Source organism: Pelagibacterium sp. 26DY04 (genome assembly GCF_031202305.1).
GTDB lineage: Bacteria > Pseudomonadota > Alphaproteobacteria > Rhizobiales > Devosiaceae > Pelagibacterium.
Genome location: NZ_CP101731.1, coordinates 2,551,920 through 3,007,937, shown reverse-complemented (window position 1 = coordinate 3,007,937; position 456,018 = coordinate 2,551,920). Strand labels below are relative to the sequence as shown.

Sequence of the window (456,018 nt, the reverse complement as noted above, 5' to 3'; positions counted from 1 at the left end):
CGCGACCATGCGTGGCTCGCATTTTCCACGCTGGCAAAGTCGTTCTCGCGCGGCCAGGCGCCCGAGCGTCTCACGGAGCGCTTATGCACCGTTGCCGAAGCTCCAGGTTCAGTGATGACGGGCATCATCAGACATATTCAACGGCAATTCTCCGGGTCAGGCAGGATATCGTCGATCGCCTTCAAGCAGGATGCCGAGCAGGCGCCCGATCCTGACAGTCGCGTCACGCTTAATGACGACGTGGATGCGCTTGGGCTTCGTCGGATCAATCTCGATTGGCGGGTGTCCGATCAAGACATGATGAGCCTTCGCCGTACTCATGAATTGATCGGCAAAGCCTTCGGAAGCGCGGGTTTGGGCCGCCTTCAATTGGGGATTGATGCCCCGCCGAGCCTAGATAACGTTTTCACAGGTTACCATCACATGGGCACGACCCGCATGCACGACGATCCGCGTCAAGGCGTGGTAGATGCCGACTGCAGGGTCCACTCGGTGGATAATCTCTTTGTGGCCGGAAGCTCCGTATTCACTACGGGAGGCATGGCCAATCCGACACTGACCATAACCGCACTCGCCATTCGGCTCGCCGACCATTTGGCCGACGATGCCCTCATGCAATTGGCCTAGGAGATTTCCTCATGGCGAAAATGACCCGTAGAGCCTTGATCGGTGCCGGGGGCGTGCTTTTGGCCGGTGCCGCCATTTACGGTACCGGACTAGTCGGCTGCCGTTTTGTCGATCGCAACGTGCCGGACTTCTTTGCGGCCGTTGATCCGCTGGAAGGCGTCGATCCCGAAATATTGCGGACGGTCGGCATTGCCGTCGTCGCGGCCTATCCGCGATATAGCTTGCCCGAATACGCTCACGCTAAGCTGGCCGGCAAGACCCATACGGCGGCAGCTATGCAGTCCACATGTCCTGTGGAAAGACTGGCGCGGTTTCAGGCACAATGCTGCCAGGACTTCGACGACGACAAATTTGTCGTCGTCGAAGGATGGATCATCAGCGAAACCGAAGCCGCTCTATGCGCTCATTTCGTGGCGTAAAAGACGATCGGCAGATTGGACCACTGCAGCGACCACGAAATTTCAGACGGAACGGCGAGTTAAAATTGCCAGATACAACACGAGATTAGGTGTCGGCACGGTTCATGCCAATGGTGACGCTTCCGGCAACGGCATGTGCGCTATTGCCGTAATCGGTGTTCGCGGCTCCTCCCGAACTGTCGCGAACATCATTGGTTCCGTTAAAATGGTATGAAACAATCGCGCCCGAGTTGGCATAATCTGGTTCGTCGATATCGGAAATTTCTCTATATCCGCGGATCAAATTCGAGCTGATTAAAATAGACTCGGCATCGGGATTCGCCGAATATCCGATCCCCATGGGGGCATTGATAATAAGATTTCCGGTGCATGCCAAATTAATGGCAGCATCGTTTGTTCCGAGCCCTATTCCTATAGTGGCAACATTCTCAATCGTATTTCCAGTTATATTGCTATCGATCTCTGATCCCATGCCAATGCCGGAGGTGACGGGATGAGAATAGCCAGGGTCTGGTATCGCGTTCCGGGTTATATTGGAGACGATATTGTTGCTGACGATTGTACGCTTCGCGGCACCATCGTTGTAAAGCCCCGCATTGGCAACCGAAATCCCCATGCCAGCGCGATTAATTACGTTATCGCTAATCACGCAACCGATAAGGTCCAACCCGGCGCCGGGAGCCTCGATAAATATTGCGACTTCGCGCAAATCGCTGCAATTGTTGCCGATGACCTGTAGATCAAGCGCGCCGTTCGCCCGCACTGCAGAATATTTCGTGTCCCTCAGAGTGTTGTTCATTACTTTCACACCTCCGGCTCGAAATATGAGGACGGCGTTGCCATACTGCCCCGTGCCACCCGAGTCGTTGTTTACGCCCTCGATCTGATTTCCAAAAACTTGCGACCCATTGAACGCGTGAGCAGAGGTCCAGACCGCTACGCCATTATCGAGCATGCCTTGCAGGTAGTTTTGTTCAATAATCGCGAGACTGTCGTTGGCGAAAATCCCAGTTCGGCAGTTTAGCAAAATGCTTTCAATGATCCGTCCCTGAGAGCGATCATTGACGACGATGCCCGTCTGCGTAGAATTGAGGATACGGCAATTTCGTAGCGTGAAGTTGTAGGAATCGGGGCCGGTAAACCGAACCAAACCGATCGGCGAAGCTCCTCCGCTAAGCGGATGGCCACCGCCGTCAAATGTAATTCCCGCAACCGAAACATCGGGTACATCCCTCACTTCCAGCAAATGCTCAGCCGATGTGGTGAGGCGAATAATAGCCGTACCGGGTATAGCGCGCAGTTCGAGAGAATTGCCCCCTCCCGTTCCAGGTGAAATGGTAACCGCTGTCGAGGTGGTATAAAGCCCCGGCTGAAGAATTAATGGAAGGTTTGCGGTGCGTGCGGTGTCCAACAGAGCTTGCAGGTCTGTGGCGAGTGCCCAGCCGGTTCCTGGTGATCCCGCTGCCTCGGTAGCGATGATATCGCTGTGCTGTATCATGTAGTATATAGCCATCTCGTCCCCCACAAAGGAAGTTGCTTCGGAATTCAATATAAACCAGTAGTTTATTGAATTCCTGTGAAGCTCGGCGATGTTTATAATTCACACCTCCGTGATGACATTTTTTATTGCAATGCGTGCCTAGCGAGCAGGGGTGCTAAATTTTTAGACTGGATGTAGCTCGATCAGTCGAACTGATGATCTGCATTTAGGAGAAACGAATCCTAGGGTCGAGACTCGTTCATAGCCAGTAGGCGACTGCGGCCGCGAGCATGACGGCGGAGAGGTAATTGCGGGCGAGTTTGTCGTATCGTGTGGCGATGCGCCGGAAATCCTTGAGGCGGCAGAACATGGCCTCGACGCGCCAGCGGTCCTTGTAACGTTTCTCATCGTAGCGGACGGCGCGTTTGCGGTTCTTGCGTCCGGGGATCACCGGGATGGTGTTCTGGTTGCGCAGAGTGGAGCGCAGGCGGTTTGCATCGTAACCCCGGTCGGCGATGACCCGCTTCATGCCCATGGTGTGGGCGATGAGCAGATCGGCACCTTTCATGTCCGAGGCGTTGCCGGGCGTCAGGATGAGGCGGAGCGGCCTGCCGAGAACGTCGACGAGCGCGTGGATCTTGGTGGTCCGGCCACCACGCGAGATGCCAATGGCATTGGCTCGCGCCCCCCTTTTCCCCCACCTGCACAGCGATGGGCCTTGATATAGCTGCTGTCGATCTGAGCGGTTTCCGCAATCCAGCCTTGTTCGGTCAGGGCTGCAAGAATGCGTGCCCAGATACCGCGACGGCTCCAGCGGTTCCAGCGATTGTAGATGGTGGTCGAAGGGCCATACTCGGCAGGGCAGTCAGCCCAGCGCCCGCCGCATTTGAGCATGTGGATGATCCCCGAAATCACCCGCCGGTCATCAACCCGACGTGCTCCAGGCTGGTTCTTGGGGAGATGCGGTTCGATGGCCGCCCAGGCTTCGTCACTCAACCAAAACAGTCTGCTCATCAACGCCTCCAGCTCAACTCAAGGCCAGACAATCTGATTTGTAGCGCCTACTCAATGATCTGATTGGGTTTGGACCCTAGCACACCCGCAGCACAGTTATTGTTAAAGTCCAAGGATTACGGTATGTACAGCGCGGTATATGCCAAATCATAATCCGCGTGTCGGGGGTTCAAGTCCCTCCTCCGCTACCAAACTCATCCATTGCATCAACGGGCTGGATGCCCGTTATCCTCGTGAGCGCCTGAAGCTAAGTTGGTGCAGGTCTGGCGCTGCGCAATTCCCCTCGGCTCAGCCCTTGCAGCAGGGTCGTTGGCAGGTGGCGGCGGGGATAGTCAGTTCAAATCGTAGCGCTTGAGCTTTTCGTAGAACTGGCTGCGAGAGATGCCGAGGAGGCGGGCGGCGTCGGATTTGTTGCCGCCGGCCCGGCCGATCGCTTCGATGATCGCCTCGCGCTCGGCGCGGGCGCGGGTGTCGGCGAGGTCCGATGGATCGATGCCGGACGCGGGGGGATGTGAAGGCGAGCGTGGCATGGCGCGGGCGATGATTTCGGAACTGAGCACTTCGGTGGGAGCGATCGCGGCGGCGCGCTCGAGCGTGTTGCGCAATTCGCGTACATTGCCGGGCCAATCATGGCGGCGGAGCAAGGCGACGGCGTCGTCTCTGATAACCCAATCGGCCATGTCCTCGGCGCGGGGGATGGTTTCGAGCAGGCGCTCGCAGATCACCCCGATGTCCTCGCGCCGCTCGCGCAAGGGGGGCACGTTCACCGTGAGCACGGCGATGCGGTAGTAAAGATCGGAGCGGAAACGGCGCTCAGCCATGAGCTGTTCGAGATCCTGGGAGGTGGCGGCGATGATGCGCACGTCGACCTTCTTGACCGCGTTCGAGCCCAAAGCCTCAATCTCGCCCTCCTGGAGAACGCGCAGGAACTTGGCCTGGATCGAGAGCGGCATGTCGCCGATTTCGTCGAGAAACAGCGTGCCGCCATGGGCCAGCTCGAACTTGCCGGGGCGCGGTTTTTTCTCCGCGCCCGTATAGGCGCCCGGCATGACGCCGAAGAATTCCGATTCCAGCAGAGCTTCGGGGATCGCAGCCATGTTGACGGCAACGAATGGGCCTTCGGCCCGGTCGGACGCCTGATGGATCGCGTGGGCCAGGAGCTCCTTGCCGGTGCCGGTTTCCCCCAGCAGCAGGGTAGGCCCATCACGCAGGGCGAAGCGGCGGATTTGGGATTTGAGCTCCTGAACCACCTCGCTGGCGCCAACGAAGCTGGCGAGTGAATATTTGGTCTGCCGCTCGCGGGTCAGAGCGGCCTGGGCGCGGGAAAGCTGTTTTTGAAGCTGCTCGACCTTCTTGAGGATCGGGGCGAGGTAATCGACATTGTCGTAGAACACAAAACCGATGGCGGCCTTGACCGCGCCCGCTTCATCCTTGAGCGGAATGCGGCAGACGACGAACTGCCGGTCGTCGAACTGCATGATGTCGAGCAGGCTCGGCCGCCCCGTCTTGACCACCCGGCGCAATTGCGAATGCGGCAGAACGTCTTCCACCGGCCGCCCGACCGGATCGTAATCGTCATCCAGCTTGAGCAGACGGCGATAGCGGCCGTCGAGCCAGACGATGCGCGCATCGGCATCCACCATGATGGCGCCCTCGAAATATTCGCGCAGCATGTCGAAGGCCCCCATGGCTGCCGAGACGAGGGCCGGGGGCGTGTTGGCATTGGCAAGCTGGGTATCGGGCATCGTGCGGTCTCCTCCGCCCTAAAGCGTAGAACTGTCCGGTTCATCCGGCAAGAGATGCAAGTCGAAGGCGTCAAATGTCCGGTTTAGCGGACAATAGCGTAGCTAAAGCCGGACACCTCAAGCCTGGAGGCGCCAATCGGCGATACTGTCATATGCGGAAGGCCCCTGAAAATCGGGCGCCGGGAGGGCGTGGGAGCGTTTGGCATGGTCCTTGATACGTAGTTCGGCAAGAACAAGGCCCAAAGGGTCCGAACAAAGGGATGGAGGCGCGGTGTCCGAGGACGTCGAACATCGTGTCGCGCTGGTGACCGGCGCGACGAGTGGAATCGGGTTGGCGATCGCCAAGCGCCTTGCGGCGGCCGGCCTTACGGTTGCGGCCAACGGGCTTGAGACTGCCGAAGAGGCCCAAGCGATCGTGCACGAGATCGGCGGCGCGGTCGGCCGGGCCGAATATTTCCCCGGCGATCTTGCCGACGATGCGCAGAGTTACGGGCTGGCAAGAGCGGTCATCGACCGGTTCGGTGCGCTCGATGTCCTGGTCAACAATGCGGGCATCCAGAAGGTCGCGGCGGTCGAGGACCTCGCACCCCAGGACTGGCGCCGCATCGTCGCCGTCAGCCTCGACAGCGCCTATCACACCATCAGGGCCGCCCTTCCGGCAATGAAACGGAAAGGTTGGGGCCGCATCATCAATGTGGCGTCGGCGCATGGGCTGCGCGCATCCCCATACAAGTCCGCCTATGTGGCGACCAAGCATGGGGTGGTGGGGCTTACCCGTACCGTGGCGCTGGAAGTGGCCGAAACGGGGATTACCGTAAATGCGATCTGCCCCGGCTATGTGTGGACCCCGCTCGTCGCGGCACAGGTGGCAGACCAGGCGCGGGTGCACAAGATGAGCGAAGAGGAGGTGATCAGGACAGTGATGCTTGCGCCCCAGCCGACCAAACGCTTCGTGCAGCCCGAGGAGATCGCCGAAATGGCCTTCTATCTCACAGGTGAAATGGCGCGCTCGATCACCGGCGCCACGATCTCCATCGACGGGGGGTGGACGGCGAAATGACGGGCACCGATCTCATCCTGTCGGCCAAGGGCATGACCAAGCAGTTCGCGGGGTTCATGGCCGTCAACAATGTCGATCTCGACGTCAGGCGCGGCTCGATCCATGCACTGATCGGGCCGAACGGGGCGGGCAAGACCACCTGTTTCAATCTTCTCACCAAATTCTTGCAGCCTACGGCCGGCACCATCACCTTCAATGGCAGGGACATTACGACGCTCGCCGCTTCGGAGATCGCGCAATTGGGTATGGTGCGCTCGTTCCAGATTTCGGCTGTTTTTCCCAAGCTAACGGTGCTGGAGAATGTCCGGGTTGCCCTGCAGCGCAGGCGCGGGGCCAATTTCGATTTCTGGCGCGCCCAGACGGTGCTCGGCCAGTTCAACACCGAAGCCCTGCGGCGCGTTGAAGAGGTGGGGTTGGCCGATTTCGCCCATCACACCGCCGCGGAACTCTCCTATGGCCGCAAGCGCGCGCTCGAGATTGCGACGACGCTCGCTCTCGATCCCGAAATGCTGCTGCTCGACGAGCCCATGGCCGGCATGGCTCATGAGGATGTCGACAGGATATCGGCGCTCATCAGGCGCATTTCGGCCGACCGCACGATCCTCATGGTGGAGCATAATCTCTCGGTGGTCGCCGATCTGTCCGACACGATCACGGTTCTGGCGCGGGGCCAGGTTCTGGCCGAGGGGCCATATGAGGTGGTGTCCAAGGACCCGCAGGTGGTGGAGGCCTATATCGGTGTCGGCCATGCTTGATGCGCAAACCCATATTGTGAACGCGCCGCTGCTCGCCGTTTCCGGACTGGAGGGCTGGTATGGCGAGAGCCACGTGCTCCACGGCATCGATTTCGACGTCGCGCCGGGGGAGGTGGTGACGCTTCTGGGGCGGAACGGAGCGGGCAAGACGACGACGCTCAAGGCCATCATGGGGATATTGGCCAAGCGCAGCGGATCGGTCCGCTTCGAGGGCCAGGAGCTGATCGGGGCGCCATCGCGCGCCATCGCCAAGGCGGGGATCGCGCTTTGCCCCGAGGAACGGGCGATTTTCTCCTCGCTCTCGGTCGAAGAGAACCTGATGCTGCCTCCGGTGGTCAAGCCGGGTGGCATGGCGGTCGAGACGATCTTCGAAATGTTCCCCAACCTCAAGGAGCGCCTATCGAGCCAGGGCACCAAGCTTTCGGGCGGCGAACAGCAAATGTTGGCCATTGCCCGCATTCTGCGCACTGGTGCCATGATGCTGCTGCTGGACGAACCGACAGAGGGGCTTGCACCAGTGATCGTCCAGCAGATTGGCCGCACCATCTCGCGGCTCAAGGCGGAGGGCTACACCATCGTGCTGGTCGAACAGAACTTCCACTTTGCAGCGTCGGTGGCCGATCGCCACTACGTCGTCGAGCAGGGCCGGGTGATCGACATGATCCCCAACGCCGAGCTCGATGCCAATACCGAGAAATTGCACGCCTATCTGGGCGTGTAGCGCCGATCCGGGCGTCGGAGACGCCCGGCACGTTCACCAAGGGAGGATAGCAACGTGAGAATCTCAACCCCAATCCTGGCTTTGGCCATGGCAGGCGCCATGGCCGGCTCGGCTTACGCAATCGACGTCAAGATCGGTGTGCTTAACGACCGCTCCGGCATCTATGCCGACCTTTCGGGAGAAGGCTCGGTGATTGCCGCGCAGATGGCGGTCGAGGATTTCATGGCCGCCGACAAGGGCATCAATGTCGAGATCATCTCGGCGGACCACCAGAACAAGCCGGACGTGGCCTCGACCATCGCGCGCCAATGGTATGACGAGGAGGGCGTGCACGCCATCGTCGACGTGCCCACCTCGTCGGCGGCCTTGGCGGTCAACGAGATCACCCGCGAGAAGGACCGCATCTTCATCAATTCGGGGGCCGGATCGGCGGACCTGACCGGCGCGCAATGCTCGCCCAACACGGTTCACTGGACTTATGACACCTGGGCGCTCGCCAATGGCACGGGCACCGCGATGGTGGAATCGGGATCGGACACCTGGTTCTTCCTCACCGCCGACTATGCTTTCGGCCATGCGCTGGAAACCGACACGGCGGCCGTGGTCGAGGCGGCGGGCGGCGAGGTGCTGGGCACCGTGCGGCATCCTTTCCCCGGCCAGGATTTCTCGTCCTACCTGCTGCAGGCGCAATCGTCGGGCGCAGAGGTGATCGGGCTTGCCAATGCGGGTGGCGATACCATCAACGCCATCAAGCAGGCTTCCGAATTCGGCATCACCCAGTCGGGCCAGTCCCTGGCGGCGCTGCTGATGTTTATCTCCGACGTTCACGCGCTGGGACTGGAAACCGCTCAAGGCCTGGTGCTCACCGAGAGCTTTTATTGGGACCTCAACGAGGGGACGCGGGAATGGTCAGAGCGTTTCGCCGAGCGCAATGGCGGGGATATGCCCACCATGGTCCATGCCGGCGTCTATGCGGGCGTGCTCCACTATCTCAAGGCCATCGAGGAAACCCAGAGCGTGGAAGCCGGGCCGGTGATGGAAGCGATGAAGGCCATGCCAACCTCGGACCCGCTGTTCGGGGAGGGTGAAATCCGGGCCGACGGGCGCAAGATCCACAACATGTACCTGTTCCGCGTCAAGTCGCCAGACCAGTCGGAAGGCCCCTGGGATTATTACGAGCTCGGCTACACCATTCCGGCCGAAAGCGCCTTCCGTCCGCTCGATCAGGGCGGGTGCGAACTGGTCGGGTAAGCCGGCCGGCAGCGAAAACGGGACGCGCCGGTTCCTCCTCCCCGGCGCGTCCCAACCGTTCAAAGAGCCTTTGAAAGCCATACGCCCATGTTCGAGATCTTCGGCATTCCGGCTGCCGCCCTGTTCGGGCAATTGCTGCTCGGGCTGATCAACGGATCATTCTACGCCCTGCTCAGCCTGGGGCTGGCGGTGATCTTCGGTTTGCTCAACATCATCAATTTCACCCACGGCGCCCAGTACATGATGGGGGCGTTCGTGGCCTGGATGCTGCTGACCTATCTGGGGATCGACTACTGGTGGGCGCTCATCATCGTGCCGGTGGTGGTCGGGGCGTTCGGGGTGGTGATCGAGCGGCTGATGATCTCGCGACTCTATCACCTCGATCACCTTTACGGGCTGCTTTTGACTTTCGGGCTGGCGCTGATCATCCAGGGCCTGTTCCGCAATCAGTATGGGGTGTCGGGACTGCCTTACTCCATACCGTCCCAGCTCCAGGGTGGAACCAATCTTGGATTCATGTTCCTGCCCAACTATCGCGCATGGGTGGTGGTCGCGTCGGTGGTCGTGTGCTTTGGCACCTGGTTTGCCATCGAAAAGACGCGGCTGGGCGCCTATCTGCGCGCGGCAACCGAAAACCCCACCATGGTTGGCGCCTTCGGCATCAACGTGCCGCGGCTGGTGACGCTCACCTATGGGTTCGGCGTGGGACTGGCGGCGCTGGCGGGGGTGCTCGCCGCCCCGATCTATTCGGTCAACCCCAATATGGGCGCCGACCTGATCATCGTGGTGTTCGCTGTCGTGGTGATCGGGGGCATGGGATCGATCTTGGGCGCCATCGTCACCGGCTTTGGCCTGGGGATCATCGAAGGCTTTACGCGCGTGTTCTATCCCGAGGCCTCGGCGGTGGTGATTTTCGTCATCATGGCGATCGTATTGATGATCAAGCCCCAGGGCCTGTTCGGGAGGGCTGTGTGATGGCCGAGCAGACGATGTCCTTTTCGCGCCCCCGGCATACGGCGGATCTGGGTATTCCCAGGCTTCATCTTGCGATCTTTGCGGGGCTTTTGGCGTTCTTTGCCATCGCGCCGTTCTTTTTGTACCCGGTCTTCCTCATGAAGGTGATGTGCTTTGCGCTATTTGCCTGCGCCTTCAACCTGCTCCTGGGGTATGGCGGGCTGCTCAGCTTCGGGCATGCGGCGTTTTTCGGGGCCGCCAGCTATGTTTCGGCCCATGCGGCCAAGCAATGGGGGCTGTCGCCGGAATTGTGCGTACTTCTGGGAACGGCGGCATCGGCTGTGCTCGGGCTGGCGATCGGGAGCCTCGCCATCAGGCGCCAAGGCATCTATTTCGCCATGGTGACCCTGGCTTTTGCGCAGATGGTCTATTTCATCTCCCTACAGGCGCCGTTTACTGGCGGGGAGGACGGCATTCAGGCTGTGCCGCGCAACATGCTGTTCGGACTTTTCGACATTTCCAGCGACAGCGCCTTCTACGTCTTCGTGTTCGTGATCGTCTTTGCGGGGTTGTTCCTGATCTACCGCATCATCCATTCCCCGTTCGGGCAGGTTCTCAAGGCCATCCGGGAGAACGAGCCGCGCTCGGTTTCTCTGGGCTATGAGGTCAATCGCTACAAGCTTGCCATCTTCGTGATGTCAGCGACCTTGGCGGGCACGGCAGGGGCGACCAAGGCGCTGGTCTTCCAGCTCGCCTCGCTCACCGACGTGCACTGGGCCATGTCGGGCGAGGTGGTGCTGATGTCGCTCCTGGGCGGCATGCACACGGTTTTCGGCCCCATCCTGGGCGCGGCCATCATCGTCACCATGCAGAATTATTTTGCGGGCCTGGGAGCCTGGGTCACCGTGCTCCAGGGGACGATCTTCGTCATTGCCGTAATGCTGTTCCGCGAGGGCATCATCGGGGTGCTGGGAAAGCTGACCAGAAAGCAGCTCTAGGCCGGGCGCGGACAATCTCCCGGCGTTCGGTCAGAACAATTGAGGCTGCGGCTCCCGCTCAAGCGTACCGATGGCGATCCGGTCGGGCGACTGGAATGGAAAATCGTCGAGCGCTACAGTGCCGGCAAACCTAATGCCGGAGATGTCGTGAGCTTGGAGACTGTTTTGGATCGCGGCTTTGCGCCGTTGGCGGAGGTCGTTGCCGCGGGGCGGATTCCGGGCGGGGTGCTGGGAGTCGTGGATGCGGCGGGGGCGCGGGCCGTAAGGGCGGTGGGGAAGGCGCAGACGGTGCCCATCGAACGCGCAATGACCGCCCAAACCTGGTTCGATCTGGCGTCTCTCACCAAGGTGCTGTTCACGACCCCGCGTATCCTGGCGCTGGCGGAAGAAGGGAAGATCGACCTCGATGCGCCGCTGACCACGGCTATTCCGGACTTTGCCCAATACAACCCCGACAACTGGCAGCGCAAAGTGACGTTCCGGCAATGCCTGGGGCACCAGACGCCGTTTCCAGGGGTGTTTCCGCTCTATACCTATGGCACCGATCCGAACCTGTTGCGGCATTTCGTGCTGCAACATGCCTGGAGCGCGGGGCCGGCTGTTTATTCGGACATCAACTTCATCCTTTTGGGCATCGCGCTTGAGCGGCTCGGGGGCAAAGGTATACGCGAGATGGATCCCGGTCCCGGTTTTGCCTGGTCGGCGGACCCGAGCCTGGCCGCCGCGACCGAGACCGATCCGTGGCGGGGCCGGGTGCTGGTGGGGGAAGTCCATGACGAGAACTGCGCGGCGCTCGCGGGCGCTGGGCATGCTGGGCTGTTCGGTACGGTCTCAGCGGTGCTCGATTTCGCACAGCGCGTGCTCTCGGAGGAAACCGAAGCGGTGCGGCTGATGCGGACGCCGCTGTCGGGGCGGCGCACGCATGGGTGGGAGCGGCCTTATGAGGGCTGGTCGGGCGGGGAGCATTGCTCGCCAGAAACCATCGGGCATACGGGCTTTACCGGTACCGGGCTGTGGATCGATTTTTCGCGCGGCCGGGCCTGGACGCTTTTGACCAACAGGGTGCACCCGAGCCGCCATTTCGACAGCGGGATCTTCGTTTTGCGCCGCGCGGTGGGCGATGCGATCAACCGGGCGGAGGGTTGATCATGGCGGCGATCTGGACGGTCGGGCTGATGACCGGAACGGTGCTCGACGGCAATATCGATATTGCGCTGCTCAGGACCGACGGAGAGCGCGTCGAAGAGTTCGGGCCCTATACGCTTGCGCCGTATTCCACCGAGGTCCGGGTGCTGCTGGAGGAAACGCTGGCGCAAGCGCGGCGGTGGAATTTCGAGGGGCCAGAGCCGGCGATTTTTGCGCGGGCCGAGGAGGCGCTGACGCGTGCTCAGGCAGAGGCCGTGCGTCGCTTCGTCGAAAGCTCGGGCATGGCGATGGCCGAGATCGGTGCGATCGGGTTTCATGGGCAATCGGTGTTGCACCGGGCACCGGCGCCGGGGCGCATCGGAGATACGCGGCAACTCGGGGACGGAGCACTTATGCACGAGATGCTGGGCGTGCCGGTGGTCTATGATTTTCGCTCCGCCGATGTGCGTGCGGGCGGGCAGGGGGCGCCGCTGGTTCCGGTTTATCATCAAGCGCTGCTGCGCGGGGTCGGTGCCGGGGGCGAGACCGCCGTGCTCAATCTGGGTGGGGTAGCCAACATCACCTGGTGGGATGGCGCAGAGAGACTGATCGCCTTCGATACGGGGCCGGCAAACGCGCCGATCAATGATTGGGTCAAGGCGCATGGGCATGGCGAGATGGACCGCGATGGGGTTTTGGCGTGCAACGGGACTGTGGATGAGGCGCGGCTGACCCGGCTGCTGGGCCATCCCTATCTCGGGGCACCGTGGCCTAAATCGCTCGACCGCTTCGATTTTCCCGCCAGCATGGCGGAAGGGTTGAGCCTTGCAGACGGTACGGCGACGCTGACGGCGTTTACCGCGAGCGCCGTGGGCAAGGGGCTCGACCTGCTGCCGGAACGGCCCGGGCGTATAATCGTTTGCGGCGGGGGACGGCACAATCCAACGCTGATGGAGATGATCGCAGAGCGCGCGGACGTCGAGGTGCTCAATGCCGATGACGTCGGCTGGCGCGGGGATGCGATCGAGGCCGAATGCTTCGGGTTTTTGGCGGCGCGCACGCTGGCCGGGCTGCCGATCAGCTTTCCGACGACGACCGGCGCTCCGCGCCCGATGACGGGCGGGCGAGTGGCGCGGTAGCTGACGCGTTTCCAGCAAAAGCGACGACTTTACGTGGCGGGCAGGGGCCTGATGAAATGGTTTTCGCCCATTTGCCGGATTTCGGGTTGGGGCAAGGCGGATTGGCGGCGGATGGTTTCGATGCTTTCCAGCTCGTTTTCGACAAGGGAGTCCGCAAAGCGTCGGTCCGGGTCGGGAACCGCGGCAAGGAGCAGCCGCGTATAGGGATGCTGGGGATTTCCCAGCACGCTTTCCATGGCGCCCCATTCGACCACCTGACCAGCATACATCACCATGATGTCTTCGGCGACGAACCGGGCGGTGGCGATGTCGTGGGTGATGTAAAGCAGCGCGAGCCCGAGCTGGCTCTTCATGTCGTTGAGCAGGTTGAGGATGCCCAGCCGCACCGAGACGTCGAGCATCGAGGTCGGTTCGTCCGCGACGATCACTTGCGGATTGACCGCCAGGGCTCGGGCGATGGAAATGCGCTGTCGCTGGCCGCCGGACAATTCATGCGGGTATTTGCCCATGATCAGGGCCGGATCGAGCTTCACGCGGGTCAGCAATTCCTCGATCCTGCCCTTGCGCTCGATCCGGCCAAGGCCACGCTGGTGCAGCCGCAGGGGGCGGCTGAGATGATAGTGGATGGTGTGGGCAGGGTTGAGCGCAGCGAAAGGATCCTGGAACACCATCTGCACCGCAGAGCGATAGGATTGGAGCGCCTTGGCGTCGCCCGAGCCCAGCGGCTGACCGCGATAGAGCAATCTGCCGTCGTCGGGCTGATATTCGCGCATGATGAGGCGGGCGACGGTGGTTTTGCCCGAGCCTGATTCGCCGACCAGGGCCAGGGTCCGGCCCGGGCGCAGCTCGAGCGAGACCGAACGCGCGGCGTGAACGGGGCCAAAGGATTTCGATACGGCGTCGAGAGCGAGAATGGGATCAGGGTCGGTCATGCGCTCGCCTCGGGGCGGATCTGTTCGCCATGGAGCCGCGGCATCGAGGCCCAGAGGCGTTTGGTGTAGGGGTGCTGGGGAGCGGTATAGATCGTGCGCGCGTCGTTGATTTCGACCAACTCGCCCTCGAGCATGATGCCGATGCGGTCGCTGACCTGCACCATCAGACCCAGATCGTGAGTGATGAACAGCACGGAAAAACCCAATTGCTTGCGCAGCACGTCGATGCGCTGGAGGATTTCGCGCTGGACGACCACGTCGAGCGCGGTGGTGGGTTCATCCATGATCAACAGCTTGGGATTGAGCGCGAGGCAGATGGCGATGACGATGCGCTGGCGCATGCCGCCCGAGCACTGATGCGGATAGGCCGAAAGGCGATCAGGGGAGATATCGACAAGCCTTAAAAGCTCGGCGGCGCGTTCGCGGGCCTGTTTGCGGCTGATCGCAGTATGAGCCCTCAAGACGTCGTAGAACTGCGTTTCGATGGTAAGGACCGGGTTGAGCGAGTTCATGGCGCTCTGGAACACCATCGCCACCTCGCGCCAGCGGAAACTGCGCAATTGTTTGTCGTCCAGTTCGAGCACGTCGCGGCCGCCGACAAGAATCCGGCTGCTCTTGCGGATCAGCGCGGGCGGACGATGCAGGCGGCTGACGGCGAAGGCGATTGTCGATTTTCCGCAGCCCGATTCACCGGCAAGGCCGAAGAATTCGCCCGGGGCGATATCGAAGCTCACATCCTTGACGGCATGGAAGGTTTTGTCGGCACCGACATAATCGATGGTGAGATTGCGGATGGAAAGGACCGGCTCGTTCACAGCTTGCCCTCCCCGAGCCGGACCATGCGCGTCCAGCGGTTGAGCATGCCGCCGGTCCGCAGGCGCGGATTGGCGATCTCGTCTATGGCGAAGTTGATGAGCGCCAGACCCAGGCCCAGGAACGCCAGGGCGATACAGGGCGAAAGCAGGTCCCACCAGGCGCCGACCGAAAGGGCCGAGGAGTTCTGCGCGTTGTAAAGCATGATGCCCCAGGAAACGGTGTTGGGATCGCCCAGGCCGAGAAATTCCAGCGTCGCTTCGGTGATGACCGCGAAGATCACGCTGCCGATGAAATTGATGCCGACGATGGAAATGAGGTTGGGAAAGATCTCCAGCGCCATGATGCGCCATGAGGGTTCGCCCAGCATTTCGGCGGATTTGACGAAATCGCGCTGGCGGACCGAGAGCGTTTCGGCGCGGGTGACGCGCACGCCCCAGGCCCAGGAGGTAAGGCCGAGGATGATGGCGATCACCAGGGGGCTTGCCTGACCGATAAAGGCGGCCAGCACCAAAAGCAGCGGCAGGTTGGGGACGACCAACACCATGTTGGTGAAGAAGTTGATGACCTCGTCGACCACGCCACCCTTATAGCCGGCGATAATGCCGAGCACGGTGCCGATCAGCGTGATCATCAGGCCCGCACCGAATCCGACGGCCAACGAGACGCGGGCGCCGTGGACGAGGCGGGAGAAGACGTCATGCCCGAGCCGTGTGGTGCCCAGCCAATGTTCCCATGAGGGTGGCTGATGCGGTCGGCCGACGCGCCGTACGGGGCTGTATTCGGTCAGCAGCGGCGCAAAAATGGCGACAAGGACGATGATCAGGAGGATCGAAAGGCCGATCAGGGCCTTGCGGTTGTGCAGGAGCTGGTTGAGCAAGGCCATGGCTCAGGCTCTCTTGAGGCGCGGATCGAGCAGGACATAGCTCAGATCGACGATGAAATTGGCGACGAGCATGGCGCCGGTCATGATGAGGAGCTGGCCCTGGATGACCGGATAGTCGCGGGCGAGGATGGCTTGATAGAGCGTGTTGCCGAGACCGGGATAGTTAAACACGACTTCGGTAACGAGCGAGCCGCCCAGAACGGTGCCGATGGCGATGGCGAGGCTGGACACGGTGGGCAGGAGTGCGTTGCGGGCTGCATACCAGATCATGACATTGCCATCGGGCAGGCCTTTGGCGCGGCCCATGACGATGTAATCCTCGCCCAGGAGGTTGATCATGTTGTTGCGCATGGTGACGGCAAAGCCGCCGGTCAAGACGATGACCAGCGTGAGCATGGGCAAGGTGCCATGATAGATGACGCTGGAGATGTAGCCCCAGTTCAAGCCCGGATCGAGCATGGGGTCGGCGGCATAGCCGTTGGGAAACCACTCCAGCGTGTAGCCGAAAACGAACAGCACGATCAGCGATACGACGACAGCCGGGACAGAGCTCGAAAAGATGGCCGAGAGCGAGACGACGGAATCGAAAAGGGTGCCGCGCCGCCAGGCCGCCATGACGCCGAGAAAGGTGCCTAGAGCAAAGCTCAAAAGCGTTGCGATGCCCATAAGGCCGACGGTCCAGATCAGGGCCCGGCCCAAAAGCTCGGTGACCGGCAGGGGGAAATATTTGATCGAGCGGCCAAGATCGCCCGTGAAGACGCTTTTGAGATAAGAGATGTATTGCTCGCCGAGGGGCGCGTCGATGAAGCCGAAGGTGAGCTTAAGAGCGTTGAGATTTTCCAGCGACAGTTCCGAGCCAGCGCTGGCGAACATGATGTCGATGGGGTCGCCTGGCATCATGCGGGGCAGGAAGAAATTGATGGTGGCGGCGGCGATGAATGCCGCCAGGTAGAACGCCAGTCGCCGCAGCAAAAAGGCCATAACGTTCTTTCCTCTTTTTGAAAGGAGGGTGCGCCCTTGGCGCATCCTCCGATGTCATTTCCGGTTACTGGGCCACCGGCTCGAGATCGAGCAATTGCAGGAGGCGGGACGGGTTGGCGTTGGAGACCACCGGGGAATATTTGGGGTCTTCAGCACTGGCCCAGCCCGTGAAGCGGCTGGTGTTGTACTGGTAGAAGGACGGGCTGTTGTAGACCGGGATGACCGGCATGGCCTCGGCCACGACCATCTGGATTTCGTCCATGATCGCCTTCTGTTCATCCGCGTCGCTGACCTGGGTGTACTGCCCCAAAAGCTCCATCAGCTCGGCATTTTCCCAATGGGGTGCAGAGAAGCGGCTTCTGCCGAAATCTTCGGGGTTAAAGGTGCGGATATAGGGGAAGTAGGGGTTTGCCGCCGACGCCAGGGCGTTGAGGGTCATCGAGTATTCGCCCGAGATCAATTCGGATGTCCAGACCGCGGCCTCGGGCGTGCTCATCTGCACGTTGAGGCCCGCTTCGGTGAGCGTTTCCATGGCGATCTGGACCGCGTCGATCCAGTCGGTCCAGCCATTGGGGACCATGATGTCGATGGCGATGGGGGTGCCATCGGGATTGTCGCGGAAGCCGTCGCCATCGGCGTCGACATAGCCGGATTCATCGAACAGGGCCAAGCCGGCATCCATATCGAAGCGGCCATATTGGCCGAACTGGGTCTCGACCTCCGGATTGGAGAACGAGGCATAGAGTTCGCCCAGCATGGAAGGATCTTCATTGACCAGCGGATAGCCATAACCGGCGATGTCGACGATGGTCTGGCGATCGATCAGCATGGACAGGGCGCGACGGAAATTGACGTCGTTGAAGGCTTTGCGGTTGTTTTCGTCCGGCGTCACCATCGAGAGCTGGAAGGACACAAGGCTGGACGGAGTGAACCAGTATTTGTGATGCTCCGGGTCCTCGGCAACGAAGGTGTTGTCGATATCGGGGATAAAGCTCGTCGCCCAATCGAGCGTGCCATTGGCAAGGGCAGCAAGCACCTGGGGATTGTCTGCGAGCTGGGGCAGGCGCATGCAATCGACGTCGAGATTGTCGGCATCCCAATAGTGCGGGTTGCGGCACTGCTCGTAGACTTGCGGGGTAAAGCGGGTGATCTCGGTTAGCGGGCCCGAGCCGACGGGGTTTTCATTGGCGAAGGTCACCGGGTCTTCGATTTCCGACCACACATGCTCGGGCACGATGGGCATGCCGACGATGGTGTTGGCGATCAGCGAATTGGGCTCGACAAGGTTGAAACGCACCGTGCGCTCATCGACCTTTTCCACCGACTCCACTTCGGCGGACACCGAGATGAAATCGAGCGCCGGATGCTGCCTGATGTAGTCGTAGGTAAAGACCACGTCGTCGGCGGTAAGATCTTCGCCATCGGACCATTTGAGGCCTTCGCGCAGGGTGAAGGTGATGGAATTGAGGTCATCGGCCAATTCGAAACTTTCCGCGAGGCGGAAGTGCGGCTCGTTGCCTTTGAGGCGGTTGAACACCACGAGTGGCTCGTAGATGAAATCGTGGGTGGTGTAGCGGGCCGATGTCTGGCTGAACGGATTGAAGTTCTGCACCCAGGTGGTGGTTTGTTCGGCGCTTACCGTCAGAACGTTCCCTTCGTCCTGTGCCAGGGCCGGGGCGGCCAGTGCGAGAACCGCGGCAGAGGCCGCTGTGGTCAACAAGGTCCTAAGCATTTCCCATTTCCTCCTTTGCTTGCCGGCGGTTCAAGCCAGGCCGGCGTCCGTAAAGATCTTTTCCACCTCCGCGTGGAGTTCCTTAACCTCCACCCGTTTGTTGCCCAGCCGCGACTGGGCTCTGGCAATCCGATCGAGGCTTTTGGCGCCAAGCGGGCGCGCGGCCCTCGCGGCAGCCTCGCTGGCGACCAGATCGCCCTGGCTATGGAGGGCGATGTCATAGCCGGCGTCGAGGGCGGCGCGGACCCGCTCGGGCCAAGTGCCCTTGAGCGCCTCCATGGTGAGGCAATCGGTGACGATAACGCCATCATAGCCCAGATCGCTGCGGATGAAGTCGCAGACGATGGGGGAAACCGAAGCTGGGCGCTCCGGATCGAGCCTTGTGAAAATGAGATGGGCGACCATGGCCCAGGGCGAGGCGTGTTTGAGCGCCACGAAGGGGCGGAAATCGGTCTCGCGCATATCCTCGATCGGCGCGTCGACCACCGGGCAATCGAAATGGGGGTCGACGGTCACGCGGCCATAGCCGGGGATGTGCTTCATGATGGGCATGGAGTCGACCTCGAGCATGGCTTCGATGACCACACGGCCCAGTGTCGTGACCAGTTCGGGATCGTCGCCCAAGGCGCGCTGGCCGATCACGTCATGGGTGCCTTTGCGCGCCAGATCGACCACTGGGGTGGTGCCGCTGCCAATGCCCAGCTCGGCCATCATCGTGCCCATGGCGAGACTCGAGAGGCTTAGGGCGTGCCGGGCGAGGTCCAGATCTTTTCGCGCCAGCGCGCCGAAGCTGCCCAGGCTGCGGAACAACGGCCAGTTGCCATTGTCGAGTCGCTGAACCCTGCCGCCTTCCTGGTCGATATAGACCGGGGCGTCCTCGCGACCCACAGCTTCGCGGAATTGGGCACAGAGGCGCTTGATCTGCTCGGGATTGTCGAGATTGCGCTTGAAAAGGAACAGCCCGAAGGGGTTGGTTTCGCGGAAGAAGGCGATTTCATCGGGCGAGAGTTCAAGGCCGGGCATTCCGACGAAAAGCGCGAGAGGGGGCGAGGCCATGGTCAGTTTTCCGCCTCCGGCTTTGGCTTGATGCGCAAAAGGCCCTGATAGATATCTTCATTGTCTGACGGGATGGGCATGGCGCCCGCCGCGTTGACGTAGAAATCCACAGGACCGGCCGAGCCGATTATCGCATAGGCATAGCCCTGGGCCTTCATGGCCACCAGCGTGTGATAGAAAAGCGCCAGCCCTATGCCCTTGCCGCGCTGGGATTCGGAGACGCCGGTGGGGCCGAAAAAACCGCGCGCAGTGGCGTCGTGACAGGCAAAGCCCACAAGTTCGCCATCGATCACCGCGACGAGACAGCCTGGGGGCTGGTGCGCCATGGCGGCACTGACTTCGCTGACCCAATATTCGCTGAAATGGGTGCGCACCCAGTCCTTTATGATGTGCTGCTCGGGAGGCAGGGCGGTGCGGATGGTGGCCTCAACGGCTTCGGCGCGCTGGCGCAGTTCGTTGAGCTTGCGGCCATAGAGATTGACGAGCAAATCCATGGCCTTCCCCCTTAGCTCGCCGCGCGCGGCTGATGTTGAGCGGCGGCCCGGCGGAGGAAACCATCGGCCTCGATCAGCGCCGCTTCGCCCGCCTTGGCGTCGAGGCCGGTGAGGGCCATGAGGATGGCGAGTTTCACGTTGTTGTTGCTCTGGGCGAGATAGTTTTCGGCTTCCTCGGGGGTGCAGTTGGTTGCCTCGACCAGGATGCGCGTGGCGCGGGCAGCAAGTTTTTCGTTGCTGACCGAGAGATCGACCATCAGGTTTTCGTACGATTTGCCGATGCGGATCATGCTGGCTGTGGTCAGCATATTGAGCACCAGCTTCTGGGCCGTTCCCGACTTGAGGCGGGTCGAACCGGTAAGGGCCTCGGGGCCGACCACGGGGGATATGGCGATATCGGCCATGCGGGCGATGACCGAATCAGGATTGCACGAGAGCGCCACGGTGGTGGCACCGATGCCGGCGGCGTAATCGAGCCCGCCGATGACGTAGGGGGTGCGTCCGCTGACGGCGATGCCGACCACCACGTCCTTTGCCGAAACTTCGACGCGTTCGAGATCGCGGCGGCCTTCGCCACGATCATCTTCCGCGCCTTCGATCGGGTAGCGCAAGGCGCGGTCGCCGCCGGCGATCAGACCAACGACCATGCCTTCGGGAACGCCGAAGGTCGGGGGGCATTCGGACGCATCGAGTACGCCCAGCCGTCCGCTGGTGCCGGCGCCCATATAGATGAGGCGGCCGCCGGCCTTGAAGGCCTCGACGATCTTGTCGACGGCCGCGCCGATATGGGGGAGTTCGGTTTCGACCGCCCGGGAAACCTTGGCGTCCTCGGCATTCATCGCAGCCAGGATCTCGTTGGTCGACATGAGATCGATCTGCATCGTGGCCGGGTTCCTGGCCTCCGAAACCAGTTGCCCCAGCTCGGCCATCAGAACGCTTTTTGCCATGCTTCCCTCATGCAGTTTCGCGCTTGGATGCTAGGAGCGATTATTCCAAGTGTCAACGAAATGCGGAATATTGTATTCCTAATTGGTGCGCGCCGGTGCACAATGGGTGGAAGACCGTGCCGGTGGGGAGGTGCCAACGCGATGGCCGTTGGCGGCGAATCCGGTTACCGGCATCGCGAGGGAAAAGGCATGTCGATACTCAAAGCTCTCAGCGCTCAGCTCGATACCCTGACGACGGCCGATCGACAGATCGCCCAGTTCATCATCGATCATCCCAATGAGATGCTGGCCATGTCCTCGGCGGCGCTGGCCCAGGCCACGGGGCGCAGCCAATCGAGCGTTGTCAAGTTCAGCCAAAAGCTTGGCTATGGCGGATATCAGCAGCTCAAGCTGGCGGTGAACAAGGCCAAGGCGCTGGAATGGCAGACGCCGGGCGGGGTCATCCATGGCACGATCGACGCCAGCGACAGCTACATGACGATCCTGCAAAAGCTGATCGGATCGAAGCTTTTGTCCATGCGCGAAACGTCGGCCGCCAACAACGAGCACACCATCGACGCAGCGCTGGAGGCCCTGGGTAGCGCGAGAAAGATCCAGCTTGCGGGCGTTGGGGCGTCATCGCTGGTGGCGCGGGATTTCTCCTACAAGCTTTTAAAGCTCGGCCGTTCGGTGCTGATGGACAGCGATAGCCATATTCAGATTGCCAACGCGTCCGGGCTCAACGGTGCCGATGTGCTGCTGGCGCTCTCCCATTCGGGACGGAGTCTTGAAACGCTGCGCATTGCCGAACTGGCCAAGCGGCGCGGGGCGCGGCTGATCTCGGTGACCGGGCTGCAGCCCAACCCATTGCTCGAGATGGCCGACATCCACCTGTTCACCGTCGCCGACGAGGAGCGGGTGCGCTCTTCGGCCATCACCTCGCGCGATGCGCAACTGATGCTGATGGACATGCTGTTCATCATGCTGTTGCGGCGCCAGGCCGATTCCCATGACTATATCCACAACAGCGAAACCGCCGTGACCGTGCTCAAGACTTAAGGGCGCGGGGGCTTGGCCTGGGCGGAGGTTTCGCATCTGTCGATCCTGACGGTTTTGTAATATTCTATTCTTGACACTGGCAGTTTTTGGAATTCAGTATTCCGTCGTCCGCGCCTCGGAGGGGCGGGACAAGACCACCAAAGGAGGAATTTTGGCTCAGCTCTCGCTCCGCGGCATCAAGAAGCGCTTCCGGGATACCGAGGTGCTGCATGGCATCGATCTCGAAATCGGGGATCGGGAGTTCGTGGTGTTCGTCGGCCCATCGGGTTGCGGCAAGTCCACGCTGCTGCGGCTGATCGCGGGACTCGATCCGATCACCGAGGGTGAGTTTTTCCTCAATGGCCAGCGCATGAACGAAGTGCCGCCCTCGCGGCGCGGGATTGCCATGGTATTCCAGTCCTATGCGCTTTATCCGCATATGGACGTCTATGAGAACATGGCGTTCGGCGCCCGGCTTATGGGCCTTCCCAAGGAGGAGGTCGAAGCGCGCATCGCCGAGGCAGCGCGCATGCTGCAACTCGAGCCGCTTCTGCAGCGCAAGCCGCGAGAACTTTCGGGCGGGCAGCGCCAGCGTGTTGCCATCGGGCGCGCCCTGGTGCGCAAGCCGCAGGTATTTCTGCTCGACGAGCCGCTCTCCAATCTCGATGCGGCGTTGCGCTCCGAAGTGCGGCTGGAGATCGCCCGCCTTCATCGCCAGATCGGCGGCACCATGATCTATGTCACCCACGACCAGGTCGAGGCGATGACTTTGGCCGACAAGATCGTTGTAATGAATGCGGGGCGCATCGAGCAGGTGGGCTCACCGCGCGAGCTTTACGAGACGCCGGCCAACACGTTCGTTGCGACTTTCATCGGTTCGCCGCGTATGACGCTCATCGATGTGGAGGGCGAGGGAAATCGCCTTGGAATGCAGGGTGGCGGGGCCTTGATCGTCGATAGCCGCCCCGGCGCCGGCGCAATCAAGCTGGGCGTGCGCTCGGACGCGGTCCGGCTGGCGCGCGGGCAGGGCGGCGAGGGCTTTGCTGGGCAGGTGGTCTACACCGAATACCTTGGCGAAAACGCCTATGTCTATGTGCGGCTGGCCGATGGCACGCTGCTTGCGGCCCGGACCGCACCCAATGAAAGCTACGCGCCCGACGAGAAAGTGACGATGGATGTCGCGCCGGGCGCCGCGCATTTCTTTTCCGCCGAGGATGGCCGGCGGTTGGCCCCTTAGGGCTCAAGACATGTCCATGCCAACAAAGAGAGGGAACACCATGACAACCAACACGATCCGTATTGGCGCTGCCCTGGCCGCAATGGTCACGGCTGCCCCGGCACTGGCCCAGGATTTGACGTTCTGGAGCTGGCGGCAGGAGGACCGCGCCGCCTATGAGCAGTTCATCGAAGCGTTCGAGGCGGCCAATCCCGATATCTCGGTCACTTTCGAGACGTTCGAGGCAACCAACTACAACACGATCCTTTCCACCGCCCTGGCGGGCGGCACGGGGCCGGACGTGATGATGGTGCGCGCCTATGGCGGGCTCGAAAACGTTGCGACGGCCGGCTATCTCGAGCCGCTGTCGGAAGAAAACGTCCCGGCGCTGGCCGATTTCGCCGAGCCGGCGCTGGCGGCCGAAAGCGTGCGCGAGGACGGACAGATCTATGCCGTTCCCTTTGCCAGCCAGACCCAGCTCGTGATCTACAACAAGGCGATTTTCGATGCCAACGGGCTCGAGGAACCCCAGACCTGGGAAGAGCTGGTGGCGTTGAGCCAGACGCTCAAGGACGCCGGGATCATCCCCTTTGCCAACGGCACGGCGACGGCATGGCAGAACGAAACGGTGACCTTTGGGCTGGGCTCTTCGCTGATGGGCTCGGACTTTTACGACGACCTGATGGCGGGTGAAGCCGACTTCACCGATGAGCGCTTCACCAGCGCTCTGGCGGCGGTCAACGATCTCGCCCAGGAGTATTTCCCCGACGGCTTTATCGGGCTCGACTACCCATCCGCGCAGCAATTGTTCGCTTCGGGCATGGCCGGCATGTTCATCGGCGGCTCGTATGAGCTTGCGACCTTCGAGGGCCTCAACCCCGAAATCGAGATGGGCGTATTTGCAGCGCCGGGCGAGACGGCCGAGGACGAAAAGCTCGTGGGCCTCTATTTTGATGGCGGCTATGCGGTCAACGCCGCCAGCCCCAACAAGGAAGCCGCGATCACTTTCGTCAACTATCTCGCCAGCCAGGAGTTCGGGCAAGCCTTTGCCAATACGCTCAACAACATCTCCGCTGTTCCGGGCGTGAGCTTTGACAATCCGCTGCTGGCCGAGGTCAATGAACTCAACCAGAGCTCGATCCCCTATTTGATGCTGGTGCACTTCCGCTATGGCGAGCCCTCGGGCTCGGTGCTGATCCAGAGCGAAATGCAGAAGCTGTTCGCCGGCGAAACCACGCCGGAGGCCATCGGCGAGGCGCTGACCACCGGCCTTGCCGCCTGGTACGAGCCGTTCCAGGACTAAGGTTGTCTGCCTGGTCCCTTCCCGCGTGCGGGGAGGGACCATCTTCTAAACCACAAGCGCGAAGCGAAACGCTCAATGCCCCAACTCAGGATGACCGGACGCGGCCTCTGGATCACCGTGCTCATCGTGCCGCCCCTGGTGTTCGTGGCGCTATTCATCGTCTACCCGATCATCTCGGCCTTCGCTTACGCGTTTTTCGACTGGCAGGGCCTGCGGCGCGGCGCGTTCGTGGGGTTCGAAAATTTCCATACGGTGTTGTTCGTCGAACCCTACCGTAGCTGGACGATCAACGCCTTCAGCCACAACGTCATCGTGTTCTTCGCGCTGATGGTGCTCCAGAACGGGGTGGGGTTCATCATGGCCTACGCGCTCTGGCGCGAGCTGCCCGGTGCCCGCTTTCACCGGATTGCGGTGTTCCTGCCCGTGGTGCTCTCGACCATCATCGTGGCCTATCTCTTCAAGCTGTTCCTGCACCCGCTGTTTGGCGTGGTGAACATCAGCCTGCGCGGCATCGGGCTCGATTGGCTCGCCCAGCCCTGGCTGGGGCAGAGTTCGACCGCGCTTTGGTCGCTGATCATCGCGCAGGCCTGGCACATGGTGGGGTTTCCCACGCTGGTGTTCCTGGCCGGCATGCAGCGCATTCCCGGCGAAATTCTCGATGCCGTACGCATGGAGACAGAGAGCGAATGGGTGAAGATCTCCAGGATCGTCTGGCCGCTTGTCGCGCCCAGCGCCACCATCGTCTTCACGCTGCTGTTCGTGGGGGCGTTCAACTGGTTCGAACTGCCCTATATCATGGCCGGACTTGACGGATCGCCCTATGGGTCAACCGACGTTCTGGGGCTTTATTTCTATCGCACGGCATTCGGCAACGTTTCCTCCGGGCAGCAGGATTTCGGGCTGGGCAGCGCGCTGGCGGTGCTGATCTTCATCTTCATTGCCGCCGTTGCCACGGTTATCACCGTGCGGCTGCGGGCTCGGGAGATCCAGGTATGACCGTCGCTTCCGCTTCGACGAGCTATTACGAGCGCCGCGGGCTGCTGGGGACGCTCGGACGCGACGGGCTGTTGCAGATCATCCTTGTCGCCAACACCATCATCATGCTGGCGCCGATCGTCATCATGGTGTTTTCGGCCTTCAAGACCACACCGCAGATTTTCCAATCCCCGTTCTCGATCCCCGATTTCACCAACATCGAGAACTTCGTGAAAATCTGGACGCAGACAAATTTTCTGCGCTACCTGCTCAACTCGTTCCTCGTGACCGGCGCCTCGATGGTGCTGATCCTGACGCTGGGCACCATGGCTGCCTATGCCATCGGGCGCTACCAGTTCACCGGCTCGACCTTTATTTTGATGTTCTTTCTGGCCGGGCTGACGCTGCCATTGAAGCTCGCCATCATTCCGCTGTTCATGCTGATGCGGGATCTTTCGATCCTCAACAACCAGCTTTCGCTGATCTTCGTCTATACGGCGATGGGCCTGCCCACGACGGTCTTCATCATGACCGGTTTCATACGCACGCTGCCCAGCGAACTCGAGGACGCGGCGCGGATGGATGGGGCGAGCGAGGCGCGCATCATGTGGTCGATCATGCTGCCGCTGGTGCGCCCGGCGATGGTGATCGCGGGCATCCAGAACGTGGTGCCGATCTGGAACGACTTCTTTTTTCCGCTGGTCTTCATCCAGAACGACGACCTCAAGACCCTGCCGCAGGGGCTGACCACCTTCATGGGCGAATATACCACCGATTGGGGGGTGCTGTTTTCCGGGCTCACGCTGTCGGCGGCACCGATCATCCTGATCTATATAGTGCTCTCCAGGCAATTCATCGCCGGCATGACCTCGGGTGCCGTGAAGTGAAGCTTGAAAAGGGTCTCATCGTTTCGTGTCAGGCGCGGGCCGACAATCCCCTGCACGGCCCGAACTTCATGGGCGCCATGGCGCTCGCCGCGCGGGACGGGGGCGCCGTGGCGATCCGGGCCAACGGCCCGGACGACATCCGTGCCGTCAAAGCTGCCGGGCTGCCGGTGATCGGGATACACAAGGTCTTTTCGGACCAATACCCGGTCTACATCACGCCCGATTTCGCCGCGGCCGAGGCGATTGTTGCGGCAGGGGCGGAAATCGTGGGGCTGGACTGCACCGAACGGCCGCGCGACGGCGAGGCACCGCAAATGCTCATCCGGCGCATTCGAGAGGAACTGGGCGCTGAGGTCTTTGCGGACGTCTCCACGCTGGCAGAGGGGCTTGCGACTGCCGATTGGGGCGCGACCTATGTGGCGACTACGCTTTCCGGCTATACCGAGGCCACCGAGCCCAAGCCGGAATTACCTGACCTGGCGCTGCTCGAAGCCCTGGCGGCGAGGTTGGATGTTCCAGTCGTTGCCGAAGGGCGGTACAACACGCCGCAACTGGTGCGCCAGGCATTCGGGGCAGGCGCCCATGCGGTAGTCGTGGGAACCATGATCACCAATCCGCGTGAAATCACGCGCATGTTCGTGCGTGACGGCGTGCCGTCATGAGCCGACGGGTTCATCTCGGGCTTGATGTCGGCGGCACGGCCAGCCGCTGGGTTGCGTCCGATGATGGCGGGGAGGTGCTGGCGCGCGGCCAGGCGGGCGGCGCGACAGGGCATATCTTCAATCCCGCCGAGAAGGAGCGCCTGTCTTTGGCGCTTGGCGCGATCGGCAAATCTCTCGCGGAGGCGGGGCTGGCGGCGAAGAGTCTGACCGCCGGCATTACTGGTTATGGCAGCGCGGTGGCCGTCGACGTGAAGGTTCTTGCGGGCCAGGTGCTCGGTATCGAACCCGATGCCATCACCATCATGGATGACATCGTTCTCGCCTATGTCGCCAATTTCGCTCCGGGAGAGGGTCATCTGGTGGCAGCCGGCACCGGGTCGGTGGGTTTGCACATCGCGCAGGATGGCAGCTTCGTTCGGGTTGGCGGAAGGGGCATTCTTATTGACGATGCCGGATCTGGGAGCTGGATCGCGCTCAAGGCCCTCGACCAGATATATCGTATCCTGGATCACACAGGTTCTTTCGCGGGAGCCGAAGCGCTGGCCGAGCAGATGTTCGCAGAGATCGGCGGCAATAGGTGGCACGATGTGCGCCAGTTCATCTATGCCGGAGACCGGGGCCGCATCGGGAGCCTGGCGGTTGCCGTGGCGCGGGCGGCGGAGGCGGGCGATGAGACGGCCCTGGCCATCTTGCGACAGGCCGGTGGCGAGCTTGCGGAATTGGCCAAGGCCATGCGGAGCCGGGTCGGGGAGCGTCCCATCCGGTTTGTCGGCGGCGTGCTGCAATTGCATCCTGTTATCCTCGGCGAAATCAACCGCTGCCTCGACCGCCATGACGTGCGCAGCGCCAATGCGGATGCCGCGCTGGCGGCGGCGCAGCTTAGGGCAGGGCGGCATCAGGCCTGGAACGAGGTGTTGGCGGTCACCTCGTCGCTCGCCTAGGTCGCAAGCGCGCATAGCTCCCACAATCTCCATCACACTGAGCCTTGACAGTGCGCAAATGCGTTGCTAATACGCATAACTAATACGTATTAGCGCATGTTGGAGGAGGGCGCTGATGGCGGTGAAGCGCCTTACCCAGAAAGATATCGCGCGGCTGGCCGGGGTCAGCCAGGCCACCGTGTCGCTGGTGCTCAACGGGACGGACGAGGACAGCCGGCGCATACCGGAGCAGACGCGGGCGCGTATTCAGGAGGTGATCGCCCGCACGGGCTATGTCGCCGATCCCGTGGCGCGCCGCATGGTCAAGGGGCGCAACAATATCCTTGGCGTCTTTACCTACGAGCCGGCTTTCCCTTCGGCGCAGGCGGACTTTTTCGGACCGTTCCTGTTCGGCATCGAAGAGGCGGCGCAGGAGCGCGGCTACGACCTGCTGCTGATGACTGCGGCTGCGCGAGGACGTGACGGTCGCAAGAAGATTTTCGACGAAACCAACCGTCTGCGTCTGGCCGATGGCTGCATCGTTTTGGGGCGGAGCTTCGATCAAGAGGAGTTGACGCGGCTGGTGGCGGGGGATTTTCCCTTCGTCGCGGTGGGGCGCCGCAACGATGCGGGTGGGCCGGTACCCTATGTCGGCGCGGACTATGCCGCTGCGACGGGGGATCTGGTGACGCTGGCATATGGCCATGGGCATCGCGCCTTTGCCTATGTCGGCCCGGACGAGGGTGCGGAATCGACAGTCGATCGCTGGCGCGGGTTTTCCGGGGCATTGGAACGCCCGGCGGAACTGGTCCGGCATTGGCCCGAGGTCGGCAGCGATCCGCAGGCTGTGCTCAAGGCGGTGCGCGAGGCGGGGGCCACGGTGACGTTTTTCACCGAACTGGCCGACGCCATTCCATTCCGGCGCGCGGCGATTGCCGAGGGTCTATCTGTGCCGGGCGACATGTCGGTCGTCGTCCTGGGCAGCCATCTGCGCCCCGGTGTGACGGGAACGAACTTTACGGCCTATGCCATCCCCCGCGAGGAAATGGGCCGGCGCGCGACGCTCGCGCTGGTCGATCAGCTCGAAGGCCATGGCGGCATCGAGCAAACCCTTCTCTCCTGTGAACGGGTCGAGGGCGAAACGCTCGGGCCCATAAAGACCAATGAGTGAGTTGTGAAAGACTATTCAGCAGATATCGCGATCATCGGTGGTGGATTGGGTGGTGTCGCTGCGGCGCTCGCCGCGCTGCGTTCGGGCCGCAAGGTTGTGCTCACCGAGGAATATGACTGGATCGGCGGGCAGATGACCAGTCAGGCGGTGCCCTCGGACGAGCATTCCTGGATCGAGCAGATGGGCGGCAGCCGAACGTTCCGAAATCTGCGCACTGCTATCCGCCAGTTCTATCGCGATCACTATCCGCTCAACGAAGCTGCCCGCAATTGGGGCGATCTCAATCCCGGTGCCGGCTGGGTGAGCCGCATGTGCGTCGAACCCCGCGTGCCGCTGGCGGTGATGGAAGCCTGGCTCACGCCCTATATCGGGGCAGGGCGCCTCAAGCTCCTCAAACCCTATAAACCCGTCGCCGCAGAGATGGATGGCGATCGGGTGCGGGCGGTGACGCTCAGGCACAAGCACAGCGGCGACAAGATCGTCGTTTCCGCCCGCTATGTGATCGACGCCACCGAACTGGGCGACCTCCTGCCGCTCACGGGAACCGAATACGTCACCGGCTTTGAAAGCCAGGCGCAGACGGGAGAACCATCGGCGCCCTCGGAAGCCCAGCCCCAGAACCAGCAGGCGGTGTCCATCTGCTTTGCCATCGATCACGTGGACGGCGACCAGACGATCGATAAGCCCGAGAACTACGATTACTGGCGGTCGGTGCAGCCCGATTTCTGGGGCGGACCGCTTATCGGGTTCAAGGCGCCGCATCCGCGGACGCTGGAGATCACCGAGCGCAGCTTTACGCCCAATCCCGATGACGATCCGCTGCTGGTCGATGCCGACCAGCGCCGCAATGCGGGGGACGCTAACCTGTGGACTTTCCGCCGCATCGCTGCGCGGCGCAACTTCGTGCCGGGAGCCTACGAGTCCGACATCTGCCTCGTCAATTGGCCGATGATCGACTATTTCGAGGCGCCGATCATCGATTGCACCGAGGACGAATACGAATATCGGCTCAAGCGGGCCGCTGAACTTTCCTATGCGGTCTTCTACTGGCTGCAGACCGAGGCGCCGCGCGTCGATGGCGGGCAGGGCTTTCCGGGGCTGCGTCTGCGGGGCGACGTGACCGGCACCGAACATGGGCTCGCCATGGCGCCCTATATCCGCGAAAGCCGCCGCATCAAGGCGGTGACCACCATCGTCGAGCAGGATCTTTCCTACGCCGTGCGCGGAGAGGCGGGAGCCGTCCATTATCGCGACAGCGTCGGCACCGGCATGTACCGGATCGATCTGCACCCGTCGACCGGTGGGGACAATTACATCGACGTGCCCTCGTGCCCGTTCGAAATTCCGCTCGGAGCGCTGCTGCCGCGCGAGCGCTCGAATCTGTTGCCGGCGGGCAAGACCATCGGGACCACCCACATCACCAATGGCTGCTACCGGCTCCATCCGGTCGAGTGGAACATCGGCGAAGTCGCCGGCCTGCTTGCCGTCTACTGCCTCGATACCGAGACGACACCGCATGCCGTGCAGGCGGACGATCGCCAGCTCGAGGACTTCCAGGGCCTGCTTCACCGCGAGGGGGTGGAGATCCGCTGGCCCGAAATCCGGGGATACTGACCCCACGCGAACATCGATATCCAGAGGAGGAAACAATGACATCGATGAATACGCTCAAATCGACGACGGCGCTGGCTGGCCTGATTCTGCCGCTGGCCGCCGGCCCGGTTCTGGCGCAGGATCAGATCGATCTGCGCATGACCATCTGGAGCGCCAACGAGGCGCATCTGGCGATGTTCAACGAGATCGCCGCCGGCTTTACCGAAACTCACCCCAATGTCTCGGTGACTTTCGATTCCCTGCCGTTCGACAACTACACGACGACGCTGACCACCCAAATCGCCGGCGGCAACGCGCCCGACTTGGCCTGGATTTTGGAAACCAGCGCCGCCGACTTCGTCAATTCCGGTGCGCTGGCACCCCTGAGCGAAGCCTTCGCCAATGCCGAAGGTTACGATCTCGATGACGTCACCGAGCAGGCGACGGCGCTCTGGCGCGCCAATGGCGAGCTCTATGCCTATCCGTTCTCGACCTCGCCCTTTGCCATGTTCGTCAACAACGATCTCATTGCCGAGGCCGGGGCGCAAACGCCGGCCGAATTTATCGAAGCAGGCGATTGGACCTGGGAGAACGCGATCGAGACCGCAGCGGCGGTCGGCGCCAACGGTGCCGATGGGCTGATCGTACGCGATTTCAACTATCAGATCTGGCAAAACCTTGCTTCGATCTGGCGCGGCTGGGGTGCATCGCCCTGGAGCGCGGACGGAAACACCTGCACCTTCGCCGAACCGGAAATGGTCGAGGCGATGAGCTTCATCCACGACGCCATCTTCAACAAGGGCGCCATGCCTGGGCCGGGCGAAAGCGTCGATTTCTTCGCCGGCGATGCTGCGATGACCATCACCCAGATCTCCCGCGCCTCTCTTCTGCCGCAGGGTGAGGATGCGTTCGATTGGGACCTTGTGCCGCTTCCGGCCGGGCCGGCGGGCGAATACGCCGTGATCGGGCAGGCGGGTATCGGCGTCTTCCAGATGGGCGACAATGTGGACATGGCGGTGGAATTCCTCGCCTATATGTCGAACCCTGAAAACAGCGCCAAGCTCGCCCAGTTCTTCCCGCCGGCGCGCCAGAGCCTGCTCAATGCCGAGACGCTGGGGGAAACCAACCCGCTGCTCTCGCCAGAGCAGATCGAAAGCGTCGTGATTGCAGGCATTGCGAACGGCCAGGTTCTGCCGGGGCATGAAGGCTTTGCCGAAATCCAGCAGGTGGTGCGAGCCGAACTCGATGCGCTCTGGACCGCGGACGCCGATGTTCAGGCGGTGCTGACCTCGGTCTGCAACCGCATCGCACCGATGCTCTGATCTGGTTGTCGGGAACACGCCAATGACCGTCGCGGCACAATCATCATCAACCGGCAAGACGCGCAAGCGGCACTTCTGGACGATGGAGCGCCGCGACGCTCTGGCCGGCTATCTGTTCATCGCTCCGCAACTGATCGGGATCATCACCTTCGTTTTGATCCCGCTGGGGCTGGTGTTCTGGTACTCGCTGCACGAATGGAACGTTTTGGCGCAAACGTTCCGGTTCCAGGGCCTGGGCAATTACCAGGCGCTGTTGAGCGATCCCGGCCTGCCGCAGGTGCTCGGTGCCACCGTACTGTTTTCGGTGGGCCTCGTCGTCTTCAACATGTCGCTGGCGCTGCTGCTGGCAGTGCTTTTGGACCAGAAGCTCAAGGGCATCACGGTTTACCGGACACTGTTTTTCTCGCCGGTCGTCGTCTCGCTCGTCGCCTGGACCATCGTGTGGAGCTTTCTGCTTCAGAACAATGGCGGCATCAACGCCATTCTGGCGCTGTTCGGAGTCGAGGGGCCGAATTGGCTGCGGGAACCGACCACGGCGATGATTTCGGTGATCGTCGTACAGGTGTTCAAGAATGTGGGGCTCAACATGATCCTTTTTCTCGCCGCGCTGCAGGGCGTGCCGCGGGAACTTTACGAGGCGGCGCGGGTCGATGGAACGCCGGCATGGGCGCAGTTCACACGCATCACCATGCCGATGATCAGCCCGACCATTCTGCTGACTTCGATCATCACCATCGTGGGATCGCTCCAGGTCTTCGCCCAGATCGCGGTTCTTACCCAGGGCGGGCCGGGAATGTCGACGACGGTGCTCGTCTATTACCTCTACCAGCAGGCCTTCCAGTTCCACAAATTCGGCTATGGCGCGACGCTCTCGATTCTGTTGTTCCTGATCGTCGCGGCTCTGACCTTCGCCCAATGGCAGATGCGCCGGAGGCTCGTCTTCTATGAAAACTGATCTCTCGCCGGCGATGAAGGTCGTGGTCTACGGACTGATGACGGTACTGCTCATCCCCTTCGTCTTTCCGACCTGGTGGATGGTCACCTCTTCGGTCAAGCCGATCTCGGACATTTTTGCCTTTCCGCCTGAAATCGTACCCCGGCGGGTCGATCTTTCGACCTATGCGCAGGTGTTCGAGCTGCAGCCATTTGCGCAGCAGTACTGGAACTCGGCCTATATCGCGGCGCTGGTGACGGCAGGGACGATGCTGTTCTCCTCGATGGCGGGCTACGCTTTCGCGCGCATCCGCTTTCCCTTCGCCAATACCCTGTTCATGGTGGTGCTGCTCGGTCTCTTGATCCCTGCCGAGGTCACCATCGTGCCGCTGTTCCAGATGTTTCTGGGCTGGGACATGATCAACACTCATTGGCCGCTGATCCTGGTGCCGATCTTCGGGGCGCCCTCGGTGTTCGCGACTTTCGTCATGCGTCAGTTCTTTATCGCGCTGCCAAAGGAACTCGAGGAAGCGGCGCGGGTCGATGGGCTGGGACGGTTCAAGATCTTCTGGACCATCGCGTTGCCGCTGGCGCGGCCGGCGCTGGGGGCGGTGGCGATCTTCACCTTCCTCCATTCATGGAATCTCTATCTCGAGCCGATCGTGTTCCTGTCTTCACCCGAATTATTCACGCTTCCCCAGGCGCTGACCCAGTTCACCGACGCCTATGGCGGGGCAATGTGGAACATCCAGCTTGCGGCGGCCACAATGACCGCCATCCCCGTGCTCATCGTTTTCATCATCGCCCAGCGCCAGTTCGTTGAGGGGCTGGCTCATACCGGTCTCAAGGGTTGACCCATGGCTTCCGTTACACTTTCCGACGTCAGAAAATCCTACGGCAAGGCCGAAGTGATCCACGGGGTGGACGTTTCCATCGCCGATGGCGAGTTCGTCGTTCTTGTCGGCCCCTCGGGCTGTGGGAAATCGACACTGCTGCGCATGCTCGCAGGGCTGGAAACGATCAGTGGCGGCACGATCGAGATCGGCCACACCGTGGTCAACGATCTCGAGCCCAAGCAGCGCGATATCGCCATGGTCTTCCAGAATTACGCGCTTTATCCGCATATGACCGTTGCGGCCAATATGGGCTTCTCGCTCGAACACCGGGGCACGTCCAAAGCCGAGATTGCCGAGCGGGTGCAATGGGCAGCAGGTATCCTGGGGCTTGGCGATTATCTTGAGCGTTATCCGCGTCAGCTTTCGGGCGGTCAGCGCCAACGCGTCGCCATGGGACGGGCCATCGTGCGCAATCCGCTGGTGTTTTTGTTCGACGAACCGCTTTCCAATCTCGATGCCAAGCTGCGCGTGGTGATGCGCGGCGAGATCAAGGCGCTGCATCAGCGGCTGAAAACCACGACGGTTTACGTGACGCACGACCAGGTCGAGGCCATGACCATGGCCGACAAGATCGTGGTGCTCAATGGCGGCCGGATCGAACAGGTCGGTGCGCCGCTCGAGCTTTACGATCGGCCGGCCAACCAGTTCGTTGCGGGGTTTATCGGTTCGCCGGCCATGAATTTCATCCCGGGCTCGATCGGTCCGGACGGTTTTGCCGCCGACGGCATCGTCCTGCCGCTGCCCGCCCCGGTGGCGGCTCGAGGCGACGCAATTTATGGCATCCGGCCCGAACATTTCGTGCTTTCGTCCGATGGGCTGGCTGCCGAAGTGCTGGTGGTCGAGCCGATGGGGTCGGAAACCCAGGTGACCATGAAGCTCGGCACGGCTCAGGTGATCGGCGTGTTCCGCGAACGCGTGGCTGCTCTGCCCGGCGAGACGATCTTCGTGGTCCCTGAGGTTCCGCTGGTCCATCTGTTCGATGCCGAAACCGGCGCTCGCATCAACTGAAAGCTTTGCGATGACCGACCATTTCCATGCCGCTCTCAAGAGCGGAGCGTTTCCCATAGCCGTCTCTTTGCCGCGTCACGACATGGCGCTGGCCGAGGCGGCGCGGGATGCGGGGGCAGATGCGCTCAAGCTGCACCTTAACGCCTATCATCGCGCCTCGGGAACGACCTTTGGCTCGTTCGAGGAGGAGCGGCCGTTCATTGAAGCGGTGGCAAGTCTCGGTCTGCCGCTGCTGGTGATGGCCGGACAGGAAACTGTGCCGAGCGCGGGGGAAATGGAGGCGCTCGCCGATTTGGGGTTTGAGGGCTTCAACGTCTATTTCGCGCATATGCAACCGCATCTTCTCGCTTGCCGGCTGCGGCCGATGCCGGCCATGGCCGACACGAGCACGGAGGCGGATCTGGCAGAGATGAATGCGCTGCCCGGCGCGATCATCGAAGCGTCAATCGTGCCCTTTTCCGCCTATGGCACCCCGCTCGATGAAGCCGATCTCGATGCCTACCGTGCCATTGCGCAAAAGAGCGCCGCCCCAGTTATCGCCCCGAGCCAAAAGCGCTTCGTGCCCGGGGATACGGCTCGGCTCAGAGAGGCTGGTATCGCGGGCGCGTTGCTGGGCGTCGTGGTCACTGGTGATACGCCCGACGGCCTGCATGATGCGGTCGCGCCTATTGTGCAGGCAGCGCGGCAGATGCGGCACTAGCAGCCAGTCATTGCCCTACCAGATGCTGGTGATCATCCGTATCGAGGTGATGGCGAGGAAGGCGGCGAAGCACCAGCGCAGGGCGAGTTGAGGAATGGAATGAGCGATCCTCACGCCGAGCGGGGCGGTGAGCATCGAGGTGGGAATGATGGCGATGAGGCCGGCGAGATTGACATAGCCCAGCGAAAAGGGCGGCAAGTTCTCGGCGCCCAGGCCGAACAGGGCATAGCCGATGGTGCCGGGAATGGCGATGATCAGCCCGATCGCGGCGGCCGTGCCGACGGCGAGGCGGATGGGATAGGTGAAAAACGAGAGGATGGGCACCGCGAGCGTGCCGCCGCCGATCCCCATCATTACCGAGATCAGCCCGATGACCATCGAAAGGAACTGCTTGAGCGGCGTCTTTGGCATCGGCCTGGGGGCGACATTGTCGGCGGGTTTGAACGCCATGTTGATGGCGACCAGCGCCGCGATCACCGCAAAGACCAGTGTGAGCACGGCGCCCGAGACGTTGCCACCGACCACGGTTCCCAAAACCACGCCCAATGCGATCCAGGGCCCCCAGCTTTTGAGCAATGCGGTATCGACGCTGCCGCGCTTCCAATGGGAACGGGCCGAGATAAAGCCGGTGAAGATGATGGTGGCAAGGGAGGTGCCCACAGCTACGTGCATGCGCACCGCTTCGGATATGTCGAGCGCCAGGAATACGAAAAACAGCACCGGCACGATGACAATGCCGCCGCCCACGCCGAGCAGGCCGGAGACGATGCCGGCAACAGCGCCGGTCGCGATCAGGATGCCGAGCAGGAACAGTGCTTGGCCGGGGTCGACGTCGAACATGGATGTTGAACCTTGAGGGAAAGAGGCGGAGCACGTGGGGCGCTCCGCCGGGAAGGGAGATCAGACGACCTTTACGGTGATCTCGCCAACGCTATCGATGCTGGCGACGATAGTGTCGCCGCGCTCGACGGCGCCGACGCCCGAGGGGGTGCCGCTCATGATCACGTCGCCGGGCTGGAGCGTGAAGTAGCGCGAAAGGATCGAGATCATTTCCGGTACTTTCCAGAGCATCTGGTTGAGATCGCCTTCCTGGCGCGTCTGGCCATTGACCGCCAGGGCGACTCTCCCCTGGTCGGGATGGCCGATACGACTGGCGGGAACCAGAGAGCCGCAGGGAGCAGATGCCTCGAAGCTCTTGGCGACCTCCCAGGGGCGGCCGAGCTTTTTGGCTTCGCCTTGGAGATCGCGGCGGGTCATGTCGAGCCCGACGCCATAGCCATAGACGTGGTCAAGCGCGTCATCGACGGCAATATCGGTGCCGCCCTTGGAGAGCGCGACGACCATTTCGACCTCGTGATGCACGTCCGAGGTTTCCGTGGGATAAGGGAAGGTGCCGTCAGTAATCACCGCCGCTCCGTGCTTGAAAAAGAAGAAGGGCGGCTCCTTGTCGGGATCGTGGCCCATCTCGACGGCATGGGCGGCGTAGTTGCGACCGATGCAGAAGATGCGGTTGACCGGGAAAAGTTCGCTCGAACCTTCGACCGGCAGGGTCGGGATCGGGTTGGGGGCGATCACGAAACCGGCGGTCGGATTGGCCCTGAGTGCACTTTCGCTCATTTTTAGCTCCTAACGTGTGCGTAGTATTCGATGCGTTTTTCCAGCCGGCCGACAAGGTCCGCCATGGTCAAGGCAAAGGTGAACAGAAGGACGACGAGCGCCCAGAAATGGCTCATCAGGAAGTTCTGCTGATAGAGCGAGAACAGCGCGCCAACGCCGATGATCGACACCAGCAACTGGCCGATGACAACGCCCTTGACGCCGCGGACCATGCCGAGCCGGATGCCGGCGAGGATTTCGGGCAGGGCGGCGAGCAGCACGATCCTGGCGCGCTCCCGGCGATTGGCGCCGAACGAGCGGGACATCTCGATCAATGATGGCGAGATGTTCTGAACCCCAGCGCGGGTATCGAGGACAATGATCCAGACGGCGAACATAAAGACCGTGACGACCACTGTGGGCGTGCCCAGGCCGAACAGGATCATGAAGATGGGGACCAGCGCCGACAGAGGAGCCGAGAGGAAGATGTTGACCCACATGTTGAGCATGTTGTCGATGGGCTTGAAGAGCCCCATCAGAATGCCGATGGAAATCCCCACGACGAGGGACAGCGCCATGCCCAGGGCGTAGGATGAAAGAGTGATCCAGACGGCCTCGGCAAAGCTTCTGGCGGTGACGACCTCGGCCATGGCGACGAGCACCGAGGAAAAGGGCGGGAACAGCATCAGCAGTTCGAGCTGGCCCACGATCTCCCAGATGATCAGCCAGACGACCAGAGAGGCCATTCTGGGTACTCTATGTCCGAACAGGGTCATGGCTCAGTCCACGTATTTCTTGATGCCGTGCCAGATGTCCTCCACCGTCTCGAGGTAAACCTCGTTGCGGCGCAGGGCATCGGGACCGATATCGCCGGGAATGTCGGGATCGATGATCTCGGACACCCGGCCGGGGCGCGGGGAGAGCAGGACAATGCGGTCCGAGACGTAGACGGCTTCTTCGATCGAGTGGGTGACGAAGATAAAGGTCTTCTTTTCCACTTCGCGCAGGCGGATCAGATCCTCCTGGAACTTGCGGCGGGTTTGTTCGTCCACGGCCGAAAAAGGCTCGTCCATCAAAAGGACGTCGGCATTCACCGACAGGGCGCGGGCGAGGCCGACGCGCTGGCGCATGCCGCCCGAGAGCTGGTGCGGATAGCTTTTCTGGAAGCCGTCGAGGCCCACTTGCTTGACATAGTGGTTGGCGATCTCTTCGCGCTCGCGTTTGGCCTTGCCCTGCATCTTAAGGCCGAAGGCGGCGTTTTCGAGCACGCTCGCCCAAGGCAGGAGCGCAAAGTCCTGAAACACGAATGCGCGCTCGGGGCCCGGTGCCGTTACGGGCTTGCCATTGACGAGGATTTCGCCATGGGTGGCCGGCAGCAGCCCGGCGATGATCTTGAGCAAGGTGGTTTTGCCGCAGCCCGATGGCCCCAGAAGGCTGGTCAACTGCCCGGTCTGGAAGTCGAGATTGATGTCCTTGAGCGCCACCACCTCGGTGCCATAGACCTTGGAGACGTTACGCACCTCGATGATCTTGTTCGATCCCACGGGCTGGGCTCCGTTCTCGATTGTTTCGGCACTTGCGAGTTTCATTTCACACTCCGTTTTTCCGGGCGGAACAGCAGGGTTTCGATCCATTGCAGCACGCCAACGGCGAGCACCGCGAACAGGACGATCGAGGCGATGGTTGCGTACATGTGGGCGAAATTGGCCACCGAGCGGTGGAAGGTGATGAGGTCGCCGATGCCGGTCGGGGTGATCAGCAGTTCGGCAAGCACGACGCCCGAAAACCCCTCTGCGACGCCGAGCCGGATGCCGGCGAACATCATGGGGCTGGCGGCGGGAATGACCACATACCAGATCTGCTGGCGCCGGTTGCCCATGAAGGAATGGCACATGGAAACAAGCGAGCCGGGCACGTTGCGGACGGCCTTGTAGGAGTTGATGGTGATGACCGGCATGGCGAGCATCACGACGGCCACGACCTTGGCGGCAAGACTGATGCCGTAGATGAAGGTCACCAGGGGGATGAGCGCCGCCATAGGGGCGGCCTGCATGACGATGAAGATCGGCAAGGCCAGCCATTCGACATCTTCGCGCAAACCCATGGCCACGCCCATGGTGACACCGACGAGAAGAGAAAAGGCGAGACCGATCAGCAGCGGCTCGACCGTGCGCAGATAGGCCATGCCCATGGAGCCATCGGCCAGCATGGACCAGAAGGCTGCCACGGTGGCCGAGAAGGTCGGGAACGAGAAATTGAACCCCGAGCGGCCCGCCAGTTCCCAGGCGAGGGCGAACAGGGCGATCGAAAGCAGTTTCCAGATCAGAGGCACTTCCACGAGGCGGGCCAGAAAGCCGGGGGCGTCAGATCGGTCACGCAGCAGGGCGGCATCGGCCGTGTGCAGGCTAGACATGAAGTCACCAGAAGCTCGAGAAAAAGAGAGGGGCAGGCCAGGCGATTCAGACCGGCCCCTCATGCTTACTGTCGTGCGGCGTCCAGAGGGCCGAAGTCCCAGAACATCGAAACATCGGTTTCGCCCTCGGGTGCGGTAACCTGACCGGCGGCAACGAGGAATTCGAGGTCGTCGGTCACATCCTCGGGCGTGCCCCCGCCCAGCGGGAGTACACCGCCCTCGACGGCCTCGGTGTAGAAGGCCGCGACATCGCCGGCTGCTTCCGCCGGAAGATCGGGCAGAAGATCGTATTGCTCGCGCCATTCGGCGACGCGTTGGGGATTTTCGTTGATGTCTTCCCAGGTGCCGAGCAGTTCCTCGACGAAGACGGCGACGTCCTCGCTGCGGCTTTCCAGGAAATTGGTGTTGGCATAGAGCGCTTCGTCGGTGGCATTGACGCCTTCGACGGGCAATTGCACGAACTTGCCCGGCGCTTCTTCCTCAAGCAACCGCATGGAGGCGGCATCGACGATCGTGGCGTTGATCGTACCCTGCAATAGCGCACCTGCCCGTACTTCGGCGCCCGGAACGTAGCTGAGGTTTGAGAACTGGATGCCATGCTGGCTTTCCATGAGCCGCATCAGCGCTTCGGTGCCCGAGCCGCGTGAGTGAACGGTGACCTCCTGGCCATCGAGGTCTTCCCAGCCCGAATAGACTTCGGAATTGACCACCGGGAAGAACAGAAGCGTGGTCATCCTGTAGAACATGCGGATCGGGGCGTTGGAATTCTGAATAAAGGCATAGGGCGCGCCAACTCCGATATCGGCCTGTCCGCCGACCACGGCCTGGCTTGCGACATCCTCGGAATTGAAGAATGTGAGCTCCATGGGCACGCCGCGTTCCTTGGTGCGCTCCATGGCGACAAGGAGCCCCAGGCTTTCGACGCTTGCGATATCGCCCATGGCGACACGCATCGGCGCTTCCTGGGCCCAGGCAGGCAGGGCGCTGAGCGAGATGCCGGCCATCATGGTCACCGAGACCATGGCGCTCGCCAAGATGTTGCGGGTTGTTTTCATAAGTTCCTCCTCCCTTACGAAATGACTTTCCGGAGAGGGTGGCCCTCCTTGCGCGCAACCAAATCCGGAATGGTTTGATGATTTCATCAAATTGGTTGAAGGTCAACTGCCCTTTGGTGAGAGCGGTGCTTGGAGAAGGGTTCTGTGTAAATAATTGAAATATAGCGATAATGATGAACTTATTTGGCCCATTTTTGCTTTTGCCGTGTTTCGTGTAATCCGAAATGGTCGCGTCGATTGGATTGACACAAGCGAAAATCCGGCTAGGTTGCGGATAACCAATCGAAATTGGTTTAGGCGATGGATATTGCAGACGATCACGATACGAGTGGCGAGGGCAACGGTGCGACCCTGGTGCAGTTGCGTGCCTGGCTGACCCGCCACAACTTTCCGCCCAACACGCGTCTTCCGGCCGAACGCGAGCTTTCCGAACAGCTCGGAGTTTCGCGGGCGGATCTAAGAAAGGCGCTGGCGACGCTGGAGGCGGAAGGCCAACTCTGGCGGCATGTGGGCAAGGGCACCTTTACCGGCAGTCGGGCGATAGAAGTGCTCAGCCTGGCCGAGATCGACCGGGAAACCAATCCCGCCGAGGTTATGCGTACCCGGCTCCTGATCGAGCCGATCATTGCCCGGGAAGCGGCGCTCAATGCCACATCACGCCATGTGGAAGCCATGCATCGCTGCGTCCAGCGCACGCGCCGGGCGGGCACATGGCGCCAATATGAGGCGGCGGACAACGAGCTGCACCGATGCATCGCCGAAGCGACGGACAACCGGCTGTTGCTGGCCTTGTTCGACGCGCTCAACGCCGTCCGACGTGCGGTGGTGTGGGGAATGCTCCGCTCCAACGCGGACCGTCCGCCAGCCGATCACCATTCCTTCGCCGAGCATGACCGCATCATTACGGCCATCGAGCAGCGCGACCTAGAAGGGGCGGGGCAGGCGATGTATCAGCACCTCCGCGCGGTCGAGCGCCATCTCCTGGAGCCGCCATCGGCCGGTCAGTAGGAAGCGATCAGTGCTTAGTCCCGCTTCCGCAGGCCAAGAATGGCGGCTTTTTCTTCTTCGGGGTTCATGCACAGTTCGCCATTGCCGCGCTCGACAAGAAAACCGCTGGCCAGCAGGTAGTCGAGTATGACGTCGGCGGTCTTGGCGTGGACCTTGCGCCAATGGCCGATCGCCGTTTCGGCCTCACTCAGCAATCGCTCGCGGGTGAAGATCGGAGTCTGTTGAAAAAGGGTCAGGCTTATGGCTGCGGCTTTTACCACCTCGGGCCCCGATTTTGCCTCCAGCATTTCGATGATCTGCCGGATAGAGGGCCTTTCCTTGTTTCGGAAGCGCTCGGGCCGCGTCTCCTGCGGTGCCTCGGGCTGTTCGGCGGGCGTGGCGTCGGCTTCGCCCGCGATCTCGGCCAATAACTTGGTCATGATCGGCAGCACCTTCGTGTCGAAATACTGGACCGAGACGGCGGCGCTCACACTGATGCCGTTTTTCGCAAGGCTAAATTGAACGCGGTCGGGCTGGGCCGGCTTTTTCTCCTGGCTCTCCGGGCGCTCGGTTTCTTCGTTCATGAGGGCGAAGGCGTGGCGGGTGTTGGAATCCATGGTGCGCGGCATCGATGGTGCTTGGGAGACCCATCCTGCCTAGGTCGATTTGCAGGCCGCGCGTAGGCCCACAATCGCCTTATGGTTTCCAAGTGGTAAATCTTCACAAGCGCCAGGCCCCTGCCGGGCAATCAGGCGGGAACGGGCTCGGCGAGGGAGCGGCCGGCAGGAATGGTCGGACCGGCGGTGTTGAGCTGTTCGACGGCAAAGCCGGCGGCCGACTTGTACTTGGCCATGAACGCGCTGCGCTCCTCGGCTGGGATCACATCATCGATATTGTCGAAAACGCCGCCGCAGCGCTCATCGACGATATTGAGAAGGCCAAAGGGACCAGCGCTGCGGTTGCGCAAGATGACTTCGGAAATCGGCCCACAGAGCTTCTCGTTATATACTGCGAGCGCGGAAGGGTTTACGCCCTTGTCGAGGATAGCTGCCCCCAGCACGCGCGCATCGACAATGGCCTGGCTGGCTCCGTTCGAGCCGGTCGGATACATCGCGTGTGCGGCATCGCCCATCAGCACAACCGGTCCGTCCTGCCAGGTATCGACGGGATCGCGGTCGATCATGGGGTTTTCATAGGCAATTTCGGCCCGGCTTAGAAGGTCGGGTACGTCCAGCCATTGATAGCGCCAATCGGCGAAATGGCCGATGAACTCATCGATTTCGACAGGCCGGAACCAGCCGCTGTTCTTCCATCCATCGGCACTGTCGAGTGTGCGTTCGGCAATCCAGTTGACGGTCGCCAGCCCGGTATCGGGATCGACGGGAGAAATTGGATAAAAGACCAGCCGGTGCCGGTGCGTGCCAAAGCCCACAAAGGACGATCCCGTGCGGATCGGGCGCGCCTTGGTGGTGCCGCGCCACATGATGGCGCCTCCCCAGTTGATGGGAGGCTGATCGGGATGCATCTGGGCGCGAATTTCCGAATGGATACCATCCGCCGCAATCAGCAACGTGCCAGATTCGTTGGTCGCTGTTCCATCTGTAAGCCGGATGTGGGCCGATACCGTGCCATCAGGAGCGATGTCGTAACCAGTGACCTTGTGCCCGAGCTTGACGCAATCGGGGCCGGCCCGTTCGATCAGCTTGCGGTAAAGCAGCATATGGAGCCTGCCGCGGTGGGCCGAATATTGCGGCCATTTGTAACCGGCGAGCAGCCCGCGTGGTTCGGAATAGATATCGTTGCCGTTGAGCCCGACCAGCGCCCATTCCTTGGAGGGAACGCCGATGGTGTCGAGATCGTCGGGGCCGATACCCAGGTCGTAAAGCTCGCGGACGGCATTGGGCTGCAGGTTGATGCCCACGCCGAGCGGCGCCAATTCGCGAACCGACTCAAAGACGGTGAAAGGCACGCCGATCTGGTGCAGCGTCAGCGCCATGGCCAAACCGCCAATGCCGCCGCCGGCGATGATTACGCGTGGTTCGCTCACCCTGTTTTCCTTGTAAGCACTGTTGTTTTGGCCCGGTAGTATAGAATCGGGCCGCTCCTGTCCAATCGGCCTAAGGTCGAGTGCTATTGCACGATGTAGAGATCGATGTGGACGGCGCTGGCCAGCCGCGCGCCCGTGCCCACAAACATGGTCTTGTTGATCCAGGCGTAGCCGGGATGGCCGGTTTCGAGCCGAGCGCCCGAGCGCATGTAGTAGGATTGCGGCGGACACGGCTCGCCGGCGGCGAGTTTGGCAATCACGTCAGAAGGGCCATGACGCACACCGAAATTGCGGATTTCGATCACCGCGCCGTCGTCGGTTTCGAAGGCATAGCGCGCGTCGAGTTCGGCGACCCCGCCGTCGAGAACGGTTTGCCAGTCGGCCCCGATATCGAGAATGCGCCCGGAGATATCCGGACCATGGACGCGTCCGCCCTTGATGGGAATGACGCGGCGGGTGCCGCTGATGGCTGGCCCGACGTCCAGGGGCTTGGAGAGATCGACTTCGAGCGTGCAGAAAAAGGTGAGCGTGGGGGTGGGTAAGGACGGCAAAAATCTACTCCTGAAACGAAACCCGGCCGACAAAAGCGACCGGTCGCGAATGCTTGCAGCATTTTGCGACACAGTCGAGCGCTAAGGCATTTCAGGAAAGAAGGGGCGGCCGCAGCCGCCCCTTCTGCGATTAATCGCGAACCGATTTGAGGCTGTATTGGGCAGGATCGATCACCGGAAGCTCGCCATCGGCCAGCGCGTTCTGGAAATATTCGATCAGCGGCACGGCATAAGCCACATGGCTGTCCTCATGGACCGAGGGATCGGCGGCGATCGCCTCGGCGAAGGTGTCGTAACCGTCGCGGCCCAGAGCAGTGAAGGAGTTCGTCGCGACCCTGTAGGTGGCCGCGAGGTCGATTTCACTCCATTCTCCAGAGGTGCGGTCCTTGACCTCTACGTTGAGAATCCGCTCACCCTTGGGCGCCCCTTTGTCCACGTCGAACCGCAGATGAGAAGCATAGGGAAAGGCGCCGGTCGAACCCGAAGTCAGCGAATAGTCGGCGGCATCTTCGAGCACGGAGACCACCTGTTCGCCGGTGAGATCAACGGTGGCGAGGGTGTTGGAGAAGGGGAGCATGGTGTAGGCGTCGGCCACCGTGAATGGTCCGGCGAGGAATTGGCTGCGGACGCCGCCCGAGTTCTGGATGGCGATATCTGCCTGGGGCAGATAGTGCAGGAAGCTGTCGGCGACGTAATAGGCCGCATAGCTTCCGGTCGGGGTTTCTCCGGTTTCGAATGCCTCGGGAATGCGCTCGAAGCCCAGCGTTTCGGTGACCGTGCCGATCTGCTGTGTGCGGAATTCTTCCAGTTCGGTGCTGTAGGGGGCAAGGAGTTCGGTCACCTGAGCCGAAGGTTCGACGACAGCAAGCGTCCGGCTCTTCTCGATGAAGTCGAGGACCTGTGCCTGGGCGGCCTCGTCCAATTCATGAAACTGCTCGTCCTCCCCTTCAGTGCGGAAAGGGCCCTCGACCGGCAGGATGATGTTGCCTTCGGCGCTCAGCACATTGCCATCGCCGTCAAAGGCGACGTCGAGAACGCCCATGCCGTGGGCCATTTCCCAAGCCTGGGCGATGTAAACGGGGGCGCCATCGGAGGAATCCACGATGGTGGGATAGTCTCCGTCGACTTCGAGACCCAGTTGGGCGATTTCGCCGGTGCTGTCGAGCAATTCGTGGGTGTCGCCGCCGATGATCACATCGATGCCGGCAACTTCGGCAGCCAGTTCCTGGTCGAGATCGTAGCCGAGATGGCTGAGGACGATGATCTTGTTGACGCCTTCGGCTTCCAGGGCGGCGATGTGCTCGCGCACCGTCTCGTATTCGGGAGAGAACTCAACCGCCTCGGTCACCATCGAGGATTCCACGGTCTTTTCCACCTTGAGAACGCCGACGATACCGATCTTTTCGCCTTCGACCTCCTTGACGATGTAGGGGAGGAGGTCGGCGCCGTGCAGCGGGCTCGCTTCGGTCGGGTGCACATTGCCGCCCAGGATTGGGAACGTTGCCATGTCGACAAGTTCGCGCAGCAGCTCCTCGCCCTCGTCGAACTCGTGATTGCCGATCTGGTAGGCATCCAGGCCCAGGGCATTGAAGACCTCGAAATCAGCACGGCCCTTGAAGAGGCTGAAATAAAGCGTGCCGTTCAATTCGCCGCTGTTGAGAACGAGCGTCTGGGGCGTGCGCATCTCTTCGATCAGCGTGGCGATACGCGCGAAGCCGCCGAGTTGGGCGCGGACCGGCTGACCATTGATCGTGAGATCGTAGTCACTGCCCTCGAGATGGGAATGATGGTCATTGGTGTGCAGAATCTGGAGCTCGAAGGCGCTTTCCTGCGCCGCAGCGGTTCCTGCCAAGACCCCCGAAATGCCGAGGGTAAAAGCCAACGCGCTCACTGACGTGGAGAGATGGGGAAGGCGCATTCGGGCATCCTTTCAGAATCGGTCGAGAAAGAGAAACGATCGCCTAATGCCCTGTTGTGACGTTGGTATTACGAACCGGTGCCGTGGTGTTCACCTACGATAGCGTAGGGGCATGATCGGCGCCAGGAAAGGGAACGCCGAACGATCCGACCCATTGCTCTAACAGGATATGGAGGTCCATCATGGCACAGCCTCAGTTTGAGAGAGATCCGGCAGAAGGTGGCCTGGATGTCGTCGAGCACGAGCTTGCGCGGCAGGCCCAGCCGTTGCCGGTCATGGCCGAAAAACGCGGAGGGCGCGGATTCGGCCTTGCAGCGGAACTGCTCGTTCTATCGATCGCGGCGGTGGCGCTTATTCTCATCTGGCGTCGACGTCCGACGGCCTAGCGCAATGGCCGATTTCCACGCCGCCCGAAAGAGGATGGTCGAGGCCCATCTGGCCGGACGCGGGATCGAGGACAGACGGGTTCTGGCGGCAATGGGAAAGGTGCCGCGAGAGCGATTCGTCGAACCCGGGATGGAGGAATTTGCCTATTCCGACGCCGCTCTTTCGATCGGGGAGGGGCAGACGATCTCCCAGCCCTATATCGTTGCGCATATGGTCGAAGCTGCCCGCATCGGAGCCGGAGACAAGATTCTGGAGGTCGGAACCGGATCGGGTTACGCGGCGGCTGTCATGGCGGAACTGGCCGAAACCGTTTTTACCATCGAACGCCATGACGCGCTCGCCCAGAATGCCAGTCAGCGCCTTACTTCGCTCGGATACATCAATGTGCATGTTCGGATCGGCGATGGCAGCCTGGGCTGGCCCGACAACGCTCCCTTCGACGCCATCATCGTGGCCGCTGGTGGGCCCGTCGTGCCAGAAGCCCTCAAGGAGCAATTGGCGATCGGTGGCCGCTTGGTCATTCCGGTGGAGAGTGCGTTCGGGCATCAGCGGTTGGTTCGGCTGACGCGGGTTGCCGACGGCAGGTTCGAGGAGGAGGATCTGGGCGGGGTACTCTTCGTGCCGCTGGTGGGTGAGCAGGGGTGGAAAGACGATGCGTGGGCCCCGGCAATCCGCACGAGTCTCGCCGACCGCATCGCAATAATTGCCGAAGACCTGCCTGACCCCGGTGACCCTGCCTTCGGCACCGCGTTCGATCGGTTCGCGGATCGGCGCGTGGTGCTTCTGGGGGAGGCCACACATGGCACGTCGGAATTTTACCGCGCGCGGGCGGCCATCACCCGGCGCCTGGTGGAAAGACACGGCTTTACGATCATTGCCGTGGAGGCCGATTGGCCTGACGCCGCAGCAGTCAACCGTTATGTGCGTCATCGACACGCCCGCGAAGATGCTCCACCGCCTTTTCAGCGATTTCCCGTCTGGATGTGGCGCAACCGGGAGGTGGATGGCCTTCTGCGTTGGCTGCGCGCTTACAATGAGGGTGTCGAATCCGGTAGGCAGGCAGGCTTTTATGGGCTCGATCTTTACAATCTGAGCGCTTCCATCGCTGCGGTTCTGGCCTATCTCGACAGTGTTGATCTGGACGCGGCGGCCGTGGCGCGGGAGCGCTATGGCTGCCTCACGCCTTGGCAGAACGAGCCATCAGCTTATGGTCGCATGGCGCTCTCGGAAGGGTATCGCGGCTGCGAGGAGGCAGTGGTTCGGCAGCTACGCGATATGCTCGACAGCGAACTCCGCTACGCACCAGAGGATGGCGAGGACTATCTCGACGCCGCTCAAAGCGCGCGGCTCGTCGCGTCCTCGGAAAAATACTATCGCGCCATGTACTATGGCGGTTCCGCAAGCTGGAACCTGCGCGACAGGCATATGTTCGAGACGCTCGAGCATTTGCTCGAGGCCAAAGGACCGGCCGCCAAGGCTGTGGTCTGGGCACACAACTCCCATATCGGGGATGCGCGGGAAACGGAGATGGGCAAGGCGCGCGGAGAGCTCAATATCGGGCAGCTCTGCCGCGAGCGGTTCGGGGCTGAAGCGGTGCTTATCGGGTTTTCGACCCATGCGGGGACAGTCGCTGCGGCAAGCGAATGGGACGGGGAGATGGACATCAAAACCGTTCGCCCATCGCTGGACGAGAGCGTCGAACGCTGCTTTCATCTCTCGGGCAAGAGACGGTCGCTTTTCGATTTTGGACAGCATGAAAATGTTGCCCGAGTGCTCGAGGAACCGCGGTTGGAGCGGTTCATCGGCGTTATCTACCGGCCCGAGACCGAGCGCTACAGCCACTATGCCGAAGCGTCGGTCTCAAAGCAGTTCGACGCGCTGGTGTGGTTCGACCAGACTCATGCCATAGCGCCGCTCGCTACGGCCACTCGGCCGGGACACGTGCCGGACACGTTCCCGTTCGGGCTTTGAGATTTCGATGTGAGCCAAGGAGGAGAGCTCGATGTCGCCACCTGCCGAGATGGACAGGGTCCTTGAAAATCTGCCGCTGCGTATCGGCGCCTATGTCCCGGACGATCTTATCGAGGATTGGTTTGCGCCGGGAACCGGGATGAACCCGCCCGCGCCTGCGGCGCTCGAGGCAGCCAAGGCCTATGGCTGGCGGTTCGAATGCGAGTTCAAGCACTATCCTGATCGGAAGGAAGGAGTGTTCTGGAAATGGGTGCCGGCGATATGAGCGAGACTCTCGAGACCAAAGCCCGAAAGGCGGTCATCGACGAGCTTGAACGGCAGGCGGCTGAGAAGCCTGAGACGTTGAGTGTCCGCCGCGATGGCGACCGCGTCAGGGTCGAAGGGGAAATCGATATCGATTCCCTCGTGATGGTGGTCGTAGGCGCGGCGGCCGGTGGGCCCTGAACCGACCCCGAGGCCGTTCCTTAGACTTTAGACCGCAATCGCGGGTGGCGGCTCGACCCACTGAGGGCGATCGACCTTGCGGCATAGATAAACGTCGGGGTCCGCATGAGCCTCGATGGCAAAGCCCGAGCTTCGCAGTGCGGCTTCGCTCCCCGACCGGTTGGGGATGAACCAGTTTGTGGGATCTTCGGCGTAGCGATTTTCGATGAAGCTGAACCTGGGGAAGGCAGGGTTGTCGAAGGGATCGGTCAACGAAAATGCCATGTCCATGGGAATGGCGAGTTGGGTTGGGTCCCCCCGCTGCAGCGTCTGGAACAGCATCAGATCGTCGGCCACATGTTCGTGGATCAGGTCGAGCGCCAATAGCGGGTGGCGGAGGTGATAGAAGACGCCCATGAACAGCACGAGATCGAAGCGCTCGCCGAGCGATGCCAGATCATAGACGGAAAGCTGGCGCAGGTCGGCGTCGAGGTTGAAGGCATCGAACACCAGTTCGGCCTGCGCGACGTAACGAGGATCGGAATCGATGGCGACGATCCTTCCCGCACCGCGCCGCTTCATCTCTAAGGAAAAGAAGCCTGCATTGCAGCCGATGTCGAGGACGCTGCGGCCTTCGAGATCGTCTGGCAGAATGTGCTGAAACTGGTTCCATTTGTCGCGAGGATGGTTGCCCAGCATGTGACCGGGCGCCGTCTGGATGCCGGCGATCTCGATGTTGTGGAACCAGGGCGCCAGCTCGTCAATCCGCCGGGCCAGATCGTGACGCGCCGAGGGGATTTCATCGAAGGCCTTGTTCATCGTGCAGTTGCCTCGGCACGGGTCGCCGACCTGCGGCGTCGGGGAGCTTTCCTCTCTGGCCTGCCCGCAACGCCGAGGGAAAAGTGCGCGATGGTCTGGGCCAGCCCCTTGGCCAAGGGCACGCGAGGTTCCCAGCCCAGGAGAGTTTTGGCGCGGGTTATATCGGGTCGCCGCCGCTGAGGGTCGTCCTTGGGAAGCGGCATATGGACCTTGCGCGATTTCGAGCCGGTTTGCCTGATGACCAGATCGGCAAGCTGATTGATGGTGAATTCGCCGGGATTGCCCAGATTGACCGGTCCGCCGGGATTTTCGTCGGCGAGCATGAGTGCCAGGAGGCCTTCGATGAGGTCCGAGACATAGCAGAACGACCGGGTTTGCTCGCCGGTGCCATAGATGGTCAGCGGCTTGCCCGAAAGTGCCTGCACCACGAGGTTGGAGATGATCCGACCATCATCGGGGCGCATCCGGGGGCCGTAGGTGTTGAAGATGCGGGCGACCCGGGCATCCACCTCGCCGGCGCGCATGGTGTCGAAGCACAGGCTCTCGGCGGCACGCTTGCCTTCGTCATAGCAGGCGCGCGGGCCGGTGCAGTTGACGTGGCCCACATAATCCTCGCGCTGGGGGTGCTGCTCGGGATCGCCATAGACTTCGCTGGTCGAGGCCTGGAGAAACCGGGCGCCATCACGCGCCGCCAAGGTCAAAAGATGCCCAGTCCCGACGACCGACGTCATCATGGTGTGGATGGGGTCCGCCTGGTAGTGCGGCGGCGATGCCGCGCAGGCGAGGTTGAAGACCAGATCGAGACGCTCATCGATGTCGAGCGGCGCGCAGATGTCGTGCTCGATCAGCCTGAAACGCGGGTGGTTGGTGAGGGGCGCAATGTTCTCGCGCGAGCCGGTGAGGAAACTGTCGACGCATATGACGGAGTAACCCCGGTCGAGCAGGCGGTCGCACAAATGCGAGCCGACAAAGCCGGCTCCACCTGCAACCAGCGCGGTGCCGAGGGGGTTGAGGTGAGTTATGGCATTCATGGCAAAATCCTCACGCTAGAAACTGCTGAATTGATCCAAGGCCCGAGCGCGCCTGCGACGCCGCACGCTCGTGGCCGAGGACGAAAAGGAGTTCTTGCGCCCGCTTCTTGCCCGTATGGCCGGCCAAAACGCGCGAACGCGCGGCGTCGGCGATCGAGAGGCGCCAATCTTCGTCGCGGTCGAGCAGCAGGCTCACCACGTCGTCGCTGTCATCGGCCAGAAGGATCGCGCGGCCGTTGGGGAACAGATCGTCCAGGCCGTCCCAGCGATCGCTGATCACCGGTGTCCCGCAGGCAGCAGCCTCAAACAGGCGCACGCTGGGCGAATGGCCGTTGGCGATCATGTCCTGGCGCGTGACGTTGAGGGTGAAGCGCTGGCGCGAGTAAAAAGACGGATGGTTGGCGGGCGGCAAATGATCTATCCGCTCGACATTGTCGGGCCAGTCGATGTCGGTAGGATATTGCGGGCCGGCCACCACGAAACGCATATGGGGCAGACGGCGGGCGGGCTCGATCAGCAGCCTTTCCAGAGCTGGCTGACGGTCTGCACTATAGGTGCCGAGATACCCCAGATCCCAGGCGAGACGTTCGCCGGTGGGACGGTAGCGGTCGGCGTCGACCGTACAATAGAGCGGAAAGGCAGCCTTGGCGCCGTAGCGGTTTTCAAGCGTCGTCAGTGCCGGGCCGCCGGCGAAGGAGAAATAGCCTTCCAGTTCGGGAATCTGGCGCGGAGCGAGATATTCTTGGTCGTTCCTCGCCAGCTTGGCGAGCGTCACCGGCGTATCGATGTCGTAGAACCAGGTCTCGCCGCCACGCAGCTGATTGACGATATCGATGACCTCGACGCCCTCGGGCACATAAGAGCCGATGATCACATGATTTGCGGCCTTGATGGGGCCCGCGAAGGTAGTCGCAAGGTCACTTGCCGCGCCGTAATGGACGAGATCGCAGAAATCGGGATGGGGCAGATCGCGGTTGTCGCGATACCAGGGCACGTCGCGCTCAAGGAACAGGACCGAGTGGCCAAGGGTGGCAAGGCCGCGTAGCAGGCTGCGATAGGTCGTGGCGTGTCCGTTGCCCCAAGAGGAAGACAGCGAAAGTCCGATAAAGACGATGTCGTAGAGAGTGCGCTTCATTGGGCGGCCTCCCGAGGTCGATCCGCCAGCATGGCGGAAAAGATCGCATTCACCTGTTTGGCGCGCCTGTCATAGGTGTGCTCGCGCAGCACGCGGGCGAGGGCGGCTTCACCAATGCTTGTGGCGGTTTGCGCATCGAGGCTGGAGACGATCTCGGCGACGTCCTTGCCGTCGCGGGCAACAAAGACCTCGCTGCCGGGCGTGAGAAACATATCGATCCCCTCCCAATAATCGGTGATGAGGCATGCTCCGGCGCCGGCCGCTTCGAACACGCGCGTAGCGGGTGAAAAGCCATTGCGCGCCATGGATTCGCGACTGATGTTGAGCACGGCACGGGGTGTGCGGTTGAAAGCGTTGTGGTCGGCGGTGCCCACATGGCCCAGGGCGCGGACATTTTCCGGCATCGGCTTATCCGTCCAGCCCGAGCCGCCAAGAAGGAAGGAGAGGTCCGGGCAATCGACGGCCGCTCTAAGGAAAAACTCCTCGACGCGCTCCTCGCGGTCGGGCAGGCGGTTGCCCAGGAAACCTAGATGCGCCTCGAAACGCGGGTCGGGATCGACGGGAAAATGGGTGTCGGGGTCAAGGGCATTGTAGATCGGAATGCATCGGTCGACGCCGAGTTCGCGGTAGGCGTGCACCACGGGATCGCCGCCGCCATAGGTTAGAACCAGATCGCATGATTGTAGGTGGCGGTGCAGCGGATGGCCCGGTTCGGAGCGCAATTGTGCGAGCGTCGCCGGTGCATCGACGTCCCAGAAGATGATGAGCGCGTCGTCGCGCACTTTCCCTAGGACGCGCTCGAAAATGATGTCGTCTGCAAAGCCGACGCCGGACGCCTTGACGACGATATCGGCCTTGCCGGCCTCGTCGGTTACCTGCTGCACGCCTTCGGATGTGGCGGGGTAGACGACGACTTCGCACCACTCTGGTGGCTCGATGTCGCGATGGCTCTGTCGGTCATAGGCGTCCGGTTCGTAAAAGGTCGTGCGGTAGCCGAGCTCGGACAGTGCCTTGATCAATCCGCGGTAGTAGGTGGCCGCGCCGTTCCAGTAGGACGACACAAGGCTCGACCCATAAAATGCGATCCTTGTCATGCTGCCCCCCTGGTGGCTGCGCCATTGCCATCGAGCTGGCGGACGATGTCGAAAAGCTGGTCGACGCGGTGGGCGCAGGTGTGCCTGTTTCGAATGGTTTCGAGCCCGCATTGGGCCAGCGCGCGGCCGCGCTCAGGGTCGGCAAGAAGGTCTCGCATATGGGCCCGCACCTCCTCGCCGTTGCGCGCGAAAAGGAAATCCTCGCCCGGGCGGAACAGGTTCTCCTCGTCCCGCCAGGGGGCCGAGATCAGCGGAATGCCACAGGCGAGCGCTTCAAAGACGCGGATCGTGGGAATGCCCGGCAGCGCCTGGACGTAGGGCCGGCGCGGGACGTGAACCGTGAAGCGGTGGTTGGCAAAGACGCGCGGCACTTCGGCATTGGGCAGCCAGCCTTGATAATCCAGACCGGCCTGGGCCAGCAGGTCAATCGCCCGGTCGGGGTAGCGGACGCCATGGACGGTCCCGGTAAGCCCCAGTTCGCGCGCCGGGGCAATCAGGAACTCCTCAAGCTCGGCGGTACGTTCGCCGTCGCCCCAATTGCCGATCCACACAAGATCGCGCTGGCGTTCGATCAGTGGCAGGGGGTGAAAAAGGTCGACATCGGCAGCTTCGTGGAAGGTGAAGACCTGCCGCCCCCGACCGGCGTCGAGATAGCGCTGGCGCAGCGTTTCCCCGAAGGCGAGGATGCCGTCATAGTTTTCCAGCATCAGATCGGCGATCTGGCGTTCGGCCGAAACCGCCCGGTGGTGGGTATCGTGAAAGAGGAGAGTGAAGGTGCCTCCCTCTTTGCGAATGCGCCCGATCTCGGCAATGAGCTCGGGGTCGGTCCACTCGTGAACCATAACCACATCGGCGCCATCGAGCGCCGCGCGATGGTCGAAGCCGGCGCCATATTGCTGGCTGGAAAGGGTGGGAAAGGCTTGGCCGAACCGGGCGGCATAACCTCGCCCGTGAGCCTTTTCGAGATTGGTGCGGCTCCAGGAGTCCTCAGGCTCGAGCGCGAGACAGGAACATCCCTTCGAGGTCAGCACGCGCATCAGTCCACGCAGGAAGTGCGCATTGCCGTGGTTCCAGTCGGAAACCAGTGAGTGGGTATAAAAGACAAAGCGCATCTGGCCTTCCCCTCAATGAACTGTCTGTTGAACGAGGCTGCGATAGAGCGCCCCGACGGCATTGGCCTGCGCCTCGAGCGAATAGACCTCCGAGCGCGCTTGCGCCTTGGCGGCGAGATCGGTGCGCAGCGAGGCGTCGGCGCTCAGGCGGTTGATTGCAGCCGCAAGAGCGTCGGGATTGTGCGGATCGACAAAGAGTGCAGCGCCGTCCCAAAGCTCGCGATAGGTAGGTATGTCAGCGAGCACCAAGGCAGCTCCTGCCCGGGCACCTTCGAGAGGCACCAATCCGAAAGGCTCGTAGATGGAGGGGGAAACGACGATAGCCGCTCCGGCTAGCCACTCGGCCATCTCAGATGTCGACAAAGATCCCAAATGCCGGACATTGGCAAAGGTCCACTGCGCACCATTTGGGCCTTTGCAGGCCCCCGCGGCAGCAATGTGTCGATCAACACGCGATGCGGCTGCGTCGAGAGCGGCGGCATTCTTGCCCTCGTCCCACCAGCGGCCGGCAGCCAGGACGCCGTCGCGTTTTTCGCTCGGCGTCAGCCTTGCACCCGATGAGCCGTTATAGATCACCGAAAGCTGAGGCAGGAGGCCATAGATATCCTCCATTGCGCGGGCGTGGCTATGGGAAGGGGCGATCACGGCATCGGCCACGTCCAGCCCGGCGCGATTGAGATCCTTCTGCCACGACCAGTTTTGCGGACAATCGTCGTTTCGCACTGCGGCGAACCAGGTGGGCACGCAGGAATGAGCGACAACCACCACAGGCAAAGCGGTTCTAAGCCCGGCCGCATGAGTTGGAGCGTTGAGGTGGATGAGATCCACATCGCAAGCCAGGGCCTCGATGGTGCGGGGCAGGCTTTCGAAGGCCGAAGGATCGTCCGCGAGCCAATCGGGGAGTGCATCGAGCCATACCAACTCGCCCAGCGCCTCGGCCTCGTCCCTTTGCGCAGGGCCGGGCACTGGTCCCAGGCTGAGGAAAAGGAACTCCGTTCCCGTGGCCTTGAGTTGGCGTGCGAGGTCCATGGCGTAGCGCCAGACCCCTCCGACGGCATCGACGGTCATGAGCACCCGTTTGGGGCCGCTCCTTAAGCGCTGCAACATGCTGCCTCCAGCTTGCGCAAAGGCAGTGGCTGCTGGTCCTGAATGTCGCTGAATGCGGCAAAGGATTTGAGGTAGTGCTCGTGGGCGCGTTCCCACGCCTGGTTGTCGGGTTCACCCCAGAGGCGCCGATAGTCGGGCGAGCTGGGATAGGGATAAAGCGGGACCGGCTCATTGGCCCAGACGCCGTGGTCCTGCAGATATGTGCGCCAATAGGTGACCAGCGCGGGATCGTCCTCGACGACGCCGATCAGATTGGCCTGAACGAAAGGCACGTGCTTGCGGGCCTTGATCAGAAGTTCCGCCAATTCCTCTGTGCCGAGCTTGCAGCGCTTGGCGAGCATTTCGCGGCCTTCGACGGTAAGGCTTTCAAGTCCCGCCTCGATCGAAACGCACCCCGCCTTGCCGAGCAGTTCGAGCATTTCGGGCTTCCAGAGGTCGATCCGGGTCTGGACACCGAACTGAATGTCCCGTTCGACAAGCGCTTCTAGTAGCGGCTTCTGCGGCAGGAAAATTTCGTCGATGAAGTAAATGTACCCCACGCCCTGGGCGATCAGCGCATCGATCTCGGCGATGACATGCTCGACCTTGCGGCGGCGATAGGCATCACGATAGTCGATCTTGGCGCAGAAGCTGCAATTGTATGGGCAGCCGCGTGAAGCCTCGACCTCGGCGCCGTAGCCCTTGCGGTCATCATCGAACCGGTGATGGTGATGATCGTGGACTGCGAGCCATTCGGCTGGCCAGCTCAGGGGCGGATGATCGACGAAAGGGCTCGCCTGGGCGGCGCCGTTCGCAACGACAATGCCGCCCTCGAAATAGGCAATCCCGTCGACATTTTTCCAATCCTCGGCGCCTGCCAGACGGGTAATGGTTTCCTCGCATTCGCCGCGGATGACCAGATCGCAGCCCAGTTTGGAAAGCGTGGCTTCCGGGGTGGCGCTGCCATGGGGACCGACAGCTACGGTCAATCCGCCGCGTTCGCCAAGGGAATCGAGGAAATCGCGCGGCACCCGCAATTCGGGGGGCGCGCAGCGCCAGAAGAGATAGGTGGGAGCGGTGCTGACCACGGTCATCTGCGCGCCGAACTGCGCGACATCCTCGGCCAGTCTTTGGTTGCCGCGATCCTGCAGCCGGCCGTCGAGCAGCAGGACCTCGTGCCCGGCCGCTTCGAGCATGGCCTTGGCATAGCCGAATTCGAGCGGCAGGTGGGGGGCGCGGCACCCGAAATAGATGCTGCCTTCATAGGTCCAATAAGGATTGGCCAGAGCGACTTTCATTTAACGCTCCTCAATTGTTCGGGACTTTCTGATTTCGACATGCGCTCGGAAACGAGCCAGAGCGCGAGGGATCTGAGACCGTCGCGCCAGACGATGCGGGCCTTCCAACCGAGTTCGGTTTCGAGCTTGCGGGTGTCAGCGACGAAATAGAGCTGATCCCCGGGACGCCAATCCTGATGGTCGACTGCAAGGTCGCGGCCGACGATCCGCGCCGTCTCACGCAGAACGAGCTTCAGGCTCACCGCATTGTGCGGCCCTCCACCCAGGTTGTAGACGCGGCCGCAAGCGCGATCGATATTGGCGAGAACGGTGCGATAGGCCGAAATCGCATCATCGACATGAAGGACGTCGCGCACCTGCTTGCCGTCGCCATAGACCGTGAGCGGCTGGCCCTGGAGAGCGCGGATCAGGAAATGGGCGACCCAGCCCTGGTCCTCGGTGCCGAACTGGCGTGGACCATAGATACAGCTCATGCGCAGGACGGCAGTGGGTATGGAAAAGCTCTTGGCGTAGTCGAGTACGTACTGGTCCGCAGCCCCCTTGGAGCACCCATAGGGAGTGCAGAAATCGAGCGGGCGATCTTCGGCAATCCCGTATGCGCGCAATTTTTCGTCGGCGGGTATGTACCGATCGTCGAGTTCGACCATTTCGAGGTCTTCCAGAGCGCCATAGACCTTGTTGGTGCTGGCAAAGATCACCGGCATTTTCCTGCCGGTCCTGCGCACCGCTTCCAGCACATTGAACGTGCCGCGCAGGTTGATGTCGAAATCCTCAACCGGATCGGCCAGGCTCGTCGTCACCGCCGTCTGTGCGGCGAAATGAAAGACCGCCTTGGCATCGGCAAACGCATCGGAGATTGCAGCATTATCCCGGATATCGGCGATATAGGGCTGCAGACGTGTGCCGTGTTCTTCGCCCAGCCAGGCGAGATTGGCCTCGACATTGGGGCGGCTGAGATTGTCGAGCACGATGACGTCAACACCATCGCTAAGAAAGCTGTGGGCCAGGTTCGAACCGATGAATCCCGATCCGCCGATCACGAGGATTGGCCTTTTGCGTCCAATGGTCGGCGGTGTCGGGACGGAGCTCGCGCGGGAAGCGGATCGAGGTTCGCTCATTTGACGAGCCCTCTTTGCTCCAGGTGCCGGCGCATCTCGGCACCGCGGTCGATGACGGTCTGTTTGGCCACCCAATCTGCAAGTTCGCCCACAGTGTCTTCCAACCGGTAGCGCGGCTGGTAGCCGAGGAGTTCGCGAGCCTTGGAGATGTCGGCAAAACAGTTGCGAATGTCGCCGGCGCGGGCCTTGCGCATGATCTCCGGGCTGAGATCGGGCTTGCCCATGGCTTCGGCGAGTATCCGCGCCACCCTCTCGATGGAATAGGCCTGCCCGCTGCCGATATTGATCGCATGACCGGCCGCCTCGGGTTTTTCGAATGCAAGGCGGAAGGCACGCGCCACGTCGCGAACGTGGACGAAATCGCGTTGCTGCTGACCATCCTCGAAAATCGTCGGGCGCTCGCCGCTGGCAATGCGGGAAGCGAAATTGGCAAGAACGCCCGTATAGGGATTGGAGAGCGCCTGGCCCGGCCCGAAGACGTTGAAGAGGCGCAGGGCCACAGCGTCCGTCTCGTAGGTGTCCCCAAAAATGAGGCTGGCGCGTTCCTGGGCGTATTTGTTGAGGGCATAGATCGAGGCGAGGTCAGGCTGTTTTTCCTCGTCGGTGGCCACCGGCCTTAGAGGCTGGCCCTGGGCGTCGTGCAACTCCCATTGCCCTGCAGCGATGTCGCGGGCCTTGCGGCGGATGTGGTCATGGGGCGCGCCACTGGCATCGACATAGCGACCCTCGCCGTAGATGCTCATCGAAGAGGCAACGACGATGCGCCGGATCGGGCGGTCGATCATGGCTTCGAGAAGCACCGCCGTTCCGAGCTCGTTAGCGCCGACATAACGGGTGATCTCGTACATCGACTGGCCGACACCCACTTCCGCCGCCAGATGAAAGACGCCGTTGACGCCATCGAGCGCTTTTTTAACGGCCGCGGCGTCTCGCATGTCGCCGGTTTGAACCTCGACCTGGGCGGGCAGTTCGGGGGCGCCGGCCTCATGCACCTGCTCGACGAGGCTATCGAAAACGCGAACGTCGTAGCCGGCATCGAGCAGTTCCGCGGTAAGCGCTCTGCCAATAAATCCACATCCGCCGGTGATCAGTACCTTGTCCACGTGCGTTCCCCTTTTCGTGACCGTGGTGATGCTCTCCCAAGTCAGCGGCAGGAGGGGGAGTTCCCGGCGGTCGGGGCGGCGTGTATCGGCGTGTGAGCCTTCAATCGGCGCCTCAGTCAAAGAGAATCAGCGGGAACAAAGGCTTCTTTGACTTCATCATCATCATCATCCCTGGCGCACGAGGGATGAGGTTGCCATAACGTGTGTTACTGCCTGGCTGGGCTAACCGCTGGGAGAGTCAAGCGCTTTAACGCAGGTTGGCCTCCGAACCTCTGCCTTCATGGTCGCGTTGGGGATGGCCGGCCTGTTCCGGCCCGCTTCATCCCTCGAAATGGAGAAAGATGTGCTTGAATGGCTGGCAACTCATGGCAGCATCATCTCGGCAGCGGCCAATATCGGAATGCTGCTGGTATGGCTGGTCTATCTGGGGACTTTCCTGCGCCAGTACAGGCGCCAGACTCAGCCCAAGATCGTCATCAACAAGGCGGTGGGACGCGATCTCAGCGCCGCGTGCTTTATTTCGAACATGAGCAGTGAGCCCATCTACATCGAAGCGATCCAAGTGGGGTTCGAGTCGCGTTCAGGCAAATGGGATACCTTCGTTACCGATATGGTGCTGCGCGACGGCGACGAGGTGCCGCCTGACCCGCGCCAGCGGACGCGGCAGGGGCCTATGCGTTCGGGTGACTATATGCCCATCGGCAATTTCTCTGAATTGCTCGATCGCGTGGCACAGGCCAACCGGGATTTGCATGGCCTCGATCTCGCCGACCATGAGGAGCCGGTGTTGCTCGTGCGGATTTTTGCCGACTATGCCTCCGAGGATCTCGTGGTAGGCGCGGAGCGCCCGTTCCATTTCGAGAACCGGGACGGCACTTGGATTGTGCGGACCATGGGCGAATTCACGCGGCAGATCCGCTCGCGTCGGCAGCGGCTTTGGGCCCAGCGTCAGCTCCGCGATTGACCTCGGCTTGAATTTAAGACACAATCAAGATATATCTTATACGTGTCTTGAAAGGAGTTCCGCATGCATGGACGTGATTTCGGGCCGCGTGGCCGCCATTTCGGGAGAGAACATGGTGGATCGTTTCGCGGCGGCCGGCGTGGCCGGGTTTTCGACGCCAGCGAGTTGCAACTGGTCGTTCTCGATCTTATCGCCGAGCAGAACCGGCATGGATATGAACTGATCCGCGAAATTGAATCCCGCTCGGGCGGCGTTTATGCACCGAGCCCCGGCATGATCTATCCTACGCTTTCCCTGCTGCTCGAAATCGGTCTGATCGAAGAGGTCGAAGCGGAAGGCGCGCGCAAGAGCTTTGCGATTACCGAGGCGGGTCGGGCTCACCTGGCAGACAATCAGGAGCCTCTTAAGGCCGCGCTCGCCCGGATCGCCGTCTTGGCCGAAGCCAAGGATCGCGCCGATCCGGCGCCACTGCGGCGCGCGATGGGCAATCTCCGCCAGGTTCTGGTCGCGGCAGCCGGCAAGCCGGGGTTCGACGAAAAGAAGATTCTCCAAGCAGCACGGCTTATCGACGAGGTGGCCGGAACCATCGAGCGCATGTGACGCTTCGTCACAGCCTGTGCGTCAGCCGTAACAGATGCCAGTTATTTAGCGATCATTGCGGTTTTGCAAGGATTTCCGGTCGCGCCGCAAAGTCGGACAAATCGTTGTTGGGTTTAATACTATTAATCCGGCAGCAGTTGACCGTTCTGTGTATCGATGGGCACAGTGTTCGTCCGGCATACAAACGATGCAAAACCGATCCAGGTTTCTGGCAATCGGCGGGCCAATCGGCTTGATCGCGGCACTCATAAGCCGCTTGCACCATCAGCTTTAAACGAGAGGAGGCCGGGAACGGGGCTGGGCAGATGTCCTAGCCGCGAGGGAGTAGACAATCGGGGAGCCGCCGGTTCCACCGACTTGCCGCATCATGATTGGAGGAGAATGATGATGGTAATGCATAAGGATATTCATTCCGAGGACGTGGCCGTGTTGCCCAGATTGCTGCACGGGCCGATCAAATCGGCGCACGCGCTGATCACCCGGGATATTGCGATGCGAATCCTGCGCGGCGAATATCCGCCCGGCTCGCTCCTGCCCCCCGAGGGTGACCTGATCGACCAGTATACGGTGTCGCGGACGGCCCTGCGCGAAGCGATCAAGACCTTGGCGGCCAAGGGGCTGCTCGTCTCCAAAACCAAGATCGGAACGCGGGTGCTCAATGAGAGCTACTGGAACCTCTATGATCCCCAGGTTCTGAGCTGGCGCATCGAGCTTGGCGTCGACAACGGCTTTTTGCGCAAGATCTTCGAAGTGCGTCAGGCACTCGAGCCGGCTGCGGCGGCGCAGGCTGCGCTGCGGCGGACCCCGCTCAACATCGAGCGCATGCAATATGCGCTCAATCTGATGGATAAGCCGCATCATACGCGCAAGACCTATGCCGAGCCCGATCTGGTGTTTCACCAGGAGGTGCTGATCGCCTCGGGCAATCCGTTCATGCAAACATTTTCCTCGATCATCGAGGCCTGCATTCTCAACGCCTTTGCCATCAGCGCGCCTATCGACAATGACGAGCGCTTCAAGCGCTCGATCAACCGGCACGCACTGGTGCTTGCCGAAATCCGCGACGGCAATCCCAATGGGGCTGGCCAGGCGATGTCGGAGGTGATCCGCGAGAGCATCGAGAATGCCAGGTTCGGCCTGGCCGATGCGCCGGTGGTTATTTCCCTGCCGCTCGACCTCGAAGGAACGGGCCAGCCTCTCGACAACTGAGGCGCGAGCCTGAACACGCAAAGGGGAAGCCACTGTTCTGGCTTCCCTTTTTTACGGGCAAGACAGCAAAAAGGGGCCTCCGGATGGGGAGGCCCCTTCTGCTGCGATCGGTTGTTACCGGCTGTAGAACAGATCGCGCAGGAAGAGGGTGATCTCCGGCACATAGGTGACCACCAGTAGGTTGAGAACCATTATCCCCAGGAACGGCAGCAGCTTAGGCACGACCTTCTCGAACGCCACATTGCCCACGGTACAGGCCGCATAAACGTTGACGCCGAGCGGCGGGGTCACCATGCCGATGGCGAGGTTGACCGTCATGATCAGCCCGAAATGAACCGGATCGATGCCCATGGACACAGCGACTGGAACCAGAATGGGCGAGAGCACCAGAATCGAGGAGTTGGTTTCCACGAACATGCCGATCAAGAGCAGCACGACATTGACGGCGAGCAGGAACAGGATCGGATCGCTGAGCGTGGTGCTCAGATAGTTGCCGATGGCGTTGGGAACGCCGGCTCGTGTAATGAGATAGGAGAAGAGCCCGGCGCAGGCGATGATGATCATGATCATCACCGTCGAGACCACCGATTTGTAAAAGATCGGATAGAGGTCCTTTATGCCGATCTCGCGGTAGATGAACATGCCGATGATCAGGGCTGCAAAGACCGCGATCACGGAAGCTTCCGTGGGGGTGGTGATGCCCGAATAGATTCCGCCCAGGATCACCACGGGCAGGGCGAGGGCCGGCAATGCCTCGAGCGCGGCGCGCAGAACCGGAAGCCGGTTTTCCTTGGCCACCTTGCCGAAGCGGTTCATGCGCGCGTGGATCAGCACCGCGATAATCATCATGACGCCCACGAAGATGCCCGGCCCGATGCCGCCTACGAACAACTCGCCAATCGAGGTTTCGGTCGAAACGCCATAGAGGATGAGTGGAATAGAGGGCGGGATGATGATTCCCAACTCGGCCGAACTTGCCTGCAGCGCCGCAGCATAGGGCCGTGGATAGCCTTCGCGGACCAGAGCGGGAATCAGGATGGCGCCGATAGCGAAAGTTGTGGCGATGGATGAGCCCGAGACCGCGGCGAACATCATGCAGGTCAAAACACAAGTGGCGGCAAGACCGCCCTGCATGCCGCCCACCAGCGACTTTGCGAAATTGACCAGCCGCAGGGAAATGCCGCCGCGTTCCATGATGGTGCCGGCGAGAATGAAGAACGGGATCGCCGCGAGCGGGAATTTATCGATCGCTGTATAGATTTCCTTGGGCAGGATCAGCAGGTTGGTATTGGTGATCACCAGTCCGACCGCACTGGCCACGCCGATCGAAACCGCCACTGGAATCGAGAGGATGAAGCCCAGGAGCATCACTCCGAGCATAACGACAGCCATAGCGAAATTACCTTACTGGACCAGCTCGAGTTCCTGCTCTTCGTCAGAAACCGGCTCGTGTTCGATGAATCGGGCGATTACGGCGATGGCTGAGCACAGGCATCCGATGGGGATCGAGATGTAGGCCCAGTAAACCGAGATGAAATCGAGCCCCAAAAGGGTCTGGGTGGCGCTTCGATTGGCGTAGATGTAGCCCCAGTAACCGAGCAACCCGAGAAACCCCAGCGTAACCAGAGTGATGAAGCCATCATGGAGGCGCTTGAAGCGCTGAGGCACCATATGCCGCACCATATCGACGGCGATCATCGCGCCGGCGCGGAACACCAGCGCGGCACCGACGAACACCATCCAGGCGAGCGCGATGCGAATGGTGACCTCTGTCCATTCGAGCGGGATTTTCAGGGCAAAGCGTGAAACCACCTGAAGCAGTCCCAAACAGGCGGCTGTCGCGAGCGCAAGCACAGCGATCACCGCGATGATCCTGTTGAGCGCCCTGTCGATTGCCAGGAACGCAGAAACGACCGGTTGCATAAGCACCGTCCTTAAGATGTGAGCCGGACACATGCGGGCGTCCGTGGACGCCCGCCTATTTCAATGCGGAGGCTGGTGCCGATCAGGGCTGCCAATCGCGGATGGCCTGAACTTCCTCGGCGCCGAATTCTTCTTCGAACTGGGCGTTGACGGTGGCCAGAGCTTCCATGAACGCCTCGCGGTCGAGATCCTCGATGATCTCCATGCCATCGGCGCGCATCGATTCGATGGCCGTGGCTTCGTCGGCATCCACGCGCTCGCGGTTGGCCGCCGCGCCGGCCTGGGCCGCTGCGACGAAGTGGGCCTGATCCTCTTCCGACAGACCGTTCCAGAGATCGAGGTTCATGAGGAAAACACAAGGCGAGAACACGTGCCCCGTCATGGAAAGGTACTGCTGAACCTCATCGAAATTATTCGATTCAATCACCGAAAGCGGGTTTTCCTGCCCGTCGACAACGCCCTGCTGCAGGGCCGCAAAGACTTCCGGGAAAGGCATCGGGGTGGGCAGGATGCCGAACTCGCGATAGGCGGCGATATGGACCGGGCTTTCCATGGTCCTGAGCTTGAGACCGTTGAGGTCCTCGGGCGCCTCGATCGGCCGGACGTCGTTGGTCATATGGCGGAAGCCATTGTCGGCCCAGGCCAACCCCTTGATGCCATGCGCTTCGAAACGCGTAAGCAGTTCGTCGCCGATCTCGCTGTCGAGCACGCCGCGGGCATGGTCGTAGTCGCGGAACAGGAACGGAATGTCGAGGATCGAGAGCTCGGGCACGAAGTTGGGTACAGGGCCCGTCGAGGTGAAGGTCAGTTCGAGCGTGCCGAGCTGGACGCCTTCGATGGATTCGCGTTCGCCACCCAGCGAGCCCGCATAAAAGGTCTCGATCTGGTAGCGACCTTCGGTCAGGCGCTCGACTTCCTCAGCGAACGTATCGATGGCGATGCCGTGGTGACCGTCCTGGGGCATGGACACGTTGATGCGCCAGACAGTCTGGGCCTGGGCCGAGCCTGCCGCAAAGGCAAAGCCTGCGACGCCAACCAGAGCAGCCCCGCGGAACAACCGGAAATAATTCATCTCTGCACTCCTCCAAAAAAACGATGCCTCCACCTCACCGACGGCCGTGCCGGGAGCGGGCTGTAAACAAGTCTTGAAGAAATGACAGTAAAGGTCAACAGGAAAACAATTAGTATTATGATACCACGATAGTATAAAACAAATATACTTTGACAATTATTTTTGGGAGTGGCAATCGAATAATCGCACCAAGGGAGTGACCAGATGATTTTGATGACCGCTCGCTACTTCATAAAGGATGGGCACCGCGACCAGGTGCTGGCCGATCTCAAGGAGATGGCGCAAGAGATCAAGAAATCCGAGCCAGGCTGCATCAGCTATCAGGTCTGGGAATCGAACGAGCATCCCAACCAGTTCCTGCTTTGTGAGGTCTATGTCGACGAGCCGGCCGCCGATGCCCACAGGCGTACTCCGCATTTCGAGCGGATTATTTCCGGCCGCATCGTGCCGCAACTCGAAAAACGCGAGCGTGAGTTCTTCAGCAATCTCATCGATTAATCAGAACTCGATATGATAGTATAATATAAATCATCAATTTATACTACGAAATAACGTCAGTTTGTATTTGACTATATTGCTGATATCGAAAAGTTTTAGGTCGTTATCAGAATTCCTGAAAAGGAAGAAGGGAGAGAGAAATGGGTATTTTTACAAAGGCGGCGGTATCGGCGCTCATGGCCTGCACGGTGGCAGGCGGTGCCTTGGCTCAGGAGAGTGAGTTTCTCGCGTCCGAATGGGAGTACGGCCCTCGAGATGTCATTGAGGGTGAGGTTCCCGTCTGGAACACCGCCAAGCAGAAGATCACAGCGGGCGAAGATCTCGTCGGGGTCACCATCGATGCTACCGATCCGCGGACATATTGTGCCGCCGCCAATGCTGGCTACGACTTCACCTGGGTCGAGATGCAGCACCAAGCGACGAGCTGGGAATCGGTGGCGCGCATGTTCGCCTCCTGCCCGGACGCAGAGGCCGCTCACGGCATCCGCCTGGCCTATACCGACGAGCGTGAAGCCCAACATGCGCTGGATTCGGGCGCAATGGTAATCGTTTATCCGACTATCGATTCCGCCGACGAAGCCCGCGAGGCAGTGTCCTGGGTCAAATTCCCGCCAGTTGGTCGTCACAGCCAGGGCGGCGGGCAGCGCTGGGGTATGTATGAGGACGTCGAGGGCGGCTACCGCGCCACGCTCAACGACAACATCGTCGTGATCGCCATGATCGAGACAATGGAAGGCGTCGAAGAGGTCTACGACATCGCCGAAGTCGAAGGGCTCGATGCGTTGATGATCGCCAGTGGCGATCTTGGCAACTTCTCGGGCTATGCCGAGGGCACTCCCGAGTATGAGTCGATCGTCGACCGTGTCTTTGATGCGGCCACGTCCAATGGCCTGCAGGTCTGCGGTCCTCTGCGCTGGCGCGCCGAGCGTGAAGGCTTCACCTGTTTCCAGGCGGGCAACGAGATGTCGCTGATCCGTCGCGGTGCTGAAGCGGAAGCCGAAGCTACCGCCCGCGCGGAATAACCGTTCCTCCCCAGGTGTCCCGGCTGAACGCCGGGGCGCCTCACCTTTTTTCGGTCGCCGCGTCGCGGCCGGCAACTTACACCCTCATCACGCGCTCGGACGGCAAGAAGGAGTGAATCATGAACATCGGATTCATCGGAACCGGAATTATGGGAACGCCGATGGCCGGCCATCTGCTCGATGCCGGCCATACGCTGTTCGTTTACGACCGGGTCAAGGTTCCTCAGGTGCTGTCCGAAAAGGGGGCTCAGGCTTGCGAGTCCTCCCGCGCCGTCGCCGAAAAGAGCGATGTCATCATCGTCATGGTCCCGGATACCCCCCATGTCCAGGCCGTTCTGTTCGGCGACGGCGGTCTTTTCGAGGGCTTGTCTGCTGGCAAGATCGTGGTGGATATGAGCTCGATTTCCCCGATCGCCACCAAGGAGTTTGCCGCCAGGGTCGCCAAAAAGGGATGCGGCTATCTCGATGCGCCGGTTTCCGGCGGCGAGGTAGGCGCCCAGCAGGCCTCGCTCTCGATCATGGTCGGCGGCACGCAGTCCGATTTCGATGCCGTGCTGCCGCTCTTTAAGCTGATGGGCAAAAACATTACCCGCGTCGGCGAAGTGGGAGATGGGCAAACCGCAAAGATCGCCAACCAGATCGTTGTGGGCCTCACCATCGAGGCGGTGGCCGAAGCACTGGTCTTTGCCTCAAAGGCCGGTGCCGATCCGGCAAGGGTACGCGAGGCCCTGATGGGCGGATTTGCGTCTTCGCGTATTCTCGAAGTCCACGGCGAACGTATGGTCAAGCGCACATTCGATCCTGGTTTCCGCATCGAACTGCACCAGAAAGACCTTAACAACGCGCTCGATTCCGCCCGCAAGCTCGATATTTCGCTGCCGGCCACTGCGCTCTGCCAGCAATTGTTCAGCGCCTGCGCTGCCCATGGCGGGCGTGCCTGGGATCACTCGGCCCTGATCCGGGCACTGGAAATGCAGGCCGATCACGAGATCGCCTGAATCGAGTAACGGCGCGCCCCACAAGGAAGAACTTTCGGTGGTAAGCCGGGGCAGTGGGGCGCTTCGAGGAGTAAGGGAGGGCCGGGCGATGCTTGCTGCGGACGAGATTGACAATCTTGATGCCGAGCGGGTGCTCAAAAGGCTGTTCGATGCGGCGCTGGAAGCGGCTCTGCCCGACGGCAAATTCGACAACCTGCTGCCCGAGCGTCCCAAAGGGCGTACCATCGTGCTTGGCGCGGGCAAGGCTTCGGCCCGCATGGCCAAGGCGTTCGAAGATGCCTGGCAGGCTCACTGCGAAGGCCTTGTCATCACGCGCTACGGCCATTCCGTGCCCACACGGCATATCAGGATCGTCGAAGCCGCCCACCCGGTGCCGGACGATGCCGGGCTGACCGCCACCCGTGAGATCGTCGAGTTGGCGCGAGGCGCAGGGCCGGACGATCTGGTTGTCGTCCTGGTCTCGGGCGGAGCGTCCTCGCTGCTCACAATGCCCGCCGATGGTATCTCGCTCGCCGACAAACAGGAGATCACCCGTCAATTGTTGCGCTCGGGCGCCCCTATCAGCGCAATGAACGCGGTGCGCAAGGCGTTTTCGGCGGTCAAGGGCGGCAAGCTCGCACTGGTGGCGGCGCCCGCGAAAGTCGTCACCTACATCATTTCCGATGTTCCCGGCGACGATCCGGCGACCATCGGCTCGGGTCCCTCGATCATCGCCCACAATGATCTCGAGGAGGTCCGAGCCATCCTGCGCCGCTTCCGCATCGAGATTCCTCCGCACGCCGAAAAGGTGCTTTTCGACAATGCCGGCAGGTCCGAGGAGACGCCGCAAAACATTGTGCACATGATCGCAACGCCTCGTATGTCGCTCGATGCGGCCAGCCGGGAGGCCGAGCGCATGGGGATTGCGCCCATCATCCTGGGCGATGCGATCGAGGGGGAAGCGCGCGAAGTTGCCGTTGCCATGGCGGGCATGGTGCGCTCGATCATCCAGTATCAGACGCCATTCGTCGCCCCATGCGTGCTGCTCTCGGGCGGGGAAACCACGGTGACGCTCAGGCCGGAGGCCATCGGGCGGGGCGGACGCAACACCGAATTCCTGCTGGCGCTCTATCTTGCGCTGCGGCCGCATCGCGAAGTCGCCGCCATCGCCTGTGATACGGACGGGATCGACGGGACCGAGGACAATGCCGGGGCTTGGTTCGATCTTTCGCGCGAGCCGGCGGGCAATTCCGATGCCGCGGCCTTTCTTGACCGCAATGACGCGTACAACTATTTCCAGCAGGCTGGCCGGCTGGTGATGACCGGTCCCACCTACACCAACGTCAACGATTTCCGGGCGATCCTTGTTCGCTGACCTATCGGTGATCGGGGCTTTTTGCTCTTGTGACGTGGCAAAAGCGGTCAAGTCTGATAGTCTCTATAAAACCGGCATTTCGGGGGTTTGATGACGGATATCGATCCGCGGACGTTTCTGACCGCTCTGTTTCGTTGCGCCGTCAAGGCGGCCGATCCGCGTGATGCGATCGCCTCCCATCTTCCCGAACCGCCCAAAGGCCGCACTGTGGTTGTCGGTGCCGGCAAGGCGGCGAGCCGCATGGCCGCAGCGCTCGAGAGCCTTTGGGATGGACCACTCGAGGGGGTGGTCATCGACCGTCACGGCAAGGTGACGCCCACCAGGAACATCAGGGTCGTGCAGGCCGCCCATCCGGTGCCCGATCAGGCAGGGCTTTCGGGCTCTCGCGCCTTGCTAGATGCGGTGTCGGGCCTCTCCCCGGACGATCTGGTGATCGCGCTGATCTCGGGCGGCGGCTCGTCCCTGCTGCCGCTGCCGGGAGGTGAGTTGAGCTTTGAAGACGAGATCGCCGTCAATCGCGCGCTTTTGCGTTCGGGAGCGCCGATCGGATCGATGAATGTCGTGCGCAAGCACATCTCGGGCATCAAGGGCGGCCGGCTGGCCAAGGCGGCTGCGCCGGCACGAGTGGTTTCGTTGCTGGTTTCCGACGTGGCGGGCGACGATCCGGCGATGGTGGCTTCTGGACCCACGGTCCCGGACGGAACGACGCCGCAGGATGCCCTCGATATCATCGCCGAATACAGGATGAGCCTTCCAGAGAAGGTCATGGCCCATCTCGGCTCGCCCGCGGCCATTGCGCCAAAGCCCGATGATCCCGATCTTGCGCGCAACAGCGCCGTGATCATCGCCTCGGCCCGGACCTCGCTGCATGCGGCCGCCGATCTTGCCCGATCCATGGGCATAACGCCCGTGGTGCTCTCGGATGCCATCGAGGGCGAGGCCAAGGATATCGGCCGCATGCATGCTGCAATGGCGCGCGAGGTGGCCGGTTTCGATCAACCGTTCGAAAAGCCCGTCGTGATGCTCTCGGGCGGGGAAACCACGGTGACGCTCGCCGAAGGGCCGTATGGACGGGGTGGTCGCAACACGGAATTCCTGCTTTCGCTGGCGCGCGGCATCGAGGGGTGTGAGGGCGTGCATGCCCTGGCCGCCGATACCGATGGGATCGACGGGTCCGAGGACAATGCTGGCGCCTTTGCGGATGGGCACAGCCTGTCGCGCATGCGCGGCGCAGGCGTCGATCCGAAAAAGGCGCTCTGCCGGCACGATGCGTGGACGGCGTTCTCGGCCATCGGCGATCTGTTCATCACCGGCCAAACCGGCACAAACGTCAATGATTTTCGGGCAATCCTGATCCGCTGAGCCCTGCGAACCAAGCAATGAGTTCGGCGCTGTTGCGCAGGCCGAGCCGCCGCATCATGCGGTATCGATGGGTTTCCACGCTGCGCGGTGAAAGTCCCAACTCACCGCCGATCTGGGCATTGGTTTTGCCCTGGGAGGCGAGCGTCACGATCTGGCGCTGGCGCGGGGTCAGCACATCTTCGCCGGTCTCGACCGGGCGGGGCAGGGGATCGAAGCAGTAGATCGCCCGCGAGAACGGGTCGGCCTTGCTCATCGATCGCCCTCGCACCCGGCACCAGAACCGCGTGCCGTCCCGGCAGCGCATGATGCGTTCGTCGGTATAGATGTGGCCTCCGGCGAAGTTGGCCCGCCAGAGGTCGCCCACCATCACGAAATCGGCAAGCTCGGGGTAGAGAATGGTGAAGCTGCGCCCAGCAAGTTCTTCGGGCCTGTATCCGAACAGGCCGGCAAAGGCGGCGTTGGTCTGCCTGATGATGCGATGCGTCGCATAAACCAGAGGGATGGGCAATTCTTCGAGTGCGAAGGCGAGGCGGTTGGGTTCCATGACGTAGAAATACGTCTCGTTGCCGCGCCAGCGCAAGCTGTACAATCTGCTTCGTCATCTTGGAGGAGGATGTCCATGGCAGAAGGCGTTTTTATCGTCGCCGGCCGCCGCACGCCGATCGGAACGCTCAACGGCGCGCTTGCGAGCCTTGCCGCTCATCAATTGGGAGCCATTGCTGTCAGCGCCGCCATGGCTGATGCTGGGGTGGCGCCAGAGCGGGTCAATGAGATGATCATGGGGCAGGTGCTTACGGCCGCCGCAGGTATGAATCCGGCGCGGCAAGCAGCCCGGCTGGCGGGGTTGCCCGATGCTGCGACGGCATTCATCGTCAATCAGGTTTGCGGCTCTGGCCTGCGTGCCGTTGCTCTTGCTGCCCAGCAGATTGCGCTCGGGGACGCCGAAATTGTGGTGGCCGGCGGGCAGGAATCCATGAGCCGGGCGCCCCATGCGGCGCATCTGCGCTCGGGCGCCAGGCTCGGGGAGGTAACTTTTGTCGATACGGCCATGAATGACGGGTTGACCGACGCCTTTGGCAAGATGGCGATGGGTGTCACCGCCGAAAACGTCGCGCGCCAATGCGGGCTTACCCGCGAAGAGCAGGATCAATTCGCGCACCGGTCCCAACAACGCGCTTCGGCTGCGCAGCGGGCCGGGCGGTTCGCCGATGAGATCGTGCCGATCACCATCAGCGGGCGCAGGGGCGAAACTGTCGTGACCGAAGACGAGTTCATCCGCCACGATGCCAATCTTGAAAGCATGGGCAGGCTGCGTCCCGCCTTTGAAAAGGAGGGAACGGTCACCGCCGGCAATTCCTCGGGCATCAATGATGGCGCGGCAGCGTTGGTGTTGATGTCGGAAGCAGCTCTCGCCGAAAACGGAAAGTCGCCCATGGCGCGGATCGCGAGTTGGGCGACGGCAGGGCTCGACCCCAACGTAATGGGCCTTGGGCCGGTACCGGCCTCGCGCCGGGCGCTGGAAAAGGCCGGATGGAGCGCCGGGGAGGTGGAGCTTTGGGAGGCCAACGAAGCCTTTGCCGCGCAAAGTCTTGCGGTTGTTGGTCAGTTGGGGATCGATCCGGAGAAGGTCAACGTCAATGGCGGTGCGATCGCTCTGGGCCATCCAATCGGAGCTTCGGGCGCGCGGGTGCTGGTGACGCTGCTGCACGAAATGGCGCGGCGCGACGTGCGGCGCGGTGTGGCGACGCTGTGCATCGGCGGAGGCATGGGCGTCGCCATGTGCGTGGAGCGTCAATGATGGAAACCGGAGGCGTTCTCTGGAAAGCCGATGATGCGCGCAAGCACGCTTCGGCCCTCTGGCACTTCGCCGAGGCGACGGCGCATCTCCATGGTGCCGAGCCCGATGACTATGCGGCGCTGCACGCCTGGTCGGTCAGCGAGCCGGAAGCGTTCTACTCCGCGCTCTGGGACCATCTCGACATCGTGGGCGAAAAAGGCGAGCGCGCTTTCGTTCCGGGAGACGATATCCGCGATGCGCAGTTCTTTCCCGATGCAAGTCTCAATTATGCGGAGAACCTGCTGCGCCGCCGTGACGATGGCCTCGCCATCATCGCCCATCGCGACGACGGCACGCGCCGGACGTTGAGCTGGCGGCAACTCTACGATCAGGTATCGCGCTTCGCACAGGCGCTATCGGCGGAAGGGGTCGGCGAGGGCGACCGGGTGGCAGCCATCGTCACCAATGATCTCGAAGCGATCATCGCTTATCTCGCGACATCTTCGATCGGTGCCATCTGGTCGTCCTGTTCGCCCGATTTCGGCCCGGCCGGCGCCAGTGACCGGCTGTGTCAGATCGCGCCGAAAATCCTTATCGCAGTGCCGGGTTACTCCTATGCAGGCAAGACCATAGACGTGGCGCCCTCGATCCGGGCCGTTGCCGAGGGCACGGAACTTTCACGGATCGTCATCGTCGCAGATGAGGTCCCCGAGTCGCTTGCCGGTCTCGACTGCGTCCCCCTTGAGGCCTGGCTATCTCCGTTCACTCCAACCGAAATCGCCTTTCTCCGCATGGGGTTCAAAGCCCCTCTTGCCATCCTTTTTTCTTCCGGCACCACCGGCAAGCCCAAATGCATCACCCATTCAGCCGCCGGTCTGCTGCTCCAGCACAAAAAGGAACTTGTGCTCCATTGCGATATCCGGGCGGGCGAGAAGTTCTTCTATTTCACCACCTGCGGGTGGATGATGTGGAATTGGCAGGTCACCGGTCTGGCTTTGGGCGCAACGCTGGTCACTTATGACGGCAATCCCTTCCATCCCGACCCCGACCGGCTCATCGATCTTGTCGATGCCGAAGATATCGCCATTTTCGGAACCAGCGCCAAGTATATCGATGCTTGCCTCAAGGCCGGGCTGAGGCCCAAAGAGAGCCACAGGCTCGAGAATTTGAAGCTCATCCTGTCCACGGGCTCGCCGCTCATCCCCACAAGCTTCGACTACATCTATCGCGACTGGAAAACTGACGTACACCTGGCCTCGATCTCGGGGGGCACCGATATCTGCGCGTGTTTTTTGGGCGGCAATCCCTTGCTGCCAGTGCGGCGAGGCGAATTGCAGTGTGCGCTTTTGGGCCTGGACGTCGATACGCTCGATGACGCGGGCAACCCTGTTTCCGGCGTGCCGGGCGAAATGGTGTGCCGCAACGCCCATCTTTCCATGCCGGTCATGTTCTGGGGCGATCCCAACGGCTCGCGCTATGCGGACGCCTATTTCTCACGCTTTCCGGGTGTGTGGGCGCACGGAGATTTCGTCGAAAAGCGCCCGTCCGGTGGTTTTATCATCCATGGTCGGTCTGACACGACGCTCAATCCGGGCGGGGTGCGGATCGGAACGGCCGAGATTTATCGGCAGGTGGAAACGGTGCCCGAAGTCGAAGAAGCCATAGCGGTGGGCCAGGATATCGATGGCGATCAGCGTGTCATCCTGTTCGTCAAATTGCGTGAGGGCGAACTGACCCCAGACCTTGAAGCCAATATCCGCTCCCGCATCCGTTCGGGTGCCAGCCCGCGGCACGTGCCGGCCAAAATCATCGCAGTTGCCGCCATTCCCCGCACCCGGTCGGGGAAGATTTCCGAAGTGGCGGTGCGCGACACCATCCACGGGCGCCCTGTCAGGAACACCACGGCACTCGCCAACCCCGAGGCGCTGGAGCTCTACAAGGATCTGCCCCAGCTCAGGCCTTGATTGCCCGGTCACCGCGCGCCCATGGCTCGAGCACGTCGCGGGCGGCTTGCCGGCCTTTGTCGGTCAGGATGAGCCGCTCGCCCGCGCGCGTTACCAGCCCTTCGGCAAGGCTTCTGGCGAGAACGTCGCGCGATTTGGCCGGCGACCAGTGCAGATGTTCGCGCAGAGCCGCCGTGACGTTTTCCTCGCTCGCCTGTGGATCGTCTTCGTGATTGAAGAGATGCACGGCAAGCGTCCGGGCCGCATTCTCGCCCAGCCGCGCCCGCTGGCGCGCCCATTGCGCCAGCATGCCGTAGCGCGGGCCAAATGCCAGGGCGAGCGTGAAGCACACCCCGGTCATCACCGCCATCATGCCGCCGATGGAAACGTTAAACCATACGGCCAGCCAATATCCGGCGATTGCCGAGACGATCGAGACCGCCACCCCGATGACCAGCATCATTGAAAGCCGGTCGGTGAGCAGATAAGCCGCCGAAGGCGGGACGATGACGAAGGCGATGAACAGGATCGCGCCGACGGAATCGAACGCAGCGACGGCCGTGCCGCTGAGCAGTGCCAGCAGCCCGTACGACAGCAGCGCCGGCGCGAAGCCCAGGGCGCGGGCCAGCGCCGCGTCGAAGGTCGCAAGCTTGAGTTCCTTGAAAAGCACCGCGACGAAGGCGAGGTTGACCAGCGCCATAACGCCCATCCACACCACGGCCTGCGGCACGAGATAGCCGCCGATCTCATAGGTATCGAGCCAGACGAAGCCGATCTCGCCCAGAAGCACCGTGTGCTCGTCGATATGGACGTCGCGGGCAAAAAGGTTGATAAGCAGCACGCCGATCGAAAACAGCGCCGGGAACACCAGCCCGATCGCCGCGTCGGCCTTGACGCGCCGCGTGGCGGTGAGCAGTTCAGTAAGGAACACCGTCAAAAGCCCGGTCAGCGCGGCGCCGATGATCTGCACCGGGCCGGATGCCTGCCCGGTCAGCATCCAGACCACGATGATGCCGAAAACGATGGAGTGGGAGATGGCGTCCGAGAGCATCGAGGCGCCGCGCAGGACCAGGAACGTGCCAAGGAGTGACGCGGCGATGCCGACCAGCGCTCCGGTGAGCATGACCATCGCATCGGGGCTGTCGAAAAAGGCCGAAAGCATTGCGTTCATTGAACGTTTCCTCCGGGCGCGAGTTCAGCCTCAGCCTCGGCAATGCCCTTGGGCGTCAGCACCCAATGGGGCGTCGGCTCCGGGTGGTGGCGTGTGCCTGTCACCAGACCGCGATCCTCCAGGCGCTTGAGCGCCGATGCGGTTCCCGCCCCGTGATAGGCGTCGAGCATGCGCTGCTCGGCAGGATAGGCCGGGTCGCTATGCTCCGCGGCGAGGCGATAGAGCGTCGAGAGCACGCGCCGGCTGCGCAATTGCCGCGAGTTCTCGCGCTGGCGTATCGCGGCAAAGATCAGTCCGCGCCCGGGTGCGAACAACAGGGACAGGGCGACGATCGCAGATATGGCGAGAACGATCAGCGGACCGGTGGCCAGACCGCGTCCGGTGGCGCTGACCAGAGCCCCAAACAATCCCGAGGCCATGCCGAAGAGGGCGGCGAGTCCCACCATCACGCCCAGCCGGTCGGTCCACTGGCGCGCGGCAACTGCCGGGGCGATGATCATCGCCGCCATCAGCACCACGCCAACCATTTGCAGTCCCACGACGACGGCAAGCGCAATCATCGTCGTCAACGCCGCCTCGAGCGCCAGCACCGGCAGGCCGAGCGTGCGCGCATAGGCGGGATCGAAGGTGACGAGCTTGAACTCCTTCCAGAACAAAAGGACCAGCGCCAGCGCGAGCAGGGCAATGGCGCCCATGACGTAAAGATCCGAGCGCAGAATGGCTGCGGCTTGTCCGAAGAGAAAGGATTCGAGCCCCCCCTGGGCGGCGCTGCCGGCGTTCTGGATAAACGTGAGCAGCACGATCCCGAGTGCGAAAAAGATCGACAGCGCGATCCCCAGGCTGGCATCGGTCTTGAGCCGCGTGCTGCGGGTCAGCGCCAACACGATCAGCGCGGCAAGCGCCCCGGTCAGCAAAGCGCCGATGAGAATGGCGGGAAGGCTGCGCGTGCCAGCAACCAGAAAGCCGATGCAGATGCCGGGCAGAGCGGCGTGGGAGAGCGTGTCGCCCAGAAGCGATTGCTTGCGCAACACCGCAAAGCTGCCCAGAACGCCCGAGACAATGCCGAGCAGGGCGGCGCCGATCATCACGTTCTGGATTGTGTAGTCGGCCAGCAGCGAAAACATGATCAGTCGGCCGCCTGCAGCGTCGCGTCCCGATCGATCAGCGCAATCTGGCCGCCATAGGCGCGGCGCAGATTTTCGGGCGTATAAACCTCCGAAACCGGCCCCTGTGCGATCACGCGCACGTTGAGGATCACCATCCAGTCGAAATAGTCGCGCACCGTCTGAAGGTCATGGTGCACGACGATCACCGTCTTGCCGGCATCGCGAAGGGCGTGGAGGATCTTGACGATTGCCCGCTCGGTAGTGGCGTCCACCCCAGCCATGGGCTCATCGAGGAAATAGACGTCGGCGTCCTGCACCAGTGCCCGGGCGATGAAAACCCGCTGCTGCTGGCCTCCGGAAAGCTGGCTGATCTGCCGGTCGGCGAAATCGTCCATGCCCACTCGCGCCAGCGCTGCCAAGGCACGCTCATGCTCGGCGCGGCCAGGGCGTCGCAGCCAGCCGAGCTGGCCGTAAAGCCCCATGGTCACCACGTCGAGCGCGGTGGTAGGGAAGTCCCAGTCCACGCTTGAACGCTGCGGCACATAGCCCACCTTGCGCCGCTGGCGGGCATAGGGGCGGCCATGAATGGTCACGTGGCCGGCGGTGGGCTTGACCAGGTCGAGGATGGATTTGATCAGCGTCGATTTACCCGCCCCGTTCGGCCCGACGATCGCCGCCATGACCCCTGGCGGGATATCGAAATCGATGTCCCAGAGCACCGGCTTGGATTGGTAGGAGACAGTGAGGTCTTCCACATGGACCGCAAGGCCGGGCTCGTGCAGGCCGTTTTCTAGTTGAGGGACCATTGCTGCGCCCAATCTGAAAGCTCATCGGGCAGGGTAGGCGGCGTGCCGCCGAGCGCCCCGCTGATGGCGGTGGTGTTGGAATGGATCATGCCGATATAGGTTCCCCCTGCGGTGCCGGCGTCCCCCATGGCGTCGGAATAGAGCTCGCCGCCGATCTCCACCTCCTGGCCCGCTTGCCGCGCCGCCTCGATCACCGCCTGGATCGTGCGCGGATTGATGGTGGATTCGACAAAGATCGCCGGCACGTTGCGTTCCACGATCAGGTCGGCGGTCTGCCGGATATCGGCTATCGCGGCTTCCGACTGGGTGGAAATGCCCTGAATGCCGGCAACATCGATGCCGTAGGCGCGGCCGTAATAGGCAAAGGCATCATGGGCGGTGACCAGGATGCGCTGGCCCTCGGGGATCGAGGTAATGGCCTCTGTCGCCCAGCCGTGCAACGCCGCAAGCTGGCTCTGATACGCTTCTGCATTGGCGGCGATGGCCGGACCGCAATCGGGGATGAGTGCGGTGAGCTGGTCGGCAATGGCGGGCACGGTCTGTGCCCAGAGCGAAACGTCCATCCAAAGGTGCGGATCAACGCCATAGGCGTCGTCCGTCGCAATCAGGTCCTCTTGCGCGATCCCCGCTTCTGCAACGGCAAGGGTCGGCACGCGCTCGGAATAACGGGCGAAGACATCGCCGAGCTGCCCTTCGAGCCCATAGCCGGAATAAAGGATCAGGCCGGCGCGGTTGAGCGTCTGCACGTCGCGCGCCGTCGCCTGGTAGAGGTGCGGGTCGATGCCCGGCCCCATCATGGTCTGCACCGTCACACAATCGCCGCCTACCGTCTGGGCGATGTCGCCAATCATGCCGATGGTTGCAACCACTGAAAGCGGGGTTTGGGCCTGGACGGGTGCAACGGCGAGAAGGGAGAGCCCCAAAGTAAGGGCGAGTCGGTACGGCATGAAACCTCGCAGGGATGTTCGAGCTGTGGGTGAATATGACAATCATTCGCAACTACGTCAAGCTAGTTGCAAATGATTTGCAATAAGTACGAACCAGCAGCGCAAACTCTTGGTCCTGCGGCGATTTCGCTTATCGTCGTGCCTTGCACGTGAGCCTATCTACGAGCAGGAAGCGAAAGGACTGGCATGGGCAGGCAGGACATTCACAATTTCGATATGCCGGTTCTCTGCCGCAGTTGCGAGGTGCGGCATGGCGGCCTCTGTGGCGCCCTCGATGCGGATCAGTTACTGACGCTCTCGCGGCACACGCGTATGGTTCGTCGCCCCGCTGGCGATGAGCTGATCGCCGACGACACCGAAATCACCCGCTACGCCAATCTGATGCGTGGCGTGGTCAAACTCTCCAAGATGCTGGAAGACGGACGCCAGCAGATGGTAGGGCTGCAGTTTGCCCCCGATTTCCTCGGCCGGCTCTATGCCACGCAAAACCGTGTTACGGCGGAAGCGGCGTCGGAAGTCGAGCTGTGCATGATCCCGCGCGAGGCACTCGAAAAGCTCGTGGCCGAACATCCCGCTCTCGAGCATCGCTTACTGGAACAGACGCTGCGCGAACTCGATGAGGCGCGGGACTGGATGGTGACCTTGGGCCGTAAAACGGCGGGGGAGAAGGTCGCAAGCTTTCTCTACATGGTCGCGCTGCACATCGATCCGCTCAATCGGGAGCGCAAGACCATCATCTTCGAGCTGCCGCTCAGCCGCGCCGATATCGCCGATTTTCTCGGCCTTACCATCGAAACGGTTTCGCGCCAGCTCACGCTTTTGCGTAAGGATGGGGTGATCTCGGTCGAAAACAGCCGCCGCTTTACTATTCCCGACCTGACGCGTCTCCAAGCCCGCTGCGGCTGATCTCTTCCAGCCTGCCGCCGATAAGCTCGAATTCGCGCATCACCGCGCCTGCGGGCAGCAGCGCATGGGTTGCCAGCACCACAGCACGCCCGGCCAGCGCTTGGGGCATATCGGAGAAGAACGCGGCTTCGGTCTCCCGATCCAGCCCTGCCGTCGGCTCGTCGAGCAGCACGATCGGCGCTGGAGAGAGCAGGGTGCGGGCGAGGCTGAGCCGCCTGGCCTGGCCGGCCGAAAGCGTCGCGCCGGTTTCTCCCACCACCGTATCGAGCCCTGCGGGCAAGCTGCGGATCGTGGTTTCGAGCCTGGCTTTCCCCAGCGCGGCGTAGAGTTCGGCATCGGTCGCCTCGGGGCGGGCGATCAGCAGGTTGTTGCGGACCGTATCGAGAAACACCGGGCTGTGCTGGCCGAGAAGCGCTATATGCGCGTGAAGGTCGCGCTGGGCGACATCACGGATATCGATTCCCTCAATGCAAATGGCGCCTTCTTGCGGGTCTGCGAGGCGCAGTGCCAAATGCAGCAGGCTGGATTTGCCGACCCCACTCACCCCGGAAATCGCCACATGCTCTCCTGCCGAGAGGGCGAGGTCGAGACGCTTGAGAACCGGTTCGCTATTGCCGTAGGCAAAGGTGACGTTTTCGAACGCGATGCCGCCACCTTGGGGGCAGGCCACCGGACGCATTGGATCGCGCACCGTGATGGGCGCAGTTGCGATTTGCCGCAGCCGCTCGGCCGAAGCGAGCGCCGACCCCAGTTTGCCGATCGATCGGATGATCACTGCCGTCGCTTCAAAGCTCCCCAGAGCGGCAAAGACGATGCCCGCCAGGATCGGCCCCTCGATCGCTCCCGCTTCAAACGCCTCAAGCCCAACCAATACGATGGCGATAAGCGCCACCCCGGTCAGGGCCTGCACCGAAGCAGCGGCAATCGATGTGGCAAGCCCTTGCCGGCGGCGCAGGTCGGAAAGCGTTTGGCTCGCCGCCGCGAATTTTTCGGCGGCAAAGCCGCTTTGGCCGAAGGCCACGATATCGTCGTGGCCGGCAATCGTATCGAGAATCTGCGCCCGCAGCCCTGCCGCTGCCTCGACGCTCTGGCTTCCGTTGCTGCGGGTCGTAGCGGCAAGGATCGCGGGCACCACGATCACGGAGAGAATTATGGCCACCAAATAGATCCACCCAGCCGCTGGCAGCAGGGCCAGCAGCACGGCGGTTACGGCTCCGCCCAGCACCAATGCCGCAATCAGCGGTCCTATGGCGATGAGGAACAGCGTATCGAGCGCATCGATATCGGCGGTCAGCCGCGTCACCAGATCGCCGTGACGCAAGGACCGGTCGGGCAGCGGCAAGCGGGGAAACAGGGCCGAAAACAGCCAGCGCCGCAAATCGGACAGCAGGCGCAGGGTCGCGTTGTGTCCGACCAGCTTTTCGAAATAGCGCGCAAGAATGCGGATGAAGGAGAAGCCACGAACAGCGGCGGAAGGGGCGAAAAGGTTGAACGATACGCCAAGAGCGGTCAGCGCCGTCGCCGTCAGGAACCAGCCCGAAACCCCCAGCAGCGCGGTGCCCGCAGCCAGCGTGACCAGCGAGAGGATCAGCGCGAGCAGCAGGCCGCGCCAGTGCGGCTTGAACAGTAGGGCAAAGAACGCCAGCGCCTTCATGCCCAGCCCTCCTTGTCCCTGTGAGACTGAGTCGCCCGGTGCGGAGTGGGCAGCAGCCTTCCGCCGGCCATGCGCATCACCTTTCCGGCCCGCGCGGCTACCGCGCTCGAATGGGTCATGATGATCAGCGTCCGGCCGTCACAGAACGCCTGCACCCTGTCGAGCAGCTTTGCCTCGGTCGCCGGGTCGAGATGGGCAGTCGGTTCATCGAGGACGACCAGTGCCGGATCGGTGAGAAACAGCCGTGCCAGACCGATACGCTGGATCTGGCCACCCGAAAGTCCGTATCCGCCTTCGCCCACCAGCGTATCGAGCCCTTCGGGCAGACGGTCGGCAAACTCTTTGACAAGCGCCTCCTCGGCAGCCGCCTCAATCGTCTCGGCAGTTGCCGCGGGAGCGGCCAGAGCGATGTTCTCGGCGATCGTGCCGGCGAAGATGTGCGGTTTCTGGCCGATGAAGGTCACGCTGGCGCGCAAATCCGCTTCGCTCCATTCGGATAACGGGACGCCGCCCAGGGAAACATTGCCCTCGAACGGCACCAGCCGGACCAGCGCGCGGGCCAGCGTCGATTTACCGATCCCGCTCGGGCCCATGATGGCAAGGCTTTCGCCCGCGCCGAGCTCGAGATGGAGCCTATCGAGCACCGCTTCATCCTGTGCTCTGACCGTCAGTCCGCGGACGGAGAGCGGGAGCGCTTTGACGGGTTTGGCAGAGGGCGCCGAAATGTCGGGCGTCGCCAGTTCGCCGGGATCAGCGACAATGGCCTCGATTTCGGCAAGCGCCGATTTCGCGGCGGCACGATCATGATAGTGCGCGGCGAGCTGGCGCAGCGGCGCATAGACTTCGGGCGCCATGAGCAGCGCGAACAGCCCCCACGTCAGCGTCAGACCCGGATTGACCCCCAGAAGGCCCAGATAGGTCAGTCCCACATAGAGCGCGACGCCGGCCACCCCAAGCGCTGCGAAAAATTCGAGGATCGCCGAGGACAGGAAGGCTATGCGCAGCACGGCATTGGTCCGGCGCCGCAGCGCTTCGCTCGCGGCATGGACGTTCTCTATCGCGTCGGTTTCGCGCCCAAAAAGCTTGAGCGTCAAGAGCCCCCGCAGCCGGTCGGCGAAATGCGCCGACAGCCGCGAGAGCGCGGTCGCCTGCCGGTCGGTTGCCGCCTGCGCGCCCCAGCCGGCCAAAGCCATGAATAACGGGATAAGCGGCGCGGTGACGATGAACAGCAGCCCCACCACCCAATCGATGGGAAACAGCACCACCGCAAAGGCGATGGGCAGGATGGCAGCCGAAATCATCGCCGGCAGGTAACGGGCAAAGAAATTCTCCAGCCCCTCGACCTGGTCGATCAGCGCCGCGCCCACCGCGCCAGATGCCGGCTTAAGCCCCAGCGCGTGCCGCTGTGCCAGAATGTGGCCGAACAGCCCGGTGCGCAGCCGCGTCTTGATCTGCTCGGCCCCGACCGTTCCGGCCTGCTCTCCAAGCAGTCCCAGCAGCGCGCGAATGAGAACGATGCCGGCCAATGCGCCGATCAGTGGCGTCACCGCTCCCAGCGGTTCTCCTCCTTCGATCGTCCGCCCCAACACCTGCGCCAGGAGTGCCGCATAGATGATGAGCATCGCCCCCGACACCAGCGGCGCGGTGACCGCAACGATCAGCGCGCGGCCGCCCATTCTGCGCAATCCCATGAGCTTGCGGGCGTTGGCACGGTCGGCGATGGGGTCGGTAGAGGAGGCCATGATCGCAACAATAGCGGAAAGTGGAGCGGGGCAGCCTGCGATATCCGGACGCGCGGCGCCTTGATCCAGGTCAATAGGGCTTGGCTATGATACTATATATACCGTGAACAGCGTCGTCCCGGTTGTGGTGTTCGACCCGGACGGCTTTTTATGACCCAGGGGCAGTCTTCATGATCGACGAAACAGTCGTAGCCTTGTCGCGGATGCAATTTGCTGCAACCGCGCTTTATCACTTCCTGTTCGTGCCGTTGACGCTCGGGCTCTCCTTCATGATGGCCATCATGGAGAGCACCTATGTGATGACCGGGCGCGAGATCTGGCGAAAGATGACCCTGTTCTGGGGCACGCTGTTCGGCATCAATTTCGCCATGGGTGTCGCCACCGGCATCGTGATGGAGTTCCAGTTCGGCATGAACTGGTCCTATTACAGCCACTATGTCGGCGACGTGTTCGGCGCCCCGCTGGCCATCGAGGGACTGATGGCGTTCTTCCTCGAAGCGACCTTCATTGGCCTGTTCTTTTTCGGCTGGGACCGGCTGTCCAAGGTCGGCCACCTCGCTGTCACCTGGCTTGTCGCGCTGGGCGCGAACTTTTCCGCGCTGTGGATTTTGATCGCCAATGGCTGGATGCAATATCCCACCGGCGCGGTGTTCAATCCCGACACCATGCGTATGGAGATCACCAATTTCATGGAGGTGATCTTCAATCCTGTCGCGCAGGCCAAGTTCGTGCATACGGTTTCGGCAGGCTATGTCACCGGCGCCGTGTTCGTTTTCGGCGTCAGCGCGCTTTTCCTCCTTACGGGCAAACATCAAGAACTCGCCAAGCGCTCCATGGTGGTCGCGGCCAGCTTCGGCCTTGCTTCCGCGCTCTCGGTCGTCGTCCTGGGCGATGAAAGCGGCTATGCGGCCACCGAGCACCAGGTGATGAAGATCGCCGCCATCGAAGCGATGTACGAAACCGAACCGGCCCCGGCCGGGCTCAGCCTCGTTGCCTTCCCGCTGCCCAATGGCGAGCGTTTCGACATCAAGATTCCCTGGGTTCTCGGTCTCATCACCACGCGTTCCTTCGATACGGAAGTTCCCGGCATCCACGATCTTGTCGAGCATGCCGAAGTCCGCATCGCCAATGGCCTGCGCGCCTATGAGGCCATGGCTGTTCTCGAAGAAGATCGGCAGGACCAGGAGGCCCGCGCCGTGATCGGCGAGGCTTGGCCCGATCTTGGCTACGCGCTGCTTTTGAAGCGCTACCGCACCGATATCGAGAACGCGACGCCGGAAGAGATCGCCATGGCGGCCCAGGACACGGTGCCCGATGTCTGGCCGTTGTTCTGGACCTTCCGGCTGATGGTGGGCGTGGGCTTTTTCTTCATCGCCTTCTTTGCCTTCGCTTTCTGGAAAGCCTCGCGCGGCACGCTCGATACGCACCGCTGGTTTCTTTGGGGCGCCGTGGCCGCCATGCCGCTGCCCTGGCTGGCTGCCGAAGCAGGCTGGATCATCGCCGAATATGGCCGCCAGCCCTGGGCGATCGAAGGGGTTCTGCCCACCTTCTATGCCGCGTCCGGTCTGACGGTCACCGATCTTGTGCTCAGTCTTTCCTTCTATGTGAGCCTTTATACGGTGCTCGCGGTGATCATGGTCTTCCTCATGGTCAAGGCCATCAAGGCCGGCCCCAAGGACTACGTCGCCCTGCTCAATGGCGAGCCCGATCCCATGGAAACGCCTCGGCCCAAATCGGACAAACCGCAATCGGCCGAGTCCGATGCCCGGCCGCAGCCTGCCGAATAAGGAGAGTGGACAATGGATTTCATTCCCATCGATTATGAAACCCTGCGGCTCATCTGGTGGGCGCTGCTCGGCGTCCTGCTCATCGGCTTTGCGGTGCTGGGCGGCATGGATCTGGGGCTGGGCGCCCTCCTGCCTGCCGTTGCCCGCACCGATGAGGAACGCCGCGTGCTGCTCAATCTCGCCGGCCCGACCTGGGAAGGCAATCAGGTCTGGCTGGTGCTGGGGGGCGGCGCGATCTTTGCCGCCTGGCCGCCGCTCTATGCAGTGAGCTTTTCGGGCTTTTATCTGGCGATGATCGTGATCCTCTTCGCCTTGATCCTGCGCCCGGTGGGGTTCAAATATCGCGGCAAGATCACCGATCCGCGCTGGCGCTCCACCTGGGATTGGGTGTTGTTCATCGGCGGCTTCGTGCCCGCCCTGATCTTTGGTGTGGCCGTCGGCAACGCTCTGCTCGGCGCCCCGTTCGACCTCGACCGCACCCTGCGTCCCTCCTATCTGGGCAACTTCTTCGGTCTTCTCACGCCCTTTGCCTTGCTGTGCGGGCTGGTCAGCCTTTCGATGGTCATGACCATGGGGGCTGCCGTCATCGCCGCGCGCACCGAGGGCGAAATCGCCGCCCGCGCCTCGCGCTATGGCCAGTGGGCAGCGCTCGCGGCCATCGTGCTCTTTGCCCTGGGCGGGCTATGGATCGCCTTCGGCATCGAGGGCTACGCCGTCACCAGCGCCATCGAAACCGCCCTGCCGTCCAACCCGCTGGCCAAGACCGTGGAACGTGAAGTCGGTGCCTGGATGGCCAATTACGGCACTTATCCCTGGATGCTGATTGCCCCGGTCCTTGGTTTTATCGGCATGGCCGGCGCCCTGCTCGGATTGCGCGGGGGGATGAAAATCGTCCCGATCCTTGCGGCCGGGGCAGGGGTGTTCGGCATCGTTTCGACGGCTGGGCTTTCGATGTTTCCGTTCCTGTTGCCGTCCTCGCACAATCCCAATGCGAGCCTGACGGTCTGGGACGCGTCGTCGAGCCATTTGACCCTTTTCATCATGCTGGTCGCGACGGCATTCTTCCTGCCGCTGATCCTTGCTTACACGAGCTGGGTCTACAAAGTGATGAGCGGCCCGGTGACCAACAAGTCGCTGTCCAAGAACCCGAACGCGTATTAGGAGCTCCAACAGATGTGGTATTTTGCTTGGATTCTCGGCGTCGGGCTGGCTTGCGCCTTCGCCATTCTCAACGCGATGTGGTTCGAGATGCGTGAGGACCGGCGCGAGGTGGACAAGGGCTAACCGACCAGCTCGCGCGTCGCCGTTTTCTTGAGGATGTGGTCGCGCATTAGCCGTTCGGCACGCGGCTCGTCGGCCTGAAGCAGGGCGGTGACGATCATCTCGTGATCCTTATAGGATTGCGCCAGCCGTGCCGGCTGGGCGAAAAGATCGGTGCGGAACGGGCTGAGACGCGAGCGCGCCAGCGCTGCCATTTCGCCAAGCTGCGGATTGCCGGCTCCAGCCTGGATGGCGGCGTGGAACAGCGTATCGTGTGCCCAATAGAGGTCCGACTGCCCGAGCCGAACCATCTGGCCAGCCCGCAGGTGATCGGCCTCCAGCTTGCGTCGCGCCTTACCCGACATGCGCTCGGCGGCGAGCCGGGCGCATACGCCTTCCAGTTCGGCCATCACCTCGATGAGGTTGGCGAGATGCTCGGAGCTGAGTTCGGCCACCACCGCACCGCGATTGGGCCGCCGCGACACTAGCCCCATCGCCGCCAATTGCCCGAGCGCTTCTCGGATAGGAGTGCGCGATACCGAAAATCGTCCAGCGAGTCCGATCTCGTCGAGCCGCTCGCCGGGCTGGAAACGCCCGGCGACGATCGCATCGGCGAGCTGTTCGACGATTTCGCTTACGGTCGTGCCCTTGCGCGAGAGGGTCTTGGTCACGGCTGGGTTCCAGGCTGTTGCTCTCACCCTCTGACTATGAAGCCAAACACCTGCCAAGTGAAGAGGCAGTTTTTATTTCTGCATAATCGTTAGGCAAATTTTTTGCGCGCCAGATGGGTCGAAGGTGGCGGCGGAACGTCGCCCGGCGTCCTGCCATCTCCGATCGGTGCCCCTAGTCCCGTGACGATAGGCACCACCCCCGCCCAGATCGGCAGGTTGTGGTCTTCTTCTTCATCGACCGGCGGACCTTGCCGCACTTTGGCCGAGGCCGCTTCGATCTCGAGCGCCAGGACGCCGGTGCCCTTGCGCTCCTTGTCGTGCATGTGGCGCACCTCATTCCAGCGGAAGGGCAGCAGGTGCTCGGTGATTAGCTTGAGCGCTTCCTCGACTTCACCGAGGTCCGAGACGATCCGCGCATGGCCGTGGACGACGGCGGCGCGATAGTTCATCGAATGGTGAAATCCCGAGCGCGCCGCGACGATGCCGTCGAGCAGCGTCACCGTCATGGTCAGCGGATCGCCTTGCTGGTGCATGGCGACGATGCGCGCCTTCGATGAGCCGTGCAAGTAGATGGTGGCACCCGAGCGCGCATAAGCCATCGGGATCACCATCGGCCGCCCGTCGGCGATGAAACCCACATGCCCCACCAGGCCGGTATCGAGGATCGCGTTGATCGTCTCCTCGTCATAGCGCGCCCGCTTGGGATTGCGGGCCTTGGCGTAGGGCGGCGGCGTATGGATGGTCATGGCGTACTCCTGGTTGCGGTGGTGCCAATATGCATCTAAACTGGACCCTTGTAAGATCCACTTTGTTTTTCATTGAAGGATCCAGATGCTCGAAGGCCTCATTGTTATCGATCCTGCGGGCGGTCCATTGCCCGAACAGATCTATCGCGCCATTGGCGCGGCTGCGCGCTCGGGCAAGCTCAAGGCCGGGTCGGTGCTGCCCAGCTCGCGGCAGTTGGCGGCGGGGCTCGGCATTTCGCGCAACAGCGTCAATGCCGGCTATGAGCTTTTGCGGGCCGATGGGGTGGTCGCCGTAAGGCCGGGCGCCGCGCCGCGCATCGTCACAGGCACCGATCTCGAGCGGGCCAGTCTTTCCGGCGCGGGCGATGCGCGAGGGCTTTCGCGGCGCGGCGAGGCGATCGCCGTCAATCTGCGCGGCAAGCGAGGGCAGCGCCATTCCGGCTATCTCGAACCGGGTGCGCCCGACGAGGCACTGTTTCCCGCCGATCTCTGGGCGCGTACCCTGCGCCGCGTTGCCCGGCAGAAATTCGGGGATGCGGCGATCTATGAGGCGCTCGAAGGCCTGCCTCGGCTCAAATCGGTGCTTGCCGATTATCTGGCGCGCCAACGTGGCGTCAATGCCGGGCCCGATCAGATCCTCATCGTGCCGTCCACACAATCGGGCCTGGCGCTCGCGGCGCAATGCCTGTCCGATGCGGGAGATACGGGTTTGGTGGAGTCGCCGGGCTATTTCGGCGTGCGAACCGCCTTTGCCGGAGCCGGTCTTGTGACGCGGGCGTTGGAAGTAGACGGGCAGGGGGTCGATCCTTCGGGTATCGAAAGGTCTGGCGCGCGTCTGGTCTATGTCACGCCCTCGCACCAATACCCCACCGGCGCGCGCATGCCGCTGCAACGGCGTATGGATTTGCTGCAAGCGGCGCGCCGCATGGGCGCAATCGTGCTCGAGGACGATTACGACAGCGAGTTCCTCTGGAACGGCCGCGCCATCGCAGCGCTGCAGGGCATCAGCGATGGCGCGGAGGTGATCTATCTCGGCACCACGGCCAAGAGCCTTTTGCCCGGCTTGCGTCTTGCCTATATGGTCGTGCCGAAAGACTTGGCCGGTCCACTCGCGCAGGCGCAGCGCAATCTGGGCCTGCGGGTCAATATCCACACTCAGGCCGCTTTCGCCGATCTGATTGAATCAGGTGCGCTCGTGACCCATCTCAAGCGGATCGCCAAGACCTATGAGGAACGTGGCGGCCTTCTGGTGGAAACTTTGCGTGAGAGGTTCGGCGCGGACCTCGAGGTGGATATGCCCATGGGTGGTCTGCAAGTGGTCGCCCGCTTCTCCCGGCCTCGTGACGATAGCCCCGTCGCCGCCGCGCTCGCCGCGGAAGGTTTTGAAACCCCATCGCTTTCGAGCTATTGCGCTGGGGAGAAGCGTTCAGGTCTGATCATCGGCTTCGCCGATGCAACGCCCAAGCGTGTTGCCCGTTTCGCCGACCGGTTGGAACAGGCTTTGGTTTGACATAAAGATATCTTTATGTCTTTGTGTTATGCACTCGCGCATCATGCGCGATAGGATTGGAAACGCTCATGTGCAACGCTCCCGGATGTACCCACGGCCGCCTTCATGCTCCCGGCGATGGGCGCATGGGTGGCATGTCGGGTGAGACGATCCCGGTCGAGGCGCTGCGCCCCGGCAACGGTCCCGTCCGCTCCGCCAGGGAAGGCGATGACATTCTCGCCGCCCTGACCCAGGCCGCGCGTGAACGCATCCTCATTCTCGACGGCGCCATGGGCACCATGATCCAGCGCGAAAAGCTCACCGAGGAAAATTTCCGCGGCGAGCGCTTTGCCGATTGGCCCAAGCCTTTGCAGGGCAATAACGACCTCTTGGTCATCACCGAGCCAAAAATCATCGAGGATATCCACTTCGCCTATGCCATGGCGGGGGCCGATATCCTGGAAACCAACACCTTTTCGGGGACCACCATCGCCCAGGCCGATTACGGCATGGAGGCGTTGGCCTATGAGCTCAACGTTGCCGGCGCCCAGGCCGCCAAGCGTGCCGCCATCCGTGCCGAGGCCGAGGACGGCAAGCGCCGCTTCGTTGCCGGTGCCGTGGGCCCCACCAACCGTACGGCTTCGATTTCGCCCGACGTCAACAATCCCGGCTTCCGCGCCACGTCCTTTGACGAGCTGCGCATCGCCTATGGCGAGCAGATCGAGGGGCTGATCGATGGCGGCTCGGACATCATACTGATCGAAACCATCTTCGATACATTGAACGCCAAGGCCGCCGTCTTTGCCGCCGAAGAGGTGTTCGAGAACAAGGGCATCCGCCTGCCGGTGATGATTTCGGGCACCATCACCGATCTTTCCGGCCGCACGCTTTCGGGCCAGACGCCCACCGCCTTCTGGTACTCGCTGCGCCACGCCAAGCCCTTTACCATCGGGCTCAACTGCGCATTGGGCGCCAACGCCATGCGCGCCCATCTGGCGGAAATCTCCGATATTGCCGATACGTTCGTCTGCGCCTATCCCAATGCGGGTCTGCCCAACGAATTCGGCGAATATGACGAGAGCCCTGAATTTATGGCCAGCCAGATCGAGGGCTTTGCCCGCGACGGGTTCCTGAACGTGGTGGGCGGCTGCTGCGGCTCGACCCCCGATCACATCGCGGCCATTGCCCAAGCGGTGTCCAAATATGCCCCGCGCGAAATCCCTAAGATTGAGCCGCGCCTGCGCCTTTCCGGTCTCGAGCCTTTCACGCTCACCGACGATATCCCGTTCGTGAACGTGGGCGAGCGTACCAATGTCACCGGCTCTGCGCGGTTCAAGAAGCTCATCACCTCGGGCGATTACACCGCCGCCCTCGATGTCGCCCGCGATCAAGTGGAAAACGGCGCCCAGGTGATCGACATCAACATGGACGAAGGCCTGATCGACAGCCAGCAGGTGATGGTCGATTACCTCAACCTCGTCGCGTCGGAGCCCGACATCGCCCGCGTGCCGATCATGGTCGACTCTTCGAAGTGGGAGGTGATCGAGGCGGGCCTCAAATGCATCCAGGGCAAGGCCATCGTCAACTCGATTTCCATGAAAGAGGGCGAGGACAAGTTCCGCGAGCAGGCGCGCCTGTGCAAGCTCTACGGCGCCGCTGTCGTCGTCATGGCGTTCGATGAGGTCGGGCAGGCCGACACTCAGGCCCGCAAGGTGGAAATCTGCACCCGCGCCTACCGTATCCTTGTCGATGAAGTGGGCTTCCCGCCCGAAGACATCATCTTCGATCCCAACATCTTCGCCGTCGCCACCGGCATCGAAGAGCACGACAATTACGGCGTCGATTTCATCGAGGCGACGCGTGAAATCACGCGCACGCTCCCCCATGTCCACATCTCGGGCGGCGTTTCCAACCTGTCCTTCTCGTTCCGCGGCAACGAGCCGGTGCGCGAGGCCATGCACGCCGTGTTCCTCTACCATGCCATCGCGGCGGGCATGGATATGGGCATCGTCAATGCCGGCCAGCTCGCGGTCTATGAATCGATCGATCCCGAACTGCGCGAGGCCTGCGAGGACGTGGTGCTCAACCGCCGGTCCGATGCCACCGAACGCATGCTCGATCTTGCCGAGCGCTATAGGGGACAGGGCGGCAAGGAAGCCAAGACCAAGGACCTCTCCTGGCGCGAAAAGCCGGTGGGTGAGCGCATTTCCCACGCGCTGGTCAACGGGATCACCGAATATATCGAGGCCGACACCGAAGAAGCCCGTCAGCAATTCGCCCGCCCGCTGCACGTCATCGAAGGCCCGTTGATGGACGGCATGAACATCGTCGGCGAACTGTTCGGCGCCGGCAAGATGTTCCTGCCTCAGGTCGTCAAATCGGCCCGCGTCATGAAGCAAGCCGTCGCCTATCTTCTCCCCTTCATGGAGGCGGAGGCCGACGGCACGCGCCAGAGCGCCGGCAAGATCCTGATGGCCACCGTCAAGGGCGACGTCCACGATATCGGCAAGAACATCGTCGGCGTGGTCTTGGCCTGCAACAATTACGAGATCATCGATCTGGGCGTCATGGTTCCCGCCCAGACCATCCTCGAAACGGCGAAAAAGGAAAAGGTGGACGTGATCGGTCTTTCCGGCCTCATCACCCCTTCGCTCGACGAGATGGTGCACGTCGCCTCCGAAATGGAGCGCGAAGGCTTCGACATCCCGCTCCTGATCGGCGGGGCGACGACCAGCCGCGTCCACACGGCGGTCAAGATCAACCCGCGCTACAATCGCGGCACAACCGTCTACGTCAAGGACGCCAGCCTTGCGGTCAACGTCGTTTCAAAGCTCCTCTCCAAGGAAGCGGCCAACGACTACGTCAAGACCATCAAGCAGGAATACGATACCGTCGCCGAAAAGCACCGCAAGGGTGAGGCCGACAAGCAGCGCACCAGCCTGCAAGCCGCCCGTGATAATGCGTTCAAGCCGGACTGGTCCGCCTATGTGCCGAAAAAGCCCAGCTTCCTGGGCACAAGGTCCTATCAGGATTGGGATCTGGCCGAGCTCGCCCGCTATATAGACTGGACCCCATTCTTCCAGGCCTGGGAGTTCAAGGGCACTTACCCCAAGATTCTCGATGACCCCCGCCAGGGCGAGGCCGTGCGTCAACTGTTCGATGACGCACAGGCTATGCTCAAACGCATCATCGATGAGAAGTGGTTCACCCCCAAAGCCGTCGTCGGCTTCTGGCCCGCCAACCGGTTGGGTGACGATGTACAGCTTTTCACCGACGAGACGCGCGGCACCGAGCTGGCCAAATTCTTCACCCTGCGCCAGCAGCTTTCCAAATCCGGCGACAAGCCCAACGTCGCGCTTGCCGATTTCATGGCCGAGGCCGGTACGCCCGATTATGTGGGCGGCTTCTGCGTTACCGCCGGCTTCGAGGAGATCGCGATCGCCGACAAGTTCGACGAGCAGAACGACAACTACTCCTCGATCCTCGTCAAGGCCCTCGCCGACCGTTTCGCCGAGGCGTTCGCCGAACGGCTGCACGAGGTGGTGCGCAAGGAGCTCTGGGCGTACTCGGACGAAAATTTCGCCCCCGAAGAGCTGATCGCCGAGCCCTATCAGGGCATCCGCCCCGCTCCGGGGTACCCGGCCCAGCCCGACCACACCGAAAAAACCACGCTCTTCGAACTGCTTGACGTGGAAAAGCAAATCGGGGTGAAGCTGACCGAAAGCTACGCCATGTGGCCGGGATCCTCGGTCTCCGGGCTCTATTTCGCCCACCCGGAAAGCTATTATTTCGGCGTCGCAAAGGTCGAACGCGACCAGGTCGAGGATTATGCCCAACGCAAGGGCATGGCGATCGAAGACGTCGAACGCTGGCTCGGCCCGGTGCTGAACTACATTCCAGGCATGGAGAAGGCCGCCGGGTGAGGGAGCCTTCCTCCCTGTCTCGACATCCCCGGCGCAACTCATTATGAAGTCGTGTAATTTTACATGACCTCATGGTTCTCATGCCCAATTTCGTCCTCACCCTGTCCTGCGCCGACAAGCCGGGGATCGTCGCCGGCGTCACCAGCGAATTGTTCGGGCTGGGCGCCAACATCGCCGAATCCAACCAGTTCTGGGATCGCGACACGGGCAAGTTCTTCATGCGCATCGCCTTTGCCGCGCCCGAGGGCGTCGACAAGGAGGCTGTCGAGCGCGCGCTGAAGCCGGTCACCGCGCGCTTCGACATGAAAACGGCAATCGCCGACGAAGCCCGCGTGCCGCGCATGGTCATCATGGTTTCCAAATTCGACCATGCCCTGCGCCACCTGCTTTACCAGATCAAGGTCGGCTGGCTGCGTGCCGAAGTGGCGGCGATCATCTCCAATCACGAGGACGCCCGCTCGATCGCCGAGGCCGATGGTATCCCGTTTCACCATCTGCCGATGGCCAAGGGGGAAAAGGCCGAGCAGGAAGCCGAGGTGCTCCGGCTCATCAAGGCGGCTGACGCAGATCTCGTCGTCCTGGCGCGCTACATGCAGATCCTTTCCGACCAGCTCTCCACGCGCTTGTTCGGCAAGGTGATCAACATTCATCATTCCTTCCTGCCGAGCTTTAAAGGTGCCAAACCCTATCACCAGGCCCACGAGCGGGGCGTCAAGATCATCGGGGCCACTGCCCATTACGTGACGCCCGATCTCGACGAGGGCCCGATCATCGAGCAGGAAACCGCCCGCGTCACCCATGCCATGAGCCCGGATGATCTCATCGCCGTCGGCCGTGACATCGAAAGCCGCGTGCTGGCCCGCGCCGTCAAGAGCCATCTCGAAAACCGCGTGATGCTCAACGGCCACAAGACCGTGGTCTTCGCATAAGGGAGTCGCCCATGACCGCCACGATCATTGACGGAAAAGCAGTCGCCGCAGCGGCCATCGATCGCGTCAAGGCGGGTGCGGCCGCCTTTGCCGCCACCCATGGCAATCCTCCGGGATTGGCGGTGGTGCTGGTGGGCGAGAACCCGGCCAGCCAGGTCTATGTCGCCTCCAAGGGCAAGATGGCCACCGAATGCGGGTTCCACTCGGTCCAGCACACGCTGCCCGCCGAAACCACGCAAACAGAATTGCTCGACGTCATCGCAAATCTCAACGCCGATCCGGCCATTCACGGCATTCTTGTTCAGCTCCCGCTTCCGGACCACCTTGACGAGCGCACCACCATCGGCGCGCTCGATCCGGCCAAGGATGTGGATGGCCTTCACGATATCTCCATCGGCCGGCTCGCTTCGGGCCAGATCGACAAGACGCTATTGCCCTGCACGCCAAAGGGCTGCATGGAGCTTCTGAGCACCGTCCACCCCGAAGGCCTCTCCGGTCTCGATGCCGTTGTCATCGGGCGGTCCAATCTCGTCGGCCGGCCCGTCGCCGCGCTGCTCCAGCACGCCAACGCGACGGTCACCATCGCCCACTCGCGCACGAAAGACCTGCCGGAACTGGTGAGCCGAGCCGACATCGTGGTTGCCGCCATCGGCCGCCCTGAATTCGTAAAGGGTGACTGGATCAAGAGAGGCGCTACGGTCATCGATGTGGGCATCAATCGCATTCCGGCGCCCGAAAGGGGCGAGGGCAAGACCCGTCTGGTCGGCGACGTCGCATTCGCTGCGGCCGCCGAGTGGGCAGGGGCCATTACCCCGGTTCCGGGCGGGGTGGGGCCGATGACCATTGCCATGCTGATGGCGAATACCTTGGAAGCGGCCGAGCAGAGCGTACGCCGTTAGCATTCGGGCAGTCTCAGCGCACCCCTCAACCCCCCTCTCCTCCCTCAAGAGAAGAGGGGCTCTTTGGGCAGCACGGGGTGCTTGCCCAACGCCGCCACGGGCTCCCCTTCTCCCCTGGTGGGAGAAGGTGAATTGCCCGAAAGGCGAGACGGATGAGGGGGCTCTGAGTCTGCCAAAGTCTTCCGCGGTTGCGAGGCGTTTACCCCAAACCCGCCTTCGGCATCAGCGTCTGGATCGCCATGAACCGGGCAAAATCCTTCTTCTCGCGTGGCGACCATCCGGTTTCCGCGATCGCGGAGAGCCTGGGGTAAACCAGATGGTCGAACAGCTTCCGGTCCGCGAGGTTCTCGCTCCATAGGCATGATTGCACGCCGATCAGCTTGTCTTGCACTTCCGCGGGCCAGTCATGGGCTGGGTCGAATGTGTAGCAGGTTTCCACGCTCACCGTGCCCGCCCAGCTTGCACCGGGCTCCCACCACGCGTCCGACTGCGCCATGTCGAAATAGGCATGCTCGGCCGGCGCCAGAACCACGTCGTAGCCAGCCAAGGCCAGATCCCGCCCACTTTCCGATTTCTTCCACGCCACGAGGTAGGAACGGTCGGGATTGACCCCGCCCCCCAGCGCCGCCTCTTCCCACGCTCCGGTTTCCTTGCCGTATTGTTCAAGCAGCGACTGAATGCGCTTCAGAAAATACGATTGCAGCTCGAACGTCCCCTGCCAGCCATTCGGCCCCTGCATGGATTTGGCCTGCGGCGACCCCGACCAGGCTTTGTCCGGCACTTCATCGCCTCCGATATGGATCCATTTGGCCGGGAACAGTTCGACCAGCGTTTTGATTACCGCTTCGAGAAACGCATAGGTTTCATCGAGCGCGGGGTTGAGCGCATTGTTGGGAAAATACTGCACAGAGCGGTAGATCCCGGTTTCCTCGGGATCGGCGAGCTGCGGCAGCGCCTTGATCACGCAATAGCAGTGACCGGGAATATCGATCTCGGGAATGGTTTCAATCCCCAGCGACAGCCCGTAGTCGACGAATTCGCGCACATCGTCCGCCCGATAGACCAGCCCGTGCCGCTCGAACGGGCTGCCCAGCAGGGGCGGCAGCAATTCGCCCGGCCCGCGCCAGCCGGCTTTCTCGGCCAGTTCGGGGTATTCGGGCACGTCGAGCCGCCAGCCTTCGTCGTCATTGAGGTGAATATGGAAGCGGTTGAGCTTGTTCCAGGCCATCGTGTCCAGGAACCCCTTGATCTCGGCTACAGTATAGACCTGCCGCGCCACGTCGAGATGGCTGCCGCGCCAGCCAAACCGGGGCGCATCGGTGATCGTGCCTCCAGACGGGAAAACGAAATCCTCGGGGTGCTGCCGGGCCCCGCGCAGCATTTGCGCCAGGGTGATGAACCCATGCCGGAAGCCGTGCTCATCGCCGGCCGAAAGCGTCACCGTTTCCCCGAAGGCGATCTCGTATCCGCCACCCGCCAGTCCGGGCTTTTCGGTGCAGGTGATTTCCAGTCCGTTCCCGAACAGCATTTCTTGGGGAAACAGCCGCCCGGCCAAAGCCGACACCGTTTCGAAAGCGGTCCGCGCCGCATCGGGCCCGCTTGCCAGCCTGATCGCCTCCGGCACATCCCCGCTGCCCGAGACGTTGACCTCAGCCGGAAAGGGAATAACGCTGACCGTGGTTTCCCCTTCGGGCAAGGGCTGGCGCTCGGGGTGTTGGATGGTCGGTGATCCAGGCTCGCCCTTGAGCGTCATGGGCGTGATTTCGGGGGTCACCATCGTTTCGTCGTCCAAGGTCACCGCCGCCGATTTGGGCCCATAGGTATAGTGGCGCAGCGTATGGCTGATCTGTTTGGCAACGATTTCCCAGCGCCCACCCGGCTCGAGCACGAAACCCTCCTCGGGCGCCAGGACGTGATTGTTGGAAAGCTGATCGACAAGCCTTGCGCCTTCGATCGGGCTGTCGGGCTTGATCCGGAACAGCGAGGTCACCGCAAGGGTAAAGCCGGACACCGGCACCTCCCCGGTATTGACCAGCGTGATCGCCAGCCGGCCGGGTGTCGCGATTTCAGGGTTCCAGTCCGCTTCCAGGCGGAATGATGGCGTGGGCATGATTGAGCAGCCTTGGTTCAGTGTTCAGATTTGGGGGAAAAGCTCAGGCGTTCTGGACGTCCGGAGCTTCGGTTTCGCCACGGGGTTTGGGCAGGATGTGCTCGCGCACCAGATCGCGCAGTCTTTGCGCGGCGGTCCGCAATTCGGCGTACTGCTCCGCCAGCTCCGCATTGGCCGCGACGGCGTCTTCCACGTCGGCCAACACGAATTCGGCCGTCTGCACCACGTCGCGCCAGCGCGGATTAGCAGGGAGGGTTTCGATCAGCAGATATTTGTCGAGGGTGCGCGCCTGCAGCGATGACCTGTCGAGATTGACGCGCCAGACCCCGCTCTGTTCGGCAAAGTCGATCTTGGATCCGCCCTTGACCCGTCGCCAGAGCGCCATCGATTGCGTCATCACCGCAACGATCGTCTCGCGATAGGCTTCCTTGCCGGGCGCTGGTACCGCTTCGGCTTGAATCCCACTCGCGAGGGAAGGGCGCTGTTCGACCAATGCCGTCCCGACCGTATCGAGAACCCCACGCACCGAACGCACCAGATGATCGCTCGATTGCCGCGTCTGGGCCGTGTCGGGCGTGATCACCAGCGCGAACCCGCCCCCCGCATCGGCCTCGAGTTCGAACCCGTTGAGCAGCACCGGACTTCCCGCCCGCCCCAGCGGCACCTCATCGAGCGAAACCCGCCCCTCATCGGCAATCGCCCGCATCATGGCGTCCACAATGGTCGGCGTCAGCAGATCGGACAGCAGGGTTGCCCCCGGATCGAGCACCCGCCCGGCGAATACGGATGCGGCCTGATTGGCATAGGTGATCCTGCCGGTATCGCTCACGCACACCAGCCCCGCCTCCAGCGTATCGAGCAGCCGCGTCATGCGCTGCTGGGAAAGGCGCAGCGCATCTTCCACCTGTACCCGCCGCTCGATCTCGGATTTGAGTTCGATATTCTCCCGCGCCGTTCCCCGCGCCCGCCCGGCTTCGAGCAGCGTTGCGATCCGCGCCAACAGCTCGTCCTTGACGAAGGGCTTGACCACATAATCGTTCGCCCCGTGCTCGAACCCGGCGATCACGTCGCGGGTCCGCGAGCGCGCCGTCACCATGATGATCGGCAGCTCCAGCAGCCCATAGCGGTCGCGCAGCCTGCGCGCCACCTCCAGCCCGCCCATCTGCGGCATCATCACGTCGAGCACCACGAGGTCCGGCTTGTGCTTTTCGATCGCCGCCAGCGCGTCGATCCCGTTCTCGGCCGCCTTGACGATATAGCCCTGCGGCGCCAGCACATTGCGTAGCACCTGAATGTTGATCGGCTCGTCATCGACTACAAGGATCACCGGCGCCTCGCCCCCGGCAAGCGGCGCCATTTCCGCGGCATCGGCCAGCATCATGCCCACCGTCTCGCGCAATCCCTCCGCGCGCTCGCCATAGGTGAGGATTTCCGCCTCGGTTGCCTCGGTTTCCGCCACCGGCACCTCGAAGATGAAGCGCGAGCCCTTGCCCAGTTCCGATTGCGCCGAGAGCTTGCCATGCATGGCGCTTGCCAATTGTCGGGCGATGGTCAGACCCAGTCCGGCGCCGCCCGGCTTAGCCATCACCTCGCGGCTTTCCCCGCGCTCGAGCGGCTGGAAGATGCGCTCGAGACTGTCGGGCGCGATCCCCACGCCGGTATCAGTCACGGCCACCGCCACCACGTCGCCGGCCCGCCAGGCGGTGATCGAAATCGAGCCCTGGTCGGTATATTTGATGGCGTTGCCGAGGAGGTTATAGAGCACCTGCTCGAACCGCACCGGATCGGCCATCACATAGGGGATCGTCTCGGGAATATCGACGTCCAGCGTCACCGGTTCGCCGCGCAGCAGCGGCTCGGAAAGCTGCATCACATTGCGGATCGACGTCGCCACATGCACCGGATGAATGTCGAGCCGCATGCGTCCCTGCCGAATGCGGTAGATGTCGATCAAATCGTCCACCAGCCGCGAGAGCCGCCGCGCCGAAAAGGTGATCAAATCGAGCTGGCTGCGCTGGGGCGGCGCCAGTTCCCCCACCGCGCCGGCCGAAAGCGTCTCGGAGATCCCGATAATCCCGTTGAGCGGCGTGCGCAGTTCGTGGCTCGTATTGGCGACGAACGTATCCTTGAGCCGGTCGGCCTCTTCCAGCGCCGCGTTCTTTTCCTCGATCAGCTTCACATGCCGTTCGAGCTCGACATTCTTCTGCCCGATCAGGGTCAACTGCGCCCGCACGGCGTCGCGCATGCGCTTGAAGCTCTCGGCGAGCCGCCCCAGCTCGGTGGGCTTTTCGACGTTCGGCATCGTCCGCTCGAGATCGCCCGCCGCAATCGATTCCGCCACTTCGGTCAGCTTCTGCAGCGGCGCGGTCATTGTGCGCGAGAGAAGGTAGGCGACCCAGAACAGGATGGGCAGCGCGACCGCCGCGATGAGCAGCACGAACCGGGTCAGCGCCTCGGAATTGGCAAAGGCGATGCGGGTGGGTACTTCGGCGGCCAGCGTCCACTGCGTATCGCCGAACGCCACCGGTCCCCAGGCCGCCAGCGCCGCGCCGCCGGAAAGCCCACCATCGATCAGCGCGGTGTCGGCTGGCGCCCGCTCGTCGTCGGGGGCCTGGATCAGGCTGCCGACCGGCTGGACGAACCCGGCCGGCGCCGAAACCAGCCTCCCATTGCCGGCAATCATGTAGAAGTTGCCGGTTTGCTCTTCCTGCGCCTGGACGATAGCGTCGATCCCCGCCGCCGGAAGGCGGAAGATCGCCACCCCGCGTGGGCGCTGGTAGAACTCCACCCGCACCGCGACATAGGCGCCGAACGCGCCGGTAACCGGATCGGCGCTGAAATCGGAAACCTGAAGGGTTTCGTTTCCCGCCATGGTTTGCGCCGCAAGTCGTCCCAGCGCGGTATCGGCCATCGCCCCATCCAGGTCACCGCCGAGATAGGCGTCCTTTTCAACCGAATAAACCACCCGCCCGTCCGTGTTGACGAGATAGAGATTGTCGAACTCGGCCGAACGGATGAAGCTCGCATATTCCTCCTGAAACCGCTGATGCGCGTTGGAATATTCGAGCGCATTGGCAAACATCGCGTCGGTATCGGGCGAAAACTCGCCATCGCTGGCCGGCGCCTGTCCATTGATCCCGAAGATGCGGTGGAGGACATCCCGCGCCTCCTCGGGGTCCGCATCTATCCGCCGGAAGGCATAGGAAAAACCGTAGAAATCGCCGATCGAGTATCGAACGGCGTTCGACTTGGCCAATGAATCGGCCTGCCGGAAGGCAAAGGAGAGGTATTGTTCGACCTCGGAGCGTTTGGCGTCCCGCACGAAGGCGAGCCGTGCGAAGGTCTCCTCCTCGACATTGGCGTTGAGGATGGAAAAGAAGGCATAAGCCGTCAGAACCAGCGGCAGTGTGGTGATCGCGATCAGGATCAGGAACAGCCGGCTGCGAAATCCCTTCGGCGCAAGCCCGGACGGCACCATGGTCACTCCTCCTGGAAGGCCGCGCCCCTCGCGCAGCCTATGACATCGTCTATTCATATGGCTATGGCAAAAGACATAAAGCCGGATTCCCTCGTATCGCCGATTTTGACGGTTTTGCCGGTTTTGGGTGCGCAATTGACGGAAAAGCACCCGTGACACACCCCTCTCCCTTGAGCGCAAAATGACCCTTACGCCTCATGCGTAGCCGTCCCATCTTCGGGCGGAAGGGGAACATCACGCCGCAGCGAAGGGGCTGCGGCTCAACCGGAGGGAGCTCAATCGCAATGAACACCAGATTCTTGAAGGGCGCATTGCTCGCCACCACGCTCGGCGTGCCGGCCGGCGCCGCGCTGGCGCAGGACGACGGTCGCGCCATTCTCACAATGGTGCCCCAGCAACTGACGGCCTGGGTCGAAAACTACAATCCGTTCAACTCGACCACCGTGCTGCCCACCGTGCAGGATTTCATGTACGAGCCGCTGGTGATCTTCAACGCGATGCATGGCGGCGAAGCCCATTACCGCCTGGCCGAATCCTACGAATATTCCGACGACCTGCTGACCCTCACCTTCACCCTGCGCGAGGGCCTGGTCTGGTCCGATGGCGAGCCGCTGACCGCAGAGGATGTCGCGTTTTCCTTCAACCTCATCAAGGAATACCCTGCGCTCGACCAGCGCGCCGTCTGGCCCAAGCTCGAAAGCGTCACAGCGGTTGACGATCGCACCGTCGAATTCAAGATGACCGAAGTCGATGCCGGGCTCATCTACCAGCTCGTCCAGGTCTATCCGGTACCCGAGCACATCTGGTCCGATGTAGAAGATCCCGTGACCTTCACCAACCCCGATCCGGTCGCCTCGGGCGCCATGACCGAGATCGAGCGCTTCACCCCGCAGGAATACGTCCAGTGCCGCAATCCCGAATACTGGGATGCCGAAAATCTGCACGTGGATTGCCTGCGCCTGCCTCAACTCGCCACCAACGATCAGGTTCTGACCGCCGCGGCCAATGGTGAACTCGACTGGTTCGGCTCGTTCCTTCCCGACATCGAGCGCACTTATGTGGGCATCGACCCCGATCACCACGGCTACTGGTTCCCCTCGGGATCGCCGGTCTTTTTCTCGCTCAACATGCAGACCGAGGATGCGGGCCTTGCGGAAGCCTTCAACGACGTCGCCTTCCGCCGCGCCTTCTCCATGGCCATGGATCGCGAAGCGATGGTCGATATCGCCGGCTACGGCTATCCCACGGTCAACGACTATCCGTCCGGCCTGGGCCGGGCCTATCACACCTGGAACAATCCCGAGGTTGAGGCCCAGTACGGGGAGTACACCGATTTCAACATCGATGCCGCGCGCGCGTTGCTCGAAGAAGCCGGTTATGCCGATGCCGATGGCGATGGCTTCATCGACACGCCTGGTGGCGAACCGATCGCCTTCGATATCATCGTCCCCAATGGCTGGACCGATTGGGTCAATACCGTCCAACTCGCGGTCGAAGGGCTGAACGAATTGGGCATCAACGCCACCATGCAGACCCCGGAAAGCCCGGCCTGGACGGACCAGTTGATAGCCGGCGACTATGATGCGGCCATCAATTCGGTCACCACGGGCGTCACCCCGCACTACTTCATGGATCAGGCGCTCCATTCCCGGCACATCGGTCAGTCCCGCTTCCAGTCGGCGCGCTATTCCAACCCCGCCTTGGACGAGGCGCTGGATGCGTTCAACACCACCATCGATCCGGAAGAACAGCAACAGCATATGAACGAGATTCAGATGCTGATCGCCGAGGACATGCCGGTCATCTGGGTCTTCGATAACCCGCTCTGGTACGAATACAACACGACGCGCTTCACCGGCTTCTTCAATGCCGACAATCCCGTCGCGCGCCCCGTCGACTACGCCGGCGTTCCCGAACGCCTCCTCCACCTCCTCGCCCTGCGGCCGGTGGAGTAAGTTCCACTACGCCTGCGGAATGAGCCCCCCTCTCCCCTTGAGGGAGAGGGGGCGGGGGTGAGGGGTGCACTGAGCTAGCTGTGACACGCTGGCTCCCGAGTGTGCCGCAAGCGCCGCGCACCCCTCATCCGACCGCTTCGCGGCCACGTTCTCCCTCAGGGGGAGAAGGGCGGCTGCGGCAGCCGCCCAAGCATATGGAGAGAGTGAGCCATGGCCTTCGTCCTGCGCCGTCTGGGCTTTTATATCGTCGCTTTTTTCGTCGCCGCGACGATCAATTTCATTCTGCCGCGGCTGATGCCGGGCAATCCCATCGACATCATGTTCGCCCAGTCGCAAACCACGATCCCGCCCGAGGCGCGCGCCGCGCTGGTGGAAACCTTCGGCTTTGCCACCGGTCCGCTGCACGAGCAGTATTTCGCTTACCTCAAATCGGTCTTTACCGGCGATCTCGGCTATTCGATCCGCTTTTACCCACAGACCGTCAACGAAAGGCTGGGCTATGCTCTGCCCTGGACCCTGCTTCTCGCCGGTTGCGCCACGGTCCTTGCCTTTGCCATTGGTTCGCTCCTGGGCGTTTTCGCCGCTTGGAAACGCGGCGGGGCGTTCGATGCGGTGATCACCCCCACCTCCCTCGCGCTACAGGCCATCCCCCCGGTCGTCATCGCGCTCGTGGCACTCTTTACCTTCGGCGTCGCCCTGCAATGGCTGCCCACCGGCTATGCCTTCAACCCCAGCCTCGACGCCGCATTTTCCTGGACCTACATCTCCAGCGTCCTCTTGCACGCGATAATGCCGGTCTTTTCGCTGATGATCGTTTTCGTCGGCGGCTATCTCGTCACCATGCGCAACAACATGATCGGCCAGCTCGGCGAGGACCACGTCATCATGGGATTGGCCAAGGGCCTGTCCGAGCGCCGCGTCAAGTTCAACTACGCCGCGCGCAATGCACTCCTCCCCTCGGTCACCTCCCTCGGCCTCACGCTCGGCGCCATCCTGGGCGGGTCGCTGGTGACCGAGGTGGTCTTCAACTATCCGGGGCTCGGCCAGACGCTCTATATCGGCATCGTCACCCGCGACTATCCGCTGATCCAGGGCCAGTTGCTCATCATGACGCTGGCCATCCTCACCGCCAATCTCATTGTCGATCTGCTCTACGTGCTGCTCGACCCGCGGCTTCGGAGGGCTTGATCCATGCTCGAAACGCTCAAGGTTTTCCTGCGCAACCGCAAGGCGGCCATTGGCCTCGCCATCGTGCTCCTTTATGTCGCCGTCGCCATTTTCGGCCCGATGTTGCTCGGCGTCGATCCCATGGACCGGGTTGGCCGCCCGCATGTGGCGCCCGATGGCGAAACCATCCTCGGCACCACGCGCATGGGCCGCGACGTCTTCGCGCAGTTGATCTACGGCACGCGTACCTCGCTCGCCGTCGGGTTTTTCGCCGGCCTGCTGGTCGTCCTGATCGGCACCGTGCTCGGCATCACGGCAGGCTATTTCGGCGGCATCGTCGATGAAGTCATCAATTTCTGCACAAATATCGTCCTCGTCATCCCTCAACTCCCCCTGCTGCTGGTCATCGCTGCCTTCGTCGGCCAGACCTCGCCGGTGGTGATCGCCATCATCATCGGCATCACCTCATGGGCCTGGGGCGCGCGCGTCACCCGCGCGCAAACCATGACGCTGCGGCAGCGCGAATATATCCAGGCGTCCGAGCTGATCGGCGAACCGGCGCACCGGATGATCTTTGTCGAGTTGTTGCCCAATTTGCTCTCGATCATCGGCTTCAATTTCATCGGCTCGGTGACCTATACCATCATCACGCAGGCCACTCTCGAATTCCTTGGCTTGGGCAATCCCATGTCGGTCTCCTGGGGCACCATGCTCTACCATGCGCAGAATTCCTCGGCGATCACCGTGGGCGCGTGGTGGGAGGTGCTGGCGCCGGCGGTCGCGGTGGCCGGTATCGGCATCGGGCTCTCGCTTTTGAATTTCGGCGTCGATGAAATCTCCAATCCGCGCCTGCGCACCCTGGGCACCATCGCCGCCGCCGCCAAGGCGCAGGAAAAGCTCGATCGCCAGCGCGCCGCCGGCAAGCTTCAGGAGGCCGCCCAATGACCCCGCTCGTTTCCGTCAAGGGCCTGCAGGTCGACTACCTCACCGGCAAGGGGCTGTTCACCGCCGTCAAGGGCGTCGATTTCGAGATCGGGCAGGGCGAGGTCATGGGCCTTGCCGGCGAGTCCGGCTGCGGAAAATCGACAATCGCCTTTTCGCTCATGCGCCTGCACCGCCCGCCCGCCATCATTTCCAAGGGCTCGATCATCGTCGATGGCGAGGATGTTCTCGCCATGCCCCCGGCGCGGCTGGAGAAATGGCGTTGGTCCGCGGTGTCCATGGTGTTCCAGAGCGCCATGAACTCATTGAACCCGGTGCTCACCCTGTTCGAGCAGTTCCGCGACATGCTGGCGCGTCATACCGCGATGACCAAGCCTGAAATCCGGGCTCGCGCCGAGGAACTCGTACGACTTGTCGGCATTCCCGCCGCCCGGCTGGACGATTATCCCCACCAGCTTTCGGGCGGCATGCGCCAGCGTGTGGTTCTGGCCATGGCGTTGGCGCTCAATCCGAAATTGATCATCATGGACGAGCCAACAACGGCTCTCGACGTGGTTGTTCAGCGCGAGATTTTGCAGGAGATCATGGTGTTGAAGGAAAGGTTTGGTTTTTCGATCCTTTTCATCACCCACGACCTTGCCCTGATGAGCCAGTTCGCCGATCGGATCGCCGTGATGCTCGAGGGACGCATCGTCGAGATCGCGCCCACCGCCGATGTCGTCACCAACCCGGCCCATGACTATACCCGACGGCTGTGGGACGCCATGCCTCGCCTGGGCGCCGCATGAGGGAGCAAGAGATGTCCGATACCCCGCTGCTCGAAATCGATAACGCCAGCAAGATTTTCCACCTCAAGCCCATGTTCGGCGCCGCCAAGGAGGTGGTCGCCATGCGCAATGTCTCGCTCTCCATACAGAAGGGCAGGGCGCTTGCCATCGTGGGGGAATCCGGCTCGGGCAAATCCACCATCGGTCGCTCGGTCACCCGCCTGTTCCAGCTTTCCGAAGGCGCCATCCGCTTCAAGGGGCGCGACATCGCTTCGATCCACTCGCGCGCCGACAGGCTCGCTTACAGCCAGGCCGTGCAGATGGTGTTCCAGGACCCCTTCGCCGCCCTCAATCCGGCTCACACCATTCGGCACCATCTCGAACGTCCGCTCAGGCTCCACAAGAAGCTTTCGGGCTCGGACCTAGCCGCAGCCATCCGGAATGTTCTCGCCGATGTGGAACTCGATCCGGGCGTGACGCTCGAAAAATATCCCCATGAGCTGTCCGGCGGCCAGCGTCAGCGTGTCAATCTCGCCCGCGCCTTGGCGGTGGGAGCCGAACTGATCGTCGCGGACGAGCCCACCTCCATGCTCGACGTTTCGATCCGCAAGTCGGTCCTGGGGCTGATGGATCGCATGAAGAAAGAGCGCGGCATCACCTTCCTCTACATCACCCATGACATCGCCACGGCTCATTATCTGGCCGAAGAGACCGCCGTGATGTTTGCCGGGCAGGTGGTCGAGTGGGGCCCGTCCAAAAGCGTGGTGGCAAACCCGGCACATCCCTATACGAAAGTTCTTCTGAACGCCGTACCCGACCCGTCCATGCGGTTTGTGCACGATGCCGACGGGGGCCGCGCCTTTACCGAGGGTGTCGAAAAAGTCCGCGCCCTGGCCCGCAAACCGGAGGGTTTGCCGGTCGAGGTCGAACCGGGCCATTTCGTCCGCCATCGCTTCGAAAATCTGGACGCCGCCTGATGGCCGACCTCCTCGTTCGCCTCTACGACCTGCCGGAATACAACTTTAAACGCGTTATCGATCAAGGCGTTACGTTGCGCCGAGCGCTGGCGCCCGAACGCGCGAGCGTTTGCGAGTGGGTGGAAACCCACTTCTCCCGCCACTGGCGCTCCGAGGTGGAAACCGGCTTCTCGCGCCAGCCCATCGATGTCTGGATCGCTTACGATGCCGATGGCTTACTCGGTTTCGCCTGCGGCGATGTCACCGCGCGCGGGTTTTTCGGCCCCACGGGGGTCGCGGAAGATGCCCGTGGTCGCGGCATCGGCGAGGCGCTGCTGTTCAAGACCCTGCAAGACCTTGAATCCAAAGGCTTTGCCTATGCCGTGATCGGCAATCCCGGCCCTGTCGACTTCTACAAAAACAAGCTCGACGCCACCGAAATCCCCGCTTCCAAGCCCGGCATCTATCGCGGAATGCTCAAGTAAGATGGACCTTTACGCCCTCAATCCCTTTTCCGCCGACTCTGACCGCAATGCCATCTGGGAAATGCTCGTCGTCCGCGATATCGAGGCGTTCCTGGCTTGCGACTGGTCGATGGTCGAACCCGATTTCGCCGCCGATCGGTTCCTCGGCATCGACGGGAAATCCTCGGAAAATCCCGATGATTGGCGCATCAGCTTTCCCACCCTGGGGGCCTATCGGGACTCCTGGCTGGCCGGCGCGCACGATTTCGCATCGCGCGCCATGACCGAAACGGCAAAGGCCGGAGTGTTCGGGGCAACCCGCCTCGACGAGATCGAGATTTCAGGCGACCGTGCGCTCGCTCATAAGAAATTCGACGGCAAGGTCGCCATGACGGACGGCACGTACGATACCCTCAACTGGCAGTCCATCTATACTCTCGCCCGGCTGCCGGGCGGCTGGAAGCTTACCGGCTTCATCGGCTATCTGCCGTATCCGATGGGTTGACGAGCATAGAACAAAAGGGGTACGATTATTTATCGTTTTTGAGGGTGGTCATCGTGGTCTCGATCTGTAGGCTTGGAGACGCAAATGACCGAAAGCCAGATCGGGAGACATCCAGTGCACATCCTTAAAATCTTCGCAGGCGCGGCCATTGCTGCTGCGCTGACCACGGCCGCTTCCGCGCAGGTCGTGGTTTCGTCCAAGATCGACACCGAGGGCGGTGTTCTGGGCAACATCATCGTCAAGATGCTGGAAGCAAACGATATAGCGGTCGAAAGCCGGCTCCAGCTCGGCGGCACGCCCATCGTGCGCGAGGCGATCACGGCGGGACAGATCGATATCTATCCCGAATATACGGGCAACGGCGCCTTCTTCTTCAATCTCGGAGAGGAGCCGGTCTGGAACGACGCGCAATCGGCCTATGAGCGCGTCGCGGAAATGGACCTGCAGGAAAACGACATCGTCTGGCTCGCGCCCGCGCCGGCCAACAACACCTGGGCTATCGCCCTGCGTTCGGAAATCGCCGAGGAAAACGGGCTCGCAACCTTCTCCGATTTCGCCGAATACGTGAATGGCGGCGGTGAGATCGTCCTGGCCGCATCGAGCGAGTTCGTGACCTCGCCGGCGGCTCTTCCGGCCTTCCAGGAAGCCTATGGGTTCGAACTCACCTCCGATCAGCTCATCCAGCTTTCAGGCGGCGACACGGCTGCGACCATCGCAGCGGCCGCCAACCAGACGTCCGGCGCCAATGCCGCGATGGTCTATGGCACCGATGGGGGCATCGCACCCTCGGGCCTCGTCGTCATGGAAGACGACAAGGGCGCTCAGCCGGTCTATGCGCCAGCCCCGATCATCCGCCAGGAGGTGCTCGAGGAATACCCGCAGATCGAGGAAATCCTTGCGCCGGTTTTCGAAAGCCTGACGCTCGAAGTGCTTCAGGATCTCAATGGCCGCGTGCAGGTGGGCGGTGAGCCGGCCGATGCGGTGGCCGAAGCCTATCTCACCGAAGCCGGCTTCCTCTAGGGATGGAGTGAAGCCGCCGCGAGGGGGCTTCATCTCGTCGTGACGACACTCACACACTCCGGGCCGATATCGCGGGGCATCGACAAGCTCGGGGTGGTGGTTGCCGCCCTGGGCCTGTTCGCCCTGGCGTTCCAGCCCTTTCTCGTTTTCCGCGCCAATCGCATCGTGCAGGGCGAAACTCTTGCGGCCTGGGACGTGCTGGGCGCGGGTGGCGTCGCGCTGATCGGCGGCCTTGGGCTGGCGCTGCTCGTCCTGCTCCTGCGCACGCCACTCGCCTGGCGTCTCGCGGTGTCCGGCCTTGCGCTCGGTGCCCTCGCCATAGCCGTCGGCCTGGGGGCAACCGCGTTGATCCCCGAAGGGGACACATATGCGCGGGTTTCGCCGGGGGCGGGCGTCTGGATACTGGTCTTCGCCTTCGCGCTTGCAGTCACCGACGCTCTGGCGCGTTTCAACCTCAAGCCGCTCGCACGCGTGGCGGTGCTGATTGGGGTCGCCGCTGCGCTGGGCGCCATTCTCGTCTCCGGGCTTTGGGACGATCTGGCCGTGATGCGTGAATATCAGAGCCGCCAGAATGCGTTCCTGCGAGAGATTGAAACCCATCTGTTCCTGGCCTTCGGCTCGGTTGCCGCCGCCGTTTTGGTTGGCGTGCCAGTGGGCGTGTTGTGCTATCGCGTTCCCAGGTTGCGCGCCGCGATCCTGGGCAGCCTCAACATCGTTCAGACCATCCCCTCGATGGCGCTTTTCGGGCTCCTGATCGCGCCGATGGCGTGGATCGGCGCCAACGTTCCCGGCGCTGCCGCGATCGGCATTGCCGGCATCGGCTTTGCGCCTGCCTTCCTCGCGCTTTTCGCCTATTCGCTGCTGCCGATCGTCTCCAATACGGTCGTGGGGCTCGACACCGTTCCGCGTGACGCCAATGACGCGGCGCGCGGCATGGGCATGACCAATGGCCAGCGCATGCGAAAAGTGCTGCTGCCACTTGCCTTTCCCGTCATCCTCACCGGCATCCGCATCATCCTTGTCCAAAATATTGGCCTTGCCGTCATTGCCGGCCTGATCGGGGGCGGGGGGCTGGGCACTTTCGTCTTCCAGGGCATCACGCAGACAGCGATGCCGCTGGTGCTATTAGGCGCCATTCCCGCCGTCGCCATGGCGTTTGCCGCGGCGATCGTGCTCGATGCCGGCGTCGAACTCAGCCGCGGCCGCAACTGGGGCACGCCATGATCGAAATCGAAAATCTCTCGAAAACCTATGACGGCCGCCCCGCGGTGGACGATGTGACGCTCACCATTCCCTCCGGTGAGATCGCGACCATCGTGGGCACGTCCGGTTCGGGCAAGACCACGCTGCTGCGCATGATCAACCGGCTGGTCGAGCCCACGGCCGGCAGCATCCGCATCGACGGACGCGACACGCGCGACGTGCCCCCGTACGAGCTGCGCCGGCATATCGGCTATGCCATCCAGGGGCACGGCCTTTTTCCGCATTGGGATGTGGCCCGCAACATCGCGACGGTGCCCCGGCTGCTGGGATGGGACAAGGCCAAGGCTGCGTCTCGGGTCGATGAATTGCTCGATCTTTTCCAGCTCGAACCGGATCAATACCGCAACCGTATGCCCCATGAGCTGTCGGGCGGCCAGAAACAGCGCGTCGGGGTGGCGCGTGCTCTTGCCGCTGGCCCGTCGGTTCTGCTCATGGACGAACCCTTCGGCGCGCTCGATCCCATCATCCGCGCCAAGGCGCAGGCCGATCTTGTCGATATCCAGCGCCGGCTGGGAACCACCATCGTGCTGGTCACCCATGACATGGACGAGGCGATCCGGCTGGGGACGCGCATCGCGGTGATGAGCGAAGGCAAGGTGCTGCAATATGCTTCGCCCGCCGAGATCATCACCCACCCCGCCGACGATTTCGTGGAAGCCATGCTGGGCTCGGGCGACAAGGCGTTCCGGCTGATGACCCTCACCAAGGTAAAGACCGTGGTCGAGCCGGGCACGGCAGAGGGGCAGCCGATCGATTCGGACCTCTCCTTGCGCGACGCCTATTCGGAAATGCTCTGGTCGCAGCGCGATCGCCTCCCGGTGGTGTCGGATGGCAAGCCCGTGGGCATCATCAGCCGCGATGCCCTCGACAAACGCGCCGCCCGCCCGCAATGAAGCTGTCGAACCTCATTCGCCTCGCCGCGCTGGTCCTGCTCGTCGCGTTCATCGTGACGCCGACCAGTTTTGCGCCGATCTTTGCGCCGCTCACCCGCTATGATGCGCCGGCGATCTATACCCAGACCTCCATTCTTTCGCTCACCTTGAGCCATCTGGGGATCGTTGCCGTCGCGACGCTGCTTGCGACGGTGGTCGCGGTCGGGTTCGCCATCCTCGTCACCCGGCCGTTCGGAGAGGAATTCTTGCCGCTTTCGCGCGCCATCGCCAATATCGGCCAGACCTTTCCGCCAGTCGCCGTGCTGGCGCTCGCCGTGCCCATGCTCGGCTTCGGCACCGGGCCAACCCTCGTGGCGCTGTTTCTTTATGGCCTTCTGCCGATCTTCGAAAACGCCATGACCGGGCTTCTCAGCCTGCCGCCTTCGGTCCGCGAGGCGGCACGCGGCTCGGGCATGACAGGCTGGCAGCGGCTGATCGGTGTCGAACTGCCGCTCGCCTTTCCCGTGATCCTCGCCGGCATCCGCCTCTCGGTGGTGATCTCGCTCTCGACGGCAACGATCGGATCGACCGTCGCCGCGCGCACGCTGGGCGAGGTGATCATCGCCGGTCTGCTTTCGGGCAACACGGCTTATGTGCTGCAGGGCGGCCTGATCGTCGGCGCGCTCGCCGTGCTGATCTATGACGGCTTCGTGGTGCTCGAAAAGCGGATCGCCCGGCGCATGGGGCGCAGCTAGAGCGTGTCCAGAAAAGCATGTCCCCGGCGTGACCGGGGATGGAAACGGTTTTGCGGTTCGGACACGCGACAAAACAAAGGGTTAGAGCCAAAGATTTTGATTCAATCAAATCCTTGGCTCTAGTTTCGCGATCAATCCTCGAGGAGATAACCCTCGCGGCCGGGGAGGGGCTCGGTGCCCACGATCTTGGCGATCGAATCACCCGGCACGACGAATTTGGACTGGTTGCGTGAGATCACCCGGCCCGCGGTTCCGGCCAGGACGGACGTACGCTCGGTGAAGGCGCCGGGACCATCGAGGGCGATGAGATCGGCAACCGGCTGCCCCTTTTCCACATGCTCGCCCAGCTCGACCCGATAGGCGAGCAGCCCGGCTTTATCCACGCGCAGCATCTCGGTCGCGCTTAGCGGCAACGGGGCAGGGGCGGGCTCGACGGCTGGCGGAGCGCCGGCAATCAGGCCTTTGGCCTGGAAGAAGGCGAAGAGGCCAGCCGCGTCCTTTTTGCCGATCGCGTCGAACACATCGGGCTGCCCGCGATATTCCAGCGTCGCGGCGCGAGCCGAAAAGGGAATGGGCTTATCGGGGTGGACAGCGCGCAGCCGGGTCCAGAGCGAGGGCCAGACCTCGTCGAACGACCCGCCGCCGGAATCTTCGGCCGTCAACTGGGCCACCGATCCCATGTGATCGGCCAGCTCGGTCAATTCGGCCATGGATTCGGGGGTGACGAACAGGTGCACCAGCGCTTCGTTGTCGCAATGGAGGTCGAGCACGTAGTCCGCGTCATAGGCCTGGGTCATCACCAGATGGCGCAGCTTCTGCATCGCCGTCTGCGGCTGCTGGGCCGCGAGCCATTCGCGCACCGCCGCCCGGATGGTGCGCACATTGGCCTCGGCGTCATCGGTGAGGCGCGGCGCGACGGCCTGGCCGACCGCGGCGAACAGTTCGGGCCAGCGGCGGTTGAAATTGGTGCCGGAGCGGAAATCGTAGCGCCCCACATGATCGCCGAACAGGCGCTGGTTCATGCCCAGCGGATTGACCATGGGCATGATGGTGAACTTTGCCCGCAACTCGCCCCTGGCATCGGCAGCCTCGATGAGGGGCAGCAGATGGTGGATGGCCATGATCCCCGGCTGCTCGTCGGCATGGAGCGCGGCCTGGAGGTACACCTTCTGCCCGGCATCGCCGGGGCCGATCTCAAAGATCGTGAGTTCCGTCGTCGTTCCGGGAGCGTCGGTGTCGATGCGGTGGAGAGTGCGGTTTAGGGGCATGGGTCTATCGAATGTATTTGGGGCGGAAACGCAGACGCGGCGGGGCGGCGTTGCGCTGTTTGGGCATATGGCGCATCAGCCGTTCGTAGATGCGCCCGAAGATGAAGAAGATCACCAGCGAAATCCCAAGGAACCACAGCGCGGCGACGGGGAAGTGAAGGAAGGCGTTGAAGTCGCGCTCGAAGAGGTATTGCGCCGCGTTCATGATGTCGCGCTGGCCGTCGATCACCGGCAGGGTGAGGTAGATGAGGGCGGTGGCGTGGAAGAGGAACACCACTTCATTGGTGTAGGCCGGCCAGGCGATGCGGATCATGTTTGGCCAGGTGACGGTGCGGAACACCTGCCAGGGGCTCATACCGAAGGCGCGGGCCGCCTCGAGTTCGCCGCGCGGCACGGTGCGCAAGGCGCCATAGAGGATTTCCGCCGTATAGGCGGTGGTGTTCATCACCAGCGCCAGGGGGCCGATGAAGAGCGGGTTCATCATCAGCCAGTTGATGCCCCATGGCCGCCAGAGCACCGGGTTCAGCGCCAGCATGATCGAATAGAACATGAAGAGCTGGATGAAGATCGGCGAACCGCGGAAGGCATAGACATAGGCCGAGCAGAGGCGCCGAACGATGGGATTGCCCGAGTTCTTGCCAAGGGCGACCAGCAGGGCCAGCCCGAAACCGATAGGCAGTGAGGCGAGCGCGAAATAGATGTTGTAGAGCGCCGGCTGGGCGAAAAATGCGATCTCGCGCCAGAGGAGGGAAAGCGTTTCCATTCTAGCCCTCCACCGGCATGCCGCGCCGCGCCCATAAGGTGAGCCGGCCAAAGGCTTTTTCGGAAATGAGGGTCACGAGGATATAGAAGACGAAGAGGGCGATGAAATAGGCCCAGCGCCAATCGCCATGGACCAATCCGGCCTGGGGCAGGAAGTTGGGCGATCCCAACTGTCCGGCCCACCAGACGATGTCGGCGATCTGCAGGAGCGAGAGGAGCGATGTGGCCTTGATGAGCAGCATCCAGACATTGGACAGTCCGGGCAGGGCATAGACCCACATCTGGCGGATATGGATGCGGAACAGCACCTGCATCTCGCTCATGCCATAGGCGCGCGCCGCTTCGAGCTGGCCGGACGGCACCGCGCGCATGGCGCCATAGATGACGTTGGCGGCGAAGGCGCCATAGATGATGCCCAGGGAAAGGCAGGCGAGGGCGAGATATTGGTCTGTCGAAAGGATCCAGTTGGCCTCGTTGCAGGGCGGCCAGTTGGCTTGCGTCGCGGCGATGGTTTCGGGCGTGCAGACCTGGGTTGCCAGAACCCACTCGACGCCCTGCTCGAAAGCGAGCGGGAAAAACAGGAAGAACAATACGTCGGGAATGCCCCGCACCATATTGGTGTAGAGCGTGCCGATGACGCGCAGCGGCGCAAAGCGCGACGATTTGGCCGTCGCGCCCAGAACGCCGAACACCAGCGCGAGCACGGCCCCAAAAATCGCGGCTGTGATCGTAAAGCGGAAACTGGCGTACCAGCTCAGATGCTTGCCATTGGTCAGATAGGCGAACCAGAAGGCGAAGTCTTCGCCTAGCCAATCAAAGAGCCAGAAGGCTTCCGATTCCACGTCGTCATCCTATGGAAAACCCGGCGCCGGGGCGCCGGGTTGAAAATTTGCGATTTATTCCGCGAAATAGGGGCCCTGGCCGTCGAACCACTCGGCGATCAGTGCGTCCACGGTCCCGTCTGCCTTGAGCGCGGTCAGCGCTTCGTCGAGCGTGGCGAGCAGTTCGGTGTCTTCCTTGCGAACACCGCCGCCCACGCCGCCGCCGACGCGGACTTCCTCGCCCACGAATTCGAGCGCTCCGCCCGAGTTGGCGACCACCGGATCGAGGGACGAGCCGTCGGCCAGAACCACGTCGACATTGCCGGCAGCAAGGTCGGCGATCGACTGGTCAAAGGTCGCAAAGGCGACGATGGTGTTGTCGTCGCCAAGATTTTCCTCGGCATATCCGGCCTGGATCGTATTGCTCTGGACGCCGATGCGCAGGCCGGTGGCGGTTGCCGGATCGATGCCCGAACCGGCCGCGGCGAGGAATTTCGAGGGATCGGGCGGGAAGTAGTTCTGGGTGAAGTTGATGGTTTCGAGCCGCTCGTCGGTGATCGACATGCCGGCCATGATCACATCGTAATTGCCCGCGATCAGGTTGGGGATGATCGGATCCCATTCGCTCTGCACGAACTCGCAGGTCATGCCGGTGTGTTCGCAGATGGCGTTGGCCAGGTCGATCTCGAAGCCAGCCAACTCGCCCGCGTCATTGACGAAGTTCCAGGGCGCATAAGCCCCTTCGGTGCCCACGCGCAGGACTTCCTGCGCGGTTGCGGCGGTGGAAAGAACGGCCAGCGCGGCCGCCGTAAGGATCACCTTTTTCATTTTTGAGTTCCCTCAGTGCTTTGGTTGGTGAAGTAAAACCGGGTCCCTTTATGCATGATGGCCGCCCCGGTCAGGCGTGACCGGCAGCGCTCAGGAACTGGCGCAACCGGTCGGATTTGGTGGCGCCGAAGACTTCATCGACCGTTCCTTCTTCCTCGATCTTGCCGAGGTGGAGGAAAATGACCCGGTCGGAGACTTCGCGCGCGAATTTCATGTCATGGGTGACCAGCAGCATGGTGCGGCCCTCGTCGGCCAGCATCTTGATGACACGGAGCACCTCGGCTTCCAGTTCTGGATCGAGCGCCGATGTGGGCTCGTCGAACAGCATGATCCTGGGGTTGATGCAGAGCGCGCGCGCTATGGCCGCGCGCTGCTGCTGGCCGCCCGACAGTTGCGCGGGAAACGATTGCGCCTTGTCGGCGATACCCACCTTGTCGAGCAGGCTCATCGCCTGCTCCTTTACCTCTTCGCGCCCCCGCTTTTGCACGAGAACGGGCGCTTCCATAACGTTTTCGAGGATCGTCATGTGCGACCAGAGATTGAAGGACTGGAACACCATGCCCAGCTTGGAGCGGATGCGCTGGAGCTGTGCGGCGTCGGTGGGATGGCGGTGCGGCCCCTCGGCCGAGAGCGAGACAAATTCGCCATCGACGCCGACAGCGCCCTGGTTGGGCACTTCGAGCATGTTGATGCAGCGCAGCAGCGTGGATTTGCCCGATCCCGAAGAACCGATCAGCGAGATGACGTCGCCGGCGCTGGCGCCCAGCGACACGCCCTTGAGCACCTCGATATCGGCGAAGGACTTATGAACGTCCCTTAGCTCCAGAATCTGCTTCATTGCCAGCGGGTTTACCCCATCTCTTTGTTTTTGCCCTCGGGGAGCCGTCCAGACCGAAGGTGTCGCGGCTCCTTGGGGGTGTAGGAAAACAGAAACCGGCTTCGTTAAAAAGCGAAAAGCAACGAAGCGGCGACTTTTCCCGACCAAACGGTAAAAATTGTGCGGTCACCCGATAAGGGTTTGAACACCAGTTGTCGAGGTTCAATACCGCATAAAGTCGTATGGTGATAAAGGTGGGCATGGACGTTACTCAATTCGCTGGCGATATGGGTCTCGATTACAATTCCCTGCTGATGGCATCGGGCGCGGCCGGCATAGCGCTCTGCTTTACGCTTGCCAGTTCGTGGCTGCGGCAGCGTGGTTCCAGTTTCCTGTTCACATGGGCAATGTGCATCGCCATCATTATTGTGGCGATCATCGGATTTTCCACCTTCCACGCCACTGCCCAAAGTCTGCATGCGGTGGTTGCCGGCGTACTGCTGACCACGGCCTTTGCCCTGAGCTATGGAGCATTGACGCAATTCCGCGACGATTGGTTCGACGCGCGCACGGTCATCGTCCTGGCGCTCGCTGGCGCTGCCCCCATCGTCACTTCGGCGTTCATGGGCTTTGATGGTTTGAGCTTCATCTTCATCAATGTGATGTGCGCGATTCTGCTCAGCTTTTGCGGCTATCACTATTGGACCGCCAGAGCGGAATCGCCGGGCCCGATCACCGCGATCGTGGTGTTGCACGCCATGCTTGCCGTCTCCTTTGCCCTGTGTGTGGTCGTGATGGCACTTGAGACGCCGCTCTATCTGGGTGGCAGGGTGCCCGACAATTGGGCCGAGAGCCTTAATCTCTTCGTCTCGGTGATCGCCATCACCGGCATCGGCGGACTGTTCGTGACTATCCATCAGGAGCGCATCAGCCGCCGGCATCAGGCGGAATCGCTGATCGATCCACTGACCGGGCTCAACAACCGCCGCGCCCTGTTCGAGCGATTTCCCACGGGACTGGTGGTTCAGGGCACGGCGCTGGTGGTCTTCGATCTCGACGATTTCAAGGGTCTCAACGATCGCAACGGCCACGCCTTCGGGGATCTGGTCCTTTGCAATTTCGCGAGAATGCTCGCCGAGAACGTTCGTGACGGGGATATAGTCGTGAGACTGGGCGGGGAAGAATTCCTCATCGTCCTTCCCGAAAGCTCGTCCTCCCATGCCCTGGCGCTTGCCGAGCGGGTCCGCGGCCTGATGAGCCGCATGGTCCATCAGGCCGGCGATCAGGCCGTGACGTGCACTGTCAGCGCGGGCGTAGCATTGGCCGAAAAGCCCCAGACGAGCCTCGATACGCTGCTGCGCAAGGCCGACAACGCGCTCTATCTCTCCAAGCGGTCCGGCCGCAACCGAGTCTCGCAGAACGTCTCAAGCGCCGCCTGATCGGGCAGGTCCCGTTTCCACGGGCGCATCGTCACGTCCGCCCCATTCGGTCCATGAGCCGTCATAGAGCCTGACCTTGTCCGCGCCCACCGTCTTGAGGGCCAGCGCTAGCACTGCGGCGGTAACGCCCGATCCGCAGGAGGTGATCACCGGCCTCATGGGATCGATGCCGGCTTCCCGGATGATGGTTGCCAATTGCGCGTCGGATTTGAGGGCGCCGTTTTCGATGAGCTTGTCGAAAGGCAGGTTGCGGCTTGCCGGTATGTGGCCCGATTTCAGCCCGGCCCGAGGCTCGGGCGCTTCGCCGGTAAAGCGCGCCTGGCTCCGGGCATCGAGAATCTGATCGCCGGCAGTACTTGCGGCCAGCACCTGATCGAAGCCGGCGACCGCCTCTGCATCCAGCCGCGCTTCGAACCGGGCCGGGGCCAGGTTCGCGCTGCCCGTTTCGAGCGGGCGCCCTTCGGCGCGCCATTTGGGCCCGCCGCCTTCGAGGATCTTCACCTCACTTGCGCCCATGACGGTAAAGGTCCACCAGGCGCGAGGGGCGGAAAAAAGGCCATGCTCGTCATAGACGACGATGGTCTTGTCCGCCGAAAGCCCAAACGCCCCTGCCATCTCGCCGAAGGTTTTCTCATCGGGCAGCATGTGGGGCAGCCCGCTGCTCGTATCGGCCACGGCATCGATATCGAAAAACACGGCGCCGGGGATGTGCCCTTGTTCAAATTCGGAGCGCCCGTCGCGGCCGGTGTTCGGCATGTGCCAGGAAGCATCGACGATCTGCACGGAGGGATCATCGAGATGGGCAGCGAGCCAATCGGTGGAGACGAAATAGTTCATGGGGAGCAATCCTTTACGGCAGGCGCGCTATGCGCTCGGTGAGCAGGGCATAGAACGCGTCGGCATCGCCCGAGCGGATGAAGCTGGCATTGCGGGGGCGATCGGTGACATGCCAATAGTCGGCGACCGTCATGCCACGGGTCAACGGGCTGGCCGTCTCGATTTCCACATTGCACACCCTTCCTTTGAAGATCTCGGGCGCGAGGAGGTAGGCGATCACGCAAGGGTCATGCAGCGGCGCGCCGGACCAGCCGTATTTCTTGAGATCGAAGCGCTCGGAGAAACCCAGCATCGCCGCAACCGCCGCTCCCGAGCGGTTGCCGACGGCCGAGAACGCGGCCACGCGCTCGGGCGTGCCCAGCATCTGGTGGGTGACGTCGAGCGGCATCATGGTGATCGGCGCGCCGCAGGCAAACACCGTCTTGGCGGCTTCGGGATCGACATAGACGTTGAATTCGGCGGCCGGCGTGATGTTGCCGACCTCGAAATAGGCGCCGCCCATCAGGACGATTTCCTCGATCCTTTCGGCGATATCGGGAGCCTTGATCAGCGCCATGGCCAGATTGGTCAACGGCCCGAGCGCGCAAAGGGTGACGGTTTTTTCCGGCTCGCGACGGATGGTGTCGATGATGAAATCGACGCCGTGCTGGGCCTCGAGGCGAAGCTTGGGCTCTGGCAGGTCCGGTCCGTCGAGGCCGGTCTGGCCATGGACATGTTCCGCCGTGATCAGTTCCCGCATCATCGGAGGGGCACAGCCGGCATAAACCGCAACGTCGCGCCGCCCGGAAAGCTCCACCACCTTCAGCGCGTTCTTGGCATTCTGGGCGAGCCCGACATTGCCGGCGACCGCGACGATTCCCGCGACATCGATTTCCTCGGGGCTGGCCAGGGCCAAGAGGATGGCCACCGCATCGTCCTGGCCGGGGTCGGTGTCGATGATGATCTTGCGTGCCACGGATTGCCTCCAAACCAGGGTTGATGTCGCGGCGCGATCCTAGAGCGTGTCCAGCAAAAGAAAAGGGGTTTGGCGGAGCGGCAAATCCTGAAATGTGCGGTCAGCTTTTCTTGACATAGTTTAGAATTGTTATAATCTTTGCACCGCTTGCGATGAGCTGATGCAAGGCGAATCGCAGCCAGAAATTCCTGCGCAGCCAGGCTGCCAATCCGGGACCATCACGATGAGACTGACACGCCAGTCAAGCTATGCCGTACGCACTCTGATGTACTGCGCCATCAATGCGCCGGACCTTTCCCGGGTCAGCGACATCGCCAAGGCGTATGGCATTTCCGAGCTGTTCCTGTTCAAGCTGATCAAGCCCTTGGTGGAAAACGGTCTGCTGGAAACCGTGCGCGGCCGCCATGGCGGCATCCGGCTCGGTCGCCCGGCCGCCGAGATCACGCTTTTGGACGTGATCAAGCTCACAGAAGAAAACTTCGCCCTGGCGGAATGTTTCGAAGGCGGGGAAACCAATTGCCCGCTGGTCGGCGGGTGCGAACTCAACGGCGCGCTCTATGAAGCGCTCGAAGCCTTCTTTGCCGTGCTGCGCTCCTACACCATCGCCGACCTTACCGACAAGCGACGCGCCATGCGCTCGCGCCTGGGCATCGAAATGCTCGGCATGGAGCTCAACTGATCCCTCCACCTCTAAGTGCGGAACGTTTCGCGCATTTTTTCCCGCGCTTCAAATTATGATCTTTACAGTCATGTTTTGATCGGCTAAACACACTCCTGCAGGAGTGAGGCCTGCCCCTTGGCCCTGTATGCGGAGCGCCAAAGCCGCATACAGGGCCTTTTTATGTCCGCGGGAACCGAGGCGGGGCTCTGCCGGTTAGCGGGGCATGGCTTACGAACTTTTCTATTGGGGCGGCATTCCCGGCCGCGGCGAATTCGTCCGGTTGGCGCTCGAATATGCGGGCGCGGACTATCGCGAGATGAACCGGGAGGGCTCGGTTGCCGACCTCCTCACCGATCCCGAAATCATCACCCCCAGCTTTGCGCCACCCTATCTGCGCGATGGCGATGTCGTCATCGGCCAGACGGCGGCGATCCTTCACTATCTCGGTCCGCGCCTCGGCCTTGCGCCGGACGATGAGGCATCACGCAACTGGATGCTGCAGATTCAGCTCACCATCGCCGACATGGTGGCCGAAGCCCATGACGTGCACCATCCTTTGGGGATGGGGCGCTACTACGAGGATCAGAAGCCCGAATCCAAGCGCCGCGCCGAGGAATTCCGCGCCGATCGCATTCCGAAATTCCTCGCCTGGTTCGCACGCGTGCTCGATCGCAATCCAGATGGTCCCCAGCATCTGGTCGGCGGAGCGGTGAGCTATGTGGACCTGTCGCTGTTCCACCTGATGCGCGGCCTGCAATATGCATTCCCCAGGGCCATGGCGCGGATGGCCGACCGGCATGCGGCGGTGTTTGCCTTGGCCGACAGCCTTGAAGGCGATCCGAAACTGGCCGCGTATCTGAAAAGCGAGCGGCGACTGCCGTTCAACGAAAACGGCATTTTCCGGTATTATCCCGAACTCGACACCTAGCTTTTCTTCGGGTTCAGCCCGTGCAGGTAGAGCTGGTCGAGGAAACGCGCGGCGTCCTCGAACCGGCCCTCGCCGCCGCGTTCGCGCCCGAGAACGGCACGGACCTGAATGTCGAAATCGGCGTAATGCTGTGTGGTGGCCCAGATGGAAAAGATCAGGTGATAGGGGTCGCATTTGGCGATCTTGCCCTCGGCCATCCACCCCCTGATCACCTTGGATTTCTCGTCGACCAGCTCTTTGAGTTCGGTGTGCAGGATATCGTAGAATCCCGGCGCCCCGCGCAGCATCTCGTTGGCGAACAGCCGGCTTTCGCGCGGATAGTCGCGGCTCATTTCCAGCTTGCGGCGGATATAGGACTGGATCTCGGGGAGGGGATCGCCCTCCGCGTTCATCTCGCGCAGCGGCTCGAGCCAGATGTCGAGAATGCGGGCCAGGAGCGGGGCGTGAATGTCTTCCTTGGACTTGAAATAATAGAGCAGGTTGGGCTTGCTCATTCCCGCCGCTTCGGCGATCTGGTCGATGGTCGAGCCGCGGAAGCCGAATTGGGAGAAGACGTCCAGCGCCGCTTCGAGGATCAGTTCCTGCTTTTCGCGCTGGATGCGGGTTACCGGGCGGGGACTTTCAGCATCTGTGCTCATTTTCGGCGATTGCCTCCCACGGGTTTCCTGCGACGAAACCCGGTGCCCTTCTCTTTAGCAGAGCGGGCGATGAATTATACCCCTTGAACCTGCGACCGAGAGTGCTAGAATTTTTCCATTCGGTCAAAAAAATTCTGGCCGAATTCAACAACCGGCACGCCTCATGATGCCGGAAAGGGAACATCGATGTCTCAGGGTTCGTCCATTCCGAACGACCTTGGCGCCTTTTGGATGCCGTTCACCGCGAACCGGCAGTTCAAGAAGAGTCCGCGCATGTTCGTGGGCGCCAAGGATATGCATTACACCACCGCCGACGGGCGCGAAGTGCTCGATGGCACGGCGGGGCTCTGGTGCGTCAATGCCGGCCATTGCCGTCCGCTGATCACCGAAGCCATCCAGCGCCAGGCCGCCGAGCTCGATTACGCGCCAGCCTTCCAGATGGGACACCCCAAGGCGTTCGAATTGGCCAACCGGCTTGTCGATCTGGCGCCCGACGGGCTCGACCATGTGCTCTACACCAATTCGGGTTCGGAATCGGTGGAAACGGCCCTTAAGGTGGCGCTGGCCTATCAGAAGGCGATCGGGCAGGGGAGCCGCACACGGCTGATCGGGCGCGAGCGCGGCTATCACGGAGTCAATTTCGGTGGCATCTCGGTGGGCGGCATCGTCGCCAACCGCAAGATGTTCGGCACGCTTTTAACGGGCGTCGATCACCTTTCTCACACGCACAATCTGGCCAAAAATGCCTTTTCGCGCGGCGAGCCGCAGCATGGGGTGGAACTGGCCGACGAACTCGAGCGCATTGTCGCGCTTCACGACGCATCGACGATCGCCGCGGTGATCGTCGAACCGGTGGCGGGATCGACGGGGGTTCTGATCCCGCCGCCGGGCTATCTCAAGCGCTTGCGCGAAATCTGCGACAAGCATGGCATCCTTTTGATCTTCGATGAGGTCATCACCGGATACGGACGGCTGGGTACGCCGTTCGCCGCCGATTATTTCGGCGTCACCCCCGATATCATGATCACCGCCAAGGGATTGACCAATGGCGTGATCCCCATGGGGGCGGTGTTCACCTCGGCCAAAATCCACGATGCCTTCATGACCGGGCCCGAGCACCTTATCGAATTTTTCCACGGCTATACCTATTCGGGCAACCCGATCGCCTCGGCTGCCGGGCTTGCAACGCTCGAAACCTACAAGCAGGAAGGGCTTTTGACGCGTGGCCAGGAGCTTGGACCTTATTGGGAGGAGGCGCTGCATTCACTAAAGGATGCGCCCCATGTGATCGACATCCGCAACATTGGCCTCGTCGGCGCCATCGAGCTTGAGTCCATCGCCGGCGAGCCGACGAAGCGGGCCTTTTCGGCCTTCGTCAAGGCGTTCGAAATGGGCGTTCTGATCCGCACCACCGGCGATATCATCGCGCTCTCCCCGCCGCTGATCGTTGAAAAAGCCCATATCGACCGGATCGTGGAAACGCTGGCCGAGATCTTGCGGGGCCTTGAGTAGAATGGAACGTTTATTCTATATCTTAATAGATAAAACAATTGTTCTACGGGAGGCCTGCTGATGCAGATCATCGAAAACGCGATCGCCGGCAGCAGGCGCGTGAGCGCGAGCACCCGCCGATCGCCGGTCTTCAATCCGGCAACCGGCGAACAGATCGCCGAATTGCCGCTTTCGACCACGGCGGAAATCGATGAGGCCGTCGCCAGCGCCAAGGCGGCTCAGGTTTCCTGGGGCAACACGCCGCCGCTCAAGCGTGCCCGGGTGATGTTCAAGTTCAAGGAACTGCTCGACCGTCATGCCGCCGATCTCGCCCGCGAAATCTCGCGCGAGCACGGCAAGACCCATGACGATGCGCTGGGCGAGGTGCAGCGCGGCATCGAATGCGTCGAATATGCCTGCGGTATTCCCGAGCTTTTGAAGGGCACCTTCACCCGCAATGTCGGCCCGGCCATTGATGCCTATGCAGATCGCCAGCCGCTCGGGGTCGTTGCCGGGATCACCCCGTTCAACTTCCCGGCCATGGTGCCCATGTGGATGTATCCGGCGGCGATCGCCTGCGGCAACACTTTCATCCTCAAACCCTCGGAGCGCGACCCTTCCGCGCCCATGCTGGCCTGGAACCTGCTCATGGAAGCAGGCTGCCCCGAAGGGGTGCTCAACGTCGTCCATGGGGACAAGGAAGCTGTCGATCACATCCTCGACCATCCAGATATCAAGGCCGTGAGCTTTGTCGGCTCCACCCCGATCGCGGAATATGTCTATCAGCGCGGCACGAAAGCGGGAAAGCGCGTGCAAGCGCTGGGCGGGGCTAAAAACCACATGGTGATCCTCCCCGATGCGGACCTGGACCAGGCAGCCGATGCGCTGATGGGGGCCGGGTACGGGTCCGCTGGGGAGCGCTGCATGGCGATTTCCGTCGCCGTGCCGGTGGGAGAGCGCACTGCGGATGCACTGATCGAGCGCCTGAAACCGCGCGTCGAAAGCCTCAAGATCGGCCCGGCGACCGACAAGGATGCCGAGATGGGGCCGCTCGTTACCAGCCAGCATCGCGACAAGGTTCTGGGCTATATCGACAAGGGCATCGAAGAGGGCGCCGAACTCGTTGTCGACGGCCGTGGCTTCTCGCTCCAGGGGTATGAGAACGGCTACTATGTCGGCGGCACGCTGTTCGACCGCGTGACGCCCGAGATGACCATCTACCGCGAGGAAATCTTCGGCCCCGTGCTCTCGGTGGTCCGTGCCCCGGCCTATGCCGACGCGGTCAAGATGATCAACGAGCACGAATACGGCAACGGCGTCGCCATCTTCACCCGCGACGGCGATGCGGCGCGCGATTTCGCGGACCGTATCGAAGTGGGCATGGTGGGGGTCAACGTCCCCATCCCCGTGCCGGTCGCCTATCATTCCTTCGGCGGCTGGAAGCGCTCGCTGTTCGGTGACCATTCGATCTACGGGCCGGAGGGCGTGCATTTCTATACGCGCCTCAAGACCGTCACCACGCGCTGGCCGGCGGGGATAAAATCCGGCGCCCAGTTCACATTCCCCACTCTGTAAGAAAGGAGCTCCGGAGCATGCCCCATCTCGGTGACAACCTGAGGATCAATGGCGACAGGCTCTGGGACTCGATCATGGAAATGGCCAAAATCGGCCCAGGCGTCGCCGGCGGCAACAACCGGCAGACCCTGACCGATGCCGACAGGGAAGGCCGCGAACTTTTCAAGAAATGGTGCGACGAAGCCGGCCTCCAGATGGGCGTCGACAGGATGGGCACCATGTTCGCCCGCCGCGAGGGAACCGACCCCGACGCCCTGCCGGTCTATGTCGGCAGCCATCTCGACACCCAGCCCACCGGCGGCAAATATGACGGCGTGCTGGGCGTCCTTGGCGCGCTCGAACTGGTCAGAACCCTCGACGATCTCGGGGTGAAAACCAAACACCCCATCGTCGTCACCAACTGGACCAATGAGGAGGGCACCCGCTTCGCCCCGGCCATGCTGGCCTCGGGCGTATTCGCGGGCGTGCACGAGCTCGATTGGGCCTATGAGCGCACCGACGCCAAGGGTCTCAAATTTGGCGATGAACTCAAACGCATCGGCTGGGTAGGTGACGAAGAGGTTGGCGGGCGCAAGATGAAGGCGTTCTTCGAGCTCCATATCGAACAGGGCCCGATCCTGGAAGCGGAAGGCAAGGATATCGGCGTCGTCACCCACGGGCAGGGCCTATGGTGGTTGCAGGTGACGCTGACCGGCAAGGAGGCTCACACCGGCTCCACCCCCATGCCGATGCGCAGGAATGCCGGGCTGGGCATGGCGCGGATGACCGAGCTCGTCCACCAGATCGCCATGAGCCATCAGCCCGATGCGGTCGGCGCCATCGGCCATGTGGACGTCCACCCCAATTCGCGCAACGTCATTCCCGGCAGGGTGGTCTTCACCATCGATTTCCGCTCCCCGCATCAGGAGATCCTCGACGCGATGAAAGCCCGCTTCGAGGCCGAAGCGCCGGCGATTGCCGAAGAGCTGGGGTTAACGATGGAGATCGAGATCGCCGGCCATTTCGATCCCGTCACCTTCGACGAGAGCTGCGTCACCGCCATCCGCAATGCCGCCGAGCATTTGGGCTACTCGCACCGCAACATCGTTTCGGGCGCCGGCCATGACGCCTGCTGGATCAACAAGCTCTATCCCACCGCCATGGTCATGTGCCCCTGCGTCGATGGGCTGAGCCACAACGAGGCGGAAGAAATCTCCAAGGAATGGGCCACCGCCGGCGCCGACGTGCTGCTGCACGCGGTGCTGGAAACCGCGGAGGTGGTGGGGTGATGAAGAAAGGCCCCTTTACCCGGCTGCCGCGCAGCCGACCTCTCCCCCAGAGGAGAGGTGGCGCTGGGGCTTTTTCGTCTGCCACTACCCACCTGTCCCTTAGGGAAAGACGCGAAGCGGCGGGTGAGGGAGCCTTATGACCACGCTCAAGACGAAGTTCGCGGCAAAGGCCGCCAAAGCGCTCCGAGGGCGAATGACCGATGCCGAGCACAAACTCTGGTATCACCTAAGGAACCGCAATTTCTATGGCTTCAAATTCGTGCGCCAAGCGCCGGTAGGCCCTTACATTGCGGATTTCGCCTGCCGGGAAGCGGATCTAATCATCGAAGTCGATGGCGGACAACACGCTAAATCGGCACACGATGCACACCGCGACACGGTTCTCGCAGAGCATGGCTATGCGGTTTTGCGCTTTTGGAACAATGATGTTCTCGCAAATATCGAGGGCGTACTGATCACATTGGCGCATCATCTTGAAAAGGCCCCCTCACCCGGTCTTCGCTATGCGAAGCCCGACCTCTCCCCCAAGGGAGAGGTGAAACGACGGCCGTCGCCACTGATTACCTCTCCCTTAGGGGGAGAGGTCGACGCGAAGCGGCGGGTGAGGGGGCCTTTACCAAAAGACAAAGGGACATCATCATGAGCACCGTCATCAAAGGTGGCACGATCGTCACCGCCGACCTCACCTACAAGGCCGACGTCAAGATCGAAGGCGACACCATCGTCGAGATCGGCCCGAACCTCTCCGGCGACGAAACCCTCGACGCCACGGGCTGCTATGTGATGCCCGGCGGTATCGATCCGCATACCCATCTCGAAATGCCCTTCATGGGCACCTATTCGAGCGACGACTTCGAATCCGGCACGCGCGCCGCGCTCTCGGGCGGGACGACCATGGTCGTCGATTTCTGCCTCCCCAGCCCCAACCAGTCGCTGCTCGAAGCGCTGTCGATGTGGGACAACAAATCGGGCAAGGCTTCTTGCGATTATTCCTTCCACATGGCGATCACCTGGTGGGGCGAGCAGGTGTTCAACGAAATGGAAGAGGTGGTCAAAAAAGGCATCACCAGCTTCAAGCATTTCATGGCCTATAAGGGCTCGCTCATGGTCAATGACGATGAGCTCTATGCCAGCTTCCAGCGCTGTGCCGCGCTCGGTGCCTTGCCGCTCGTTCATGCCGAAAACGGCGATATCGTCGCGGAGAAATCGGCGCGCCTTCTCGCCGAAGGCAATAACGGCCCTGAGGCCCACGCCTATTCGCGCCCACCGGAAGTGGAAGGCGAAGCCACCAACCGCGCCATCATGATCGCAGATATGGCCGGGGTGCCGCTCTATGTCGTCCACACGAGCTGCGAGGAAAGCCACGAGGCCATCCGCCGGGCGCGGCAGAAGGGCATGCGGGTTTATGGTGAGCCGCTGATCCAGCATCTCGTCCTGGATGAAAGCGAATATTTCGACAAGGATTGGGACCACGCCGCCCGCCGGGTCATGAGCCCGCCCTTCCGCAACAAGCAGCACCAGGATTCGCTCTGGGCGGGCCTAGCCGCCGGCTCGCTCCAGGTGGTCGCCACCGACCATTGCGCCTTCACCACCGACCAGAAGCGCACCGGGATCAACGATTTCACCAAGATCCCCAACGGCACCGGCGGGCTGGAGGATCGCCTGCCGCTGCTCTGGACCTATGGCGTGAACACCGGCCGGCTGACCATGAACGAGTTCGTCGCCGTCACCTCCACCAACATCGCCAAGATCCTCAACTGCTACCCGAAAAAGGGTGCGATCCTCCCAGGCGCAGACGCCGATCTCATCGTCTGGGACCCCCGGCGAAGCAAGACCATCTCGGCCAAGACCCAGCAGTCTGCCATCGATTACAACGTCTTCGAGGGGCACGAGGTCACCGGTCTGCCGCGCTTCGTCCTGACTCGCGGCAAGGTTTCGGTCGAGGAAGACACCATGAAGCACGAGCCCGGCCACGGCCAGTTCGTCGCGCGAGAGCCGAACATGCCGGTCAACACCGCCTTTTCGAAATGGAAGGAACTGACCGCGCCGCGCAAGATCGAGCGCAGCGGCATTCCGGCCAGCGGGGTCTGATCTGGATGAATGGGACGCATCGGAAGGCCCCCTCACCCGGCTGCTTCGCAGCCGACCTCTCCCCCAAAGGAGAGGTGAAAAGGCGAGGCGATGGCGGGGAAATACCTCTCCCTTGGGGGAGAGGTCGCCGCGTGGCGGCGGGTGAGGGGGCCTTTCTTTGACTGAAGTCGTTTCCGCTCAAAACCTCGGCCTTACCTTCGAAACCGCCGACGGCCCCGTCCACGCGCTCTCGGACGTCGACCTCACCATTTCCAAGGGCGAGTTCGTCTCGTTCATCGGCCCCTCGGGCTGCGGGAAAACCACCTTCCTGCGGGTCATCGCCGATCTCGAACGGCCCACTTCCGGCACCATCACGGTCAACGGCACTTCGCCCGAACAGGCGCGCAAGGATCGTGCCTATGGCTATGTTTTCCAGGCCGCAGCGCTTTATCCCTGGCGCACCATCGAGCGCAACGTTGCGCTGCCGCTCGAGATCATGGGCTATTCAAGATCCGAGCAGCAGGAACGGATTGCCCGCACGCTCGCCATGGTGAACCTCTCGGGGTTCGAGAAGAAATATCCCTGGCAGCTCTCGGGCGGCATGCAGCAGCGCGCCTCGATCGCCCGCGCCCTGGCCTTCGATGCGGACCTCCTCTTGATGGACGAACCGTTCGGTGCGCTCGACGAGATCGTGCGCGATCATTTGAACGAACAGCTCCTCGACCTTTGGGCGAAAACCAACAAGACGATCTGCTTTGTCACCCACTCGATCCCCGAGGCGGTCTACCTCTCAACCAAGATCGTTGTGATGAGCCCGCGCCCCGGCCGGGTGACCGACATCATCGAATCCACCCTGCCGCGCGAGCGCCCGCTGGAGGTGCGCGAAACGCCCCAATTCCTCGAAATCGCCGCCCGCGTCCGCGAGGGATTGCGGGCCGGGCATCCGCAAGAGGAATAGGCGATGAGGCGGCTGGGCGAGAGCAGCTTGGTTCCGATCGCGGTGGTGGTCATCGCCATTGTCGCCCTGTGGTATCTCTTCGCCATCATCCTCAATACGCCCTGGCAGCAATCGGTCTATGCGCGGGGCGATGGCGCGGTGGTGCCCTTCACCCAGTTCCTGGCTGACGTATTCTCCCAACAGCGTCCGGTGCTGCCCGCTCCGCACCAGGTGGCCGTCGAGTTCTACAATTCGGTCTTTATCGCCCCTGCGAATACGCCGCGCAGCCTCATCTTCCACGCCTGGATCACGCTCTCGGCCACCGGGCTGGGCTTTCTGTTCGGCACGCTGCTCGGCATCGGGCTGGCGGTGCTGATCGTTCACAACCGGGCGATGGATCGCTCGCTCATGCCCTGGATCATCGCCAGCCAGACCATTCCCATCCTTGCCATCGCCCCGATGATCGTCGTGGTACTCAATTCGGTGGGGCTGACCGGGCTGATCCCCAAGGCGCTGATCTCGACCTATCTCTCCTTCTTCCCCGTGGTCGTGGGCATGGTCAAAGGCTTCCGCAGCCCCGAAGCCATCCATCTCGATCTGATGCGCACCTACAATGCGTCCGGCAGCCAGGTGTTCTGGAAACTGCGCTGGCCGGCGGCGGTGCCTTATCTTTTCACCTCCATGAAAGTGGGCGTCGCCGCCTCGCTGGTCGGCGCCATCGTGGGCGAACTCCCCACCGGCGCGGCGGGCGGGCTGGGCTCGCGGCTGCTGGCGGGTTCCTATTACGGCCAGACCACCCAGATCTGGGCGGCGCTTTTGATGGCGGCGGCGCTATCGGCGGCGCTGATCTTTTTGATCGGCGGCATGGAAAAGCTCACCCGGAAAGCCATGGGAGCGCCGGCATGAATACCGGCTGGATCATCACCGCACTCGCCGTCTGGCTCGCCGGCTGGGGCGTCAACGAATTCCTCGTGCACGTCCGCGCCCGCGACCGGACGACACGGACGGCGATCAACGTCGCCGTCCCGGTCATTTTCGGCGTCGTGCTGCTGGTCATTTGGGAAGGGCTGGTGCGCGGGTTCAACGTGCCCGCCGTCCTCCTGCCGCCGCCATCGGCCATCTGGGCGCGGCTTCTCGCCTCGATCCCCAACCCCATCTGGCCGGACTTTCAGCAAACGTTTTTGAAATCGGTGCTGATCGGCTATGCCATCGGCTGCGGCTCGGCCTTTCTGGTCGCCATCGCCATCGACCGCTCGCCATTCCTCAAGCGTGGGCTTTTGCCGGTGGGCAATTTCGTGTCCGCGCTGCCGCTGGTCGGCATCGCGCCCATCATGGTCATGTGGTTCGGCTTCGATTGGCAGTCGAAAGCGGCGGTGGTCGTGGTGATGACCTTCTTTCCGATGCTGGTGAACACGGTGGCCGGCCTCAACGCCACAGGAACAATCGAAAAGGACCTGATGCGCACCTATGCGGCCGGATATTGGCAAACGCTTGTCAAATTGCGCTTGCCCATGGCCTGGCCCTTCATCTTCAATGCACTCAAGATCAATTCGACCCTGGCGCTGATCGGCGCCATCGTCGCAGAATTTTTCGGCACCCCGGTAGTGGGGATGGGGTTCCGGATATCCGCGGCCATCGGACGACTGCAAGTCGATATGGTCTGGGCCGAGATCGCGGTGGCCGCGGTCGCCGGCTCGCTGTTCTACGGGGTGATCGCGCTCATCGAGCGCGCCGTCACCTTCTGGCACCCGTCGATGCGTGGGGGACGGGCGCGCTGAACGAACCGCAGACCGCGCGCGGCAAATGCGCGGCCTGCGGCCATTGAATGTGCTGGCGGAGCATGGCGCTCCGTCCGCGTTCGCTCAAAGGGGAACCACATCATGAAGTCTTTCAAGATCGCAGCCTTGGCCGGCGTATTGCTCGCCACGGCTTCGCCCGTTTTCGCGCAGGATCTTTATCCGCTCACCTTCCAGCTCAAATGGGTCAATCAGGGCCAGTTCGCCGGTTATCTGGTGGCCAAGGATCTTGGCTATTACGAAGAAGCCGGGCTCGATGTCACAATCAATCCCGGTGGTCCCGACATCGCCCCCGAGCAGGTGATCGCCGGCGGCGGCGCCGATGTCATCACCACCTGGATGGCCGCTGGTCTCGCGGCGCGCGAGCGCGGCGTGCCACTGGTCAACATCGCCCAGCCTTTCGCCGGCACGGCGCTCGAAATGGTCTGTTCGGAGGAAAGCGGGGTTACGTCCACCGACGATTTCCCGGGCAAGACGCTCGGCGTCTGGTTCTTCGGCAATGAATATCCCTTCTACGCCTGGATGGCCCAGCTTGGCCTGCCCACCGACGGCAGCCCCGAGGGCGTGGAAGTTCTGCGCCAGGCGTTCTCGGCCGATCCGCTCCTTCAGGGCCAGGCCGATTGCATCTCGGTCATGCGCTACAACGAATACAAACAGGTGCTCGACGCCGGCATTCCCGAAGACAGCCTCACCCTTTTCAACTTCGCCGACGAGGGCGTGGGCATGCTTGAAGACGGGCTCTACGTCATGGAGGACCGCCTTGAGGACCCCGAGTTCGTCGAGGCTATGGTGGCCTTTGTCGAAGCCTCCATGCGCGGCTGGGAATATGCCGAAGCCAACCCCGAAGAGGCCGCCCAGATCGTCCTCAACAACGATATGTCGGGCGCTCTGACGCTGGAAAGCCAGACTTATCAGGTCATCGAGGCCGCCGCTCTGGTTGGCGATACGCCTGCGCTCGATATCGAAGCGTATGAGCAAACCGTAGCGACGCTGCTCTCTGCCGTCTCCCCGGACAATCCGGCCATCACCGCCGAGCCCGAAGGGGCCTACACCACGGTCGTCACCGACCAGATCGAGTAGCCGGAAAACAAAATCGAGTTTGGGAAAGAGGCGGAACCTTCCGCCTCTTTTTGTGTTCGCCTGATGCATTTTGCCTCTCCCAACGGGCGCGCGAACACGATAGAGCGGTGGGGGGGAGCGCGCCGCGCCCGGAGGGCATGCAGGGCGCTAAATCCAAAACGATTTGGACGGCCATGCGGCCGGGACAGGAGAAACCAACATGACGATCAAGGCGCTCGTCTGGGGCGAGAACGTTCATGAGCAGAAAAGCGAAATCGTTGCCGGGCTCTATCCCAATGGTATGCACGCCCAGATCGCTTCCCTGCTCGAGATGGATTCCGGCATTACGGCATCCACCGCGGTGTTGCAGGACCCCGAGCACGGGCTGACCAAGGACGTTCTGGCGCAAACCGACGTGCTGATCTGGTGGGGCCATGCCGCCCATGGCGATGTCCAGGACGAGATCGTCGAGCGCGTGGCCCAGCGCGTCTGGGAAGGGATGGGGCTGATCCTTCTCCACTCGGCACATTTCTCCAAGATATTCAAGCGCCTGATGGGCACGCCCTGCGCTCTCAAATGGCGCGAGGCGGGCGAGCGCGAACGCATCTGGGTCGTCAATCCGCGCCACCCCATCGCCGAAGGGCTGCCCGAGCATTTCATCCTCGAAAACGAGGAGATGTATGGCGAGCCGTTCTCGGTGCCCGAGCCGCTCGAAACGGTCTTTATCTCCTGGTTCCAGGGCGGCGAAGTGTTCCGCTCCGGCATCACCTATCGGCGCGGCGCCGGCAATATCTTCTATTTCCGCCCCGGCCACGAAACCTATCCCACCTATCACGACGCAACGGTGGGCAAGGTGCTGCGCAACGCCGTCAAATGGGCGCATAATCCGCAGCCGGCCCTCACCACCATCAACGATGCGCCGAACGTGCCGGTGGAAAAGGCACCCGAGGCCATAAAGGAGCGTGGGCCCAAGCTGCACAAGCCGGGCGAAGAAGGCTACCGGTAACATATTCGATCATCGAGCTATCGCGGGAGGCGCAGCATGCGTCTTGTGATCCTTGGCACGGGCAACATGGCGGCCAGCCATGCGGCCCATTTCGCCGCAATCGAAGGCGTCGAGATCGTCGGCGCCATCGATACCAATTCCGAGCGTGCCTCGCGCTTCGCGCACAGCTATCAGATCCCGCGCACCTTCTCCTCACTCGATGACGCGCTCGATTGGGGCGCCTTCGACGCGGTGGCCAACGTCACGCCCGATCGCTTCCACTATCAGACGTCCATGCAGGCCATTGCCGGCGGCAAGCATGTCTTTTGCGAAAAGCCGCTGGCCACTCACTACGATCATGCCATCGAAATGGCCGAAGCCGCCGAAAGGGCAGGGCTGATCAACATGGTCAACCTCACCTATCGCAACGTGGCCGAACTGCAGAAATTCCGCCAGCTCGTCGACGAGGGCACGATCGGGGAGATAAAGCACGTCGAAGCCAGCTATCTGCAAAGCTGGCTGGTTTCGCGCGCCTGGGGCGACTGGCGAACCGATCCCACCTGGCTCTGGCGCCTGTCGACCGCCCATGGCTCGAATGGCACGCTGGGCGATATCGGGGTGCATATCCTCGATTTTGCCGTGTTCGGCATCAACTCGCCGATCGAAAACGCCTTCTGCCGCCTGCGCGCCTTCGACAAGGCGCCCGATGGGCGGATCGAGGATTATGTTCTCGACGCCAATGACAGCTTCACCATGAGCCTCGAATTCGGCTCCGGCGCCCTTGGCGTCGTCCACGCCACCCGCTGGGCGTCGGGCTATCTCAATACCCTGCGGCTGCGCGCCTATGGAGACAAGGGCGGGCTCGAGGTCCAGCACGGCATGAACGGCTCCTCGCTGCAGATCTGCGTGGGCGATGATGTGGAAATGGCCCAATGGCAGCCGGTCCAGGTCGAGCCGGTGCCTACCAATTACCACCGCTTCGCCCAAGCCGTCGCCACCGGCATCAACGGCGATCCCGGCTTCCGCTACGCCGCCGAACTCCAGAAGGTGCTCGACCTAGGCTTCGTCTCAAACGAAAAACGCCAGGAAATCGCCGTGGGCTAGCAAGCGTTATCGCGAAAGCGCCCTCCAGACCGCGATTACCCCGGAACGGGGTTGGGGACGATGGAAAGCACCACCTCAAACGCACCCTGTCATTCCGGGACTTGTTCCCGGAATTCAGCAACCGCACTCGCTATGAGCCTCGACCGTTGAGGGCAAAGGAAAAGGGCGCGTCACCGGACGCGCCCTTCTCATTTATCGATGAGAGCCTTTATTCGACAACCGTGATCCGGCCATCGGTATAGGGGGTGTATTCACCGCCCAATTCGGCGATGTAATCGGCCAGAACCTGTTCCAGCGGCGGGCCGAAGTCGTAGGGGTTGTCGCCTTCGGCAAAGGTGCCGTAGCCGTCGCCGCCGCCACGCATGTAGTTGTTGGTGGCAATGGTGTAGGTGGCTTCTTCGTCGATCGGCACCCACTCGCCGGCTTCGTCCTGCACCATCACGTCGCTGATGCGTTCACCGACGGGGTTGGCGAGGGTATAGGCGTATTGCAGCCCGGCGACCTGCGGGAAGCGGCCGGCGCCACCCTCGACATCGGAAACACCGTTTTCAAGCGCGTCGATTACGTCGGCACCCGAGATTTCGACGGTGGCCAGGGTGTTGGAGAAGGGCAGCACGGTGATGACTTCACCCATGGTGATGTCGCCGGCGTCGATGGACGCGCGCAACCCGCCGCCGTTCTGGATGGCGATATCGGCGCCCGTGGCCTCCAGCATCGCATCGGCAACCAGGTTACCCATGGTGCATTCCTCGACGCGGCAGACTTCACGGCTGCCTTCGAGCGGCTCGGTGGTCGAACCGATGACCTCTTCCATCAGGGCCAGGATCGGCTCTTCGAGTTCTGCGAGACGCGCCACATACTCTTCGTTGGGGGTGATCGAAGCATCGATCAGAATCGGATCGCCTTCGGCCGAGATCACATTGCCTTCCGCGTCCCAGGTGACGACCAGGTCGCCCAGATATTTGGCATAGGAATAGGCGGTGACGACCGGCACTTCGTTGCCGTCCGGCCCGTTGATCAGGGTGGGGTAGCCGCCGGCCGCGTTCTCGTCGGTGTTGGACAGCAGCGTGTGCGAGTGACCGCCCACGATCACGTCGATGCCCGGCACGTTGGAGGCGATTTCCAGATCGACGGTGAAGCCCACATGGGTCAGCGCGATGATCTTGTTGATGCCTTCGGCTTCGAGCGATTCCACCTGCGCGGTGAGGCTTTCGAAGACGTCCTCGAATTCCACGCCATCGCCGGGCGAAGAGGTCTCGTCGGTGTCTTCAGCCAGCGCCGAAACGAAGCCGATCTGCTCGCCGCCGATTTCCATGACATGGGTGCCCGGGATGCGGCCTTCGAGCAGCGGCTCGTTTTCCACATTGGTGTTGCCCGAAATGATCGGGAACTCCACCGCATCGAGCAGCTTGGCCAACTCTTCGGGGCCGTCGTCGAATTCGTGGTTGCCCACGGCCATCAGTTCGATGCCCAGGTCATTGGCGAATTCGGAAATGATCTCGCTGCGATACTGGGTATAGAACAGCGAACCCTGGAACTGGTCGCCCGCGTCGAGCAGCACCACGTTCTCGCCTTCGAGTTCGGCGCGCTTGTCGTCGATCGCGGTCTTCAGACGCGCGATGCCGCCGAAGCATTCCCCTGCCGCGTCGGTTTCCGCGTCGCAGTTGGAATCGGTGTCGGTGATCGGGCCGAAGCGCGAGTGGAAATCGTTGATGTGCAGGATGTTGAGCGTGAACTCGCCGTCCTGGGCGTTGGCCGGGCCGGCCAGCCCAGCGAGCAGCGCCAGCGCCGATGCGCCGAGCAGCAGATGTTTCATGTCCCTGTTCCCTTTGTCGTGTGAGACGTGCACCGCCTCTATTCCATGCATTTGCGACGGTTCGATTACAGGCCGACGCCCTGCATATGCAGGCAAGTCAAACACAGTTGACCATGGCTGAAAAGCCTGAATTTTGACCGGGTGGTCAATATATGACGATTTTGTCATGCACCAGATTGTGAGCGCAGACCTGTAACAATCGGTGGCCGAACGTCGTATGTATGATCCGGACGCGGGAGGGATATGATGAGCACTATGGAGCGAGTTGCAACGCGCGATGTCGATACCGGCGCCGAGCCCCGACCCATCGTCATCAAGCGCCAGTCGATCTGGACCCGCCTCACCCATTGGGTGTGGGTGATCTGCCTGTTCTTCCTGCTGTTGACCGGGCTGCAGATCTTCAACGCCCATCCCAGTCTCTATATCGGCCAGCAATCAGGGTTCGAATTTTCCAATTCGGTCTTTTCGATCAGCGCTCAATATAAGCCAGACGGTTCGATCGGCGGGTATACGACGATCTTCGGCAACACCTTCGAAACGACGGGCGTTTTCGGCTATTCGGGGCCGGAGGGGCAGGAGAGGGTGCGGGCCTTTCCCGCCTGGTTGACCATTCCGTCCTATCAGGATCTCGCCACCGGCCGGGTGGTGCACTTCTTCTTCGGCTGGCTTTTGGTCGCCACCATGTTCGTGTGGTTTCTCGCCAGCTTCATCAACGGCCATCTGCGCCGCGATATCATTCCCAGCGGGGCCGATATCCGGTCCCTGCCGCGCGATGTCGCCGCGCATGCGCGGCTTCGCTTCCATCACACGCGCCATTACAACGTGCTGCAGAAATTGAGCTACGGCATCGTCCTGCTCATCCTGTTTCCGCTGATCGTCCTCACCGGTCTCACCATGTCTCCGGGCATGGATGTGGCCTGGCCGTGGCTGGTCGATCTGTTCGGCGGCCGGCAGACGGCGCGCACCATCCATTTCATCGTCATGGTGCTGCTGGTGGGCTTTTTCATCATCCATATCGTCATGGTGTTGCTGGCCGGCCCCATCAACACGATGCGCTCGATGATCACCGGGCGTTACCGTATCGATCCAGAACCCGAGGCAGAGCAATGAGCCGCATCGTCCTCAACCGCCGCAAGTTTCTCACCGCCTCGGCTGCCGGCGTTGCCGGATTGGCCCTGGCCGGCTGCGACCAGTTCGACGCGGTGTTGCGTCCCGGTCATCCGGTCCGCGATACCATGGCGGCTGCCAACGAACTCACCTATACAGCCCAGCGCGCTCTCTTGGGCCGCGAGGCGCTGGCCCGCGAATTCGCCGAAAGCGAAATCCGCCAGGGCATGCGCCCCAACGGTTCGGTCGATCCCGACAGCCCCGAATATCTGTTCCTGGCCAGGAACAATTTCTTCCACTATCGCCTTCGCGTCGATGGCCTTGTGGAAACGCCGCGGGAATATTCGCTCGCCGAGCTGCGCAACATGCCCGCCCGCACCCAGATCACCCGGCACGATTGCGTCGAGGGCTGGAGCTGCATCGCCAAATGGACCGGCGTGCCCCTGGCGAGCGTTCTCGATGAGGTCAGGCCGCATTCGAATGCGCGCTACTGCGTCTTCCACTGCTTCGACTATTATGGCGGCAGCGCCACCGGCGCGCCCTATTACGAAAGCATCGACATGATCGATGCCCGCCATCCGCAAACCATCCTCGCCTACGGCATGAACGACGCCACCCTCCCGATCGCCAACGGCGCCCCGCTCCGCGTGCGGGTCGAGCGTCAGCTCGGCTACAAGATGGCCAAATATATCCGGCGCATCGAACTGGTCGAAAGCTTCGCCCAAATCCATCGCGGCAAGGGCGGATACTGGGAGGATCGGGGTTACGATTGGTATGCGGGGATCTAGGACCCGAGGCTGCCGATGGTTACCTCTCCCTTGGGGAGAGGTCGCCGCGAAGCGGCGGGTGAGGGGCCTTAAACTCAGACCGTCTTTCCGGAACTTGTCCCGGCATCCAGTACAGCGCGCCCCGCGCACAAGCGCGTAGCTGCGTCCACCCGCCTAGCCGCCGACGATAAACGGCTCCTCAAAGAAAAACTCTTCCAGGTTGACCCCGTCTCCGCCGCGATCCACCACCAGAAAGGCCCCTTCCTGCTCGAGCGGGGTCAGCACCCCGTGCCAGACATTGCGTCCGATATTGATCCCCACGCCCGGTCGGGTCAGAAAGACCAGCGGCGTCCCCGGCCGTCCACCTTCATCGGGTGCCACGATCACCAGGAACGGCCGGTCGTGCAGCGGCATGAACGCCTGCGAACCCAGTGGATGGCGTTCGACCATTTTCAAGGTCAGCGGCAGTTCATAAGGTTGGCCGCGAAAGATCGAGATCAGCGTCCGCCCGTTCTCGCCACCGATCTCCACGTTGGCGAGATCATGAAAGCGCTCGGTCATCCCGTTGTTGATCGGGTAGTGATGCGCGCCCTCTGTGGTCAGCACCTGCCCGAAGGGCGCAAAGGCGTCCGGGCTCAGCGGCGCGATGGTGATCGCCCGGCTCATGGGCTGCCCAGCTTGGCGTGGCGGTTGACGTCCTTGTAGAGTAGATAGCGGAATTTCCCCGGTCCGCCGGCATAGCAGGCCTGCGGGCAGAAGGCGCGCAGCCACATATAGTCGCCGGCCTCGACCTCCACCCAATCCTGATTCAACCGGTAAACGGCCTTGCCTTCAAGGACATAGAGCCCATGTTCCATCACATGGGTCTCGGCAAACGGGATCACCGCACCGGGCTCGAAGGTCACGATGTTGACATGCATGTCGTGGCGCAGGTCGGCCGGGTCGACGAACCGCGTCGTCGCCCATTTGCCCTCGGTTCCCGGCATGGCGATGGGCTCGATGTCATTGTCGGAGGTAACGAACGGCTCGGGCGTATCGAGCCCTTCCACCTTCTCATAGCGCTTGCGCACCCAATGAAAGCGCACCGGCTCGCTTCCCTCGTTGGTAACGCTCCAGGTGCTGGCCGGTGGAATGTAGGCATACCCTCCCGGCGCCATCCGATGCGTCGCGCCCGCGATCGTCAGCGTCAACGTACCCGAAACGAGGAACAGTACCCCCTGCGCTTCGGGGTCCGCCTCCGGCCTCTCGCTCCCGCCTCCGGGCTCTATTTCCATGATGTATTGTGAAAACGTCTCGGCAAACCCCGACAGCGGACGCGAAAGCACCCACAATCGCGTCTTGTCCCAGAAGGGCAGGGCGCTGGTCACGATATCGCGCATCACCCCCTTGGGGATCACCGCATAGGCTTCGGTGAACACCGCGCGGTCGGTCAATAGCTGGGTCTGTCCAGGGTGCCCGCCGATCGGGCTGGCATAGGTGCGGTCGGTCATGTGCGACTCTGATGTTTTTGCCTTGAGCCCGAGTGATAGCGCAGAAACGGGCAGGGGAACATGGCTGGGATGCGGCCGCCAGCACCCGGCGTCCGGCTCCGCGACCGTACAACCAACCCGAACACATGCTTCGCACCTCCGTTCTCTCCATGCTCCATCCTCCCCGTGCTCCATCCTCTTCTCGGTTCACTCTCTTGCTCCATTCCCCACCCGTGTCGCGCCGGGGCTTGACCCGGGGCAAGGTATGCGCCGCTCTCGTTTCTTTCTCATCCCCCTCGTTTTCTCGTCCCTGGATTAAGTCCGAGAACGAAGACGATGGAGAGGCTTGAGTCCACGAGCGAAAAGACTCTGGCCGTAACGCTTGCGCTAATCGCCCTTCTCCCCTTGAGGGAGAAGGTGGATCGCCCAAAGGGCGAGACGGATGAGGGGTGCGCTGAGCTTCACCAATCACCGCCGGTGCCCGTTGATATGCCGAGCCCCCTCATCCGACCGCTCCGCGGCCACCTTCTCCCACCAGGGGAGAAGGGAACGGGGGTACACACCAGCACAGCGCTCCTGGCTTCTCTCAAGAACATGCCCCAAGAGCCCCTTCTCCCCTGGTGGGAGAAGGGCTGGGGATGAGGGGGGCGCTGAGCTTGCGTCACGGCAAGAGCCGAGAACGGCGCGCATACCTTGCCCCGGGTCAAGCCCGGGGTGACACGGTGGGGGTGAGGCAGGGCGCTGCCCCGTCTCCGATCCTCTCCACGCTCCACCGTTGAGGTCTCCGGCAGCCCAACGGCTTATCCCCACCATCACCCCACCCCCAACCGTCATCCCGGCCTTGAGCCGGGATCCGGTACACTCAGCGCCTGAGCCCAAGCCGTAACGCTTCCCAAGAGCCCCTTCTCCCCTGGTGAGAAGGCCATGAGAGCGGAGCCTGCCCCTCGCGAAGGCGGGGGCTCGAATGGCAGGGGATGAGGGGGGCGCGGAGCTTGCGTCATCACAAAAGCCGAAAACGGCGCGCATACCTTGCCCGGGTCAAGCCCGGGGTGACACGGTGGGGGTGAGGCACGGCACAGCCCCGCCTCCGACCCTCAACACGCTCCACCGCCGAGGTCTCCGGCAGCCCAACGGCTTATCCCCACCATCACCCCACCACCGTCATCCCGGCCTTGAGCCGGGATCCAGTACACTCAGCGCCTGTGCCCCAGCCGCAACGCTCCCCCAAGAGCCCCCTTCTCCTCTGGTGGGAGACTTCGAACCGTCCTTTGGCCAATCGTGCCGGTGGCACGATTGGAGGTGAGAAGGCCATGAGAGCGGAGCCTGCCCCTCGCGAAGGCGGGGGCTCGAATGGCAGGGGATGAGGGGGGCGCTGAGCTGGCGTCATGGCAAGAGCCGAAAGCGGCGCGCATACCTTGCCCCGGGTCAGGCCCGGGGTGACACGCTGGGGGAGATGTCGGCGATTGCTCCCAAGGCAGGCTTTGCAAAAAACTTATCCCCGCCCCCTGCGCTTGCCCCATACTCCCTCTCACGACCCCGCACATATGGACGCAAGCGCTACGAACGTTTGGGCGGGATCGGTTCGGGTCCGTTGGGAGTCGTCCCAGCGGAGGCCCAAAGCGGACAGATGGCCGGATGTGGACAAAAGGTGTGAGCGGACCACCAATCCAATCACTCCCACGTCGAACCGGGGAAACCCGGAGGGGCAGCGGGAAATCATCGGCAACGGTGGCTTTTCCAACAACCCCCAGCCCGAGAACGCCGCCATAAGCCCAAAATCCCGAGCGCATGGGGCGATGATCGCTTCATACTAACAAATACAGCACGAGGCGTTCATCGCCCCAGGCCGTCTATCCCGTCACAACCCGAGGCCCATGGCCGTCGGAGGTTTTCTCATGCCCCAATTTCAGTCTCCAGCCGCGACATCAAACTCACCGCGTTTCGCGCGTAGTCGCCGATCCAGCGGTCATGGATGGATTTGATCGGCAGCGCGTTGAGGTGGTTCCACCGCTCGCGCCCCTCCTTGCGGGCCACGATCAATCCCGCTGCCTCAAGCACTTTCATGTGTTGCATCACTGTGCAGCGGTCGATCTCGGGAAACAGCGCAACGAGTTGCCCGGTGGTTTTCGGCTCATCCTTCAAGGCATCGAGTATCGCCCGCCGCCGCCGGTCGGCCAGTGCCTTGAAGATCTTGTCCGAATCATCGTCACTTGACATGTTATAAATTTATAACATAATGGCGAAAACGCAAGGAGAGGTGAGGAAATGGACTTCAAATTCACGGTATCGGGCCGGATATCCAAGCCGGTGCACGAGGTGTTCGAGGCGGTGGCCGATCCCAGGAAGCTCTCGGGCTATTTCACCACCGGCGGGGCCCAAGGCCGGTTGGAAACCGGCGCCACGGTCACCTGGGACTTCCACGATTTCCCCGGCGCATTCCCGGTTCATGTGGCCGAAGTGGTGCCGGATGAAAAGATCGTCCTCACCTGGGGCGCTGCGCCCGAGCCCGATGATTCAGGCGAATACGAAACCACGGTCACCATGAGTTTCGAGCCGCTCGACAATAATACCCGCACGCTCGTCTCGATCACCGAGGAAGGCTGGAAGCAGACCGAAACGGGTCTCAAATCCTCCTACGGCAATTGCGAGGGCTGGACGGGCATGCTGGCTGCCATGAAGGCTTATGTCGAACATGGCATCAATCTGCGCGAAGGCTTTTACAAATGACCGGTACCGTCACAGCGGTCGCACGGCACACGTTCGTCACTCTCGCGCCCGAGCAGGTCTATGATTCCTGGCTCGACTCGGCAAAGGTGCGCGCCTGGGGGGATCGCAATCTCAAGGAACGCGATCCGTCCTCCGCCGTGACCCGGATCAAGATCGATCCCAGGGTCGGCGGGCGGTTTCTCTTCGCAGATGTCCGTGACGGAGAAGAAACCGAGACCTGGGGGTATTACCGCGCCCTGGAACGGCCGAACCGGCTCGTCTTCACCTGGTTCACCTCGCCCGAGGAGGAAGAGGAGGACAATTCCACGGTGACCCTTGAAATCACCCCGGAAGGGAGCGGTTGCGTCGCCACCATGAGTCACGAAATGGGCGCGGAATGGGCCGATTACATCGAGCAAACGGCCAACGCATGGAAGGGCATGCTCCGGTCGATCGAGCAGGCGGTCGGTCAGCCGGCGTAAAGCGCCTCGATCCGCAGCTGCGCTATGCGTTCCACCTGCGCGCAGGCGGTGGCGAATTCGGTATCGCGATCGTTCTCGATCCGCCGCCGGAACGCCTCCATGATCGAGGCCTTGGTGTTGTCGCGCACCGCAATGATGAAGGGAAAGTCGAATTTTTCGACATACCGCGTATTGAGTTCAGTGAAGGTTTCCCGCTCCTCGTCGGTCAGCGCGTCCAGCCCCGCCGAGGCCTGCTCCGCCGTCGAACTCTCCGTCAGGCGTTTGGCCGCCGCGAGTTTTCCCGCAAGATCGGGATGGGCGCGCAACACGTTCAGCCGCTCGTCCTCCGATGCCATGCGGAATTGATTGCGCAACGCGAAATGGATGCCGAACGGGGTATCGTTGACCGGTCCCAACTCCGCCTCGAACGCCCGCTGGGCGATGAACGGAGAATGCTCGAAAACGCCGTCGAAGGTCGCCATGAACGTCTCGGCGTCCATTTGCGAGGGCACCAGCCTTGCCGGCTGATACGGGTGCCTTTCCGCCCAATGCCGCGCAATATCGATCCTCTTGGCCACCCAGACCTTCTCGAACCCTCCAATATATTCGACAAACCGCCTCAGCCCCTCGAACCGCCCCGGCTGACCCACCAGCCGGCAGTGCAGCCCGATCGACATCATCTTGGGCGCGCCGTCCTCCCCTTCACGATAGAGGCAGTCGAACGTGTCCTTGAGGTGGGAAAAGAACTCCTCGCCATTGGCAAATCCCGAGGCCGTGACGAACCGCATGTCATTATTGGCCAGCGTGTAGGGGATGATGAGCTGGACTTTGGCGTTGTGGACCCGCCAATAGGGGAGATCATCGTCATAGGTGTCGGAGACATAGGCAAACCCGCCTTCCTCGGAAACCAGGTCCACCGTGTTGAGCGAGCACCGCCCCGTATACCACCCCAGCGGCCGCGAGCCAGTCGCCACCGCATGCAGCCGCACCGCCTCGGCGATCTGGGCTGCCTCCTCCTCTCGCGCCATGTCCTTGTGCTCGACCCATTTGAGCCCGTGGGAGGCGATCTCCCAATCGGCGTCGAGCATGGCCTGCACCTGCTCGGGAGCCCGCATCAACGCGGTCGCGACGCCATAGACGGTGACCGGCAATCCGTTTTCGGTAAACAGCCGATGCAGCCGCCAGAACCCCGCCCGTGCGCCGTATTCGTACATGGATTCGATGTTCCAGTGCCGCAGCCCAGCCCAGGGCGTGGCGCCGATCACGTCGGCCAGAAATGCTTCCGAGCCCTGGTCGCCATGAAGGACATTGTTCTCCCCGCCTTCCTCGTAGTTGAGCACGAACTGTACCGCCACATTGGCGCCCCCCGGCCAGTCGGCGTGGGGCGGATTGGGACCATAGCCTCTGAGATCGCGGGGGTAACGCATGGGAGCTCCAGCAAGAAAAGAGGATCACACCTTAGACTCGAATTTTTCGACCATGTGGTAAAAAATTCCGATCCCGCCCCCTTTCGCCTGCCGATTTTTGGGTTGATAGTCGAAAGGATATCCAATGGCGCTTGGAGCTTTGATGACTGGAACAGGACGGCTCACCACCCACGTGCTCGACACTGCCAACGGCCATCCCGCCCGTGGCATGACCATCGATTTCTACCGCGTGGACGGCGAGGAGGCGATTTTCGAAACCTCGGTCATCACCAATGACGACGGGCGATGCGACGGACCGCTCCTCCAGGGCGAGCAATTGGCCGCAGGGGCCTATCGGCTCTGCTTCCATGTTGGCGATTATTTCAGCCGCATCAACGGCATGCCCGTTACCTTCCTCGACGTGGTCGCCGTCGATTTCCGGGTGAGCGATCCCGCAGCGCATTACCATGTGCCGCTGCTCGTCTCGCCCTTTGGCTATTCGACCTATCGCGGGAGCTGACCCTTGGACCCGCGCGCGGCGATCCGCTTCTATCTCAATGACGATCTGGTCGAACTCACCGATATCGCCCCGGATCGGACATTGCTCGATTTCCTGCGTCTCGACCGCACATTGAGAGGCACCAAAGAAGGCTGCGCCGAGGGCGATTGCGGCGCCTGCACGGTGCTGATCGGGGAGCGGGAGGGCGACAGCGTACGCTATCAGGCCGCCAATGCGTGCATCGGCCTGGTCACCATGCTGGACGGCAAGCATGTGGTGACCATCGAGCATCTGAAAGGCCGCGACGGCGCGCTGCATCCGGTGCAGCAGGCGATGGTCGATTACCACGGCAGCCAGTGCGGCTTCTGCACGCCGGGGTTCGTGATGAGCCTTTACGGGCTATGGCTCACCAATCCCAATCCGTCGGTGCCCGAGATCGAAAAGGCGCTACAGGGCAATCTCTGCCGCTGCACCGGCTATGCGCCCATCGTGCGCGCAGTCCAGGCGGTTTCAAATTACGGCAGCGCGCTCGAAGACGCGCTCAACACCGAACGCGCCAAGATCTTGGAAAAGCTGGCGGCGCTCAATGACGGCCGCCGCGTGGTGGTCGAGAGCTCGCGCGGCAAAACCATCATCCCGGCCGATGTGGACGATCTCGCCGCAGTACTCGAGGAAACACCCGAGGCCACCATCGTTGCCGGCGCTACCGATGTGGGCCTCTGGGTCACAAAATTCATGCGCGACATCGCCCCGGTGGTGATCATCGGCCATCTGATGCGCGAGATCGGCATCGAACCTTCCCGCATCGTCTTCGGAGCGGGAGTGAGCTACTCGCGCGCGTTCAGAACCATTGCCGAGCACATTCCGCAGATGGCCGGGCTTTTCGACCGCATCGGTGGCGCGCAGGTGCGCAACATGGGCACCATCGGCGGCAACATCGCAAATGGCTCGCCCATCGGCGACACCCCGCCGCCGCTGATCGCGCTGGGTGCCGAGGTGACCTTGCGCAAGGGCGATGCGCGCCGCGTGGTGAAGCTTGAGGATTTCTTCATCGCCTATGGCCAACAGGATCGGGAAAAGGGCGAGTTCGTCGAGGCGATCTCTGTCTCCCTGCCGAAAGAAAATCAACTCTTTGCCGTTCACAAGGTCACCAAGCGGCGCGATGAGGACATCACCGCCACCCTTGGTGCTTTCCGAGTGAAGGTGATCGAAGGCACCGTGGCCGAGGCTACCATCGCCTATGGCGGAATGGCGGGAACACCCCAGCGCGCGCGGGCTGTCGAGGCAGCGCTGGTCGGCAGGCCCTGGACCATGGAGAGCATCGAAGCGGCTGTCGAAAAATTCGAGGCCGATTTCACCCCACTCACCGATTGGCGCGCCAGCGCCGAATACCGGATGCTGGCCGCCAAGAACCTTTTGAAGCGCTTCTATCTCGAAACCAGCGAAGGGCCAGCGCATATCGTGCGGTATGAGGTGGCGTGATGGACCAGCACGACCTGCTGCGTTTGCCGAAGCTCAGCGCACCCCTCACCCCCAGCCCCTCTCCCTCAGGGGGAGAGGGGGGCTCATTTGGCAGCGTAGCAGCTCTTGCCCGAACGCTGCCTCGACCTGCCCTTCTCCCCTCGAGGGAGAAGGTGGCCGCGAAGCGGTCGGATGAGGGGTGCGCTGAGACAGCCATGGCCACCTTCCTTGATGTGTTTGGTCTGTGCTGCGCCTCTCTCATCCGACGTCCGCAGCGCTTCGGCAAGACCTCAAACATCGCCCCAAGAGCTCCCTTCTCCCCTGGTGGGAGAAGGGCTGGGGATGAGGGGGGCGCTGCGCTTCGGCGTGCGACCACGCCTGGGGCTCGCCCATGACCGCCCTCGATCCCAAGCCCATCATCCGTGGTGGCGTGCACAAGCCGCAAAAACACGATTCCGGGCACAAGCACGTCTCGGGTACTGCCGAATATATCGATGACATGCTCGAACCGGCGGGCACCCTGCATGCTTATCTCGGGCTTTCCACCTGCGCGCATGGCGAAATCCAGTCGCTCGACCTCGAAGCGGTCAGGGGCGCTCCAGGCGTGGTCGGCGTCCTCACCGCCCAGGATATCCCCGGCCACAACGACATCTCACAGCCCGGCAAGCACGACGAGCCGATCTTTGCGCAAAACAGGGTCGAGTTCTATGGCCAGCCGCTCTTTGCCGTCATCGCTACAACCCGCGAGGCAGCGCGGCGGGCGGCGAAGCTGGCGCAGGTGAGCTATACCGAGCTCCCCTTCCTTCCCGACATCCCCACGGCGCGCGAGGCCGGCGGAGCGCTGGTGACGCCGGGCATGAAGCTCGAACGCGGGGACGTGGCCGCCGGTTTTTTCGGCGCCAAGTACCGCATCAGCGGCTCGATGGCCATTGGCGGGCAGGATCATTTCTACCTCGAAGGCCAGATCGCCCTTGCCATGCCCGGCGAGGACGACGACGTCACCGTCCATTCCTCCACCCAGCACCCCAGCGAAGTCCAGCACATGGTCGGCCATGCGCTGGGCGTCCCCTCCAACGCCGTAAACGTCGTCGTACGCCGCATGGGCGGCGGGTTCGGCGGCAAGGAGACACAGGGCAACCTCTTTGCCGTGGTGGCCGCGATCGCGGCTAAAAAGTTCAACCGCGCCGTGAAAATTCGTCCCGATCGCGACGACGACATGGTCGCCACCGGCAAGCGGCACGATTTTCTTGTCGACTATGAAGTCGGGTTCGATGATGAAGGCCGGATCGAAGCGGTGGATGCCACCTATGCGGCGCGCTGCGGCTTTTCCGCCGACCTTTCCGGACCGGTTACGGATCGGGCGCTTTTCCACGCCGACAACGCCTATTTCTACCCAAACGTCCGGCTGGTCTCCCAGCCTTTGAAGACCAACACGGTCTCCAACACCGCCTTTCGCGGTTTTGGCGGGCCGCAGGGCATGGTGGGGTGCGAGCGCTGGATCGAGGATATCGCCTATGCCTTGGGCAAGGATCCGCTCGATATCCGCAAGGTCAATTTCTACGGCGATACAGACCGGAACGTCACGCCCTACCACCAGCGGGTCGAGGACAACATCATCGCCCGGCTGGTCGATGAACTCGAAACGAGCGCCGACTATCGCCGGCGCCGGGCCGATATCGTGGCGTTCAACAAATCATCTCCGGTTTTAAAGCGCGGTATCGCATTGACCCCGGTCAAGTTCGGCATCAGCTTCACCCTCACCGCCTTCAATCAGGCCGGTGCGCTGGTGCACGTCTATCGCGACGGCTCGGTCCATCTCAATCACGGCGGCACCGAAATGGGGCAGGGGCTTTATGTAAAGGTCGCCCAGGTCCTTGCCGATTGCTTCCAGATCGATCTCGACAAGGTCAAGATCACCGCAACGACCACGGGCAAGGTGCCCAACACCTCGGCGACGGCCGCCTCCTCGGGGTCGGACCTCAACGGCATGGCCGCCGCCAACGCGGCTGGGCAGATCAAGGACCGGCTGGTCCGCTTTGCCATGGAGAAATTCAACGTCCCCGAAGATGCGGTGAGCTTTGAGCCCAATTGCGTCATGGTCGGCAATCAGCGCCATGACTGGGCCGATTTCATCGATCAGGCCTATCTCGCCCGTGTGCAGCTTTCGGCCGCCGGGTTCTACAAGACACCTGATATCCATTGGGATCGCGCAGCCGGCAAGGGCAAGCCCTTCTACTATTTCGCCTATGGTGCCGCCTGCTCCCAAGTGGTGGTCGATACGCTGACCGGCGAATACATGGTCGAGCGGGCCGACGTGCTGCACGATGTCGGCAAATCCCTCAATCCGGCGATCGACATCGGCCAGATCGAGGGCGGGTTCGTCCAGGGCATGGGGTGGCTCACCACCGAGGAGCTCTGGTGGGATGCCAAGGGCCAGCTCCGCACCCATGCGCCCTCGACCTACAAGATTCCCGTGGTTTCCGACGTGCCGAAGATCTTCAACGTCAGGCTCGCCGAGTGGTCGGAAAACAAGGCCCCCACCATTCGGCGCTCCAAGGCCGTGGGCGAGCCGCCCTTCATGCTGGCCATCTCTGTGCTCGAAGCCATCTCCATGGCCGTGGCGAGCGTCGCGGACTACAAGATCGCCCCGCGCATGGACGCGCCGGCAACCCCTGAGCGGGTGCTGATGACGGTCGAGCGGCTCAAGCGCGAGGCGGGGCGGTGAAGGAACCAACGCTTCGATATTGCGACCAGCGGCAGTGGGTGCCGACAAGCTGCGCCCCCCTCATCCGACCGCTTCGCGGCCACCTTCTCCCACCAGGGGAGAAGGGTAGCCCTCGGCGGCCATTCAGCGAAAACACGGGCGCTTGCCCCTTTTCCTCTGGGAACGGCGCGGACTCTTTTGGAAGCAGTTGCGGCACTTTCCGAAGCGCTGCTTCGCGCTGCCCTTCTCCCCCGGTGGGAGAAGGTGGGCTTTCGCGGAGCGAAAGGTCGGATGAGGGGGGCGCTGGGCTTGCGGCGGGGCGCGACGCATGAGCGTTACCCCACAGCTACTCCGAGACTTCTTCGACCGTCATCGCAATACCGTCCTCGTTGAAGTCACCGAAACCAAGGGCTCCACCCCCCGCGAGGCGGGCGCCTGGATGCTGGTCGCGCCGGATGCAGAGATCGGCACCATTGGCGGTGGCCAACTCGAATTCCTCTCCATAGCCCGCGCCCGCGAAGCCGTCGCCTCGGGTGAAGCCGCAGCCGCGCTCGACATCCCTCTCGGTCCGGAGATCGGCCAATGTTGCGGCGGTCGCGTCGCCATCGGCATGCGGGCCGTCGACGACGATGTCGCCCGAATCCTCCGCGCCCGCGCCGAAACCGAATACGCCGCCAGAACCCACGTCTACGTCTTCGGCGCCGGCCATGTGGGTAACGCCTTGGGCCAGGCGCTCTCGCTTCTCCCCTTCCGGACCCTTTTGGTGGATAACCGCGCCGCCGAAATCGCCCGCGTTCCCCCGGGCGTTGAAGCCAAGCACGTCCCGGTGCAGGAAGCGCTTGTGCGCGAGGCGCCGCCGGCCTCCTGCTTCGTCGTTCTCACCCACGATCACGGCCTCGATTTCCTGATCGCTTCCGAAGCGCTGTTGCGCAACGATGCGCTCTATGTCGGGATGATCGGGTCGAAAACGAAACGGGCGACGTTCAAAAGCTGGCTGTCGGACATGGGGCACGACATCGCCCTGATGGATCGGCTGACCATGCCGATCGGCGGGGCGGACGTCAAAGACAAGCGGCCGGAAGTGATCGCGGCCTTGACCGCGGCCGAAATCGTGCGCGCCGTGGCAAAGAACTGAGTTGGGGCAACAGATGACCGATTTCACGCTGTTTTGGGAATGGCTGGCCTTCGCCGTGCGCTGGACGCACGTGATCGTGGGCATCGCCTGGATCGGCTCGTCCTTCTATTTCATCGCCCTCGACCTCGGCCTGCGCCGGCACGACAACCTTCCCGCAGGTGTGCAGGGCGAGGAATGGCAGGTCCATGGGGGCGGGTTCTACCACATCAACAAATACATGGTCGCCCCGCCCAACCTCCCCGAGCATCTGGTCTGGTTCAAATGGGAGAGCTACACCACCTGGCTCACCGGCTTTGCCATGCTCGCCATCGTCTATTACGCCGGCGCCGATCTCTTCCTCATCGACCGCACCGTCCTCGACGTCGGCGCGCCGGTCGCGATCGCCATCTCGCTCGCTTCGCTGGCGCTGGGATGGGTGCTCTACGACCTGCTCTGCAAATCCCCGCTCGGCAAAAGCCAGAACGGGCTGATGCTGGTGCTCTTTGTCATCCTGCTCGCCATGGCCTGGGGCTATACCCAGGTGTTCACCGGCCGCGCCGCATTCCTGCATATGGGCGCGTTCACCGCGACCATCATGTCGGCCAACGTCTTTTTCATCATCATCCCCAACCAGAAAAAGATCGTGGCTTCGATGAAGGCCGGCGAAGCTCCCGATCCGGCGCTGGGCAAGCAGAGCAAGCAGCGCAGCGTCCACAACAACTACCTGACGCTTCCCGTCCTGTTCTTCATGCTCTCCAACCACTACCCGCTAGCCTTCGCCACCCAATACAGTTGGGCCATCGCGGGTCTCATCTTCCTCATCGGCGCGCTGATCCGCCACTTCTTCAACACCATGCACGCGACCGGCCAGCGCCCCTACTGGACCTTCGCGCTGGCGCTGATCCTCTTTCTCGGCACCATCTGGCTCTCGAGCTACCCCAGAACAACCGAGTCGGCCTTGGCCAGCACTGCCGCCCAGGCCTTCATGGCCGATCCGCATTTCGAGCAAGTGTCGTCGGCCGTCCAGGGCCGCTGCGCCATGTGCCATGCGGCTCAGCCGGGCTATGCAGGCGTTCCCATCGCCCCCAGGGACGTGCGCCTCGACACCCCCGAACTGATCGCCGAACACGCGCGGGAGATCTATCTCCAGGCCGGCCGCAGTCATGCCATGCCGCCGGGCAATGTTTCGATGATGACCGACGCCGAACGCGCGCTGCTGGTCACGTGGTACCAGTCCGTCACCGGGGAGCAGAGCCTGTGAAATCGAAGATCCTGCGCGGCCGGCTGCTGACTTTCGTTTCCGAGCCCGCCGGCTCGGACGACCACGCCAGCTATCGCTATATCGAGGATGGCGCTGTCGTGATCGCCGAGGGTAAGATCGTCTCGGTGGGTGAATGGAGCGATGCCCTCTCCCTCGTCGCCCCCAAGGCTGAGATCGTCGATCATCGCCCCGGTCTCATTCTGCCCGGCTTCATCGATACCCACATTCACTACCCGCAGATGCAGGTCATCGGCTCTTACGCCAAGGATCTGCTCGAATGGCTCAACACCTATACCTTCATCGAGGAACAGCGCTTTTCCGACGAGACCCACGCGGCCCGCATCGCGTCGCTGTTCTGCGACGAGCTGGTCCGTTACGGCACCACGACGGCCGCGGTCTACTGCACCGTCCACCCCCAATCGGCCGAGGCGTTTTTTGCCGAAGCCAAAAAGCGCGACATGCGGATGATCGCCGGCAAGGTGATGATGGATCGCAACGCGCCCGAAGGTCTCCGCGACACGCCGCAGCAGAGCTATGACGACACCAAGGTGCTGCTCACCAAATGGGACGGCGTAGGTCGCCTCCACTACGCCATCACCCCGCGTTTCGCGCTGACCTCCAGCCACGAACAATTGGAAATGGCCCAGGATCTCGCGCGGCAATTCCCCGATGCCTACATCCAGACACATGTGAACGAGAGTCTGGGCGAGATCGCTTTCGCCAAGGAGCTTTACCCGAACCTCCCCGATTACGTCGGCATCTATGAGCACTATGGCCTGTTGGGCCCCAAAACCCTGCTCGGCCACTGCATTCACATGAACGATCGCGAGATCGAGGCCCTCGCCGAAACCGCCTCGGTCGCCGTTTTCTGCCCCACCTCCAATCTCTTTATCGGGTCGGGCCTTTTCGACCGCCGGAAAATGTTGGAGGCCAATGTGCGGATCGGGGTTGCAACCGATGTCGGCGGTGGCACGAGCTTTTCCATGCTGCGCACGCTCGACGAAGGCTACAAGGTGCTGCAATTGCGCGGCCAGCGCCTGTCCCCGCTCGAAAGCTTTTTCATGATGACCCTGGGCAATGCCCGGGCGTTGTCGCTCGAACACAAGATCGGATCGCTCGAACCGGGCGCCGACGCCGACATCGTCGTGCTCGATGCCCATGCCCTGCCGCATATGACGCTCAAGATGGAGCAGGTCGAAAGTCTTTCCGAAGAACTGTTCCTGCTCCAGACCTGCGGCGACGACCGGGTGATCGCCGAAACATACGTTGCGGGTGAAGCGGCCAAGAGCAGGCTGGGCTGAGGGTAAAATAGTGGAGGGATTTGGCACGGCTAAGCCACCACCCCGCCTGTCATTCCGGGACTTGTTCCCGGAATCCAGAAGCAGCACTGGCCAAGGGCGCCAAACGTCGCTTCGTTTCCACATCGTGGAAGCATATTGAGAACCGGCTTGGCGAAACGGCGAGGCAACGCTAGGCGTTGCAACAGCAAACATCAGAGGAAGCGTCGATGAGCAATTATGTGGACCGGTCCGGCCTCAAGGTCGATGCGCAGCTTGCCGCGTTCGTCGAAAACGAAGCGCTTAGCGGGCTCGATGTCACCGCCGACACCTTCTGGTCCGGTTTCGCCGAACTCGTAACCACCTACATGCCGGGCAATCGCGAGCTTCTGGAAATCCGCGACCGTATGCAGAGCCAGATCGATGACTGGCACCGCGACAACGGCCCCGCAACCAAGGACCCGGCGGCCTATATCGGGTTTCTCAAGGACATCCGCTATATCGAGGACGAGCCGGAGGATTTCCGGATCGAAACCGAAAATCTCGATCCCGAGATCGCAACGCTCTGCGGTCCGCAGCTTGTGGTTCCGGTGTCCAACGCTCGCTATGCCCTCAATGCCGCCAACGCCCGCTGGGGCAGCCTCTATGATGCGCTCTATGGCACCGATGCCATCGCGCGCGAAGGCGATCTGGCCCCGGGCAAGGCGTACAACCCCAAGCGCGGCGGCGAGGTGTTCGCGCGGGTCGGACATTTTCTCGACGAAGCGTTTCCGCTGCTCGGCGTCAAGCACTGGGCCGTGACCCGCTATGGCATCGACACCTCGGGCGACGTCGCGCAACTGGTGATCGCAAGCCAGGATGGTCCCGCCAGGCTTGCCTATCCCGAGGCCTTTGCCGGCTATAGCCGGGCCGGAGGCGTTACCCGCATCCTGCTTGCCCATCACGGCCTGCACATCGAACTGGTGATCGATCCCGAGCACCCGATCGGCAAGGACCATCCGGCGCATCTGGCCGATGTGATCGTCGAAAGCGCTTTGACCACCATCCAGGATTGCGAGGATTCGGTCGCCGCCGTCGATGCCGAGGACAAGGTCGGCGTCTATCGCAACTGGCTCGGTCTGATGAAGGGCGATCTTGCCGAAACCTTCGAAAAGGGCGGCGAGACGATGACAAGGCGGCTCAATCCCGACCGGACCTACACGGCACCGGACGGCTCAGCCCTGACTCTTAAGGGACGCGCGTTGCAACTCGTGCGCAATGTCGGGCACCTGATGACCACCGACGCGGTGCTCGGTGCCGATGATGAGCCCATCGGCGAAGGGCTGATGGATGCGATCGTCACGACCCTTTGTGCCATGCACGATTTGAAGCGCCGCGCCAATTCGGTGACCGGCTCGATCTATATCGTCAAACCCAAGATGCACGGGCCCACCGAAGTCCTGTTCGCCTGCAATGTGTTCGGCGAGGTGGAGAAAATTCTCGGCCTGCCGCTCAACACCATCAAGATCGGCATCATGGACGAGGAGCGGCGCACTTCGGCCAATCTCAAGGCCTGCATCCTTGCGGCGCGCGAGCGGGTGTTCTTCATCAATACCGGGTTTCTTGATCGCACCGGCGACGAAATCCACACTTCCATGGAAGCCGGTCCTGTTCTGCCCAAGGACAAGGTGCGCGCCGAGCGCTGGTTGCAGGCCTATGAGGACCGTAACGTCACCATCGGCATTGCCTGCGGCTTTACCGGACGCGCCCAGATCGGCAAGGGCATGTGGGCCAAGCCCGATGCCATGGCCGATATGATGGAACAGAAGATCGGGCACCCGAAGGCCGGAGCCAATTGTGCCTGGGTGCCGTCGCCTACGGCGGCGACGCTGCATGCGTTGCACTATCACGAGGTTGATGTGTTCGAGGCCCAGAAGCGGCGTCACAACGAGCCGATCCCGACCCTCACCGAACTGTTCTCCATGCCCGCCCTCGACCCCTCGACGCTGAGCGGCGAAGAGATCCAGCGCGAGCTCGACAATAATGCGCAGGGAATCCTGGGCTATGTCGTTCGTTGGATCGATGCGGGGGTGGGCTGCTCGAAAGTGCCCGACATCAACGATGTGGGTCTGATGGAAGACCGCGCGACCTGCCGGATTTCCTCCCAGGCCATCGCCAACTGGCTTTGGCATGGGGTTGTGACGCAGGACGAGGTGGTCGCGACTTTCACGCGCATGGCCAAGGTCGTGGACGAGCAGAACGCGGGCGATCCGGCCTATCGGCGCATGAGCGACGATCCGGAAAATTCAACCGCTTTCCAAGCCGCCTTGGCGTTGGCGCTGGAAGGCACCCAGCAGCCCTCGGGCTACACCGAGCCGATCCTGCACGCCAAGCGGCGCGAGAAGAAAGCTCAGGGATAATCGGTGTGATTTTTGGGGAGGCGCGGCATCGGCCGCGTCTTCTGCGTTTCGCCGTTGCGGGCGGCCTTTTTGTCCCGCCGGCTGCGGCGCCAGAGATTGAACTGACGTTCGCCGCGCAGCAGGGTGGCGCTCATGGGGCGCTGCAGGAACGGCAGGTCGATGGCCAGCAGCAGCAGGCCCAGCGGCAGCATCCAGATGCCCAGGATGGGCAAGAACGACAAAATACCGCCCAGCACCAGCAGGATGCCCAAGGGAATGCGGATAAGCATCGCCCAGGGTTGACGCAGCACGTAGATAATCATCGCAAAGCGCGGAAACCGTGCTTCAAGGCGAAGAAACAGGCGTTCTAAACGAGTGCGCTCTTTGTCCATGGCTCAAGAGATAATGGTGAAAATGGCTTAATCAAGCCCGGCGGGATGCTGCATATAAACTTGACTTTCCTGATCACGTTAATTCATGAACATCACTCGATCAGTGTCCTTGATGAGGGTGGGCAGAATGAGACGAGCGGCATGGGTGTGGGGGATGGCCATCGCGGTTGGATTGGCAATGTCCGCCGCGGCGCAAGAGTTCCCGCAAACTTTCGAACATCGTTTCGGCACCACCGTGATCGATGACCAGCCCGAACGGGTGGTTACGCTCACCTATAGCGGAGCTGACCATTACCTGGCGCTCGGCGTTGTCCCGGTGGGACTGCGGCATTGGTATGGTGATTTTCCCCATTCGGTCTGGCCTTGGGCACAGGGTGCATTAGGCGATGCGGAGCCTTTCGTGCTCACCGAGATCGATTATGAGCAGATCGCGGCGCTGGAACCCGATGTGATCGAGGGAATCGGATCCGGGCTCACCCAGGAACAGTATGACGAGTTGTCCCGCATCGCGCCGGTGGTCGCCGCCGAGGCGCAGTACACCGACTTTTCCACTCCCTGGGCCGAGCGCGCACGCACGGTAGGTCGAATTTTGGGGCAGGAGGACGGGGCGGACCGGCTGGTGAGCGATCTCGAGGCGCGCATTACCTCCATTGCCGCCGCGCATCCCGAGTGGAATGGGATGGAGGCGGTTATCGCCTTCAACGTCACCTATCCCGGTGTTTATCGCTCGGTCGATATTCGCGCTCAGCTTCTCGAACAGCTCGGGTTCTCCACCCCCGCGGCAATTGACGCTCTTGGCGAGGAAGGCGATTTCAACGTCGAAATTTCCGAAGAAGATTTGACCTTGCTCGAAGCCGACCTTCTGGTCTGGATCATCGGCGCGGGCAGTGTCGAGCGCATCGAAGGTCTGGCTCTGCGCGAGCGGCTCACCGCACACCAGGAGGGCCGGGAGGTATTCGCCGATTATCTCCTCTCGGGCGCCTTCTCATTCGCCACCCCGCTCAGCCTCAACTACCTGCTTGACCGGCTGGAGCCGCTCATCGAGGCGGCGGTGGATGGCGACCCGGGCACCCCCGTGGAAACCACCATGGAAGCGGGCTTGGCGCCCTAGACGAAATCGAATTTGTCGACGTCGAACAGTCCCTTGTCCGTCATCTTGAGGTGCGGAATGACCGGCAGGGCGAGGAACGCGACCTGAAGGAACGGTTCGGGCAGGGTGCAATCGAGTGCCTTGGCCGCTTCGCGCAGGTGCTCAAGGTGTTCGGTCACGATTTCAAAGGGTTCCGGGCTCATCAACCCGGCGATGGGTAGCGCCAAATCGGCCAGGATTTCGCCCTCACAGGCCACAGCGAAACCGCCGCCGATCTCGATCAGCCGGTTGACGGCCAGCGCCATGTCCTCGTCGGTCACGCCGACCACTGTGATGTTGTGGCTGTCATGGCCGACCGATGAAGCGATGGCACCGCGCTTGAGACCGAAACCCTTGACGAAGGACCGGCCGATATTGCCGTTGATCCCGTGCCGCTCGATCACCGCGACCTTGATGACATCGGCATCGATATCCGGCTCCAGCCCGCTTTCGTCCGACGCCAGCGCGGCGTTTTCCCTGAATGTGAGGATCAGCCCCGGCTTGACCCCGATCACCGGCACTTCGTTATGGTCGGGATTTGGTGCGGTGATGAAGGCTTCGGGTTCGACCGGCTTGGCTTTCATCGAATCCAGTCCCACCGGCGCCACCGGTTTGCGTGCCGCCCAGATATCGGCCGTCACATGCCGGCCAGCCGCGATGACATCGGAAACCCGGCATTCTTCCAGGCTGTCGAGCAGCGCGATATCAGCCCGCCACCCAGGGGCCACGTGTCCGCGATCCTTGAGCCCGAAGATGCGCGCCGCCGAGAGCGAGGCGGCCCGGTAGACGTGATGGATCGGACAGCCATGGGCGATCAGCCGGCGGATCGAGGAATCTAGATGCCCCTCCTCGGCGATATCGAGCGGATTGCGGTCGTCGGTGCACAGCGCCACGAAGGCCGAAGTGTTCTCGTCGAGGATTTCGGCCAGCGCATCGAGATCCTTTGAGACCGATCCCTCCCGAATGAGGATCGCCATGCCCTTGGCCAGTTTCTCGCGCGCCTCGGCCGCGCTCGTCGCCTCGTGGTCGGTCCTGATCCCTGCCGCCAGATATCCATTGAGGTCGGCCCCCGAGAGCAGCGGCGCGTGACCGTCGAGGTGGCGATGCTGAAACGCTTCGAGCTTGGCCAGTATCCCAGCGTCACCGGCGAGCACGCCAGGGAAATTCATCATCTCGGCCAGCCCGATCACCTGAGGATGATCGGCAAAGGGCAGCAGGTCCTCGATCTCAAGCCGCGCCCCCGCCGTCTCGAACGGTGTTGCCGGAACGCAGGAGGAAAGATTGATCCGCACATCCATGATCGTCCGCTCGGCGCAATCGAGGAAATATCTTATCCCCGCTGCCCCGAGCACGTTGGCGATCTCATGGGGGTCGCAGATGACCGTGGTCACTCCGTGGGGCAGAACGCAGCGGTCGAATTCGAAGGGAGTAACCAGCGAAGATTCGATATGCACATGCGTGTCGATAAACCCCGGTACAGCGAAGCGATTTCTTCCGTCTATCTCCGATCTCGACCCGTATATGCCCGATATGCCCACGATCCGATCGGCGACGATCGCGATGTCGGTTTGGGTAATTTCCCCGGTGATGACGTCCAGGCGACGGACGTTCTTGATCACCAGATCGGCCGGCTCCAGCCCACGACCGGCGCGGATCATCCTTGCGAGCGTGGCGGCGTCGGTCATGCTAACCTCTTGTTCCTCAACTCAAAAGCGACGGCGCTGCCGCCGCCCCTTGGCGAACGTTTGGGCGTAACACTATGTGGCTACCCATATTGCAGCGCAAGGCGCATCAAGCTGCGTCCAGCGCGATGTTCAACGCTATTTTCGTCTGTTCGATTTTTGAGCATTTCAATGGTCGGAACTGGAAGCGTACTCGTAGCGTTAATCCCAACCGACCGCGTGGCGGCCGGACCAATAGGGGCGCCGGAAGGGCCCTGGCTGAAGAGGGATGCAAGGATGACCGACGACAGGCCCGACCTTACCAAAAGTGAAGTGCGGCAAGGCAATAGCCGCAAGATGAATTCCCGTGCCTTGATCTTTGGATTGATCGGGCTCGTGATCCTGTTTGCGCTGGTTTATTGGTTCAGCACGGCGACTTATGATGAGACCGCCACTACCACCGGGGGCGGAACGACAATCGAAGATGCTCCTGCCGCAGGCGGCGATGTTGGCGACGATGCCGAAGATCTGCCGACCCCCACACCTGACGAGCCGGCAGCAGCCGAGCCGGCGGATGGTGCGGCAACAACTGAACCTGCGACAGAAGCCCCTGCTGCCGAGGCACCGGCTGATGCTGAAGCACCTGCCGACCCGGAGGCTCCCGCCGAGACTGAAGAACCGGCAGCGGTTCCCGGAGCTTAGCGTTCGATAAGGCCATGCTGACGATAGAGTTCCATTTCGTCGCCGGCCACGAAGCCGAAAACCTTGAGGCGCCCGTCGCGCTCTTCTAGCAGGTAGGAAACACAAAATGGGATGGCGATTGCTTCGCCATCCTTTTCGTATTGGGCCTGATAGCCGACTTTTGCGAGATAGTGTTCTTCGTCGATATCGGTCACTTCGACGCCGGTGACCTCCATCCTTCTGGTGCCGATGGATTTATAGAAGGCGTAGCCCTTTTGCAGGGTTTCGGAGAAAGTTTCGTCATTGTCGCCCGTCATCACCGTGCCGGGACCGGCAGCAATAAAGCTTTCCGAAAAATGAGATCGTATCCCATGCACATCGACGCTCTCGCCTAAGGAGCGATTATAGGCCCGTACATAGCTTTGGAAAAACGCATCGAAGTCGGACTTGGCGCGCTTCATGTGGTCCTCCCAAAAAAGGGCTGCCCGAAAGCCGCCCGTCACGTTCCTGAGAAGACTCCGCGAAGCCAAGGCAAGAGCATGATGCGCCGCGTTAGACGCTCAAGCGCCATGCCGCTCGATTGGTCCATGGCTTTGTTGCGCGGCAAGAGCTGATCCTGCCCGCCACCATCACTTTTCGGTTCATCATCGGCCTCATTGGCGCCGGTTTGGCCGGTCAGGGCGTTGAGATAGCTGTCGGCCCAATTGTCCACGTTGTGGGCCCGCGCCGCATCCATTAGATTTCGCCAACGCTCCTTACGCTCCTTGAGCGGCATGGCCAGGGCAAGGCGCAGGGCTTCAGCCGTCTCGTCGGTATCGAATGGATTGATGATGAGTGCATCGTGGAAGATTTCGGCGGCGCCTGCGAAGCGTGACAGGACGAGTACGCCTGGGTTTTCAGGATCCTGTGATCCGACATATTCATGGGCGACAAGGTTCATACCGTCGCGCAGGGGGGTCACAAGCCCGACACGAGCGAGCCGGTAAAGCCCGGCAAGCGAAGCTTGGGCATAGGCCCGCTTGACGTAGGTGATGGGGAGCCAGTCAGGTTCCGCAAAGCGTCCCGTCAGCCGCCCGACGGTGGTGTCGAGTTCATCCGAGATGACCTGATATTCCTTGATCGTATCGCGCGAGGGTGGAGCGATCTGGATCATGTGTACAGCGCGGCGCAGATTGGCGTTGTTTTCGAGCAGCTTCTCGTAGGCCTGCACGCGCTGAGGCAGACCCTTGGAATAGTCCAGCCGGTCTACGCCAAGGATCATGGCTCGCCCGTTCATGGCGCGCTCGACCTTCTTATACATCTTCTGCGCGTTGGGACTGAGGGCCAGCTTGGCAAAGGCGTCGGGGTCCGACCCGATCGGGAAAGCTTCTATGGTCGTGTCACCAAGGTCGAGCTCGACGGGCGTTCCGCCGGCCTGGCGGTACATCTCTTCATGAGCCAGAAATTCGTTGAACGCAGCCACATCGCGCTGCGCCTGCATGCCCACCAGATCATAGGCGAGAAGGTCGTTCAGCAATTCTTCGTGATGAGGAATGGCGTTGAGGGCATCGGGCGTAGGGAAGGGGATGTGGAGGTAAAAGCCGATCTTGTTGCGGATGTTACGGCGGCGCAGCTCGGTGGCGAGCGGGATCAGATGGTAATCGTGCACCCAGATGATATCGCCAGGCTCGACATGCTCGGCAATCGCGTCGGCGAATTTGGCGTTAACGCCGCGATACCCCTCATACCAATGCGACTGGATATCCGTCAGGTCGAGCCGAAGGTGGAAGGAAGGCCAGAGAATGGAATTGGAAAAGCCAGCATAATAGCTCTGATGGTCTGATCGGGTCAGGTCGATCGATCCGATCCGCATGCCGTCAATGGTCTCAAAGCGCGCATGTCTATCGGGATTTTCAGCGAATGCGCCTGACCACCCGAACCAGAATCCGTCACGGGTTGAAAGCGTTTTCTTAAGGGCCACGGCGAGGCCGCCGGCAGCGGGAGATTTTCCGGGAATTCTGTTCGATACGACGATGAGACGGCTCATTTGACCATGCTTTCCTGGGCAGTGTTCACCGAAGTGCGAGATGAGGAGTTTCGTTCCCTTTCGATGAGGGCGTCGAAATAAGTAAAAAGGTGAGCGATGTCGGGTAATGTGAAGCGTGCCCGGGTCTCCCCCTCGCCAATCCTGATGCCGAAACCTCCCAGGCGGTCGGCAGCGGCAAATCCATCTTCATCGGTCACATCATCGCCGATGAAAACAGGCGTACGACCGGCGAAGGGCTTAACCTGCATCAACCCTTCGATCGCCGCGCCTTTGTTTGCCCATTGCGGGCGAGCCTCGATCACCTTTTTGCCAGAGATCGCGTGGAAATCGTTGTATCCCCCAAGCGCACGGGTCAGGGCGGCGCGGGCCAGAGCTTCCTTTTCGGGCGCAGCGCGGTAGTGGATTGCAACCCCGGTCGGCTTGGGCTCGATGAGAATTCCGGGCTCGCCACCCAGCGTGTTGGTGAGCCGGCTGGTGATCGCCGCCGCATCTTCCAGAATCTTGGGATCGGCTGTTTCGCGCTGGCCGAGAATGCGGCGTTCGGCTCCGTGGCCGCCGGTGATGGCGAACTCCTGGGAGGGGAGAAAGCCATCGATTGCATCGATGGTGCGACCGGTGACGACGGCAAATGCGCCGTCAAGGACCGAATGAAGGGATTGCAACCGCTCGGGAAGATCGGGTGGAACTACGACTGCGTCTGGACTGGCGGCGATTTCGACAAGGGTTCCGTCAAAATCGACCAATAGCGCCACCGGGCCTGTGGATTCGGACAGGATGGCGGAAACGGTGTCGTGCATAACCCCTGATCTGGCTGTTGCGTATAATGCCCGGTTAATGTCCCCGAAAGGTATTGGTTCCCGGAGGCAAACATCGGCAACCGCTCTGCAAACCAACTCACCTCAATGTGCATGTTCCCAGCACAAGGGGAGATCGCCATAACGGCTGTCCCAGATGAGGTTCTGGCCAGGTCGCCCCGGCCAGAACCGGTTGATTTCAGCGCAGCAAACTTGCCTGCGTCGTCATGCCTGCAGCTTCGCATCCGGCTTGACCGGCTTCAATGCAGGCGAGGCTGGTTACGCCGCGTTCAGGCGCTCCAGTCAGTCCGTTGGCTTGGGTGATCGTCAGAATGACGATGAACAGGCTGGCCGCAAGGGCGGTCAGGCTGACGAGGCGTGGCGTGGTCATCATGGTGGCCTCCCGCACGAGTCCGGAAACGCTGGCTCGGAGAGCGTTATGGTTTCCGGAAAATTAACGCCGCATATAAGGCAAGAATGCTCCAGGGATTTGCGTCTGGCAAGCCCTGTGGGGAAGCTGGGGAAAAGATGCGGGGAGAGGTGTCCTTGTCACATGGCTGGAGAGGACGTTTTCCTCTCCCCGATGAAGTCCGGCCGATCGTCAACGAAGGGATCGCCGTCCTTCATGTCGCGGCTCGGGAGGGACAAACCGCGACGAGAACTCGACCGCAAGGTCGATGGGGCGGGAGGAATGATGCAAACACGTTCCTTGGGGGACGCATAAGGAGTTCACTCCTCCCTATCGGACGCAACCGGGGACGCGGTGGCTACGCCCGAATTGGCGTTGAACGGAGCTCTAACCCAGAGCCGCCTGCACGCGCAGTTCAAATACCATCAGCACCACGCCTCTTGATGGGGTTCGGTTCCGAGCGGAACGCGGCCATCTGTGATGGGTTCCCAGCCATCGCAAACAGGCCGGGAAATTGCCTGATGTGAATGGGAGCGTGAACGACACGAATGCGACTGGACGCGGGCTGAAATTCGCGGTGTGATGTCCCCAAGGAGGGACCTCATGACATTCAGGGCACTGGTTAGCGACAAATCCGCGGGCGGAATGATCGTCTCCAAAGTCAGAGAAGTCGACGAAGGTGAATTGCCCGAGGGCAATGTCCTGGTCGGGATCGACTGGGCTGGGTTCAACTACAAGGATGGACTGGTTCTGCTTGGGCACGGAGGGTTGGTGCGCAGCTATCCTCATATCGGCGGCGTGGATTTCGCTGGTCGGGTCATCGAGAGCAGCGATGCCAGATATCATCCGGGGCAGGCCGTGGCACTCACCGGATGGCGGGTGGGCGAATGGCACTGGGGTGGGTTTGCGACACGGGCGCGGGTGTCCGCTGATTGGCTGGTGCCGCTGCCCAAGGGACTTTCCACCCGGGAAGCAATGGTGCTCGGCACCGCAGGACTTACGGCAATGCTGGCCGTCAACCGACTGAAGTCGGAAGGGATCAAACCGGGCGCTGGCGATATTCTCGTCACCGGAGCGGGTGGAGGCGTGGGGTCGATGGCCACCCTATTGCTGGGCCGGCTCGGCTACAAGGTGCACGCCATGAGCGGGCGTCCCGAACTCGTAGATGATCTTATTGCCCTGGGTGCGCGGGAGGTCGTCGGACGAGACGTGCTCGCGCCATCATCTAAGAAGCTGCTTGGCACCAAATGGATCGGGGCGGTGGACAATGTCGGGGGCGCGCCGCTGGGTGAGTTGCTCAAGCAGATGCATCAAGGCGGGTGTGTTGCCTCGGTGGGCCTTGCGGCTGGCGATGAATGGTCGGCGAGCGTGATTCCCTTCGTCCTGCGCGGTGTGACCCTGGCCGGGATCGACAGCGTGATGCAGCCCTATGAAAGCCGCATCGCGGCGTGGGAGAGGCTGGCGAGCATTTTCAGCTTCACCGCCTATGAGCGCATGGTCACTGAGGTGGGATTGGCGGAGCTCCCCGCAATCGCCGAACAAATCCTCGCGGGCCAGATCAGGGGGCGGGTGATCGTTCAACCCAAACACTGATCCGCACCGATTGCCATGGACTCTCAATAACTTCGGCTCTCGCCAAAGGCGAAAATTGCGCTAGTGTCAGGCGTGATATGGAGGGGCGACATGCAGGATGTCATCGATGCGCTCGAGAAAAGGCGCGAGGACGCGCGCCTAGGCGGAGGCTCCAGGCGCATAGAGGCGCAGCATGGCAAGGGTAAACTGACGGCGCGCGAACGGCTGGCCGTTCTGCTCGATCCGGGAAGTTTTGAAGAATACGACATGTTCGTCACCCACCGTGCGCGCGATTTCGGCATGGACGAGCAGATCGTACCGGGGGATGGGGTGGTAACCGGTTGGGGTACGATCAACGGGCGGTTGGCTTACGTCTTCTCGCAAGACTTTACGGTATTCGGCGGCTCGCTGAGCGAAACGCACGCCCAGAAAATCTGCAAGATCATGGATCTGGCGGTTCAAAACGGGGCGCCCATCATCGGGCTGAACGATTCCGGCGGGGCGCGGATTCAGGAGGGCGTGACCTCGCTGGGCGGCTATGCGGAAGTCTTCTGGCGTAACGTGCAGGCCTCGGGTGCGGTGCCACAGATTTCGGTGATCATGGGGCCGTGCGCGGGTGGTGCCGTTTATTCGCCGGCCATGACCGATTTCATCTACATGGTCAAGGACACCAGCTACATGTTCGTGACCGGGCCGGACGTGGTCAAGACGGTGACCAATGAGAGCGTGACCCATGAAGAACTGGGCGGAGCTTTGACGCACACCAAGATTTCGTCGGTGGCTGACGCAGCGTTCGAAAACGACATCGAAACACTGCTCGAGGTTCGCCGGCTTTTCGATTTCCTGCCGCTTTCCGCTCGGGAACGCGCTCCGCGCGTTGCCACCAACGATCAGATCGACCGGCGCGAGGACAGCCTCGATACGCTGATCCCGGCCAATGCCAATACCCCCTACGACATGCGGGAGGTGATCGAAAAGGTCGCAGATGAGAGCGATTTTCTCGAACTGCAGCGGGAGCATGCGGGCAATATCCTGATCGGTTTCATCCGGCTCAACGGGCAGACGGTAGGCGTTGTTGCCAATCAGCCCATGGTGCTGGCCGGATGTCTGGACATCAACGCCTCGAAAAAGGCGGCGCGGTTCATCCGGTTCTGCGACAGCTTTGAAATTCCTGTCCTCACTTTCGTCGACGTTCCGGGCTTTCTGCCCGGCGTGGCTCAGGAATACGGAGGTATCATCAAGCATGGGGCCAAACTGCTGTTCGCCTATGCAGAAGCCACTGTACCCAAGGTGACGGTGATCACACGCAAGGCCTATGGCGGGGCCTATGACGTGATGGCTTCAAAGCACATCCGCGCGGATGTGAACTATGCCTGGCCGAGTGCCGAAATTGCCGTTATGGGCGCGAAAGGCGCAACCGAGATTCTCTATCGCTCCGAATTGGGCGATGCCGACAAGATTGCGGCGCGGACCAAGGAATATGAGGACCGGTTTGCCAACCCGTTCGTGGCGGCGGAGCGGGGGTTCATCGACGACGTGATCATGCCGCACAACACCCGTCGGCGGGTGGCGAGGGCACTCGAGGCGCTGCGGCACAAGAAGGCGCAGGGACCGGTTAAAAAGCACGGGAACATTCCGTTGTGAGGATTGCCTGATGTTTTCCAAAATCCTCATAGCCAATCGCGGGGAGATTGCCTGCCGGATCATCAAGACGGCACGCAGGATGGGCGTTCAGACGGTGGCGATCTATTCCGATGCCGATCGCGACGCTCTGCATGTGAAGATGGCCGATGAAGCCGTTCACGTCGGGGCGGCGCCGGCAGGAGCAAGTTATCTCAACATCGACAGGATCATTGCCGCCTGCAAGCAGACCGGCGCGGTGGCCGTCCATCCGGGGTATGGGTTCCTTTCGGAAAACCCAGAATTTGCAGAACGCCTGCGGCAGGAGGGGATTTATTTCATCGGCCCCCCGGTCAAGGCGATCGAGGCGATGGGCGACAAGATCACGTCCAAAAAGATCGCGGCGAAGGCCGGCGTATCCACCGTGCCGGGCCATATGGGGCTGATCGAGAACGCCAAGGAGGCGGCGGCGATCGCCGGAAAGATCGGCTACCCGGTAATGATCAAGGCCTCAGCCGGCGGTGGCGGGAAGGGTATGCGGATCGTGAAGTCCGAAGCCGAAGTGGCCGAGGGGTTCGAGCGGGCCAAATCGGAAGCGGCGTCATCGTTCGGCGACGACCGGGTGTTTATCGAGAAATATATCGAACAGCCCCGGCATATCGAAATACAGGTTCTCGCTGATGCCTTGGGAAACTGCATCCACCTGGGCGAGCGGGAATGCTCGATCCAACGGCGCAACCAAAAGGTCATAGAGGAAGCTCCTTCACCCTTTCTCGATGCCCCGACGCGCGCCAAAATGGGCGAGCAGGCGGTGGCGCTGGCAAAGGCTGTCAACTACGTCAGCGCCGGCACCGTCGAGTTCATCGTCGACAAGGACCGCAACTTCTACTTCCTCGAGATGAATACGCGGCTGCAGGTCGAACATCCGGTGACCGAGCTGATAACGGGGCTCGATCTTGTCGAAGAGATGCTCCGGATCGCCGATGGTCAGAAGCTGCGCTGGACCCAGGAGCAGATACGGTTCAACGGTTGGGCAGTCGAAGCGCGGATTTATGCGGAAGACCCCTATCGCAATTTCCTCCCTTCCACAGGGAGGCTTAAGCGCTACCGGCCACCTACCGAGGAAGCCTCGGCCCAACTCGTCGTGCGCAACGATACCGGCGTCGAGGAGGGGGGCGAAATCAGTCCTTACTACGACCCGATGATCGCCAAGCTCGTTACCTGGGCGCCTTCTCGAACCGAAGCGATCGATGGGTTGGCAGTGGCGCTCGATCAATCGGAGATCGAGGGGGTGGGCAACAATATACCGTTTCTTGCGGCGGTGACGCAGCAGGACAGGTTCCGTAAGGGAAGGCTTTCGACGAGTTATATCGCCGAGGAATTTCCAGCGGGTTTTTCGGGCGTCGAACTCGATCACGACACGCTTCAGACCTTGGCTGCGCTGGCCTGCCGTGCCGCTTTCCAGCTCGAAACGCGCGGATTTATCGAGCCGACACCACTGACGCGCGAGCATGTGATCGCTGAGCGTAGTGTCATCATTGGTGACCGGCGGTGGGACTTTTCCATCCCGAAGTCCGGAGAGGCGTTCGTGCTGATGACCGATCACGGACAGGGGTTGCTGATCGAGGATGGCTGGCAGCCAGGCGCGAGCCTGACCGCAACCGAAATCGACGGGCGTACGCTATACGTCAAGATGGACCGGATTACCTCGGGCTTTCGGATGCGCTATCGTGGAGCCGATATCACCGCCAAGGTGGTCATGCCACATGTTGCCGATCTCATGCGGATCATGCCGAAGAAGGCGCCTCCCGATATGAGCCGCTTTTTGTTGTGCCCCATGCCGGGGCAGATCCTGCGGATGGATGTCGCTGAGGGCGATGTGGTCGAGGAGGGGCAAAGCCTGGCTATTGTCGAAGCCATGAAGATGGAAAACGTCCTCAGGGCCGAGCGACGGGCACGCGTTGCCAGGATCAACGCCGGGGCGGGCGACATCCTGACAGTCGATGCCGTGATCATGGAGTTCGAGGCGGTGTGATGAGCAAGGGCGCGCGCGATGTCTGGTCTCATATCGCCAGCGGAGAACTGCGCGATGTCCCGCTCGATACCTTGAACCGCGACTATGGCGGCCTGTCCGTTGAGCCCGTTTATTTTGGGCAGGATGAGGCCATCCCCGGCGCCGAGCCATTTACCCGCGGGATCAGGGCGACGATGTATACCAACAGGCCCTGGACCATCCGGCAATATGCTGGGTTTTCGACGGCCGAAGAGAGCAACAGGTTCTATCGTCAGGCGCTCGAGCAGGGACAGAAGGGGCTTTCGGTTGCCTTCGATCTTGCCACTCATCGGGGATATGATTCCGATCATCCGCGGGTCGCGGGCGACGTTGGCAAGGCAGGGGTCGCCATCGATTCCGTCGAGGATATGAAAATCCTCTTTGACGGCATTCCACTCGACCAGATGAGCGTATCGATGACCATGAACGGGGCCGTGATCCCGGTTCTGGCCATGTTCATCGTGGCGGCGGAAGAGCAGGGCGTGCCGCCCGAGAAGCTCTCGGGGACCATCCAGAACGACATTCTCAAGGAGTTCATGGTCCGAAACACCTATATCTATCCGCCCGAACCATCCATGCGGATCGTTGGAGACATCATCTCCTACACCGCCGACCACATGCCGAAGTTCAATTCCATTTCGATCTCGGGCTATCACATGCACGAGGCCGGGGCGACGGCGATACAGGAGTTGGCCTATACCATGGCCGATGGAATGGAATATGTGCGCGCTGCGCAAGCGCGCGGGCTCGATATCGACAAGTTCGCCGGCCGGCTGAGCTTCTTTTTCGGCATCGGGATGAATTTCTTCGTCGAAGTGGCCAAGCTGCGGGCAGCGCGTACGCTGTGGTCCAGGATCATGACCGAACTGGGGGCGAAGGATGTCCGCTCCAAGATGCTGCGGACGCACTGCCAGACATCAGGCGTGTCGCTGACAGAGCAGGACCCCTACAACAATATCGTGCGCACCGCCTATGAGGCACTGGCGGCGGTGCTTGGAGGCACACAGAGCCTGCACACCAATTCGTTCGATGAGGCCATCGCGCTGCCGAGCGAAACCTCATCGCGGATCGCCCGCAATACGCAATTGATCCTCCAGCATGAAACCAAGGTCACCGACGTGGTCGATCCGCTGGGGGGCTCCTACTACGTCGAAGCGCTAACCGAGCAACTCGTCGAGAAGGCCGGTGCCCTGATTGCCGAGATCGAGGCGCAGGGCGGGATGACCCGCGCGGTGCAATCAGGCGAACCCAAGCTGGCCATCGAAAAGGCCGCAACTATCCGGCAGGCTGCGGTCGATCGGGGTGAAGAGGTGATCGTGGGCGTCAACCGGTATCGTCTGGAGACCGAGATACCCATACCGACGCTCGAAATTGACAATGCCCGGGTGCGAGCTGCTCAGATCCAGCGGCTGAACGATGTTCGCCGCAATCGGAATGATGCCCGGTGCAGGTCGGCGCTGGATGGCTTGCGCGAATATGCGGCCAAGGACGAGGGAAACCTTTTGGCCGCGGCCATCGAAGCCGTTCGGGCGCGGGCCACGCTGGGCGAGATTTCAGAGGCCATGGCAGAGGTGTTCGGCCGCTACGAGGCTGATACCCGTGTGCTTTCCGGCGTCTACAGCGATCAATACCGAGGCGATCCGCAGTTCAGCGAGGCGAAAGAAAGGATCGCCGCGTTTTCGGACCGGCATGGACGACCGCCTGCGATCTTCATCGCCAAGATGGGGCAGGATGGGCACGATCGCGGGGCCAAGGTGATCGCGACCGCATTCACGGACATAGGCTTTTGCGTGCATATGGGGAGCCTGTTCGAAACGCCCTCGGAGGTTGCTGCGAACACCGAAGCGCTTGGAGCCGACGCGGTGGGGGTCTCATCGCTCGCGGCGGGGCACAAAACGCTGGTGCCGGAATTGATCATCGCGCTTCGGGAGCGCAACCTCGCTGAGGTGCCGGTCTTTGTCGGTGGAGTCATCCCGACAGGCGATTACGATTTCCTTTTTAAGGCAGGCGTGGCCGAGATTTTCGGGCCCGGAACCAACGTGCTCGATGCGGCCTTTGCTGTGCTCGACCGGATCGAGGGAAAGTTATCCAACCGATGATCGGGCGCGTAAATCACATCGCCATAGCGGTGCCAGACCTGGAGCGGTCCGCAGCGCGCTATCGCGATCTGCTCGGCGCCAGGGTTTCCGAGCCACAAAGCCTGCCGGAGCATGGGGTGCGGGTGGTCTTCATCGATACGGGCAACACAAAGGTCGAATTGCTTGAGCCGCTGGGCGAAGCTTCGCCGATTGCCGACTTTATTGAGCGGCACCCGGACGGGGGCATGCATCACATCTGCTACGAGGTTGGTGATCTGGCGGCGGCCGTGCGTGTTCTCACCGAGAGCGGTGCACGTGTCCTGGGGGATGGGCGCCCGAAGCGGGGCGCCCATGGCTTGCCGGTCGTATTCCTGCATCCCAAGGATTTCGATGGCACGTTGATCGAGCTCGAAGAGATCAAGCCCGAATTCGCGCCGGCGTGATTGCTAACGTAATGTTAAAAGGCCCGCGCTTACGCTCGGGAGCATGGCAGGTGTCAGCGGCTTCAAGAAGATGAACTGGTTCCCCAAGCAGTCCGCTTGGCAGGAGATGGAAGCCGCACGCATCAAGCGGCGCGAGATGATGGAAGACTTCCAGGCCAGTTCCAATGCGCTGGCTGCGGGGTTCCAAGCTGCAGCCAATCTCCAGATTCAGGGTATCGGTGAATTGGCGGCCCAAAGTGCACAATCGCGGCTGCAAGCCAAAGCCAAGGAGATGCAGGCCGAACTCGAAGCGAAATTCGCGAGCGTGTCAAAGCTCGTCTAGCGCCTTTGGAGGCTAGTGTCCGGCGCGCGAAAAGGCGTTGATCACGATGACGCCCGCGATGATCAGTCCCATGCCGACCATCGCGGGGAGATCCAGAGCCTGCTTGTAGACGACCCAACCCACGATCGAGATCAGCACAATGCCGAGGCCCGACCAGATGGCATAGGCGATGCCCACCGGTAGCGTGCGCAGCGTCAATGACAGGAAATAAAATGCCGCCGCATAACCTACGACAACGATTATCGAGGGCAGAAGGTTGGTAAAGCCGTTCGTGGCCCGAAGTGCGGACGTGGCAACGACCTCTGCGACAATGGCGCAGAGAAGATAGAGGTAAGTCATTAAACGTTAACCGAAATATTGCCGTGCGAGGGCCTTGAACCTGTCCCCGCGCTCTTCGAAGTTCTTGAACTGGTTATAGCTCGGCGCGCCCGGCGAGAGTATGACGGTATCGAAAACATGGCCGGCAGACGCCAGGGCCTGCATGGCCTCATCGAGCGTCGAGCATTCCGCAACCGGAATGGGTGCATTTTCACGAACGGCCTGGGCGAGGCGCGGTCCCGTTACGGGCAGGGAACACAGCATGACAACGCTTGTTAGACCCATGAGATTGGCGAGATCGGTATAGTCCTGCTGGCGTTCATGGCCTCCGGCGATCAGCGCGATCTTTTTGCCCTTATAGGCCGCGAGCGCCACTTTTGTGGCCTCGGGGGTGGTGGAAATCGAGTCATCGACGAAAAGGATATCGCCCACCATCAACTCCTCAAGCCGATGCGGGAGCGGCACGAAAGCTTCGACGCCAGCGAAAATACCCTCACGCGATGCACCGGCAGCCAGCGCGATGGCAGCAGCCAGGCGAGCATTGTCGTGGTTGTGGGCACCCTTGAGACGCGAATTCATCGCGGCCATGAGGATGGCATCGCTCAATTCGACGTCGAGGGCCGGGACGCGGGCTGTTCCGGCAGGAATGGACTTGATGACGCGTTCGACCGTCGCAGCCTGCGGTCCGATGGCAACTAGGCGCGGGCCCTTGGCGATCAGATTGAGCTTGTCGCTATAGTATCTGTCGAGCCCGCCATGCCAGTCGACATGCTCGGGATGGAGGTTGGAAATCGCTGCGATATCGGGGGCAAAGTCGATATCGGCGGTTTGGTAGGAGGAGAGTTCGAGAACCACAGTCTGGGCTGTTCCGGCTGCGTCGAGCGGGGGAATTCCCACATTGCCGGCCAGAACCACATCAACCCCGGAATGCTTGAGCATCAGGTGGACGAGGGTGGCGGTGGTCGATTTCCCCTTGGTTCCCGAAATGGCAACTACGGTGCGGCCATTGCGGAAATGAGCTCCCCAGAGATTGAGGTTGGATGTGATCGGAACGCCGGCTGCGCGCGCCGCGTCAAAGATGGGTTTATAAAGCGAAACGCCAGGGCTTTTGACGATCGTGCCGAACCGGGAAACCTTCTGTGCATCCTCGGGCGAAATGAAGGCTGCCCCCTCGATTTCGGCCGATCCGTCGTCGCTGGTCACGAACAGTTCCAAGTTCGGATAGGTCCGGCGCAGAAAATCCGCCGTGGAGCGGGCCTCGCGGCCAGCGCCGTAGAGAAGTACGGGGCCGTCAATTTGCATGAGGAGCTACCGCCGTTTCGATATCTTGGGGGATGAGATGGTCGCTGCTGTCGGTCATCAGCTCTTGATATGCCCATTGGAGGCGCCCGGCGCCGTAGAATGCTTCCAGCTCGGGCTTAAGGGCCTTGGGCACGGCGGTGTCGCGCCATTGAGGGTCATCAGCGATGCGCCAGAGACAGGCTGCGGCCTCCAGGATTTCGCCGACACATTCCCAGGGTTTGTGGCCGATCAGCCCAGTAAGCTCACGGTAGGGGCCGATATTGTCGGGGTTGTCGAGAACGTTCTGGCCGAAGATGGCTTCAAGCCTTGCCCGGTCCATGTGCGGGGCCAGGATCAGGAAGACGAAATGGCATTTGGGGCACTTTCCGCACCAGAGCGGGCCGTCGTGGCCGGCGAGGCGGAAATTGCGGTTGCAGCTTGAAAACACGTCGTCATAGCGCGTCGAGCGGGCAAAAAGCTGGCCAATCCGCGCTTCTGAATAGGGGCGCAGCAGGGAGAAGTATTGCAGCGCACCGCCGGTTGCCGACGAGAGGGTGTCGGCGATGGCGCGTTCGAAATCGAGGGACTTCGAATGCTGGTGATTGGCGAGGCGGCCGTCGAACTCGACATTGCCCTCGCTGGCCGAGCGTTCGTTGGAAAGCACAATTTTATCAAAGCCATAGAGCAGGCTGGCAAGGGCCGCGATCATGGAATTGATGGCCGTCGAGGGAACGTGGCCGTTATAGAAACCGGGCTGCTGGCCGAGGCGGATCATCTCGGGATCGAGAATGCGTTCGACCGAAATGAAGGGAAGACCCGAGCGTTCGCTGGTCGAAAGGATGGGGCCTTTGGGGTTTACGGCAAAGAGCGTCAGGTCCAGGCCGGCACGTTCGAGAAGCTGGACGCTGACCAGGGAATCCTTGCCGCCGCCGATCAAAACCAGCGATTTGTCGGGGAGGGCGACCGGATTGAGGTCGCGGGCGGGGCCGGCGGTGAGGGAGAGGCGGCCGAAGCGTTTCAGATCGTTTCGGGCGTAGAATTCACCGAGTCCATTTTCATAGACATCGAGCAGAAATGCTTGCTGTGCCTGGGAAAATCCCAAGGCGGTGGCATCGATCTCGAAGGGAGCGCGCAGCTTGAAATAGCTCACGCCCAACACCGCCGCGGTCAGATCGAGCAAGGAAACAAAGGCGTCGGAACCGGCCCGTGTTTGGTCGATGTTGCTTGTATTGAACCGCAGGATCTCAGTGAACTCAAAATCGTCGAGCCGATAGGTGAATACGGCTTCGCCGGTCAGGAGATCGAACTGGGGAGCTTCGATGATGAATCGGGAATCGTTCAATGGGTCCCGCCCTGGGTTGGCGCGTTCGCTAATCAGTATATGCGCATTTGCAGCCGCAATGCGATCTCGTCGCCTATTCTCTGATATCCGTATTCGCGCATCATGCAAGACCATTGCTTGCCCACGCGCTCGATGCGGAAGAGGTTATAGCGGCCGGGCGCGTCGTGACCTTCGGGAGCCGATGAGGCCGCCGCGACGCCGATCACGGGGATCTCGTTGTCAGCACCCGGGATCGAATTGATCGAGGAAAGGTGCGTATGGCCGTGAAGGACCAATTCGGCGCCGTTTTCCTTGAGCGCGGTACGGAAATCAGGACCATCCCAAAGCCCCAGACGCCGCGAGCGGGCGAGTTCGTGGTTGGGGGGATGGTGGATCATCACCACGCGGAAATAACCCGCATCACCCAGGAGCTTGAGGATGCGCGCGCAGCGGGCGATCTGTTCGCGGCCAAGCCTGCCGGCTGCAACGAAGGGCAGGGTCGCGACGGCGCTTGAAAGGCCGACAAGGGCGACCTGTCCGAAGCGCCGCACATAGGGAAAGGGGTTTTCGTCCAGGGTTTCACCGGACATGTAGGGCCCGTAGGCGGAAAGCGCGACCGGGAGCGCTCCGCTGACATAAGCGTCGTGATTTCCGGGTATTGCGCACACGGTCTCCGGCTTGCCCAATGCCGAAAGCCAGTTGGCGGCCCGTGCCGTTTCCTCATCGAGCGCGAGATTGACCAGATCGCCGGTTACGGCGGTCATGTCGGGCTGGTGGGATTTGAGGTGCGCAATGAGAGCGGAAAGCGTATCCCGGCGCATCATGCGGGCGCGGCTGAGTTGCCAATTGAGCCAGCCGGTGATCCGCTTGGAGGCGAGATCCTTGAGGCTGGGGCGTGGCAGGGGCGAAAGATGGATGTCCGATATGTGCGCGAGCGTCATCATTGAGCGCCAGTAATGGCACGCTGCCAGTGGCAAGAAAATGGCCGATAGAAGGGTTTGCCACAGTTTGTAATGGGTTGGGTAAAGGAGTTGTGATTGTCGAACTGGCAACGATTCAAGTTCGGGCTCATGCTGCGGGCAGTCGGGATCTACAAGCACCTGACGCTGGGCGCGCGCACTGCGGTTCTGGTGGACGGCAAGGTCCTGTTGGTACGGCACGGCTACGTGTCCGGTTGGCAGCTCCCCGGCGGTGGCGTCGATCCCGGAGAGAGCGCCGAGGAGGCGGCGCGGCGGGAGGTGTTCGAGGAAACGGGCTTCGCGATCGACGGCCCCATGACGCTACAGGGCCTCTACCACGCCACCATCTATACCGATCGCGACCACGTCGCCGTCTTTGTCGCGCGCGCTGCGCACGAGTCCCGTCCGTTCGTGCCCAATAAGGAGATTGCCGAGATCGGCTGGTTCGCGTTCGACGACTTGCCGCCCGAGATGGCGCCGGGTGCTGCCCGGCGCCTGAGCGAGATCATCGAGGGACGGCCTCCCGCGAGCAAGTGGTAGCGCTACTCAAGAAAATCGAGCTCCGGCCCCTCGGGGATGATCCGGTGCGGGTTGATGGTGGTGTGGCTCCAATAATAGTGGGTCTTGATGTGGTCGATATGAACGGTGCCGGCCACGCCCGGCCAGTCGCAAAGGGTTTTGAGGTATTTTGAAAGGTGCGGATAATCGGCGATCCGCCGGATATTGCATTTGAAATGCCCGACATAGACGGCGTCGAACCGCATGAGCGTGGTCACGAGGCGCCAATCGGCTTCCGTCGGCGCGGTGCCCGCCAGAAAGGGCTGTTGCTCCAGGATACCCTCGACCCAGTCGAGCGCGTCGAAAAGCTTGATGACCGCCTCGCTGTAGGCATCTTGGGTGGTAGCGAACCCGGCCTTGTAGACGCCGTTGTTGATGTCGTCATAGATCCGGGCGTTGAGCCGGTCGATCTCCTCGCGCTTGTCCATGGGGTAGAAGTCGAGACGGTTGCCGGTAATGCCATCGAAAGCGGAGTTCAGCATCCGGATGATGTCGGCGCTTTCGTTGGAGACGATGGTTTGGGTGTGCTTGTCCCAGAGCACCGGGACCGTCACCCGGCCGGTGTAGTCAGGCTTGGCTTTGGTGTAGACCTGCCAGAGATAGTCGGCGCCGTTGAGCATGTCGGTGTCCGAGCCGAGTTCGCCTGTGAAGGCCCAGCCGGTTTCGTCGGGCATCTTGGGGGAGACGACCGAGACAGAGATGTGGTCCTCGAGTTCCTTGAGCACGCGGAACAAGAGGGTGCGGTGAGCCCAGGGGCACGCATAGGAAACATAGAGATGATAGCGTCCGCTTTCAGCGGCAAAGCCGGCCTCGCCGGTGGGGCCGGCTGAACCGTCGGCCGTGACCCAGTTGCGGAAGGCGGATTCTGAACGCTTGAATTTTCCGCCCGTCGATTTGGTATCGTACCACTGGGTCGACCACTTGCCGTCGATCAACTGGCCCATGTCGGATGTCCTTTCAGGTTGTCGTCGTTAACGGCAAATCTAGCCGGATTGTTCTCGATTATTAGAGGGCCAGGCGTGAACGCGGTGTTCGAAGAGATTTTCGATGGACCACAACCCACGGGGGTGCTACATCGGTTGCCGGCCTCGAACAGGAGTCTGGCACCAGTGTTCAGCATCGAACGAGACATTCGACGACTTTGAAACGCGCTCGCTGCGCGACGTCGTCGTATTGCCTCATCGATCTGGATAAATGTGACCATGACTGCCACTTCGCCGCTCCCGGCTGCAACCGTCCCTACGCCTGCCGCGCTCGACATCAGGCTCGAAGCGCCTGAGGATGACGCGTGGATCGAAGCGCTGCACGAGGTATCGTTCGGACCGGGGCGCTTTGCCAGGGCCGCATTCAGGGTCCGTGAGCGCATCGCCGTCGATCCGGAATTTTCCTATATCGCCGAAATCGGGGGTGAACGTGCCGCCAGCGTGCGCATGACCCCGATCAGCGTTGGCGGTATCAATGGCTACCTCCTCGGGCCGCTGATGACCGATCCGGGGTTCCGCAAGCAAGGCGCCGGACGGGCTCTGGTGCGCCACGTATGCGATCTCGCGCTGGCGCGGCCCGGCATCGCCTTCGTTCTGCTGGTCGGCGACTACGCCTATTACGGACCGCTCGGCTTCGTGCCGACCGTCTCCAGCGCCATCCGGTTCCCTGGCCCCGTTGATCCCTCCCGCGTGCTGGTCCAATCTCACGACCAGAACATGGCGGAAAAATTGACCGGGGACGTTCTGCCCTGGGTATAGCGCCACCAAAGGTGGGTGTGCTGCGGGGAAGAATGTCGAGCGAAAGTGATATCAGGCAAATCGTGACGCGGCTTTTGCCGGCCCCCGAGCCGATGCCCGATGCCGGGGATCTCGTTGCCGATTTCGTGCTCGAGGAGTTGGGCAACGAGCCGCCCGTTCCCGCCGCGGTGCTGATCGCGCTGGTGCGGCGGGGATCGGGCTATAACGTGCTTTATACCCGGCGATCAGGAGGATTGCGCAAGCATTCGGGGCAAGTGGCTTTTCCCGGCGGACGGATCGATCCCGAGGATCACGACGCCGCTTATGCCGCGCTGCGCGAAGCCAATGAAGAGGTGGCGCTTTATCCCGAGGACGCGCAGGTGCTCGGGTACATGCCCTATTATTACACCGGGACGAACTATTTCATCACGCCCGTCGTGGCGATCGTCGAGCCGCGCGCCCCTTTTATCCCCAATCCGGGAGAGGTCGATGCGGTGTTCGAGGTGCCGCTCGACATGCTGGTCCAAGAAGCGAGCTATCAGACGTTCCGTGTCGTCCATCGCGGCCAGAAACGCGAGAGCTGGCAGATCGATTTCGAAGGCCACAGGATCTGGGGGATCACCGCCAACCTGACGCGCCGGTTTCGGGACACGGTTCTGGCTGGAGACGGCCATGTCGCGTGAACAAGCCCTGACGCGCCTGGCGCAAGCCGATTGGCTGGATGCGGCCCGGCCTGTGTTCGACTGCCTGGATGGCGCAATGGGCCGGACGCGGGCGGTGGGGGGCATCGTTCGCGACACGCTTTTGGGGCGCCCGCGCGGATCGACCGATATCGACATGGCGACCGAACTCACGCCCGACGAGGTTTTGGCACGCGGCAAGGCGGCGGGATTGGGTGCCCATCCTACTGGCGTCGAGCATGGCACCGTGACGCTCGTCCATGACGGGAGGGCTGTCGAGGTGACGACCTTGCGGCGCGACGTCGAGACGTTCGGCCGCCACGCCAGGGTGGCGTTCGGCACCGACTGGACCGAGGACGCGCGCCGGCGGGACTTTACGATGAACGCGCTCTATTGCGGGGTCGATGGCGTGCTGTTCGATCCGCTGGGCGGGCTGGAGGATTGCCTTGAGCGGCGGGTGAGGTTCATCGGTGACCCCGATGCCCGGATCGCGGAGGACCGGCTGCGGGTTTATCGCTACTTCCGCTTTGCGGCCAGCCATGGAGAGCAGAGGCTCGAAGAGCAAGCACTTGCTGCTTGCATGCGCGCCGCCGGTGAGCTGGGGGCGCTTTCGGCGGAAAGAGTGGGCAGCGAGATGATGCGGCTTCTGGCGCAGCCGAAATGTGCGGCCACGCTGGCCGCCATGGTACGGGTGGGCGTTTTGGCTGCGGCATTGTTTTCCCCGCAAGCGCTCAAGGCACTCGAGCGGCTGGAAGCGCTCCCGCTTCCCATAACGGCCGACATGCGCCTGGCGGCGATGGAACTCACCGGCGCGCAAGTGGCTGCCTTGCGGGTCGAGTGGCGTCTTTCCAATGCGACGATGGCGAGCCTGGGCCAATTGACCGCCGCTCTCGAGCTTGCGCGCGCGGCGAACTGGGCGGAGCTGGCGTACCGCCATCCAGAGCGAAGGACACAGGCGATCGCGCTCGCGACGGCGCTCGACCAGCACGCCATTGCCTGGATGAACGAGGCGATTTCGACGGTCGAAGGCATGGGGTCTCGGAATTTTCCCATCTCGGGGGCCGACCTGCTCGCGCACGGCATGAAGCCCGGCCCCGAGGTCGGGGCCGAGCTCAAAAGACTGGAAAGGCTATGGATCGAGTCCCGGTTCGAGCTGGACCGCGATGGACTGCTCGAACAGGTCCGGCAGCCTTAGAGCATTTCCGCTTTTCTCCGAATCGCTTCAATGCTCTAAGTTATTGTTTTGTCGCGTGTCCGAACCGCAAAACCGTTTCCACTTTTGCTGGACACGCTCTAGCTCTCAGTGGTGCGTCTGCACCTCGAAGATACGCTCCTTGATCCGCTCGACCATATCGGGACGGATTTCGGTTTCGCCGTGCTCGGCTTTAAGTCGTTCAACAGCCTTGCGGACGACTTCCGCCTCGGTTTCCGCCGTCGCGTGCCAGGTCGCACCGGGAACCAGCGATCCACCGTCAAAGCGTTTCATGGTTGTTCTCCCTACGTCGTGTTGCACGAGGAATTGTTACCCATGAAACGGGCAGCAATAGGTCGCGGTTCCCTCCTTCAGGGCCAGCGGACTTCGGGCGGCATCGAGGACAGGATGGAATTGACGTTGCCACCGGTCTTGAGACCGAAGGTCGTGCCCCTGTCGTAGAGCAGGTTGAACTCCACATACCGGCCGCGTCGGACGAGTTGTTCGTGCCGCTGCTCCTCGGTCCAGGGGGTGTTGAAGTTGCGGCGGACCAGTTCGGGATAGATTTCGACGAACCGCCGGCCGACGTCCTGAGTGAAGGCGAAATCGGCCTCCCAATCGCCGCTGTTGTGGCGGTCGTAGAAGATGCCGCCGGTGCCGCGTGGTTCCTTGCGGTGGGGAAGATAGAAATACTCGTCGCACCAGTCCTTGTACCGCTGATAATCGACCTGCGGATGGGCATCGCAGGCCGATTTCATGGCGGCGTGGAAATCGACCGAGTCGGGGTCGGTCTGGGTGCGGCGGGCATCGAGCACCGGGGTCAGATCGCCGCCGCCGCCGAACCACCAATTGGAGGTCACCACCATGCGCGTGTTCATGTGCACGGCGGGAACGTTAGGATTCCAGGGGTGGCCGATGACCGAAATGCCCGAGGCCCAGAATTGCGGGCTGTCTTCGGTGCCCGGAATCTGCTTGGCGAATTCGGGCGAGAACTCTCCGAACACGGTGGAGATGTGCACACCCATCTTTTCGAAAACGCGGCCCTGGATGATCGACATCTCACCGCCGCCACCGGCGGGCCGATTCCATATCTCGCGCTCGAAACGGCCCGGGGCACGATCGGCATGTGACCCGGCGACCTCGTCTTCGAGCGTTTCGATCGCGGCACAGAGATCGTCCCGGACCTGGCGGAACCAGGCGCTGGCGCGGGTTTTCTTGTCTTCGATATCGTCGGGCAGGGGCATTGCAGTCATTTTCGGCATGGTCGTCATTGTGTGCCGGGTCCCTAGCATGTTGAAGGTATCGAGACCATGCTTCAGAGCGTGTCGCGGCTGTTTGATGGAAATCAATCGGTTTCCCGTTCAGGCGAGGCCGGCAAAGCCGTCGGTCTGACGCATAGCCTCGCCCAGGGCCAGCGCCGCGGAGATGGCGACATTGAGCGAGCGGGCTTGCGGACGCATCGGGATGCGGATGCGCAGATCGGCATCGGCGGCGACTTCGGGCGGAACGCCGGCGCTTTCGCGGCCGACCATCAGGATGTCGCCCTCTCGGTACACGGCATTGTGAAGTGGCCCGCTCGCCTTGGTGGTCAGAAGCACCAGGCGGCGATTTTCGGCACGGCGCCAGGCGTCGAACTGGTCATAGCTTGAATGTTCGACCATCTCCACGCTGTCGAGATAGTCCATGCCCGAACGCTTGAGCGCCGCGCGGGAGAAGGGGAAGCCGGTAGGGTGGATGATGTGTACCGGCACGCCCAGGCAAGCGCCGAGTCGCAGCAAAGTGCCCGTATTGAGGGCGATATCGGGTTGGTAAAGGGCGAGAGCGAGCGGCACCGGAACGTCCCATCACGAAAAGCTGTGAAAAGTGAATTGGGTATAGTGCCGCAGATTGATCACGTCACGGTCCCGGAGGCTGGACAAGTCAATGAGACAGTGCAAAAAGGGGGCCCGAAATCCGCACCGCCTCAAGGCGGCGGGGGTCTAGACGTGCATCCGTGCGAATATCCCAGCGGGGCCCGTCGGTCTAATGACTTGTCTTAACAGGCCTTTTTGGGGATCTAGAACTTTGGCGACAGCGAGTGAATCAAAGGCGACGCGGCGCGATTTTTTGTATATCGCGACCGGTGCCGTCGGTGCGGTTGGAGTAGCGGGGGCGGCATGGCCGCTCATCCATCAGTTGAATCCCGATGCGTCCGTTCTGGCGCTGGCCTCGATCCGGTTCGACGTTTCCTCGGTTGCGGAAGGATCTTCGGTGACGATCCTGTGGCGCGGCCTGCCGGTTTTCGTGCGACACCGTACCGCAGCCGAGATCGAAGAAGCGCGGGCGGTTCCGCTCTCCGATCTCAAGGACCCCGAATCCGATGAAGAGCGCGTGCTCGAAGGGCACGAGGAGTGGCTGATCATGGTCGCCAACTGCACCCATCTCGGCTGCGTGCCGGTGGGTGAATCTGGCGATTTCGATGGCTGGTTCTGTCCCTGCCACGGGTCCCACTACGACACATCGGGTCGTATCCGCCGCGGGCCCGCTCCGGCCAATCTGGTCGTGCCGCCCTATCAGTTCGTGTCCGACACTGTCGTCGAGATCGGTTAAGGGGAGTAGAGGGCATGGCCAATCACGCTGGCAATTACACGCCGGGCACCGGAATCGAGCGCTGGCTCGATGAACGGCTTCCGATCATCAGGTTCTCCAAAGAACATCTGATGGACTATCCCACGCCGAAGAACCTCAACTATTGGTGGACCTTCGGCGCCATCCTCACCTTCATGCTGGTCATCCAGATCGTGACCGGCGTCATCCTTGTGATGCACTATACCCCGCATGTGGACCTGGCCTTTGCCTCGGTCGAGCACATCCGGCGCGACGTCAATTACGGCCGCATCATCCAGGGCACCCATGCGGTGGGCGCCTCGATGTTCTTTGCGGCGGTTTATGTCCATATCTTCCGCGGTCTCTATTACGGGTCCTACAAGGCCCCGCGCGAAGTGATCTGGATGCTGGGCGTTATTCTCTTCATCCTGCTGATGGCTACGGCCTTCATGGGTTATGTGCTTCCCTGGGGGCAGATGAGCCTTTGGGGCGCGACGGTGATCACCGGCATCTTCTCGGCCATCCCGGTGGTGGGCGAGGCGCTGCAGACGCTGTTGCTGGGCGGTTTCTCGGTGGCCAATCCCACGCTCAACCGCTTCTTCTCGCTGCACTACCTGATCCCGTTCATCATCGCGGCGGTGGTTGTGCTGCACATCTGGGCGCTGCACGTTCCGGGCAACAACAACCCTACCGGCGTAGAGGTCAAGGACAGCCGCGACACGCTGCCGTTCCACCCCTACATCACGATGAAGGATCTGTTCGCGGTCGTTCTGTTCCTGATCCCGTTCGCCTGGTTCGTGTTCTTTGCGCCCGACATCCTCGGTCACGCCGACAACTACATTCCCGGCAATCCGCAGGTGACGCCGGCGCATATCGTGCCCGAATGGTATCTGCTGCCGTTCTACACCATGCTGCGGGCCATCGACTTCAACGTGCTGTTCATCGACTCCAAGCTCGGTGGCGTCATCGTGATGGCCGGCTCGTTGCTGATCCTCTTCGCGCTACCCTGGCTGGATAGCTCGAAGGTGCGCTCGGGATCGTTCCGTCCGCTGTTCCGTCCGTTCTACTGGCTGTTCGTGGTCAACTTCATCGTGCTCGCCTATCTCGGCGCGCAGCCGGCGGAAGGCATCTATGTGCTGCTGGCCAAGATTTCCACGGCCTATTATTTCGCCTACTTCCTGATCATTCTCCCGCTTCTCGGACGCATCGAAAGGCCCGCCCCGCTGCCGGCGAGCATTTCGGAAAGCGTGCTTGGCAAGGCCAATGGCTGATCGGGAGCGAAGGACAACAATGATGCTTAAAAAGACGATCCTTGGTGTACTCGCCCTCGCAGCAGTCGCCCTTGGCAGCGCCACGGTGCAAGCGGCGGAAGAAAATGCGCACACCGAGCAGCAGGACTGGAGCTTTGCCGGCGTGTTCGGCACTTACGACCAGAACCAGCTTCAGCGCGGATTCCAAATCTACCGGGAAGTGTGCTCGAGCTGCCATGGCCTCGATTTCATCGCCTTCCGCAATCTCTCCGAGCCCGGTGGCCCGGAATATTCGGAAGATCAGGTGCGTGCGCTGGCTGCCGAGTTCACCATTGCCGATGAGACTGCCGAAGGCGGCGAGCGCGAAGGCGTGCCCGCCGACCGCTGGCCGAACCCGTTCCCCAGCGAACAAATCGCCCGCGATTCCAACGGTGGCGCCTTCCCGCCCGACCTGTCGCTGATGGCCAAGGCGCGCGGGATCCACATGGATTTCCCCTGGTGGGTGTTCAACTACTTCACCGCCTATCAGGAGGCGGGTGCCGACTATATCTACAACCTGCTTACCAGCTATACCGAGGCGCCCGAGGGTACCGAAGTGCCGGCCGGTCAGTACTACAATGAGTATTTCCCCGGCCATTTGATCGCCATGGCGCCGCCGCTGAGCGACGGCCTTATCAGCTATGACGACGAGGCAACCCCCGAGACGGTGGAGCAGTATGCGCTCGACATCGCAGCGTTCCTGCAATGGACGGCTGATCCGCACATGGTCGAGCGCAAGGCGACCGGCTTTAAGGTCATCATCTTCCTGGTCGTCCTGGCGGTGCTCATGTATCTGGTCAAGCGCCGCATCTGGCGCGACATTCACGATTGATCGAAAGGGGCCTTCGGGCCCCTTTTTTGTATCTCGCGCTCTTGCCCGGAGAGCATGATTTCTTCATTGTATGGCGCGTCCGGTCCATGCGGAGAACACCCATGTCCGCCATTCGCGTAGCAAAGACAGTGGCGCTTCTGGCCCTCGCGGCAAGCCGCAGTCCCTTGGTCCGCTCTGCCGTCAAGGCGGCGCCGCATCTGATTTCCGAGGAGCGCAAGGCTGCGGCTTACGAAGCCACCAAGCGCGCCGCGCGCAAGGCCGGCGAGATGACCGCCCGCGTGGTGCCACCCAATCGCTACTTCTGACGATTTCCGCTCCCTTCATATCGGCACTGTGGTGCCCATCTTCCATAAAGGCTCGCCCATGCCGACCGATCTCAAGGCGCTCGTGCGCTCGATTCCCGATTATCCCAAGCCCGGCATCATCTTCCGCGATATCACTTCGCTGATCGAGGATTCGGACGGTTTTCGCGAGAGCTGCGAATTGCTGGCCAACGCCCATCGGGACAGAGGCATCACCAAGGTGGCCGGCATCGAGGCGCGCGGCTTCATTTTCGGAGCGGGCGTGGCGATCGCACTGGGCGTGGGGTTCGTGCCGGTGCGCAAGGCGGGCAAGCTGCCTGGCGAAACGATCGGCCAGAACTACGCGCTCGAATACGGCGTCGATACCATCGAGATCCACGCCAATGCGGTTGGCTCGGGTGACAATGTGCTGCTGGTGGACGATCTGATCGCCACGGGCGGAACCGCCATCGCCGCGATTTCCCTGTTGCGGCGGACCGGCGCGAAGGCCGAACACGCGGCTTTCGTCATCGACCTTCCCGATATCGGCGGTGCCGACAAGCTGCGGAACCAGGGCGTTGCCGTCGAGGCGCTGATGGCCTTTGAAGGCCATTAGTGAGACGGGCGGACATGCCGCCCGTTCACAGTTGCGGTTACTCGGCTGCCGAGAGTAGGACGCCGCCGACGGTATCACCTTCACCGCTACAGCCGGTTTCGCCATAACGGATGAAGCGCTGGGCGCGTTTGCCGGTATCGACCTCGCCCGTATAGATATTCCCCGAACTGTCGACGGCGACGTTGTGCAGCCAATGGAACTCGCCAACGCCCTGTCCAGGACGGCCGAAGCGGGCGAGTTCGCCCAGCGTGTCGCGGTTGAGCACGTAAATGGTCATGTTGGAGTTGTCGCCGACATAAAGGCAGGTCTGGCCGTCATCGGTCGAAAAGTTCACTGACACCGCGGTGCCCGGAATAGTCGTGCGGGTTTCCACGCTCACGAACTGCTCTTCGACAAAGCCGCATAGTCCCGCTTCGCCATCGGGATTGTCGCACGGCTGGCCAAGCTCGGCCAGATCGAACACCTGAATGCGGTTGTTGCCTCGATCGCAGACATAGAGCATCCGGTCGTCGGAAATCTCCACGCAATGGACCGGGTTGCGGAAGAAGCCGGGACGCGGGGTTTCGCCGGTGGCCAGGTCCTCCGCAAAGGTGCCCGAATTGTCAGCGACTTCGTCGTCCACCGGGTTCTGTCCATAGGCGCCGAAATGGCCGACGTACTCGCCCGTTTCCGCGTCGACGGCGACCACGCGATTGTTGCCATAGCCATCGGCGATATAGAGGATGTTGGTCTCGGGATCGACGACCATGTCGGCGGGGCGGAACAATTGCGGCGTGCCGTTTATGCCGCCATCGGTGTCATTGCTGTCGGGTGCTTGGGCTCCGGTGGCGCCGATCTGCAAGACGAACTCGCCCTCCATGGTGAACTTGAGCACGTGTCCGTCCCAGCCATTGGCGCTGGCCCATGGGGTATCGCCCGAGCCGTTGCCGTTCGAGCCGATATAGATGAAATCGTTGTGGTCGACATAGATGCCATGCTCGTTGGCCGGCCAGAAACAACCGTCCTCCTGGCGGCAGGCGGTTTGAAGAAAATCGCCATCCGATGGGCCGCCCCAGGCCTGCAAAAGATTTCCCTCCTGGTCGAACTGCATGACGGCGGGAGCAGGCGTGCAGCAATCGGTGATCGGACCGAACGGACGCGGATGGCCCAGGGCGCTGACCTGTTCGCCCTCGGCGTTTTCGCCCACAGCCTCGAGCCGGCCCGCCTCCTCGGTGGTCAATGAACGCGAGCGCTGCAAGACCCAGATATTGTCGTCATTGTCGACATAGACGCCGGCAATCTGTCCGAAGGTCCAGTTGTTGGGCAGAGGCTTTGGCCAAGCCGGGTCGGCGATGAAATGGGGCAAGGCGCTGCCTTCGGTCATGTCGAGGGGAGCGGTGCGCTCCATAAGCGATTGCAGTCTTTCTTCTCCCAATATTTGCGCTGGATTGTCCTGCGCCATCGCATTTGAGGCCGCGAGTAAAGCGGCGATCACCAACGCGACCTTCCGATAACCAAACATTTCTCTCTCCTCACCTTTAATCGTATAATATTTTTACTATACGACTTCTGAAATTCTGCTCGCGGAACTGGAGAGAAGTCAATTGTCCTGCAATTTATGTTATATTACTAAGATATAATTATTTTCGGTACTGCCGCGATATTGTGCGGTGCCGGCGGTCCGGCACCCGGCGTGGTATGACCGAGCGGGGGACGGCCAAAGAAAAGGCCGGCGCGAACGCCGGCCGTAGCTACTTGCCCCTGAGTTTATCGGGCAGGGGCAGCGGGACGCTGTCGGTGCGGGGCAGATGATCCTCGATCCTGGCCCTGTGCCGTATCGGCACTGGCGGACCCTGCCGCGGCCCCTTGGGGAGAGGGGACTTGCCGAACCGTCCAGTGCCGGTGAGCTTGTACATTTTGCCTTTCATGCGAAACCTCCTTGTTAGGATTTAAATCCTAACAGTCAAAGCGATACCGTGTCCGCGTGAAGAGATTGGCGGATTACGGGTGGAGCTGCGTCGGCGGACAAGCGTTGCTCTCCGCGAACAGCCTTTGATTGTTTCGAGAGGTTGCGCGCAGCGCAGAATGCTCGAAAGTCGCGGGGGCATCGCCGCCGCGACGCAGGCGAGAGCTTGTGAGCAGGAAAGGTGACGGAAGCAGAGAAGGCCGCTATTGCAGGCACTTACATGCCGGTTTTGCTTCGTTTCCGGTCAGGAGAACGAACGGCCCTATCTCAATAAAGCTGGAGATAAGTTCACCAGCGACTTCCACAAATCCGATATCCTCGCATCGCTGCGCTCTTGGAGCCTGCCGGACAATGGACAGGCGTGCCTGGGCATCTGCGCTGACGCGTTACGGTATCAGATCATTGGAGTCGCGACCTCGTCGGAGCGTTTGTGAACGAGCGCATGAAAACACAGGAAAATCATCCTGTCAACTGCGCCGGGAAAAGAGACCCGCAACGATGACGAGAAGCCAGCCGGCGATCAGCGCTAGTCCGCCGATGGGTGCCAGCAGCGGGAGGGGCGAGGCGCCCAGGAAATGCCGGGCGGCGAGATCGCCGCAAAAAACGACAGCACCGATGAGGAGAGCGGCTAAGGAAAAGTCGAACAGGCGCGGCAGCGGCGCCAGCGCCAGGGCGAGGATCGCGGGGGCGTGGGTCAGCGCGATCAGCGCGTAAGGGCCGAGCAAGGCGGCGCCCGCATGGGACGAGGCCGCCGCAGCGGCAACGCCCGATGCGCCGAGCAAGCCGGCGATGACTATCGCAATGCGCTGGAACGGGCTCATCTGCGGGCCAGTGCCTTGAGACCCGGCACCCTGGCGAGGGCCATTGCGGCTTTGACCTTGAGCGGCATTTTGTAGTCTCGCAGCTTGGAAAAGCCCACCAGATCGGCCGAATAGACGAGTTCGCCGTGTTGGTTGTGCGCTTCGAGAAGATTGAAGAGCAGACCCCAGCCGGGAATTGAGTTCGACGGGCGCTTGCCGGTGACCGTCAGGGTATAGCTGACGGTATCGCCGGGGCGCACGGGTGCCTTGAAATCCATGCGGTTGACCCCGGGTGAGGGGCCGGACACGCCGGGTTCGCCGCCTTCGGCGCGGACGATATCTTCCTCGGCTTCCAACCGGTCGACCATCAGGCGATGGCCAACGCTGACCGTGTGCCAACCCGAGGCGACGAGGCCGCCGAAATGAGAGTGGCGGGCGGCTTCGGGATCGACATGGAAATATTGCGGGTCATAGAGCTTGCCGAAGCGGATGATCTCGGCTTGGGTGAAAGTGTGGCCGCCAAGATCATAGGCGGTGTCGAGGCTGACGTCTTCGAACCAGCGGGTCATTGGGCGGCCTCCGGGATGGGAGCCGAGGGGTCGCGAACTTCGACGAGATTGGTGAGGTTGAGGGTCATCACCTGCTGGCCTTTTTGGTTGCGCATGTCGAAGGCGACGGTGAGGATGCCCATTTCGGGATGGCTGGCCGAGCGGCGCAGGGAGGTGACCGTCGCCGTCCCGGAAAGCGTGTCGCCCTTCATCAGCGGGCGCTTCCATTTGAGGTCGGTAAAGCCCAGACCGCCCATGGAGGCGACCTTGGAGAGGAATGTGTCGACCAGCATGCGCAGCGAGAGCGCTCCGGTCTGCCACCCGCTCGCCGCTAGGCCGCCCAGAAGGCTGGCCTTGGCTGCCTTTTCATCGAGATGGAAAGGGAAGGGGTCGAACTCGGTGGCGAATTCGATGATGTCGGCTTTGCTGACCGTGCGCGGGCCTAGCGTCACGGTTTCCCCGACTTTCAAGTCCTCGAAATGGCGTCGATCTCGCGTTATCGGATTGGTCATCTTGCTGCCCTTTACGTCAATCCGATTGTGCCCCAAGGATGGTTGGCCGGCAAGAGGAGCGGCTGTCGCAGCCTTGGTCATTGCACTTGCGGGCCGATGCGGATCACCGTGTCCTCGGGACGGATGACGCTCAGCCGATGGGTGATGGCGATGATCGTCACCTCGTCGCAGATGCGGCGCAACTGATCCATGATCTCTTTTTCGGTTTCGGCATCGAGAGCCGAGCTGGCTTCGTCGAGCAGCACGATGGCCGGATCGGCGTAAAGTGCGCGGGCGATGGCGATGCGCTGGCGCTCGCCGCCCGAAAGCTTGAGGCCGCGTTCGCCAACCACGGTCTGGAAACCATCATCGAGCCCATCGATGAAATCGAGAATGGCGGCGCGCTCGGTGGCGCGGCGCAGGCGCGCCTCGTCATGGGGGCGGCCGAGTACGATGTTGGTGGCCAGCGTATCGTTGAGCAGCACTACGTCCTGCGGCACGGCGGCGACATGGGCGAACCAATCGGCGCGGGAGATTTCTGTGAGGTCGGTGCCGTCGATGAGGATGCGGCCCTGCTGGGGGCGCATGGCCTTGAGCAGCAGCTTGAACAGGGTGGATTTGCCTGCGCCGGTATCGCCGGTGATGTAGGTCACGGTGCCCCGCCGTGCCGCAAAGCTTGCGCCCTCGACGCCGCGGCCGTTGGGATAGCGATAGGTCACGTCCTCGAAAACCACCCTTCCATCGGTGAGGGTAAGCGGTTGCCCGGAGGTGGTGTCGTCGTGGGATTCGGCCTGCCACATGCGGGCGAAGGGCAGGAAACGGGAATAGGATTGGGAGACCTGCTGGATGGCCTGTCCGACCATCTGGAAGGGCGTGTTGAGCTGCAGCAGCAGGGTATTGAACAGCACGAGATCGCCGACCGTGAGCGTACCTTCCACCACGCGAGGGACCAGAAGCCAGAGCGTCAGGGCAAATTGCGCGGTGAGGGCGAGGCCGAAGATGCCGGCGAAGCGCACTTGGGTGGTGGCGTAGCGGCGCCAGGAGTCGAGGGACGATTGCTGGCGGGCGGTGAACTGGCCGATCATCCAGCGGTCCGACCCGAACTGGCGCAACGTATCCATGCCGGCGATGGCGTTGCCGATGAATTTCGAGCTTTCCTGGGAATGTTCGATCGCTGCATCGAGATGGATGCGCGTGATGCGGGTCGCGTGCATGACGAGCGCGATATAGACCATGCCGTAGACGAGGACGATCAGGGCAATATCGAGATCGAGCACGGTTCCGAGCATCACGATGCTGAGGGTCACTTGCGCGATGCCGGGGAGAAGGGCGGCGAGGCTGAACTGGACGACGAAGTTTAGGGCATCCCCGCCCTTGTGCTGGGCGCTCTGGATCTCGGCCGGGTTGTGGTCGAGAAAGAATGAGGATGCCTTGCCGACCAATTGCTCAAAGAAGGCTGTCGAGGAAACGAAGTCGAGGCTCTCCGAGGTCATGAAGGTCAGAAAGGCCGACATGCGCTGGAGGGCGAAGCCCAGGCCCATGAGAAGGGCATAGGCCATGAAGGCCCAGATAATGCCCGATGCGAGAGAGGTCGCATCGATGCTGTCGATGAGGCGCGAGAAGAGATAGGGCGCGGCGATGGTGGCCAGCGAGCCCAAGAGGGTGATGACCAGCACCGCAACGAGGATCAGCTTGGCGGTTCTGAGATAGCGCCCGAGGATGGTCTTGAGCGGTGGGGCGATGAGGCTGAGGTCGATGTGCATGCTCGCTCCCGTTCCGCTGGAGGGGCAATGTGTAGCCGAATCACGTGCAGTCTCAAGAGGCAGAGGGCGGCGGATGGCCCAATGTTGGCGATGGGGCTCGGCGCAGGCGGCATCCGCTCATTGCTCGAGGTCTGCGATCAACGCCTTCATCTCTTCGATCTCGCTACGCTGGGCCTCGATGATGCGATTGGCAAGATCGATGGCGCGCGGGTCCGAGAGGTTGGCATTTTCCGATGTCAGGATGGCGATCGAATGATGGGGAATCATGGCGCGCATCCAAGAGACGTCCTCGATGGTCGCCTGCGAGCGGACGAGGTAGAGCGAGCCCGCGAAAACCAAGATGGCGGCGAGGTAGATGCCGATATTGAGAGCGGTGTTCTTGTACATTCCCAGCATGAAGCTGAGCATGATGATGGCCATCGCCGCGCCCATGAGCAGCGCCATATAGGCGCGGGTTTCGCTGAAAAAGATGTGATCGAGCGCGTAGGTGTTGAGGTACATGAGCCCGAACATCACCACGGTCGAGGTGGCGATCATGGCAAAGAAGCGTGCGTAACCGTGCATGGCAGTCTCCCGTTTGTTCGGGCAACGAAGCCTGTTGGTTCGAGTTCCGGGGGAAAACGGGTCGCGTGCTCTCTCCTGCCACTGCTTTAGTGGCGGGAAAGGAGTTTGCCATGGCTGAAATCATCGATGTGGATCACCTCTACGCTTCGCTTGCGGCGCGGGATCGCGCCTTTGCCGGTCAAGCATATGTCGCTGTGAGGTCCACGGGGATATTTTGCACGATGGGATGTCCGTCGCGCACGCCGCTCAAGAAGAACTGCCGGTTCTTCGAGACTGTCGAGGACTGCGTCGCGGCGGGATTTCGGGCCTGCAAGCGGTGCAGGCCCGAGCAATAGATCAGGTGTTGAACTTGAAGAGCATCACGTCGCCGTCCTTGACGACGTATTCCTTGCCTTCATCGCGCGCCTTGCCCGCTTCCTTGGCGGCGACTTCGCCACCCAAGGTCACGAAATCCTCATAGGCGATGGTCTGGGCGCGGATGAAGCCGCGTTCGAAATCGGAGTGGATGACACCGGCCGCCTGGGGGGCCTTGGTGCCCACCGGAATGGTCCAGGCGCGGGCTTCCTTGGGGCCGACGGTGAAATAGGTCTGCAGGTGCAGGAGCTTATAGCCCTCGCGGATCAGCCGGTTAAGGCCGGGTTCGGACAGACCAAGGGAGGAAAGGTAATCGAGGCGGTCGGCATCATCGAGGCCGGCGAGTTCGGCTTCGATCTCGGCGCAGATGATCACCGAGCGGGCGTCCTGCTCCTTGGCGTAAGCCTCGACCTTGGCCGTGTGTTGATTGCCGGTCGCAGCGGCGGCTTCATCGACATTGCAGACGTAAAGAACCGGCTTGGCGGTCAGGAGCTGGAGCTCCTTGAACGCCTTTTCCTCGTCGGGCGCACGTTCGACGAGGCGAGCCGGCTTGCCGTCTTCGAGCAGCGCCTTTGCGCGGTTGACCAGATCGAGGGTGAGCTTGGCATCCTTGTCGTTGGCGCGGATTTTCTTTTCCAGGCCGCCGATGCGCTTTTCGAGGCTTTCAAGGTCTGCCAGCATCAACTCGGTTTCGACAACTTCGGCATCGGCGATGGGATCGACCTTGCCGGCGACGTGGACGATGTCCTCGTTCTCAAAGCAGCGCAGCACATAGGCGATGGCATCGCATTCGCGGATGTTGGCGAGGAACTGATTGCCCAGCCCTTCGCCCTTGGAGGCGCCTTTGACCAATCCGGCGATGTCGACGAAGGAGAGTCGGGTGGGGATCACCTCCTTGGACTTGCCGATCTCGGCGAGCTTGTCGAGCCGCTCGTCGGGGACGGACACTTCACCGACATTGGGTTCGATGGTGCAGAAGGGGAAATTGGCGGCCTGGGCCGCCGCCGTCTGGGTGAGGGCGTTGAAAAGCGTCGATTTGCCGACATTGGGCAGGCCGACGATGCCGCATTTGAAGCCCATGGGGGAACCTCGGAAATGGCGCGGAAAGCGCTGGGGAAATCGTTGCGCACTACCTCGTGCAGAGTGAGCTGGAAGTCAAGAGAAGGCATATGGAAGCGGCCGACAGCCGCAAGGCTTCGGAGATTGATGATGACGGCATGGGGCGATGAACGCCTCGTTCTGTATTTGTTTGTATGAAGCGATCATCGCCCCATGCGTCCGGGATTTTGGGCTTATGGCGGCTTCTCGGGCTGGGGGTTGTTGGGAAGCCACCGTTGCCGATGATTTCCCGCTGCCCCTCCGGGTTTCCCCGGTTCGACGTGGGAGTGATTGGATTGGTGGTCCGTTCACACCTTTTATCCACATCCGGCCATCTGTCCGCTTTGGGCCTTCCCCACGGCGACCCGCGAGGAACCCGAACCGATCCCGCCCAAACGTTCGTAGCGCTTGCGTCCATATGCGCGGGGTCGTGAGGGGGAGTATGGGGGAAGCGCAGGGGGCGGGGATAAGTTTTTTGTGCTTGTTTCAACACCGGCGTCATCCCGGGCGAAGACCCGGGATCCAGTAACCGGCAGCGTTGCGGCTGGGGCTCAAGCGCTGAGTGTACTGGATCCCGGCTCAAGGCCGGGATGACGGTGGGGGTGGGGTGATGGCGGGGAATTAGTTTTGAGGAGGGTGTTTGGTGGAGGCTCAGCGCCCCCTCATCCGACCGCTTCGCGGCCACCTTCTCCCACCAGGGGAGAAGGGTAGCCCCTGGCAGGCTCTCGGGAAAAACATCGGCGCTGTCCCTAAAGCCCCCCTTCTCCCCTGGTGGGAGAAGGGTTGGGGATGAGGGGGGCTCGGCATATCAGCGGCCACCGTGGCGGTTGTTGAGGCTCAGCGCACCCCTCATCCGTCTCGCCCTGCGGGCGATCCACCTTCTCCCTCAAGGGGAGAAGGGTTCCTGAGGAAGCGTTGCGGCTTGGGCTCAGGTGCTGAGTGTACTGGATCCCGGCTCAAGGCCGGGATGACGGTTGGGGGTTGGGGTGATGATGGGGATAAGCAGATGGGCTGCTGGAGACCTCCGCAGTGGAGCGTGGTGAGGGGGCGGAGACGGGGCAGCGTCCTGCCTTCACCCCAACCGTGTCACCCCGGGCTTGACCCGGGGCAAGGTATGCGCGCCATTCTAGGCTCTTGCCATGACGCAAGCTCAGCGCCCCCCTCATCCCCGGCCCTTCTCCCACCAGGGGAGAAGGGGGCTCTTGGGACATGTTCCTGAGAGGAGCCAGGAGCGCTGCGCTTGTGTGTACTCCGTTACCCTTCTCCCCTGGTGGGAGAAGGTGGCCGCGAAGCGGTCGGATGAGGGGGGCTCGGCATATCAGCGGCCACCGTGGCGGTTGTTGAGGCTCAGCGCACCCCTCATCCGTCTCGCCCTGCGGGCGATCCACCTTCTCCGTCAAGGGGAGAAGGGTTCCTGAGGAAGCGTTGCGGCTTGGGCTCAGGTGCTGAGTGTATTGGATCCCGGCTCAAGGCCGGGATGACGGTTGGGGGGTGGGGTGATGATGGGGATAAGCAGATGGGCTGCTGGAGACCTCCGCAATGGAGCGTGGTGAGGGGGGCGGAGACGAGTGGCGCGCATACCTTGCCCCGGGGGCAAGCCCCGGGCCGACACGGTGGGAATGGAGCAAGGGAGAGGGAAACAGGGGCTGAAGAAGGAGGGGAGGAGAGGGGCCAAGGACGGGGTAGGAACCGAACCAGAGTTGTGATGCGCGCACTACAGCATTTCAGCTGTTCTAGACGCGCTTTACCGCCTCAAGGGCCGGGGGGCATAGGTGGTCAGGCGGCAAGGGCGTCGCGGGAATGTTCGCGCTCAGTCCCGCTTGCCGAACAGCTTTTTGAGCATGTCGGCCATTGGGCCGGTTTCGGGCATCTTCGTCTGCGGGCCAGAGGAGCGGGCCTGGCGGATGTGGCTTTGCTGACGGGGCGCGGGTTTTTCCGCTTTCGGTTCGGGTTTTGCCGAAGGAACGGCGAGGGCCAGCTTGTTCATCAGGCCTGCGGAATCGCCCTTGGCGATCATGCCGGCATTTTTGGCGAGGGTTTCGAGCAGCGGTTCGAGCCACTCGTTTTCGGCTTTGTGGAAATTGGACAGCACGTGCGAATGGACGCGGTCCTTGTGGCCGGGGTGGCCGATGCCGAGGCGTATGCGGGTGAAATCCTTACCCAGATGGCTTTCGATCGAGCGCAAGCCGTTGTGGCCGCCATTGCCGCCGCCGGCCTTGATGCGAACCTTGCCGGGGGCGAGGTCGAGCTCGTCATGGATGACGGAGATATCGGCGGGGGAGAGCTTATAGAATTGGGCGGCCTGGGCGACGGAATCGCCCGAACGGTTCATGAAGGTCTGTGGCTTTAACAGCATGACCTTTTCGCCGTCGATCACGCCCTCGGAGACAAGGCCAGAGAATTTTTGGCGGAAGGGCGGGAAAGAGTGCTGGCGGGCGATCTCGTCGGCGGCCAGGAAGCCGATATTGTGCCGGTGAGCGGCATATTCGGCACCGGGATTGCCGAGCCCCACGATCAGGTGCATCGCATCTCTCCGGGAAAGGGAAGGGGCCGGTGGGCCGGCCCCAGCCGATTATTCTTCGTTATCGCCTTCGGCTTCGCTGGCTTCTTCGCTCTCTTCGCCTTCAGAGGCGCGCAGAGCGGACGGGGCCGCGAGAGTGGCGATGGTGAAGTCGCGGTCGGTGATGGTCGGGGCGACGCCCTTGGGCAGGGTCACGGCCGAGATGTGGATCGAATCGCCAACTTCGGTGCCGGTCAGGTCGACCACGAGATATTCGGGGATCTGATCGGCGGGGACGGTCACCTCGACGGTGTGGCGAACGACGTTGAGCACGCCGCCCTTCTTGAGCCCGGGGGACTTTTCCTCGTTCTCGAAGTGGACCGGAACTTCGACCGTCAGGGTCGAATTCTTGCCCACGCGCAGGAAGTCCACATGCACGAGGAAGTCGCGCACGGGTTCAAGCTGGTAATCCTTGGGGATCACGCGGTGCTTTTCGCCGTCCACATCGATCTCGATGACGTGCGAAAGAAAGCCGCCGTCATGAATCTTGCGGAACGTGTCCTTGTAGGACACGGCGATGGAAAGAGGGGCCTTCTTGTCGCCGTAGATAACGGCAGGAACCAGACCTTGACGACGCAGTTCACGAGCGGCCCCCTTGCCCACCCGGTCCCGCACCGAAGCCTTAAGCTCGACGCTCATGGAAATCATCCATTGGTTGGGTGCAGTCTGCAAAACGCAGAATGCGCGCCCGTCCTCCAGGGGTGACGAACGCTTCATGGCGGCGGTCTATATAGGAGAGGCCGGATTTGAGCAAGAGGCAGCGACGCGCGCTCAATCGGCCTCGTCGGCCAGCGGGGCAAGCCCGCGACGATCCATTTCCTCGAGCGCGGCGGCGCGCAGGGTCCTGGCGCGTTCGGTCAACTCGCCATCGGACGCATGATGCACGCGGAAGAGCCGGCTGGTGCCGAACCGCTTGTGCATGTGCACCAGCATGGTGTCCGACCATGTCGGTATTTCATCGAGCAAAGCTTTGAGTTCGCCGTCGGCGGACGAGCGCGGTGCCACCAGCGGGTGACGGATAGGGGGCTTGGTCACTGATATATCCACATACGCAGTGCCCGCAGTCATGGCTGGCTCGCCCCACCGGAATTTCCGTAAAAACAGAAAATGCCGGAGCCAGTCCAAGGTTCCACGTGCAAACGTTGCTTGTGGCTGAGTCGCGCTCATGGGTCAAAACCCCCGCTTCCGGTTAGCTCTTGCTTAACCATGGAGCGTCAGGGATTCTGGGCGCGGGAAACAGCTGGCGCGGCTGCTTAGGAGGCGGTTAAGGCTTCGTTAACCGCTTGAGTCGGTCAGTCGAGCAGGCTCGAGACCGACTGCTCGGACGCGGTGCGGGCGATCGCTTCGCCCAGGAGCGTTGCGATCGAGATGTGACGGATCTTGTCGACCTTGGCGACGGCCTCGGTCATTTCGATGGAGTCGGTGGTCACCAGCTCCTTGAGCCGCGAATTGGCGATGCGCTGGGGCGCTTCGCCCGAGAGCACGCCATGGGTGATATAGGCGGAGACTTCCTTGGCCCCGGCATTGAGCAGGGCCTCGGCGGCGTTGACCAGGGTGCCGCCGGAATCGACGATATCGTCGATCAGAATGCAGGACTGGCCCTCGACGTCGCCGATGATGTTCATCACCTCGGAAACGCCGGCGCGCGGGCGGCGCTTGTCGACGATGGCGAGCTGGGCGCCGATGCGGTTGGCGACGTTACGGGCGCGCAGCACGCCGCCGACATCGGGGGACACGACCATCACTTTGGAGGTGTCGTAATTCTCGGCGATGTCGCGGGTGAGAACCGGAGCCGCATAGAGGTTGTCGGTGGGGATATCGAAAAAGCCCTGGATCTGGGGTGCGTGCAGATCGAGGGTGAGGACGCGGTTGGCACCGGCCTGGGTGATGAGATTGGCGACGAGCTTGGCCGAGATCGGGGTGCGCGAGGCTGATTTGCGATCCTGCCGCGCATAGCCGAAATAAGGCATGACGGCGGTGATGCGGCGGGCCGAGGAGCGGCGCAGCGCATCGATCAGGATCAGGATCTCCATCAGGTGGTCGTTGGCCGGATAGGAGGTCGACTGGAGGATGAAAACATCCTCGCCGCGCACGTTCTCGTGGATTTCGACGAAGATTTCCTTATCGGCGAATTTCTTGACCGATGCGTCGGTGAGGGGAATTTCTAGGTAGTCGGATACGGCCTTGGCCACGGTGAGGTTTGAGTTGCCCGTCACCAGCTTCATGGTCAGCCTCTGTCTGTCGCCCTGACACCCAAGGCCGCCAATGCCCCGAGTTTGTTGGCCGGACGTTTAGCCCCTGGGGAGCCCGACTTCAATATGACTTTTGCATGAAGGCTACGGGGGCGTGACGGTGTTGCCGATCTGCACCCCATTTCGTTCACCCCCGGGCGATCAGCGCGATCTGCCGGCCCGTGCCGATGCCGTTGTGGGTGGCGTAGCGGTGGGAAAAATAGAGGTCTGGATGGGCGTAGGTGCAGGCGCCGACGGCTTCGACCGATTTGAGGCCCAGGGCCTCGGCCTGGTGGCGGACGAGGCCGGGTACGTCGAAATGCGGCTTGGGCCAGCCGTCGGTGACGATGAAGGCGGCGGCCTGGGGGAAATCGTTGCGGATGGTCGTGGCCATCTCCTCGCCGATCTCGTAGTTTTCCGCGGAGATGGCCGGGCCGATTGCTGCGACGATGTTGGAGCGGGTGGCGCCGAGGCTTTCCATCGCCTCGACGGTGCGGGCGAGAATGCCGGAGACGGCGCCCTTCCAGCCCGCATGGGCGGCGCCGATGACGCCCGCTTCTGGGTCGGCGAACAGCACGGGGGCGCAATCGGCGGTGAGGATGCCCAGGGCGATGCCGGGACGGGTGGTGACCAGCGCGTCCGCTTCCGGGCGGGTTTCGGGCGTGAAGGCCTTTTCGACGATGTGAACACCGGTGCCGTGGACCTGCTTGCCCAGCGCCACTTCGATGGGGCCACCCTTGAGCGCCATCACGGCGCGATGGACGTTTTCGACGACGTTGGCGGTATCGTCACCGACGGTGCGCGAGGCGTTGAGCGAGGCGAAATCGCCGTCCGAGACGCCGCCGCGCCGGCCGAAGAAGCCGTGGCGGATGCCGACGATCCGGGTAAGGGTGGGGCTCTGTTCGAAAGGCGGATGCATGTGAGGCTTGGCTTTCCTTGGGGCAGTACGTCACTGCACGGAAAAGCCCGCGGGCCGCAGGCCGGGGCTCGATGCGCACAGGACTTTGAACAGCGTTCCCATCTGATCGGGCGAGGTAAGCCGATCGAAGGCCGTTGCGAGGGAGGCGGCCTTTTCCGGGTTGGCTGTGGCCAGAGCGGAATGGCGCTCGGCCAGTCCCAAGGATGATAGAAACGGACCCTGCTCGGCAAGGGGGTGGACGATCAACCCAGCCATGCGCGCAGCGCGGCCCAAAGCTTGGAAATCCACATGGGCGGTGAGATCGGCCGCGCCGGGCTGGGCCAGCGGATCGACATGGGTATGGCGGGCGAGGGCCTGAAGGGTTTCGCCTGGCTGGGTTTCGGCATGGCCATAGTCGAGCGTAAGGATGGCGCCGCCGCGCGGGGCGATGAGGCGGCAGATCTGGCCCATGAATTGCTGGGCGGCCAGGCCGATTTCGGCCACTTCGCCCTCGTCCGCCGTGGCGAAGGCTTCGCCGATCAGCGCTTCATCATAGGGGGTGGGGGAGAGGCCGAAACTGCGCTTGCCTTGGGAAAGCCCGACGCTGCGCTCGTACCATTTGCCGTTGCGGCGCACGAACTGGCGGATGGGGAGGGCGTCGAAGAACTCGTTGGCGATCACGACCAGAGGCGCGCTGCCGATCGTCTCCACCTCGTCGATCCATTCGGGGGCATAGGCGGCGAGCCGATCGCGCTGCATTGCGATGAGCACGGGGTTGGTTTCGTAGAGCTTGAGATCGAGGGCGGCGGCAAAGCCGGTGGCGCGGGTGGCGACGCGCAGGGCGTCGGCCATGAGCGTACCACGGCCGGGGCCGAGTTCGAGCAGGGTGAACTTTTCGGGGGCGCCCATCTGGAAATAGAGATCGGCAATCCATGCGCCGATCATTTCGCCGAAGGTCTGGCTGATTTCCGGGGCGGTGATGAAATCCCCCTTTACCCCCAGCGGGTCGGCCTTGCGGTAATAGCCGCGCGTGGGGTGCGTGAGGCACAGCCCCATATAGGTGGCCAGCGACATGGGGCCGTTCTGGCGGATCTGCATGTCGATCAGATCGCCAAGGGAAAGGCCCTGCTCAGGCATGGCGGCGGTGCGATTGGGCCCAGGCCACGAGAGCGATGCCGCCGATCACCAGCGGTACCGAAAGCACCATGCCCATGGTGAGCCAGCCAAAGGCGAGATAGCCGATATGGCTGTCGGGCAGCCGGAAGAACTCGACGAAAATGCGCGAAAGGCCATAGCCGATGCAGAAGATGCCGGCGGCGGTGCCGGGCTGGCGCAGGACGAGCTTGATATGGGTGAAATAGCGGATGACCAGGAACAGGACGATGCCCTCGAGAATGCCCTCGTAGAGCTGGCTGGGATGGCGCGGCAGCTCGCCCGCGCCGGGAAAAATCACGCCCCAGGGCATTGTGGTGACCGAGCCATAGAGTTCGGCGTTGATGAAATTTGCCACCCGGCCGAGGAACAGGCCGATGGTGGCGCAGCAGGCCAGAAGGTCGAGGCCGGAGAGGATGTTGGCCCCTTTGCGGCGCAGATAGATCGCCATGGCCAGTGCCAGGCCGATGGCGCCGCCGTGAAAGCTCATGCCGCCGTCCCAGAGCGCGATGATCTGGGCGGGATTGGCGGCAAAGGTGAGCGGATCATAGAATAGCACATAGCCCAGCCGGCCGCCGACGATGATGCCGATCACGATCCAGAAGGTGAAATCGAACAATTCGTCCGGCGTCATGGGCGGCGTGCCCTTGGCCCAGAGCGATTTGCGCCTGAGGATCAGCATGCCATAACCCACGCCCAGGGCGATACCCGCGAGATAGGCGAGCGCGTACCAGCGGATGACGATGGGGCCGATGGCGAAGGCGACGGGATCGATTGCAGGGAATGGCACGTTATCGCTCTTGGACGAAGGAAGGGCGAGCGGACCATGCCGTCCGGGCCGGCTCTGGTCAAGCGGGCCCGGAGGTCCTACATAGTCGTGAACGGACCAATCCGAGCCAAGAGGATTTCGAGCGATGTCGCAGGGACAAAAGTTTTTCGACGATCTGGGGCGGTTGATCAACGATGCCGCCTCGATGGCCGATGGCGCGCGCCGCGAGGCGGAAACCGCGTTCAGAGGGCAACTCGAGAGGGTCGTCAACGACCTCAACCTCGTCAAACGCGAGGATTATGACGCCCTGCGGGAGCTGGTGACTATTCAGGGCGAAGAGATCGAGGCGCTGCGGCGCGAACTCGACGCCTTCAAGCGCCGCAAGAAGACCGACTGATCCGGGATGCGGGTCGCTGTCATTTCTGACGTGCACGGCAATGCGCTGGCGCTCGAAGCGGTGCTGGCCGATATCGAGCGGCACGACGTCGATAAAATCCTCAATCTCGGGGATCATTTCGCCGGCCCATTGGAGCCGGCCAAGGTGGCATCGATGCTCTCCGAACTCGAGATGGTGGCGATCCGAGGCAATACCGACCGCTATCTGCTTGATGCGGACCCCAAATATCTCGACGAGCACGACAAGGCGACGCTCAGGTCGCTGGCGGGCGATGCCTTGGATTGGCTCGGGTCGTTGCCTGAAACCGAGGTGTTCGAGGATGCGATCTTTCTTTCGCATGGCTCGCCCAATTCCGATGAAATCTATTGGCTGGACCGCAAGGACAAAAAGACCGGGTTCCGGGCAGCGACGCACGAAGAGATCGAAGCGGAACTGCCAGCCGAGCGGCTGCCGGTCTATTGCTGCGGCCATACCCATGTGGCCCGCGTGGTGACGCTCGGAGACGGCACGATCGTCTTCAATCCCGGAAGCGTTGGTCGTCCATCCTTTACGATGAGCGACCCTGAATCGGCCGGGCGGGTTTCGCCGGCCGCGGCTTATGCGATCGTCGAGACATCGGCTGGCAAATGGCACGTCAATTTGCGTCAGGTTGCCTATGACAACATGGCGGCGGCCGCCATCGCGCGGGCTCACGGGAGCGAGAAATGGGCGCGCGACCTGGAGCATGGGCGGCAGCGGTGACGCTGGGCTGAAACGCCGGTTCCGAAGTTTGCCGCAAGCTCAGCGCCCCCCTCATCCGACCGCTTCGCGGCCACCTTCTCCCACCAGGGGAGAAGGGGAGCTGGAGCGGCGTTTCGGCAAGACCTTCGACGCCATCAAGAGAGCCCTTCTCTTCCCTTGAGGAAGGCTCGGGGTGAGGGATGCGCTGAGTTTCAACGGCAACGAGGTGTCTGCGGAAACTCAGCGCACCCCTCATCTGTCTCGGACCTGACGGTCCGATCCACCTTCTTCCACCAGGGGAGAAGGTAGCTGGAGCGGCGTTTTCGGCAAGACCTTTGACGCCATCAAGAGAGCCCTTCTCTTCCCTTGAGGAAGGCTCGGGGTGAGGGGTGCGCTGAGTTTCAACGGCAACGAGGTGTCTGCGGAAACTCAGCGCACCCCTCATCCGTCTCGGACCTGGCGGTCCGATCCACCTTCTCCCTCAAGGGGAGAAGGGGCTCGGGGGCAGCGTTTGGATGTTTCTCGGGGGCCGAAAGGTGAGTTTCCCTCTCCCCTGGTGAGAGAGGCGCCGATGTAGCGGAAGCTCTGGCGTCGGGGTTCCTGGCAAGCCATTGTGCAGCCGGGAAATTCGTCGTTCACAGGCCTGTGGATTGGGGCTTTCGTTAAGACCCCGTTAACCACGTTGCTCCGATCATCCACAAGAGAATTCCGGTTTTCCGCCCGCGTTTCTGGGTGTGTCCGGCGGCCCCGGTGTAGAGTCAAATCAACGACGATTCGTACATCCTGGGTTCCGGTCTGGCCGGTTCGGTTGTGCCGCGTAGTGCGTCCGACATCCTGTCTGGCGCAGCATCTTCGAACAAACGCAACGAGCGTGCGGAGCCAGCCATGTCTCTCCTTGAATTGGAACTGGATCGGACCATCCACCCGGTGGATATCATCGAGCATATCGCCGCGATCAACGACTGGTCGTTCGAGCGGCAGGATGCCGATGAGATTTCCATCTCCGTCAAGGGCGGGTGGAGCGACTACCACGTCTCGTTCAACTGGATGGAGGAAATGGAATCCCTCCATCTGGCATGCGCGTTCGACCTCAAGGTGCCCGAAGCGCGGCGGGGGGAGATCAAGCAGTTGATCTCGCTCATCAACGAACAGCTCTGGATCGGCCATTTCGACATCTGGAACAAGGAAGGCGTGGTGCTATTCCGCAACTCGCACCTGCTGTCGGGCGGGGCCGAGGTGTCTCCGCAGCAATGCGAAGCGCTGCTGCGTTCGGCGACCGAAAGCTGCGACCTTTATTACCAGGCATTCCAGTTCGTGGTTTGGGCCGGCAAATCGGCGGCGGACGCGCTGGCCGAGGTGATGTTCGAAACCGTGGGTGAGGCATGACTCTCGCCGATGCGGGGTCCGTGCTGCTGGTCGGCGCGGGCAAGATGGGCATGGCCATGGCGGCTGGCTGGGTGCGCGCGGGGCTTCCGGGCGCATCGCTGACGCTCGTCGACCCGCAACCGCATGAGAGTGTCGCTGCCTTTGCCGCCGAACACGGGGCGCGGCTCATCGACACGGTTCCCGGTGAAACGCCGCATGTTGTCGTGCTTGCGGTCAAGCCGCAGATGATGGCTACGGTCCTTGAAGCGGTGCGGCCGGCAGTGGGCGCCGATACGCTGGTGCTTTCGGTTGCCGCCGGGATTTCATCCGGCAAGCTCGTGGAGGGATTGGGTACCGACAGGGTGGTGCGCACCATGCCCAATACGCCGGCCCAGATCGGCAAGGGGATTTCGGGGGCGTTTGCCGGCGGCACCGTGACGGACGCGGACCGGGGCCTGGCTGGTGCCTTGCTTGCGGCGGCAGGCGAGGTGGTCTGGGTCGAGGACGAGGCGCTGATCGATGCGGTGACGGCGGTTTCGGGGTCGGGACCGGCTTATGTCTTCCATCTTGTCGAGGCCATGGCCGCAGCCGGAGAGGCGCAGGGGCTTCCGTCCGAGACGGCGATGGCGCTGGCGCGGCAGACGGTGATCGGGGCCGCGGCGCTGATGGAGGCGGATGAAAGCTCGGCCGAACAATTGCGCAAGAACGTCACTTCGCCCAACGGCACCACGCAGGCGGCACTCGATGTGCTGATGGGGCCGGACGGACTGGCGGCGCTGATGGCGCGCGCGGTGGACGCGGCGCGCAAGAGAAGCGAAGAACTGGGACGATGAGCGAAACGATTTCCTTTGACGATTTCCTTAAGGTCGATATCCGCACGGGGACGGTCATCGAGGCGCGGCCCTTTCCGGAGGCGCGCAAGCCGGCGATCATCCTGATCATCGATTTCGGGTCTGAAATCGGGATCAAGAAATCCTCGGCGCAGATTACCGTTCACTATTCGCCCGACGAACTTGTGGGGCGGCAGGTGATGGCGGTCGTTAATTTCCCGCCGCGCCAGATCGGACCGTTGCGCTCGGAAGTGCTGACCCTTGGGTTTGAGGACGAGGTTGGCGCCATCGTTCTGGCGGCGATCGACAAGCCCGTGCCCAACGGTCGCAAACTTATGTGAATGGGGCAAAGAAGGTTTTTCCTGTTGCCCAAGGGGTGCTTATCCTGTTCCGGACCGTCGCCTTTGACGCTCGCGAATACGCAAAAGTGGTTTCCACTTTGCCTGCAAGCGCTCTATAGGTGACCGAAACGAAAACCGGACGGTGCATGTGACCAAGCTGGACGTTTCTACCCCTGAGCGCGAGCCTCGGCTGCTCGGTTCCAATCGCTCGGCGCTCGTGCCGCCCCTGTCGCTGGCACGATGGCTGGTCATTCTGATCCTTCTTGCCTGCGTCTATTTCTTCCACGGTTTCCTGGCGCCGGTGCTCGCCGCGCTGATTATCGGGTTCGCGAGCTGGCCGATCTATCGCCGGGTACTGGGCGGAGTGGGCGGCAACCGGACGCTGGCCGCCTCGATCATGATCGCGGTGATCGTGCTGTTCATCCTCGTCCCGATCCTGATGGCGCTTTCCTACGCCACCAACGAGGCGCGGCAGCTCATAAGCTGGATCATGGCGACCAACGCCAATGGCGCTGCCGCTCCGAGCTGGTTCGCGACCCTGCCGCTGGTGGGCGAATGGGCAACCGAGCAGTGGGATCTCTATGTCGGGGCGCCCGGCGCGCTGGGCCAATATGTGACGGTGATCGGTGGGGCCAATGTCTACAACATCTACCAGACGATCCTCGCCACTGGCGGCACGATCTTCGACCTGGCGCTGAACCTGTTGTTCATGCTGATCGCGCTGTTGTTCGTCTATCGCGACGGCGCGAGCCTTTCGGCCCAGCTCGACAAGTTCGGCGAACGCATCCTGCCGGTGCGCTGGCAGCGGCTTTCCCGTGTGGTGCCGGCGACGATCTCCTCGACGGTCACCGGCATGACGATCATCGCGATCGGCGAGGGGATCGTTTTGGGCATCGCCTATTGGCTGGCGGGCGCGCCTTCGCCGGTATTGCTGGGGGTGATTACCGGCGTTGCGGCCATGATCCCCGGCGGGGCGCCGCTCTCGTTCACCCTGGTGTCGATCTATCTGGTGGCCAGCGGCTCGATCGTCGAGGGGCTGGCGCTGTTCGTCTGGGGCTCGGTGGAACTGTTCATCGTCGACAAGACGCTGCGCCCCAAGCTGGTGGGCGGGCCGATCAAACTGCCGTTCCTGCCGACGTTTTTCGGCCTGATCGGCGGGGTCAAGACAATGGGCTTTGTCGGCCTGTTCGTCGGCCCGGTGCTGATGGCGCTGCTGGTTTCGATGTGGCGCGAATGGGTGCGCGATCTCGAACAATCCGCAGCGGACGGCGAGGGCGGAGGTATTGCCGTTCCTGCCGCCCCGCAGCCGGTATCAGGCCAGCCCAGCCGCGAGCAGGCCCAGAAGGAGCACGCCTAGCACGATCCGGTAGATCACGAAGGGCGTGTAGGACTGGCGCTGCAGCCACTGCATGAGCAGGGCGATGCTGGCCAGTGCGGCAAAGAAGGCAAGCACCCCGCCGAAAATGGCATCGCCCGTGACCTCGGCATTTCCGGCCTTGTAGAGATCGTAGCCGGCCAGAACCCCGGCGCCCAGGATCGTGGGGATCGAGAGCAGCATGGCGAGCCGCGCGGAAAGCGGGCGGTCCAGACCGACATAGCGGCCGGCCGTCATGCAGATGCCCGAGCGCGAGACGCCGGGGATGATCGAGATGCACTGGGCGAGCCCCACGATCATCGCGTTGCGCAGGGAAAGCCTCTCGAGATCGCCGGACCGTTCGGGGCGTCGGTCGGCGAACCAGAGCAGAACGCCGAAAATCAGCGTCGTCCAGGCGATGATGGGCAGGTTGCGGCCGGATTCGGTGATGAGGTCCTTGGCGAGGAAGGCGACGACCACGATGGGAAGCGAGGCGGCGATGACGACGGCCAGGGTGCGAAAGCGCGGGCCGGCCTTGCCGGTAATTCCGTCGATCAGCCCCATCGCCAGCATGAGCACGTCGCGCCAGAAATAGACGATCACCGCGCCGAGCGAGCCCACATGCAGGGCGATATCGAGCGCAAGCTCCTCGGCGGGAGTCATTGTCGAGGTGGCGATGCCCAGCAAATCCATCAGCCAGCGGCCAAGGATCAAATGGGCCGAGGAACTGATGGGCAGGAACTCGGTGATGCCCTGCACGAGGGCAAGGAAAGCCGTGCTGAAGAAATCCACTTGGGGAAAGTCCTGATTATTGGTCGACGAGGCGCAGAGTGCGCAGGAGTTGCTGGTCGCCGCGTTCGGTCATTTCGGCAAAGAAATGCCGCACGCAATCGCGGGTGTGCTCGGGGAGCGCCGAAAAGGCGGCCTCGATGCGGCGGGCCTGGGTGGCCGAAAGCACCTCGAAGAAATCGCGGCCCTTTTCGGTGGGGAACAGCAGGCGCTGACGGCGGTCGGTCTCTCCATGACGCTGGGCGACATAGCCGCTATCGATCAACTGGCGCAGGACGCGGGCCAGGCTCTGCTTGGTGATGCGCAGGATATCGAGCAGGTCGGCAACCGTCATGCCGGGCCGCAGATTGACGAAATAGATCACCCGGTGATGGGCGCGCCCAAAGCCCTGCATCTCGAGCAGCGCATCGGCGTCGCGCACGAAATCACGATAGGCGAAGAAGAACAGCCCCATGATATCGATCGGCATTTCGGGGAAATCGTAGATCGCGGAATTTATGTCAGCCTTATTGACATTTATCGGTTGCGCTGGCATCGTCCTTCCAACATCTTTGCCGTTTAACGACTTATCACAGAGCCGCTATGGTTTGCCAAGTGGCGAGAGATTGGCGCATTATAGGGCAAAGTGCATCGAGATGATGTGCCACTTGAGACGAAGCGAATAATCGGGAGATTAAAATGGCCACCGTGCCAATGGATCAGCGAGAGGGATGGATCTGGTACAATGGGGAGATGGTCCCCTGGAAGGATGCCAAGCTCCACGTCCTCACCCACGGGCTGCACTATGCCAGCAGCGTATTCGAGGGGCAGCGCGCCTATGGCGGTGAGGTGTTCAAGCTGCGCGAGCACACCGAGCGGCTGATCTTTTCGGCCAAGACGCTCGATTTCACCATTCCCTATTCCGCCGACGAGATCGACGAGGCCTGCCGGCAGGTGCTCGGAAAGAACAATCTCGTCGATGCCTATATGCGCCCTGTCGCCTGGCGCGGGTCGGAAACCATTTCCGTTCCGGCGCGCGACAACAAGGTGCATGTGGCGATCGCGGCCTGGGTGTGGCCGAGCTATTTCTCGACCGAAGAGCGGCTCAAGGGCATTCGCCTGAACTGGGCGCCCTGGAAGCGTCCTTCGCCCGAAACCATTCCGTGCAAGGCCAAGGCGGCGGGTCTTTACATGATCTGCACGCTCTCCAAGCACGCGGCGATGGATGCCGGCTATGCGGACGCGCTGATGCTCGACTATCGCGGCTATGTGGCCGAGGCGACGGGCGCCAACGTGTTCTTCGTCAAGGGCAAGGAAATCACCACGCCCACGCCTGACTGCTTCCTCGACGGCATCACGCGCCGCACGGTGATCGCATTGGCCAAGGCCAATGGCTATACGGTGACCGAGCGGCACATCAAGCCCGAGGAGCTGAGCCAGTTCGACGAGTGCTTCCTCACCGGCACGGCTGCGGAAGTGACGCCGGTGGCCGAGGTCGGCGAATATAAGTTCACGCCGGCAGAGGCCTGCCGCACTCTGGTCGAGGCCTATATGAGCGAAGTTCAGCCCAAGAAGGCTGCGGCGGAATAAAAAGCCGCACTATGGGCGAGTTTGGAAGGCCGGGGATAAGTCCCCGGCCTTTTTTGTCGTGGTCGATGGCAGTGCGGTGCCGAGGCTGCGTCCACTCACTCCCAACGCGCGGCGGCCGTGTCGTCGCTTTCCTTGGCGTCGACCCAGCGGACCCCTGTTGTGCTTTCTTCTTTTTTCCAGAACGGAGCGTTGGTCTTCAATGTATCCATGATGAAGTTTGCGCCATCGAACGCCGCCTGGCGGTGGGGGGCCAGGGTCATGACCTGGACAATCGGCTCGCCAGGGTAGAGCGTCCCAAAGCGGTGGGTGATGTCGGCTGCAAGAAGATCGAAGCGGGCGATGGCTCGGTCGCGCAGGGTTTCGAGCTGGCGCTGGGCGAGGGCGGGGTAGTGCTCGAGGGTCATCGAGACGATGGGATCGTCAGGAGTGGAGCGCACGAGGCCGGTAAAGGTGACTGCGGCGCCGGCACCATCGGCGGCCTTGAGGAAGGCGTTGGTAAGGGCGCCGGGATCGAATGGTTCGGACTGGAGGGTGACGGCCATTTCAGCCTCCGGTCATCGGGGGGAAGAGGGCGATGGTGCGCGCGCCGGCGAGCGGGGTGTCGTGATCGACGAGTTCGTCGTCGATGGCGGCGCGGATGAGCTTGCGGTTGGTGGTGGCCAGGGCAAAGCCTTCGTCTCGTTCGGCGAGCCAATCGATGAGGTCGGCAATGGTCGCGACATCGGAAGGCGGGGTCACATCGTCATCATCGCGCCCGAGGCGTTCGCGCAGCCATGCGAAATACATCACCCTCATGGCAAGTCGTCCTCATTGGCGCGGAAATGCGTGGAGACGCCCTGCCAATATTGCCAGCCGGTGATGGCCGTGAGGATGGCGGCGAGCCAGAGGAGAATATCGCTCAACTCTCGCATGCCGGGGATCAGCGGTTCGGCAATGACCACGGCAAGGGCCACGAGCTGCACGGTAGTCTTGTATTTGGCGAGTTTGGAGACCGGAACGACGATCTTTTCGGTGCCCATGAATTCGCGCATGCCCGAGACGAAGATTTCGCGCAGCAGGATGATCGTGGCGGGGACGAGGTCCCAGGCGCCGAAGCTGCCATCGAAGCAGAAAACGAGCAGCAAGGCGCCGACCAGGAGCTTGTCGGCGATGGGATCGAGCATGCGGCCGATGGCGGAGACCGTGCCGTATTTGCGGGCCAAAGCGCCATCGTAATAATCGGTGATGGCGGCGGCGATATAGAGCAGCAGGGCAAGCCAGCGCAGGACCGCATTGTCGGCCAGCAGAAACAGCATGATCACCGGAATGGCGGCGATGCGCGCATAGGTGAGATAGTTGGGCAGCTTGGCCATATCGAAGCGGGTTTCGGTCATGCGGCTCTTTCGGTTCTTGTTGAAGCGGGCCTAGCCCGCTCGTCGGCGTTGCCGGCGGCACCCCTCATCCGACCCGGCTTCGCCGGGCCACCTTCTCCCTCAAGGGGAGAAGGGTAAAGGGGAAACGCTGAAGTATAAGGTTCCTACTCATCTCTGGTTGAAGTGATCGTAGATCAATTGCGCCATGGCGGTCGAGATGCCGGGGAGATTGGCGAGGTCGGCGACCGAGGCACGCGAGACGGCCTTGGCGGAGCCGAAATGGTTGAGCAGCGCGCGCTTGCGGGTGGGGCCAATGCCTTCGATCTCGTCGAGCGGGTTTTTCACCATCTCCTTCTTGCGCCGCGCGCGGTGGGTGCCGATGGCGAAGCGGTGGGCTTCGTCGCGCAGGCGTTGGACATAGTAGAGCACCGGATCGCGCGCCGGCAGCATGAAAGGCTCACGCCCTTCCATGAAGAAAGTCTCGCGCCCGGCATTGCGTTCCTCGCCCTTGGCGATGCCGATGACGGTGACATCGCGTGGCAGGTTCATTTCGGCCAGCACCGCCTTGACGGCATTGGTCTGGCCGGCGCCGCCATCGATCAAGAGCACATCGGGCCAATCCGGCATGCCCGTTGTGTCATCCTCGGCCTCGGGATCGCTTTCGGCGGCGAGGCGCGTAAAGCGGCGGGTCAGAACCTCGCGCATCATGCCGAAATCATCGCCGGGGGTGAGCTCTTTGTTTTTGATATTGAACGTGCGGTAATGCTTTTTCGACAGGCCCTCGACCCCTGCGACGATCATGGCGCCCACGGCGTTGGTGCCCTGGATATGGGAGTTGTCATAGACCTCGATGCGGCGGGGCGTTTCGTCAAGGCCAAAGGTATCGGCCATGGCTTCGAGCAGCTTGCGCTGGCTGGCGGAATCCGAGAGATGCCGGCCCAAAGCCTCGCGGGCATTGGTCAGCGCGTGCTCGACAAGCGCGCGCTTTTCGCCGCGGCGCGGCGTCTCGATCTTGACGGCGCGCTCGGCACGGGTCGAGAGCGCCTCGCGCAGCACGTCGGCTTCCGCCAACTCCTCGCAGAGGAGGACGAGCCTGGGCGGGGTTCGGTTTTCGTAAAACTGAGCGACGAAGGCTTCGAGCACTTCGGCATTGCCGATCGCCTCGTCGGCGCGCGGATAGAAGGCGTAATTGCCCCAGTTCTGGTGCGCACGATAGAAGAACACCTGCACGCAGAAATTGCCCGCCTCGTTGTGGATGGCAAAGACGTCGGCCTCGGCGACGCTCTGGGCGTTCATGCCGCCGGTACCCTGGACGAGGGCGAGGGCGCTGAGGCGATCGCGCAGCATGGCTGCGCGCTCGAAATCGAGCGCTTCGGCGGCCTGGTTCATCTCGGCTTGCAGATGGTCCTGAACCGCCTTGGTTTTGCCCGAGAGGAAATCGCGGGCCTCATTGACCAGCGCGTTGTAGTCCGGAATGGAGATCACCCCGGTGCAGGGGGCGGCGCAGCGCTTGATCTGGTGTTGCAGGCAGGGGCGGGTGCGGCCAGCATAAAAGCTGTCCGAGCAATTGCGCAGGAGGAAGGCTTTCTGCAGCGCGGTGATGGTGCGGCTGACGGCGACCGCCGAGGCGAAGGGGCCGAAATAATGACCTTTGCGGCGGCGGGTGCCGCGATGCTTGGTGAGCTCGGGCGCCTCATGATCGGTGGTGATCAAGATGTAGGGAAACGTCTTATCGTCGCGCAGCAGCACGTTGAAGCGCGGGCGCAGACGCTTGATCATGTTGGCTTCGAGCAGAAGCGCGGCGGCCTCGGTCTCGGTGCGCACGAACTCCATCGAGCGCGTGGAGGAGATCATCTTGTTGATGCGGACCGAGTTGCCTTCGTAGCGGGTGTAGTTGGTGACCCGGGCCTTGAGGTTGCGCGCCTTGCCCACATAAATGACGTCGCCCTTTTCATCGAGCATGCGATAGACGCCTGCGCCGGTGGGCAGGGTCTTGACGAAGCGCTTGATGATTTCGGGGCCGGTGAGGTCGGTGTCGGTCATTGCTGTCGCGGGGTGGGAGCGTTGCGGTCGCTCCATTCGAGGTGTTCGCCGCCGTCGAGCGCCAGCATCTGACCGGTCATCGAGGGGAGGTTCAGAATAGCGATCACGCCCTTGGCGATCTCGTCGGGATCGGCGCCGGTTTGCAGCGGCAAGCGCTGGCGCGAGGCTTTGAACTCGGCCTCGGATTGGCGCGAATTGGCGAGGGTGGGGCCGGGACCAAGGGCGTTCACACGGATGCGCGGCGCCAAGGACTGGGCGAGAGTGCGGGTGGCCGTCCAGAGCAGGGATTTCGAGAGCGTATAGGAGAAGTAATCGGGCGAAAGCGAAAGGACGCGCTCGTCGATGATGTTGACGATGTTGCCCTGCGCGCCATCGGCGAGCTGAGCGGCGAAGTCGCGGGCGAGGAAAACCGGGGCTTCGGCGTGGATGGCCATGTGCAGGTCCCAGAGGTCTTCGTGCAGCGTATCTGCACTGTCGGGCTCGAAGACCGAGGCGTTGTTGACGAGCAGGCTGAGCGGGCCGAAGGGCTCGGCTGCGGCGGAGATCAGGCCCATGCGGTCCTCGCGCCGGGCAAGATCGGCGCGGACGATTGCTGCGCGTCCGCCATCGGCACCAATTGCATCTGCCAGGCGCTCGGCCTTTTCGCCGGAGGAACGGTAGTGGATGACGACGGCATATCCCTCCGCGGCCAGGCGCGTGGCAATGGCGGCGCCGATCCGGTCGGCGGCTCCGGTAATCAGCGCGGCGGGCATGTGGTCGTTTCCGTTCCGATAACGGTCATCGGTGTTCATCATTCTCCGAGATAGGCAGAACCGGCCGGCAACGCAATGGCCCCGCCTATCGACCAAATTCCGTGTGCTTACAGCGAATCAAAGATTGGAGTAGGCTCACTGTGTGGGGAGGTGCAATCTAGCACCTTGATTGCGAGAGGGGATATCATGGAAGCAATCGTCTCTATCATCATCCAACTGGTGGCAGGAGCCATCGGCGGTAACGGAATTGGTGCAGCGGCCAAGAATATGAGCCTGGGCACCACGGGCAACACCATCGCGGGTGCAATCGGCGGTGTGGCGGGAACCTGGTTGGCTACGCTCATCCCGGGACTGGCTGAAATGCTCTCCGGTGCGGGCGGGCTTGAAGCCGGCGCGTTGGTGGGTCAGGGCGTTTCGGGCCTCGTCGGTGGCGGTATTCTGACGGCCATCGCCGGAGCCGTGAAAAAGGCCACGGCAAGCTAAGATTCGCAACGAACTTTTTGGGCTGGCCCGGACGGTTGCGTCTGGGCCACTTGTTTTTCGCTTTACTTCGGTGCAGGCCGCATGTCGTCCCAGCCCTCCTCGAGCCAAGCCGGGCCGACGGCCAGTGTTGCCAAGGGCGTAGCCTTCCTTCTGGCGGCCACGCTGATCTTTGGCGTGCAGGACGTCGCGTCCAAAATTCTGGTGGCGACGTATTCGCCGTTCCAGGTGGTGATGATCCGCTATTGGGCATTTTTTGCGCTGGCCGTGTGGCTGGTGATGCGCAATTCGAATCTCAAGCGGGCCTTCGTGTCGCGTGCGGTGGGCTGGCAGATCGCCCGGGGGGTGCTGCTGGTCGTCGATATCTGGTTTTTCGCCGAAGCGCTGAAGACGGTGCCGCTGGGAGATATCGGGGCGATCAATATGGTCTATCCGCTGCTGGTGACGGTGTTTGCCATTCCGCTGCTCGGGGAGCGGGTGGGGGTGTTTCGGATGACGGCCGTGGTGGCGGGGTTTCTGGGGGCTATGCTGATCATCCGGCCGGGGTTCATCACCGTCGAGATCGGGGTGATCTATGCGCTGCTCAGTTCGGCGTTCTATGCGCTGTACCTGGTTCTGACGCGGAAGGTGAGCCAGCTCGATACGACGACGACATCGCTGTTCTACGTCGCGGTGGTGGGGCTGGTGCTGACGAGTGCGGTGGGGGTGTTTTTCTGGCGGCCGATGGCGGTGGGGGATTGGTGGCTGATGGCGGTGCTGTGCCTGACGATGTGCGGGGGGCACGGGCTGGTGATGGTGTCGCTGCGCTATGCGCCGGCGAGCGTGCTGCAGCCGTTCAACTATTTCTCGCTGCCCTGGGCGATCACGCTGGGGTTTTTGGTGTTCGGGACGATGATCGACGGGTTTGCGCTGGCGGGGGCGCTGGTGATCGTGGCGGCGGGGCTGGTGGTGATGTGGCGCGAGCGCCAGCTTGCGGTCAAGCGCCCGCTGATGCGGGGGAGCGCTACCGCCGCACCAGGCCAATCCCCCAGATCAGAAGGCCGGCGGTAAAGCAGACGGCGCCGGGCGGGGCGACCGAGACACTCAACAGCGCGGGGATCAGCGCGGGCGTCGATGGCAGGAAGATCGCCATGAATGCCGCAGGCAGCAGGCCGATCGCCAGGAGCAGGGCTCCAAGCTGAAGGAAGGCCAAGCCCCAGCGTTGCAGGCTCATTTGAGGCCCAGGACGGCACCGCCCAGGTAAACGAGCACGCCGGCAGAAATGAGGGCGAGAGGGGCGAGGGCGAGGATCGAGAGGACCCAGCCGGAGCCGGCGGGCAGGTGCATGCCGGAAGAGGACATGCCCGAAGCAATGGCGCGTTCGAGGGCCACCGAGCCGATGCCGGCGAGCATGAGACCGGAGGAAAGCTTGACGTAGGATTTCATATGCAGGCCCTCGGACAAGATTGAGTGGCTAGCATATTGTGTCGAGGTGGTGGCAAGACAATGCGGCCGGAGCGAAAAAACGCTCCGACCGTATCGGTTTTTGCTTAACTGTCGCCGATGCAGAAATAGCCGTTGGGACCGTTGAAGCACACCTCGCTGTTGCCCGGAGGCCGGGGACGCCAATCATCGTCGTCCCAATGGGGCGGGCGCGGGTGACCCCAATGCGGAGGCCGCGGGTAGTTGCCCCAGTGCGGCGGACGGGGCGGGTTGACCCAGTGCGGGGGCTGCGGGCGCGGCGGGTTCGGACGCCAGCCGCCAGCCTCGGCGAGGTAGCGCTGAGAGGTCCAGCCATTGCCGTTCCAGCCCAGATCGAGGAAACACCAGCCGGAACGGCAGTATTCCACATCGACCACTTCACCGCGCTGGAGCACTTCGACCACGCGGAAATTGGTGCCGGGGCCGGAGCGCACGTTGACGGAGGTCGTCGCGACGGCTTCCCAGGCGAATGCGCCGGCAGACATCGCCGCGACCATCAAGGCGGCGAGGCCGCCCTTTATTGCAGTTTTTCCAAGAGCCATTTCGACTTCTCCCATCGAGTTAGCTGGCAGGTTTTCGCCTGCCTTGGGACGCATTTAACGATTTGCCACCTGAACCCACGCTGAATGAGGTGTTTATTTTGTCTCACGGGCCGCACCGTTCGCAGCATGCCGCGCCAGGACCGCGCTATACCGCGCGTTGCCCGGCCGTCGCGCATAGCGCTCCCGGCGTTCGTCGCTGTCAAAGCTCCACCGGAGCTTTAACTTCGGCTGCGCCGAACCGCTTCTCACCCTCCGACGGGGCGCGCGAAACGTCGCGCGGGGTCCTCGCTTCGCTCGTCCATTCGGACGGTTTCCACCTCATCATGCGTTTCCATAACGGTTGGTCGCCAGCATTATTCCCCTCACATCCGCGTCTTGCCGGATTCGCCCATGTCCGGGCCCTTGCCGGTGGCGGCGGCGAAGGCGAGTTTGGCCATGGCGACGGGGCCGTTGGGGCCGTCCCATAGTTCGCCGCGCGAGGGTTTTACGGTCAGGAGGCGGATGGAGGGATCGTTCTCGTCTTCCCACCAGGCCTTGGCGAAATCGTTCCAGATGTCCTTGATCTTGGCGCGGTCGTTGGTGACGGTGGCCTCGCCGGCGATCACCACGTAATTGTTGGCGCCCTTGTCCACGAAGGCGCAGGAGACTTCGGGGAACCGCGCGATCTCATCGTTCTTGTGGCCGGATTGATCGACGAGGAAATAGACGGCGTGCGCGTCGCGATCGAGGGTGGCCGCGAGCGGGCGCGAATGCTGCTCGGAGCCCGACCAGGTGGTGAGCATGCAGATGCGGATATCGCCGGCGAGCTTCCAGATCTTGTCCTCGGTCTCGGCGGGGGAGAGGCGGTCGGCGTGTTCCGTGGTCATATGTCGTCTCCGGGGTTTGGGGTTCGGGAGGGAAACGGTTGGCAGGGCAGAGCGGTTGCGTGTGGAACCACCTCCAGCGCCGTGGCCCTCACCCGCCTGCCGGCCACCCTCTCCCCGGAGGGGCGAGGGTTAAGTGTGCGGCGCGGCTGGAGACACAAGGCGCGCTGAAGCATCCGATGGCCGGGGGCCTCGGAGGGTGATTGGACGGCATGGGGCGATGAGCGCTCCGCATGGTTTTATGTATATGAAGCGGTCATCGCCCCACGCGACCGGGGTTTTTGGCTTATGGCGGCTTCTCGGGCTGGGGGTTGTTGAGAGGTTTTAGTGGGTCGGTTGGTCGAACCGAAAAAGTGGGAACCACTTTTTCTGCCAACCTCCCGGCCGCCCTCTCGCTGCCCCTCCGGGTTTCCCCGGTGCGATGTGGGAGTGATTGGAGCTTTTGGCCCCGCCCACACCTGTTATCCACATCCGGCCATCTGTCCGCTTTGGGCCTCCGCTGGGACGACTCCCATCGGACCCGATCCAACCCCGCCACACGTTCGTTGCGCATGCGTCCGGCGCGAGGTCGTGAGGAGGAGTATGGGGGAAGCGGTGAGGGCGGGGATAAGTTTTTCTCGTGCGGGTGTTTGCGGAGAGGCGGGAACTGGATTCCGGGAATGAATCCCGCAATGACAAGCTGGAGAGGGAGCAGCGCGTTGCCTCAAACACTCACTGTCATCCCGGCCTCGAGCCGGGATCCAGTAAACGGCAGCGGTGCGGCTCAATCCCAATCACTGAGTGTACTGGATCCCGGATCAAGTCCGGGATGACGCGGTGGACGGGGCGGTGTGGCAATAAGAACCGAAAACGGAGCGCATACCTCTGCTCGCGGTCATGGCGTTTGAGAGCCTAGAACCACTTCTCGTTGGGATCGGGCAGGGCTTCTTCTTTGACGATAAGTTCGAGACGATCGACGATCGCCTCGAATTGCTGGCACAGTTCGCCTTTTTCGTCATCGTATTGATTGCCGCTGGGAACGAGATAGCCCGTCCGGATGCCCATGATGATCCTGACGTTCATCATGCGCACCAGGTCATTGCGCAGTTCGGTGGTTCGACGCTCGCTTTCGGCATCGGCAACGGGCTGGTCATAGCCCATACGCTTGCCGAAGGCATCAAAGGCGTGATGGGTCTGGGCGAAGGCGATAGAGAGTTCGGAGAGAGTGACGGGGCGGTCGGTGGGAAGCTGCGGCAGGCCGCGCGCCTCGGTGGCGCGGTGCATCAAGCGCGACATCTGCGCGATGAGATCGGCGGCCATGGCGCGCGTGGCAATCGGAGCCTCATGGGCGGCGCGGGATTTGGCCTGGGCGGAGATTTCGGTTTGGAAGGCGGTGAGGCGGGCGGTTAGGGCTGCGTAGGCGGCGTGGGCCTCAACGGGTTGTGCAGGGGCGTGAGTGGATTTGCGTTGGCGGGACATGGGTTGCTCCTTGTCGACTTATGTTCCGGCACATTGAGGCGCGAACCTCCGTGTGCCGGCGCATGGATGACAGGAAAGATAAAAGGCGTTGGAGGAGTGGGGATAAGATATGATCGGCCGTCGTCTCCAGCGTGTCGAATAGTCGTTCTATGAGAGTCTAAACGCCTCCAACTTCTCTAGAAGCTCTACCATTTCTTTAGGAAACTCAACTTTTTGGAACGATGACACGATCCTATGATCAGTAAGGCTGACGCCGTACCTGTCCGAAATGACGGTCCGCACATCAGCAAGAACTTTTTTGCCGGGGACTATCTTATATCTCTGATTCATATCGAACCATTTGGTATCAAACAATTGGCTCGCCTCTTCAGCCAACGTCGCAGGATTTTTGGACGTTTTCTTAAAAAATTCCTGGCGCTTGGCTATGAACTGAGCTCGTAGTTTGTTCTGCAGCGGGTCGGTTACGTCGCGAAAAATTTCTTCTGCCGATAGATCAATATTGGTGCTTGTGCCGTAGCGTGAGTCTTTGTCCCGTATTGAGGAAAGAAGTGCGCGTTGGACCGCCGCAGGAACGAGCAAATAATTCTCGATTTCCTTGCAAGAATGGATGTGCCAGTAGCCAATATGTTTTGACAGCTCAGTTTCTACGTATGCGACTTCTTCATCGCACCAGTAGTCGCGATCAAAAATTGCTCCAATTCTTAGATCGAAGCCAAGTGCCTCTTGAAAAGAGGCTGCTAGGCCGCGGACCTTGTGCCAACCTGAGAAACCGCCAGACTCTAGTGTTGTAAATGCTGTACCGGACGCAATGGCTTGATAACCCAAGGCGCGAGCGAAGCGCCGTATCAATCGAAAATCGGTATCTCCCTCGGCAAACAGAACGCGTCTGTTCTGGGCAAGCCTAGTTAGGGTGATGTTTTGAACTGACCCGACGGAAACGAGGGCGGTCTGCACACCTTCGACATCTCTTAATCGCTCAGCATGCTTCTTGGACTTCTCGACGACGAGAATTTCCGAGGGATCGGCCTCGCTCATTATTTCTGTAGAATGCGTGGCAATAACAATATCCGGCCCGACCTCTCTGAGAATTGAAAGTAGCTTCCTTTGAACATCTGGATGAAGATAAAGCTCAGGTTCGTCAACAATAAGTATAGATGCGTCTCCAGATCAAACAATATGCGTGAGAAGCTGGAGCCAAATCTGAAACCCAAACCCGGACCAATATAACTCTCTGTCCATTCTATGCTCTTTGCAGAACATTGCCACGATGTCGTCTATTTCTTCAGGTGGGCTAATCTCCATTCCTGGCCAGATCTTTTTTCACTAGGTCCGCGAAATCATCGAACCCTTCGTTGTTCCGAAGCCAGTAATTTCGGAAATTTCGGGATGCCCTCGTGGTAAGAAGGTTCTTCCTGACGGTTTCCTCAGAAACCTTTGGCTCGCGGTGCTCTAGGGGACCTAGAACCGGCACAACTCGAACATCCAGTCCAAGCTTTTTACCTCTTGCGGATTGCGTAGATAGTGGCCGTCTCGCAGTCCAAATATGTAACAATCCCCCTCTGGGGGGAAAAACAGGGTTAAAGTCAAGTTTCCAGAGGCGCGAAACTCAACAGTTGTGGAAATATCTTCATAATTGGTATGGATGTTCTCAGATGATATTGGCAAGGCATCGTCCGGAATACGCCACCCCGGCACGTGCCCGGCTGGGCTAAGTATCGATGTAGCCTTTTTTGAGCGCATTTGGCGGAGCCCTTGGGAGAGGACACGGAATGCGCCTACGATTGTAGATTTGCCATTGTTATTCGCCCCCACCAATATGTTCATGTGGGATAGTCGAACCGAGTACGCGGCCAACGCTTTATACCCATTAAACCGCACCGACGAAAATCTGATATTATCCACGGCTTTCCCCCAATCATTCATCCGAATTTGCCGTCTGATTGAAGGCTGAGCAAGATACAGGCGCAATTGTCTGTTGATACCGCTCACAGATGGACATTGGGAAGGAAGAAGAGCGCAGCTCGCGGAGTGTCGGCGATGTTTATGCGCATACCTATAGCCTGAGTTTTTTGTTTCAGGGATAGTGGCGAAGGCACAATGAGAAAGACCCGCGGGTCAAGCCCGCGGGCGACGATCGAGAGGGAGCGAGCGGGGGCGGGCGGTGTGGGCGTTACCCCCCGGGCCCCTCCAGCGTATCCATCTCCATATCCCGCAGCTTCTTGATTTCATCGCGCAACCTTGCCGCCTGTTCGAATTCCAGATTCGTCGCTGCCTCGCGCATCTGCTGTTCGAGGTCCTTGATCACAGCGGCGAGGTTGGCGCCGACGGGGACAGTGTCCTTGCCGTCCTTGCCCGGGCGGATCTTTACCGAGACGTGGTCGCGTTCATAAACGCTGTCCACGATGTCGTTGATCCGCGCCTTGACCGATTGGGGGGTGATGCCGTGGGCCTCGTTGTAGGCCAATTGCTTTTCGCGGCGGCGGTTGGTTTCGGCCAGGGCGCGTTCCATCGAACCGGTGATGGTGTCGGCGTAGAGGATCACCTTGCCGTCGACGTTGCGGGCGGCGCGGCCGATGGTTTGGATCAGTGAGGTTTCCGAGCGCAGGAAGCCTTCCTTGTCGGCATCGAGGATGGCGACGAGGCCGCATTCGGGGATGTCGAGGCCTTCGCGCAACAGGTTGATGCCGACCAGGACGTCGAAATTGCCAAGGCGCAGATCGCGGATGATCTCGATGCGCTCGATGGTGTCGATGTCCGAATGCATGTAGCGCACGCGGATGCCCTGTTCGTGCAGATATTCGGTCAGGTCCTCGGCCATCTTCTTGGTGAGGACGGTGACCAGGGTGCGGTAGCCCTTGTCGGTGGTCTGGCGGATTTCGTCCACCACGTCGTCCACCTGGTTGGTGGCGGGGCGCACTTCGACGACGGGGTCGGTCAGCCCGGTGGGGCGGATGACCTGTTCGGCGAAGACGCCGCCGGTCTGGTCCATTTCCCAGGCGCCGGGGGTGGCCGAGACATAGACCGTCTGCGGGCGCATGGCGTTCCATTCCTCGAAGCGCAGGGGGCGGTTGTCCATGCAGGAGGGCAGGCGGAAGCCGTATTCGGCCAGCGTCGCCTTGCGGCGCAGGTCGCCGCGATACATGGCGCCGAGCTGACCGATGGTGACGTGGGATTCATCCACGAACACCAGCGCGTTGTCGGGGAGGTATTCGAAGAGCGTGGGGGGCGGCTCGCCGGGCTTGCGGCCCGAGAAGTAGCGCGAATAGTTCTCGATGCCGGCGCACGAGCCGGTGGCTTCCATCATCTCGAGATCGAACAGGGTGCGCTGTTCGAGGCGCTGGGCCTCCAGGAACCGGCCCATGCCGTTGAGTTCCTGCAGGCGGGCCTGGAGCTCCTTCTTGATCTCCTTGATGGCCGCGTTCATCGTGGTGCGGGTGGTGACGTGGTGGCTGTTGGCGAAGACGCGGACGGCGTTGAGCTCGACCGATTTCTTGCCGGTGAGGGGGTCGAACTCGACGATATGCTCGATCTCGTCGCCGAACATGGTGATGCGCCAGGCGGTGTCGTCATAGTGGGCGGGGAACACTTCGATGGTATCCCCACGCACGCGGAACGTGCCGCGCACGAAGCCCATGTCGCCGCGCTTGTATTGCAGGGCGACGAGCTCGTTGAGCAATTCGCGCTGATTGATGCGCTGGCCCTTTTCGAGCCAGATGGTCATGGTGGTGTAGTCTTCCACCGAGCCGATGCCGTAGATGCAGGACACCGAGGCGACGATGATCACGTCGTCGCGCTCGAGGATCGCGCGGGTGGCCGAGTGGCGCATCCGGTCGATCTGCTCGTTGATGGTGGATTCCTTTTCGATATAGGTGTCGGTGCGCGGGACGTAGGCCTCGGGCTGGTAGTAGTCGTAATAGGAGACGAAGTATTCGACCGCGTTGTCGGGGAAGAAGTTCTTGAACTCGCCATAGAGCTGGGCGGCCAGCGTCTTGTTGGGGGCCAGGATTAGCGCCGGGCGGCCGGTGCGGGCGATCACCTGGGCGGCGGTGAAGGTCTTGCCCGAGCCGGTGACGCCGAGCAGGACCTGGTCGGTCTCGCCGTTTTCGATGCCCTCGACAAGCTCGGCGATGGCCGTGGGCTGATCGCCGGAGGGGGTGTAGTCGGTCGCGAGGCGGAAGGGGATGCCGCCCTTGTCCTTCAGGGGACGCGCGGGGCGGTGGGGCTTCCAGGCGTTGGTGCCCTCGACCTCCTTGCGACCCTCGGCGATGATCTTTTCCAGCGCGGCGACCGTGGCCGAGACGCCCGAGGCGGTGGATTGCACCGTGGCGGGGGAGTGGAAGCCGGCCTGGGGCGCTTCGGCGAAACCGTCGAGATTGGTCGGGCGCTCGACGGAGTTGGCCTTGGATTTCGGCGCCTTGAGGCTCATGCCGGTGGCTTCGGAGCGACCTTTTTTGTCCTCGCGCCGGACGGGCTGGCCTTTGGCGGCTTTCTTCTCGGCGGCGGCAGCGTCCTCGCGGTCGAGGCGGCGCTTGTTGCGCATGCGCTCGGCATAGAGGGGCTTCGAGGCGGCGGCGTCCTCGGCCTTTTCGATTTCCTTGATGAAATCGTCGATGGAAAAGTCAGCTTTTCCGGGCCGGCCGGCGGGGGTCTTCTTTTCGGAGGTCATGGGAAAGCCATATCGTTCCGGAGTCGGTTAAGTTCAATAGCATCTCGGGAACACAATGGGAACGGGGGCTGCTGACAGGGGGAGTCAGGAGGATGGTCAGCTCAGGACGGTCTGCCGCGTTTCGGTGTCGATGAACCACGCGGTTGCGGCGCCCAGGATCAGGAAAAGGGCGAACAGGGCGATGGCGGCCGAAAAGCTCTGGGTGACAACCAGGGCCATCAGCGACGGGGCCAGGAGACCGCCGAGGCGGGCCATGGCGCTGGCGGCGCCCATGCCGGTGGCGCGGCGTTCGGTGGGATAGAGCTCGGGGGTGAAGGCATAGAGCGCGCCCCAGGTTCCCAGAAGGGCAAAGCTCATCAAAAGGATCGAGGTTCCGATCAGCCAGGCCTCGGCGGCGATCACGAACAACGAGCAGCCAAGGGCGCTGAGCAGAAGAAAGGCGATGAGGGTCGGCTTGCGGCCCCAGGCTTCGACGCCATAGGCGGCGAGCGCATAGCCGGGAAGCTGGGCGAGGGCAACGATGACGAGAAAGCCATAGCCGCGCACGAAACCGAAGCCTTCACCGGCCAGCCGGGCGGGCATCCAGGTGAAGACGCCGTAATAGGAAATCGAAACGAAGAACCAGACCAGCAGCACCGCGACAGTGCGCCGGCGCAGGGCAGGGGCAAAGATGCTGCCGGCCCTGGGCGTCGCGGGAAGGCGCAGGGCGGCTTGCGGCGGAAGCTCGGGCTTGCCGTTGGTGCGCAGAACCTTGTTCAGGACTGATTTCGCCTGATCGGCACGGCCGGTCCTTATGAGAAACATTGGGGATTCGGGCACCCACCAACGCAGGAAAATGCCGATCAGCGCCGGAAGTGCGGTAAAGGCGAAAAGCCAGCGCCAGGCGTCGGCGACGCCATTGAGGCTGATGACCCACGCCGCAAGCGCGATGGCGACGGTGCCGACGGCCCAGAAGCCTTCAAGGATCACCAGCCAGCGGCCGCGGTTTTTGGCGGGGAGGAATTCGGCCATCATGGCGTAATCGACCGGCAGCGTTCCGCCGACGGCGGCCCCGGTGAGAAAGCGCAGGACCAGAAGGACGCCGAAGGACGGGGCGAAGGCCGAGAGCAGGCCGAAAACCGCATCGCATGCGACGGTGAGGAGAAGCACGCGGCGCCGGCCGAAACGGTCGGCAAGTCGGCCGAACACGGTGGCGCCGATCAGCATGCCGAGAAAGAACACGGTGCCGGTTTGCAGCGCCTCGGGGACCGACAGGCCGAAGGTCTGCGCGATGGATGCCACCGTGAAACCTACCGCCAGAACCTGCATGGCGTCGGCCGCCCACACGAAGCCGAAGATGCCGAGCAGGCGGCGTTGATAGGCGCCCGCGCCGGCGGTGACCAATGTCGCTTCGATCGTGGTGTTCATGACAGGCCGTCCCCCTTTTCCATGATGGCTTTTATGGGAGAGGGCGTGGAGGGGCAAGGCAAACGAAAGCCCCGCCGGGGAGGGTCGGCGGGGCTTTGTCGGCTTTGGAAATGTCTTGCCGATCAGGCAAATGCGCCGGTGAAGGCCATGACCGTCACCATCATGGTGACCATGACGGCGCCCGCGGCGGTGCCGATGCTCATCTGAATAAGTGTGCGGACCATTTCAGTCTCCAGTGTTTGTCGCCTGTATTCGAGCGCTTGGCTCGAAGTCTTTGTTTTTTGACGCCCTCAAATTGGAGCGTCCTTGCTGTTGGTAACGGCCGCAGACCGGAAATGGTTTCAGCCGATGACGTATTCGTATGAGGCAAGAAAACAATTGTGCCGCTGAACGGGGGCTGAATGGGCGGTTCAGCCAGAAGCAGCAGTGAAATTATTTTAATCATTGCTCACCTACAGTCCGGCCTTGCCTGGCGCCGAAGGCATGGCGGCGCGTAGGCTGGCGGAGATTTTTCGGAGGACAGATCAGCGTCCTTTCCCCGAAGTTCGAAAGCCAAACAGGAAGTCATCGGGACGGCAGAACGCCGTCCGGCGCCTGCAACAGCGAAAAGGCTTGAACAGAATGTTTGAAAAACTAAGCGTTGCCTTCAGGGTCTATGGCGCCTTCGGGGCGTTGCTCGTTCTTCTTGCCCTTTCCGGGCTGGCGGCGATCTATGGCGTCAACCACGTCTCGGGGCTTTTCGAATCCTACAGGCTCGCCGCCCGGCAGACGCTCGAGATCAGCCAATACACGCGCGATCTGGCCGAGGCGCAGCGGTTGAGCCTGGCCTACCGGCTCAATCCCAGCGAAGGGGCGGCACAGGAGCTTCTGGCGACGATCGACGACGTCGCCACCAATCATGCCGAGGGATTGGCGCTGTTTGCCGGGGACGAGGCGGCGCTGGAGGGGATCGGTGCTGTCGAAGCGCTGGCGGTCGAGTTCAAGGCGGCGGCCGAGGCGCTGATCGCAGCGCAGCAGAGCAGCAATTTCGCGGGGCAGATCGCGGCGGCGCAGCAACTGGACGCCCTGGCGCCGGAGATGGCGACGGTTTTCGATACGCTGGCGGAGCGGGCCGCGGAGCGCCAGAACACGCTTGGGCCGAAAGCGACCCAGGATGCGGCCACCAGCATGATGGTGATCGGGATCTTGAGCGGACTGGCGGTGCTCGCCGGTGCGGCGGTGGCGTTCCTGATGGGGCGGTGGCTGTCCGGGGCGATCGCGGGGATGACCGCGCTCATGCGGCGGTTGGCCGAGGGCGATTTCAGCCTCGATATTTCGGGGGCGGATCGCGAGCACGAGCTGGGGCAGATGGCCAAGGCGCTGCAGGTGTTCCGGGCCAATGGACAGGCGATGGAAGCGGCGGAGGCCGAGCGGGCCATCAATGCGCGGACGGCGGCGGCGCGGGCGGCGATGATGGAGCGCTTCCAGGCCGCGTTCGACGAAGTGATCGCGGCGTGCGTGGCCGGGGATTTCACCAAGCGCATCACCGAGACCTTCGGGGACGAGGATATCGACCGGGTCGCGGCCAATTTCAATGCGATGCTCGATACGGTCAATGCCGGGCTCGGGGAAGCGGGGCAGGTGCTTTCGGCGCTGGCGCGGACCGATCTGACCCAGCGCATGCAAGGGCAATATCGCGGCGCCTTCGCGGCGCTGCGTGACGATACCAATGCGGTGGCCGAAAAGCTCTCCGAGATCGTGGGCAAGCTCAGGACCACCTCGCGCGCGCTCAAGACGGCGACGGGCGAGATCCTGGCGGGCGCCAACGATCTGTCCGAACGCACGACGCGGCAGGCGGCGGCCATCGAGGAAACCTCGGCGGCGATCGAGCAGTTGACCTCGACGGTGAGCGGTAATGCGCAGAAGGCCGAGATCGCCTTTGACAAGAGCCAGTCGGCGGCCAATCTCGCCAATGAAGGCGGCGTGGTGATGGAAAAGGCGACGAGCGCCATGGAGCGCATCACCACCTCTTCGGCCAAGATTTCCAACATCATCGGCATGATCGACGACATCGCCTTCCAGACCAATCTGCTGGCCCTCAACGCTTCGGTGGAAGCGGCGCGGGCCGGGGAGGCGGGCAAGGGCTTTGCCGTGGTGGCCATCGAAGTGCGGCGCCTTGCCCAAAGCGCGGCGCAGGCTTCATCGGAGGTCAAGGCCCTGATCGAACAGAGCACGACCGAGGTGGGTGGCGGCTCGAAACTGGTGGCGGAAGCCGCGGCAAAGCTGGGTGACATCCTTGCGGCCGTCAGGGAAAACAGCGTCTTGATGCAGGGGATTTCCGAAGCCAATCGCGAGCAGACCACGGCGATCGGGGAAGTGCGGACCGCCATCCAGCAGATGGATGAAATGACCCAGCACAATGCGGCGCTGGTGGAGGAAACCAACGCCGCGATCGAGCAGACCGAAGCGCAGGCGGGGGAACTCGACGGGATCGTCGAAATCTTCACCATCGGTGGAGAGACGACAGCCGTGGCCGAGCCTGCCAAGCCGCAACGGACGGCGCGGACCTACCTCTCGCAGGGCAATGCGGCGCTCAAGGACGACTGGTCCGAGTTCTGATCGAGGACTAACAGATTGTCGGAAGGCCCGTGCGAGAGCGCGGGCCTTTTCTTTGGCCTCTTGCGCGCCGAGCGTCGAATAAATTATGACTTTAGTATTCATGTTTGTGTTGCCGGCAAGAGGAGTTTTGGCAATGTCTATCGGTGCCCATGCCATGCTGGTCCTGGCGATGGCGGTGACCGCAGCCGGACCGGTGCTGGCGCAGGACTTTCCCGTCACCATTGCGCATGCCTATGGGGAGACGACAATCACCGAGAAGCCCGAGCGGGTGGCGACATGGTCCTGGGGCAATACCGACGCGGTGCTGGCGCTGGGGGTAAAGCCGGTGGCGATGCCATTCATCTCTTACGGGGGTGGGGACAATGGCATCCATCCCTGGGCGGAAGAGGTGCTCGAGGAGATGGGCGGGGAGTTGCCCGCCATCCTGGCGGAAAACGACGAGCCGCCCTATGAACAGATCCTGGCCGCTGCCCCGGACGTGATCATCGCGGCCCATTCAGGGATTACCGAGGAGCAATATGAACGGCTGAGCGCCATTGCGCCGACCGTCGCGTTTCCCGAAGTGGCCTGGAGCACGCCCTGGCAGGAGGTGACACAGATGACCGGGGCGGCGCTCGGGCTGGCCGAGGAAGCCGAAGCGCTGATTGCCGAAACCGAGCAGTTCGTGGCCGATGCCGTGGCGGCCCAGCCGGGGCTGGCGGGCACCACCTTCATCGCCCTCAACGATTTCGATGGATCGCTGGCGATCTATGCGGAACTGGATTCACGGGTGAAATTTCTCACCGATCTCGGGCTGGTCTATGCGCCCAGCCTCGAGGCGTTGGAGCCGGACGACGGGAGCTTCTATTTTTCGGTGAGCTACGAGAACGCCGACGCGCTGGTCTCGGACATCCTGGTCTCCTACTATGAGAACGAGGCCGATTCCGATGCCTTCTTTTCGGCGCCCTATATAGCGCGCCTGCCCCAGACCCAGGCCGGAGCCTATGCGTCGATCGTGGGGATAGAAGAGGTGGCGGCGGTGTCCCCGCCCTCGGCGCTCTCGCTGCGTTGGGGAATCGAGGATTATGTCGCCCAGTTGGCGGCGGCCGCCGCCAACGCGCAATAGCTGGATAAGGGGCCGTAAGGCCCCTTTTTAGTCAGGCGGCCAGGGCGCCGGTGACGAACAGGACCATGGTGAAAAGCCCGCACAGGACGGCGCCGGTGGCGGCGGCAACGGTCATGGAGACAAACTTCTGCGTCGTCAGCTTGTAAGACATGGCACATCCCTCATTCGAGCGGATTTCGCGGGCCGCTCCAATCATAGCTCTATAGTGCCCCCAAACCGGCGTGTGCGCCTGTCGCCAAACATTGCGCACAACGCCGGCGGCATTGCTGCCGCTTGCCGGCGAAAAACGCTTCAGGAACCGCGCCCTCGACCGACTGGAACCGAGTATGCGCGGTTAACCGGGGGTTGTGGGGGAAACTCAAATTAACAGTAAATTTTCGGTTTCAGCGGCGATGGCGCTGTGGAAAGCGGCTATCGCCGCGCATGAAAAAGGCGCTCCAGGCCGGGCCGGGAGCGCCTTTTTGATCCGTGTGCAAGAACGCTGGCTAGAGCCACGAATTTGATTGAATCAAATCCGTGGCTCTAGCTTTTTGTTTTTTCGCGTGTCCGAACCGCAAAACCGTTCCATCCCCGGCCAAGCCGGGGACATGCTTTTGCTGGACACGCTCCTAGCCGATAACCTCGACGGTGACCCGGGCGGTGCCCGAATTGATCATGCCGATTTCGCTGGCGGCCTGGCGCGAAAGATCGATGATGCGGCCGCCGGTGAAGGGACCACGATCATTGATGCGAACCACGACGCTTTCGCCGTTGTTCTGATTGGTGACCACGACTTCCGTTCCGAAGGGGAGGTAGCGGTGGGCCGCTGTCAGCGCGTTCTGGTTGTAGGTTTCCCCATTGGCGGTTCTTCTGCCGTGGAACTTGCCGCCGTACCAAGAGGCGGTGCCCGTCAGGGTTTGCACGACAGCGACCGTGTCTTGTGCGTGAAGGGCGGTGGTGAGGGGGAAAGTTCCAAGTAGGAGTGCTGTGCACAGCACTGTAGGCTTGATGATCTTCATACGGTCCTGACCCGTTTTTGTTTGGCGACAAATTCGGGTTCTACACGAAGATGTGACCAGAAATGGGACCGAATCGGACGAAAAGGCGGCACGGCGGAATCTGCGTCGATTCGTCTGGAACCGTGATGATATGGCAACACCCGGCTTTTTTACGTGCCGGGCATGAAAAAGCCGCCCTGGATGGGCGGCTTTTGCAGGGCTGCAGATCGGGGCTTAGCGGCGATCGAGGTAGTAGGACGAAATGTTGTCCGAGAGCATGCCCAGATTGCGGACCGACCGGTCGATCACCGCGCAGCGGCCCGAAAAGTCGGCGCCGGTGCAGACGGTGGCGGCGATATTGCCCTGCACCTGAGCGGAACGAATGCGATCGCTCCAGAAATTGCCCAGATAGCGTTCGTTGTCGCGGCCGGTCACGCAGAAGCTGCGGCCATTGTAGTTGAACTCCTCATAGAAGCAGACGCGGCCCGTGGGGGCGGGGCCGGGCCCTGGACGGCCGGCGCCGATCGAGAAGCTGAAATTGGGGGTGTTGATGGTGAACCCCACATCGTCGTCACGGCCGGGAAGGGGGCGCGAAGGACCGGAAGGCTGGATGCGGCGGAGATAATTGGAAGACGCCCAACCGCGAATGTTGGTCGCCGTCACCTGGCACCAGCTTCCATTGCACTGGCCGACCTCGACCACCTGATTGGCCGAAAGGGCGGCGATCACCGGGTAATTGGTGCCCGGACCGGTGCGCACGTTGAGCGCGGTGGTGGCGTAGGCTTCATAGGCGAAGGCGCCGGACACGGTTGTCAGAATGCCGGCTAGCGCCAAAGCCGCCGCGGCCGCGAGTTTACGCAAGTTCATGTCGCTCTCCCTCCGAGAGATTGGGGCTTTGTGGCGAAAAATCGTCAAGCTTGCCCTTTGGTTCCACCGGACGACCGGTCGATGACCAGATCATTCCTCATGAACAAGGAATTAGCCAATTGGCAGTGAACCGGGAATGAACATTGTGGGCAGGGAGGGGGCGCTGCTCAGGTCACGGTTTCGAGGCGACCACGAAGGGCCGGAAATCGCGGCCTTTGCTGGCATGATTTTCCTTTGCCAGCACCGTGAAACCTTCATCGGCAATCAGCTCCATGAGCTGGCGAGCGTTGAAAACCGAGACATGCGGAGCCTTGCCGACGGCGCGCATGGCCGGCAGCAGGAAACGCCTGATGAGCAGGTTCATTTCCCCCACACACGGAGTTTTGGAGATGAACAAGCCGTGCGGCTTCAGCAATCGATCGATCGCGCGCAGGGTGGATTTGGGGTCCTGGACAAGATGGAGATAGTTGAAGCCCAGGACGACGTCGAACTGGCGGCCCTTAGAGGCCATCTCCTCGGCGGTCGCCACGCGAAAGTTCAAGCTGGCGATCGGGTCGCGGCGCAGCTTGTCCTCGGCGATGGCAATCATTTGGGCCGAGATGTCGGTCGCGGTGTAGGCCGCGACGGCGCCCGCCAGATGCAGCGCGGTTGTCCCCGTGCCGCAGCCGAGTTCCAACACTTGATGACCGGGCTCAAGGAAGCTGCGCGTGCGCTCGAGCGTGCGTTCATAACCGGGCATGTCGGAAATCGCCGATGCCGCGTACCGCCTGGCGGTTTTATCCCAGAAGCGTGCATCAGAAGCTGCCGTCACGAGAATGCCCTCCGACCGTTTCCGGTGACGTTAGCATATGCATTTCGCGCGGCAATTGCCTAATTTCGCACGATATATATACATGGATGAATGAGAAAGCTGGACTGGAATCTGTTGCGCGCCTTTCATGCGACCGCCACTCTGGGGTCGCTGTCCGCCGCGGCGCGCCACCTCAATCTCACCCAGCCCACGCTGTCGCGCCAGATCATTGCGCTCGAGGCCGATCTCGACCTCGTATTGTTCGAGCGGATCGGCCGCAGGCTGTATCTGACATCGGCGGGAAGCGGGCTGCTCGAGCATGTCCAGCTCATGGGCGACGCCGCCGATGCGTTTCTGCTGTCGGCGAGCGGTGACGCCAAGGCGATCAGCGGAAAGGTGAGCATTTCGGTGACCGATACGTTCGCCGCCTATCTCATGCCCGAAATCGTCGCCCGCATCAGGCGAGAAGCGCCCCAGCTTACGGTGATGGTCCTGGCCTCCAACGATCTGAGCGATCTTCACCGCCGCGAGGCCGATATCGCGGTGCGCCATGTCGCGCCGGACCGCGAGGGACTGGTGGGGCAGCACCTGCGCGATACCTACGCCTATTTCTATGCGTCCGAGGAATGGATCTCGCGCAACGGCATGCCGCGCACGCCCGATGAACTGGTGCGTTCCCACATTATCAGCATCGAGGACCCGGCCAGTCTCGCCGACTACCTGACCGGGGTCGGCCTCCCCGTCAACGCATCCGACTTCCGGATACTTTCGAACTCCGGACTCGCCGTTTGGGAGATGGTACAGCGCGGCCTTGGCATCGCTCCCATGCTGCGCGAAGTGGCCGACCGGACCGCGGGCGTGACGCGACTGCCGGCCGATTTGCTCGAGATCGAGGTTCCCATATGGCTGGTCACGCATCGGGGGCTGGAGGGGAGCCCCCGCATTCGCCTGGTTCAGCAGATTCTGGGCGAAGAACTGGCGCACATGTAGGGGCGCTGGAACTAAGCTATGGCGGTTTGGCCGATGACGCGCTTCTGGCCGTCGTCGGTCAGGGCCACATAGATGAAGTGGCCTTCGGTGACCTTGGTGCGGTCGGGGGTGGCGCGGGACTTGGTCCAGGCTTCCATGCCCACCTTGATAGAGGTGGTGCCGATCCGGTCGATCCAGGTGTAGACGCACAGCACGTCCCCGACCCTGACCGGGGCGATGAAGGTCATGGCCTCGACAGCGACAGTGGCAACGCGCCCGCCCACATGCTCGACGGCGGCGATGGCGCCCGCGATATCCATTTGGCTCATGAGCCAGCCGCCGAAAATATCGCCGGCGGCGTTGGTATCGGCGGGCATGGGCATGGTGCGGATGGTCAAGGCGCCGCGGGGTTCGATTTTGTCGCTCATTGGTTCTTATCCCAGGGTTTTCGGCCAGCGGCCCACGGTTTCTTCCCAATGGCGGCGGCACAGGGAGATATATTTGTCGTTGCCGCCGATGTCGACCTGGTCGCCTTCGAGGAGCGGCTGGCCGTCGGGGCCGAGGCGGACCACCATGGTGGCCTTGGCGCCGCAATGGCAAATGGTGCGCACTTCGCGCAGGGTGTCGGCGATAGCCAGAAGTTCGGATGAACCGGGAAACAGCTTGCCCTGGAAATCGGTGCGCAGGCCATAGCACATCACGGGAATGTTGAGCCGATCGGCGACGCGGGCGAGTTGCCAGACCTGATCGGGCGTAAGGAACTGGGCTTCGTCCACGAAGATGCAGCTATAGGGCGTGTGGGCGTGGGCGGTTTCGACGATCGCGAACAGATTGTCCCGGGCGGTGAAGAGCTGTGCCTCGCAGGAGACGCCTATGCGCGAGGCGATGACGCCGCGCCCGGCCCGGTCGTCCAGGGCAGCGGTGAACAGCAGCGTATCCATGCCGCGCTCGCGGTAATTGTAAGACGCCTGCAGCAGCAGGGTGGACTTGCCGGCATTCATGGCGGCGTAGGAGAAGTAGAGCTTGGCCAAGGCTGTCCCGATCGCGTGTGAAGGGACTTTGTAGCCCGTGGCGAGGCCGAAGGCGGAGCGGTTCGCGACAACGATCCACAGGAAAAGAAAAAGGCCGCCAAAGTGGGCGACCGAGTGGGGCCGGCATTGGGACATCGGCCCGGGGCACCGGCTGGGGTAGAGCCGGATAAAGACACCGTAATCTTGTCGCATGACGGTGATATGACGCGAATCACAAGGGCGCTGCGGTTCATGCCGGGTTCATCGGGTGGATCGATACTGGGCGCCGGTGATCATCCCAATCGCGGAGTGTATGTCATGGCCCTCAAAGCCGTTCTCAAGCCGATCGCACTTTGCCTGGCCCTGCTGGCCGCCGGGCCCGCGATGGCTGAACAGTTCAACCCGATCGGGATCTGGGAGCCCGACAACAAGGAATCGCGCTACGAATTCACGTTCTGTGGCGAGAATGGCGACCGGCTGTGCGCGGAGCTGATCTGGATCCAGGAGGATAAGCAGGACGCGCGCAACACGCGGTATCTCAACACCTACATGTTCAAGAATGCGCGCCACGTGGCGATGAACCGCTGGGAGGGCACCGTGACACTGGAGGGGTTCAATATCGGCGGCACGGTGGTCCAGACGGGCAACGACACGATGGAGTTGAGCGCCTGCGCGCTGTTCGTCCTGTGCGAGGACATCAGCCTCAACCGGGTTGAGTAACCGGTTTGCGCCGCAGGTTGGGCAGGAGCTCGACGAGGAATACGGCCGCAAAGATCATGGCGACCCCGACATAGCCCAGGGCATCGAGGCGTTCGCCCAGGATCAGCGCGCCGCCCAGCGCGGCAAAGAGGCTTTCGGCCGAAAGGATGATGGCGGCGTTGGCCGGCGGGACGTGCTGCTGGCCGATGGCCTGGAGCGTGAAGCCCACGGCGGTGGAAAGGGCGCCGGCATAAACGATTTCCACCCAGCCCGCCGTGAGCGCCGAAAGCGTGGGCGTTTCGAACGCCAAGGCGCCTGAAAGCCCGAGCACGCCGGCGGCAAGGAAACTGACGGCGGAGATGAAGATCGGGCGTCTGGTCTCGATGGCGAGATAGCCAAGCAAAAGAACGTGCAATGCCCAGAAGACGGCGCTGGCGATCACAAGGCTATCGCCGGTGTTGAGGCGATCGAGGCGCGCGCCGTTGAGAAGGAACAATCCGATCAGCGCCAAGGGCATGCCCACCCAGATGACCTTGTGGGGCGGCTGGCGGAAAACGACAAGCAGGATGACCGGCACGAAGAGCACGTAAAGACCGGTGAGGAAGCCCGAATTGGTGATGGTGGTGAACTGCAGCCCCAATTGCTGCAGCAGCGCGCCCATGAAGAAGTTGAGGCTCAGAAAGCCGATCAGCGCCCATTGGCGGCGATCGAGCTTTTCGGGCTGGCGAGCGTTTTCGCGCAGGGCGAAAGGCAGGACCAACAGACCGCCGAGCAGGAAGCGCGAACCGGTGAAGGTGAGCGGGCCCATGACGTCCATCGCGGTTTTTTGCGCAATGAAGGCAAAGCCCCAGATGGCGGTGGCAAGCAGCAGACAGCTAAGCGCGATGGGGCGGGACATGGGGAACCGGTGCGTTGTGGGCAGGATGCAATAGCCGATTTCGAAAGAGCGGAGCAAGGCACGAGCGGCTTGCGCCGCCGCATCGGCTTGGCCGATGCGCCCCCCTCACCCCCGACCCCTCTCCCACCAGGGGAGAGGGGGGCTCTCGGGGCGGGCGGTGGTGTTTTTGTCGAGGCGTTTGTGAAGGGGCTCTCGTTGTAGGGTTTCTGCCTCTTCTACCTTCTCCCCTGGTGGGAGACGGTGGCCGCACAGTGGCCGGATGAGGAGGCTCTGAGGTTCCGCACGCCACCTCCTTGGCTGTTGAAGCTCAGCGCACCCCTCACCCCCGGCCCCTCTCCCTCAAGGGGAGAGGGCGGCTCCTGGGGTTGGCGGTGGTGCTTTGGCTGGCGCGTTTGTGGAGGGGGCGCTCATTGTAGCGTTTTGCCTCTTCTTCCGTGGGTGGGAGAAGGTGGCTGCGTAGTGGCCGATCAGGGGAGTGATGAGGTTCGACATTCATACCGGTGGCCGTTGGTATGCTGAGCCCCCTCATCGCCGACCCTTCTCCCACCAGGGGAGAAGGGGGTTCTTGGGGCATGGTCAGAGATCAGCCAGAAACGCTTCGCTTGCGGTTATCCCAGTTCTAGCTCTCCTTGGGGAAGGTGGCCGCGAAAGGTCGGATAAGGGTGCTGAGGTTCGAACGCACCTCGTTGGTTGTTGAAGCTCAGCGCACCCGCTCACCCCCGGCCCCTCTCCCTCAAGGGGAAAGGGGGGCTCTTGGGGTTGGCGGTGGTGATCTGGTGAGGTGTTTGTGGAGGGCTGTGGCGGGCGGAGGCGGTGTGCGATCAGCTTGCGATATATTCGCGGAGCACGCCGGCTTCGTGTTCGACTTCCTCGATCTTGCGCTTGACCACGTCGCCGATGGAGATGATGCCGACGAGTTCGCCGTTCTCGACGACCGGCAGGTGGCGGAAGCGGCCGCGGGTCATCTTGTTCATCACGTCTTCAAGAGTATCGGACCGGGAGCAGGTCTGGGGCGAGCGGGTCATGAGGGTGGACACCGGCTTGGAGCGGAAGCCCTCGGCGCTGCCGGCCAGATGGCGGACGATGTCGCGCTCGGAAATGATGCCGCTCACCTTGCCCTCATCGAGCACGACGACGGCGCCGATATTGTGCCGGGCCAGTTCGGCGATGAGATCGCCGATGGTGGTGTGCGAGGGAACGGTCACGACCGAAGAGCCCTTGGTGGCCAGGATCGATTCAACAAACATTGCGGTCATCTCCTCAAGCTTGTGCAATGAGCTTGCCTTGCGACAATCTAACGCACAAGCGGGGGAAATGGTCGACTTTCGGATGATGCGGACGCGCAAATGCTCAAAGCGAGTGGCGGGCGGAGCGGAGGGCGGCTATAGCTTTGAGGTTTGACCAGCCCAGCAGAGGACGAAATGGGACTCATCTCCGATGCGCTTTCGCGCGTGCAACCTTCGGCAACGGTCGGGATCAGCCAACTGGCGCGGCAGATGGCGCAGACGGGCAAGGACGTCATCGCGCTTTCGGCGGGCGAACCCGATTTCGATACACCCGAGCATGTGCGCAAGGCGGGGATCGCGGCGATCGAGCGGGGGGAGACGCGCTATACCAATGTCGACGGGATCGCCGAGCTGAAAGAGGCGGTTGCCGCCAAGTTCAGGCGCGACAACGGACTCGATGTCACGGCGGAAGATTGCTTTGTTTCGGCTGGCGGCAAGCAGATCATCTTCAATGCGCTGATGGCGACGCTCAATCCCGGCGACGAGGTGGTGGTGCCGGTGCCCTATTGGGTGAGCTATCCCGAGATCGTGCGACTGGCGGGGGCCGAGCCGGTGTTTGCGCAGGCGAGCCAGGAGACGGGCTTCAAATTGACGCCCGAGGCGCTGGAAGCGGCGATCTCGGAGCGAACCAAATGGCTGATCCTCAATACGCCATCCAACCCGTCCGGCGCGGCCTATACGGCGGATGAACTCAAGGGTCTGGCCGAGGTGCTGATGCGGCACGGCCACGTCCACGTGCTGACCGACGACATCTATGAGGTGCTGGTCTATGACGGGCGCGCGTTCGCGACGATCGCGCAGGTCGAGCCCGGACTCATGGGGCGGACGGTGACCATGAACGGGGTGTCCAAATCGCACGCCATGACCGGATGGCGGATCGGTTATTGCACGGGGCCGAGGGAAATCCTCAAGGCGATGCTCAAGCTGCAGGGGCAGTCGACGACCAATCCGCCCTCGATCTCGCAATGGGCTGCGGTGGAGGCGCTCAACGGACCGCAGAGCTTCCTCGCGGACTGGCGGGACACCTTCCAGAAGCGGCGCGACTATGTGGTGGGCCGGCTCAACGCGCTTGAGGGCATCGAATGCCTGGTGCCCGAAGGGGCGTTCTATGTGTTTCCCTCATGCAAGGGACTGCTGGGCAAGACCAGCGCCGGCGGCCGGACGCTTGCGACCGACGAGGATTTGGTGATGGCGCTGCTCGAGGAGAATGGCGTGGCGCTGGTGCATGGCTCGGCCTTCGGCCTGGCGGGGCACTTCCGCATCTCCTACGCGGCCTCGGACGACGAACTCGCCAAGGCGATGGACCGGATCGAGGCGTTCTGCGCGGGGCTCAGCTCATCTTGACGGCATGAGCGCGTAACCAAGCGGCGAAGCTTTCTTCGGAAAGCTCGCCAGCCGCGAGCGCGAAGACAGTCACCGCGACATCAGGTTCGGGTGCCTCAAGCTCATAGCCGTTGATGGCGAGAAAAACGTAGGACGCCAAAAACGCCGCACGCTTGTTGCCGTCGGCGAAAGGGTGATTTTTGACGATGCCCCCGGCATAGGCTGCGGCGAGGTCAAACAGGTCGCCCTGATCGTACTCGAAGAGATTGCGGGCGCGGGAGAGCGCTGAATCCAGCGCTCCCGGATCGCGCAGACCTGAAAGTCCGCCATGGGCCGCCAGCACCTCGTCATGCATCGCCAACAGCGCACGTGGGGAGAGCCATTGCGGCTCGATCATTTCGCCAGTTCGCGCAAGGCGTTGCGGTATTTGGCCATGCCCTTGCGCGCTGCCTGCATCTGATCTTCGAACTGGGGATCATATGCGGTAAGGCGCATCGCGCCGTCGGGGGCGGTCGTCAGATACAGCGTATCGCCATCGCCCACATGCAACTGGGATAGCGCGTCCTTGGGAAGGATAACCCCCAGGGAATTGCCGATCGAGCGTACCTTGAGCTTGGTCATGACCTGCTCTCCTAAGTTCTAACCTTAGTTATAATCACGATGGCAAAGCAAAAAAAGAGGCTCCGTCGGAAGACGGAGCCTTTGATCGGGTAGAACCCAAATCTCTCAGTTTACGACCCGGCCGAGGGAGGAGGAGACGGCGCGGATCGGGTTGAGCGGAGACGTGGGAGGAGGATACATCGTCCGCTCGGGTGTCTAAAGCGAGGGGCCCTGGGAGGAGGAGAGGGCGCGTCGCTCATCGACAATGACAATATGCGCTGCCTCGTTCCCCGCAACAATGCGCAAAACCGCATAGCTGCCATGCATTAGGCAGGTTGGGTGTGATGATTAAAACGTAGGCATGGATTGGAGGCGGCGCGGCTGTGGCGGTTCCGCTGCGTCCGGGACGCTTGAACTGTCGCCGGAAAAGAAAAGAGGCTTCACCGAAATTCGGTGAAGCCTCTGAACCTTCGGCCGCATTCGAGGGAGGAGGAATCGAATTACGGCCTAGGAGCGGTCAAGGAGGGAGGAGGAGGAACCTTTCCCGCTCTGCTGCCAACTCGCAAGGGGCCCTGGGAGGAGGAGGAAGGGCGCGTCGCGTCGTTGACGATGCGTATATGCCACCCTAATCACGACTTCTCAAGTCGTCTTACGGCATGGCAGCTATGCGCTGGATGCAAGTGCCAGGAGCCGCCATGCACAAGCAGTGGGCACCGCCCGTCGGCAAGGCAAAAAAAAGCCCCGCTCGAGGGGAGAGCGGGGCCCAGGACGAGAAGCAAGCTTCTCGTTAGGAGGGAACATCAAACGCGCCCAAAGGGAGGAGGAAAGACGCGCAATGTCTGGCGGGTAGGTAGAGTTTCAGCCGGGTTGCGACAACCCTGTTCCGGTTATGCCAGCTATGCAGAAATTGCATATCTCTGCCTATCTTGAGGGCAAAGTGGCTGTTTTTGTTGCATTATTCTGTATGCAGGGTGGGCCACCGGCTACCAAAATTTTTTTACTCAGAGCCTGCGGAAAGCCTGAGGGCGGCTCCAACGACGGTTAAAAACGACAATGGACGGGTGGGACTTGCGCTTTCGATCTGCTCGAATCGTGCCGCGTTCGGAAGGGTAAGGGTATGCTTGCGCCTGCACGGGCGCTCAGGGCTGGTTCGGGCCTCGATAGCGGAGCCCGTCGATCAGCAGGTTCACCATGCGTCGGGAGTCTTCCGTGATGCCGCCCTTGCCGTCCGGCGAGCAGAGATGCGCAATCCCCATCAGGAGGTCGGCCGGCTGGACGTCCGGCCGGACTTTGCCCGCAGCTTCTGCCGCCTTGAGCAGGCCGGACGCGGCGGGGGCAAGGCGTTCCATCAGATAGGTGGGCAGGGCCTCGTAGGCTGAATCGCCCGAATGCAGGGCCGCGGACAGACCACGCTTGGCCGCGACGAACGCGATGAACCGCTCCAGCCAGCGATCCAGTGCCTCTGCCGGCTCATACTGGGTGGCAAAGGCCGAAGCAGCGGCGGCGCAGGCGTCCACCTCCTTGCGGAACACCGCGACGATCAGGTCGGACCGCTGCGGGAAGTGCCTGTAGAGCGTGCCCACGCCCACGCCCGCCTTTTCCGCGATGTCGCGCACCGGGGCGTCGACGCCGGAGGTCGCAAAGACCTCCAGCGCGGCGTCGAGCAACGCGTTGACGCTGCGCCGCGCATCGGCGCGGACCGGCTTTTCCAGTTTCGGCTCAGGCAAATTGAACGCACCTCTTGCTAAACGGAACATTGTTCCGTATTAAATCGGAATGTCGTTCCGTTTAGCACGCTGGAACGGCATTGACCACTTCGGAAAGGACTATGACATGCAATATCGTCCACTCGGCAGGACCGGGATCAAGGTCAGCCCCTATTGCCTGGGCGCCATGATGTTCGGCTCGATCGGCAACCCCGACCATGAGGAATGCGCCCGCATCATCCACAAGGCTCTCGACGCCGGAATCAACTTCGTCGACACCGCCGACCGCTACAGCGCCGGGGAATCCGAGGAGATCCTGGGCAAGGCGCTCAAAGGGCGGCGCGACAATGTGGTGCTGGCCACCAAGTTCTTCGGTCCCATGGGCGAGGACCCCAATATGCAGGGAACATCGCGCCGCTGGATCACCCGCGCCGTCGAGGATTCGCTGCGTCGCCTGGGCACCGATTACATCGACATCTACCAAGTGCACAGGCCGACGCCGGATACTGACATCGAAGAGACGCTTTCGGCACTGACGGACCTGATGCGCGCCGGCAAGATCCGGGCGATCGGTACATCGACGTTTCCCGTCTCGGAGATCGTGGAGGCGCAATGGGTGTCCGAGCGCCGGGGCCTAGCCCGGTTCCGAACGGAGCAGCCGCCTTACTCCATCCTCAATCGCGGCATCGAGCGCGACATGCTGCCCACCTGCCAGCGCTACGGCATGGGTGTGATGGTCTGGAGCCCGCTGGCGAAGGGGATGCTCACCGGCAAATACCGCAAGGGGCAGCCCACGCCCGACTCGCCGCGCGCGCCTTACTTCAAGAAGCTGTTCTCCGACGAAGCCAGCCTGGAGGTGATCGAACAGCTTATCGCGCTGGCCGAGGAAAACGGATTGTCGCTCATTCACATGGCGCTGGGGTTCGTTACGTCCCATCCGGCGGTCACCTCGGCCATCATCGGGCCGCGAACCATGCAGCATCTCGATGATCTTCTGGCCGGCGCCGAGGTGCAGCTCAGCGACGAGATTCTCAATCGGATCGACGAGATCGTGCCTCCCGGCATGGACCTAGCCCCCAACGAGGCCAATTACGCTCCGCCGGCTCTGGTTGAACCCGAACTCCGGCGCCGGCGCAGCGGCGAACGGGCGGCGGCCTGAGGGAGCCAGCGGGCCGGGATCCTTGCCGATCCCGGTCCCTGCCGGCCGCGCATGCTTGGCTTTGACCGCGGGTTAGAACTGCCAGTCGCGGGCCTTTTCGACAAGGAAGTCGCGGAACACGCCAACGCGTTTGGAGCTTTTCAGCGCCGGCGGATAGACGAAATAGGTTTCGTATTCAGGCAGCGTCAAATCGGTGAGGATGCGCTTGAGCCTGGGTTCTTCCTCGGTGACGTAATCTGGCAGCATGGCGATGCCGATGCCCTGCCGGCAGGCCTGCATCATGCCGTAGATGGCGTTGACCCGCAGCGTCGCCCGGCGCGGGGAATTGTCCGGGCGGCCGATCCGTTCGAGGAAGTTGACGTCGCCAAGGTAAGAGGGGGAGGGCTCGCCGAAGCTGACGATCTTGTGGTCGTCGAGATCTTCGATGCTTTGGGGCGCGCCGTACTCTTCAAGATAGCTCTCTGCCGCATAGATGTGGTTGTGCACCGTGAACAGCTTGCGCTGGATCATTTCGGACTGGTTGGGCCGATGCAGGCGGATGGCGACGTCGGCCTCGCGCATGGCCAGGTCCAGCTCGGCGTCGTTGAGTTTGATTTCGAGCTGAATGGTGGGATAAAGCGTCACGAATTCGTGGATGCGCTTGGTGAGCCAGGTGGAGCCGAAACCCACGGTGGTGGTGACCAGGAGCGGGCCGGTGGGCACATCCTGGCTTTCGGTCATCTGCGCCTGCACCGATTGCAGCTCCCAGGCCATGCGGTGGGCCGTGCGGAAAAGCTGCTCGCCCACTTCGGTGAGCACCAGGCCCCGGGCGTGGCGGATGAAGAGCTTTAAGCCCAGATCTTCCTCGAGCGCGGAAATCTGGCGGGAAACGGCCGATTGCGACATGCCGAGCTTTTCAGCCGAATGCGTAAAGCTCCCCGACTCGGCGGCGACATGGAATATGCGCAGCTTGTCCCAATCCAGCATCCCCCGATGTCCCCTCTTTGAATGCCGTTCGCGGAGAGGATTTCCGCGGACGGCTATAAGTCAAAAATCCTCGTCGCCTGTTATTCGGCGGCTTCGGCCATTTCGTGGGCGGCGAGGTAACGCTCGGCTTCGAGCGCGGCCATGCAGCCCATGCCGGCGGCGGTGACCGCCTGGCGGTAGATGTCGTCGGTGACATCGCCTGCCGCAAACACGCCCGGCACCGAAGTGGCCGTGCTGTCGGGAGCGGTGACGATATAGCCGCCATTCTTCATTTCGAGCTTACCGTTGAAGACTTCGGTGGCAGGAGCATGACCGATGGCGACGAAAATGCCGTCGACCTCGAGTTCGTGCTTTTCGTCGGTCACAACGTCGCGCAGAACGGCGCCGCGCACCGAGGGGGGCATGTTGTCGCCCTTGACCTCGTCGAGCACGGTATTCCAGCGCACCTCGATCTTGGGGTGCTTGAACAGGCGCTGCTGCATGACCTTTTCGGCGGTGAACTGGTCGCGGCGGTGAACGACGATCACCTTGGAGGCGAAATTGGTGAGGAACAGGGCTTCCTCGACGGCGGTGTTGCCGCCGCCGACGACGAGGACCGTCTTGTCGCGGTAGAAAAAGCCGTCGCAGGTGGCGCAGGCGGAGACGCCGAAGCCCTTGAACTTTTCTTCCGTGGCAAGGCCGAGCCAGCGGGCCTGGGCGCCGGTGGCGATGATGACGCTATCGGCGGTGTAGGTCTTGCCGCTGTCGCCGGTGAGCCGGAACGGGCGGATGGAAAAATCGACATCGACGATCAGGTCGTTCTCGATCGTGGTGCCCATATTCACCGCCTGGGCGCGCATCTGCTCCATGAGCCAGGGGCCCTGAATGGGATCGGCGAAGCCGGGATAGTTTTCGACATCGGTGGTGATGGTGAGCTGCCCGCCCGGCTGCATGCCGGTGATCATGAGCGGCTCAAGCATGGCGCGGGCGGCGTAGACGGCGGCGGTGTAGCCGGCGGGCCCCGAGCCGATGATGATGGTCTTTGCGTGCATGAAGGTCGTGCCGATCAAATTTATCTCGGCACCAAATATGGCACGGCCCGACCCGGTTACAAGCGCAGACGCCATTTGCCGGGGGAAAACCAGCCATGCTGCGGCGAAATTGCACCAAAGGGGAGGGCCTGAGGGAATTCGAGACGAAATCGCCCCTGGCAAGGCCCCCTCACCGGCCTGCCGGCCACCCTCTCCCCCAAGGGAGAGGGTTAAGGATGCGGCACTCCTGGAGTAGCTCCCAGCAGGGCTTAGGGCCGTGCAGGATTTGAATGAATCAAATCCTGGGCTCCAACCCTTTGTTTTGTCGCGTGTCCGAACCGCACAACGGTTTCCATCCCCGATCAAGCGAGGGGAGATGCTTTTGCTGGACACGCTCTAGATGAAGGCGACCTTGAGAATTTCGTAGCCGCGGGCGCCGCCGGGAGCGGCGACTTCGATCGAATCACCGACCGACTTGCCGATCAGGGCGCGGGCGATGGGCGAGGAAACCGAGATACGGCCGGCCGAAGCGTCGGCTTCGGGATCGCCCACGATCTGGTAGGTCTTTTCTTCCTCGGTGTCTTCGTCGATCAGCGTGACGGTCGCGCCGAACTTGACGGTCGAGCCGGAAAGCTTGGAGACGTCGATGACGTCGGCCATGGCCAGCATGGATTCGATCTCCATGATGCGGCCTTCGTTGAGGCTCTGCTGCTCCTTGGCGGCGTGATATTCGGCGTTTTCCGAAAGGTCGCCATGGGCGCGCGCCTCGGAAATCGCGTCGATGATCGCGCGGCGATCCTCGCCGGTGCGGCGCTGAAGTTCTGCTATCAATGCGGCGTGTCCCGCCACGGTCATCGGGATCTTGTCCATTTCTGCCAATCCCTCCTATGTAAAACGCTACGTCAGTATGCAGTCGGCCTTCCGAGCGAAGTGGGGGCACTTTCCTGGAAGTCCTTCAAGCGCAAATCGAAAACCTCGCTGAGCACACGTCAGCGGAATCGATCCACGCTTTCGGGGAAACTTGCTTGCCTGAGGTTGCCCGCCCCTGACCGGCTGGTCAAGTTCAATCGGCGGGGCGCCCTCCGGCTCGCCTGTCTGCACCCTGGGACATATGGGGCGCGTCGAGGCGGCTGCAAGTGCCCAAATGAAGAGGGCGCAAACCGATAATTCGGTCTACGCCCCTTTATCCGTCCCGACCAATGAGCCGGGCTTAAGCTCTTGGCGGGTGCCCGTCAGTCGCTGGCGGCAAGATTGCCGGCAGCCGATTTACCGGTGCGCTTGTCCTTGACGATCTCGTAGGAAATCTTCTGGCCTTCATCGAGCTGGGTCATGCCGGAATTCTGAACGGCGGAGATGTGGACGAAAACGTCCGCCCCACCCTCGTCGGGCTGGATGAAGCCGTAACCCTTCTGAGTGTTGAACCATTTGACAGTGCCGGTTGCCATGGCGTGTCCCTTTCACGTCGTGCTGTCTCAAATGGGAAAAGTCGCCTTCCCCCCTGGTATATCGAAGTCTTGGTTCAGGACGTCAGCAGGCGCGAAAAACGCACGGCTAGATCGGTCGGCCGCAATTTCGATCCCGTTTTTTTAAAAGAAACAGTGGAAATATTCAAGACGGTGCGAGTTTTGCGGCGTTCAAAAAAATTCCGGCGGCCGTAACACTGTAGTAGAGGGCGCGGCATGGCGCCTGATGGTCTAACATGTCAGTATTGCAGACCTTTGAGGCGCCGATCGGCTGCCGTTCTACAGTATTACGTCCATTTGGGTGGACAAATGGAACTGTCCGTCCGCCCGTTGGCGGGGACGGGGCAAAGCGGTATGGATCGGCGGCGTTTTCCAATTGAGCGGGGGCACGATGGCTACCATTGTTCATGATTTCCGGTCCGATACGGTAACCCGGCCTGATGCGGCCATGCGCGCGGCGATGGCCGAAGCGCCGGTGGGCGACGATGTTTATGGCGAGGATGAAACCGTCGCAGCGCTGGAAGCCAGGGTCGCGGACATGACCGGCAAGGCGGCGGGGATGTTCGTGCCCTCGGGGACGCAATCGAACCTTCTTGCGCTGATGAGCCATTGCGAGCGCGGCGAGGAATATATCGCCGGGCAGGAGGCCCATGCCTATAAGTTCGAGGCTGGCGGGGCGGCGGTGCTCGGCTCGATCCAGCCACAGCCGATCGAAAACGCTCCGGACGGATCGCTGCCGCTCGACAAGATCGCCGCGGCGATCAAGCCCGACGATATCCATTTCGCGCGGACACGCCTGCTGGCGCTGGAAAACACCATCGGCGGCAAGGTGCTGCCGCAGACCTATGTGGAGGAAGCTACGGCGTTGGCCCGACAGGCAGGGCTGGCGACGCATCTCGACGGCGCGCGGATTTTCAATGCGGCAGTGGCCTCCAATCGCAGCGCCAAGGAATTGGCCGCCGCGTTCGACACTGTTTCGGTGTGCCTTTCCAAGGGGCTTGGAGCGCCGGTGGGATCGGTGCTGGTGGGGAGCCCGGAGTTCATCGCCAAGGCGCGGCGACTGCGCAAGATGGTGGGCGGCGGCATGCGGCAGGCGGGGATCATCGCGGCGGCGGGACTTTATGCGCTCGAGAACAACGTCGAACGGCTGGCCGAGGACCATGCCCGCGCGCGGCGGCTGGCCGAAGGGCTGGCGCGCCATGATGGGCTCGATGTGGAACTGCCCCAGACCAATATCTTCTTCTTGCGGACCGATCCGGCCATCGGCGAGCGGTTTGCCGACCATATGGCCGCTGCAGGGATCGCCGTTTCGGGGCGTTATGGCCAGCAGCGCTGGGTGACGCACAAGGATATCGGCGACGAGGCGATCGACGCAGCACTCGATGCGGCCGCGAGATTTTTTGCGGCGGCCTGACGAGGGCTCTTGATTTTTGTCGGCGCGAGGCGCATTTCCCCGCGCGCCGGCAATCCTGCCGGCGTCCTCGGATGCTTCTCCTATCGTGACCACATCCTTCCTGTCTTCGGGCGATCTCATCGTGGACCGCCGGGCGCAGTATGCGCAGATGCTGGCCGAGGCCGGCGATTTCGCCGCCGCTGCGGACCTGATGGATCAGGCGCTGGCCAATGCGCCCGACTGGGCGGCGGGATGGATGATGGCGGGCGGGTTTCACCTCAAGGCCGAAGCGCTGGGGAGCGCCATCGCGGCCTGGCAGCGGGCGGCTGGACTCGATCCGGCCGGCACGCTGGGGGCGCAGATGCATCTGGCGGCGCATGGGATCGCGGAGGTGGAGCCCGAAGCTCAGGCCGCCTATGTGGAGGCGCTGTTCGATCAGTATGCCGACCATTTCGAAGAAGCCCTGCTGCAAAAGCTCGACTATGTGGTGCCCGGCAGGCTGGCTGGCCTGGTCGAGGGGGCGATGGCTCGGGCGGGGATAGAGGGGTTTGCGCGTGGCATCGACCTGGGATGTGGGACCGGGTTGATGGGGGAAAGGTTGCGCCAGCGCGTATCGCACCTCACCGGCGTTGACCTTTCGGCGGCCATGGTGAGCGAGACGGCGCGCAAGGGGCTTTATGACGCCCTCGAGCAGGGGGAGCTTCTGGCGTTTCTGCAGCATGAGGGGCGGATGGCGGATCTGGTGACGGCCGCCGACGTTTTCATGTACTGCCCGGCGCTGCCGCCGATCTTTGCCGCCGTGCATGGGGTGTTGCGCGATGGCGGGATGTTCGCATTTTCGGTGGAGAGCCATGCGGGCGAGGAGGAGCAGATGCTGCAGGCCTCGCTGCGCTATGCCCACAATGGCGATGCCATCAAACGGGCACTGGCCGATGCCGGGTTCGAGATCGTCGAGGACGCCGAGGCGGTGATCCGGCAGGATGGCGGCCAGCCGGTGATGGGGCGATTGTTCGTGGCGCGGAAGCCGGAGGCCGTGACCTCGAAAGCCGCCGAGATGGGCGAAGCGGAAGCCGTGGAGGCTCCCGCTTCGGTTCTGCATTAGAAATTCAAGTTACACGCCCTGCGAATGGCGATCTGCACTGGCGAAGGCGGTAGTGCGGGGTCGAAATCATGCGCCGGCATCAAGGGCGGCTGGGCCATGAACTTGACGCGGCTGCCCCTGTTGGGCTGTGCGGCGTGGACGAGGAAGGGGTGGCAGAGATAGACCGTGCCGGCGGGGCCGGTCGCCAGCGCCTCCTCGCACCGGGCGGTGCCGGCGAAATCGCCGGCCATCATCTGGCGCATGGTGGCGCCGTCTTCTCCATAAGGGAGAAGAAAGCGCGCCATATCCATATGCGAGCCCACGCGGATGCGGGTGGGGGCGTCGTCTTCGTCCACATCGGAGAACAGGAACAGCATCAGAAGGGCACGGCCCCTCGACTTGATGTTGGCGCGGATGGAGAAGAAATCGCTGGGATCGTCGGTGGGCAGCATGTAGCTGGCATCGATATGCCAGCCATCATCGCCCGGCGCTTCCGCCGAGGGGAAGCGGATGGGGAAAGTGCCCAGGCCTTGCGGGGCGAGCCAGCGGCCTTCACCGACGATCTGGTCGTAAGCTTTGTGCAGACGTTCGGTGTTTGCCGCTTGCCGGAAGGGCGCATCGGCATAGCCGCCGAGACGGATCACCGGCTTGGTCCAGGTGGACGGATCGTCCGGATCGCAGCCGGTGTCGCGCCAGAGGATGGCGCGGCCTTGCTCGGCGAGGTTGCGGGGGAAGGCGTCGTCGATGCGGACGAAGCCATCAGTGATGAAGGATTCGATCTGCGCTTGGGTGAGCGCGTTTGCTGTTGCGGGCATTGAAAAGTCCATGAGTTCGCGGAGCCGCAGTGCAGGCGGCGGGAGGGCGTGAGCCCTGCTTCTTGCTTCCGGGGAGGCGCCGGATCAGGCGCGCAGGAAGACGGCGAACTTGGTGGACGTCATGAACATGGGGCGAAGTATAGCTTGCGGCGTGCGAGCGTCAACTGGAACCCGCGCGCCGGAGCGCGCGGGGTATTTGCGTCAGCGGCGGCTTTGCCAGAAGGCATGGAGCGCGTCGATGTCGCCGGTGGTCATCAGCGGCATCGCCTCTGCCAGCAGCGCGTCGGGCCAATCCCACCAGGCCATTTCGAGCAGCAGGGCGATGTGATCGTCGCTGAACCGCTTGCGGATCGGCTTGGCAGGGTTGCCGCCGACGATGGTGTAGGGTTCGACATCGCGGGTAACGAGCGCACGGGTGCCGATCACCGCGCCATGACCGACGGTGATGCCGGGCATGACGATGGCTTCAGACCCTATCCAAACGTCGGAGCCGATCACCGTGTCGCCGGCGGGGAGATAGCCATTGGCAGCGCCGGCGAAGGCTTGGACTTCGGGCATGAAGTGGAACGGGAAAGTCGAGACCCATTCGTTCCGGTGGCCCTGATTGCCCGCCATGATGAAGGCGGCGCCCGAGCCGATAGAGCAGAAGCTGCCGACGATCAGCTTGTCGGCATCTGGATCGGGTAGAAGGAAGCGAGCGCAATCGTCGAAACTGTGGCCGTGATAGTAACCGGAATAGTAGGAGTAGCGGCCCACCGACATGTTGGGGTGGGTGACCTGCTCGGAGAGCAGCTTGCCCTTGAAGGGGCTTTCGAAAAAGTTGGTCATGATGAACCTGAAATCGGAACTGCCAAACGGGCGGGTAGCGCAAAACGTGGCGGCGCCCCGCCCGGCGAATGCGCTCTCTGGCTGACGGCGTTCAGGCCGAGCGGAGCGCGATGGAGGTGGTTCGGTCTGCCGATTTCATGGTGGCGCGTTTGTGCCGGTGGCGGTGAGGGAAGTCAATGCCGGTTGCCAAGCGGGGCTGCATAGAATTTTATGATTCTCGGACGGCGGAAGCAGCAGCGCCTGGCCAGCGGGCGTAACCGGGAGAGATCGGCTCTCCCGGCTGTGGCGACAGCCTCGCCGTCTAACGGAGGTGATGATTATGTGGTTTTTCCCACTGACCATCACGCTAGACATGAAAAAGACCCGGACGAGCTGGCGAGTTCGGATCCGGGTCCTAATCATAATCTAGTCTACGGAGGCCGGGTGAAAGCCCGGTCTCTACTCCGTTAAAATAGCCACAAAGGCTATTTGTTTCAAGTTTTTCGGCTCAGGCCGCGAAATACTCCTGCAGTGCTTTGACCGTGAGATTGCCGCCGCGATAGGCGAGGATGCCCTCAGCTGCGGCGATGGCGCCGGGGATGGTGGTGTAGTAGGGCACCTTGCTCATCAGCGCGGCGCGGCGGATGTCGCGGCTGTCGGAGACGGCCTTGGCGCCGTCGGTGGTGTTGATCACGAGCTGGACGTCGCCGTTCTTGATCGAGTCCACGATATGCGGACGGCCTTCGAGCACCTTGTTGATCTTGGTGCATTCAATGCCCTGATCGGCGAGGAAGCGCTGGGTGCCGCCGGTGGCGATGATCTTGAAGCCGGCAGCGGCGAGATCACGGATCGAAGCGGCAATGGCGGCCTTGTCGTCATCGCGGACCGAGACGAACACGGTTCCTTCACGCGGGACCTTGGTGCCGCCGCCGAGCTGGGATTTGGCGAAGGCGAGGGCGTAGTCGGTGTCCAGCCCGATCACTTCGCCGGTCGACTTCATTTCCGGGCCCAGCACGGTATCGACACCGGGGAAGCGGGCGAAGGGGAACACGGCTTCCTTGATGCCGATGTGCTTGATCTCGCGTTCCTGGAGGTCGAAGGCTCCGAGTTTTTCGCCGGCCATGATGCGGGCAGCGATCTTGGCGATGGGGTAGCCGATGACCTTGGCGACGAAGGGGACGGTGCGCGAGGCGCGGGGGTTCACTTCGAGGACATAGAGGGTGTTGTCCTTCAAGGCGAACTGCACGTTCATCAGGCCGCCCACGTTCAGGGCCTTGGCGAGACCGGTGGCCTGGCGCTTGAGCTCTTCGATGATGTCGGCGGAAAGTGAGTGGGGCGGGAGCGAGCAGGCGCTGTCGCCCGAGTGGATGCCCGCTTCCTCGATGTGCTCCATGATGCCGGCGACAAAGACGTCGGTGCCGTCTGAGAGGCAATCGACGTCGATTTCCGTCGCGCCCTGGAGATAGGAGTCGAACAGCAGCGGGTTGTTGGCGAGGACAGAATTGATCTGACCGGTCTTGTCGTTGGGATAGCGCTGGCGGATCTCGGGCGGGACCAGTTCGGTGAGGGTCGACTGCACGTAGCGCTCGAAATCCTCGGCCGAATAGCAGATGACCATGGCGCGGCCGCCCAGAACGTTGGACGGGCGGATGACCAGCGGATAGCCCAACCCGTCGGCCACGATACGGGCCTGCTCCAGCGAATAGGCGATGCCGTTTTTCGGCTGGGTCAGATCGAGCTTGTTCAAAAGCTTCATGAACTGGTCGCGGTCTTCGGCCAGGTCGATCTTGTCGGGCTGGGTGCCAAGGATCGGCACGCCGGCGCGTTCGACAGCGGCGGCGAGCTTCAGAGGCGTCTGACCGCCGAACTGGACGATGACGCCGTGGAGCGTGCCGTTCTGCTGCTCGGTGGTCAGGATTTCGATGACGTCTTCCTCGGTCAGCGGCTCGAAATAGAGGCGGTCGGAGGTGTCGTAATCGGTCGAGACGGTTTCGGGATTGCAGTTGACCATGATGGTCTCATAGCCCGCATCGGCCAGGGCGAAGGCGGCATGGCAGCAGCAATAGTCGAACTCGATGCCCTGGCCGATACGGTTGGGGCCGCCACCGAGGATCACGACCTTCTTGCGGTCGGAGGGATTGGCCTCATCGGCGACCGCTCCGGCGAAGGGGGCTTCATAGGTGGAATACATATAGGCGGTGGGCGAGGCGAACTCGGCGGCGCTGGTGTCGATGCGCTTATAGGCCGGGCGGACGCCGAGCTTGTGGCGGTGATTGAGCACGTCCTTGGCGGTCTTGCCGGAAAGCTCGGCAAGGCGGGCGTCGGAGAAACCCATGGCCTTCAAAGCACGCATCTGGCCCGCGGTTTCCGGCAGGCCGTATTCGCGAACCTTGGCTTCAGTGTCGACGATCGACTGGAGCTGTTCGAGGAACCAGGGATCGATGCGGCAGGCCTCGTGGATCATCTGGTGGTCGTAGCCGAGCCGCATGGCTTCGGCGACCCAGAGAAGGCGATCGGGGGTGGGGGTGCCGAGGGCAGCTTTGACGGCGTTCTTGTCGTCACCTTCGCCCAGTCCGGGAATGCCGATCTCGTTCAATCCAGTGAGCCCGGTTTCGAGCGAGCGCAGGGCCTTTTGCAGCGATTCGGGGAAGGTGCGGCCGATGGCCATGGCCTCGCCGACCGACTTCATCGAGGTGGTGAGGCGGTTATCGGCACCGGGGAATTTCTCGAAGGCGAAGCGGGGGATCTTGGTGACGACATAGTCGATGGTGGGCTCGAACGAGGCCGGGGTGGCGCCGCCGGTGATGTCGTTTTCGAGCTCGTCGAGGGTGTAGCCGACGGCGAGGCGCGCGGCGACCTTGGCGATCGGGAAGCCGGTGGCCTTGGAGGCCAATGCCGAGGAGCGCGAGACGCGCGGGTTCATTTCGATGACGATCATGCGGCCATCGGCGGGGTTGATCGCGAACTGGACGTTCGAGCCGCCGGTTTCGACCCCGATTTCGCGCAGGACGGCCACCGAGGCGTCGCGCATGATCTGGTATTCCTTGTCGGTGAGCGTCAGAGCCGGGGCGACGGTGATCGAATCGCCGGTATGGACGCCCATGGGATCGATGTTTTCGATCGAGCAGACGATGATGCAATTGTCCTTCTTATCGCGGACAACCTCCATCTCGTATTCTTTCCAGCCGAGGACGGATTCCTCGATCAGCACCTCGTTGGTGGGCGAGGCGTCGATGCCGGATTCGCAAATGGCGAGGTATTCCTCGCGATTGTAGGCGATGCCGCCGCCGGTGCCGCCCAGGGTGAAGGAGGGGCGGATGATGGCGGGCAGGCCGATATCCTCAAGAGCTTGGAGGGCCTCGATGGTGTTGTGAGCGAGGCGCGATTTCGGGGTGGCGAGCCCGATCTTGGTCATGGCATCGCGGAACAGCTCGCGGTCCTCGGCCTTGTCGATGGCTTCGGCGTTGGCGCCGATCATTTCGACGCCGAACTTTTCAAGCACGCCCATCTTGTTGAGCGAGAGCGCGCAGTTCAGCGCGGTCTGGCCGCCCATGGTGGGGAGCAGCGCGTCGGGGCGCTCCTTTTCGATGATCTTGGCGACCACCTCGGGAGTGATGGGCTCCATATAGGTAGCGTCGGCGACATCGGGGTCGGTCATGATCGTCGCCGGGTTGGAGTTCACCAGGATGATGCGATAGCCCTCTTCGCGCAGAGCCTTGCAGGCCTGTGTCCCCGAATAGTCGAATTCGCAGGCCTGGCCGATAATGATCGGTCCAGCCCCGATGATGAGGATGGATTTGATGTCTGTGCGTTTGGGCATAGGGCTTCTCGTGCGGCAAGCGCGCGGCAGCAGAACTGACGCGCTTCGGACGGGCTAGACGGTGGCTAGGCGGTCTCCTTAGAGCAAGCTTGGGGGGATTTCCAGCGTCACGGGCGAATTCTTTTGTCGCGGGTCCCGCGAGCGGTCTTCAGAGATAGAGCTTGAACCCTTCATGGCTTTTGGAAAAGCCGAGGCGTTCGTAGAAGCGGTGGGCATCGGTGCGCTTCTTGTTGGAGGTGAGTTGGACCATGGTGCAGCCACGGGCGCGAGCGGTTTCGGCGGCCCAACCCATCATCTTTTCACCGATGCGCTTGTTGCGGTGGGCGGGCGAGACGTGGACGGCTTCCACCGTGCAACGCCAGGCGCCCTGGCGGGCGATGCCAGGGGTGAAGGTCAACTGGAAGGTGCCGACCGGTTCCTCGTCTTGCGTTGCCACCATAAGCATCTGGTTGGGATCAGCGTCAATGGCGGCCAGGGCGGCGAGATAGGCCGGCCCTTGCGGCTTGGACAGATCCTCGGTGGGACCGGCCATGCCATCGGCTTCGATGAGGCCGACGATGAAGGGAAGATCGTTTGCGGTGGCGTTGCGGATGGCGATTTCGGACATGGGCACCTCTTTGGGGACTTCATGTCTCATGATTCGGTGCGGGGTCGTCAGCCATCAGCGAGCGCGATGATGGCGCGCGTGTCGGCGCCTGGCGGCAGGGTGCCTAGGGTGTGGCCCCAATCGCCTCCGAGCCGGGTCGTGGCAAAGAGTTCGCCGGCGGCGGGGGCGCTGCGCAGAAGGAGGCTCGTCTGCAGCAGCAGGGCCATGCGCTCGGTGAACCGGCGAGCCTGGGCTTCGTCAATGGGGCGGGTGAGCGTCTCTTCCAGATCATCGAGCGATTTATCGAACGCCGGGTGGGTGCCGCGGGCGGCGGACAGCTCGGTCATGAGGGCGTCGAGGGCTTCGGGCGAGCGTGAAATGGTGCGCTGCACGTCGAGGGCTATGATGTTGCCCGAGCCTTCCCAAATGGCGTTGAGCGGGGCCTCGCGGTAGAGCCACGGCATGGGGGTATCTTCGATGTAGCCCATGCCGCCCAGTGCTTCCATGGCTTCGACGGTGACGAATGGGCAGCGCTTGTTGTTCCAGTATTTGGTGAGAGCGACCGCGAGGCGGGCGAAGCCTTGATCGGCAGCGTCAAAGGCTTGGGCGACGCGGAAGGCGAGGGTAAGGGCGCCCAGCCATTCAAGCGTAAGATCGGCGAGAAGATTTGCCATGAGCGGCTGGTGGATCAGCGGCTTGCCGAAGGCGGAGCGGTGGCGAGTCCAGTCGAGGGCTTCAAGGAGAGCGCGGCGCATGAGGCCGGCAGGGGCGATCGCGGTATCGAGGCGGGTGTGGTGGACCATTTCGAGAATGGTGCGGATGCCCTGGCCGGGCTCGCCCAGCAGTTCGGCATGGGCGCCGTGATATTCGATCTCGGCCGAGGCATTGGAGCGGTTGCCGAGCTTGTTCTTCAAACGCATCAGGTGGATGGCGTTGAGGTTGCCATCGGGGAGGCGGCGGGGGACCAGGAAGCAGGTCAAACCCTGGGGGAGTTGCGCGAGGGTGAGGAACGCGTCGGACATTGGGGCCGAGCAGAACCATTTGTGGCCGGTGAGGCGATAAGCACCATCGGCGGGCTCTGCGAGCGTGCGATTGGCGCGCACGTCCGAGCCGCCCTGCTTTTCGGTCATCGCCATGCCGATTGTGGCGGCGTGCTTTCGGGCGACAGGAGCGTCGTCAGGGTCGTAATCGGCGGTGGCGGCGAGGCGGGCGAGATCGGCGGCGAGGCCATTGTGCCGGCGCAGGATGGGGATGGCCGCATAGGTCATGGTCATGGGGCAGCAGACGCCCGGTTCGACCTGGCTCATGAGATAGACCATGGCGGCATGGGCAGTATGTCCGGCAGGTGCGCCGGACCAGGGCAGGGCGGCGTATCCCGCTTTAAGACCGGTCCGCAAGAGACGGTGATAGGCATCAGCGAACAGGACCGTGTCGATGCGCCGGCCGCCGGTGTCGAACCGCTCGAGAACAGGCGGCTGTCCGGTGGCGAGGCGGTGTCCATCGACGACTAGATCGGGCTGCCCGAGACGTTCGGCGAAGGCGCGGGATGGCTCCTGGGCCTGTTGGGGCAGCGCCGCGCGCAGGGCCGGGTCGCCCTGCCATAAGGACAGGGTGGTGCGTAGGGCCGGCTGATTGACGACGGCAAAAGGATCCGCTTGCTGCATGGCGCCTCTCCCGGCCCGATTGGACCGCCCATCATGGCTGGCGTCAATCGGGAAAGAGGAACCTTTCGTTCCGGCAGCCCGTTTTTCCGCCCATAACGGTAAAGCAAAGGAGACGAAGATGATTGAACGGGATCGCGAAACCGTTGTCGTGACCGACAATGGCGGCGGCGGTGGAGGCGGCGGCGGGTTCATCGCGGCAATCATCGTCGCCCTGATCGTCATCGTGGGCATCATCTGGTTCGTCAACGCCAACACAGGCGGCGAGGGCGGGTCCGTATCGGTGGACGTGCCGGCCGTGGATGTGCCCGAGGTCGACGTGGACGTGTCGCAATAATGCACGACGATGTCGAAAGCATCTTGTTGGAGCGAAACGGGCAGTTCCCAAACAGCGAACTGCCCGTGATCGTCTATCGCGGCGTCGGCGAGGGTTCGGCAACCGCCGATGCGGTGCAGGCAATGTTCGCGCGCAACGATTGGCCGCCGCAGTGGGTGGATACGATCTTCGATTACCACCATTATCATTCGACAGCTCATGAAGCGCTGGGTGTCGTTTCCGGTTCGGCCCGGCTTGCGCTGGGCGGGCCCGGGGCGCGGCAGGTGGATGTGCGGCCCGGCGATGTCGTGATCATCCCGGCCGGCGTGGCGCACAAGCTCGAAAGCTCGAGCGACGATTTTGCGGTGGTGGGAGCCTATCCACCGGGGCAGGATTGGGACATTCTCAAGGGCAAGGACGGCGATTTGGAGCGGGCGACCGCGAACATCGCGCGCTTGCCGCTGCCGGAAACCGATCCCGTCGGTGGCAAGGCCTTACTGGAACTCTGGCGCGAGGGCTGAGACAATGAAGTGGCGGGGACGCAAACGGTCGAGCAACATCGAGGACCGGCGCGGGGCGAGCGGAGGCATGTTTGGCCGCTCTACAGGGCTGGGCGGTTCGGGATTTCGCATACCGACCGGCGGGAGAGCCGGCGGCGGGCTGGGGATCGGCGCGATCGTCATCATGCTTATCATCGGCATGGCGCTGGGGATCAATCCGCTCTCGCTGCTCGACGGATCGCTGGGCACCGGGACGAGCGGAAACGGTTCTGTTTCACGCCCCTTGCCGGAAGCGGGCGAGGACGACCTTGCCGATTTCGTGGGGGTTGTCGTGCAAGACACCGAAGACCTCTGGACAGAGGTGTTCGTCGAAAACGGCATGACCTATGTGCCCGCGACAGTGGTGCTGTTCACCGACATGAGCCAATCGGGCTGCGGGATGGCCGATGCGCGCACTGGCCCGTTCTACTGCCCGGCCGACCAGAGCGTTTACATCGACCTGGCGTTCTACGAGACGCTGCGCAGCCAGTTCGGGGCGCCCGGCGATTTCGCACAGGCCTATGTGATCGCTCACGAGATCGGGCATCACGTTCAGAATTTGACCGGGGTGCTGCCGGAATACTCGCGGGCCATCCAGTCGATGAGCCAGGAGGAGGCCAACGCCTATTCGGTGCGGATCGAATTGCAGGCCGATTGCTATGCAGGCGTGTGGGCGAACTATGTCGGGGAAGAAAACCTGCTCGAGAGCGGCGATATCGAGGAGGCGATCAACGCTGCCGAACAGATCGGGGATGACGCGATCCAGAGCCGTACGCAAGGGGTGGTGGTTCCCAAGACCTTTACGCACGGCACTTCGGCGCAGCGGCAGGAATGGTTCGAACGCGGCTATTCCGGCGGCGATCCGGGGCAGTGCGACACGTTTTCCGGGGCGATTTAGACAGAGAGCTTCAGGTTGCAGATGAACCTGAAGCTCTCTTCTTTTGGATTCCGGAACGTAGGCCAAGTCCTTGGCCCGGAATCGAGATTTTACTTCAAGCCGCTTTACAGCGAGATGCGGTAGACGCCGAAACCGGCTTCGCTGGTATCGCCGGTGGGCTCGATGGTGATGGCGGTCACGTCGGCCAGGTGCTGTTCGGCGGCAGGGCCGGTTTCGAACAGCACGGTGGTGTCACCGATTTCGGCAAGGGACCAATTGCTGTCGGCGGCCGGGTCGATGGTGCCCTGCTCGACGATGTAGCGCACGATCACGTCGCGGTTGGTATCGGGACCGATGAAGACGATCTTGCTCGAATCGATGCCCGGGAACGAGCCGCCGCCGCCGGCGCGGTAGTTGTTGGTGGCGACGATGAATTCCTGAGCCGGATCGATAGGCTCGCCATTGTACATCAGATCGACGATGCGGTTGGCATCGGGGTTGGTTTCGCCCGAGCCGTCGGCTGCGTATTTGGACGGCTGGGTGATGTCGATCTTGTAGGTCACCCCGTCGATCACGTCGAAATTGTAGGACGGGAAATCGGGGTTGATGAGCTGGGCGTCGGTGGCGCCGGCCTCGACCTGGTTGAACATGCCGGCGGCGCGTTCGAGCCAGTTCTTGACGTCGGCGCCGGTGATCTTCACCGCCTGGATGGTGTTGGGGTAGAGGTAGAGATCGGCGACGTTCTTGATGGCGACCGGGCCGACGGGGACGTCGGTGTAATAGTCCGGACCGCCACGGCCGCCGGCCTTGAAGGGGGCGGCAGCCGAAAGGATCGGCAGACCTTCCCATTCGGTGCCCGCCATCATCTGCTCCATGTACCAGGTCTGGGCGATATTGACGATCTGCACGGACGGATCGTCGGCGACCAGAGAGAAATAGGAGTGGAGCGGGGCAGCGGTTTCACCGACCGGGCGGCGGATATAGTCGAGGGTTTCCTGGTGGGCCGCTTCGACCGAAGCCACGACTTCCTCATCGGATTCGACGGTGGCGGTCACCGCACCGTCGACGCGCTCGTAGATGGGGCGCGCTTCGGAGGTGTGGGACACTACGGTCCAGGAGCCGTCGTCGCCGCGTTCGAGCAGCAGATCGATCAGGCCCATATGGCTGCCCCAGAAGCCGGGCATGACGGCGGGGACGCCCATCAGCGTGCCGTTCTCGATATCGACGCCTTCCACATCGGCATAGTCGGGGCCTGGGAAGACGAGGTGGTGGTGACCGGTAAGGATGGCGTCGATGCCTTCGACCTCACCGAGATAGAGCGAGGCGTTTTCCATGCCCGGAGTGTAGCCGTCGCCGCTGATGCCCGAGTGCGAAAGGGCGATGACGATATCGGCGCCTTCTTCGCGCATCTTCGGGACATAGGCGCGGGCGGTCTCAACGATATCGCGCACGGCCACCTTGCCCTCGAGATGAGCGGCATCCCAGCTCATGATCTGGGGCGGGGTGAAGCCGATCAGGCCGATGCGGATGGTGTGGCTTTCGCCGGCGCCGTCGACCAGCTCCTTTTCAATGATCACATAGGGATCGAACAGGGTGTCGTCCGCAAGCGGATCGTCGCCCAGTTCGGTGCCGTTGACGACGTTGGCAAGAACCACCGGGAAATTGGCCCCGGCCATGGCCTGGTCGAGGAATTCGAGACCATAGTTGAATTCGTGGTTGCCGATCGTGCCCGCGTCATAACCGAGCTCGTTCATGGCGGCGATGGTGGGGTGCAGGTCCGATCCGTCGATGCCGCGCTCATAGGCGACATAGTCGCCGAGCGGGTTGCCCTGGATGGTGTCGCCATTGTCGAGAAGGATGGCATTACCGGCCTCGGCGCGGATGCTCTCGATGATCGAAGCGGTGCGGGCCAGGCCCATCGTGTCGTTGGGGGCGTCGGTGTAGTAGTCATAGGGCATGATGGCGACGTGGATGTCGGTCGTTTCCATGATGCGCAGATGGGCCTGGTTGGACTGGGCCAGCACCGCGAACGGGTGCATCACAACGGCGGCCGCGCCGACCGAGGCCGTGCCGGCGAGAAACGCGCGGCGCGAAATCGTAAGAGAATTCATGAGGTCCCTCCACGGACTGAACTTGATGGCCCGCGACAACCGCCGCGGAACGCCCGCCCCCCTTGCCGCAGTTTTCTGACGGTCCGATGACGCGCGCGAGGAAGCGTCGCGCCTTTTTATCTTTTGGTCAAATTTCTTTTCGTGGCGGGCTGCTGACAGCGTTTGTCACGACTGCGCGGTAGCGTCAGGTCATTGCTTTGAAAGGGAGAAACCCAAATGACACTCCGCACCTATCATGGAAGCTGCCAGTGCGGCTCTGTTCGGTTCGAGGCCGATATCGATCTCAGCCAGGGAACGGGGAAGTGCAATTGCACGAGCTGCCGCAAGCGGCGCTGGTGGAGTGCCACCATCAAGCCCGAAGCGTTCCGGGCGCTTGAAGGGGAAGACACCTTGGTGCCCAATCGCGGTGGCACCGGCCTGTTTTGCCCAGGCTGCGGATTGACCCCGTTCGCTCGGGTGGCGGCGGCGGAATGGAACAATGGCGCCGAGGTGCAGATCAACGTCGCGTGTCTCGACGACGCGACGCCAGAAGACCTGATCGCCGCGCCCGTCACCTATTTCGACGGTCTTAACGACAATTGGTGGAACGTACCGGCGGAGGTCCGGCACCTTTAGGCAGCTTGGGGGTGCTCTTGGCTGGCGCTGTTGCTGGATTCCGGGGACAAGCCCCGCAGCGGCGCCCCCACAGCCGCTATTCTGCGACGGCCGGCTCGCCTTTCTGCTCACGCACGAGGTTAAGGAAGCGCGTGAAGAGGTAGTGTGAGTCGTGCGGGCCGGGGGAGGCTTCCGGGTGGTACTGCACCGAGAACACAGGCTTGCCATCTACCTGCAGGCCGGCGTTGGAGCCGTCGAAAAGTGAGACATGGGTTTCACTCACGCCGGAGGGCAGGCTGTCGCGGTCGACGGCGAAACCATGGTTCATAGAGGTGATCTCGACCTTGCCGGTGGTGAGGTCTTTCACCGGATGGTTGGCGCCGTGATGCCCCTGATGCATCTTCTGGGTTTTGCCGCCCAGGGCGAGGCCGAGGAGCTGGTGACCAAGGCAGATGCCAAAGACCGGCTTGCCGGTTTCGATGACCTTCCGGATGGTGGGCACTGCGTATTCACCGGTCGCGGCGGGATCGCCGGGGCCGTTGGAGAGGAACACGCCGTCGGGGTTATGGGCCATGATGTCCTCGACCGTCGCGGTGGCGGGCACCACGGTGACGCGGGCGCCCTGGTCGGCGATGCAGCGCAGGATGTTGCGCTTGGCGCCGTAGTCGATGGCGACGATGTGGAACTGGGGATCTTCGAGGCGGCCATAGCCCTCACCCCAGCGCCAGCGGGTCTCGTCCCAGCGATAGGTCTGGGTGGTGGAGACTTCCTTGGCGAGGTCGAGGCCTTCGAGACCGGGGAAGGCGTCGAGCGTGGCCTGAAGCTCGGTTTCGTCGAACTGTCCGTTAGGAGCGTGGGCGATCACGGCATCGGCCATGCCCTTGTCGCGGATGAGAGCGGTGAGGGCGCGCGTATCGAGGCCGGCAATGCCGATGATGCCGCGCTTTTTGAGCCAGGCGTCGAGTTCATTGGCGGCGCGGTAATTGGATGGGCTGGTGATATCGGCCTTGATCACCATGCCGCGCACGCCGGACGCCGCGGCCATGTTGACCGTCTCGATGTCCTCGTCATTGGCGCCGACATTGCCGATATGGGGGAAGGTGAAGGTGATGATCTGGCCGGCATAGGAGGGATCGGTCAGGATTTCCTGGTATCCGGTCATCGCCGTATTGAAGCAGACCTCGCCGGCCGCCATGCCCGTGGCACCGATGCCGCGACCCTCAAGGCGCGTCCCGTCGCGGAGGATGAGGACTGCGGTAGGGGCGGTTTCCAGCCAGCCGGACATTGGGCTTCTCCTTCAGGTGAGGCGCGCTCGCTGCGCGCAAGTTCAGGCACACGGAACCCCCGGCCAAAGTCGCCGTTTGGTGGTTCTGTCCGCCCTATATTGAATTTGAGCGAACCTATTTGAAGGGGCAGGCGCGGTCAACCGAGTCCTTTGCTTTTGAAGGTATTGGAAATCAATAGCTTAGGGTGAGCGTGACATTGTGCTCGTCACGCAATTGGCTTTGGCCGAGCGATTGGAGTATAGAGCGCTCGCAACCAATGAACATGAAGGACGCCGATCATGCGCGACCAGATCAGTGCTGCCATGAAGGATGCCATGAAGGCCCGCGACGGACGTCGGACGACGACGCTGCGGCTGATCAACGCCGCCATCAAGGACCGCGAAATCGCGGCGCGGGGCGAGGGCAGGGACGGCATCACCGACGAGGACATCCTCGCCATCCTGCAAAAGATGGTCAAGCAGCGCGAGGAATCGGCGGCGCTATATGGCCAGAACGGGCGGCCCGAACTCGAGGCGCAGGAGCGCGAGGAAATCGAGATCATCAAGGAATTTCTCCCCCGTCCGCTGACGGAAGCCGAAATCGATGCGGCGATCAAAAGCGCGATCGCCGAGACGGGCGCCGAGGGGCTGCGGGACATGGGCAAGGTCGTGGGCGTCCTCAAGGCCAAATATCCCGGCCAGATCGATTTCGGCCAGGCCTCCAAACAGGTGAAGGCGCAACTGAGCGCATAGGCTATGCGCGCGAGACCGAGCGGCCTATAGTCGTTCCTGCTTGCCTTGGCTTGTGGGGACCTGACGATGCCAGCCGAAAAGAACTCTTCTCGCTTTCCATCCATCCTGACCGGCCTGCGCGGCGTGCTCATGCTGCTGGCCGGTTTTTATGCGCTGTTTTTTCCCGGACCGGCTTTGCTGGTGCTGACGACCGTCGCGGCCGCCCTGTTCGTGGTCGACGGGGTGCTGGGTCTTTGGACCATCACCTTTGGCGGCGGCAAGACCGGGAATTTCTGGTTCGACGTGGTGCGTAACGCCCTATCGATCCTGGTGGGCGTGCTCATCCTCCTTTCGCCGCTGCTTGGAACGCTGATCACCGCGACATTCCTTGTCTACCTCGTCGCCTTCCAGGCGGTGTTCGTTGGGGTGATGGAAATCGTGGTCATCCTTCGCGAACGCGAGCTTTACGCCAAGATCTGGCCGGTGCTGTTGAGCGGCATTCTCTATGTGCTGTTCGGCCTGCTGCTGATCTTCTGGCCGCTGGCGGCTGCTGCGGCGCTGGTGATGGTCGGCGGCGTGTTGATGATCATCTTCTCGTTCGGGTTGTTCGGGTTGGCGTGGCGGCTTTGGCAGGCGGGCCATTGACGTCAATGCGTATATGACGATAATATACACCCATGATCGATTGGGGGCGGGTCAGCGGTTTTGACTGGGATCGCGGAAACGCGACCAAGAGCCGTGACAAACACCAAGTGACTTCGTCAGAAGCCGAGCAGGTGTTTTTCAACGAGCCGCTGATCGTGCTTGCCGATCCAAAGCACAGCGTTGCGGAGATGCGGTTTCACGCACTCGGATGTGCCGATGGCGGTCGGTTGCTGCATGTAACTTTCACATTGCGTGAAAACGGTACGCTGATCCGCGTCATTTCTGCCCGCGACATGAGCCGCAAGGAGCGGAACGTTTATGCCCAAAGCTCTTAAACCCATTCCCGAGTTTGCCAGTGAAGCTGAAGAGCGCGCGTTTTGGCAGGAGAATGATTCCGCCGAATATCTGGATTGGAGCAAGGCCGAAAAGGTCCGCTTGCCTAATCTCAAGCCATCTTCGACGTCGATTTCGCTGCGCTTGCCGGTCTCCCTGCTTGAAAGCATCAAGGTCGTCGCGAACAAGCAGGACGTGCCTTATCAATCGCTGATAAAGGTGTGGCTTTCCGAGCGCGTCGGCAGCGAGACGGTGCATAAGTCACCCGTTTCGCGTGACAGGAAGTAAGTCAGTCCTTACTTATCCTAAATGCGCTTTTCCGATGCCTTTCTGGATGAGATCCGAAACCGGCTGCCCATCACGCAGGTGGTGGGCGAGCATGTCCTATGGGACAAGCGCAAATCCCAGCCCGGCAAGGGCGATATGTGGGCGTGCTGCCCGTTCCATGGCGAAAAGAGCCCGAGCTTTCATGCCGACGACCGGCGGGGCCGCTACCATTGCTTCGGATGCGGGGCGAGCGGGGATCATTTCCGGTTTCTGACCGAAAAGACCGGGATGAGCTTTCCCGAGGCGGTGGAGCTTCTGGCCGGACGGGCCGGGGTGCCGATGCCGGCGCGGGACGAGAAAGCCGAGCGCAGGGCCGAGGCGCGGCGCTCGCTCTATGACGTCATGGAGCTGGCAACGACCTATTTCGTCGAGGCGCTGGCGCATAATGTCGGCGCGCGGGCGCGGGGCTATCTACTCGAGCGCGGCGTTTCGGGGGCAATGCAGCAGCGCTTCAGGATCGGGTTCGCGCCCGACAGCCGCAACGGACTCAAGGAATTTCTCGCCGCCAACGGCGTCACCGCCAGGGAAATGGCCGAAACCGGTCTGGTGGTGCATGGGGAAGACATTCCCGTACCGTACGACCGATTTCGCAACCGGCTGATGTTTCCGATCACCGATTTCCGGGGACGGGTGATCGCCTTTGGCGGGCGGGCTCTCTCTGCCGACGTGGCGGCGAAATATCTCAATTCGCCGGAAACCGAGCTCTTCCACAAGCGGCAGACGCTTTACAACGGCCAGGCGGCGCGGCAGGTGGGGTATGACGGCAAACCGCTGATCGTGGTCGAAGGGTATCTTGACGTCATCGCGGCGGTCGCGGCCGGGTTCGAGGGGGCGGTGGCTCCGCTCGGGACGGCGCTTACCGAGGATCATCTCAACCTGCTTTGGCGGATGACCGATATCCCTGTGCTGTGCTTTGACGGGGACAGCGCGGGCATGCGGGCGGCGGAGCGTTCGATCGAGATCGCGCTGCCGATGCTCAAACCGGGCAAATCGATAAGGATCGTGACGTTGCCGGGCGGGCTCGATCCGGACGATCTCATCAAGCAGCAGGGGCGGCAGGCCTTTGCCGATCTGATCGCCGGCGGGCGCTCGCTGGCCGATGCGGTTTGGGCGATCGAGACGGCGGGGGGCATTCCCGAGGCTCCCGAGCAGCGCGCGGCGCTTGAAGCCCGCCTGCGCGAAAGAGCCGCACGTATCGCCGACGTGTCGGTGCGGCGGCATTACAGCCAGGCGTTCGACGAGAAGATTTCGTCTCTGTTCATTTCCACCCGCGGCCAGTTTCAGGGCCGGGGGCGCGGCGGTGGTTATCAGCAGCGCGGATACGGGCAGCGGGGCAATCCCAAGATGCTGGTCTCCGATACTCTGCGCAATTCCCGGCTCCTGAAGGGCGGGGCGGCGCCTGATGTGATCCCGCGCGAGGCGGTGATCATCATGAGCCTGGTCAATCACCCGGAATTGGCCCAAGCCCGGCTCGAGGCGCTGGCCGAGATCGAGTTCCGTTCGCTTCCGGCGCGGCAGGTGCTTGCGAGCCTTCTGGACTTGGTGACCGTGCATCCCGATCTGGGTCCGAATGCGCTGGCGGAAGCCCTCATCGCGCGGGGGCATGGACCGGTTCTGGACAAGATGCGGAACCTTCTGGCGCGCCAGGGCGTGTGGCAGGCGGATGCGGACAGCGCACAAATCGACGCCGAGACCGGATTAAAGCACGCGCTGGCCTTGCATTACAAATCGGTGCAACTAAATAGGGAACTCAAAGCAGCCGAATTGGCGCTAGGCGAAGACCTGAGCGAAAACGCATTCGAGCGGCTGCGTGACATCCAGAATCAGATTTCCAGTGTCGATGGTACTGAGGCATTGATCGAGGGATTTGGTTCGTTATCCGGGCGTGCGACACGTAGTCTTTGAAAAAAGATGATTCGTGTCCGCGCATTTTTGCGTGTATGGAGCGGTCCATCACCAGACGGATTCGAACCAGCGTCGGGGTCTTTTCGCTCCACGGAAGCGAAGTGTTAACCCTGAATCGTCTTTCAATCCCGGCTACAGTGCGATCATCAGGCGATGACACCAGTGCCGCTACCAGGGTGCGGCTCAGGAGAGCGAACTATATGGCCACCAAGGCAGCCAACCAGACCAAGACCGAAACCGACAACAAGCCGGAATCGCAGACCGAAGGCCCCGACGGACCGCTTCTCGACCTTTCCGACGCCGCGGTCAAGAAGCTCATCAAGACCGCCAAGAAGCGCGGCTATGTGACCTATGAAGAGATCAACGCCGTCCTGCCGTCCGAGGAAGTGACCTCCGAGCAGATCGAAGACATCATGGCCATGTTCTCGGACATGGGCATCAACGTCGTCGATGAAGACGAGGTCGAGGAAGCCGAAGCTGACAGCGGCGACGAAGAGAGCGGCGAGCTGGCCACGACCGGCTCGACGGCGGTCGCGAGCACCTCCAACACCAAGTCGGGCTCCGATCGCACCGACGATCCCGTGCGCATGTATCTGCGCGAGATGGGCTCGGTGGAACTGCTGTCGCGCGAAGGCGAAATCGCCATCGCCAAGCGGATCGAGGCCGGCCGGGAAACCATGATCGCCGGGCTGTGCGAAAGCCCGCTGACCTTCCAGGCCATCATTATCTGGCGCGACCAGCTCGCCGAAGGCGAGATCCTTTTGCGCGACATCATCGATCTCGAAGCGACCTATGCCGGGCCCGACGCCAAGATGGCCGAGCCGGCCGGCGGCGAGAGCGACGAGGACGAGGAAGAGGCCGCGCCCGCTGCACGTTCCGAACGTCCGGCCAAGGCCGGGTCTTCCGACGAGGATGAAGGTGGCGCCGAGGGCGGTCAGCCCGAGGAAGAGGACGAGGACGACGAGTACGAGAACAATCTCTCGCTCTCGGCCATGGAAGCGGAACTCAAGCCTCAGGTGGTGGAAACCTTCGATCGCATCGCCGAGACCTATGGCAAGATGCGCAAGGTGCAGGACCAGCACGTCGAGGACCAGCTTGCCGCCAAGTCGCTCGATACCGCGGCGCTCAAGGAACTCGAAACCTGGCGCAGCCAGGTCATCGCGGACGTGAAATCGCTTTCGCTCAATGCCTCGCGCATCGAGAGCCTTGTCGAGCAGCTCTATGACATCAACAAGCGGCTGGTGCGCAATGAAGGGCGCCTGCTGCGGCTTGCCGAGAGCTACAAGATCAAGCGCGACGATTTCCTCAACGCCTATTACGGCTCGGAACTCGATCCGGACTGGGCCGACAAGGTCGGTCAGCGGTCCGAAAAGGGCTGGGCGGATTTCGTGGCGCGCGAGCGGGCGACGATCGACGAGTTGCGCGGTGAGATCCAGACGCTGGCCACCGAAACCGGCCTCGACATCGCCGAATATCGCCGCATCGTTTCCAAGGTGCAGAAGGGCGAGCGCGAGGCGGCCATCGCCAAGAAGGAAATGGTCGAGGCCAATCTGCGTCTGGTGATCTCGATCGCCAAGAAGTACACCAATCGCGGCCTGCAGTTCCTGGACCTGATCCAGGAAGGCAATATCGGGCTGATGAAGGCTGTCGATAAGTTCGAATACCGGCGCGGCTACAAGTTCTCGACCTATGCCACCTGGTGGATCCGGCAGGCGATCACCCGCTCGATCGCCGACCAGGCGCGCACCATCCGTATCCCGGTGCACATGATCGAAACGATCAACAAGATCGTTCGCACCTCGCGCCAGATGCTGCACGAGATCGGGCGCGAGCCGACGCCGGAAGAGCTGAGCGAAAAGCTCCAGATGCCGCTCGACAAGGTGCGCAAGGTCTTGAAGATCGCCAAGGAGCCGATCTCCCTCGAAACGCCGATCGGCGACGAGGAAGACAGCAACCTTGGGGATTTCATCCCCGATACCAACGCGATCCAGCCGATCGACGCGGCGATCCAGTCAAACCTTCGCGAAACGACCACGCGAGTTCTGGCTTCGCTCACCCCGCGTGAGGAACGCGTGCTGCGCATGCGGTTCGGTATCGGCATGAATACCGATCATACGCTGGAGGAAGTCGGCCAGCAGTTTTCGGTGACGCGCGAGCGTATCCGCCAGATCGAAGCCAAGGCGCTGCGCAAGCTCAAGCATCCGAGCAGGAGCCGCAAGCTGCGGAGCTTCCTGGATAATTAAAGGCGATAGAGGCGGTGCCGACCATATCTCGATTTTTCGGCATCAGAATATGCATGTATGTTCGCGATCATGCACCGCCTCACTTCCACGCCTTCTATGGCGAAGACGAAGCCTTGATCGAGATCGAAACCGGTGCGATTCTGTCAGGGAAGTTACCAGCCGCAGCGCGCCGCCTCGTCGCGGAATGGGCGGCGGTCAATATCGATGCATTACGCGCGAATTGGCTACTGAGGGAGGCAGGGGAGTCTCCGCAACCGATCGAGGGTCTCGATGCTCAGTAAGATCAGAAGTCTGACGGTTCTTTCGCCGTTCAAGCTCGCCGTTCGGTTTTCCGACGGCACGAGCGGCGTACATGACTGTTCGCAACTCGTGCAGGAAACCGGTAGTCTTATAGAGGCTTTGCGCGACCCGTCCTTTTTTGCTCAGGCCAGTCTACAAGACGGCATCCCCACCTGGCCAAACGGCTTCGATATGGACGCGGAATGGTTGCGCCAGGAAATGCTGGCCGCCAATGAATTGCAACCCGAAGCTGCAGCGGAATAGAGGTTCCCATGTCATTTTTGAAGAAACTATTCGGCGGGGGATCGGACAAGGCGGGGGCCGCGCCTTCGGTCGACGGGCAGGAAGAGTTCGAAGGCTATGTCATCAAGGCGACGCTGATGCGCAGCGGGGGCGAGTATCAGATCGCAGGCGTCATCGAAAAAGAGATCGATGGCGAGCTCAAGACGCACAAATTCGTGCGCGCCGACAAATTCACCGACAAAGAGGCCTGTGTTGCGACGACGCTTAGCAAGGGCCGCCAGATCATCAGCGAGCAGGGCAGGGCGCTGTTCGCCTGACATCATAACCGCCAACCACATTTCCCGGCCTGTCGCCAGCAGCGGCAGGCCTGTTTTTCGTCTGGAGATACCAAATGGCCAAGAAACCAACAGTCCGTACCGAGTTCGTGCTTTTCGACGTCGTTTATGAAGACGGCAGCCAGCGATCGAACCGCAAGGTCGACGCCAGCCTGCTGGGCGGACTGGACGGAGATGAGCCGGCGCTGACCGCGATCATGGATCAGGACCGTGCAATTTCGGAAAAATCGGGCGTGCCGCCGCTCAAGATCGCGTCGATCAAGCGCAGCGGCAAAAAGTAATGTTCCTAGAGCATTTCCGCTTTTCTCCGAAGCGCTTCAATGCTCTAAGTTCTTGTTTTGTCGCGTGTCCGAACCGCAAAACCGTTTCCATCCCCGGTCACGCCGGGGACATGCTTTTGCTGGACACGCTCTAAAGAGTCCGGGCCACGGGCTCCTGAACGATGTCGGCGCGTCCGGTGCCGTCGTCATTGCCGAGGGTGAAGGCGAACCATCCGAATGCCAAAACGGCCAGGGCAGCCAAAATGCGCAGCACGATCTGCCGGGCCGAGGGGCCGTGCCGCGACTGATCAGGGTCGAGATAGGTCATCGCGAGCCTCCATTATGAGCCGTCCCTGATAAGTGCGGGACGGCCGATTTGTTCCCGAAACCTTAACGGGCCGCCTTATGGATTTCCTCGACCAGGGCATCGGGGAGGCTCAGCCGGTTAGCGAGGGTCTGGAGGTAGGCGCGCTCGGTCGCGGTATCGGCTTCGATGGCGACAAGGGAGGCCGCGTAGATCTCGGCGGCGTGTTCGGGCGTATCGGCGCCACGGACCACCGCTTCGATGTCGAGCGGGGTGGAAAGCTCGTCGAAAACGAATGCTTTTTCCTGGGCGGAAAGATTCATGTCCTCGAGGCGCTGGAAGATGCGTTCTTTCTCATCGGCATCGATGCGGCCATCGGCTTTGGCGGCGGCGATCATGGCGCGAACCAGCGCCTTGCCCAGAGCTTCCTGGCCGGCCTCGTCATTGCGGGCGGGCATGAAGGGACCTTCGGGAGGCGTTTCGACATCGGGAGCGGTGCTGTTCTGGCGGCTTTTCTGCCAAGCGTTATAAGCCAGACCGCCGATGGCGGCGAGTGCCCCGTATTTGGCGATCTTCTTCATGCCGCCGCCGCCCAGCAGCATGCCTGCAGCCAAGCCGGCTGCGCCGGCCCCGGCGGTGCGCTGCATGTTGGAATCGGTCTTGAGAGCGGTCATGATCTTGTCGATGTCAAACATTGGTTTCTCCGCATTGGGTCGGGGATACACATGGGGATGTCGGGCAAAGCGCGCAAGAATTCTTTCCAAATTTTAAGGGCTTGAATATCGTTCCATGCGGGGGCGGAACGGGCGCAGGCATGGATAAGATCGACTTCAAAAAGCAGCTCAAGCACCTTTACGGCCCGACCGCGCGCATGGGCATCCACCTCGTGGACGTGCCTGCGATGCGGTTGCTGATGGTCGACGGGCATGGCGACCCGAACACCGTGCCCGCATATCGCGATGCGGTGGAGACGCTTTATGCTGTCGCCTACGCGCTCAAATTCGCTTCGAAAAAGCAGCTCGAGAAAGATTATGTGGTCCCGCCCCTCGAAGGGCTGTGGTGGTCATCGGACATGGCGAGTTTTCTCACCCGCGAAAAGGACAAGTGGGACTGGACGATGATGATCATGGTGCCCGAGTGGATCGGGCCGGCCATGATCGACAAGACCATCGAGGCCGTGCGAAAAAAGAAGGCGCCGCCGGCGCTGGATCGGCTCAGGGTGGAAACATTGGAGGAGGGGAGAGCCGCGCAGGTGCTTCATATCGGCCCCTATGACGATGAAGGCCCGGTGCTCAAGAAGCTTCACGATGAATTTCTGCCGCAAAACGGGCTCATAAGAGTGGGCAAGCACCATGAGATCTATCTTTCGGACCCGCGCAAGGCGGATCCGAGCAGGCTCAGGACCATATTGCGACAGCCCGTGAAGTAAGATCCCGTGATAGTACTCGTTCGGATAGTCTTGACCGTTCTTCTGCTCGTTTCGAGCAGCCTTGCCGTTGGTGCAATGGCGGCGGAGGCGGCTGGAGCCGAGGCGCATGATGTTGCGGCGCATGCGAGTCACCAACACGTCGAGGCGGGCGCGCATGACGGGCTCGATTGCCACATGGCGTTGTGTTGCTTTGCATTGCCGGCCTCCGAACCGGTCGAACCGCTGCGTTGTGCGATCGCGTTGCCGCGGCCGGCGGCCGTCGCTTTGCTTTTGACCAGGCTTGCCGATCCGCATGAGCGTCCGCCGCAGCAGGTTTAGCCACCGCACGCTCAGCGTGCCTGAATTGCCAACCTGCTTTGCACTCGAAAGGACATGAAATGCACAAGCTGCTTATCACCGCCGGGCTGGTGCTCGGATCGGTTACTCTCGCACCTGCCGCGTTCGCCCAGGATGCCCATGCCGGGCACGATATGGGCGGCGATAATGCCGAGCCGTCGGTATCCGCTTATGTGGAAGCTATGGACCGGATGCATGCGGCCATGGGTGAGATGGATTACACCGGCGATGCGGATATCGATTTCGCCGTCGGGATGATCCCGCATCACCAGGCGGCGATCGACATGGCCAATATCGTTCTCGAACATGGCGACGATCCCGAGATCGCGGCCCTAGCGCAGGAGATCATTGAAGCGCAGGAAGCCGAAATCGCCCAGCTCGAAGCGTGGCTGGCCGAGAACGGCGGGAATTGAGGTCCCGTGATCTGAAACGGCGAGGGGCCGGAGCAGATGCTCCGGCCCCTTTTTCTTTTCGCGAACGGACGATCAGCCGGCGTTGCCGGTCATCGGCGTGATGAGCGGGGTGATGCGGCGGATGGTGACGCGGCGATTGACGCGTTCGGCATCCTGCGTGTTCACCTTCAGGTACCGCTCGCCATAGCCCTGGGTCGCAAGGTTTTCGGCAGGAATGCCGTACACCCGGGTCAGGGCATAGGCGACCGCTTCGGCCCGGCGATCCGACAGCGCCAGATTGGAGAGGTCGGAGCCGACGGCATCGGTGTGGCCTTCGATGAGGAAGGTTTCCGCCGGGTTCTGCTGGATCAGGGTCAGCATGGCGTTGGCCACCGCCGAAAGCGTGTCGATCTCGCTCTGGGAAATCGTCGCGCTGCCGGTTTCGAAGGTCAGATCGCCGATTTCGAGACGCCGGACCATGTCACGCAGGCGGGCCGAGCGCTTGACCTCGTCGATCGTATAGTAGCGCTGGATGGTCTCCACCGGCGGCTGGTCGAGGAACTGGGCGACCTGCTGCTGATCGGCATAAGACGCATCGAGCACATATTCACGCGGCGGAATGGTGAGCTGGAGCGGCGGCAACTGACGGCCCGGATCGATCCAGCGGCCTTGCTCGTCATAGCGGCGATAGCTGGGATCGACATAGACCAAGAGGATTTCCCGCCCATCCGGCTCGATGCGCGAACGACGGATGATGTCGCCGTAACGGTCGCGGACGGTCACGATGCGGCTGCCGTCGGCGCGCAGGATCACCTCGCGGGTGCGGCCGTCGGTCAGTTCCTCGTAGTAGTATTCGCGGTCATCGGGATAGACGATACGTGGGGTATCGGGAGTCTCGATGAACTGGTTGGCACCGATGGCGAAAACCGTCGCCAACCCGATGGTGGCGATGATTTCGGCATTGGACGGACCTTCCCGGACAGGGCCGACGAGCACGCCGCCTTGCTGGGTGGCCTGCTGGGGCGCGGGAGCTTCGTTGAGCGGTGCGGCAGCGGCCGCTTCTGCGGCCTGTTCGATCTCCTCGATGGAGATCTCCTGGCGGCTCTGGGCTTCCTCTTCCTCGATCGAGGGAATTTCCTCGACGTTGATTTCAACGGGAGCCGCAGGCTGTTCGGCAGGCGCTTCCGGTTCGGCAGGGGCTTCGGCTTCTACCTCGGCTTCCGCTTCACCTTCGACCGCAGTTTCACCGTCGACCGGGGCTTCATCCTCTGCCGGGGCTTCGCCTTCAGCCGGCGCTGCCTCGGCGGGTTCATCGAGAACGCCGGCAGCTTCGTCCTTTTGGCTGTCGAGCAGGGGAGCAACATTTTGGACATTGGTGCCTTCAGGCACGATCTCGCCCTGGACGTCGCCTTCGAGGACGATGTCGTCGGCCAGTTCTTCAGCCGGAACTTCCTCGGCCGGAGCTTCTTCAATCGCCCCCTCCTCGGCAGGTGCTTCTTCGGCGGGAGCTTCCTGGGCCGGCGCCTCCTCGGTCGGCAGCTCCGGTGTCGGCTCGGTCACCGCTCCTGCGTCCAAAGCGGCTTGAACGTCGATGAGCTCGACCTGCAGGCCAAAGCCGGAAAGGCAAGCCTGGAGATCGGGCTGACCCAGCGCCTCGCAGATGCCGCGCATTTCAGCCTCTGCATCGGTGACCGCCTGGGCGGCGGCCGAAGCATCGCCACCGGCCGCGATCGTGGCTTGGAAATCGGCGACTGCGGTTTCATAGGCGGCAACCGCCTCGGTCAGCGATGCCGGCGCGGTGGCGGCAGGAGCGGCATCGGCCGGAGCAGGCTGTTCGGCAGGAGCGGCCGTCTCGGCTTCCGGTTCAGTCTCCGGCGCCGGGGTTGGCTCTTCGACGGGCGCGGGAAGGGGAACGGGCTCAGCCTCGGGTGCAGGTTCCTCGACCGGGGCGGGCTGGGCTTCAGGAGCAGGCTCGGCTTCAGCGGCTGGCTCCTGAGTGGGCTCGGGCGCTGGAGGCGGTGCGGGGTCTGCCTCAGGGGCAGGAGCAGGCTCCTCAGCCGGTGCGGGTTCCTCGGCAGGCGCCGGCTCCTCCACGGGCGCCGGTTCTTCCACAGGCGCTGGAGCGGGTTCTTCGACAGGCGCCGGAGCGGGCTCTTCGGCGGGTTCCTCTACCGGCGCCGCTTCCTCGACAGGTGCGGGCCCTTGCGGAGCAGGAGCTGCTTCTTCTGCGGGAGCCGGAGCTTCTGCGGGAGCCGGAGCGGGCTCTTCAGCGGGAGCGGGTTCTTCAGCTGGTGCCGGCTCTTCGGCCGGGGCCTCGAGGGCGCCGCTTTCGAACATGGCGATGCACGATTCGATATCTGTCTGGCCGATCGCCGAGCATAGGGCACTGAGTTCGCCTTCAGCCGAAGCAAGGGCAGCCTCGGCGGCAGCGACATCTCCCTCACCTCCCTGAGCGGCAGACAATGCCGCCTGAGCGTCGCGATACGCTTGAATGGCGTCCGCCAGGGCGGGAGGCGCGGCTTGGGCTACTGTGATCGTAGAAGCGCCGCTCTGCGCGAAAAGCGGCGCCACAGGGGTGCCGAGCATGAGCATAGCGGTACTGGTCAAGAGCACTTGCTTGAAATTCATGGATTATCTCCCTTGCCCCCCGGCAAAAGTACAAGCCGCGCTTTGCGGCCATGCGGAAGCTGATGGTAGCACCGTCAAACTGACGCCAAACTGAACGAAACGGGCGCGCGGTTCTCTAAACGCGCGCGCCCGAATAAGGATTATTGAGCAGGAGCCGCCGGGGCGGTTTCTTCAGCCGGAGCGGCTTCTGCCGGGGCCGGCTCGGCCGCAGGAGCCTCTTCGGCAGGAACGGCGGCTTCAGGAGCAGCCTCAACCGCTGGAGCGGGTTCTTCCACCGCCGGGGCCGTTTCCGTCATGGGAGCGGGCTCGGTGGCCGGCGCCGTTTCTGTCGCCGGGGGTGTCGATTCCACGGCGGTCGGGGCCGTGTCGACGGGGGCAGGCTCACCACCGCTCAGGGCGATGAAACCGATGATCAGCACGGCCAAAACCAGGACGCCGCCAATCCACCAGCCGGCGCTGCCACCGGAGTTGACTGCATAGACGCGCTCGCGCTCGGTGCGGTTGCGATCCGTGTAGTCGCGATCAATATCAGCCATTTTCAGTCTCCATTCTGTTGGACATCGACGGCATTCCACCGTCCCGTCCCTGGGTCCCAGAGGGCACCGCCCACCTGGCCGCACAAACCTGGCGGCGCCGTCGCGGAGGCGCAGACTCGAGATGTCACAAAAACGCGACGGACCGGTTTGGGTTCCCGACGCAGACTCAGATAGGGTTGATCCCGTTGGGAGAACGCACATGCGGCAGGCGAGCCAGACGCTGACCATCACCACCGATGGTCCTGGGCTTTACGAATTCACTCGCTCGATCGGCGGTTTTCTGGCGCAAAACGCCATCCAAAACGGCCTGTTGACCGTCTGTTGCCGTCACACCTCATGTTCCCTGCTCATTCAGGAAAACGCCGATCCGGACGTTCAAACAGATCTTCTGACGTTTTTCCGCAAACTGGTGCCCGAAGGCATGGACTGGATCGTTCACACCACCGAGGGCCCGGATGACATGCCGGCACATATCAGGGCGGCGCTGACGCAGACGTCGATCTCCATACCGGTGATCGAGGGAAGGCCGGCGCTCGGGACCTGGCAGGGTGTCTATCTTTTCGAGCACAGGCGGGCACCGCACCGGCGGCAGATCGTTCTGCATGTGCTGGGTGAGGATTGATCTCCAAGGATTGGCGTTCCGGCTTGTCGGGCCGGAAATAAAGCCGTACCTTCGGGTACGCTTTTCCTAGTCCGTTCATTCGCAGCGGGCTTTTTCAGGATACATTTTCTTGTCTGATCTGCTTTCCCAATACCTTCCCTTTGCCCTCGGTCTCTCCGCGACGGGAGCCATATCAGGGGTGATGGCCGGATTGCTGGGCATTGGGGGCGGCATCATCATGGTGCCGGCCATGGTGCTGGCCTATCAGCTCCTCGGCTACAATCCGGACGTAATCATGCATGTGGCAGTGGGCACGTCGCTCGCCGTGATTATCCCCACCGGGCTGCGCAGCGCGCGCTCGCATGACAAGCGCGGGGCGGTGGACGGCAAGATCCTCAGGCTCTGGGGACCGTGGATCGTCGCCGCTTCGCTGTTGGGCGGATTGATGGCGGCGCTTTACAGCGCCGCGGCGCTTAAGATCATCTTCGGGGTGATGGCGCTGTTCATCGCGCTGAACATGGCGCTGCCGATCCAGCGCAGGCTCATGGAGTCGCTTGCCGGAGTGCCTTTGGTCAACCGGATATCGGCGGCGGTGATCGGTTATATCTCGGCGCTGATGGGCATCGGCGGCGGCTCGCTCACCGTTCCGACACTGGTGGCCTTCGGCTCGCCCATCCATACGGCGGTGGGGACGAGCTCGGCGCTGGGCGTCATCCTCGCCATTCCGGCGGTGATCGGCTTTGTGATTTCAGGCTGGACCGCTGCGGGTACGCCGCCAATGAGCATCGGGTTCATCAATATCCCCTCGCTCGTTCTGATCGGTGGACTGGCGACGCTGACCGCACCATTGGGCGTGGCGCTGGCGCACAAACTCGATGCGCGGCTGCTCAAGATCGTCTTTGCGATCTTCCTGGTGGTGGTCGGTGGAAGGATGATCCTGCAGGCGCTGGGGATCTGGTAGGCAGCCGACGGGTGCCGGCTGCCCAGGAGGAATGATCAGTTGCGGTCGTCTTCGATTTCCCAGGAGATCGTGGTGGTGATCGAATAAGCCATTTCGCCAGCTTCAACGGGAACGGAAGCGTCCGCTGCCATCTCCATCATCTGGCCGCGATACATCGGGATCGGCGGCTGAGGCGCATTGACCTCGGTGATGGATTCGATCGATCCCAGAACGATGCCAGCGGCCTGGGCATAGGTTTCGGCCTTGGCAACGGCGTTGGCCACGGCAAGCTTGCGTGCTTCCTCTTCGACCTTTTCGGTGTCGGCCACCTCGAACGAAACACCGTTGATGGTATTGGCGCCAACGGTTACCGCCTGATCGAGTACAGGGCCGAGGATTTCGAGGTCGCGGACGATGATGGTGACAGCATTGGAAACCTGGTAGCCTTGGATTTCGGGGGGAAGGGTATAGCCGTTTTCATCGCGCTGGTCGGAATAGACGTATTGGGGGCTGACCGAGAAGTCCGAGGTCTGGATGTCGCGGTCCTCAAGTCCGGCCTCGCGCAGCGCGGCGATCAGATCGGCCATGGCCTCGGTGTTGGCATCGAGTGCCTCCCGGGCGGTTTCAGCCTGGGTGGTGACGCCGGTGTTGACGGTGGCCATATCGGGGGCGGCGCGCACCGTGCCGGTTCCGCTCAGGGTAATGGTATCGGCGAGCGCCGGTGTGGCGATCATTGCCGCCAGAGCCACGGGCGCGAGCGTTAGGGGAAGGCGCATGGGAAGTCTCCTCGAATCTCGTCGTTGGAAATTGGTTTTGCCCCTCGCAGAACGCGAGCAGTCTTTTCGGCGCATTGCGTCCGTTTTGGGGCACCGTACGCAGGCGACAAAAATCACGCTACCCGCATAAAACATGATGGACCTCGTCCGCGCAAATCGCTAGGACTGGCGCGGCGTGGGCCTGTAGCTCAATGGTTAGAGCCGACCGCTCATAACGGTCTGGTTGCAGGTTCGAGTCCTGCCGGGCCCACCAAATCCAAGCCGAAGTGGTGCTCGCAAGATATCAGGTCAAAGGGTCCTGGGTGTTGTTGCCGCCCTGGAACATTGACAAGGGATGGCTTGCGTTGGGCCAATTGCCGGCGGATTGGATGTCCTCGGCATAGGCGTCAGCGCTGTCCTTGGGGGACCAGCCGAGATAGCGGACGTGGTCGTTTGACCACCACCTGCGGGAATTGGCGGAGACGCCCCAGATTGTCGGGCAGCCGAGATTGGGGACTTCAAAGACGCGCTCGACGAGGCTGACGAAGTCACCATAGCTCAGCCATGTGGCCAGCATGCGGTAATCGGTGGGTTTTTCGAAGCACGAGCCAATGCGCACGATCGCCGTTTCCTGGCCGAACTTGTCGAAATAGAAACGCGCCAAGGCCTCACCGAAACATTTCGAGACCCCGTACATGCCGTCGGGACGAACGGGAGAATTGTGGTCGATGGGCTCTTGCTGGCGGTAAAAGCCGATGACGTGATTTGAGCCGGCAAAAAAGATGCGCGGCTGGCCATGGGCGCGGGCGGCTTCGTAGAGGTTGCGGAGGCCGATGATGTTGGCGTTGAGGATCGCTTCAAAACTCTGTTCGGTGGAAATGCCGCCGAGATGAAGTATGCCGTCGCAGTCTTCAACGAGAGCGCTGACGGCGTCGGAATCTGCAAGATCACAGGAGACCAACTCTTCGCCGGGTTTGGCGCTGCCGAGGTCGGAGATATCAGAAAGTCTGAGAGTTTCGGCCAGGTGGGTAAGGCGGGCCCGTGCCACTTTGCCCAAACTGCCGGCGGCCCCGGTGATCAACAGTCGCTTCATCGATTATGCTCCCTCGGTCGATGGCAGGAACATAAAGATAAGACAAGAAGCGTCAATCTGTCTGATGGGTGTTGCTTGACACAGGCTAAGCGTCGGTGTCTGACTCTTCGACGCCCGAACATGAGGGCATCGAGGTCAATAAGCAGGGAATAGCGAGATGGACGCGCAAAACGCGGCAGGTGGTCAGACGAGCGGGACCCTGGTCGTACAGGTCGCCAATGCGCTCCGAAACGCCATTCTCAAGGGCGAATACAAGATCGGCGACAAATTGCCGAGCGAAGCGCGCCTGACCGAAGTGCACGGCGTCAGCCGCACGGTGGTGCGCGAGGCCATCGCCGCCCTGCGCTCGGACGGACTGGTCGAGCCGCGTCGCGGGGCGGGCGTGTTCGTTCTCGAGCCTGTGGCGGCGCCCGGACTGCCTTTCCAGAACGTCGATCATGCGCGCATCTCCTCGATTATCGAACTCCTGGAGCTGCGTGGAGCGGTGGAGGTGGAAGCTGCGGCTTTGGCTGCGGTCCGGCGTTCGCCCGCCCAGGAGGAAACCATTCTCGAGCGCCATCGTGCAGTGGGAGAGTGCATTGCCAATGGCAAGCCGACGAGCACTGCAGACTTCGCGCTCCATGAAGCCATTGCCGAAGCGACGAACAATCCCAGGTTCGTGGAGTTCATGGCCCTTATGGGTCCCAACGCCATTCCGCGTGCCGCGCTGGCCGGAGCAGATGGCGAGGCCTCGGATGCCTATCTTTCCCAGATCCATGAGGAGCATGGACGTATCGTCAGCGCCATTTCAAATGGCGATGCGCAGGCAGCGCGCGAGGCGATGCGGGCGCATCTGCAGGGAAGCCAGGGCCGCTATCGCGTGCTGCTGCAGAACAAATAGATATCATACAAGTTGTTGACATCGGTCATGCAAGTGGTTAGCCGTTTACCGAGTTAACGCTTGCAAAGGACTTGTCCCCATGAGCCCCCAAGAGGTCAAACACGCGCTCGGCGCGGGTCTGCTTTCCTTCCCCGTGACCCATTTCGATGTGGAGGGACGCTTCAACGCCAAGTCCTATCAGGATCACGTCTCCTGGCTCTCGGGTTTCGAAGCGGCTACTTTATTCGCGGCTGGGGGGACCGGGGAATTCTTTTCGCTCGCGCCCGATGAAATTCCGACCATCGTAGCGGCTGCCAAGGAAGCGGCGGGTGGGAAAACCGCTATCGTTTCAGGCTGCGGTTATGGCACCGAAATGGCGGTGTCCATCGCCAAATCGGTGGAAAAGGCCGGGGCCGACGGTATTCTGCTTTTGCCGCATTACCTGATCGATGCGCCGCAGGACGGGCTTTACGAGCATGTGAAGACGGTCTGCCAATCGGTGGGTATCGGCGTCATGGTCTACAATCGCGACAACTCGATTTTGCAAGCCGACACCATCGCGCGGCTGTGCGAGGCTTGCCCCAATCTCGTCGGGTTCAAGGACGGCTCGGGAGATATCGGGCTCGTGCGCCAGATCACGGCCACAATGGGCGATCGGCTGACCTATCTTGGCGGCATGCCAACGGCTGAACTCTTTGCGGAAGCCTATCTGGCGGCTGGATTTACCACCTACTCCTCAGCGGTTTTCAACTTCGTACCGGGATTGGCCGTCGAATTCTACAAGGCCCTGCGTGGCGGCGATCGGGCCCGGTGCGAAGCGATCCTGAAAGAGTTCTTCTATCCCTTCATGGCGATCCGCAGCCGGCGCAAGGGCTATGCTGTTGCTGCCGTCAAGGCCGGCGTGCGGCTGCAAGGCTTTGACGCGGGGCCGGTTCGTGCGCCACTCTCGGATCTCACCAAGGAGGAAGAGGCCATGCTTGAAGCGTTGATCGGCGCGCATAAGAGATGAGGATAGAGGCGGTCAACACCCATTTGCTCGAGCATAGGCTCGACACCGCGTTCGAAAGCGCCTCGATGCGGTTCGATAAGCGCGTGCATGTCCTGGTGGAGATCGTCTGTGACGACGGCACGACGGGCTGGGGCGAGTGCCTTGGCCCGGCGCTGCCCAATGCGGCGGTGGTCAAGGCCTATGCTCAATGGCTGATCGGGCGGGACCCGCTGGAAACCGAAAAGCACTGGGCGGTGCTCTATAACGCGTTGCGCGATCAGGGCCAGCGGGGGCTGTCGGTGACGGCGCTGTCGGGGATCGACATCGCGCTCTGGGACATCAAGGGCAAGCATTTCGGCGTTCCCGTTTCCACCTTGCTGGGCGGGCGTTTCCGGGAGAGCGTTAGGGCCTATGCGACCGGCTCATTCAAGCGCGATGGCGTTGATCGGATCGAGGACAATGCGGCGGAAGTCGCCCGATACCGCGAACAAGGTTTTCACGCGACCAAGATCAAGATCGGGTTCGATCCGGAAGAGGATCTGCGCGTGATCGCGGCGGTGCGCGAGGCGGCGGGGCCGGACATGCGGATCATGATCGACAGCAATCACGGCTATGAAGCCTATGAGGCGATCCGGGTCGGCCAGCGGGCGGCCGAATATGGCATCGACTGGTTCGAGGAGCCGGTGGTTCCCGAGCAATTGCAGGCGTACCGCGAGGTCCGGGCACGCCAGCCGATTCCGGTGGCGGGCGGGGAGACCTGGCATACGCGCTGGGGGATGCGCGAGCCGATCGAGACGCGGTGCGTCGATATCATCCAGCCCGATATCTGCGGCTGTGGCGGGTTTTCCGAGATTCGGCGGATCGCCGATCTCGCCTCGCTGCACGGGGTGCGGGTGGTGCCCCATGTCTGGGGCACGGCGGTCCAGATTGCCGCGGCGCTGCAGTTCATGGCGGCGATGGTGCCGGACCCGGTGCGCAACAAGCCGCTGGAGCCGATTCTGGAATTTGACAGGACAATCAATCCCTTTCGGCAGGCAGTGGTGAAAACGCCGCTCGAACATGCGGGGGGTGTGGTGGCCATTCCCGATGGACCGGGGCTGGGCATCGAGATCAATCGCGACGCACTGACCGAATTCGCGCTCAAGGCGGAATGATGATCGAAAGAACCTATTCGGGAACCAAGCCCGCAATCGACTTGCCCAAGGGCACGATCGATACGCAGATGCATGCCTATGTGCCGGGATTTCCGGCACTTCCCGGTGGTCCGGGCTTGCCGCCCGAGCCGCTGCCGACCCCCTCGGATTACGAAAAGACCATGGAATGGCTGGGGATCGACCGCGTGGTGGTGACCCAGGGCAACGCGCATCAGTTCGACAATTCCTGTCTCCTTGCCTGCCTCCAAGCCTTTGGAAACAAAGGAAAAGGCGTTGCGGTGGTGACGGGGCAAACCACTGACGACGAGATGGAACGGCTATCGGCTGCCGGGATCGTGGGCGCGCGGATCATGGATTTGCCCGGCGGTGCGGTGGGGCTCGATCGGCTCGAAGAGGTGGACGAGCGAGCAGCGGCGTTCGGGTGGATGATGGCCATCCAGTTCGACGGCAGCCATATCCTCGATCATTTCGAGCGCCTGGCGGCGCTGAAATCGCGATGGGTGCTGGATCACCATGGCAAGTTCTTTGCCGGAGTAACACCTGACAGTCCACAGGTCGATGCTGTTAAGAGATTGATCGATAAGGGAAAAACCTGGTTCAAATTTGCCGGCTGCTATGAATCGAGCCGCAGTGGCGGGCCGAACTATGCCGATATCGGGGCGGTGGCGCGCGAATTGGCAGCGTATGCGCCGGAAAGGATCGTCTGGGGAACGAACTGGCCGCACAACGCCGCCAAGCGAACCGAGGACTATCCGGACGATGCTGCGCTGTTGCAGACCGTGCTGGGATGGTTCCCCGATGACAAGGCCCGACATCTGGCTCTTGTCGAAAACCCCGAGGCGCTGTTCGGTTTCGAGCGCGTTTGACACTCTATCACCGACATTCGCCCCGGGGATAAGTTTGGCGTCAGCGGGCCAGCCAGCCGCCGTCAACGGGGATGGTGGCGCCGTGCATGTAGTCGGATGCGCGGGCCAGGAGGAACACCGCCGCATCGCCGATATCTGAGGGTTCTCCCCAGCGTCCGGCCGGGATTCGGCCCAGAATCTGGGCGCTTCTGTCCGGGTCGTTGCGCAGGGCTTCGGTGTTGTTGGTCTCGATATAGCCGGGGGCTATGGCGTTGACGTTGATGCCTTTTTCGGCCCATTCGCAGGCCAGGAGCCGGGTGAGGCCCAGTATGGCTGATTTCGACGCCGTGTAAGAGGCGACGCGGATGCCGCCCTGGAAGCTCAGCATTGAGGCGATGTTGACGATTTTGCCTTTTGCTTCAGAGGCTTGCAGTACGCGGCGGGCGAACGCCTGGGAGAGGAAGAACGCGGTTTTGAGGTTGAGGTCGACCACCGAATCCCAATCTTCCTCGGTGAAATCGAGCGCATCGGCGCGCCGGATAATGCCGGCATTGTTGACCAAACCGTGGATCGGGCCGTGCTCGTCCCAGGCTTTGTCGAGCAGTCCATGAGGTTGCATATACGGGTCGAGATCGGCGAATATGGGGATGATCGACGCGTCTGTCCCGCCGATGCCACCGGCCTTGTGCAAAGTGTCGTCCATCGACGAGCGGGCGACCCCCAAAACGCGTCCTCCGGCCCTCACGATGGCGAGCGCGATCCCCTGACCGATGCCGGTATTGGCGCCGGTGACCATGATGGTTTTTCCCGACAGGGAAAATGCGGATAGATCGGTCACAGGAGGTCTCCGGGCTGGACGGGTTCCACATCGGTGTAATCGACATTGTCGCCGGCCATGGCCCAGATGAAGGTGTAGCTGCCGGTGCCGACGCCGGAATGGATCGACCAGGGGGGCGAAAGGACGGCCTGCTCGTTGGCGACGACCAAGTGGCGGGTTTCGGTGGGCTCGCCCATGAAATGCATGACGCGCTGATCGCTCGCCAGATCGAAATAGAGATAGGCTTCCATGCGGCGCGAGTGGACGTGGGCGGGCATGGTGTTCCAGATCGAACCGGGGGCCAGCGTGGTCATGCCGACCACGAGCTGGCAGGTCTGGATGGCCTGGGAAAACTGGAAGATCGAGCGCTCGTTGCAGGTTTCCGACGCGCCGAGGTCTAGACGCTTGGCGTCATCGATCTTGATGAGGGTGGTGGGATATGTGGCGTGGGCGGGAGCGCTGAGGAGGTAGAATTTTGCGGGTTCGGAACCCGCCGAGGCAAAGCTTACGGATTTGGCGCCCATGCCGACATAGATCATGTCGCGGGTGCCGAGGGCGTGGTCTTTTCCATCGACCGAGACAGTGCCTGGCGCGCCGATATTGACGGCGATCAACTCACGCCGGTCGAGGAAGTTCTCGGTGCCGGTGGGCTTGATGGGATCGAGGGGCAGGGGACCGGAAGCGGGGACGGCGCCGCCGACGATCATCCTGTCGTAATGGGTATAGGTGAGCGAGATGGAGCCGGAGGCGAACAGGTCGTCGACGAGGAAATTTTCCCGCAATTCGGTGGTGTCCATTGCGGCCGCATGGTCCGGGGCGATGGCGTGGCGTTCGGTGAAATTGGTGCTCATGGGACGCTCCTGGTTTCCATACAACATTTGATCCTGTCATACATATCTGGTGCTGTGATCGCAAGTCCGGTCTCGGGCTTTGGAATTTCAAGGACATTTGCCCGGAGGTCATCAAAGGGAACGGCTTCCGCATGGGCAGGATGAACGGCGTGAGGGTGGGAAGAGCGACAAGCGCTTCAAGAAATATGATTTTCCGTGTTGAATCCTCTCTTTCGAGCGTTGTCTAAAATTAGTAGCACTAATTTCTCTCCTACTTTCCCTATATTCCGGCGTATTTTCCTGCGATCGGCCGTAATTGACATTGGTTGTATGATATCGCATATGTAGCAAGCTGTCTTTGACTGGGAGGAGGAGCCTAAAATGAAGAAGACACTTCTTACACTGCTCGTCGCCGCTTCGTTGAGCGGAAATGCGGTGCAGGGCTGGGCGGCGACGCCGGACGACCAGCTCGTGATCGGGCTGAGCATGGCCAATATCCTGACGCTCGACCCCGCCGCCATCGCCGGGCGCGAGTCTACGGCGATCATCACCAATGTTTATGACACGCCGGTCCAGCTCGACGCGGTGGATGTGACCCAGGTCAACCCCGGACTCGCCGAAAGCTGGGACGTGAGCGAGGACGGCGTCATTACGCTCAATTTCCGCGATGACGCGGTGTTCGCTTCGGGCAATCCGGTGACCGTCGAGGATGCAATCTGGTCCTGGAAGCGCATTCTCGAACTGGAACTGGTCGGGTCGGCGACCTGGCAGGCCTATGGCTTCACGCTCGACAATTTCGACCAGCACGTCACCGCCGAGGGCAACACGATCACCATCACCATGCCCCAGGAGGGCGATCCTCAGCTCATCCTCTATATGTTCGGCAAGCCCAGCGCGTCCTCGGTGATCGACAGCCAGACCGCGCTTGAGCATGAAGTGGATGGAGATCTGGCGGCAGGATGGCTGACCACCAATACCGCCGGTTCGGGACCGTTCACGCTGCGCAACTGGACCGCCAACGACACGATCGTCCTCGATCGGTTTGACGGCTATTGGGGCGGCGCACCCGACATGCGGCGGGTGCTGATCCGTCACATGCCCGAAAGCCAGACCAAGCGGCTGATGCTCGAGCGCAGCGATATCGATGTGGGGCTGGCGCTGTCGGTGCCCGACATCAATGCGCTCTCGGCCAATGAAGATGTCGTCGTGCAGTCGGTGCCCAGTTCGGGCTTCTATTATCTCGCCGTCTCGATGAAGGACGAGAAGTTCGCCGACGAGAACGTACGCCTCGCGCTGCGTTACCTGATCGACTATCAGGGCATCAACGAAACCATCATGCCCAATTACGGCATCCTGCATCAACGTCCGGTGACGCCGGGCGTGATGGGGACCATCGAAGCCCCCGGCTATACGCTGGACGTGGAGCGGGCGCAGGAATATCTGGCCGAGGCCGGCTATCCCGACGGGTTCACGACGCAATTGCTGGCGATCAACGAGCCGCCCTTCATCGATATCGCCACCTCGATCCAGAGCACGCTCGCCCAGGCGGGGATCAATGCCGAAATCGTGACGGGCACCGGCAATCAGGTCTATGGCCCGATGCGCGAGCGCGATTTCGAAATGATCGTCGGCCGGGGCGGTGGCGGACAAGAACCGCATCCCCATTCGAACATGCAGTCGCTGGTGATCAATCCGGACAATTCCGATGATGCCGGGCTTTCCGGGCTGATCGGCTGGCGCACATCGTTCTACAACGAAGAGCTCAACGCGCTGGCCACCCAGGCGCTGGTCGAGCGCGACCCCGAAGAGCAGGCGCAGCTCTATGCGGAAGTCCAGTATCTCTATGAGGAACTGGTGCCCGCCATCCAGCCGGTTTCGGCGGTGGTCGATACGGTGGTGTTCCGATCCGATATCGAGGGCTTCCAGAACCATTACGGCTGGACGACGCGTTTCGACACGGTTTCCAAGAGCCGCTGACCTCACCGAAGGGCGCGCGATACACCACGCGCGCCTTTCATCATTCTCACGCGCCGCCCTTGGCTTTTACGGGCGGAACAGAACGGAGCGGACGGTCCATGGCTCCCTTGTCCCTGCGCATACGAACCCAGGCCAGCGGAGCCCTGGGATTTGTCGGCTCGATAGCGGTGACGCTGTTCGGGCTGTTGATCCTGACCTTCATCATCGGCCGGATGATGCCAGTCGACCCGGTGCTCGCCATTGTCGGCGACGAGGCCACGCAGGCCACCTATGACCGGGTCTATCGCGAACTCGGGCTGGACCAGCCGCTCTATGTGCAGTTCTTCCGCTTCGTAGCCGATCTGGCGCGCGGGGATTTCGGGGTGGCTCTGCTGACCGGGCGCCCGGTGATCGAGGACATCGCCAGGGTCTTTCCCGCAACAATCGAGCTGGGCACGATCTCGATTCTGATCGGCGCCGGGCTGGGCATTCCGCTTGGCGTGCTGGCGGCCACCAACCGCAACAAATTTCCCGACTATTTCGTGCGGTTTTTTTCGCTCATCGCCTATTCGACCCCGACCTTCTGGTTCGGCCTCATGGGCCTTCTTCTGTTTTACGCCATGCTGGGCTGGTCGGGCGGCTCGGGGCGGGTCGAGGTGTTCTATACCGGGCTCGTCGAGCCCATCACCGGGTTTCTTCTGATCGACTCGGTGCTGGTCGGCGAATGGGACGTGTTCTGGAGCGCGCTGCGCAATATCTGGCTGCCGGCCGCGGTGCTGGGCCTCAATTCCATGGCCTATATCTCGCGCATGACGCGCTCGTTCATGATCGAGCAGATGGGGCAGGAATATATCGTCACGGCGCGGATCAAGGGGCTTTCCCGGCCGCAGGTGATCTGGCGGCATGCGTTCCGCAACATCCGCGTGCAATTGGTGACCATCGTGGCGCTCGCCTATGGCGGGCTGCTCGAAGGGGCCGTGCTGGTCGAGACCGTGTTTTCCTGGCCGGGGTTCGGCGGCTATCTCACCTCCAACCTGATGATCGGCGACATGAACGCGGTGATGGCCTGCACGCTGCTGGTGGGCGTGCTGTTCATCGCCCTCAACATTCTTTCCGATGTCTTGTACCGGGTCTTCGACCCAAGGACGCGTGCGGCATGAGCAGTTCACAGATTCCCATGAGCTGGCGCGAATATCTCTCCAGCGACACGATCACCAGCTCGCGCCAGGCCACCGTGCAGCGCGTCTACTGGGGCGTGCTGAGCTTCCTTTCCAATCCGCTGGCGGTGTTCGGGCTGGCGATCATCGTGGTTCTGGGCATCATGGCGATCTTTGCGCCATGGATCGCGACCCACAATCCGCTGGAACAGAACCTGAGCGCCGCGCTGCAGCCCCCGAGCGGAGAGAACTGGTTGGGGACCGACGAATATGGCCGCGATATCTATAGCCGTATCGTTTATGGCTCGCGCATCTCGCTCTATATCGTGGTGCTGGTTTCGGTGATCGTCGCCCCGATCGGGCTGATGATCGGCATGGCGGCGGGCTATTTCGGCGGCTGGACGGATCGGATCCTGATGCGGATCACCGACATCTTCCTTTCCTTTCCCAGCCTCATCCTGGCGCTGGCCTTCGCCGCCGCGCTGGGGCCGGGGATCGAGAACGCGGTGATCGCCATAGCGCTCACCGCCTGGCCGCCGATCGCGCGGCTGGCGCGGGCCGAAACGCTGACGACGCGCGCCGCCGACTATATCGCCGCCGCCAAGGTGTCTGGGGCGTCCTCGCTGCGCATCCTGTTGCGCCATGTGCTGCCGATCTGCATCCCATCGGTGGTGGTGCGCACGACGCTCAACATGTCGGGGATCATGCTGACGGCAGCAGGACTGGGTTTTCTCGGGCTGGGCGCGCAGCCGCCTTCGCCCGAATGGGGCGCCATGACCTCGGCGGGGCGGCGGTTCATGATCGATAGCTGGTGGGTGGTGACCATGCCGGGCATGGCGATCCTGCTGGTGGCGCTGGCCTTCAACCTGTTCGGTGACGGGCTGCGCGACATGCTCGACCCAAGGCAATCGCGGTGAGTGCGATGAACGAACCCATTCTCTCGGTCAAAAATCTCAATGTCGGCTACATGTCGGCGCGGCGGCAATTGCATGCGGTGCGCAATGTCAGCTTTTCCCTGGGGCGCGAGAAGGTCGCCATCATCGGGGAATCGGGATCGGGCAAATCGACGGTGGGGCGGGCCATCGTGCGGCTTCTGCCCGAGATCGCCCGGGTCAGCGCCGACGAGATGCGCTTCGAGGGGCAGGACCTTCTGCGGCTCAATGAAAGGAAGATGCAGGCGATCCGCGGGGCGCGGATATCGATGATCCTGCAAGACCCCAAATTCTCGCTCAATCCGGTGATGAGCGTGGGCGAGCAGGTCGCCGAGGCTTATCTGGCGCACCACCGGGTCGGAAAGGCCGAAGCCCGGCAGCGGGCGATCGAACAGCTCGCGGCGGTGAAGATCCGCGACCCCGAGCATGTCTATACGCTCTATCCGCACGAGGTATCGGGCGGCATGGGCCAGCGCATCATGATCGCCATGATGCTCATTCCCGACCCGGCGATGATCATTGCGGACGAGCCGACCTCGGCGCTGGACGTGACCGTGCGGCTGCAGGTACTGGCGCTGCTGGACGATCTGGTCAGGGACCGGGGGATCGGGCTGCTGTTCATCAGCCACGATCTCAACCTCGTGCAGAGTTTCTGCGACCGGGTGCTGATCATGTATAGCGGGCAGGTGGTCGAGGAGATCGCCGCGTGCGACCTCAAGGAGGCGCGGCACCCCTATACGCGGGGGTTGCTGGCGTCGATGCCGCGGATCGGGGACCGCAAGGGACGGTTGCCGGTGCTCGACCGGCAGAGCAGTTGGGCCGAAGCGCTGGAGCGGCAGCAATGAGCATGATCGACATCAAGGGGCTCGACCTCGAACTGGGGAGCGGGCTGCGCTGGCGCAAGATTCTGGACGGGATCGGGTTTTCGGTCGAGGACGGACAGACCTTCGGGCTGGTTGGGGAGTCGGGGTCGGGCAAATCGACGGTGCTGCGCTGCATTGCCGGGCTCTACCGCCATTGGGAGGGCGCGATTTCGGTGGATGGCAAAAGCTTTGCCCAGACGCCGCGCCTGCAATGGTGCCGCAAGGTGCAGATGGTGTTTCAGGACCCCTATGGTTCCCTGCACCCCAAGCGCAAGATCGCCGATATCCTGGCCGAGCCGCTCAGGGTGCACCAATTCTCCGACATCAATCGCAGGATCGGCGAGGTGCTCGAGCAGGTGGGGCTAGGGGATTCGTTCCGCTACCGCTATCCGCACCAGCTTTCGGGCGGGCAGCGCCAGCGCGTGGCGATCGCGCGGGCGCTGATCCTCGAGCCAAGGATCCTGCTGCTCGACGAGCCGACATCGGCGCTCGACGTTTCGATCCAGGCGGAAATCCTCAACCTGTTCATGGATCTGCGCGAGCGGCACAAGCTCACCTATCTGCTGGTGAGCCACGACCTGGCGGTGATCGACCACATGTGTAGCGCCTTTGCCGTGATGCAGAGCGGCAGGATCGTAGAGGTGCTGTCACGCGAGGCGCTGGAGAACGGGCAGGCGCAGACCGACTATACCCGCTCGCTCATAAAGGCGAGCGAAGCTTATGACAGGGACCTGGCGCTTGCCCAGGCCCATAGCTGAGAAAGGAACGGGGACATGCCCACTTCGGGAAGCTTTTTGAAGGGCGCGGATGCGCAGTGGAAGGGTGTGGGAGAAGGGCGGCGCATGCAGATGCTGTGCTATAACGACCAGCTCATGATGCTGCGCTGGGAGTTTGCGCGAGGGGCGGTGGGGGCGCCCCATACGCATCCGCACACGCAGACGGCCTATATCGAGAGCGGCGTGTTCGACGTGACCATCGACGGGGTGACCGAGCGGCTGGGCGCGGGATCGAGCTATGTGGTCGATGGCGGCGTGCTGCATGGGGCGGTGTGCATCGAGGCCGGAACGATGGTCGATGCGTTTACCCCTATGAGGGAAGACTACGTCTAGATCATAAAGGGGCCGGAAAGCTGGTCGGCTGAGCCGGGCAGCTCGGGAACAAAACATGCGCAACCGTCGCGACAGTCTTTCGCAGCGTATCGTCGAGGCGGTGCAGGATCGCATTCGCGATGGCTCCTACGGGCCTGGCCAGAAGCTGCCGACAGAGCATGAGCTGATCGGCGAGTTCGGGGTGAGCCGGACGGTGATCCGCGAGGCGATCGCCAACCTCAGGGCGAACGGGCTGGTGACCCCGCGCCAGGGCGTGGGGGTGTTCGTGACCGATCAGCCCTTTGCCCAGCCCTTCGTGCTCGCGGCGGGGAACGGGGATGCCGTGCACGAGGCGGTGGCGGTGCTCGAACTGCGCATCGCGCTCGAGGTGGAAACGGCGGGGCTTGCCGCCGCGCGCCGCACGCCCGAGATTCTCGTAACCATGCGCGAAGCGCTCAAGCGGATGGACGAGGCCATAGCGGCAGGGGACGACGCGATCGAAGCCGATCTCGCCTTTCACAGGGCCATCGCGGCGGCGACGGAGAACTACCACTTCGTCAATCTGTTCAACTATCTGGGCGAATTCCTGATGCCGCGCTCGCGGCTCAACACCTCGCTGATCGCCCATGAGAGCCGCAAGGACTATCTGCGGCACATCAACGACGAACACCAGAGGGTGTTCGACGCCATCGCGGCGGGCGACAGCGAAGCCGCGCGCGGGGCCATGCGGCTGCATCTGATGGGAAGCAAGGAGCGCCTGCGCGCCAGCGCTTCGGAGTGATGCTCCAAGCGCCCCATGCGCTTTCCGGCGGCCGATGCCAAACCGGAAAGCGCCGGGGGAGGAACGCTATTGGGCGACCAGATTGTCGTCGATGAAGTCGAAATTGATGTCCTCGCCGATGCCCGGCTTGTCCGAAAGATGCACGAAACCTTCAGCGTCCATGGGGTCGGGGAGGGTGTTGAGGTATTCGAACCCGTCATCATATTCGAGGAAGGGGTGGAGCAGGCCGCGCTCGTACCAGCGCACGTTGCGGGCGACGGCGGCGAGCACGAGATTAGGCGCGCCATTGCCGTGGATTTCACAATTCATGCCGAAGGAATCGGCGAGCGCGATGGATTTGAGCGAGGGGGAGATGCCGCCCACGTCGTGAACACCGGCGCGCAGGATATCGCAGGCGCCCGCCTTGATCCATTCGGCGCGGGCATGGTGCTTGCCGGCGGCGCTTTCAGGGCCGAGGACGGGGATATCGAGGTTGTCGGCGAGCCAGGCGTAGGAGGCCATGGATTGTTCGTCCATCGGCTCTTCGATCCAGGCATAGCCCAGCTCCTGCAGGCCCTTGCCCAGTTCATAAGCTTCGGTGCGCGAATACCAGTGGAAGGCGTCGATCATCAGGGCGATGTCGGGGCCGACGGCTTCGCGCACGGCGGCGCAGGCCCTAAGATCCATCTTCACATCGGGCGCCCAGGAGACAGGCGGCATCCAGGTGTGGAGCTTGATGCCCTTGTAGCCGCGCTTGACCAGCTTTTCGGCGAAACGGCCATAGTCCTCGGGGGTGGCGAGGCCGCCTTCGAGCTCGTCGCCGCACATGGTGCTGCCATAGGCGGGCACCTTGTCGCGATAGGCGCCGATGAGCTTATGGACGGGGACGCCAAGGGCGCGGCCGGCCAGATCCCAAAGGGCGGTGTCGACGACGGCCAGGGTGCGGTCGGTGAGCTGAGCGGCGCTGCCGCGCTGCCAATGGGCGAGTTCTTGCCATAGACGCTCGCGATCGAAGGGGTCCTGACCGATCAGCACGGTCTTGACGAATTTCTCGATGACGTGGGGGCGCATGACCTCGGGGACGCCGAAGCAGTGACCTTCTTGGCCCTGGTCGGTGACGATGGTGAGAAGGCCTTGGCGAACCTTGTGAGGGTCGCCGGGATGGGCATGGCCCGCCGCGTCCTGATGCCGGAGCGTCGTGTGCAGGAACACCCGGACCTTTACGTCTACGATTCTCATGGCTCTCCCTTCTCCCATCACGTTGCCGCGACCCTTACCATTACATATGATGACAGACAAGTTTGAAAACTTATCTTATCACTTATCGGCGGCAAAATGCCGGAGGGCATCGGGGTCGAAGCTGAAGCCCCAGCCGGGGCGGTCGGGGACGGTGATGCTGCCGCCGGTCATCTCCATTTTTTCGGCGTAGAGCGGACTGAACCAATCGAGATGCTCGAGCAGGGTGGCGTTGGGGAGGCTCGCCATGAGCTGGAGGCTCATTTCGGGGAAAAGGTGCGAGGAGACGGGCGCATTGTAGGCCGCGGCCAGGGCGCCGACGCGCGCGAACTCGCTGACCCCGCCCACACGCTGAAGATCGGGCATCAGGATATCGGCGGCGCCCGTTTCGAGCATTCGGCGAAAGCCGTGCATCGTATATTCGTTTTCGCCGGAGGCGACGGGAATATCGAGCGCGGCGGCGACCCTGGCGGAATTGTCCAGATCGTGGGCGGGAACCGGCTCTTCGAACCAGGCGATGCCGTAGTGCTCGAACTGGCGGGCAAGGGCGATCGCGGAGGTTGCGTCCATGGCCTGGTTGACGTCCACCATCAGGCCGACATCAGGCCCGATAGCGTCGCGCACGGCGGCAATGCGCGGCAGGTCGATATCGGCGCGCCCGGCGAGGCGGAGCTTGACGGCGCCAAAGCCCACGGACGCGTAGGTGCCGGCCTGTTGGACGATTTCATCGATGTCCTGGCTGAGCCAGAGTCCGCCGCTGGCATAGGCCGGAACGCTCGTGCGGCACTGGCCCAGAAGCGCCGCTATGGAGCGGTTGGCGGCCTTGGCGCGCAGATCCCACAGCGCGCCGTCTATGGCAGAAATGCCCATGATGGAGACGCCGGAAAAGCCGATGAAATTGATGCGGCGCCAGGCATCCTGCCAGAAGGCGGAAACGTGATCGGGATCCGTGCCGACGACCGCATCTTTGAGGACATGGACCATGGTATCGAGCAGTTTGTGCTGCTCGGGGCGGATGGTGAAGATGAGGTTCTCGCCGGTCAGGCCCTCGTCGGTATCGACAAAGACCGCGATCATCGAAAAGCGCTCGATCCTGGCGGTGGCGTTGCCGATGGGCCGCTCAAGCGGGAGCACCAGTGGCACGGTGCGCAGATTGGTGACGATCAACGAATTTTCCCCTGGATCTTGCTTATCGAGAGCGGTGAGTTCGCGCGCTCACGCCATGGCGTCCCTGAAGCGCTGGGCGCTGGCCATGATGTGATGGCGCATGGCGTCGCGGGCGAAAACGGCATCCTTGTCGGCGATGCCGCGCAGGATGGCTTCATGCTCGCGCATGCGCATTTCCGCATAGCGTTCGCCGCTTTTCGGGGGCGTTCGCCATGACCGGTCGCGCGGGAAGGCGCGCTCTCCGACCTGGCGGATGACGTAGATGAATTGCGGGTTGTTGGTGGCCGCGGCGATGGCGACGTGAAAGGAGAAATCCCGCGCCACGAGTTCTTCCCGCGTCCTGGCGATCTCCATGCCCTTGAGTTCGGCTTCGATCCTTTCGAGGTCGGCCGTGGTGCGGCGGCGGGCGGCCAGCCCAACGGCTTCGACCTCGAGCGCCAAGCGCACTTCGAGGAGATTGAGGATGGCGGTGGGCGTGGCGTCGTCCTCATCGTGAGGCAAGCGGATATGGCCGTCATCGGCCATGCGGGCGACGAAGACGCCCGAGCCGCGCCGGCTGGTTAACTCGCCCTGAGCGCGCAAGCCGGCCACCGCTTCGCGCAAGACGGTCCTGCTGACCTCGAGCTGGGCCATCAATTCGTGCTCCGGCGGCAGGCGGGCGCCCGATTTCAGGCCGTTGGAGGCGATCCATGCGCGCAGGCGACCAGCGGTTTGGGCCGAGAGGCTCGGCGGTGCGTCGGTTTTCATCTTGCATCGCTCGATTAATACTACTAGCACCAGTATGACTAATTTTTGCGCGCTGCCAAGAGGAGGAAGAGATGCGGATCGTGGTGACGGGAGGCTCGGGCCGGGTCGGCAAGTTCGTTGTGGCTGAACTCGCGGCGGCTGGCCATGAGGTGACCAGCCTCGATCTTGCTCTGGCTCCCGAACGCGTCGGCGGCGTGCGGTATATGGTGGGCAATGTTTCCCATCCCCAGGACGTTTATGGAACGCTGGCCTATGCGCGGCCCGAGGCGGTGGTGCATATGGCGGCCTGGTCAGACCCCGGCATCGTGCCCGACGCGCGGACCTATGCGGACAATGTCGCGGGGCATTTCAACGTTCTCGACGCCAGCAACGCGCTGGGCGTGGGCCGGGTGATCCTGGCTTCGAGTGCGCAGGTCTATGGTTTTGCCGCTCACGACCCGCAATTCGCGCCGGTAACCGAAGATCATCCGCTGCGGCCGCAGAATTCCTATGCGCTCTCCAAGATCGCGGGGGAGGATGCCGCGGACTATTTCGCGCGGCGCGGGCTCAACGTGTTGACGTTCCGGATCATGGGCGTGCGGGCGCCGCAGGACCTCGATGCGGAAATCGAGCGCGCGCTGGACGATCCGCAGCGGGACCGGTTCCTGCTCTGGACCCGCACCGATGCGCGGGACATCGCAATCGGATGCCGGCAGGCGCTGGAGATCGAGACGGTGGAATCGGGGATCTACAATCTCTCGGGAGCCGAGAACCTGCACGGATGCGAAACGCGCGACCTGTTCGAACGGTTTTCGCCCGCGACCGATCTGTTGCGGCTGCCAGGCGGGACGGCATCGGGCTTCTGCTCCGGCAAGGCCCGCAAGGCATTCGGCTATGAGCCGCGTTTCGTGTGGTCGAAAACGCAGCGGCACCACGACCTGTCAGCTTAATAGTAAAAAGTAGTACGATAAGTTATTGACGCGGCGGCGCGAGCTGTCGATAATCGAGGGGCTTGCCGTTCGCGGCTGGGGCTCGGGGAGTCGTCGGTCGCGGGTGGGCCTCACCTGTTTTCTTTCTCGGGACTGGACCAGTGAAATACGCCATTGTGGGCACCGGCGCGCGCCATGCCATGTTTCGTGACGCCATCGTTTCCACCCATCAGGGGACGGCCGAACTTGTGGGGCTGTGCGACATCAACGGGCACCGGCTGGCGCTATCGGCCCAGGACGTGCCCGAGCGGGGCGGCAACGGGATTGCGACCTATCGGGCCGAGCATTTCGGGCAGATGATCGATGAGCAGAAGCCCGATACGGTGATCGTCACCGTGCCGGACGACCTGCACCACGAATATATCGTGGCGGCCATGCGGGCCGGGTGCAACGTGATGACCGAAAAGCCCATGACCACGGACCTCACCCGGCTCAAGGCGATACTCGACGCGCAGCGCGAGACCGGGCGCAAGGTGGCGGTGACCTTCAACTACCGCTACTCGCCGGCCCGTACGCAGATCAAGGACATGCTGGTCTCGGGGGTTATCGGCGAGGTGGTGGCCGTGGACTTTTCCTGGCATCTCGACCGGGTGCACGGGGCCGATTATTTCCGCCGCTGGCACCGCTACAAGGACCGCTCGGGCGGGCTGTTGGTGCACAAGTCGACGCACCATTTCGACCTGGTCAACTGGTGGCTGGCTTCGGTGCCGGAAAGCGTTTCGGCGCAGGGGCGGCGGGCTTTCTATACGCCGCAGACGGCCGATGCCATGGGGCTGCAAGGGCGGAGCGAGCGCTGCCATACCTGCCCGGTGTTCGAGCGGTGCGAGTTGCGAATGGACCTGGAAAAGGACGAGAAGCTGCGCGAACTCTATCTCGATGCGGAGGAATTCGACGGCTATCACCGCGACCAATGCGTGTTTGCCGATGACATCACCATCGAGGACACCATGCAGGTGCAGGTGAACTATCGCAGCGGCGCGATGCTGAACTATACGCTGTGCGCCTATAGCCCCTGGGAAGGGCTGGAAATCAGGTTCCACGGCACCAAGGGCGAGTTGGTGCACAAGCATGTGGAAGTGCATGGGGTGTTCGGCGGCAAGCGGGAAAAGCCGGTCGATGACGCCATGACCACAACGCTGCACGTGGCCGGGCAGGCGCCCGAGTCCATCAAGGTGTGGACCGGGACGGGCGGGCATGGCGGGGCGGACCCGATCATGCTGGGCTATCTCTTCGATCCCGAGGGGATGAGCCAGGACCTTTATGCCCGCTCGTCATCGCATCTGGATGGCGCATGGTCGATCCTCACCGGTGTGGCGGCCAACCGTTCGATCGAGAGCGGAGAGACGACGCATATTGCCCGCATGCTGGCCGAGAGCGGCATCAGCCTTTGAGGATGCCGGGCGGGGCGGTCAGGTCCGCTCGGGGATGTGGAAGGTGCCGTCGATGAACTGGCCCCCTTCCTTGGCGCGGGTGAGCAGGCGATAGGCCGATGGCGAGGTGCCGATATAGCGCTTGAACTGGCGCGAGAAATAATAGACGTCCGGATAGCCCGTCATGGCGGCGGTTTCCTTGACCGAGTGGCCGGTGGCCAGGATGTTCATGGCCTGCTCGAGGCGCTTGAACTCGACGAATTTGGCGGGCGTATAGCCCAGCCTTTCCTTGAAGGCGCGGCGGAAATAGTCGGCATTGTAGGGTAGGCGCCCCAGCGCTTCCTCCAATATGCCGGGCTTGAAGGGCTGGCCGGCGATGCGGGCGGCGGCGAGCATGATGTGCAGCGAAAGCGCATCGGGGCCGGCGGCGTTGAGCAGGGCTTGCTCGCGCCAGCGGATGAACGCCTCCTCGATGAACTCGATCAGGATCACCATGAACATGTGATATTGCTCGAGCGTGGTGGAGGAGACGGGCGCGGTCTCCCTGTAATAGCGCACCAGCGGCTCGAGCACGCGCCAGCGGGAGAACTTGACGGTGCGCTTGAGCTCCATCTGGCTGATCAGGTCGACATGGCTGAAAAGATCCAGCGTGAAGTGCTGGGCAAAGCCCGAATAGATAGGGCCTGTGCCCAGGCGCCCGACAAAACGGGCGCCGGCGGGAATGAGCATGGCTTCGCCGGGGCTGATCGAGGCCGGCTCGCCATCAAGTTCGTAGAGGGCGCTGCCGGAGATGCAGACGACGAGGTCGTGCACCTCGTTGGACTTCTCCACCCGCCAGGTGGAGGTGTGCCGCATCTTGATGGTGGAGCGCGATAGCTTGAGCGAGAGCGCGTCGGGTGGAATGCCCGCCAGAACACGACCTTCGGTTTTCTCCATCATTTTCTCCAGAACTGTGAATTCCGTTTTACACGCCGGCTCTTTTTAATGAAGTCATATGATAACTATGGTCAAGATGCGATCAAGTTATATGGGAGGAGATAGGGAAGTCTTGCTGTCATTGTGCCCAGACGGCGCGGTGGAGCAATCCCGTTCAGTTATCATGATGCACGATTTCGTACCTTCTGACATGAGAGTGCCGTCGATGATTGGACATCGGGCTCTCTCCGGTCACCACGATCGGGAGAGCGCTGATGGGCGGTGAAAACAAATGGATCGGGCTGGCCTATGTCATGCCCTATGTCGTGGGGCTGGTGATCTTTACCGCCATCCCGTTCGGCGCCTCGTTCTACCTCTCGTTCACCGACTATCCGCTGCTGCGCGATCCGATGTGGGTTGGCCTGGCCAACTATGTCGAGCTGCTGTTTAACGACCGCACCTTCCACCGCGCGCTGCAGGTGACGCTGACCTATGTGTTCATCACCGTGCCGCTCAAGCTCGCCTTCGCGCTGCTGATCGCCTATGTGCTCAACTACAAGCTCAAGGCGATCGGGTTCTTCCGGACGGCTTATTACGTGCCCTCGATCCTGGGCGGGTCGGTCGCGATCGCGGTGCTCTGGCGCTATATCTTCGCCGATATCGGGCTGGTGAACATGGTGCTCACCGGGCTTGGCTTGGAGGCGATCAACTTCTTCGGCGACCCGCGCTATGCGCTGTTCACCATCACGCTGCTGCGCGTGTGGCAGTTCGGTTCGGCCATGGTGATCTTTCTTGCCGCGCTGCAATCGATCCCCACCCATGTCTATGAGGCGGCGGCGATCGACGGGGCGAACAAGGCGCAGACCTTCTTCTACATCACCCTGCCGCTGATCACGCCCGTGATCTTCTTCAACCTGATCCTGCAGATGGTCGAAGCGTTCCAGGAGTTCAACGGGCCGTTCATTATCACCGACGGCACCGGCGCGCCGCTGCGCTCCACCTATCTCGTGCCGCTCTATATCTACGACAAGGCGTTCCGGCAGTTCGACATGGGTTATGCCTCGGCCATCGCCTGGATTCTGTTCGCGATCATCATGGTGCTGACGGTCATCGCCTTCTGGTCCTCGCGGCACTGGGTCTACTACGCCGGCGACAGGCGGAGCTGATCGCGATGACAACACTTGCCAATCAGCCCCAGACCGCGCTCGAGGAAGCCCGCGCTCATAACGCCAGGACACGGCGCAACCAGGTGATCTCGGCGGTTATCCGCTACGCCATCCTCGCGGCGGTCGGGTTCATCATGCTCTACCCGCTGCTCTGGCTGGTGGGGGCCTCGTTCAAGACCAATGCGGAAATCTTTGCCTCGCCGAGCTTCATTCCGCAGAACCCCACCCTGGAGGGGTATCAGCGCGGCTGGGAGACCTCGACCAACTGGAATTTCGGGCATTTCTTCCTCAACACCTTGTGGATCATCATCCCCAAGACCATCGGGACGGCCATTTCGGCGACGCTGGTGGCCTATGGGTTCGCCCGGTTCGAATTTCCGTTCAAGCGCATCCTATTCGCCACGGTGATCGCCACACTGCTGCTGCCCAACGTCGTCACCCGCATTCCGCAATACCTGCTGTTTAGGGATTTGGGCTGGCTCGATACCTATCTGCCGCTCTGGGTGCCATCGGCATTGGCGGGCGACGCGTTCTTCGTCTTCATGCTGATCCAGTTCCTGCGCGCCATTCCGCGCGACATGGAAGAGGCGGCGCGGGTGGACGGGGCCAATACGATCCAGACCCTGGTGTTCATCGTCATCCCCATGCTGGCCCCGGCCATCATCTCGGTGTGCCTGTTCCAGTTCATGTGGACGATGAACGACTTCCTGGGGCCGCTCATCTACATCTCATCGGTTGAAAAATACCCGGTTTCCCTGGCGCTGCGCCTCTCGCTCGACGTGACCGAAGCCTTTCAGTGGAACCAGGTGCTCGCCATGTCGGTGCTGACCCTCGCGCCCTCGCTGCTCGTGTTCTTCGTGGCCCAGCGCTACTTCATCGAGGGCATTTCGACCGGCGGCGTGAAAGGATAATTTCGAATGGCCAATCTTACTCTCAAGAAGGTCGAAAAGGTCTATGGCAACGCCTTCAAGGCGGTCCATGGCATCGACCTTGACGTCAAGGACGGCGAGTTCATGGTGCTGGTGGGGCCCTCGGGCTGCGCCAAATCCACGACGCTGCGGATGATCGCGGGGCTCGAGACGATCACGGGCGGGGAAATCCGCATCGGGGACAAGGTGGTCAACAACCTCGTTCCGGGCGATCGGGGTATCGCCATGGTGTTCCAGAACTATGCGCTCTACCCGCATATGAAGGTGAAGAACAACCTCTCCTTCGGCCTGCGGATCAAGAGGACGCCCAAAGGCGAGATCGCCGACGGCGTGGACCGGGTTTCCCATATCCTTGAGATCGAGGAATTGCTCGACCGGTTGCCCAAGCAGCTTTCGGGCGGGCAGGCCCAGCGCGTGGCGGTGGGGCGGGCGCTGATCAAGCAGCCCGAAGTGTTCCTGTTCGACGAGCCGCTCTCAAACCTCGATGCCAAGCTGCGCGCCTCGATGCGCGTGCGCATCACCGATCTGCACAAGCAGCTCAAGCAGTCCGCGACCTCGTCCACCGTGGTTTACGTCACCCACGACCAGACCGAAGCCATGACCATGGGCGACCGCATCTGCGTGATGAAGGACGGGCGCATTATGCAGGTGGCCGATCCGGCGACGCTCTACAACCGGCCCGAAAACGAGTTCGTCGCCGGTTTCATCGGGTCGCCGGAGATGAATTTGATCCCGGTCCAGCTCACGCGCAACGGGGCTCCGGCGGTGACCCTGGGCGGGCAGACGGTGACGTTCGGCAATGAACTCGCCTCGCGGCTCGCGGCCAATGCGGATGAAACCGTGAGCATGGGGGTGCGCCCCCAGCATATGCAGGTGGTGCCGACCGGCACGGCAAACGCCTTTACCGGCAAGGTCAGCCATGTGGAGTTCATGGGCCACGAGGTGAACCTTTACGTCGACATCGCCGGCCACAGCTTCACCGTGGTGGTTCCGGGCGATCACTACAACCCATCCATGCTTTCGGACGGGCAGATCTCGCTCTCGCCCCAGGAGGCAAGGCTGCACTTTTTCGACCAGGAGACGGGACGCAACGTCTCGCTGATCTGAACCCATTTTCCAATCCGGCTGTCCTCATTGGGGGGAGGCCGAAATCCGACTGACAGACATCGAAGGGAGGAAAACGATGAAACGTACAGTCACTCTGGCCACTGTGTCGGCCTTGATGGTTACCACGGCACTCAGCTCGGCACAGGCAGCCGATCTGCGCGTATCGTGGTGGGGCGGCGACGCCCGGCACGCGGCGACCCAGGAGGCGCTGGAAATCTGCGGGGAGAAGCATGGGCATACGATCAGCCCTGAATTCACCGGCTTTGACGGTCACCTCGAACGCCTGACCACTCAGCTTGCCGGCCGGACCTCGCCGGACCTGATGCAGGTCAACTGGCCGTGGCTGCCGCTGTTCTCGCCGGACGGGTCGGGCCTTGCCGATCTTAACGAATTCTCCGACATCATCGATCTCTCCCAATGGGATCCGGCTCTGCTGGAGACCGGAACGCGCAACGGCAAGCTCAATGGCATTCCGGTTTCGATCACCGGCCGCGTGCTGTTCTACAATTCCGACACCTACGAGCAGGCCGGCGTCGAGCCGCCCCAGACCTGGGACGACATGATCGCCGCTGCCGAAACGTTCAAAACCGAGTTGGGCGATAACTACTATCCGTTCGACGCTTCGCGCTACAACGCCATGCTGCTTGTCGCTCTTTATGCCACCCAGCAGACGGGCGTGGGGTTCATCGATCCCCAGACCAATGAAGTCGCCTGGGACGAAGCCACGCTGACCGAAGCGATTAATTTCTACCAGAGCCTGGTGGATGCGGGCGTGATGAAAAGCTGGGAAGAGGCGGCTGCCATGGGCAATCCGCAGCTTCACGAACGTGGCGACTGGGCGGCGGGCGAAGTGGCCGGCTCCTATGAATGGGACTCGACGGTGTCGCAGATTTCCGGACCGTTCGAAGGCGAGACGCCGCTGCGCCCGGTGCTGCCGCCCAAGAATGGCGATGCGGTTTCCGACGGCATCTTCCGCAAACCCTCCATGCTGTTCGCCATTTCGGCCCATTCTCCCAATCAGGAAGCTGCGGCCGAAATCCTCAACTGCCTTCTGGTGGAAGAAGAGGGTGCGCGCGTGATGGCCAGCCATCGCGGCGTTCCTGCCTCGGCGGCGGCGGTTGCGCTGCTCGAAGCAGAAGGGCTGATCGATCCCAACGTCAAGGCGGCCAACGATCTCGTGCTCGCGGCCGATACGCCGCCGGCCTCGCCCTATTTCGAAGACCCCGCCGTCCGCACCGCCTTTGAAGGCGTGCTCGAAGAGTATGCCTATGGCCTGCTCTCGGCCGAGGAAGCGGCTGCCGCGATCATCCAGGGCGCCCAGCAGGCGCTGGAACGCGTGGAGTAACCACTCACAAGGGCGGGCGCGGTTCTGCCGCGCCCGTCTCCCTCCAACCTATCCTCTGGTTCGATGCCTCTTCAGGTTCCCACAATCCTCGTCCTCACGCCGCGCACCATCACGGTGGAACTCGCGGGCGTTGCGGCGCGGGACCAACTCGACGCTGTGCTCGACTGGCGGCTGGTCGCGTCGGGGGACGTGATGCAGGAAGGGCAAGCGGGGCGGCCGGTCCTGACGGTTGAAGGATTGGTGCCCGGCATCGCCTATGGGCTGGAGATCGCAGGGTTCGGAGGGCTGGACTTTACCGCGCCACGGGAATCCGCGCTGATCGACATTCGCGATCATGGGGCATCCAAGGCGGCGGACAACAGTGCCGCCTTTGCCGCGGCGATTGCAGCCGCGCCGGCTGGGGCGACGATCTATGTGCCGCCCGGCGTCTGGCGCACCGGGCCGGTGTTTCTCAAATCGGATCTGTGCCTGCATCTGCCGCATGGAGCGGTGCTCAAGGGGCTGGCGGAGCGGCAGGCCTATCCCATTCTCGACGCGTTTGATGCCGAGGGCAAAATGCAGGCGAGCTGGGAAGGCGTGCCGGCGGCGTGCTTTGCCTCGCTTCTGACGGCGATAGACGCTTCCCACATCGCGATCGCGGGCAAGGGCGTGATCGACGGGGCGGGAGCCGAGGGCGACTGGTGGGACTGGCCCAAGGAGACGCGCGAGGGCGCGCGCCGGCCGCGAACGGTTTTCGCGAACCGATGCGTCGATTTCGCGATGGCCGGGGTGACGGTGCGCAATTCGCCGAGCTGGACGATCCACCCGATCAATTGCCGCAAGGCGATGTTTGCCGATCTCGCCATCGAAAATCCGGCCGACAGTCCCAACACCGACGGGCTCAACCCTGAAAGCTCAAGCGATGTGGAGATCGTGGGCGTGCGGTTTTCGGTGGGCGATGATTGCGTCGCCATCAAGGCCGGCAAGATCTGGCCGGACGGGCGCGTGCCCGAGCCGACGCGGAACGTGTCGGTGCGCCATTGCCGCATGGAGCGCGGACATGGCGGCGTGGTGATCGGCTCGGAAATGAGCGGGTCGGTGACCGACGTGACGGTCGAGCGCTGCACCCTGGCCGATACCGATCGAGGCCTGCGCATCAAGACGCGGCGCGGGCGCGGCGGTGAGGTGGCCCGGATCGCCATGCGCGACTGCGTCATGGACGGGGTTCTGACACCGCTGGCGATCAATTCGCACTATTTCTGCGACCCCGATGGCCGGTCGGACGCCGTGCAGAATCGCGCGCCGGCGCCCGTCGACAAGACAACGCCGCATCTGCGCGACGTCACCTTTGCCGGCATCGTGGCGCGGAACGTTCATCATGCGCTGGCCTATGTGCTGGGGCTTTCTGAGTCGCCGATAATGGGGCTGGTGATCGAGGACATCTCCGTCACCTACGACCCGCAAGCGCAGGCCGGCGTGCCGGAAATGGCCGAAGGACTGCCGGAGCTGCGCCATGGCGGCATCATCACCGAGAATACAACCAATCCGATCATCCGCGGCATTGCCTGGCCCGGTGACAGCAACAGCCGGGAGCGCGCATCGTGAAGCTCGACACTTTCTTTGATACCTTTGCCGAGCAATACCAGCACTATAAGCGCGGCGACTGGTGCTATGAGGATGGGTGCGTTTATCGCGGGCTGTTGCTGCTCGACGGGGTCGATCCGCGCGGGCCGTGGTTCGGCCATCTCAAGCGGCTGGTCGACTCGCAGGTGGGCTATGACGGATCGCTCGCGGGGTACGATATCGAAGAGTTCAATATCGACAATATCCTCTCCGGCCGGGCGCTAATCGCGCTTTATGCACGGACCGGCGAGGAGAAATACCGGCTGGCGGCCGATCGGCTTGCCGAGCAGCTTGGGCGGCACCCCCGGATCGGGCGCGGCAACTACTGGCACAAGCTGCGCTATCCTCATCAGGTCTGGCTCGACGGGCTGTATATGGGGCTGCCGTTCCAGATCGAATACGGCAAGGCTTTCGGAAAGCCCGAACTGGTGGACGATGCCATCGTGCAGTTGAAATCGGCGCTGGAGCTTCTCGCCGATCCGGCGACAGGGCTCTACAGCCATGGCTATGACGAGGCGCGGGAACAGAGGTGGGCGGACAAGAGAACGGGCCGATCGCAGGCGTTGTGGTCGCGCGCGCTGGGCTGGCTGGCCATGGCGCTGGTGGATGTGCATGAGGCCATAGGGCCGAAACTAGCGGCGCAAGCCGGGCTCGACGAGGCAATCGAAGTTTTCGCAAAGCGGGTGGCGAGGCATCAGCGCGAGGATGGACGCTGGAACCAGGTGACCGACCAGCCCGAACTTGAGGGCAACTACCCCGAGAGTTCGGCGACGGCGATGTTTGCCTATTTCTTCCTCGTCGGCGAGCGGTTGGGGATTTCGGGAGTCGACGGTGAGATCGGGCTGAAGGCGCTGGCCGGGTTGCGCGAGCATGCGTTGGCCGTCGGGCCGGATGGTGAGCCGGTTCTGGGGGCCATCTGCCATGTGGCGGGCCTTGGCGGCTTTGACGGCCGCTATCGCGATGGGACCGCCGCCTATTACGTCAGCGAAAGATTGCAGCCCAACGATGCCAAGGGCGTGGGGCCGTTCATGATGGCCGTGGCCGAAGCGCGGCGGCGGGAGCGCCTCGGGGAAGCGTCGGCCACCGAGAATGCCGGATTTCCGGCATCTGCGCGCGCGGGGGCGCCGCGCGGCTGAGCTGCGCTAGTCCTCCGAGCGGCTGGTTTCGTCGCGGTCGTGGGGGTAGTGCCGCTTGAGCGGGAAGGGCGGAAGCCAGGATTCTCGGCGGATGGTCCAGAGTTCGTAGGTGGGGCGGAACTGGTCGGGGGCATCGAAGGCGCCCAGGCTCACTTCGACCTCGTCGCCGGAGCGGGCGAAGACCGACGAGCCGCAGCGCGGGCAGAAATGGCGGTCGCTATAGTGATGCGTTTTGCCCTCGATCCTCACCGCGTCTTGCGGGAAGATCGCCGAGCCGTGGAAGATCGATCCGCTGTGTTTGCGGCAATCGAGGCAGTGGCAGAGGCCGACGCGGTAGGGACGGCCCGAAACTGTGATGCGGATATCGCCGCATAGGCAGCCGCCGGTGAAATTCTGCATGCCGGCTCTCCTCCAGGATCAGCGCAACAATCGCTACACCGGTTAGCGCATCGAGGGCAATCGATCGGCCTCAGTAGAGGCCCATATGGCGCTGGAGTGCGGCGTTGAAATGAGCCTGGAGGGCGGCTTCGGCGGCGTCGGCATCGCGGGACTTGCAGGCATCGATGATCTGGATGTGCTCGCGAAGGGACCGCAGCGCGAGCGGTGGCGTCAGGCGGCGGTCGAGGCGGACCAGACGCAGGTAATTGTGCATGCGCTTGTAGCTGGTCTCGATCAGCGGGTTGGCCAGGATACCGATGATGTTGTCGTGCAGGATGCCTTCGAGCCGTTCGATTTCGGCCATGCTGTCGTCGGTGAGACCTTCGGCCTCGATGCGGGAGACGAGATCGGCATGCATGCGGGCGATATCGGCGATCAGGGACTCGTCCGCCGTCTCGGCAAAGACGCGCACGGCGGCGCGCTCGAGAATGGCGCGGAACTGATAGGTGGATTTGGTGAGCTCAAGGCCCGGCTTGACGAATTCGATGCCCGAGCGCGGGTGGATCTTGAGCACGCCTTCGGCTTCCAGAACCCGCAGGGCATCGCGCAGGGGAGCAACGGGAATGTCGAGCAGTTCGACGAGATGGTTCTGGGAGACGAAGGCGCCGGCGGGCAGCTTGCGCTCGAAGAGATTTTCCAAAATCCGGTCATAGGCCAGATCGCTCAACCGGCGGTTGGCATTGGCCGTTCCGCTGGACGCGGGTGTTGCCTTGGCAGAAACCACTTGTGCCCTCGTGCTGTCTACTCTATTAATCCTGCTAACTGATAGATCAGTTTCTCGAACTAGTCGATCAAAGAAGCAGGCTATGCGCATCAATTCCTACCGCATAACGCGTTTTCAGTTCCGGCGCGACCGCGTTATCGGGGATAGCCAGGTGCGGGCCGAGGATGTCAACGTTGCAGCGCTCGAGCTGATTGCCGATACGGGCGCGGTGGGACTGGGCTTTATCCAGACGCTCTTTACGCCGCTTCCGAGCCAGGCGGAGATGGAGCGGATATTTGAAACCGAAGTCTGGCCGACGCTGGAGGGCGCTTCGCCGCTGGGACTCGTGCATCGCGTGACGCGCCCACGCGGTGGCAATCAACGCGCATTCGGGCTGCCGGTCCATGAGGCGTTGCAGGTGGCGCTGTGGGATCTGGTGGGCAAGGAAGCGGGCATGCCGCTCTGGGAGGTGCTGGGGGGAAGCCGCGACAGGGTGAAAGCCTATGCGAGCGGGCTTGATTTCCATCTCTCGGACGAGGCGTTCGTCGAGCTGTTCGGGCATGCCGATGCCATCGGCTACGATACGTTCAAGATCAAGGTCGGGCATTCCGATTTCGAACGCGACCTGCACCGGCTCGACCTCTTGAAGAAAACGGTCCGGCCCGGCGCGCGGTTCATGATCGACGCCAACGAGGCCTGGGGCGCCAAGGAGGCGCTCAACAAGATCGAGGCGATCGAAAGGGCGGGGTTTGCGCTCGTCTGGGTCGAGGACCCCATCTTGCGCACCGATTTCGCGGGGCTGAAGATGCTGTGCGCATCCACCCCGAACACGATGATCAATTCGGGGGAATATCTGGACGCGTCGGGCAAGCGGGCGCTGATGAGCGCGGGCGCGACCGATATCGTCAACGTTCACGGGCAGATCACCGACGTTATGCGCATCGGCTGGTTCGCCGCCGATATCGGCGTGCCGGTCAGCGTGGGCAACACATTTCTCGAGGTGGGCATCCAGGCGGCGGTGGCGCTGCCGGAGGTGGAGTGGATCGAATATTCGTTCCAGAATTTCGACCATCTCGTTGAGGAACCGATCGAAATCCGCGACGGCTATGCCTATGCGCCCAAGCGGCCCGGCCACGGGCTGGTGCTGAGCGAGGTGGCGCGGGCCGAGTGGGCGCGGCCGGAGATCGTTTCGGAGGATCAGTTGGGCGAGGCGCCGGCAAACCCGCGCGTGGGGCGCCCGGCGCCAGTGCGGAGCCTGGGGACAGCCTAGCGCAGACAATTTGATTGATGGAGGAGAGCTTTCAAATGAGAACCACACTGTTGACCAGTGCCGCGCTGGTGTTTGCCGTCGCCAGCCCGGCCTTTGCCCAAACGATCACCGTCTGGGACTGGAAGTCGGGCGATCCGGTGGCGACCAGTTATTTCCAGCAGGCCAAGACCGAATTTGAGGCGGCCCATCCCGGCGTCACCATCAATTACGTGATGCAGCCCAACGATCAGTACTACACGATCCTGGGGACCGCCCTGGCATCGGGGGCGGGGCCGGACGTGTTCCTGCTCAATGGCGGCGCGCAGGCGCGGGCGCGGTTCGAGGCGCTGACCGATGTGACGGCGCTGGGCGAAAACCTCGTGGGCACCGAGGAGTTCGCGAACGAGGACGGCACGCTCCATGCGCTGCCGATCACCATGCAGGGTTTTATCGTCTATTATAACAAGCAGCGTTATGCCGAAGCCGGTCTCGACCCGGAAAACCCGCCCCAGACCTGGGAAGAGCTGGTTGCCGCCTGCGAGGCGATCACCGAAACGGGCAATGTGCCGTGCTTTTCCATGGGCAATCGCGAAGGGTTCGGCGGAGAATTCTTCCTGTCCTCGGTTGCTGCTTCGTCACTGACCGCCGAGCAGCATGACGCCTTTGCCAATGGAGAGCTGAAATGGTCCAGCCCGGAGATCATGGAAATCCTCCAGGCCTGGGTCGATACCCAGGACATGGGCTGGTACCGCCAGGGGGCCAATTCGACGGCTAAGTTCATGGACGAATATGAGCAGTTCATGCGTGGCGATGCCGCCAATACGATCGGGCTGTTGTCGGACGTGGCGCACTGGAAGCAGTTCGACGATTTTCTCGGCGCGGAAAATGTCGGGGTTTTCCGCCATCCAGCGCCCTCACTTGCCGATGGCGAGGTCAAGATTCCGGTGGCGGGCGGCATCGGCTATGGGGTCAACAATGCCGGGGCCAATGTTGAACTCGCGACCGCTTTCGTCGAGCATCTGGCGTCCGCTGGGCCGATCCAGACTTTCGTGAACGATGCGGGCGTCGTGCCGGCCAATACGACTGTCGATACGTCCAGCCTCTCCAGCCCCTCGGTCGTTGCCATTCTCGAATGGCTCGAGCCTTATGGCGCGCCCATGGCTCACTCGAACACCACTGCGGATGAATTGTCCGAATGGCACCGCCAGAGCCAGCTTCTGCTCAATGGCGATGTGACGGTCGAGGAGGCCGCGGCGCGCATGGACGAGGTTCAGGCGCAGGCCCATAGCGGGAATTGAGGCGCGAGCCTCTAACGATCCATGGCGCGGCCAACCGCGCCATGGCCTGTCTTTGAGCGGAGGAAATCCTGGATGGTGAGCGCCAACGCATCGACAGCCGAGCCGATGGGCAAGCGCAGCAAGCGCGCGGCGCCGACCATGGCGGGCTCGAAGGCCGAGCGCCGGTTCGCCTTTTTGTTCGTGATGCCGGCGGTGCTGCTGGTGCTGGTGTTCCGCATCATTCCGCTGATCTGGGGGTTCTTTCTCTCGCTTACCGACTGGCGCGGGCTGGGCGAGGCCAATTTCATCGGCATCGGCAACTACCAGCAGATGGTGGGGGATCCAAATTTCCAGGCGTCGATGGTCAATACCTTCGTGCTTCTGGCAACGCTTCCGATCTGGATCATGCTGCCCATGCTGCTCGCCATCCTGATCCATCAGGGGGTGCCGGGCGGCAAGCTGTTCCGCGCCGTCTATTTCTTCCCCGCCGTGCTTTCGAGCGTGATCGTAGGCTCCATCTTCAATGTGGTGCTGCGCTATGACGGCTCGTTCAACGCGCTTTTGGGGATGTTCGGCATCAATGCCGTCGATTGGCTGGGCGATTCCAACACGGCGCTGTTCTCGCTTATCGGCGTTCAGCTCTGGGCGACGTTCGGGATGAGCCTTCTGATCTTTTTGGCCGGTCTGTCCACGGTTCCCAAGGAGATGCTGGAGGCGGCGCGGCTGGATGGTGCCAAGCTGTGGCAGATCTGGGTGTTCGTCATCATTCCCTCGCTGCGTCCGATCATCGAATTCGTCGCGGTGGTGACCACGATCGGCGTGCTCACCAACATGTTCGGGCTGATCTATGTGCTGACCGCCGGCGGACCGGGGACGGCGACGACACTGCCCGAATTTCTCATCTGGCTCGAGCAGGGGCGGCTCAACCGGCCCGGCTATGCGGCGGCGATCTCAATGGTGCTGTTCGCCTTCATGGCCGGGATCGCGTATCTGCAGATCCGCATCATGTCGCGCAACGCCAATCTTTAAGGAGCACGCCATGGCTGCCGCCGGAAAACGGGAAAGACGCATTCTCTGGATATTCGCGCTGCCCATGGCGCTACTGGCGCTCTCTTGCGTCTATCCGGTATATTTCGCGATCAACAACGCGCTCAAGGATAATCGCGGCTATATCCTCGACAGGTTCGGCCTGGTCCAGAACCCGACAGTGAGCAATTTCGTCCAGGCCTGGACGCAGTCGAATCTCGACAGCTATTTCATCAATTCGGTGATCACCACGGCGGGGGCGGTGCTGTTGCTGCTGGTGGTGTCCTCGCTGGCCGGCTTCGCACTGGCCGTGTTGCGCTTCCCCATGCGCCGGCTGATCTTCATCGTGATCCTTGCCTCGCTGATGATCCCGGTGCAGGTGGTTCTGGTGCCGTTCTACCAGACGGTGGTGGGGCTGGGGCTGCTCAATACGCGCATCGGTCTCATCATCTCCTATACGGCTTTGTTCCTGCCGTTCTCGGTCTACCTCATGACCTCGTTCTATGCCGGCCTGCCGCGCGAGCTGGTCGAAGCGGCGCGGATCGACGGGGCCAAGCTCATTCAGGTGTGGTGGTATGTGATGGTGCCCATGGGCAAGCCGGCGCTGATCACGCTTGGCATCCTCAATACGCTTTATTGCTGGAACGACGTGTTGATTTCGCTGCTCGTCCTGCAGGACCAGCGCACGCTGATGGTCGGCATCGCGGCGCTCAGGGGCGAATACACCACCAATGTTCCGCTGCTGTCGGCCGGCATTGTCCTCGCTGCCGCGCCGATCGTCATCCTTTACATCATCTTCCAGCGCCAGATCGTCTCCGGGATCGCCGTCGGCGCTGTCAAAGGCTAGGTTTCATGGCTCAGATCGAACTCAAAGACGTCCGCAAATCCTATGGCGCCACGCCGGTCATCCACGGGGTATCGCTCGGTATCGAGCAGGGCGAATTCGTGGTGTTCGTCGGACCTTCCGGGTGTGGGAAATCCACGCTGCTGCGGATGATCGCCGGGCTGGAGACCATAACCGACGGTGACCTCCACATCGGCGGCAAGCGGATGAACGATGAGGAACCATCCGATCGCGGCGTGGCCATGGTGTTCCAGTCCTATGCGCTCTATCCGCATATGAGCGTTGCCGACAATATGAGCTTCGGGCTGCGCATGACGGGGCGGCCCAAGGCCGAGATCGCCGAAAAGGTGCAGCGGGCCGCTTCGATCCTGCAGCTTGAAAAGCTGCTCGACCGCAAGCCGGCGCAGCTCTCGGGCGGCCAGCGCCAGCGCGTGGCCATTGGCCGGGCCATCGTGCGCAACCCGGACGTGTTCCTGTTCGACGAACCGCTCTCCAATCTCGATGCCGAATTGCGGGTTCAGATGCGGGTGGAGATCGCCAAGCTGCATGGAACACTGGGCAACACGATGATCTATGTCACCCATGACCAGACGGAAGCCATGACGCTGGCGGACCGGATCGTGGTGCTGCGGGCCGGAGTGGTCGAGCAGGTGGGCACGCCCATGGAGCTTTACGAGAACCCCGACAATGCCTTTGTCGCCGGCTTCATCGGCTCGCCGCGGATGAATTTTCTTTCGGCCACGGCCAGTGGTCCCAAAAAGGTGACGCTCAACGGCATCGACATCGCCCTGCCGCATCTGCAGTCCGATTTGGCTGCGGGGCAGGCTTTGCGGCTCGGCGTCCGGCCCGAGCATCTCGATGCGCCGGCGGGTGTCGAGCTGCCGGTCAGCGTCGATGTTTCCGAGCAGCTTGGATCGACCACCTATGTGCACAGCCGGCTCGCCGATGGCGAGGTGTTGATCGCCGAGCGGCGCGGCAGCGCGCCCCGGAGCGGGGAGGCGGCCGTGCTGCGTTTCGATCCGGCCTCGGTGCGGCTGTTCGACCAAGCGGGCGCGCGGGTTCGCTGAACATGGGCCAGCGCATGGGGATGGTGATCGCCGTCAAGCCCGAAAAGCTCGATGAGTACAAGCGGCTGCACGCCGAGCCCTGGCCGGAGATGAACGCCGCGCTCAAGCGCGCCAATATCGCCAACTATTCGATCTTCCTGCGCGAGCCGGAAAACCTGTTGTTCGGCTATTGGGACTATACCGGCGCCGACTATGCCGCCGACATGAAATGGCTCGGCGAGCAGGATGTGACAAGGCGCTGGCTCGCGCTGACCGATGCTTGCCAGATCCGGCTGGAAACGGCGGCTGACGGGGATTGGTGGAGCATGATGCCCGAAATCTTCCACCTCGATTGAGGTTTCACGCCTCGGGAATGTTCTCGCGAAAGATCGCCTGCACCCGTGGGGAAATGGCGGTCCAGTCTTGGCCACGCACGGTGCGGGTGAGCTGGGCCAGCACCTCGCGGGCCTGAACGCGCGGGTTCTGGTCGATGACCACATCCATCGTGCCATCGAGCAGGAAGGACTTGGTGTGCGGCGTGAGATCGTGGCCGACAAAGAGCACGTCTTGCGCGCGCTCCGCTTCCTTAAGCGCGCGTGCGATGCCGCGATTGCCGGCGCCGATATTGTAGATGGCGTCGATGTCCTTCTCGGCGAGAACGGCGCGCGCAACGGCATAGGCGCGGTCCTCCTCGTCGCGGACTTCGGCGGAATCGAGGATGGCGATCTGCGGGAACATCTCGGCCATGACGTGACGGAAGCCCATCTCGCGCTCCTCGTGGCCGCGATAGGCGAATGAGCCGGTGAACATCGCCACGCGCCTGTCGCCCGGACCCAGCATGCGGCCCATGAGATAGCCGGCGAGACGGCCCGCCGAGCGATTGTCGATGCCGATGTAGCCGGCACGGGGGACGTGGTGGATGTCCGACACAAGGGTCACGACCGGCACGCCGCGTTCCACCAGGGCGCGGATAGCCTCGCGCACGAGGGGATGGTCGATACCCACCAAGGCGACGCCGCGACGGGGGCCTTCGAACTGGGTGAGCTTGGCCGCAAGGGCGGACGGCTCGAAGCCGTCGATGATGTGCACGTGGATTGTTGCATTGCCCGGGAGCGGAGCCAGCGCCTCGATATGCTGGTGCAGCTCGCGCATGAAGCTGTTGCTGCCTCCCGGCAGCACGATGTCGAGCGTCAGCGCCTGCTCGGAAGCGAGGGACGGGTGCGGTGCGGAGTCGATATAGCCGAGCCGGATCGCGGCATCGCGCACGGCGAGCCGCGTTCGTTCCTTGACGCCGGGCCGGTCGTTGAGAACGCGGTCGACTGTGGCGCTCGATACGCCTGCTTCCCTTGCGATATCCACGAGCGTTGCCCGCATGCGTCTGCCTCCATTGGGTAGTATCGCTATAGCGTGCAATCGGGGGTCGCATCAACAAAAATGATGTAAAATGATGTAATTACGTTGGCAGAGATGGCCTATTTACCTTAAAAACAGTGCTTGACCGCTTGGGGTTGTTCATTTAGTCCATCAGAAAATGATGGAAAAAGATTAGATCCATCATTCACGAGCTGCATCAGCCTGGCTGGGAGGAGAGGTGATGGAGGCGTTCAAGCTTTCGCCAGACGTAGACGTGCGCGCACGCGATTTTGCCATAGGGTGCATCGGCGCGGGCATGATCATGGCCGACAACCATCTGGAAGCCTACCGGCAGGCTGGCTTCGATGTCGTCGCGATCGCATCGCGAACCGAGAAGAATGCCAGGGCTGTCGCCGAGCGCTACGGCATCAAGACGGTGCACGAAACGCCGGAGGCGCTGCTGGCCGATGCGCGGATCGAGATCGTCGATATCGCCTTTCCGCCCGACCAGCAGCCCGTACTCATCCGCAAGGCTCTGGCGCAGCCGCATGTGCGGGCCATTCTGGCGCAAAAGCCGTTGGCGCTGACGCTTGATGAGGCGATCGCGTTGCGCGACGAAGCCAAGGCGGCGGGCAAGATCCTCTCGGTCAACCAGAACATGCGCTACGACCAGGCGATGCGCGTGCTCAAGCAGATCATCGATGCGGGGCATCTGGGGGAGGTGGTGTTCGCGCAGATCGACATGCATGCCATTCCCCATTGGCAGACATTTCTTGCCGACTACGACCGGCTGACGCTCGCCAATATGGGCGTGCATCACCTCGATATCCTGCGGTTCCTCTTCGGCGAGCCGACCGAGATCACCACCGTGGCGCGGACCGATCCCAGGACAGAGTTCGCCCATTCGGATGGCATCACGGCTTCGACGCTCAAATTCGCCAATGGAGTGATGGCGCTATCGCTCGAAGACGTCTGGAGCGGTCCGCGCGAGGAGGGGTTCGACGACGATATCCACATCCGCTGGCGTGTCGAGGGAACCCATGGCGTCGCCAAGGGAACCATCGGCTGGCCCAATGGCGCGCCTTCGACGCTCAGCTATGCCTCGAAGACGGCGACCGGCGGCAAATGGGTGACGCCGGAATGGGAGACCATGTGGTTCCCGCATGCCTTCATCGGCGTGATGGAGCAACTGCAATATGCGCTCAAGTCCGGCACCGAACCCGAGCTGTCGGTGGCCGACAACGTGCGGACCATGGCGCTGGTGGAAGCCGGTTACCGCTCGATGGCGGAAAAGCGCACCGTGTCGCTCAGCGAAGTTCCAGTGGAATAACAAGGAGGAGACGCAACATGATGCAATTGGGTATTTTTTCGGGATATTTCCCGTACACTCTCGAAGAGACGGCAAAGAAGATCAGAAGCCACGGCTTCAATACCGTCCAGCTCGATCTCCACTTCAAGGATGTCGATCTTTCAGCCGGCCAGATCACCAAGGAAAAGGCCAAACGGGTGCGCGAGACCTTCCGCGATCACGACCTGCCGATCTGCTGCATTTCAGGGTACACCAACATCATCCATCCGGACCGCGACGAGCGGGCGCGCAGGGTTGGGTATCTCAAGGAGATCATCCGCAACGCCCGCGATTTCGGCTCGCCCTACGTCATATCGGAGACGGGGACCTACAACACCGAAAGCGATTGGATGCATGACGATCGCAACAAGACCGAGGAAGGGTTCGAGGAATGCCGCAAGGTGATCGCCGAACTGTCGCAGGAAGCCTATGACCACGGCGCGGTTTTCTTGCTCGAGACATACGTGAACAATGTGGTCGGATCGGTGGAAGAGACGGTCAAGATGTTCGCGCAGGTCGATCATCCGGGGCTGGGGCTGCTGATGGACCCGACGAACTATTTCGAGGCCCACAATATCGATGCGATGGACAAGATCCTGCATCAGGTCTTCGATACGCTTTCGGACAAGATCAAGATCGCCCACGCCAAGGACGTCAAGCGCTCCGGCGAGGACAAGAGCGAAAAGCACGCCGATATCGGCGACGACACCGCTGCTGAATCGCACACGTTCCGGGGCGTGGGGGAAATCGAGTTGCCGGCGCCGGGATTGGGCGAGCTCAACTACGACCTCTACCTCAAGCGGCTGTCGGAAAAGCATCCCAACATTTCGATGATCATCGAACATCTCGAGGAAGCCGACGTTCCGCGGGCCAAGCAGTTCATGGATGGCAAGCTGCGGGCGCAGGGTCTTTGAAGAACGAGGGGCTGCCGATTGCGGCCCCGCCACTACCGAGGGAAACAAATGCCTGAGCTTTATGGACAAACCCTCAGCCGGCGGGATCTGGCGGCGCGGTCGGGGTCGCTCGGCCAGTTTGCCGGGGTGCGGCTGGTGGAATTGGCCGATGGCGTGGAGCGCGGCATCCGCATGCTGGAGTTCCGGTCGGGAACCGGCCTGCGGTTCACCGTTCTGGTCGATCGGGCCATGGACATCGCCGATTGCGAATATCGCGGGCAGGCGATCGGCTGGCACTCGCCGGCCGGGTTCCGGCATCCGGGGCTGCACGAATATGAGGGAGAGGGCGGGCTGGCCTGGGCGCGCTCGTTCTCGGGGCTCATGGTGACCTGCGGGCTGGACCACATCCTGTTCATGAACCAGGTGTCGGCCGATAATTATGTCTATTCGCCCAAGAAAACGGTCAGCCATTCGCTGCATGGGCGGGTGGGCACAATACCGGCAAAACTCACCGGCTATGGCGAGCGCTGGGATGGCGACCGTTGCTTCCTGTGGGCGGAGGGCGTGGTGCAGCAGTCGGCGGTGTTCGGGGAAGATCTTCACCTCATTCGCCGCATCGAGATCGAAGTCGGCAGCAACGACATCATGCTTTCCGACCGGGTGGTCAATCACGGCTTTTACCGAACGCCGCATATGTATTGCTACCACATCAACGTTTCCTATCCGCTGCTCGATGAGGGCGCGCGATATCTGGCGCCGATCGAGGATGTGGTCTGGGCGGCCCATGCCGGCGCCGACTACCGCAAGCAGGGTGTGGGCTACCGCACCGCACCGCCGCCGCAGCTCAATTTCCACGAACAGGTGTGGCAGCATGAATTGGCCGCCGACGCGCAAGGGCAGGTGTCGGTGGCGCTGGTCAACGACCGGATCGGGCTGGGGTTCGAGGTGGTGACACGCAAGGATCAGTTTCCCTGCCTTTACGAGTGGCAGAATTTCCAGGCGGGGCAGTATGCCCTGGGTATCGAACCTTCGACGCATCACGTGCTGGGCAATCTTGCGGCGCGGGAGCGGGGCGAGATGATCTGGCTCGAGCATGGCGACGAGCGGCGCTACGATACTGTGATGCGCATCCTGCCGGACGCAGCGGCGATTTCGGCTGCCGAAGCTCGTATTCGGGCTGTTTCCGGCCAGCCGCAGGATGACTACCCCGAGCCTTCGGGCAACCACAGGCCGATTGCCGGCAGGAGCGCGTAAATGAAAGACCGTTTCGCTTCACTCGAAGGCAGGACCATCCTTTACACCGGGGCAGCCGGTGGACTGGGCCAGCCGACGGTCATCGAAATGCTGGGGCAGGGCGCTCGGGTCGTGGTGCTCGACAATGATGCGACCAAAATCGCGGCCCTTCAAGCTGCCGCTGGGAATGTCGATGCCGAAAGGCTGGTGATCGAAAAATGCGACCTATCCGACCTCGATGGACTTGCCCGGCGCCTCGACGGGCTTGCCGATAGTGTGGGCGGGTTCGATGTGGTGATCAACAATGCCGCCATCTATCCGGCCAAGCCTTTCGAGGATTTTACCATCGCGGAAATCCAGATGGTGCAGCGGGTCAATGTGGATTCGGGCATCGTCTGTGTGCAGGCGGCGCTGCCGCATATGAAGCGGAAGGGCTGGGGGCGGATCATCAATATCTCCTCGATCACCTTCTCGGGTGGCTGGGAGAATTTGACGCCTTATGTTCAGTCCAAGGGGGCGCTGATCGCGCTTGCGCGATCCTGGGCACGTGAGTTCGGGAAATACGGGATCACCGCCAATGCCGTCTCGCCGGGCGCGTTTCCCACCGATGCCGAAAAGATCCATGCCGATCCGGAAGGCTATGCCCGCTTCGTTTTGGATCACCAGGCGATCAAGCGGCGCGGCACGCCCCAAGATATGGCCGGCGTTCTCATGTTCCTGGCCTCGGAGGCCTCGGGTTTTGTGACGGGGCAGACCATCAATGTCGATGGCGGCTGGGTAATGACGTAGCATCTAGTTGATCTATCAGATCAAGTGTGTGATAGGTCAATTATCGTTCCCCAACCTTGAGGAAAACATGTCTCTGGCTCGGGTTGGCTTGGGCTGCGCCAATATTGCCGGCCTCTACGCTCCTGTCTCCGCCGAGGCAGCGCTTCAGGCGCTGGAGGCGGCGTGGGAGATGGGCATAAGGCGCTTCGATACGGCGCCCTTCTATGGGCGCGGACTGTCCGAGCGCCGCGTTGGGGATTTCCTGCGCAGCAAGCCGAAGGCCGAATATGTGCTCTCGACCAAGGTCGGCCGCAGGTTGGTGGCCGAAGGTGGTGCCGAAGCGGTCAGGGATGAACCGGCTGGACCCCTGCCGTTCCGGGTCGAGTTCGACTACTCCCATGACGGGATCATGCGCTCGATCGAAGACAGCTTTCAGCGTCTGGGGCTGACCGAGATCGATACCCTCTATGTGCATGATCTCGGCGCGTTCGCTCATGGGGATGCCGCGCCGGCGCATTTCCGGACGTTCATGGATTCGGGGCTCAAGGCGCTCGAAAGGCTCAAGCGGGAGGGCGTGATTTCCGCCTATGGGCTGGGGGTGAACGAGAATGAAGTCTGCATCGACGTGCTGCGGCGGGCGTCTCTTGATGAAATCCTTCTGGCGGGGCGATTTACGCTGCTCGACCGCACCGCCGAAAGCGAGCTGCTGCCCTTGTGCCTTGAGCGCGGGACGACGATCGTTGCCGGCGGCATCTTCAATTCAGGGATATTGGCGACCGGCGCGTCCGGCGAGGCGTGGTTCAACTACGCACCGGCAAGCGCCGATATCCGACGCCGCGTCGAGGGGATGGAGGCGGTCGTCAGCCGTCATGGGATGAGCCTCGCGCAGGCAGCGCTGAATTTCCCGTTCTCGCATCGGGCGGTGTCCTCAATCCTGATCGGCACCCATAAGCCGGAAAGTCTCAGGCGCAATCTGGAATTGCTGGGTACGCGGTTGCCTCAATCCATGCTCGTCGAACTCGATCCGCTGGTCTTGAGGTAATCGATGACAGACCAATCCGATATTTCGATCATCGATAGCCATTTTCACATCTGGGATCCCGACCGGGGTGATTATGGCTGGCTGACCGGTCCGTTCGCGCCGATACGAAGGGTCTTCATGCCTGCCGATTTCGCCGCCGCCGCCCAGCCGGCCGGGGTGATCGGAGGCGTTCTGGTGCAGACATGGGCGTCGGTTGAAGAGACGCGCGAGTTTCTGGCGCTGGCGGAAGCCAACAGAGAGATCATGGGCGTCGTCGGTTGGGTCGATCTCTGCGCGCCCGATGTGGGCGATGTGCTCGACCAATTGTTGGCGGGGCCGGGAGGCCTCTATCTCAAGGCGGTTCGGCATCTGGTGCATAACGAGCCGGACGCGGACTGGCTCGGCCGGGCTGACGTCCGCAACGGGCTGCAAGCGGTTGCCGAGCGGGGGCTTGCCTATGATCTGCTGATCAGGCCGAGGGAAATTCCCGCTTCCATCGCGCTGGCCAAAGCGATGCCTGAGTTGCGGCTGGTGGTTGATCATATCGCCAAGCCGGCCATCGCTCGCGGTGAATATCGGCAATGGGCGGAACCGTTTGCCGGATTTGCCGAGTTGCCCAATGTCGCGTGCAAATTGTCGGGCATGGTGACCGAGGCCGATCTATCGGGTTGGACGCAGGAACAACTCGCGCCCTATTTCAACCGTGCGCTGGAAATTTTCGGGCCGGATCGACTGATGACGGGTTCGGATTGGCCGGTTTGCCTCGTGGCCACCGACTATGCGGGCGCCATTGACCTGGTCCGTGACGCCATTGCACCTTTGAGCCCGGACGAGCAGCGTGCGGTGCTTCAGACTTGCACAAAACACTTCTATAAGCTCGAACCGGGGAGCGAGACATGACTGATTTGAATGACAAGGTGGTGCTGCTGACCGCCGCAGCCCAGGGGATCGGCGCGGCCAGTGCAAGGGCGTTTGCCGCCGCGGGCGCGCGCGTTATCGCCACCGACATCAACCAAGCCGAACTCGCTAGGCTTGCGGATGTTGCCGGCATAAAAACCGAACGGCTCGACGTGCTCGACGATGCCGCCGTCACCGCGCTGGTGACCAGGATCGGCAGGATCGATGTTTTGTTCAATTGCGCCGGCATCGTTCACAACGGAACGCTGCTGGAGATGGAGGACAAGGACCTCGATTTCGCGCTCGATCTCAACGTCAAGGCGCAGGTGCGGACCATCCGCGCCGTGCTGCCGGGCATGCTCGAGCGTGGCGACGGCGCGATCATCAACATGTCCTCGGTCGCCGGCAGCCCCAAGGGCGTTCCCAACCGGTGTGCCTATTCGATTTCCAAGGCGGCGGTGGTGGGACTCACCAAGTCGATTGCGGCCGATTACGTGACCAAGGGCATCCGTTGCAACGCCATCTGTCCCGGCACCGTCGACAGCCCTTCGCTGCAGGAGCGGCTGCGGGCCATGGGCGACTATGAGACGGCGCGGGCGGCGTTCGTCGCGCGCCAACCGATCGGCCGGATCGGCACGCCCGAGGAAATCGCCGATCTCGCCGTCTATCTGGCGGGAGCAACCTACACCACCGGCCAGATCCACATCATCGATGGCGGCTGGGTGAACTGATCCAATAAGCAGGAGTAGTAGAGATGAAATTGCTGCGCTATGGCGAGGCCGGGGCGGAGAAGCCGGGCCTTCTGGCAGAGGATGGCACGATCCGCGATCTTTCGGCCCATGTGGGGGACATCGCGGGCGAAGTGCTCTCTCCCGAGGGGCTGGCGGCGCTGGCGCGGATCGACGCCGCCAGCCTGCCGGAAGTTTCCGGAAACCCGCGCCTTGGGCCTTGTGTCGCGGGAACCGGCAAATTCATCTGCATCGGGCTCAACTATTCCGATCATGCCGCCGAAACAGGCGCGACGGTGCCGCCCGAACCGATCATTTTCATGAAGGCCACCTCGGCGATCGTCGGCCCTAATGACGATGTGGAAATTCCACGCACATCGGAAAAGACCGACTGGGAGGTCGAGCTTGGCGTGGTGATCGGCAAGACGGCCAAATACGTTTCAGAGGACGAAGCCATGGATTACGTGGCGGGCTATTGCGTGGTCAACGACGTCTCCGAACGCGCGTTTCAGGCCGAGCGCCATGGGCAGTGGACCAAGGGCAAATCCGCCGACACCTTCGGGCCGACCGGACCGTGGCTGGTGACAAAGGACGAGGTTGCCGATCCGCAGAACCTCGCAATGTGGCTCGAGGTCAACGGGCACCGCTACCAGGACGGTTCGACCAAGACCATGGTCTATGGCGTCAGATATCTGGTGAGCTATCTCAGCCAGTTCATGAGCCTGCGGCCGGGCGACATCATCTCCACCGGCACGCCTCCGGGCGTGGGGCTGGGGCAGAATCCCAAGGTATTCCTCAAGGTGGGGGACGTGATGGAACTGGGGATTGAGGGACTGGGAACGCAGCGCCAGCGATGCGTCCAGGCCTGAGCCGGTATCTGTGAGGGTCGCGGAAAAGCGGCCCTTTTCCTTGGCGTTCCCGCCGAACAATCCACAGCGACGTGTAACCGCCACAATCACCTATTGCAGAGCGCGTGCGATAATGTTAGCGCTAACGTGAACGCTAACATCGTTCTTCATCAGGGAGGAATTTCATGAAGCACTATGTCGCTGGTGCCGCGCTGTCGGCTGTCCTGAGCCTGGGTCTTGCCGCCCCGGCCCTGTCGCAGACCGCCACGTTCGGCGGTTCCGACGCTTTGGGATCGCTGTACGACCGGCAGAACCGCATGTTCGTCGATCTGGTCAATGAGCGCTCCAACGGAGAGCTCACGCTCAACTTCATCGAAGGCGAGCAACTGGGCACCGACGTGCAGGTCATCGAGCAGGCCATGGGCGGCGCCGTCCAATTCTATGGCGACGATTTGAGCTGGTATTCCAACTGGGTCGATGACTACGCCATCCTGGGCTGGGGTTTCACGTTCCACTCCAACGACCACATGCAGGCGTTCTTTGAGACCGACACCTACCAGACGATGGCTCAGGAGCTGATCGACGAATATGGCGTGCGCCTTCTGGCGCAGGCGCCTATCCAGCCGCGCCTGACCTTTGCCAATACGCCCATCGAAACGGCGGACGATTTCAACGGCCTCAAGATGCGCGTCCCCGAGATCCCCACCTATCTCCAGCTTTGGCAGACCCTCGGGGCCAGTCCGACCCGCGTGGCCTGGGGCGAGGTGTTCCTGGGCCTGCGCACCGGCGTGATCGAAGCGGCGGAAGGTCCGGTTTCGGCCGCTTACGCCGCCCGGTTCCATGAGGCGGCGCCCTATGTGATCCGCACCGACCACATCCTTACGGCGACCCATATCCTGGTCAACGAAGCCTTCTATCAGTCGCTTTCCCCTGAGCTGCAGGAGATCGTGACCCAGGCGGCGGTCGAGGCGACCGCTTGGGCGCGCGAGCAGGCTGAAGCGGAAACCGACGACATCATCGCCACGATGGAGTCGGAAGGCGCCACGGTGAGCGAAATCGATCTCGAGCCGGTGCGCGAGCGGGCTGTCGAGGCGGTCGAGCGCATCGAGGCCGAAGGGCTCTGGACGCCGGGCCTGTGGCAGTCCGTTCAGGACATGGCCGAATAAGATCGATCATGCGGCGCGGGTCTTCCTCGCGCCGCTTCAATCTGCGCCGGGAGGAGCTGGCAATGGAACTGTTCCGCAAAGGGCTGCGGGTTCTCGAACGCATCGAGATCAGCATCGCCATGGCCCTGTTCGTGGTCATCGTCATCTCGATCTGTGCCCAGGTCGTCAGCCGGTATTTCCTCGGCTCGCCGCTGGTCTGGGTCGAGGAAGCCGCGACCTATGCCTTTATCTGGATCGTGTTCCTGGGCGCGGCCGTGGGGATGAAGCGGCTTTCGCACATCAAGATCGAGGCGCTTTCGCTTGCGGTCTCCGAGCGGGTGCAGGGCGTTTTGCGTCTGTTCGGCTTCATCGTCATGGGGTTCGTCCTCTGGCGGCTGATGCTGGCGGTTCCCGGAGTGATGAGCATCGAGGCGCGCTCCATGTCCGTGTCGCTCCCGATCGCCATTCCGCGCATGTGGTTCTATTCCATGCCCCTCTATGTCTCGGCGATCTCGATGTCGCTGACCCTTATCTATTACGCGATCGCCCAGATCATCGCGCTGGTGCGCGGCACGCCGATGACCTTCATCGACAAGACGGCCCTGGCCGACGGCGCGCGCGAGGGAATCTAAGATGTCCATCGGTATCCTGCTGCTTGCCTTTATCCTGCTCATCGCGCTCGAAGTGCCAGTCGCCTTCGCGATGGTGTTCTCGGCCTTCCTTTTCATCCTGACCGGTCCGGGCCTGCCCGAGCAGATCATCATCCAGCGTATGCCGGGCGGTCTCGACAGCTTTCCGCTGCTGGCCATTCCGCTGTTCGTTCTGGCCGGGCACCTCTTCAACCGCGCCGGGATCTCCGAGCGCATCTTCGATTTCGCCTCGGCGGCTGTCGGTCATCTCAAAGGCGGTTTGGCGCAGGTCAATATCGCCGCCTCGATCATTTTCGCCGGCATGTCGGGCGTAGCCCAGGCCGACGCGGCGGGGCTGGGCGCGGTGGAAATCCGCCAGATGCGCGAGCGTGGCTATTCCGCGCCGTTCGCGGCGGCGGTAACGGCGGCGTCCTCGATCATTGGCCCGATCATCCCGCCCAGCGTCATCATGGTCATCTATGCGGTGACCGCGCAGGTGTCGCTCACCGATCTGTTCCTCGCCGGCATCATTCCGGGCCTGCTGATGGGCCTGTGCCTGATGATCATGGTCTACGTGCTGGTGCGCACCGGCGTGGAGGCGGCGCCGCAGGCGCAGCGCGTTCCGCGCCGCGAATTGCTCCGCACCTTCCTGCGCGCCCTGCCGGCGCTGGCCGCGCCGGTGCTGCTGGTCGTGGGAATGCTCACCGGCGTTGCGACGCCGACCGAGCTTGGAGCGCTGATCGTGCTCTATGCGGCGATTCTGGGCTTCATCAATCGCGCGCTCACCTGGAAGGGGCTGCTCGAAACCCTGGCGATGAGCGCGATCACCACCGGCGTGCTGGTGTTCATCATTGCGGCGGCGTTTCCGTTCGGCTGGTTGATCTCGGTGCAGAACCTGCCCGGCATTATCGTCGGGTTCATGCAGACGCTGACCGAAAATCCGTTGGTGCTGCTTCTGATCCTCAATGTGGTGCTGCTGATCGTCGGGCTGTTCCTCGAAACGACGGCCATCATCCTGATCGCCACGCCCGCCCTGCTGCCGCTGGTGGCTGCCTATGGCATTGATCCGGTGCATTTCGGCGTGGTGATGATCCTCAACCTGCTGATCGGGTCGCTGACCCCGCCATTCGGGGTCATCCTGTTCATCTGCAAGCACATCGCGCAGATCAGCTTCGGGCAGATGATCAAGGCGATCATCCCGTTCTACCTGCCGCTGCTCTTTGTGCTGCTGATGCTCACATTCTTTCCGCAGCTCGTGCTGTGGCTTCCCAACCTCTTTTGATGGAAACGAAAATGTCTGCCGTACTCTCCGGTTACAAGATCATCGACTGCACGATCGCCATGGCGGGGCCGTTCGCGGCCCAGCGGCTTGGCGATCTGGGCGCCGACGTGATCAAGGTCGAGCCCACCAGCGGGGAGTGGCAACGCCATGTCTCGGCCGGCGGGGCGGAGGGCAACCGGATCAATGTTTCCTTCACCGCGCTCAACCGCAACAAGCGCTCGCTTGCCGTCGACCTCAAGCGCGAGGAAGGCAAGGCGCTGCTGCGCGATCTGGTGAAATCGGGCGATGTGTTCATCCAGAACTATCGCCCCGGCGTCGCCAAGCGGCTGGGGGTGGATTACGAAAGCCTCAAGGCGATCAATCCCAGGATCATCTATGTTTCGATGTCGGGCTATGGCGAAGACGGGCCCTATGTGAACTATCCGGGCCAGGACATGCTTCTCCAGGCGATGAGCGGGGCCATGTACAATGTGGGGCGCAAGGGCGAAGCACCGCTCCCTTCGGGCAATTATCTCGTTGACGCCGTTACCGCCTATTCGGCCTTCGAGGGGGTGCTGGCGGCGCTGCTGCATCGCGAGCGGACGGGCGAAGGCCAGAAGGTCGAGGTCAACATGCTCGACTCGATCATCGCGCTGCAGATGCAGGAACTCTCGATCTATACGGTCGGCGGCATTCCCCAGGAGCGGTCGAACGAGCCCGACGGGCACGTCTATATCCGGGCCCCTTATGGGGTGTTCAATACCGCGGACGGCGCAGTGGCGCTGGCCTTTCCGCCGCTCAAGACCTTTGGGCAGATCGCCGATATTCCCGAATTCCTCGACATGGAGGATGGGCGGGATTCCTTTACCCAAAAGGATCTGATCATCTCCAAGACTCGCGAGGCGATGACGCGCAAAACCACTGCAGAATGGCTCAAGCTGTTCCGCGAGGCCGATATCTGGGCTGGACCGGTCTATGGCTATGCCGATCTGGTCGATGATCCGCAGGTTGCCCACAACGGCTCTCTGGTGGAGTACGACCATCCGACCGAAGGCAGGATCAAGACGCCGGGTTTCCCCTATAAGTTCTCGGCCAGCCCGGCCGAAGTGCGTTTCGGCGCGCCGTTGGTGGGCCAGCACAGCACTGAAGTGTTGGCTGAACTGGGCTATGACCAGGAAACGATTGCGAGTCTCCTGGACGCCGGCGTAATCGCCAGCGAACAGGTCTAACCCAGCGAGTTCCATGGCCTCCGACACCGCCCCGCAGAACCGCCGCAAGCGCCGCACGGCCACCAGCCGTGTGACGATGAACGACGTTGCCGCGCGGGCAGGGGTGTCGGCGCAGACGGTATCGCGCGTTTTGCGGCAGCCCGAGCTCGTGGGGGACGAAGTGGCCCGCCGGGTGCGCGAGGCGATCGTCGAGCTGCAATATGTGCCCAACTCGGCGGCAAGCCAGATGGCGTCCAATCGCTCGGGCATCGTGGCGGCGATCATCCCGACGATCTCGGCCTCTATCTTCGCCGAGACCGTGCAGGCGCTTTCCGATGTTCTGGTTCCGGAAGGCTACCAGCTCCTGCTCGGCAACAATGAGTACGACCTGGCCAAGGAGGAAGAGCTGATCCGCTCATTCCTGGCCCGGGGACCGGACGGGCTGGTGCTCTCGAGTACGCATCATACCGAGGTGACCAAGGCGCTGATTGCGGGGGCCAATATCCCGGTGGTCGAGACCTGGGACTGGGAAGACAGCCATCTCGACCTGATGGTCGGGCATTCCAACGTCCAGGCGGCCCGGGCGGTGATGGATCATCTGGTCGAGCGCGGCTACCGGCGTATCGTCTTTGCCGGGGTGACCAATGCCGGCGACTTCCGTGCCAAGGCGCGTCTCAAGGGCTATCGCGCGGCGGTCAAGGCGATAGGGCTCGACACCGAACGCGTGTTGACGCTGACGGGCAAGCCGCTGAGCCTTGCCAGCGGGGCCGAGACCATGAGCCGGGTGCGCGGGGAATTTCCCGAGGCCGATGCCGTGTTTTTCTCCTCGGACGTCTTTGCCGCCGGCGCGCTTTTGCGCTGTGTGCGCCAGGGACTGAGGGTGCCCCAGGATATCGCCATCGCCGGGTTCGGCGATTTCGATTTTTCCGCCCATCTCGTCCCCTCGCTCACCACCGTTTCCGTGCGTGCCGGGGAGATCGGCCGGCATGCCGCCAATCTGCTGCTGGCGCGCATGCGGGGCGAGGCCGTGCCCACGCCCCGCATCGACGTCGGCTTTGAACTGATCGTGCGCGAAAGCACGTGACCAGGATCATCCAATGAAACTTTCCGAACGCAATTATTACGAAGATCTCGATGTCGGCTACAGCTACGAGACGCCGGCCATCACCGTCAGCGAACATCACGTCCTCGGCTTTGCCGGGCTTACCGGCGATTTTGCCGATGTGCATGTGGACGAGCAGTTCGCTCTCGAAATGGGCTTCAAGGGACGCCTGGCACACGGCATTCTGGTGCTGGGGCTGATCGATGCGCTCAAGAACCGCTGTATCGTCCACTTCCACGTGGTTGCTGCGCTCAACTGGAACTGGCGCTTTGCCGGCCCGGTCTATGTCGGCGACCGTTTGCGCGCGCGCCTTACCATCGCCGAAAAACGCCTCACCAAGGCGGGCAATCGCGGCATCGTCACCCTCAATATCGAGGGGATCAACCAGAACGAAGAAACCATCCAGTACGGCACCAACCAGATCATGGTGATGTGCCGGCCTTGAGGCCCGATTTCGCCCTTCCTGCATCGGAACGTTACAATGACTGACACCGTCTCCATTGCCGCTCAAGATCACGTCCGCATCGTGACGCTCAACCGGCCCGAAAAGCTCAACGCCGTCACCCCGGAGATGGCCGAGCGGCTGATCGCCGCCGTCAACGAGTTCAACACCGACGACGACGCGCGCTGCATCATCCTCACCGGGGCGGGTGAAAAGGCATTTTGCGCCGGCTCGGATATCCGCACGCTGGACAATTATTCGACGCCCTGGAACTTCCGCAACCGGCCCGATTATTGCGATGCGCTGCGCGGTCTCACAAAGCCGGTCATCGCGGCGGTCAACGGCTATGCCTTTGGTGGCGGGCTGGAAACGGCGATGACCTGCGATATCCGTATCGCCTCGGAAAACGCCTCTTTCGCCGCGCCGGAAATCAAGCTGGGCTGGATCGGGGGCGGCGGGATGGCGGCGCATCTCAGCCATGCGGTCGGGCCGTCCAACGCGGCGCTGATGATCATGACCGGCGATCCCATCGATGCGCAGACGGCGCTTGCATGGGGGCTGGTTTCCCGGGTCGTTCCGCGCGAGCGGTTGCTGGACGAAGCCATGACGGTTGCGACGGCCATTGCCGCGCGTGCGCCGATCGCGGCGGAAACGGCAAAGGTCAACCTGCGCGCCGCTTACGGCATGTCGATCGAGGATGCGATCACCTATGAGCGCGACCTGCAGACGATCTGTTTTGCGACCGAGGATGCAGCCGAAGGCCGCGCTGCCTTCAAGGAAAAGCGCAGCCCCAATTTCAAGCGGCGCTGAGACGCAAATGCACCCTTCGCACGACATGCCGCTCGATGGGCTGCTGGTGCTCGACCTCAGCCAGTTCCTCTCGGGTCCTTACGCATCCTTGCGGCTGATGGATCTGGGCGCGCGGGTCATCAAGATCGAGCGGCCGGAGAGTGGCGATATCGCCCGCTCGCTCTATCTCAGCGACACCGAGATCGGCGGGGACTCGACGCTGTTCCACGCAATCAACCGCAACAAGCAGAGCCTGGCGCTCGACCTCAAGGACGAAAAGGATCGCGAGACCCTGCGGCGGCTGATCGCCAAGGCCGACGTACTGATCCAGAACTTCCGTCCGGGCGTCATCGAGCGTCTGGGGTTGGATTATGAGCGCGTGAGGCAGATCAATCCACGGCTCGTCTTTGCGTCGATCTCGGGCTATGGCGCCGAAGGGCCCTGGTCGCACCTGCCGGGGCAGGATCTTCTGGCCCAGTCGCGTTCGGGCCTGATGTGGCTTTCCGGCGATGCCGAGCAGGGGCCGGTGCCGATGGGACTGGCGGTGGCCGACATGCTGGCCGGCGCGGCGATCACGCAAGGCGTTCTGGCGGCGCTTGTGCGGCGCGGCATGACCGGCGAGGGAAGCCATGTGGAGACCAGCCTGCTCGAAGTGCTGATCGACCTGCAATTCGAGGTGCTGACCACCCATCTCAACGATGGCGGTCGGCCGCCCAGGCGAGCGGAAAAGAACAGTGCGCACGCTTATCTCGCGGCGCCCTATGGGGTTTACCGCACCGCCGACGGCTATCTTGCCTTGGCGATGACGCCGCTGGGCAAGCTTGCCGATCTCATGGACCTGCCGGCGCTCGCAGCCTATCGCGATGAGCCGCGGGCCTGGTTCACCGAGCGCGACGCCATCAAGGGCATCATCGCGGGCGTTATTGCGGCGCGGCCGACGCAGGAATGGCTCGATCTGTTCGAGCCGGCCGACATCTGGTGCGCCAAGGTGCTCGATTGGCCGCAATTGCTGGCTCATGAGGGTTTCCAGTACCTCGGAATGCTCCAGAAGCTGGGGCGCGACGACGGCATTTCGATCACCACGACACGCTGCCCCATCCGCATAAACGGCAAACGGGCGCTTACCGACCGGGCGGCGCCCAGGGTGGGCGAGCATTCGCGCGCCATCAGGGAGGAATTCGGTCTATGACCATAACGCTCAAAGGGATGACCTGGGATCATCCGCGCGGTTACGACCCGCTGGTTGCGTGCTCGGACCTCTACTGCGCCCGCACAGGTGTGGAGGTCCAGTGGGAAAAGCGCAGCCTGCAGGACTTCGAGTCCTATCCCGTGGAGGAGTTGGCCCGCGCCTATGACCTCATCGTCATCGACCATCCGCATGTGGGGCAGGTGGTGGGCGAAAACTGCCTTGCTCCCCTCGATGTGCCCGAGCGCTCGGAAGAACTCGATGCACTGGCTGACGCTTCGGTGGGACCATCTTTTCCGAGCTATGCCTGGCAAGGGCGGTTATGGGCGTTGCCCGTCGACGCGGCCTCGCAGGTTCAGGCCTATCGTCCCGATCGTGTCGATGGTCCGGCGACTGATCTTGACAGCGTCATGGACTTGGCGCGGGAGGGGCGCGTGCTGTTGCCGCTCAAAGCGCCGCACGCGCTCATGACGTTTTACTCGTTGGCGGCCAATATGGGCGTGCCTTGCGCGGCCGGAGATGGCTTTATCGCGCGGGACGATGGCATCTCGGTGTACGAGACCCTGGCCCAGCTCGTTTCCTATATCAATCCGGTCAATTTCGATCTCGACCCGATCGATGCGCTGGAACGGCTGGCGCGCGCCGATAGCCGGGAAAGCTTGAGCCCGTATGTTTTCGGTTACGTCAACTATGCCCAGGACGGCTTCCGCGATACGCCGGTCCGCTTCGCCGATGTTCCAGCCGTGAATGGAGCCGGGCCGCGCGGGGCGGTTATCGGAGGAACCGGCATGGCGGTTTCGGCCTATTGCCAAAACCGCGACGCTGCTATCGATTTTGCATTCTGGATCACCAGCGCCGAAGTGCAGGCAGGCCCCTACGCCCAAGCTGGCGGGCAGCCGGGGCATCGGAAAGCCTGGGAGAGCGAAGCCGTCAATGCGCCCGTTCGCGGATTTTTCCGCGATACGTTGAAAACGCTCGATCAATCCTATCTCCGTCCGCGGTTCGATGGCTATATGCCCTTCCAGGATGCTGCCTCGCGCCGCCTCAGCGTTGCGTTGGCCAATGGCGAAAGCGCCGGGGCGGTGATCGACGCGCTTTGCGCGCTCTATGACGATTTTGCCAAGGAGCACCTGTCATGACTTTTCTCGAACCCGGACTTTATCTCGGTCGTGTGCAGATGCCGGGGGGTGGATACCCGCGCGTGGTCACCATTCGGGACGGGCAGCTTGTTGACATCACGTCGTCGGCGGCGCCGACAGTGCGCGATATCTGCGAGGGTGAAGACCCGGCAGCCTATGTGCGATCCGCTCCGGGGGAAGCGATCGCTGCGCTCGACGCGGTGATGGCCAATGCCGTTGCTAAGGAAAAGGATGCAAGCCTTCCCACCCTGCTCTCGCCGGTGGACCTGCAGGCAATCAAGGCTTCGGGGGTCACGTTCGTCGTCAGCCTGCTCGAGCGGGTGATCGAGGAGCAGGCCAAGGGCGATCCGGCCAAGGCCGACGCGTTGCGCGGGGAAATGCTCAGCCTCATTGGCGAGGATTTGTCCCAACTCGTTCCCGGCTCGGACGCCGCGATGGCCGTGAAGGCCAAGCTAATCGAGAAGGGTGTCTGGAGCCAGTATCTGGAGGTGGGGATCGGGCCCGATGCCGAGATCTTCACCAAATGCCAGCCCATGGCCAGCGTGGGGTACGGGGCCGAAGTGGGATTGCACCCGATATCGACCTGGAACAATCCCGAGCCCGAGGTGGCGCTGATCGTCTCCTCACGCGGCGGCATTGTGGGGGCCACGCTGGGCAACGACGTCAATCTGCGTGACGTGGAGGGCCGCTCGGCGCTGCTGCTGGGCAAGGCTAAGGACAACAACGCATCGGCGGCGCTGGGACCGTTCATCCGTTTGTTCGAGGGCGGTTTCACCATCGACAGCGTCAAGGCGATGGAGGTGGGACTCGAAGTAAAGGGCGAGGACGGGTTCGTGCTCACCGGTCACTCCTCCATGAGCCAGATTTCGCGTACGCCGGAATCGCTGGTTGCCGCGGCGATCGGCGAGCATCATCAATATCCCGATGGGCTGGTGCTTTATCTGGGCACGATGTTCGCCCCGGTCCAGGACCGGGACGGCGCCGGCAAGGGTTTCACGCACAAGCTGGGCGACGTGGTCACCATCTCGACCCCGGCGCTGGGAGCGCTGGTCAATACCGTCAACCTTTCCACCAAATGTGCGCCATGGACCTATGGCCCCCGGCAGTTGATGGGCGATCTGGCCAGAGCCGGCCTGCTCCAGTGAACGAGGGCGCGGCCGATCTGCCGCGCCTTTAGCCCGATTGCCGGATGATCGAAATCCCGCCATAAGGTGGGGAATGCCGCAGACGCTTTCGATTTTGGTGGTCGACGACAATCGCATCCGCGCCTCGATCATCGAGGATGGGCTGCGCGAGGCCGGCCATGCGCATGTGCACGTCATCACCGAAATCAACGAGGTGGCGGCCCGGATCGGCGAGATCGCGCCCGATGTGGTGATCATCGACCTCGAAAATCCCAATCGCGACATGCTCGAGCATTTCTTTGCGCTGTCACGGGCGTTGCAGCGGCCCATCGCCATGTTCGTGGACAAGGCCGACCCGGGCTCCATCGAAGCGGCGGTCGACGCGGGCGTTTCGGCCTATGTGGTCGACGGGCTGCGCAAGGAGCGGGTCAAACCCATTCTCGACATGGCCATCTCGCGCTTCCGCGCCTTTTCGCGCTTGCGGGAGGAACTGGCCGAAGCGAAATCCGAGCTTGAGAACCGCAAGGCGATCGAAAAGGCCAAGGGCATCCTGATGCGGACCCGGGGGCTTTCCGAGGATGAAGCCTATGCCCTGTTGCGCCGCACGGCCATGAACCAGAACCGCAAGATTGCCGAGATCGCGCAAAGCCTGATCACGGCGGCCGGACTGCTCGAACCCTAGGAGGCGCGCTTGGGACTGACACCCATCACCATCGGCTATGTCCCGCTGCTCGATGCGGCCGTGCTGATCGCTGCCCAGGAGCAGGGGTTTGCCGAGGCCGAAGGGCTCGAATTCGATCTGGTGCGCGAGACCTCCTGGGCCAACATCCGGGACCGCGTGGCGATCGGGCATTTCGACCTTGCGCATATGCTGGCGCCCATGCCGCTCAGCGCCAATCTGGGGCTCACGCCACTCGATGCGCAGATGATCGCGCCCATGGCGCTGGGGCTGGGCGGCAATGCGGTGACGGTTTCCAACGCGGTCTGGGAGCAGATGCGAAGGGCGGGCGCTGGTCCGGGCGTCGATGCGTGGCAGGCCGGACTTGCGCTCAAGCGTGTCATTGCTGCGCGGGCGAAGAACGGGTCGCCGCGATTGCGGCTGGCGGTCGTCCATCCTGAGAGCGGGCACAATTACGAGTTGCGCTACTGGCTGGCGGCTTCGGGGATCGACCCTCGTCACGATGTCGAAATCGTCATCGTCCCGCCCTCGTTCCAGCCCGATGCCTTGGCTGCCGGGCGGATCGACGGCTATTGCGTGGGCGAGCCCTTCAATTCGGTCGCGGCGGCGCGCGGCATCGGGCGCACCGTCACCACAAAGTCTTCGATCTGGCGCTCCAGCCCTGAGAAGGTGCTGGGGACACGGCTGCAATGGGCTGAACGCTATCCCGAACGGCTCGGCGCGATCTTGCGAGCGGTGACGCGGGCGGCACGCTGGAGCGGGGATCCGGCCAATCGCGAAGCGCTCGCGAGGATGCTGGCGCGTGAGGACCGGCTGGGTGTTTCCGATGCGATCCTGATGCGGGCGCTGACCGGCGATCTGATGCTTGGCAGGGGCGAAAATCTCAAGGTCGATGACTTCTTCATTCCCTACGAGCGGGCAGCGAATTTTCCCTGGCAGAGCCACGCACTGTGGTTCTATGCTCAGATGGTGCGGTGGGGGCAGGCGAGCCATAGTGCAGGCAATGCACAGATCGCCGCCCGGACCTATCGGCCCGATCTCTACCGCGCAGCGCTCGCCGGCATGGGCATGGCGGTGCCGTCCGCCAACGCCAAAATCGAAGGTGCCCTCGTGGAGCCGACGGCGCTCGGGGCGCAGGGGGGCATGCTGACGCTGGGCCCCGACGGGTTCTTCGATGGAACGCAGTTCGACCCCGATGATCTCGATGCCTATATTGCTGCGCAATCAGACCTGCCCGCACAATAAGCGCTTTGTAATCACTGCGTAAATTTTGGGCGGATTGCTTCGGCTTTGACCGTCGTCGTCGCGGCGCGGCTTCAGGTCCGGCAGAGTGGTTTCCCACTAAGGTATTGGAATTGCTCGATCCAGGAGCGAGTGGGGCAACTGGCACGGTTCGTGCAAGACTGAAATCGAAGCGCCTTTAGCGCTGTGAAATAGGTGTCCAATGGCGGGCGCCGCAATTTGGCAACGTCGCCAACCTTTCGAGGCAACCGCCCCTGCGGGGCGGCATGGTCTTGGCTGGTTGGCGGCGTTTTTGTTTTGGCACGAACCGGACCCTCACATCCGAATGGAGAGCGAGATGACCTCACCGATGCCCGATACGGGGACTGCTCCCAACGCCGGCCGCGCGCTGTCGCTGTCGACGATCGCCTTTACCGTCTGCTTTGCCGTGTGGACGATCTTTTCCATCATCGGGGTGCAGATCAAAGACCAGTTGGGGCTCACCGAGGCCCAGTTCGGTCTTTTGGTCGGCACGCCGGTTCTAACCGGTTCGCTGATCCGGCTCCTGCTTGGCATCTGGACGGACCGGTTCGGCGGGCGACTGGTCTATACGCTCACAATGCTGGCATCCGCCGCTGCGACTGCGCTGCTGGCGTTCGCGCAAACCTATGAGCAGATGCTGGTCGCCGCGCTGGGCGTGGGCATCGCCGGCGGTTCGTTCGCGGTTGGGGTGGCCTATGTCTCCCGCTTCTATCCGGCGGGCAAGCAGGGCACCGCGCTGGGGATCTTCGGGGTCGGCAATGTCGGGGCGGCAGTGACCAAATTCGCGGCACCCTTCGTGATGGTGGCGCTGGGCTGGCAGGCCGTCGCGTTGGTGTGGGCGGCGGTGCTGGCCATCATGGCGGTGGTGTTCTGGTTCAGCACCGAAGACGATCCCGTGATCGCGGAGCGGCGCGCGTCGGGGGGCAAGGGCCGCAGCCTTGCCGAGGAATTCGCGCCGCTCAGGAACCTGCAGGTCTGGCGCTTTTCCCTCTACTATTTCTTCGCCTTCGGCGCCTTTGTCGCGCTTTCGCTGTGGCTGCCGCGCTACCTCATCGAAGTCTATGGCTTCGATATCCAGACCGCCGGGATGATCGCGGCGTTCTACTCCATCCCCGCGTCGATCTTCAGGGCCTATGGCGGGCACCTTTCCGACCGCCACGGCGCGCGCACGGTGATGTATTGGACGCTGATCGTCTCGGCGGCCGCCACCTTCGTTCTGTCCTTCCCGCAACTTGGCGCGGTCGGCTTTATCGCCGTCGCTTTCGTGCTGGGCTTCTTCATGAGCTTGGGCAAGGCCGCCGTCTACAAGCACATTCCGGCCTATTACCCCGGTTCGGTCGGTGCGGTCGGTGGGCTGGTCGGGATGATCGGCGGGCTGGGCGGCTTCGTTCTCCCCATCGCCTTTGGCGTGCTCAACGAGCGCACCGGCATGTGGACGAGCTGCTTCATGCTGCTGTTCGCCATTGTCCTTGTTTCGCTGGTCTGGATGCACCTCTCGGTGCGCAGCATCGACCGCCGTACGGCCCAGGCCGTCCCAATAGCCGCCGAATAAAGAGTATCATCATGACTGAAAGACTCGTCGTCATTGGTGCAGGCATGGCCTCAGGCCGCATGCTCGAGCACCTGTTCGAGGCCGATCCTCAACGCTATCAGGTGACCCTTTTCGGGTCCGAGCCGCGCGGCAACTATAACCGCATCATGCTTTCCCCGGTGCTCGCGGGGGAGAAGACCTATCAGGAGATCGTGACCCACGACGCCGACTGGTACGCGGCCAATGGGGTGGACTGCCGGTTTGGGCAGACGGTGACCCGGATCGACCGAGCTGCAAAGACCGTGCACGCCAATGGTGTGGAAACGCCATATGACAGGCTGGTGATCGCCACCGGCTCGGCGCCCTTCATCATTCCGGTCGCCGGCAAGGATTTGCCGGGAGTGGTTGCCTTCCGCGATCTCGACGATGTGGAAACGATGATTGCCGCGGCGCAAAAGCCCGGCTCACGCGCCGTGGTGATCGGCGGCGGGCTGCTGGGCCTTGAGGCTGCCGCGGCGCTGCGCAATCGCGGCATGGAGGTCGTGGTGCTGCACCTTATGGGGCACCTGATGGAGCGCCAGCTCGATCCGGCGGCTGGCTACCTGCTGCAACGCGAGCTCGAAAGCCGGGGCATCACCATCCACTGCAAGGCGCAGACCAAGGCCATACTGGGCGAGGACCGCGTTGAAGCCGTGCTGCTCGAGGACGGGACGGTCTATGATGCCGATATCGTCGTCATGGCCGTGGGCATCCGCCCTGAAACCCGCATCGCCACCGATGCGGGGCTGCATGTGGAGCGCGGCATTGTCGTCAGCGATCAGATGCTGACCTCGGATCCTGATATTCTCGCGTTCGGCGAATGCGTCGAGCATCAGGGCGTTGTCTATGGCCTTGTCGCTCCGCTCTATGAGATGGCCAAGGTGGCAGCCAGGACGCTCACCGGAACGCAAGCGGCCTTCGCTCCGGTCAAGACGGCCACTCAGCTCAAGGTCACCGGCGTCAATCTCTATTCGGCCGGCGATTTCGCCGATGCCGAGGACCGCGAGGAGATCGTGCTGCGCGACGCGGCTGCCGGTGTCTACAAGCGTGTCGTGCTCAAGGACGACCGTATCGTGGGCGCCGTGCTTTACGGTGAAACCGGCGATGGCGCCTGGTTTTTCGATTTGTTGAAGCGCGGCGAGGACATTACCCCGATGCGCGACACGCTCATTTTCGGCCAGGCCTATCAGGGAGGGGCCGAGCTGGACCCTATGGCGGCCGTTGCAGCCTTGCCGGATGATGCAGAAATCTGCGGCTGCAACGGCGTATGCAAATCGGCGATCACCGGCGCGATCGCGGGCAAGGGGCTCAAGAACCTCGACGATGTGCGGGCGCACACCAAGGCCTCGGCGAGCTGCGGCTCGTGCACGGGGCTGGTGGAAAAGCTGCTCGCCGCGACACTGGGGGATGCCTACAACCCGGCCGCAATCCAGCCGGTCTGCCCCTGCACCGATTTCGGCCATGACGAGGTGCGCCGGCTGATCGTCGCCAAGGAATTGAAGTCCATTCCGGCGGTCATGCAGGAGCTCGAATGGAAGACCTCCTGTGGCTGCGCCAAGTGCCGGCCGGCGCTCAACTACTACCTGCTTTCGACCTGGCCGGGTGAGTACGAGGACGACAACCAGAGCCGCTTTATCAACGAGCGGGTGCACGCAAACATCCAGAAGGACGGCACCTATTCGGTGGTGCCGCGCATGTGGGGCGGGATCACCAATCCTCGCGAATTGCGGGCAATAGCCGATGTGGCCGACAAGTTCGCCATTCCCACCATCAAGGTGACGGGCGGCCAGCGCATCGATCTGTTGGGCGTCAAGAAGGAAGACCTGCCAAGCGTTTGGGCGGACCTTAATGCGGCCGGCATGGTCTCGGGCGCCGCCTATGCCAAAGGGTTGCGCACCGTCAAAACGTGCGTGGGATCGGACTGGTGCCGGTTCGGAACCCAGGATTCGACCGGACTTGGGGTACGGATCGAAAAGTTCATGTGGGGAAGCTGGACGCCGGCCAAGGTCAAGATGGCGGTGTCGGGATGTCCACGGAACTGTGCGGAAGCGACCTGCAAGGATGTGGGCGTGGTTTGCGTCGATTCAGGCTACGAAATCCATTTTGCCGGGGCGGCGGGGCTCGACATCAAGGGCACCGAAGTGCTCTGCCACGCCAGGACCGAGGACGAGGCGCTGGAGATCATCGTGGCGCTGGTTCAGCTCTATCGCGAGCAGGGGCGCTATCTCGAACGCATCTACAAATGGGCCAAGCGGGTAGGGTCGGATTCGATCAGGGCCAATATCGTCGAGGACGTCGAAAAGCGCCGGTATTATTTCGACCGTTTCGTTCATTCCCAGAAGTTCGCGCAAGTCGATCCGTGGGAAGAGCGGGTCAACGGCAAGGACGCCCATGAATTCGCCGCCATGGCTGAATTCGGTTTCCCCCAGGCAGCGGAGTGAGCGCGATGAGCGAGTGGATCAAGATCGGACATCTTTCCGATATTCCCCTCCGCGGCGCGCGGTGCATCAATACGCCTATCGGCCGGATTGCCGTGTTCCGGACCGCCGCCAACGAGGTTTATGCCATCGAGGATCGCTGCCCGCACAAGGGCGGGCCGCTGAGCCAGGGGATCGTGCACGGGGCGCAGGTGACCTGTCCCCTGCACAATTGGGTGTTTTCGCTCGAAACGGGACAGGCGCAGGGCGCCGATGAGGGACAGGTCCGCACCTTTGCGCTCCGGCGCGAAGGGGAGGCCATCCTGATCGACGCCAATATCGCGCTGGCGGTGGCGGCCGAGTGAGATGACCAGGCCCATTCGAACGACCTGTCCTTATTGCGGCGTGGGCTGCGGGGTTCTGGCGACCCCGGACGCCGATGGACGCGTGGCGATCGCAGGCGATCCCGAACACCCGGCCAATTTCGGGCGGTTGTGCTCGAAAGGGTCGGCGCTGGGCGAAACGCTTGGGCTGGAGGGGCGGCAACTCTATCCGATGATAGGGGGTGAGCGCGTCGATTGGCCGGCGGCACTCGATGCCGTCGCCGAAACGTTGAGCGCCACCGTCGCCGAGCATGGGCCGGATGCGGTGGCGCTCTATGGTTCGGGGCAATTGCTGACCGAAGACTATTACGTTGCCAACAAGCTGATGAAAGGTTTCATCGGCACGGCCAATATCGACACCAATTCGCGCCTGTGCATGGCGTCCTCGGTGGCCGGGCACAAGCGGGCTTTCGGGTCCGATACCGTGCCCGGAGCGTATGAAGATCTCGAACTGGCAGATCTTGTCGTGCTTGTCGGTTCCAACCTTGCCTGGTGCCATCCTATCTTGTTCCAACGGCTCAATGCCGCGCGCGAGGCCAATCGCGACATGCGCGTGGTGGTGATCGATCCCCGGCGGACCAATGCCGCCGAGGGTGCCGATTTGCACCTCTCTATCGCGCCGGATGGGGACGTGGCGCTGTTCCTTGGCCTGTTCTCGCACCTTGCCAATGCCGGAGCGTTCGACGCCCGCTATATCGGCGAACACACCATGGGCATTTCGGAAGCCCTGGATGCCGCCGAGGACTGGACGATAGCGCATGTGGCTCAGGCCACAGGGCTTGCAGCTGCCGATGTGGCACTGTTTTTCGACCTTTTCACCCAGACCGAAAAGGTCGTCACGGTCTATTCGCAAGGGGTGAACCAATCGACTTCGGGCACCGACAAGGTCAGCGCCATTCTCAACTGCCACCTCGCGACCGGCCGGATCGGACGGCCGGGCATGGGGCCGTTTTCGGTCACCGGCCAGCCCAATGCCATGGGCGGGCGCGAGGTGGGTGGACTCGCCAACATGCTGGCCGCGCATATGGATTTCGACAAGGCCGGTGATGTCGCTGCCTTTTGGAATGCGCCGCAAATTGCGCGCAAGCCGGGCCTCAAGGCGGTGGAGATGTTCGACGCGATTACGGACGGGCGCATTCGCGCCGTCTGGGTCATGGCGACAAATCCGTTGGTTTCACTTCCCGACGCCGACAGGGCACGCGCGGCGCTCGCCGCGTGCGAGACGGTGATCGTCTCGGACATGTTCGCTTCGACCGATACGGCGCGGCAGGCGGATATTTTCCTGCCGGCGGCGGGGTGGGGCGAGAAGTCGGGAAGCGTCACCAATTCCGAGCGCTGCATCTCGCGCCAGCGGGCCTTTCTGCCGGTGCCGGGGGAGGCGCGTCCGGATTGGTGGATCATCTGCGAAGTGGCCAGGCGCATGGGGTTTGCCGGGTTCGACTACGCCTCCCCGGCTGAAATCTTTGCCGAACATGCCCAATTGTCAGGACTCGGGAACCGTGGGAGCCGGGACTTCGACATCTCGGGCCTCGCCGATGGCGACTATGATGGGCTGCAGCCGGTTCAATGGCCGGTGCCGCGCAGAGGAAAGCGCGGGGGGCGGTTCTTTGCTGCGGGCGGGTTTTATACGCCTGACGGGAAGGCGCGGATCGTGCCGCTCAGCCCGCCACCGGCGAAATCGGCCGTTCCAGGTACGTTGATCCTCAATTCGGGCCGGGTGCGCGATCATTGGCATACCATGACGCGTACCGGTCGCGCGGCACGGCTCTCGGCGCATTTCGCGGAGCCGTTCGCGGAACTGCATCCTGACGATGCGGCGAAGTTCTCGATCCGGCGCACGCAATTGGTGCGGCTCGAGAACGGGCATGGCTCGGCCATTATGCGCGCCCTGGTCAGCGAGCGGCAGCAAAAGGGCAGCGTCTTCGTTCCCATGCACTGGACCGAGGAAACGTCGTCCTCGGGCCGGATCAACGCGCTGGTCGCACCGCGCACCGATCCACAGTCAGGGCAGCCGGGGCTTAAATCGGGGCGGGTCAGCCTCGCGCCGGTCGATGTAGCGCTCTACGGTTTCCTGGTCAGCGGGCGGCGTCCCGATTTTGAGACGGTGGACTATTGGGCGCTGGCTAAGGCCGAAGCGGGTTGGCGGGCCGAGATCGCAGTGTTCTCGCCGCAAACCAATATGATGACGCTCGCCCGCTCGCTGCTGGGTGTTTCCGAGGATGCGCCCGTCATCACAAACATCGATGCTCGGACCGGGCGGTTCAGCGCTGCGCATTTCGTTGGAGATGTGCTCTCCGGCGCTCTCTATCTTGCGCCCGACCCTGTGCTTGCGGCGCGGCAATGGGTGGTGTCGCAACTGGGACAGCGTCATGCCGATGCGCTGACGCGGGGCATGATCCTTTCGGGGCGTCCGGGCGCCGACCGGCCCGACCCCGGTCCGCTGGTCTGCTCGTGTTTCGGGGTGGGTGCCAACCAGATCGCGGAGGTCGTGGCGAGCGGCGAATGCGGCAGTGTCGATGCCGTCGGAGCGGTGCTCAAGGCTGGAACCAATTGCGGCTCGTGTCGCACGGAAATCAGGAGAATTGTCGATGCACATCGTCTCGCGGCAGCCGAGTGAGGCTGAACGCCCGCGCATGGGCGCCCTCGATTGCCTGCCGGTTTTCTTCGATCTCAAAGGCAAGCGCGTGCTGGTCGCCGGCGGAGAGGAACCGGCTGCATGGAAGGCCGAGCTGCTGGCGGCCGCCGGGGCGCAGGTTGAAGTCCATGCCGATCATCCCTGCGCCGACATGCAGGCTCTCGCGACGCGCGGCGCGGTGACGGTTGCAGAGAACCATTGGCGACATGCCCAATGGCAGGGCCTCGCGATGGCGGTCGGCGATTGTGAGGAGGAGGAAGCGGAAGCTTTCGTCGCGATGGCGCGCGAGCACGGCGTTCCGGTCAATGTCATCGACAAGCCCGAACACTGCCAGTTCCAGTTTGGCGCCATCGTCAACCGCTCGCCATTGGTGGTGGGCATCTCCACCAATGGGGCCGCGCCGATCCTGGGGCAGGCTGTGCGGCGGCGGATCGAGACGCTGCTGCCAGAGACGCTGAGCCAATGGGCGAGGCTGGCGCAGAAGCTGCGCGGGCAAGTGCTCGAACGGCTCAAGCCTGGAGCTGAGCGCCGCGCATTGTGGGAGCGATTTGCCGATCTGAGCTTTTCGGGCCAAGCGCCCGCAGGCGATGAACGAGCCTTGCTCGACGACGCTCGTGGGGCTCCGCAAGGCCGCGTGACGCTGGTGGGCGCGGGGCCTGGCGACGCCGAATATCTCACGATCAAGGCCGTCCGCGCCCTGCAATCGGCCGATGTGATCCTGTTCGATGATCTGGTTTCCGACGAGGTTCTGGAACTGGCACGCCGCGAGGCCAAGCGCATTCTGGTCGGCAAGCGCGCACGGCGCGAAAGCTGCCGGCAGGAAGATATCAACGCGTTGATGCTCGAGCTGGCCAGTAAAGGCCGGCATGTGGTTCGGCTCAAATCGGGCGATCCGATGCTGTTCGGGCGCGCCGGTGAAGAGATCGCCGCGCTGGCCGATCATGGGATACCGGTAACGGTGATCCCTGGAATCTCGGCCGCGTTCGCGTTGGCGGCGGAACTGGGCGTTTCGCTCACGCATCGCGATTGCGCGCAGTCGGTGCGTTTCGTAACCGGCCATGCGCGCGATGGGGAGTTGCCGCGCAATCTCGATTGGCGGGCCTTGGCCGACCCCGCGACGACCCATGTCTATTACATGTCGGGACGCACCGCGCCGCAGATTGCGGAAAACCTCATCGCCCATGGGATGGATGAGGACACGCCGGTCGTCGTGGCGACCAATGTCGGCCGGTCTGGCAAGGCCGTCATTCGCTGCACGCTGAGCCAATTGCCTGGCAAGATGGCGCGCCAGGAGTTTTCAGGTCCGGTGCTGACCGGCATCGGCAACGTGTTCGGGCAGGCGAAGGTTCGCTACGGCGTCCTGCACTGGCCGTCGGCCCATAGCTCGACGGTATCGCCCGCCGCAGCTCCAAGTTCCAGGCATTGGCCATCCGCGCATAAGGTCCAGGCTGAAGGCGTGGCGCCCGAGGCGGCAAGCGAGAGGCGTTCCAGAGGAGGCAGGTCTGGCGTATAGCTCCAGCCATCCTCGGAGCGGACAGCATTGTCGGGCAGGCCGATTCCGGCGCCCGAGCCTTGCACAGTCGCTTGCGTGATCGCCAGCTTCCCCTCCCGGACGATCCATTGCTCCTGCCAGAGCGTCCTTTCCACCGAATGGGTCCAGGAGAGACTGAAGGTGGTCGCCGCGAGCGCGATGATCTTTCCGCCCGCGGCGATGCACAGGCTCATGCCGCTTGTGCCCTACTGGCGGCGCGGGCCCGCCAGATCTGGAAGCCGACGAGCACCAGGCCGAGGGCAAAGCCGATCTCGTCGGTGAACGGCAGGGCAAGAATCAGCGTCACGCCAGCGGCGAGGAATAGCAGTCTTTCGACAAGGCCGGTCCTGACAAAGAGGAAACCGATCAGTCCCACACCCGAAAGCCCGATTCCCACGCAGGCCTTGAAGATGATGTAGGCCACTTCCACAGGATACCCGAACGCCTCGGCCATCCAGCCGCCGTCCTGGAGCATCAAGGAAGGTGTATAGACGGCCATGAACGGGATGACGAAGCCGGCCGCGGCGAGTTTGATCGCATTCAGTGAAATCTTGAGGCCGGTGGATTTGGCGATTGGCGCGGCGGCAAAGCAGGCCAGCGCCACGGGCGGCGTAAGGTCCGCCATGATGCCGAAATAGAAAACGAACATATGGCTGACCAAAAGCGGCACGCCCAATTCGAGCAGTGCCGGCCCGGCCAGCGACGAGGTGATGATGTAGTTGGGGATGGTCGGGATGCCCATGCCCAGGACGAGGCAGGTGACCATGGTGAGCACCAGCGAGAGGAACAAATTGTTCTCGCCGATGCCGATGATGGCGCTGATGAATGTTGAAGCGATGCCGGTGAGGGTGAGCGTGCCGATCACCACGCCCACCACGGCGCATGCCACGCCTACGGGAAGGGCGTTACGGGCGCCCTGAGCCAGCGCGTCACGGCAGATGGCGAGCGTTTCGCGTCCACCCTTGAAGAAGGCGCAGGCGGCGATGAGCCCAATGATGACCGCAAAGAGCAGGTTGACTCCGAACCATGTGAAGGAGGCGGCGGCAAGGCCGAGGGCGATCCAGAACACGACGCGGAAGGCGACGGGACCGATCTTGGCGGCAAGGGGGGTGCCCAGGATGAGAACGACGACGAGCGCAAGCCCCATGGTGCCCGCAAAGATCGGGGTGTAGCCGGCGAACAGCAGATAGATCAGCGCCGCCAGGGGGAGAATGAGCGGCCATTGCTCTTTGACCGCTTGCCAGGGGTTCGGAAGCTGGTCCTTGGACATGCCTTTAAGGCCAAGCTTGGCGGCCTCGAGCCGCACCATCCAGAAGCAGACGGCGAAGTAGAGCAGGGCCGGGATGATCGCGGCCTGGACGATGGAGGCGTAAGGCAGGTTGAGGGTCTCGGCCATAATGAAAGCGACCGCCCCCATCACCGGCGGCATGATCTGACCCCCCATCGAGGCGGTGGCCTCCACTCCGCCGGCGAAGGCGGAGCGATAGCCGAAGCGCTTCATAAGCGGAATGGTGAACTGGCCGGAGGCCACGACGTTCGCCACGCCCGAACCGGAAATGGTGCCCATCAGAGCCGAGGAGAGCACGGCCACCTGAGCCGGGCCGCCGCGCGTGCCGCCGACAAGGCCCAGGGCGAAATCGTTGAAGAGCTTGAGCATGCCGGCGCGTTCCAGGAACGCGGCAAAGACCACGAAAATGAAGATGTAGGCCGCCGAAACATAAACCGGTGTGCCGTAGATGCCTTCGGTGCCGAAGCCGAAATGCTCGACGATCAATTCGAAGCTGTAGCCGCGATGGATGAGCGGAGCTGGGAGGTGCTGGCCGAAGAAGCAATAGGCGAGAAAGATTGCCGCGATCACCGCAAGCGGCCAGCCGAGGATTCGGCGTGCGGCTTCGAACACCAGCACGACTGCCGTGGTGCCGACGACCAGATCCATTGTGGTGAGAAAACCGGTACGCCGGATGAGGTCGACATAGAAGACCCAGTTATAGACGCCGGTGAGAAAGCCCGCGACGCCCAGCGCCCAGAAGATGGCCTTGGTCAGCACGGTCTTGGCGATGAGATTGGCGACCAGGCCGAAAGTAAGGAGCAGGAGAAAACCCACGTGCATGGCGCGCACGACCTGGCTCGGCAACGAGCCGTAGGCGGCAGTCCACAGCGTAAAAAGGGCAAAGGCGATGGCGATCCCAAACGCGATTTTGCCGGGAATGCCCGTGCCAAATCCAGGGGGCAGGCCCTCGGCCGCTTCTTCTTCCGATTGGCGGGCAAGGGCGTCGGCCCGGACGTCACCGGTTTGGCTCATTTTCTCTTTCCTCCCAAAAAGAGCGGTGGTGCGACCCGCCCAATGTGGCGGATCGCACGGATGCGGTTGTTACTCGATGATGCCCTGTTCGCGGTAATAGCGTTCCGCGCCCGGATGCAGCGGGATCGGGAGACCTTCGACAGCCGCGTTGATGTCGATCGAGGCGGCGGCGCTGTGAGCCGCCTCCATGCGGTCGAGATTCTCGAACAGTAATTTGGTCATCTGATAGGCGGTTTCCTCGCTCACACCGTCATGGGTGACAAGTATGTTGCCGATGGCGGCGGTGGGGACGTCCTGCATCTGGCCGCGATACGTCCCGGCAGGGATAACGGCGGGGACATAGGGCGCGCCGATCGACTCCACGACTTCGGCGGGAATGGCCACGATGTTGATCTCGTGGGTTGCGGTCAGGTCCTGGATGAAAGCGACGCCGAGACCGGCCGATTGCAGCGTGGAATCGAGCTGGCGGTTTTTAATCAGCTCCGCCGATTCCGCGTAGGGCAGGTATTCGAGACGCCCGAGGTCGTCATAGCTCAGGCCAGCCGCTTCGAAGATGGCGCGGGCGTTGAGTTCGGTGCCCGAAGCCGGAGCGCCCACGGACATGGATCTGCCGGGCAGGTCTTCGAGGCTGACGATGCCCGATTGCGCATCGGCAACGATCTGCACGTAGTTGGGATAGATCGCGCCGATGGCCCGCAAACCTTCGAGCGGGCCGGGGAAGCCGGCTTCCTCGTTGCCTTCCCAGGCGAGCGCGACAGAGTCGCCAAGCGCAAAGGCGATTTCACCGCGGCCCTGGGCCAGCAGGTTGAGGTTTTCGACCGAGGCCTTGGTGGCCTGCACCTGGGTGCGGGCGCCCTCGATGCCGTCGGCATAGATTTCGCTCAGCGCGACGCCGAGCGGATAATATACGCCGGAGGTGCCGCCGGTGAGAACGTTGATGAACTCCTGGCTCTGTGCGGCCATGGGGGCAGCGGCCAGAGCAGTGCTCAGCAGGGCGGTCGCGCCGAGACGCGTGAAAAGTGCATTCATGGAATTCCTCCCAAAGGGTTGTGCGGCCCGCCATCTCCTCGCGGCGCGCCCAAGCCCTATTGTGCAATCGTCATGCCAATCATGAACAGCAGAAAATACGGCCTGTTTCCGGTATGACTTGGCGGATTTCTGCCAGCTTCCCAATTACGCGAGCGGAAATTCGCCAGATTCTGCTATGGCCCGCAGCCGATAGCGGACGATTTTCTCGTTGAGCGTTCGCCGTGGCACTCCCAGGAGCAAGGCGGCGCGGGCGCTCGACCCCTCAGCTTGATCGAGGGCGCGGGCGATGACGCCCGCTTCAAATCGCGCGACCTGCTCGGGCAGGCTGGGCGCGCCTCCCTCTTCCGGTGAAGTGGCGCTGTCGATGCCGATCACCGTGCGCTCGGCAAAGGCCTTCAGCTCGCGGACATTGCCCGGCCAGGGGCGGGATTCGAGTTCAGCCAAGGCCGCCGGAGAGAGCTCGCGCAACGGCAGGCCGAAGCGCTCGGCGGCGCGGCGCGCGAAGACCGAATGGAGCAGCCCGATATCCTCGCGCCGCCCGCGCAGCGGGGGAAGCGCTAGATCGACGGTGGCCAGCCGGAAATAGAGGTCGGAACGGAAACGGCCGGCCTCGCTTTCGGCGCGCAGGTCGGTCTTGGTGGCGGCAATGAAGCGGACATCGATAGGGATCTGGCGGTTGGAGCCCAAGGGTTCGACCACCCGCTCCTGGATGACGCGCAACACCTTGGCCTGCAACGCGAGCGGCATGGATTCGATCTCGTCGAGAAACACCGTGCCGCCCGAGGCGAACACCAGCTTGCCCTCGCGCGCCGCGCCGGCGCCGGTATAGGCGCCCTTCTCATGGCCGAAGAGTTCGCTCTCGAAGATGGTTTCGGGGATGGCAGCGCAGTTGATGGCGACGAAATTGCCCGATCGGCGGCGGCCGAAATCATGCAGCGCGCGGGCGGCGACTTCCTTGCCGGTGCCGGTTTCGCCGGTGATCAGGATATCGACCTCGATATCGGCGAGATGGAGTATGGAGCGGCGGATATGCGCCATGGCGGGCGAGATGCCGATCATGCGCGCTTCGATATCGTCCGGCTGATGTTTAAGGCGTGAAATCTCGCGCTTGAGGCGGCGCTTTTCGACGGCGTTGTCGAGGATCGAAACCAGTTGTTCGGCGTCATAGGGTTTTTCGAGGAAGTGGTATGCGCCGGCGCGCATGGCCTCCACCGCCACGGGCACGTCGCCATGACCGGTGAGCAGGATCACCGGAAGGTCGGGATCGGCCTTTTGCAGGCGCTCGAGAAGTTCGAGGCCGGACAGCTTGGGCATGCGGATATCGCTGACCACGCATTCGCAGCCGTCGGTATCGATTGCCGCAAGCGCGGCGAGAGGATCGGTGTGGGTTTCCACAGCGAAACCGGACACATCGAGCCAATCGGCCGCTGCGGCGCAAAGGTCCGGTTCGTCATCGATGAATACCACGCGGCCCCGGCTCATGAGGTGCGCTCCAGGGGTTGATGTGCCGCAAGGGGCAGGGAGACGGTGGTGAGGGTGCCTCCACCCACGGCAGGGGCGAAGGAAAGCGTTCCGCCGTAATCCTCGAGAATGGCGCGCGAAATGGAGAGGCCGAGGCCCAGGCCTTCGCCGGTCTTCTTGGTGGTGAAGAACGGTTCGGTGATCTTTTCAGCAATCTCCTCGGGAATGCCGGGGCCGGAATCCACGATCTCGACGAGTGCACGATCTGCCCCTGAACAGATGGAAATCGCGACGGTGGAATTGCCCAGGGTTGCCGTCGCGTCTATGGCATTGAGCAGGAGGTTGATCAGTACCTGTTCAATGCGCACGGCATTCACGGCAACCAGCACATGATCCGCTTCGGGTGAGAACCGGATTTCGACCGCTTGCTCCCTTGCCTGTGGGGCGACGATCTCGATGGCAGCGTTGACCGATGCCGCAAGGGAGATCGGATCGGTGGGCAGGGCCTGGGTGCGTGAGGAGAAGCTTTTCAAATGCTTGACCGTCCTTTGCATGCGCCTGAGCAGCGCGCGGCCGGTCTGGATCGAAGACTGGACCTTGGCCGCTCCCTCCTTTTGCGCATGCATGCCGGCGGCTGCAAGGGTGGTGTCGAGGGCCGAAAGCGGCTGGCTCACCTCATGGACGATCGCTGCCGACATCCGGCCCAGCGCGGCGAGCTTGGCGGCATGGATGAGGCTGTCCTGGGTTTCGCGCAGCTCGGCGGTGCGCTCGGCCACCCGGCGCTCGAGTACGGCGTTCTGCTCCAGTTTCCAGCGCGTCAACTGCCGGCGTTGATACGCGTAGAGCCCGATGAGGATACAAAGGAGCGACAGCAGGCCGACAAGCACCGCCACCAGTCGTGCCTCATCGGCCACGGGAGCGGTGGGCTGGGCGGTGAACAATTGCCAGCCTTGCGGCTCGATGCGGATGGTGCTGAGGGCGAGGGAGTGGTTCTCGTCCTCGATGAAAACCTGCTGGCTCGAACCGAACCCCGCTTCGACCAGCGGCGCACGGGCGGCGACGTCGATGGCGTCATATCGCCGTTCCTGGTCGATCAGCTGGCGATCGTGGGCGGCAAGCGGATGCAGCGGACGATATTTCCAATCCACGATACCGGAAAGGAAGACGACGCCGGCGTCGTCGGCAAGGCCGGTCATTTCGCCTGCCCGCGCCCAGGCCTGCTCAAGCGGTGCCATATCGACCTTGACGACGACCACGCCGAGCGGACCTTGCGGTCCGTCGATCCGGGCGGAGAGGAAATAGCCCGGCACGCCGGTGGTCACGCCCACTGCGTAGTACGAGCCCTCGCAATCGGCGAGCGCTTCTCCGAAATAGGGGCGGAAACTGTAATTGTGGCCCACAAAGGAGGTCGGCAGGTTCCAGTTCGAGGATGCGAGCGTCAGCCCGTCCGTATCGATGACATAGGCGACGTCGGCCAGCGAATGGCTGGTCACGGTTTCGAGATAGGCGTTAGCGAGCCGAACCGTTTCGGGGGTGGGCTCGGAGAGCAGTTCGAGTATGCGTTCGTCTTCGCCGAGCACTTCGGGGAGATAGCCGAACCGCTCGATTTCGCTTTCCACCGAGCGCTGCGTCACCGTCAGCCGGTCGCGCAGTTGCCCGCTCAACCGGTCGATGCCGGCGCGGTAGGAGAGGGTATAGGCGAGCGCCGCCAGCGCGCACACCAGCGCGACCGCCGCCAAGGCGACGGCGATCCTGCGCAACGAAAATGCCTTCAAGCCCGACAGCCTCGGTTCTCCTCCACGATCGGCCCGCGATCATGGCGTAACCGATGCGGCGTGACAACGGCGAAGGCGGCTTGCGCAAGCGCGGCGGCTGTTGCCACTCTTGGGTGATTGCAAACGGGCGAGATCAGATGAGCAATATCTTGTATGTCATGGCAGCCGATGCCGAATATGGGGCGAACCTGAGGGCGCGGATCAAGCCCTTGATGACCGGCATCGGGCCGGTCGAGGCGGCGGTGGCGGTGACCCGTGCCCTGGCGGAAGCGCAGGTTGCGGGCAGCTTGCCCGATATCGTCGTCTCCCTGGGCTCGGCGGGATCGGCAATGCTGGAACACGCCGGGGTCTATCAGGCTTCCTCGGTTTCCTACCGCGATATGGATGCGAGCGCCCTGGGGTTTCCACGCGGCGTTACCCCGTTTCTCGATCTGGAGGCGGAGATCGCGCTTTATCCGCGAATCGCGGGCCTGACGCCGGCTCGGCTTTCCACCGGCGGCAATGTGGTTTCCGGCGCGGCCTATGCGGAAATCGACGCCGACATGGTGGACATGGAGTCCTTTGCCATCCTGCGCGCCTGCCAGAGTTTCGGCGTTCCGTTGATCGTGCTGCGCGGGATATCGGATGGCGCGACCGAACTCGCCGGGATTTTGGACTGGACGCGTGATCTCGGGATCATCGATGAAAAGCTCGCCCATGCCGTCGATCTTATTGAGGCCCAGATCGCAACGCTTTTATAGCAACCAACTCGGGCGGGGCTTCATTGACCTGCCACATCCTCCAAGCAATGATTGTTTCATGATCTCTATTGCGTCCTACAACATCCGCAAGAGCGTGGGCACCGATTGGCGGCGCGACCCCGGCCGCATTCTCGATATCCTCAACGAGGTCAATGCCGATGTGGTGGCGCTGCAAGAGGTGGACCGGCGGTTCGGAAGCCGGTCGGCTTCGCTCTCGCCCGAGATGATCGTCGAGCGCACGGATTATGAGGCGATCAGCTTCGGGGTTCGTGAACAAAGCCTCGGCTGGCACGGCAACACCATTCTCTATCGGCGCGGCATTACCGTGCTCGATACGATGACCCTGACGCTGCCCGCGCTCGAGCCGCGCGGCGCGGTGCTCGCCGACCTGCAGATCGGCGCCGAGCGGTTACGCGTCATCGGCCTGCATCTTGGGCTCGTCGATCTTTGGCGACGGCGGCAGGCGCAATCGGTGCTCAATCAGCTCGACGTGCTCGACGAGGCGCTGCCGACGGTGATCATGGGCGACCTCAACCAGTGGACGACCGAGGGCGGCTGTCTTTCCCATTTCGCTGAAAACCACAGGGTCATCGCTCCGGGCCCGAGTTTTCATTCTTCGCGCCCGATGCTCAATTTCGACCGGATCATCACGACGATGGATATCGAGGTAGCGGCGTCGGGCGTGCACACCTCCGAGATGGCCCGCAAGGGATCGGACCATTTGCCGGTCTGGGCCCGTATCCGCATTGATTCCGCGGCCAAGGCCATGGCGCAATCGGCCTAGAGGGGCCTTGCATCGGGCGAGGTTTTTCGCCACATCTCGCCCGTTCTTTTCCAGCTTCCACGGATATCCATGCCCGCCCCGCTTCTTGCCCTGCAATCGATCCGCCTTGTCATGGGCAGCGCCCCGCTGCTCGAGGGGGCCGAACTTTCGGTCGCCCCAGGAGACAAGATCGCGCTGGTGGGGCGCAACGGGTCGGGCAAGTCGACGCTGCTCAAGATCGCCGCGGGGATCATCGAGCCCGATGCGGGCGAGCGGTTCTTCCAGCCCGGCGCGACGGTCAGGTATCTGCCCCAGGAGCCCGATCTTTCGGGGTTCGAAACGACGCTGGCCTATGTGGAAGCCGGGCTCGAAGGGGCCGACGAGCCGTTCCGTGCGCAATATCTGCTCGAACAGCTCGGGCTCACCGGCAAGGAAAAGCCCGGGTCGCTCTCGGGCGGGGAGGCAAGGCGTGCGGCGCTGGCGCGGGTGCTTGCCCCCGAACCCGATATCGTCTTGCTCGACGAGCCGACCAACCATCTCGACCTGCCGGCCATCGAGTGGCTGGAAGAGGAGCTGAAATCGCTGCGCTCGGCATTGGTGTTGATCAGCCACGACCGGCGGTTCCTCTCCGATCTCACGCGTTCGACGGTCTGGATCGATCGCGGGCAGACCCGGCGCATCGATCAGGGCTTTGGGGGGTTTGAAGCCTGGCGCGACGATTTCCTCGAACAGGAGGAAAAGGAACAGCACAAGCTGGCGCGCAAGATCGCTGCCGAGGAGCATTGGGTGCGCTATGGCGTCACCGCGCGGCGCAAGCGCAATGTGCGCCGCATGGACCTACTTGCCGGCCTGCGCCAGCAGGTGCGCGACTATCGCGGACCGCAGGGCAATGTGAAAATGACCGTGACCGAGGGCCGGACCTCGGGCACCATGGTGGTCGAGGCCGAAGACATCTCGAAAGCTTTCGGCGACCGTACCGTGGTCAGGAACTTTTCAACGCGCATCCTGCGCGGCAGCCGCGTGGGCATCGTGGGGCCGAACGGGGCGGGCAAGACGACGCTGATCCGCATGCTTACCGGCAATCTCGAGCCGGATACAGGCAGCGTCCGGCTCGGCACGCGGCTCGAACTCGCGGTTCTCGACCAGCGCCGCGCCTCTCTCGACCCGGATGCCACGCTCAAGGACGTGCTGACCGGCGGGGGCAGCGACACGCTGACCATCAATGGCGAGCCCAAGCACGTCATCGGCTACATGAAGGAGTTTCTCTTCACCCCCGAACAGGCGCGCACGGCGGTGAGCAAGCTCTCTGGCGGCGAGCGCAATCGGCTGACTTTGGCCCGTGCGCTGGCACTGCCCTCCAACGTCCTGGTGCTGGACGAACCCACGAACGACCTCGACCTCGAAACCCTCGACCTGCTCGAAGAGATGATCGCCGACTATGCCGGTACGGTCATCGTCGTGAGTCACGACCGCGATTTTCTCGACAAGGTGGCGAGTTCGATCATCGTGGCGGAGGAAGACGGGGTGTGGACCGAATATGCCGGCGGCTATTCGGACATGGTCGCCCAGCGCGGAGCGGGTGTTTCGGCCCGAAAGGTCGAAAAACCGGCTGCGGCGGCAAAGGAAAGGCCCGCCGCACAACCGCAGGTGCAGCAGCAGAAGCGGAAACTTTCGTTCAAGGAAAAACACGCACTCGAAACGCTGCCCAAAGAGATGGATGCGCTACGCGGAAAAATCGCAAAGCTACAGGCCAAGCTCGACGATCCCGGTCTTTACGCCCGCGACCCCAAGGGGTTCGAAACCGCGACATCCGACTTCGTTGCCGCGCAGCAGGCGTTGGCCGAAATGGAGGACCGCTGGCTGGAACTCGAAATGCTGCGCGAGGAACTCGAAGGTTGATCGCCGGTCACAAATCTGCGAGCAGGGAACGTCATTACTCAATTGTAAACCATCGCGATTGCTAGATGCCCGGGAAAGACCGGCGCACTCCGAAAGACCCGGATTCTCGGGCTTCCTGGGAGGGCCTGGGCAATGGCGGCGACATCCGCGAACATTCCCGTCGGGGCAAAACATGTGATGCCGATCGGCAACAGAGCACCCTCTGTGCACCAACGAGGGCGGAACAATGTCGAGCCCGCCATATTTCACACAGCGCGCCGGAAACGCTAGCCAGAAGAAGACAGATGACCACAGCCACCCCAATTCTCCCCCGCCGCCAGTTCCTCGCCGGGGCCGCCAGCCTTTCGGCGCTGGCGCTCGCCGGATGCTCGAGCACAACGAGCCAACCCGCGGCTCCCGCCACGCCGCAGTTCGATCCGTTCTACGTCAACATGTACAGCGGCGTCTGGGATGGCGAGCATTATGTTCCTGCCGTCGACCTGCGCTATGTCGATCCCGCCTACTATCGGCGCGTGGTTCCCGATCCCACCGGAGAGCGGCCCGGCACCATCTATATCGATACCGCCGCGCACTATCTCTATCACGTTCGTGAAGGTGGGCAGGCCGTGCGCTATGGCGTAGGTCTTGGGCGCGAGGGCTTTGGCTGGTCGGGGCGCGGCGTGATCCAGTTCAAGCGCGAATGGCCCACCTGGACGCCCCCCGCCGCCATGATCGAACGCGAACCTCATCTCGAAGAATGGCGCCACGGTCAGCCCGGCGGCATCGACAACCCGCTCGGCGCCCGCGCCCTCTATATTTTCCAGAACGGACGTGACACGCTGTACCGCGTGCATGGCACCCCTGAGCCCTGGACTATCGGCAACAACGTTTCGTCCGGTTGCGTGCGGCTGATGAACCAGGACATCATGGATCTTTACGACCGCGTGGCCTCGGGTTCGACCCTGATCGTCGCCTGACCGATTTTCACATTTGCGCTTGATGCACCCGTCCGGTAGCACCGGGCGGGTTTTGAGTTTGGAGCAGGCCATGCGGACGTTCGACGTGCTGGTGATCGGAGCGGGCGCCGCGGGCATGATGTGCGCGGCCACGGCAGGCCAGCGCGGACGTTCCGTCCTCGTGGTCGACCATGCGGAAGCAGCGGGAAAGAAGATCCGCATTTCGGGGGGAGGGCGGTGCAATTTCACCAATCTCCACACTGCTCCACAGAGCTTTCTTTCCGGCAACCCGAAATTTGCGATCTCCGCGCTCAAGCGCTACCGGCCGGCGGATTTCATCGCCCTGGTGGAGCGCTACGGGATCGCCTATCACGAAAAGACGCTCGGTCAGCTCTTTTGCGACGGCTCGGCGCAGCAGATCATCGACATGCTGCTGGCGGAGATGGGCAAGGGGAGAGCGACGCTGGCGCTGCAAACGAGCGTCGAGGCGATAGAACCGGGTGCCGACGGTTTCCGCGTCCGGCTCACCAGCGGCCTGGTATTTGCCCGCTCGCTGATCGTCGCGACGGGCGGCAAATCCATCCCCAAGATGGGAGCGACCGGCTTTGCCTATAAGGTGGCCGAGCAGTTCGGCGTACCGGTTACCGAAACGCGTCCCGCCCTGGTGCCGCTGACCTTCGAGCCGAAGATGCTGGAGAGCCTGCGCCCTTTGGCGGGTGTTTCGCTGGACGCAAATGTGCGCTCGGGCAAGACAAGCTTCAGGGAAGGCCTGCTCTTTACCCATCGCGGGTTGAGCGGCCCATCCATCCTGCAGATTTCCTCCTATTGGCGGGAGGGCGAGCCGATCACCGTCGATCTGGCTCCGGCAATCGATATCGAGCAGTGGATATCGGAGGCGCGGGCAAGGAGCGGGCGGCAGTCCGTGGTCACCGCGCTTGCGGAAATCCTGCCGCGCCGGGTGGCCGAGCTTGTGGCATCCGAAGCGCGGCTATCGGGCAATCTCGCCGATCTCGATCGCAAGGCCATGGCGCGGCTGATTGCCGGCGTCTCGGCCTGGCAGGTAAAGCCCGTCGGCACCGAGGGGTACAGGACAGCAGAGGTGACGCTTGGCGGGATCGATACCGCGGCTCTGCAATCGTCGGACATGCAGGTCAAGTCGGTGCCGGGCCTGTATTTCATCGGCGAGGCCGTGGACGTCACCGGGTGGCTGGGCGGATACAATTTCCAATGGGCCTGGGCATCGGGACGCGCTGCGGGACTCGCGATTTAGCTGCGGGCGAAGACCGGATAGGTGTGGCCGGCAATGTTGGCGAGATGCAGTTGGGCGCTCGAGGGCGACAGATGGCTCGAGGCAAAGGCGTAGCCTGCGACCGCCAAGGCGATGATCGCCACCCAGCCGATGACGAAGCCTCGCCTGTTGTAGCCTTTGATCGGAGCCGTGGAGGCCGAGTAGGCTGAACGGCGGGGAAGGGCTGAAAGGCTCATGAGCATCACTCCGCAAAGCATGCCCCCAACGACAATATTCTTGCTTTCCGAATGTGCCGGCTCAAAGGCGCAAACGTGCCGACGCGGTGGCATTGCTGACACATTTTCAGCCGGTGCGGTGCGAAGGCACAGTCTTAAGAAACGGCCAAAGGCCCGATAACGTTCCGAAGCCCCGGATTCTGGGGATTTTCGTTTCTCCAGCGGAACCAAGCAGACAAGGTGGCGTTCTCAGGCCATGACGGCCGGAGTGCCGATCGGTGCAGAGGTTTTGCATCGCGGTTCTGGCCTGAGAACTTGAAACAAGCGATTTCAGGAGAAACCTTATGTATCGCAAGCTTCTTGCCTCGACCGCGCTGGCCTTGGTCGTCACCGGCGGCGCGTATGCTCAGGAAATGGCCCCGGCCGATCCGGCCATGGCCCCTGCAGACCCGATGATGGAAACCCCGGCTGCCGCCCCTGCCGAGGCTCCCGAGCAGGAGTTGGTGACGGCTGAGGAAACCGGCATCAACGCCGATGGCTGGCTGGCAACCGAAATTATTGGCGAAACCATCTATAATTCCACCGGCGATGACGCCGAAGCTATCGGCGATGTCAACGACTTCGTCCTCGACCAGAATGGCGAAATCGGTGCCGTCGTGGTCGGCGTCGGCGGTTTCCTCGGCATCGGTCAGAAGAACGTCGCCATCAATTGGGATGAGCTTGAGCTTGCCCAGGATATGGACGGCAACAACCGTCTTGTCGCTGCCATGACCCGCGAGCAGCTCGAGGCGGCCGCCGAATTCAACCGCGAAGAATGGCTCGCCAGCGAATCCAACAATGCCGATGCTGCTGCTCCCGCCGGCGATGCAATGGCCCCGGCCGCTCCGGCTGGTGACGCGATGGCCCCTGCGGCTCCCGCCGGCGACGCGATGGCACCCGCCGCTCCCGCTGGTGATGCCATGGCTCCTGCCGAGGAAGCGCCGGCTGATGACGCTGCTGCGACTGAGGAAGCCCCGGCCGACGATGCCGCCGCGACCGAGGAAGCTCCGGCCGATGACGCCGCTGCCGCTGAGGAAGCACCGGCCGATGATGCCATCGCGACCGAGGAAGCCCCGGCTGATGACGCGGCTGATGCCGCCGCTGCCGGTGCTGCTGGTGGCGCTGCCGCTGGTGCTGCCGCCGCCGCCGCGACCGAAGAAGCTCCGGCGGATGATGCCGCCGCGACCGAGGAAGCCCCGGCCGATGATGCCGCTGCGACCGAGGAAGCCCCGGCCGACGATGCCGCTGCGGCGCCGGCCATGGACTTCGACAGCTTCGAGCAGGTCGCTGCTGCCGATATTTCGGCCGACGAACTCACCGGCACTGCCGTCTATGGCGCGGGCGACGAGGAGATCGGCTCGATCGGGGATATCCTGCTCTCCGAGGACGGCCAGGTTGAAGCCGTGATTATCGACTTTGGCGGCTTCCTGGGCATTGGCACCAAGCCGGTTGCCGTGTCCTTCGACAACCTTTCGTTCCTGCGGGATGAAAACGGCGGCTTGCTGCTCCGCACTTCACTGACCGCCGAGCAGCTCGAGGCGGCTCCCGAATACAACGAGGAGGCCTATACCACCTCGCCGGAAGAAAACACGCTGATCGTCGAATAAGACGTTTTCAGACCATCGATGAAAGGGCCGGCATCCAAGCCGGCCCTTTTGTCATGGGCGCCACTCTCTGCGTTACGCTGCGGAACGCGGACGATGCGGTGGGCATTGCTCTTTAAAGGAGAGATGCCATGAGCGAGGACAAGAACGTATCCGTCTATTTCGATGCCGGTGCCATCGCCCGCACCCCCAGCGAGATTGCCAATGACCCGACCTTGTCGAACGCACGCAAGATCGAATTGCTCAAGAGCATGAAGGAGCATCATGCCGCTCCCGAGGACAGGGGGGTGCTGAGGGATGCCGATCTTGAACTCGAGAAGCTTCTCGAACTCAACTCCCTTGCCCACGAACACTGAGCAGGGCGCCGTCACGAGAATGGGGCCGATCCTTTGGGATCGGCCCCACATCTGTGTAACGAGGTGGCTTTTTCTCACTCGTCTTCGTCGTCGTGGCCTGTCGTGCTGAGATACCAGCCTGCCGCCAGGGCCGCGATGGCTGGAAGAAGGAGCGGTCCACGGACGCGAGACACGATGCGGATGGCCGTGGTCGCAAGCGAGACCGATGAGGCGAGCAGGGCCGTGTTGGCCGCCGCTCGCTGGTTCTCGCGCTTTTTCTTGCGGCCCCGGCCGATGGCGATCGCCAGCGCGATGCCGGCAATGGCGAGGAACCCGGCGCCCATCAGCAGGGCCGCCGCCAGGGTGCTGGTCACTTGGGCCAGCCAGATATAGAGGGCCGCCACGAGAAAGCCCGCCCCCGTCAGGCCGACCAGGACGATTGCGGCATAAAGAACCACGGACTGTCCCACCGAACGAACAGCGGTGCTTGCCCGGTTTGCCGCCGCGGCAAAAGGTGCGGTCAGCGCCATGGCGCTGCTCCTAAAGGATCTTCGAAAGGACGTATCCGATGCCGGCAGCGACCAGCACCGAGGAAATCGGCTTTTCGCGGATGATCGACTTGAGTTCGCTTTCGGCAGACTCAAAGCTGTCCTGAACGGTTTCGATCGCTTCTTCGCCCTGTTTTTCGACGCGCCGGCGAATCCGACGCGCTTCGGACTTGGCTTCGTTGGTCCGGTATTTGACGATATCGCCCAGCGTCGCGGTTATCGCCGCCACGTCCTCGCGTAGCGCAGCGATTTCGGCGTCGAGATCCTTGGCCGGATCTCGAGCATCCTTGATCTGGTCGGAGAGCTTTTCGGTTTCGGAGGTGGTACGGGCAGTGGATGATGCGGCGCGGGCCATTGAATGGCCTCCCATGTTTGCGTTGAACCCGTACCCTAACGTAAAGCAAAAAAAGAAGTTCCGGAGCCATAGCCCCGGAACCTTTCGATTTCTTCCATATCAGATGCGGTCAGGCGGCGCTGGAGGAGGTGAGGTTCATAACGCCCACCGCCACCGCGTCGGGACCGAATTCGCCATCGCCCTCGAGCTTGAGGATCGTGGCGAGCTGGGTGCGGGCGCGGCTCACGCGGCTCTTGATGGTGCCCACCGCGCAATCACAGATTTCGGCCGCTTCCTCGTAGGAAAAGCCGGACGCGCCAACCAGGATCAGAGCTTCGCGCTGGTCTTCGGGGAGCTGGTTGACCGCCTTCTTGAAGTCTTCCATGTCCAGCTTGCCGACCTGCTCGGGATGGCTCGAAAGCCGTTCGGCCATTGCCCCTTCGGGATCGGCAACCTCACGCTTGCGCTTTCGCATCTGGCTATAGAATTCATTGCGCAGAATGGTGAAGAGCCAGCCTTTGAGGTTGGTGCCCGGGGTGAAGGACGAGCGCTTGTCCCAGGCGCGGACCAGCGTTTCCTGAACCAGGTCGTCAGCCTTATCGGCCGCGCCGACCAGAGACATGGCGAAGGCACGCAGATTAGGGATGACAGCGAGAAGTTCGGCGCGGAAATCGTACTCAGCCATTTTCCGCTCCTTATTTCGACTTCGATTTGTCTTCGTCTTCTCCGAGCTTGCCAAGCAACTCCAGAAGACGATCCGGCACGGGCTCGGCGACGACGTCGTCGTAGAGCTCACGCAGCTTCAGGCCGATGAAGGCCTGCGAATCCGCACTGAGGCTGGGCTTGGACGTTTCGGGCGCGTCGTCTTCCTGATCCCTGGCCATATCTTTACTGCTGAGTTGCGTCACGTTTTACCCCACAAAGCGTCAGAAGTCATTGGCCCCGGAAACGTCAGGCAGCAAAAAAAGTTCCAGTGGGCGGGGAACTTTTTGCGTAAGGTGCCGTTAACCGGCGATTGTCGTTGCCTGCGCGTTCTGTCAGGCGACTATGCGAGGGAGCCTACCTATGAATCTTGCTGAGTTAATTGCGCCGCACATTCCTTATCTGAGACGTTTTGCGCGCTCATTGACCGGAAGCCAATCCAGCGGCGATGCCTATGTTTCAGCCACGCTCGAAGCGCTCGTTGCGGATCGATCCATTTTTCCGACCAATCTCGACTCCAAGGTCGCTCTTTACAAAGTCTTTTCCCAGCTTTGGCGTTCCGTAGACATTAACCTCAGCGAGTTGCCTCCGGCAGCCGATGCCTGGGAAGAACAGGCGCGCCGCAGCCTTCGGGCCATCGCGCCGCTGCCGCGCCAGGCCTTCCTTCTCATTGCTGTCGAGCGCTTTTCCAACGAGGAAGGCGCGGAAATTCTTGGGGTAGGCGAAGCCGAATTCGCCGAACTGATCGAAACCGCTTCGGTGGAGATGGCCCAGCAGGTCGCCACCAGCGTCCTCATCATCGAAGACGAGCCGCTGATTGCCATGGACATCGAGCAGATGGTTGAATCGCTCGGCCATACGGTGACAGGTGTGGCACGGACGCACAAGGAAGCCATCGAACTCTTCAACCAGCGCCGTCCCGGCCTGGTGCTCGCAGATATCCAGCTTGCCGATGGCAGCTCGGGCATTGATGCGGTCAACGACATGCTGCGCTCGGCCAGCGTTCCGGTGATCTTCATCACGGCGTTCCCCGAGCGGCTTCTCACGGGCGAACGCCCGGAACCTGCCTTCCTCGTCACCAAGCCTTTCCAGCCCGACATGGTCAAGGCCCTGGTCAGCCAGGTGTTGTTCTTCTCCGAGCAGATGGAGCAGGCGGCATAAATCGATACTGCATCGGAACCGCCGCCGCTCCGGGGTCGTTCTCCCTTTTGATCAAGTACTTACGGGAGTTCGCGCCATGCTAGGATGGGCACTTGCATTTCTGGTCATCGCCATTATTGCCGGAATCCTCGGATTCGGCGGAATAGCAGGGGCGGCGTCGTCCATCGCGCAGATTCTATTCTTTGTTTTTCTCATCGCAATGGTTATTGGTCTGGTCATGGGCCTCGCGCGGAGGGCACGCTGAATAGGGTCCCTTGCATTGAGGCTATGGAACCGCAATTGCGCAGTTCGAGCAGGACTCGTGAAACACACAGATAATCATGCGTCACCTATGAAGGGTCAGGAAAACGGAAAGTCGGGCGGGGGCAATCTTGAAGGCTCCCGCCGCCTTGCATTCGCCATGCGCGCGCTGAGCCGCACGCCCGTTTCCCTGAGCTACCAGAACCGGGACCTGCTCTATGAGTGGGTGGAAAACCTGCCGCGCGGCATCGAAGCCGTTGATGTCCTGGGCCATTCCGACGCCGATTTCCTGCCTCGCCTAGCGGCCGAACGGCTGCGCGCAACCAAACTGCATGTCATTGAAACGCGGGACCCGCAGCGCTTCGAATTGCCCGTCAATATCGGAGGAGAGGTGCGCTGGTACGATATCTGGGTCGATCCCGATATCGATTCCAGCGGATCGGCGATGGGGGTCTATTCCACCATCATCGATATCAGCGCCCAAAAGCGGCGCGAAGTTCAGCTCAAGAACCTGCTGCGCGAGGTAAGCCACCGTTCGCGCAATCTTCTAGCCATCGTGCTTTCGCTGGCCTCGCAGACGGCTCGCAGCTCGGCCTCCATTCCCGCCTTCGTCACCGCCTTTTCCGGCCGGCTGCAGGCCATCGCCCGGGCGCAGGATCTGGTCACCGACCGTGATTGGCAGGGGGCCCTTTTGAGCGATCTCATTTCGCGCCAGATCGCGCTGTTTCACCGCGACAATGCCTTGCCCGTGGAACTGAGCGGAGACGATCTCGTCGTGTCTCCCAATGCCGCGCTCTATCTCGGCCTCGCCATCCACGAACTTGCCGCCAACGCGGTGCGCAATGGACAATTGTCTCCTGAGAGCGGGTCCATACAGGTGGGCTTCAGCCTTCACCCTCGCAGCGATGGCGGACGCAATCTTGTGGTCACCTGGAACGAGCGGGTGGGCAACAGCCATGCGGCCGAGCAGGTCGAGCCCTTGACGCGCAAGTTTCTTGAAAGCGTCGTTCCGCTGGCCGTCGACGGCACGGGCGAACTGGCTGTGAGCCCGCGCGGCGTCGATTACACGCTGCGCATAGACGGCGCTCACATTACCTGAGGACACTCCGGAATAAGGAAAGGCCGGAATGCCGTGGGCATATCCGACCTTTCTGTAGCGAAACGCTTGGGGGAAACGCTTCGCATGGCCGTTAAATGCGGGGGGCGTACTTTGGTTCCGGTGCGCCATAAAAAAAGAGGATCGCCGGGCAGCAATCCTCTTTAGGGTCAGGGCTTGGCACGATGAAGGTAGGGGCGCCTCCATCGGCTGCATATAAAACGTGGTGGCGAGCGCGAGGTTCCCCGCCTTTGCATTTTTTTGTTTCTTCATACTGGGGGTGCATGCTCCCCATTCCTCGTAAAGGCTGGAAAGCGGCCGACGCTCGTGCAACACTCCGCTTCTCTGAGGGGAGGAACAGACATGAACCATGGGTTGCGACATGCCGCAAAAACCGATCGTTTACGACGCTCCCACGCCTCAGCCTCGTGCCACTGATCCGGAAACCCTGCGCAACGAAATTCTGGAGAAGCTGACCTATTCGGTCGGCAAGGACCCGATCGTCGCGCGTAATACCGACTGGCTCACCGCCACCATTCTCACGGTGCGGGACCGGATCATCGATCAGTGGATGGAATCCAGCCGCGACACCTGGCGCACCTCGAAAAAGCGGGTGTACTACCTCAGCCTCGAATTCCTGATCGGGCGGCTGATGCGCGATGCCATCTCCAATCTGGGGATGATGGACGCGGTGCGCGAAGCGCTCGCCTCTTTCAATGTGGATATCGACGAGCTGATCGAGCGCGAGCCCGATGCGGCGCTGGGTAATGGCGGACTTGGGCGCCTCGCGGCCTGTTTCCTGGAATCGATGTCGACGCTCAATGTGCCTGCCCATGGCTATGGCATTCGCTATGTCCACGGGCTGTTCCGCCAGGAAATGAGCGACGGCTGGCAGGTCGAGCTGCCGGAAAACTGGCTCGCCCACGGCAATCCCTGGGAGTTCGAGCGCCGCGAAAGCTCCTATGAGATCGGTTTCGGCGGATATGTGGAACCGGTGCAGCAGCCCGATGGCAGCGTGCGGCAGGTCTGGCATCCCGCCGAGCATCTCAACGCCGTCGCTTTCGATACGCCGGTGGTGGGCTGGCGCGGGGCGCGCGTCAATACGCTGCGCCTCTGGAGCGCGCAGCCTATCGACCCGATCCTGCTCGACCGGTTCAATTCGGGCGACCATATCGGCGCATTGGAAGAAAGCGCCAAGGCGGGCGCCATCACCCGCGTGCTCTATCCCGCCGATTCCAACCCGGCCGGCCAGGAGCTGCGCCTGCGGCAGGAGTTTTTCTTCTCCTCGGCCTCGCTGCAGGACATCGTGCGGCGCCATCTTCAGCAATATGGCGATCTGGGTTCGCTTCCCGACAAGGTCGCCATCCAGCTCAACGATACCCATCCGGCAATTTCGATCGCCGAGATGATGCGCATCCTGATGGATGTGCAGGGGCTGGGGTGGGATCAGGCGTGGAACCTCACCCGGCGGACCTTCGCCTACACCAATCACACGCTGTTGCCCGAAGCCCTGGAAACCTGGCCGGTGGCGCTGCTCGAACGCCTTCTGCCGCGCCAGATGCAGATCGCCTACGCCATCAATGCCATGGTGCTGGAAGAAGCGCGTGAAAAGGGCCTCGAAGACAGCCGCATCGCCGCGATCTCGCTGATCGACGAGAATGGTGGCCGGCGCCTGCGCATGGGTCAGCTTGCCTTTGTGGGCTCGCATTCGATCAATGGCGTTTCGGCGCTTCATACCGAGCTTATGAAGCAGACCGTCTTTGCCGATCTCCACAAACTCTACCCCGAGCGGATCAACAACAAGACCAACGGGGTGACGCCGCGCCGCTGGCTGATGCAGTGCAACCCTGGCCTGACGCGATTGATCGCGGACCGGATCGGGGGCGATTTCCGCGATGACATCGAGCAGGTGATCAAGCTCGATGCGCATGCTGAAGACAAATCGTTCCAGGACCAGTTCGCCGCGGTCAAGCGCAAGAACAAGGAGCGGCTCGCGTCGCTGATCAAGGAGCGGATGGGAATTTCGGTGTCGCCCGATGCCCTTTTCGATATCCAGATCAAGCGCATCCATGAGTACAAACGCCAGCTTCTCAACATCATGGAGGCGGTCGCGCAGTATAACCAGATCCGCGCCCATCCCGAACGGCGCTGGGTGCCGCGGGTCAAGGTTTTCGCCGGCAAGGCGGCGCCGAGCTACTGGAACGCCAAGCTGATCATCAAGCTCATCAACGATGTCGCCAAGGTCATCAACAACGACCCGGCGGTGCGGGGGCTTTTGAAGGTCGTCTTCCTGCCCAATTACAACGTGTCGCTGGCCGAGACGATCATTCCGGCGGCCGATCTTTCCGAGCAGATTTCGACGGCTGGCATGGAAGCGTCGGGCACCGGCAACATGAAGTTCGCGCTCAATGGCGCCATCACCATCGGCACGATGGATGGCGCGAATGTGGAAATGCGCGAACGGCTGGGGCCGGAGAACATCGTGATCTTCGGGCTCACCGCCGACGAGGTCAACGACATCCGCAGCCAGAACCGCTCGCCGCGCGAGCTGATCGAAGCCAGCCCGGCGCTTCGCGAAGTGATCGAGGCGATCGGGTCGGGCGTGTTTTCGCCCGACGATCGCGGGCGGTATCGTCATCTCATGGACGGGCTCTACGATCACGACTGGTTCATGGTGGCGCGCGATTTCTACGCCTACTGCGCCGCCCAGCGCCAGGTCGACGGCTATTGGAGCGATCGGCGGGTGTGGAATGCCATGGCGATCAGGAACACGGCGCGCATGGCGTGGTTTTCCTCGGATCGCACGATCCGCGAATATGCCGACCAGATCTGGGGAGCCTCGCATACGTGATCGCATGATGGCGACATGCGCGGAACACCGGCGGCTCTGGCGGGTTTCATTACAACAGATGCGCCAGCATCAACGGGGGAGAAGTTAATTTGGCAAAGAAGACGTCCGGTTGGCACACCGACCCGCAGCAGATCGCCCGAATTGTTGGTGGTCAGCACGACGACCCTTTCGGGATACTGGGTCTGCATGAGGTCGAAGGAGCGTGGGTCGCCCGGACCTTTATCCCCTATGCCGAGACGCTGGAGGCGCGCACGCTGAGCGGCAAGGCCGCCGGGACGCTCGAAAACCGCGACGCGGCGGGCTTTTTCGAGGGCGTGGTCGATATCGACCGGCGCCAGCCGCTTGTCTACCGTGCCGCCAATGCCGGCGGTGAATGGGAGGTGATCGATCCCTATTCCTTTGGTCCGGTGCTCGGGCCAATGGACGATTACTATATCGGGGAAGGCTCGCACCTGCGTCTGTTCGACAAGCTGGGCGCTCATTTCATGGAATTCGAAGGCGTCCAGGGCACGCATTTCGCCGTTTGGGCTCCCAATGCGCGGCGGGTGTCGGTCACCGGCTCGTTCAACGAATGGGACGGACGCCGCCACCCCATGCGCCGGCGGATGGAAACCGGTATCTGGGAAATCTTCATCCCGGCGGCCCAGCCCGGCGCGCAGTATAAATACGAGATCATCGGCAGGGACGGAAACCTGCTGCCGCTCAAGGCCGACCCTTATGCCCAGCAATCGGAGCTGCGCCCCAAGACGGCATCGGTCGTTGCCGATCCCACGCCATTCACCTGGACCGACGCCGACTATATGGAAGCGCGCAAATCGCGCGATCACCGGCGCGAGCCCATGAGCGTCTATGAAGTGCATCTGGGCTCGTGGCGCAAGCGGCCCGATGGCGGGTTTCTGAGCTACGATCAGCTCGCCGAGCAGCTCGTGCCCTATGCTGCCGATATGGGCTTTACCCATCTCGAGCTTCTGCCCGTGACCGAGCACCCCTACGATCCGAGCTGGGGCTATCAGCCGACCGGGCTTTATGCGCCCACCGCCCGTTTCGGCGATCCGGCCGGGTTTGCCCGCTTCGTCGATGCGGCCCATGCGGCGGGGCTGGGGGTCATCATGGATTGGGTTCCGGCCCATTTCCCCACCGACGAACACGGGCTCGCCAAGTTCGACGGCACCGCGCTCTATGAACATGACGATCCGCGCCAGGGCTATCACCCGGACTGGAACACGGCGATCTACAATTTCGGTCGCAAGGAGGTTTCGAGCTTTCTCACCAATAACGCGCTCTATTGGCTGGAAAAGTTCCATATCGATGGCCTGCGGGTCGATGCGGTGGCGTCGATGCTTTACCTCGACTATTCCCGCCAGCCGGGCCAGTGGGTGCCCAACCAGCACGGCGGCAACGAGAACATCGAAGCGATCGCTTTCCTCCAGCGGGTCAATGCCGAAACCTACGGCCAGCATCCGGGAACCTTCACAATGGCCGAGGAATCGACGAGCTGGAGCGGGGTGACCGCTCCGACCTATGCCAAGGGCCTCGGCTTCGGGTTCAAGTGGAACATGGGCTTCATGAACGACACGCTGCGCTACATGCGCCGCGACCCCATCCACCGGCGCTTCCATCACAACGACCTCACCTTCGGGCTGCTCTACGCCTTCTCGGAGAATTTCGTCCTGCCGCTCAGTCATGACGAGGTGGTGCACGGCAAGCGCTCGCTGCTCTCGAAGATGCCGGGCGACGACTGGCAGAAATTTGCAAACTTGCGGGCCTATTACGCCTTCATGTGGGGCTATCCGGGCAAGAAGCTGCTGTTCATGGGCCAGGAATTCGCCCAGCGCGAGGAGTGGAACGAGGCTCATGCGCTCGACTGGTGGCTTCTCGACGCGCCGGCGCATGAGGGGATCAGGCGCCTTGTGGCCGATCTCAATGCCGTATACCGCGAGCTTCCCGCGCTCCACGCGCGCGATTGCGAGCCCGAGGGGTTCGAATGGATCATCGCGAGCGATCAGGCCAATTCCATATTGGCCTGGGTGCGCAAGGCGCCCGACGCCGAGCCGGTCGTGGTCATCACCAATCTCACTCCCGTGCCGCGCGAAAAATATCGTCTGCCCATGCCGGCCGCCGGCCGCTGGATCGAGCGCATCAACACCGATGCGAGCTGGTATGCAGGTTCAAATATCGGCAATCAGGGTGTTGTAAACGCAACGACGGGCAATGAATTTGGTTATCCCGCCACCGCGGAGATCGTTCTGCCGCCGCTCTCGACCCTGATCCTGCAATTCGAGCCGGGATAGGGCGATCGAAAACAATAAATCACCGACCGGAAGACCAACCGGACGGGTACAAAGGAGAGGAACATGGTCGACCGTAAGAACCCGGCACCGCTCGCGCGTGACGCCATGGCCTATGTCCTGGCCGGTGGTCGGGGAACGCGCCTCATGGAATTGACGGACCGGCGCGCCAAGCCGGCGGTCTATTTCGGCGGCAAATCGCGCATCATAGATTTTGCGCTCTCGAACGCCATCAATTCCGGCATCCGCCGGCTGTCGGTGGCCACCCAATACCAGGCCCATAGCCTGATCCGACACCTGCAGCGCGGCTGGAACTTCCTGCGCACCGAGCGTAACGAAAGCTTCGACATCCTGCCCGCGAGCCAGCGCGTCAAGGAAGACATGTGGTATGCCGGCACGGCGGATGCGGTCTATCAGAACATGGACATCATCGAGGATCAGGGCGCCAAATATATCGTCGTCCTTGCCGGCGACCATGTCTACAAGATGGACTACGAGATCATGCTGCGCCAGCACGTGGATACCGGCGCGGACGTGACGGTGGGATGCCTGGAAGTGCCCTCGAGCGAGGCGTCGGCCTTCGGCGTGATGCATGTGGACGGGCGCGACCGCATCGTCGAATTCATGGAAAAGCCCAAGGAGCCGCCTTCGATCCCGGACAAGCCGGGGATTTCGCTCGCGTCGATGGGCATCTACGTCTTTGAAACCAAGTTCCTCATGGACCAGTTGCGCCGCGACGCGGCCACCGAAGGCTCGAGCCGGGATTTCGGCAAGGACATCATCCCCTATATCGTCAAGAACGGCACTGCCTGGGCACACCGCTTCCCGCGCTCCTGCGTGCGCTCCGAGCATGAGGAAGTCTCCTATTGGAGGGATGTCGGCACCATCGATGCCTATTGGGAGGCCAATGTCGACCTCACCGACATCACACCCCAGCTCGACCTTTACGACCGTGAATGGCCGATCTGGACCCATGCCGAGATCACCCCGCCGGCCAAGTTCGTCCACGATATCGAGGGCAGGCGAGGCCAGGCCATCTCGTCGCTGGTTTCGGGCGATTGCATCGTCTCGGGCGCCCAGCTCCGCCGCACGCTGCTTTCGACCGGCGCACGGGTGAATTCCTATTCCGAGCTGCACGAAGCGGTGATCCTGCCGCACTGCACCATCGGGCGCGGCGTCAGGCTCAACAAGGTCGTGGTCGATGCCCGTGTGGAGATTCCCGAAGGTCTGGTCGTGGGCGAAGATCCCGAATTCGACGCCAGATGGTTCAACCGGACGGCCAATGGCGTCACCCTCATCACCCAGCCCATGATCAACCGCTATCTCGCCTCCAAATGATGGACGTCCTTTCCGTCGCCTCGGAAATCTACCCCCTGGTCAAGACCGGCGGGCTGGCCGATGTGGCCGGCGCTCTGCCGGCCGCACTGGCCGAGCACGACATCGCCATGCGCACGCTGGTTCCCGGCTATCCGCAAATTGTCGGCTCGATCAAGCGCGGGCGCACCGTGGCCAATTTCGACGATCTTTTCGGTGGACCGGCGGCCCTTATCGCGGCGCGCGTGGCGGGCCTCGATCTTATCGTCCTCGATGCCCCCCATCTTTATGATCGATCCGGCGGCATCTATGTCGATCAGTCCGGCCTTGATTGGCCCGACAATTGGCAGCGTTTCGCGGCCCTGTCCTGGGTTGCGGCCCAGCTTGCCAAGGGGTTGGTGGAAGGTTATCGCCCGGCCATCATTCACGCTCACGACTGGCAGGCGGGGATGGCGGCTGCCTATGTCGCCTTTGGCCGGGACACGCGCACCAAGGTGGTGCTCACCATCCACAACATCGCCTTCCAGGGGCAGTTCGGCGCAGAGATCTTTCCCCATCTCAGGCTACCCGACGAAGCCTTCGCGATGACGGGCGTCGAATATTACGGCGGGGTTGGGTTTCTGAAGGGCGGCTTGCGCTGCGCCCATGCCATCACCACGGTCAGCCCCACCTATGCGCGGGAAATCCGCTCGCCCGAATTCGGCATGGGATTGGACGGGCTGCTCAACGAACGGGGCCACGACCTCTACGGAATTCTCAACGGCATCGATATATCGGCCTGGAACCCGCAGACCGACCCCGAACTTGCCGCCAACTATGCCCCGGCCAATACGCGCAAGCGCGAACTCAATCGCCAGGCCCTGGTCGAGCGGTTCGGTCTCGAGGCCGATCAGGGGCCGATCTTCGGGCTTGTGTCCCGGCTCACCTGGCAGAAGGGCATCGATCTGGTTGCCGAAAACGCCGACTGGATCGTCGAGTTGGGCGGCAAGCTTGCCATTCTCGGCTCTGGCGATGGCCATCTCGAAGATGCCGTGGCCGCTGCGGCGGCACGCCATCCGGGGCGGATCGGCTTTGTTCGTGGTTATGATGAATCGCTTTCCCATCTGGTTCAGGGCGGCGCCGACGTTATTCTGGTGCCCTCGCGGTTCGAGCCGTGCGGGCTGACCCAGCTTTATGGATTGCGCTATGGCGCCATTCCGCTGGTTTCCCGCGTCGGCGGGCTTGCCGATACGGTGATCGATGCCAACGAAGCCGCCGTCGAGGCGGGTGTCGCCACGGGTTTGCAGTTTTCGCCGGTCGACGGGCCGAACCTGGGGGAGGCGATCTCTCGTGCCGTATCGCTTTATCAGCGTCCCGACATATGGGCACGCATGCAGCGCAAGGGTATGAAGACCGACGTTTCCTGGGCCAACAGCGCCAGCAAATATGCCGGACTTTATCAAAAGATATTGGGATAATGCAGTGACCGTCAAAACCATCGCCACCACGCCGTTTTCGGACCAGAAGCCCGGCACCTCGGGGCTGCGCAAGCGCGTCACGCATTTCCAGCAGCCCAATTACGTGGAAAATTTCATCCAGTCGCTGTTCGACAGCCTGCCGGGCAAGGAAGGGCAGACGCTGGTGATCGGTGGCGACGGGCGCTACTTCAACGATACCGTGATCCAGATCGCCATCCGCATGGCCGCCGCCAATGGCCTGGGCAAGGTGATCGTGGGGCAGGGCGGCATCCTGTCCACGCCCGGCGCATCCCATATCATCCGCCACTACAAGGCCTTTGGCGGCATCGTGCTCTCGGCCAGCCACAATCCCGGCGGGCCGGATGGCGATTTCGGCATTAAATACAATGCCTCGAACGGTGGTCCGGCGCCCGAAAAGATCACTGATGCGGTGTTTGCGCGTTCGCTTGAAATCACTGAGTACAAATCCGTCGATACTCCCGATATCGACCTCTCCCGCCTTGGTACGCAGGATGTCGCGGACATGGAAGTCGAGGTGATCGACCCGGTCACCGATTACGCGGCGCTGATGGAGACGCTGTTCGATTTCGATGCCATTGCGCAGATGTTCCGCTCCGGCTTCTCCATGCGTTTCGATGCCATGCATGCGGTGACCGGGCCCTATGCCAAGGCGATCATCGAGGGCCGGTTGGGCGCGCCCGAAGGCACCGTCATCAATGCCACCCCGCTGCCCGATTTCGGCGGTGGGCATCCCGACCCCAACCTGGTCCATGCCAAGGACCTCCACGATCTGCTGATGGGCCCCGATGCTCCCGATTTCGGGGCGGCATCGGACGGGGACGGGGACCGTAACCTCATCATCGGCCGCAACCGGTTCGTAACCCCCTCGGATTCGCTGGCCATTCTGGCGGCAAACGCCCATCTGGCGCCGGGATATTCGCGCGGCCTGGCGGGCATCGCCCGTTCCATGCCCACCAGCGCCGCCGCCGATCGTGTGGCTCAGCGCCTCGGCATCGAAATGCACGAGACGCCGACGGGCTGGAAGTTCTTCGGCAATCTGCTCGATGCTGGGCGCGTCACCATTTGCGGCGAGGAAAGCGCCGGCACCGGCTCGGACCATGTGCGCGAAAAGGACGGTCTCTGGGCGGTGCTGCTCTGGCTCAACATCGTGGCTGTGCGCAAGCAGAGCGTAGACGAGATCGTGCGCGCCCATTGGGCCACCCATGGCCGCAACTACTATTTGCGCCATGACTATGAAGAATTAGATGCTGACGCCGCCAAGGCCTTGATGACCGATCTGCGCACCAAGCTGCCGCAGATCGAGGCGAATGGGCTGGGTGGCCGCGAGGTGATCCTCGCCGATGACTTTGCCTATAACGATCCGGTGGATGGTTCGACCGCCACGGGTCAGGGAATCCGCATCGGCTTTGCCGACGGATCGCGCATCGTCTTCCGGCTTTCGGGAACCGGAACGGTTGGCGCGACTTTACGCGTCTATATCGAACGGTACGAACCTGCCGACGGAACGCATGACAGGGATACCCAGGAAGCGCTTGCCGACCTGATTGCCCTGGCCGATGCCGTTGCCGAGATCAAGTCCCGCACCGGCCGCGATGCGCCCACAGTCATCACCTGACGGATTACCCACAAATGTCCAAAGACACCTCGCCTGCCTCGCCGGCTCCCCTCGGAGCAACGGTGACCGATACCGGTGTGAGTTTCGGTGTCTATTCCGAAACAGCCGAAAAGATCTGGGTCTGCCTTTTCGACGACCAGGACGAGGAGACCGACAGGATCGAGTTGAGCCGGGGCGAGGGCAATGTCTGGTCCACCCATGTCGATGGACTTGCCGCCAACGCCAGCTACGGCCTGCGGGCCGATGGACGTTACGACCCCGCCCAGGGGTATTATTTCGACCCCAACAAACTGCTGGTCGATCCCTATGCCCGCCGCATCGATCGCACCTTCGTGCGCAGCCCCAAGCTGCGGCTGCCGCGCGCCGAGAGCGTCGACACGGCGCCGCTGGTGCCCAAGGCTTTGGTGCAGGACATCGTTCGCGCACCCGAATGGAAGCAGGACACTGACCGTCCGCACCTTATCTACGAGCTCAATGTCCGCCCCTTCACCATGCGTCACCCTTCGGTGCAGGGGCCGCTTCGCGGCACGGTCGCGGGCATGACCACGGGGTTCGTCATCGATCACCTCAAACATATTGGCGTCGATGTGGTCGAACTCATGCCCATTGCCGGCTGGATGGATGACGGGCATCTGCCGCCGCTCGGTCTCACCAATGTCTGGGGCTACAATCCGATCACCTATTTCGCGACCGACCCGCGCATCATTCCGCGCGGGCCCCAATCGCTGCGCCACATGATCGAGACCTATCGCGAAGCCGGCATCCGCGTCGTGCTCGATGTGGTCTACAATCACACCGGCGAAGGCGATTCGCAGGGCCCGGTGATCTCCATGAAGGGGCTGGATGCCCGCACATATTATCGCCATGTGGAAGCTGACGGCGAATTGCATCTGGTCAACGACTCGGGGACGGGCAACACGCTGCAATGCGACCACCCTGCCGTTCAGAACCTGGTCATCGACAGCCTCAGATATTGGGTCACAGAGTTCGGGGTGGCCGGTTTCCGCTTCGATCTTGCCACGGTCCTGGGCCGTTCACGCGACGGCTTTTCTTCTGACGCCGAACTGCTCGAGCGCATGAGGACCGATGACATCCTCAAGGATTGCCTTTTGATCGCCGAACCGTGGGATCCCGGTCCGGGCGGATATCACGTTGGCAGCTTCGGCGAGCCGTTTCTTGAGTGGAACGATCGCTATCGCGACGAAGTCCGCAAATTCTGGAGGGGTGAAGATGGTATGATCGGGGCCTTGGCGGGCAAGCTCGCCGGATCGGCCGATCAATTCAATCATGACGGGCGCAAGCCCTCCGCCGGCGTCAATTTCCTGGCGGCGCATGACGGCTTTACCCTCGCCGACCTCGTGTCGTACGAGAACAAGCACAACGAGGCCAATGGCGAAGACAACCGCGATGGCCATAACGCCAATTATTCCTGGAACAATGGAGCCGAAGGCCCAACCGAGGATCAGGCGGCCATCACCGCCCGCCGCAATGATGTGCGTGCCCTTTTGGCAACGCTGTTCGTGTCGCACGGTTCACTTATGTTAACGGCGGGCGATGAATTCGGCCGCACCCAGGGCGGCAACAACAATGCTTATGCCCAGGACAACGATATCACCTGGCTCGATTGGGAAAACGCAGACGGAGACCTTGTCAACTTCGTGGCGGCATTGAGCGAAATTCGCCGCAACCATCCCGCGCTGCGCAGCGACCGTTTCCTGACCGGCGAAGAAAAGAATGGCTTCAAGGACGTGATGTGGTTGCGTCCCGATGGCGCCGAAATGGCGCAAGAGGACTGGAATCGCCCGGATTCTTCGGTTTTGGGCATGTTCCTCCATGAAGAGGGCGAAGTGCTTCTCGTCTGGTTCAACCGGCTTCGTGAAGATGTCGAAGTGAAGCTTCCAGCCGAAGAAAGCCTTGATTTCGAGCTCGTGCTCGTCTCGTCCATCGATGCGGAAGTCATTGTCGACAAGCAAAGCCTGACATTGCCGCCGCGCAGCGTCGTGGTGCTCGCCCACACGAACGGAAAGTCCTGACATTTTCGGTATGGGATTGTTTACCAACGGGAATGATCACAGGAAACCGTTGGCATAGTTAATCCATTTTGACTGTCGGTTGGCGGCCGCCTCCAGCATGAGCATCGGGTATGCACCCGGGCTCTTACGCGCCTTCAGTTCGCTGAAGGAGCGATTTGTACAATGCAGGAGGTAACGATGTACAAATTTACTGGCATATCGATCGCGGCCTTCGTCGCGGCAGCTCTTTCGGTCACGCCCGCATGGGCCCAACTCGATCTCGATCTCGGCATTGTCGATGCCGAGGTGGATCTCGATACCAGCGATGGTCTTGATCTCGACACCGACGTCAACGTGCTTGGCGATGACGGTGTGGACCTTGACGCCGATGCCAATGTCGGCGGCGGAGGACGGCTCGTTGATGCCGATGTCGACGCCAATGTCGGTGGCGATGGAGGGCTCGACGCTGACGTCGATGCCACCGTCGGCGGCGACAGCCTGGTGGATGCCGACGTTGACGTTGGTTTGGGCGGAGGCGGCGGCGGTAACGGCGATGGAGACGGCGACGGTGACGGTGACGGAGATGGAGATGGTGACGGCGACGGAAACGGCAATGGCGGTGGCGGCAACGGCGGAGGCAATGGCGGTGGCGGCGGCAATGGCGGCGGTGCCATAGGCGGCGGCAACGGCGGAGGAGGCGGTGGAGCGGGCACGGCAGGTGTTTCCTGCGTGGGCAGCAACACCGAGCTGTTCGGTCAACTCGCCTCGATCAACTACTCCACGCGGGCCGTCTCCAACTGGGCGAGCGCCGGGAATGTTCAGTTCATCCCCATCTCGCTTTGCCCGGGTCTCGACGGCCAGCTTGGTTCAGGGCTTCTTGCCCAGGTCGCGCCGTCGATCCCGGCGCTGCAATCGGCACTGGCCCAATCGTCCTACTCTGCGACCGACATCCTCGGCATCGTCCAGACTGGGCAGACGCTCAACGTCTATGTGAACTAAAAGCCGGCGGCCGGCGGGCTCAACCCGCCGGCCCCCTCAATCGCGCTTCTGCGTCAGCGCCATGCCGGCGATGATCATCACGACGCCGATAAAGCTCATGACGAGATTGCCGCCGGCGCCGCGGACGAGATCGAGCAGCACGCCAAAAACCATCTGCCCGCCGATCACCAGCATTGCCGTGTTGACGGCCCCGATGCGGGCGATCAGCCAACTTCCCGACGCGACGAAAACGACCCCGATCATGCCCCCGAGATAGGCATACCATGGCGCATCGAGAGCGCCTTGGGGCCAAAGTCCGCCGATGAGCAGCCCCAGGATCGTCAGCACGGCAAAGCCGACGGCATGGTTCCAGAACGAGGCGATCAGCGCGCTTGTCGAAAGCGCCAGCCGGCCATTGAGCTGGCGGGAAAGCGAAACCAGAATGCCGGCAAGCAGGGCGAAAAGAATGGCGTTGGTCATCGTCTCACCCCTGGCCGAAAATGATGATTACTGATCCGGCAAAGATCAGCGCAAGGGCGGCAAAATCCTTGAGACGCGGTATGCGCTTGGGCAGCCCGAACAATCCCCAGCGATCGGCGGCCAGCGAAAAGACGACCTGACCGGCCAGCCCGAGCGCCAAGGTGCCCGAAAGGGCGAGCGGCGAATTGACCGTCGTTGAAGTCAGCATCACGGTCACGGCGCCCGATACGCCGCCGAGATAGGCCCAGAGCGGCGCGTTGAGCTTGCCGGTCCCGGCGTCCACCTGCGGCGCAAAGCGCAGCAGGGCCAGGAAGACGATCGCCGCCACGGTTCCGGTGCCATGGGCAACCCATGAGGAATAGAGCGCCCCGCCATGGAGGCCGACCAGCCCGTTGAAATCCACCATCAGCGTCAGCAGGCCGCCGCTGCCGAAGGCGAGGAGGAGGTGGAATGGCGAGGTGCGGGTGGCGGTGGTCATGTCGAATCGCTTTGCAACGGGCACGAGGCGTCTTCTGTGTATCGTCTTTTTCCACGCGGCGGATACATCGCGTTCGGTTGCGCGCCGCCGGGCGGCGGGTGCATAAAGGGGCGAGGAGAATTCGATGCCGCATCAGCACCAGACCGTCGGGGGAGGTCCCAAGAAGGTCCTCTATACGCTGCAGACCGTGGCCCGCATGGGCGTGGGCAAGGCCGCCAAGGCGCTGACGGCCAGGAACACCTGCAAGGCCTGCGCCTATGGCATGGGCGGGCAGGCGGGCGGGATGACCAATGAGTTGGGCGAATTCCCCTCTGTTTGCAACAAATCCGTACAGGCGCAATCGACCGATATCCAGCCTGCCATTCCGCACGCAATCTTCGCGCACCCGCTTGCCGATCTCAAGGAACTGACCGGCCGGGAGATGGAGCATCTGGGGCGGTTGGGCGATCCGGTCTACAAACCGGCCGGCGCGGATCGCTATTCCGTCGTTTCCTGGGACTGGGCGCTGGACCATGCCGCCGCCCGCCTTCTGGCGACGACGCCCGATCGCACCTTCTTTTATTCCTCGGGCCGCTCGTCCAACGAAGCGGGCTTCATCTTCCAGCTCCTCGCCCGCGCCTTCGGTACCAACAACGTCAACAACTGCTCGTATTATTGCCATCAGGCGACCAGCGAAGGGCTGGCGACCACGATCGGCAAGGGAACGGCGACGGTCGAGTTGGCCGATCTCAAAGGCGCCGATCTGATCTTCGTCATCGGCGCCAACCCCTCCTCGAACCATCCGCGCTTCATCCACATGCTCAAGGCCTGCCGCGACAGGGGCGGGCAGGTGATCGTCATCAATCCGGCAAGGGAGCCGGGGCTGGTCAAGTTCGCGGTGCCGAAATCGCCATCCTCGATGCTCAAGGGCGGCGACGAGATCGCATCGGACTATCTCCAGCCGCGCATCGGTTCCGACGTCGCGCTAATGACCGGCATCGCCCGCGCGGTGATCGAAAAGGGCCATGCCGACCAACATTTCGTTGCGGCCCATACCCGTGGCTTTGAAGCCTTCAGGGCGTCGGTGCTGGCGCAAAGCTGGGAAAGCATCGAAGAAAAGACCTGCATCTCCCGCGCCCGCATCGAAGAGATCGCCGATCGTTATGGCGAGGCTGAAAACGCCGTTTTCGCCTGGGGCATGGGCATGACGCACCATGTCCACGGCGTCGAGAATGTCGAGATGATCGCCAATCTCGCCCTGCTGCGCGGCATGGTGGGCAAGAGGTTTGCCGGCCTGCTGCCGCTGCGCGGGCACTCCAACGTGCAAGGCATCGGCACGATTGGGGTCAAGCCCGTGGTCGCCGAGGACGTGTTCGCCGCCATGGAGCGCGCGTTCGGGCTGACGCTGAGCCGGACCAAGGGCCTCGACACCATGGCCTGCCTTGCCGCCGCGCATCGCGGCGAGATGGACGCAGCGGTGATCATGGGCGGCAATCTCTATGGCGCTTCGCCCGATACCAATTGGGCCGGGGAGGCGCTGGATCGGATCGGGTTCAAGCTGTTCCTCACCACGACCCTCAATCTGGGGCACGTCCACGGGCATGACGGGAGCGAAAGCCTCATCTTGCCGGTCACGGCGCGTGACGAGGAATGGGAGCCCACCACGCAGGAATCGATGTTCAATTTCGTCCGGCTCTCGGATGGCGGCATCGACAGGCTCGCCAATGTGCGCCCCGAAAGCGTCATCCTGTGCGATCTCGCCGAGCGTATCCTGCCGCCCGGCCAGCTCGATTTCCGGGTGTTCAAGACCCATTCGAAGGTGCGCGAGGCGATCGCCGAGATCGTGCCGGGCATGGAGGCGCTGGCCGATATCGATGTGGCCAAGCGCGAGTTCCACATCAGGAACCGCGTGCTGCACGAACCCAGTTTCGGCGGGGCGGAAGGGAAGGCCAGCTTCGTCACCGTCAAGCTGCCCGAGCCCGTCAGCGCGCCGGATGGAAGAACGTCACTGACCCTGGCCACCATCCGCTCGGAGGGCCAGTTCAACACCATCGTCTACGAGGACGCCGATTCCTACCGCAAGAGCGCGCCACGCTGGTCGGTGCTGCTCAATGCCGAGGATATGGCGGCGCTTGGCGTTGCCGAAGGCGATGCGGTGAATCTCGCCTCGGCGCGCGGGAAGATGACCGGGCTAAAGGCCATCGCCTTCGACATTCCGCGCGGTTCGGCGCTGGCTTATTATCCAGAGGCCAATGTGCTGGTTGGCACCGAGATCGATCCGCGTTCCAAAACTCCGGCCTTCAAATCCGTCCCGGTGTGGATCGAGCATTAGCTCACGGGATAGGCGACGAAGGCGAAGCGGCGACTGTCGGGGGCCCAGGAATTGACGTTGATGGTTCCCTGGCCGCCGAAAAATGCGGCCACGTCGGCCATTTCGCTGCCATCGGGACGCATGCGGCGCAAGATGACGTGCCTGTCGGCCGGATGGCCCAGGGTTCCCTGAGGGTAGCTGAGATAGACGATCCATTCGCCATCAGGGGAAGGGTGCGGGAACCAGTTGACACGTTCGTCGTGAGTCAACTGCTCGATGCCGGTTCCGTCGGGCCGCATGCGGAAGATCTGGGCATGGCCGGGCTCGGTCACCGCGCGCTCGGAATTAAAATAGATCCATTCCCCATCGGGCGAGAATTCGGGTCCGTCATTGGGCTCGGAGATGTCCGAGAGGCGTGTGTCGGGACCACCGTCGGCGGGAATGGTGAAGATGTTGGCGCGGCGGGGTTCGTCGCCTTCGACCGCCACATAGCAAAGCGTTTCCCCGTCTGGCGAGATGCCGTGGAGATAGTGGCGGAAATAGACCGAGTGGGTGTTGGAAACCTTGCGGGGCTGTCCGCCGGCGATCGGCACGGCGTAGAGATGGCCGTCATTGTTGCTCATATAGATGGTCTGGCCGTCGGGCGAGAGCACATGATCGTTGTTGAGCCGGCGGATGGAGCCGGTATCGATGGGATCGGGCTCAGCGCTGCCATCGGCGGGCATCCGCCAGAGTTCGCCGCCGGCGTTGAAGATCAGCCATTGCCCGTCCGGCGTCCAATTGGGTGCCTCGATCACCTGGTCGGAGATCAGCACGGTGGTTTCATTGCCGCCGTCGATATCGATGGTGCGCAGCTCGGCGCGCTGTCCCGGGCGAAGTGGACGGTCACCGGGCGCGAAGAATTCCGAAAGCGAAAGCGGCGTGCGGGACTGAACAGAAATGACGGCACCTCAGAGGACGATGATCAAACATCCAAGTCTTGCATCGATATGAGACGTCTGGAAGACGGTGGGCGCGCGCAAGCATCCGACGGCCATAGAGGGTCGGAGACGGGGCAGTCCCGGCCTCACCACCATCACATCACCTCCAACCGTCATCCCGACCTTGAGCCGGGATCCAGTACACTCAGCGCTTGGGCCCCGGCCGTAACGCTTCCCCCGGAATCCCTTCTCCCCTTGAGGGAGAAGGTGGATCGCCCAAAGGGCGAGACGGATGAGGGGTGCGCTGAGCTTCACCAATCACCGCCGGTGCCCGTTGATATGCCAAGCCCCCCTCATCCGACCGCTTCGCGGCCACCTTCTCCCACCAGGGGAGAAGGGTAATGGGGTAAACACAAGCACAGAGCTCCTGGCTCCTCTCAGGAACATGCCCCAAGAGCCCCCTTCTCCCCTGGTGGGAGACTTCGAACCGTCCTTTGGCCAATCGTGCCGGTGGCACGATTGGAGGTGAGAAGGCCATGAGAGCTACGCTCGAATGGCCGGGGATGAGGGGGGCGCTGAGCTTGCGTCATGGCAAGAGCCGAGAACGGCGCGCATACCTTGCCCCGGGTCAAGCCCGGGGTGACACGGTGGTGCTGAGGCAGGGCACAGCCTCGCCTCCGGCCCTCAACACGCTCCACCACCAAGGTCTCCAGCAACCCAACTGCTTATCCCCACCATCACCCACCAACCCGTCATCCCGGCCTTGAGCCGGGATCCAGTACACTCAGCGCCTGAGCCCCAGCCGTAACGCTTCCCCCGGGAACCCCTTCTCCCCTTGAGGGAGAAGGTGGATCGCCCAAAGGGCGAGACGGATGAGGGGTGCGCTGAGCTTCACCAATCACCGCCGGTGCCCGTTGATATGCCGAGCCCCCCCTCATCCGACCGCTTCGCGGCCACCTTCTCCCACCAGGGGAGAAGGGAACGGGGGTACACACCAGCACAGCGCTCCTGGCTTCTCTCAAGAACATGCCCCAAGAGCCCCCTTCTCCCTGGTGGGAGACTTCGAGCCGTCCTTTGGCCAATCGTGCCGGTGGCACGATTGGAGGTGAGAAGGCCATGAGAGCTACGCTCGAATGGCAGGGGATGAGGGGGGCGCTGAGCTTGCGTCATCGCAAGAGCCGAGAACGGCGCGCATACCTTGCCCCGGGTCAAGCCCGGGGTGACACGTTGGGGGTGAGGTAGGGCACTGCCCCGTCTCCGGACCCCTCCACGCTCCACCGCCGAGGTCTCCAGCAGCCCAACTGCTTATCCCCACCATCACCCCACCACCGTCATCCCGGCCTTGAGCCGGGATCCAGTACACTCAGCGCCTGAGCCCAAGCCGCAACGCTCCCCCAAGAGCCCCCTTCTCCCCTGGTGGGAGAAGGGCCGGGGATGAGGGGGCGCTGAGCTTGCGTCATCGCAAGAGCCGAAAACGGCGCGCATACCTCGCCCCGGGTCAAGCCCGGGGTGACACGGTGGGGGTGAGGCAGGGCACAGCCCCGCCTCCCGCCCCCTCACCCCGCTCCACAACCGAGGTTTTCAGCAGCCCAACTGCTTATCCCCACCATCACACCACCCCCAGCCGTCATCCCGGCCTTGAGCCGGGATCCAGTACACTCAGCCCCTGAGCCCCAGCCCTAACGCTCCCCCAGGAGCCCCCTTCTCCTCTGGTGGGAGAAGGGCCGGGGATGAGGGGGGCGCTGAGCTTCCACAGACACCGGCGCCAAAAACTTATCCCCGCCCCCTGCGCTTGCCCCATACTCCCCCTCACGACCCCGCGCATATGGACGCAAGCGCTACGAACGTTTGGGCGGGATCGGTTCGGGTCCGTTGGCGGTCGCGTCAGCGGAGGCAGAAACGTTCCCAGCGCCAGCCCACGGTAAGGCCGAGGGTGTACTGGCGAAAGCCAGCGGGGATTGGCCCCAGCATGAGAGGACGACCAGGCCCAAAATCCCGGACGCATGGGGCGATGATCGCTTCATACTAACAAATACAGTGCGGAGCGTTCATCGCCCCATGCCGTCTATCCAATCATCAACCGAGGCCGGTGGTCGTCGGTCACTTTTGCTCGCCCGTGTTCGAGGTCCCTCCCATTGCGCCTCGTCGCGGCTTGGCCTACATACGGCGCCAAGATTTCCCAAGAGAATTGCAAGAGGCTCTCGCTTTATGGCGCGTCAATTCATCTACCATATGCACGGCATGTCGAAGGCCTATTCGGGCGGCAAGAAGGTCATCGACAATATGAACCTCTCGTTCTACCCCGATGCCAAGATCGGCATTCTGGGGCCGAACGGCGCCGGTAAGTCCACGCTTCTCAAAATCATGGCCGGGATCGATACCGAGTTCACCGGCGAAGCCTGGGCCGCCGACGGCGCGACGGTCGGCTATCTGCCGCAGGAGCCCCAGCTCGACGAGATGCTCGACGTCAAGGGCAACGTCATGATCGGGGTCAAGGAAAAGCAGGCGATCCTCGACCGCTATAACGAATTGATGATGAACTATTCGGACGAGACGGCCGACGAAGCCTCAAAGCTTCAGGACCAGATCGACGCCGAGAACCTCTGGGATCTCGATTCCAAGGTCGAGATGGCCATGGACGCGCTGCGCTGTCCGCCGGCCGGGGAGAACGTCACCAATCTTTCGGGCGGTGAAAAGCGCCGCGTGGCGCTGTGCCAGCTCCTGCTCAGCCAGCCCGATCTGCTGCTGCTCGACGAACCGACCAACCATCTGGACGCCGAAACCACGGCATGGCTCGAAAAGCACCTGCGCGAATATCCCGGCGCGGTGTTGATCATCACCCACGACCGTTACTTCCTCGACAATGTCACGGGCTGGATTCTTGAACTCGACCGCGGCCGGGGCATTCCGTACGAAGGCAATTACACCGCCTATCTCGATGCCAAGGCCAAGCGTTTGAAGCAGGAGAAGGCCGAAGACGCGGCGCGCTCCAAGGTGCTGGAGCGCGAAAAGGAATGGCTGGGCCAGTCGCCCCAGGCGCGGCAGACCAAATCCAAGGCGCGTATCCGGGCCTATGACGAGCTGGTCAAGATCAACGAGGCGCGCACGCAATCCTCGACGGCGCAGATCATCATTCCGCCTGGCGAACGCCTGGGTCAGAACGTCATCGACGTTGAAAATCTCTCCAAGGGGTTCGGTGACCGGCTGTTGATCGACGATCTGAGCTTCAAGCTGCCGCCGGGTGGTATCGTGGGCGTGATCGGGCCAAACGGCGCGGGCAAGTCCACGCTGTTCAAGATGCTTACCGGGCAGGAACAGCCCGACAGCGGCTCGATCACGGTGGGAGAAACGGTGCAACTGGGCTATGTGGATCAGAGCCGCGACAGCCTCGATCCCAAAAAGAGCGTCTGGGAGGAAATCTCGGACGGCAACGACATTATCAAGCTGGGCAAGCGCGAGGTCAATTCGCGGGCCTATACCTCCTCGTTCAACTTCAAGGGCGGCGATCAGCAGCAGCCGGTGGGCACGCTTTCGGGCGGGCAGCGCAATCGCGTGCATCTGGCCAAGATGCTGAAATCTGGCGCCAACGTGCTGCTGCTCGACGAACCGACCAACGATCTGGACACCGAGACCCTCGCCGCGCTGGAAGAGGCGCTGGAAGAGTTCGCGGGCTGCGCCGTGATCATCTCGCACGATCGCATGTTCCTCGACCGCCTGGCGACGCATATCCTCGCTTTCGAGGGCGACAGCCATGTGGAATGGTTCGAGGGGAACTTCCAGGACTACGAGGCCGACAAGGTGCGGCGGCTGGGGCCGGACGCGGTCAACCCCAAGCGGGTGAGCTACAAGCCGCTGACGCGATAACGCTTTCGAATCGCTGCATGAATGGGCCGGGGGATATCCCCGGCCCATTCTTTTGGAGTAGGATCGCCCGATGACCGAACCCTTTTCCCTCCAAATCGATGACACCGTATTCACCGGGCTGGAAGCCGGGGAGGGGATACCCGTGGTGTTCCTGCACGCAGGCGTATGCGATCGGCGCATGTGGGAAAATCAGATCGAAGCGGTGGCGGCGGCGGGGTTCTGGGGCATTGCCTATGATCGGCGCGGCTTCGGGGATACGAGCTCGCCCGACGAAGGGTTCTCCCATCTCGAAGACCTCGAAGCGGTGCTCGAAGCGCTCGACGTGCATGCGGCGGTGTTCGTTGGGGCTTCCAGCGGCGGGGCGCTGGCCATCGATTTCGCGCTGGCCAATCCCGAGCGCGTGGCGGGGCTGGTGCTAGTGGGCACCTCGATCAGCGGTGCGCGGGTGCCGCGCCTGCCGCCTGAAATCATGACCATCGCCAACGCGATGGAGGCCGTCGAAGAGAGCGGGGATGTTGATGCCATCAATGCGGTGGACGCCCATGCCTGGCTTGACGGGCCGCTGTCCGAGAGCGGGCGCGTGTCGGGAGATATCCGCGCGCTGTTTCAGGCCATGAACGGCAATATTCTGCGCAAGCCGCAATTGACGCGTGAGGACAAGCCGCAATCGGCGGTGCATGCGGTGGGCGAGATCGGGGCGCCGACGCTGCTGGTGGCGGGTGATCTCGATTTCCCGCATATCGTCAACCGCCATGACGATCTCTCCGAGGAGATGGAGAACGCATTCGCCGTGGTGATCGAGGGGACCGCGCACCTGCCCAGCCTCGAGCGGCCGGACCTTTTCAACCCGCTGCTGCTCGAATTCCTCGCCATGCTGACCGGACAGGACGACCACGAGAGCTGATCGGTTCGATCACAAACTGTGGCTGGCGGGCGCGGGCGCCCGGCGCTAAAGTTTGAATTTGCGACTCTTCTCAAAGGCCTCCCCATGACATCGATCGAAGGCGCTCCCGCAGCCAAGGGCGTGCGATCTCCCCGCCCCACGGGTCCGGACGACAATGTCCGCCTGGGCGTGATCGCGGCTCTGGCCACCTATACGCTCTGGGGTGTGCTGCCGCTGTTCTTCAAGCTGCTCGAGGATATCGACCCGGTCGGTGTGGTGGCCAACCGCATCCTGTGTTCGCTGATTTTCGTGGCGCTGATCCTCTGGGCGCGCCGTCAGTTCGGGGAGGTGCGGACGGCGCTGCGTGATCGGCGCACCATTTTCGCCCTATGCATCTCGGCGGTGCTGATCGCCGCCAACTGGCTGATTTTCATTTCCGCGGTCGGCAACAACCTCGTGCTTGAAGTGAGCTTTGGCTATTTCATCAATCCGCTGGTCAGCGTCGCCATCGGCATGGTGCTGCTGTCGGAAAAGTTGAGCCGGACACAGGCGGTGGCCATCGGCATCGCGATTATAGCCATCGCCATACAGGCGGTGGGGCTCGGCACCATTCCCTGGGTGGCGCTTGCGCTGGCTCTGACGTTCGCCTTTTACGGCTATGTGCGGAAGACCGTGGGCGTGGGGTCGGCGGCGGGGCTGGCGATCGAGACACTGGTGCTCGTTCCGGTCAGCGCGATCTATATCGTCTATCTGCTGACCGGGCCGGCGCCCGATTTTTATGCCGATCCAGCAATGACGGTGCTTTTGATCCTGACGGGGCCGCTCACCGCGGTGCCGCTGGTGCTCTTTGCCTTCGCGGCCCGGCAATTGCGGCTCTCGACCATCGGGATGTTTCAATACATCGCGCCCTCGCTTCAGTTCCTGACCGCCGTTTTCCTGTTCGGTGAGGAACTGACCCCGCTACGGCTGGTCAGTTTCGGGCTGATCTGGGTGTCGCTTGCCGTTTTCTCGTATGGATCCTGGAAGGGGCGCGGCGTGCGGCCGGCCTAATTCGGTCCTCAGGCTCGCCTCGCCGACCTTGGAGACGATATCGGCGATGGCGCGGAACAGCGCTTCATAGGGCGAGTTGGCGCGCCAGGCGAGGCGCAGGATACGGGCGGCGCCGGGGGCGCCGAGGGTGTGGAACTCGATGCGCCGGTTGTGCTCCTCCCGCCTGAGGCTGATGGCCGGGAGGAGCGTGACGCCATAGCCATTGGCGACCAGCTCGAGGATGGTGGTGAGCGAGGTCGCCGCGAAGGTGCGGCCCGAAAGGTCCGGCTTGAGGGCGCAGGCGTCCACCATCTGGTCGCGCAGACAATGGCCTTCTTCGAGGAGGAGGAATTTGTCGCGCGACAGGTTGGAGAGGTTCACAGGGTCGGGCAAGGCCGATCCACGCTGGGTGGCGAGCACGAAGGGATCGGCAAACAGCGGCACCGAGGTGAGATTGCCGCGATCGGGTTCGGTGCCGATCAGGGCCAGGTCGATATCGCCATCGGCAAGTGCGGATAAAAGCCGGTCGGTCTTACCCTCGCTCACCGAAAACTGGATATCATCGAGTTGGTCGGTCAATGCCGGCAGGATGTCGGGGAGAAGGTAGGGGGCAACTGTGGGGATCAGACCGAAGCGTAGGGGCCGGGCCGGGTGGCCCGCCGACATGTCGGCGAAGGTTTCGAGATCGGCGGCGGCGTTAAGGACGCGGGCGGCGTGAGCGAGGAACTCCCGGCCGAACGGGGTGAGCGCCACAGTCTTGCCGCGCCGGTCGAACAGCGGAGCGCTGCAACGCTCTTCGAGCAGGCGGATCTGCTGGGAGAGAGCGGGCTGGGTGACGTGGCAGCGCTGGGCGGCACGGCCGAAATGGCCCTCTTCGGCGATGGCCTGGGCATATTGGAGCTGACGCAGAGTGATATGCATGATTAGCTTAACTTATCACATGTGTCAGTTTTATCAATTTGCATAATTGCGATGGTGGGGGTACGAAGTCTCATCTCTTTAGAATCGGTACAAACTAGGGGAGCCTCATGTCCGACAAACCGACGATGACGACCAGCGCGGGCGCGCCCATTCCGGATAACCAGAACTCGATCACGGCCGGTCCGCGCGGCCCGGTGCTGATGCAGGACTATCAGCTCATCGAGAAGCTGGCGCATCAGAACCGCGAGCGTATCCCCGAGCGCGTGGTGCACGCCAAGGGATGGGGTGCTTATGGCACGCTCAAGATCACTGGCGACATTTCCAAGTACACCCGCGCCAAGGCGCTGCAGCCGGGCTCGGAAACCCCGCTGATCCTGCGGTTCTCGACCGTGGCCGGTGAACTGGGTGCTGCCGACGCCGAACGCGACGTGCGCGGCTTCGCCATCAAGTTCTATACCGAAGAAGGCAATTGGGACCTCGTCGGCAACAATACGCCCGTGTTCTTCGTGCGTGATCCGCTGAAGTTCCCCGACTTCATCCACACCCAGAAGCGCCACCCCAAGACGAACCTGCGTTCGGCCACGGCGATGTGGGATTTCTGGTCGCTTTCGCCCGAAAGCCTGCACCAGGTCACCATCCTGATGAGCGATCGCGGCCTCCCGGTCGCGCCGATGTTCATGAACGGCTACGGTTCGCACACCTATTCGTTCTGGAACAATGAGGGCGAGCGGTTCTGGGTGAAGTTCCACTTCAAGACCCAGCAGGGCCACAAGTTCTACACCAACGAAGAAGCAGAGCAGGTCATCGGCAAGACCCGCGAGAGCTACCAGGAAGAGCTGTTCGGCGCCATCGATCGCGGTGAATTCCCGCGCTGGACGGTACAGGTGCAGATCATGCCAGAGGCCGATGCGGAAAAGACGTCCTACAATCCGTTCGACCTCACCAAGGTGTGGCCGCATGGGGAGTATCCGCCGATCGAGATCGGGGTGCTCGAACTCAACCGCAATCCGGAGAACTATTTCGCCGAGATCGAGCAGGTTGCCTTGTCGCCGTCCAACATCGTGCCGGGCATCGGCCATTCGCCCGACAAGATGCTGCAGGCCCGCGTGTTCTCCTATGCCGACGCGCACCGCTACCGCCTGGGTACCCACTACGAGGCCCTGCCGGTCAACGCCCCCAAGTGCCCGGTGCACCACTATCACCGCGACGGTCAGATGAACTTCTATGGTGGCATCAAGACCGGCAACACGGACGCCTATTACGAGCCCAACAGCTTTGGCGGTCCGGTCGAGAACAAGGATGTGCAGGAGCCGCCGCTCAAGATTTCGGGCGACGCCGACCGGTACAATCACCGCGAAGGCAATGACGATTTCGGCCAGCCGCGCGCGCTGTTCAACCTCTTTGACGAGGGCCAGAAGAAGCGTCTGTTCGCCAATATCGCCGCTGCGATGGGCGGGGTGCCGGCCGAAATCATCGAGCGCCAGTGCAAGCTGTTCGATCAGGTGCACCCCGAATACGGCGCCGGTGTCCGTGCTGCAGTCGCCGCGGGCCAGCAGGAGCGTCCCGACGCGATTTCGGCTGCCGAATAGTTCGGCATCCAAAGAGCTTAAGAGGCCCGGTTCGCACGAACCGGGCCTTTTTCTTGAGCGCTCGGTTTAGGTGGCTTTTTATTCAAAAGCTTGCGGTGCCATTCAGGTGGCCGAAAAGAGGGCTCTGGCAGGGTGTTGAAACATGCGGCACAAAGCCGGGGAGACCAAGATGACCGAGGCAAGAGAGAGCCTGAGAGCGTTCGCGAATTTCAGGGTGCTGAACGGAGAAGCCGATGCAGCCGAGCGCGATCATCTGATCCGCAACCTGGCGCAACTTTTCTCTTATGTGTCGGACAGGTGCGACGACGAGCAGGTCGCCCAGTATGACGAAGTTCTCTGCCAGCTCGCCGATATCGTGGAAACCGAAGCGCGGGCTCATGTCGCCGAGCTTTTGGCGCCGCTGGAGCGGGCGCCCGGATCGGTGGTGCTCAAGCTCGCCAATGACGTTATCGAAGTCGCGCGTCCGCTGCTCGAATTCTCCACCGTTCTTTCCGATGACGACCTGATCGAGATCGCGGAGCACCGGACCGAAGCGCATCGCGTGGCCATCGCGGGCCGAAAGGGACTGGCAGGTCGTGTTGGCGAAGCGATCGCTGCGTTCGGGGCTGAGCCCTCGCTCACGCGTCTGTTGGGAAACGATCAGGCGAAACTGAGCCATAAGGCTGTCGAAAAGATCGCCGAACGCGCATTGGAAAACCAGGCGTTTGCGCAGATGCTGCGCGGTCGCACCGATATAGATTGGGCCGAAGTGCGTGCCGAGATATCGGTCGTCGGCGTGAGGGCCCTGGAAGGGCTGGGGCTGCTGTCGCGCGCCGAAAGCCCTGCGATGGTCTCGCGGGTTCAGGCGGTGGTCTACAACCGCATCAAGAACCAGGCCGGTTTTTCGGCCCAGGAATGGAAGCTTGCCTGGAACCAGGTGAAGGCGCTCGCCGACCGTCGCCGCTTCGACCTCAAGGCCCTGCATCGGTTCACCCGGTTCGGCTATGGACACCATACGGCGGCGGGGCTCACCATGCTGCTCGAAGTGCGGCCCGAAATCGTAGTCAAATGGCTGGCGATGCAGGACTATGTGGCTTTCACCGTCGCGGCGAAGGCCATTGGCCTCGATGCCGACCTGTTCGAATCCGTGGTGAGTGTGCTGCCCTGGAGGGACATGCCCAGCCGCGCCGATATCCTCAATGTACGCAAGCGCTATGAGGCGCTGAGCGAGGACGAAGCGGCCGGTATTTTCGAGCTGTGGCGCTCGCACGCCTTTCGTCGGCGGAGCGAAGACGCCGTAGCTTAAAACTGAGCGGTTCCGAATCTGCGCGTGCTGCCTGGCTCAATCGTTCGCTGTCAGAACCGTTTCGAGCCAGGAGCGGGCCTGGCGCAAGCCGGCGAGTTCGAGTTGGCAGACCCGCCATTGCCGATCGACGGTGCGGCGGACGACACCCGCAGCTTCGAGCACTTTGAGGTGGCGCGAAATTGCCGGAGCGCTGATGGCGAATGGCGTGCTGAGTTCGCCGACCGTCATCGGCCCGTTTCGGGCCAATCGCTCGACGATGGCCCGCCGGTGCGGATCCGAGATCGCCGTGAAGATGACGGAGTTTCTGTCTTGCGTGGAGACGACGGAATTCGCGCCGATGGCTCCAATTTCAGTCATTTCGCGCCCCCCGGTGAAATGCCAAAAATTAATGTAAAGCTACTGTCATATCTGCACGAGCCCGAACGCTTTTCAAGCCTGATCGCCGCATCGCCTTGACATCGGAGATATAAAGATATCTTTATGTCCCTCGATCAACACGAATGGCGAGGGAAATCAGTGCGGCAACCGCAAGACATCGTCTTGCTGCTCAAGGCGGCCGGTGAAATCACCCGGCTGCGCCTGCTTGCCCTGCTCACGCAGGGTGAATTGAGCGTAAAGGATTTCACGGAAATCCTCGGGCAGAGCCAGCCGCGCATTTCGCGCCATCTCAAGCTTCTGGCCGATGCCGGAATCGTGACGCGGCACGCGGAAGGCGCATGGGCCTATTATCGTCTCAACCGCGATCGCGCCAGTGGCGCGTTGGCGCAGTGGGTGATCGAACACGTGGATCCGGACGCGGCAGAACTGCGGCGCGACCGGGAAAAGCTTGCCAGTCTGCGGGAGGTCCAGCGCGAGCGCGCCGCAGCGTATTTCGCCACGATCGCCCAGAGTTGGGATCGGCTGCGGAGCCTGCATGTTTCGGACGCAGCGGTCGAAGCGGCGATTGTCGAAGCGACGGGGGCTGCCAAATCGGGCTTTCTGCTCGATCTGGGCACGGGAACCGGGCGCATGCTGGAGCTACTTGCCAATCGCTACCAACACGGGATCGGTCTCGACTCCAGCCGCGAGATGCTTGCGGTGGCGCGGGCCAAGCTCGATGCCGCGGGCATCGACCACGCGCAGGTGCGGCTCGGCGATATCGCTGATCTGGGTGATTATCACGGCGCTGCCGATCTGGTGGTACTGCATCAGGTGCTGCACTATTTCGACGATCCCGGTACCGGCGTGGCCTTCGCCGGAGCGTGCTTGCGCCCGAGCGGTCGCATGCTGATCGTCGATTTCGCGCCGCACGATCTCGAATTCCTGCGGACCGAGCAGGCGCATCGCCGGCTCGGCATGTCCAACGAGCAGATGGCGCTCTGGGCACAGGCCTCCGATCTGGCTGTCGTTTCATGCCGCTCCTTTCCGCCAACGCGCGAAGACGGCCTGACCGTGTGCCTCTGGGTGCTCGAACCAAACAAAAATCAAAACGAAAAAGGAGTCTGATCGTGGTTGCTGCGACAGGCGAAGCCCGGCTGAGCCGTCAGCCGGAGGATGGACGTCCCGATATCGAGGTGAGCTTCGAGTTCTTCCCCCCCAAGACCGATGCGATGGAAGAACGCTTCTGGGACAGCCTTTCGCGGCTTGCGCCGCTGAAGCCCCGCTTCGTTTCGGTGACCTATGGGGCGGGCGGTTCGACCCGCGAGCGCACGCTGCGCATGGTGTCTCGCATCACCAACGAAACCGGCGTTCCAGCCGCCGCTCACCTGACTTGTGTCGGCGCATCGCGCGAGGATGTGGACGCGGTGGTGCGCGGCTACGCTCAAGCGGGGATCGCTCGCATCGTGGCGCTGCGCGGCGATCCGCCGGAGGGGGTGGGGCAGCCGTTTACCCCGCATCCGGAAGGGTACCGCAATGCGGCGGAGTTGGTGGCAGGTATCCGCAAGATCGGCGATTTCGACATTTCGGTTGCGGCTTATCCGGAAAAGCACCCGCAAAGTCCCGATTGGGATGCCGATATCGACAATCTCAAGCGCAAGCTCGATGCGGGGGCGGATCGGGCGATCACGCAGATGTTCTTTGAGAACGGCGATTACTGGCGCTTCGTGGAGCGTGCGCGCAAGGCGGGGATCACCGCGCCGATCGTGCCGGGCATCCAGCCGATCCACAGCTTCAAGCAGATTTCGGGCTTTGCCGCGCGGTGTGGCGCATCGATCCCGCAATGGCTGGCCGACCGGTTCGAAGGGCTCGAGGAGGATCCGGAAACCCACGCCCTGGTGGCTGCGGCAGTCGCGGCCGAACAGGTTACGGAGCTGCTCGACTCCGGGGTGACCGAGTTCCATTTCTATACGCTCAACCGCTCGAACCTGGTGCTTGCGCTGGCGCGGCTGTTGGGTATCCGTCCTTAGGGGTCGTCATGTCTTGCATTTTGCAAGGCTGTGGCTGTCGCGGGGCAGCGGCATTCACTTCCCGTTCACCAAACTGCTGCCATTTTCGGAGACCAAAACGTCGCTGTGCGGGGGCACATTGGCCGTCTTGAAAGACGTGGCCGAACGGAATGCGAGACATGACACTCTCTAGACCCATTGCATCGGGCGCGATGCTCGTTCTGCTGGTTGCCGCCGTGGGCGGTGCCGCCGTGCAGCAGGGCAATGAAACTCCTGAGGCCGGTGTGGTCGAGATTTCCGATGCCACCCCGCCTGCGACGCAAAACGAGGATGCTTCGGACGGGGTGGAAACCGAAGCCGCGGACACGGCCGAGCGCACGGCAGCAGCGCCCAATCGCGTGGTGGAAAGCGCTGGCTTTCCGGTCGTGCCGCAGGCCGAGCGCGACAGAGGGCAAACCGAAACGGCAGGGCCGGTGGTGACCGTCAATGGACGTCCGCTCGGAGCTCCCGACGAGGAAACCGAAGTCGCGCAGGAGCCGGCCGATCAACCTATGGAAACGCCCGCAGTCGATGCCGATGTGGAAGAAACCCAGGTTGCGGCAATCGAGCCGCCGCTTCCACGGCCGCGACCCGCCGACCTGCCGACGGCCGAGCCAGCGCTCGACTACGACGCCATCGCCGACGCGGCGTTTGAAGACGGCGGGCGCGATACCGTCGTTCGGCAGGAGCCTCAGGGGCTTGAGCCCATGCCCGGCGTGTCGGAGTTCGCGGGAAATTACGATCCGCGCGAGGACGAGTTGGTGGGGGTTGTCGGACCCAATGGCGAAGTGATCTGGGTCTATGAAGAACAGGTCCAAGGCATGAACGGCCGCTCGAACAGCCGGGTTTCGGTGCAGCGGCAGCAGCCGGCCAATCCGTTCGGCTTCATCTACGAGTAGATCCGGGTCCGGGTCTTTCGGCCAACTCGATTTCGTGACATAAGACGCGTCCCCTTGGCGCGCGCATTGACGCATGAGTCTGTTTCGGCCTTGCTTGTGCCCGATTGTTGCTCACGATCGGCCGCCATTGGCAGAGGGTTCGCACGGAATTCATCTCATGTCGATCTGGCAGCAAATCGCGTCGTTCCTGGGTTCGTTCTCGCAAGGGAACGGGCTGGCGGGCGGCATCGCCAATATCCTCGATCCCGACAATTGGCTGCCGCGCGGTCGCGAGACGGCGTTCACCATGTCGATCATCGCGCTTTCCGCCAAAATGGCGGTGGCCGATGGTGTGGTGAGCCGGCGCGAGGTCATTACGTTCCATAAGCTTGTGGAAATTCCCGAAGGCGCCGACAAGCATGTCGACCGCTTCTTTGCGTTGGCGCAGCAGGATGTGGCGGGGTTCGATAGTTACGCGCGCAAGGTGCGCAAGCTGTTCAGCGACAGCCCTGCGACGCTCGAGCACGTGCTCGACGCTCTGTTCGAGATCGCAACGTCCGACGGGATCGTCCACGGGGACGAATTGGCGTATCTGGAGGCGATCAGCGAAATCTTCGGGTTCGATCCCGTCCGGTTCGAGCAGATCGCATCCCAGCATGTACTGCTGCCGACGGGGCGCCGCGACCCTTATGCGGTGCTCGGGCTGGCACCGGACGCCACCGATGAAGAACTGCGCAGGACCTATCGGCGGCTGGTCGCCGAGCACCATCCCGACAGGATGATCGCCAAGGGCGTGCCCGAGGAACTCATGGGGCTGGCGTCCGCCAAGATGGCATCGATCAATACTGCCTACCGCGACGTGACACGGGCGCGCGGCACGCGGCCGGCTTTGGCCTCGTCCGAAGCGACTTGACCCGGGGGTGGGGCGCACCCTACATCAGCGCGTCACCAGTTGACCGGGCGGCCGCCAAGCATGGCTTGGAGGAAAGTCCGGGCTCCATGAGAACACGGTGCCGGGTAACGCCCGGCGGGGGCGACCCCAGGGAAAGTGCCACAGAAAGCAAACCGCCCCGGCCTCGGCCAGGGTAAGGGTGAAAGGGTGCGGTAAGAGCGCACCGGGCGCCTGGCAACAGGAGCCGCACGGTAAACCCCACCGGGAGCAAGACCGAATAGGGACGATGGGAGCTTCGGCTCCAGCCGCGTTTTCACGGCCTGTCGTCCGGGTTGGTTGCATGAGGGTCCTGGCAACAGGGCTCGCAGATGAATGGTCGCCGCGTCCGCCTTCGGGTGGGCCCTACAGAACCCGGCTTACAGGTCAACTGGTGTCTCTTCTCCCGCCGGGACGGTTTGGGAAACAGAATCTTAAAGACTGGGATGCAATGTGGATCAAAGTGGAGCAATTCCGCTTTGATTTCGAGTTGTTGAGTTCCGGCCGACACGCGCCGGGCGCGAGTATCTGAACCAGATGGCCGAGCCCCAATCTTCCCACCAATCGGTGCTGCTGAGCGAGGTGCTCGAGGCGTTGGCGCCGCTCGAAAGTGCGCGCATCGTCGATGGCACGTTCGGCGCCGGGGGGTATTCGCGGGCGTTGTTGAATGCTGGTGCATCCGTTGTCGGGATCGATCGCGATCCGACCGTGGCGCCGTTCGTCGCGGCGCTGAAGGCCGAATTTCCCGACCGGTTCAGCTTCGTCGCCGGAGCGTTTTCCGAGCTCGATACACTGGCCGGCGAGGCTGGCATCGATGGGGTCGTTCTCGATATCGGGGTCAGCTCCATGCAGGTCGATCAGGCAGAGCGTGGATTTTCGTTCATGCGCTCGGGACCGCTCGATATGCGCATGAGCCGGGAAGGGGAAAGCGCCGCGGATCTGGTCAACACCCTGAGCGAAACCGATCTGGCCAATCTCATTTTCGCTTTCGGCGAGGAGCGCGCTTCGCGCCGGATCGCCAAGGCAATCGTTGCGGCGCGGGCCAGTGAGCCGATCAACGATACGCTGGCGTTGGCCCAGATCATCGAAAAGGCGGTTGGCCGCAAGCCGGGCGCACCGCATCCGGCCACGCGGACGTTCCAGGCGCTGCGCATTGCCGTCAATGGCGAGTTCGACGAGTTGGTCGAAGCGCTCTATGCCGCCGAACGCATCCTGCCCGAAGGTGGGCGGCTGGCGGTAGTGACCTTCCATTCGCTGGAGGACCGGATCGTCAAGCGCTTCTTTGACCAGAGCAAGACCGCCGCGCCGCAATCGCGGCACCTGCCGCAGGTTGAGCCCGTCGAAACCCGGTGGGCGCCGGTACGCAAGGCGATCAAGGCCGGAGCGGTCGAACTCGAGCGCAATGCCCGGTCGCGCTCGGCAACACTGCGCAGCGCAGTTCGGACCGCAGCACCGGCCCGCGCAGTGCAGACGGCAGGGCTCGGGGTTCCAGGTTTCAGGCGAGGTGCGGCATGAGCCGATTTCTGCATCGCCTCAATATCATCCTTGGCATCGTCGCGGTGATCGCGGTGGTCGCCGTCTACTCGCAAAAGCACATGGCGGAACTGACGGCTGAGGAGATCGGGCGGATCGAGGCGGCTATCGCCAAGCAGCAGGCCGATCTTTCGATCCTCAAGGCCGATTGGGCCTATCTCAATCAGCCGACGCATATCCAGCCTATCATCGACCGTCACAACGACGTGCTCAATCTGCAGGTGGCCGAAGTCGAGCAATTCGGCAGCTTTTCCGACCTCCCCATGCGCCCGCAGCAACGGCTCGATACCGAAGCGCTCGACGCTCTGTTTGAGACGATCGAGGAGGGCGAGGATCCGATAGGTTCGCTCCTGGAGGGGCTGCTATGAGCGCCATAACCCCCGACCACGATACGATTTCCCTCGACGGCGCGCGAAAGGCTCGCGGCAATCTCACCGGTGCGCGCATCCGCTGGGCCATGGTGTTCGTGCTGCTGGTGTTCTCGGTGATGTTCGGCCGCCTGATCTGGCTGGGCAATGTCGAAGTCGATACCAGCATCGAAGGCCAGACGCGCGATGCGATCATGGCTTCGCGCCCGTCGATCCTGGATCGCAATGGGTTGGAAATGGCCGTCGACATCCGCGTGCCCTCGCTGTTTGCCGAACCACGGCGCATCATCGACGTGGACGAGGCCGCCGACGCCATTCTGACCGTCTTGCCCGATCTCGATCCCGCCTGGCTTCGCAACCGGCTGACCGGGGATCGCGGCTTTGTATGGATCGCGCGCGAGCTGACGCCTGCCCAGCAGGACCGGATCATGCGGCTGGGCATTCCCGGTCTTGATTTTCTCGAGGAGAGCAAGCGCTTCTACCCCGGCGGGACGGTGGCCTCGCATGTGATGGGCGCGGTGAACATCGACAATGTCGGGATCGCGGGCATCGAAAAGCATCTCGACGACGACAACCTTGCGCTGCTGCAGAATTTGGGGCTGGCGCGTGACAGCGCGCTGACGCCGGTCAATCTTTCGATCGATCTGCGCGTGCAGCACATCCTCCACGACGAGCTTGTCGATGCGCTCGAGCGCTATCAGGCAATCGCGGCGGCTGGCGCGATCATGAACGTCAATACCGGCGAGATCGTCGCCATGGCGTCGCTCCCCGATTTCGATCCCAACGCGCCTGCCACCATGCTGCAGGAAGGCCATTTCAACCGGATCACCGCCGCCAAGTTCGAGCCGGGTTCGACCTTCAAGACCGTCACCATGGCGGCGACGCTCGACAGCGGCGCGGTGCGGATTACCGACCAGATCGATGCGCGCTTCGGCGTGCGGTTCGGGCGCTACACCATCGAGGATTTCCACGGCAAGTACCGCATTCTCTCGGTTCCCGAAGTTTACCAGTACTCGTCCAATATCGGCACCATCAAGATGATGCAGGCGATGGGCAAGGACAATTTCCGCGCCTTCATTGCGCGGATGGGTTTTGACGGGGTGCCGCCGATCGAGTTGCCCGAAGTGACCCAGTCGGCGGTTCCAGCCAATTTCTCGGAAGTGGGCGCTGCAACCGCCTCGTTCGGCCACGGGCTGAGCGTGACCCCCTTGCAGACGCTGCGCGCGATCAGCGCGTTCGTGAATGGCGGCAAGCTTGTCGAGCCGACCCTGTTCCCGCGCACGGAGGCCGAAGCCATGGCCAATGCGCCTCAGGTGATTTCGGAGCAGACGAGCCTTTATATCCGTTATCTGATGCGTCTCAATGCGTTGTCAGGTTCGGGCAGCCGCGGCAATGCCATCGCTGAGGGCTATCGCTGGGGCGGCAAGACGGGCACCGCAGAAAAGGTCGTCGATGGACGATATTCGAGCGAAAAGAGCCTGGCCTTCTTCGTTTCTGCTTTCCCGCTCGACAATCCGCAATATGCAATGATCGTTCTGGTGGACGAGCCGAGGCCGGAGAATGAGCAGTCGGGCCGTACGGCTGGCTGGAACGCTGGCGAGATGTCCGGCCGGATCGTGACGCGGATCGCTCCTATGCTCGGAATTCAGCCAAATCTCGATCCAATGATTGACACGCAACTGGTTCCCGTCGAATTGAGGGCCGGATTGCAGCAATCGCCGGTGTCGAGCACCGGACTCTGATCGGCCAATGCCGGAAACATGGGATATTTGACCTTGCCGTATTCGCTTGTCGACGTTCTCGGTGGCGCGCAAAGTGCCAAAGGCGCGGCCGGGATCGCCATAACGGGGCTTAACGCCGATAGCCGTCTGGTGGGAAAGGGAGAGGCATTCTTCGCGCTTCCCGGCACGCGGGGGCACGGCGTCGAGTATGCGCATGAGGTCGTGGGGCGTGGGGCCGCGGCGATCGTGACCGATACGCCGCCGCAGGCCGATCCGGGCATTCCGGTGGTGATTGTTCCCGATGTCCGCGCTGCCTACGCCCATGCCGCCGCGTTTGTGAGCGGGCCGCAACCGGCCCATTGCGTTGGCGTAACCGGCACCAACGGCAAGACTTCGGTGGTCTCTTTCGTGCGGCAGATCTGGGCCTATGCCGGTATGCGCGGGGCGAGCCTGGGAACGCTGGGCCTGATGGTCGGCGACACGCTGGTGCCCGGCGAGCTGACGACGCCCGATGCGCTGACGCTGCATCGTACGCTTGCCGATCTCAAGAGGCAGGGCGTCGACCATGTGGCCATGGAGGCATCGAGCCATGGCATCGACCAGCGGCGCCTTGACGGTGTGAAGTTTGAAGCTGTGGCTTTCACCAATCTCTATCGCGACCATCTCGATTATCACCATGACATCGACAGCTATCGCGACGCCAAGCTGAGGCTGTTTCGCGAGCTGATCGACGAGACGACAACCGCTGTCGTCAACTGCGATACCGAAGAAGGCACCACCTTCATGTTCGCGGCGCTGGATCGGGGTGCAACCGTTTTCACCGTTGGCGAGGGCGGGGCGCATATCGATGTCACCGAGGTCACGCCCGAGGGGCGCGGTCAGCGGATCAAGGGCAAGCTGGTGGGCGAGGATTTCGAGGTGCTGCTGCCGCTGGTTGGGCGCTTCCAGGTTTCCAATGCGGTGGTCGCTGCCGGGCTGGCGATGGCGAGCGGGGTGCCCAACGACGTCGCGATCGAGGCGCTGGGACATCTGCAGGGCGCCAAGGGGCGGCTGGAATTTGCCGGCAGCCGTGATGGCGGCAACGTCTTTATCGACTATTCGCACAAGCCCGAAGCGCTCAAGGTGGTGCTGGAAACGCTGCGGCCCTTCACCAAAGGGCGGCTGATCGTCGTCTTCGGGTGTGGCGGGGACCGGGACCGGGGAAAGCGGCCCGAGATGGGGAAGATCGCCGTCGATCTGGCCGACCTTACTATCGTTACAGACGACAATCCGCGCACTGAAGATGCCGCCGCCATTCGCGCGGAAATCCTGGCCGCGGCGCCCGGCGCGCTCGAAATCGGCGACCGGGCGGAGGCGATCAGTCACGCAATCGCCGAAATGGGGCCCGACGATACGGTTCTGGTGGCCGGCAAGGGGCACGAGGACTATCAGATCATCGGCAAGACCAAGCACCATTTCTCGGATCATGAAGTCGTCCGCTCGGCCCTTGGCGAGTAGGGGCTGATGGACGCGCTCTATTCGATCTCCGAGATCGTCGCGGCGACGGGTGGCAGCGCCGAGGGTGTCGCTGCCGGTGCGGTATCTTCGATCTCGATCGATTCCCGCGAGATTGCGCCGGGAGCGCTTTTCGTTGCCATCAAGGGCGAAAATTTCGACGGGCACGATTTCGTTGGCAAGGCGATAGAAGCCGGGGCCGTGGCCGCGCTGGTCAGCCGCGAGAAGGCAGAGGCGCTGGCCGGACTGCCGCTCATCGTCGTCGAGGACGCGCTCGAAGGGCTCAATGAACTCGCGCGGTTTTCGCGCAGCCGGTCGAAGGCGCGCATCGTGGCGGTGACCGGGAGCGTGGGGAAGACCTCGACCAAGGAGGCGATCCGGGTGGCGCTGGAGGCGAGCGGGAAGACGCACGCCTCGATCAAGAGCTTCAACAATCACTGGGGCGTGCCGCTGATGCTGGCGCGCATGCCCGCCGATATGCAGTTCGGCGTTTTCGAGATCGGCATGAACCATGCCGGGGAAATCACGCCGCTGTCTCGCCTCGTGCGGCCGCATGTGGCGGTGATCACCACCGTCGCGCCGGCGCATCTGGAGTTTTTTCCCTCGGTGGGGGCCATTGCCGATGCCAAGGCGGAGATTTTTTCCGGCGTCGAGCCAGGCGGGGCGGCGATTCTCGGGCGTGATCACGAGCATGTCGAGAGGCTGATCGATGCCGCCAGGGCGGCAGGGCTGGCGCCGTTGACCTACGGGTTCGAGGCGGCGGATGTGACGATCTCCGATTACCATCCCACGCCGGACGGCGGGGCCGCGAGAGTGAGCGGCGATGGGCTGTCGCTGGAGATTGCAACCGCTACGGCGGGGCGGCACATGCTGGCCAATGCCGTGGCGGCGCTGCTGGTGGCGCGGGCGCTTGGGGCCGATGTGGAAAAATCGGTTGCAGCTCTGGCCCGGCACGGAGCGCCGGAAGGCCGTGGGGCAGCGTCGCTTCTCGGTGATCGGGCCAATCCCCTCAGGCTCATCGATGAGAGTTATAACGCCAACCCTACCTCGATGCGCGCCGCGCTCGAGGTGTTCGCGGATATGCCGACGGCAGGCCGCAGAGTGCTGGTGCTTGGGGACATGCGTGAGTTGGGGGCGGCGGCCGAGGACTACCATGCCGAGCTCGCTCCGGCGGTCGTTTCGGCCAGGCCTGATCTCGTGTTTCTCGTCGGCCGGCATATGGGTGCGCTGGACGCGGCCTTGCCGGCCGGGCTTGTGGCCAAGCGGACACAGGCTGTGGACGAGATTGCGCAGGATGTTTTGCAAACGCTTGCGCCGGGCGACTCAGTTATGCTCAAGGGATCGAACGGGGTAAGACTGGGCACGTTGGTGGCCAGAATACGCGACCGCTTCGGTGCGCAGTAGTTTCGTTGGTCGCGCTTTAGACAAGCGCAGGTTTTTTATTACCGTTTCCACGGCGCAAGCAGGAAACACTCCAGAGGCACAGACCAAGCTCCATGCTCTATTTCCTGCAGCAGTTCGCAGATGCGGTTCCGGTCTTTAACGTCTTCCGTTACCTCTCCTTTCGGACCGGCGGCGCGATCATCACCGCGCTGTTTTTCGTGTTCCTGTTCGGGCCGGGCATGGTTAATTCGTTGCGCATCCGGCAGGGCAAGGGCCAGCCGATCCGCGAGGACGGGCCGCAAAGCCACCTTCTGACCAAGAAGGGCAAGCCTACCATGGGCGGACTGATGATCCTTTCGGGGGCGCTGGTTTCGATCCTGCTCTGGGCGGACCTTTCCAACCTCTATGTGTGGGCCGTGCTGCTGGTGACCACCGGCTTTGGGCTGGTCGGGTTCTACGACGATTACCTCAAGGTCAAGCACCAGAACCACAAGGGTTTCGGTGGCAAGCCGCGATTGGCGATAGAATCCGTTATCGCCATCGTCGCCTGCATGATGATCGCCAGCCAGGCACCGGCGGGTTATGAGCACGCGCTGCTGCTGCCGTTCGTCAAGGATTTGGCGCTCAATCTGGGGCTGTTCTTCTTTATCTTCGGCGCTTTCGTGATCGTGGGCGCGGGCAATGCGGTGAACCTCACCGACGGGCTCGACGGACTGGCCATCGTGCCGGTGATGATCGCGGCATCCGCGTTCGGGCTCATCGCCTATCTGGTGGGTAACCAAGTTTATTCCGACTATCTGTTCTTGAACTTCGTGCCGGGGACAGGGGAGCTTTCCATCGTCTGCGGTGCGTTGATCGGAGCGGGGCTCGGTTTCCTGTGGTTCAACGCGCCGCCAGCCCAGATCATCATGGGCGATACCGGCTCGCTATCGCTCGGCGGTGCTTTGGGGACCATCGCGGTGGCGACCAAGCACGAGATCGTCATGGCCATCGTGGGCGGCTTGTTCGTGCTCGAGGCAGTATCGGTGATCGTGCAGGTGACCTCTTATCGGCTCACCGGAAAACGCGTGTTCAAGATGGCGCCCATTCACCATCATTTCGAGCATCTGGGGTGGACCGAGAGCCAGATCGTCATCCGGTTCTGGATCATTGCCATGGTGCTGGCGCTTATCGGGCTTTCGTCGCTCAAGCTGCGGTAAAGCAGGGCGCGTGAAATCTCGGCAGCTTTGCAGGCATGCCAAATCGCCCTCCGGCTGAGCCTTCGGGTCATCGCGATTTCAAAAGACGGCATGGGGCGATGAACGCCTCGTGCTGTATTTGTTAGTATGAAGCGATCATCGCCCCACGCGTCCGGGATTTTGGGCTTATGGCGGCTTCTCGGGCTGGGGGTTGTTGAGAGTTTTTAGTGGGTCGGTTGGTCGAACCGAAAAAGTGGGAACCACTTTTTCTGCCAACCTCCCGGCCGTCCCCTCGCTGCCCCTCCGGGTTTCCCCGGTGCGACGTGGGAGTGATTGGATTGGTGGTCCGCTCACACCTTTTATCCACATCCGGCCATCTGTCCGCTTTGGGCCTTCCCCACGGCGACCCGTGAGGAACCCGAACCGATCCCGCCCAAACGTTCGTAGCGCTTGCGTCCATATGCGCGGGGTCGTGAGGGGAAGTATGGGGGAAACCGAGGGGGCGGGGATAAGTTTTTTGCGCGGGTGTTTTGTGGAAGCTCAGCGCCCCCCTCATCCCCGGCCCTTCTCCCACCAGGGGAGACGGGGCTCCTGGGGGAGCGTTGCGGCTGGGGCTCAGGCGCTGAGTGTACTGGATCCCGGCTCAAGGCCGGGATGACGGTGGGTGGGGTGATGGTGGGTATCTTCAAGGCTGCTGGAGACCTCCGCAGTAGAGCGTGGAGAGGTCCGGAGACGGGGGCGGTGCCCTGCCTAACCCCACCGTGTCGCCCCGGGCTTGACCCGGGGCAAGGTATGCGCGCCGTTTTCGGCTCTTGCCATGACGCAAGCTCAGCGCCCCCCTCATCCCCGACCCTTCTCCCACCAGGGGAGAAGGGGGCTCTTGGGGCATGTTCCTGAGAGGAGCCAGGAGCTCTGTGCTTGTGTTTACCCCATTACCCTTCTCCCCTGGTGGGAGAAGGTGGCCGCGAAGCGGTCGGATGAGGGGGCTCGGCATATCAACGGGCACCGGCGGTGATTGGTAAAGCTCAGCGCACCCCTCATCCGTCTCGCCCTTTGGGCGATCCACCTTCTCCCTCAAGGGGAGAAGGGGTTCCGGGGGAAGCCTTACGGCAAGATCTCTGCGCTCGTTGTCTCCAACCTCTCCATCCTCATCGCCTTCGTCCCCGGACCTGGAAGGCGAAGAGGGGGATGCGGGAGAAAGAGCCGGGAGCGGCGCGCATACCTGGCCCCGGGTCAAGCCCGGGGCGACAGTGGGGTGAAGGAGGACGGCACAAGGATTTTGGTGGGGCACTCCCCTCTCCATCGTCATTGTCGGGCTTGACCCGACAATCCGCAACGTTGCCTGCTGTGTGGGGGAGGTTGGGGGACGCACTTCTGATGAGTGCTTGGAAACCCTGCGGGTCTCGGGGTCGATACCCGGATCAAGTCCGGGGACGAAGACGACGAGGGGGAGAGGGTACGGGAGGAACCACAACGGTGGGGGGCGGCGAGAGAAAGGGAGAGGGAGAGGGTACGGGCAAGATTTGAGAGCGGCGCGGATACCTGGCCCGGGTCAAGCCCGGGGTGACACGGGTGGGGAATGGAGCGAGGGAGAGCGGAGGCACAAGCAGTTTTGGTGGGCACCCAACTCCGCTTGTGTGTTTGGCCCGATAGCTGCGGGGGCGATGGGCGGGAGGTTGGGGAGCCTGGAAACAGGGCGTCCTGGGAGACGCCCTGTTCGTTTCACGCTCTGAGGATCAGATGGGCGTTGCCGAATGGCAGGCCCTGATCGTCGTGTGTCCGGCGCGAGACTTCATCGAAGCCGAGCGTATGGTAGAAGGCACACGCCTGATGGTTGTCGAGATAGACTTCCAGTTCCAGTTCGCCCTTGAGCGCCTTGGCGTGCGCGACCAGGGCGCGGCCGATGCCGAGGCCCTGGCGGCGGGGGGAGACGAAGAGGCCGCCGATGAAATTGTCGAGCAGACTGATAAAGCCGGCTGGTTGATCGTCGGTGCAGGCGACCCAGGTTTCGGCCTTGGGGAGATAGACCGTTTCGATCAAGGCACGCTGCTCGCGCAGGCGGGCTTCGCCGATAAAGGGGTGAGCCAGCATGGACGCTTCGAACCAGATGGCCGAAAGCGCTTCGAGATCCGCCGCTTGATAGGCGCGGATCGTTACGTCGATGTTTTTCATGATTTTCCACAAAGAGAATGCATACAGAGACGGCGCCTCAGGGAGGGAGGCTGTGAACACACCGCGTTGAGCGGTCGGGATATCAGCCTCTGCGCATAAATCTCCTTGGTTTGAGCGCGACCGGTATAGCGGATGTTGGCGTTCAGGCCAAGCCATGGTTGCGAAATGGTAACCACTGGGGTGGTAATTCTCGCATTCTGCAACGAGTGTTTCGGATGGGCGGGGGCGGTCCGGACGTTCGCTAGTGATGTGTTGGCCGCGTATCGGAGCCGTGCCTTGACTGCCATTTCAGCCTGGTTCTCCCGTGAACGAAAGACGCCCATCGCCGAATGGTGGTGGACCGTGGACCGCGAATTGCTTTTTGCGCTGGTGGCGCTGATGGGATTCGGGGTGCTGCTGAGCTTTGCGGCGAGCCCGCCGGTGGCCGAACGCATCGGGCTGGGGCCGTGGCACTTCACACAGCGTCATGTGCTGTTCTGCATTCCGGCGCTGGCGGTGATGATCGCCGCCTCGATGATCAACGCCCGATGGGTGCGGGTCGTGGCGCTGGTCACCCTGATTGGCGGCGTGCTGCTGCTGGCGATGACGCTACGCTACGGCGTGGAGGTCAAGGGCGCGCGGCGTTGGGTGTCGTTCATGGGGCAATCGCTGCAGCCCATCGAATTCGTCAAGCCCGCACTGGCGATCATGTCGGGTTGGTTCATCTCCGAACAGATGAAGCGCAAGGATGTGCCCGGACATCTTCTGGCCATGGCTTCGACCGGACTGGTGATCTGCCTGCTGCTGCTGCAACCCGACCTTGGGCAGACGATCCTGGTTTCGGTGGTCTATGGCGGATTGCTGTTTCTTTCGGGCATGTCCTGGCTGGTGATCGGCGTTCTTGGCGTGGCGGCGCTCGGGTTGATGGTGGTGGCCTATACGTTTTTCCCGCATGTGGCGCGCCGTATCGACTCGTTCATCAGCCCGGAAACCGGCGATAGCTATCAGGCGCAGCGGGCGCTTGAATCCCTGCTCGAAGGCGGTTGGTTCGGCATGGGGCCGGGCGAGGGCATCGCCAAGCGCTACCTGCCGGACGCTCACGCGGACTTCGTGTTCGCCGCCGGTGCGAGCGAGTTCGGCATTCTCTTTTGCCTGATGCTGGTGTGCCTTATCGGGTTTATCGTGATCCGGGCGCTCAATCTGGCGCTGAGCCAGCAGAACCTTTTCAACCGCCTGGCGGCCAGCGCGCTGGCCATCCAGTTCGGGGTGCAGGCGGCGATCAACCTGACGGTCAATCTCAACCTCATTCCGCCCAAGGGGATGACGCTGCCGTTCATCTCCTATGGCGGCACCTCGATGATTGCCATCGGGCTGGGCATGGGGCTATTGCTGGCGCTGACCCGACGCAAGCCGGAGGAAACATTCGCCACCGGCCTGCCGATCCGCAGCGCGCTGAAGAACGGGTAATATGAGCACTTTCGCATTGATGGCCGGGGGAACGGGGGGGCACCTCTTTCCCGCCATGGCGCTGGCCCAGGAACTGGGCCGGCGGGGCCACGACATCCATCTGGTCACCGACGAACGCGTGACACATTACGGCGCGGAGTTTCCCGCAAGCGGCGTGCATGTGGTGCCCGCTGCGACGCCGTCGATCCGGCATCCGGTCAAGTTCGTCAAAGCCGGTTTCGTGATCCTTGGCGGGATCGGCAAGGCGCGGAAGGTGCTGCGCCAGATCAGGCCGGACGCGGTGGTGGGGTTTGGGGGATATCCGTGCTTCCCGCCCTTTCTGGCGGCGGCGACGATGGGCATTCCAGGCATTCTGCATGAGCAGAACGCGGTGCTGGGGCGCGCGAACCGGGCGCTGGCGCGGTTTGCCAAGGTGCTGGCGATGAGCTTTGCCGAGACGGCGCATGCCGATCGGTTCAAGCTCACCAAAGTGCTCGTCGGCAATCCGGTGCGCGACAGGGTTCGCGCGGTAGCCGGGACGCCTTATCCGGCGCTCGATGGCGAGCGGTCGATCAATATCCTGGTTTTCGGCGGCAGCCAGGGGGCGCGGGCCTTTTCCGATATCGTGCCGGCGGCGATCGCGCAGATGGACGAGCGGTTGCGCCGCAGGCTCAACGTCACCCAGCAATGCCGGGCCGAGGACCTCGACCGGGTGGCCGAAGCCTATCGCGCGGCGCGGGTGAATGTGGAAATGGCCACGTTTTTTGCCGATCTGCCGGAGCGCATCGCGGCCAGCCATCTGGTGATCGGGCGGGCCGGGGCTTCGACGGTCGCCGAATTGGGGGTTCTGGGACGCCCGTCCATCCTCGTGCCGCTGCCCGGATCGCTCGATCAGGACCAGCGCGCCAATGCGCTGGTGATGGAGCGGGCGGGCGGCGCCTGGGTTGCCGACCAGGCCACGCTTTCACCGCAATCTCTTGCAACCCAGCTTCACGATCTTCTGAACGCTCCGCATCGTCTCGCCGCTGCGGCCCAGGCCGCGCAATCGGTGGGCGTGGCCGACGCCGTCGAACGGCTGGCCAATCTCGTCGAGCAAACCGCCAAAGGACAATCATGAACACAAAGATGCCACGCGACATCGGCCCCGTGCACTTCATCGGCATCGGGGGGATCGGGATGAGCGGCATCGCAGAGGTGCTGCATACCCAGCGCTACACGGTGCGGGGATCGGACCAGGCGACCAACGCCAATGTGCAGCGGCTGCAGGCGATGGGCATCGAGGTGATGATCGGGCAGAAGGCCGAGAACATCGGCGACGCGGCCGTGGTGGTCGTATCCTCGGCCATCAAGAAGGACAATCCCGAACTCAAGGAAGCCCGCGCCAAGGGGCTGCCGATCGTGCGGCGGGCCGAGATGCTGGCCGAGATCATGCGCTTCAAGAACGCCATCGCGATCGGGGGCACGCATGGGAAGACCACGACGACCTCGATGGTGGCGGCGCTGCTCGATGCGGGACAGTTCGACCCCACGGTCATCAATGGTGGGATCATCAACGCCTATGGCACCAATGCTCGGTTGGGGCAGGGCGATTGGATGGTGGTCGAGGCCGACGAGAGCGACGGAACGTTCGTGAAGCTGCCGGCCGATGTGGCGGTGGTCACCAATATCGATCCCGAGCATCTCGACCACTACCACGACTTCGACGGGGTCAAGAAGGCGTTCCGCAATTTCGTCGAGAACGTGCCGTTCTACGGCTTTGCCGTGATGTGCCTCGACCATCCCACAGTGCAGGCGCTGGTGGGCGAGATCGAGGACCGGCGGATGATCACCTATGGGCGCAACCCCCAGGCGGACGTGCGGCTCATCGAGGTTTCCAACGACAACGGCACCAGCCGGTTCTCGGTGGTGATCCGCGACAGGATCAGCGGCAAGACGCGCAAGATCGCCGGGTTGGAACTGCCCATGCCGGGCATGCACAACGTGCTCAATGCGACCGCGGCGATTGCAGTGGCGCAGGAGCTCAAGATCAGCGACGAGCAGATCAGGGCCGGGCTCAAGGGGTTTGGCGGGGTCAAGCGGCGGTTCACCAAGACCGGGGAGGTCAATGGGATCACGGTGATCGATGATTACGGGCATCACCCGGTGGAAATATCCTCGGTGCTGCGGGCTGCGCGGCAATCGGCCCGGCGTGATGTGATCGCGGTGGTGCAGCCGCACCGCTATTCGCGGCTTCACGACCTGTTCGACGATTTCTCGGCCTGCTTCAACGAGGCCGACACCGTGCTGGTGGCGCCGGTCTATGCGGCGGGGGAAAGCCCGATCGAGGGCGTGTCGCATACCGAGCTGGTGGATCGCATCAGGGCGCGCGGGCATCGCGATGCGCGGGCGATTGCGGGACCCCAAGAGCTGGCAGGGTTGATCGCGGAACGGGCGAGCGAAGGCGACTATGTGGTGTGCCTGGGGGCGGGGAACATCACGCTCTGGGCGGCGGCGCTGCCCGGTGAACTTGAGGCGGAACTTGCGGGCAAGGCACGGGCCAGCGCATGAGTTTTCCCGATCTTTTGCCGCAGCTTGCCGGATGGACGGACACGGTGCGGGGCACGCTGATTGCCAACCATCCGCTCGCCAAGGTGAGCTGGTTCCGCGTGGGCGGGCCGGCGCAGCTTTATTTCGAGCCGGCCGATGAGGCCGATCTTGCGCTGTACCTCAAGAACCTGCCTGCCGATATCAAGGTGACGGTGATCGGGCTGGGATCGAACCTTCTGATCCGCGACGGCGGGATCGACGGGGTCGTGGTCAAGCTGCCGGCCAAGGCGTTCGGCGGGGTTGAGGTGCTGGAGGGCAATCGCATTCGCGCGGGCGCCGGGCTGCCGGACGTCAAGATCGCGACGGCGGCGGCCAAGGCCGGGGTCGATGGGTTGCAATTCTTCCGCGGAATTCCGGGGGCGGTCGGGGGTGCGCTCTATATGAATGCGGGGTGCTATGGCACCGAGACGCGCGAACGGGTGGTGAGCCTGCGCGGGGTGACGCGGCGGGGCGAGATCATCGAGCTCTCCAACGCGGATATGGATTACAGCTATCGCCACTCGAACGGGCCCGAAGGGGTGATCTTCACCTCGGCGGTGTTCGAGGGGGCGCCGGGGGACAGCGAGGAGATCCTCGCCAAGATGCGCGAGATCACCGACCGGCGGGAATCCACCCAGCCAACCAACACGCGCACGGGGGGATCGACGTTCAAGAACCCCGATGGGCTCTCGGCCTGGAAGCTTGTCGATGAGGCCGGGTGCCGGGGACTGCGCATCGGGGATGCGCAAGTGTCGGAGATGCATACGAACTTTCTCATCAATCTCGATGCGGCGAGCGCGCATGAGATCGAGACGCTGGGGGAGACGGTGCGCGCCAAGGTGCGGGAAAAGCACGGGATCGAGCTCAACTGGGAAATCCGGCGGATGGGGCATTTCGAGGCCGGGCGGGAAGTGCGCGAGTTTCTGGACGGCGGGGTTTTCGCCGGGGTGCAATAGCGGGCGAGGGTGCGCGCCGCTGACTCAGCGCACCCCTCACCCCAGCCCTCTCCCCTCACGAGGGGAGAGGGGGAAAGTGGCTCCGAGATGGGGCGTGAAATAGCGGGCAGGGCGGATGCGGAAGCGCTGAGCACCCCTCACCCCCGGCCCCTCTCCCTCAAGGGGAGAGGGGGGCGAACGATGCAGGCGAATAGGATAACTAAAGGCGGTGAGTGATGGCCAAACATGTAGCAGTGCTCAAGGGCGGGTGGTCGCATGAGCGCGAGGTGTCGCTTGCCTCGGGAGAGCAGTGCGCCGAGGCGCTGCGCAAGGCGGGCTATGAGGTTACCGAGATCGATGTGGGCCGGGACATTGCCGACGTTCTCAGCCGGCTCAAGCCCGATGTGGTGTTCAATGCGCTGCATGGGCGGTTCGGGGAGGATGGGACGATCCAGGGGCTGCTGGAGATTCTGGGGATTCCCTATACCCATTCGGGGATCCTGGCCTCCTCGCTCGCCATGGACAAGCATCAGGCCAAGGTGATGTTCAAGGCGGCGGGGGTCAATGTCACCGATCACGTGATCGCCACGCGCGACGAGATCGCCCGCAGCCATGTGATGGCGCCGCCCTATGTGGTGAAGCCCTACAATGACGGGTCGAGCGTCAACGTCTTCATCGTCAAGGAAGGCCAGGAGCATCCGCCCCAGGAGATCCTGCGCACCGACTGGGACGGGGACGAAGAGCTGATGGTCGAGCGGTTCATCCCCGGGCGCGAACTCACATGCGCCGTTATGGGGGATGTGGCGCTGGGGGTGATCGAGGTCGTTACCGACCTGGCATTCTACAACTATGAGGCAAAGTACGCTGCGGGCGGGTCAAATCACGTGCTGCCGGCGCAGGTTTCACCGAAAATTTACGAAAAAGTTCAGAAAATGTCGCTCATGGCGCATGCTGCTTTGGGCTGCCGAGGCGTGTCGCGGAGCGACTTCCGCTACGACCCGCGCGGGGGCGACGACGGCGAACTCGTGTGCCTCGAAATCAATACCCAGCCGGGGATGACCAAGACCTCGCTGGTGCCCGAGTTGGCGGCCCATGCCGGCCATTCGTTCGAAGAGCTGGTGAGCTGGATGGTGGAGGACGCAAGTTGCAACAGGTGAGGCGCAAAGAGTCCTTTACGGCCGCGCCTGCTTCCACCGTCGCGCCGCCGGCGCCGCGCATCGAGCGTCCCGCCCTGCGGGTGGTTTCCAACCTTTCTCCCGTAACGCGCGACCGGGCGCTGGTTCCGGGGCAGGGGCGCGGCACGCTGGTGCCCGTGCGCCGGCGCGGCGGCATGCTGGTCACGCTGGGCAATTGGTGGGTGCTCCACAAGCGCCTGGCGCTGCGCCTCATCACGCTGCTGGTTGCAGCAACGCTGGCGATCGGGGGCTATGTGCTGCGCGAGGATCTGGGGGAAGGGCTTGGGCTGGTTGGCGCCCTCATGAACGGCCAGATGGCCGATGTCGGGTTTTCCATCGCCAGCATAGAGATCAACGGGCTCTCGCTCACCCGCGAGGCCGACGTGGCACATGCGCTGGGCATTGAGGCGGGGTCGTCCAGCCTTGGGTTCGATATCGCCGCGGCGAGGCTGCGGGTGGAGGAAATTCCCTCGGTGGACGAAGCGACGATCCGCAAGGTCTATCCGGATTCACTGGTGGTCTCGATCACCGAGAAAGAGCCGATGGCCCGCTGGCGGATCGACGGCGCGACGATGCTGATCGACGGTTCGGGTTCGCCCATCGCGCCGGCAAGCGTCGAAAACGGCGATCTGCCGCTGGTGATCGGCGAGGGCGCCGGGGACGATGCGCTGGCGATGATCAACCTCGTCAACCGCTACCCCGACCTGACGTTCGACCTCGCGGCGCTCAACCGGGTGGCCGACCGGCGTTGGGACCTGATCTTTTATTCCGGCCTGCGCGTGCAGCTTCCCGAAACCGGGGTGGTCGATGCGCTGAGCCGGCTCAACGACTACCAATTGGAGCACCAGGTGCTGCAGCGCGATCTCGACCTGATCGACATGCGCGTGGCGCAATATGTGGCCGTGCGGCCGACGGTTCGCGAAGAAGAAGACGACAGCCAATGATGACCTCTGCGATGACAGCGCGTTTGAAGCCGGTGCAGCCCGGGCGGTCCTCGCTTGTGACGGTGCTCGACATCGGTTCGACCAAGATCTGCTGTGTAATCGCCCGGCTGGTGCCGCGGCCCGAGGGCAGGGCCCTGCGGGGGCGCACCCATGTGGCCGAAATCATCGGCTTTGGCTACGGGCCCTCGGCGGGGGTCAAGAGCGGGGTGGTGACCGATCTCGACAAGGCCGAGCAGGCGATCCGTTCCGTGGTTGGCATGGCTGAGCGGGCGGCGGGGATCACCGTGCAATCGGTGGTGGTGAACGTCACGGCCGGACGGCTGGGCTCGGAGACGTTTTCGGCGAGCGTGTCGCTGGACGGTCATGAGGTGGAGCCCGCCGATATTTCGCGCGTGCTGATCGCGGTCAACGAGCGCAGCGTGCGCGAAGAGCGCTCGATCATCCACGCGCTGCCGATCGGCTATGCGCTGGACGGGCAGAAGGGCGTTCGCGATCCGCGCGGCATGGTGGGTGAGACGCTGGGGGTCGATGTTGCGGTGATTTCCGCCGAAACGCTGGCCATGCGCAACATCGAACTGGCGCTCAACAAATGTCATCTCGAAGTCGAAGCGCTGATGGCGACGCCTTACGCGTCGGGGCTGGCGACGCTGGTGGACGACGAGGCCGATCTTGGGGTCGCCTGTATCGACATGGGCGGCGCGACGACGACAGTATCGGTGTTTGCCGACGGGCATCTGGTTTACGCCGACGCCCTGGCGATCGGCGGGCACCACATCACGCTCGATATCGCGCGGCAGCTCTCGGTGAGCGTGGCCGATGCCGAACGGCTCAAGACGCTCTACGGCTCGTGCCTGCCGGGGCAGACCGACGAGACTGACGTGATCACGGTGATGCCGATCGGCGCCAACTCCCATGAATCGCCCAATTCGATATCGCGCGAGATGCTGACGCAGGTGATCCGGCCGCGCGTCGAGGAAATCCTCGAGGCGATCCGCGACAGGATGCAGGCGACGGGAATGATGGACATTTCGGGCCGGCGGTTCGTCCTCACCGGCGGCGGATCGGACCTCACCGGTTTGCCTGAATTGGCGCGGCGCATGCTGGCGCGCAACGTGCGCAACGGGCGTCCGCTGGGGGTTTCCGGGTTGCCCGATCGCGCCAAGGGGCCGGCTTTTGCGACGGTTGCCGGCATGCTGGTCTATCCGCAGGTGTGCGGAGCCGAATATGTGCAACCGCGCCCGACACGCAAGATCACCGGATCGGACGGCTATCTCGCCAGGGTGGGAAGCTGGCTCAAGTCGGGCTTCGTGTAGGTCAGGTTCTTCCTCTGCATGGCGTACGGGGTGGTGGGGACTTGAGGCGATCCCTGCCGCTGACGTGTTGCAACCTAGGCAATCGAGGGGAACCGCCCGGAGTTGGGATCATTGGTCCGATGTGGTTGGGGCAGTGGCCGGCATGGCCGCGTCAATTGACACCAACATTTCGGAGGACCGGATTCATGAAGCTCCTTACGGTTGCGGCAGTGGCAAGCTGTGCGCTCCTGGCGTCTCCTGCGTTTGCGCAGGAGCAGACCGCCACCGCCACTTTCATTGATGCAGAAGGGCAGGAGGTTGGAACGGCGAACCTGACCGGGACGCCCAAAGGCGTGCTGATCGAAGTGGAGGCCACAGGCCTGCCGGCCGATCAATGGGTCGCCTTTCACGTGCACGAGACGGGCACGTGCGATCACGAAACCGATCATGAATCGGCCGGCGAGCACTTCAATCCCGCCGATGTCGAGCATGGGTATCTCACCGAAACCGGCCCGCATGCCGGGGATATGCCGAACCAGTATGTGAACGCCGAGGGAACCCTCAACGCGCATGTGTTCAATTCCCTCGTGACCCTCGATGAGGGTGAAGCGGGGATAATGGGACGCGCGCTGATGATCCACGGGGGTGGGGACGACTATCAGAGCCAGCCCTCGGGCGATGCGGGCGACAGGATCGCCTGCGCGGTGATCGAATAAGGCGGAGGGGCTGCGGAAGGCTGCCGCAGCCCCTTTCTTGGTTATTCGCCGCGATAGGCCTTTTCCAGATCGGCGACGATCAGCTTTTTCATGCCGAGCATGGCCTTTGTGGCGCGCTGGGCGCCGGCGGGATCGCTGCCGGTGACCGTCCGATAGAGCGCCTTGGGCACGATCTGCCAGGAGACGCCGAACTTGTCCTTGACCCAGCCGCACTGGCTTTCGGCGCCTCCACCCTGGGTGAGCTTGTCCCAGTAATAGTCGACCTCGGCCTGGTCCTCGCAATCGATAATGAAGGATATGGCCTCGGAGAACTTGAAGTGCGGACCGCCATTGATGGCGTTGAAGCGCTGGCCGAGGAGTTCGAAATCGCCGGTCATCACCTTACCGGGCTCACCCATGCCACCTTCGGGATAGCGGGCGGTGCCGTGAATCTTGGCGTCGGGGAATACGGAAGCGTAAAATTCCATCGCCTCCTCGAGATTGTCGTCAAACCACAGGCTTGGGGTAATCCTGGACATTGTCGTTCCTCCTAAAAAACCGAGAAGTTATATTCTTATTTGGTTATATAGTAGGGCGCGCGAATGTCAAGCGGCATATGAATCGTTGCGGGCAAATCATGCTTAACGTGCGGTGACTTTGTGGCTGTCAAGCCTCGCATTTTGCAGCGTGGTTAACGAAATCGGTAGAGTTGTTAGGGTCCGGTTAACGAATTGAGCGCTACATCTTGCCCATACAGCCACTATGGGGCCAGAGATGACAATCAACCTTCAGATTCCGGGAATCCAAGAACTTAAGCCGAGAATCACCGTCTTTGGCGTCGGTGGTGCAGGCGGCAACGCGGTTAACAACATGATTAATTCGGGGCTGGAAGGCGTCGAATTCGTTGTGGCCAATACCGACGCGCAGGCGCTGGCGCTCTCCCGCGCGCAGCGCGTGATCCAGCTCGGGGTCGGGGTGACCGAAGGGCTCGGCGCCGGATCGCACCCCGAAGTGGGACGTGCCGCCGCGGAAGAAAGCTTTGACGAGCTTAACGACCATCTCTCCGGTTCGCACATGGTGTTCATCACCGCCGGCATGGGTGGTGGCACCGGGACCGGTGCGGCGCCTGTGGTGGCGCGCGCGGCTCGCGAGCAGGGCATCCTGACGGTCGGTGTAGTGACCAAGCCCTTCCAGTTCGAAGGCAATCGCCGCATGAAACTGGCTGACGAGGGTATCGATGAGCTGCATCGTCATGTCGATACGCTGATCGTCATTCCCAACCAGAACCTTTTCCGTGTGGCCAACGAAAAGACCACCTTTGCCGACGCATTCGCAATGGCCGACGAGGTGCTGTTCTCGGGTGTTGCCTGCATCACCGATCTGATGGTCAAGGAAGGCCTCATCAACCTCGACTTCGCCGACGTGCGCGCCGTGATGCGCGGCATGGGCAAGGCGATGATGGGGACCGGTGAGGCTGAGGGTGAAGATCGTGCCCGTCACGCCGCCGAGGCGGCGATCGCTAATCCGCTGCTCGACGATGTCTCGATGCAGGGCGCGCGCGGCCTGTTGATCTCGATCACCGGCGGCAAGGATATGACGCTTTACGAAGTCGACGAAGCCGCTTCGCGCATCCGCGAGGAGGTCGACTCCGACGCCAACATCATCCTGGGCGCAACGTTCGACGAGTCGCTCCAGGGCAAGGTTCGCGTTTCGGTGGTCGCTACGGGCACCGACGCACTGATGGTGCAGGCACTCGATCCGGTTAAGCCCAATGCGGCGCGTCAGCCGCTTCAGGCCCGCCGTCCTGCCGAAGGGCAGCCTCAGCCCCAAGCTGCCGCTCCGGCCCAGGCGCCCCGCGCCGAGCAGCCTGCTCCGGTCGCTGCGGACATGAGTGACGATCAGTTCGAAGCCGCCGTGGCTCAGGCGATCAAGACCGGCAATCCGGCTCCTGCCGCTCAGCAGCCGGTCGAAGACAGCGGCGTCACGATCGAGCCCTATACGCCGGCAGCGCCCGTGCGTCAGCCGGTGGAAGAGACCCAGCGTGCTCCGGAAGCCGCGATGCCCCGGCCCTATGTGCCTTCGGGTGCCGAGCGGCCTCAGCTCCAGCGCCGTGTTGTCCGTCCGGACGATCTGCCGCCGGTCGTCCGCGCGCAGATGGAGCAGCCGCGCAGCGAGGAGCCGCGCAATGCCCGGGCCCTGTTCCGCCGGCTTGCATCCAATGTGGGGCTGAATCTCGGCGGTGAAGCCGAGCCTCAGGCCGAACCGGAACGCGTGCAGCCCCAGTTTGACGATGCCGCGGCGCGCAGCGCCATCGAGGCGGCGAGCCCCCGTCCGGCCGCTCCGCGTCCCCAGGCCGAGGGTGCCGCGGGACATCTCGACGCACATGGCCGGGCCCCGGCGCGGGCTCCGCAAAAGGAGCAGCTTGAAATTCCGGCGTTTCTCAAACGCCACGGTTGATCCAAAATCTGGTGTTAAAGCTTGAATCGGCCTGACGTTGCTTTTACGTCAGGCCGATCTTCGTTAGTAAGGCGATTGGGCCGCCGACAAACCAGAAGGGCCCGGAGTACCGATGAAAAACCCGACCGTGCGCCAGTGCACGCTGACCCGTCCGGCTGAGTTCGCCGGAATCGGCGTTCACAACGGCCAGCCTTCACGCCTTACGATCAAGCCAGCTTCCGCCGACAGCGGGTATACGCTGACGCGAATCGCGGAAGATGGAACAGTTCTGGGCAGCGCCAGAATCGATCATGCACGGGTCAGCCGTACGTCGCTGTGCACCGTGATCGATCTCGGTCAATCGATCAGCGTCGCCACGGTCGAGCACGTGCTTTCCGCGCTCAATGGGCTGGGCATCGACAATGCCGAGATCGTGGTGACCGGCGAGGAGTGCCCGATCATCGACGGGAGCGCCGAACCGTTCGTCGATGCAGTGCTCGATGCGGGGATTTCGATCCAGCCCCAGCGCAAGAAATTCATCCGCATCCTGCGCTCGGTGACGGTGCGCGACAACGATGCGTTCGCCATGCTGGAGCCCTACAACGGGCGGGCGTTCGACGTGGAGATCGACTTCAACTCCAAGGTGATCGGTCGCCAGCGGATGATCTTCGACTGGTCGCCGCGCAAATTCGCCATCCAGGTGGCGCCGGCCCGCACCTTCGGTTTCGTCGCGCAGGCCAAGGTGTTGCGTCAGGCAGGATATGCGTTGGGCTCAAGCCTCGAGAACTCGATCGCCATCGAGGAAGAAAAAATCGTCAATCCCGATGGGTTGCGATTCGAGGACGAGTTCGTGCGCCACAAGCTGCTCGACGCGGTCGGCGATCTGGCACTGGCCGGGTTGCCTATCTACGGCCGGTTCCGGTCCTATAAGGGCGGGCACGGCCTCAACGCGCTGGTGCTCAAGTCGCTGTTTGCCAGCGAAGCCAATTTCGAGATCATGGAAGCCGATGCGCTGCCGCTCGAAATGGAAGCGCTTGGCGATTTGCCCGACAGGCTGTCCGTGGAGCCCTACTTGCGCTCTATCGGCTGAATAGGCCATAAACCCCGTCACAGTTTTGGACATATTCCTCGCTAGCGGGGAGCATGGACGTGCGGGTCACGGCTTTCGCCGGGCCATGAGAGAACGGAGTATTTCGTGAATATCATAGCCAGACAGAGCAAGACGCCCGTGCTTTTGCGGATGACGGCTGCCATTGCCATGGTGGGCGTTCTCGCCGCCTGTTCGCCCATGAGCATGTTCTCGCGCCAGGACGAAGAGCCGCTGGTTCCGCCCGATCAGCTCTATGCGAGCGCGCTCGAGAACATGGAAAACGACCGCTACAATGCGGCAATCGAAGATCTCGAGACGCTGGAGCGCCAGAATCCGTTCTCGGACGTCAACGAGCGGGCCAGGGTCATGCTGACCTTTGCGAACTTCCGGTCCGGACGGTTTGAAGAAGCGGTGTTGGCGGCGGACCGGTTCCTGGCGCTTTATCCCAGATCCTCGGAAGTGCCCTATGTGCTGTTCCTCAAGGGCAGTGCGTATTATCAGCAGATCACCGACATCACGCGCGACCAGGAACTTGCGGCGAACGCCATCGAGACGTTCACCCAACTCCAGTCCGCCTATCCCGATTCCCGATATGCCGAGGAATCGCGCCAGATGCTGCTGGTTTCGCGCGACCAGGTGGCCGGCAAAGAGATGAGCGTCGGCCGCTATTATCTCGGCAATGGCCGCCATACGGCCGCGATCAATCGTTTCCGGGTGGTGGTCGAGGAGCACGAGACCAGTACGCATGTCGAAGAGGCGCTCTACCGCCTTATCGAAGCCTATCTCGCCATCGGGCTGGTCGGAGAAGCGCAGACCGCCGCCGCAGTGCTCGGCACCAATTATCCGAGTTCGGAATGGTATCAGCGCGGCTTTGCCCTGCTGCAGGACCAAGGGCTGTCGCCGCAGATGATGACCGGGAACTGGATGTCGGACTGACCGGCTGCACCCCAAATCATGAAACGCCCCGGCATTGCGCCGGGGCGTTTTCGTATCGGCTTGCCGGTGCTGAAATGTTCCTGTAATGTTCTAGTGGTTAAACTGTGGATCGCAGCGCTGAACGGACGCAAGCGGTTTGCACGGTGAGGCGCGGGCGGAGTAAAACGGACGCCGCAACCATCATGGGAGCTGCTGGGGCGATGCTGAATACGCTGTCGGTCCGCAATATTGTTCTGATCGATCAGCTCGATCTCGCCTTTGAGAGCGGCCTTACGGTTCTCACCGGCGAGACCGGCGCGGGCAAATCCATCCTGCTCGATGCACTCACCCTGGCGCTGGGCGGGCGGGGCGACGCGGCGCTGGTGCGTGAGGGAACCGAGAGCGGGCAGGTGGTTGCCGTGCTGACGCTGCCCGAACAGCATCCGGCGCGGGTGCTGTTGCGCGAAAACGAGATCGCCGATGACGCCGAAATCATTCTCCGGCGGGTTCAGCACGCGGACGGGCGTACGCGCGCCTTCATCAACGATCAGCCGGTTTCGGCCGGGCTGCTCAAATCGGTGGGCGCCCTGCTGGTGGAAGTCCACGGGCAGCATGACGACCGCGCGCTGATCGACGCGGCGACGCACCGGACGCTGCTGGACAGTTTCGGCGGATATGAGACCGAACTGGCTGCGGTTTCCAATGCACACGCAAGATTGGTCGCGGCGCAAAAGGCCGTAGACGTGCAGCGGGCGCGGGTCGAGCAGGCGGCGCGCGACGAGGAATATGCGCGCCATGTGATCGAGGAACTTTCCGCGCTCAAACCCGAGCCGGGGGAGGAGGATGGCCTGTCGGAGCGCCGGCAATGGCTGATGGGGCTCGAAAAGGCGGCGGGCGAGGTCAACGACGCCGATGAAATCCTCAACGGCACCAATGCTCCCGGCCCTGTGCTTGCCATGCTGCTGCGGCGGCTGACGCGGAAATCGGAGGCCGAAGCCGCTCTTTTCGCGCCCATGGCCGAGGCCGTGGATCAGGCGCTGGTGGCGCTCGATACGGCAAGCGAGGCGCTTGATGCCATCCGGCGGGAGATGGCATTCGATCCGCGTGAGCTCGAACAGGTCGAGGAGCGGCTGTTCGCCCTGCGCGCGGCGGCGCGCAAGCATCAGGTCGAGTGTGATGCGCTGCCTGAGGTGCTGGCCAAGTATGCGGCCGATATCGAGGCGCTGGAATCGGGCGCCGAGACGTTGGCGGCGCTCGAAGCGGACCTCAAAGCCGCCGATAGTGAATATCGCAAGACCGCCGGCGTTTTGAGCAAGGCGCGGGAAAAGGCGGCATCGGCATTGAGCAAGGCTGTCGAGGCGGAACTTCCCGATCTCAAGCTGGGGTCGGCACGATTTATCGTCGACCGGCAAGTCGATGCCGAGCGGGTGTCGGCGCAGGGGTTCGATCAGATCGCCTTCCATGTACAGACCAATCCAGGGACTTCGCCCGGCCCGATGATGAAGGTCGCCTCGGGAGGCGAGCTGTCGCGCTTCCTGCTGGCATTGAAGGTGGTGCTGGCCGACAAGGGGTCGGTGCCGGTGCTGATCTTCGACGAAATCGATACCGGTGTCGGCGGCGCGGTGGCCGATGCCATCGGCAAGCGTCTGGCGCGGCTGGCGCAATCGGTGCAGGTGTTGACGGTGACCCATGCGCCGCAGGTGGCGGCGCGGGCAGCCACGCATCTTTTGATCGAAAAGCAGGCGATCGAGGAGGGGGCGTTCATGCGTACGCATGTGCGTCCGCTCGATTCCGAGACGCGTGGCGAAGAGGTTGCGCGCATGCTAGCCGGGGCGACGATTACCGACGAGGCGCGGGCGGCGGCCAAGCGGCTGATGCGCGAAGTTGGGGTTTGAGTGAGGGGTTTTCGATGAGTGTGGATGTGCCGGTGAACGAGCTGTCTCTGGAGGATGCCAAGGCCGAGCTCGACAGGCTGCATGCGCTGATCGAAAAGGCGGACAAGGCCTATTATCAGGAGGACGCGCCCGAGATCACCGATGCTCAGTATGACGCGGCGCGGCGGCGTTACGCCGAGATCGAAGCGGATTTTCCCGAACTGCGGCGGACCGATTCAGTCTCCGACCGGGTGGGCGCGGCACCGGTCGAGGGGTTTGCCAAGGTGCGGCACGCCGTGCCCATGCTTTCGCTGGGCAATGCGTTCGATGATGAGGACGTTGCCGATTTCGTGCAGCGCGGGCGGAAATTCTTCGAGCGTGACAAGGATATCGAACTCGCCTTCACCGCCGAGCCCAAGATCGACGGACTATCGGCTTCACTGCGTTATGAAGACGGGATTTTCATGCGCGGGGCGACGCGTGGCGACGGCACCGAGGGTGAGGATATCACCGAGAATTTGAGGACCATCGCGCAGGTGCCCAAGCAGCTTTCCGGCAACGGATGGCCGCGCGTGCTGGAGGTGCGGGGCGAGGTTTATATGACCCATGCCGATTTCGCGGCGCTCAAGGAGCGTTCGGCGGCCGAGGGCGGGCAGGATTATGTCAATCCGCGCAATACTGCGGCGGGTTCGCTGCGGCAGAAGGACCCTTCGGTCACAGCCAAGCGGAACCTCAAATTCTTCGCCTATGGCTGGGGCGAGGTGAGCGAACCGATCGCCGACACGCAGTATGAAGCGGTTCAAAAGCTCGGCGAGTGGGGATTTACCATCAACCCGCTGATGATCCGCACGACGAGCGTTGAAGAGATGATCGGTCATTATCGGGCGATCGAAGCGCAGCGGGCGACGTTGGGCTACGATATCGATGGGGTGGTCTATAAGCTGGACCGGCTCGACCTGCAGCAACGTTGGGGATTCGTCGCCCGGGCGCCGCGCTGGGCTATCGCGCACAAATTCCCTGCCGAGCAAGCGACCACCATCCTGCACAAGATCGATATCCAGGTGGGCCGGACGGGCACGTTGACACCGGTGGCGCGGCTGCAGCCGGTGACGGTGGGGGGCGTGGTGGTGGAAAACGCCACGCTGCACAACGAGGATTATATCGCCGGGCGCGATAGCACCGGCGCGTCTATCCGTGATGGCTACGATATTCGCGAAGGCGATACGGTGATCGTGCAGCGGGCGGGGGACGTCATCCCGCAGATCGTCGCCATCGTGCCCGAAAAGCGCCCGGCCGACGCGCAGCCCTATGTCTTTCCCGGGCGCTGCCCGATCTGCGACTCCGAGGCGGTGCGCGAGACCAATCCCAAGACCGGCAAGCTCGATGCGCGGCGGCGGTGTACGGGCGAATTGATCTGTCCGGCCCAGCAGGTGGAAAACTTGCGCCATTTCGTGGCGCGCGATGCGATGGATATCGACGGGTTCGGGGCTGAAAATGTCGATCTGTTTTATTCCGAAGAGCTGATTCGGACGCCGGCCGATATTTTCACCCTGCACCAAAAACGCGATGCGGTGCAGGCGGCCCTGTTCAAACGCCGCGAGCAGCAGGCGGCCGAGCGCGAGCGCGCTACGGGCAAGGTGCGCAAGAACGTGCGGGCCGCCGAACAGCGCAACTATGCCGGGCTGGACAAGCTCTTGGCTGCCATCGACGCGCGGCGCGAGCCCGAGCTGGACCGGTTCATTTTCGCGCTCGGCATCCGCCATGTGGGCGAAACCACTGCAGCGTTGTTCGCCAAGGCGTTCGGAAATTTCCAGACTTTCCGTGAGGCGGCTTACAGGGCGGGCAATGGTGACGAAGAAGCGCGCGGATCACTGATCGGGATCGATGGGATCGGCGATACGGTGGTCCAATCCGTCTGCGCGTTTTTTGCCAATGAGCGTAATGAAAGCGCCATCGACGCGCTGCTCGATGAGGTCAGGCCGAAAGATTATGTGGTGACGATTTCGGCCGATAGCGTGGTTGCGGGCAAGACCGTGGTGTTTACCGGCAGTCTTGAACGCATGTCGCGCACCGAGGCCAAGGCCATGGCTGAGCGGTTGGGGGCGAAGGTTTCCGGGTCGGTTTCGGCCAAGACCGATCTGGTGGTGGCTGGACCCGGAGCGGGCAGCAAGCTCAAGCAGGCCGAGAGCCTGGGGATTGAAGTGATTTCCGAAGACGAGTGGTTCACGCGCACGGGGCAGGGATGATGTTTTCAAGGCTCGCCACACTATTGGCCTTTTGGCTGGCTCTCGCCGGCACGACGATGGGACAGGAAACGACCGCCGATACGCTGCGCCAGCACCTCTATGATGGTCGGCTGGCCGATGGACGGGCGGCAATGGAAGCCTTGGCCGAAGACGATGCGACGGCGGCCTTCGGCCTTGGGGTCTTCACCCTGCTCGAGGGCGTAGAGGAGCTGGCGCAGGCGCTTTATGTCCATGGGTTCAACCCCCAGGGTGGCATTCTCGTCAGCCCGTTTTTCGGAATGCCGGCAGAGGAGCAGCAGGAGACGCGGGAAATCGAACCGCTGACCTATGCGGCGCTGCGCGGTTACCTCGAAGCCTTTTCAGCCGACATGGACACGGCCATGCCACTGCTGGAGGTGGCTGGGGCCGGGGATTTTGCCGTCGAGATCGATGTTTCGAAAATCCGTATCGATATAGATGGCGATGGGGCGGCCAGTGAGGCGGAGTCCGTGGGAGCCTTCTGGGCGATGGCTGCCGGCATGGGGCAGCAACTCGACATGGGCACCGGCGTGGCACCGGATACCGAATTGCCCGAGACGGTGTTTGCCTTCGATGGATCGGACGCGGTTTGGCTGGCTGGATATTCGCAGGTGCTTGCCAGCCAGTCCGATTTCCTGCTCGCCCATGATTTCGAAACGTTTTTTAACACCGCCCTGCACCGGCTGTTTCCCGGAGCGGGACTGCCGATGGAGAGTCGCCAAAGCGAGGGTGCGCTGTTCATGGACCGCGACACCGACGCGCTGTTGGCCGATGCGATCGCCATGATCCATACGATCAATTGGCCGATCACAGAGCGTGAGCGGCTATTGGCGGTGCAGGAGCGCGCGCTGCGGGTTCTGGATCTTTCGCGGCGCAATTGGGACCTGATCCTTGCGGAAACCGATGACAACCGCGAATTCGTTCCTTCGCCCTACCAAACTCCGCTCATTGCCGACATGGCGATCAACAAGGCGATGGTCGAGGCGTGGCTGGAAACGCTCGATGTGACCGAAGCGATCGTGCGCGGGGAATTGCTCCTGCCTCATTGGCGTTACCCCGGGCTCGGTTTCGATCTCTCCGCCTGGGTCGAAAACGCTGAGCGGACCGATTTCGTGCTACTGTTTACCGGCTTTGATGCCTTGCCCTACCTCCAGGAGGGCGAAATTGCCGACGCCGAATCCTTTGCCGCCGCCAATCGCGTATTCGGCGGTTCGATCTGGAACTACGCGCTCTGGTTCAACTAGGGCGTGTCCGGCAAAAGTGGAAACGGTTTGCCGTTCGGAACGTGACACCTCAGAGCGGCGCCGTTGCTTGTTCCAGCCATGCGCGCGTCGGCGCATCGAGATGCGGCCCGATCTCCCGGGCGACACGGGCGTGGTAAGCGTCGAGCCAGTCGCGCTCTGCGGGTTCGAGCATGTCGACGGCGATGAGCCGGCGATCGATAGGGGTGAGGGTCAGCGTTTCGAATTCGAGATAGCCGGGGGCGATCTCGCTTTCGCGCACCACGATTAGGTTTTCGATGCGTATGCCGTACTGGCCTTCGAGGTAGAAGCCCGGCTCGTTCGAGAGCACCATGCCGGGCTCGAACGGCACAGTATAACGCGGCGAAATGCCGGCCGGCCCCTCGTGGACGGAGAGGAAGGCGCCAACGCCGTGGCCAGTGCCGTGATTGTAGGTGAGGCCGACCTGCCAGAGGAATTGACGCGCGAGGATATCGAGCTGAGCGCCGGTCGTGCCCTTGGGGAAGCGGGCGCGGGAGATGGCGATCATTCCCTTGAGGACGCGGGTGAAGTGGTCCTTCTGCTGCTCGTTCACCGGCCCGGTGGCCATGGTGCGTGTGATGTCGGTCGTGCCGGTGAGATATTGAGCGCCGGAATCGACGAGCATCAGCTCTCCCGGCGCCAGGCTGCGGTTGGATTTTTCCGACACGCGGTAGTGGACGATGGCGCCATTGGGGCCGGAGCCTGAGATGGTTTCGAAGCTGACATCGACCGCGGTCGGCTCCTCGCGGCGGAAGGCCTCGAGCATTTTGACGATATCGATTTCGGTCAGCCCGCCGCGGGGGGCGGCTTCATCGAACCAGGCGAGAAACTTGGCCAGCGCAATGCCGTCGAGCTTTTGGGCTTCGCGCATCCCCGCCAGCTCCGCCTCGTTCTTTTTCGCCTTGGGCAGCAGAACGGGGTCGCGCTTTTCGATGAGGCGTGCGCCTCCCTGGGAAAGGATCGTCTTGACCTGGACAGGGGCGGTTTCGGGATCGAACCAGATAGCCTTGCGCTCGCCGGCGAGAGCGGCCAAGGCGGCCTCGAAGTCCGATTTGTCAGCGAGCTCGGCGGTGCCGGCCAGGGCCGTTCGGTTTTCTTCCGTCAGCTTGTTGTCAGCCAGGAACAGGGTCGGATTTCCCTGCGCGGGAATGACGGCAAAGCCGAGAACGAAGGGATTGTGGGGGATATCGCGGCCGCGCACGTTGAACAGCCAGCACAGCGATTCCGGCAGGGTGAGCACGACCGCATCGGCGCTTTCCCTGGCCAGGGTCGCCCGCAGGTCCGCCAGCTTGTCGCTTGCCGATTTGCCCGTACGGTTGTTGCCGAGCACTTCGAGCGGGCCGTTGGGTGCTGCCGGGCGGTCGGTCCAGATGGCGTCGACGGGGTTGGAGACCGGGACAAGTGCGATATCGGCCTTTTCGAGCGGCTCGCGGATGGAGGCGAGGCGACCCGGAGTGTGCAGCCAGGGGTCAAAGCCGATACGGCTGCCGGCGGGGAGGTTTTCGGCGATCCATTCGCCAGGATTGACGGTGGTGGTGTCGTGGATCGAAACCAGCGAGGTATCGGTCTGCGCGGGCGCCTGAAGCGTATAGCGGCTGTCGACAAAAAGTGCGGCGATATCGGTCGTCACCAGGGCCAGGCCAGCCGAGCCGGTAAAGCCGGTCACGTATGCAAGCCGTGCATCACAATCGGGGACATATTCGCCCTGGTGAACGTCGGTGCGGGGCACGAGAAACCCGTCGATTTCCATCTCGTCCAATCGGGCGCGAAGCGCGGCAAGGCGCGGCGCCACCTGCGTCGGATCGGATCTTTCCTCGAAAGACTGGAACTTGGCGTCGGGAATGGCGGCATAGGTGGACATGGGGGACTTTCTCGTTAACCGTCCATGCGCTTCCGGCATGGCTGGGTTTCCTCTTGAGGTCTAACTACCAGAAGCGATTGGGACTATCTATTGGCTCGACGGCGAGGTTACCCAAATTTGCCGTCGGACCAAGGAGAGATGACATGGTTGAAGACAAGAGCTTCTTCCGCAAGGCCCTAGACGCCATGATCGAAGCGCGCAGCCGTGAAGCGGCCCGCCAGGTCGATCGTTATTCGCGGATTTACGGGTGTGACTTCGGGACGTCCAAGAAGGGCGCCAACTAACCGAATCGCCTGGGGCTGAGGCCCCTGCACCGTGACGATGAGCCCCCACGGCCTCACTGGCCGCAGGGGCTTTTTGTTATGATTTTTCCAGGATCAGCGTCGTCCAGTCCTTGCGCACGATCCTGTCCTTGAGCACCATGCCCTGCCGGTTGTAGGCGGCGATGACGCGTTGGGCCTGAGTGTTGAGCAGGCCCGACAGGATGATCGCGGCGCCCCGTTCGGCGATGCGGCCGATGTCGGGCGAGAGGGTCACGAGCGGCCCGGCCAGGATATTGGCGACGACCAAATCGTAAGGCGCATTGCCCTGGATGGTGGGGTGATCGAGACCGGCGGCATCGACCTCGACGATGAGGTGGCCGACCCCGTTGGCCTTGGCGTTGTCGCGCGTGATGCGGACGGCGACGGGGTCGATATCGGATGCGATGACCGGCACCTTGCGCCGCTTGGCGACGGCGATGGCGAGAATGCCGGTTCCTGTGCCCACATCGATCGGCCGCACCGGCTGCTTGCGCTTTAGAACGCGCTGGATGGCCTCCAGGCACCCGGTGGTCGTCTCGTGATGGCCGGTGCCGAAGGCCTGCGCCGCATCGATATGGATGGGGATCAGGCCGCGCGGTTGGGTGTCGGCGTCATGGCTGCCATAGACGTAAAAGCCCCCCGCGGTGACCGGCTTCAGCCCTTCGAGCGAGCGGGAAACCCAATCGGCGTCGGCATCGATCGCGTTGACCGAGAAGTCCACATCGCCGCCCAGAACAGATTTGGCCAGGGCCTGAAATGCCGCCATATCCGGGGGGCTGTCGCAGGTGGCTTCGAATATCCATTCCCCGGTCTCCTCATTCTCATGGGCCGAGGCGGTGAGCGCCAGGTCGTCGCGCTCCATCACGGCATCGACGAGGGCATAGGCCTGATCCTTGGTGAGGGGGGTCGAAATCTGATCCTGGGGCATGGGGGCGCTCATTCTTGAAGTCGCCGGGGTTGTGGCCCCGGCACGCTGGGAAGTCAACAAATCTCGGATTTGGGGTGGACTCGCGCGGCAAAATCGTTCTTTATTTGTTCGCAAAGGGGAGAGTTGAGATGTATGGCTTGATCGGACGGATGATCGCCGTGGAAGGTCGGCGGGAGGAGTTGCTCGCCATCCTCAAGCAAAGCGCGGGCGACTACATGCCTGGATGCCACAGCTATATCGTGGCGCGTTGCAATCAGCACCCGGAGGGAATCTGGGTAACCGAGGTCTGGGATAGTCCGGAAAGTCACAAGGCTTCGTTCGACCTGCAGGCGGTGCGCGACGCAATCACTGCGGCAAGGCCGCTGATCGCAGGGTTCGACAATCGATTTGAAACCGAGCCGATGGCCGGGATCGGGCTTTGATCGCCGGCGGAGTCGCTAGCGTTTGAGGGTTTCGATGAGAGGGCCGAGTTCGGCGAGGGAAGCGATCTTTGCAAAGCGCGGTGCGTTGGCGGGTTCTTCGGCGTGCTCATAGTTCCAGGTGAGTTCATGGGGGACGTATGTGCCCCAACTTCCCGCCTCGATGGCGGGGAGCACGTCCGAGCGCAGCGAATTGCCGACCATCATGGCGTGGGCCGGTCCATCGCCATGGCGCGAGAAGGCGCGCTGGTAGGTGGCGGCCGATTTGTCCGAGACGATCTCGACGGCATCGAAGAAGTCGCCGAGACCCGATTGGGCCAGCTTGCGCTCCTGATCGAAAAGGTCGCCCTTGGTGATCAGCACCAAGCGGTGGGTGCCGGTGAGGGCCTCGAGCGTGTCGTGGACATGGGGCAGGGTTTCGATGGGATGGCTCAGCATTTCGCGGCCCGCTGAAACGATACGTCCGATGATCTCGCCAGGCACCTTGCCGTCCGTCACTTCGAGCGCGGTTTCGATCATCGAGAGGGTGAAGCCTTTGATGCCGAATCCGTAATGGGCGAGATTTCGCTTTTCGGCCTCAAGCAGGCGCGCGGAGAGGTGTTCGGGCTCGGCGAAATCGGCAAGCAGGTCGGCAAATTGCCTCTCGGTCAGGCGGAAGAATTGCTCGTTCTGCCAGAGTGTGTCGTCGGCATCAAAGCCTATGGTGGTGAGGCGTGTCATGGCGTGTATTTGCCACGACAGGAGCGAGGACGGTAGCCCTGGCAAAGAAATCGGCCCGCCGGGCGATCCCGACGGGCCGTCGATCCGTCCGATCCTGTCCGTGGCTTAGCCGTCGAGCTTGCGCTTCAAGAGCTTGATGCGGTTGGCCGCCTCGATGCTGGTAAGATGGTCGTCGTAGGCATCGAATTCCTCGGCACGCTGGGCAAGGCACAGCAGTTCGGCGGCCTGGGAGGCCGTCATCGGACCATCGCCCGAGAGATAATCTTCTCGGTCGTTGACACGGAAGGCGTCGGGGTTTGCGGTGGCGATGCCGGGATGAATGTCGGACATGAGTGGACTCCTAGTCTTGTGTTCTCAGAACGGGATGGCCGGCCCACCGGTTCCCGCCCGGAAGAAGATGAAGCTTGGGGCGGGAATTATCCTTGTAAAGACGGTTGCGGTGCGATCACATGTTAAGTGCGAAGTGAGCAAAAAGCGTGGCAGATCAGGCACTAGTGCTGTCACAAATCGAGCTTGCGTTTGAGCGCGTCGATGCGCCGCGAGGCTTCGGCCTTGGTGAGGTTTTCGGCATAGGCTTCGGGTTCATGGGCTTCTTCGGAAAGCGTCTTGAGATAGGAGGCCTGGGCGCCGGTCATGGGCTCGTCGCCCGACACCCAATCGGAAGGATCCTTCTCCAGATTGGAATTGGGGTCGTCATTGGGAACTTTAGGATTGCTGTCGGACATGCTGGAACTCCACTATGGGTTGTTCGCATAATGTTCCGGTGGGCGGGAGGGTTCCGTAGCCGGCGATCACCGGCTACGGGGAGCTTCAGGTGCGGCTGATGGAGACGCCGCCGTCGACCCGCATGGCGCTGCCGGTCATGAAGCGCGAGGCGTCGGAAGCGAGAAAAAGCGCGGCCTCGGCCAACTCCTCCGCCGTTCCCAGACGCTTCAGAGCATGAATGCCCTCGATGAAGCCGCGAGTTTCCGGCGCTGCGCCGGGGAGATTGGCGGCATTGGACGGCGTATCGATGCCGCCTGGGAGCAGCGCGTTGGCGCGAATGCCTTTGGCGCCGTATTCGACCGCCAACGTCTGGACGAGACCGATGAGCCCGGCCTTGGCGGCGGCATAGGCAGCCATTCCGGGAAAGCCGACGGTGTTGCCGACAAAGCTCGAGGTGAAGATCAGCGATCCGCCGCCGCGTTCAAGCAGGGCGGGGATTTGGTGGCGCGCGCCGAAATAGGCGCTGGTGAGGCAGGTATCGAGGGTCGCCTGCCAATCGGCGGGAGCGATCTCGGCTGCCGGGGCCATGACGGTCGCCGCGCCGGCATTGTTGAAGGCGATATCGAGGCCGCCAAACCGGTTGACGGCAGCCCTGACGCACTCGCGCGCGTGGCTTTCGTCGCGGACGTCGCCGGCGATCGCAATGACGCCGGCGCCGAGATTGTCGATCCGCCTGACGAGATCGTCGAGCTTGTCCTGCCGGCGACCCGAGATGACCAGGCATGCCCCTTCGCGGGCGAAGAGCAGCGCGGCCGCTTCGCCGATGCCAGAGGTGGCGCCGGTGACGATGGCGGTCTTGTTGTTGAGACGAGACATGGGAACTCCATTCGTTGTGAATGGAGTTGTGGTCTCAAACCCAACCGGGGCGGCCCGACCCGGATTCCACGGCCCGATTTTGACGCGGCCGCCCGAAGCTAACCCAGCTTCACCGCCGTGCCCGACACCGAGACCATCAGCATCGATCCCTGTTCGCCGATGACCTCATAATCGAGATCGACACCAACCACGGCATCGGCACCAAGACGGCGCGCTTCCTCCTCGATTTCGGCGAGAGCTTCCTTGCGGGCATCGCGCATGGCGTTCTCATATGCCCCGGCGCGGCCGCCGACGATGTCGCGAATGCCAGCAAACAGATCGCGGAAGATGTTGGCGCCGATGATGACCTCGCCGACCACCAGTCCGAGATATTCACGGACGGGACGGCCTTCGACGACAGCGGTGGTGGTGATGATCATGGAGTTCTCCTCGTTTGATGGGCAGCGGATATACCGTGACGGACATATTGCCCTCTGCGGACGCGATAAGTGTCGCGCAGAGCCGGCGTCAAAGCAGATGAATTTATTTGTGGATGTTATGTAATCGCGAATGATTAAATGGACCGTGTCACTGCGTTCATGGTATGTTTCTGTCAGCCTTTAAGCTTAATTGTGTTTCTGCTAACTCGGAGAGCTGCATGACACGACGAAGAGCGACTAAGACTAGAAGTGAGCTCATCGAGATATGGGACCATTTGCCCACTTCGAGTTCGCGCGAGGTGGTGGCCGAATTCAAGAAGCGGCATGGTAACGTCCCCAGCTTTGAGGCTGACGATATTATAGATTATGGCCTGATGGAACTGGCGGGTCAGGTTTCGAGTCGTCGACTAATCGACGATGGACAACCAGACATGCTGCAGGCCCTTGTGGCTGACGCCGACCGAAAGGTTCTACGCCGAACCCTTGTTGTAAAGGTTCGGGAACAGGGCGTAGTTACAGTGGCCAAGCTAGATCTGCAGACGTTGAAACCAGACGAGTTTTTTGCTCTCGACATCGTCGACGTTCAGCCAAAAAGACGAGTGACACCGACGGCCCTTGAAGTCGTTAGACGAGACATGAAGCTCATGCAAGAAACGGGCGAGACTGATTCCACATACGGAGCGTTTTTGCGGAGGGGTGGGTAATCACCCCCGCTTCACGAAACTGTCCAAAACCTTCTTTGGTCCGGCTTTCTCAAAATCGATGGAGAGCTTGTTGCCCTCGGTCGCCGTCACCGTGCCGTAGCCGAATTTGAGATGGAAGACGCGTTCGCCCACCGAGTAGGCGGCCGAAGGGCCTGAGGAGCGGGCGACGAGGTCGCCTTCGATGGTCAAGGGACCAGGGCCCTTGCGCTGGGATTGCTGGCGCTGGGCGCGCTGCCAGCCGGGGGTTTCGTAGACGCTTTCAAAGGGATCGCGCTGGTCGAAGCGCGTGGCGGCGCGGCCGCCATAGGTATAGCCGCCATAGGACGAGCCGGTGTCGGTGACCTCGACGGCATGGGCCGGCAACTCGTCGAGAAAGCGCGACGGGATGGCCGATTGCCAGAGGCCGTGGATGCGGCGGTTCTGGGCAAGCGATATGCGGCAGCGCTTTCGCGCGCGCGTGATGCCGACATAGGCGAGGCGGCGTTCCTCCTCGAGCCCGGCGAGGCCGGATTCATCGAGCGAACGCTGATGCGGAAACAGTCCTTCCTCCCAGCCGGGGAGGAAAACGGTGTTAAATTCCAGCCCCTTGGCCGAGTGCAAGGTCATGATCGAGACCGCATCGCCGCCTTCGCCGGAATCGCGATCCATCACCAGGGCGATGTGCTCGAGAAAGCCGTTGAGGTTTTCGAACTCTTCCATGGAGCGGATGAGTTCCTTCAAGTTTTCCAGCCGTCCCGGCGCGTCGGCGGATTTGTCATTCTGCCACATCGCCGTATAGCCGGATTCATCGAGGATCTGCTCGGCAAGCTCGTGATGCGGGATCGAGCGCAGGCGATCGGCCCAATCGTCGATCTGGCGCACCAGCTCGCGCAGGGTGGAGCGCTGCTTTGGCTTGAGTTCCTCGGTTTCGATCAGGTCACGGATGGCGGCCAAAAGCGGAATATTGGCGGCGCGGGCGGTATCGTGGACGATCTGCAGCGTGGCATCGCCCAGCCCGCGCTTGGGCACGTTGATGATGCGCTCGAAAGCTAGATCGTCGGCCGGCTGGGCGACGATGCGCAGATAGGCCAGAGCATCGCGGATTTCCTTGCGCTCATAAAAGCGCGGGCCGCCGATGACGCGATAGTTGAGACCCAATGTAATGAAGCGCTCTTCGAATTCGCGCATCTGGAAGGAGGCGCGCACGAGGATGGCCATATCGTCCAGATGGTCGCCCTGACGCTGGTACTGCTCGATCTCCTCGCCGATCTGGCGGGCTTCTTCTTCAGAATCCCAGACCGAGGTGACGGCGATCTTTTCGCCTTCCTCGCCCACATCGGTCTGCAGCGTCTTGCCCAGACGGGATTCATTGTTGGCGATCAGGTGGCTGGCAGCCGAAAGGATGTTGGAGGTCGAGCGGTAATTGCGTTCGAGCTTGATGATCTTGGCGCCGGGAAAATCCTTTTCGAAGCGCAGGATGTTGTCGACCTCGGCGCCGCGCCAGCCATAGATCGACTGATCGTCGTCGCCCACCACGCAGATATTGGCCGAATTCTTCCCGTCCCGGCTTTGCGCCAGAAGGCGCAGCCAGAGGTATTGGGCGGTGTTGGAGTCCTGATATTCATCGACCAGCATATAGCGAAAGCGATCGTGATATTCGGCAAGGACTTCGGGATTTTCCTTGAACAGGCGGATGCCTTCGAGCAGCAGATCGCCGAAATCGGCGGCGTTGAGGGTTTTCAGCCGCGCCTGGTAGTCGGCATAGATCTTCTGTCCCTTGCCGTTGGCGAAATACCCCTCCGCCGAGGAGATGTCCTTTGGCAGCAGGCCGCGGTTCTTCCAGGTGTCGAGCATGGAAGCGAACTGGCGCGCGGGCCAGCGCTTCTCGTCAATGTTTTCAGCCGAGAGAAGCTGCTTGATGAGGCGGATCTGATCGTCCGTGTCGAGAATGGTGAAATCAGGCCTGAGCCCGACCAGTTCCGCATGGCGGCGGATGATGCGCGCGCCGATCGAGTGAAATGTGCCCAGCCAGGGCATGCCCTCGACCGAGGCACCGACGAGCTTGCCGATGCGCTCCTTCATCTCGCGGGCGGCCTTGTTGGTGAAGGTGACGGCCAGGATCTGCCCGCCGCGTGCCTTGCGGGAGGCGAGGATATGGGCAATGCGGGTGGTCAATACGCGCGTCTTGCCCGTGCCGGCGCCGGCAAGAACCAGCAGCGGGCCCTCGGTCGTTTCCACCGCCTCGCGCTGCTCGGCGTTCAGCCCCACGAAATAAGCCGGCTCGCGCGGGGCGAACTGGGACGTGATCGGGCCTTGCGGACGATGGGGCGGGACGGCTGACATCAGCTATTGACGAATCTCTTTTTGTTCTCCTGGCGAGTATATAGGCGCGATAGGGGCAAAAGTATATGCACAGGCGCAAATCGCCCTGTCACAGAAGTGTTGTCGAGCGGTCCTATAGGGCCCTGTCGTGAATTCTCACGCCTTACGGGGGACCCCATGAACAAATCTGTTCTGCTTACCGCCATTGCGGCCGGACTTCTGGCGAGCGCTGCCGTTCCTGCAAGCGCCCAGAGCTATTTCAACCGCATCGCCAGCTTCCCGGTTGCGCTCAACACGCCCGATATCGAAGCTGAGGAAAATTCGGCGGAGATCATCACCGCGACGGAAGACGGTATGACGCTGGTTTATTCCAACGCGCTGCTCGGCGGTGTCGGCTTTATCGACATCACCGATCCGGCAAATCCGCAGCCGGGCGGTTTCGTCGAACTCGAAGGCGGCCCGACCTCAGTTTCCGTGATCGGCAACAAGGCGCTGGTGAGTGTCGATACCACCGAAGATTTCACCGCTCCGACCGGCTATCTGGCCGTCGTAGACATCGAAACGCTCGAGGTCGAATCCGAATGTGATTTGGACGGCCAGCCCGACGCCATCGCCAAGAACGCCGACGGTTCACTGATCGCCATCTCGATGGAAAACCAGCGCGATGAAGACCTCAACGACGGCGTGATCCCGCAGCTTCCGAGCGGCAATGTGACGTTCCTCGATGTTGCCGAAGGCACCCCTGATTGCGACAGCCTGCGGGTGACCGAATTGGCCGGCCTTGCCGAGGTGGCCGGTGAGGACGCCGAGCCTGAATACACCGACTTCAACAGCGCCAACGAACTTGCCGTGACGCTGCAGGAAAACAACCATATCGTCATCATCGACGGCGAAAGCGGGGAAGTGATCAATCATTTCTCCGCCGGTTCGACCGACCTTGCCAATATCGACATCGAAGATGACGGCCGGCTTTCGTTCAGCGAAAGCATCGAGGGCGCATTGCGCGAGCCCGATGCCATCCAGTGGCTGGACGACGACCGCTTCGTGATCGCCAATGAAGGCGACTATGAAGGCGGCTCGCGCGGCTTCACCATCTTTTCCAAGGACGGCACCGAGCTTTATGAGAGCGGACCGTCGATGGAATATATCAGCGCCCAGCTCGGCCACTATCCGGAAGGTCGCTCCGACAACAAGGGGATCGAACCCGAAGGCATGGAAGTTGGCGTGTTCGGCGACGAGACGCTGATCTTCGTCAACCAGGAACGCGCCTCGCTGGTCGCCATCTATCGCGACACCGGCGCCGAGCCCGAATACATCCAGTCGATCCCCTCGGGCATCGGTCCGGAAGGGGCGCTGGCGATTCCCGAGCGCAATCTTTACGTCACGGCCAACGAGACCGACGTTTCGGCCGATGGCGGCGCTCCGGCTCACGTCATGATTTTCGAGCGTCAGGATGTTGAAACGCCTGACTATCCGCAGATCATGTCGGCGATGAACGAGGATGGCACGCCGATCGGCTGGGTGGCTCTGTCGGGTCTGGTTGCTGATGCCCAAGAAGCCGGCAAGCTCTATGCCGTCAACGACTCCTACCTTTCGATGATGCCCACGATCTACACGATCGATGCGACGCAGAGCCCTGCGATGATCACTGAAGCCCGGCTGGTCACCCGTGATGGCGCTGCTGCCGAAGGCCTCGACCTCGAAGGCATCACGCTGGACGGTGAAGGCGGCTTCTGGGTGGCTTCGGAAGGCGACACCGAAGACGGTATCCAGCACGCCCTCTACCGTGTGGATGCCGAAGGTGCGATCATCGAGGAAGTGATGTTCCCCGAAGTCCTGCTGGCCAACGAAACCCGTTCGGCAGCCGAAGGCATTTCCGCGGTGGGCGAAGGCGACGACATGGTGCTCTGGATCGCCATCCAGCGCGAATGGGGCGACGATCCCGAAGGCATGGTGAAGCTGGTTTCCTACCAGCCTTCGACCGGCGAATGGGGCGCTGTGCACTATCCGCTCGAAACTCCTGCTGAAGGTGCCTGGGTCGGTCTGTCGGAAATCACCATTGCCGGCGACTACGCCTATATCGTCGAGCGTGACAACCAGATCGCGGCCAACGCCCAGCTCAAGAAGCTTTATCGCGTGCCGCTCGCCGAAATGGTAGGCGCCGAGATCGGGTCGGAACTACCGGTGGTCACCAAGGAAGAGGTCCGCGACTTCATCCCTGACCTCCAGGCGCTGAACGGCTATGTGCTCGACAAGGTCGAAGGCTTTGCCATCGACGCGGCCGGCGAAGGTTGGGTCGTCACCGACAATGACGGTGTGGATGACTCCTCGGGCGAGACTAATTTCTGGTTGATCGGCACCGTTGAATAACACGGCACCGATACGAAAACGGTTGAAGGGTCGGGCCAACGCCCGGCCCTTTTTCTTGGCCAATATGCAAAAATCTCGTCTTCACAAGGGCTAAAGCCGGGTGACGAAACCCATTGTTATGCCTAAGGTTCGCGTGATTTAGCTTTGAGGTTTCCCCGGCTTTGGCCAACCGTATCTACATCGCCATCGGATTGATCGCGATCCTCATTCTGGGCGCGGCATTCATCGTGCCGTTGTTCATTGACTGGAACGCCTACAAGCCGCGCATGGAGCAGATGGCGGCCGAGGCGCTGGGGGTGGAGGTGGAGATTGCTGGGGATATGGAGTTCACGCTGCTGCCCCAGCCGCGCCTGCGCTTCGAGAATGCGCGGATGGGGCCCGCCGACGCGCCGGTGGGGGCGGCCAGATCGGTCGAGGCCGATTTCTCGCTGATGGATTTCCTGCGCGACCGGTTCACCGTCACGCAATTGCGGCTGACCGAGCCTGAACTCAACCTGGTGATCGACGAAAACGGCGAACTTCAAACGCCGATCGTTCTCGCCGAGAACCCGAGCGTTTCCAACGTTTCGATTGCCCATGCGCGGTTCGACGAGGGCACCCTGCGCCTCACCGACATGCGGAGCGGCCAATCCTGGCAGGCGCAGGGGTTTGCCGGCGACATGCAAATGACGGCAATCCGTGGCCCTTTTACCCTGCAAGGGCAGGCGACCCACGAAGGAACCCCTTACGCCTTGCGGATGGGGACCTCGGCTATCAACGCGGCCGGCGAATTGCAGCTCAACGCTTTCGTGCGTCCGCTCGACGGGCGGTTTTCGGTTTCCCTCGAGGGATTGCTGGCAACCGGCGGCATGCCGGAGTTGACCGGCGCCTTGACCTATCGGCAGGCGGCGCAGGCCGAGGGCGACGCGGTGGTGGGCGCGCTGGTGTTGCAGAGCCCGATTACCGCGGACAGCAATGCGGTCCGGCTCGACGAGTTCACGCTTCTGCCCGATGAAAACCAGACGGCGACGCGGCTCACAGGTGAGGCGACGGTAACGCTGGGCGCCGAGTCGAGTTTCGATGCGACGGTTTCCGGCGGTGTCGTCACGCTTCAGACCAACGCGGTGACCGAAGAGGGGGCGCAACCCTTCGAAATCGTGCAGCTCCTGCGCGGCATGCCCGAGCCCGTCATTCCGCCGCTGCCGGGCAGAATCGCCATGTCCATCAATGAACTGGTGGTGCGGGGCGTGTCGGTGCGCGATGTGAGACTGGATGCCGAGAGCGATGGCGAACTCTGGGCGGTGGAGGAGTTTTCCGGGCGGCTAGCGGGTGATACGACGCTCAAGCTCACCGGCTCGTTGGGGCGGGCGGCTGGCTGGCCGGCCTTCGAGGGGACCTTGGCGATGGCCTCCTCCCGGCTCGACGCGCTGTCGCTGCTGTGGGTGCGGCCGAGAGATGGCAATCCGCTGTTCGGTGTTTCAGGTTCGCTCAATGGGCAGGTGCAATTGGTCAATGACCGGCTGCGGCTCGAAAACGGAATTCTGGTGATCGAAGATACCGCGCATACGGTTTCAACCAGCATGCGGTTCGGCGAAACGCCCTCGCTGGCTGTCACCGCCGATCTCACGACATTGAACGCCCGGCAGAGTGCGGCGCTTTTGGCGTTGCTGCCGCCGATCGAACCGACAGGCACGTTCGGGCTGAGCTTTCCCGATGGGCGGCTCGATGTCGAGCTGGAAGCGGCACAGCTCGCAGGGCAGGCGGTGCAGCGGCTTTCGCTGCGCTCGGCCTGGTCGGATCAGGGCGTGACGATCGAAAGCTTGGATGTAGAATCCTTTGGGGGCGTGGGTTTTGCTGGCGCCGGTTCCCTCTCGGGTTCTCTGGCCGCACCGGTGATCGTGGCCAATGGCGAGCTCGAGATCGCCGCAGGCGCTCGGGTGCTCGACAGGGTGTTGGGGACCGAGGCCGGAAATCCGTTGCGGCAAGCGGTTCTGGGCAGCCTGCCGGCGCGGCTGGATTTGGATTTACAGCCGCCGGGATCGGATGGGCTGCAATCGATGACGCTGGATGGCACGGCGGGCGCAGCGGAAATTTCCATTGGCTTGGACATGACCGGCGGGATCACCGGGCTGGGGCGCGAGAATCTCGGGATAACGATCGATGCGGCTGCCGACAGCGGGGCTGCCATGCTGGCCCAAATCGGGCTGGCGCCATTGATCGCGGGGACTGATGGCGCGATCGCCAGTGCGCGGTTCGAAGGCAATCCGCGCGGCAATATGGACGCCGAGCTTTCGCTCGAAGGCGGCGGCGAGCGGATCGATTTTTCCGGGACGCTGGTGCTATCGGATCTGGCCTCGATCCGAGGGGAGGGGCAGACCTCTTTCCTTTTCGCCGATGGGGTGGCGCTCGCCGAACTGGCCGGCGCGGCGGGTGTGTGGCTTCCGGGACTGGAGGGGCAAGCCGATATCGGTTTCGTCGGGCCGGAAAGCGTAAGGCTTTCCGACATCTCGGCATTTTCCGGTGAACGCTCGGTTGGCGGGGAGGTGACGTTCTCGGCGCAGCGGGATTCCGCTCTGGTCAGCGGCTCGCTCGCTTTCGATGCGCTCGATGTGGAAACGCTGGCCACGATGCTGACCGGGCCGGCGGGCATGCTCAACCTTTCTCCCGGCCTCTGGCCGGACGGACCGATCGATCTGGGCGGTACGCCGCGATCCACGCGGGGGCGGATCGCGGTGACGGCGCCGGTTCTGATGGTTGGCGATCAACGTCTCGTGGAAGCGCTGGCCTTCGATTATGCCTGGGGCGAGGAGGATGTGGGGCTGCGGGGGCTGTTCGGGGAGTTCGGTGGAGGCACGGTGCAACTGGATGCCACGGCTTGCTGCGCCTCGGCCATAGCCGACAAGAGCCTGGCCGGACGGCTGACGCTCAACGGCGTGGCGCTCGACGCCATCCTGCCGCAAAGCCCGTCCGATGCGCTGGGCGGGACGCTGACGCTGGGAACGCAATTCCAGGGGAGCGGGGACAGCTATCGCGCGTTTGCGGGCTCGCTCAACGGCGAGGGCAGCTTTTCGGTGAACGACGTGCGGATCGAGCGGTTGTCGCCATCCGCTTTCGATGCGGCGGCCGATGTGGACAATCTGGTCGAAATCGCCCCGGAAGCTTTGGAAACCCTGGTGGCGACGGCACTGGATTCAGGCCCGTTCATTGCTGATGAAGCCGGCGGATTGGTGAGCCTTATCGGTGGCTCGGCGCAGATCTCCAACATCGCCATCGAAGGCGACGGCGCCCGGCTGGTGGGCGGTGGAAGCCTTGCGCTCGACACCGCGGAACTCGACGCGAGTTGGAGGCTAGCGCTGACGCGGGCTCTGGCGGGCAATGGGCTGATCACCGAAACCACCGGGCGGATCGGGCTCGAGGTGGACGGAACATTGCTGGCGCCGGAACGGGCGCTCGATCTGGGGCCGATGGTCGATGCGATCCAGGTGCGGGCACTGGAAACCGAACTCGATGAACTCGAGGCGTTACGGGCCGAGCAGGAAGCGCGTCAGCAGGAAGCGGCCGAAGAGCAGGCGCGGCTGATGGAGGAAGAAGCGCGGCGGCAGGCCGAAATATTGCTGCAGCGGGAGCAGGAAGAGGCCGAGCGCCTTGAACAGGAAGCGCAGCAGCAGGAACTCGATGCGATCGAGCAGCAATTGAACGGTCCCGCCAACGGCGAGGGCGAAGTCAATGAGGATCAGGACGCATCGCCACCTGTTTCCTCGCCTCCACCAACGTTCACTCTTCCCGAGCCTCCCTTCACCTTCGACATGTCAGAGCCGTGAGCGCTGCTGATACCAGATCAATACAGCAACTCTGATGGACGAGGATAAGTTCGTGTCCTCGCGCTGCTCGTCGATTTCCGCGATCAGGGTGGGAAGAGAGATGTCACGTTCGGCGGCGATGGTTTCGAGCGCGTCCCAGAACTGGGGCTCAAGCGCTATCGAGGTGCGGTGGCCCGCAATGGTGAGCGAGCGCTTACGCACTGAAAACGCTCTTATTTCTTGCGGAAGGAGTCGAGGCTGACGACCTTTTCCCCGCCACCCTCGGGCGTGGGCTCGCCGTCGTCGTCGGGTGTTTCATCGATCTCCTCGGCGTCTTGCGCGACGGCTGCGGGTTGGGAGCCGGGCTGGGATTCGGCAACCTCGAACTGGAGGCCGAACTGCACTGAAGGATCGAAGAAACCCTTGATGGCCGAGAAGGGGATGAACAGGGTTTCGTTGATGCCGTCAAAGCTCAGGCCAACCTCGAAACCGGTTTCGGTGACCTTGAGATCCCAGAACTGGTTCTGGAGAACGATGGTCATTTCCTTGTCGTACTGGGAGATGAGCTTTTGGCTCAAACGCACGCCAGGGGCTTGAGTTACAAAGGAAATAAAGAAGTGATGATCGCCCGGCAGGCCGGTGCGGGCGACTTCGGAGAGGACTTTCCGGACGACGCCGCGCAGGGCTTCCTGGGCCAGAATGTCGTAGCGGATGTGGTCCTGTGCCATTAAGGGCAGCTCCTTGGTGCAGAATCTCGAAGGGCCATAACAGCCCGAATTTGCAAGAGATTTCAAGCGAAAGGAAATGCAGGCTTCTGTTGCCAGGTGCCTGCGGACCCCGCCTGATTCCTGCTACAGAATCAGGGCTTTAATTCGAGGTATCGCGCTGCATTACGCAGCGAGACGTGCCTCAGCATAGTTGTCGTTGGCAACTATAATTGTAGCCCGATAACGGTGGTACAATGCCGAGCGAAAGCACACCTTTTACGCCCTCGTCGATCCTGTTTCGCCCCCGCAAGTCCCTGAAATCAGGGAGGAATTTGGTGGAGGCGCCGGGTACTGCCCCCGGGTCCGATGGGTTTATTACGATGACAGTTTATCGCCATAGCCGTTGCCGGCACGCCCAATATAGGGACCCCGCGCCCCGATGAAAAGGGGCTCCAACACATTGTCCAAATAGCGGTGAGTTGATGCGATGTTGCGCGTATTGAACGGGCAGAATCACGGTATTGAATGAGTCATGAAGCAATATCTCGATCTGATGCGTCACGTCATGGAAAACGGAGTCGACCGGGCCGACCGGACCGGCACCGGCACGCGGTCCGTTTTCGGCTACCAGATGCGGTTCGACCTCTCCGATGGCTTCCCGCTGGTGACGACCAAGAAGCTGCACATCCGATCGATCGTCTATGAACTGCTCTGGTTCCTGCGCGGGGACACCAATGTGCGCTGGCTGCAGGAGCATGGGGTCAAGATCTGGGACGAGTGGGCCGACGAGAACGGCGACCTGGGGCCGGTCTATGGCAGCCAGTGGCGAAGCTGGCCGGCGCCGGATGGACGGCATATCGACCAGGTCGCCAACCTGGTCGAGCAGATCAGGAACAAGCCGGATTCGCGGCGGCATATCGTTTCGGCCTGGAACCCGGCGGAAGTGGACAATATGGCGCTGCCGCCCTGCCATTGCCTGTTCCAGTTCTATGTGGCCGAGGGCAAGCTTTCCTGCCAGCTCTACCAGCGTTCGGCCGATATCTTTCTGGGCGTGCCGTTCAACATCGCCTCATATGCGCTCCTCACGCATATGATGGCGGAGGTGACGGGGCTGGAGGTGGGCGATTTCGTCCACTCCTTCGGGGACGCGCACATCTACCACAACCATTTCGAGCAGGCGCAGACGCAATTGGCGCGGATGCCCAAGCCGCTGCCGCGGCTCGAGATCAGGACCAAACGCGATTCGATCTTCGATTTCGAGTTCGAGGATTTCGAGATCGTGGGCTACGATCCGGACCCGCATATCAAGGCGGCGGTGGCGGTGTAACGCCCGGCGGACTCGTTGCTTGGCGCGGTGTGACGCGCAAGGGTTCGTCAAATCCGGCTTGTGCCGCACCAAGCTGAGCAGCGGGAAGCGACGGATCGGCCGGGCTATCCCAGATAGCGGCGGACGATTTCCGCTTCGGCTCCGGCGGCATCGGCGCGGGCCGCAAGACCGAGCTCCCGGTATTGGGCGGCGGAACGCTGGCGTTCCTGAAACTCGGCCAGCAGGATGGCCTGGACCTGATCGGGGGAAAGCTCGAGGCGCAGGATTTCGCTATCGCTTCCGGTCCGGTTTTCGAGCGGCGGAGCCTCGGCATTGTCCAGGGCGGCGATCAGGGTGCGCAGAACGGCGGCCTCGCCGCGCTTTTCCTTGAGCGCTTTGCGGAGGTCGGCGCGCAGACGTTCCTTGGTTTCGGCGGCGTTCATCGAAGCGGGTTCGTTTGTGTTGGACCGCGGAATCGTAGCAGGTTTGGCGACATGTGAACAACGCAAGCGGTCCCATGTCACTTATTATCCGCAGAGCCGAGCCGGGGGATGCCGGGCTGGTGCTCGAATTCATCATCAAGCTGGCCGAATATGAAAAGCTCAACGACGAGGTGAGCGCCACCGAGGCCGATATCGAAAAGCACCTGTTCGGGCCCGAGCCGAAAGTGTTTTGCGAAATCGCCGAGCATGAGGGCAAGCCGGTCGGGTTTGCGCTGTGGTTCTATACGTTCTCGACCTTTCAGGGGCGGCACGGCATCTGGCTCGAAGACCTCTATGTGGAGCCGGGAGTGCGCGGGAACGGCATCGGCAAGGCGCTGCTGCGGCATCTGGCGCGGCGGTGCCGGGACGAGGGGCTGGGGCGGCTGAGCTGGTGGGTGCTCAACTGGAACGAGCCGGCTATCAAATTCTACAAAGCCCAGGGCGCGGTGATGCACGACGAATGGACGGTGTGCCGGGTGAGCGGGCCCGAACTCGAAGCGCTGGCGGAGGAGAAGTGATGGTCAGGATCGCGATGATCGCGGCGGTGGGGCGCAACGGAGCCATCGGGAGCGACGGCAAGCTGCCCTGGCGGCTGCCTTCGGACTTTGCCTATTACAAGCGTACGACGATGGGCAAACCGCTGATCGTGGGGCGCAAGACGTTCGAATCCATCGGCAAGCCGTTGCCCGGACGGAGCAATATCATCGTGACGCGGCAGAAGGATTATGCACCCGAAGGGGCGGAGGTGTTCGCCGATCTCGATGCCGCCATCGCGCGGGGGCAGGAGATTGCCGAGCGCGACGGCGTGGATGAGGTGTTCATCAACGGTGGCGCGCAAATCTACCGCGCGGCCATGGACCGGGCGGACCGGCTTTATATCACCCATGTTGATGCGGAGCCGGAGGGGGATACGTTCTTTCCCGAAATCGATCCGACCGTATGGGAGGGGCGGGACGTGCCCGAGGTGGTGCCGGGGGAAAAGGACAGCGCCAAGTTCGTTGCGAGGATCTACGAGAGACGGTGAGAAGCAGCGACGTCGCCAGCAGTGTCGATCGTGGTGGCGCGGTTGCTGCATCCCGGGAACACGTTTCGGGTGACAGGGAGTGGGTAGCACGATGAGGTGGCCCACTGGGATTCAGTGCGGCCTGGGCTGCGTTCCGGACACGGGGGACAGGATGGATACGAAAGACGTTGCGCGCCATTGGGAGAGCAATGCGGAGGCGTGGACGGTCTATTCGCGCGCGGGGCATGATCGATATCGCGACGCTCTCAACACCCCGGCCTTTCTGGCGATGCTGCCGCCGGTGGCGGGGCTCGACGGGCTCGATCTGGGATGTGGGGAGGGCACCAACACGCGCGCGGTGGCTCGGCTGGGGGCGCGAATGACGGGGCTCGATATCGCGCCCACCTTTATCGCCTATGCGCGTGAAGCTGAGAGGGAGGACCCGCTGGGGATCGACTATGTGCTGGGCGATGGGGAGAGCCTGCCGTTTGCCGCGCAGAGTTTCGATTTCGTGACCGCGTTCATGTCCCTGATGGACATGGCCGACCAGCAGAAGGTTCTTTGCGGCGTGGCCCAGGTTCTCAAGCCTGGCGGCTTCTTGCAGTTCTCGATCCTGCATCCGTGCTTCGTGCCGCCGACGCGCAGGAATATCCGCAACCACGAGGGCGAACCCGTGGCGGTGGAGGTGGCGGACTATTTCGAGGAAACCGACGGGACGATCGAGCGCTGGATGTTTTCCTCGATCCCGCGCGAGGAGCGCGAAAAGCTCGAGCCGTTCTCGGTGCCGCGCTTTCACCGCACGCTCACGAGCTGGGTTTCGATGATCGTCAATGCGGGGCTGGTTATCGAGGCGCTCGGGGAACCGAGGGCATCGGAAGAGGTGGCGCGCGCCGAACCGATCGTGGCCGACACGCGGGTCGCGCCGATCTTTCTGCATGTACGGGCGCGGAAGCCTGGCGTTGAAGCCGGGCTGGCCATTGTGCCGAGCAGCGGTATGGGTTAGAGGGCGCCTCCTTTCAGCAACGGAGGCGAGCCATGGCCCATAGCTATTGTGGGATCGATTTCGGCACGACCAATTCGACCATCGGGCTGGCTCCGGTGGGGCAGGAGCCACGGCTGTTGGCGGTCGAGGGAGAACAGGTCACGATCCCTTCGGCGTTGTTTTTCTCCTTTGAGGATCATCGTACCCATTTCGGGCGCGCGGCGGTGGCCGAGTATCTCGACGGTGCCGAGGGCCGCTTCATGCGAGCGCTCAAATCGATCTTGGGCAGCACGCTGATGGATGAGAGAACACAGATCGGCCGCGAGAGAGTTTCCTTCCAGCAATTGATTGGAACGTTCATTGGGCATTTGCGCGCCCGACTGGCCAAGGCGGGCGAGACGCCCGAAAAGGTGGTTCTGGGACGTCCGGTGTTTTTCGTCGACGACGACGAGGCAGCAGACCGCAAGGCCCAGAGCCAACTCGAAGAGGTCGCTAGAGCACAAGGTTTCGCCCATGTGGAGTTCCAATTCGAGCCTGTGGCGGCGGCGCTGCATTTCGAGCGTCGACTGGAACGGGAGGTTCTGGCGCTGGTGGTCGATATCGGCGGTGGCACTTCGGACTTTTCGGTGCTCAGGCTATCGCCCAAGGCGCGCAAGCGGGTGGATCGGCGCGAGGATATCCTTTCCACGTCCGGCGTGCATGTGGGCGGGACCGATTTCGACAAGCTGCTCAGCATCGCCAAGGTGATGCCGCAGATGGGCATGGGCAGCGCCACAAGAGACGGAAAGCGGCAGATGCCGCTTTGGTATTTTCACGAGATGGCGACCTGGCACCGGATCAATCAGCTCTATACGCCGCAAATCATTAGGGATGTGCGGGAACTCGAGCGCGAAGCGGCCGAGCCGCAAAAGCTGGTTCGTTTTCGCCGTCTGCTCGAAAGCCGTTCGGGGCACAGGCTGGCCGGATCGGTGGAAGCGGCAAAGATCGAGCTGAGCGAGGCCGAGGCGGCGGCGATCAAGCTCGATGAGGACGGAATTTCCCTTTCGGTGGCGGTTACACGCGGCGAATTCGAGTTGGCCACGCTGGAGCTCACGCAGAAAATCGAAGTGGCGATCGAGGATGCACTGCTTGCCGCCGGCGCTAAGGCCGAGGCCATCGAAATGGTCATCCTGACGGGCGGCGGTGCACTCGTGCCGCATGTGCGCCGCGCAGCAATTGCCCGCTTCGGGGCGGCAGCGGTTGCCGATGCCGACCAGTTCGGTGCCGTGGGGCTGGGGCTGGCGGCGGATGCGCAGGTTCGGTTCGGCTAGGGGGACTTAGCGAGAGTGCGAGAGCGCCCGCATTCACCATAGTGTCAGTGTGCCTATGCCGCGCCCGGTTTCGATTGATCCGCCCGCTGCGCTTCCCTATATAAACCGGCATAGAACAAAACATTTTCACGACAACCGAAAGGGATCAAATGCCGTGGGAAGACAATAGGGGCGGCCGCCGGAGCCGCAGCGGTGGCCCGTGGGGCCAGGCGCCGGGCGGAGGAGGTGGCGGCGGGCCACGCCGGCCCAGCGGTGGCAACACCCCCAATCTCGAAGATATTCTCGCCCGCGGACGCCAGCAATTCGGCGGCGGGGCGAACATTCCCGGCGGCGGGCGGTGGATCGCGATCGGCGTCATCGCGGCGGGACTGATCTTCTGGGCGAGCCAGGCGATTTATACGGTCGCGCCCAACGAAGTGGGCGTCGAATTGCTGTTCGGCGAGCCCAAGGACGAGTTCTCCAATCCCGGCCTGCACTTCCACTGGTGGCCGCTCGAGCGCGTCGAACGCGCCTCGACGACGGAAAACCAGACGCGGGTGGGCATCAGCACGGGCGGTGGCACCAGTGGTGGCCGCGACGACGGGCTCATGCTTTCGGGCGACCAGAACATCGTCAATATGAGCTTTTCCATCCTGTGGCGGATTTCCGATCCGCGCCTCTATCTGTTCGAAGTGCGCGATCCCGACGAAATGGTGCGCCAGGCCGCCGAAAGCGCCATGCGCGAAGTGGTGGGACGCCGGACGGCGCAGGATGTGTTCCGTGACGACCGTACGGGCATCGCGCTTGAAGTGCAGCAGATCACCCAGAGCATTCTCGACAGCTATGGCGTGGGCGTGACGATCTCCAACATCTCGATCGAAAACGTGGCGCCGCCGGCCGAAGTGGCCGATGCGTTCGACGAAGTGCAGCGCGCGCTGCAGGACGAGGACCGCTTCCAGGAAGAAGCGCGGCAATATGCCAATACGCTGCTGGGTAGCGCCCGCGGCCAGGCCGCCGCGATCCGCGAAGAGGCCGCGGCCTATCGTGATCGCGTGGTCAACGAAGCCCAGGGTCAGGCGGCGCGTTTCGTCGCCATCTACAACGAATACCGCAATGCGCCCGAAGTCACCCGTCAGCGCATCTTCCTCGAAACCATGCAGGACGTGCTCGCTGGGACCAACAAGGTGCTTCTCGAAGGGGGCGAGCAGGGCTCGGGGGTGATCCCCTACCTGCCATTGCCGGAGTTGCGAGCCAACCCGTCGGCCAACCAGACCACGGGAGGTAACCAGTGATGAACAGGCTCGTTATCGCAATCGTCGCGCTGGTTATCGCCGGCTATGTGCTGCTCTCCTCGATTTTCGTGGTCAACGAACGCGAACAGGCGATCGTCATGCGCTTCGGCGAGATCACGCGCGAAATCCAGGAGCCGGGGCTTTACTTCAAGATCCCGACCGATTTCGTCGAGACCGTGCAGTATATCGACAAGCGCCTGCTGCGCTACGATCTGGAGCGCATCCGGCTCCAGGTCTCGGGTGGCCAGTTCTATATCGTGGACGCCTTCATCACCTACCGCATCGCCGATCCGATCCGGTTCCGGCAATCGGTGCTGGGCAGCCTCCAGCTTGCCGAGCAGCGTATCGCCACGCGTCTGGAATCGGCGCTGCGTGCGGTCTATGGCCTGCGCGAATTCGATGCGGCACTCTCCGAGCAGCGCAGCGAAATGATGCGCGAGGCGCGGGACCTGGTGGCCACCGACATGGTGGAACTGGGGATCGAGGTGGCCGATGTGCGCATCCTGGTCACCGACCTCACGCCCGAAGTCAGCCAGCAGACCTATGAGCGCATGCAGGCGGAACGTAACGCGGAAGCTGCGCTGATCCGGGCCCGAGGCCAGGAGCAGGCGCAGATCCTGCGCGCGATCGCCGACCGCCAGGCGGTGGAAATCGTTTCGGCGGCCAACCGCGACTCGGAAATCATCCGAGGCGAGGGTGACGCCGAGCAGAACAGGCTGTTCGCCGAGGCCTTCTCGCAGGACGAGGCGTTCTTCCAGTTCTACCGCTCGATGGAAGCCTATCGCGGCGCACTGGGCGACGGAAACACCACCATGGTGCTTTCGCCGGATTCGGCCTTCTTCCGCTTCTTCGGTTCGGGGGGCGAGTTGCCGGAATTCCCCGCGCCCACGGCCACGCCGATCGATATCGGGGTGCAGGGGCCGGCCGAGGAGCCGGTGGACGCCGGCGACATCGACGACCTGCTGGCGACCGACGCGCTGGTTTCGGGCGAAGACGAGGCGTCCGATCTCGAAACCGAGGTGCAGAACCTCGAAACGCTGATCGAGACGGAAAACCTCGGAACCGAAGTGCTGCCCGAAGGCCAAGCGCCGGCGACCGAGACCGATCCGGCGGCCGAAGAGGTCGACGTGCTCGACGAGCCTTCGCTCGAGCAAGTGCCGGCCGAAGAGGCACCTGCGGCAGAGACGCCGGCACCGGCTCAGTAACAGGCCAAAGCAGAAACGAAGGCGCGCCTTGCGGGGCGCGCCTTTTTTGTTTGGAGGATTTTCAGTGACCGACCTTTTTGCGGCGCTGGCGCTGGCGATCGTTCTCGAAGGGCTGCTTTACGCGGCGTTTCCCGAACAGATGAAGCGCATGATCGCGCAGGTTCTGACCATGCCCACCAACCAGTTGCGCATGGGCGCGCTGGTGATGGCCGGGGTGGGGCTGGTGCTGCTGGCTCTGGTGCGGATGTAGATTACCACTGATTGCGGCCATCGAGATGTTCGATGGGAAGGGCTTCAACGTCGAAATCGTCGAGTATCCAGAGATTGATCGAGATACGGCGGCGGGTGGGGTCGAAATTGGCCTCGGCGGCTTCCCAATCGCCGGAGGCGAAGTCGGAATAATCGGGATTGTCCGAGAAGGTGGTGCAGCCGCAGGTGGGGCAAAAATAGTGCCTGTTTTCCGGGGTGGTCGGTGAATATTGCTGCCCGTTGCGCATGGGCGTGAGCAGGCGGAACTGATCGGGCTCGCAATAGGCCCACAGCGCGCCGCGCTTGGTGCAGAAGGTGCAATTGCAGCGGGTGGCGGTTTGCGGGGTGAAGTCGATTTCGAATTTAGTGGCGCCGCAGTGGCAGCTTCCCTTGATGGTCATGGCCGGGTCTCCGTGTTTCGATGAACGAGACTAGCCTTGGGATGTGACAGCGCGTGTCAGGAGCGACCGGGATTGGCGATGCGATAGAGGACGTGCGGGCGGAGCCTGTGGTGCTCCTCAATGCGCGGATGCAGGAAATCGCCTTGCGGATCGCGGGACATGCCGATCTTTTCCATGACGCGCCGGGAGGGTGCGTTGATGGCGGCGGTGAAGGCGACCAGTTCGGGGAGGCCGCGTTCCCAGGCACGGGCGATATGGGCGCGCGCGCCTTCGGGGGCATAGCCGTGGCCCCAATAGGGGCTGCCGAGAACCCAGCCGATCTCTTCGGGCGGATCACCGCGCAACGGGATATCGACACGTCCGGTACCGATCAGGCCGATAAGAGCGCCATCGGACTTGCGTTCGGCGGCCAGAAAGGCCGAACCGCCATCTTCCAGGCCAGCGATCATCTTGTCGATCCAGGCATCGGCGGCGGCGCGGTCGCGCGTGCGGGTGTAAAAGCGCATGACATGCGGATCGCCAACGATGGCAGCGAAGGGAGCGCGATCGCGCTCTTCCCATTGGCGCAGGATGAGGCGGTCGGTTTCCAACCTCATCGCACGATTTCGTCGTCCGAATAGCCCTGGAGGTAGAGGAGGGCGGTGAGATCGCCGTGATCGATGCGGACGGCGGCCTGTTCGGCGACGATGGGCTTGGCGTGGATGGCGACGCCCAGGCCGGCGGCTTGCAGCATGTCGAGATCGTTGGCGCCATCGCCCACGGCCATGGTCTGGGCGGTGGAAAGGTGCTTTTCGGCAGTCAGGGCCATGAGGCGGTTGCGCTTCACCGTCTTGTCGACGATGGGCTTTTCGACGGTGCCGGTGAGGGTGTCGTTCCCGTCGAAGACGAGGACGTTGGCGACCGATTCATCGAAACCGATGCGCTTGGCGAAATGCTCGGCGAAGAGGGTGAAGCCGCCGGACACCAGCGAGGTATAGGCGCCATAGGCCTTCATGGTCTGGACCAGGGCGCGGCCGCCAGGGGCGAGGGTGATCCGCTCGCGGCGGATCTCTTCGACCAGCTTGCGCTCAAGGCCCTTCAAAAGCGCGACGCGGGTGTCGAGGGCGGCCTCGAAATCGAGCTCGCCGCGCATGGCGCGCTCGGTGATCTCTGCGACCTGGGGCTTGAGGTTGAGTGCATCGGCAAGCTCGTCGATGCATTCCTGCTCGATCATGGTGGAATCCATGTCGGCGACCAGCAACTGCTTTTTGCGGTTGGCGGCGGGGACGAGGGCGGCGTCGACGGGTTGGGATTCGAGGATTTCGCGGGCCATCTCGACCGGATTGCCGGCGCGGGGGGCGACGATCTCGCAGGCTATGCCTTGCGCGAGCCAGTTGATTTCGCCATGGGTTTGACGCTGCACGGCCTCGACCAGCGCATTGGACAAGACGGGCGCGGCGGGGTTGGCGATCAGAACGAGGACGGACATCGGGCTAAGCCATGGCTGGGACTGACGGAAAACGCGCGGTGTTGATAGCGGGTCCGACCGCGAGCGGCAAGACGGCGCTGGCCATCGAGAAGGCAAGGGCGAGCGGCGCGCGGATCGTCAATACCGATTCCATGCAGGTCTATGGTGTGCTCGACCGGCTGACGGCGCGGCCCAATGCCGAAGAATTGGCGGCGGCGCGGCACGAGATGTTCGGGCATATCGCCCCATCGGTGCGCTATTCCACCGGGGCGTGGCTGGGCGATGCTCAACAACAGATTCAAGCGGCTGAGAAAGAGAATCAGGAGCTGATTTTCGTTGGCGGCACAGGGCTTTACTTCGATGCGCTCATAAAGGGATTCGCCGACGTTCCCGCTGTTGCTCCCGAATTTGTCGCCGAAGCTGAGAAACTGATTCAAGGGCTGGACGAAGCCGGACGTATGGCGCTGCTGACCGAAAAGGATCCCGAGACGGCGCGGCGGCTCAGGGTGGCCGATCCGCAGCGGGTGGTGCGGGCGCTCTCGGTGGAGATGGCGACGGGGAAGCCGTTGAGTGCGTTTCAGGAAACGAACGGGCCGGGGCTGCTCGAGGGGTATGCGCTCGAAAAGATCGTCTTGATGCCGGAGCGGGGAGTGCTGCGGCGGCGGATCGGGGAGCGGTTCGAGGCGATGATGGAGGCCGGGGCGGTCGATGAAGTCGAGGCGCTGCTGGCGCTGGGACTCGATCCGTCATTGCCGGCGATGAAGGCGATCGGGGTCGGCGAGATTTCGGCCATGCTGGCGGGGGAGATGACGCGGGAAGAGGCGGTCGAGAAGGCGGTGACGGCGACGCGGCAATACGCCAAGCGGCAATCGACGTGGTTCCGGAACCGGTTCGGGGACTGGCGGTTCGTCGATCCGTTTGCGGGGTGATCTTTGAGTGGTGGGAGACACGCCCTTACTGAGGAAGTCTGCCAACGCAGCCGGTGTGCGTGTGGCTGCGGCCCTTCGCTTACGCTTCGGGCGTTCGCACCTCAAATCGCTCCTCTGGAGCGATTTGCCCAAGAGGGACGGTGCTCACTCTCCGGGTCAAGCCCGAAGACGACGAAGGGAGAGGGTGGGCTTTCAGAGAGGCGGTGGTGCTTGGGCCGTCGGGTCGAGCCTGGAACGCTGAGTGTACTGGATCCCGGCTCGAGGCCGGGATGACAAGGTGGGGGGCGGAGTGGCGACCCGGATGCGCGGCGTAGACGGTTATGCGCCTACGGCCAGCCAGCCGACATAGGCGAGGTACGCCACGAGGAAGGCGGCGCCTTCCCAGCGGACGATCTGGCGGCCGCTATAGGCGAAGACGAGGAGCAGGGCGGTGGCTCCGAGCATGACCCAGATGTCGAGGCGGACGATCTCGGGCGGCACGGGGATGGGCTGGATCAGCGCGGTCGTGCCGAGAATGAAGAAGATGTTGAAGATGTTCGAGCCCAGGATGTTGCCAAGCGCCAGATCGGTGTGGCGGCGGACGGCGGCGATGACCGAGGTTACCAGTTCGGGGAGCGAGGTGCCGACGGCGACGACAGTCAGCCCGATGATGGTTTCGGAAACGCCGAAGGCGGTGGCGATTTCGACGGCGCTCGACACCAGAAGGCGGGCGCCGAAGATGGTGAGGCCAAGGCCGGCGATGACGAAGAGGATCGAGACGGGCATGGGCTGGGTGCCGCCGGTGGCCTCGACTTCGGCCTCCAAGCCGGGACTGGCCTGGGCCTTCTGGTCGGCGAAATAGCTATAGACCACATAGGCGATGAGCATCGCGACGAGCACGACGCCGGCGATCCGGCCCAGAGCCCCGATAAGAACGATGGCCAGGGCAGCCAGGGCCGAGACGACCAGCACGAGGCCATCGCGGCGCAGCACGCCCTTGTCCACCAGGACAGGGTAGATGAGCGCGGTGATGCCCAGGATGAGGAGGATGTTGGCGATATTGGAGCCCACCACATTGCCCACGGCGATGCCTGGGGCGCCGTCGAGAGCGGCCTGAACGGAGGTCACGAGTTCGGGAAGCGAGGTGCCGAAGCCCACGAGAGTCAGCCCGATCAGCAGGGAGGACATTCCCAGGCGCTCGGCGATGGCGACCGAGCCGCGCACGAAGCCTTCGCCGCCGGCCACAAGGAGGGCGAGGCCGGCAATCAGGGTGAGATAGACCATTCAATAGCTCCGAAAGGATCAGGTGACTGAAATGCGGACGGCGCCCGTCGCGCGAGCGAGATCGGAAGGGGTAATTTCGAAGACCGAGCGTGCGTTCCCGGCAGCGGCCCACACCGTTTCGAAGGCGAAGAGATCTTCATCCATGTAGAGCGGTATCGGACGCAGATGGCCGAAAGGCGAGACCCCGCCAATGGCGAAGCCGGTGGCTTCGCGCACCAGATCGGCATCGGCGCGGCCGAGCTTTTGCCCGATGTGGCGGCCAGTGCGCTTTTCGTGCACGCGGTTGGCGCCCGAAACCAGAACCATGATGGGCTCGCCCGTTTCCTCGCCGACAAAGAGCAGGGATTTGACGATCCGGCCCACCTCGACGCCAAGGGCCTCGGCGGCCATCTGGGCGGTGGTGGCAAGCTGATCGAGCACTGTAACGCGGCCGGGTAGCCCATGGCGGGCGAGTTCGGCGGCGACGCGAAGTTCGGATTGGCGCAGTTCGGTCATGAGCGGCAAGGAACTCCATAGCCGCGCAAGCGTCAAGCGGGTGCGATGCTGACATGGAGTGTCAGTGCGGCTCTATAGGGTGGCCCAATCGAACGATTGCAGAAAGGACGTCCCCAAATGAACCCGATAACCATCATTCTCACGCAAGGCTATTCGGATTGGGAAATCGCCGTGCTGGCGGGGGTGGGCAGGGCGTTTTTCAATGCCGATATCGGTTTTGCCAGCGCCGAGGGCGGCACCGTGACATCGGTGGGCGGGATCGTGACAGAGGCCCTGGAACGCTTCGAGGCGCCAGAGCAGGGCGTCGTGGTGGTCTGTGGCGGCCCGACATTCGAGGGCGGCACTCCGCCGGACCTTTCAGCCCGGCTGCGCCAGGCGCATGAGAATGGCTGCGTGGTCGCGGGGATTTGCGGAGGAACGCTGGCCTTGGCACGGGCGGGCCTTCTCGACCGGGCGCGGCACACCTCGAACGGAGCGGACTATCTCGATGCGGCATCCGGCTATGGCGGCGCGGCGCTTTATGTGGATCAGCCCCAGGCGCTGCGTGACGGACCGATCATCACCGCGCCGGCGCCGGCTCCGGCCAGCTTTGCCATGGAAGTGCTGATGGCGGCGGGGGTGGAGTCCCAAGCCGCGGGCAGCATCATGGACATGCTGGCGAAAGAGCATGGAATGCGCGCGGGGAGTTGACGGGAGCGGTCTGGCTTGCACTATGCGGCCCTCTGAGATCAGGAGGCCGCCATGGCTGGAAAAGCGCTCATTGTCATCGACGTGCAGAACGACTTCTGTCCCGGCGGGGCGTTGGCCGTGGACGGGGGTGACGAAGTGGTGCCGGTGATCAACCGGCTGATGGGGGAATTCGATCATGTGATCCTCACCCAGGATTGGCACCCGGCCGATCATTCGAGCTTTGCCTCTCAGCACGCCGGCAAGGCGCCGTTCGAGGACATCGAAATGCCCTATGGGCCGCAGCGGCTGTGGCCCGACCATTGCGTGCAGGGCAGCCCGGGGGCCGATTTCCATCCCGAGCTTTACTGGACGCGGGCCGAGCTGGTGATCCGCAAGGGGTTCAGGAAGGCGATCGATTCCTATTCGGCGTTTTTCGAGAATGATCACCAGACGCCGACGGGGCTGACGGGCTATCTGCGGGAGCGCGGGCTGGACGATCTGACCTTTGTGGGACTGGCGACCGATTTCTGCGTCGCCTATTCGGCGCTCGATGCGCGGCGGCAGGGTTTTGAGGCGCGGGTAATCATGGATGCATGCAGGGGGATCGATCTGGCCGGATCGATGGCGGCGATGACCGGGAAAATGGAAGACGCCGGAGTGGTGCTGGCTTGAGCACGTCCAAGACAGATATCGCCCGGCGCGTTTTCAACCATACGTTCAAGCTCGACCCGATCGTCCGGTCGCTGCTCGATACGGACTTCTACAAGCTCCTGATGCTGCAAATGATCTGGGGGCTGTACCGGGACGTGGACGCGACGTTTTCGCTGACCAACCGCTCGAAATCGGTCAAGCTGGCCGAAGAGATCGATATCGACGAGTTGCGCGAGCAGCTCGACCATGCGCGGACGGTGCGGTTCACCAAGAAGGAGATGATCTGGCTGGCCGGTAACACCTTCTACGGCACCAAGCAGATCTTTTCGCCGCAGTTCCTGGCCTGGCTGGAGAACTTCCAGCTTCCCGAATATGAACTCACCAAGCGCGACGGGCAGTTCGAGCTGCATTTTCCCGGCAAATGGGTCGAGACCACGATGTGGGAAATCCCGGCGCTGGCGATCATCAACGAATTGCGGTCGCGGGCGGCGATGAAGGGCATGGGGCGGTTCGCGCTCGACGTGCTCTATGCGCGGGCCAAGGCGCGGACATGGGAGAAGGTGGAGCGGTTAAAGCAATTGCCCAACCTGAAAATCTCCGATTTCGGGACGCGACGGCGGCACAGTTTTTTGTGGCAGCGCTGGTGCGTGGAAGCGCTCAAGGAAGGGCTGGGGGATGCGCTGACCGGCACGTCCAACGTGCTTTTGGCCATGGATACGGACCTCGAGGCGCTGGGAACCAATGCGCATGAGCTTCCCATGGTGGCCGCCGCGCTGGCCGAGGGGGACGAGGCGCTCAGGATGTCGCCCTATGCGGTGCTCGAGGATTGGCAGAGCTATTACGGCGGCAACCTGCTGATCGTTCTGCCCGATGCGTTCGGGACGGCGTCGTTTCTGGAAAATGCGCCGGATTGGGTGGCGGACTGGACCGGGTTCAGACCCGATTCGGCGCCCGCCATCGAAGGCGGGGAAAAGATCATTCAATTCTGGCGCGAGCGCGGGCGCGATCCGCGCGAGAAGCTTTTGATCTTTTCGGACGGGCTGGACGCGGAAACCATCGAGAAGGCTTACAAGCATTTCGAAGGGCGCGTGCGGATGAGCTTTGGCTGGGGGACCAACCTCACCAATGATTTTTCCGGCGTGGCGCCGGTGCGCAACGATCAGCTCACGCCGATCTCGCTGGTGATCAAGGTTTCGAGCGCTAACGGCCGGCCGGCGGTCAAGCTCTCGGACAATCCGGCCAAGGCGGTGGGCGACCCCAGGGAGATCGAACGCTATCTGCGGGTGTTCGGAGCCCAGGAGATGGTGGAGCAGGCGGTGGTGGTTTAGGCCGTGCCGATGATGCGGCGGCGGTCGAGGAGGCCGAGGCGGTCGCGCATGGCGAAGCGGGCGGTGAGGACCACGGCGCAGAAGGCCAAGCCTACCGCGAGGCCGATCCAGATGCCGATGCCGGCCAGACGCTCGGGCGCGCCCAGGAACCAGGCGGTGGGCATGCCGATGCCCCAATAGCCGAACAGCGCGATGAACATGGGCACCTTGGTGTCGCTCAGCCCGCGCAGGACGTTGACGGCGACGACCTGTGCGCCATCGACGATCTGGAACAGGCCGGCAATCCCCAAGAAGGTGGTGGCCATGGCGAGCGCGGCGGCGTTGGCGGGATCGGCGGGGTTGAGGAAGAGGCGGGTGAACACCTGCGGCACCGTGAGGAACAGGATGCAGGTGACGGCCATGAAGCCCACGCCGATGGCGAGCGAAGTCCAGCCCGCCAGCGCGATGCCGCGATCGCTGCCGGCGCCGAAGGCGAGGCCGACGCGGACCGTGGAGGCCTGAGCCAGGCCCAGCGGCACCATGAAGGCAAAGGAAGCGCATTGGAGAGCCACCGCGTGGGCGGCGAGCGCATCGGTGCCGTGCCAGCCCATCAGAATGGCGGCGACGGCGAACATGCCGACCTCGGCCATCAGCGTCAGGCCGATGGGCGTGCCGATCCTGAAAATTTCGGCAAAGCGCGGCCAATCGGGCTTCCAGAAGCGGACCAGGATGTTGAAGCGGCGGTAGCGGCGATGGGTGATCGCATAGGCGAGCAGCATGGCGAACATGGCGAGGTTGGTGATCACCGTCGCGACGGCAGCGCCGCGGAGTTCGAGACGCGGGAAGCCGAAATTGCCGAAAATCAGGGCGTAGTTGATCAGCGCGTTCAGCGCGACGCCGGCCACGGTGACGTAGAGGATGACGCGGGTGACCGACAGCGCCGAGAGAAACGAGCGGATGGCGAACAGGCCCAGCCCCGGGAACAGCACGAAAACGGCGATGTGCATGTATTCGGCGGCCATGCGGGCCAGATCGGGCTCCTGGCCGGTGGCGAGCAGGATGGGCTCGATCTGCCAGATGAGCGGCAAGAGGACCAGTGCGATGACGATGGCCGCCCAGAAGCCCTGGCGCACGGTGCGGCGGACATTCTTGATCTTGCGCCCGCCGATGGCCTGAGCGGCGAGAGGCGCCACGGCGGACACGATGCCGCCGCCCAGCAGCAGGAAGGGCGTGAAGAAGGAGGTGGCGAGCGTGCTGGCCGCAAGATATTGCGGACCGAGCCAGCCCATCATGATGACGTCGGTGGTAAACAGCGCGTTCTGGGCGACCTGGGCCACGACGAGGGGCCAGGCCAGCATAAAGGTCGCGCGCAACTCGGCGATCCAGGCCGAGCCGCCGCGCGTGGTATCGATCGTACTCATTTCAAGGCCTTCCCAAGCCACGGACTGCGGCGTGATGGCCGCCGACCGGACCCGATCCGATACACGCGAATCACGCGTTTGTCAGCCGATGGAACGAAAATGCGAGCGGAGCGCTGGCGGGAGGCGTGTGGCAAACCTCTTGAAAAAGTTCACGAAATGGAGAAAGTTAACGCATTCTCTAGGGCGTTCAGTTTCGCTTCAGGTTGGAAACTGTATGCCTTTAGGCCCCGCCGGCGGAACCAAAACCGACATGCCGCATTTATGGGCGAGGGAACTCTAGAGTAAGTCGCAGGAGGCTTTGGAAATGAAAAAACTTTTGATTATCGGTGTTGCCCTTACTTCTCTGACGGCCGTTTCGGCCTGCACCCGTACCCAGGAAACCGCTGCTATCGGCGCTGGCGCCGGCGCTGTGATCGGTGGCGTGACCACGGGTTCGGTTCAGGGTGCGGTTGTTGGCGGCGTGGTCGGCGGTGTTGCCGGCGCTCTGGTCGGCCAGGTGGCTGGCGAGCCCAATCAGTGCTACTACCGCGCTTCGGATGGCACCCTCTACAAGGATGCCTGCCCGGCCAGCTAATCGCTGCCCTTTAGGCTTTGATAAAAGGGCTCGTGCTTTCCTGGCACGGGCCTTTTTCGTTTGGGGGAGCGTGGAGGCGGAGAACGGGAGAGCGCCGGGGTTAAAACCGCTGTGTGGGTGTGCTGCCGCCCGCCTCTAGCGCTGACGGCGATGCGGGAGAGGGGACGGCAAGAGCCGAGAGCGGCGCGCATACCTTGCCCCGGGTCAAGCCCGGGGTGACACGGTGGTGTGGTGGAGAGGGTGGTGGACACCTCAATTGTGTGGAGGCTTTGCGGGTGTCTGGGGCGGGCTCGAAGAGGAGGCGTGGTCATTTAGCGCTTGACCGAGGGCGTACCCGGCGGTACCAATGGTGCGAAATTTTGGAGAAGCTCCGTGAAGACGGCACTTATTCTTGTAGTAGGCAGGCGCATCGCAACATGAGGGAATAACCCTCGTGCGAATTGCGGTGCGCCGAAGACAGGTCCCTAACGGGGCCTTTTTTATTATCCAAATTCCGCCGGTGGCGGAGAAAAGTAGGACAGTAGGGGAGTGGCTGAAATGGCCGAACAGATGACCGGCGCCGAAATGGTTGTGAGAGCGCTGATGGATCAGGGGGTCGAACACATCTTCGGATACCCCGGTGGCGCGGTGCTGCCGATCTATGATGCGATCTTCCAGCAGGACAAGGTCCAGCACATCCTCGTCCGCCACGAGCAGGGCGCGACGCATATGGCCGAGGGCTATGCCCGCTCGACCGGCAAGTGCGGCGTGGTGCTGGTGACCTCGGGGCCGGGCGCGACCAATGCGGTGACCGGGCTGGCCGATGCGCTGCTCGACTCGATCCCGCTGGTCTGCATTTCCGGGCAGGTCGCGACCCCGCTGATCGGTTCGGACGCCTTCCAGGAGTGCGATACGGTCGGGATTACCCGCAACTGCACCAAGCACAACTACCTGGTCAAATCGATCGAGGATCTGCCGCGCATCCTGCACGAAGCGTTCTATATCGCGACCTCGGGGCGGCCGGGGCCGGTGGTGATCGATATTCCCAAGGACATCCAGTTCGCGGTGGGCAAATATTTCAAGCCCCAGAGCGAGCCCAGCCACCCCACCTACAAGCCGCAGATCGAGGGCGACATGGAGGCCATCCGGGTTGCCGTGGACCTGATGCTGCGCGCCGAACGGCCGGTGTTCTATACCGGAGGCGGGATCATCAATTCAGGGCCGGAAGCGAGCCGCAATCTGCGCGAGCTGGCGGAATTGACCGGCTTTCCGGTGACCTCGACGTTGATGGGGCTGGGCGCCTATCCGGCCAGTGGCAAGCAATGGCTGGGCATGCTGGGCATGCACGGCACCTATGAAGCCAACATGGCCATGCACGATTGCGACCTGATGATCTGTCTGGGCGCGCGGTTCGACGACCGGATCACCGGCCGGATCGACGCGTTTTCACCCAACAGCCGCAAGATCCATGTCGATATCGACCCCTCTTCGATCAACAAGAACATCATCGTCGACATCCCGATCATCGGTGACGTCAACCACGTGATGGAAGAGATGATCCGTATCTGGCGGGCCAAGACCAACCAGCCGCGCACCGAGGCGATAGCGCCGTGGTGGAAGGCGATCGAGAAGTGGCAGAGCGTCAATTCGCTCGGGTTCACCAACTCCGATACGATCATCAAGCCCCAGCACGCGATCCAAAGGCTTTACCAGGCCACCAAGGATCGTGACGTCTACATCACGACCGAGGTGGGCCAGCACCAGATGTGGGCGGCGCAGCATTTCCATTTCGATCAGCCCAATAGGTGGATGACCTCGGGCGGGCTGGGCACGATGGGATATGGACTGCCGGCTTCGATCGGGGTGCAGGTGGCCCATCCCGATGCGCTGGTGATCGATATCGCCGGGGAAGCCTCAGTGCAGATGACCATGCAGGAGATGAGTACGGCGCTACAGTACGAGCTGCCGGTCAAGATCTTCATTCTGAACAACGAATATATGGGCATGGTGCGCCAGTGGCAGGAATTGCTGCATGGCGGGCGCTATTCGCACTCCTATTCCGATGCCTTGCCCGATTTCGTGAAGCTTGCCGAGGCTTATGGCGGGCACGGGATCAGGTGTTCCGACCCTGCCAAGCTCGACGATGCAATCGACGAGATGATCAACATCAGAAAGCCGGTGATCTTCGACTGCCTGGTGAGCAAGGAAGAGAACTGCTTCCCCATGATCCCATCGGGCAAGCCGCATAACGAGATGATCCTGCCCGATACGGCAGATATTGGGAATATTATCGATGAGAAGGGGAAGGTGCTGGTTTGATTTCAAGTGAGGGCGGGGCTGCAATGGCAAGCCGCCGCGCTTCCGGTGCCCACGTATTCCAAGTACGTTTCGTTCCGGTTCTCGCGGCTCACGATTTTGCTTCACCCGACTTGAAATAGCGTGGTGGCGGGTTCGGCCTGGCGGCCGACGCATCGGCAAAGCCGATGCGGCCCCCTCACCCCCGGCCCCTCTCCCACGAGGGGAGAGGGGGGCTCTTGGGGAACGCCAAAGCTTACATGAGCTCGGATCCCCCTTTCCCTAGTGGGGAACTTAACGGATGGGCTCTTGGGGCAGGGGTGCCTCCCAACCGGAGCGTTGCAACCCGCTGCCCTTCTCCCCTGGTGGGAGAAGGTGGCCGGAGTGAAACGGAGGTCGGATGAGGGGGGGCAGAGCGTGCAAGATGAGCCGGCGTCGATGCCGGGAAGAGGATTTGAGGACAATGAACATGAACGCCAATTTGCTGCCGACCGGGTCGGTCTATTTCATGCCGTCGCAGACGGAAGCCGAAGAACGTCATACGTTGACGGTGCTTGTCGATAACGAGCCGGGGGTTCTAGCCAGGGTGGTGGGACTGTTTTCGGCGCGCGGGTTCAATATTGACTCGCTCACGGTTTCCGAGACCGAGCACGACAAACACCGGTCGCGGATCACCGTGGTGACGGTGGCGACGCCCAAGGTGCTGGCGCAGATCAAGCTGCAGCTCGAGCGGCTGGTGCCGGTGCATAAGGTTCACGATCTGACCCAGGAAGGTAACGCCATCGAGCGCGAGCTGGCTCTGGTGAAGGTCGCCGGGGCCGGCGACAATCGCGTGGAAGCGCTGCGGCTGGCCGATGCGTTCCGCGCGCAGGTGATCGATGCGACGACAGAAAGCTTCGTTTTCGAGATCACGGGCAAGTCGAGCAAGGTTGAACAGTTCGTGGCGCTGATGGTGCCGCTGGGGCTGGTCGAGGTGGTGCGCACCGGACTTGCCGCGATCACGCGCGGCCCGCAGGGGATGTAGGTTGTCCTCGCCCACAAGTAGTGGTTTGCGAAAATCGCAAAATTCGATAGACGAGGGCCGTACATTTCGTACGGCCCTCAGTTTTTCGATCCCGATGCCATGACCGAACTCTCCGTCAATCTCAATGCCGTGGCGCAATTGCGCAATCGGCGGAACCTTCCCTGGCCGAGCGTGGTCGGCATGGCGCGGATCGTGCTCGAAGCGGGGGCGGTTGGCGTCACCGTGCATCCGCGTCCCGACGAGCGCCACATCCGGCGCACGGACGTGTTCGATCTGGTCAACCTGCTGCGAACCGAATATCCGCATGCCGAACTTAATATCGAGGGCTATCCGACCGAAGCGTTTCTCGACCTGGTTGCAGCGGCCAATCCCAATCAGGTGACGCTGGTGCCCGATGCGCCCGAGCAGGCGACGTCCGACCATGGCTGGGACTTCCTTGCGCACAAGGCGCTTCTGACCGATGTGGTGGCCCAGCTCAAGACGCCGGGCCGGAGGGTATCGCTGTTCTGCGATCCCGACGCCGACCGGGAGGCGCTCGAAGCGGCCAAGGCGACCGGTGCGGATCGGGTCGAACTCTACACCGGGCCCTACGGGGCGTGCTTCGACAATGCCGAAGCGGCGGTGGCGGCGTTGGCCGACCTGGCCGAAACAGCCCATGCGGCCCATGCGGTGGGACTGGGCATCAATGCCGGCCACGACCTGACGCTGGCCAATCTGCCGGCGTTCAGCAACGCCGTTCCTTTTGTCGACGAGGTCTCCATCGGGCACGGCATCACGGCCGATGCGCTGATTTTCGGCTTTGCCGAGGCCACGCGGAAATATCTCGGCGTGCTCGGAAACGGGCGATAAGGCAGGGGCGCTGCCGTTTCCGAGGGCTGGCTGGTTTGTTTAGTGATGGCGAACAGTGGCTTGTTTCATGCGAACTCTTGATTGATATTCAATAGGTTAGCGGTTTCGCATTTGACGAAGCGTGGCGTTCTGGGTGTCTCGATTACAAAAGTGTGCCTACTTGCGCGTCTGGGGAGAAGAAACATATTGAGCCCTACTTACTGTTTGTAACCAGTTCCGTAGGGAAGATCGAAATGTCCAAACTCAAGATCGGTGTCATCATCTCGTCGACGCGCGACACCCGCTTTGCCGACAAGCCCGCCCAGTGGATCGTTGAAAAGGCCAAGGAGCGCCCCGAGCTCGACGTCGAAGTGCTCGACCTTCGCGATTTCGACCTGCCGTTCTTCAACGAGGTCGCTTCCAACGCCTGGGTGCCGACACAGGACCCTAAGGCCGTTGCCTGGCAGGAAAAGCTCGCCGAATTCGACGGGTTCATCTTCGTCGTCGCCGAATACAACCGCGCCATCACCGGCGCGCTCAAGAACGCGATCGACCAGGCCTATGTCGAATGGAACAAGAAGGTCGGCGGCATCGTCGCCTATGGTTCGCTGGGCGGTGCCCGCGCGGCCGAGAACCTTCGCACCATCATGATCGAACTGCAGATGGTTCCGACCCGTTCGGCCGTTCACATCGGCGGCGGCGAGTTCATGAAGGTTTCCCCGCTGGGCGAAAACGCCGATATCTCGGCGATCGAAGGCGCCATCGCCAACAGCGCCAAGGACATGCTCGACCAGCTCACCTGGTGGGGTAATGCCGCCAAGGCCGCCCGCCAGAACGACCTGGCTCAGGCCGCCGAATAACGGACGATCCTCCTCCTCCTCCCGTCCGTTTGGAAGGGTCACCCGCTGGGTGGCCCTTTTTTGTCGCCTTGGCTGAATATTCTAACGCGGCATGTCCGGGCAGACGAAGGGGACGGCTGCGGCGGCGTAACGCTTCTCGACGATCTCGTCGCCCAGATGCAGGGCCAGGACGAGTTCGGCCTCGTTGAGTTCGATGATGTCGGCTTCGATGGTCGCGGTGTCTTCCTGCCAGCTCAGCGATTCCTCGCCGGTCATTTGCCAGTTCGAGAGGCGATAGGTTTCCCAGCACGAATCCTGGAGCATGGTGCCTTCGGAGAGGAAGACCACCATCGAACCGGGCAGGCCCGCGTCTTGTTCCGATTGCACCCAGAACCTGTCGGTGAGCGAGGCGCCGATTATGGGCGCCGAGGTCATTTCGTCGATCTCCTGGGCCGTTGCGGGGAGGCTGGCCAGGGTGGCGGCGACAGCAAGGATGGGAAGGAGGTGGCGGTGCATGGGAGTCTCACATTGGTTGCCGCAGGTTCGCGGGTGAGTGTGCCCAAACTTTGGTGGAGAGGAAAGGGGCCGGACGGCGCCGGTCCCTTTCGGATGTGGATCAGACGCGCAGAAGCGTCTTGATGGCGCGGCGCTCGTCCATGGCCTTGTAACCTTCGGCCACGTCGGCGAGCGGCAGGGTAAGGTCGAAGACCTTGCCGGGATTGATCTTGCGGGTGAGCACGAGATCCATCAGATGGGGCAGGAAACGGCGGACGGGAGCCGGGCCGCCAAGCATGCCAACCTGATTGAAGAACAGGTTCTGGCCGTCGAACTGGACGCCGTGGGGAACGCCGACATAGCCGATCATCGAGCCGGGGCGGGCCACCTGGAGGGCCTGGTTCATCGATTGCTGCGTGCCCACGCATTCGAGCACCGAATCGGCGCCGATGCGGTTGGTCATCTCCTTGATCCTGGCGATGCCTTCCTCGCCGCGTTCGGCGACGATGTCGGTGGCGCCATATTCGAGGGCCAGATCCTGGCGGCTCTTGTGGCGGCTCATGGCGATGATGCGGTCCGCGCCCATCTCCTTGGCGGCGAGGACGCCCATGAGGCCAACCGCGCCATCGCCGACGACCACCACGGTGGAGCCGGGCTGTACCCGTGCCGCATCGGCGGCATACCAGCCGGTGCCCAGAACGTCGGAAACGGCAAGAAGGCTCGGGATCAGATCCTCGTCGGGCATTTCATCGGTGGCGACCAGCGTGCCGTCGGCCAGGGGAACGCGGGCATAGCTTGCCTGGGCGCCGGTCATGAACTCGCGCTGCTCGCACGAGGATTGGAAGCCGTGAGCGCAATGGGGGCAGGTGTTATCGGAAAGGACGAAGGAGCCGACCACGAACTGGCCGGGTTTGACGGTCTTGACGTCGCTGCCCACCTCAACGACCACGCCGCAATATTCGTGGCCCATATGCTGGGGCTCGGTGATGTCATTGGCGCCGCGATAGGGCCAGAGGTCCGAGCCGCAGATGCAGGTGGCCGAGAGCTTGATGATGGCGTCGGTGGGCTTGAGGATGGTGGGATCGGCCACTTCCTCGAAGCGGACGTCGCCGGGGCCGTGAAGAACGGTTGCGAGCATAGTAATCTCCGTTGGTTTTTCGGATCGATGATCAGGCGCCGTATTGGGCGTCGGTGACGTGCTCCATCCAATCCACTGCCTTTCCGTCCTGGACTTCCTGGAGGGCGATGTGGGTCATCGCGGTTTCGGGGGCGGCCCCGTGCCAGTGTTTTTCGCCGGGGGCGAACCACACAACGTCGCCGGGGCGGACGTCCTCTATGGAGCCGCCAAGGCGCTGAACGCGTCCGTGGCCGGAAACGATGAACAGCGTCTGGCCCAGGGGGTGGGTGTGCCAGGCGGTGCGCGCTCCCGGCTCGAAGGTGACCTGAGCGCCTTGGACGCGATCGGCGTCGAAGGGGTTGAACAGCGGATCGATGCGGACACTACCGGTGAACCAGTCCGCAGGGCCCGTGCCCGAAGGGCGGGAGCCTGCGCGTATGATTTCCATCTTCACTCTCCTGTTGGTGGTTCGTTGCGGGTGAATGTGCCGAGCGCGCGCAACGGTTTGGTGTCGGAGCGTTGGTGGTAAGCCAACATAGCGCCAAGTGTTCGATATAGAGCGATTATAGGCCGAGGCACCGCTTCCCGATTAGTCGTTGCAATTGGTATGGACTTATTCATCCTCGATATAAATCAAGGAGACGAGCGATGAACCGGCGCGACCTCAACGACATGCTGTGGTTTCTGGCGGTAGCCGAGGAGCGCAGCTTTACCAGGGCGGCTGCAAGGCTGGGAACGTCGCAATCGACGCTCAGCCATACGATCAAGAGGTTGGAGGCACGGCTGGGGTTGCGGCTTTTGACGCGCACCACACGTAGCGTTTCGCCCACGGAAGCAGGGGAACGGCTATTGCGGGCGCTCGCGCCGCGCATTCAGGACATCGAGAGCGATGTCGATGCCTTGATGGCGTTTCGCGACAAGCCCTCCGGCAGCGTGCGCATCACCTTGTCCGATCATGCCCTCGACTGGATCGTCTGGCCCAAGCTCGGGCCGGTGCTGCGCGACTATCCGGAAATCCATGTCGAGTTCAGCATCGACAACGGCTTCCGCAATATCGTCGAGGAAAGGTTCGATGCCGGAGTGCGGTTAGGGGAGAGCGTCGACAAGGACATGATCGCGGTCCGCATAGGGCCGGATTGGCGACTCGTGGCGGTGGCATCGCCGGACTATCTGGCGCGGCATCCGGCGCCCCTTACGCCGCAGGAACTGGTGGGGCACAATTGCATCAATCACCGCCAGTCCCGATCTGGCGGGCTTTATGCCTGGGAGTTCGGCAAGGACGGTCAGGAATTGCGCGTGCGCGTGGAAGGGCAGCTCACCTTCAACAGCTCGGTCGCCATGATCGGGGCAATCGAGAGCGGGCTGGGCATCGGCTATGTGCCCGAAAACACGGTTGCCGAAGGGATTTCGTCAGGCCGTCTGGTTCAGGTGCTCGACGACTGGTCGCCGATGTTTGCCGGGTATTACCTCTATTATCCCAGCCGGCGGCAGAACTCGCCGGCCTTTGCGGTGGTCGCCAACGCGCTGCGGCAGAGCGATACGCGAAAGATTCAACGGGCGTGAAGGGAGGCGCTGCGGTGGACGTCGCAGGGTAGTGGTAATCGCGCCGAGGCCAGGAACCCCGGCAAAAAGCACCGACGCGGCAATATTGGTATTGGCGGTGCGCCCGGCACGCGACCGATCAGCAAGAATGTAGCGCGAATGATCCGGTCGGTGATGCCGCTGATGTTCATGAGTTTGGCAGTGAGGATATAGAACGGTACCTTCTGCTCAGGATGCAAAAAGGTATTTTGGGGGGTGGGCGCCTTTTTGATATTCTTAGTGGTCGACCACCAAAGCTTGGTTGTCGCGTGCGGCGCGGCGATAGTCGGTTGGGCTCATTCCTGCCAGCCTACGAAAAGTGGCGTTGAAGGCCGACAGCGAGCCAAAGCCGCTCTCCATGGCTATTCCGAGCACATTGGTCTCATCACGCAGCAATAACGATTGGGCGTAGGAAAGCCGCAGCAGGCTCACATATTCGTTGAGCGTCATGCCAGTGGATTTCTTGAAAACGCTCATGGCGTATTTGGGGTGGATATCGACCGAGGATGCGATGGCGCTGGAGTCGATATCGTGCCGGAAATTGGCGGCGATATAGGAGCAGATCTTACCGATGTTGTGGAAGCTCTGCCGGTCGGGCGCCTCGGCGGGCGCGGCATCGGTGGTCGTGGCGTCGAGCAGGCGGTAGTTCTCGAACTGAACGCGCTCGATGCGCAAAAGCAGCTCGTCGATCGCGTTGCCGACCCGCGCCGGATCGGCGGAGCGCAGATAGTCCGACCACCGCGCAAAGGATTTGTGATCGCCCGGATCGGGTTCGGCCGGCAGGAGCGTCGCGCCGCGCATCAGGCGCTGCTGGATGTCGGAGGGGAGCCGCAGGCGGAAGAAATGGACGAGCGGAAGATGGATGGCGATGAACAGCGGGTTCTCGCTGGTGTCGACGACCCGATGGGGCAGCCCGCCCCAGAACAGACACATATCGCCCTCGGCCAGATGCACGGAACGCCCCTGCATCTGGTAGTCGACCGAACCTGAAAAGACGTAGTTGATCTCGACCTGGGCGTGCCAATGGGCCGTCGCCATGATGCCCGGTTGCTCGTGGCTGATCACCAGCTTGTTGGGCACGCTCTCGACTGTGCTCTTGAGCGGGTTCCAGTAGCGCTTCTCACCTATCTTACTTTCCAACGACTTCCCCTTCCCATTCAGCGAGACGCCGCTTTTGACTAAGCTAGTGTAAGCGCGTGTCCAGAAAAAGTGGAAACCACTTTTTCGGTCGGACACGCGACCAACAAATACTCAGAACCCTGGTTCTGAGGCGGCCCGAAATCCGGGCAACACAAATGGGAGGAACTTCAATGCGTCTAACCATAAGGTGCGCCACAGCGGCGCTTGCGCTCGGAACCGCTGGCAGCGCCTATGCCCAGTCGGGCGAGATCACCATCTGGAGCTGGGACGTTGCGGCGTCCTCGCTGGAAGCGACTGTCGAGGGCTTCAATGCCCAATATCCCGACGTGACCGTCACCGTCGAGGACCTGGGCAACCAGCAGGTCTTCGACCGCACGCTGGCCGGCTGCGCCGCCGGCGGCTCGGGCCTGCCCGACATCATTTCCATCGAAAACTCCGAAGCGGAAATCTTCTGGGCGCAGTTCCCCGATTGCTTCGCCAATCTCAGGGACCTCGGCTACACCGACGAGATCGCCTCGGGCTTTCCCGACTTCAAGCGGGTCGAACTCGAAGTGGGCGATGTGGCCTATGCCATGCCCTGGGATTCCGGCCCGGTCGTGATGTTCTACCGGCGCGACTTCTATGAGAATGCCGGCGTCGATCCGGCGTCGATCGCCACCTGGGACGATTTCATCGAAGCCGGGATTGCGGTTGCCGAGGCCAATGCGGGCGTCGTGATGGCACAGGCCGATTTCAACGGCGATACCGAATGGTTCCGCATGCTCGCCAACGAGCAGGGCTGCGGCTATTTCGATGCCGAAGGCACGGAAATCGCCGTCAACCAGGCCGGGTGCGTCGCCGCGCTCGATGCGGTCAAGGCGATGTATGACGCGGGCGTCCTGGTTGCGGGCAATTGGGACGAGCGCATCCAGGCCATTCAGGCCGAAACCGTCGCCAGCCAACTGTTCGGCGCCTGGTATGAGGGGACCATCCGTTCCAACGCCCCCGAGCAGGAAGGCCTGTGGGGCGTTTATCCGATGCCTTCGGTCACCTCCGATGGGCCGCGCGCCGCCAATCTGGGCGGCTCCTCGCTGGCCATCACCTCGACCTCCGACAATCAGGAAGCGGCCTGGGCCTATGTGAACTACACGCTGGGCACCAATGAGGGCCAGGTCACCATGCTGCGCGAATACGGGCTGGTGCCCTCGCTGCTCTCGGCGCTCGAAGACCCCTATGTGGAAGAGCCGCAGCCCTATTGGAGTGACCAGGCCATCTGGGTCGATATCCTGGGAACGCTCGACCGCGTCGTCCCTTCGCGCGGTACGCCGTTCTTCGGGGACGCGGACGCCGTGGTGCAGACGGTGCAGACCCAATATCTCAACGGCGGCTACGACAGCGCGCAGGCGGCGCTCGACGACGCTGCCAACCAGATCGCGCTGGCCACCGGCATGCCGATCGCGCAGTAATCCTCCCAGGGGGCGAGCCGGTCCGGTGGGCAGGCCCGCCCCTCCCTGTTTTCTGGAGACGATCGATGCGCGCCAGCACGCGAACCGCATATGGTTTTCTCGCGCCCTATCTCGCGATCTTCGCGCTCTTTTGGGTGTGGCCGATCATCTATTCGTTCTACCTCTCCTTCATGGCCACTCGCGTCCAGCCCTGGACGTTCAACCCTACATTCAACTGGGGCCGGCTGATCATCGATCCGGCCTTCGCCAACGCGCTCAAGAACACGCTGATCATCCTCGTCATCCAGGTGCCGGTGATGATTGCGCTGGCAACGCTCCTGGCCGTGCTACTCAATTCGCACCTGCTCAGGGCGCGCGGCATCATGCGCTTTGCGTTTTTCGCGCCGGTGGTGGTGGGCGAGGTCGCCTATGCCGCGGTGTTCCGGCTGATGTTCAACGCCGATTTCGGGGTGATCAACAAGCTCATCGCCGGGGTGGGCCTCGAGCCCGTCGCCTGGTTCTCCAACCCCACGGCTGCAATGGCGCTGATCATCATGGCGGTCACCTGGCGCTGGGTGGGGTATAACGCCATCATCATCCTCTCGGGCCTGCAATCGATCCCCGAGGACGTCTATGAGGCGGCAACGCTCGACAGGGTATCGAAGACCAGACAGTTCTTCTTTATCACCCTACCGCTGCTGCGTCCGATCATCCTCGTCTGCGTGGTGCTCTCGGTGATCGGCACCATGCAACTTTTCGCCGAGCCGTTCCTGATCACCAATCGCGGCGGGCCGGGTGGGGCGACCGAGACGCTGGGGCTGTTCCTCTACCGGCAGGGCTTTACCGTCCTCAATTTCGGCTATGCCTCGGCGGTCGCCTATACGATCGCAGCCCTGGCGGTGGTCATCTCGCTCCTCAATCTCTGGCTGGGGAGGGAGGAGAGATGAGATCGAAATCGGCGACCACGCTCACCCGGACACTCGCGCTGCACGCGGTGCTGGTGCCGCTGGCGATCGTGTGGCTGTTCCCGATCTGGATGATGGTGGTCTTTTCCACCCAGCCAGAGAATTCGATCTTTTCGGGCCAGCTCAACCTGCTGCCGTCGGACCAGTTCTGGGTCAATTTCAACCAGCTTCAAGCCGATACCGGCTTTTTGCGCACTGTGTTCGTCTCGGTGGTCGTGGCGCTGGTCTATACGATCGCGTCGGTGCTTTTGACATCGATGGCCGGCTGGGCCCTGGCCCGCTATCGCTTCTTCGGCAAGGGCGCGGTGGTCGCCATAATCCTCGGCACCCTCACCTTGCCCTATTTCGTCGTCGTTATCCCCCAATTCATCATGGTGGCGCGCGATCTCGGGCTTGGGAACACCTGGTTCGCGCTGATCGTGCCCCCGCTCTTCAATTCGCTCGGGGTGCTGTTCATGCGGCAATCGTTTTCCATGATGCCGGGCGAGTTGTTCGATGCGGCGCGGGTGGAGGGGGTGAAGGAGTGGCAGATTTTCCTGCGCGTCGCCCTGCCCATGGCGCGGCCGACGATAGCAGCGCTCGCCATCATCCTGTTTCTTGCGAGCTGGAACAATTATCTCTGGCCGCTGCTCATCAACAACCGGCCCGACATGATGACGGCGCCTGTGGCGCTCGGTTCGCTGATCGGGCTCACCCGGGTCTCGTGGGGCGGGATCATGACCGGGGCCGTGGTGCTGACCGTGCCATGCTCATCGTCTTCGTGCTGCTCCAGCGCCATTTCGTGGCCGGCATCGCCGCCGGCGCGATCAAATAGAGGAGGCCCAATGGCCGGCGTCACACTGAGCAATGTGAAAAAGCGCTTCGGCGCGTTCGAGGTGATCCACGGCGTCGATATCGAAGTCGCCGATGGCGAGTTCGTGGTCTTCGTCGGCCCGTCGGGCTGCGGGAAATCGACGCTGTTGCGCATGATCGCCGGATTGGAGGACATATCGGA

Annotated in this window: 433 protein-coding genes, 1 tRNA gene, 2 other RNA genes and 5 pseudogenes (2 of these 441 running past the window's edge); 263 read left to right on the top strand and 178 right to left on the bottom strand. The window is 62.5% G+C overall.

The window, feature by feature from the left end; all coding sequences use genetic code 11:
- Together NO932_RS14860 and NO932_RS14855 are read left to right on the top strand one after the other, a co-directional pair.
- Positions 1-627: the final stretch of a GMC family oxidoreductase gene (locus NO932_RS14860; RefSeq protein ID WP_309208067.1), read on the top strand. The gene continues 975 nt to the left of window position 1, outside the view; 627 of the gene's 1,602 nt are visible here — the last part of the coding sequence; its start codon lies beyond the left edge, outside the window; it ends in the stop codon at positions 625-627.
- An 11-nt stretch (positions 628-638) separates the two neighbouring features.
- Positions 639-1,046 carry a hypothetical protein gene (locus NO932_RS14855; protein ID WP_309208065.1) on the top strand — a complete coding sequence of 136 codons (408 nt, stop codon included), beginning with the start codon at positions 639-641 and terminating at the stop codon, positions 1,044-1,046.
- Positions 1,047-1,131: 85 nt separating this feature from the next.
- On the opposite strand, the gene NO932_RS14850 is transcribed toward NO932_RS14855, so the two are convergent.
- The 3 genes from NO932_RS14850 to NO932_RS14840 all read right to left on the bottom strand — a co-directional run bounded on the left by NO932_RS14850 (position 1,132) and on the right by NO932_RS14840 (position 5,285).
- Positions 1,132-2,559, bottom strand: a complete 1,428-nt coding sequence (locus NO932_RS14850; protein WP_309208063.1) for a TIGR03808 family TAT-translocated repetitive protein — start codon at positions 2,557-2,559, stop codon at positions 1,132-1,134.
- A gap of 226 nt (positions 2,560-2,785) precedes the next feature.
- Positions 2,786-3,540, bottom strand: a protein-coding gene (locus NO932_RS14845; RefSeq protein WP_309208061.1) for an IS5 family transposase whose coding sequence is annotated in 2 segments (ribosomal slippage) — positions 2,786-3,210 and positions 3,210-3,540 — 756 coding nt in all. Because the reading frame shifts where the segments join, the coding sequence is not laid out codon by codon here.
- Positions 3,541-3,872: 332 nt separating this feature from the next.
- Positions 3,873-5,285, bottom strand: coding sequence for a sigma 54-interacting transcriptional regulator (locus tag NO932_RS14840; RefSeq protein ID WP_309208060.1), 1,413 nt, complete (start codon positions 5,283-5,285; stop codon positions 3,873-3,875).
- Positions 5,286-5,556: 271 nt separating this feature from the next.
- Between NO932_RS14840 and NO932_RS14835 the strand changes: the two genes are divergently transcribed.
- The 8 genes from NO932_RS14835 to NO932_RS14800 all read left to right on the top strand — a co-directional run bounded on the left by NO932_RS14835 (position 5,557) and on the right by NO932_RS14800 (position 13,288).
- Positions 5,557-6,345 (top strand): 3-hydroxybutyrate dehydrogenase, encoded by a 789-nt coding sequence (locus tag NO932_RS14835; RefSeq protein WP_309208059.1) that lies wholly within the window; start codon positions 5,557-5,559, stop codon positions 6,343-6,345.
- The gene (locus NO932_RS14830) at positions 6,342-7,100 is read left to right on the top strand and encodes an ABC transporter ATP-binding protein (RefSeq protein ID WP_309208057.1); all 759 of its coding nucleotides are present in this window, start codon (positions 6,342-6,344) and stop codon (positions 7,098-7,100) included. The genes NO932_RS14835 and NO932_RS14830 overlap by 4 nt, the downstream gene beginning before the upstream one ends.
- Positions 7,093-7,821, top strand: a complete 729-nt coding sequence (locus NO932_RS14825) for an ABC transporter ATP-binding protein (RefSeq protein WP_309211062.1) — start codon at positions 7,093-7,095, stop codon at positions 7,819-7,821. Before NO932_RS14830 ends, NO932_RS14825 begins: the two co-directional genes overlap by 8 nt.
- Before the next feature lie 87 nt (positions 7,822-7,908).
- The gene (locus NO932_RS14820) at positions 7,909-9,072 is read left to right on the top strand and encodes an ABC transporter substrate-binding protein (RefSeq protein ID WP_309163717.1); all 1,164 of its coding nucleotides are present in this window, start codon (positions 7,909-7,911) and stop codon (positions 9,070-9,072) included.
- An 87-nt stretch (positions 9,073-9,159) separates the two neighbouring features.
- Positions 9,160-10,047 (top strand): branched-chain amino acid ABC transporter permease, encoded by an 888-nt coding sequence (locus NO932_RS14815; RefSeq protein WP_309160214.1) that lies wholly within the window; start codon positions 9,160-9,162, stop codon positions 10,045-10,047.
- Positions 10,048-10,061: 14 nt separating this feature from the next.
- The gene (locus NO932_RS14810) at positions 10,062-11,024 is read left to right on the top strand and encodes a branched-chain amino acid ABC transporter permease (protein ID WP_375142889.1); all 963 of its coding nucleotides are present in this window, start codon (positions 10,062-10,064) and stop codon (positions 11,022-11,024) included.
- A 147-nt stretch (positions 11,025-11,171) separates the two neighbouring features.
- Positions 11,172-12,170, top strand: coding sequence for a serine hydrolase (locus NO932_RS14805; RefSeq protein ID WP_309211061.1), 999 nt, complete (start codon positions 11,172-11,174; stop codon positions 12,168-12,170).
- Positions 12,171-12,172: 2 nt separating this feature from the next.
- Positions 12,173-13,288 carry an anhydro-N-acetylmuramic acid kinase gene (locus tag NO932_RS14800; protein WP_309208052.1) on the top strand — a complete coding sequence of 372 codons (1,116 nt, stop codon included), beginning with the start codon at positions 12,173-12,175 and terminating at the stop codon, positions 13,286-13,288.
- A 29-nt stretch (positions 13,289-13,317) separates the two neighbouring features.
- On the opposite strand, the gene NO932_RS14795 is transcribed toward NO932_RS14800, so the two are convergent.
- The 8 genes from NO932_RS14795 to murQ all read right to left on the bottom strand — a co-directional run bounded on the left by NO932_RS14795 (position 13,318) and on the right by murQ (position 21,129).
- Entirely contained in the window at positions 13,318-14,220 is a 903-nt protein-coding gene (locus NO932_RS14795) for an ATP-binding cassette domain-containing protein (protein WP_309208051.1), read from the bottom strand.
- Positions 14,217-15,035, bottom strand: coding sequence for an ABC transporter ATP-binding protein (locus NO932_RS14790; protein ID WP_309208050.1), 819 nt, complete (start codon positions 15,033-15,035; stop codon positions 14,217-14,219). The genes NO932_RS14795 and NO932_RS14790 overlap by 4 nt, the downstream gene beginning before the upstream one ends.
- A complete protein-coding gene (locus NO932_RS14785; protein ID WP_309208048.1) occupies positions 15,032-15,919 on the bottom strand; it encodes an ABC transporter permease in 888 nt (295 codons plus the stop codon). Before NO932_RS14785 ends, NO932_RS14790 begins: the two co-directional genes overlap by 4 nt.
- A 3-nt stretch (positions 15,920-15,922) precedes the next feature.
- A complete protein-coding gene (locus NO932_RS14780) occupies positions 15,923-16,900 on the bottom strand; it encodes an ABC transporter permease (protein WP_309208047.1) in 978 nt (325 codons plus the stop codon).
- 64 nt (positions 16,901-16,964) lie between these two features.
- Positions 16,965-18,632: an ABC transporter substrate-binding protein gene (locus tag NO932_RS14775; RefSeq protein WP_309208046.1), complete on the bottom strand. Its 1,668-nt coding sequence runs from the start codon at positions 18,630-18,632 to the stop codon at positions 16,965-16,967.
- A gap of 30 nt (positions 18,633-18,662) precedes the next feature.
- Complete coding sequence (locus NO932_RS14770) at positions 18,663-19,688, bottom strand: glycoside hydrolase family 3 N-terminal domain-containing protein (protein WP_309208045.1); 1,026 nt, start codon at positions 19,686-19,688, stop codon at positions 18,663-18,665.
- A 2-nt stretch (positions 19,689-19,690) separates the two neighbouring features.
- A complete protein-coding gene (locus tag NO932_RS14765) occupies positions 19,691-20,182 on the bottom strand; it encodes a GNAT family N-acetyltransferase (protein ID WP_309208044.1) in 492 nt (163 codons plus the stop codon).
- Positions 20,183-20,193: 11 nt separating this feature from the next.
- The gene (murQ, locus tag NO932_RS14760) at positions 20,194-21,129 is read right to left on the bottom strand and encodes an N-acetylmuramic acid 6-phosphate etherase (RefSeq protein WP_309208043.1); all 936 of its coding nucleotides are present in this window, start codon (positions 21,127-21,129) and stop codon (positions 20,194-20,196) included.
- A 189-nt stretch (positions 21,130-21,318) separates the two neighbouring features.
- Here murQ and NO932_RS14755 point away from each other — a divergent pair, with 189 nt between their 5' ends.
- The 14 genes from NO932_RS14755 to NO932_RS14690 all read left to right on the top strand — a co-directional run bounded on the left by NO932_RS14755 (position 21,319) and on the right by NO932_RS14690 (position 35,732).
- A complete protein-coding gene (locus NO932_RS14755; protein WP_309208042.1) occupies positions 21,319-22,167 on the top strand; it encodes a MurR/RpiR family transcriptional regulator in 849 nt (282 codons plus the stop codon).
- Positions 22,168-22,318: 151 nt separating this feature from the next.
- Complete coding sequence (locus NO932_RS14750) at positions 22,319-23,383, top strand: ABC transporter ATP-binding protein (RefSeq protein ID WP_309208041.1); 1,065 nt, start codon at positions 22,319-22,321, stop codon at positions 23,381-23,383.
- Positions 23,384-23,423: 40 nt separating this feature from the next.
- The gene (locus tag NO932_RS14745; RefSeq protein ID WP_309208040.1) at positions 23,424-24,665 is read left to right on the top strand and encodes an extracellular solute-binding protein; all 1,242 of its coding nucleotides are present in this window, start codon (positions 23,424-23,426) and stop codon (positions 24,663-24,665) included.
- Between the two features lie 75 nt (positions 24,666-24,740).
- Positions 24,741-25,661 (top strand): sugar ABC transporter permease, encoded by a 921-nt coding sequence (locus tag NO932_RS14740; RefSeq protein WP_309208039.1) that lies wholly within the window; start codon positions 24,741-24,743, stop codon positions 25,659-25,661.
- Positions 25,658-26,527 (top strand): carbohydrate ABC transporter permease, encoded by an 870-nt coding sequence (locus tag NO932_RS14735; RefSeq protein WP_309208038.1) that lies wholly within the window; start codon positions 25,658-25,660, stop codon positions 26,525-26,527. Before NO932_RS14740 ends, NO932_RS14735 begins: the two co-directional genes overlap by 4 nt.
- The gene (locus tag NO932_RS14730) at positions 26,524-27,189 is read left to right on the top strand and encodes a putative N-acetylmannosamine-6-phosphate 2-epimerase (protein WP_309208037.1); all 666 of its coding nucleotides are present in this window, start codon (positions 26,524-26,526) and stop codon (positions 27,187-27,189) included. Before NO932_RS14735 ends, NO932_RS14730 begins: the two co-directional genes overlap by 4 nt.
- Positions 27,186-28,130, top strand: coding sequence for a BadF/BadG/BcrA/BcrD ATPase family protein (locus NO932_RS14725; RefSeq protein WP_309208036.1), 945 nt, complete (start codon positions 27,186-27,188; stop codon positions 28,128-28,130). The genes NO932_RS14730 and NO932_RS14725 overlap by 4 nt, the downstream gene beginning before the upstream one ends.
- 112 nt (positions 28,131-28,242) lie before the next feature.
- Positions 28,243-29,280: a LacI family DNA-binding transcriptional regulator gene (locus NO932_RS14720; RefSeq protein WP_309211059.1), complete on the top strand. Its 1,038-nt coding sequence runs from the start codon at positions 28,243-28,245 to the stop codon at positions 29,278-29,280.
- A 3-nt stretch (positions 29,281-29,283) separates the two neighbouring features.
- A complete protein-coding gene (locus NO932_RS14715; RefSeq protein WP_309208035.1) occupies positions 29,284-30,894 on the top strand; it encodes an FAD-dependent oxidoreductase in 1,611 nt (536 codons plus the stop codon).
- 35 nt (positions 30,895-30,929) lie between these two features.
- On the top strand, positions 30,930-32,195 hold the full coding sequence (locus NO932_RS14710) for a sugar ABC transporter substrate-binding protein (RefSeq protein ID WP_309208034.1): 1,266 nt from the start codon (positions 30,930-30,932) through the stop codon (positions 32,193-32,195).
- 22 nt (positions 32,196-32,217) lie between these two features.
- Entirely contained in the window at positions 32,218-33,150 is a 933-nt protein-coding gene (locus NO932_RS14705; RefSeq protein WP_309208033.1) for a sugar ABC transporter permease, read from the top strand.
- Entirely contained in the window at positions 33,140-33,982 is an 843-nt protein-coding gene (locus tag NO932_RS14700; protein ID WP_309208032.1) for a carbohydrate ABC transporter permease, read from the top strand. The genes NO932_RS14705 and NO932_RS14700 overlap by 11 nt, the downstream gene beginning before the upstream one ends.
- Positions 33,983-33,985: 3 nt before the next feature.
- Positions 33,986-35,032, top strand: a complete 1,047-nt coding sequence (locus NO932_RS14695) for a sn-glycerol-3-phosphate ABC transporter ATP-binding protein UgpC (RefSeq protein WP_309208031.1) — start codon at positions 33,986-33,988, stop codon at positions 35,030-35,032.
- 10 nt (positions 35,033-35,042) lie between these two features.
- Positions 35,043-35,732 (top strand): hypothetical protein, encoded by a 690-nt coding sequence (locus NO932_RS14690; protein WP_309208030.1) that lies wholly within the window; start codon positions 35,043-35,045, stop codon positions 35,730-35,732.
- 15 nt (positions 35,733-35,747) lie between these two features.
- On the opposite strand, the gene NO932_RS14685 is transcribed toward NO932_RS14690, so the two are convergent.
- The 6 genes from NO932_RS14685 to NO932_RS14660 all read right to left on the bottom strand — a co-directional run bounded on the left by NO932_RS14685 (position 35,748) and on the right by NO932_RS14660 (position 40,796).
- Positions 35,748-36,572, bottom strand: a complete 825-nt coding sequence (locus NO932_RS14685) for a sulfite exporter TauE/SafE family protein (RefSeq protein ID WP_309208029.1) — start codon at positions 36,570-36,572, stop codon at positions 35,748-35,750.
- Between the two features lie 60 nt (positions 36,573-36,632).
- Positions 36,633-37,349, bottom strand: coding sequence for a fumarylacetoacetate hydrolase family protein (locus NO932_RS14680; protein ID WP_309208028.1), 717 nt, complete (start codon positions 37,347-37,349; stop codon positions 36,633-36,635).
- Between the two features lie 2 nt (positions 37,350-37,351).
- Positions 37,352-38,104, bottom strand: a complete 753-nt coding sequence (locus tag NO932_RS14675; RefSeq protein WP_309208027.1) for an ABC transporter permease subunit — start codon at positions 38,102-38,104, stop codon at positions 37,352-37,354.
- A 3-nt stretch (positions 38,105-38,107) separates the two neighbouring features.
- Positions 38,108-38,917, bottom strand: coding sequence for an ABC transporter ATP-binding protein (locus tag NO932_RS14670; RefSeq protein ID WP_309208026.1), 810 nt, complete (start codon positions 38,915-38,917; stop codon positions 38,108-38,110).
- A complete protein-coding gene (locus NO932_RS14665; RefSeq protein ID WP_309160242.1) occupies positions 38,914-39,741 on the bottom strand; it encodes an ABC transporter permease subunit in 828 nt (275 codons plus the stop codon). Before NO932_RS14665 ends, NO932_RS14670 begins: the two co-directional genes overlap by 4 nt.
- Before the next feature lie 65 nt (positions 39,742-39,806).
- Positions 39,807-40,796 carry an ABC transporter substrate-binding protein gene (locus NO932_RS14660; protein ID WP_309208025.1) on the bottom strand — a complete coding sequence of 330 codons (990 nt, stop codon included), beginning with the start codon at positions 40,794-40,796 and terminating at the stop codon, positions 39,807-39,809.
- A 300-nt stretch (positions 40,797-41,096) separates the two neighbouring features.
- Between NO932_RS14660 and NO932_RS14655 the strand changes: the two genes are divergently transcribed.
- Positions 41,097-41,804, top strand: coding sequence for an FCD domain-containing protein (locus NO932_RS14655; RefSeq protein WP_309163721.1), 708 nt, complete (start codon positions 41,097-41,099; stop codon positions 41,802-41,804).
- Positions 41,805-41,818: 14 nt separating this feature from the next.
- Here NO932_RS14655 and NO932_RS14650 read toward each other — a convergent pair whose 3' ends face one another.
- From NO932_RS14650 to NO932_RS14635, 4 genes are all read right to left on the bottom strand, one after another.
- Complete coding sequence (locus NO932_RS14650; RefSeq protein ID WP_309208024.1) at positions 41,819-42,412, bottom strand: hypothetical protein; 594 nt, start codon at positions 42,410-42,412, stop codon at positions 41,819-41,821.
- A 119-nt stretch (positions 42,413-42,531) separates the two neighbouring features.
- Positions 42,532-43,779, bottom strand: a complete 1,248-nt coding sequence (locus tag NO932_RS14645) for a flavin-dependent oxidoreductase (protein ID WP_375142888.1) — start codon at positions 43,777-43,779, stop codon at positions 42,532-42,534.
- 134 nt (positions 43,780-43,913) lie between these two features.
- Positions 43,914-44,381, bottom strand: a complete 468-nt coding sequence (locus tag NO932_RS14640) for a DUF3237 domain-containing protein (RefSeq protein WP_309208022.1) — start codon at positions 44,379-44,381, stop codon at positions 43,914-43,916.
- A 130-nt stretch (positions 44,382-44,511) separates the two neighbouring features.
- The gene (locus NO932_RS14635; RefSeq protein WP_309208021.1) at positions 44,512-46,299 is read right to left on the bottom strand and encodes a 5'-nucleotidase C-terminal domain-containing protein; all 1,788 of its coding nucleotides are present in this window, start codon (positions 46,297-46,299) and stop codon (positions 44,512-44,514) included.
- Positions 46,300-46,481: 182 nt separating this feature from the next.
- Between NO932_RS14635 and NO932_RS14630 the strand changes: the two genes are divergently transcribed.
- From NO932_RS14630 to NO932_RS14615, 4 genes are read left to right on the top strand one after another with little or no spacing between them, the layout of a single operon-like run.
- Complete coding sequence (locus tag NO932_RS14630) at positions 46,482-46,685, top strand: hypothetical protein (protein ID WP_309208020.1); 204 nt, start codon at positions 46,482-46,484, stop codon at positions 46,683-46,685.
- Positions 46,686-46,689: 4 nt separating this feature from the next.
- The gene (locus tag NO932_RS14625) at positions 46,690-48,657 is read left to right on the top strand and encodes a protein-L-isoaspartate(D-aspartate) O-methyltransferase (protein ID WP_309208019.1); all 1,968 of its coding nucleotides are present in this window, start codon (positions 46,690-46,692) and stop codon (positions 48,655-48,657) included.
- Between the two features lie 31 nt (positions 48,658-48,688).
- Positions 48,689-48,922 carry a hypothetical protein gene (locus tag NO932_RS14620; RefSeq protein WP_309208018.1) on the top strand — a complete coding sequence of 78 codons (234 nt, stop codon included), beginning with the start codon at positions 48,689-48,691 and terminating at the stop codon, positions 48,920-48,922.
- Complete coding sequence (locus NO932_RS14615) at positions 48,919-49,101, top strand: hypothetical protein (protein ID WP_375142765.1); 183 nt, start codon at positions 48,919-48,921, stop codon at positions 49,099-49,101. Before NO932_RS14620 ends, NO932_RS14615 begins: the two co-directional genes overlap by 4 nt.
- A 27-nt stretch (positions 49,102-49,128) precedes the next feature.
- Here the strand turns inward: NO932_RS14615 and NO932_RS14610 are convergent, their stop codons facing one another.
- From NO932_RS14610 to NO932_RS14570, 9 genes and pseudogenes are all read right to left on the bottom strand, one after another.
- Positions 49,129-49,899 carry a TIGR04290 family methyltransferase gene (locus tag NO932_RS14610; RefSeq protein WP_309208016.1) on the bottom strand — a complete coding sequence of 257 codons (771 nt, stop codon included), beginning with the start codon at positions 49,897-49,899 and terminating at the stop codon, positions 49,129-49,131.
- On the bottom strand, positions 49,896-50,930 hold the full coding sequence (locus tag NO932_RS14605; protein ID WP_309208015.1) for an SDR family oxidoreductase: 1,035 nt from the start codon (positions 50,928-50,930) through the stop codon (positions 49,896-49,898). The genes NO932_RS14610 and NO932_RS14605 overlap by 4 nt, the downstream gene beginning before the upstream one ends.
- Positions 50,931-50,940: 10 nt before the next feature.
- Positions 50,941-52,065 (bottom strand): glycosyltransferase, encoded by a 1,125-nt coding sequence (locus tag NO932_RS14600; protein ID WP_309208014.1) that lies wholly within the window; start codon positions 52,063-52,065, stop codon positions 50,941-50,943.
- The gene (locus tag NO932_RS14595) at positions 52,062-53,159 is read right to left on the bottom strand and encodes a glycosyltransferase (protein WP_309208013.1); all 1,098 of its coding nucleotides are present in this window, start codon (positions 53,157-53,159) and stop codon (positions 52,062-52,064) included. The genes NO932_RS14600 and NO932_RS14595 overlap by 4 nt, the downstream gene beginning before the upstream one ends.
- Entirely contained in the window at positions 53,156-54,271 is a 1,116-nt protein-coding gene (locus NO932_RS14590) for a glycosyltransferase (RefSeq protein WP_309208012.1), read from the bottom strand. The genes NO932_RS14595 and NO932_RS14590 overlap by 4 nt, the downstream gene beginning before the upstream one ends.
- A 12-nt stretch (positions 54,272-54,283) precedes the next feature.
- Complete coding sequence (locus tag NO932_RS14585; protein ID WP_309208010.1) at positions 54,284-55,339, bottom strand: glycosyltransferase family 4 protein; 1,056 nt, start codon at positions 55,337-55,339, stop codon at positions 54,284-54,286.
- 23 nt (positions 55,340-55,362) lie between these two features.
- Positions 55,363-56,655: a TIGR04295 family B12-binding domain-containing radical SAM protein gene (locus NO932_RS14580; protein WP_309208008.1), complete on the bottom strand. Its 1,293-nt coding sequence runs from the start codon at positions 56,653-56,655 to the stop codon at positions 55,363-55,365.
- Positions 56,652-57,860: pseudogene (locus NO932_RS14575) on the bottom strand (NAD-dependent epimerase/dehydratase family protein); the annotation flags it as partial. The pseudogene NO932_RS14575 and the gene NO932_RS14580, both read right to left, overlap by 4 nt.
- Positions 57,770-58,876, bottom strand: a complete 1,107-nt coding sequence (locus NO932_RS14570) for an SDR family NAD(P)-dependent oxidoreductase (RefSeq protein ID WP_309208007.1) — start codon at positions 58,874-58,876, stop codon at positions 57,770-57,772. The pseudogene NO932_RS14575 and the gene NO932_RS14570, both read right to left, overlap by 91 nt.
- 343 nt (positions 58,877-59,219) lie before the next feature.
- Here NO932_RS14570 and NO932_RS14565 point away from each other — a divergent pair, with 343 nt between their 5' ends.
- The 3 genes from NO932_RS14565 to NO932_RS14555 all read left to right on the top strand — a co-directional run bounded on the left by NO932_RS14565 (position 59,220) and on the right by NO932_RS14555 (position 61,649).
- Positions 59,220-59,840, top strand: coding sequence for a hypothetical protein (locus NO932_RS14565; protein WP_309160261.1), 621 nt, complete (start codon positions 59,220-59,222; stop codon positions 59,838-59,840).
- 63 nt (positions 59,841-59,903) lie between these two features.
- The gene (locus NO932_RS14560) at positions 59,904-60,440 is read left to right on the top strand and encodes a PadR family transcriptional regulator (protein WP_309208006.1); all 537 of its coding nucleotides are present in this window, start codon (positions 59,904-59,906) and stop codon (positions 60,438-60,440) included.
- A gap of 393 nt (positions 60,441-60,833) precedes the next feature.
- On the top strand, positions 60,834-61,649 hold the full coding sequence (locus NO932_RS14555; protein WP_309208005.1) for a FadR/GntR family transcriptional regulator: 816 nt from the start codon (positions 60,834-60,836) through the stop codon (positions 61,647-61,649).
- Between the two features lie 114 nt (positions 61,650-61,763).
- Here NO932_RS14555 and NO932_RS14550 read toward each other — a convergent pair whose 3' ends face one another.
- From NO932_RS14550 to NO932_RS14540, 3 genes are all read right to left on the bottom strand, one after another.
- Entirely contained in the window at positions 61,764-63,041 is a 1,278-nt protein-coding gene (locus NO932_RS14550) for a TRAP transporter large permease (protein WP_309208004.1), read from the bottom strand.
- Between the two features lie 12 nt (positions 63,042-63,053).
- A complete protein-coding gene (locus NO932_RS14545; RefSeq protein ID WP_309208003.1) occupies positions 63,054-63,572 on the bottom strand; it encodes a TRAP transporter small permease in 519 nt (172 codons plus the stop codon).
- 82 nt (positions 63,573-63,654) lie between these two features.
- Complete coding sequence (locus NO932_RS14540) at positions 63,655-64,644, bottom strand: TRAP transporter substrate-binding protein (protein WP_309208002.1); 990 nt, start codon at positions 64,642-64,644, stop codon at positions 63,655-63,657.
- 204 nt (positions 64,645-64,848) lie between these two features.
- Here NO932_RS14540 and NO932_RS14535 point away from each other — a divergent pair, with 204 nt between their 5' ends.
- The 5 genes from NO932_RS14535 (at position 64,849) to NO932_RS14515 (ending at position 69,878) form a co-directional block, all read left to right on the top strand.
- The gene (locus NO932_RS14535; protein WP_309208001.1) at positions 64,849-65,142 is read left to right on the top strand and encodes a putative quinol monooxygenase; all 294 of its coding nucleotides are present in this window, start codon (positions 64,849-64,851) and stop codon (positions 65,140-65,142) included.
- A gap of 140 nt (positions 65,143-65,282) precedes the next feature.
- Positions 65,283-66,164 carry an aldolase/citrate lyase family protein gene (locus tag NO932_RS14530; RefSeq protein ID WP_309208000.1) on the top strand — a complete coding sequence of 294 codons (882 nt, stop codon included), beginning with the start codon at positions 65,283-65,285 and terminating at the stop codon, positions 66,162-66,164.
- A gap of 119 nt (positions 66,165-66,283) precedes the next feature.
- The gene (locus NO932_RS14525) at positions 66,284-67,162 is read left to right on the top strand and encodes a 2-hydroxy-3-oxopropionate reductase (protein WP_309207999.1); all 879 of its coding nucleotides are present in this window, start codon (positions 66,284-66,286) and stop codon (positions 67,160-67,162) included.
- Positions 67,163-67,250: 88 nt separating this feature from the next.
- Entirely contained in the window at positions 67,251-68,516 is a 1,266-nt protein-coding gene (locus NO932_RS14520; RefSeq protein WP_309207997.1) for a glycerate kinase, read from the top strand.
- 90 nt (positions 68,517-68,606) lie between these two features.
- Positions 68,607-69,878, top strand: a complete 1,272-nt coding sequence (locus NO932_RS14515) for a glycerate kinase (RefSeq protein ID WP_309207996.1) — start codon at positions 68,607-68,609, stop codon at positions 69,876-69,878.
- Here NO932_RS14515 and NO932_RS14510 read toward each other — a convergent pair.
- A complete protein-coding gene (locus tag NO932_RS14510) occupies positions 69,847-70,467 on the bottom strand; it encodes a LuxR C-terminal-related transcriptional regulator (RefSeq protein WP_309207995.1) in 621 nt (206 codons plus the stop codon). The two genes, NO932_RS14515 and NO932_RS14510, sit on opposite strands and share 32 nt — an antisense overlap.
- Positions 70,468-70,497: 30 nt before the next feature.
- Here NO932_RS14510 and NO932_RS14505 point away from each other — a divergent pair, with 30 nt between their 5' ends.
- Together NO932_RS14505 and NO932_RS14500 are read left to right on the top strand one after the other, a co-directional pair.
- Positions 70,498-71,676, top strand: coding sequence for an acetyl-CoA C-acetyltransferase (locus NO932_RS14505; protein WP_309207994.1), 1,179 nt, complete (start codon positions 70,498-70,500; stop codon positions 71,674-71,676).
- Entirely contained in the window at positions 71,676-73,619 is a 1,944-nt protein-coding gene (locus NO932_RS14500) for an acetoacetate--CoA ligase (RefSeq protein WP_375142887.1), read from the top strand. The genes NO932_RS14505 and NO932_RS14500 overlap by 1 nt, the downstream gene beginning before the upstream one ends.
- Here NO932_RS14500 and NO932_RS14495 read toward each other — a convergent pair.
- Genes NO932_RS14495 through NO932_RS14480 form a run of 4 tightly spaced genes read right to left on the bottom strand, consistent with a single transcriptional unit; the run spans position 73,609 to position 77,628 of the window.
- Positions 73,609-74,769 carry a metal ABC transporter permease gene (locus tag NO932_RS14495; protein ID WP_309207992.1) on the bottom strand — a complete coding sequence of 387 codons (1,161 nt, stop codon included), beginning with the start codon at positions 74,767-74,769 and terminating at the stop codon, positions 73,609-73,611. The genes NO932_RS14500 and NO932_RS14495 overlap by 11 nt on opposite strands.
- A complete protein-coding gene (locus NO932_RS14490) occupies positions 74,766-75,893 on the bottom strand; it encodes a metal ABC transporter permease (protein WP_309207991.1) in 1,128 nt (375 codons plus the stop codon). Before NO932_RS14490 ends, NO932_RS14495 begins: the two co-directional genes overlap by 4 nt.
- 2 nt (positions 75,894-75,895) lie before the next feature.
- Entirely contained in the window at positions 75,896-76,681 is a 786-nt protein-coding gene (locus tag NO932_RS14485) for a metal ABC transporter ATP-binding protein (RefSeq protein WP_309160277.1), read from the bottom strand.
- Positions 76,666-77,628 (bottom strand): metal ABC transporter solute-binding protein, Zn/Mn family, encoded by a 963-nt coding sequence (locus NO932_RS14480; RefSeq protein WP_309207990.1) that lies wholly within the window; start codon positions 77,626-77,628, stop codon positions 76,666-76,668. Before NO932_RS14480 ends, NO932_RS14485 begins: the two co-directional genes overlap by 16 nt.
- A 186-nt stretch (positions 77,629-77,814) precedes the next feature.
- On the opposite strand from NO932_RS14480, the gene NO932_RS14475 reads away from it, so the two are divergent.
- Positions 77,815-78,534: a Crp/Fnr family transcriptional regulator gene (locus tag NO932_RS14475; RefSeq protein WP_309207989.1), complete on the top strand. Its 720-nt coding sequence runs from the start codon at positions 77,815-77,817 to the stop codon at positions 78,532-78,534.
- Here NO932_RS14475 and cydC read toward each other — a convergent pair.
- Together cydC and cydD are read right to left on the bottom strand one after the other, a co-directional pair.
- Positions 78,494-80,188 (bottom strand): thiol reductant ABC exporter subunit CydC, encoded by a 1,695-nt coding sequence (cydC, locus tag NO932_RS14470; RefSeq protein WP_309207988.1) that lies wholly within the window; start codon positions 80,186-80,188, stop codon positions 78,494-78,496. The genes NO932_RS14475 and cydC overlap by 41 nt on opposite strands.
- A complete protein-coding gene (cydD, locus tag NO932_RS14465; RefSeq protein WP_309207987.1) occupies positions 80,185-81,930 on the bottom strand; it encodes a thiol reductant ABC exporter subunit CydD in 1,746 nt (581 codons plus the stop codon). The genes cydC and cydD overlap by 4 nt, the downstream gene beginning before the upstream one ends.
- A gap of 173 nt (positions 81,931-82,103) precedes the next feature.
- Here cydD and NO932_RS14460 point away from each other — a divergent pair, with 173 nt between their 5' ends.
- Genes NO932_RS14460 through cydX form a run of 3 tightly spaced genes read left to right on the top strand, consistent with a single transcriptional unit; the run spans position 82,104 to position 85,001 of the window.
- Entirely contained in the window at positions 82,104-83,717 is a 1,614-nt protein-coding gene (locus NO932_RS14460; protein ID WP_309211058.1) for a cytochrome ubiquinol oxidase subunit I, read from the top strand.
- A 12-nt stretch (positions 83,718-83,729) separates the two neighbouring features.
- Positions 83,730-84,878 (top strand): cytochrome d ubiquinol oxidase subunit II, encoded by a 1,149-nt coding sequence (cydB, locus tag NO932_RS14455; protein ID WP_309207986.1) that lies wholly within the window; start codon positions 83,730-83,732, stop codon positions 84,876-84,878.
- Between the two features lie 12 nt (positions 84,879-84,890).
- Positions 84,891-85,001, top strand: coding sequence for a cytochrome bd-I oxidase subunit CydX (gene cydX / locus NO932_RS14450; protein WP_309160283.1), 111 nt, complete (start codon positions 84,891-84,893; stop codon positions 84,999-85,001).
- Here cydX and NO932_RS14445 read toward each other — a convergent pair.
- Together NO932_RS14445 and NO932_RS14440 are read right to left on the bottom strand one after the other, a co-directional pair.
- On the bottom strand, positions 84,998-85,648 hold the full coding sequence (locus NO932_RS14445; protein ID WP_309207985.1) for a GntR family transcriptional regulator: 651 nt from the start codon (positions 85,646-85,648) through the stop codon (positions 84,998-85,000). The two genes, cydX and NO932_RS14445, sit on opposite strands and share 4 nt — an antisense overlap.
- Before the next feature lie 89 nt (positions 85,649-85,737).
- The gene (locus NO932_RS14440; RefSeq protein WP_309207984.1) at positions 85,738-86,394 is read right to left on the bottom strand and encodes a pyridoxamine 5'-phosphate oxidase family protein; all 657 of its coding nucleotides are present in this window, start codon (positions 86,392-86,394) and stop codon (positions 85,738-85,740) included.
- 85 nt (positions 86,395-86,479) lie between these two features.
- Between NO932_RS14440 and NO932_RS14435 the strand changes: the two genes are divergently transcribed.
- The 4 genes from NO932_RS14435 (at position 86,480) to folD (ending at position 93,634) form a co-directional block, all read left to right on the top strand.
- Positions 86,480-87,904: a PLP-dependent aminotransferase family protein gene (locus NO932_RS14435; protein WP_309207983.1), complete on the top strand. Its 1,425-nt coding sequence runs from the start codon at positions 86,480-86,482 to the stop codon at positions 87,902-87,904.
- Between the two features lie 125 nt (positions 87,905-88,029).
- On the top strand, positions 88,030-91,806 hold the full coding sequence (gene metH / locus NO932_RS14430) for a methionine synthase (RefSeq protein ID WP_309211056.1): 3,777 nt from the start codon (positions 88,030-88,032) through the stop codon (positions 91,804-91,806).
- Positions 91,807-91,886: 80 nt separating this feature from the next.
- Positions 91,887-92,735 (top strand): formyltetrahydrofolate deformylase, encoded by an 849-nt coding sequence (gene purU / locus NO932_RS14425; protein ID WP_309207982.1) that lies wholly within the window; start codon positions 91,887-91,889, stop codon positions 92,733-92,735.
- A gap of 11 nt (positions 92,736-92,746) precedes the next feature.
- The gene (folD, locus tag NO932_RS14420) at positions 92,747-93,634 is read left to right on the top strand and encodes a bifunctional methylenetetrahydrofolate dehydrogenase/methenyltetrahydrofolate cyclohydrolase FolD (RefSeq protein WP_309207981.1); all 888 of its coding nucleotides are present in this window, start codon (positions 92,747-92,749) and stop codon (positions 93,632-93,634) included.
- Between the two features lie 199 nt (positions 93,635-93,833).
- Here folD and NO932_RS14415 read toward each other — a convergent pair whose 3' ends face one another.
- Both NO932_RS14415 and NO932_RS14410 read right to left on the bottom strand, forming a co-directional pair.
- Positions 93,834-95,744: a beta-N-acetylhexosaminidase gene (locus NO932_RS14415; RefSeq protein WP_309207980.1), complete on the bottom strand. Its 1,911-nt coding sequence runs from the start codon at positions 95,742-95,744 to the stop codon at positions 93,834-93,836.
- 43 nt (positions 95,745-95,787) lie between these two features.
- Positions 95,788-99,222: a response regulator gene (locus NO932_RS14410; protein WP_309207979.1), complete on the bottom strand. Its 3,435-nt coding sequence runs from the start codon at positions 99,220-99,222 to the stop codon at positions 95,788-95,790.
- A 284-nt stretch (positions 99,223-99,506) separates the two neighbouring features.
- Between NO932_RS14410 and NO932_RS14405 the strand changes: the two genes are divergently transcribed.
- The 11 genes from NO932_RS14405 (at position 99,507) to NO932_RS14355 (ending at position 109,888) form a co-directional block, all read left to right on the top strand.
- Positions 99,507-101,177, top strand: coding sequence for an ABC transporter substrate-binding protein (locus NO932_RS14405; RefSeq protein WP_309207978.1), 1,671 nt, complete (start codon positions 99,507-99,509; stop codon positions 101,175-101,177).
- A 210-nt stretch (positions 101,178-101,387) separates the two neighbouring features.
- The gene (locus NO932_RS14400) at positions 101,388-102,365 is read left to right on the top strand and encodes an ABC transporter permease (protein ID WP_309160292.1); all 978 of its coding nucleotides are present in this window, start codon (positions 101,388-101,390) and stop codon (positions 102,363-102,365) included.
- 3 nt (positions 102,366-102,368) lie between these two features.
- Positions 102,369-103,289, top strand: a complete 921-nt coding sequence (locus NO932_RS14395; protein ID WP_375142762.1) for an ABC transporter permease — start codon at positions 102,369-102,371, stop codon at positions 103,287-103,289.
- On the top strand, positions 103,286-104,074 hold the full coding sequence (locus tag NO932_RS14390) for an ABC transporter ATP-binding protein (RefSeq protein WP_309211054.1): 789 nt from the start codon (positions 103,286-103,288) through the stop codon (positions 104,072-104,074). Before NO932_RS14395 ends, NO932_RS14390 begins: the two co-directional genes overlap by 4 nt.
- Before the next feature lie 11 nt (positions 104,075-104,085).
- Positions 104,086-105,030 (top strand): ABC transporter ATP-binding protein, encoded by a 945-nt coding sequence (locus tag NO932_RS14385; RefSeq protein WP_309207977.1) that lies wholly within the window; start codon positions 104,086-104,088, stop codon positions 105,028-105,030.
- Positions 105,030-105,494, top strand: a complete 465-nt coding sequence (locus NO932_RS14380; protein WP_309207976.1) for a GNAT family N-acetyltransferase — start codon at positions 105,030-105,032, stop codon at positions 105,492-105,494. Before NO932_RS14385 ends, NO932_RS14380 begins: the two co-directional genes overlap by 1 nt.
- Before the next feature lies 1 nt (position 105,495).
- Positions 105,496-105,978, top strand: coding sequence for a hypothetical protein (locus NO932_RS14375; RefSeq protein ID WP_309207975.1), 483 nt, complete (start codon positions 105,496-105,498; stop codon positions 105,976-105,978).
- An 84-nt stretch (positions 105,979-106,062) separates the two neighbouring features.
- Complete coding sequence (locus NO932_RS14370; protein WP_309207974.1) at positions 106,063-106,998, top strand: ABC transporter substrate-binding protein; 936 nt, start codon at positions 106,063-106,065, stop codon at positions 106,996-106,998.
- Between the two features lie 39 nt (positions 106,999-107,037).
- Entirely contained in the window at positions 107,038-108,222 is a 1,185-nt protein-coding gene (locus tag NO932_RS14365) for an ABC transporter permease (RefSeq protein ID WP_375142761.1), read from the top strand.
- The gene (locus tag NO932_RS14360; RefSeq protein ID WP_309207973.1) at positions 108,219-109,154 is read left to right on the top strand and encodes an ABC transporter ATP-binding protein; all 936 of its coding nucleotides are present in this window, start codon (positions 108,219-108,221) and stop codon (positions 109,152-109,154) included. Before NO932_RS14365 ends, NO932_RS14360 begins: the two co-directional genes overlap by 4 nt.
- A complete protein-coding gene (locus tag NO932_RS14355) occupies positions 109,151-109,888 on the top strand; it encodes an ABC transporter permease (protein WP_309207972.1) in 738 nt (245 codons plus the stop codon). The genes NO932_RS14360 and NO932_RS14355 overlap by 4 nt, the downstream gene beginning before the upstream one ends.
- A 131-nt stretch (positions 109,889-110,019) precedes the next feature.
- On the opposite strand, the gene NO932_RS14350 is transcribed toward NO932_RS14355, so the two are convergent.
- From NO932_RS14350 to NO932_RS14330, 5 genes are all read right to left on the bottom strand, one after another.
- Entirely contained in the window at positions 110,020-111,156 is a 1,137-nt protein-coding gene (locus NO932_RS14350) for a M14 family metallopeptidase (RefSeq protein ID WP_309207971.1), read from the bottom strand.
- 4 nt (positions 111,157-111,160) lie between these two features.
- Positions 111,161-111,919: an ABC transporter permease subunit gene (locus NO932_RS14345; RefSeq protein WP_309207970.1), complete on the bottom strand. Its 759-nt coding sequence runs from the start codon at positions 111,917-111,919 to the stop codon at positions 111,161-111,163.
- A 1-nt stretch (position 111,920) separates the two neighbouring features.
- Entirely contained in the window at positions 111,921-112,760 is an 840-nt protein-coding gene (locus NO932_RS14340; protein ID WP_309207969.1) for an ABC transporter permease subunit, read from the bottom strand.
- A gap of 54 nt (positions 112,761-112,814) precedes the next feature.
- On the bottom strand, positions 112,815-113,567 hold the full coding sequence (locus NO932_RS14335) for a transporter substrate-binding domain-containing protein (protein ID WP_309160304.1): 753 nt from the start codon (positions 113,565-113,567) through the stop codon (positions 112,815-112,817).
- Positions 113,568-113,637: 70 nt separating this feature from the next.
- Positions 113,638-114,405 (bottom strand): ATP-binding cassette domain-containing protein, encoded by a 768-nt coding sequence (locus NO932_RS14330; RefSeq protein WP_309207968.1) that lies wholly within the window; start codon positions 114,403-114,405, stop codon positions 113,638-113,640.
- A 239-nt stretch (positions 114,406-114,644) separates the two neighbouring features.
- Here NO932_RS14330 and NO932_RS14325 point away from each other — a divergent pair, with 239 nt between their 5' ends.
- On the top strand, positions 114,645-115,823 hold the full coding sequence (locus NO932_RS14325; protein WP_309207967.1) for a GGDEF domain-containing protein: 1,179 nt from the start codon (positions 114,645-114,647) through the stop codon (positions 115,821-115,823).
- Here NO932_RS14325 and sseA read toward each other — a convergent pair.
- Together sseA and NO932_RS14315 are read right to left on the bottom strand one after the other, a co-directional pair.
- Positions 115,809-116,660 carry a 3-mercaptopyruvate sulfurtransferase gene (gene sseA, locus NO932_RS14320; RefSeq protein ID WP_309207966.1) on the bottom strand — a complete coding sequence of 284 codons (852 nt, stop codon included), beginning with the start codon at positions 116,658-116,660 and terminating at the stop codon, positions 115,809-115,811. The two genes, NO932_RS14325 and sseA, sit on opposite strands and share 15 nt — an antisense overlap.
- A gap of 13 nt (positions 116,661-116,673) precedes the next feature.
- On the bottom strand, positions 116,674-117,615 hold the full coding sequence (locus tag NO932_RS14315) for a nucleoside hydrolase (RefSeq protein ID WP_309207965.1): 942 nt from the start codon (positions 117,613-117,615) through the stop codon (positions 116,674-116,676).
- A gap of 223 nt (positions 117,616-117,838) precedes the next feature.
- Between NO932_RS14315 and rirA the strand changes: the two genes are divergently transcribed.
- Both rirA and NO932_RS14305 read left to right on the top strand, forming a co-directional pair.
- Positions 117,839-118,294, top strand: a complete 456-nt coding sequence (rirA, locus tag NO932_RS14310) for an iron-responsive transcriptional regulator RirA (RefSeq protein WP_309160309.1) — start codon at positions 117,839-117,841, stop codon at positions 118,292-118,294.
- 205 nt (positions 118,295-118,499) lie between these two features.
- On the top strand, positions 118,500-119,204 hold the full coding sequence (locus NO932_RS14305) for a glutathione S-transferase (RefSeq protein WP_309207964.1): 705 nt from the start codon (positions 118,500-118,502) through the stop codon (positions 119,202-119,204).
- On the opposite strand, the gene NO932_RS14300 is transcribed toward NO932_RS14305, so the two are convergent.
- Positions 119,201-119,842, bottom strand: coding sequence for a TetR family transcriptional regulator C-terminal domain-containing protein (locus NO932_RS14300; protein WP_309207963.1), 642 nt, complete (start codon positions 119,840-119,842; stop codon positions 119,201-119,203). The genes NO932_RS14305 and NO932_RS14300 overlap by 4 nt on opposite strands.
- 186 nt (positions 119,843-120,028) lie before the next feature.
- On the opposite strand from NO932_RS14300, the gene NO932_RS14295 reads away from it, so the two are divergent.
- The 11 genes from NO932_RS14295 (at position 120,029) to NO932_RS14245 (ending at position 132,127) form a co-directional block, all read left to right on the top strand.
- Positions 120,029-121,354 carry an aspartate aminotransferase family protein gene (locus NO932_RS14295; RefSeq protein ID WP_309207962.1) on the top strand — a complete coding sequence of 442 codons (1,326 nt, stop codon included), beginning with the start codon at positions 120,029-120,031 and terminating at the stop codon, positions 121,352-121,354.
- Between the two features lie 60 nt (positions 121,355-121,414).
- Positions 121,415-122,908 (top strand): CoA-acylating methylmalonate-semialdehyde dehydrogenase, encoded by a 1,494-nt coding sequence (locus NO932_RS14290; RefSeq protein ID WP_309207961.1) that lies wholly within the window; start codon positions 121,415-121,417, stop codon positions 122,906-122,908.
- A gap of 17 nt (positions 122,909-122,925) precedes the next feature.
- On the top strand, positions 122,926-124,176 hold the full coding sequence (locus NO932_RS14285; RefSeq protein WP_309207960.1) for a Zn-dependent hydrolase: 1,251 nt from the start codon (positions 122,926-122,928) through the stop codon (positions 124,174-124,176).
- Between the two features lie 136 nt (positions 124,177-124,312).
- Complete coding sequence (locus NO932_RS14280; RefSeq protein ID WP_309207959.1) at positions 124,313-124,819, top strand: endonuclease domain-containing protein; 507 nt, start codon at positions 124,313-124,315, stop codon at positions 124,817-124,819.
- Complete coding sequence (hydA, locus tag NO932_RS14275) at positions 124,816-126,267, top strand: dihydropyrimidinase (protein WP_309207958.1); 1,452 nt, start codon at positions 124,816-124,818, stop codon at positions 126,265-126,267. Before NO932_RS14280 ends, hydA begins: the two co-directional genes overlap by 4 nt.
- A gap of 157 nt (positions 126,268-126,424) precedes the next feature.
- Positions 126,425-127,204, top strand: coding sequence for an ABC transporter ATP-binding protein (locus NO932_RS14270; protein WP_309207957.1), 780 nt, complete (start codon positions 126,425-126,427; stop codon positions 127,202-127,204).
- Positions 127,205-127,207: 3 nt separating this feature from the next.
- Complete coding sequence (locus NO932_RS14265; RefSeq protein ID WP_309207956.1) at positions 127,208-128,089, top strand: ABC transporter permease; 882 nt, start codon at positions 127,208-127,210, stop codon at positions 128,087-128,089.
- A complete protein-coding gene (locus tag NO932_RS14260) occupies positions 128,086-128,961 on the top strand; it encodes an ABC transporter permease (RefSeq protein WP_309207955.1) in 876 nt (291 codons plus the stop codon). The genes NO932_RS14265 and NO932_RS14260 overlap by 4 nt, the downstream gene beginning before the upstream one ends.
- A gap of 102 nt (positions 128,962-129,063) precedes the next feature.
- Positions 129,064-130,059, top strand: coding sequence for an ABC transporter substrate-binding protein (locus NO932_RS14255; protein ID WP_309207954.1), 996 nt, complete (start codon positions 129,064-129,066; stop codon positions 130,057-130,059).
- 199 nt (positions 130,060-130,258) lie between these two features.
- On the top strand, positions 130,259-131,044 hold the full coding sequence (locus NO932_RS14250; RefSeq protein ID WP_309207953.1) for a ThuA domain-containing protein: 786 nt from the start codon (positions 130,259-130,261) through the stop codon (positions 131,042-131,044).
- Positions 131,045-131,080: 36 nt separating this feature from the next.
- Positions 131,081-132,127: a Gfo/Idh/MocA family oxidoreductase gene (locus NO932_RS14245; RefSeq protein ID WP_309207952.1), complete on the top strand. Its 1,047-nt coding sequence runs from the start codon at positions 131,081-131,083 to the stop codon at positions 132,125-132,127.
- 208 nt (positions 132,128-132,335) lie between these two features.
- On the opposite strand, the gene NO932_RS14240 is transcribed toward NO932_RS14245, so the two are convergent.
- A complete protein-coding gene (locus NO932_RS14240; RefSeq protein ID WP_309207951.1) occupies positions 132,336-133,943 on the bottom strand; it encodes a 5'-nucleotidase C-terminal domain-containing protein in 1,608 nt (535 codons plus the stop codon).
- 255 nt (positions 133,944-134,198) lie between these two features.
- Here NO932_RS14240 and NO932_RS14235 point away from each other — a divergent pair, with 255 nt between their 5' ends.
- Both NO932_RS14235 and NO932_RS14230 read left to right on the top strand, forming a co-directional pair.
- Positions 134,199-135,053, top strand: a complete 855-nt coding sequence (locus NO932_RS14235) for a cytochrome b/b6 domain-containing protein (RefSeq protein ID WP_309211050.1) — start codon at positions 134,199-134,201, stop codon at positions 135,051-135,053.
- Positions 135,050-135,838: a molybdopterin-binding protein gene (locus NO932_RS14230; protein ID WP_309207950.1), complete on the top strand. Its 789-nt coding sequence runs from the start codon at positions 135,050-135,052 to the stop codon at positions 135,836-135,838. Before NO932_RS14235 ends, NO932_RS14230 begins: the two co-directional genes overlap by 4 nt.
- Positions 135,839-135,991: 153 nt before the next feature.
- On the opposite strand, the gene NO932_RS14225 is transcribed toward NO932_RS14230, so the two are convergent.
- The 3 genes from NO932_RS14225 to NO932_RS14215 all read right to left on the bottom strand — a co-directional run bounded on the left by NO932_RS14225 (position 135,992) and on the right by NO932_RS14215 (position 139,503).
- Positions 135,992-136,483 carry an ureidoglycolate lyase gene (locus NO932_RS14225; protein WP_309207949.1) on the bottom strand — a complete coding sequence of 164 codons (492 nt, stop codon included), beginning with the start codon at positions 136,481-136,483 and terminating at the stop codon, positions 135,992-135,994.
- Entirely contained in the window at positions 136,480-137,307 is an 828-nt protein-coding gene (locus NO932_RS14220) for a bifunctional allantoicase/(S)-ureidoglycine aminohydrolase (protein WP_309207948.1), read from the bottom strand. The genes NO932_RS14225 and NO932_RS14220 overlap by 4 nt, the downstream gene beginning before the upstream one ends.
- A gap of 1,872 nt (positions 137,308-139,179) precedes the next feature.
- A complete protein-coding gene (locus NO932_RS14215; RefSeq protein WP_309160328.1) occupies positions 139,180-139,503 on the bottom strand; it encodes a metalloregulator ArsR/SmtB family transcription factor in 324 nt (107 codons plus the stop codon).
- 48 nt (positions 139,504-139,551) lie between these two features.
- Here NO932_RS14215 and NO932_RS14210 point away from each other — a divergent pair, with 48 nt between their 5' ends.
- Complete coding sequence (locus tag NO932_RS14210) at positions 139,552-140,013, top strand: SRPBCC family protein (RefSeq protein WP_309207947.1); 462 nt, start codon at positions 139,552-139,554, stop codon at positions 140,011-140,013.
- Positions 140,010-140,474, top strand: coding sequence for an SRPBCC family protein (locus NO932_RS14205; protein WP_309207946.1), 465 nt, complete (start codon positions 140,010-140,012; stop codon positions 140,472-140,474). The genes NO932_RS14210 and NO932_RS14205 overlap by 4 nt, the downstream gene beginning before the upstream one ends.
- Here NO932_RS14205 and puuE read toward each other — a convergent pair.
- Positions 140,462-141,880 carry an allantoinase PuuE gene (gene puuE, locus NO932_RS14200; RefSeq protein ID WP_309207945.1) on the bottom strand — a complete coding sequence of 473 codons (1,419 nt, stop codon included), beginning with the start codon at positions 141,878-141,880 and terminating at the stop codon, positions 140,462-140,464. The two genes, NO932_RS14205 and puuE, sit on opposite strands and share 13 nt — an antisense overlap.
- Before the next feature lie 124 nt (positions 141,881-142,004).
- On the opposite strand from puuE, the gene uraH reads away from it, so the two are divergent.
- From uraH to NO932_RS14165, 7 genes are all read left to right on the top strand, one after another.
- A complete protein-coding gene (uraH, locus tag NO932_RS14195) occupies positions 142,005-142,379 on the top strand; it encodes a hydroxyisourate hydrolase (RefSeq protein ID WP_309207944.1) in 375 nt (124 codons plus the stop codon).
- A gap of 3 nt (positions 142,380-142,382) precedes the next feature.
- Complete coding sequence (xdhA, locus tag NO932_RS14190) at positions 142,383-143,840, top strand: xanthine dehydrogenase small subunit (protein WP_309207943.1); 1,458 nt, start codon at positions 142,383-142,385, stop codon at positions 143,838-143,840.
- A gap of 370 nt (positions 143,841-144,210) precedes the next feature.
- Positions 144,211-146,544, top strand: a complete 2,334-nt coding sequence (gene xdhB / locus NO932_RS14185) for a xanthine dehydrogenase molybdopterin binding subunit (protein ID WP_309207942.1) — start codon at positions 144,211-144,213, stop codon at positions 146,542-146,544.
- Positions 146,545-146,851: 307 nt separating this feature from the next.
- The gene (gene xdhC / locus NO932_RS14180; RefSeq protein WP_309207941.1) at positions 146,852-147,658 is read left to right on the top strand and encodes a xanthine dehydrogenase accessory protein XdhC; all 807 of its coding nucleotides are present in this window, start codon (positions 146,852-146,854) and stop codon (positions 147,656-147,658) included.
- 13 nt (positions 147,659-147,671) lie between these two features.
- Complete coding sequence (locus NO932_RS14175) at positions 147,672-148,898, top strand: urate hydroxylase PuuD (protein WP_309207939.1); 1,227 nt, start codon at positions 147,672-147,674, stop codon at positions 148,896-148,898.
- Positions 148,895-150,199, top strand: a complete 1,305-nt coding sequence (gene guaD / locus NO932_RS14170; RefSeq protein WP_309207938.1) for a guanine deaminase — start codon at positions 148,895-148,897, stop codon at positions 150,197-150,199. Before NO932_RS14175 ends, guaD begins: the two co-directional genes overlap by 4 nt.
- A 206-nt stretch (positions 150,200-150,405) precedes the next feature.
- Complete coding sequence (locus tag NO932_RS14165) at positions 150,406-152,574, top strand: malate synthase G (protein ID WP_309207937.1); 2,169 nt, start codon at positions 150,406-150,408, stop codon at positions 152,572-152,574.
- Here the strand turns inward: NO932_RS14165 and NO932_RS14160 are convergent.
- A complete protein-coding gene (locus NO932_RS14160; RefSeq protein ID WP_309207936.1) occupies positions 152,565-152,945 on the bottom strand; it encodes a hypothetical protein in 381 nt (126 codons plus the stop codon). The genes NO932_RS14165 and NO932_RS14160 overlap by 10 nt on opposite strands.
- A gap of 154 nt (positions 152,946-153,099) precedes the next feature.
- Between NO932_RS14160 and NO932_RS14155 the strand changes: the two genes are divergently transcribed.
- A complete protein-coding gene (locus NO932_RS14155) occupies positions 153,100-154,056 on the top strand; it encodes an ABC transporter substrate-binding protein (protein WP_309207935.1) in 957 nt (318 codons plus the stop codon).
- On the opposite strand, the gene ade is transcribed toward NO932_RS14155, so the two are convergent.
- Complete coding sequence (gene ade, locus NO932_RS14150) at positions 154,053-155,759, bottom strand: adenine deaminase (protein ID WP_309207934.1); 1,707 nt, start codon at positions 155,757-155,759, stop codon at positions 154,053-154,055. The genes NO932_RS14155 and ade overlap by 4 nt on opposite strands.
- Before the next feature lie 273 nt (positions 155,760-156,032).
- On the opposite strand from ade, the gene NO932_RS14145 reads away from it, so the two are divergent.
- Positions 156,033-156,437 (top strand): hypothetical protein, encoded by a 405-nt coding sequence (locus NO932_RS14145; RefSeq protein WP_309207933.1) that lies wholly within the window; start codon positions 156,033-156,035, stop codon positions 156,435-156,437.
- On the opposite strand, the gene NO932_RS14140 is transcribed toward NO932_RS14145, so the two are convergent.
- From NO932_RS14140 to NO932_RS14125, 4 genes are all read right to left on the bottom strand, one after another.
- Positions 156,434-156,877: a nuclear transport factor 2 family protein gene (locus NO932_RS14140; protein WP_309207932.1), complete on the bottom strand. Its 444-nt coding sequence runs from the start codon at positions 156,875-156,877 to the stop codon at positions 156,434-156,436. The two genes, NO932_RS14145 and NO932_RS14140, sit on opposite strands and share 4 nt — an antisense overlap.
- 38 nt (positions 156,878-156,915) lie before the next feature.
- On the bottom strand, positions 156,916-158,442 hold the full coding sequence (locus tag NO932_RS14135) for a trehalose-6-phosphate synthase (protein ID WP_309207931.1): 1,527 nt from the start codon (positions 158,440-158,442) through the stop codon (positions 156,916-156,918).
- Complete coding sequence (gene otsB / locus NO932_RS14130) at positions 158,439-159,239, bottom strand: trehalose-phosphatase (RefSeq protein ID WP_309207930.1); 801 nt, start codon at positions 159,237-159,239, stop codon at positions 158,439-158,441. Before otsB ends, NO932_RS14135 begins: the two co-directional genes overlap by 4 nt.
- Before the next feature lie 196 nt (positions 159,240-159,435).
- On the bottom strand, positions 159,436-159,630 hold the full coding sequence (locus tag NO932_RS14125) for a hypothetical protein (RefSeq protein WP_309207929.1): 195 nt from the start codon (positions 159,628-159,630) through the stop codon (positions 159,436-159,438).
- Between the two features lie 618 nt (positions 159,631-160,248).
- On the opposite strand from NO932_RS14125, the gene NO932_RS14120 reads away from it, so the two are divergent.
- From NO932_RS14120 to NO932_RS14095, 6 genes are all read left to right on the top strand, one after another.
- A complete protein-coding gene (locus tag NO932_RS14120; protein ID WP_309207928.1) occupies positions 160,249-161,238 on the top strand; it encodes an acryloyl-CoA reductase in 990 nt (329 codons plus the stop codon).
- A gap of 90 nt (positions 161,239-161,328) precedes the next feature.
- Entirely contained in the window at positions 161,329-162,861 is a 1,533-nt protein-coding gene (locus NO932_RS14115; RefSeq protein WP_309207927.1) for an acyl-CoA carboxylase subunit beta, read from the top strand.
- Between the two features lie 10 nt (positions 162,862-162,871).
- Positions 162,872-164,872, top strand: coding sequence for an acetyl/propionyl/methylcrotonyl-CoA carboxylase subunit alpha (locus NO932_RS14110; protein WP_309207926.1), 2,001 nt, complete (start codon positions 162,872-162,874; stop codon positions 164,870-164,872).
- Entirely contained in the window at positions 164,872-166,989 is a 2,118-nt protein-coding gene (gene scpA, locus NO932_RS14105; RefSeq protein WP_309207924.1) for a methylmalonyl-CoA mutase, read from the top strand. The genes NO932_RS14110 and scpA overlap by 1 nt, the downstream gene beginning before the upstream one ends.
- Entirely contained in the window at positions 166,986-167,411 is a 426-nt protein-coding gene (gene mce, locus NO932_RS14100) for a methylmalonyl-CoA epimerase (RefSeq protein WP_309207922.1), read from the top strand. The genes scpA and mce overlap by 4 nt, the downstream gene beginning before the upstream one ends.
- A gap of 43 nt (positions 167,412-167,454) precedes the next feature.
- Entirely contained in the window at positions 167,455-167,733 is a 279-nt protein-coding gene (locus NO932_RS14095; protein ID WP_309207921.1) for a hypothetical protein, read from the top strand.
- A 12-nt stretch (positions 167,734-167,745) separates the two neighbouring features.
- Here the strand turns inward: NO932_RS14095 and NO932_RS14090 are convergent, their stop codons facing one another.
- Genes NO932_RS14090 through NO932_RS14075 form a run of 4 tightly spaced genes read right to left on the bottom strand, consistent with a single transcriptional unit; the run spans position 167,746 to position 171,597 of the window.
- Positions 167,746-168,072, bottom strand: a complete 327-nt coding sequence (locus NO932_RS14090) for a multidrug efflux SMR transporter (RefSeq protein WP_309207919.1) — start codon at positions 168,070-168,072, stop codon at positions 167,746-167,748.
- A gap of 6 nt (positions 168,073-168,078) precedes the next feature.
- Positions 168,079-169,353 (bottom strand): UDP-N-acetylmuramoyl-L-alanine--D-glutamate ligase, encoded by a 1,275-nt coding sequence (murD, locus tag NO932_RS14085; protein WP_309207918.1) that lies wholly within the window; start codon positions 169,351-169,353, stop codon positions 168,079-168,081.
- Entirely contained in the window at positions 169,343-170,674 is a 1,332-nt protein-coding gene (locus NO932_RS14080; RefSeq protein ID WP_309207916.1) for a hypothetical protein, read from the bottom strand. Before NO932_RS14080 ends, murD begins: the two co-directional genes overlap by 11 nt.
- Before the next feature lie 32 nt (positions 170,675-170,706).
- On the bottom strand, positions 170,707-171,597 hold the full coding sequence (locus tag NO932_RS14075) for a metallophosphoesterase (RefSeq protein ID WP_309207914.1): 891 nt from the start codon (positions 171,595-171,597) through the stop codon (positions 170,707-170,709).
- Between the two features lie 93 nt (positions 171,598-171,690).
- Here NO932_RS14075 and NO932_RS14070 point away from each other — a divergent pair, with 93 nt between their 5' ends.
- Positions 171,691-172,152, top strand: a complete 462-nt coding sequence (locus NO932_RS14070; RefSeq protein ID WP_309207913.1) for an NUDIX domain-containing protein — start codon at positions 171,691-171,693, stop codon at positions 172,150-172,152.
- Positions 172,153-172,154: 2 nt separating this feature from the next.
- On the opposite strand, the gene NO932_RS14065 is transcribed toward NO932_RS14070, so the two are convergent.
- Positions 172,155-173,114, bottom strand: coding sequence for a glutathione S-transferase family protein (locus tag NO932_RS14065; RefSeq protein ID WP_309207912.1), 960 nt, complete (start codon positions 173,112-173,114; stop codon positions 172,155-172,157).
- Between the two features lie 258 nt (positions 173,115-173,372).
- On the opposite strand from NO932_RS14065, the gene NO932_RS14060 reads away from it, so the two are divergent.
- Genes NO932_RS14060 through NO932_RS14050 form a run of 3 tightly spaced genes read left to right on the top strand, consistent with a single transcriptional unit; the run spans position 173,373 to position 175,766 of the window.
- Complete coding sequence (locus NO932_RS14060) at positions 173,373-173,912, top strand: N-acetyltransferase (RefSeq protein WP_309207911.1); 540 nt, start codon at positions 173,373-173,375, stop codon at positions 173,910-173,912.
- A 32-nt stretch (positions 173,913-173,944) separates the two neighbouring features.
- On the top strand, positions 173,945-174,574 hold the full coding sequence (locus NO932_RS14055) for a CoA pyrophosphatase (RefSeq protein WP_309207910.1): 630 nt from the start codon (positions 173,945-173,947) through the stop codon (positions 174,572-174,574).
- Positions 174,564-175,766, top strand: coding sequence for a CCA tRNA nucleotidyltransferase (locus NO932_RS14050; protein WP_309207909.1), 1,203 nt, complete (start codon positions 174,564-174,566; stop codon positions 175,764-175,766). The genes NO932_RS14055 and NO932_RS14050 overlap by 11 nt, the downstream gene beginning before the upstream one ends.
- Before the next feature lie 105 nt (positions 175,767-175,871).
- Here the strand turns inward: NO932_RS14050 and NO932_RS14045 are convergent, their stop codons facing one another.
- The 3 genes from NO932_RS14045 to NO932_RS14035 form a co-directional block, all read right to left on the bottom strand.
- Positions 175,872-176,057, bottom strand: coding sequence for a DUF1059 domain-containing protein (locus tag NO932_RS14045; protein WP_309207908.1), 186 nt, complete (start codon positions 176,055-176,057; stop codon positions 175,872-175,874).
- 77 nt (positions 176,058-176,134) lie between these two features.
- Entirely contained in the window at positions 176,135-177,016 is an 882-nt protein-coding gene (hemF, locus tag NO932_RS14040; RefSeq protein WP_375142759.1) for an oxygen-dependent coproporphyrinogen oxidase, read from the bottom strand.
- A 108-nt stretch (positions 177,017-177,124) separates the two neighbouring features.
- Entirely contained in the window at positions 177,125-177,595 is a 471-nt protein-coding gene (locus tag NO932_RS14035) for a tRNA (cytidine(34)-2'-O)-methyltransferase (protein ID WP_309207907.1), read from the bottom strand.
- 232 nt (positions 177,596-177,827) lie between these two features.
- Between NO932_RS14035 and petA the strand changes: the two genes are divergently transcribed.
- The 5 genes from petA (at position 177,828) to apt (ending at position 181,367) form a co-directional block, all read left to right on the top strand.
- A complete protein-coding gene (gene petA, locus NO932_RS14030; RefSeq protein WP_375142758.1) occupies positions 177,828-178,352 on the top strand; it encodes a ubiquinol-cytochrome c reductase iron-sulfur subunit in 525 nt (174 codons plus the stop codon).
- A 14-nt stretch (positions 178,353-178,366) separates the two neighbouring features.
- Positions 178,367-179,620 (top strand): cytochrome b N-terminal domain-containing protein, encoded by a 1,254-nt coding sequence (locus NO932_RS14025; protein ID WP_309207906.1) that lies wholly within the window; start codon positions 178,367-178,369, stop codon positions 179,618-179,620.
- A 19-nt stretch (positions 179,621-179,639) separates the two neighbouring features.
- A complete protein-coding gene (locus NO932_RS14020; protein ID WP_309207904.1) occupies positions 179,640-180,470 on the top strand; it encodes a cytochrome c1 in 831 nt (276 codons plus the stop codon).
- A 101-nt stretch (positions 180,471-180,571) separates the two neighbouring features.
- Complete coding sequence (locus NO932_RS14015; RefSeq protein WP_309160368.1) at positions 180,572-180,775, top strand: hypothetical protein; 204 nt, start codon at positions 180,572-180,574, stop codon at positions 180,773-180,775.
- Between the two features lie 58 nt (positions 180,776-180,833).
- Positions 180,834-181,367 (top strand): adenine phosphoribosyltransferase, encoded by a 534-nt coding sequence (gene apt, locus NO932_RS14010; RefSeq protein WP_309207903.1) that lies wholly within the window; start codon positions 180,834-180,836, stop codon positions 181,365-181,367.
- Positions 181,368-181,404: 37 nt separating this feature from the next.
- Here the strand turns inward: apt and NO932_RS14005 are convergent, their stop codons facing one another.
- The 7 genes from NO932_RS14005 to NO932_RS13975 all read right to left on the bottom strand — a co-directional run bounded on the left by NO932_RS14005 (position 181,405) and on the right by NO932_RS13975 (position 187,478).
- Positions 181,405-182,868 carry a hypothetical protein gene (locus NO932_RS14005; RefSeq protein ID WP_309207902.1) on the bottom strand — a complete coding sequence of 488 codons (1,464 nt, stop codon included), beginning with the start codon at positions 182,866-182,868 and terminating at the stop codon, positions 181,405-181,407.
- A 229-nt stretch (positions 182,869-183,097) separates the two neighbouring features.
- Positions 183,098-183,274, bottom strand: a complete 177-nt coding sequence (locus NO932_RS14000; RefSeq protein ID WP_309207901.1) for a hypothetical protein — start codon at positions 183,272-183,274, stop codon at positions 183,098-183,100.
- 505 nt (positions 183,275-183,779) lie between these two features.
- Positions 183,780-184,133, bottom strand: a complete 354-nt coding sequence (locus NO932_RS13995; protein ID WP_309207900.1) for a DUF423 domain-containing protein — start codon at positions 184,131-184,133, stop codon at positions 183,780-183,782.
- The gene (locus NO932_RS13990; RefSeq protein ID WP_309207899.1) at positions 184,130-184,681 is read right to left on the bottom strand and encodes a MaoC family dehydratase; all 552 of its coding nucleotides are present in this window, start codon (positions 184,679-184,681) and stop codon (positions 184,130-184,132) included. The genes NO932_RS13995 and NO932_RS13990 overlap by 4 nt, the downstream gene beginning before the upstream one ends.
- Positions 184,678-185,172 carry a MaoC family dehydratase gene (locus NO932_RS13985; RefSeq protein WP_309160374.1) on the bottom strand — a complete coding sequence of 165 codons (495 nt, stop codon included), beginning with the start codon at positions 185,170-185,172 and terminating at the stop codon, positions 184,678-184,680. The genes NO932_RS13990 and NO932_RS13985 overlap by 4 nt, the downstream gene beginning before the upstream one ends.
- A gap of 77 nt (positions 185,173-185,249) precedes the next feature.
- On the bottom strand, positions 185,250-186,914 hold the full coding sequence (locus tag NO932_RS13980) for an ABC transporter ATP-binding protein (protein ID WP_309207898.1): 1,665 nt from the start codon (positions 186,912-186,914) through the stop codon (positions 185,250-185,252).
- 117 nt (positions 186,915-187,031) lie between these two features.
- Entirely contained in the window at positions 187,032-187,478 is a 447-nt protein-coding gene (locus NO932_RS13975) for a DUF305 domain-containing protein (RefSeq protein WP_309160376.1), read from the bottom strand.
- Between the two features lie 110 nt (positions 187,479-187,588).
- Here NO932_RS13975 and NO932_RS13970 point away from each other — a divergent pair, with 110 nt between their 5' ends.
- On the top strand, positions 187,589-187,813 hold the full coding sequence (locus NO932_RS13970) for an Ada metal-binding domain-containing protein (protein WP_309207897.1): 225 nt from the start codon (positions 187,589-187,591) through the stop codon (positions 187,811-187,813).
- Position 187,814: 1 nt separating this feature from the next.
- Here NO932_RS13970 and ychF read toward each other — a convergent pair whose 3' ends face one another.
- The 8 genes from ychF to lgt all read right to left on the bottom strand — a co-directional run bounded on the left by ychF (position 187,815) and on the right by lgt (position 196,561).
- Positions 187,815-188,912, bottom strand: a complete 1,098-nt coding sequence (gene ychF / locus NO932_RS13965; protein ID WP_309207896.1) for a redox-regulated ATPase YchF — start codon at positions 188,910-188,912, stop codon at positions 187,815-187,817.
- A 1,828-nt stretch (positions 188,913-190,740) separates the two neighbouring features.
- Positions 190,741-191,454: an aminoacyl-tRNA hydrolase gene (gene pth, locus NO932_RS13960; RefSeq protein WP_309207895.1), complete on the bottom strand. Its 714-nt coding sequence runs from the start codon at positions 191,452-191,454 to the stop codon at positions 190,741-190,743.
- Positions 191,455-191,502: 48 nt separating this feature from the next.
- A complete protein-coding gene (locus tag NO932_RS13955) occupies positions 191,503-192,129 on the bottom strand; it encodes a 50S ribosomal protein L25/general stress protein Ctc (RefSeq protein ID WP_375142756.1) in 627 nt (208 codons plus the stop codon).
- 132 nt (positions 192,130-192,261) lie between these two features.
- Positions 192,262-192,525: a hypothetical protein gene (locus tag NO932_RS13950; protein ID WP_309160380.1), complete on the bottom strand. Its 264-nt coding sequence runs from the start codon at positions 192,523-192,525 to the stop codon at positions 192,262-192,264.
- A 257-nt stretch (positions 192,526-192,782) separates the two neighbouring features.
- A complete protein-coding gene (locus NO932_RS13945; protein ID WP_309207894.1) occupies positions 192,783-193,715 on the bottom strand; it encodes a ribose-phosphate pyrophosphokinase in 933 nt (310 codons plus the stop codon).
- A gap of 154 nt (positions 193,716-193,869) precedes the next feature.
- Complete coding sequence (pgeF, locus tag NO932_RS13940; RefSeq protein WP_309207893.1) at positions 193,870-194,640, bottom strand: peptidoglycan editing factor PgeF; 771 nt, start codon at positions 194,638-194,640, stop codon at positions 193,870-193,872.
- 30 nt (positions 194,641-194,670) lie between these two features.
- On the bottom strand, positions 194,671-195,756 hold the full coding sequence (locus NO932_RS13935) for an SAM-dependent methyltransferase (RefSeq protein ID WP_309207892.1): 1,086 nt from the start codon (positions 195,754-195,756) through the stop codon (positions 194,671-194,673).
- Positions 195,749-196,561 carry a prolipoprotein diacylglyceryl transferase gene (gene lgt, locus NO932_RS13930; protein ID WP_309207891.1) on the bottom strand — a complete coding sequence of 271 codons (813 nt, stop codon included), beginning with the start codon at positions 196,559-196,561 and terminating at the stop codon, positions 195,749-195,751. Before lgt ends, NO932_RS13935 begins: the two co-directional genes overlap by 8 nt.
- A 124-nt stretch (positions 196,562-196,685) precedes the next feature.
- On the opposite strand from lgt, the gene NO932_RS13925 reads away from it, so the two are divergent.
- The 6 genes from NO932_RS13925 (at position 196,686) to NO932_RS13900 (ending at position 201,550) form a co-directional block, all read left to right on the top strand.
- Positions 196,686-196,937 carry an accessory factor UbiK family protein gene (locus tag NO932_RS13925; RefSeq protein ID WP_309160385.1) on the top strand — a complete coding sequence of 84 codons (252 nt, stop codon included), beginning with the start codon at positions 196,686-196,688 and terminating at the stop codon, positions 196,935-196,937.
- Between the two features lie 6 nt (positions 196,938-196,943).
- A complete protein-coding gene (locus NO932_RS13920; RefSeq protein WP_309207890.1) occupies positions 196,944-197,678 on the top strand; it encodes a metallophosphoesterase family protein in 735 nt (244 codons plus the stop codon).
- Positions 197,679-198,542: 864 nt separating this feature from the next.
- On the top strand, positions 198,543-199,043 hold the full coding sequence (locus NO932_RS13915) for a YbjN domain-containing protein (RefSeq protein WP_309160387.1): 501 nt from the start codon (positions 198,543-198,545) through the stop codon (positions 199,041-199,043).
- Positions 199,040-199,855: a pyrroline-5-carboxylate reductase gene (gene proC / locus NO932_RS13910; RefSeq protein WP_309207889.1), complete on the top strand. Its 816-nt coding sequence runs from the start codon at positions 199,040-199,042 to the stop codon at positions 199,853-199,855. The genes NO932_RS13915 and proC overlap by 4 nt, the downstream gene beginning before the upstream one ends.
- Positions 199,852-200,193 (top strand): tRNA-binding protein, encoded by a 342-nt coding sequence (locus NO932_RS13905; protein ID WP_309207888.1) that lies wholly within the window; start codon positions 199,852-199,854, stop codon positions 200,191-200,193. Before proC ends, NO932_RS13905 begins: the two co-directional genes overlap by 4 nt.
- 148 nt (positions 200,194-200,341) lie before the next feature.
- Entirely contained in the window at positions 200,342-201,550 is a 1,209-nt protein-coding gene (locus NO932_RS13900) for an AI-2E family transporter (RefSeq protein WP_375142755.1), read from the top strand.
- Here NO932_RS13900 and NO932_RS13895 read toward each other — a convergent pair.
- Together NO932_RS13895 and NO932_RS13890 are read right to left on the bottom strand one after the other, a co-directional pair.
- Positions 201,506-202,339 (bottom strand): undecaprenyl-diphosphate phosphatase, encoded by an 834-nt coding sequence (locus NO932_RS13895; protein WP_309207887.1) that lies wholly within the window; start codon positions 202,337-202,339, stop codon positions 201,506-201,508. The two genes, NO932_RS13900 and NO932_RS13895, sit on opposite strands and share 45 nt — an antisense overlap.
- A 16-nt stretch (positions 202,340-202,355) precedes the next feature.
- Positions 202,356-202,805 carry a MarR family transcriptional regulator gene (locus NO932_RS13890; protein ID WP_309160391.1) on the bottom strand — a complete coding sequence of 150 codons (450 nt, stop codon included), beginning with the start codon at positions 202,803-202,805 and terminating at the stop codon, positions 202,356-202,358.
- Positions 202,806-203,014: 209 nt separating this feature from the next.
- On the opposite strand from NO932_RS13890, the gene NO932_RS13885 reads away from it, so the two are divergent.
- Positions 203,015-203,905, top strand: a complete 891-nt coding sequence (locus NO932_RS13885) for a branched-chain amino acid aminotransferase (RefSeq protein ID WP_309207886.1) — start codon at positions 203,015-203,017, stop codon at positions 203,903-203,905.
- Between the two features lie 95 nt (positions 203,906-204,000).
- On the opposite strand, the gene NO932_RS13880 is transcribed toward NO932_RS13885, so the two are convergent.
- From NO932_RS13880 to NO932_RS13860, 5 genes are all read right to left on the bottom strand, one after another.
- Positions 204,001-204,447 (bottom strand): molybdenum cofactor biosynthesis protein MoaE, encoded by a 447-nt coding sequence (locus tag NO932_RS13880; protein ID WP_309207885.1) that lies wholly within the window; start codon positions 204,445-204,447, stop codon positions 204,001-204,003.
- Between the two features lies 1 nt (position 204,448).
- Positions 204,449-204,700, bottom strand: a complete 252-nt coding sequence (gene moaD / locus NO932_RS13875; protein ID WP_309207884.1) for a molybdopterin converting factor subunit 1 — start codon at positions 204,698-204,700, stop codon at positions 204,449-204,451.
- Positions 204,697-205,278 carry a CDP-diacylglycerol--glycerol-3-phosphate 3-phosphatidyltransferase gene (gene pgsA, locus NO932_RS13870; protein WP_309207883.1) on the bottom strand — a complete coding sequence of 194 codons (582 nt, stop codon included), beginning with the start codon at positions 205,276-205,278 and terminating at the stop codon, positions 204,697-204,699. The genes moaD and pgsA overlap by 4 nt, the downstream gene beginning before the upstream one ends.
- Positions 205,279-205,425: 147 nt before the next feature.
- The gene (uvrC, locus tag NO932_RS13865) at positions 205,426-207,336 is read right to left on the bottom strand and encodes an excinuclease ABC subunit UvrC (protein ID WP_309207882.1); all 1,911 of its coding nucleotides are present in this window, start codon (positions 207,334-207,336) and stop codon (positions 205,426-205,428) included.
- Positions 207,297-208,052: an SDR family oxidoreductase gene (locus NO932_RS13860; protein WP_309207881.1), complete on the bottom strand. Its 756-nt coding sequence runs from the start codon at positions 208,050-208,052 to the stop codon at positions 207,297-207,299. Before NO932_RS13860 ends, uvrC begins: the two co-directional genes overlap by 40 nt.
- A 186-nt stretch (positions 208,053-208,238) precedes the next feature.
- Here NO932_RS13860 and NO932_RS13855 point away from each other — a divergent pair, with 186 nt between their 5' ends.
- Together NO932_RS13855 and NO932_RS13850 are read left to right on the top strand one after the other, a co-directional pair.
- Positions 208,239-208,535 carry a hypothetical protein gene (locus NO932_RS13855; RefSeq protein WP_309160398.1) on the top strand — a complete coding sequence of 99 codons (297 nt, stop codon included), beginning with the start codon at positions 208,239-208,241 and terminating at the stop codon, positions 208,533-208,535.
- A gap of 81 nt (positions 208,536-208,616) precedes the next feature.
- On the top strand, positions 208,617-209,582 hold the full coding sequence (locus NO932_RS13850; RefSeq protein ID WP_309207880.1) for a DMT family transporter: 966 nt from the start codon (positions 208,617-208,619) through the stop codon (positions 209,580-209,582).
- Here the strand turns inward: NO932_RS13850 and NO932_RS13845 are convergent.
- From NO932_RS13845 to NO932_RS13810, 9 genes and pseudogenes are all read right to left on the bottom strand, one after another.
- Complete coding sequence (locus tag NO932_RS13845) at positions 209,536-209,745, bottom strand: hypothetical protein (RefSeq protein ID WP_309160400.1); 210 nt, start codon at positions 209,743-209,745, stop codon at positions 209,536-209,538. The two genes, NO932_RS13850 and NO932_RS13845, sit on opposite strands and share 47 nt — an antisense overlap.
- Positions 209,742-209,957, bottom strand: a complete 216-nt coding sequence (locus tag NO932_RS13840) for a hypothetical protein (protein WP_309207879.1) — start codon at positions 209,955-209,957, stop codon at positions 209,742-209,744. Before NO932_RS13840 ends, NO932_RS13845 begins: the two co-directional genes overlap by 4 nt.
- Positions 209,958-210,061: 104 nt before the next feature.
- The gene (locus NO932_RS13835; protein ID WP_309207878.1) at positions 210,062-210,535 is read right to left on the bottom strand and encodes an SH3 domain-containing protein; all 474 of its coding nucleotides are present in this window, start codon (positions 210,533-210,535) and stop codon (positions 210,062-210,064) included.
- A 362-nt stretch (positions 210,536-210,897) separates the two neighbouring features.
- A complete protein-coding gene (locus tag NO932_RS13830) occupies positions 210,898-211,401 on the bottom strand; it encodes a pyridoxamine 5'-phosphate oxidase family protein (protein ID WP_309207877.1) in 504 nt (167 codons plus the stop codon).
- An 888-nt stretch (positions 211,402-212,289) separates the two neighbouring features.
- Positions 212,290-212,856, bottom strand: coding sequence for a hypothetical protein (locus NO932_RS13825; protein WP_309207876.1), 567 nt, complete (start codon positions 212,854-212,856; stop codon positions 212,290-212,292).
- A gap of 147 nt (positions 212,857-213,003) precedes the next feature.
- Positions 213,004-213,891, bottom strand: a complete 888-nt coding sequence (locus tag NO932_RS13820) for a hypothetical protein (RefSeq protein ID WP_309207875.1) — start codon at positions 213,889-213,891, stop codon at positions 213,004-213,006.
- 54 nt (positions 213,892-213,945) lie between these two features.
- Positions 213,946-214,002: pseudogene (locus NO932_RS19380) on the bottom strand (hypothetical protein); the annotation flags it as partial.
- Positions 214,003-215,026: 1,024 nt separating this feature from the next.
- Positions 215,027-217,522, bottom strand: a complete 2,496-nt coding sequence (gene uvrB / locus NO932_RS13815; RefSeq protein ID WP_309207874.1) for an excinuclease ABC subunit UvrB — start codon at positions 217,520-217,522, stop codon at positions 215,027-215,029.
- A 96-nt stretch (positions 217,523-217,618) separates the two neighbouring features.
- Positions 217,619-218,929, bottom strand: a complete 1,311-nt coding sequence (locus NO932_RS13810; protein WP_309207873.1) for an MFS transporter — start codon at positions 218,927-218,929, stop codon at positions 217,619-217,621.
- A gap of 621 nt (positions 218,930-219,550) precedes the next feature.
- Between NO932_RS13810 and NO932_RS13805 the strand changes: the two genes are divergently transcribed.
- Positions 219,551-221,527, top strand: a complete 1,977-nt coding sequence (locus NO932_RS13805) for a methyl-accepting chemotaxis protein (protein WP_309207872.1) — start codon at positions 219,551-219,553, stop codon at positions 221,525-221,527.
- Between the two features lie 133 nt (positions 221,528-221,660).
- The gene (locus tag NO932_RS13800; protein ID WP_309207871.1) at positions 221,661-222,632 is read left to right on the top strand and encodes an ABC transporter substrate-binding protein; all 972 of its coding nucleotides are present in this window, start codon (positions 221,661-221,663) and stop codon (positions 222,630-222,632) included.
- Positions 222,633-223,240: 608 nt separating this feature from the next.
- Here NO932_RS13800 and NO932_RS13795 read toward each other — a convergent pair.
- From NO932_RS13795 to NO932_RS13785, 3 genes are all read right to left on the bottom strand, one after another.
- Positions 223,241-223,630, bottom strand: coding sequence for a septal ring lytic transglycosylase RlpA family protein (locus NO932_RS13795; RefSeq protein WP_309207870.1), 390 nt, complete (start codon positions 223,628-223,630; stop codon positions 223,241-223,243).
- Positions 223,631-223,843: 213 nt separating this feature from the next.
- Positions 223,844-224,476, bottom strand: a complete 633-nt coding sequence (locus NO932_RS13790; RefSeq protein ID WP_309207869.1) for a peptidase inhibitor family I36 protein — start codon at positions 224,474-224,476, stop codon at positions 223,844-223,846.
- Between the two features lie 172 nt (positions 224,477-224,648).
- On the bottom strand, positions 224,649-225,287 hold the full coding sequence (locus NO932_RS13785; protein WP_309207868.1) for a class I SAM-dependent methyltransferase: 639 nt from the start codon (positions 225,285-225,287) through the stop codon (positions 224,649-224,651).
- A gap of 90 nt (positions 225,288-225,377) precedes the next feature.
- Between NO932_RS13785 and NO932_RS13780 the strand changes: the two genes are divergently transcribed.
- Positions 225,378-226,256 carry a LysR family transcriptional regulator gene (locus NO932_RS13780; protein WP_309207867.1) on the top strand — a complete coding sequence of 293 codons (879 nt, stop codon included), beginning with the start codon at positions 225,378-225,380 and terminating at the stop codon, positions 226,254-226,256.
- 11 nt (positions 226,257-226,267) lie between these two features.
- Here the strand turns inward: NO932_RS13780 and NO932_RS13775 are convergent, their stop codons facing one another.
- Together NO932_RS13775 and NO932_RS13770 are read right to left on the bottom strand one after the other, a co-directional pair.
- On the bottom strand, positions 226,268-226,663 hold the full coding sequence (locus NO932_RS13775; protein WP_309207866.1) for an acyl-CoA thioesterase: 396 nt from the start codon (positions 226,661-226,663) through the stop codon (positions 226,268-226,270).
- Between the two features lie 6 nt (positions 226,664-226,669).
- Positions 226,670-227,266 carry a thymidine kinase gene (locus NO932_RS13770; RefSeq protein WP_309160416.1) on the bottom strand — a complete coding sequence of 199 codons (597 nt, stop codon included), beginning with the start codon at positions 227,264-227,266 and terminating at the stop codon, positions 226,670-226,672.
- A 297-nt stretch (positions 227,267-227,563) separates the two neighbouring features.
- On the opposite strand from NO932_RS13770, the gene NO932_RS13765 reads away from it, so the two are divergent.
- The gene (locus tag NO932_RS13765) at positions 227,564-227,965 is read left to right on the top strand and encodes a hypothetical protein (RefSeq protein WP_309160417.1); all 402 of its coding nucleotides are present in this window, start codon (positions 227,564-227,566) and stop codon (positions 227,963-227,965) included.
- On the opposite strand, the gene NO932_RS13760 is transcribed toward NO932_RS13765, so the two are convergent.
- Both NO932_RS13760 and NO932_RS13755 read right to left on the bottom strand, forming a co-directional pair.
- Complete coding sequence (locus tag NO932_RS13760; protein ID WP_309207865.1) at positions 227,949-228,899, bottom strand: DMT family transporter; 951 nt, start codon at positions 228,897-228,899, stop codon at positions 227,949-227,951. The genes NO932_RS13765 and NO932_RS13760 overlap by 17 nt on opposite strands.
- A 764-nt stretch (positions 228,900-229,663) precedes the next feature.
- The gene (locus tag NO932_RS13755) at positions 229,664-230,089 is read right to left on the bottom strand and encodes a CBS domain-containing protein (protein WP_309160419.1); all 426 of its coding nucleotides are present in this window, start codon (positions 230,087-230,089) and stop codon (positions 229,664-229,666) included.
- 174 nt (positions 230,090-230,263) lie between these two features.
- On the opposite strand from NO932_RS13755, the gene NO932_RS13750 reads away from it, so the two are divergent.
- Positions 230,264-231,472, top strand: coding sequence for a pyridoxal phosphate-dependent aminotransferase (locus tag NO932_RS13750; protein ID WP_309207864.1), 1,209 nt, complete (start codon positions 230,264-230,266; stop codon positions 231,470-231,472).
- Here NO932_RS13750 and NO932_RS13745 read toward each other — a convergent pair.
- The 3 genes from NO932_RS13745 to NO932_RS13735 all read right to left on the bottom strand — a co-directional run bounded on the left by NO932_RS13745 (position 231,459) and on the right by NO932_RS13735 (position 233,778).
- Positions 231,459-231,848 (bottom strand): type II toxin-antitoxin system death-on-curing family toxin, encoded by a 390-nt coding sequence (locus NO932_RS13745; RefSeq protein WP_309207863.1) that lies wholly within the window; start codon positions 231,846-231,848, stop codon positions 231,459-231,461. The genes NO932_RS13750 and NO932_RS13745 overlap by 14 nt on opposite strands.
- Positions 231,845-232,072, bottom strand: a complete 228-nt coding sequence (locus tag NO932_RS13740) for an AbrB/MazE/SpoVT family DNA-binding domain-containing protein (protein ID WP_309160422.1) — start codon at positions 232,070-232,072, stop codon at positions 231,845-231,847. Before NO932_RS13740 ends, NO932_RS13745 begins: the two co-directional genes overlap by 4 nt.
- Before the next feature lie 1,118 nt (positions 232,073-233,190).
- Positions 233,191-233,778 carry a helix-turn-helix domain-containing protein gene (locus NO932_RS13735; RefSeq protein WP_309207862.1) on the bottom strand — a complete coding sequence of 196 codons (588 nt, stop codon included), beginning with the start codon at positions 233,776-233,778 and terminating at the stop codon, positions 233,191-233,193.
- Between the two features lie 106 nt (positions 233,779-233,884).
- Between NO932_RS13735 and NO932_RS13730 the strand changes: the two genes are divergently transcribed.
- The gene (locus tag NO932_RS13730) at positions 233,885-234,916 is read left to right on the top strand and encodes an aldo/keto reductase (RefSeq protein ID WP_309207861.1); all 1,032 of its coding nucleotides are present in this window, start codon (positions 233,885-233,887) and stop codon (positions 234,914-234,916) included.
- 72 nt (positions 234,917-234,988) lie between these two features.
- On the opposite strand, the gene NO932_RS13725 is transcribed toward NO932_RS13730, so the two are convergent.
- From NO932_RS13725 to NO932_RS13710, 4 genes are all read right to left on the bottom strand, one after another.
- Positions 234,989-235,882 (bottom strand): LysR family transcriptional regulator, encoded by an 894-nt coding sequence (locus NO932_RS13725; protein WP_309207860.1) that lies wholly within the window; start codon positions 235,880-235,882, stop codon positions 234,989-234,991.
- Positions 235,883-235,962: 80 nt separating this feature from the next.
- Positions 235,963-236,913 (bottom strand): thioredoxin-disulfide reductase, encoded by a 951-nt coding sequence (gene trxB, locus NO932_RS13720; protein ID WP_309207859.1) that lies wholly within the window; start codon positions 236,911-236,913, stop codon positions 235,963-235,965.
- Positions 236,914-237,288: 375 nt separating this feature from the next.
- Positions 237,289-237,762, bottom strand: a complete 474-nt coding sequence (greA, locus tag NO932_RS13715; RefSeq protein WP_309160426.1) for a transcription elongation factor GreA — start codon at positions 237,760-237,762, stop codon at positions 237,289-237,291.
- A 362-nt stretch (positions 237,763-238,124) separates the two neighbouring features.
- Positions 238,125-238,337 (bottom strand): cold-shock protein, encoded by a 213-nt coding sequence (locus tag NO932_RS13710; protein ID WP_309160427.1) that lies wholly within the window; start codon positions 238,335-238,337, stop codon positions 238,125-238,127.
- A 409-nt stretch (positions 238,338-238,746) separates the two neighbouring features.
- On the opposite strand from NO932_RS13710, the gene ltaE reads away from it, so the two are divergent.
- Together ltaE and NO932_RS13700 are read left to right on the top strand one after the other, a co-directional pair.
- A complete protein-coding gene (gene ltaE / locus NO932_RS13705; RefSeq protein WP_309207858.1) occupies positions 238,747-239,769 on the top strand; it encodes a low-specificity L-threonine aldolase in 1,023 nt (340 codons plus the stop codon).
- 85 nt (positions 239,770-239,854) lie between these two features.
- Entirely contained in the window at positions 239,855-240,850 is a 996-nt protein-coding gene (locus NO932_RS13700) for a methyltransferase domain-containing protein (RefSeq protein ID WP_309207857.1), read from the top strand.
- On the opposite strand, the gene NO932_RS13695 is transcribed toward NO932_RS13700, so the two are convergent.
- The 5 genes from NO932_RS13695 to NO932_RS13675 all read right to left on the bottom strand — a co-directional run bounded on the left by NO932_RS13695 (position 240,847) and on the right by NO932_RS13675 (position 248,521).
- Positions 240,847-241,644, bottom strand: coding sequence for a phytanoyl-CoA dioxygenase family protein (locus NO932_RS13695; protein ID WP_309207856.1), 798 nt, complete (start codon positions 241,642-241,644; stop codon positions 240,847-240,849). The genes NO932_RS13700 and NO932_RS13695 overlap by 4 nt on opposite strands.
- A gap of 201 nt (positions 241,645-241,845) precedes the next feature.
- Positions 241,846-242,472 (bottom strand): type B chloramphenicol O-acetyltransferase, encoded by a 627-nt coding sequence (gene catB, locus NO932_RS13690; protein WP_309207855.1) that lies wholly within the window; start codon positions 242,470-242,472, stop codon positions 241,846-241,848.
- Between the two features lie 487 nt (positions 242,473-242,959).
- Entirely contained in the window at positions 242,960-246,271 is a 3,312-nt protein-coding gene (gene carB / locus NO932_RS13685) for a carbamoyl-phosphate synthase large subunit (protein WP_309207853.1), read from the bottom strand.
- A gap of 148 nt (positions 246,272-246,419) precedes the next feature.
- Complete coding sequence (locus tag NO932_RS13680) at positions 246,420-246,878, bottom strand: GNAT family N-acetyltransferase (protein ID WP_309207852.1); 459 nt, start codon at positions 246,876-246,878, stop codon at positions 246,420-246,422.
- 47 nt (positions 246,879-246,925) lie between these two features.
- On the bottom strand, positions 246,926-248,521 hold the full coding sequence (locus NO932_RS13675) for an acyl-CoA dehydrogenase family protein (protein WP_309207851.1): 1,596 nt from the start codon (positions 248,519-248,521) through the stop codon (positions 246,926-246,928).
- A gap of 118 nt (positions 248,522-248,639) precedes the next feature.
- On the opposite strand from NO932_RS13675, the gene NO932_RS13670 reads away from it, so the two are divergent.
- Genes NO932_RS13670 through NO932_RS13660 form a run of 3 tightly spaced genes read left to right on the top strand, consistent with a single transcriptional unit; the run spans position 248,640 to position 250,271 of the window.
- Positions 248,640-248,855, top strand: coding sequence for a hypothetical protein (locus NO932_RS13670; RefSeq protein ID WP_309207850.1), 216 nt, complete (start codon positions 248,640-248,642; stop codon positions 248,853-248,855).
- Positions 248,855-249,355, top strand: coding sequence for a cupin domain-containing protein (locus NO932_RS13665; RefSeq protein ID WP_309207848.1), 501 nt, complete (start codon positions 248,855-248,857; stop codon positions 249,353-249,355). Before NO932_RS13670 ends, NO932_RS13665 begins: the two co-directional genes overlap by 1 nt.
- 4 nt (positions 249,356-249,359) lie before the next feature.
- On the top strand, positions 249,360-250,271 hold the full coding sequence (locus NO932_RS13660) for a neutral zinc metallopeptidase (RefSeq protein WP_309207847.1): 912 nt from the start codon (positions 249,360-249,362) through the stop codon (positions 250,269-250,271).
- A 104-nt stretch (positions 250,272-250,375) separates the two neighbouring features.
- Here NO932_RS13660 and NO932_RS13655 read toward each other — a convergent pair whose 3' ends face one another.
- Positions 250,376-252,361, bottom strand: coding sequence for a bifunctional 2',3'-cyclic-nucleotide 2'-phosphodiesterase/3'-nucleotidase (locus tag NO932_RS13655; protein ID WP_309207846.1), 1,986 nt, complete (start codon positions 252,359-252,361; stop codon positions 250,376-250,378).
- Between the two features lie 216 nt (positions 252,362-252,577).
- Between NO932_RS13655 and NO932_RS13650 the strand changes: the two genes are divergently transcribed.
- Positions 252,578-252,976, top strand: a complete 399-nt coding sequence (locus NO932_RS13650; protein WP_309207845.1) for a GFA family protein — start codon at positions 252,578-252,580, stop codon at positions 252,974-252,976.
- Between the two features lie 76 nt (positions 252,977-253,052).
- Here the strand turns inward: NO932_RS13650 and carA are convergent, their stop codons facing one another.
- A complete protein-coding gene (gene carA / locus NO932_RS13645) occupies positions 253,053-254,240 on the bottom strand; it encodes a glutamine-hydrolyzing carbamoyl-phosphate synthase small subunit (RefSeq protein ID WP_309207843.1) in 1,188 nt (395 codons plus the stop codon).
- A gap of 276 nt (positions 254,241-254,516) precedes the next feature.
- On the opposite strand from carA, the gene NO932_RS13640 reads away from it, so the two are divergent.
- From NO932_RS13640 to NO932_RS13595, 10 genes are all read left to right on the top strand, one after another.
- On the top strand, positions 254,517-254,972 hold the full coding sequence (locus NO932_RS13640) for a GatB/YqeY domain-containing protein (protein WP_309163731.1): 456 nt from the start codon (positions 254,517-254,519) through the stop codon (positions 254,970-254,972).
- A gap of 66 nt (positions 254,973-255,038) precedes the next feature.
- Entirely contained in the window at positions 255,039-255,596 is a 558-nt protein-coding gene (locus NO932_RS13635) for a DUF308 domain-containing protein (RefSeq protein ID WP_309207841.1), read from the top strand.
- A gap of 32 nt (positions 255,597-255,628) precedes the next feature.
- Complete coding sequence (locus tag NO932_RS13630; RefSeq protein WP_309207840.1) at positions 255,629-255,931, top strand: BrnT family toxin; 303 nt, start codon at positions 255,629-255,631, stop codon at positions 255,929-255,931.
- Entirely contained in the window at positions 255,915-256,217 is a 303-nt protein-coding gene (gene brnA / locus NO932_RS13625) for a type II toxin-antitoxin system BrnA family antitoxin (protein ID WP_309160443.1), read from the top strand. Before NO932_RS13630 ends, brnA begins: the two co-directional genes overlap by 17 nt.
- Before the next feature lie 21 nt (positions 256,218-256,238).
- Positions 256,239-258,161, top strand: a complete 1,923-nt coding sequence (gene dnaG, locus NO932_RS13620; RefSeq protein ID WP_309207839.1) for a DNA primase — start codon at positions 256,239-256,241, stop codon at positions 258,159-258,161.
- Between the two features lie 200 nt (positions 258,162-258,361).
- Positions 258,362-260,404 (top strand): RNA polymerase sigma factor RpoD, encoded by a 2,043-nt coding sequence (gene rpoD, locus NO932_RS13615; protein ID WP_309207838.1) that lies wholly within the window; start codon positions 258,362-258,364, stop codon positions 260,402-260,404.
- A gap of 53 nt (positions 260,405-260,457) precedes the next feature.
- The gene (locus tag NO932_RS13610; RefSeq protein WP_309207837.1) at positions 260,458-260,685 is read left to right on the top strand and encodes a DUF4160 domain-containing protein; all 228 of its coding nucleotides are present in this window, start codon (positions 260,458-260,460) and stop codon (positions 260,683-260,685) included.
- Positions 260,675-260,947 (top strand): DUF2442 domain-containing protein, encoded by a 273-nt coding sequence (locus NO932_RS13605; RefSeq protein WP_309207836.1) that lies wholly within the window; start codon positions 260,675-260,677, stop codon positions 260,945-260,947. Before NO932_RS13610 ends, NO932_RS13605 begins: the two co-directional genes overlap by 11 nt.
- An 8-nt stretch (positions 260,948-260,955) precedes the next feature.
- Positions 260,956-261,243 carry an HlyU family transcriptional regulator gene (locus NO932_RS13600; RefSeq protein ID WP_309207835.1) on the top strand — a complete coding sequence of 96 codons (288 nt, stop codon included), beginning with the start codon at positions 260,956-260,958 and terminating at the stop codon, positions 261,241-261,243.
- Between the two features lie 74 nt (positions 261,244-261,317).
- Positions 261,318-261,542: a hypothetical protein gene (locus tag NO932_RS13595; RefSeq protein WP_309207834.1), complete on the top strand. Its 225-nt coding sequence runs from the start codon at positions 261,318-261,320 to the stop codon at positions 261,540-261,542.
- A 130-nt stretch (positions 261,543-261,672) separates the two neighbouring features.
- Here NO932_RS13595 and NO932_RS13590 read toward each other — a convergent pair whose 3' ends face one another.
- Positions 261,673-261,849 (bottom strand): hypothetical protein, encoded by a 177-nt coding sequence (locus NO932_RS13590; RefSeq protein ID WP_309160448.1) that lies wholly within the window; start codon positions 261,847-261,849, stop codon positions 261,673-261,675.
- Between the two features lie 62 nt (positions 261,850-261,911).
- Positions 261,912-262,520, bottom strand: coding sequence for a tellurite resistance TerB family protein (locus NO932_RS13585; protein WP_309207833.1), 609 nt, complete (start codon positions 262,518-262,520; stop codon positions 261,912-261,914).
- A 119-nt stretch (positions 262,521-262,639) separates the two neighbouring features.
- On the opposite strand from NO932_RS13585, the gene NO932_RS13580 reads away from it, so the two are divergent.
- Genes NO932_RS13580 through NO932_RS13570 form a run of 3 tightly spaced genes read left to right on the top strand, consistent with a single transcriptional unit; the run spans position 262,640 to position 264,003 of the window.
- A complete protein-coding gene (locus tag NO932_RS13580; protein ID WP_309207832.1) occupies positions 262,640-263,254 on the top strand; it encodes a GyrI-like domain-containing protein in 615 nt (204 codons plus the stop codon).
- 30 nt (positions 263,255-263,284) lie between these two features.
- Positions 263,285-263,572: a hypothetical protein gene (locus NO932_RS13575; RefSeq protein ID WP_309207831.1), complete on the top strand. Its 288-nt coding sequence runs from the start codon at positions 263,285-263,287 to the stop codon at positions 263,570-263,572.
- Positions 263,573-263,631: 59 nt separating this feature from the next.
- Complete coding sequence (locus tag NO932_RS13570; protein WP_309160452.1) at positions 263,632-264,003, top strand: DUF305 domain-containing protein; 372 nt, start codon at positions 263,632-263,634, stop codon at positions 264,001-264,003.
- A gap of 72 nt (positions 264,004-264,075) precedes the next feature.
- Here the strand turns inward: NO932_RS13570 and NO932_RS13565 are convergent, their stop codons facing one another.
- Both NO932_RS13565 and NO932_RS13560 read right to left on the bottom strand, forming a co-directional pair.
- Positions 264,076-266,610: an OmpA family protein gene (locus NO932_RS13565; RefSeq protein WP_309207830.1), complete on the bottom strand. Its 2,535-nt coding sequence runs from the start codon at positions 266,608-266,610 to the stop codon at positions 264,076-264,078.
- A 140-nt stretch (positions 266,611-266,750) separates the two neighbouring features.
- A complete protein-coding gene (locus NO932_RS13560) occupies positions 266,751-267,146 on the bottom strand; it encodes a hypothetical protein (RefSeq protein WP_309207828.1) in 396 nt (131 codons plus the stop codon).
- Between the two features lie 199 nt (positions 267,147-267,345).
- Between NO932_RS13560 and NO932_RS13555 the strand changes: the two genes are divergently transcribed.
- Positions 267,346-267,768, top strand: a complete 423-nt coding sequence (locus tag NO932_RS13555; RefSeq protein ID WP_309207826.1) for a secondary thiamine-phosphate synthase enzyme YjbQ — start codon at positions 267,346-267,348, stop codon at positions 267,766-267,768.
- Between the two features lie 109 nt (positions 267,769-267,877).
- Complete coding sequence (locus NO932_RS13550) at positions 267,878-268,708, top strand: sulfite exporter TauE/SafE family protein (RefSeq protein WP_309207825.1); 831 nt, start codon at positions 267,878-267,880, stop codon at positions 268,706-268,708.
- Between the two features lie 35 nt (positions 268,709-268,743).
- Here the strand turns inward: NO932_RS13550 and NO932_RS13545 are convergent, their stop codons facing one another.
- Positions 268,744-269,463 carry an SIMPL domain-containing protein gene (locus tag NO932_RS13545; protein WP_309160457.1) on the bottom strand — a complete coding sequence of 240 codons (720 nt, stop codon included), beginning with the start codon at positions 269,461-269,463 and terminating at the stop codon, positions 268,744-268,746.
- Positions 269,464-269,640: 177 nt separating this feature from the next.
- On the opposite strand from NO932_RS13545, the gene NO932_RS13540 reads away from it, so the two are divergent.
- Positions 269,641-269,716: transfer RNA gene (locus tag NO932_RS13540), tRNA-Ile, on the top strand.
- A 30-nt stretch (positions 269,717-269,746) separates the two neighbouring features.
- Here the strand turns inward: NO932_RS13540 and NO932_RS13535 are convergent.
- Complete coding sequence (locus tag NO932_RS13535) at positions 269,747-270,535, bottom strand: NAD(P)-dependent oxidoreductase (protein ID WP_309207824.1); 789 nt, start codon at positions 270,533-270,535, stop codon at positions 269,747-269,749.
- 157 nt (positions 270,536-270,692) lie between these two features.
- Between NO932_RS13535 and NO932_RS13530 the strand changes: the two genes are divergently transcribed.
- The 4 genes from NO932_RS13530 (at position 270,693) to NO932_RS13515 (ending at position 274,402) form a co-directional block, all read left to right on the top strand.
- Positions 270,693-271,415, top strand: a complete 723-nt coding sequence (locus NO932_RS13530) for a FadR/GntR family transcriptional regulator (protein ID WP_309207823.1) — start codon at positions 270,693-270,695, stop codon at positions 271,413-271,415.
- Positions 271,416-271,494: 79 nt separating this feature from the next.
- The gene (gene kdgD / locus NO932_RS13525; RefSeq protein WP_309207821.1) at positions 271,495-272,403 is read left to right on the top strand and encodes a 5-dehydro-4-deoxyglucarate dehydratase; all 909 of its coding nucleotides are present in this window, start codon (positions 271,495-271,497) and stop codon (positions 272,401-272,403) included.
- Positions 272,400-273,536, top strand: a complete 1,137-nt coding sequence (locus NO932_RS13520) for a mandelate racemase/muconate lactonizing enzyme family protein (RefSeq protein ID WP_309207820.1) — start codon at positions 272,400-272,402, stop codon at positions 273,534-273,536. The genes kdgD and NO932_RS13520 overlap by 4 nt, the downstream gene beginning before the upstream one ends.
- Entirely contained in the window at positions 273,536-274,402 is an 867-nt protein-coding gene (locus tag NO932_RS13515) for an amidohydrolase family protein (RefSeq protein WP_309211046.1), read from the top strand. The genes NO932_RS13520 and NO932_RS13515 overlap by 1 nt, the downstream gene beginning before the upstream one ends.
- Before the next feature lie 40 nt (positions 274,403-274,442).
- Here NO932_RS13515 and kduD read toward each other — a convergent pair whose 3' ends face one another.
- On the bottom strand, positions 274,443-275,177 hold the full coding sequence (kduD, locus tag NO932_RS13510) for a 2-dehydro-3-deoxy-D-gluconate 5-dehydrogenase KduD (protein ID WP_375142886.1): 735 nt from the start codon (positions 275,175-275,177) through the stop codon (positions 274,443-274,445).
- Between the two features lie 38 nt (positions 275,178-275,215).
- On the bottom strand, positions 275,216-276,049 hold the full coding sequence (kduI, locus tag NO932_RS13505) for a 5-dehydro-4-deoxy-D-glucuronate isomerase (protein ID WP_309160464.1): 834 nt from the start codon (positions 276,047-276,049) through the stop codon (positions 275,216-275,218).
- A 360-nt stretch (positions 276,050-276,409) separates the two neighbouring features.
- On the opposite strand from kduI, the gene NO932_RS13500 reads away from it, so the two are divergent.
- The 7 genes from NO932_RS13500 to NO932_RS13470 all read left to right on the top strand — a co-directional run bounded on the left by NO932_RS13500 (position 276,410) and on the right by NO932_RS13470 (position 282,805).
- Positions 276,410-278,005, top strand: a complete 1,596-nt coding sequence (locus NO932_RS13500; protein ID WP_309207818.1) for an ABC transporter substrate-binding protein — start codon at positions 276,410-276,412, stop codon at positions 278,003-278,005.
- Between the two features lie 98 nt (positions 278,006-278,103).
- Positions 278,104-279,144 (top strand): ABC transporter permease, encoded by a 1,041-nt coding sequence (locus tag NO932_RS13495; RefSeq protein WP_309207817.1) that lies wholly within the window; start codon positions 278,104-278,106, stop codon positions 279,142-279,144.
- Entirely contained in the window at positions 279,141-280,058 is a 918-nt protein-coding gene (nikC, locus tag NO932_RS13490) for a nickel transporter permease (protein WP_375142751.1), read from the top strand. Before NO932_RS13495 ends, nikC begins: the two co-directional genes overlap by 4 nt.
- Before the next feature lie 5 nt (positions 280,059-280,063).
- On the top strand, positions 280,064-280,918 hold the full coding sequence (locus NO932_RS13485) for an ABC transporter ATP-binding protein (RefSeq protein ID WP_309207816.1): 855 nt from the start codon (positions 280,064-280,066) through the stop codon (positions 280,916-280,918).
- Positions 280,915-281,694, top strand: a complete 780-nt coding sequence (locus NO932_RS13480) for an ABC transporter ATP-binding protein (RefSeq protein ID WP_309207815.1) — start codon at positions 280,915-280,917, stop codon at positions 281,692-281,694. Before NO932_RS13485 ends, NO932_RS13480 begins: the two co-directional genes overlap by 4 nt.
- A 15-nt stretch (positions 281,695-281,709) precedes the next feature.
- On the top strand, positions 281,710-282,045 hold the full coding sequence (locus NO932_RS13475) for a cupin domain-containing protein (RefSeq protein WP_309207814.1): 336 nt from the start codon (positions 281,710-281,712) through the stop codon (positions 282,043-282,045).
- A 55-nt stretch (positions 282,046-282,100) separates the two neighbouring features.
- Complete coding sequence (locus NO932_RS13470; protein ID WP_309207813.1) at positions 282,101-282,805, top strand: FadR/GntR family transcriptional regulator; 705 nt, start codon at positions 282,101-282,103, stop codon at positions 282,803-282,805.
- A 66-nt stretch (positions 282,806-282,871) separates the two neighbouring features.
- Here the strand turns inward: NO932_RS13470 and NO932_RS13465 are convergent, their stop codons facing one another.
- From NO932_RS13465 to NO932_RS13455, 3 genes are all read right to left on the bottom strand, one after another.
- Entirely contained in the window at positions 282,872-284,023 is a 1,152-nt protein-coding gene (locus NO932_RS13465) for a mandelate racemase family protein (protein ID WP_309207812.1), read from the bottom strand.
- 78 nt (positions 284,024-284,101) lie between these two features.
- Positions 284,102-285,187, bottom strand: a complete 1,086-nt coding sequence (locus NO932_RS13460) for a mandelate racemase/muconate lactonizing enzyme family protein (RefSeq protein ID WP_309207811.1) — start codon at positions 285,185-285,187, stop codon at positions 284,102-284,104.
- 48 nt (positions 285,188-285,235) lie between these two features.
- Complete coding sequence (locus NO932_RS13455) at positions 285,236-285,934, bottom strand: FadR/GntR family transcriptional regulator (protein WP_309207810.1); 699 nt, start codon at positions 285,932-285,934, stop codon at positions 285,236-285,238.
- Positions 285,935-286,005: 71 nt separating this feature from the next.
- Here NO932_RS13455 and NO932_RS13450 point away from each other — a divergent pair, with 71 nt between their 5' ends.
- Positions 286,006-286,863: an NAD(P)-dependent oxidoreductase gene (locus NO932_RS13450; RefSeq protein WP_309207809.1), complete on the top strand. Its 858-nt coding sequence runs from the start codon at positions 286,006-286,008 to the stop codon at positions 286,861-286,863.
- A gap of 140 nt (positions 286,864-287,003) precedes the next feature.
- Positions 287,004-288,293, top strand: a complete 1,290-nt coding sequence (locus NO932_RS13445) for a Gfo/Idh/MocA family oxidoreductase (protein WP_309207808.1) — start codon at positions 287,004-287,006, stop codon at positions 288,291-288,293.
- An 18-nt stretch (positions 288,294-288,311) separates the two neighbouring features.
- Here NO932_RS13445 and NO932_RS13440 read toward each other — a convergent pair whose 3' ends face one another.
- Complete coding sequence (locus tag NO932_RS13440; RefSeq protein ID WP_309207807.1) at positions 288,312-289,211, bottom strand: AraC family transcriptional regulator; 900 nt, start codon at positions 289,209-289,211, stop codon at positions 288,312-288,314.
- A gap of 251 nt (positions 289,212-289,462) precedes the next feature.
- Here NO932_RS13440 and NO932_RS13435 point away from each other — a divergent pair, with 251 nt between their 5' ends.
- The 6 genes from NO932_RS13435 to NO932_RS13410 all read left to right on the top strand — a co-directional run bounded on the left by NO932_RS13435 (position 289,463) and on the right by NO932_RS13410 (position 296,472).
- Positions 289,463-290,353, top strand: coding sequence for a sugar ABC transporter permease (locus NO932_RS13435; protein WP_309207806.1), 891 nt, complete (start codon positions 289,463-289,465; stop codon positions 290,351-290,353).
- A gap of 5 nt (positions 290,354-290,358) precedes the next feature.
- Positions 290,359-291,264, top strand: a complete 906-nt coding sequence (locus NO932_RS13430; RefSeq protein ID WP_309207805.1) for a carbohydrate ABC transporter permease — start codon at positions 290,359-290,361, stop codon at positions 291,262-291,264.
- 6 nt (positions 291,265-291,270) lie between these two features.
- On the top strand, positions 291,271-292,389 hold the full coding sequence (locus NO932_RS13425; protein WP_309207804.1) for a sn-glycerol-3-phosphate ABC transporter ATP-binding protein UgpC: 1,119 nt from the start codon (positions 291,271-291,273) through the stop codon (positions 292,387-292,389).
- A gap of 76 nt (positions 292,390-292,465) precedes the next feature.
- Positions 292,466-293,734, top strand: a complete 1,269-nt coding sequence (locus NO932_RS13420; protein WP_309207803.1) for an ABC transporter substrate-binding protein — start codon at positions 292,466-292,468, stop codon at positions 293,732-293,734.
- Between the two features lie 63 nt (positions 293,735-293,797).
- Positions 293,798-295,318 carry a glycoside hydrolase family 28 protein gene (locus NO932_RS13415; protein WP_309207802.1) on the top strand — a complete coding sequence of 507 codons (1,521 nt, stop codon included), beginning with the start codon at positions 293,798-293,800 and terminating at the stop codon, positions 295,316-295,318.
- The gene (locus tag NO932_RS13410; RefSeq protein WP_309207801.1) at positions 295,315-296,472 is read left to right on the top strand and encodes a glycoside hydrolase family 88 protein; all 1,158 of its coding nucleotides are present in this window, start codon (positions 295,315-295,317) and stop codon (positions 296,470-296,472) included. Before NO932_RS13415 ends, NO932_RS13410 begins: the two co-directional genes overlap by 4 nt.
- Positions 296,473-296,478: 6 nt before the next feature.
- Here the strand turns inward: NO932_RS13410 and NO932_RS13405 are convergent, their stop codons facing one another.
- Together NO932_RS13405 and NO932_RS13400 are read right to left on the bottom strand one after the other, a co-directional pair.
- Entirely contained in the window at positions 296,479-296,871 is a 393-nt protein-coding gene (locus tag NO932_RS13405; RefSeq protein ID WP_309207800.1) for a GFA family protein, read from the bottom strand.
- Between the two features lie 70 nt (positions 296,872-296,941).
- Positions 296,942-297,634: a GntR family transcriptional regulator gene (locus NO932_RS13400; protein WP_309160484.1), complete on the bottom strand. Its 693-nt coding sequence runs from the start codon at positions 297,632-297,634 to the stop codon at positions 296,942-296,944.
- A gap of 82 nt (positions 297,635-297,716) precedes the next feature.
- Here NO932_RS13400 and NO932_RS13395 point away from each other — a divergent pair, with 82 nt between their 5' ends.
- The 6 genes from NO932_RS13395 (at position 297,717) to NO932_RS13370 (ending at position 303,411) form a co-directional block, all read left to right on the top strand.
- Complete coding sequence (locus NO932_RS13395) at positions 297,717-298,883, top strand: mandelate racemase/muconate lactonizing enzyme family protein (RefSeq protein ID WP_309207799.1); 1,167 nt, start codon at positions 297,717-297,719, stop codon at positions 298,881-298,883.
- Positions 298,884-298,918: 35 nt separating this feature from the next.
- Complete coding sequence (locus tag NO932_RS13390) at positions 298,919-300,160, top strand: extracellular solute-binding protein (protein ID WP_309207798.1); 1,242 nt, start codon at positions 298,919-298,921, stop codon at positions 300,158-300,160.
- A 72-nt stretch (positions 300,161-300,232) separates the two neighbouring features.
- The gene (locus NO932_RS13385; RefSeq protein WP_309207797.1) at positions 300,233-301,168 is read left to right on the top strand and encodes a sugar ABC transporter permease; all 936 of its coding nucleotides are present in this window, start codon (positions 300,233-300,235) and stop codon (positions 301,166-301,168) included.
- A 10-nt stretch (positions 301,169-301,178) separates the two neighbouring features.
- Positions 301,179-302,012 (top strand): carbohydrate ABC transporter permease, encoded by an 834-nt coding sequence (locus tag NO932_RS13380; RefSeq protein WP_309207796.1) that lies wholly within the window; start codon positions 301,179-301,181, stop codon positions 302,010-302,012.
- 5 nt (positions 302,013-302,017) lie between these two features.
- Positions 302,018-303,076, top strand: a complete 1,059-nt coding sequence (locus NO932_RS13375) for a sn-glycerol-3-phosphate ABC transporter ATP-binding protein UgpC (RefSeq protein WP_309207795.1) — start codon at positions 302,018-302,020, stop codon at positions 303,074-303,076.
- 2 nt (positions 303,077-303,078) lie between these two features.
- Positions 303,079-303,411: an L-rhamnose mutarotase gene (locus NO932_RS13370; RefSeq protein WP_309207794.1), complete on the top strand. Its 333-nt coding sequence runs from the start codon at positions 303,079-303,081 to the stop codon at positions 303,409-303,411.
- A gap of 4 nt (positions 303,412-303,415) precedes the next feature.
- On the opposite strand, the gene NO932_RS13365 is transcribed toward NO932_RS13370, so the two are convergent.
- Positions 303,416-304,429 (bottom strand): LacI family DNA-binding transcriptional regulator, encoded by a 1,014-nt coding sequence (locus NO932_RS13365; RefSeq protein WP_309207793.1) that lies wholly within the window; start codon positions 304,427-304,429, stop codon positions 303,416-303,418.
- A gap of 220 nt (positions 304,430-304,649) precedes the next feature.
- Between NO932_RS13365 and NO932_RS13360 the strand changes: the two genes are divergently transcribed.
- The 25 genes from NO932_RS13360 (at position 304,650) to cysG (ending at position 332,629) form a co-directional block, all read left to right on the top strand.
- The gene (locus NO932_RS13360) at positions 304,650-305,738 is read left to right on the top strand and encodes a Gfo/Idh/MocA family oxidoreductase (RefSeq protein WP_309207792.1); all 1,089 of its coding nucleotides are present in this window, start codon (positions 304,650-304,652) and stop codon (positions 305,736-305,738) included.
- Positions 305,739-305,755: 17 nt separating this feature from the next.
- Entirely contained in the window at positions 305,756-306,670 is a 915-nt protein-coding gene (locus NO932_RS13355; RefSeq protein WP_309207791.1) for a sugar phosphate isomerase/epimerase, read from the top strand.
- Positions 306,671-306,718: 48 nt separating this feature from the next.
- Positions 306,719-307,903, top strand: coding sequence for an aldose 1-epimerase family protein (locus NO932_RS13350; protein ID WP_309207790.1), 1,185 nt, complete (start codon positions 306,719-306,721; stop codon positions 307,901-307,903).
- Complete coding sequence (locus NO932_RS13345) at positions 307,904-308,671, top strand: SDR family oxidoreductase (RefSeq protein ID WP_309207789.1); 768 nt, start codon at positions 307,904-307,906, stop codon at positions 308,669-308,671.
- Positions 308,672-308,738: 67 nt separating this feature from the next.
- Positions 308,739-309,692: an aldo/keto reductase gene (locus NO932_RS13340; protein ID WP_309207788.1), complete on the top strand. Its 954-nt coding sequence runs from the start codon at positions 308,739-308,741 to the stop codon at positions 309,690-309,692.
- A 3-nt stretch (positions 309,693-309,695) separates the two neighbouring features.
- Positions 309,696-310,571 (top strand): amidohydrolase family protein, encoded by an 876-nt coding sequence (locus NO932_RS13335; protein ID WP_309207787.1) that lies wholly within the window; start codon positions 309,696-309,698, stop codon positions 310,569-310,571.
- The gene (locus NO932_RS13330) at positions 310,568-311,299 is read left to right on the top strand and encodes an SDR family oxidoreductase (RefSeq protein WP_309207786.1); all 732 of its coding nucleotides are present in this window, start codon (positions 310,568-310,570) and stop codon (positions 311,297-311,299) included. Before NO932_RS13335 ends, NO932_RS13330 begins: the two co-directional genes overlap by 4 nt.
- 23 nt (positions 311,300-311,322) lie before the next feature.
- Complete coding sequence (locus tag NO932_RS13325) at positions 311,323-312,165, top strand: fumarylacetoacetate hydrolase family protein (protein WP_309207785.1); 843 nt, start codon at positions 311,323-311,325, stop codon at positions 312,163-312,165.
- A gap of 164 nt (positions 312,166-312,329) precedes the next feature.
- On the top strand, positions 312,330-313,310 hold the full coding sequence (locus NO932_RS13320) for a TRAP transporter substrate-binding protein (RefSeq protein ID WP_309207784.1): 981 nt from the start codon (positions 312,330-312,332) through the stop codon (positions 313,308-313,310).
- An 8-nt stretch (positions 313,311-313,318) separates the two neighbouring features.
- Positions 313,319-313,921 carry a TRAP transporter small permease gene (locus NO932_RS13315; RefSeq protein WP_309207783.1) on the top strand — a complete coding sequence of 201 codons (603 nt, stop codon included), beginning with the start codon at positions 313,319-313,321 and terminating at the stop codon, positions 313,919-313,921.
- 1 nt (position 313,922) lies between these two features.
- A complete protein-coding gene (locus tag NO932_RS13310; protein WP_309207782.1) occupies positions 313,923-315,200 on the top strand; it encodes a TRAP transporter large permease in 1,278 nt (425 codons plus the stop codon).
- Between the two features lie 11 nt (positions 315,201-315,211).
- Positions 315,212-316,408, top strand: coding sequence for a CoA transferase (locus NO932_RS13305; protein ID WP_309160504.1), 1,197 nt, complete (start codon positions 315,212-315,214; stop codon positions 316,406-316,408).
- Positions 316,409-316,421: 13 nt separating this feature from the next.
- On the top strand, positions 316,422-317,471 hold the full coding sequence (locus tag NO932_RS13300; RefSeq protein ID WP_309207780.1) for a LacI family DNA-binding transcriptional regulator: 1,050 nt from the start codon (positions 316,422-316,424) through the stop codon (positions 317,469-317,471).
- A 13-nt stretch (positions 317,472-317,484) separates the two neighbouring features.
- Positions 317,485-317,934 carry a MaoC family dehydratase gene (locus tag NO932_RS13295; RefSeq protein WP_309160506.1) on the top strand — a complete coding sequence of 150 codons (450 nt, stop codon included), beginning with the start codon at positions 317,485-317,487 and terminating at the stop codon, positions 317,932-317,934.
- A gap of 36 nt (positions 317,935-317,970) precedes the next feature.
- Positions 317,971-318,741 (top strand): enoyl-CoA hydratase/isomerase family protein, encoded by a 771-nt coding sequence (locus tag NO932_RS13290; RefSeq protein ID WP_309207779.1) that lies wholly within the window; start codon positions 317,971-317,973, stop codon positions 318,739-318,741.
- Between the two features lie 7 nt (positions 318,742-318,748).
- On the top strand, positions 318,749-319,909 hold the full coding sequence (locus NO932_RS13285; protein WP_309207778.1) for a CaiB/BaiF CoA-transferase family protein: 1,161 nt from the start codon (positions 318,749-318,751) through the stop codon (positions 319,907-319,909).
- Positions 319,906-321,045 (top strand): extracellular solute-binding protein, encoded by a 1,140-nt coding sequence (locus tag NO932_RS13280; RefSeq protein ID WP_309207777.1) that lies wholly within the window; start codon positions 319,906-319,908, stop codon positions 321,043-321,045. The genes NO932_RS13285 and NO932_RS13280 overlap by 4 nt, the downstream gene beginning before the upstream one ends.
- Positions 321,042-322,190, top strand: a complete 1,149-nt coding sequence (locus NO932_RS13275) for a fumarylacetoacetate hydrolase family protein (protein ID WP_309207776.1) — start codon at positions 321,042-321,044, stop codon at positions 322,188-322,190. The genes NO932_RS13280 and NO932_RS13275 overlap by 4 nt, the downstream gene beginning before the upstream one ends.
- 73 nt (positions 322,191-322,263) lie before the next feature.
- Positions 322,264-322,851 (top strand): ANTAR domain-containing response regulator, encoded by a 588-nt coding sequence (locus NO932_RS13270; RefSeq protein ID WP_309160511.1) that lies wholly within the window; start codon positions 322,264-322,266, stop codon positions 322,849-322,851.
- 9 nt (positions 322,852-322,860) lie between these two features.
- Positions 322,861-324,093, top strand: a complete 1,233-nt coding sequence (locus tag NO932_RS13265; protein ID WP_309207774.1) for a CmpA/NrtA family ABC transporter substrate-binding protein — start codon at positions 322,861-322,863, stop codon at positions 324,091-324,093.
- A gap of 334 nt (positions 324,094-324,427) precedes the next feature.
- Positions 324,428-325,663 (top strand): nitrate/nitrite transporter, encoded by a 1,236-nt coding sequence (locus NO932_RS13260; protein ID WP_309207773.1) that lies wholly within the window; start codon positions 324,428-324,430, stop codon positions 325,661-325,663.
- Positions 325,664-325,674: 11 nt separating this feature from the next.
- On the top strand, positions 325,675-328,122 hold the full coding sequence (gene nirB, locus NO932_RS13255; protein WP_309207771.1) for a nitrite reductase large subunit NirB: 2,448 nt from the start codon (positions 325,675-325,677) through the stop codon (positions 328,120-328,122).
- A 5-nt stretch (positions 328,123-328,127) separates the two neighbouring features.
- The gene (nirD, locus tag NO932_RS13250; protein ID WP_309207769.1) at positions 328,128-328,463 is read left to right on the top strand and encodes a nitrite reductase small subunit NirD; all 336 of its coding nucleotides are present in this window, start codon (positions 328,128-328,130) and stop codon (positions 328,461-328,463) included.
- A gap of 1 nt (position 328,464) precedes the next feature.
- Positions 328,465-331,098 carry a molybdopterin-dependent oxidoreductase gene (locus tag NO932_RS13245; RefSeq protein ID WP_309207768.1) on the top strand — a complete coding sequence of 878 codons (2,634 nt, stop codon included), beginning with the start codon at positions 328,465-328,467 and terminating at the stop codon, positions 331,096-331,098.
- Positions 331,070-332,629 carry a siroheme synthase CysG gene (gene cysG / locus NO932_RS13240; protein WP_375142749.1) on the top strand — a complete coding sequence of 520 codons (1,560 nt, stop codon included), beginning with the start codon at positions 331,070-331,072 and terminating at the stop codon, positions 332,627-332,629. The genes NO932_RS13245 and cysG overlap by 29 nt, the downstream gene beginning before the upstream one ends.
- On the opposite strand, the pseudogene NO932_RS13235 reads toward cysG, so the two are convergent.
- The 5 genes and pseudogenes from NO932_RS13235 to NO932_RS13215 all read right to left on the bottom strand — a co-directional run.
- Positions 332,587-332,841, bottom strand: a pseudogene (locus NO932_RS13235) (DUF1850 domain-containing protein); the annotation flags it as partial. The gene cysG and the pseudogene NO932_RS13235 overlap by 43 nt on opposite strands.
- Positions 332,838-334,949, bottom strand: a complete 2,112-nt coding sequence (locus NO932_RS13230; protein ID WP_309207767.1) for a TRAP transporter permease — start codon at positions 334,947-334,949, stop codon at positions 332,838-332,840. The pseudogene NO932_RS13235 and the gene NO932_RS13230, both read right to left, overlap by 4 nt.
- A 69-nt stretch (positions 334,950-335,018) precedes the next feature.
- Positions 335,019-335,978 carry a TAXI family TRAP transporter solute-binding subunit gene (locus NO932_RS13225; protein ID WP_309207766.1) on the bottom strand — a complete coding sequence of 320 codons (960 nt, stop codon included), beginning with the start codon at positions 335,976-335,978 and terminating at the stop codon, positions 335,019-335,021.
- 144 nt (positions 335,979-336,122) lie between these two features.
- Positions 336,123-337,460, bottom strand: coding sequence for a sigma-54 dependent transcriptional regulator (locus tag NO932_RS13220; RefSeq protein WP_309207765.1), 1,338 nt, complete (start codon positions 337,458-337,460; stop codon positions 336,123-336,125).
- Positions 337,457-339,214: an ATP-binding protein gene (locus tag NO932_RS13215; RefSeq protein WP_309207764.1), complete on the bottom strand. Its 1,758-nt coding sequence runs from the start codon at positions 339,212-339,214 to the stop codon at positions 337,457-337,459. The genes NO932_RS13220 and NO932_RS13215 overlap by 4 nt, the downstream gene beginning before the upstream one ends.
- A gap of 137 nt (positions 339,215-339,351) precedes the next feature.
- Here NO932_RS13215 and NO932_RS13210 point away from each other — a divergent pair, with 137 nt between their 5' ends.
- From NO932_RS13210 to NO932_RS13190, 5 genes are all read left to right on the top strand, one after another.
- Positions 339,352-339,954 (top strand): 5'-methylthioadenosine/S-adenosylhomocysteine nucleosidase, encoded by a 603-nt coding sequence (locus NO932_RS13210; protein WP_309207763.1) that lies wholly within the window; start codon positions 339,352-339,354, stop codon positions 339,952-339,954.
- A gap of 58 nt (positions 339,955-340,012) precedes the next feature.
- Positions 340,013-340,738 carry an endonuclease/exonuclease/phosphatase family protein gene (locus tag NO932_RS13205; RefSeq protein ID WP_309160524.1) on the top strand — a complete coding sequence of 242 codons (726 nt, stop codon included), beginning with the start codon at positions 340,013-340,015 and terminating at the stop codon, positions 340,736-340,738.
- A gap of 69 nt (positions 340,739-340,807) precedes the next feature.
- A complete protein-coding gene (locus NO932_RS13200) occupies positions 340,808-342,616 on the top strand; it encodes an ATP-binding cassette domain-containing protein (protein ID WP_309207762.1) in 1,809 nt (602 codons plus the stop codon).
- A gap of 284 nt (positions 342,617-342,900) precedes the next feature.
- Positions 342,901-343,572, top strand: a complete 672-nt coding sequence (locus NO932_RS13195) for a L,D-transpeptidase (protein ID WP_309160526.1) — start codon at positions 342,901-342,903, stop codon at positions 343,570-343,572.
- A gap of 70 nt (positions 343,573-343,642) precedes the next feature.
- Entirely contained in the window at positions 343,643-344,821 is a 1,179-nt protein-coding gene (locus NO932_RS13190) for an NAD(P)/FAD-dependent oxidoreductase (RefSeq protein WP_309207761.1), read from the top strand.
- Here NO932_RS13190 and NO932_RS13185 read toward each other — a convergent pair.
- The gene (locus NO932_RS13185; protein WP_309160528.1) at positions 344,818-345,036 is read right to left on the bottom strand and encodes a hypothetical protein; all 219 of its coding nucleotides are present in this window, start codon (positions 345,034-345,036) and stop codon (positions 344,818-344,820) included. The genes NO932_RS13190 and NO932_RS13185 overlap by 4 nt on opposite strands.
- A 323-nt stretch (positions 345,037-345,359) precedes the next feature.
- Here NO932_RS13185 and NO932_RS13180 point away from each other — a divergent pair, with 323 nt between their 5' ends.
- Together NO932_RS13180 and NO932_RS13175 are read left to right on the top strand one after the other, a co-directional pair.
- Complete coding sequence (locus tag NO932_RS13180) at positions 345,360-346,661, top strand: PRC-barrel domain-containing protein (protein ID WP_309207760.1); 1,302 nt, start codon at positions 345,360-345,362, stop codon at positions 346,659-346,661.
- 128 nt (positions 346,662-346,789) lie between these two features.
- Complete coding sequence (locus NO932_RS13175) at positions 346,790-347,014, top strand: hypothetical protein (RefSeq protein WP_309207759.1); 225 nt, start codon at positions 346,790-346,792, stop codon at positions 347,012-347,014.
- 74 nt (positions 347,015-347,088) lie between these two features.
- On the opposite strand, the gene NO932_RS13170 is transcribed toward NO932_RS13175, so the two are convergent.
- The 4 genes from NO932_RS13170 to NO932_RS13155 form a co-directional block, all read right to left on the bottom strand.
- Positions 347,089-347,523 (bottom strand): hypothetical protein, encoded by a 435-nt coding sequence (locus tag NO932_RS13170; RefSeq protein ID WP_309207758.1) that lies wholly within the window; start codon positions 347,521-347,523, stop codon positions 347,089-347,091.
- Positions 347,524-347,533: 10 nt separating this feature from the next.
- Positions 347,534-347,896, bottom strand: a complete 363-nt coding sequence (locus NO932_RS13165) for a hypothetical protein (protein ID WP_309207757.1) — start codon at positions 347,894-347,896, stop codon at positions 347,534-347,536.
- 109 nt (positions 347,897-348,005) lie between these two features.
- Positions 348,006-348,560, bottom strand: coding sequence for a sigma-70 family RNA polymerase sigma factor (locus tag NO932_RS13160; protein WP_309160533.1), 555 nt, complete (start codon positions 348,558-348,560; stop codon positions 348,006-348,008).
- A 10-nt stretch (positions 348,561-348,570) separates the two neighbouring features.
- Entirely contained in the window at positions 348,571-348,783 is a 213-nt protein-coding gene (locus NO932_RS13155) for a NepR family anti-sigma factor (protein WP_309160534.1), read from the bottom strand.
- A gap of 157 nt (positions 348,784-348,940) precedes the next feature.
- Between NO932_RS13155 and NO932_RS13150 the strand changes: the two genes are divergently transcribed.
- The 9 genes from NO932_RS13150 (at position 348,941) to glgX (ending at position 362,653) form a co-directional block, all read left to right on the top strand.
- Entirely contained in the window at positions 348,941-349,738 is a 798-nt protein-coding gene (locus tag NO932_RS13150) for a response regulator (protein ID WP_309207756.1), read from the top strand.
- 76 nt (positions 349,739-349,814) lie between these two features.
- Positions 349,815-349,982 (top strand): DUF1328 domain-containing protein, encoded by a 168-nt coding sequence (locus NO932_RS13145; RefSeq protein WP_309160536.1) that lies wholly within the window; start codon positions 349,815-349,817, stop codon positions 349,980-349,982.
- Positions 349,983-350,069: 87 nt separating this feature from the next.
- The gene (locus NO932_RS13140; protein WP_309207755.1) at positions 350,070-351,077 is read left to right on the top strand and encodes an HWE histidine kinase domain-containing protein; all 1,008 of its coding nucleotides are present in this window, start codon (positions 350,070-350,072) and stop codon (positions 351,075-351,077) included.
- 379 nt (positions 351,078-351,456) lie between these two features.
- A complete protein-coding gene (locus NO932_RS13135; protein WP_309207754.1) occupies positions 351,457-353,925 on the top strand; it encodes a glycogen/starch/alpha-glucan phosphorylase in 2,469 nt (822 codons plus the stop codon).
- 89 nt (positions 353,926-354,014) lie between these two features.
- Positions 354,015-356,216, top strand: coding sequence for a 1,4-alpha-glucan branching protein GlgB (gene glgB, locus NO932_RS13130; protein ID WP_309207753.1), 2,202 nt, complete (start codon positions 354,015-354,017; stop codon positions 356,214-356,216).
- A 63-nt stretch (positions 356,217-356,279) separates the two neighbouring features.
- Entirely contained in the window at positions 356,280-357,551 is a 1,272-nt protein-coding gene (gene glgC, locus NO932_RS13125; RefSeq protein ID WP_309207752.1) for a glucose-1-phosphate adenylyltransferase, read from the top strand.
- On the top strand, positions 357,551-358,984 hold the full coding sequence (glgA, locus tag NO932_RS13120; protein WP_309211042.1) for a glycogen synthase GlgA: 1,434 nt from the start codon (positions 357,551-357,553) through the stop codon (positions 358,982-358,984). The genes glgC and glgA overlap by 1 nt, the downstream gene beginning before the upstream one ends.
- Before the next feature lie 4 nt (positions 358,985-358,988).
- Positions 358,989-360,620, top strand: a complete 1,632-nt coding sequence (locus NO932_RS13115) for an alpha-D-glucose phosphate-specific phosphoglucomutase (protein WP_309207751.1) — start codon at positions 358,989-358,991, stop codon at positions 360,618-360,620.
- A 14-nt stretch (positions 360,621-360,634) separates the two neighbouring features.
- Positions 360,635-362,653, top strand: coding sequence for a glycogen debranching protein GlgX (gene glgX, locus NO932_RS13110; RefSeq protein ID WP_309207750.1), 2,019 nt, complete (start codon positions 360,635-360,637; stop codon positions 362,651-362,653).
- 36 nt (positions 362,654-362,689) lie between these two features.
- On the opposite strand, the gene NO932_RS13105 is transcribed toward glgX, so the two are convergent.
- Positions 362,690-363,391 carry a hypothetical protein gene (locus NO932_RS13105; protein WP_309207749.1) on the bottom strand — a complete coding sequence of 234 codons (702 nt, stop codon included), beginning with the start codon at positions 363,389-363,391 and terminating at the stop codon, positions 362,690-362,692.
- Between NO932_RS13105 and NO932_RS13100 the strand changes: the two genes are divergently transcribed.
- On the top strand, positions 363,362-363,631 hold the full coding sequence (locus tag NO932_RS13100; RefSeq protein WP_309207748.1) for a hypothetical protein: 270 nt from the start codon (positions 363,362-363,364) through the stop codon (positions 363,629-363,631). The two genes, NO932_RS13105 and NO932_RS13100, sit on opposite strands and share 30 nt — an antisense overlap.
- A 36-nt stretch (positions 363,632-363,667) precedes the next feature.
- On the opposite strand, the gene NO932_RS13095 is transcribed toward NO932_RS13100, so the two are convergent.
- Together NO932_RS13095 and NO932_RS13090 are read right to left on the bottom strand one after the other, a co-directional pair.
- Positions 363,668-364,090 (bottom strand): DMT family transporter, encoded by a 423-nt coding sequence (locus tag NO932_RS13095; RefSeq protein WP_309207747.1) that lies wholly within the window; start codon positions 364,088-364,090, stop codon positions 363,668-363,670.
- Positions 364,091-364,094: 4 nt separating this feature from the next.
- Entirely contained in the window at positions 364,095-364,568 is a 474-nt protein-coding gene (locus NO932_RS13090; protein WP_309207746.1) for a DMT family transporter, read from the bottom strand.
- A 124-nt stretch (positions 364,569-364,692) separates the two neighbouring features.
- On the opposite strand from NO932_RS13090, the gene NO932_RS13085 reads away from it, so the two are divergent.
- A complete protein-coding gene (locus tag NO932_RS13085) occupies positions 364,693-366,879 on the top strand; it encodes an FdhF/YdeP family oxidoreductase (protein ID WP_309207744.1) in 2,187 nt (728 codons plus the stop codon).
- On the opposite strand, the gene NO932_RS13080 is transcribed toward NO932_RS13085, so the two are convergent.
- Complete coding sequence (locus NO932_RS13080) at positions 366,876-367,673, bottom strand: biopolymer transporter Tol (protein ID WP_309207743.1); 798 nt, start codon at positions 367,671-367,673, stop codon at positions 366,876-366,878. The genes NO932_RS13085 and NO932_RS13080 overlap by 4 nt on opposite strands.
- 2,313 nt (positions 367,674-369,986) lie before the next feature.
- Here NO932_RS13080 and ettA point away from each other — a divergent pair.
- From ettA to rarD, 3 genes are all read left to right on the top strand, one after another.
- Positions 369,987-371,642 (top strand): energy-dependent translational throttle protein EttA, encoded by a 1,656-nt coding sequence (gene ettA, locus NO932_RS13075; protein WP_309160548.1) that lies wholly within the window; start codon positions 369,987-369,989, stop codon positions 371,640-371,642.
- Between the two features lie 70 nt (positions 371,643-371,712).
- Positions 371,713-372,546 (top strand): alpha/beta hydrolase, encoded by an 834-nt coding sequence (locus NO932_RS13070; protein ID WP_309207742.1) that lies wholly within the window; start codon positions 371,713-371,715, stop codon positions 372,544-372,546.
- A gap of 84 nt (positions 372,547-372,630) precedes the next feature.
- Positions 372,631-373,575, top strand: coding sequence for an EamA family transporter RarD (gene rarD / locus NO932_RS13065; protein WP_309207741.1), 945 nt, complete (start codon positions 372,631-372,633; stop codon positions 373,573-373,575).
- On the opposite strand, the gene NO932_RS13060 is transcribed toward rarD, so the two are convergent.
- Positions 373,486-374,475 carry a LysR substrate-binding domain-containing protein gene (locus NO932_RS13060; protein ID WP_309160551.1) on the bottom strand — a complete coding sequence of 330 codons (990 nt, stop codon included), beginning with the start codon at positions 374,473-374,475 and terminating at the stop codon, positions 373,486-373,488. The genes rarD and NO932_RS13060 overlap by 90 nt on opposite strands.
- 107 nt (positions 374,476-374,582) lie before the next feature.
- Between NO932_RS13060 and katA the strand changes: the two genes are divergently transcribed.
- Together katA and NO932_RS13050 are read left to right on the top strand one after the other, a co-directional pair.
- The gene (gene katA / locus NO932_RS13055) at positions 374,583-376,064 is read left to right on the top strand and encodes a catalase KatA (RefSeq protein WP_309207740.1); all 1,482 of its coding nucleotides are present in this window, start codon (positions 374,583-374,585) and stop codon (positions 376,062-376,064) included.
- Positions 376,065-376,233: 169 nt separating this feature from the next.
- Positions 376,234-377,349, top strand: coding sequence for a DUF2336 domain-containing protein (locus NO932_RS13050; RefSeq protein ID WP_309207738.1), 1,116 nt, complete (start codon positions 376,234-376,236; stop codon positions 377,347-377,349).
- Between the two features lie 36 nt (positions 377,350-377,385).
- On the opposite strand, the gene NO932_RS13045 is transcribed toward NO932_RS13050, so the two are convergent.
- Positions 377,386-377,706 carry a metalloregulator ArsR/SmtB family transcription factor gene (locus tag NO932_RS13045; protein ID WP_309207737.1) on the bottom strand — a complete coding sequence of 107 codons (321 nt, stop codon included), beginning with the start codon at positions 377,704-377,706 and terminating at the stop codon, positions 377,386-377,388.
- A 123-nt stretch (positions 377,707-377,829) separates the two neighbouring features.
- Here NO932_RS13045 and NO932_RS13040 point away from each other — a divergent pair, with 123 nt between their 5' ends.
- From NO932_RS13040 to mraY, 11 genes are all read left to right on the top strand, one after another.
- The gene (locus NO932_RS13040) at positions 377,830-378,834 is read left to right on the top strand and encodes a metalloregulator ArsR/SmtB family transcription factor (RefSeq protein ID WP_309207736.1); all 1,005 of its coding nucleotides are present in this window, start codon (positions 377,830-377,832) and stop codon (positions 378,832-378,834) included.
- 2 nt (positions 378,835-378,836) lie between these two features.
- The gene (gene metF / locus NO932_RS13035) at positions 378,837-379,736 is read left to right on the top strand and encodes a methylenetetrahydrofolate reductase [NAD(P)H] (RefSeq protein WP_309207735.1); all 900 of its coding nucleotides are present in this window, start codon (positions 378,837-378,839) and stop codon (positions 379,734-379,736) included.
- A 158-nt stretch (positions 379,737-379,894) separates the two neighbouring features.
- Complete coding sequence (locus tag NO932_RS13030) at positions 379,895-380,653, top strand: hypothetical protein (RefSeq protein ID WP_309207734.1); 759 nt, start codon at positions 379,895-379,897, stop codon at positions 380,651-380,653.
- A 157-nt stretch (positions 380,654-380,810) separates the two neighbouring features.
- A complete protein-coding gene (locus NO932_RS13025; RefSeq protein ID WP_309160558.1) occupies positions 380,811-381,545 on the top strand; it encodes a DnaJ family molecular chaperone in 735 nt (244 codons plus the stop codon).
- A gap of 35 nt (positions 381,546-381,580) precedes the next feature.
- Positions 381,581-381,959: RNase P RNA component class A (rnpB, locus tag NO932_RS13020), an RNA gene on the top strand.
- Between the two features lie 138 nt (positions 381,960-382,097).
- Entirely contained in the window at positions 382,098-383,075 is a 978-nt protein-coding gene (rsmH, locus tag NO932_RS13015) for a 16S rRNA (cytosine(1402)-N(4))-methyltransferase RsmH (protein ID WP_309207733.1), read from the top strand.
- The gene (locus tag NO932_RS13010) at positions 383,072-383,461 is read left to right on the top strand and encodes a hypothetical protein (RefSeq protein ID WP_309160560.1); all 390 of its coding nucleotides are present in this window, start codon (positions 383,072-383,074) and stop codon (positions 383,459-383,461) included. Before rsmH ends, NO932_RS13010 begins: the two co-directional genes overlap by 4 nt.
- Positions 383,458-385,203 (top strand): penicillin-binding protein 2, encoded by a 1,746-nt coding sequence (locus tag NO932_RS13005; RefSeq protein ID WP_309207731.1) that lies wholly within the window; start codon positions 383,458-383,460, stop codon positions 385,201-385,203. Before NO932_RS13010 ends, NO932_RS13005 begins: the two co-directional genes overlap by 4 nt.
- Positions 385,204-385,236: 33 nt before the next feature.
- Positions 385,237-386,679, top strand: coding sequence for a UDP-N-acetylmuramoyl-L-alanyl-D-glutamate--2,6-diaminopimelate ligase (locus NO932_RS13000; protein ID WP_309207729.1), 1,443 nt, complete (start codon positions 385,237-385,239; stop codon positions 386,677-386,679).
- Between the two features lie 6 nt (positions 386,680-386,685).
- On the top strand, positions 386,686-388,080 hold the full coding sequence (gene murF / locus NO932_RS12995) for a UDP-N-acetylmuramoyl-tripeptide--D-alanyl-D-alanine ligase (RefSeq protein ID WP_309207728.1): 1,395 nt from the start codon (positions 386,686-386,688) through the stop codon (positions 388,078-388,080).
- Positions 388,081-388,172: 92 nt separating this feature from the next.
- Complete coding sequence (gene mraY, locus NO932_RS12990; RefSeq protein WP_309207727.1) at positions 388,173-389,258, top strand: phospho-N-acetylmuramoyl-pentapeptide-transferase; 1,086 nt, start codon at positions 388,173-388,175, stop codon at positions 389,256-389,258.
- Positions 389,259-390,959: 1,701 nt separating this feature from the next.
- Here the strand turns inward: mraY and NO932_RS12985 are convergent.
- Positions 390,960-391,409 (bottom strand): GNAT family N-acetyltransferase, encoded by a 450-nt coding sequence (locus tag NO932_RS12985; RefSeq protein WP_309207726.1) that lies wholly within the window; start codon positions 391,407-391,409, stop codon positions 390,960-390,962.
- Positions 391,410-391,685: 276 nt separating this feature from the next.
- On the opposite strand from NO932_RS12985, the gene NO932_RS12980 reads away from it, so the two are divergent.
- The 8 genes from NO932_RS12980 (at position 391,686) to NO932_RS12945 (ending at position 400,461) form a co-directional block, all read left to right on the top strand.
- Positions 391,686-392,855 carry a putative peptidoglycan glycosyltransferase FtsW gene (locus NO932_RS12980; RefSeq protein WP_309207725.1) on the top strand — a complete coding sequence of 390 codons (1,170 nt, stop codon included), beginning with the start codon at positions 391,686-391,688 and terminating at the stop codon, positions 392,853-392,855.
- 1 nt (position 392,856) lies between these two features.
- Positions 392,857-393,951 carry an undecaprenyldiphospho-muramoylpentapeptide beta-N-acetylglucosaminyltransferase gene (murG, locus tag NO932_RS12975; protein ID WP_309207724.1) on the top strand — a complete coding sequence of 365 codons (1,095 nt, stop codon included), beginning with the start codon at positions 392,857-392,859 and terminating at the stop codon, positions 393,949-393,951.
- Complete coding sequence (murC, locus tag NO932_RS12970) at positions 393,948-395,381, top strand: UDP-N-acetylmuramate--L-alanine ligase (protein WP_309207723.1); 1,434 nt, start codon at positions 393,948-393,950, stop codon at positions 395,379-395,381. The genes murG and murC overlap by 4 nt, the downstream gene beginning before the upstream one ends.
- A complete protein-coding gene (gene murB, locus NO932_RS12965) occupies positions 395,378-396,355 on the top strand; it encodes a UDP-N-acetylmuramate dehydrogenase (RefSeq protein WP_309207722.1) in 978 nt (325 codons plus the stop codon). The genes murC and murB overlap by 4 nt, the downstream gene beginning before the upstream one ends.
- Before the next feature lie 215 nt (positions 396,356-396,570).
- Complete coding sequence (locus NO932_RS12960; protein ID WP_309207721.1) at positions 396,571-397,491, top strand: D-alanine--D-alanine ligase; 921 nt, start codon at positions 396,571-396,573, stop codon at positions 397,489-397,491.
- Complete coding sequence (locus NO932_RS12955; RefSeq protein WP_309207720.1) at positions 397,488-398,453, top strand: cell division protein FtsQ/DivIB; 966 nt, start codon at positions 397,488-397,490, stop codon at positions 398,451-398,453. Before NO932_RS12960 ends, NO932_RS12955 begins: the two co-directional genes overlap by 4 nt.
- Positions 398,450-399,766 carry a cell division protein FtsA gene (ftsA, locus tag NO932_RS12950; protein WP_309160572.1) on the top strand — a complete coding sequence of 439 codons (1,317 nt, stop codon included), beginning with the start codon at positions 398,450-398,452 and terminating at the stop codon, positions 399,764-399,766. Before NO932_RS12955 ends, ftsA begins: the two co-directional genes overlap by 4 nt.
- A gap of 185 nt (positions 399,767-399,951) precedes the next feature.
- The gene (locus NO932_RS12945) at positions 399,952-400,461 is read left to right on the top strand and encodes a superoxide dismutase family protein (protein ID WP_309160573.1); all 510 of its coding nucleotides are present in this window, start codon (positions 399,952-399,954) and stop codon (positions 400,459-400,461) included.
- Positions 400,462-400,502: 41 nt separating this feature from the next.
- Here the strand turns inward: NO932_RS12945 and NO932_RS12940 are convergent, their stop codons facing one another.
- A complete protein-coding gene (locus NO932_RS12940) occupies positions 400,503-400,979 on the bottom strand; it encodes a VOC family protein (protein WP_309207719.1) in 477 nt (158 codons plus the stop codon).
- 235 nt (positions 400,980-401,214) lie between these two features.
- Here NO932_RS12940 and ftsZ point away from each other — a divergent pair, with 235 nt between their 5' ends.
- The 6 genes from ftsZ to NO932_RS12910 all read left to right on the top strand — a co-directional run bounded on the left by ftsZ (position 401,215) and on the right by NO932_RS12910 (position 410,263).
- Positions 401,215-402,897 (top strand): cell division protein FtsZ, encoded by a 1,683-nt coding sequence (gene ftsZ / locus NO932_RS12935; protein WP_309207718.1) that lies wholly within the window; start codon positions 401,215-401,217, stop codon positions 402,895-402,897.
- A gap of 112 nt (positions 402,898-403,009) precedes the next feature.
- Positions 403,010-403,966 carry a UDP-3-O-acyl-N-acetylglucosamine deacetylase gene (lpxC, locus tag NO932_RS12930; protein ID WP_309207717.1) on the top strand — a complete coding sequence of 319 codons (957 nt, stop codon included), beginning with the start codon at positions 403,010-403,012 and terminating at the stop codon, positions 403,964-403,966.
- A 105-nt stretch (positions 403,967-404,071) separates the two neighbouring features.
- The gene (locus tag NO932_RS12925; RefSeq protein WP_309207716.1) at positions 404,072-404,902 is read left to right on the top strand and encodes an outer membrane protein assembly factor BamD; all 831 of its coding nucleotides are present in this window, start codon (positions 404,072-404,074) and stop codon (positions 404,900-404,902) included.
- 200 nt (positions 404,903-405,102) lie between these two features.
- Positions 405,103-406,776, top strand: coding sequence for a DNA repair protein RecN (gene recN, locus NO932_RS12920; protein WP_309207715.1), 1,674 nt, complete (start codon positions 405,103-405,105; stop codon positions 406,774-406,776).
- A gap of 14 nt (positions 406,777-406,790) precedes the next feature.
- The gene (ligA, locus tag NO932_RS12915) at positions 406,791-409,001 is read left to right on the top strand and encodes an NAD-dependent DNA ligase LigA (RefSeq protein ID WP_309207714.1); all 2,211 of its coding nucleotides are present in this window, start codon (positions 406,791-406,793) and stop codon (positions 408,999-409,001) included.
- The gene (locus tag NO932_RS12910; protein WP_309207713.1) at positions 408,998-410,263 is read left to right on the top strand and encodes a hypothetical protein; all 1,266 of its coding nucleotides are present in this window, start codon (positions 408,998-409,000) and stop codon (positions 410,261-410,263) included. Before ligA ends, NO932_RS12910 begins: the two co-directional genes overlap by 4 nt.
- 49 nt (positions 410,264-410,312) lie before the next feature.
- Here NO932_RS12910 and NO932_RS12905 read toward each other — a convergent pair whose 3' ends face one another.
- Positions 410,313-412,142 (bottom strand): aminopeptidase P family protein, encoded by a 1,830-nt coding sequence (locus NO932_RS12905; RefSeq protein WP_309207712.1) that lies wholly within the window; start codon positions 412,140-412,142, stop codon positions 410,313-410,315.
- A gap of 143 nt (positions 412,143-412,285) precedes the next feature.
- On the opposite strand from NO932_RS12905, the gene NO932_RS12900 reads away from it, so the two are divergent.
- On the top strand, positions 412,286-412,426 hold the full coding sequence (locus NO932_RS12900; protein ID WP_309160582.1) for a hypothetical protein: 141 nt from the start codon (positions 412,286-412,288) through the stop codon (positions 412,424-412,426).
- Between the two features lie 76 nt (positions 412,427-412,502).
- On the opposite strand, the gene NO932_RS12895 is transcribed toward NO932_RS12900, so the two are convergent.
- Entirely contained in the window at positions 412,503-413,372 is an 870-nt protein-coding gene (locus NO932_RS12895; RefSeq protein ID WP_309160583.1) for a 50S ribosomal protein L11 methyltransferase, read from the bottom strand.
- 128 nt (positions 413,373-413,500) lie between these two features.
- On the opposite strand from NO932_RS12895, the gene NO932_RS12890 reads away from it, so the two are divergent.
- A complete protein-coding gene (locus NO932_RS12890) occupies positions 413,501-413,794 on the top strand; it encodes an antibiotic biosynthesis monooxygenase (protein ID WP_309207711.1) in 294 nt (97 codons plus the stop codon).
- Positions 413,795-413,809: 15 nt separating this feature from the next.
- On the opposite strand, the gene NO932_RS12885 is transcribed toward NO932_RS12890, so the two are convergent.
- From NO932_RS12885 to NO932_RS12865, 5 genes are all read right to left on the bottom strand, one after another.
- A complete protein-coding gene (locus NO932_RS12885; protein WP_309207710.1) occupies positions 413,810-414,511 on the bottom strand; it encodes an HAD family hydrolase in 702 nt (233 codons plus the stop codon).
- A 105-nt stretch (positions 414,512-414,616) separates the two neighbouring features.
- On the bottom strand, positions 414,617-414,841 hold the full coding sequence (locus NO932_RS12880) for a DUF3072 domain-containing protein (protein ID WP_309160586.1): 225 nt from the start codon (positions 414,839-414,841) through the stop codon (positions 414,617-414,619).
- 170 nt (positions 414,842-415,011) lie between these two features.
- Positions 415,012-415,236 (bottom strand): DUF3072 domain-containing protein, encoded by a 225-nt coding sequence (locus tag NO932_RS12875; RefSeq protein ID WP_309207709.1) that lies wholly within the window; start codon positions 415,234-415,236, stop codon positions 415,012-415,014.
- 85 nt (positions 415,237-415,321) lie between these two features.
- Complete coding sequence (locus NO932_RS12870) at positions 415,322-416,092, bottom strand: SDR family oxidoreductase (protein WP_309207708.1); 771 nt, start codon at positions 416,090-416,092, stop codon at positions 415,322-415,324.
- 98 nt (positions 416,093-416,190) lie between these two features.
- A complete protein-coding gene (locus tag NO932_RS12865; RefSeq protein WP_309160589.1) occupies positions 416,191-416,511 on the bottom strand; it encodes a heavy metal-binding domain-containing protein in 321 nt (106 codons plus the stop codon).
- A gap of 302 nt (positions 416,512-416,813) precedes the next feature.
- Between NO932_RS12865 and NO932_RS12860 the strand changes: the two genes are divergently transcribed.
- Positions 416,814-417,215 (top strand): hypothetical protein, encoded by a 402-nt coding sequence (locus tag NO932_RS12860; RefSeq protein WP_309207707.1) that lies wholly within the window; start codon positions 416,814-416,816, stop codon positions 417,213-417,215.
- Here NO932_RS12860 and NO932_RS12855 read toward each other — a convergent pair whose 3' ends face one another.
- Positions 417,216-419,537 (bottom strand): UvrD-helicase domain-containing protein, encoded by a 2,322-nt coding sequence (locus NO932_RS12855; protein ID WP_309207706.1) that lies wholly within the window; start codon positions 419,535-419,537, stop codon positions 417,216-417,218. It lies immediately after the preceding gene.
- 156 nt (positions 419,538-419,693) lie between these two features.
- Between NO932_RS12855 and NO932_RS12850 the strand changes: the two genes are divergently transcribed.
- Together NO932_RS12850 and NO932_RS12845 are read left to right on the top strand one after the other, a co-directional pair.
- Positions 419,694-421,886, top strand: a complete 2,193-nt coding sequence (locus NO932_RS12850; protein ID WP_309207705.1) for an esterase-like activity of phytase family protein — start codon at positions 419,694-419,696, stop codon at positions 421,884-421,886.
- A gap of 161 nt (positions 421,887-422,047) precedes the next feature.
- Positions 422,048-425,686, top strand: coding sequence for an AsmA family protein (locus NO932_RS12845; protein WP_309207704.1), 3,639 nt, complete (start codon positions 422,048-422,050; stop codon positions 425,684-425,686).
- On the opposite strand, the gene NO932_RS12840 is transcribed toward NO932_RS12845, so the two are convergent.
- The 3 genes from NO932_RS12840 to ssrA all read right to left on the bottom strand — a co-directional run bounded on the left by NO932_RS12840 (position 425,675) and on the right by ssrA (position 426,822).
- A complete protein-coding gene (locus NO932_RS12840; RefSeq protein ID WP_309207703.1) occupies positions 425,675-425,887 on the bottom strand; it encodes a ribbon-helix-helix domain-containing protein in 213 nt (70 codons plus the stop codon). The two genes, NO932_RS12845 and NO932_RS12840, sit on opposite strands and share 12 nt — an antisense overlap.
- Before the next feature lie 11 nt (positions 425,888-425,898).
- Positions 425,899-426,393 (bottom strand): SspB family protein, encoded by a 495-nt coding sequence (locus NO932_RS12835; RefSeq protein WP_309160594.1) that lies wholly within the window; start codon positions 426,391-426,393, stop codon positions 425,899-425,901.
- Between the two features lie 75 nt (positions 426,394-426,468).
- Positions 426,469-426,822: a transfer-messenger RNA gene (gene ssrA, locus NO932_RS12830) on the bottom strand.
- Between the two features lie 82 nt (positions 426,823-426,904).
- Here ssrA and NO932_RS12825 point away from each other — a divergent pair.
- Entirely contained in the window at positions 426,905-427,699 is a 795-nt protein-coding gene (locus tag NO932_RS12825) for a thymidylate synthase (protein ID WP_309207702.1), read from the top strand.
- Positions 427,700-427,803: 104 nt separating this feature from the next.
- On the opposite strand, the gene NO932_RS12820 is transcribed toward NO932_RS12825, so the two are convergent.
- Complete coding sequence (locus NO932_RS12820; protein WP_309160596.1) at positions 427,804-428,121, bottom strand: GatB/YqeY domain-containing protein; 318 nt, start codon at positions 428,119-428,121, stop codon at positions 427,804-427,806.
- A gap of 74 nt (positions 428,122-428,195) precedes the next feature.
- Between NO932_RS12820 and NO932_RS12815 the strand changes: the two genes are divergently transcribed.
- From NO932_RS12815 to NO932_RS12785, 7 genes and pseudogenes are all read left to right on the top strand, one after another.
- A complete protein-coding gene (locus NO932_RS12815) occupies positions 428,196-428,678 on the top strand; it encodes a GNAT family N-acetyltransferase (RefSeq protein ID WP_309207701.1) in 483 nt (160 codons plus the stop codon).
- Positions 428,678-429,184, top strand: a complete 507-nt coding sequence (locus NO932_RS12810; RefSeq protein WP_309207700.1) for a dihydrofolate reductase — start codon at positions 428,678-428,680, stop codon at positions 429,182-429,184. The genes NO932_RS12815 and NO932_RS12810 overlap by 1 nt, the downstream gene beginning before the upstream one ends.
- A 151-nt stretch (positions 429,185-429,335) precedes the next feature.
- Positions 429,336-430,166, top strand: a complete 831-nt coding sequence (locus tag NO932_RS12805) for a class I SAM-dependent methyltransferase (RefSeq protein ID WP_309207699.1) — start codon at positions 429,336-429,338, stop codon at positions 430,164-430,166.
- A gap of 32 nt (positions 430,167-430,198) precedes the next feature.
- Positions 430,199-431,455, top strand: coding sequence for an Hsp70 family protein (locus tag NO932_RS12800; RefSeq protein WP_309207698.1), 1,257 nt, complete (start codon positions 430,199-430,201; stop codon positions 431,453-431,455).
- A gap of 149 nt (positions 431,456-431,604) precedes the next feature.
- The gene (gene hflK, locus NO932_RS12795; RefSeq protein ID WP_309207697.1) at positions 431,605-432,726 is read left to right on the top strand and encodes an FtsH protease activity modulator HflK; all 1,122 of its coding nucleotides are present in this window, start codon (positions 431,605-431,607) and stop codon (positions 432,724-432,726) included.
- Positions 432,726-433,613, top strand: a pseudogene (gene hflC / locus NO932_RS12790) (protease modulator HflC); the annotation flags it as partial. The gene hflK and the pseudogene hflC, both read left to right, overlap by 1 nt.
- Before the next feature lie 382 nt (positions 433,614-433,995).
- Complete coding sequence (locus NO932_RS12785) at positions 433,996-434,181, top strand: DUF2065 domain-containing protein (RefSeq protein ID WP_309160603.1); 186 nt, start codon at positions 433,996-433,998, stop codon at positions 434,179-434,181.
- A gap of 1 nt (position 434,182) precedes the next feature.
- Here NO932_RS12785 and NO932_RS12780 read toward each other — a convergent pair whose 3' ends face one another.
- The 3 genes from NO932_RS12780 to serB are packed head-to-tail and all read right to left on the bottom strand — an operon-like array spanning position 434,183 to position 436,049.
- The gene (locus tag NO932_RS12780; protein ID WP_309207696.1) at positions 434,183-434,581 is read right to left on the bottom strand and encodes a GFA family protein; all 399 of its coding nucleotides are present in this window, start codon (positions 434,579-434,581) and stop codon (positions 434,183-434,185) included.
- Between the two features lie 56 nt (positions 434,582-434,637).
- On the bottom strand, positions 434,638-435,177 hold the full coding sequence (locus NO932_RS12775) for a GNAT family N-acetyltransferase (protein WP_309207695.1): 540 nt from the start codon (positions 435,175-435,177) through the stop codon (positions 434,638-434,640).
- Positions 435,174-436,049, bottom strand: a complete 876-nt coding sequence (serB, locus tag NO932_RS12770) for a phosphoserine phosphatase SerB (RefSeq protein ID WP_309207694.1) — start codon at positions 436,047-436,049, stop codon at positions 435,174-435,176. The genes NO932_RS12775 and serB overlap by 4 nt, the downstream gene beginning before the upstream one ends.
- Before the next feature lie 11 nt (positions 436,050-436,060).
- On the opposite strand from serB, the gene miaA reads away from it, so the two are divergent.
- Positions 436,061-436,957: a tRNA (adenosine(37)-N6)-dimethylallyltransferase MiaA gene (gene miaA / locus NO932_RS12765; protein WP_309207693.1), complete on the top strand. Its 897-nt coding sequence runs from the start codon at positions 436,061-436,063 to the stop codon at positions 436,955-436,957.
- A gap of 318 nt (positions 436,958-437,275) precedes the next feature.
- Here the strand turns inward: miaA and NO932_RS12760 are convergent, their stop codons facing one another.
- On the bottom strand, positions 437,276-438,220 hold the full coding sequence (locus tag NO932_RS12760) for a calcium/sodium antiporter (protein ID WP_309207692.1): 945 nt from the start codon (positions 438,218-438,220) through the stop codon (positions 437,276-437,278).
- Between the two features lie 18 nt (positions 438,221-438,238).
- On the bottom strand, positions 438,239-438,715 hold the full coding sequence (locus tag NO932_RS12755) for a YbaK/EbsC family protein (RefSeq protein ID WP_309207691.1): 477 nt from the start codon (positions 438,713-438,715) through the stop codon (positions 438,239-438,241).
- Positions 438,716-438,832: 117 nt separating this feature from the next.
- Here NO932_RS12755 and NO932_RS12750 point away from each other — a divergent pair, with 117 nt between their 5' ends.
- The 3 genes from NO932_RS12750 to pncB are packed head-to-tail and all read left to right on the top strand — an operon-like array spanning position 438,833 to position 441,363.
- A complete protein-coding gene (locus NO932_RS12750) occupies positions 438,833-439,405 on the top strand; it encodes a DJ-1/PfpI family protein (protein ID WP_309207689.1) in 573 nt (190 codons plus the stop codon).
- A 51-nt stretch (positions 439,406-439,456) separates the two neighbouring features.
- Positions 439,457-440,056 (top strand): bifunctional nicotinamidase/pyrazinamidase, encoded by a 600-nt coding sequence (gene pncA / locus NO932_RS12745; protein WP_309207687.1) that lies wholly within the window; start codon positions 439,457-439,459, stop codon positions 440,054-440,056.
- Entirely contained in the window at positions 440,053-441,363 is a 1,311-nt protein-coding gene (pncB, locus tag NO932_RS12740; RefSeq protein WP_309207686.1) for a nicotinate phosphoribosyltransferase, read from the top strand. The genes pncA and pncB overlap by 4 nt, the downstream gene beginning before the upstream one ends.
- Here pncB and NO932_RS12735 read toward each other — a convergent pair.
- Positions 441,360-442,763, bottom strand: a complete 1,404-nt coding sequence (locus tag NO932_RS12735) for an MATE family efflux transporter (RefSeq protein WP_309160612.1) — start codon at positions 442,761-442,763, stop codon at positions 441,360-441,362. The genes pncB and NO932_RS12735 overlap by 4 nt on opposite strands.
- A 304-nt stretch (positions 442,764-443,067) precedes the next feature.
- On the opposite strand from NO932_RS12735, the gene NO932_RS12730 reads away from it, so the two are divergent.
- The 5 genes from NO932_RS12730 to NO932_RS12710 all read left to right on the top strand — a co-directional run bounded on the left by NO932_RS12730 (position 443,068) and on the right by NO932_RS12710 (position 448,323).
- Positions 443,068-443,337, top strand: coding sequence for a glycine zipper domain-containing protein (locus NO932_RS12730; RefSeq protein WP_309207685.1), 270 nt, complete (start codon positions 443,068-443,070; stop codon positions 443,335-443,337).
- 537 nt (positions 443,338-443,874) lie between these two features.
- On the top strand, positions 443,875-445,635 hold the full coding sequence (locus tag NO932_RS12725) for an acetolactate synthase 3 large subunit (RefSeq protein ID WP_309207684.1): 1,761 nt from the start codon (positions 443,875-443,877) through the stop codon (positions 445,633-445,635).
- A 445-nt stretch (positions 445,636-446,080) separates the two neighbouring features.
- Complete coding sequence (gene ilvN / locus NO932_RS12720) at positions 446,081-446,635, top strand: acetolactate synthase small subunit (RefSeq protein WP_309207683.1); 555 nt, start codon at positions 446,081-446,083, stop codon at positions 446,633-446,635.
- A gap of 99 nt (positions 446,636-446,734) precedes the next feature.
- Positions 446,735-447,484 carry a pyridoxine 5'-phosphate synthase gene (locus NO932_RS12715; protein WP_309207682.1) on the top strand — a complete coding sequence of 250 codons (750 nt, stop codon included), beginning with the start codon at positions 446,735-446,737 and terminating at the stop codon, positions 447,482-447,484.
- A 233-nt stretch (positions 447,485-447,717) separates the two neighbouring features.
- Positions 447,718-448,323: an NAD(P)H-dependent oxidoreductase gene (locus NO932_RS12710; protein WP_309207681.1), complete on the top strand. Its 606-nt coding sequence runs from the start codon at positions 447,718-447,720 to the stop codon at positions 448,321-448,323.
- An 81-nt stretch (positions 448,324-448,404) separates the two neighbouring features.
- On the opposite strand, the gene NO932_RS12705 is transcribed toward NO932_RS12710, so the two are convergent.
- From NO932_RS12705 to NO932_RS12695, 3 genes are all read right to left on the bottom strand, one after another.
- The gene (locus NO932_RS12705; RefSeq protein ID WP_309207680.1) at positions 448,405-448,818 is read right to left on the bottom strand and encodes a hypothetical protein; all 414 of its coding nucleotides are present in this window, start codon (positions 448,816-448,818) and stop codon (positions 448,405-448,407) included.
- A gap of 100 nt (positions 448,819-448,918) precedes the next feature.
- Positions 448,919-449,935: a zinc-dependent alcohol dehydrogenase family protein gene (locus NO932_RS12700; RefSeq protein WP_309207679.1), complete on the bottom strand. Its 1,017-nt coding sequence runs from the start codon at positions 449,933-449,935 to the stop codon at positions 448,919-448,921.
- Positions 449,936-449,966: 31 nt separating this feature from the next.
- Positions 449,967-450,362 (bottom strand): cupin domain-containing protein, encoded by a 396-nt coding sequence (locus NO932_RS12695; protein WP_309207678.1) that lies wholly within the window; start codon positions 450,360-450,362, stop codon positions 449,967-449,969.
- A 200-nt stretch (positions 450,363-450,562) separates the two neighbouring features.
- On the opposite strand from NO932_RS12695, the gene NO932_RS12690 reads away from it, so the two are divergent.
- Complete coding sequence (locus tag NO932_RS12690; protein WP_309207677.1) at positions 450,563-451,477, top strand: LysR family transcriptional regulator; 915 nt, start codon at positions 450,563-450,565, stop codon at positions 451,475-451,477.
- Between the two features lie 255 nt (positions 451,478-451,732).
- Here NO932_RS12690 and NO932_RS12685 read toward each other — a convergent pair whose 3' ends face one another.
- Positions 451,733-452,635: a helix-turn-helix domain-containing protein gene (locus tag NO932_RS12685; RefSeq protein WP_309207676.1), complete on the bottom strand. Its 903-nt coding sequence runs from the start codon at positions 452,633-452,635 to the stop codon at positions 451,733-451,735.
- Between the two features lie 170 nt (positions 452,636-452,805).
- Between NO932_RS12685 and NO932_RS12680 the strand changes: the two genes are divergently transcribed.
- The 4 genes and pseudogenes from NO932_RS12680 to NO932_RS12665 all read left to right on the top strand — a co-directional run.
- Positions 452,806-454,080 carry an extracellular solute-binding protein gene (locus NO932_RS12680; RefSeq protein WP_309207675.1) on the top strand — a complete coding sequence of 425 codons (1,275 nt, stop codon included), beginning with the start codon at positions 452,806-452,808 and terminating at the stop codon, positions 454,078-454,080.
- Positions 454,081-454,145: 65 nt separating this feature from the next.
- Positions 454,146-455,006 carry a sugar ABC transporter permease gene (locus tag NO932_RS12675; protein WP_309207674.1) on the top strand — a complete coding sequence of 287 codons (861 nt, stop codon included), beginning with the start codon at positions 454,146-454,148 and terminating at the stop codon, positions 455,004-455,006.
- Positions 455,003-455,710 (top strand): annotated as a pseudogene (locus NO932_RS12670) (carbohydrate ABC transporter permease); the annotation flags it as partial. The gene NO932_RS12675 and the pseudogene NO932_RS12670, both read left to right, overlap by 4 nt.
- A 138-nt stretch (positions 455,711-455,848) precedes the next feature.
- On the top strand, positions 455,849-456,018 hold the beginning of the coding sequence (locus tag NO932_RS12665) for a sn-glycerol-3-phosphate ABC transporter ATP-binding protein UgpC (RefSeq protein WP_309211041.1). The gene runs 916 nt beyond the window's last position; 170 of the gene's 1,086 nt are visible here — the first part of the coding sequence; it begins with the start codon at positions 455,849-455,851; its stop codon lies off the right edge, out of view.

Bases quoted from the DNA above. Each gene is read 5' to 3' on its own strand.
- NO932_RS14855 (WP_309208065.1), top strand. From the start codon at position 639: ATGGCGAAAATGACCCGTAGAGCCTTGATCGGTGCCGGGGGCGTGCTT.
- NO932_RS14850 (WP_309208063.1), bottom strand. From the start codon at position 2,559: ATGGCTATATACTACATGATACAGCACAGCGATATCATCGCTACCGAG.
- NO932_RS14840 (WP_309208060.1), bottom strand. From the start codon at position 5,285: ATGCCCGATACCCAGCTTGCCAATGCCAACACGCCCCCGGCCCTCGTC.
- NO932_RS14830 (WP_309208057.1), top strand. From the start codon at position 6,342: ATGACGGGCACCGATCTCATCCTGTCGGCCAAGGGCATGACCAAGCAG.
- NO932_RS14825 (WP_309211062.1), top strand. From the start codon at position 7,093: ATGCTTGATGCGCAAACCCATATTGTGAACGCGCCGCTGCTCGCCGTT.
- NO932_RS14820 (WP_309163717.1), top strand. From the start codon at position 7,909: ATGGCAGGCGCCATGGCCGGCTCGGCTTACGCAATCGACGTCAAGATC.
- NO932_RS14815 (WP_309160214.1), top strand. From the start codon at position 9,160: ATGTTCGAGATCTTCGGCATTCCGGCTGCCGCCCTGTTCGGGCAATTG.
- NO932_RS14810 (WP_375142889.1), top strand. From the start codon at position 10,062: ATGTCCTTTTCGCGCCCCCGGCATACGGCGGATCTGGGTATTCCCAGG.
- NO932_RS14800 (WP_309208052.1), top strand. From the start codon at position 12,173: ATGGCGGCGATCTGGACGGTCGGGCTGATGACCGGAACGGTGCTCGAC.
- NO932_RS14795 (WP_309208051.1), bottom strand. From the start codon at position 14,220: ATGACCGACCCTGATCCCATTCTCGCTCTCGACGCCGTATCGAAATCC.
- NO932_RS14785 (WP_309208048.1), bottom strand. From the start codon at position 15,919: ATGGCCTTGCTCAACCAGCTCCTGCACAACCGCAAGGCCCTGATCGGC.
- NO932_RS14780 (WP_309208047.1), bottom strand. From the start codon at position 16,900: ATGGCCTTTTTGCTGCGGCGACTGGCGTTCTACCTGGCGGCATTCATC.
- NO932_RS14775 (WP_309208046.1), bottom strand. From the start codon at position 18,632: ATGCTTAGGACCTTGTTGACCACAGCGGCCTCTGCCGCGGTTCTCGCA.
- NO932_RS14770 (WP_309208045.1), bottom strand. From the start codon at position 19,688: ATGGCCTCGCCCCCTCTCGCGCTTTTCGTCGGAATGCCCGGCCTTGAA.
- NO932_RS14765 (WP_309208044.1), bottom strand. From the start codon at position 20,182: ATGGATTTGCTCGTCAATCTCTATGGCCGCAAGCTCAACGAACTGCGC.
- murQ (WP_309208043.1), bottom strand. From the start codon at position 21,129: ATGGCAAAAAGCGTTCTGATGGCCGAGCTGGGGCAACTGGTTTCGGAG.
- NO932_RS14755 (WP_309208042.1), top strand. From the start codon at position 21,319: ATGTCGATACTCAAAGCTCTCAGCGCTCAGCTCGATACCCTGACGACG.
- NO932_RS14745 (WP_309208040.1), top strand. From the start codon at position 23,424: ATGACAACCAACACGATCCGTATTGGCGCTGCCCTGGCCGCAATGGTC.
- NO932_RS14740 (WP_309208039.1), top strand. From the start codon at position 24,741: ATGCCCCAACTCAGGATGACCGGACGCGGCCTCTGGATCACCGTGCTC.
- NO932_RS14735 (WP_309208038.1), top strand. From the start codon at position 25,658: ATGACCGTCGCTTCCGCTTCGACGAGCTATTACGAGCGCCGCGGGCTG.
- NO932_RS14725 (WP_309208036.1), top strand. From the start codon at position 27,186: ATGAGCCGACGGGTTCATCTCGGGCTTGATGTCGGCGGCACGGCCAGC.
- NO932_RS14710 (WP_309208034.1), top strand. From the start codon at position 30,930: ATGACATCGATGAATACGCTCAAATCGACGACGGCGCTGGCTGGCCTG.
- NO932_RS14705 (WP_309208033.1), top strand. From the start codon at position 32,218: ATGACCGTCGCGGCACAATCATCATCAACCGGCAAGACGCGCAAGCGG.
- NO932_RS14700 (WP_309208032.1), top strand. From the start codon at position 33,140: ATGAAAACTGATCTCTCGCCGGCGATGAAGGTCGTGGTCTACGGACTG.
- NO932_RS14695 (WP_309208031.1), top strand. From the start codon at position 33,986: ATGGCTTCCGTTACACTTTCCGACGTCAGAAAATCCTACGGCAAGGCC.
- NO932_RS14690 (WP_309208030.1), top strand. From the start codon at position 35,043: ATGACCGACCATTTCCATGCCGCTCTCAAGAGCGGAGCGTTTCCCATA.
- NO932_RS14685 (WP_309208029.1), bottom strand. From the start codon at position 36,572: ATGTTCGACGTCGACCCCGGCCAAGCACTGTTCCTGCTCGGCATCCTG.
- NO932_RS14680 (WP_309208028.1), bottom strand. From the start codon at position 37,349: ATGAGCGAAAGTGCACTCAGGGCCAATCCGACCGCCGGTTTCGTGATC.
- NO932_RS14675 (WP_309208027.1), bottom strand. From the start codon at position 38,104: ATGACCCTGTTCGGACATAGAGTACCCAGAATGGCCTCTCTGGTCGTC.
- NO932_RS14670 (WP_309208026.1), bottom strand. From the start codon at position 38,917: ATGAAACTCGCAAGTGCCGAAACAATCGAGAACGGAGCCCAGCCCGTG.
- NO932_RS14665 (WP_309160242.1), bottom strand. From the start codon at position 39,741: ATGTCTAGCCTGCACACGGCCGATGCCGCCCTGCTGCGTGACCGATCT.
- NO932_RS14660 (WP_309208025.1), bottom strand. From the start codon at position 40,796: ATGAAAACAACCCGCAACATCTTGGCGAGCGCCATGGTCTCGGTGACC.
- NO932_RS14655 (WP_309163721.1), top strand. From the start codon at position 41,097: ATGGATATTGCAGACGATCACGATACGAGTGGCGAGGGCAACGGTGCG.
- NO932_RS14650 (WP_309208024.1), bottom strand. From the start codon at position 42,412: ATGCCGCGCACCATGGATTCCAACACCCGCCACGCCTTCGCCCTCATG.
- NO932_RS14645 (WP_375142888.1), bottom strand. From the start codon at position 43,779: ATGGCGCTGACGCTGCACCAGATCGGCGTGCCTTTCACCGTCTTTGAG.
- NO932_RS14635 (WP_309208021.1), bottom strand. From the start codon at position 46,299: ATGCGCCTTCCCCATCTCTCCACGTCAGTGAGCGCGTTGGCTTTTACC.
- NO932_RS14630 (WP_309208020.1), top strand. From the start codon at position 46,482: ATGGCACAGCCTCAGTTTGAGAGAGATCCGGCAGAAGGTGGCCTGGAT.
- NO932_RS14625 (WP_309208019.1), top strand. From the start codon at position 46,690: ATGGCCGATTTCCACGCCGCCCGAAAGAGGATGGTCGAGGCCCATCTG.
- NO932_RS14620 (WP_309208018.1), top strand. From the start codon at position 48,689: ATGTCGCCACCTGCCGAGATGGACAGGGTCCTTGAAAATCTGCCGCTG.
- NO932_RS14615 (WP_375142765.1), top strand. From the start codon at position 48,919: ATGAGCGAGACTCTCGAGACCAAAGCCCGAAAGGCGGTCATCGACGAG.
- NO932_RS14610 (WP_309208016.1), bottom strand. From the start codon at position 49,899: ATGAACAAGGCCTTCGATGAAATCCCCTCGGCGCGTCACGATCTGGCC.
- NO932_RS14605 (WP_309208015.1), bottom strand. From the start codon at position 50,930: ATGAATGCCATAACTCACCTCAACCCCCTCGGCACCGCGCTGGTTGCA.
- NO932_RS14600 (WP_309208014.1), bottom strand. From the start codon at position 52,065: ATGAAGCGCACTCTCTACGACATCGTCTTTATCGGACTTTCGCTGTCT.
- NO932_RS14595 (WP_309208013.1), bottom strand. From the start codon at position 53,159: ATGACAAGGATCGCATTTTATGGGTCGAGCCTTGTGTCGTCCTACTGG.
- NO932_RS14590 (WP_309208012.1), bottom strand. From the start codon at position 54,271: ATGCGCTTTGTCTTTTATACCCACTCACTGGTTTCCGACTGGAACCAC.
- NO932_RS14585 (WP_309208010.1), bottom strand. From the start codon at position 55,339: ATGACCGTCGATGCCGTCGGAGGGGTCTGGCGCTACGCCATGGACCTC.
- NO932_RS14580 (WP_309208008.1), bottom strand. From the start codon at position 56,655: ATGAAAGTCGCTCTGGCCAATCCTTATTGGACCTATGAAGGCAGCATC.
- NO932_RS14560 (WP_309208006.1), top strand. From the start codon at position 59,904: ATGCATGGACGTGATTTCGGGCCGCGTGGCCGCCATTTCGGGAGAGAA.
- NO932_RS14555 (WP_309208005.1), top strand. From the start codon at position 60,834: ATGCATAAGGATATTCATTCCGAGGACGTGGCCGTGTTGCCCAGATTG.
- NO932_RS14550 (WP_309208004.1), bottom strand. From the start codon at position 63,041: ATGGCTGTCGTTATGCTCGGAGTGATGCTCCTGGGCTTCATCCTCTCG.
- NO932_RS14545 (WP_309208003.1), bottom strand. From the start codon at position 63,572: ATGCAACCGGTCGTTTCTGCGTTCCTGGCAATCGACAGGGCGCTCAAC.
- NO932_RS14540 (WP_309208002.1), bottom strand. From the start codon at position 64,644: ATGAATTATTTCCGGTTGTTCCGCGGGGCTGCTCTGGTTGGCGTCGCA.
- NO932_RS14535 (WP_309208001.1), top strand. From the start codon at position 64,849: ATGATTTTGATGACCGCTCGCTACTTCATAAAGGATGGGCACCGCGAC.
- NO932_RS14530 (WP_309208000.1), top strand. From the start codon at position 65,283: ATGGGTATTTTTACAAAGGCGGCGGTATCGGCGCTCATGGCCTGCACG.
- NO932_RS14525 (WP_309207999.1), top strand. From the start codon at position 66,284: ATGAACATCGGATTCATCGGAACCGGAATTATGGGAACGCCGATGGCC.
- NO932_RS14520 (WP_309207997.1), top strand. From the start codon at position 67,251: ATGCTTGCTGCGGACGAGATTGACAATCTTGATGCCGAGCGGGTGCTC.
- NO932_RS14515 (WP_309207996.1), top strand. From the start codon at position 68,607: ATGACGGATATCGATCCGCGGACGTTTCTGACCGCTCTGTTTCGTTGC.
- NO932_RS14505 (WP_309207994.1), top strand. From the start codon at position 70,498: ATGGCAGAAGGCGTTTTTATCGTCGCCGGCCGCCGCACGCCGATCGGA.
- NO932_RS14500 (WP_375142887.1), top strand. From the start codon at position 71,676: ATGGAAACCGGAGGCGTTCTCTGGAAAGCCGATGATGCGCGCAAGCAC.
- NO932_RS14495 (WP_309207992.1), bottom strand. From the start codon at position 74,769: ATGAACGCAATGCTTTCGGCCTTTTTCGACAGCCCCGATGCGATGGTC.
- NO932_RS14490 (WP_309207991.1), bottom strand. From the start codon at position 75,893: ATGTTTTCGCTGCTGGCCGACTACACAATCCAGAACGTGATGATCGGC.
- NO932_RS14485 (WP_309160277.1), bottom strand. From the start codon at position 76,681: ATGGTCCCTCAACTAGAAAACGGCCTGCACGAGCCCGGCCTTGCGGTC.
- NO932_RS14480 (WP_309207990.1), bottom strand. From the start codon at position 77,628: ATGCCGTACCGACTCGCCCTTACTTTGGGGCTCTCCCTTCTCGCCGTT.
- NO932_RS14475 (WP_309207989.1), top strand. From the start codon at position 77,815: ATGGGCAGGCAGGACATTCACAATTTCGATATGCCGGTTCTCTGCCGC.
- cydC (WP_309207988.1), bottom strand. From the start codon at position 80,188: ATGAAGGCGCTGGCGTTCTTTGCCCTACTGTTCAAGCCGCACTGGCGC.
- cydD (WP_309207987.1), bottom strand. From the start codon at position 81,930: ATGGCCTCCTCTACCGACCCCATCGCCGACCGTGCCAACGCCCGCAAG.
- cydB (WP_309207986.1), top strand. From the start codon at position 83,730: ATGGATTTCATTCCCATCGATTATGAAACCCTGCGGCTCATCTGGTGG.
- cydX (WP_309160283.1), top strand. From the start codon at position 84,891: ATGTGGTATTTTGCTTGGATTCTCGGCGTCGGGCTGGCTTGCGCCTTC.
- NO932_RS14440 (WP_309207984.1), bottom strand. From the start codon at position 86,394: ATGACCATCCATACGCCGCCGCCCTACGCCAAGGCCCGCAATCCCAAG.
- NO932_RS14435 (WP_309207983.1), top strand. From the start codon at position 86,480: ATGCTCGAAGGCCTCATTGTTATCGATCCTGCGGGCGGTCCATTGCCC.
- metH (WP_309211056.1), top strand. From the start codon at position 88,030: ATGGGTGGCATGTCGGGTGAGACGATCCCGGTCGAGGCGCTGCGCCCC.
- purU (WP_309207982.1), top strand. From the start codon at position 91,887: ATGCCCAATTTCGTCCTCACCCTGTCCTGCGCCGACAAGCCGGGGATC.
- folD (WP_309207981.1), top strand. From the start codon at position 92,747: ATGACCGCCACGATCATTGACGGAAAAGCAGTCGCCGCAGCGGCCATC.
- NO932_RS14415 (WP_309207980.1), bottom strand. From the start codon at position 95,744: ATGCCCACGCCATCATTCCGCCTGGAAGCGGACTGGAACCCTGAAATC.
- NO932_RS14410 (WP_309207979.1), bottom strand. From the start codon at position 99,222: ATGGTGCCGTCCGGGCTTGCGCCGAAGGGATTTCGCAGCCGGCTGTTC.
- NO932_RS14405 (WP_309207978.1), top strand. From the start codon at position 99,507: ATGAACACCAGATTCTTGAAGGGCGCATTGCTCGCCACCACGCTCGGC.
- NO932_RS14400 (WP_309160292.1), top strand. From the start codon at position 101,388: ATGGCCTTCGTCCTGCGCCGTCTGGGCTTTTATATCGTCGCTTTTTTC.
- NO932_RS14395 (WP_375142762.1), top strand. From the start codon at position 102,369: ATGCTCGAAACGCTCAAGGTTTTCCTGCGCAACCGCAAGGCGGCCATT.
- NO932_RS14390 (WP_309211054.1), top strand. From the start codon at position 103,286: ATGACCCCGCTCGTTTCCGTCAAGGGCCTGCAGGTCGACTACCTCACC.
- NO932_RS14385 (WP_309207977.1), top strand. From the start codon at position 104,086: ATGTCCGATACCCCGCTGCTCGAAATCGATAACGCCAGCAAGATTTTC.
- NO932_RS14380 (WP_309207976.1), top strand. From the start codon at position 105,030: ATGGCCGACCTCCTCGTTCGCCTCTACGACCTGCCGGAATACAACTTT.
- NO932_RS14375 (WP_309207975.1), top strand. From the start codon at position 105,496: ATGGACCTTTACGCCCTCAATCCCTTTTCCGCCGACTCTGACCGCAAT.
- NO932_RS14370 (WP_309207974.1), top strand. From the start codon at position 106,063: ATGACCGAAAGCCAGATCGGGAGACATCCAGTGCACATCCTTAAAATC.
- NO932_RS14360 (WP_309207973.1), top strand. From the start codon at position 108,219: ATGATCGAAATCGAAAATCTCTCGAAAACCTATGACGGCCGCCCCGCG.
- NO932_RS14355 (WP_309207972.1), top strand. From the start codon at position 109,151: ATGAAGCTGTCGAACCTCATTCGCCTCGCCGCGCTGGTCCTGCTCGTC.
- NO932_RS14350 (WP_309207971.1), bottom strand. From the start codon at position 111,156: ATGCCCCTAAACCGCACTCTCCACCGCATCGACACCGACGCTCCCGGA.
- NO932_RS14345 (WP_309207970.1), bottom strand. From the start codon at position 111,919: ATGGAAACGCTTTCCCTCCTCTGGCGCGAGATCGCATTTTTCGCCCAG.
- NO932_RS14335 (WP_309160304.1), bottom strand. From the start codon at position 113,567: ATGAAAAAGGTGATCCTTACGGCGGCCGCGCTGGCCGTTCTTTCCACC.
- NO932_RS14330 (WP_309207968.1), bottom strand. From the start codon at position 114,405: ATGAAGCAGATTCTGGAGCTAAGGGACGTTCATAAGTCCTTCGCCGAT.
- NO932_RS14325 (WP_309207967.1), top strand. From the start codon at position 114,645: ATGGACGTTACTCAATTCGCTGGCGATATGGGTCTCGATTACAATTCC.
- sseA (WP_309207966.1), bottom strand. From the start codon at position 116,660: ATGAACTATTTCGTCTCCACCGATTGGCTCGCTGCCCATCTCGATGAT.
- rirA (WP_309160309.1), top strand. From the start codon at position 117,839: ATGAGACTGACACGCCAGTCAAGCTATGCCGTACGCACTCTGATGTAC.
- NO932_RS14305 (WP_309207964.1), top strand. From the start codon at position 118,500: ATGGCTTACGAACTTTTCTATTGGGGCGGCATTCCCGGCCGCGGCGAA.
- NO932_RS14300 (WP_309207963.1), bottom strand. From the start codon at position 119,842: ATGAGCACAGATGCTGAAAGTCCCCGCCCGGTAACCCGCATCCAGCGC.
- NO932_RS14295 (WP_309207962.1), top strand. From the start codon at position 120,029: ATGTCTCAGGGTTCGTCCATTCCGAACGACCTTGGCGCCTTTTGGATG.
- NO932_RS14290 (WP_309207961.1), top strand. From the start codon at position 121,415: ATGCAGATCATCGAAAACGCGATCGCCGGCAGCAGGCGCGTGAGCGCG.
- NO932_RS14285 (WP_309207960.1), top strand. From the start codon at position 122,926: ATGCCCCATCTCGGTGACAACCTGAGGATCAATGGCGACAGGCTCTGG.
- NO932_RS14280 (WP_309207959.1), top strand. From the start codon at position 124,313: ATGACCACGCTCAAGACGAAGTTCGCGGCAAAGGCCGCCAAAGCGCTC.
- hydA (WP_309207958.1), top strand. From the start codon at position 124,816: ATGAGCACCGTCATCAAAGGTGGCACGATCGTCACCGCCGACCTCACC.
- NO932_RS14265 (WP_309207956.1), top strand. From the start codon at position 127,208: ATGAGGCGGCTGGGCGAGAGCAGCTTGGTTCCGATCGCGGTGGTGGTC.
- NO932_RS14260 (WP_309207955.1), top strand. From the start codon at position 128,086: ATGAATACCGGCTGGATCATCACCGCACTCGCCGTCTGGCTCGCCGGC.
- NO932_RS14255 (WP_309207954.1), top strand. From the start codon at position 129,064: ATGAAGTCTTTCAAGATCGCAGCCTTGGCCGGCGTATTGCTCGCCACG.
- NO932_RS14250 (WP_309207953.1), top strand. From the start codon at position 130,259: ATGACGATCAAGGCGCTCGTCTGGGGCGAGAACGTTCATGAGCAGAAA.
- NO932_RS14245 (WP_309207952.1), top strand. From the start codon at position 131,081: ATGCGTCTTGTGATCCTTGGCACGGGCAACATGGCGGCCAGCCATGCG.
- NO932_RS14240 (WP_309207951.1), bottom strand. From the start codon at position 133,943: ATGAAACATCTGCTGCTCGGCGCATCGGCGCTGGCGCTGCTCGCTGGG.
- NO932_RS14235 (WP_309211050.1), top strand. From the start codon at position 134,199: ATGGAGCGAGTTGCAACGCGCGATGTCGATACCGGCGCCGAGCCCCGA.
- NO932_RS14230 (WP_309207950.1), top strand. From the start codon at position 135,050: ATGAGCCGCATCGTCCTCAACCGCCGCAAGTTTCTCACCGCCTCGGCT.
- NO932_RS14225 (WP_309207949.1), bottom strand. From the start codon at position 136,483: ATGAGCCGGGCGATCACCATCGCGCCGCTGAGCCCGGACGCCTTTGCG.
- NO932_RS14220 (WP_309207948.1), bottom strand. From the start codon at position 137,307: ATGACCGACCGCACCTATGCCAGCCCGATCGGCGGGCACCCTGGACAG.
- NO932_RS14215 (WP_309160328.1), bottom strand. From the start codon at position 139,503: ATGTCAAGTGACGATGATTCGGACAAGATCTTCAAGGCACTGGCCGAC.
- NO932_RS14210 (WP_309207947.1), top strand. From the start codon at position 139,552: ATGGACTTCAAATTCACGGTATCGGGCCGGATATCCAAGCCGGTGCAC.
- NO932_RS14205 (WP_309207946.1), top strand. From the start codon at position 140,010: ATGACCGGTACCGTCACAGCGGTCGCACGGCACACGTTCGTCACTCTC.
- puuE (WP_309207945.1), bottom strand. From the start codon at position 141,880: ATGCGTTACCCCCGCGATCTCAGAGGCTATGGTCCCAATCCGCCCCAC.
- uraH (WP_309207944.1), top strand. From the start codon at position 142,005: ATGGCGCTTGGAGCTTTGATGACTGGAACAGGACGGCTCACCACCCAC.
- xdhB (WP_309207942.1), top strand. From the start codon at position 144,211: ATGACCGCCCTCGATCCCAAGCCCATCATCCGTGGTGGCGTGCACAAG.
- xdhC (WP_309207941.1), top strand. From the start codon at position 146,852: ATGAGCGTTACCCCACAGCTACTCCGAGACTTCTTCGACCGTCATCGC.
- NO932_RS14175 (WP_309207939.1), top strand. From the start codon at position 147,672: ATGACCGATTTCACGCTGTTTTGGGAATGGCTGGCCTTCGCCGTGCGC.
- NO932_RS14165 (WP_309207937.1), top strand. From the start codon at position 150,406: ATGAGCAATTATGTGGACCGGTCCGGCCTCAAGGTCGATGCGCAGCTT.
- NO932_RS14160 (WP_309207936.1), bottom strand. From the start codon at position 152,945: ATGGACAAAGAGCGCACTCGTTTAGAACGCCTGTTTCTTCGCCTTGAA.
- NO932_RS14155 (WP_309207935.1), top strand. From the start codon at position 153,100: ATGGCCATCGCGGTTGGATTGGCAATGTCCGCCGCGGCGCAAGAGTTC.
- ade (WP_309207934.1), bottom strand. From the start codon at position 155,759: ATGACCGACGCCGCCACGCTCGCAAGGATGATCCGCGCCGGTCGTGGG.
- NO932_RS14145 (WP_309207933.1), top strand. From the start codon at position 156,033: ATGACCGACGACAGGCCCGACCTTACCAAAAGTGAAGTGCGGCAAGGC.
- NO932_RS14140 (WP_309207932.1), bottom strand. From the start codon at position 156,877: ATGAAGCGCGCCAAGTCCGACTTCGATGCGTTTTTCCAAAGCTATGTA.
- NO932_RS14135 (WP_309207931.1), bottom strand. From the start codon at position 158,442: ATGAGCCGTCTCATCGTCGTATCGAACAGAATTCCCGGAAAATCTCCC.
- otsB (WP_309207930.1), bottom strand. From the start codon at position 159,239: ATGCACGACACCGTTTCCGCCATCCTGTCCGAATCCACAGGCCCGGTG.
- NO932_RS14125 (WP_309207929.1), bottom strand. From the start codon at position 159,630: ATGATGACCACGCCACGCCTCGTCAGCCTGACCGCCCTTGCGGCCAGC.
- NO932_RS14120 (WP_309207928.1), top strand. From the start codon at position 160,249: ATGACATTCAGGGCACTGGTTAGCGACAAATCCGCGGGCGGAATGATC.
- NO932_RS14115 (WP_309207927.1), top strand. From the start codon at position 161,329: ATGCAGGATGTCATCGATGCGCTCGAGAAAAGGCGCGAGGACGCGCGC.
- NO932_RS14110 (WP_309207926.1), top strand. From the start codon at position 162,872: ATGTTTTCCAAAATCCTCATAGCCAATCGCGGGGAGATTGCCTGCCGG.
- scpA (WP_309207924.1), top strand. From the start codon at position 164,872: ATGAGCAAGGGCGCGCGCGATGTCTGGTCTCATATCGCCAGCGGAGAA.
- mce (WP_309207922.1), top strand. From the start codon at position 166,986: ATGATCGGGCGCGTAAATCACATCGCCATAGCGGTGCCAGACCTGGAG.
- NO932_RS14095 (WP_309207921.1), top strand. From the start codon at position 167,455: ATGGCAGGTGTCAGCGGCTTCAAGAAGATGAACTGGTTCCCCAAGCAG.
- NO932_RS14090 (WP_309207919.1), bottom strand. From the start codon at position 168,072: ATGACTTACCTCTATCTTCTCTGCGCCATTGTCGCAGAGGTCGTTGCC.
- murD (WP_309207918.1), bottom strand. From the start codon at position 169,353: ATGCAAATTGACGGCCCCGTACTTCTCTACGGCGCTGGCCGCGAGGCC.
- NO932_RS14075 (WP_309207914.1), bottom strand. From the start codon at position 171,597: ATGATGACGCTCGCGCACATATCGGACATCCATCTTTCGCCCCTGCCA.
- NO932_RS14065 (WP_309207912.1), bottom strand. From the start codon at position 173,114: ATGGGCCAGTTGATCGACGGCAAGTGGTCGACCCAGTGGTACGATACC.
- NO932_RS14060 (WP_309207911.1), top strand. From the start codon at position 173,373: ATGACTGCCACTTCGCCGCTCCCGGCTGCAACCGTCCCTACGCCTGCC.
- NO932_RS14055 (WP_309207910.1), top strand. From the start codon at position 173,945: ATGTCGAGCGAAAGTGATATCAGGCAAATCGTGACGCGGCTTTTGCCG.
- NO932_RS14050 (WP_309207909.1), top strand. From the start codon at position 174,564: ATGTCGCGTGAACAAGCCCTGACGCGCCTGGCGCAAGCCGATTGGCTG.
- NO932_RS14045 (WP_309207908.1), bottom strand. From the start codon at position 176,057: ATGAAACGCTTTGACGGTGGATCGCTGGTTCCCGGTGCGACCTGGCAC.
- hemF (WP_375142759.1), bottom strand. From the start codon at position 177,016: ATGACTGCAATGCCCCTGCCCGACGATATCGAAGACAAGAAAACCCGC.
- NO932_RS14025 (WP_309207906.1), top strand. From the start codon at position 178,367: ATGGCCAATCACGCTGGCAATTACACGCCGGGCACCGGAATCGAGCGC.
- NO932_RS14020 (WP_309207904.1), top strand. From the start codon at position 179,640: ATGATGCTTAAAAAGACGATCCTTGGTGTACTCGCCCTCGCAGCAGTC.
- NO932_RS14015 (WP_309160368.1), top strand. From the start codon at position 180,572: ATGTCCGCCATTCGCGTAGCAAAGACAGTGGCGCTTCTGGCCCTCGCG.
- apt (WP_309207903.1), top strand. From the start codon at position 180,834: ATGCCGACCGATCTCAAGGCGCTCGTGCGCTCGATTCCCGATTATCCC.
- NO932_RS14005 (WP_309207902.1), bottom strand. From the start codon at position 182,868: ATGTTTGGTTATCGGAAGGTCGCGTTGGTGATCGCCGCTTTACTCGCG.
- NO932_RS14000 (WP_309207901.1), bottom strand. From the start codon at position 183,274: ATGAAAGGCAAAATGTACAAGCTCACCGGCACTGGACGGTTCGGCAAG.
- NO932_RS13995 (WP_309207900.1), bottom strand. From the start codon at position 184,133: ATGAGCCCGTTCCAGCGCATTGCGATAGTCATCGCCGGCTTGCTCGGC.
- NO932_RS13990 (WP_309207899.1), bottom strand. From the start codon at position 184,681: ATGACCCGCTGGTTCGAAGACGTCAGCCTCGACACCGCCTATGATCTT.
- NO932_RS13985 (WP_309160374.1), bottom strand. From the start codon at position 185,172: ATGACCAATCCGATAACGCGAGATCGACGCCATTTCGAGGACTTGAAA.
- NO932_RS13980 (WP_309207898.1), bottom strand. From the start codon at position 186,914: ATGCACATCGACCTCAGCCTCATCGCCCCACCGCTCAAGACCATCCTC.
- NO932_RS13975 (WP_309160376.1), bottom strand. From the start codon at position 187,478: ATGCACGGTTACGCACGCTTCTTTGCCATGATCGCCACCTCGACCGTG.
- NO932_RS13970 (WP_309207897.1), top strand. From the start codon at position 187,589: ATGGCTGAAATCATCGATGTGGATCACCTCTACGCTTCGCTTGCGGCG.
- ychF (WP_309207896.1), bottom strand. From the start codon at position 188,912: ATGGGCTTCAAATGCGGCATCGTCGGCCTGCCCAATGTCGGCAAATCG.
- pth (WP_309207895.1), bottom strand. From the start codon at position 191,454: ATGCACCTGATCGTGGGGCTCGGCAATCCCGGTGCCGAATATGCCGCT.
- NO932_RS13955 (WP_375142756.1), bottom strand. From the start codon at position 192,129: ATGAGCGTCGAGCTTAAGGCTTCGGTGCGGGACCGGGTGGGCAAGGGG.
- NO932_RS13945 (WP_309207894.1), bottom strand. From the start codon at position 193,715: ATGAAGCTGGTGACGGGCAACTCAAACCTCACCGTGGCCAAGGCCGTA.
- pgeF (WP_309207893.1), bottom strand. From the start codon at position 194,640: ATGCATCCGCCTTTCGAACAGAGCCCCACCCTTACCCGGATCGTCGGC.
- NO932_RS13935 (WP_309207892.1), bottom strand. From the start codon at position 195,756: ATGCCTGAGCAGGGCCTTTCCCTTGGCGATCTGATCGACATGCAGATC.
- NO932_RS13925 (WP_309160385.1), top strand. From the start codon at position 196,686: ATGTCGCAGGGACAAAAGTTTTTCGACGATCTGGGGCGGTTGATCAAC.
- NO932_RS13920 (WP_309207890.1), top strand. From the start codon at position 196,944: ATGCGGGTCGCTGTCATTTCTGACGTGCACGGCAATGCGCTGGCGCTC.
- NO932_RS13915 (WP_309160387.1), top strand. From the start codon at position 198,543: ATGTCTCTCCTTGAATTGGAACTGGATCGGACCATCCACCCGGTGGAT.
- proC (WP_309207889.1), top strand. From the start codon at position 199,040: ATGACTCTCGCCGATGCGGGGTCCGTGCTGCTGGTCGGCGCGGGCAAG.
- NO932_RS13905 (WP_309207888.1), top strand. From the start codon at position 199,852: ATGAGCGAAACGATTTCCTTTGACGATTTCCTTAAGGTCGATATCCGC.
- NO932_RS13890 (WP_309160391.1), bottom strand. From the start codon at position 202,805: ATGCCGATCGATATCATGGGGCTGTTCTTCTTCGCCTATCGTGATTTC.
- NO932_RS13885 (WP_309207886.1), top strand. From the start codon at position 203,015: ATGGCCACCGTGCCAATGGATCAGCGAGAGGGATGGATCTGGTACAAT.
- NO932_RS13880 (WP_309207885.1), bottom strand. From the start codon at position 204,447: ATGGCCGTCACCCTCCAGTCCGAACCATTCGATCCCGGCGCCCTTACC.
- moaD (WP_309207884.1), bottom strand. From the start codon at position 204,700: ATGAGGGTGATGTATTTCGCATGGCTGCGCGAACGCCTCGGGCGCGAT.
- pgsA (WP_309207883.1), bottom strand. From the start codon at position 205,278: ATGACCGAAACCCGCTTCGATATGGCCAAGCTGCCCAACTATCTCACC.
- uvrC (WP_309207882.1), bottom strand. From the start codon at position 207,336: ATGGAGCGACCGCAACGCTCCCACCCCGCGACAGCAATGACCGACACC.
- NO932_RS13860 (WP_309207881.1), bottom strand. From the start codon at position 208,052: ATGCCCGCCGCGCTGATTACCGGAGCCGCCGACCGGATCGGCGCCGCC.
- NO932_RS13855 (WP_309160398.1), top strand. From the start codon at position 208,239: ATGGAAGCAATCGTCTCTATCATCATCCAACTGGTGGCAGGAGCCATC.
- NO932_RS13850 (WP_309207880.1), top strand. From the start codon at position 208,617: ATGTCGTCCCAGCCCTCCTCGAGCCAAGCCGGGCCGACGGCCAGTGTT.
- NO932_RS13845 (WP_309160400.1), bottom strand. From the start codon at position 209,745: ATGAGCCTGCAACGCTGGGGCTTGGCCTTCCTTCAGCTTGGAGCCCTG.
- NO932_RS13840 (WP_309207879.1), bottom strand. From the start codon at position 209,957: ATGAAATCCTACGTCAAGCTTTCCTCCGGTCTCATGCTCGCCGGCATC.
- NO932_RS13835 (WP_309207878.1), bottom strand. From the start codon at position 210,535: ATGGCTCTTGGAAAAACTGCAATAAAGGGCGGCCTCGCCGCCTTGATG.
- NO932_RS13830 (WP_309207877.1), bottom strand. From the start codon at position 211,401: ATGACCACGGAACACGCCGACCGCCTCTCCCCCGCCGAGACCGAGGAC.
- NO932_RS13825 (WP_309207876.1), bottom strand. From the start codon at position 212,856: ATGTCCCGCCAACGCAAATCCACTCACGCCCCTGCACAACCCGTTGAG.
- NO932_RS13820 (WP_309207875.1), bottom strand. From the start codon at position 213,891: ATGAGCGAGGCCGATCCCTCGGAAATTCTCGTCGTCGAGAAGTCCAAG.
- uvrB (WP_309207874.1), bottom strand. From the start codon at position 217,522: ATGACCTCCGAAAAGAAGACCCCCGCCGGCCGGCCCGGAAAAGCTGAC.
- NO932_RS13810 (WP_309207873.1), bottom strand. From the start codon at position 218,929: ATGAACACCACGATCGAAGCGACATTGGTCACCGCCGGCGCGGGCGCC.
- NO932_RS13805 (WP_309207872.1), top strand. From the start codon at position 219,551: ATGTTTGAAAAACTAAGCGTTGCCTTCAGGGTCTATGGCGCCTTCGGG.
- NO932_RS13800 (WP_309207871.1), top strand. From the start codon at position 221,661: ATGTCTATCGGTGCCCATGCCATGCTGGTCCTGGCGATGGCGGTGACC.
- NO932_RS13795 (WP_309207870.1), bottom strand. From the start codon at position 223,630: ATGAAGATCATCAAGCCTACAGTGCTGTGCACAGCACTCCTACTTGGA.
- NO932_RS13790 (WP_309207869.1), bottom strand. From the start codon at position 224,476: ATGAACTTGCGTAAACTCGCGGCCGCGGCGGCTTTGGCGCTAGCCGGC.
- NO932_RS13780 (WP_309207867.1), top strand. From the start codon at position 225,378: ATGAGAAAGCTGGACTGGAATCTGTTGCGCGCCTTTCATGCGACCGCC.
- NO932_RS13775 (WP_309207866.1), bottom strand. From the start codon at position 226,663: ATGAGCGACAAAATCGAACCCCGCGGCGCCTTGACCATCCGCACCATG.
- NO932_RS13765 (WP_309160417.1), top strand. From the start codon at position 227,564: ATGGCCCTCAAAGCCGTTCTCAAGCCGATCGCACTTTGCCTGGCCCTG.
- NO932_RS13755 (WP_309160419.1), bottom strand. From the start codon at position 230,089: ATGTTTGTTGAATCGATCCTGGCCACCAAGGGCTCTTCGGTCGTGACC.
- NO932_RS13750 (WP_309207864.1), top strand. From the start codon at position 230,264: ATGGGACTCATCTCCGATGCGCTTTCGCGCGTGCAACCTTCGGCAACG.
- NO932_RS13745 (WP_309207863.1), bottom strand. From the start codon at position 231,848: ATGATCGAGCCGCAATGGCTCTCCCCACGTGCGCTGTTGGCGATGCAT.
- NO932_RS13740 (WP_309160422.1), bottom strand. From the start codon at position 232,072: ATGACCAAGCTCAAGGTACGCTCGATCGGCAATTCCCTGGGGGTTATC.
- NO932_RS13730 (WP_309207861.1), top strand. From the start codon at position 233,885: ATGCAATATCGTCCACTCGGCAGGACCGGGATCAAGGTCAGCCCCTAT.
- NO932_RS13725 (WP_309207860.1), bottom strand. From the start codon at position 235,882: ATGCTGGATTGGGACAAGCTGCGCATATTCCATGTCGCCGCCGAGTCG.
- trxB (WP_309207859.1), bottom strand. From the start codon at position 236,913: ATGCACGCAAAGACCATCATCATCGGCTCGGGGCCCGCCGGCTACACC.
- greA (WP_309160426.1), bottom strand. From the start codon at position 237,762: ATGGACAAGATCCCGATGACCGTGGCGGGACACGCCGCATTGATAGCA.
- NO932_RS13710 (WP_309160427.1), bottom strand. From the start codon at position 238,337: ATGGCAACCGGCACTGTCAAATGGTTCAACACTCAGAAGGGTTACGGC.
- ltaE (WP_309207858.1), top strand. From the start codon at position 238,747: ATGGCTACCATTGTTCATGATTTCCGGTCCGATACGGTAACCCGGCCT.
- NO932_RS13695 (WP_309207856.1), bottom strand. From the start codon at position 241,644: ATGCCCGCAACAGCAAACGCGCTCACCCAAGCGCAGATCGAATCCTTC.
- catB (WP_309207855.1), bottom strand. From the start codon at position 242,472: ATGACCAACTTTTTCGAAAGCCCCTTCAAGGGCAAGCTGCTCTCCGAG.
- carB (WP_309207853.1), bottom strand. From the start codon at position 246,271: ATGCCCAAACGCACAGACATCAAATCCATCCTCATCATCGGGGCTGGA.
- NO932_RS13680 (WP_309207852.1), bottom strand. From the start codon at position 246,878: ATGTCCGAAATCGCCATCCGCAACGCCACCGCAAACGATCTTCCCTTC.
- NO932_RS13675 (WP_309207851.1), bottom strand. From the start codon at position 248,521: ATGCAGCAAGCGGATCCTTTTGCCGTCGTCAATCAGCCGGCCCTACGC.
- NO932_RS13670 (WP_309207850.1), top strand. From the start codon at position 248,640: ATGATTGAACGGGATCGCGAAACCGTTGTCGTGACCGACAATGGCGGC.
- NO932_RS13665 (WP_309207848.1), top strand. From the start codon at position 248,855: ATGCACGACGATGTCGAAAGCATCTTGTTGGAGCGAAACGGGCAGTTC.
- NO932_RS13660 (WP_309207847.1), top strand. From the start codon at position 249,360: ATGAAGTGGCGGGGACGCAAACGGTCGAGCAACATCGAGGACCGGCGC.
- NO932_RS13655 (WP_309207846.1), bottom strand. From the start codon at position 252,361: ATGAATTCTCTTACGATTTCGCGCCGCGCGTTTCTCGCCGGCACGGCC.
- NO932_RS13650 (WP_309207845.1), top strand. From the start codon at position 252,578: ATGACACTCCGCACCTATCATGGAAGCTGCCAGTGCGGCTCTGTTCGG.
- carA (WP_309207843.1), bottom strand. From the start codon at position 254,240: ATGTCCGGCTGGCTGGAAACCGCCCCTACCGCAGTCCTCATCCTCCGC.
- NO932_RS13635 (WP_309207841.1), top strand. From the start codon at position 255,039: ATGCCAGCCGAAAAGAACTCTTCTCGCTTTCCATCCATCCTGACCGGC.
- NO932_RS13630 (WP_309207840.1), top strand. From the start codon at position 255,629: ATGATCGATTGGGGGCGGGTCAGCGGTTTTGACTGGGATCGCGGAAAC.
- brnA (WP_309160443.1), top strand. From the start codon at position 255,915: ATGCCCAAAGCTCTTAAACCCATTCCCGAGTTTGCCAGTGAAGCTGAA.
- dnaG (WP_309207839.1), top strand. From the start codon at position 256,239: ATGCGCTTTTCCGATGCCTTTCTGGATGAGATCCGAAACCGGCTGCCC.
- rpoD (WP_309207838.1), top strand. From the start codon at position 258,362: ATGGCCACCAAGGCAGCCAACCAGACCAAGACCGAAACCGACAACAAG.
- NO932_RS13610 (WP_309207837.1), top strand. From the start codon at position 260,458: ATGTATGTTCGCGATCATGCACCGCCTCACTTCCACGCCTTCTATGGC.
- NO932_RS13605 (WP_309207836.1), top strand. From the start codon at position 260,675: ATGCTCAGTAAGATCAGAAGTCTGACGGTTCTTTCGCCGTTCAAGCTC.
- NO932_RS13600 (WP_309207835.1), top strand. From the start codon at position 260,956: ATGTCATTTTTGAAGAAACTATTCGGCGGGGGATCGGACAAGGCGGGG.
- NO932_RS13595 (WP_309207834.1), top strand. From the start codon at position 261,318: ATGGCCAAGAAACCAACAGTCCGTACCGAGTTCGTGCTTTTCGACGTC.
- NO932_RS13590 (WP_309160448.1), bottom strand. From the start codon at position 261,849: ATGACCTATCTCGACCCTGATCAGTCGCGGCACGGCCCCTCGGCCCGG.
- NO932_RS13585 (WP_309207833.1), bottom strand. From the start codon at position 262,520: ATGTTTGACATCGACAAGATCATGACCGCTCTCAAGACCGATTCCAAC.
- NO932_RS13580 (WP_309207832.1), top strand. From the start codon at position 262,640: ATGGATAAGATCGACTTCAAAAAGCAGCTCAAGCACCTTTACGGCCCG.
- NO932_RS13570 (WP_309160452.1), top strand. From the start codon at position 263,632: ATGCACAAGCTGCTTATCACCGCCGGGCTGGTGCTCGGATCGGTTACT.
- NO932_RS13565 (WP_309207830.1), bottom strand. From the start codon at position 266,610: ATGAATTTCAAGCAAGTGCTCTTGACCAGTACCGCTATGCTCATGCTC.
- NO932_RS13560 (WP_309207828.1), bottom strand. From the start codon at position 267,146: ATGGCTGATATTGATCGCGACTACACGGATCGCAACCGCACCGAGCGC.
- NO932_RS13555 (WP_309207826.1), top strand. From the start codon at position 267,346: ATGCGGCAGGCGAGCCAGACGCTGACCATCACCACCGATGGTCCTGGG.
- NO932_RS13545 (WP_309160457.1), bottom strand. From the start codon at position 269,463: ATGCGCCTTCCCCTAACGCTCGCGCCCGTGGCTCTGGCGGCAATGATC.
- NO932_RS13535 (WP_309207824.1), bottom strand. From the start codon at position 270,535: ATGAAGCGACTGTTGATCACCGGGGCCGCCGGCAGTTTGGGCAAAGTG.
- NO932_RS13530 (WP_309207823.1), top strand. From the start codon at position 270,693: ATGGACGCGCAAAACGCGGCAGGTGGTCAGACGAGCGGGACCCTGGTC.
- kdgD (WP_309207821.1), top strand. From the start codon at position 271,495: ATGAGCCCCCAAGAGGTCAAACACGCGCTCGGCGCGGGTCTGCTTTCC.
- NO932_RS13520 (WP_309207820.1), top strand. From the start codon at position 272,400: ATGAGGATAGAGGCGGTCAACACCCATTTGCTCGAGCATAGGCTCGAC.
- NO932_RS13515 (WP_309211046.1), top strand. From the start codon at position 273,536: ATGATCGAAAGAACCTATTCGGGAACCAAGCCCGCAATCGACTTGCCC.
- kduD (WP_375142886.1), bottom strand. From the start codon at position 275,177: ATGGTCACCGGCGCCAATACCGGCATCGGTCAGGGGATCGCGCTCGCC.
- kduI (WP_309160464.1), bottom strand. From the start codon at position 276,049: ATGAGCACCAATTTCACCGAACGCCACGCCATCGCCCCGGACCATGCG.
- NO932_RS13500 (WP_309207818.1), top strand. From the start codon at position 276,410: ATGAAGAAGACACTTCTTACACTGCTCGTCGCCGCTTCGTTGAGCGGA.
- NO932_RS13495 (WP_309207817.1), top strand. From the start codon at position 278,104: ATGGCTCCCTTGTCCCTGCGCATACGAACCCAGGCCAGCGGAGCCCTG.
- nikC (WP_375142751.1), top strand. From the start codon at position 279,141: ATGAGCAGTTCACAGATTCCCATGAGCTGGCGCGAATATCTCTCCAGC.
- NO932_RS13485 (WP_309207816.1), top strand. From the start codon at position 280,064: ATGAACGAACCCATTCTCTCGGTCAAAAATCTCAATGTCGGCTACATG.
- NO932_RS13480 (WP_309207815.1), top strand. From the start codon at position 280,915: ATGAGCATGATCGACATCAAGGGGCTCGACCTCGAACTGGGGAGCGGG.
- NO932_RS13475 (WP_309207814.1), top strand. From the start codon at position 281,710: ATGCCCACTTCGGGAAGCTTTTTGAAGGGCGCGGATGCGCAGTGGAAG.
- NO932_RS13470 (WP_309207813.1), top strand. From the start codon at position 282,101: ATGCGCAACCGTCGCGACAGTCTTTCGCAGCGTATCGTCGAGGCGGTG.
- NO932_RS13465 (WP_309207812.1), bottom strand. From the start codon at position 284,023: ATGAGAATCGTAGACGTAAAGGTCCGGGTGTTCCTGCACACGACGCTC.
- NO932_RS13455 (WP_309207810.1), bottom strand. From the start codon at position 285,934: ATGAAAACCGACGCACCGCCGAGCCTCTCGGCCCAAACCGCTGGTCGC.
- NO932_RS13450 (WP_309207809.1), top strand. From the start codon at position 286,006: ATGCGGATCGTGGTGACGGGAGGCTCGGGCCGGGTCGGCAAGTTCGTT.
- NO932_RS13440 (WP_309207807.1), bottom strand. From the start codon at position 289,211: ATGATGGAGAAAACCGAAGGTCGTGTTCTGGCGGGCATTCCACCCGAC.
- NO932_RS13435 (WP_309207806.1), top strand. From the start codon at position 289,463: ATGGGCGGTGAAAACAAATGGATCGGGCTGGCCTATGTCATGCCCTAT.
- NO932_RS13430 (WP_309207805.1), top strand. From the start codon at position 290,359: ATGACAACACTTGCCAATCAGCCCCAGACCGCGCTCGAGGAAGCCCGC.
- NO932_RS13425 (WP_309207804.1), top strand. From the start codon at position 291,271: ATGGCCAATCTTACTCTCAAGAAGGTCGAAAAGGTCTATGGCAACGCC.
- NO932_RS13420 (WP_309207803.1), top strand. From the start codon at position 292,466: ATGAAACGTACAGTCACTCTGGCCACTGTGTCGGCCTTGATGGTTACC.
- NO932_RS13415 (WP_309207802.1), top strand. From the start codon at position 293,798: ATGCCTCTTCAGGTTCCCACAATCCTCGTCCTCACGCCGCGCACCATC.
- NO932_RS13405 (WP_309207800.1), bottom strand. From the start codon at position 296,871: ATGCAGAATTTCACCGGCGGCTGCCTATGCGGCGATATCCGCATCACA.
- NO932_RS13395 (WP_309207799.1), top strand. From the start codon at position 297,717: ATGCGCATCAATTCCTACCGCATAACGCGTTTTCAGTTCCGGCGCGAC.
- NO932_RS13390 (WP_309207798.1), top strand. From the start codon at position 298,919: ATGAGAACCACACTGTTGACCAGTGCCGCGCTGGTGTTTGCCGTCGCC.
- NO932_RS13385 (WP_309207797.1), top strand. From the start codon at position 300,233: ATGGTGAGCGCCAACGCATCGACAGCCGAGCCGATGGGCAAGCGCAGC.
- NO932_RS13380 (WP_309207796.1), top strand. From the start codon at position 301,179: ATGGCTGCCGCCGGAAAACGGGAAAGACGCATTCTCTGGATATTCGCG.
- NO932_RS13375 (WP_309207795.1), top strand. From the start codon at position 302,018: ATGGCTCAGATCGAACTCAAAGACGTCCGCAAATCCTATGGCGCCACG.
- NO932_RS13370 (WP_309207794.1), top strand. From the start codon at position 303,079: ATGGGCCAGCGCATGGGGATGGTGATCGCCGTCAAGCCCGAAAAGCTC.
- NO932_RS13365 (WP_309207793.1), bottom strand. From the start codon at position 304,429: ATGCGGGCAACGCTCGTGGATATCGCAAGGGAAGCAGGCGTATCGAGC.
- NO932_RS13360 (WP_309207792.1), top strand. From the start codon at position 304,650: ATGGAGGCGTTCAAGCTTTCGCCAGACGTAGACGTGCGCGCACGCGAT.
- NO932_RS13355 (WP_309207791.1), top strand. From the start codon at position 305,756: ATGATGCAATTGGGTATTTTTTCGGGATATTTCCCGTACACTCTCGAA.
- NO932_RS13350 (WP_309207790.1), top strand. From the start codon at position 306,719: ATGCCTGAGCTTTATGGACAAACCCTCAGCCGGCGGGATCTGGCGGCG.
- NO932_RS13345 (WP_309207789.1), top strand. From the start codon at position 307,904: ATGAAAGACCGTTTCGCTTCACTCGAAGGCAGGACCATCCTTTACACC.
- NO932_RS13340 (WP_309207788.1), top strand. From the start codon at position 308,739: ATGTCTCTGGCTCGGGTTGGCTTGGGCTGCGCCAATATTGCCGGCCTC.
- NO932_RS13335 (WP_309207787.1), top strand. From the start codon at position 309,696: ATGACAGACCAATCCGATATTTCGATCATCGATAGCCATTTTCACATC.
- NO932_RS13330 (WP_309207786.1), top strand. From the start codon at position 310,568: ATGACTGATTTGAATGACAAGGTGGTGCTGCTGACCGCCGCAGCCCAG.
- NO932_RS13325 (WP_309207785.1), top strand. From the start codon at position 311,323: ATGAAATTGCTGCGCTATGGCGAGGCCGGGGCGGAGAAGCCGGGCCTT.
- NO932_RS13320 (WP_309207784.1), top strand. From the start codon at position 312,330: ATGAAGCACTATGTCGCTGGTGCCGCGCTGTCGGCTGTCCTGAGCCTG.
- NO932_RS13315 (WP_309207783.1), top strand. From the start codon at position 313,319: ATGCGGCGCGGGTCTTCCTCGCGCCGCTTCAATCTGCGCCGGGAGGAG.
- NO932_RS13310 (WP_309207782.1), top strand. From the start codon at position 313,923: ATGTCCATCGGTATCCTGCTGCTTGCCTTTATCCTGCTCATCGCGCTC.
- NO932_RS13305 (WP_309160504.1), top strand. From the start codon at position 315,212: ATGTCTGCCGTACTCTCCGGTTACAAGATCATCGACTGCACGATCGCC.
- NO932_RS13300 (WP_309207780.1), top strand. From the start codon at position 316,422: ATGGCCTCCGACACCGCCCCGCAGAACCGCCGCAAGCGCCGCACGGCC.
- NO932_RS13295 (WP_309160506.1), top strand. From the start codon at position 317,485: ATGAAACTTTCCGAACGCAATTATTACGAAGATCTCGATGTCGGCTAC.
- NO932_RS13290 (WP_309207779.1), top strand. From the start codon at position 317,971: ATGACTGACACCGTCTCCATTGCCGCTCAAGATCACGTCCGCATCGTG.
- NO932_RS13285 (WP_309207778.1), top strand. From the start codon at position 318,749: ATGCACCCTTCGCACGACATGCCGCTCGATGGGCTGCTGGTGCTCGAC.
- NO932_RS13280 (WP_309207777.1), top strand. From the start codon at position 319,906: ATGACCATAACGCTCAAAGGGATGACCTGGGATCATCCGCGCGGTTAC.
- NO932_RS13275 (WP_309207776.1), top strand. From the start codon at position 321,042: ATGACTTTTCTCGAACCCGGACTTTATCTCGGTCGTGTGCAGATGCCG.
- NO932_RS13270 (WP_309160511.1), top strand. From the start codon at position 322,264: ATGCCGCAGACGCTTTCGATTTTGGTGGTCGACGACAATCGCATCCGC.
- NO932_RS13260 (WP_309207773.1), top strand. From the start codon at position 324,428: ATGACCTCACCGATGCCCGATACGGGGACTGCTCCCAACGCCGGCCGC.
- nirB (WP_309207771.1), top strand. From the start codon at position 325,675: ATGACTGAAAGACTCGTCGTCATTGGTGCAGGCATGGCCTCAGGCCGC.
- nirD (WP_309207769.1), top strand. From the start codon at position 328,128: ATGAGCGAGTGGATCAAGATCGGACATCTTTCCGATATTCCCCTCCGC.
- NO932_RS13245 (WP_309207768.1), top strand. From the start codon at position 328,465: ATGACCAGGCCCATTCGAACGACCTGTCCTTATTGCGGCGTGGGCTGC.
- cysG (WP_375142749.1), top strand. From the start codon at position 331,070: ATGCACATCGTCTCGCGGCAGCCGAGTGAGGCTGAACGCCCGCGCATG.
- NO932_RS13230 (WP_309207767.1), bottom strand. From the start codon at position 334,949: ATGAGCCAAACCGGTGACGTCCGGGCCGACGCCCTTGCCCGCCAATCG.
- NO932_RS13225 (WP_309207766.1), bottom strand. From the start codon at position 335,978: ATGAATGCACTTTTCACGCGTCTCGGCGCGACCGCCCTGCTGAGCACT.
- NO932_RS13220 (WP_309207765.1), bottom strand. From the start codon at position 337,460: ATGAGCCGGGGCCGCGTGGTATTCATCGATGACGAACCGGACCTTTGC.
- NO932_RS13210 (WP_309207763.1), top strand. From the start codon at position 339,352: ATGAGCAATATCTTGTATGTCATGGCAGCCGATGCCGAATATGGGGCG.
- NO932_RS13205 (WP_309160524.1), top strand. From the start codon at position 340,013: ATGATCTCTATTGCGTCCTACAACATCCGCAAGAGCGTGGGCACCGAT.
- NO932_RS13200 (WP_309207762.1), top strand. From the start codon at position 340,808: ATGCCCGCCCCGCTTCTTGCCCTGCAATCGATCCGCCTTGTCATGGGC.
- NO932_RS13195 (WP_309160526.1), top strand. From the start codon at position 342,901: ATGACCACAGCCACCCCAATTCTCCCCCGCCGCCAGTTCCTCGCCGGG.
- NO932_RS13190 (WP_309207761.1), top strand. From the start codon at position 343,643: ATGCGGACGTTCGACGTGCTGGTGATCGGAGCGGGCGCCGCGGGCATG.
- NO932_RS13185 (WP_309160528.1), bottom strand. From the start codon at position 345,036: ATGAGCCTTTCAGCCCTTCCCCGCCGTTCAGCCTACTCGGCCTCCACG.
- NO932_RS13180 (WP_309207760.1), top strand. From the start codon at position 345,360: ATGTATCGCAAGCTTCTTGCCTCGACCGCGCTGGCCTTGGTCGTCACC.
- NO932_RS13175 (WP_309207759.1), top strand. From the start codon at position 346,790: ATGAGCGAGGACAAGAACGTATCCGTCTATTTCGATGCCGGTGCCATC.
- NO932_RS13170 (WP_309207758.1), bottom strand. From the start codon at position 347,523: ATGGCGCTGACCGCACCTTTTGCCGCGGCGGCAAACCGGGCAAGCACC.
- NO932_RS13165 (WP_309207757.1), bottom strand. From the start codon at position 347,896: ATGGCCCGCGCCGCATCATCCACTGCCCGTACCACCTCCGAAACCGAA.
- NO932_RS13160 (WP_309160533.1), bottom strand. From the start codon at position 348,560: ATGGCTGAGTACGATTTCCGCGCCGAACTTCTCGCTGTCATCCCTAAT.
- NO932_RS13150 (WP_309207756.1), top strand. From the start codon at position 348,941: ATGAATCTTGCTGAGTTAATTGCGCCGCACATTCCTTATCTGAGACGT.
- NO932_RS13145 (WP_309160536.1), top strand. From the start codon at position 349,815: ATGCTAGGATGGGCACTTGCATTTCTGGTCATCGCCATTATTGCCGGA.
- NO932_RS13140 (WP_309207755.1), top strand. From the start codon at position 350,070: ATGAAGGGTCAGGAAAACGGAAAGTCGGGCGGGGGCAATCTTGAAGGC.
- NO932_RS13135 (WP_309207754.1), top strand. From the start codon at position 351,457: ATGCCGCAAAAACCGATCGTTTACGACGCTCCCACGCCTCAGCCTCGT.
- glgC (WP_309207752.1), top strand. From the start codon at position 356,280: ATGGTCGACCGTAAGAACCCGGCACCGCTCGCGCGTGACGCCATGGCC.
- glgA (WP_309211042.1), top strand. From the start codon at position 357,551: ATGGACGTCCTTTCCGTCGCCTCGGAAATCTACCCCCTGGTCAAGACC.
- glgX (WP_309207750.1), top strand. From the start codon at position 360,635: ATGTCCAAAGACACCTCGCCTGCCTCGCCGGCTCCCCTCGGAGCAACG.
- NO932_RS13095 (WP_309207747.1), bottom strand. From the start codon at position 364,090: ATGACCAACGCCATTCTTTTCGCCCTGCTTGCCGGCATTCTGGTTTCG.
- NO932_RS13090 (WP_309207746.1), bottom strand. From the start codon at position 364,568: ATGACCACCGCCACCCGCACCTCGCCATTCCACCTCCTCCTCGCCTTC.
- NO932_RS13085 (WP_309207744.1), top strand. From the start codon at position 364,693: ATGCCGCATCAGCACCAGACCGTCGGGGGAGGTCCCAAGAAGGTCCTC.
- ettA (WP_309160548.1), top strand. From the start codon at position 369,987: ATGGCGCGTCAATTCATCTACCATATGCACGGCATGTCGAAGGCCTAT.
- NO932_RS13070 (WP_309207742.1), top strand. From the start codon at position 371,713: ATGACCGAACCCTTTTCCCTCCAAATCGATGACACCGTATTCACCGGG.
- rarD (WP_309207741.1), top strand. From the start codon at position 372,631: ATGACATCGATCGAAGGCGCTCCCGCAGCCAAGGGCGTGCGATCTCCC.
- NO932_RS13060 (WP_309160551.1), bottom strand. From the start codon at position 374,475: ATGCATATCACTCTGCGTCAGCTCCAATATGCCCAGGCCATCGCCGAA.
- katA (WP_309207740.1), top strand. From the start codon at position 374,583: ATGTCCGACAAACCGACGATGACGACCAGCGCGGGCGCGCCCATTCCG.
- NO932_RS13050 (WP_309207738.1), top strand. From the start codon at position 376,234: ATGACCGAGGCAAGAGAGAGCCTGAGAGCGTTCGCGAATTTCAGGGTG.
- NO932_RS13045 (WP_309207737.1), bottom strand. From the start codon at position 377,706: ATGACTGAAATTGGAGCCATCGGCGCGAATTCCGTCGTCTCCACGCAA.
- NO932_RS13040 (WP_309207736.1), top strand. From the start codon at position 377,830: ATGTCCCTCGATCAACACGAATGGCGAGGGAAATCAGTGCGGCAACCG.
- NO932_RS13030 (WP_309207734.1), top strand. From the start codon at position 379,895: ATGACACTCTCTAGACCCATTGCATCGGGCGCGATGCTCGTTCTGCTG.
- NO932_RS13025 (WP_309160558.1), top strand. From the start codon at position 380,811: ATGTCGATCTGGCAGCAAATCGCGTCGTTCCTGGGTTCGTTCTCGCAA.
- rsmH (WP_309207733.1), top strand. From the start codon at position 382,098: ATGGCCGAGCCCCAATCTTCCCACCAATCGGTGCTGCTGAGCGAGGTG.
- NO932_RS13010 (WP_309160560.1), top strand. From the start codon at position 383,072: ATGAGCCGATTTCTGCATCGCCTCAATATCATCCTTGGCATCGTCGCG.
- NO932_RS13005 (WP_309207731.1), top strand. From the start codon at position 383,458: ATGAGCGCCATAACCCCCGACCACGATACGATTTCCCTCGACGGCGCG.
- murF (WP_309207728.1), top strand. From the start codon at position 386,686: ATGGACGCGCTCTATTCGATCTCCGAGATCGTCGCGGCGACGGGTGGC.
- mraY (WP_309207727.1), top strand. From the start codon at position 388,173: ATGCTCTATTTCCTGCAGCAGTTCGCAGATGCGGTTCCGGTCTTTAAC.
- NO932_RS12985 (WP_309207726.1), bottom strand. From the start codon at position 391,409: ATGAAAAACATCGACGTAACGATCCGCGCCTATCAAGCGGCGGATCTC.
- murG (WP_309207724.1), top strand. From the start codon at position 392,857: ATGAGCACTTTCGCATTGATGGCCGGGGGAACGGGGGGGCACCTCTTT.
- murC (WP_309207723.1), top strand. From the start codon at position 393,948: ATGAACACAAAGATGCCACGCGACATCGGCCCCGTGCACTTCATCGGC.
- murB (WP_309207722.1), top strand. From the start codon at position 395,378: ATGAGTTTTCCCGATCTTTTGCCGCAGCTTGCCGGATGGACGGACACG.
- NO932_RS12960 (WP_309207721.1), top strand. From the start codon at position 396,571: ATGGCCAAACATGTAGCAGTGCTCAAGGGCGGGTGGTCGCATGAGCGC.
- ftsA (WP_309160572.1), top strand. From the start codon at position 398,450: ATGATGACCTCTGCGATGACAGCGCGTTTGAAGCCGGTGCAGCCCGGG.
- NO932_RS12945 (WP_309160573.1), top strand. From the start codon at position 399,952: ATGAAGCTCCTTACGGTTGCGGCAGTGGCAAGCTGTGCGCTCCTGGCG.
- NO932_RS12940 (WP_309207719.1), bottom strand. From the start codon at position 400,979: ATGTCCAGGATTACCCCAAGCCTGTGGTTTGACGACAATCTCGAGGAG.
- ftsZ (WP_309207718.1), top strand. From the start codon at position 401,215: ATGACAATCAACCTTCAGATTCCGGGAATCCAAGAACTTAAGCCGAGA.
- lpxC (WP_309207717.1), top strand. From the start codon at position 403,010: ATGAAAAACCCGACCGTGCGCCAGTGCACGCTGACCCGTCCGGCTGAG.
- recN (WP_309207715.1), top strand. From the start codon at position 405,103: ATGCTGAATACGCTGTCGGTCCGCAATATTGTTCTGATCGATCAGCTC.
- ligA (WP_309207714.1), top strand. From the start codon at position 406,791: ATGAGTGTGGATGTGCCGGTGAACGAGCTGTCTCTGGAGGATGCCAAG.
- NO932_RS12910 (WP_309207713.1), top strand. From the start codon at position 408,998: ATGATGTTTTCAAGGCTCGCCACACTATTGGCCTTTTGGCTGGCTCTC.
- NO932_RS12905 (WP_309207712.1), bottom strand. From the start codon at position 412,142: ATGTCCACCTATGCCGCCATTCCCGACGCCAAGTTCCAGTCTTTCGAG.
- NO932_RS12900 (WP_309160582.1), top strand. From the start codon at position 412,286: ATGGTTGAAGACAAGAGCTTCTTCCGCAAGGCCCTAGACGCCATGATC.
- NO932_RS12895 (WP_309160583.1), bottom strand. From the start codon at position 413,372: ATGCCCCAGGATCAGATTTCGACCCCCCTCACCAAGGATCAGGCCTAT.
- NO932_RS12890 (WP_309207711.1), top strand. From the start codon at position 413,501: ATGTATGGCTTGATCGGACGGATGATCGCCGTGGAAGGTCGGCGGGAG.
- NO932_RS12885 (WP_309207710.1), bottom strand. From the start codon at position 414,511: ATGACACGCCTCACCACCATAGGCTTTGATGCCGACGACACACTCTGG.
- NO932_RS12880 (WP_309160586.1), bottom strand. From the start codon at position 414,841: ATGTCCGACATTCATCCCGGCATCGCCACCGCAAACCCCGACGCCTTC.
- NO932_RS12875 (WP_309207709.1), bottom strand. From the start codon at position 415,236: ATGTCCGACAGCAATCCTAAAGTTCCCAATGACGACCCCAATTCCAAT.
- NO932_RS12870 (WP_309207708.1), bottom strand. From the start codon at position 416,092: ATGTCTCGTCTCAACAACAAGACCGCCATCGTCACCGGCGCCACCTCT.
- NO932_RS12865 (WP_309160589.1), bottom strand. From the start codon at position 416,511: ATGATCATCACCACCACCGCTGTCGTCGAAGGCCGTCCCGTCCGTGAA.
- NO932_RS12855 (WP_309207706.1), bottom strand. From the start codon at position 419,537: ATGTCAGCCGTCCCGCCCCATCGTCCGCAAGGCCCGATCACGTCCCAG.
- NO932_RS12850 (WP_309207705.1), top strand. From the start codon at position 419,694: ATGAACAAATCTGTTCTGCTTACCGCCATTGCGGCCGGACTTCTGGCG.
- NO932_RS12835 (WP_309160594.1), bottom strand. From the start codon at position 426,393: ATGGCACAGGACCACATCCGCTACGACATTCTGGCCCAGGAAGCCCTG.
- NO932_RS12825 (WP_309207702.1), top strand. From the start codon at position 426,905: ATGAAGCAATATCTCGATCTGATGCGTCACGTCATGGAAAACGGAGTC.
- NO932_RS12820 (WP_309160596.1), bottom strand. From the start codon at position 428,121: ATGAACGCCGCCGAAACCAAGGAACGTCTGCGCGCCGACCTCCGCAAA.
- NO932_RS12815 (WP_309207701.1), top strand. From the start codon at position 428,196: ATGTCACTTATTATCCGCAGAGCCGAGCCGGGGGATGCCGGGCTGGTG.
- NO932_RS12810 (WP_309207700.1), top strand. From the start codon at position 428,678: ATGGTCAGGATCGCGATGATCGCGGCGGTGGGGCGCAACGGAGCCATC.
- NO932_RS12805 (WP_309207699.1), top strand. From the start codon at position 429,336: ATGGATACGAAAGACGTTGCGCGCCATTGGGAGAGCAATGCGGAGGCG.
- NO932_RS12800 (WP_309207698.1), top strand. From the start codon at position 430,199: ATGGCCCATAGCTATTGTGGGATCGATTTCGGCACGACCAATTCGACC.
- hflK (WP_309207697.1), top strand. From the start codon at position 431,605: ATGCCGTGGGAAGACAATAGGGGCGGCCGCCGGAGCCGCAGCGGTGGC.
- NO932_RS12780 (WP_309207696.1), bottom strand. From the start codon at position 434,581: ATGACCATCAAGGGAAGCTGCCACTGCGGCGCCACTAAATTCGAAATC.
- NO932_RS12775 (WP_309207695.1), bottom strand. From the start codon at position 435,177: ATGAGGTTGGAAACCGACCGCCTCATCCTGCGCCAATGGGAAGAGCGC.
- serB (WP_309207694.1), bottom strand. From the start codon at position 436,049: ATGTCCGTCCTCGTTCTGATCGCCAACCCCGCCGCGCCCGTCTTGTCC.
- miaA (WP_309207693.1), top strand. From the start codon at position 436,061: ATGGCTGGGACTGACGGAAAACGCGCGGTGTTGATAGCGGGTCCGACC.
- NO932_RS12760 (WP_309207692.1), bottom strand. From the start codon at position 438,220: ATGGTCTATCTCACCCTGATTGCCGGCCTCGCCCTCCTTGTGGCCGGC.
- NO932_RS12755 (WP_309207691.1), bottom strand. From the start codon at position 438,715: ATGACCGAACTGCGCCAATCCGAACTTCGCGTCGCCGCCGAACTCGCC.
- NO932_RS12750 (WP_309207689.1), top strand. From the start codon at position 438,833: ATGAACCCGATAACCATCATTCTCACGCAAGGCTATTCGGATTGGGAA.
- pncA (WP_309207687.1), top strand. From the start codon at position 439,457: ATGGCTGGAAAAGCGCTCATTGTCATCGACGTGCAGAACGACTTCTGT.
- NO932_RS12735 (WP_309160612.1), bottom strand. From the start codon at position 442,763: ATGAGTACGATCGATACCACGCGCGGCGGCTCGGCCTGGATCGCCGAG.
- NO932_RS12730 (WP_309207685.1), top strand. From the start codon at position 443,068: ATGAAAAAACTTTTGATTATCGGTGTTGCCCTTACTTCTCTGACGGCC.
- NO932_RS12725 (WP_309207684.1), top strand. From the start codon at position 443,875: ATGGCCGAACAGATGACCGGCGCCGAAATGGTTGTGAGAGCGCTGATG.
- ilvN (WP_309207683.1), top strand. From the start codon at position 446,081: ATGAACGCCAATTTGCTGCCGACCGGGTCGGTCTATTTCATGCCGTCG.
- NO932_RS12715 (WP_309207682.1), top strand. From the start codon at position 446,735: ATGACCGAACTCTCCGTCAATCTCAATGCCGTGGCGCAATTGCGCAAT.
- NO932_RS12710 (WP_309207681.1), top strand. From the start codon at position 447,718: ATGTCCAAACTCAAGATCGGTGTCATCATCTCGTCGACGCGCGACACC.
- NO932_RS12705 (WP_309207680.1), bottom strand. From the start codon at position 448,818: ATGCACCGCCACCTCCTTCCCATCCTTGCTGTCGCCGCCACCCTGGCC.
- NO932_RS12700 (WP_309207679.1), bottom strand. From the start codon at position 449,935: ATGCTCGCAACCGTTCTTCACGGCCCCGGCGACGTCCGCTTCGAGGAA.
- NO932_RS12695 (WP_309207678.1), bottom strand. From the start codon at position 450,362: ATGGAAATCATACGCGCAGGCTCCCGCCCTTCGGGCACGGGCCCTGCG.
- NO932_RS12690 (WP_309207677.1), top strand. From the start codon at position 450,563: ATGAACCGGCGCGACCTCAACGACATGCTGTGGTTTCTGGCGGTAGCC.
- NO932_RS12680 (WP_309207675.1), top strand. From the start codon at position 452,806: ATGCGTCTAACCATAAGGTGCGCCACAGCGGCGCTTGCGCTCGGAACC.
- NO932_RS12675 (WP_309207674.1), top strand. From the start codon at position 454,146: ATGCGCGCCAGCACGCGAACCGCATATGGTTTTCTCGCGCCCTATCTC.